General features: G+C 63.3%; 420 protein-coding genes, 3 tRNA genes, 2 other RNA genes, 18 pseudogenes and 2 riboswitches (2 of these 445 only partly in view). Of the genes and pseudogenes, 277 read left to right on the top strand and 166 right to left on the bottom strand.

What is annotated here, in order from left to right:
* Positions 1-621 carry the 3' portion of a gamma-glutamylcyclotransferase gene (locus NLY44_RS12490; protein ID WP_023668199.1) on the top strand. 99 nt of this gene lie to the left of the window's left edge, so 621 of the gene's 720 nt are visible here — the last part of the coding sequence; its start codon lies off the left edge, out of view; its stop codon occupies positions 619-621.
* A 68-nt stretch (positions 622-689) separates the two neighbouring features.
* Here the strand turns inward: NLY44_RS12490 and NLY44_RS12485 are convergent, their stop codons facing one another.
* Positions 690-1133 carry a hypothetical protein gene (locus tag NLY44_RS12485; RefSeq protein WP_156940612.1) on the bottom strand — a complete coding sequence of 148 codons (444 nt, stop codon included), beginning with the start codon at positions 1131-1133 and terminating at the stop codon, positions 690-692.
* 212 nt (positions 1134-1345) lie between these two features.
* Here NLY44_RS12485 and NLY44_RS12480 point away from each other — a divergent pair, with 212 nt between their 5' ends.
* The 7 genes from NLY44_RS12480 to NLY44_RS12455 all read left to right on the top strand — a co-directional run bounded on the left by NLY44_RS12480 (position 1346) and on the right by NLY44_RS12455 (position 6439).
* On the top strand, positions 1346-2713 hold the full coding sequence (locus tag NLY44_RS12480; protein ID WP_023804948.1) for an NAD(P)-dependent oxidoreductase: 1368 nt from the start codon (positions 1346-1348) through the stop codon (positions 2711-2713).
* The gene (locus NLY44_RS33200; protein ID WP_023729384.1) at positions 2706-3029 is read left to right on the top strand and encodes a hypothetical protein; all 324 of its coding nucleotides are present in this window, start codon (positions 2706-2708) and stop codon (positions 3027-3029) included. Before NLY44_RS12480 ends, NLY44_RS33200 begins: the two co-directional genes overlap by 8 nt.
* 109 nt (positions 3030-3138) lie before the next feature.
* On the top strand, positions 3139-3492 hold the full coding sequence (locus tag NLY44_RS12475) for a hypothetical protein (RefSeq protein ID WP_023668203.1): 354 nt from the start codon (positions 3139-3141) through the stop codon (positions 3490-3492).
* A gap of 59 nt (positions 3493-3551) precedes the next feature.
* A complete protein-coding gene (gene preA, locus NLY44_RS12470; RefSeq protein ID WP_023729383.1) occupies positions 3552-4865 on the top strand; it encodes an NAD-dependent dihydropyrimidine dehydrogenase subunit PreA in 1314 nt (437 codons plus the stop codon).
* Positions 4866-4974: 109 nt separating this feature from the next.
* Positions 4975-5493 (top strand): RrF2 family transcriptional regulator, encoded by a 519-nt coding sequence (locus tag NLY44_RS12465; protein ID WP_023668205.1) that lies wholly within the window; start codon positions 4975-4977, stop codon positions 5491-5493.
* Between the two features lie 31 nt (positions 5494-5524).
* A complete protein-coding gene (locus NLY44_RS12460) occupies positions 5525-5983 on the top strand; it encodes a carboxymuconolactone decarboxylase family protein (protein WP_023668206.1) in 459 nt (152 codons plus the stop codon).
* Between the two features lie 78 nt (positions 5984-6061).
* Positions 6062-6439 carry a DoxX family protein gene (locus NLY44_RS12455; protein ID WP_023804949.1) on the top strand — a complete coding sequence of 126 codons (378 nt, stop codon included), beginning with the start codon at positions 6062-6064 and terminating at the stop codon, positions 6437-6439.
* Positions 6440-6441: 2 nt separating this feature from the next.
* Here the strand turns inward: NLY44_RS12455 and NLY44_RS12450 are convergent, their stop codons facing one another.
* Together NLY44_RS12450 and NLY44_RS12445 are read right to left on the bottom strand one after the other, a co-directional pair.
* Positions 6442-7164 (bottom strand): SDR family oxidoreductase, encoded by a 723-nt coding sequence (locus NLY44_RS12450; RefSeq protein ID WP_023804950.1) that lies wholly within the window; start codon positions 7162-7164, stop codon positions 6442-6444.
* Entirely contained in the window at positions 7161-8000 is an 840-nt protein-coding gene (locus NLY44_RS12445) for an SDR family oxidoreductase (RefSeq protein ID WP_031201527.1), read from the bottom strand. The genes NLY44_RS12450 and NLY44_RS12445 overlap by 4 nt, the downstream gene beginning before the upstream one ends.
* Positions 8001-8099: 99 nt before the next feature.
* Between NLY44_RS12445 and NLY44_RS12440 the strand changes: the two genes are divergently transcribed.
* Entirely contained in the window at positions 8100-8972 is an 873-nt protein-coding gene (locus NLY44_RS12440; RefSeq protein ID WP_023697054.1) for a helix-turn-helix transcriptional regulator, read from the top strand.
* 9 nt (positions 8973-8981) lie between these two features.
* Here NLY44_RS12440 and NLY44_RS12435 read toward each other — a convergent pair whose 3' ends face one another.
* Positions 8982-9611, bottom strand: a complete 630-nt coding sequence (locus NLY44_RS12435; protein ID WP_023687993.1) for a TetR family transcriptional regulator C-terminal domain-containing protein — start codon at positions 9609-9611, stop codon at positions 8982-8984.
* A 255-nt stretch (positions 9612-9866) separates the two neighbouring features.
* Here NLY44_RS12435 and aptA point away from each other — a divergent pair, with 255 nt between their 5' ends.
* From aptA to NLY44_RS12410, 5 genes are all read left to right on the top strand, one after another.
* On the top strand, positions 9867-11195 hold the full coding sequence (aptA, locus tag NLY44_RS12430; RefSeq protein ID WP_023687994.1) for an omega-aminotransferase AptA: 1329 nt from the start codon (positions 9867-9869) through the stop codon (positions 11193-11195).
* Between the two features lie 69 nt (positions 11196-11264).
* Complete coding sequence (locus NLY44_RS12425; protein WP_023804952.1) at positions 11265-12515, top strand: Zn-dependent hydrolase; 1251 nt, start codon at positions 11265-11267, stop codon at positions 12513-12515.
* 62 nt (positions 12516-12577) lie between these two features.
* Positions 12578-14029, top strand: a complete 1452-nt coding sequence (gene hydA / locus NLY44_RS12420; RefSeq protein WP_023699634.1) for a dihydropyrimidinase — start codon at positions 12578-12580, stop codon at positions 14027-14029.
* Entirely contained in the window at positions 14026-14403 is a 378-nt protein-coding gene (locus NLY44_RS12415; protein WP_023668216.1) for a hypothetical protein, read from the top strand. The genes hydA and NLY44_RS12415 overlap by 4 nt, the downstream gene beginning before the upstream one ends.
* Positions 14404-14419: 16 nt before the next feature.
* Complete coding sequence (locus NLY44_RS12410) at positions 14420-14803, top strand: hypothetical protein (RefSeq protein ID WP_023729378.1); 384 nt, start codon at positions 14420-14422, stop codon at positions 14801-14803.
* 17 nt (positions 14804-14820) lie between these two features.
* On the opposite strand, the gene NLY44_RS12405 is transcribed toward NLY44_RS12410, so the two are convergent.
* Positions 14821-15225, bottom strand: coding sequence for a cupin domain-containing protein (locus tag NLY44_RS12405; RefSeq protein WP_031193071.1), 405 nt, complete (start codon positions 15223-15225; stop codon positions 14821-14823).
* Positions 15226-15335: 110 nt separating this feature from the next.
* On the opposite strand from NLY44_RS12405, the gene NLY44_RS12400 reads away from it, so the two are divergent.
* The 5 genes from NLY44_RS12400 to NLY44_RS12380 are packed head-to-tail and all read left to right on the top strand — an operon-like array spanning position 15336 to position 19693.
* Positions 15336-16127, top strand: coding sequence for an ABC transporter ATP-binding protein (locus NLY44_RS12400; protein WP_023804953.1), 792 nt, complete (start codon positions 15336-15338; stop codon positions 16125-16127).
* A complete protein-coding gene (locus NLY44_RS12395; protein ID WP_023705579.1) occupies positions 16117-16653 on the top strand; it encodes an endonuclease domain-containing protein in 537 nt (178 codons plus the stop codon). The genes NLY44_RS12400 and NLY44_RS12395 overlap by 11 nt, the downstream gene beginning before the upstream one ends.
* A complete protein-coding gene (locus NLY44_RS12390) occupies positions 16654-17532 on the top strand; it encodes an ABC transporter permease (protein ID WP_023804954.1) in 879 nt (292 codons plus the stop codon).
* On the top strand, positions 17529-18683 hold the full coding sequence (locus NLY44_RS12385; RefSeq protein ID WP_023682179.1) for an ABC transporter permease: 1155 nt from the start codon (positions 17529-17531) through the stop codon (positions 18681-18683). Before NLY44_RS12390 ends, NLY44_RS12385 begins: the two co-directional genes overlap by 4 nt.
* A gap of 38 nt (positions 18684-18721) precedes the next feature.
* Complete coding sequence (locus NLY44_RS12380) at positions 18722-19693, top strand: ABC transporter substrate-binding protein (RefSeq protein WP_023682178.1); 972 nt, start codon at positions 18722-18724, stop codon at positions 19691-19693.
* 48 nt (positions 19694-19741) lie between these two features.
* Here the strand turns inward: NLY44_RS12380 and NLY44_RS12375 are convergent, their stop codons facing one another.
* On the bottom strand, positions 19742-20200 hold the full coding sequence (locus tag NLY44_RS12375) for an Lrp/AsnC family transcriptional regulator (protein WP_023804955.1): 459 nt from the start codon (positions 20198-20200) through the stop codon (positions 19742-19744).
* Between the two features lie 123 nt (positions 20201-20323).
* Here NLY44_RS12375 and NLY44_RS12370 point away from each other — a divergent pair, with 123 nt between their 5' ends.
* Positions 20324-21607, top strand: a complete 1284-nt coding sequence (locus NLY44_RS12370) for a cystathionine gamma-synthase family protein (protein ID WP_023668225.1) — start codon at positions 20324-20326, stop codon at positions 21605-21607.
* Between the two features lie 246 nt (positions 21608-21853).
* Here NLY44_RS12370 and NLY44_RS12365 read toward each other — a convergent pair whose 3' ends face one another.
* The 3 genes from NLY44_RS12365 to NLY44_RS12355 form a co-directional block, all read right to left on the bottom strand.
* The gene (locus NLY44_RS12365; protein ID WP_286457296.1) at positions 21854-23503 is read right to left on the bottom strand and encodes a thiamine pyrophosphate-binding protein; all 1650 of its coding nucleotides are present in this window, start codon (positions 23501-23503) and stop codon (positions 21854-21856) included.
* Complete coding sequence (locus NLY44_RS12360; protein ID WP_023804311.1) at positions 23500-24675, bottom strand: CaiB/BaiF CoA transferase family protein; 1176 nt, start codon at positions 24673-24675, stop codon at positions 23500-23502. The genes NLY44_RS12365 and NLY44_RS12360 overlap by 4 nt, the downstream gene beginning before the upstream one ends.
* An 82-nt stretch (positions 24676-24757) precedes the next feature.
* Positions 24758-25690: an alpha/beta fold hydrolase gene (locus NLY44_RS12355; RefSeq protein ID WP_023729372.1), complete on the bottom strand. Its 933-nt coding sequence runs from the start codon at positions 25688-25690 to the stop codon at positions 24758-24760.
* A gap of 119 nt (positions 25691-25809) precedes the next feature.
* Here NLY44_RS12355 and NLY44_RS12350 point away from each other — a divergent pair, with 119 nt between their 5' ends.
* The 4 genes from NLY44_RS12350 (at position 25810) to NLY44_RS12335 (ending at position 28939) form a co-directional block, all read left to right on the top strand.
* Positions 25810-26703 carry an alpha/beta fold hydrolase gene (locus tag NLY44_RS12350; protein WP_198028925.1) on the top strand — a complete coding sequence of 298 codons (894 nt, stop codon included), beginning with the start codon at positions 25810-25812 and terminating at the stop codon, positions 26701-26703.
* The gene (locus NLY44_RS12345; protein WP_023729370.1) at positions 26700-27149 is read left to right on the top strand and encodes a MarR family winged helix-turn-helix transcriptional regulator; all 450 of its coding nucleotides are present in this window, start codon (positions 26700-26702) and stop codon (positions 27147-27149) included. The genes NLY44_RS12350 and NLY44_RS12345 overlap by 4 nt, the downstream gene beginning before the upstream one ends.
* 98 nt (positions 27150-27247) lie before the next feature.
* Positions 27248-28255, top strand: coding sequence for a ribonuclease T2 family protein (locus NLY44_RS12340; RefSeq protein ID WP_023733088.1), 1008 nt, complete (start codon positions 27248-27250; stop codon positions 28253-28255).
* A gap of 69 nt (positions 28256-28324) precedes the next feature.
* Positions 28325-28939, top strand: coding sequence for a hypothetical protein (locus NLY44_RS12335; protein WP_156937167.1), 615 nt, complete (start codon positions 28325-28327; stop codon positions 28937-28939).
* Between the two features lie 5 nt (positions 28940-28944).
* Here the strand turns inward: NLY44_RS12335 and NLY44_RS12330 are convergent, their stop codons facing one another.
* Positions 28945-30231, bottom strand: a complete 1287-nt coding sequence (locus NLY44_RS12330; protein ID WP_023729367.1) for a GGDEF domain-containing protein — start codon at positions 30229-30231, stop codon at positions 28945-28947.
* Positions 30232-30464: 233 nt separating this feature from the next.
* On the opposite strand from NLY44_RS12330, the gene ettA reads away from it, so the two are divergent.
* The 3 genes from ettA (at position 30465) to NLY44_RS12315 (ending at position 34187) form a co-directional block, all read left to right on the top strand.
* Positions 30465-32114 (top strand): energy-dependent translational throttle protein EttA, encoded by a 1650-nt coding sequence (gene ettA / locus NLY44_RS12325; protein WP_023688009.1) that lies wholly within the window; start codon positions 30465-30467, stop codon positions 32112-32114.
* A gap of 49 nt (positions 32115-32163) precedes the next feature.
* Complete coding sequence (tam, locus tag NLY44_RS12320; protein WP_023804313.1) at positions 32164-32934, top strand: trans-aconitate 2-methyltransferase; 771 nt, start codon at positions 32164-32166, stop codon at positions 32932-32934.
* A 131-nt stretch (positions 32935-33065) separates the two neighbouring features.
* Positions 33066-34187, top strand: a complete 1122-nt coding sequence (locus NLY44_RS12315) for a beta-ketoacyl-ACP synthase III (RefSeq protein ID WP_023714787.1) — start codon at positions 33066-33068, stop codon at positions 34185-34187.
* Here the strand turns inward: NLY44_RS12315 and NLY44_RS12310 are convergent, their stop codons facing one another.
* Positions 34188-34337 (bottom strand): hypothetical protein, encoded by a 150-nt coding sequence (locus tag NLY44_RS12310; protein WP_245260485.1) that lies wholly within the window; start codon positions 34335-34337, stop codon positions 34188-34190.
* 69 nt (positions 34338-34406) lie between these two features.
* Between NLY44_RS12310 and NLY44_RS12305 the strand changes: the two genes are divergently transcribed.
* Positions 34407-35024, top strand: a complete 618-nt coding sequence (locus tag NLY44_RS12305) for an MOSC domain-containing protein (RefSeq protein ID WP_023804314.1) — start codon at positions 34407-34409, stop codon at positions 35022-35024.
* 59 nt (positions 35025-35083) lie between these two features.
* On the opposite strand, the gene NLY44_RS12300 is transcribed toward NLY44_RS12305, so the two are convergent.
* Both NLY44_RS12300 and NLY44_RS12295 read right to left on the bottom strand, forming a co-directional pair.
* The gene (locus NLY44_RS12300) at positions 35084-35926 is read right to left on the bottom strand and encodes an SDR family oxidoreductase (protein WP_023804315.1); all 843 of its coding nucleotides are present in this window, start codon (positions 35924-35926) and stop codon (positions 35084-35086) included.
* Between the two features lie 145 nt (positions 35927-36071).
* Positions 36072-37033 (bottom strand): annotated as a pseudogene (locus NLY44_RS12295) (aminotransferase class IV).
* A 152-nt stretch (positions 37034-37185) separates the two neighbouring features.
* On the opposite strand from NLY44_RS12295, the gene NLY44_RS12290 reads away from it, so the two are divergent.
* A complete protein-coding gene (locus tag NLY44_RS12290) occupies positions 37186-37692 on the top strand; it encodes a hypothetical protein (protein WP_023804316.1) in 507 nt (168 codons plus the stop codon).
* A gap of 6 nt (positions 37693-37698) precedes the next feature.
* Here NLY44_RS12290 and NLY44_RS12285 read toward each other — a convergent pair whose 3' ends face one another.
* Positions 37699-38013 carry a DUF2293 domain-containing protein gene (locus NLY44_RS12285; RefSeq protein ID WP_023668245.1) on the bottom strand — a complete coding sequence of 105 codons (315 nt, stop codon included), beginning with the start codon at positions 38011-38013 and terminating at the stop codon, positions 37699-37701.
* Positions 38010-38516 (bottom strand): tRNA (N6-threonylcarbamoyladenosine(37)-N6)-methyltransferase TrmO, encoded by a 507-nt coding sequence (tsaA, locus tag NLY44_RS12280; protein WP_023804317.1) that lies wholly within the window; start codon positions 38514-38516, stop codon positions 38010-38012. Before tsaA ends, NLY44_RS12285 begins: the two co-directional genes overlap by 4 nt.
* A gap of 167 nt (positions 38517-38683) precedes the next feature.
* Here tsaA and NLY44_RS12275 point away from each other — a divergent pair, with 167 nt between their 5' ends.
* Together NLY44_RS12275 and metF are read left to right on the top strand one after the other, a co-directional pair.
* A complete protein-coding gene (locus NLY44_RS12275) occupies positions 38684-39706 on the top strand; it encodes an ArsR/SmtB family transcription factor (protein WP_023688015.1) in 1023 nt (340 codons plus the stop codon).
* Positions 39706-40623: a methylenetetrahydrofolate reductase [NAD(P)H] gene (gene metF, locus NLY44_RS12270; RefSeq protein ID WP_023682156.1), complete on the top strand. Its 918-nt coding sequence runs from the start codon at positions 39706-39708 to the stop codon at positions 40621-40623. Before NLY44_RS12275 ends, metF begins: the two co-directional genes overlap by 1 nt.
* A 449-nt stretch (positions 40624-41072) precedes the next feature.
* Here metF and NLY44_RS12265 read toward each other — a convergent pair whose 3' ends face one another.
* Positions 41073-41990, bottom strand: a complete 918-nt coding sequence (locus NLY44_RS12265) for a DMT family transporter (RefSeq protein ID WP_023804318.1) — start codon at positions 41988-41990, stop codon at positions 41073-41075.
* Positions 41991-42201: 211 nt separating this feature from the next.
* Between NLY44_RS12265 and NLY44_RS12260 the strand changes: the two genes are divergently transcribed.
* Positions 42202-43422 (top strand): alanine racemase, encoded by a 1221-nt coding sequence (locus tag NLY44_RS12260; protein ID WP_023697033.1) that lies wholly within the window; start codon positions 42202-42204, stop codon positions 43420-43422.
* Here NLY44_RS12260 and NLY44_RS12255 read toward each other — a convergent pair.
* The gene (locus NLY44_RS12255; RefSeq protein WP_023690857.1) at positions 43419-44150 is read right to left on the bottom strand and encodes an SDR family oxidoreductase; all 732 of its coding nucleotides are present in this window, start codon (positions 44148-44150) and stop codon (positions 43419-43421) included. The genes NLY44_RS12260 and NLY44_RS12255 overlap by 4 nt on opposite strands.
* A 131-nt stretch (positions 44151-44281) precedes the next feature.
* On the opposite strand from NLY44_RS12255, the gene NLY44_RS12250 reads away from it, so the two are divergent.
* Positions 44282-45181: a LysR family transcriptional regulator gene (locus tag NLY44_RS12250; protein ID WP_023804319.1), complete on the top strand. Its 900-nt coding sequence runs from the start codon at positions 44282-44284 to the stop codon at positions 45179-45181.
* A gap of 53 nt (positions 45182-45234) precedes the next feature.
* Here NLY44_RS12250 and NLY44_RS12245 read toward each other — a convergent pair whose 3' ends face one another.
* A complete protein-coding gene (locus tag NLY44_RS12245; RefSeq protein WP_023729359.1) occupies positions 45235-46464 on the bottom strand; it encodes a lytic murein transglycosylase in 1230 nt (409 codons plus the stop codon).
* 32 nt (positions 46465-46496) lie between these two features.
* A complete protein-coding gene (locus tag NLY44_RS12240; protein WP_023705561.1) occupies positions 46497-47294 on the bottom strand; it encodes a glycoside hydrolase family 25 protein in 798 nt (265 codons plus the stop codon).
* 283 nt (positions 47295-47577) lie between these two features.
* On the opposite strand from NLY44_RS12240, the gene NLY44_RS12235 reads away from it, so the two are divergent.
* Positions 47578-48957 carry a serine hydrolase domain-containing protein gene (locus NLY44_RS12235; protein ID WP_023804320.1) on the top strand — a complete coding sequence of 460 codons (1380 nt, stop codon included), beginning with the start codon at positions 47578-47580 and terminating at the stop codon, positions 48955-48957.
* A gap of 123 nt (positions 48958-49080) precedes the next feature.
* On the opposite strand, the pseudogene NLY44_RS12230 reads toward NLY44_RS12235, so the two are convergent.
* The 3 pseudogenes from NLY44_RS12230 to NLY44_RS12220 all read right to left on the bottom strand — a co-directional run.
* Positions 49081-49737: pseudogene (locus tag NLY44_RS12230) on the bottom strand (class I SAM-dependent methyltransferase); the annotation flags it as partial.
* Positions 49734-50861, bottom strand: a pseudogene (locus NLY44_RS12225) (BtaA family protein); the annotation flags it as partial. The pseudogenes NLY44_RS12230 and NLY44_RS12225, both read right to left, overlap by 4 nt.
* Before the next feature lie 207 nt (positions 50862-51068).
* Positions 51069-55013: pseudogene (locus NLY44_RS12220) on the bottom strand (hydantoinase B/oxoprolinase family protein); the annotation flags it as partial.
* Positions 55014-55190: 177 nt separating this feature from the next.
* Here NLY44_RS12220 and NLY44_RS12215 point away from each other — a divergent pair.
* The 7 genes from NLY44_RS12215 to NLY44_RS12185 all read left to right on the top strand — a co-directional run bounded on the left by NLY44_RS12215 (position 55191) and on the right by NLY44_RS12185 (position 59172).
* Positions 55191-55388 (top strand): hypothetical protein, encoded by a 198-nt coding sequence (locus NLY44_RS12215; RefSeq protein WP_023668260.1) that lies wholly within the window; start codon positions 55191-55193, stop codon positions 55386-55388.
* A gap of 209 nt (positions 55389-55597) precedes the next feature.
* The gene (locus NLY44_RS12210; RefSeq protein WP_023699613.1) at positions 55598-56317 is read left to right on the top strand and encodes a J domain-containing protein; all 720 of its coding nucleotides are present in this window, start codon (positions 55598-55600) and stop codon (positions 56315-56317) included.
* Positions 56314-57081: an N-acetylmuramoyl-L-alanine amidase gene (locus tag NLY44_RS12205; RefSeq protein WP_023699612.1), complete on the top strand. Its 768-nt coding sequence runs from the start codon at positions 56314-56316 to the stop codon at positions 57079-57081. The genes NLY44_RS12210 and NLY44_RS12205 overlap by 4 nt, the downstream gene beginning before the upstream one ends.
* Before the next feature lie 183 nt (positions 57082-57264).
* Positions 57265-57969 carry a lytic transglycosylase domain-containing protein gene (locus tag NLY44_RS12200; RefSeq protein ID WP_023804324.1) on the top strand — a complete coding sequence of 235 codons (705 nt, stop codon included), beginning with the start codon at positions 57265-57267 and terminating at the stop codon, positions 57967-57969.
* 50 nt (positions 57970-58019) lie between these two features.
* Positions 58020-58417, top strand: an RNA gene (gene rnpB / locus NLY44_RS12195) — RNase P RNA component class A.
* Positions 58418-58597: 180 nt separating this feature from the next.
* On the top strand, positions 58598-58882 hold the full coding sequence (locus NLY44_RS12190) for a type II toxin-antitoxin system ParD family antitoxin (RefSeq protein ID WP_023714773.1): 285 nt from the start codon (positions 58598-58600) through the stop codon (positions 58880-58882).
* Positions 58879-59172 carry a type II toxin-antitoxin system RelE/ParE family toxin gene (locus NLY44_RS12185; RefSeq protein ID WP_023668265.1) on the top strand — a complete coding sequence of 98 codons (294 nt, stop codon included), beginning with the start codon at positions 58879-58881 and terminating at the stop codon, positions 59170-59172. The genes NLY44_RS12190 and NLY44_RS12185 overlap by 4 nt, the downstream gene beginning before the upstream one ends.
* A gap of 9 nt (positions 59173-59181) precedes the next feature.
* Here NLY44_RS12185 and NLY44_RS12180 read toward each other — a convergent pair whose 3' ends face one another.
* Entirely contained in the window at positions 59182-60297 is a 1116-nt protein-coding gene (locus tag NLY44_RS12180; RefSeq protein WP_023804326.1) for a cystathionine gamma-lyase, read from the bottom strand.
* Positions 60298-60699: 402 nt separating this feature from the next.
* Here NLY44_RS12180 and mraZ point away from each other — a divergent pair, with 402 nt between their 5' ends.
* The 21 genes and pseudogenes from mraZ to NLY44_RS12075 all read left to right on the top strand — a co-directional run bounded on the left by mraZ (position 60700) and on the right by NLY44_RS12075 (position 86852).
* Entirely contained in the window at positions 60700-61173 is a 474-nt protein-coding gene (gene mraZ / locus NLY44_RS12175) for a division/cell wall cluster transcriptional repressor MraZ (RefSeq protein ID WP_023804327.1), read from the top strand.
* The gene (rsmH, locus tag NLY44_RS12170; protein WP_023714771.1) at positions 61170-62186 is read left to right on the top strand and encodes a 16S rRNA (cytosine(1402)-N(4))-methyltransferase RsmH; all 1017 of its coding nucleotides are present in this window, start codon (positions 61170-61172) and stop codon (positions 62184-62186) included. The genes mraZ and rsmH overlap by 4 nt, the downstream gene beginning before the upstream one ends.
* A gap of 4 nt (positions 62187-62190) precedes the next feature.
* Positions 62191-62583, top strand: coding sequence for a cell division protein FtsL (gene ftsL / locus NLY44_RS12165; RefSeq protein ID WP_023682142.1), 393 nt, complete (start codon positions 62191-62193; stop codon positions 62581-62583).
* Between the two features lie 14 nt (positions 62584-62597).
* The gene (locus NLY44_RS12160) at positions 62598-64322 is read left to right on the top strand and encodes a peptidoglycan D,D-transpeptidase FtsI family protein (RefSeq protein ID WP_023735969.1); all 1725 of its coding nucleotides are present in this window, start codon (positions 62598-62600) and stop codon (positions 64320-64322) included.
* Between the two features lie 54 nt (positions 64323-64376).
* Positions 64377-65830 (top strand): annotated as a pseudogene (locus tag NLY44_RS12155) (UDP-N-acetylmuramoyl-L-alanyl-D-glutamate--2,6-diaminopimelate ligase).
* A complete protein-coding gene (locus NLY44_RS12150) occupies positions 65827-67260 on the top strand; it encodes a UDP-N-acetylmuramoylalanyl-D-glutamyl-2,6-diaminopimelate--D-alanyl-D-alanine ligase (protein WP_023804329.1) in 1434 nt (477 codons plus the stop codon). Before NLY44_RS12155 ends, NLY44_RS12150 begins: the two are co-directional and overlap by 4 nt.
* Before the next feature lie 18 nt (positions 67261-67278).
* Positions 67279-68361 (top strand): phospho-N-acetylmuramoyl-pentapeptide-transferase, encoded by a 1083-nt coding sequence (gene mraY, locus NLY44_RS12145; RefSeq protein ID WP_023668273.1) that lies wholly within the window; start codon positions 67279-67281, stop codon positions 68359-68361.
* 8 nt (positions 68362-68369) lie between these two features.
* Positions 68370-69770 (top strand): UDP-N-acetylmuramoyl-L-alanine--D-glutamate ligase, encoded by a 1401-nt coding sequence (gene murD, locus NLY44_RS12140; protein ID WP_023735965.1) that lies wholly within the window; start codon positions 68370-68372, stop codon positions 69768-69770.
* The gene (ftsW, locus tag NLY44_RS12135; RefSeq protein ID WP_023668275.1) at positions 69770-70921 is read left to right on the top strand and encodes a putative lipid II flippase FtsW; all 1152 of its coding nucleotides are present in this window, start codon (positions 69770-69772) and stop codon (positions 70919-70921) included. Before murD ends, ftsW begins: the two co-directional genes overlap by 1 nt.
* A gap of 1 nt (position 70922) precedes the next feature.
* Positions 70923-72046, top strand: a pseudogene (murG, locus tag NLY44_RS12130) (undecaprenyldiphospho-muramoylpentapeptide beta-N-acetylglucosaminyltransferase).
* Entirely contained in the window at positions 72046-73452 is a 1407-nt protein-coding gene (gene murC, locus NLY44_RS12125) for a UDP-N-acetylmuramate--L-alanine ligase (RefSeq protein WP_023804331.1), read from the top strand. Before murG ends, murC begins: the two are co-directional and overlap by 1 nt.
* Positions 73449-74414 carry a UDP-N-acetylmuramate dehydrogenase gene (gene murB, locus NLY44_RS12120; protein ID WP_027050618.1) on the top strand — a complete coding sequence of 322 codons (966 nt, stop codon included), beginning with the start codon at positions 73449-73451 and terminating at the stop codon, positions 74412-74414. Before murC ends, murB begins: the two co-directional genes overlap by 4 nt.
* 302 nt (positions 74415-74716) lie before the next feature.
* Positions 74717-75643, top strand: a complete 927-nt coding sequence (locus tag NLY44_RS12115; protein WP_023668279.1) for a D-alanine--D-alanine ligase — start codon at positions 74717-74719, stop codon at positions 75641-75643.
* Positions 75631-76572: a cell division protein FtsQ/DivIB gene (locus NLY44_RS12110; RefSeq protein WP_023688033.1), complete on the top strand. Its 942-nt coding sequence runs from the start codon at positions 75631-75633 to the stop codon at positions 76570-76572. The genes NLY44_RS12115 and NLY44_RS12110 overlap by 13 nt, the downstream gene beginning before the upstream one ends.
* Positions 76569-77876 carry a cell division protein FtsA gene (gene ftsA, locus NLY44_RS12105; protein ID WP_023668281.1) on the top strand — a complete coding sequence of 436 codons (1308 nt, stop codon included), beginning with the start codon at positions 76569-76571 and terminating at the stop codon, positions 77874-77876. Before NLY44_RS12110 ends, ftsA begins: the two co-directional genes overlap by 4 nt.
* Positions 77877-77942: 66 nt before the next feature.
* Positions 77943-79601 (top strand): cell division protein FtsZ, encoded by a 1659-nt coding sequence (ftsZ, locus tag NLY44_RS12100; RefSeq protein WP_023705548.1) that lies wholly within the window; start codon positions 77943-77945, stop codon positions 79599-79601.
* 272 nt (positions 79602-79873) lie between these two features.
* Positions 79874-80821, top strand: coding sequence for a UDP-3-O-acyl-N-acetylglucosamine deacetylase (gene lpxC / locus NLY44_RS12095; RefSeq protein ID WP_023668283.1), 948 nt, complete (start codon positions 79874-79876; stop codon positions 80819-80821).
* A 261-nt stretch (positions 80822-81082) separates the two neighbouring features.
* The gene (locus tag NLY44_RS12090; protein WP_023668284.1) at positions 81083-81952 is read left to right on the top strand and encodes an outer membrane protein assembly factor BamD; all 870 of its coding nucleotides are present in this window, start codon (positions 81083-81085) and stop codon (positions 81950-81952) included.
* 218 nt (positions 81953-82170) lie between these two features.
* Complete coding sequence (recN, locus tag NLY44_RS12085) at positions 82171-83844, top strand: DNA repair protein RecN (RefSeq protein WP_023804332.1); 1674 nt, start codon at positions 82171-82173, stop codon at positions 83842-83844.
* Between the two features lie 111 nt (positions 83845-83955).
* Positions 83956-86160 carry an NAD-dependent DNA ligase LigA gene (gene ligA / locus NLY44_RS12080; RefSeq protein ID WP_023804333.1) on the top strand — a complete coding sequence of 735 codons (2205 nt, stop codon included), beginning with the start codon at positions 83956-83958 and terminating at the stop codon, positions 86158-86160.
* Entirely contained in the window at positions 86157-86852 is a 696-nt protein-coding gene (locus tag NLY44_RS12075) for a DUF2461 domain-containing protein (RefSeq protein ID WP_023682130.1), read from the top strand. The genes ligA and NLY44_RS12075 overlap by 4 nt, the downstream gene beginning before the upstream one ends.
* 22 nt (positions 86853-86874) lie before the next feature.
* Here NLY44_RS12075 and NLY44_RS12070 read toward each other — a convergent pair whose 3' ends face one another.
* Positions 86875-87633 (bottom strand): SDR family NAD(P)-dependent oxidoreductase, encoded by a 759-nt coding sequence (locus NLY44_RS12070; protein ID WP_023688040.1) that lies wholly within the window; start codon positions 87631-87633, stop codon positions 86875-86877.
* Between the two features lie 112 nt (positions 87634-87745).
* Here NLY44_RS12070 and NLY44_RS12065 point away from each other — a divergent pair.
* The 3 genes and pseudogenes from NLY44_RS12065 to NLY44_RS12055 all read left to right on the top strand — a co-directional run bounded on the left by NLY44_RS12065 (position 87746) and on the right by NLY44_RS12055 (position 90187).
* Positions 87746-88473: pseudogene (locus NLY44_RS12065) on the top strand (AzlC family ABC transporter permease).
* Positions 88470-88766 (top strand): AzlD family protein, encoded by a 297-nt coding sequence (locus NLY44_RS12060; RefSeq protein ID WP_023690882.1) that lies wholly within the window; start codon positions 88470-88472, stop codon positions 88764-88766. The pseudogene NLY44_RS12065 and the gene NLY44_RS12060 overlap by 4 nt, the downstream one beginning before the upstream one ends.
* Positions 88767-88997: 231 nt before the next feature.
* A pseudogene (locus NLY44_RS12055) lies at positions 88998-90187 on the top strand (helix-turn-helix domain-containing protein).
* A 66-nt stretch (positions 90188-90253) separates the two neighbouring features.
* Here the strand turns inward: NLY44_RS12055 and NLY44_RS12050 are convergent.
* The 3 genes from NLY44_RS12050 to NLY44_RS12040 all read right to left on the bottom strand — a co-directional run bounded on the left by NLY44_RS12050 (position 90254) and on the right by NLY44_RS12040 (position 93734).
* Entirely contained in the window at positions 90254-92098 is a 1845-nt protein-coding gene (locus tag NLY44_RS12050; RefSeq protein ID WP_023805547.1) for an aminopeptidase P family protein, read from the bottom strand.
* A gap of 105 nt (positions 92099-92203) precedes the next feature.
* Positions 92204-93076: a 50S ribosomal protein L11 methyltransferase gene (locus NLY44_RS12045; RefSeq protein ID WP_023805546.1), complete on the bottom strand. Its 873-nt coding sequence runs from the start codon at positions 93074-93076 to the stop codon at positions 92204-92206.
* An 82-nt stretch (positions 93077-93158) separates the two neighbouring features.
* Complete coding sequence (locus NLY44_RS12040) at positions 93159-93734, bottom strand: SCO family protein (RefSeq protein ID WP_023712445.1); 576 nt, start codon at positions 93732-93734, stop codon at positions 93159-93161.
* A 182-nt stretch (positions 93735-93916) separates the two neighbouring features.
* Between NLY44_RS12040 and NLY44_RS12035 the strand changes: the two genes are divergently transcribed.
* From NLY44_RS12035 to NLY44_RS12025, 3 genes are all read left to right on the top strand, one after another.
* Complete coding sequence (locus NLY44_RS12035) at positions 93917-94435, top strand: CreA family protein (RefSeq protein WP_023753104.1); 519 nt, start codon at positions 93917-93919, stop codon at positions 94433-94435.
* A 105-nt stretch (positions 94436-94540) separates the two neighbouring features.
* Positions 94541-95182 (top strand): DapH/DapD/GlmU-related protein, encoded by a 642-nt coding sequence (locus NLY44_RS12030; protein WP_023805545.1) that lies wholly within the window; start codon positions 94541-94543, stop codon positions 95180-95182.
* 381 nt (positions 95183-95563) lie between these two features.
* On the top strand, positions 95564-95995 hold the full coding sequence (locus NLY44_RS12025; RefSeq protein ID WP_027050613.1) for a low affinity iron permease family protein: 432 nt from the start codon (positions 95564-95566) through the stop codon (positions 95993-95995).
* A gap of 26 nt (positions 95996-96021) precedes the next feature.
* Here NLY44_RS12025 and NLY44_RS12020 read toward each other — a convergent pair whose 3' ends face one another.
* On the bottom strand, positions 96022-96888 hold the full coding sequence (locus NLY44_RS12020; RefSeq protein WP_023805544.1) for an SDR family NAD(P)-dependent oxidoreductase: 867 nt from the start codon (positions 96886-96888) through the stop codon (positions 96022-96024).
* A 131-nt stretch (positions 96889-97019) separates the two neighbouring features.
* On the opposite strand from NLY44_RS12020, the gene NLY44_RS12015 reads away from it, so the two are divergent.
* A complete protein-coding gene (locus NLY44_RS12015) occupies positions 97020-97301 on the top strand; it encodes a hypothetical protein (protein WP_023668298.1) in 282 nt (93 codons plus the stop codon).
* A 12-nt stretch (positions 97302-97313) separates the two neighbouring features.
* Here the strand turns inward: NLY44_RS12015 and NLY44_RS12010 are convergent, their stop codons facing one another.
* Positions 97314-97889 (bottom strand): TMEM175 family protein, encoded by a 576-nt coding sequence (locus NLY44_RS12010; protein WP_023682120.1) that lies wholly within the window; start codon positions 97887-97889, stop codon positions 97314-97316.
* A gap of 153 nt (positions 97890-98042) precedes the next feature.
* Between NLY44_RS12010 and NLY44_RS12005 the strand changes: the two genes are divergently transcribed.
* The gene (locus NLY44_RS12005) at positions 98043-99251 is read left to right on the top strand and encodes an MFS transporter (RefSeq protein ID WP_023805543.1); all 1209 of its coding nucleotides are present in this window, start codon (positions 98043-98045) and stop codon (positions 99249-99251) included.
* Positions 99252-99254: 3 nt separating this feature from the next.
* Here the strand turns inward: NLY44_RS12005 and NLY44_RS12000 are convergent, their stop codons facing one another.
* Positions 99255-100727 (bottom strand): MATE family efflux transporter, encoded by a 1473-nt coding sequence (locus NLY44_RS12000; RefSeq protein WP_023805542.1) that lies wholly within the window; start codon positions 100725-100727, stop codon positions 99255-99257.
* Between the two features lie 198 nt (positions 100728-100925).
* Between NLY44_RS12000 and NLY44_RS11995 the strand changes: the two genes are divergently transcribed.
* Positions 100926-101714, top strand: a complete 789-nt coding sequence (locus tag NLY44_RS11995; RefSeq protein WP_023668302.1) for a L,D-transpeptidase — start codon at positions 100926-100928, stop codon at positions 101712-101714.
* Positions 101715-101792: 78 nt separating this feature from the next.
* Here the strand turns inward: NLY44_RS11995 and NLY44_RS11990 are convergent, their stop codons facing one another.
* Positions 101793-103268 (bottom strand): esterase-like activity of phytase family protein, encoded by a 1476-nt coding sequence (locus NLY44_RS11990; protein WP_023805541.1) that lies wholly within the window; start codon positions 103266-103268, stop codon positions 101793-101795.
* Positions 103269-103429: 161 nt separating this feature from the next.
* Positions 103430-104455 carry a LacI family DNA-binding transcriptional regulator gene (locus tag NLY44_RS11985; RefSeq protein WP_023697001.1) on the bottom strand — a complete coding sequence of 342 codons (1026 nt, stop codon included), beginning with the start codon at positions 104453-104455 and terminating at the stop codon, positions 103430-103432.
* Positions 104456-104649: 194 nt separating this feature from the next.
* Here NLY44_RS11985 and NLY44_RS11980 point away from each other — a divergent pair, with 194 nt between their 5' ends.
* The 5 genes from NLY44_RS11980 (at position 104650) to NLY44_RS11960 (ending at position 109730) form a co-directional block, all read left to right on the top strand.
* Complete coding sequence (locus NLY44_RS11980) at positions 104650-105681, top strand: Gfo/Idh/MocA family protein (protein WP_023805540.1); 1032 nt, start codon at positions 104650-104652, stop codon at positions 105679-105681.
* The gene (locus NLY44_RS11975) at positions 105678-106586 is read left to right on the top strand and encodes a sugar phosphate isomerase/epimerase family protein (protein WP_031201886.1); all 909 of its coding nucleotides are present in this window, start codon (positions 105678-105680) and stop codon (positions 106584-106586) included. The genes NLY44_RS11980 and NLY44_RS11975 overlap by 4 nt, the downstream gene beginning before the upstream one ends.
* Before the next feature lie 116 nt (positions 106587-106702).
* Entirely contained in the window at positions 106703-107716 is a 1014-nt protein-coding gene (locus NLY44_RS11970) for a substrate-binding domain-containing protein (protein WP_023682113.1), read from the top strand.
* Between the two features lie 179 nt (positions 107717-107895).
* Entirely contained in the window at positions 107896-108693 is a 798-nt protein-coding gene (locus tag NLY44_RS11965) for an ATP-binding cassette domain-containing protein (RefSeq protein WP_023805538.1), read from the top strand.
* The gene (locus tag NLY44_RS11960) at positions 108690-109730 is read left to right on the top strand and encodes an ABC transporter permease (protein ID WP_023805537.1); all 1041 of its coding nucleotides are present in this window, start codon (positions 108690-108692) and stop codon (positions 109728-109730) included. The genes NLY44_RS11965 and NLY44_RS11960 overlap by 4 nt, the downstream gene beginning before the upstream one ends.
* 318 nt (positions 109731-110048) lie before the next feature.
* On the opposite strand, the pseudogene NLY44_RS11955 reads toward NLY44_RS11960, so the two are convergent.
* A pseudogene (locus NLY44_RS11955) lies at positions 110049-112833 on the bottom strand (ATP-dependent helicase).
* 80 nt (positions 112834-112913) lie between these two features.
* Positions 112914-113750 carry a DUF2059 domain-containing protein gene (locus NLY44_RS11950; protein ID WP_023805536.1) on the bottom strand — a complete coding sequence of 279 codons (837 nt, stop codon included), beginning with the start codon at positions 113748-113750 and terminating at the stop codon, positions 112914-112916.
* A 243-nt stretch (positions 113751-113993) separates the two neighbouring features.
* On the opposite strand from NLY44_RS11950, the gene NLY44_RS11945 reads away from it, so the two are divergent.
* Both NLY44_RS11945 and NLY44_RS11940 read left to right on the top strand, forming a co-directional pair.
* Positions 113994-116333, top strand: a complete 2340-nt coding sequence (locus NLY44_RS11945; RefSeq protein ID WP_198028981.1) for a glucose/quinate/shikimate family membrane-bound PQQ-dependent dehydrogenase — start codon at positions 113994-113996, stop codon at positions 116331-116333.
* A gap of 655 nt (positions 116334-116988) precedes the next feature.
* The gene (locus NLY44_RS11940; protein WP_023805533.1) at positions 116989-117894 is read left to right on the top strand and encodes a dienelactone hydrolase family protein; all 906 of its coding nucleotides are present in this window, start codon (positions 116989-116991) and stop codon (positions 117892-117894) included.
* 3 nt (positions 117895-117897) lie between these two features.
* Here the strand turns inward: NLY44_RS11940 and NLY44_RS11935 are convergent, their stop codons facing one another.
* From NLY44_RS11935 to NLY44_RS11920, 4 genes are all read right to left on the bottom strand, one after another.
* Positions 117898-118347, bottom strand: coding sequence for a response regulator (locus NLY44_RS11935; RefSeq protein ID WP_023668313.1), 450 nt, complete (start codon positions 118345-118347; stop codon positions 117898-117900).
* Complete coding sequence (locus tag NLY44_RS11930) at positions 118344-119492, bottom strand: histidine kinase dimerization/phosphoacceptor domain -containing protein (RefSeq protein WP_023667428.1); 1149 nt, start codon at positions 119490-119492, stop codon at positions 118344-118346. Before NLY44_RS11930 ends, NLY44_RS11935 begins: the two co-directional genes overlap by 4 nt.
* 258 nt (positions 119493-119750) lie before the next feature.
* On the bottom strand, positions 119751-119948 hold the full coding sequence (locus tag NLY44_RS11925) for a hypothetical protein (RefSeq protein WP_013531006.1): 198 nt from the start codon (positions 119946-119948) through the stop codon (positions 119751-119753).
* A gap of 146 nt (positions 119949-120094) precedes the next feature.
* Positions 120095-120547: a thioesterase family protein gene (locus NLY44_RS11920; protein ID WP_023827840.1), complete on the bottom strand. Its 453-nt coding sequence runs from the start codon at positions 120545-120547 to the stop codon at positions 120095-120097.
* 134 nt (positions 120548-120681) lie between these two features.
* Between NLY44_RS11920 and NLY44_RS11915 the strand changes: the two genes are divergently transcribed.
* The 3 genes from NLY44_RS11915 (at position 120682) to NLY44_RS11905 (ending at position 126698) form a co-directional block, all read left to right on the top strand.
* Positions 120682-122091 carry an FAD-binding oxidoreductase gene (locus NLY44_RS11915; RefSeq protein ID WP_023805531.1) on the top strand — a complete coding sequence of 470 codons (1410 nt, stop codon included), beginning with the start codon at positions 120682-120684 and terminating at the stop codon, positions 122089-122091.
* 20 nt (positions 122092-122111) lie between these two features.
* Entirely contained in the window at positions 122112-122591 is a 480-nt protein-coding gene (locus NLY44_RS11910; RefSeq protein WP_023746901.1) for a hypothetical protein, read from the top strand.
* Positions 122592-122744: 153 nt separating this feature from the next.
* Positions 122745-126698, top strand: coding sequence for an AsmA family protein (locus NLY44_RS11905; protein WP_023805530.1), 3954 nt, complete (start codon positions 122745-122747; stop codon positions 126696-126698).
* 7 nt (positions 126699-126705) lie between these two features.
* On the opposite strand, the gene NLY44_RS11900 is transcribed toward NLY44_RS11905, so the two are convergent.
* The 4 genes from NLY44_RS11900 to NLY44_RS11885 form a co-directional block, all read right to left on the bottom strand.
* The gene (locus NLY44_RS11900; RefSeq protein WP_023712463.1) at positions 126706-126927 is read right to left on the bottom strand and encodes a ribbon-helix-helix domain-containing protein; all 222 of its coding nucleotides are present in this window, start codon (positions 126925-126927) and stop codon (positions 126706-126708) included.
* A gap of 13 nt (positions 126928-126940) precedes the next feature.
* Complete coding sequence (locus tag NLY44_RS11895; RefSeq protein ID WP_023667420.1) at positions 126941-127135, bottom strand: DUF4169 family protein; 195 nt, start codon at positions 127133-127135, stop codon at positions 126941-126943.
* 18 nt (positions 127136-127153) lie between these two features.
* Positions 127154-127699 (bottom strand): SspB family protein, encoded by a 546-nt coding sequence (locus tag NLY44_RS11890; RefSeq protein ID WP_023667419.1) that lies wholly within the window; start codon positions 127697-127699, stop codon positions 127154-127156.
* A gap of 130 nt (positions 127700-127829) precedes the next feature.
* A complete protein-coding gene (locus tag NLY44_RS11885) occupies positions 127830-128513 on the bottom strand; it encodes a TetR/AcrR family transcriptional regulator (protein WP_023668320.1) in 684 nt (227 codons plus the stop codon).
* Between the two features lie 188 nt (positions 128514-128701).
* Between NLY44_RS11885 and NLY44_RS11880 the strand changes: the two genes are divergently transcribed.
* Entirely contained in the window at positions 128702-129907 is a 1206-nt protein-coding gene (locus tag NLY44_RS11880) for a multidrug effflux MFS transporter (RefSeq protein ID WP_023682099.1), read from the top strand.
* 212 nt (positions 129908-130119) lie between these two features.
* Here NLY44_RS11880 and ssrA read toward each other — a convergent pair.
* Positions 130120-130478: a transfer-messenger RNA gene (gene ssrA, locus NLY44_RS11875) on the bottom strand.
* Positions 130479-130646: 168 nt separating this feature from the next.
* Here ssrA and NLY44_RS11870 point away from each other — a divergent pair.
* Positions 130647-130958 (top strand): DUF2853 family protein, encoded by a 312-nt coding sequence (locus NLY44_RS11870; protein WP_023668323.1) that lies wholly within the window; start codon positions 130647-130649, stop codon positions 130956-130958.
* A 337-nt stretch (positions 130959-131295) separates the two neighbouring features.
* Positions 131296-132090 carry a thymidylate synthase gene (locus tag NLY44_RS11865; protein ID WP_023682098.1) on the top strand — a complete coding sequence of 265 codons (795 nt, stop codon included), beginning with the start codon at positions 131296-131298 and terminating at the stop codon, positions 132088-132090.
* A gap of 15 nt (positions 132091-132105) precedes the next feature.
* Here the strand turns inward: NLY44_RS11865 and NLY44_RS11860 are convergent, their stop codons facing one another.
* Entirely contained in the window at positions 132106-132315 is a 210-nt protein-coding gene (locus NLY44_RS11860) for a hypothetical protein (protein ID WP_245263047.1), read from the bottom strand.
* A gap of 159 nt (positions 132316-132474) precedes the next feature.
* Between NLY44_RS11860 and modA the strand changes: the two genes are divergently transcribed.
* From modA to NLY44_RS11840, 4 genes are all read left to right on the top strand, one after another.
* The gene (modA, locus tag NLY44_RS11855) at positions 132475-133269 is read left to right on the top strand and encodes a molybdate ABC transporter substrate-binding protein (RefSeq protein WP_156941013.1); all 795 of its coding nucleotides are present in this window, start codon (positions 132475-132477) and stop codon (positions 133267-133269) included.
* Between the two features lie 15 nt (positions 133270-133284).
* The gene (gene modB, locus NLY44_RS11850) at positions 133285-133989 is read left to right on the top strand and encodes a molybdate ABC transporter permease subunit (protein ID WP_023682096.1); all 705 of its coding nucleotides are present in this window, start codon (positions 133285-133287) and stop codon (positions 133987-133989) included.
* Positions 133986-135098 (top strand): molybdenum ABC transporter ATP-binding protein, encoded by a 1113-nt coding sequence (modC, locus tag NLY44_RS11845; protein WP_023682095.1) that lies wholly within the window; start codon positions 133986-133988, stop codon positions 135096-135098. The genes modB and modC overlap by 4 nt, the downstream gene beginning before the upstream one ends.
* A 69-nt stretch (positions 135099-135167) precedes the next feature.
* Complete coding sequence (locus NLY44_RS11840) at positions 135168-135509, top strand: winged helix-turn-helix domain-containing protein (protein WP_023682094.1); 342 nt, start codon at positions 135168-135170, stop codon at positions 135507-135509.
* Positions 135510-135711: 202 nt separating this feature from the next.
* Here the strand turns inward: NLY44_RS11840 and cobF are convergent, their stop codons facing one another.
* A complete protein-coding gene (gene cobF / locus NLY44_RS11835; protein WP_023682093.1) occupies positions 135712-136485 on the bottom strand; it encodes a precorrin-6A synthase (deacetylating) in 774 nt (257 codons plus the stop codon).
* 147 nt (positions 136486-136632) lie between these two features.
* On the opposite strand from cobF, the gene NLY44_RS11830 reads away from it, so the two are divergent.
* The 6 genes from NLY44_RS11830 (at position 136633) to NLY44_RS11805 (ending at position 142366) form a co-directional block, all read left to right on the top strand.
* Entirely contained in the window at positions 136633-137649 is a 1017-nt protein-coding gene (locus NLY44_RS11830) for a DUF4424 domain-containing protein (RefSeq protein ID WP_023682092.1), read from the top strand.
* A complete protein-coding gene (locus tag NLY44_RS11825) occupies positions 137649-138167 on the top strand; it encodes a dihydrofolate reductase (protein WP_023744629.1) in 519 nt (172 codons plus the stop codon). The genes NLY44_RS11830 and NLY44_RS11825 overlap by 1 nt, the downstream gene beginning before the upstream one ends.
* A gap of 145 nt (positions 138168-138312) precedes the next feature.
* Complete coding sequence (gene hflK, locus NLY44_RS11820; protein ID WP_023682090.1) at positions 138313-139422, top strand: FtsH protease activity modulator HflK; 1110 nt, start codon at positions 138313-138315, stop codon at positions 139420-139422.
* Entirely contained in the window at positions 139422-140420 is a 999-nt protein-coding gene (gene hflC, locus NLY44_RS11815; protein ID WP_286457240.1) for a protease modulator HflC, read from the top strand. Before hflK ends, hflC begins: the two co-directional genes overlap by 1 nt.
* Before the next feature lie 4 nt (positions 140421-140424).
* Positions 140425-140610, top strand: a complete 186-nt coding sequence (locus NLY44_RS11810; protein ID WP_023805528.1) for a DUF2065 domain-containing protein — start codon at positions 140425-140427, stop codon at positions 140608-140610.
* Positions 140611-140848: 238 nt separating this feature from the next.
* The gene (locus NLY44_RS11805) at positions 140849-142366 is read left to right on the top strand and encodes a DegQ family serine endoprotease (protein WP_023682088.1); all 1518 of its coding nucleotides are present in this window, start codon (positions 140849-140851) and stop codon (positions 142364-142366) included.
* Positions 142367-142409: 43 nt separating this feature from the next.
* Here the strand turns inward: NLY44_RS11805 and NLY44_RS11800 are convergent, their stop codons facing one another.
* Positions 142410-142982: a GNAT family N-acetyltransferase gene (locus NLY44_RS11800; protein WP_023805527.1), complete on the bottom strand. Its 573-nt coding sequence runs from the start codon at positions 142980-142982 to the stop codon at positions 142410-142412.
* The gene (gene serB / locus NLY44_RS11795; protein ID WP_023805526.1) at positions 142979-143866 is read right to left on the bottom strand and encodes a phosphoserine phosphatase SerB; all 888 of its coding nucleotides are present in this window, start codon (positions 143864-143866) and stop codon (positions 142979-142981) included. Before serB ends, NLY44_RS11800 begins: the two co-directional genes overlap by 4 nt.
* Here serB and miaA point away from each other — a divergent pair.
* Both miaA and NLY44_RS11785 read left to right on the top strand, forming a co-directional pair.
* A complete protein-coding gene (miaA, locus tag NLY44_RS11790) occupies positions 143856-144839 on the top strand; it encodes a tRNA (adenosine(37)-N6)-dimethylallyltransferase MiaA (RefSeq protein ID WP_023805525.1) in 984 nt (327 codons plus the stop codon). The genes serB and miaA overlap by 11 nt on opposite strands.
* Positions 144840-144969: 130 nt before the next feature.
* On the top strand, positions 144970-145761 hold the full coding sequence (locus NLY44_RS11785; protein WP_023690907.1) for a GGDEF domain-containing protein: 792 nt from the start codon (positions 144970-144972) through the stop codon (positions 145759-145761).
* A 225-nt stretch (positions 145762-145986) separates the two neighbouring features.
* Here NLY44_RS11785 and NLY44_RS11780 read toward each other — a convergent pair whose 3' ends face one another.
* Positions 145987-147819 (bottom strand): ATP-binding protein, encoded by a 1833-nt coding sequence (locus tag NLY44_RS11780; RefSeq protein ID WP_023668338.1) that lies wholly within the window; start codon positions 147817-147819, stop codon positions 145987-145989.
* Between the two features lie 152 nt (positions 147820-147971).
* On the opposite strand from NLY44_RS11780, the gene NLY44_RS11775 reads away from it, so the two are divergent.
* From NLY44_RS11775 to NLY44_RS11765, 3 genes are read left to right on the top strand one after another with little or no spacing between them, the layout of a single operon-like run.
* Positions 147972-148538: a helix-turn-helix domain-containing protein gene (locus NLY44_RS11775; RefSeq protein WP_023668339.1), complete on the top strand. Its 567-nt coding sequence runs from the start codon at positions 147972-147974 to the stop codon at positions 148536-148538.
* Positions 148539-148542: 4 nt separating this feature from the next.
* The gene (locus NLY44_RS11770) at positions 148543-148851 is read left to right on the top strand and encodes a hypothetical protein (protein WP_023668340.1); all 309 of its coding nucleotides are present in this window, start codon (positions 148543-148545) and stop codon (positions 148849-148851) included.
* Positions 148852-148866: 15 nt separating this feature from the next.
* Positions 148867-149388 carry a GNAT family N-acetyltransferase gene (locus NLY44_RS11765; protein ID WP_023668341.1) on the top strand — a complete coding sequence of 174 codons (522 nt, stop codon included), beginning with the start codon at positions 148867-148869 and terminating at the stop codon, positions 149386-149388.
* Here the strand turns inward: NLY44_RS11765 and NLY44_RS11760 are convergent.
* Together NLY44_RS11760 and NLY44_RS11755 are read right to left on the bottom strand one after the other, a co-directional pair.
* The gene (locus NLY44_RS11760) at positions 149385-151187 is read right to left on the bottom strand and encodes an NAD(P)/FAD-dependent oxidoreductase (protein ID WP_023805524.1); all 1803 of its coding nucleotides are present in this window, start codon (positions 151185-151187) and stop codon (positions 149385-149387) included. The two genes, NLY44_RS11765 and NLY44_RS11760, sit on opposite strands and share 4 nt — an antisense overlap.
* 138 nt (positions 151188-151325) lie before the next feature.
* Entirely contained in the window at positions 151326-152216 is an 891-nt protein-coding gene (locus NLY44_RS11755) for a LysR family transcriptional regulator (RefSeq protein ID WP_023805523.1), read from the bottom strand.
* Between the two features lie 119 nt (positions 152217-152335).
* Between NLY44_RS11755 and tmpA the strand changes: the two genes are divergently transcribed.
* The 3 genes from tmpA (at position 152336) to NLY44_RS11740 (ending at position 154890) form a co-directional block, all read left to right on the top strand.
* The gene (tmpA, locus tag NLY44_RS11750; RefSeq protein ID WP_023805522.1) at positions 152336-153487 is read left to right on the top strand and encodes a 2-trimethylaminoethylphosphonate dioxygenase; all 1152 of its coding nucleotides are present in this window, start codon (positions 152336-152338) and stop codon (positions 153485-153487) included.
* Complete coding sequence (gene tmpB, locus NLY44_RS11745) at positions 153484-154068, top strand: (R)-1-hydroxy-2-trimethylaminoethylphosphonate oxygenase (RefSeq protein WP_023805521.1); 585 nt, start codon at positions 153484-153486, stop codon at positions 154066-154068. The genes tmpA and tmpB overlap by 4 nt, the downstream gene beginning before the upstream one ends.
* A gap of 393 nt (positions 154069-154461) precedes the next feature.
* Positions 154462-154890 (top strand): hypothetical protein, encoded by a 429-nt coding sequence (locus NLY44_RS11740; protein ID WP_023750905.1) that lies wholly within the window; start codon positions 154462-154464, stop codon positions 154888-154890.
* Positions 154891-154939: 49 nt separating this feature from the next.
* On the opposite strand, the gene NLY44_RS11735 is transcribed toward NLY44_RS11740, so the two are convergent.
* The 3 genes from NLY44_RS11735 to NLY44_RS11725 form a co-directional block, all read right to left on the bottom strand.
* Entirely contained in the window at positions 154940-155587 is a 648-nt protein-coding gene (locus NLY44_RS11735) for a response regulator (protein WP_023805520.1), read from the bottom strand.
* Complete coding sequence (locus NLY44_RS11730; protein ID WP_023690914.1) at positions 155584-156975, bottom strand: sensor histidine kinase; 1392 nt, start codon at positions 156973-156975, stop codon at positions 155584-155586. Before NLY44_RS11730 ends, NLY44_RS11735 begins: the two co-directional genes overlap by 4 nt.
* A gap of 162 nt (positions 156976-157137) precedes the next feature.
* Positions 157138-157440 (bottom strand): DUF1236 domain-containing protein, encoded by a 303-nt coding sequence (locus tag NLY44_RS11725; protein ID WP_023731684.1) that lies wholly within the window; start codon positions 157438-157440, stop codon positions 157138-157140.
* A 579-nt stretch (positions 157441-158019) separates the two neighbouring features.
* Here NLY44_RS11725 and NLY44_RS11720 point away from each other — a divergent pair.
* From NLY44_RS11720 to ilvN, 3 genes are all read left to right on the top strand, one after another.
* Positions 158020-158982, top strand: a complete 963-nt coding sequence (locus tag NLY44_RS11720; protein WP_023805519.1) for a DUF1236 domain-containing protein — start codon at positions 158020-158022, stop codon at positions 158980-158982.
* Between the two features lie 331 nt (positions 158983-159313).
* Complete coding sequence (locus tag NLY44_RS11715) at positions 159314-161110, top strand: acetolactate synthase 3 large subunit (RefSeq protein ID WP_023668351.1); 1797 nt, start codon at positions 159314-159316, stop codon at positions 161108-161110.
* A gap of 81 nt (positions 161111-161191) precedes the next feature.
* Positions 161192-161764 (top strand): acetolactate synthase small subunit, encoded by a 573-nt coding sequence (ilvN, locus tag NLY44_RS11710; RefSeq protein ID WP_023668352.1) that lies wholly within the window; start codon positions 161192-161194, stop codon positions 161762-161764.
* An 11-nt stretch (positions 161765-161775) separates the two neighbouring features.
* Here the strand turns inward: ilvN and NLY44_RS11705 are convergent, their stop codons facing one another.
* Positions 161776-162156: a metalloregulator ArsR/SmtB family transcription factor gene (locus NLY44_RS11705; RefSeq protein WP_023702997.1), complete on the bottom strand. Its 381-nt coding sequence runs from the start codon at positions 162154-162156 to the stop codon at positions 161776-161778.
* Positions 162157-162312: 156 nt separating this feature from the next.
* Between NLY44_RS11705 and NLY44_RS11700 the strand changes: the two genes are divergently transcribed.
* From NLY44_RS11700 to NLY44_RS11670, 7 genes are all read left to right on the top strand, one after another.
* Positions 162313-163269 carry an acyl-CoA desaturase gene (locus NLY44_RS11700; protein WP_023714739.1) on the top strand — a complete coding sequence of 319 codons (957 nt, stop codon included), beginning with the start codon at positions 162313-162315 and terminating at the stop codon, positions 163267-163269.
* Positions 163270-163392: 123 nt separating this feature from the next.
* Positions 163393-163989, top strand: a complete 597-nt coding sequence (locus NLY44_RS11695; protein WP_023688075.1) for a LysE family translocator — start codon at positions 163393-163395, stop codon at positions 163987-163989.
* A 225-nt stretch (positions 163990-164214) separates the two neighbouring features.
* Positions 164215-165504, top strand: coding sequence for an efflux RND transporter periplasmic adaptor subunit (locus NLY44_RS11690; RefSeq protein ID WP_023805518.1), 1290 nt, complete (start codon positions 164215-164217; stop codon positions 165502-165504).
* The gene (locus NLY44_RS11685) at positions 165501-168662 is read left to right on the top strand and encodes an efflux RND transporter permease subunit (protein WP_023805517.1); all 3162 of its coding nucleotides are present in this window, start codon (positions 165501-165503) and stop codon (positions 168660-168662) included. The genes NLY44_RS11690 and NLY44_RS11685 overlap by 4 nt, the downstream gene beginning before the upstream one ends.
* 65 nt (positions 168663-168727) lie before the next feature.
* Positions 168728-169351, top strand: coding sequence for a nitrile hydratase subunit alpha (gene nthA / locus NLY44_RS11680; RefSeq protein ID WP_023805516.1), 624 nt, complete (start codon positions 168728-168730; stop codon positions 169349-169351).
* Positions 169348-170007, top strand: a complete 660-nt coding sequence (gene nthB, locus NLY44_RS11675; protein ID WP_023805515.1) for a nitrile hydratase subunit beta — start codon at positions 169348-169350, stop codon at positions 170005-170007. The genes nthA and nthB overlap by 4 nt, the downstream gene beginning before the upstream one ends.
* Positions 169994-170368 carry a nitrile hydratase accessory protein gene (locus tag NLY44_RS11670; protein ID WP_023805514.1) on the top strand — a complete coding sequence of 125 codons (375 nt, stop codon included), beginning with the start codon at positions 169994-169996 and terminating at the stop codon, positions 170366-170368. The genes nthB and NLY44_RS11670 overlap by 14 nt, the downstream gene beginning before the upstream one ends.
* A gap of 41 nt (positions 170369-170409) precedes the next feature.
* On the opposite strand, the gene NLY44_RS11665 is transcribed toward NLY44_RS11670, so the two are convergent.
* Positions 170410-170712, bottom strand: a complete 303-nt coding sequence (locus tag NLY44_RS11665; protein ID WP_023714736.1) for a hypothetical protein — start codon at positions 170710-170712, stop codon at positions 170410-170412.
* Positions 170713-170954: 242 nt separating this feature from the next.
* Between NLY44_RS11665 and NLY44_RS11660 the strand changes: the two genes are divergently transcribed.
* Entirely contained in the window at positions 170955-172082 is a 1128-nt protein-coding gene (locus NLY44_RS11660; protein ID WP_023668361.1) for an ATP-dependent DNA helicase, read from the top strand.
* Between the two features lie 20 nt (positions 172083-172102).
* Here the strand turns inward: NLY44_RS11660 and NLY44_RS11655 are convergent, their stop codons facing one another.
* Positions 172103-172522: a SpoIIAA family protein gene (locus NLY44_RS11655; protein WP_023682069.1), complete on the bottom strand. Its 420-nt coding sequence runs from the start codon at positions 172520-172522 to the stop codon at positions 172103-172105.
* Between the two features lie 112 nt (positions 172523-172634).
* On the opposite strand from NLY44_RS11655, the gene NLY44_RS11650 reads away from it, so the two are divergent.
* The 5 genes and pseudogenes from NLY44_RS11650 to NLY44_RS11635 all read left to right on the top strand — a co-directional run bounded on the left by NLY44_RS11650 (position 172635) and on the right by NLY44_RS11635 (position 178502).
* Complete coding sequence (locus tag NLY44_RS11650) at positions 172635-173375, top strand: pyridoxine 5'-phosphate synthase (protein WP_023805513.1); 741 nt, start codon at positions 172635-172637, stop codon at positions 173373-173375.
* Positions 173376-173452: 77 nt separating this feature from the next.
* Positions 173453-175366, top strand: a complete 1914-nt coding sequence (locus NLY44_RS11645) for a potassium transporter Kup (RefSeq protein WP_023805512.1) — start codon at positions 173453-173455, stop codon at positions 175364-175366.
* Between the two features lie 141 nt (positions 175367-175507).
* A pseudogene (locus tag NLY44_RS11640) lies at positions 175508-176829 on the top strand (KUP/HAK/KT family potassium transporter); the annotation flags it as partial.
* A gap of 36 nt (positions 176830-176865) precedes the next feature.
* Positions 176866-177426, top strand: coding sequence for a KUP/HAK/KT family potassium transporter (locus NLY44_RS33195; protein WP_502882057.1), 561 nt, complete (start codon positions 176866-176868; stop codon positions 177424-177426).
* A gap of 35 nt (positions 177427-177461) precedes the next feature.
* Positions 177462-178502, top strand: coding sequence for an SDR family oxidoreductase (locus tag NLY44_RS11635; RefSeq protein WP_023712682.1), 1041 nt, complete (start codon positions 177462-177464; stop codon positions 178500-178502).
* A gap of 50 nt (positions 178503-178552) precedes the next feature.
* Here the strand turns inward: NLY44_RS11635 and NLY44_RS11630 are convergent, their stop codons facing one another.
* Positions 178553-179443, bottom strand: a complete 891-nt coding sequence (locus NLY44_RS11630; RefSeq protein WP_023805510.1) for an SDR family oxidoreductase — start codon at positions 179441-179443, stop codon at positions 178553-178555.
* Between the two features lie 138 nt (positions 179444-179581).
* Between NLY44_RS11630 and NLY44_RS11625 the strand changes: the two genes are divergently transcribed.
* Positions 179582-179989: a winged helix-turn-helix transcriptional regulator gene (locus tag NLY44_RS11625; RefSeq protein ID WP_023690335.1), complete on the top strand. Its 408-nt coding sequence runs from the start codon at positions 179582-179584 to the stop codon at positions 179987-179989.
* A 75-nt stretch (positions 179990-180064) separates the two neighbouring features.
* A pseudogene (locus NLY44_RS11620) lies at positions 180065-181300 on the top strand (FAD-dependent oxidoreductase); the annotation flags it as partial.
* Here NLY44_RS11620 and NLY44_RS11615 read toward each other — a convergent pair.
* Positions 181263-182003, bottom strand: coding sequence for a glutathione S-transferase family protein (locus tag NLY44_RS11615; protein WP_031201872.1), 741 nt, complete (start codon positions 182001-182003; stop codon positions 181263-181265). The pseudogene NLY44_RS11620 and the gene NLY44_RS11615 sit on opposite strands and share 38 nt — an antisense overlap.
* 1 nt (position 182004) lies before the next feature.
* Entirely contained in the window at positions 182005-182310 is a 306-nt protein-coding gene (locus NLY44_RS11610) for a Rieske (2Fe-2S) protein (protein ID WP_023668375.1), read from the bottom strand.
* A 122-nt stretch (positions 182311-182432) separates the two neighbouring features.
* Here NLY44_RS11610 and NLY44_RS11605 point away from each other — a divergent pair, with 122 nt between their 5' ends.
* The 3 genes from NLY44_RS11605 (at position 182433) to ilvC (ending at position 184743) form a co-directional block, all read left to right on the top strand.
* Complete coding sequence (locus tag NLY44_RS11605; RefSeq protein ID WP_023805507.1) at positions 182433-182891, top strand: MarR family winged helix-turn-helix transcriptional regulator; 459 nt, start codon at positions 182433-182435, stop codon at positions 182889-182891.
* Positions 182892-183034: 143 nt separating this feature from the next.
* Positions 183035-183700, top strand: coding sequence for a TetR/AcrR family transcriptional regulator (locus NLY44_RS11600; protein WP_031201867.1), 666 nt, complete (start codon positions 183035-183037; stop codon positions 183698-183700).
* Between the two features lie 23 nt (positions 183701-183723).
* Positions 183724-184743 carry a ketol-acid reductoisomerase gene (gene ilvC / locus NLY44_RS11595; RefSeq protein ID WP_013531065.1) on the top strand — a complete coding sequence of 340 codons (1020 nt, stop codon included), beginning with the start codon at positions 183724-183726 and terminating at the stop codon, positions 184741-184743.
* An 81-nt stretch (positions 184744-184824) separates the two neighbouring features.
* Here ilvC and NLY44_RS11590 read toward each other — a convergent pair whose 3' ends face one another.
* Together NLY44_RS11590 and NLY44_RS11585 are read right to left on the bottom strand one after the other, a co-directional pair.
* Positions 184825-185109 (bottom strand): PilZ domain-containing protein, encoded by a 285-nt coding sequence (locus NLY44_RS11590; protein WP_023685169.1) that lies wholly within the window; start codon positions 185107-185109, stop codon positions 184825-184827.
* A gap of 169 nt (positions 185110-185278) precedes the next feature.
* Positions 185279-185857 (bottom strand): BA14K family protein, encoded by a 579-nt coding sequence (locus NLY44_RS11585; protein WP_023805505.1) that lies wholly within the window; start codon positions 185855-185857, stop codon positions 185279-185281.
* A gap of 157 nt (positions 185858-186014) precedes the next feature.
* Here NLY44_RS11585 and NLY44_RS11580 point away from each other — a divergent pair, with 157 nt between their 5' ends.
* Together NLY44_RS11580 and NLY44_RS11575 are read left to right on the top strand one after the other, a co-directional pair.
* Complete coding sequence (locus NLY44_RS11580; RefSeq protein ID WP_023805504.1) at positions 186015-187127, top strand: endonuclease/exonuclease/phosphatase family protein; 1113 nt, start codon at positions 186015-186017, stop codon at positions 187125-187127.
* 5 nt (positions 187128-187132) lie between these two features.
* The gene (locus tag NLY44_RS11575; RefSeq protein ID WP_023668380.1) at positions 187133-187852 is read left to right on the top strand and encodes an NUDIX hydrolase; all 720 of its coding nucleotides are present in this window, start codon (positions 187133-187135) and stop codon (positions 187850-187852) included.
* Here the strand turns inward: NLY44_RS11575 and NLY44_RS11570 are convergent.
* The 4 genes from NLY44_RS11570 to NLY44_RS11555 all read right to left on the bottom strand — a co-directional run bounded on the left by NLY44_RS11570 (position 187849) and on the right by NLY44_RS11555 (position 191431).
* Entirely contained in the window at positions 187849-188091 is a 243-nt protein-coding gene (locus tag NLY44_RS11570; RefSeq protein ID WP_023690325.1) for a hypothetical protein, read from the bottom strand. The two genes, NLY44_RS11575 and NLY44_RS11570, sit on opposite strands and share 4 nt — an antisense overlap.
* A 130-nt stretch (positions 188092-188221) precedes the next feature.
* On the bottom strand, positions 188222-189439 hold the full coding sequence (locus NLY44_RS11565; protein WP_023685173.1) for an ABC transporter permease: 1218 nt from the start codon (positions 189437-189439) through the stop codon (positions 188222-188224).
* Positions 189436-190140 carry an ABC transporter ATP-binding protein gene (locus NLY44_RS11560; RefSeq protein WP_023685174.1) on the bottom strand — a complete coding sequence of 235 codons (705 nt, stop codon included), beginning with the start codon at positions 190138-190140 and terminating at the stop codon, positions 189436-189438. Before NLY44_RS11560 ends, NLY44_RS11565 begins: the two co-directional genes overlap by 4 nt.
* A 4-nt stretch (positions 190141-190144) precedes the next feature.
* A complete protein-coding gene (locus NLY44_RS11555) occupies positions 190145-191431 on the bottom strand; it encodes an efflux RND transporter periplasmic adaptor subunit (protein ID WP_023805503.1) in 1287 nt (428 codons plus the stop codon).
* A gap of 113 nt (positions 191432-191544) precedes the next feature.
* Here NLY44_RS11555 and NLY44_RS11550 point away from each other — a divergent pair, with 113 nt between their 5' ends.
* From NLY44_RS11550 to NLY44_RS11540, 3 genes are all read left to right on the top strand, one after another.
* Positions 191545-192453 carry a PhzF family phenazine biosynthesis protein gene (locus tag NLY44_RS11550; RefSeq protein WP_023805502.1) on the top strand — a complete coding sequence of 303 codons (909 nt, stop codon included), beginning with the start codon at positions 191545-191547 and terminating at the stop codon, positions 192451-192453.
* 345 nt (positions 192454-192798) lie between these two features.
* Positions 192799-192874: transfer RNA gene (locus NLY44_RS11545), tRNA-Lys, on the top strand.
* Between the two features lie 389 nt (positions 192875-193263).
* On the top strand, positions 193264-193956 hold the full coding sequence (locus NLY44_RS11540; protein ID WP_031201864.1) for an outer membrane protein: 693 nt from the start codon (positions 193264-193266) through the stop codon (positions 193954-193956).
* 176 nt (positions 193957-194132) lie between these two features.
* Here the strand turns inward: NLY44_RS11540 and cobT are convergent, their stop codons facing one another.
* The 7 genes and pseudogenes from cobT to cbiE all read right to left on the bottom strand — a co-directional run bounded on the left by cobT (position 194133) and on the right by cbiE (position 200414).
* Positions 194133-195143, bottom strand: coding sequence for a nicotinate-nucleotide--dimethylbenzimidazole phosphoribosyltransferase (gene cobT, locus NLY44_RS11535; protein WP_023805500.1), 1011 nt, complete (start codon positions 195141-195143; stop codon positions 194133-194135).
* A 24-nt stretch (positions 195144-195167) separates the two neighbouring features.
* A complete protein-coding gene (gene cobS, locus NLY44_RS11530) occupies positions 195168-195935 on the bottom strand; it encodes an adenosylcobinamide-GDP ribazoletransferase (protein WP_031201862.1) in 768 nt (255 codons plus the stop codon).
* Positions 195932-197245, bottom strand: coding sequence for a cobyrinic acid a,c-diamide synthase CobB (locus tag NLY44_RS11525; protein WP_023670839.1), 1314 nt, complete (start codon positions 197243-197245; stop codon positions 195932-195934). The genes cobS and NLY44_RS11525 overlap by 4 nt, the downstream gene beginning before the upstream one ends.
* A complete protein-coding gene (gene cobA / locus NLY44_RS11520) occupies positions 197242-198048 on the bottom strand; it encodes a uroporphyrinogen-III C-methyltransferase (RefSeq protein WP_023746870.1) in 807 nt (268 codons plus the stop codon). The genes NLY44_RS11525 and cobA overlap by 4 nt, the downstream gene beginning before the upstream one ends.
* Positions 198045-198809, bottom strand: a complete 765-nt coding sequence (gene cobM / locus NLY44_RS11515) for a precorrin-4 C(11)-methyltransferase (protein ID WP_023805498.1) — start codon at positions 198807-198809, stop codon at positions 198045-198047. The genes cobA and cobM overlap by 4 nt, the downstream gene beginning before the upstream one ends.
* Positions 198806-199192: a cobalamin biosynthesis protein gene (locus NLY44_RS11510; RefSeq protein WP_023690940.1), complete on the bottom strand. Its 387-nt coding sequence runs from the start codon at positions 199190-199192 to the stop codon at positions 198806-198808. Before NLY44_RS11510 ends, cobM begins: the two co-directional genes overlap by 4 nt.
* A pseudogene (gene cbiE, locus NLY44_RS11505) lies at positions 199189-200414 on the bottom strand (precorrin-6y C5,15-methyltransferase (decarboxylating) subunit CbiE). Before cbiE ends, NLY44_RS11510 begins: the two are co-directional and overlap by 4 nt.
* A gap of 154 nt (positions 200415-200568) precedes the next feature.
* Between cbiE and NLY44_RS11500 the strand changes: the two are divergent.
* Positions 200569-201327, top strand: a complete 759-nt coding sequence (locus NLY44_RS11500; protein WP_032905140.1) for a cobalt-precorrin-6A reductase — start codon at positions 200569-200571, stop codon at positions 201325-201327.
* Here NLY44_RS11500 and NLY44_RS11495 read toward each other — a convergent pair.
* The 9 genes from NLY44_RS11495 to NLY44_RS11455 form a co-directional block, all read right to left on the bottom strand.
* Complete coding sequence (locus NLY44_RS11495) at positions 201291-202055, bottom strand: precorrin-3B C(17)-methyltransferase (protein WP_023805497.1); 765 nt, start codon at positions 202053-202055, stop codon at positions 201291-201293. The two genes, NLY44_RS11500 and NLY44_RS11495, sit on opposite strands and share 37 nt — an antisense overlap.
* Positions 202052-202825, bottom strand: a complete 774-nt coding sequence (locus NLY44_RS11490; protein ID WP_031201857.1) for a precorrin-2 C(20)-methyltransferase — start codon at positions 202823-202825, stop codon at positions 202052-202054. The genes NLY44_RS11495 and NLY44_RS11490 overlap by 4 nt, the downstream gene beginning before the upstream one ends.
* Entirely contained in the window at positions 202822-203454 is a 633-nt protein-coding gene (locus tag NLY44_RS11485; RefSeq protein ID WP_023746866.1) for a precorrin-8X methylmutase, read from the bottom strand. Before NLY44_RS11485 ends, NLY44_RS11490 begins: the two co-directional genes overlap by 4 nt.
* Positions 203455-203456: 2 nt before the next feature.
* The gene (gene cobG, locus NLY44_RS11480) at positions 203457-204935 is read right to left on the bottom strand and encodes a precorrin-3B synthase (protein ID WP_286457216.1); all 1479 of its coding nucleotides are present in this window, start codon (positions 204933-204935) and stop codon (positions 203457-203459) included.
* Positions 204932-208612 carry a cobaltochelatase subunit CobN gene (cobN, locus tag NLY44_RS11475; RefSeq protein WP_286457214.1) on the bottom strand — a complete coding sequence of 1227 codons (3681 nt, stop codon included), beginning with the start codon at positions 208610-208612 and terminating at the stop codon, positions 204932-204934. The genes cobG and cobN overlap by 4 nt, the downstream gene beginning before the upstream one ends.
* Positions 208613-208630: 18 nt before the next feature.
* Positions 208631-209683 carry a cobalamin biosynthesis protein CobW gene (cobW, locus tag NLY44_RS11470; protein ID WP_023698338.1) on the bottom strand — a complete coding sequence of 351 codons (1053 nt, stop codon included), beginning with the start codon at positions 209681-209683 and terminating at the stop codon, positions 208631-208633.
* A 2-nt stretch (positions 209684-209685) separates the two neighbouring features.
* A complete protein-coding gene (locus NLY44_RS11465) occupies positions 209686-210111 on the bottom strand; it encodes a DUF1636 family protein (protein WP_023690949.1) in 426 nt (141 codons plus the stop codon).
* A 38-nt stretch (positions 210112-210149) separates the two neighbouring features.
* Positions 210150-210356: riboswitch (cobalamin riboswitch) on the bottom strand.
* Positions 210357-210413: 57 nt separating this feature from the next.
* Positions 210414-211106, bottom strand: coding sequence for a DUF6348 family protein (locus NLY44_RS11460; RefSeq protein WP_023690307.1), 693 nt, complete (start codon positions 211104-211106; stop codon positions 210414-210416).
* A 29-nt stretch (positions 211107-211135) separates the two neighbouring features.
* A complete protein-coding gene (locus NLY44_RS11455) occupies positions 211136-212359 on the bottom strand; it encodes a winged helix-turn-helix domain-containing protein (RefSeq protein ID WP_286438805.1) in 1224 nt (407 codons plus the stop codon).
* 327 nt (positions 212360-212686) lie between these two features.
* On the opposite strand from NLY44_RS11455, the gene NLY44_RS11450 reads away from it, so the two are divergent.
* From NLY44_RS11450 to NLY44_RS11315, 28 genes are all read left to right on the top strand, one after another.
* Complete coding sequence (locus tag NLY44_RS11450) at positions 212687-213052, top strand: NADH-quinone oxidoreductase subunit A (RefSeq protein ID WP_023670825.1); 366 nt, start codon at positions 212687-212689, stop codon at positions 213050-213052.
* Positions 213043-213624 (top strand): NuoB/complex I 20 kDa subunit family protein, encoded by a 582-nt coding sequence (locus NLY44_RS11445; RefSeq protein ID WP_023670824.1) that lies wholly within the window; start codon positions 213043-213045, stop codon positions 213622-213624. Before NLY44_RS11450 ends, NLY44_RS11445 begins: the two co-directional genes overlap by 10 nt.
* A gap of 4 nt (positions 213625-213628) precedes the next feature.
* Positions 213629-214231 (top strand): NADH-quinone oxidoreductase subunit C, encoded by a 603-nt coding sequence (locus tag NLY44_RS11440; protein ID WP_023685194.1) that lies wholly within the window; start codon positions 213629-213631, stop codon positions 214229-214231.
* A gap of 33 nt (positions 214232-214264) precedes the next feature.
* On the top strand, positions 214265-214642 hold the full coding sequence (locus tag NLY44_RS11435) for a four helix bundle protein (RefSeq protein WP_031193090.1): 378 nt from the start codon (positions 214265-214267) through the stop codon (positions 214640-214642).
* 66 nt (positions 214643-214708) lie between these two features.
* A complete protein-coding gene (locus NLY44_RS11430; protein ID WP_023685196.1) occupies positions 214709-215899 on the top strand; it encodes an NADH-quinone oxidoreductase subunit D in 1191 nt (396 codons plus the stop codon).
* Positions 215899-216411: a DUF7674 family protein gene (locus tag NLY44_RS11425; RefSeq protein ID WP_023700376.1), complete on the top strand. Its 513-nt coding sequence runs from the start codon at positions 215899-215901 to the stop codon at positions 216409-216411. Before NLY44_RS11430 ends, NLY44_RS11425 begins: the two co-directional genes overlap by 1 nt.
* A complete protein-coding gene (locus NLY44_RS11420) occupies positions 216412-217743 on the top strand; it encodes an NADH-quinone oxidoreductase subunit E (protein WP_023670821.1) in 1332 nt (443 codons plus the stop codon). It abuts the gene before it with no gap.
* The gene (locus NLY44_RS11415; RefSeq protein WP_156941010.1) at positions 217740-217946 is read left to right on the top strand and encodes a hypothetical protein; all 207 of its coding nucleotides are present in this window, start codon (positions 217740-217742) and stop codon (positions 217944-217946) included. The genes NLY44_RS11420 and NLY44_RS11415 overlap by 4 nt, the downstream gene beginning before the upstream one ends.
* A gap of 3 nt (positions 217947-217949) precedes the next feature.
* Positions 217950-219254: an NADH-quinone oxidoreductase subunit NuoF gene (nuoF, locus tag NLY44_RS11410; protein WP_023670819.1), complete on the top strand. Its 1305-nt coding sequence runs from the start codon at positions 217950-217952 to the stop codon at positions 219252-219254.
* Positions 219255-219326: 72 nt separating this feature from the next.
* Positions 219327-220019 (top strand): helix-hairpin-helix domain-containing protein, encoded by a 693-nt coding sequence (locus tag NLY44_RS11405; RefSeq protein ID WP_023690305.1) that lies wholly within the window; start codon positions 219327-219329, stop codon positions 220017-220019.
* A gap of 11 nt (positions 220020-220030) precedes the next feature.
* Entirely contained in the window at positions 220031-220312 is a 282-nt protein-coding gene (locus NLY44_RS11400) for a pentapeptide repeat-containing protein (protein WP_023690954.1), read from the top strand.
* Positions 220312-222393 carry an NADH-quinone oxidoreductase subunit NuoG gene (gene nuoG, locus NLY44_RS11395; protein WP_023805495.1) on the top strand — a complete coding sequence of 694 codons (2082 nt, stop codon included), beginning with the start codon at positions 220312-220314 and terminating at the stop codon, positions 222391-222393. The genes NLY44_RS11400 and nuoG overlap by 1 nt, the downstream gene beginning before the upstream one ends.
* 2 nt (positions 222394-222395) lie before the next feature.
* The gene (gene nuoH / locus NLY44_RS11390; RefSeq protein ID WP_023670815.1) at positions 222396-223439 is read left to right on the top strand and encodes an NADH-quinone oxidoreductase subunit NuoH; all 1044 of its coding nucleotides are present in this window, start codon (positions 222396-222398) and stop codon (positions 223437-223439) included.
* Positions 223439-223696, top strand: coding sequence for a hypothetical protein (locus NLY44_RS11385; RefSeq protein ID WP_023805494.1), 258 nt, complete (start codon positions 223439-223441; stop codon positions 223694-223696). Before nuoH ends, NLY44_RS11385 begins: the two co-directional genes overlap by 1 nt.
* Positions 223693-224184: an NADH-quinone oxidoreductase subunit NuoI gene (gene nuoI, locus NLY44_RS11380; protein WP_023805493.1), complete on the top strand. Its 492-nt coding sequence runs from the start codon at positions 223693-223695 to the stop codon at positions 224182-224184. The genes NLY44_RS11385 and nuoI overlap by 4 nt, the downstream gene beginning before the upstream one ends.
* 123 nt (positions 224185-224307) lie before the next feature.
* A complete protein-coding gene (locus NLY44_RS11375; protein WP_023690957.1) occupies positions 224308-224928 on the top strand; it encodes an NADH-quinone oxidoreductase subunit J in 621 nt (206 codons plus the stop codon).
* A 1-nt stretch (position 224929) separates the two neighbouring features.
* Positions 224930-225238 (top strand): NADH-quinone oxidoreductase subunit NuoK, encoded by a 309-nt coding sequence (gene nuoK / locus NLY44_RS11370; RefSeq protein WP_023670810.1) that lies wholly within the window; start codon positions 224930-224932, stop codon positions 225236-225238.
* 10 nt (positions 225239-225248) lie between these two features.
* Positions 225249-227222, top strand: a complete 1974-nt coding sequence (gene nuoL, locus NLY44_RS11365) for an NADH-quinone oxidoreductase subunit L (protein WP_023805492.1) — start codon at positions 225249-225251, stop codon at positions 227220-227222.
* The gene (locus tag NLY44_RS11360; RefSeq protein WP_023690959.1) at positions 227222-228727 is read left to right on the top strand and encodes an NADH-quinone oxidoreductase subunit M; all 1506 of its coding nucleotides are present in this window, start codon (positions 227222-227224) and stop codon (positions 228725-228727) included. The genes nuoL and NLY44_RS11360 overlap by 1 nt, the downstream gene beginning before the upstream one ends.
* Before the next feature lie 18 nt (positions 228728-228745).
* Positions 228746-230182 (top strand): NADH-quinone oxidoreductase subunit NuoN, encoded by a 1437-nt coding sequence (gene nuoN / locus NLY44_RS11355; RefSeq protein ID WP_023690960.1) that lies wholly within the window; start codon positions 228746-228748, stop codon positions 230180-230182.
* Between the two features lie 4 nt (positions 230183-230186).
* Positions 230187-231008: a biotin--[acetyl-CoA-carboxylase] ligase gene (locus NLY44_RS11350; protein WP_023670806.1), complete on the top strand. Its 822-nt coding sequence runs from the start codon at positions 230187-230189 to the stop codon at positions 231006-231008.
* Positions 231009-231040: 32 nt separating this feature from the next.
* Complete coding sequence (locus tag NLY44_RS11345) at positions 231041-232714, top strand: ribonuclease J (protein WP_023670805.1); 1674 nt, start codon at positions 231041-231043, stop codon at positions 232712-232714.
* A gap of 117 nt (positions 232715-232831) precedes the next feature.
* Positions 232832-233236, top strand: coding sequence for a methylmalonyl-CoA epimerase (gene mce, locus NLY44_RS11340; RefSeq protein ID WP_023805491.1), 405 nt, complete (start codon positions 232832-232834; stop codon positions 233234-233236).
* Complete coding sequence (locus NLY44_RS11335; protein ID WP_023670803.1) at positions 233233-233517, top strand: DUF1467 family protein; 285 nt, start codon at positions 233233-233235, stop codon at positions 233515-233517. Before mce ends, NLY44_RS11335 begins: the two co-directional genes overlap by 4 nt.
* Positions 233518-234248: 731 nt before the next feature.
* Complete coding sequence (proS, locus tag NLY44_RS11330; protein WP_023805490.1) at positions 234249-235577, top strand: proline--tRNA ligase; 1329 nt, start codon at positions 234249-234251, stop codon at positions 235575-235577.
* Positions 235578-235681: 104 nt separating this feature from the next.
* The gene (locus NLY44_RS11325) at positions 235682-236920 is read left to right on the top strand and encodes a lipoprotein-releasing ABC transporter permease subunit (protein ID WP_027050260.1); all 1239 of its coding nucleotides are present in this window, start codon (positions 235682-235684) and stop codon (positions 236918-236920) included.
* Positions 236917-237600: an ABC transporter ATP-binding protein gene (locus NLY44_RS11320; protein WP_023685211.1), complete on the top strand. Its 684-nt coding sequence runs from the start codon at positions 236917-236919 to the stop codon at positions 237598-237600. Before NLY44_RS11325 ends, NLY44_RS11320 begins: the two co-directional genes overlap by 4 nt.
* Positions 237601-237996: 396 nt before the next feature.
* Complete coding sequence (locus tag NLY44_RS11315; protein ID WP_023805489.1) at positions 237997-239247, top strand: peptidase M50; 1251 nt, start codon at positions 237997-237999, stop codon at positions 239245-239247.
* A gap of 22 nt (positions 239248-239269) precedes the next feature.
* On the opposite strand, the gene lipB is transcribed toward NLY44_RS11315, so the two are convergent.
* Positions 239270-240013 carry a lipoyl(octanoyl) transferase LipB gene (gene lipB, locus NLY44_RS11310; protein WP_023805488.1) on the bottom strand — a complete coding sequence of 248 codons (744 nt, stop codon included), beginning with the start codon at positions 240011-240013 and terminating at the stop codon, positions 239270-239272.
* A gap of 338 nt (positions 240014-240351) precedes the next feature.
* Between lipB and NLY44_RS11305 the strand changes: the two genes are divergently transcribed.
* Positions 240352-240436, top strand: a tRNA-Leu gene (locus NLY44_RS11305).
* 200 nt (positions 240437-240636) lie between these two features.
* Here the strand turns inward: NLY44_RS11305 and NLY44_RS32955 are convergent.
* Positions 240637-240870 carry a GcrA family cell cycle regulator gene (locus NLY44_RS32955; protein ID WP_081726058.1) on the bottom strand — a complete coding sequence of 78 codons (234 nt, stop codon included), beginning with the start codon at positions 240868-240870 and terminating at the stop codon, positions 240637-240639.
* 235 nt (positions 240871-241105) lie between these two features.
* Positions 241106-242185: a sensor histidine kinase gene (locus NLY44_RS11300; protein ID WP_023685214.1), complete on the bottom strand. Its 1080-nt coding sequence runs from the start codon at positions 242183-242185 to the stop codon at positions 241106-241108.
* A 399-nt stretch (positions 242186-242584) separates the two neighbouring features.
* On the opposite strand from NLY44_RS11300, the gene NLY44_RS11295 reads away from it, so the two are divergent.
* The gene (locus tag NLY44_RS11295; protein ID WP_023685215.1) at positions 242585-243517 is read left to right on the top strand and encodes a TauD/TfdA dioxygenase family protein; all 933 of its coding nucleotides are present in this window, start codon (positions 242585-242587) and stop codon (positions 243515-243517) included.
* Positions 243518-243544: 27 nt separating this feature from the next.
* Here the strand turns inward: NLY44_RS11295 and sucD are convergent, their stop codons facing one another.
* The 5 genes from sucD to NLY44_RS11270 all read right to left on the bottom strand — a co-directional run bounded on the left by sucD (position 243545) and on the right by NLY44_RS11270 (position 248763).
* On the bottom strand, positions 243545-244444 hold the full coding sequence (gene sucD / locus NLY44_RS11290; RefSeq protein ID WP_023805487.1) for a succinate--CoA ligase subunit alpha: 900 nt from the start codon (positions 244442-244444) through the stop codon (positions 243545-243547).
* Positions 244445-244572: 128 nt separating this feature from the next.
* Positions 244573-245757 carry a malate--CoA ligase subunit beta gene (locus NLY44_RS11285; protein WP_023805486.1) on the bottom strand — a complete coding sequence of 395 codons (1185 nt, stop codon included), beginning with the start codon at positions 245755-245757 and terminating at the stop codon, positions 244573-244575.
* 18 nt (positions 245758-245775) lie between these two features.
* Positions 245776-246750 (bottom strand): HpcH/HpaI aldolase/citrate lyase family protein, encoded by a 975-nt coding sequence (locus tag NLY44_RS11280; RefSeq protein WP_023690973.1) that lies wholly within the window; start codon positions 246748-246750, stop codon positions 245776-245778.
* Between the two features lie 10 nt (positions 246751-246760).
* A complete protein-coding gene (locus NLY44_RS11275; RefSeq protein WP_023805485.1) occupies positions 246761-247951 on the bottom strand; it encodes an aminotransferase class V-fold PLP-dependent enzyme in 1191 nt (396 codons plus the stop codon).
* 146 nt (positions 247952-248097) lie between these two features.
* Positions 248098-248763, bottom strand: a complete 666-nt coding sequence (locus NLY44_RS11270; RefSeq protein WP_023690292.1) for a response regulator transcription factor — start codon at positions 248761-248763, stop codon at positions 248098-248100.
* A gap of 267 nt (positions 248764-249030) precedes the next feature.
* Here NLY44_RS11270 and mgtE point away from each other — a divergent pair, with 267 nt between their 5' ends.
* Complete coding sequence (gene mgtE, locus NLY44_RS11265) at positions 249031-250449, top strand: magnesium transporter (RefSeq protein ID WP_023805484.1); 1419 nt, start codon at positions 249031-249033, stop codon at positions 250447-250449.
* 155 nt (positions 250450-250604) lie between these two features.
* Positions 250605-250991 carry a MerR family transcriptional regulator gene (locus tag NLY44_RS11260; RefSeq protein WP_006203215.1) on the top strand — a complete coding sequence of 129 codons (387 nt, stop codon included), beginning with the start codon at positions 250605-250607 and terminating at the stop codon, positions 250989-250991.
* A gap of 284 nt (positions 250992-251275) precedes the next feature.
* On the opposite strand, the gene NLY44_RS11255 is transcribed toward NLY44_RS11260, so the two are convergent.
* Positions 251276-251767, bottom strand: coding sequence for a methyltransferase family protein (locus tag NLY44_RS11255; RefSeq protein ID WP_023805483.1), 492 nt, complete (start codon positions 251765-251767; stop codon positions 251276-251278).
* Positions 251764-252774 carry a heparan-alpha-glucosaminide N-acetyltransferase gene (locus tag NLY44_RS11250; protein ID WP_023690977.1) on the bottom strand — a complete coding sequence of 337 codons (1011 nt, stop codon included), beginning with the start codon at positions 252772-252774 and terminating at the stop codon, positions 251764-251766. The genes NLY44_RS11255 and NLY44_RS11250 overlap by 4 nt, the downstream gene beginning before the upstream one ends.
* Before the next feature lie 233 nt (positions 252775-253007).
* On the opposite strand from NLY44_RS11250, the gene NLY44_RS11245 reads away from it, so the two are divergent.
* Positions 253008-254207, top strand: coding sequence for an MFS transporter (locus tag NLY44_RS11245; RefSeq protein ID WP_023670787.1), 1200 nt, complete (start codon positions 253008-253010; stop codon positions 254205-254207).
* Between the two features lie 7 nt (positions 254208-254214).
* Here NLY44_RS11245 and NLY44_RS11240 read toward each other — a convergent pair whose 3' ends face one another.
* Entirely contained in the window at positions 254215-255390 is a 1176-nt protein-coding gene (locus NLY44_RS11240; RefSeq protein ID WP_023670786.1) for an aromatic ring-hydroxylating oxygenase subunit alpha, read from the bottom strand.
* Between the two features lie 134 nt (positions 255391-255524).
* Between NLY44_RS11240 and NLY44_RS11235 the strand changes: the two genes are divergently transcribed.
* From NLY44_RS11235 to cobO, 5 genes are all read left to right on the top strand, one after another.
* Positions 255525-256217 carry a gamma-glutamylcyclotransferase gene (locus NLY44_RS11235; protein ID WP_031199063.1) on the top strand — a complete coding sequence of 231 codons (693 nt, stop codon included), beginning with the start codon at positions 255525-255527 and terminating at the stop codon, positions 256215-256217.
* A gap of 67 nt (positions 256218-256284) precedes the next feature.
* A riboswitch (cobalamin riboswitch) is annotated at positions 256285-256479 on the top strand.
* A 36-nt stretch (positions 256480-256515) separates the two neighbouring features.
* Complete coding sequence (locus tag NLY44_RS11230; RefSeq protein WP_023670784.1) at positions 256516-256695, top strand: CbtB domain-containing protein; 180 nt, start codon at positions 256516-256518, stop codon at positions 256693-256695.
* A gap of 15 nt (positions 256696-256710) precedes the next feature.
* Positions 256711-257514, top strand: a complete 804-nt coding sequence (locus NLY44_RS11225; protein ID WP_023670783.1) for a CbtA family protein — start codon at positions 256711-256713, stop codon at positions 257512-257514.
* Complete coding sequence (cobU, locus tag NLY44_RS11220; RefSeq protein WP_023710812.1) at positions 257507-258019, top strand: bifunctional adenosylcobinamide kinase/adenosylcobinamide-phosphate guanylyltransferase; 513 nt, start codon at positions 257507-257509, stop codon at positions 258017-258019. Before NLY44_RS11225 ends, cobU begins: the two co-directional genes overlap by 8 nt.
* 1 nt (position 258020) lies before the next feature.
* Positions 258021-258635 carry a cob(I)yrinic acid a,c-diamide adenosyltransferase gene (gene cobO, locus NLY44_RS11215; RefSeq protein ID WP_023805482.1) on the top strand — a complete coding sequence of 205 codons (615 nt, stop codon included), beginning with the start codon at positions 258021-258023 and terminating at the stop codon, positions 258633-258635.
* A gap of 146 nt (positions 258636-258781) precedes the next feature.
* Here cobO and cbiB read toward each other — a convergent pair whose 3' ends face one another.
* Positions 258782-259759, bottom strand: a complete 978-nt coding sequence (gene cbiB / locus NLY44_RS11210) for an adenosylcobinamide-phosphate synthase CbiB (RefSeq protein ID WP_023805481.1) — start codon at positions 259757-259759, stop codon at positions 258782-258784.
* Here cbiB and cobD point away from each other — a divergent pair.
* Both cobD and NLY44_RS11200 read left to right on the top strand, forming a co-directional pair.
* Positions 259758-260812: pseudogene (cobD, locus tag NLY44_RS11205) on the top strand (threonine-phosphate decarboxylase CobD). The gene cbiB and the pseudogene cobD overlap by 2 nt on opposite strands.
* A complete protein-coding gene (locus NLY44_RS11200; RefSeq protein ID WP_023690280.1) occupies positions 260809-261318 on the top strand; it encodes a tyrosine phosphatase family protein in 510 nt (169 codons plus the stop codon). Before cobD ends, NLY44_RS11200 begins: the two are co-directional and overlap by 4 nt.
* Before the next feature lie 9 nt (positions 261319-261327).
* Here the strand turns inward: NLY44_RS11200 and NLY44_RS11195 are convergent, their stop codons facing one another.
* Both NLY44_RS11195 and NLY44_RS11190 read right to left on the bottom strand, forming a co-directional pair.
* Positions 261328-262131 carry a creatininase family protein gene (locus tag NLY44_RS11195; protein ID WP_023805479.1) on the bottom strand — a complete coding sequence of 268 codons (804 nt, stop codon included), beginning with the start codon at positions 262129-262131 and terminating at the stop codon, positions 261328-261330.
* Between the two features lie 53 nt (positions 262132-262184).
* Positions 262185-262568, bottom strand: a complete 384-nt coding sequence (locus tag NLY44_RS11190; protein WP_023670775.1) for a RidA family protein — start codon at positions 262566-262568, stop codon at positions 262185-262187.
* Between the two features lie 255 nt (positions 262569-262823).
* On the opposite strand from NLY44_RS11190, the gene NLY44_RS11185 reads away from it, so the two are divergent.
* The 7 genes from NLY44_RS11185 (at position 262824) to NLY44_RS11155 (ending at position 269845) form a co-directional block, all read left to right on the top strand.
* Positions 262824-263828: an ABC transporter substrate-binding protein gene (locus tag NLY44_RS11185; RefSeq protein ID WP_023733789.1), complete on the top strand. Its 1005-nt coding sequence runs from the start codon at positions 262824-262826 to the stop codon at positions 263826-263828.
* 2 nt (positions 263829-263830) lie between these two features.
* Positions 263831-264655, top strand: a complete 825-nt coding sequence (locus tag NLY44_RS11180) for an ABC transporter ATP-binding protein (RefSeq protein WP_023670773.1) — start codon at positions 263831-263833, stop codon at positions 264653-264655.
* The gene (locus NLY44_RS11175) at positions 264642-265493 is read left to right on the top strand and encodes an ABC transporter permease (protein ID WP_023670772.1); all 852 of its coding nucleotides are present in this window, start codon (positions 264642-264644) and stop codon (positions 265491-265493) included. The genes NLY44_RS11180 and NLY44_RS11175 overlap by 14 nt, the downstream gene beginning before the upstream one ends.
* Before the next feature lie 198 nt (positions 265494-265691).
* Positions 265692-266993: a cytosine deaminase gene (locus tag NLY44_RS11170; RefSeq protein ID WP_023700356.1), complete on the top strand. Its 1302-nt coding sequence runs from the start codon at positions 265692-265694 to the stop codon at positions 266991-266993.
* On the top strand, positions 266993-268396 hold the full coding sequence (locus NLY44_RS11165; protein WP_031201851.1) for an FAD-binding oxidoreductase: 1404 nt from the start codon (positions 266993-266995) through the stop codon (positions 268394-268396). The genes NLY44_RS11170 and NLY44_RS11165 overlap by 1 nt, the downstream gene beginning before the upstream one ends.
* Before the next feature lie 286 nt (positions 268397-268682).
* Positions 268683-269264, top strand: coding sequence for an NAD(P)H-dependent oxidoreductase (locus NLY44_RS11160; protein ID WP_023700354.1), 582 nt, complete (start codon positions 268683-268685; stop codon positions 269262-269264).
* Positions 269264-269845: an NAD(P)H-dependent oxidoreductase gene (locus tag NLY44_RS11155; protein WP_023700353.1), complete on the top strand. Its 582-nt coding sequence runs from the start codon at positions 269264-269266 to the stop codon at positions 269843-269845. Before NLY44_RS11160 ends, NLY44_RS11155 begins: the two co-directional genes overlap by 1 nt.
* 166 nt (positions 269846-270011) lie before the next feature.
* Here NLY44_RS11155 and NLY44_RS11150 read toward each other — a convergent pair whose 3' ends face one another.
* From NLY44_RS11150 to NLY44_RS11130, 5 genes and pseudogenes are all read right to left on the bottom strand, one after another.
* Positions 270012-272459 carry a GcvT family protein gene (locus tag NLY44_RS11150; RefSeq protein ID WP_023700352.1) on the bottom strand — a complete coding sequence of 816 codons (2448 nt, stop codon included), beginning with the start codon at positions 272457-272459 and terminating at the stop codon, positions 270012-270014.
* On the bottom strand, positions 272456-273637 hold the full coding sequence (locus tag NLY44_RS11145; protein WP_023700351.1) for a pyridoxal phosphate-dependent aminotransferase: 1182 nt from the start codon (positions 273635-273637) through the stop codon (positions 272456-272458). Before NLY44_RS11145 ends, NLY44_RS11150 begins: the two co-directional genes overlap by 4 nt.
* Positions 273637-274536 (bottom strand): homocysteine S-methyltransferase family protein, encoded by a 900-nt coding sequence (locus NLY44_RS11140; protein WP_023700350.1) that lies wholly within the window; start codon positions 274534-274536, stop codon positions 273637-273639. The genes NLY44_RS11145 and NLY44_RS11140 overlap by 1 nt, the downstream gene beginning before the upstream one ends.
* Positions 274533-276985 (bottom strand): annotated as a pseudogene (locus tag NLY44_RS11135) (GcvT family protein). The gene NLY44_RS11140 and the pseudogene NLY44_RS11135 overlap by 4 nt, the downstream one beginning before the upstream one ends.
* Before the next feature lie 94 nt (positions 276986-277079).
* The gene (locus NLY44_RS11130) at positions 277080-277643 is read right to left on the bottom strand and encodes a helix-turn-helix domain-containing protein (RefSeq protein ID WP_081732301.1); all 564 of its coding nucleotides are present in this window, start codon (positions 277641-277643) and stop codon (positions 277080-277082) included.
* A gap of 261 nt (positions 277644-277904) precedes the next feature.
* Here NLY44_RS11130 and NLY44_RS11125 point away from each other — a divergent pair, with 261 nt between their 5' ends.
* On the top strand, positions 277905-278609 hold the full coding sequence (locus tag NLY44_RS11125; protein ID WP_023670762.1) for a nitroreductase: 705 nt from the start codon (positions 277905-277907) through the stop codon (positions 278607-278609).
* Positions 278610-278627: 18 nt separating this feature from the next.
* On the opposite strand, the gene NLY44_RS11120 is transcribed toward NLY44_RS11125, so the two are convergent.
* The 5 genes from NLY44_RS11120 to NLY44_RS11100 form a co-directional block, all read right to left on the bottom strand.
* Positions 278628-280070, bottom strand: coding sequence for an MFS transporter (locus NLY44_RS11120; RefSeq protein ID WP_023805478.1), 1443 nt, complete (start codon positions 280068-280070; stop codon positions 278628-278630).
* A gap of 176 nt (positions 280071-280246) precedes the next feature.
* Positions 280247-280864: a sarcosine oxidase subunit gamma gene (locus NLY44_RS11115; RefSeq protein WP_023805476.1), complete on the bottom strand. Its 618-nt coding sequence runs from the start codon at positions 280862-280864 to the stop codon at positions 280247-280249.
* Positions 280857-283868: a sarcosine oxidase subunit alpha gene (locus NLY44_RS11110; RefSeq protein ID WP_023805475.1), complete on the bottom strand. Its 3012-nt coding sequence runs from the start codon at positions 283866-283868 to the stop codon at positions 280857-280859. Before NLY44_RS11110 ends, NLY44_RS11115 begins: the two co-directional genes overlap by 8 nt.
* Complete coding sequence (locus tag NLY44_RS11105) at positions 283865-284161, bottom strand: sarcosine oxidase subunit delta (RefSeq protein WP_023670367.1); 297 nt, start codon at positions 284159-284161, stop codon at positions 283865-283867. Before NLY44_RS11105 ends, NLY44_RS11110 begins: the two co-directional genes overlap by 4 nt.
* An 11-nt stretch (positions 284162-284172) precedes the next feature.
* Positions 284173-285432 carry a sarcosine oxidase subunit beta family protein gene (locus NLY44_RS11100; RefSeq protein ID WP_023805474.1) on the bottom strand — a complete coding sequence of 420 codons (1260 nt, stop codon included), beginning with the start codon at positions 285430-285432 and terminating at the stop codon, positions 284173-284175.
* Between the two features lie 319 nt (positions 285433-285751).
* Here NLY44_RS11100 and NLY44_RS11095 point away from each other — a divergent pair, with 319 nt between their 5' ends.
* From NLY44_RS11095 to NLY44_RS11030, 14 genes are all read left to right on the top strand, one after another.
* Positions 285752-288241, top strand: a complete 2490-nt coding sequence (locus NLY44_RS11095) for a mechanosensitive ion channel family protein (protein WP_023805473.1) — start codon at positions 285752-285754, stop codon at positions 288239-288241.
* Between the two features lie 144 nt (positions 288242-288385).
* Positions 288386-288649 carry a hypothetical protein gene (locus tag NLY44_RS11090; protein ID WP_023670370.1) on the top strand — a complete coding sequence of 88 codons (264 nt, stop codon included), beginning with the start codon at positions 288386-288388 and terminating at the stop codon, positions 288647-288649.
* Positions 288650-288855: 206 nt separating this feature from the next.
* Positions 288856-290289, top strand: coding sequence for a UbiA family prenyltransferase (locus NLY44_RS11085; protein WP_023691000.1), 1434 nt, complete (start codon positions 288856-288858; stop codon positions 290287-290289).
* Between the two features lie 3 nt (positions 290290-290292).
* Positions 290293-291645 (top strand): FAD-binding oxidoreductase, encoded by a 1353-nt coding sequence (locus NLY44_RS11080; RefSeq protein WP_023805472.1) that lies wholly within the window; start codon positions 290293-290295, stop codon positions 291643-291645.
* Positions 291646-291769: 124 nt separating this feature from the next.
* Complete coding sequence (locus tag NLY44_RS11075; protein WP_023700340.1) at positions 291770-292213, top strand: EamA family transporter; 444 nt, start codon at positions 291770-291772, stop codon at positions 292211-292213.
* The gene (locus tag NLY44_RS11070; RefSeq protein WP_023700339.1) at positions 292210-293217 is read left to right on the top strand and encodes an NAD-dependent epimerase/dehydratase family protein; all 1008 of its coding nucleotides are present in this window, start codon (positions 292210-292212) and stop codon (positions 293215-293217) included. The genes NLY44_RS11075 and NLY44_RS11070 overlap by 4 nt, the downstream gene beginning before the upstream one ends.
* A 67-nt stretch (positions 293218-293284) precedes the next feature.
* Complete coding sequence (locus NLY44_RS11065; RefSeq protein ID WP_245259874.1) at positions 293285-294715, top strand: aspartate aminotransferase family protein; 1431 nt, start codon at positions 293285-293287, stop codon at positions 294713-294715.
* 33 nt (positions 294716-294748) lie between these two features.
* Positions 294749-295975, top strand: a complete 1227-nt coding sequence (locus NLY44_RS11060; RefSeq protein ID WP_023805471.1) for a DUF2029 domain-containing protein — start codon at positions 294749-294751, stop codon at positions 295973-295975.
* Positions 295972-296727 carry an FkbM family methyltransferase gene (locus NLY44_RS11055; RefSeq protein WP_023750171.1) on the top strand — a complete coding sequence of 252 codons (756 nt, stop codon included), beginning with the start codon at positions 295972-295974 and terminating at the stop codon, positions 296725-296727. The genes NLY44_RS11060 and NLY44_RS11055 overlap by 4 nt, the downstream gene beginning before the upstream one ends.
* A 154-nt stretch (positions 296728-296881) precedes the next feature.
* The gene (locus NLY44_RS11050) at positions 296882-299443 is read left to right on the top strand and encodes a GcvT family protein (protein ID WP_023805470.1); all 2562 of its coding nucleotides are present in this window, start codon (positions 296882-296884) and stop codon (positions 299441-299443) included.
* 90 nt (positions 299444-299533) lie between these two features.
* Entirely contained in the window at positions 299534-300379 is an 846-nt protein-coding gene (locus NLY44_RS11045) for a DUF1194 domain-containing protein (protein ID WP_023691008.1), read from the top strand.
* 99 nt (positions 300380-300478) lie between these two features.
* Positions 300479-301429, top strand: a complete 951-nt coding sequence (locus NLY44_RS11040) for an ABC transporter substrate-binding protein (protein WP_023688106.1) — start codon at positions 300479-300481, stop codon at positions 301427-301429.
* A 91-nt stretch (positions 301430-301520) separates the two neighbouring features.
* Positions 301521-302294, top strand: a complete 774-nt coding sequence (locus tag NLY44_RS11035; protein WP_023688107.1) for an ABC transporter permease — start codon at positions 301521-301523, stop codon at positions 302292-302294.
* On the top strand, positions 302291-303088 hold the full coding sequence (locus NLY44_RS11030) for an ABC transporter ATP-binding protein (protein ID WP_023696446.1): 798 nt from the start codon (positions 302291-302293) through the stop codon (positions 303086-303088). The genes NLY44_RS11035 and NLY44_RS11030 overlap by 4 nt, the downstream gene beginning before the upstream one ends.
* Before the next feature lie 13 nt (positions 303089-303101).
* On the opposite strand, the gene NLY44_RS11025 is transcribed toward NLY44_RS11030, so the two are convergent.
* From NLY44_RS11025 to NLY44_RS11015, 3 genes are all read right to left on the bottom strand, one after another.
* On the bottom strand, positions 303102-304040 hold the full coding sequence (locus NLY44_RS11025; RefSeq protein WP_348524244.1) for a GlxA family transcriptional regulator: 939 nt from the start codon (positions 304038-304040) through the stop codon (positions 303102-303104).
* 349 nt (positions 304041-304389) lie between these two features.
* A complete protein-coding gene (locus tag NLY44_RS11020) occupies positions 304390-304524 on the bottom strand; it encodes a hypothetical protein (protein ID WP_023681787.1) in 135 nt (44 codons plus the stop codon).
* 363 nt (positions 304525-304887) lie between these two features.
* Positions 304888-305073 carry a hypothetical protein gene (locus tag NLY44_RS11015; RefSeq protein WP_023681786.1) on the bottom strand — a complete coding sequence of 62 codons (186 nt, stop codon included), beginning with the start codon at positions 305071-305073 and terminating at the stop codon, positions 304888-304890.
* 202 nt (positions 305074-305275) lie between these two features.
* On the opposite strand from NLY44_RS11015, the gene NLY44_RS11010 reads away from it, so the two are divergent.
* Positions 305276-306175 carry a LysR substrate-binding domain-containing protein gene (locus NLY44_RS11010; protein WP_023805469.1) on the top strand — a complete coding sequence of 300 codons (900 nt, stop codon included), beginning with the start codon at positions 305276-305278 and terminating at the stop codon, positions 306173-306175.
* Positions 306176-306299: 124 nt separating this feature from the next.
* Here the strand turns inward: NLY44_RS11010 and NLY44_RS11005 are convergent, their stop codons facing one another.
* The 11 genes from NLY44_RS11005 to NLY44_RS10955 all read right to left on the bottom strand — a co-directional run bounded on the left by NLY44_RS11005 (position 306300) and on the right by NLY44_RS10955 (position 315783).
* The gene (locus NLY44_RS11005; RefSeq protein WP_023688109.1) at positions 306300-307265 is read right to left on the bottom strand and encodes an alpha/beta hydrolase; all 966 of its coding nucleotides are present in this window, start codon (positions 307263-307265) and stop codon (positions 306300-306302) included.
* 251 nt (positions 307266-307516) lie between these two features.
* A complete protein-coding gene (locus NLY44_RS11000) occupies positions 307517-307684 on the bottom strand; it encodes a hypothetical protein (protein ID WP_196813564.1) in 168 nt (55 codons plus the stop codon).
* 186 nt (positions 307685-307870) lie between these two features.
* Positions 307871-309940: an ASKHA domain-containing protein gene (locus tag NLY44_RS10995; RefSeq protein WP_023805468.1), complete on the bottom strand. Its 2070-nt coding sequence runs from the start codon at positions 309938-309940 to the stop codon at positions 307871-307873.
* 7 nt (positions 309941-309947) lie between these two features.
* Positions 309948-310298, bottom strand: a complete 351-nt coding sequence (locus NLY44_RS10990) for a hypothetical protein (protein WP_156929758.1) — start codon at positions 310296-310298, stop codon at positions 309948-309950.
* A gap of 22 nt (positions 310299-310320) precedes the next feature.
* Positions 310321-311295, bottom strand: a complete 975-nt coding sequence (locus tag NLY44_RS10985) for a methyltetrahydrofolate cobalamin methyltransferase (RefSeq protein WP_023670394.1) — start codon at positions 311293-311295, stop codon at positions 310321-310323.
* An 80-nt stretch (positions 311296-311375) separates the two neighbouring features.
* Positions 311376-312467, bottom strand: a complete 1092-nt coding sequence (locus tag NLY44_RS10980; RefSeq protein ID WP_286457155.1) for a methylenetetrahydrofolate reductase — start codon at positions 312465-312467, stop codon at positions 311376-311378.
* Positions 312464-313087, bottom strand: coding sequence for a methylenetetrahydrofolate reductase C-terminal domain-containing protein (locus NLY44_RS10975; protein ID WP_023688112.1), 624 nt, complete (start codon positions 313085-313087; stop codon positions 312464-312466). The genes NLY44_RS10980 and NLY44_RS10975 overlap by 4 nt, the downstream gene beginning before the upstream one ends.
* On the bottom strand, positions 313080-313382 hold the full coding sequence (locus NLY44_RS10970) for a virulence factor (RefSeq protein WP_023670397.1): 303 nt from the start codon (positions 313380-313382) through the stop codon (positions 313080-313082). Before NLY44_RS10970 ends, NLY44_RS10975 begins: the two co-directional genes overlap by 8 nt.
* A 188-nt stretch (positions 313383-313570) precedes the next feature.
* Positions 313571-314353: a formyl transferase gene (locus NLY44_RS10965; RefSeq protein WP_023746829.1), complete on the bottom strand. Its 783-nt coding sequence runs from the start codon at positions 314351-314353 to the stop codon at positions 313571-313573.
* 110 nt (positions 314354-314463) lie between these two features.
* Positions 314464-315039 (bottom strand): DUF4893 domain-containing protein, encoded by a 576-nt coding sequence (locus tag NLY44_RS10960; protein ID WP_023681777.1) that lies wholly within the window; start codon positions 315037-315039, stop codon positions 314464-314466.
* A 114-nt stretch (positions 315040-315153) separates the two neighbouring features.
* A complete protein-coding gene (locus NLY44_RS10955) occupies positions 315154-315783 on the bottom strand; it encodes a DUF1638 domain-containing protein (protein WP_023805466.1) in 630 nt (209 codons plus the stop codon).
* 65 nt (positions 315784-315848) lie between these two features.
* Here NLY44_RS10955 and NLY44_RS10950 point away from each other — a divergent pair, with 65 nt between their 5' ends.
* A complete protein-coding gene (locus NLY44_RS10950; RefSeq protein WP_023670401.1) occupies positions 315849-315989 on the top strand; it encodes an entericidin A/B family lipoprotein in 141 nt (46 codons plus the stop codon).
* A gap of 89 nt (positions 315990-316078) precedes the next feature.
* On the opposite strand, the gene NLY44_RS10945 is transcribed toward NLY44_RS10950, so the two are convergent.
* Entirely contained in the window at positions 316079-316777 is a 699-nt protein-coding gene (locus NLY44_RS10945) for a cobalamin B12-binding domain-containing protein (RefSeq protein WP_023670402.1), read from the bottom strand.
* 261 nt (positions 316778-317038) lie between these two features.
* On the opposite strand from NLY44_RS10945, the gene NLY44_RS10940 reads away from it, so the two are divergent.
* The 7 genes from NLY44_RS10940 (at position 317039) to NLY44_RS10910 (ending at position 324902) form a co-directional block, all read left to right on the top strand.
* Entirely contained in the window at positions 317039-318613 is a 1575-nt protein-coding gene (locus NLY44_RS10940) for a trimethylamine methyltransferase family protein (RefSeq protein WP_023670403.1), read from the top strand.
* 89 nt (positions 318614-318702) lie between these two features.
* The gene (locus tag NLY44_RS10935; protein ID WP_023805465.1) at positions 318703-319389 is read left to right on the top strand and encodes a hypothetical protein; all 687 of its coding nucleotides are present in this window, start codon (positions 318703-318705) and stop codon (positions 319387-319389) included.
* A gap of 104 nt (positions 319390-319493) precedes the next feature.
* A complete protein-coding gene (locus NLY44_RS10930) occupies positions 319494-320231 on the top strand; it encodes a dienelactone hydrolase family protein (RefSeq protein WP_023691017.1) in 738 nt (245 codons plus the stop codon).
* Positions 320232-320326: 95 nt separating this feature from the next.
* Positions 320327-321505, top strand: coding sequence for a BaiN/RdsA family NAD(P)/FAD-dependent oxidoreductase (locus NLY44_RS10925; protein ID WP_023805464.1), 1179 nt, complete (start codon positions 320327-320329; stop codon positions 321503-321505).
* A gap of 215 nt (positions 321506-321720) precedes the next feature.
* A complete protein-coding gene (locus tag NLY44_RS10920) occupies positions 321721-322281 on the top strand; it encodes an RNA polymerase sigma factor (RefSeq protein WP_023696454.1) in 561 nt (186 codons plus the stop codon).
* A 2-nt stretch (positions 322282-322283) separates the two neighbouring features.
* A complete protein-coding gene (locus NLY44_RS10915) occupies positions 322284-324395 on the top strand; it encodes a vWA domain-containing protein (protein WP_023805463.1) in 2112 nt (703 codons plus the stop codon).
* Between the two features lie 240 nt (positions 324396-324635).
* Positions 324636-324902: a hypothetical protein gene (locus NLY44_RS10910; protein WP_023753429.1), complete on the top strand. Its 267-nt coding sequence runs from the start codon at positions 324636-324638 to the stop codon at positions 324900-324902.
* An 8-nt stretch (positions 324903-324910) separates the two neighbouring features.
* On the opposite strand, the gene bmt is transcribed toward NLY44_RS10910, so the two are convergent.
* Positions 324911-325933, bottom strand: a complete 1023-nt coding sequence (gene bmt / locus NLY44_RS10905; protein WP_023805462.1) for a betaine--homocysteine S-methyltransferase — start codon at positions 325931-325933, stop codon at positions 324911-324913.
* Between the two features lie 114 nt (positions 325934-326047).
* Positions 326048-326905, bottom strand: coding sequence for a helix-turn-helix domain-containing protein (locus NLY44_RS10900; RefSeq protein WP_023681768.1), 858 nt, complete (start codon positions 326903-326905; stop codon positions 326048-326050).
* Between the two features lie 224 nt (positions 326906-327129).
* On the opposite strand from NLY44_RS10900, the gene NLY44_RS10895 reads away from it, so the two are divergent.
* Together NLY44_RS10895 and NLY44_RS10890 are read left to right on the top strand one after the other, a co-directional pair.
* On the top strand, positions 327130-328140 hold the full coding sequence (locus tag NLY44_RS10895; RefSeq protein WP_031201844.1) for a fatty acid desaturase: 1011 nt from the start codon (positions 327130-327132) through the stop codon (positions 328138-328140).
* A gap of 91 nt (positions 328141-328231) precedes the next feature.
* Positions 328232-329059: a phosphate/phosphite/phosphonate ABC transporter substrate-binding protein gene (locus NLY44_RS10890; protein ID WP_023805461.1), complete on the top strand. Its 828-nt coding sequence runs from the start codon at positions 328232-328234 to the stop codon at positions 329057-329059.
* On the opposite strand, the gene NLY44_RS10885 is transcribed toward NLY44_RS10890, so the two are convergent.
* From NLY44_RS10885 to NLY44_RS10870, 4 genes are all read right to left on the bottom strand, one after another.
* Positions 329024-330331, bottom strand: a complete 1308-nt coding sequence (locus NLY44_RS10885; RefSeq protein WP_050588905.1) for a M24 family metallopeptidase — start codon at positions 330329-330331, stop codon at positions 329024-329026. The genes NLY44_RS10890 and NLY44_RS10885 overlap by 36 nt on opposite strands.
* A 55-nt stretch (positions 330332-330386) precedes the next feature.
* Entirely contained in the window at positions 330387-331955 is a 1569-nt protein-coding gene (locus NLY44_RS10880; RefSeq protein WP_023805459.1) for an ArnT family glycosyltransferase, read from the bottom strand.
* A 44-nt stretch (positions 331956-331999) separates the two neighbouring features.
* The gene (locus NLY44_RS10875) at positions 332000-334570 is read right to left on the bottom strand and encodes a GcvT family protein (protein WP_023805458.1); all 2571 of its coding nucleotides are present in this window, start codon (positions 334568-334570) and stop codon (positions 332000-332002) included.
* A gap of 73 nt (positions 334571-334643) precedes the next feature.
* Complete coding sequence (locus tag NLY44_RS10870; RefSeq protein WP_023700316.1) at positions 334644-336221, bottom strand: trimethylamine methyltransferase family protein; 1578 nt, start codon at positions 336219-336221, stop codon at positions 334644-334646.
* Positions 336222-336492: 271 nt separating this feature from the next.
* On the opposite strand from NLY44_RS10870, the gene NLY44_RS10865 reads away from it, so the two are divergent.
* The 5 genes from NLY44_RS10865 (at position 336493) to NLY44_RS10845 (ending at position 342708) form a co-directional block, all read left to right on the top strand.
* Positions 336493-337686, top strand: coding sequence for an MFS transporter (locus tag NLY44_RS10865; protein WP_023688132.1), 1194 nt, complete (start codon positions 336493-336495; stop codon positions 337684-337686).
* A 110-nt stretch (positions 337687-337796) separates the two neighbouring features.
* Positions 337797-338954 (top strand): MFS transporter, encoded by a 1158-nt coding sequence (locus NLY44_RS10860; protein ID WP_023730703.1) that lies wholly within the window; start codon positions 337797-337799, stop codon positions 338952-338954.
* 97 nt (positions 338955-339051) lie between these two features.
* Complete coding sequence (locus NLY44_RS10855) at positions 339052-341121, top strand: prolyl oligopeptidase family serine peptidase (protein WP_023805457.1); 2070 nt, start codon at positions 339052-339054, stop codon at positions 341119-341121.
* Between the two features lie 32 nt (positions 341122-341153).
* Positions 341154-341276, top strand: coding sequence for a hypothetical protein (locus tag NLY44_RS10850; protein WP_023670422.1), 123 nt, complete (start codon positions 341154-341156; stop codon positions 341274-341276).
* Between the two features lie 52 nt (positions 341277-341328).
* On the top strand, positions 341329-342708 hold the full coding sequence (locus NLY44_RS10845) for an aspartate aminotransferase family protein (RefSeq protein ID WP_023805456.1): 1380 nt from the start codon (positions 341329-341331) through the stop codon (positions 342706-342708).
* 425 nt (positions 342709-343133) lie between these two features.
* On the opposite strand, the gene mmsB is transcribed toward NLY44_RS10845, so the two are convergent.
* The 3 genes from mmsB to NLY44_RS10830 form a co-directional block, all read right to left on the bottom strand.
* On the bottom strand, positions 343134-344018 hold the full coding sequence (gene mmsB, locus NLY44_RS10840; RefSeq protein WP_023805455.1) for a 3-hydroxyisobutyrate dehydrogenase: 885 nt from the start codon (positions 344016-344018) through the stop codon (positions 343134-343136).
* 126 nt (positions 344019-344144) lie between these two features.
* Complete coding sequence (locus tag NLY44_RS10835; RefSeq protein WP_023691031.1) at positions 344145-344513, bottom strand: four helix bundle protein; 369 nt, start codon at positions 344511-344513, stop codon at positions 344145-344147.
* A 42-nt stretch (positions 344514-344555) separates the two neighbouring features.
* A complete protein-coding gene (locus NLY44_RS10830) occupies positions 344556-345725 on the bottom strand; it encodes an isobutyryl-CoA dehydrogenase (protein ID WP_023744727.1) in 1170 nt (389 codons plus the stop codon).
* 148 nt (positions 345726-345873) lie between these two features.
* On the opposite strand from NLY44_RS10830, the gene NLY44_RS10825 reads away from it, so the two are divergent.
* Both NLY44_RS10825 and NLY44_RS10820 read left to right on the top strand, forming a co-directional pair.
* The gene (locus NLY44_RS10825; RefSeq protein ID WP_023670427.1) at positions 345874-346482 is read left to right on the top strand and encodes a dimethylsulfonioproprionate lyase family protein; all 609 of its coding nucleotides are present in this window, start codon (positions 345874-345876) and stop codon (positions 346480-346482) included.
* A 2-nt stretch (positions 346483-346484) separates the two neighbouring features.
* Positions 346485-347960, top strand: coding sequence for a cobyric acid synthase (locus NLY44_RS10820; protein WP_286457148.1), 1476 nt, complete (start codon positions 346485-346487; stop codon positions 347958-347960).
* 148 nt (positions 347961-348108) lie between these two features.
* Here NLY44_RS10820 and NLY44_RS10815 read toward each other — a convergent pair whose 3' ends face one another.
* Positions 348109-348279 carry a hypothetical protein gene (locus NLY44_RS10815; RefSeq protein ID WP_023670429.1) on the bottom strand — a complete coding sequence of 57 codons (171 nt, stop codon included), beginning with the start codon at positions 348277-348279 and terminating at the stop codon, positions 348109-348111.
* A gap of 52 nt (positions 348280-348331) precedes the next feature.
* Complete coding sequence (locus tag NLY44_RS10810; RefSeq protein ID WP_023805453.1) at positions 348332-349117, bottom strand: TSUP family transporter; 786 nt, start codon at positions 349115-349117, stop codon at positions 348332-348334.
* 196 nt (positions 349118-349313) lie between these two features.
* Between NLY44_RS10810 and NLY44_RS10805 the strand changes: the two genes are divergently transcribed.
* A complete protein-coding gene (locus NLY44_RS10805; RefSeq protein WP_023688142.1) occupies positions 349314-349745 on the top strand; it encodes a TerB family tellurite resistance protein in 432 nt (143 codons plus the stop codon).
* A gap of 115 nt (positions 349746-349860) precedes the next feature.
* Here the strand turns inward: NLY44_RS10805 and NLY44_RS10800 are convergent, their stop codons facing one another.
* The 5 genes from NLY44_RS10800 to NLY44_RS10780 all read right to left on the bottom strand — a co-directional run bounded on the left by NLY44_RS10800 (position 349861) and on the right by NLY44_RS10780 (position 356495).
* The gene (locus tag NLY44_RS10800; RefSeq protein ID WP_023805452.1) at positions 349861-351483 is read right to left on the bottom strand and encodes an ABC transporter ATP-binding protein; all 1623 of its coding nucleotides are present in this window, start codon (positions 351481-351483) and stop codon (positions 349861-349863) included.
* Positions 351480-352349, bottom strand: coding sequence for an ABC transporter permease (locus tag NLY44_RS10795; protein WP_023706066.1), 870 nt, complete (start codon positions 352347-352349; stop codon positions 351480-351482). The genes NLY44_RS10800 and NLY44_RS10795 overlap by 4 nt, the downstream gene beginning before the upstream one ends.
* Positions 352346-353293: an ABC transporter permease gene (locus NLY44_RS10790; RefSeq protein WP_023805451.1), complete on the bottom strand. Its 948-nt coding sequence runs from the start codon at positions 353291-353293 to the stop codon at positions 352346-352348. Before NLY44_RS10790 ends, NLY44_RS10795 begins: the two co-directional genes overlap by 4 nt.
* 324 nt (positions 353294-353617) lie before the next feature.
* Positions 353618-355093: an ABC transporter substrate-binding protein gene (locus NLY44_RS10785; RefSeq protein ID WP_023751596.1), complete on the bottom strand. Its 1476-nt coding sequence runs from the start codon at positions 355091-355093 to the stop codon at positions 353618-353620.
* 121 nt (positions 355094-355214) lie between these two features.
* Positions 355215-356495 (bottom strand): acetylornithine deacetylase/succinyl-diaminopimelate desuccinylase family protein, encoded by a 1281-nt coding sequence (locus NLY44_RS10780; protein ID WP_023805450.1) that lies wholly within the window; start codon positions 356493-356495, stop codon positions 355215-355217.
* 222 nt (positions 356496-356717) lie between these two features.
* Here NLY44_RS10780 and NLY44_RS10775 point away from each other — a divergent pair, with 222 nt between their 5' ends.
* Positions 356718-357149 carry a L,D-transpeptidase gene (locus tag NLY44_RS10775; RefSeq protein ID WP_023681747.1) on the top strand — a complete coding sequence of 144 codons (432 nt, stop codon included), beginning with the start codon at positions 356718-356720 and terminating at the stop codon, positions 357147-357149.
* Between the two features lie 13 nt (positions 357150-357162).
* Here NLY44_RS10775 and NLY44_RS10770 read toward each other — a convergent pair whose 3' ends face one another.
* The 7 genes from NLY44_RS10770 to NLY44_RS10740 form a co-directional block, all read right to left on the bottom strand.
* Entirely contained in the window at positions 357163-358170 is a 1008-nt protein-coding gene (locus tag NLY44_RS10770) for a lipid A biosynthesis lauroyl acyltransferase (protein ID WP_031201841.1), read from the bottom strand.
* A gap of 4 nt (positions 358171-358174) precedes the next feature.
* On the bottom strand, positions 358175-359203 hold the full coding sequence (locus NLY44_RS10765; RefSeq protein ID WP_023805449.1) for a zinc-binding dehydrogenase: 1029 nt from the start codon (positions 359201-359203) through the stop codon (positions 358175-358177).
* Positions 359204-359239: 36 nt separating this feature from the next.
* Positions 359240-360511, bottom strand: a complete 1272-nt coding sequence (locus NLY44_RS10760; protein ID WP_023805448.1) for a beta-ketoacyl-ACP synthase — start codon at positions 360509-360511, stop codon at positions 359240-359242.
* A gap of 42 nt (positions 360512-360553) precedes the next feature.
* A complete protein-coding gene (locus tag NLY44_RS10755) occupies positions 360554-361744 on the bottom strand; it encodes a beta-ketoacyl-ACP synthase (protein WP_023805447.1) in 1191 nt (396 codons plus the stop codon).
* Positions 361745-361799: 55 nt separating this feature from the next.
* Entirely contained in the window at positions 361800-362081 is a 282-nt protein-coding gene (locus tag NLY44_RS10750) for an acyl carrier protein (protein ID WP_010909964.1), read from the bottom strand.
* Between the two features lie 209 nt (positions 362082-362290).
* Positions 362291-362839, bottom strand: coding sequence for a histidine phosphatase family protein (locus tag NLY44_RS10745; RefSeq protein ID WP_023670442.1), 549 nt, complete (start codon positions 362837-362839; stop codon positions 362291-362293).
* Positions 362840-362937: 98 nt separating this feature from the next.
* Entirely contained in the window at positions 362938-365934 is a 2997-nt protein-coding gene (locus tag NLY44_RS10740; protein ID WP_023805446.1) for a caspase family protein, read from the bottom strand.
* A gap of 198 nt (positions 365935-366132) precedes the next feature.
* Here NLY44_RS10740 and NLY44_RS10735 point away from each other — a divergent pair, with 198 nt between their 5' ends.
* From NLY44_RS10735 to NLY44_RS10725, 3 genes are all read left to right on the top strand, one after another.
* On the top strand, positions 366133-367083 hold the full coding sequence (locus NLY44_RS10735) for an AEC family transporter (protein WP_023681741.1): 951 nt from the start codon (positions 366133-366135) through the stop codon (positions 367081-367083).
* A 251-nt stretch (positions 367084-367334) separates the two neighbouring features.
* Positions 367335-368792 carry an NAD-dependent succinate-semialdehyde dehydrogenase gene (locus tag NLY44_RS10730; RefSeq protein WP_023707861.1) on the top strand — a complete coding sequence of 486 codons (1458 nt, stop codon included), beginning with the start codon at positions 367335-367337 and terminating at the stop codon, positions 368790-368792.
* A gap of 193 nt (positions 368793-368985) precedes the next feature.
* Positions 368986-370011, top strand: a complete 1026-nt coding sequence (locus NLY44_RS10725; RefSeq protein WP_023805445.1) for an aldose epimerase family protein — start codon at positions 368986-368988, stop codon at positions 370009-370011.
* Positions 370012-370015: 4 nt separating this feature from the next.
* Here the strand turns inward: NLY44_RS10725 and NLY44_RS10720 are convergent, their stop codons facing one another.
* Positions 370016-370936: a sugar kinase gene (locus NLY44_RS10720; protein ID WP_023805444.1), complete on the bottom strand. Its 921-nt coding sequence runs from the start codon at positions 370934-370936 to the stop codon at positions 370016-370018.
* Between NLY44_RS10720 and NLY44_RS10715 the strand changes: the two genes are divergently transcribed.
* On the top strand, positions 370860-371534 hold the full coding sequence (locus tag NLY44_RS10715; RefSeq protein WP_245260578.1) for a FixH family protein: 675 nt from the start codon (positions 370860-370862) through the stop codon (positions 371532-371534). The two genes, NLY44_RS10720 and NLY44_RS10715, sit on opposite strands and share 77 nt — an antisense overlap.
* A 4-nt stretch (positions 371535-371538) precedes the next feature.
* Complete coding sequence (locus tag NLY44_RS10710; RefSeq protein ID WP_023696486.1) at positions 371539-372738, top strand: cytochrome-c peroxidase; 1200 nt, start codon at positions 371539-371541, stop codon at positions 372736-372738.
* 1 nt (position 372739) lies between these two features.
* On the opposite strand, the gene NLY44_RS10705 is transcribed toward NLY44_RS10710, so the two are convergent.
* Positions 372740-373192: an Lrp/AsnC family transcriptional regulator gene (locus tag NLY44_RS10705; RefSeq protein ID WP_023688158.1), complete on the bottom strand. Its 453-nt coding sequence runs from the start codon at positions 373190-373192 to the stop codon at positions 372740-372742.
* Between the two features lie 163 nt (positions 373193-373355).
* On the opposite strand from NLY44_RS10705, the gene putA reads away from it, so the two are divergent.
* Complete coding sequence (gene putA, locus NLY44_RS10700) at positions 373356-376964, top strand: bifunctional proline dehydrogenase/L-glutamate gamma-semialdehyde dehydrogenase PutA (RefSeq protein ID WP_023805443.1); 3609 nt, start codon at positions 373356-373358, stop codon at positions 376962-376964.
* Between the two features lie 87 nt (positions 376965-377051).
* Entirely contained in the window at positions 377052-378116 is a 1065-nt protein-coding gene (locus NLY44_RS10695) for a glycosyltransferase (protein WP_023805442.1), read from the top strand.
* 45 nt (positions 378117-378161) lie between these two features.
* On the opposite strand, the gene hmuQ is transcribed toward NLY44_RS10695, so the two are convergent.
* From hmuQ to NLY44_RS10675, 4 genes are all read right to left on the bottom strand, one after another.
* On the bottom strand, positions 378162-378476 hold the full coding sequence (gene hmuQ, locus NLY44_RS10690) for a heme-degrading protein HmuQ (RefSeq protein ID WP_023741549.1): 315 nt from the start codon (positions 378474-378476) through the stop codon (positions 378162-378164).
* 55 nt (positions 378477-378531) lie between these two features.
* On the bottom strand, positions 378532-379491 hold the full coding sequence (locus tag NLY44_RS10685; protein WP_023805441.1) for an energy transducer TonB family protein: 960 nt from the start codon (positions 379489-379491) through the stop codon (positions 378532-378534).
* Positions 379492-379618: 127 nt separating this feature from the next.
* Positions 379619-380053, bottom strand: coding sequence for a hypothetical protein (locus tag NLY44_RS10680; RefSeq protein WP_023805440.1), 435 nt, complete (start codon positions 380051-380053; stop codon positions 379619-379621).
* Between the two features lie 5 nt (positions 380054-380058).
* Complete coding sequence (locus NLY44_RS10675; RefSeq protein WP_084012998.1) at positions 380059-382206, bottom strand: TonB-dependent hemoglobin/transferrin/lactoferrin family receptor; 2148 nt, start codon at positions 382204-382206, stop codon at positions 380059-380061.
* A 258-nt stretch (positions 382207-382464) separates the two neighbouring features.
* Between NLY44_RS10675 and hemP the strand changes: the two genes are divergently transcribed.
* From hemP to NLY44_RS10650, 5 genes are read left to right on the top strand one after another with little or no spacing between them, the layout of a single operon-like run.
* On the top strand, positions 382465-382671 hold the full coding sequence (hemP, locus tag NLY44_RS10670; RefSeq protein WP_023673860.1) for a hemin uptake protein HemP: 207 nt from the start codon (positions 382465-382467) through the stop codon (positions 382669-382671).
* A gap of 49 nt (positions 382672-382720) precedes the next feature.
* Positions 382721-383779 (top strand): hemin-degrading factor, encoded by a 1059-nt coding sequence (locus NLY44_RS10665; RefSeq protein ID WP_023805438.1) that lies wholly within the window; start codon positions 382721-382723, stop codon positions 383777-383779.
* 10 nt (positions 383780-383789) lie between these two features.
* Positions 383790-384671 carry a heme/hemin ABC transporter substrate-binding protein gene (locus tag NLY44_RS10660; RefSeq protein WP_031194752.1) on the top strand — a complete coding sequence of 294 codons (882 nt, stop codon included), beginning with the start codon at positions 383790-383792 and terminating at the stop codon, positions 384669-384671.
* Between the two features lie 4 nt (positions 384672-384675).
* Positions 384676-385770, top strand: a complete 1095-nt coding sequence (locus tag NLY44_RS10655) for a FecCD family ABC transporter permease (protein ID WP_286457139.1) — start codon at positions 384676-384678, stop codon at positions 385768-385770.
* Between the two features lie 6 nt (positions 385771-385776).
* On the top strand, positions 385777-386565 hold the full coding sequence (locus NLY44_RS10650; protein ID WP_023805437.1) for a heme ABC transporter ATP-binding protein: 789 nt from the start codon (positions 385777-385779) through the stop codon (positions 386563-386565).
* A gap of 108 nt (positions 386566-386673) precedes the next feature.
* On the opposite strand, the gene rirA is transcribed toward NLY44_RS10650, so the two are convergent.
* Positions 386674-387135 carry an iron-responsive transcriptional regulator RirA gene (gene rirA / locus NLY44_RS10645; protein WP_023672640.1) on the bottom strand — a complete coding sequence of 154 codons (462 nt, stop codon included), beginning with the start codon at positions 387133-387135 and terminating at the stop codon, positions 386674-386676.
* A 295-nt stretch (positions 387136-387430) separates the two neighbouring features.
* On the opposite strand from rirA, the gene NLY44_RS10640 reads away from it, so the two are divergent.
* The 3 genes from NLY44_RS10640 to NLY44_RS10630 all read left to right on the top strand — a co-directional run bounded on the left by NLY44_RS10640 (position 387431) and on the right by NLY44_RS10630 (position 389914).
* Positions 387431-388726, top strand: a complete 1296-nt coding sequence (locus tag NLY44_RS10640; protein WP_023805436.1) for a DUF445 domain-containing protein — start codon at positions 387431-387433, stop codon at positions 388724-388726.
* A 107-nt stretch (positions 388727-388833) separates the two neighbouring features.
* A complete protein-coding gene (locus NLY44_RS10635) occupies positions 388834-389256 on the top strand; it encodes a phasin family protein (protein WP_023805435.1) in 423 nt (140 codons plus the stop codon).
* Positions 389257-389416: 160 nt separating this feature from the next.
* Complete coding sequence (locus NLY44_RS10630; protein ID WP_023681725.1) at positions 389417-389914, top strand: MaoC family dehydratase; 498 nt, start codon at positions 389417-389419, stop codon at positions 389912-389914.
* A gap of 15 nt (positions 389915-389929) precedes the next feature.
* Here NLY44_RS10630 and NLY44_RS10625 read toward each other — a convergent pair whose 3' ends face one another.
* The gene (locus NLY44_RS10625) at positions 389930-391402 is read right to left on the bottom strand and encodes an MFS transporter (protein WP_023805434.1); all 1473 of its coding nucleotides are present in this window, start codon (positions 391400-391402) and stop codon (positions 389930-389932) included.
* A gap of 131 nt (positions 391403-391533) precedes the next feature.
* Between NLY44_RS10625 and NLY44_RS10620 the strand changes: the two genes are divergently transcribed.
* Positions 391534-392427 (top strand): LysR family transcriptional regulator, encoded by an 894-nt coding sequence (locus NLY44_RS10620; RefSeq protein ID WP_023805433.1) that lies wholly within the window; start codon positions 391534-391536, stop codon positions 392425-392427.
* Positions 392428-392431: 4 nt separating this feature from the next.
* On the opposite strand, the gene NLY44_RS10615 is transcribed toward NLY44_RS10620, so the two are convergent.
* Complete coding sequence (locus NLY44_RS10615) at positions 392432-393850, bottom strand: aminotransferase-like domain-containing protein (protein ID WP_023805432.1); 1419 nt, start codon at positions 393848-393850, stop codon at positions 392432-392434.
* 106 nt (positions 393851-393956) lie between these two features.
* On the opposite strand from NLY44_RS10615, the gene NLY44_RS10610 reads away from it, so the two are divergent.
* On the top strand, positions 393957-394820 hold the full coding sequence (locus NLY44_RS10610; protein WP_023805431.1) for a DMT family transporter: 864 nt from the start codon (positions 393957-393959) through the stop codon (positions 394818-394820).
* 28 nt (positions 394821-394848) lie between these two features.
* On the opposite strand, the gene NLY44_RS10605 is transcribed toward NLY44_RS10610, so the two are convergent.
* The 3 genes from NLY44_RS10605 to NLY44_RS10595 are packed head-to-tail and all read right to left on the bottom strand — an operon-like array spanning position 394849 to position 397303.
* The gene (locus NLY44_RS10605) at positions 394849-395889 is read right to left on the bottom strand and encodes a zinc-dependent alcohol dehydrogenase family protein (RefSeq protein ID WP_023805430.1); all 1041 of its coding nucleotides are present in this window, start codon (positions 395887-395889) and stop codon (positions 394849-394851) included.
* 36 nt (positions 395890-395925) lie between these two features.
* Complete coding sequence (gene maiA / locus NLY44_RS10600) at positions 395926-396576, bottom strand: maleylacetoacetate isomerase (RefSeq protein WP_023746798.1); 651 nt, start codon at positions 396574-396576, stop codon at positions 395926-395928.
* Positions 396577-396580: 4 nt separating this feature from the next.
* Entirely contained in the window at positions 396581-397303 is a 723-nt protein-coding gene (locus tag NLY44_RS10595) for a fumarylacetoacetate hydrolase family protein (protein WP_023805429.1), read from the bottom strand.
* A gap of 206 nt (positions 397304-397509) precedes the next feature.
* On the opposite strand from NLY44_RS10595, the gene NLY44_RS10590 reads away from it, so the two are divergent.
* Positions 397510-398193 (top strand): response regulator, encoded by a 684-nt coding sequence (locus NLY44_RS10590; protein WP_023805428.1) that lies wholly within the window; start codon positions 397510-397512, stop codon positions 398191-398193.
* 121 nt (positions 398194-398314) lie between these two features.
* Here NLY44_RS10590 and NLY44_RS10585 read toward each other — a convergent pair whose 3' ends face one another.
* Together NLY44_RS10585 and NLY44_RS10580 are read right to left on the bottom strand one after the other, a co-directional pair.
* The gene (locus NLY44_RS10585) at positions 398315-399658 is read right to left on the bottom strand and encodes a hybrid sensor histidine kinase/response regulator (protein ID WP_023805427.1); all 1344 of its coding nucleotides are present in this window, start codon (positions 399656-399658) and stop codon (positions 398315-398317) included.
* A gap of 3 nt (positions 399659-399661) precedes the next feature.
* On the bottom strand, positions 399662-400798 hold the full coding sequence (locus tag NLY44_RS10580) for an FIST signal transduction protein (RefSeq protein ID WP_031194757.1): 1137 nt from the start codon (positions 400796-400798) through the stop codon (positions 399662-399664).
* A gap of 296 nt (positions 400799-401094) precedes the next feature.
* Between NLY44_RS10580 and NLY44_RS10575 the strand changes: the two genes are divergently transcribed.
* The 4 genes from NLY44_RS10575 to NLY44_RS10560 all read left to right on the top strand — a co-directional run bounded on the left by NLY44_RS10575 (position 401095) and on the right by NLY44_RS10560 (position 406183).
* Entirely contained in the window at positions 401095-401595 is a 501-nt protein-coding gene (locus NLY44_RS10575; RefSeq protein ID WP_023672624.1) for a (2Fe-2S)-binding protein, read from the top strand.
* 122 nt (positions 401596-401717) lie between these two features.
* Positions 401718-404063 (top strand): xanthine dehydrogenase family protein molybdopterin-binding subunit, encoded by a 2346-nt coding sequence (locus tag NLY44_RS10570; protein ID WP_023805424.1) that lies wholly within the window; start codon positions 401718-401720, stop codon positions 404061-404063.
* Positions 404064-404161: 98 nt separating this feature from the next.
* Positions 404162-404959, top strand: a complete 798-nt coding sequence (locus NLY44_RS10565) for an FAD binding domain-containing protein (RefSeq protein ID WP_023691067.1) — start codon at positions 404162-404164, stop codon at positions 404957-404959.
* Positions 404960-405160: 201 nt separating this feature from the next.
* Entirely contained in the window at positions 405161-406183 is a 1023-nt protein-coding gene (locus tag NLY44_RS10560) for an acyltransferase family protein (RefSeq protein ID WP_023688179.1), read from the top strand.
* 66 nt (positions 406184-406249) lie between these two features.
* Here the strand turns inward: NLY44_RS10560 and NLY44_RS10555 are convergent, their stop codons facing one another.
* From NLY44_RS10555 to NLY44_RS10535, 5 genes are all read right to left on the bottom strand, one after another.
* The gene (locus NLY44_RS10555; RefSeq protein ID WP_023688180.1) at positions 406250-406756 is read right to left on the bottom strand and encodes a GNAT family N-acetyltransferase; all 507 of its coding nucleotides are present in this window, start codon (positions 406754-406756) and stop codon (positions 406250-406252) included.
* The gene (locus NLY44_RS10550) at positions 406756-407526 is read right to left on the bottom strand and encodes a copper homeostasis protein CutC (protein WP_031201829.1); all 771 of its coding nucleotides are present in this window, start codon (positions 407524-407526) and stop codon (positions 406756-406758) included. Before NLY44_RS10550 ends, NLY44_RS10555 begins: the two co-directional genes overlap by 1 nt.
* A 99-nt stretch (positions 407527-407625) precedes the next feature.
* Positions 407626-408057 carry a cupin domain-containing protein gene (locus tag NLY44_RS10545; RefSeq protein WP_023805422.1) on the bottom strand — a complete coding sequence of 144 codons (432 nt, stop codon included), beginning with the start codon at positions 408055-408057 and terminating at the stop codon, positions 407626-407628.
* Positions 408058-408134: 77 nt separating this feature from the next.
* Positions 408135-408521 carry a hypothetical protein gene (locus NLY44_RS10540; protein ID WP_023697647.1) on the bottom strand — a complete coding sequence of 129 codons (387 nt, stop codon included), beginning with the start codon at positions 408519-408521 and terminating at the stop codon, positions 408135-408137.
* 64 nt (positions 408522-408585) lie between these two features.
* The gene (locus NLY44_RS10535; RefSeq protein ID WP_023805421.1) at positions 408586-409182 is read right to left on the bottom strand and encodes an alpha-ketoglutarate-dependent dioxygenase AlkB; all 597 of its coding nucleotides are present in this window, start codon (positions 409180-409182) and stop codon (positions 408586-408588) included.
* Between the two features lie 148 nt (positions 409183-409330).
* Between NLY44_RS10535 and NLY44_RS10530 the strand changes: the two genes are divergently transcribed.
* The 8 genes and pseudogenes from NLY44_RS10530 to apnL all read left to right on the top strand — a co-directional run bounded on the left by NLY44_RS10530 (position 409331) and on the right by apnL (position 418796).
* Complete coding sequence (locus NLY44_RS10530) at positions 409331-409558, top strand: KTSC domain-containing protein (protein ID WP_023805420.1); 228 nt, start codon at positions 409331-409333, stop codon at positions 409556-409558.
* 933 nt (positions 409559-410491) lie between these two features.
* Complete coding sequence (locus NLY44_RS10525; protein WP_023688186.1) at positions 410492-411319, top strand: phosphogluconate dehydrogenase C-terminal domain-containing protein; 828 nt, start codon at positions 410492-410494, stop codon at positions 411317-411319.
* A 322-nt stretch (positions 411320-411641) separates the two neighbouring features.
* Positions 411642-412583 (top strand): D-ribose ABC transporter substrate-binding protein, encoded by a 942-nt coding sequence (locus tag NLY44_RS10520; protein WP_023730740.1) that lies wholly within the window; start codon positions 411642-411644, stop codon positions 412581-412583.
* 90 nt (positions 412584-412673) lie between these two features.
* Positions 412674-413317, top strand: a pseudogene (locus NLY44_RS10515) (DUF2291 family protein).
* Positions 413314-414868: pseudogene (locus NLY44_RS10510) on the top strand (sugar ABC transporter ATP-binding protein). Before NLY44_RS10515 ends, NLY44_RS10510 begins: the two co-directional pseudogenes overlap by 4 nt.
* Complete coding sequence (locus NLY44_RS10505; protein WP_023681701.1) at positions 414861-415925, top strand: ABC transporter permease; 1065 nt, start codon at positions 414861-414863, stop codon at positions 415923-415925. The pseudogene NLY44_RS10510 and the gene NLY44_RS10505 overlap by 8 nt, the downstream one beginning before the upstream one ends.
* Before the next feature lie 2 nt (positions 415926-415927).
* On the top strand, positions 415928-416962 hold the full coding sequence (locus NLY44_RS10500) for a Gfo/Idh/MocA family protein (protein WP_023697641.1): 1035 nt from the start codon (positions 415928-415930) through the stop codon (positions 416960-416962).
* Positions 416959-418796 (top strand): annotated as a pseudogene (apnL, locus tag NLY44_RS10495) (D-apionate lactonase). The gene NLY44_RS10500 and the pseudogene apnL overlap by 4 nt, the downstream one beginning before the upstream one ends.
* Positions 418797-418798: 2 nt before the next feature.
* On the opposite strand, the gene NLY44_RS10490 reads toward apnL, so the two are convergent.
* Positions 418799-419512 (bottom strand): transcriptional regulator NanR, encoded by a 714-nt coding sequence (locus NLY44_RS10490; protein WP_023672607.1) that lies wholly within the window; start codon positions 419510-419512, stop codon positions 418799-418801.
* A 185-nt stretch (positions 419513-419697) separates the two neighbouring features.
* On the opposite strand from NLY44_RS10490, the gene oiaX reads away from it, so the two are divergent.
* From oiaX to derI, 15 genes and pseudogenes are all read left to right on the top strand, one after another.
* Positions 419698-420948, top strand: a complete 1251-nt coding sequence (oiaX, locus tag NLY44_RS10485; RefSeq protein ID WP_023805416.1) for a 3-oxo-isoapionate-4-phosphate decarboxylase OiaX — start codon at positions 419698-419700, stop codon at positions 420946-420948.
* A gap of 4 nt (positions 420949-420952) precedes the next feature.
* Positions 420953-422286: pseudogene (locus NLY44_RS10480) on the top strand (four-carbon acid sugar kinase family protein).
* A 232-nt stretch (positions 422287-422518) separates the two neighbouring features.
* Positions 422519-424042, top strand: a complete 1524-nt coding sequence (locus tag NLY44_RS10475) for an FGGY-family carbohydrate kinase (protein WP_023805414.1) — start codon at positions 422519-422521, stop codon at positions 424040-424042.
* Positions 424039-424815, top strand: a complete 777-nt coding sequence (locus NLY44_RS10470; RefSeq protein WP_031201827.1) for a DeoR/GlpR family DNA-binding transcription regulator — start codon at positions 424039-424041, stop codon at positions 424813-424815. The genes NLY44_RS10475 and NLY44_RS10470 overlap by 4 nt, the downstream gene beginning before the upstream one ends.
* Positions 424812-426524, top strand: a complete 1713-nt coding sequence (locus NLY44_RS10465) for a glycerol-3-phosphate dehydrogenase/oxidase (protein WP_460221745.1) — start codon at positions 424812-424814, stop codon at positions 426522-426524. The genes NLY44_RS10470 and NLY44_RS10465 overlap by 4 nt, the downstream gene beginning before the upstream one ends.
* A gap of 325 nt (positions 426525-426849) precedes the next feature.
* A complete protein-coding gene (locus NLY44_RS10460; protein WP_023672601.1) occupies positions 426850-427863 on the top strand; it encodes a sugar-binding transcriptional regulator in 1014 nt (337 codons plus the stop codon).
* Between the two features lie 33 nt (positions 427864-427896).
* Positions 427897-428544, top strand: coding sequence for a DUF2291 family protein (locus NLY44_RS10455; protein ID WP_023681693.1), 648 nt, complete (start codon positions 427897-427899; stop codon positions 428542-428544).
* Positions 428541-430079, top strand: coding sequence for a sugar ABC transporter ATP-binding protein (locus NLY44_RS10450; RefSeq protein ID WP_023805413.1), 1539 nt, complete (start codon positions 428541-428543; stop codon positions 430077-430079). The genes NLY44_RS10455 and NLY44_RS10450 overlap by 4 nt, the downstream gene beginning before the upstream one ends.
* A gap of 26 nt (positions 430080-430105) precedes the next feature.
* On the top strand, positions 430106-431239 hold the full coding sequence (locus tag NLY44_RS10445) for an ABC transporter permease (protein ID WP_023681691.1): 1134 nt from the start codon (positions 430106-430108) through the stop codon (positions 431237-431239).
* Positions 431240-431278: 39 nt separating this feature from the next.
* The gene (locus tag NLY44_RS10440; RefSeq protein ID WP_081725422.1) at positions 431279-432220 is read left to right on the top strand and encodes a D-ribose ABC transporter substrate-binding protein; all 942 of its coding nucleotides are present in this window, start codon (positions 431279-431281) and stop codon (positions 432218-432220) included.
* Between the two features lie 111 nt (positions 432221-432331).
* Positions 432332-433891, top strand: coding sequence for an FGGY-family carbohydrate kinase (locus NLY44_RS10435; RefSeq protein ID WP_023753377.1), 1560 nt, complete (start codon positions 432332-432334; stop codon positions 433889-433891).
* A complete protein-coding gene (locus NLY44_RS10430; protein ID WP_023714403.1) occupies positions 433888-435405 on the top strand; it encodes a glycerol-3-phosphate dehydrogenase in 1518 nt (505 codons plus the stop codon). The genes NLY44_RS10435 and NLY44_RS10430 overlap by 4 nt, the downstream gene beginning before the upstream one ends.
* Positions 435405-436343 carry a sugar phosphate isomerase/epimerase family protein gene (locus tag NLY44_RS10425; protein ID WP_023753375.1) on the top strand — a complete coding sequence of 313 codons (939 nt, stop codon included), beginning with the start codon at positions 435405-435407 and terminating at the stop codon, positions 436341-436343. Before NLY44_RS10430 ends, NLY44_RS10425 begins: the two co-directional genes overlap by 1 nt.
* 75 nt (positions 436344-436418) lie before the next feature.
* Positions 436419-437186, top strand: a complete 768-nt coding sequence (locus tag NLY44_RS10420) for a triose-phosphate isomerase (protein ID WP_023701685.1) — start codon at positions 436419-436421, stop codon at positions 437184-437186.
* 26 nt (positions 437187-437212) lie between these two features.
* Positions 437213-437650 (top strand): D-erythrulose-4-phosphate isomerase, encoded by a 438-nt coding sequence (gene derI / locus NLY44_RS10415; RefSeq protein WP_023672592.1) that lies wholly within the window; start codon positions 437213-437215, stop codon positions 437648-437650.
* A 15-nt stretch (positions 437651-437665) separates the two neighbouring features.
* Here the strand turns inward: derI and dhaL are convergent, their stop codons facing one another.
* The 3 genes from dhaL to NLY44_RS10400 all read right to left on the bottom strand — a co-directional run bounded on the left by dhaL (position 437666) and on the right by NLY44_RS10400 (position 439621).
* Positions 437666-438307, bottom strand: coding sequence for a dihydroxyacetone kinase subunit DhaL (gene dhaL / locus NLY44_RS10410; RefSeq protein WP_023706016.1), 642 nt, complete (start codon positions 438305-438307; stop codon positions 437666-437668).
* A 24-nt stretch (positions 438308-438331) separates the two neighbouring features.
* Positions 438332-439339 (bottom strand): dihydroxyacetone kinase subunit DhaK, encoded by a 1008-nt coding sequence (locus NLY44_RS10405; protein WP_023753374.1) that lies wholly within the window; start codon positions 439337-439339, stop codon positions 438332-438334.
* 207 nt (positions 439340-439546) lie between these two features.
* A tRNA-Asn gene (locus NLY44_RS10400) sits at positions 439547-439621 on the bottom strand.
* Between the two features lie 231 nt (positions 439622-439852).
* Between NLY44_RS10400 and NLY44_RS10395 the strand changes: the two genes are divergently transcribed.
* The 21 genes from NLY44_RS10395 to NLY44_RS10295 form a co-directional block, all read left to right on the top strand.
* Complete coding sequence (locus NLY44_RS10395; RefSeq protein ID WP_027050334.1) at positions 439853-440113, top strand: PGPGW domain-containing protein; 261 nt, start codon at positions 439853-439855, stop codon at positions 440111-440113.
* A 506-nt stretch (positions 440114-440619) separates the two neighbouring features.
* On the top strand, positions 440620-440820 hold the full coding sequence (locus tag NLY44_RS10390; protein ID WP_156941008.1) for a hypothetical protein: 201 nt from the start codon (positions 440620-440622) through the stop codon (positions 440818-440820).
* The gene (locus NLY44_RS10385; protein ID WP_023805410.1) at positions 440808-441041 is read left to right on the top strand and encodes a hypothetical protein; all 234 of its coding nucleotides are present in this window, start codon (positions 440808-440810) and stop codon (positions 441039-441041) included. The genes NLY44_RS10390 and NLY44_RS10385 overlap by 13 nt, the downstream gene beginning before the upstream one ends.
* 44 nt (positions 441042-441085) lie before the next feature.
* Positions 441086-443623 (top strand): DNA-directed RNA polymerase, encoded by a 2538-nt coding sequence (locus NLY44_RS10380; RefSeq protein WP_023805409.1) that lies wholly within the window; start codon positions 441086-441088, stop codon positions 443621-443623.
* Between the two features lie 28 nt (positions 443624-443651).
* Positions 443652-443888 (top strand): hypothetical protein, encoded by a 237-nt coding sequence (locus NLY44_RS10375; protein ID WP_023805408.1) that lies wholly within the window; start codon positions 443652-443654, stop codon positions 443886-443888.
* A complete protein-coding gene (locus NLY44_RS10370; RefSeq protein ID WP_023805407.1) occupies positions 443888-444103 on the top strand; it encodes a hypothetical protein in 216 nt (71 codons plus the stop codon). The genes NLY44_RS10375 and NLY44_RS10370 overlap by 1 nt, the downstream gene beginning before the upstream one ends.
* On the top strand, positions 444103-444405 hold the full coding sequence (locus NLY44_RS10365) for a hypothetical protein (RefSeq protein ID WP_023805406.1): 303 nt from the start codon (positions 444103-444105) through the stop codon (positions 444403-444405). The genes NLY44_RS10370 and NLY44_RS10365 overlap by 1 nt, the downstream gene beginning before the upstream one ends.
* Complete coding sequence (locus NLY44_RS10360; protein WP_023805405.1) at positions 444398-444679, top strand: hypothetical protein; 282 nt, start codon at positions 444398-444400, stop codon at positions 444677-444679. The genes NLY44_RS10365 and NLY44_RS10360 overlap by 8 nt, the downstream gene beginning before the upstream one ends.
* Positions 444672-445286, top strand: coding sequence for a hypothetical protein (locus tag NLY44_RS10355; RefSeq protein ID WP_023805404.1), 615 nt, complete (start codon positions 444672-444674; stop codon positions 445284-445286). Before NLY44_RS10360 ends, NLY44_RS10355 begins: the two co-directional genes overlap by 8 nt.
* A gap of 46 nt (positions 445287-445332) precedes the next feature.
* A complete protein-coding gene (locus tag NLY44_RS10350; RefSeq protein WP_286457118.1) occupies positions 445333-445668 on the top strand; it encodes a PDDEXK family nuclease in 336 nt (111 codons plus the stop codon).
* A complete protein-coding gene (locus NLY44_RS10345) occupies positions 445665-446129 on the top strand; it encodes a hypothetical protein (protein ID WP_023805402.1) in 465 nt (154 codons plus the stop codon). The genes NLY44_RS10350 and NLY44_RS10345 overlap by 4 nt, the downstream gene beginning before the upstream one ends.
* Positions 446130-446166: 37 nt before the next feature.
* Positions 446167-446433, top strand: coding sequence for a hypothetical protein (locus tag NLY44_RS10340; protein ID WP_023805401.1), 267 nt, complete (start codon positions 446167-446169; stop codon positions 446431-446433).
* Between the two features lie 211 nt (positions 446434-446644).
* Positions 446645-448318, top strand: a complete 1674-nt coding sequence (locus tag NLY44_RS10335) for a DnaB-like helicase C-terminal domain-containing protein (RefSeq protein ID WP_023805399.1) — start codon at positions 446645-446647, stop codon at positions 448316-448318.
* Positions 448318-448656, top strand: coding sequence for a helix-turn-helix domain-containing protein (locus NLY44_RS10330; RefSeq protein ID WP_023805398.1), 339 nt, complete (start codon positions 448318-448320; stop codon positions 448654-448656). The genes NLY44_RS10335 and NLY44_RS10330 overlap by 1 nt, the downstream gene beginning before the upstream one ends.
* 87 nt (positions 448657-448743) lie before the next feature.
* The gene (locus NLY44_RS10325; RefSeq protein WP_156941007.1) at positions 448744-448887 is read left to right on the top strand and encodes a hypothetical protein; all 144 of its coding nucleotides are present in this window, start codon (positions 448744-448746) and stop codon (positions 448885-448887) included.
* Positions 448884-449384 (top strand): hypothetical protein, encoded by a 501-nt coding sequence (locus tag NLY44_RS10320; RefSeq protein WP_023805396.1) that lies wholly within the window; start codon positions 448884-448886, stop codon positions 449382-449384. The genes NLY44_RS10325 and NLY44_RS10320 overlap by 4 nt, the downstream gene beginning before the upstream one ends.
* An 11-nt stretch (positions 449385-449395) precedes the next feature.
* Entirely contained in the window at positions 449396-451297 is a 1902-nt protein-coding gene (locus tag NLY44_RS10315) for a DNA polymerase (protein WP_032905118.1), read from the top strand.
* Positions 451297-451470: a hypothetical protein gene (locus NLY44_RS10310; protein WP_023805395.1), complete on the top strand. Its 174-nt coding sequence runs from the start codon at positions 451297-451299 to the stop codon at positions 451468-451470. Before NLY44_RS10315 ends, NLY44_RS10310 begins: the two co-directional genes overlap by 1 nt.
* Entirely contained in the window at positions 451454-452272 is an 819-nt protein-coding gene (locus NLY44_RS10305) for an exonuclease (RefSeq protein WP_023805394.1), read from the top strand. Before NLY44_RS10310 ends, NLY44_RS10305 begins: the two co-directional genes overlap by 17 nt.
* A complete protein-coding gene (locus NLY44_RS10300) occupies positions 452245-452628 on the top strand; it encodes a DUF3310 domain-containing protein (protein WP_245263790.1) in 384 nt (127 codons plus the stop codon). Before NLY44_RS10305 ends, NLY44_RS10300 begins: the two co-directional genes overlap by 28 nt.
* A 260-nt stretch (positions 452629-452888) precedes the next feature.
* Positions 452889-453000 carry the 5' portion of a hypothetical protein gene (locus NLY44_RS10295; protein ID WP_156941006.1) on the top strand. Its footprint extends 92 nt past the window's final position, so 112 of the gene's 204 nt are visible here — the first part of the coding sequence; the start codon lies at positions 452889-452891; the stop codon falls past the right edge of the window.

Here is a 453000-nt window from a genome sequence, read left to right as displayed (position 1 = left end):
GATTTTCGCACGCTTGCCTTACGGCTCTCCGACGAAGCCGATGCGGGGCCGTTATGGGTGTTCGCCTATGGCTCGCTGATCTGGAAGCCGGCTTTCGAGCCCGTCGAACGCCAGCGCGCCACTGCGTTTGGCTGGCATCGCTCCTTCTGCCTCGACATGGTGCGCTGGCGCGGCAGCGTCGCGCAGCCGGGGCTGATGATGGCGCTCGAACGCGGCGGCCGATGCGACGGCGTCATCTACCGCCTGCCCGACGGCGACAAGCCGCAGCAGATCGAAAGATTGTTGCGGCGCGAGATCGACGACCATGAGAGTGTCAGCTCGGTCCGGTGGGTTCCCGTGCGCACGGAGCAGGGCCGGATACGGGCGCTCGGCTTCTGGGTCGGGGTGACGGGCAGGGGAACCTCGCTTGGGCAGCCGCTAGATCGGGTGGCGCGGGTGTTGGCGCGGGCCTGCGGCCATGTCGGCTCGGGTGCGGAATATCTCTACAACACCGTCAGCCACCTCGAGGAATTCGGCATCCGCGACCGCAATCTGTGGCGGCTGCAGCAACTGGTTGCCGACGAGATCAGGTCGATTCATGGCGGCCCCTCAGATGCCAGCCTACAGCTGGCACCTTCGTAGCGAACAGCCACCAATCTTGGCCTGTGCCGGAGCGTATGCGGTTTCAAGGCGTTTCGCTCCTCGGGTGATCAGATCCAAGAAGGAGTGGCTTCACGAGCAATGACCTCAACCGTGCATTCGAGACTGAGCAGCAGAAAATGCGTACAGTCTACTGTCGGGCCAAGTGTCGATCGCAACCAATGCGAGTTCTCCACTCGCAGGATCGGCCACCTGTAGGAGGCTTGCCTGCCAGATCCAATCAATGGGATCGAGGTGTCCGCACGGATTTTGGTCAGTCCCAGCATGTCATCATGGGCAGCCAGGGCTACTACCCCTTGAAAATCGATCTTGAGAGTTCGTTCCGATGTCCCGAAGTCGCCTTCGACGGTCAGCTCAAAGTTATTGTCGGATTTTAGACGCCACACCTGACAGGCAGCCAGAGGTAAATCTCCCACGGGCTCCCACCGGTGAGCCGTCTCCCTATCATCGGTCATCGTCTTCTCCGTTGAATGAAAGCCGCGCATCGTGCTCAAGCGCCCTATCATTTCGCGCTGGCCTGGAACAGCTTGCCGCGACTTGGAGCTTGTCGCGCTCCCCTCTTTGAGGACGCAACCGTCACTCATAACATGAGCAACTAAATCATATTATCAGCTAGTCTTTTCAGCGGCTTGGGTCGAAAATTGACCAATTGATAAAAAATAAAACGTGCTAGCCTTTCCCAAAACGAAAACATGGGGAACTGACGATGCCAGAAGGCCAGTTCAAGGACGGCATTGCCGGCGGCCGGCTTGCCGCCGACCAGTACGCCGAGAATTTTTCCGACCTGCATCCGCCGGTCGATCACCACGAGGCGCTGGTCGAATCAGACCGCTGCTATTTCTGTTACGATGCGCCGTGCATGAATGCGTGCCCGACCTCGATCGACATTCCCCTGTTCATCCGCCAGATATCGACCGGCAACCCGATCGGTTCGGCCAAGACGATTTTCGACCAGAACATATTGGGTGGCATGTGCGCCCGCGTCTGCCCGACCGAGACGCTGTGCGAAGAGGTCTGCGTGCGCGAGGTGGCGGAAGGCAAGCCGGTGCAGATCGGCCGCCTGCAGCGCTACGCCACCGATGTCGCCATGGCCGAGCACAAGCAGTTTTATTCGCGCGCTGAATCGACCGGCAAGTCGGTCGCCGTGGTCGGCGCCGGTCCGGCCGGCCTAGCCGCGGCGCACCGGCTCGCCCGCCATGGCCACGAGGTGACCATACTGGAAGCCCGCCCGAAGGCCGGCGGCCTCAACGAATACGGCATCGCCGCCTACAAGAGCATCGACAATTTCGCCCAGGCCGAGGTCGACTATGTCACGGGGATCGGCGGCATCGATATCCAGAACGGCAGGGCGCTCGGCCGCGACTACCAGCTGTCGGATCTGATCCGGAATTACGATGCGGTGTTTCTTGGCATGGGACTTGGCGGCGTCAACGCGCTGCGCGCAGATGGCGAGGAGGCCGATGGCGTCGTGAATGCGGTCGAGTTCATCGCCGAGCTACGCCAGGCCAGCGATCTCGCGAGCCTGCCGGTCGGCCGGCGCGTCGTCGTCATCGGCGGCGGCATGACGGCGATCGACGCCGCGGTGCAGTCGAAGCTGCTCGGCGCCGAGGAGGTGACGATCTGCTACCGGCGCGGCCAGGAACACATGAACGCTTCCGAGTTCGAGCAGGATCTGGCAGCCGCCAACGGCGTCACCATCCGCCACTGGCTGCAGCCGAAGCGGGTCATCGCCGAGGCTGGCAAAGTGTCGGGCATCGAGCTCGAATACACCGCCATGAACGGGGACAGGCTTGCCGGCACGGGCGAGACGCTGACGCTTACCGCCGACCAGGTGTTCAAGGCGATCGGCCAGAGCTTTGTGCCGGCGGCACTTAACGGCAGCGGTGCTGCGATCGAACTCGAAGCCGGCCGCATCAAGGTCGACGCGGAAGGCCGCACCTCGCTCGCCAATGTCTGGGCCGGCGGCGACTGCATTTTCGGCGGCGACGATTTGACGGTCTCGGCCGTCGCGCAAGGCCGCGACGCGGCGGAGAGCATCAACCGGGCACTGGCTGGAGGAAGCTGGAATGCCTAACGTCGTCAAGTTCGTTGGAGCTTTAAGCACGAGCCTGTTGCTGTTTTCTGCCAACGCCTCGGCGGCTCATCGTGTGACCAGATATTTTGATCAACCGGACGTTCGCGCAGGGGAGGCGTTCTCTCCTATGCTTGGGTGCGGGAACGAGGAGCTCATCTCTGGAGGTTACGCGCTTGATATCCCGCCGGCCAACCCTACTGCGTTGGTTGTATCGGCAAGTTATCCGTTTAGCGACCATGTGTGGCAGGTCGTCGTCCGAAACGTTTCGAGTGAGCCTGTAGCAGTTCAGATGACTCTTGTTGTGATCTGTAGCTAGCGGAGAGAGTTATGACCGACATCCGCAACAATTTCGTCGGCATCAAATCGCCCAATCCGTTCTGGTTGGCCTCGGTAAAGCCGACCCGCTTGATCAACCGGGCACTGCGATGATCGCGCCGATCCTCGCTGCCGTCATCGGCACCGCGGCAATGCCGGCGGCTTCACCGGACTATTGGCTCTATACGCAATGGTGTGACGCGAAGGGTGAAGAGCGGATGTCCGTCGAGGCATCCGGTGTCGGCTTCAGCGAGCACACGATCTGCCAATGGACATCCGGGCCGCCAAGCGGCGATCATGTTGAGACAAGGATTTCATGCGCCAGCGTCTATCTCAACGGGGACGAGACCGTGCGCATGGATGAAAAAATGGTCGGGCTGGAAGCGCGCAAGGGCGATCCGGACCAGATCACGGTAACGGTCGAAGGTGAACCGCCATCGGTTTTTCTTCGATGCGAGGAATGATCCGATAGGCAACGCTTTAAGGTGGCGGTAAGCCCGCCACGGCCAGAGGAGAAAGACCCATGGCAGACATTCGCAACAATTTCGTCGGCATCAAATCGCCCAATCCGTTCTGGCTGGCTTCGGCGCCGCCGACCGACAAGGCCTACAATGTCATCCGCGCCTTCAAGGCGGGCTGGGGCGGCGTCGTGTGGAAGACGCTGGGCGAAGAAGGTCCGCCGGTGGTCAACGTCAACGGCCCGCGTTATGGCGCGATTTGGGGGGCCGACCGGCGCCTGCTCGGCCTCAACAATATCGAGCTGATCACCGACCGCGATTTGCAGGTCAATCTGCGCGAGATCAAACAGGTCAAGAAGGACTGGCCCGACCGCGCCATCGTCGTCTCACTGATGGTGCCATGCGTCGAGGAAAGCTGGAAGGCGATCCTGCCGGTGGTCGAGGAGACCGAAGCCGACGGCATCGAGCTCAATTTCGGCTGCCCGCACGGCATGTCGGAACGCGGCATGGGCGCGGCTGTCGGCCAGGTGCCTGAATACATCGAAATGGTAGTGCGCTGGTGCAAGGCCAACACCCGCATGCCTGTCATCACCAAGCTGACGCCGAACATCACCGATGTGCGCAAGCCGGCGCGCGCCGCACTCTCCGGCGGAACCGACGCGGTGTCGCTGATCAACACCATCAACTCGATCACCGGCGTCGACCTCGACAGTTTCGCGCCGCAGCCGACCATCGACGGCAAGGGCTCGCATGGCGGCTATTGCGGCCCGGCGGTGAAGCCGATCGCCATGAACATGGTGGCCGAGATCGCCCGCGATCCGGAAACGCGCGGCCTGCCGATCTCCGGCATTGGCGGCATCACCACCTGGCGCGATGCGGCTGAATTCATGGCGCTCGGCGCCGGCAATGTGCAGGTGTGCACGGCGGCGATGACTTACGGCTTCAAGATCGTGCAGGAGATGATCGCCGGTCTCGAAAACTGGATGGACGAGAAAGGCCACGCCTCGCTCAACGACATTGTCGGCCGCGCCACGCCCAACGTCACCGACTGGCAGTATCTCAACCTCAATTACATCGCCAAGGCGCATATCGACCAGGACGCCTGCATCAAATGCGGCCGCTGCCACATCGCCTGCGAGGACACTTCGCACCAGGCAATCACCAACATGGTCGACGGCGTCAGGCATTTCGAGGTGATCGAGGCCGAATGCGTCGGCTGCAATCTGTGCGTCAATGTCTGCCCGGTCGAGAACTGCATCACCATGGAGCCGCTGGCCGCCGGCGTCATGGACCAGCGCACCGGCAAGCCGGTGTCGCCGATCTATGCCAACTGGACGACGCACCCGAACAACCCGATGGCCAAGGTGGCCGCAGAGTAAGGAACGGGTCGAAGAAAAAAGCGGCGCTTTCGAGCGCCGTTTTTCATTTTACTATTGCAGATAAAATCTATCTAGGATAAAAGATATCCATGAATAGGAGCGCAACATCGTGAAACTGGGCGAGGGTGTAGAAGCGGCCATCCATTGCGCGGCCACACTGGCCAGCGTGGAGGGCAACAGCACGATACCGGGTGCTGCTTTGGCAGAGTCCTTCGGCCTGTCGCCGAGCTATCTGCTGAAACATCTGAACCAGCTGACTGCTGCGCGCATCCTGGAATCGGTGCCGGGACCGGCGGGCGGCTACCGGCTGGCGCGTCCGGCCGAGCGCATCACGCTGCTCGATATCGTGCTTGCGGTCGAGGGTCGCGAGCCGGCCTTCCGCTGCGGCGAGATCCGCCAGCGCGGCCCGGTCAAGATCGATGCTTCGGCCTATGTGAAGCCGTGCGGCATCAATGCCGCGATGCTGAAAGCCGAGCGTGCCTATCGTGCCGCTCTCGCGGAAACCCGGTTGTCCGACATCGTGGCTGACTACAAGGCCGAAGGCGATCCGCGATCGTTTGCCGCCAGCTGTGCCTTTGTGGCGCGCCATCAGCGGCCGCAGAAACCCGCTTCGACCAAACAGATTTAATCCCCCGCAAACAGATGTGAAAGGAAAGACGATGAAACAGAGACTGCAATTCTTCGCCAAGGCGCCTGAGATCATGAAAGCCGTGTCGGCGCTCAACAAGGCGGTCGACGAATGCGGGCTTGAAGTGAGCCTGCTGCATTTGATCAAGCTCCGCGCCTCGCAGATCAATGGCTGCTCCTACTGCGTCGAGATGCATAGCCGCGAGGCGAGGCGCGATGGCGAAACCGAGACACGGCTCTATCTGGTTTCGGCCTGGAAGGAATCGCCGCTGTTTTCCGAGCGCGAACGCGCGGCGCTTGCTTGGACCGAGGCAACGACCCTGATCGCCAACAATGGCGTTTCGGACGAACTCTATGCCCGCACGCTAGAGCACTTCTCGGAAGAGGAACTGGTCAAGCTGTCGGTCGCGATCGGCATGATCAACACCTGGAACCGGCTCTGCATCCCGTTCCACGCCATTCACCCGATGCCGGCTGCCAAAGCAGCCTGACCGTCCGGTTTAGTCATGGAGCGCCGTCGGAGAGGGCGGCGCTCCACCTGTTTCATGCTTAAGTACGGGGAAGATTTCATGCCTGTCGATTTGCCTTCGACCTTTTTGTTTCTCGGCCGCCTGTTGCTCGGCGGCGCCTTCGTTTTCGCCGGCCTGCGCAATGTTCAGAACGAGGCGTTCCTGACCGGGCTGATGGCCGCGCGCGGCGTGCCGCAGGCGAGATTGGCGTTGTGGGCCGGCATCGTCCTGCAAACCGTTGCCGGGGCGCTGGTGATGGCCGGCCTGTGGACCGCGATCGCCAGTGCTGTGCTGGTGCTGTTTCTCATTGTCGCGACGCCGATGTTCCACAATTTCTGGGACCATCAGGGCCCGGACCGGGCCTCGCGCATCAACGGCTTCGTCGGCAACGTCGCCCTCGCCGGAGGCTTTCTCACGCTGATCGCACAGTCGCTGTAAGGTCACGCCGCGAAGCGCAAACCGCCATCGCAGGTCAGCACCTGGCCGGTCATGAAGCCGTTGGAGACGAGAAAGGCGATTGCGCCGGCGACGTCTTCGGCGCGGCCGATCCTGCCCACCGGGGTTTTGCCGGCATATTCGCTGAACACCGCCTGCCGCTGGTCTTCGGCCAGAAAATCCCACCATGGCGTGTCGATGACGCCGGGCGCCACGACGTTGACGCGCAGAGGCTTCAGTTCGACCGCCAGGATCGGCACCACCGTCAACAGCATGCCGTTGACGGCGGCGATGCCGGCCACGCCGGGCACCGACAATTGTGCCGACACCGCCGAGATGAAAGTGACCGATCCCGATCTGTTGAGCGTCGGCAAGGCTGCCTGCAAACAGGACAGCTGCGGCCGGACTTTCTCGTCGACGCCGCCGGCGATGTCTGAGAGGTCGAGGGTTTCGAACGGCCCAAGTCCCTTGCCGCCGCTGGCAGCCAGCACGAGGTGATCGAACGGTCCGAGTTCCCCAAAGAACTGGCGGACTTCGTCCGGCTTCGAAGCATCGAAGGCAGCTTTCTCGGCGGCGCCGCCGAGGCTCTTCCAAGCGCTGGTGAGCTTGTCCTGGTTTCGTCCGGTGATGGTCACCTTCATGCCCGGGCCAAGCAGTTTTCGCGCCGTCGCCAGGCCGATGCCGGATGAGCCGCCGATGACGACCGTGTGTTCGATCTTGCCGGTCATGAATGCTGTTCCTTCGATTTTGGGGAAGCCTGGCCGACGAAGTCGAGGCTCAGGGTTCGCAATTGCTGTCTGGCCTTGGCGTCATAGGCTTGTGCTTCGGCGCGGGATTCCTTTTGGCCATCGAAATAGAGGCCACTGCGGCCCTCCAGGGCGGGCCATGTCGCGAGGTTGAGAATGGCGTCGGCGCCGGTCTCGACCGAGCTCCATGGCGTCACGCCGGCTTGGCGGACCATGGTGGTGTTCATGTAGCTCGCTGGATGCAGAGCGTTGACGGTGACGCCGCTGCCTTTCAACTCTCGGGCCAGGTCGATGGTGAACAGGATCTGCGCCAGCTTGCTCTGGGAATAGGCGCGCACGCCGTCATAGGAACGTGTCAGCATGATATCGCCGAAATCGATCGCCTGCTGGCCGGCCGAAGCGACGTTGATGATGCGCGCCGGCGAACTCGCCTTGAGCAGCGGCAGCAGTTCCGAGGTCAGCAGGAAACCGGCGAGATAGTTGACCGCAAAGCGCAGTTCGAAGCCGTCGGCGCTGAGCTGTCGCTTGGCGCCGGCCGTGCCGATGCCGGCATTGTTGATGAGGATGTCGAGCCGGTCGGTTTTTGCGCGTACGGCCTCGGCAAGGCGGCGGACCTCGGCTAGCGAGGCGAGGTCGGCGGCGAGGAACTCGGCTTTGCCGCCGGCGGATTCGATTTCTGCGACGGTTGCCTTGCCGCGAGCCGCGTCACGGCCATGCACCAGCACGCGCGCGCCGCCGGCGCCTAGCCTTTGCGCGACGACACGGCCGACGCCGTCGGTCGAACCGGTGATGAGGATTGTCTTGTCTTTCAGATCCATATTCAGAGCCTCCATCTCTCTGGATGGAAGATGGGGCGCCTGACCCAGCCCAAACAGTTCAAACTTTATCCTGGTATCAATACTGCTATAATAGCTCTCATGGATGCCCCCACGCACTCCGCTGAAGACAGCCGCCGGCGCGAGCTTGGCGCCTTCCTGCGCTCGCGCCGCGAAAGATTGACGCCGTCCGCCACCGGCATCGCGACCGGCCTGCGGAGACGCACGCCAGGCTTGCGTCGCGAGGAAGTGGCGATGATCGCCGGCGTCGGCACCACCTGGTACACATGGCTAGAGCAGGGGCGCGAGGTCAGACCCTCGGTGGAGGTGCTAGCGGCGCTCAGCGAAGCGCTGCGCCTCGACGCCGTTGAAAGGCGGCATCTGTTCATCCTGGCAGGCCGCCAGCAACCGGAGAACCGCGTGGCTGCGCCGGAAAAGGTCGATGGCCCGCTAATGCATATGCTGGAGAGCCTGGTGCTGCAGCCGGCCTATGTCGTCGGGCGGCGCTGGGATGTGCTGGCCTGGAATCCGGCGGCGGTAGCGGTGTTCGGTGATTATGGCCTGCTAGAGGGCGACGCCCGCAACATCGTCCACATGGTGTTCACCAATCCGCATCACCGGCGCCTGCTGGTTGACTGGGAGCAATTGGCGCGCACCGTGCTGGCCTCGTTCCGGGCGGAAAGCGCCCGCTATGTGGGCGATGCGGATTTCGAGCGGCTGATCGTGCTTATGACGCGCTCAAGTCCGGAGTTTCGCGACTGGTGGCCGCAACGCGACGTGGCACGCCGATTGTCGGGGGTGAAACATGTCCGACATCCGAGCGCCGGCGCCATGACGTTCGAGCATATGAGCCTGTCGATCGACGACGGCTCGGACATGAAGCTGATCGTCTACACGCCGCTGGCCGAACAGAATTCGATCGAGAAGCTGCAGAATTTGCTTGAGGCGATGCCGGCGGAGCGCCGCAGCGCCTGACGCCCAAGGTCAGCCCTTCGGCTTCAGCCCATCAATGAACAACTGCTCCAGAAACCGCGCCGCATCCTCGAAGCGGCCGTCGCCGCCGCGATCGGGCCCAAGCACCGCGCGGACCTGGACATCGAAATCGGCATAGTGCTGCGTCGTCGCCCAGATCGAAAAGATCAGGTGCCAGGGATCGGTGCGGGCGATTTTTCCTGCGCGCATCCAGCCCTTGATGACGTTGGCCTTCTCGTCGACCAGCGTTTTCAGCTCACCCGCCAGCAGCGGCATGATGCGCGGCGCGCCTTGCAGGATCTCGTTGGCGAACAGCCGGCTCTCCCTGGGAAAATCACGCGCCATTTCGAGCTTGCGCCGGATGTAGCTCCTGAGCTCGGTCAGGGGGTCGCCGATGTCGTCGAGTTCACGTAGCGGCGCCAGCCAGGTCGCCAGCAGCCGCTCCATCAGCGTTTCGTGGATGTCTTCCTTGCGGCGGAAATAATAGAGCAGGTTCGGCTTCGACATCCCCGCGGCCTCGGCGATCTGGTCGATGGTCGAGCCGCGAAAGCCGTTGGTGGAGAAGACTTCGAGCGCTGCTTCCAGGATCAGTTCGCGCTTTTCCTGCTGGATGCGGGTGCGGCGAGGGGCTGAGCCTTCCATGGCGCCGCTCACCCCTGCAAGCCTTGGCCGAGCGGGTCATCTGGACCAATTCTCTGGACCAGTTTTTCTCTTACCCGTGGAGCGCACTTCGCAGGCCGCATTTCCGCTAGTAATCCCTTGACCGCCGACAGGGCGGTGCTAACGTTTGTCCAATCGGTCAAAAATTTGCGTAGCATGAAAACGCAGCAAAGACCAAGCTTTGGAAAGACCAAGCGTTAGCCGCACCGAAACAGGTTACAAGGGGAAGTCTTGGTCATGTCCAACCGGCTGAAAGTCACGCCGAACGATCTCAGCGCATTCTGGATGCCGTTCACGGCAAACCGGCAGTTCAAACAGGCGCCGCGCATGTTCGTGTCCGCCAAGGACATGCACTACACCACCAGCGACGGCCGCAAGGTGCTCGACGGCACCGCGGGCCTCTGGTGCGTCAATGCCGGCCATTGCCGTCCCAAGATCACCGAGGCGATCCAGCATCAGGCCGCCGAACTCGACTATGCGCCGGCCTTCCAGATGGGTCACCCGATCGTGTTCGAACTGGCCAACCGCCTGGTCGACCTCGCGCCCAAGGGCATGGACCATGTCTTCTTCACCAATTCCGGTTCGGAATCGGTGGAAACCGCGCTGAAGATGGCGATCGCCTATCACCGTGTGAAGGGCGAGGGCGCGCGCACCCGCCTGATCGGCCGCGAACGCGGCTATCACGGCGTCAATTTCGGCGGCATTTCGGTCGGCGGCATCGTCACCAACCGCAAGATGTTCGGCACGCTGCTCGGCGGCGTCGACCACATGCCGCACACGCATCTGCCGGAAAAGAACGCCTTCTCCAAGGGCGTGCCGGAATATGGCGCCGAACTCGCCAACGAGCTGGAGCGCATCGTTGCCCTGCATGACGCCTCGACCATCGCCGCCGTCATCGTCGAACCGGTCGCCGGCTCCACCGGCGTCATCCTGCCGCCGAAGGGCTATCTGCAGAAGCTGCGCGAGATCTGCACCAAGCACGGCATTTTGCTGATCTTCGACGAGGTCATCACCGGTTTCGGCCGTCTCGGCGCGCCGTTCGCAGCGGATTATTTCGGCGTCACGCCCGACATCATGACCACCGCCAAGGGCGTCTCCAACGGCGTCATCCCGATGGGCGCGGTGTTCGTGAAGAAGGAAATCCACGACGCCTTCATGACCGGCCCCGAGCACATGATCGAGTTCTTCCACGGCTACACCTATTCGGGCAATCCGATTGCGTGCGCCGCGGCACTCGGCACGCTCGACACCTACAAGGAAGAGGGCCTGCTCACCCGCGGCGAGGAACTGGCGCCGTACTGGGAAGATGCGCTGCATTCGCTGAAGGGCGAGCCGCATGTCATCGACATCAGGAACATCGGCCTGATCGGCGCGATCGAACTGGCGCCGATCGCAGGCAGCCCGACCAAGCGGGCCTTCTCGGCCTTCGTAAAGGCGTTCGAGCGCGGCGCGCTGATCCGCACCACCGGCGACATCATCGCGCTGTCGCCGCCACTGATCATCACCAAGGGCCAGATCAACGAATTGATCGACCATGTCAGAGAAGTGCTGAGGGCGATCGACTAATCTATCCAGCCAGTCGGGCGGCGGCGGGAACCGCCGCCCGGTTGGTTATATGAAATGAGAGGACTTTGAATGGCCGCCCCAGGCGAGAATCTGCGAATCAATTCAGACCGTTTGTGGGATTCCATCATGGAGATGGCGAAGATCGGCCCCGGTATTGCGGGCGGCAACAATCGCCAGACCGTGACCGACGAGGACGGCGAGGGACGGCATCTGTTCAAGCGCTGGTGCGAGGCGGCCGGGCTCGAAATGGGCCTGGACGAGATGGGCACCATGTTTGCCCGGCGGGAAGGTGCTGATCCCAGCCTGCCGCCGGTTTATGTCGGCAGCCATCTCGACACGCAGCCGACCGGCGGCAAGTATGACGGCGTGCTCGGCGTGCTCGGCGGGCTGGAGATCATCCGCTCACTTAACGATCTCGGCATCCAGACCAGGCATCCGATCGTCGTCACCAACTGGACCAATGAGGAAGGCTCGCGCTTTGCCCCGGCGATGATGGCGTCCGGCGTGTTCGCCGGTGTGCTCGAGCAGGCGGACGTGTATCAGCACACCGATAAACAGGGGAAAAAGTTCGGCGAGGAGCTGGAGCGCATTGGCTGGAAGGGAACCGAGAAGGTCGGCGACCGCAAGATCCACGCCTTCTTCGAACTGCATATCGAGCAGGGGCCGATCCTCGAGGACGAAGGCATCGACATTGGCGTCGTCACCCACGGCCAGGGCCTGAAATGGCTGCAGGTAACGCTGACCGGCAAGGAGGCGCATACCGGCTCGACGCCGATGCCCAAGCGCCGTAATGCCGGTCTAGGCATGGCGCGCGTGGTCGAGCTGGTGCATGAGATCGCCATGGACTACCAGCCCGACGCCGTCGGCGCGGTCGGCCACATGGAGGTGTTTCCGAACTCGCGCAACATCATTGCGGGACGCACCGTCTTCACCATCGACATCCGTTCGCCCGAGAAGGAAGTGCTGGACGCGATGGATGGGCGCATACGCGAAGGCATCGACACGATCTGTGAGGCGCTCGACATCCAGTACAAGGTCGAGCAGGTCGGCGCTTTCGATCCGGTCACCTTCGATGCCGGCTGCGTCAAGGCGATCCGCGACGCCGCCGAGCGGCTCGGCTATTCCCACCGCAACCTCGTATCCGGCGCCGGCCACGACGCCTGCTGGATCAACCGCGTCGCGCCGACCGCCATGGTGATGTGCCCCTGCGTTGACGGGTTGTCACACAACGAGGCCGAGGAAATCACCAAGGAATGGGCCGGCGCCGGCGCCGACGTGCTGTTCCATGCGGTGGTAGAGACAGCGGGGATCGTGGCGTGAACTAAGATCTGTATTCAAAACGACGCTCACAAGAAGCGCGAAGAGAACAAGGGAACACGACAATGACCAAAGTCATCCGAAACGGCACCATCGTCACCGCCGACCGCACCTGGAAGGCCGATGTGCTGATGCAGCACGGCAAGATCGTCGCCATTGGCTCGAACCTGCATGGCGACCATGAGTTCGACGCCAGCGGCTGTTACGTCATGCCGGGCGGCATCGATCCGCACACCCATCTCGAAATGCCGTTCATGGGCACCTATTCGGCCGACGATTTCGAGTCCGGGACGCGCGCGGCCCTTTCCGGTGGCACCACGATGGTGGTCGATTTCTGCCTGCCGGCGCCGCAGCAATCGCTGCTGGAAGCGTTGCAGATGTGGGACAACAAGACCTCGAAGGCTGCCTGCGACTATTCCTTCCACATGGCGATCACCTGGTGGGGCAAGCAGGTGTTCGACGAGATGGCCACCGTCGTCGACAGAGGCATTACCTCGTTCAAGCATTTCATGGCCTACAAGGGCGCGCTGATGGTGGACGACGACGAGATGTACGCGTCGTTCCAGCGCTGCGCCGATCTCGGCGCGCTGCCGCTCGTTCATGCCGAGAATGGCGACGTGGTTGCGGCGCTGTCGCAAAAGCTGCTCGCTGCCGGCAATAATGGTCCCGAGGGACACGCCTATTCGCGGCCGCCGGAAGTGGAAGGCGAGGCGACCAACCGCGCCATCATGATCGCCGACATGGCCGGCGTGCCGCTCTATGTCGTGCATGTGTCCTGCGAGCAGAGCCACGAAGCCATCCGCCGCGCCCGCCAGAAGGGCATTCGGGTTTTCGGCGAGCCGCTGATCCAGCATCTGACGCTGGATGAAAGCGAGTATTTCGACAAGGATTGGGACCATGCGGCGCGCCGCGTAATGAGTCCGCCCTTCCGCAACAAGCTGCACCAGGATTCGCTGTGGGCCGGCCTGCAGGCGGGATCGCTGCAGGTGGTGGCGACCGACCACTGCGCCTTCACCACCAAGCAGAAGCGCAACGGCGTCGGCGATTTCACCAAGATCCCGAACGGCACTGGCGGGCTTGAAGACCGCTTGCCCGTGCTGTGGACGACGGGCGTCAACACCGGGCGGCTGACGATGAACGAGTTCGTCGCGGTGACTTCGACCAACATCGCCAAGATCCTCAACATGTATCCTAGGAAGGGCGCCATCGTCGAAGGCGCGGACGCCGACATCGTGGTGTGGGACCCCAGCGCCAAGAAGACCATCACCTCGAAGAAGCAGCAATCGGTGATCGACTACAACGTCTTCGAAGGTTTTGAGGTGACCGGCCTGCCGCGCTTCGTCTTTTCGCGCGGCGAATTGTCGGTCGAGGAAGCGGAGGTCAAGGCCAAGCCCGGCCATGGCGAATTCGTCGCCCGCGAGCCGAACGCGGCGGTCAACCGGGCTCTGTCGACCTGGAAGGACATTACCGCGCCGCGCAAGGTGGAACGCACCGGCATTCCGGCGACAGGCGTTTGACGTTGCGGAGCCCGGGGGCGCTCATTTCACTGGTCGTGGCGATGGTGGTCGCTGGTCCGGCAACAGGGGCCGAGAGGCTGGCCGGCTCCTGGGGCAACGATGCCGGCTGTGTCTTTGCAAAGGCCGGTTTTCAGGGCCGGGACGATTATATCGTGCTGACCGCCGAAGGCATCGAGACCTATGGCAGCGGCTGCCGGTTCGCGCAGCAATTGACGTGGGCGCCGGGCACGCAATCGCTTGATGCGACCTGTTCCGCCGAAGGCGAGGCGGGGACGACGGCTGAAACCGTTGTGGTCACCAACAAGGGCGAGGGTGGGTTCTTCGTGACCATTCCCGGTCTTGAAGAAATGGGGCCGTTGCAACCGTGTTCGTGACGTTGGAGCTGGGGGAATGAGCGCGCGCGGTTTGGGGCCGTCTGTTGCGATGATAGTCGTTCTGGCTGCGGGTCAGGCCCTTGCGGCAGGCATCGACCTGACGAAACCCTATGGGGACAAATATGGCTGCATCAACCGCAACGGCCAGGAAGTCGCCGCCGATCGGATGCTGCTTTTGACCGACGAGGCATTGGTCACCGCCGCCAGCGCCTGCACCTTCACGGACAAGCAGGCGCAGGCTGATGGGTCGCTGGTGGTGACGGCAACATGCGAGGCGGAAGGCGAAGAAGGACAGGAGCCGACCAAATTCACCATCAAGCGCAGCGCCAAGAACGCCAAGAAGCTGACGGTCGCCGACGACGACGGCAATGTCATGGGCGAAGTGGCGCGGTGCAAATGACGGCAGTCCCGTCAGCGTCAGGCCACCAGCGCATCCAGTTCCGGCAACAGGACGACGCTTTCCTGTTCATTGGGATCGGTGCGGGCGATGACGGCCGAGGACGGGGCGTTGCTCAGATTGGCCGGCAGATGCGGTACGCCGGCCGGGATGTAGAAGAGGTCGCCGGCCTTGACGACGATGTGGTTCTCGAGCCTGTCGCCATACCATGTGTGGACCTCGCCCGAGAGCACATAGATCGCCGTCTCATGGCTTTCATGCAGATGCGCCTTGGCGCGGGCGCCAGGCGGCAGGGTGAGCAGATGCATGCAGATGCCGGACGAGCCGACCGTCTCGGCTGCAATGCCGGCAAAATAGGTCAATCCCTGCTTGCCTTCATAAGTGCTTTCAGGACGGATAAGGTGACAAGTGGGTTTGGGCGACATCGGCAAGGCTCCGGGCGTCGATTGGGTGGGATTGGACGAGTGGAAAGCAACATCAACGCGAATGCAACGGCATTTCATCCTGGGCGGCTGCGAGAGGCAGGCAGCAAGCGATGACGGGACAATCGCCAGCCGTCGTCTCGGCAAGCAGACTTGGCCTTACCTTTCAGACCAATGACGGTCCGGTAGAGGCGCTCTCCAATGTCGACCTGACCATCGGCAAGGGCGAGTTCGTCTCCTTCATCGGCCCATCGGGCTGCGGCAAGACCACCTTGCTGCGCGTCATCGCCGATCTGGAAAAACCGACGTCGGGCACGATCTCGGTCAACGGCATGACGCCGGAACAGGCGCGCGAGAAACGCGCTTATGGCTACGTCTTCCAGGCGGCAGCCCTTTTCCCGTGGCGCACGATCGAGCGTAACGTGGCGCTGCCGCTGGAGATCATCGGCCTTTCGAGAGCGGAGCAGGCCGAGCGCATCAAGCGAACGATGGAGCTCGTCAACCTCTCCGGCTTCGAGAACAAATACCCCTGGCAGCTTTCCGGCGGCATGCAGCAGCGCGCTTCGATCGCCCGCGCGCTCGCCTTCGACGCCGACCTGTTGCTGATGGACGAGCCCTTCGGCGCGCTGGACGAGATCGTGCGCGACCATCTCAATGAACAGCTTCTGGAATTGTGGGCGCGCACCAACAAGACGATCTGCTTCGTCACCCATTCCATCCCCGAGGCGGTGTATCTGTCGACGCGCATCGTCGTCATGTCGCCGCGCCCAGGTCGGGTTACCGACATCATCGACTCGACGCTGCCAAAGGAGCGGCCACTGGATATCCGCGAGACGCCGGAATTTTTGGCGATCGCGGCCAGGGTACGCGATGGCTTGAGGGCAGGGCACAGCTATGATGATTGAGGGGGCGAACGACCGGCTGGCTCCTCTCCCCAACGGGGAGAGGGTGGCCGGAGCGAAGCGGAGGTCGGGTGAGGGGGCGGCGCCGACGGATCCGACCAAGAGAAATGTCGGGGCAACCGCTCGCGCCCGAAAGCTGCGGTTTGACGAGACCGAAGCTGAATACCGGCTTTGGGGGGAATTGAGAGGACGTCATCTCAACGGCTACAAATTTGTGCGGCAAGTGCCGCTCGGACCTTTCATCGCGGACTTCGTCTGCCGCGAGCAGGGGCTGATTGTCGAGCTTGATGGCAGCCAACACGCGGATTCACTGACCGATCCCGCCAGGACAGCCTGGCTGAACGGACAAGGTTATTCGGTTCTGCGCTTCTGGAATCACGAAGTTTTGGCTGAGCGCCGAGCGGTCCTGGATACGATCTTGGCTTGTCTCGACGGAAAGATTTCTACCCCCTCACCCGACCTCCGCTTCGCTCCGGCCACCCTCTCCCCGTTGGGGAGAGGAGGGCGCCCCGCTGGCGAGGCGCGCTAGATGGACACCTTCCGCGAAAAACTCATCCCCGTGACCTCCATCCTCCTGGGCGTGGTGGTGCTCTGGTATGTCTTCGCCGTCGTCCTCAACGCGCCGTTCCAGCGCGACCTCGACCGGCGCGCCGGGGAAACCCACGGCACCGTCGAATTCATCGGCAAGACGCTGTCGCAGCCCAAGCCGACGCTGCCGGCGCCGCATCAGGTGGCGGTGAACTTCTTCGAGAACACCTTCCTGCGGCCCATCACATCGAGCCGAAGCCTCGTCTACAATGCCTGGGTGACCCTGTCGTCGACGTTGCTCGGCTTTGCCTTCGGCACGGCGCTCGGCATCGTCATCGCGGTCGGCATCGTGCATGTGGCGACGCTCGACCGCAGCCTGATGCCGTGGATCATCGCCTCCCAGACGATTCCCATTCTGGCGGTGGCGCCGATGATCATCGTCGTGCTGGGGGCGATCGGCATCAGCGGTCTGATCCCAAAGGCGATGATCTCGACCTACCTGTCGTTCTTCCCGGTGACGGTGGGCATGGTGAAGGGCCTGCGCTCGCCCGAACTCATGCATCTCGACCTGATGCACACCTACAATGCCAGTGTCTCGCAGACCTTCTGGAAGCTGCGGGTGCCGGCCTCGGTGCCATTCCTGTTCACCTCGATGAAGGTGGCGGTGGCGGCGAGCCTGGTCGGCGCCATTGTCGGCGAACTGCCGACCGGTGCTGTCGCCGGCATCGGCGCCAAGCTTTTGGCAGGCGCCTATTACAGCCAGTCCATCGACATCTGGTCCGCCCTTGTGGCGGGCTCGGTGGTGGCGGCCCTTCTGGTCATGGTGGTCGGCATAGCCGGGCGCCTCGTTGACCGCGCGATGGGCGGGAGGCCGGCATGAACTGGCTGAAGCCCTCCTGGCAAGCCGTGCTGGCCATTGCGCTGTGCCTCGTCGCCGTCGCGCTCGGTGCGATGTCGAAGCCGGAAGCGGCCGCCCTTGCAGACCCGACGGCAAGCTTCGACTACCCCTATTTCGGGATAAAGACCCCGATGATCGGCCTGGCCGTGCTGGCAGGGCTGATCTCGATGATCAGAATTTCGCCGCTGGCCGAGGCTGCGGTGCTGTTCATCGGCGCTCATCTCGTCGCCTGGATGCTGATCTCGGGCATTACAGGTTTCGAAGGCACGGCATTGGCGCCGTATTTCCTGCTGCTCGCCGCTGCCTGGCTGCTGGCCTGGCGCTGTGTGGCGGTGCTGTCGGGGCTTCGCCCGATGGCAAAAGGGGCGCGGATGGCGCTGCGCCTCATCATCCCGGCGATCTTCGGCGCCTGGATCCTGATCATATGGGAAGCGGTGACGCGTGGCGCCGGCATTCCCTTCATCCTTTTGCCGCCGCCGAGCGCCATCGGTGTGCGCATCGCCAGTTCCCTGCCGGTGCTCGGCGCCGATATCAGGCAGACCATCTTCAAGGCGGTGATCTTCGGTTATGTCATCGGCAGCGGCGCCGGCTTCCTGGTGGCGATTGCGGCCGACCGCGTGCCGTTCCTGCGCCGCGGTCTGCTGCCGATCGGCAATATGGTCTCGGCGCTGCCGATCATCGGTGTGGCGCCGATCATGGTGATGTGGTTCGGCTTCGACTGGCCGTCCAAGGCCGCGGTCGTCATCATCATGACCTTCTTCCCAATGCTGGTGAACACGGTTGCCGGTCTTGCCGCCTCCGGCCATATGGAGCGCGATTTGATGCGCACCTATGCGTCGGGCTACTGGCCAACACTCTTGAAGCTCCGGCTGCCGGCGGCAGCGCCCTTCATCTTCAACGCGCTGAAGATCAACTCGACGCTGGCGCTGATCGGCGCCATCGTCGCCGAGTTCTTCGGCACGCCGGTCGTCGGCATGGGCTTTCGCATCTCGACCGAGGTCGGGCGGATGAACATCGACATGGTCTGGGCCGAAATCGCAGTTGCAGCACTGGCGGGTTCGGTCTTTTATGGCGTGGTCGCTCTCGTCGAGAGAGCCGTCACGTTTTGGCATCCCTCTGTCCGTGGTGGATAGGGCGGTGGGTTCGGGTGTTAACTTCAGAGGGTAAAAACATGAAAAGACTGATCATACCGATGCTGGCCGGCGCGATGTCGCTGGCCGCGTTCCAGGCAATGGCCGCCGACAAGGTGACGTTGCAGCTGAAATGGGTCACGCAGGCGCAGTTTGCCGGCTACTATGTCGCCAAGGCCAAGGGTTTTTATGAAGCCGAAGGCCTCGACGTCGACATCAAGCCGGGCGGTCCCGATATCGCACCCGAGCAGGTGATCGCCGGCGGTGGCGCCGACGTCATCGTCGACTGGATGGGCGGGGCACTCGCCGCGCGCGAAAAGGGCGTGCCGCTGGTCAACATCGCCCAGCCGTTCAAGAAGGCCGGCATGGAGCTGGTCTGTCCGAAGGACGGCCCGATCAAGACCGAAGCCGATTTCAAGGGTCACACGCTCGGCGTCTGGTTCTTCGGCAACGAATATCCATTCTACGCCTGGATGAACAAGCTCGGCCTGAAGACCGAAGGCGGCCCGGACGGCGTCACGGTTCTGAAGCAGAGCTTCGACGTGCAGCCGTTGATCCAGAAGCAGGCGGATTGCATTTCGGTCATGACCTACAACGAGTACTGGCAGCTGATCGATGCCGGCTACAAGCCGGACCAGCTGACCGTGTTCAACTACTCGGCGATGGGCAACGACCTGCTGGAGGACGGGCTCTACGCCTCGGAAGACAAGCTCAAGGATCCGGCTTTCGAAGACAAGATGGTGCGTTTCGTGCGCGCCTCGATGAAGGGCTGGAAATATGCCATCGACAACAATGACGAGGCCGCGGGCATTGTCATGGACGGCGGTGGCCAGGACGAAAACCACCAGAAGCGGATGATGAGCGAAGTCGCCAAGCTGATCGACAATGCCGACGGCAAGCTCGACCCGGCGACCTACGAGCGCACCGCCAAGGCGCTGCTCGACCAGAAGATCATCACCAAGGCGCCGACCGGCGCCTACACCACGGCCATCACCGACAAGGCGATCAAATAAGCCTGGCCAGGCAATTTCGACCTCGAGAGCGGCGCCTTTGACCAAATGTCAGAGGCGCCGTTCCTTTATGGTGTTCATGACGAAGCTGGTCTCAATCGAGGCGACGCATTTCAGCCGCGCGATCTTTTCCTTGATGAAGCGCTCGTACTGTTCGAGGCTGCCGGTCACCACCTTCAGCACATAGTCGCGCGCCCCGGTGACGAGGTGGCATTCCAGCACCTCTTCCCACCCGCGGATGGCGTCCTCGAACATGACGATCTCGTCCTCGTTCTGGCGGCTGAGCCGGACGGTGGCGATGGCGACCATGTTCCACCCGAAGGCTGAGGGATCAACCAGCGTGGTATAGCCCCTGATGATGCCGGCCTCCTCCAGCCGGCGTACCCTCCTCAAACATGGCGACGGCGACAGGCCGATGCGCTCCGCCAGCTCATTGTTGGTGATGCGGGCGTCGGCCTGCAGCTGGCGCAGGATCTTGCGGTCGAAATCGTCGGCTATCTTCTGTTGCACTTTTGCTCTCGCTCGGCAATTTGTTGCCGGAATGCAGCCATGCGAGGCCGAAAATAGCAAGGACTGGTGGACCGGGATCGCATAAATTGCTGGACGAGACTCCTCCAGAACGCAGGAAAAGCCATGACCGCGCCGCGCCCGTCGAAAACCCACATCGGCAACCACAAGCTCCATCCGGAAACGTTGATGTTGAGCTATGGCTTCGATCCGCAACTGTCGGAAGGCGCCGTCAAGCCGCCGGTGTTCCTGACCTCGACCTTCGTGTTCAAATCGGCGGAGGAGGGACGCGACTTCTTCGACTACACATCCGGCCGCAAGGAGCCGCCGAGCGGCACGGCGTCCGGCCTGGTCTATTCGCGCTTCAATCATCCCAACTCGGAGATCGTCGAGGACCGGCTGGCGGTCTATGAGGGAACGGACGCCTGCATCCTGTTCTCGTCGGGCATGTCGGCGATCGCCACGACGCTGCTCGCCTATGCCCGGCCGGGCGATGTCATCCTGCATTCGCAGCCGCTTTACGGCGGCACCGAGACGCTTTTGACGCGCACGCTGTCCGGCTTCGGCATCGGCGCTGTCGGCTTCGCCGACGGCGTCGACGACAAGGCGGTGCGGGCCGCTGCTGATGCAGCGGTGGCGAAGGGGCGTGTCTCGGTCATTCTCATCGAAACGCCGTCGAATCCGACCAACAGCCTGGTCGACATCGCACTGATCCGGAAGTTTGCCGACGAGATCGGCGCAAGCCAAGGATCAACGCCGATCATCGTCTGCGACAACACGCTGCTCGGCCCGGTGTTCCAGCGACCGATCGAACATGGCGCGGATGTCTCCGTCTATTCGCTGACCAAATATGTCGGCGGCCATTCCGACCTGATCGCCGGTGCGGCGATGGGCAGCAAGGCGGTGACTAAGCCGATCAAGGCGCTGCGCGGCGCCATCGGCACGCAACTCGACCCGCATTCCTGCTGGATGCTCGGCCGCTCGCTGGAGACGCTGTCCATCCGCATGGAGCGCGCCAACGACAATGCGCGGCTCGTGGCTGAATTCCTGCGCGATCACGCCAAGGTGGAAAAGGTGCATTACCTGCCGTTCCTGGGCGAGGACACGGCAGCGGGACGGGCCTACAAAGCGCAATGCAGCGGCGCCGGCTCGACATTTTCTTTCGATATCAAGGGCGGAGAGAAGGCGGCCTTCGCCTTTCTCAACGGGCTGCAAATATTCAAGCTGGCGGTGAGCCTTGGCGGCACGGAGTCACTCGCCAGCCACCCGGCGGCGATGACGCACTCCGGCATTCCCTTCGACGTGCGCCAGCGCATCGGCGTGCTGGAGACCACGGTCAGGCTGTCGATCGGCGTCGAGCATCCGGACGATCTTATCGCCGACCTGACGCAGGCGCTGGCAGCGGTCTGATAGCTCGCTTGTAGATATCAGGAAAGGGGCGATCGCCTTGGCAGCGTCGGCGGGACAGCACCCCCCTCTGTCCTGCCGGACATCTCCCCCTCAAGGGGGGAGATCAGCAGCTCTGACCATAGCGCCCTGTCTGCAACGCTGGAGATTGGCGAAGGGCGACGTGACATCCAATCTCCCCCCTTGAGGGGGAGATGTCCGGCAGGACAGAGGGGGGTGTGACGGAACTCGGCTTTCGCTGCCAACTTCTCAGCTCTTGTCGCGGATCTGCGTCATCGTCCGCGTCGGCGTGATCGCCTCGGGGTCGAGCCTGATTTCGACGATCGCCGGCTTGCCGCTCGCGCGGGCACGCTCGAAGGCAGGGGCAAAATCTGCCGTGTTCTCGACCGTCTCGCCGTGGCCGCCATAGGCGCGGGCAAGAGCGGCAAAGTCAGGGTTCTTCAGATCGGTGGCGACGACGCGGCCGGGATAGTCGCGCTCCTGGTGCATGCGGATGGTGCCGTAGATGCCGTTGTTGACGACGATTACGACGATCGGCAGGTCGTATTGCACGGCGGTAGCGAATTCCTGTCCGTTCATCAGGAAGCAGCCGTCGCCGGCAAAGGCGATCACGGTGCGGTCGGGATGGAGCGCCTTGGCGGCGACCGCGGCCGGCGTGCCATAACCCATCGAGCCCGAGGTCGGCGCGCCCTGCGTGGCGAATCGGCGGAAGCGGTGGAAGCGGTGCACCCAGGTGGCGTAATTGCCGGCGCCGTTGGTGAAAATGGCGTCGTCGGGCAGAACCTTTTCCAGATAGTTCATGATCGGCCCCATCTGGACCGGGCCGGGGCCGGTCTCAGGCGGCGTCGACCAGTCGAGGTAGGCAGCGTGTGCTTTCGCTGTCTCATCCGCCCAGGCTGGCGTGCCGGCCGGCTTGCGCTTGGCAAAAGCTTCGACGAAGGCCGAAGGCGAAGCGTTGATCGCCAGTGTCGGCCGGTAGACGCGGCCGAGTTCGCCGGCATCGGCGTGGACATGCACCAGCGCCTGGTCGGGATAGGGGCTCTTCAGCAGCGTATAGTCGGAGGATGGCATCTCGCCCATGCGTCCGCCGATCAGCAGCACCAGGTCGGCCTGCTTGATGGCGGTGGCCAGCTTCGGGTTGATGCCGATGCCGACATCGCCGGCATAGTTCGGGTGCAGATGGTCGAACAGCATCTGGCGGCGGAAGGAGCAGCCGACCGGCAGCGACCAGGCCTCGGCAATGGCGCGCATGCGCGCCACCGCTTCCTCGTCCCAGCGTGTGCCGCCGAGGATGACGAAAGGGCGTTTGGCCTTGCCGAGCAGTTTCTCCAGCGCGTCGAGCTCGGCTCCGCCGGGGCGGGTTTCGACCGGCGTATGCGGCAAGGCCGCAGGCGCGTCGACCAGGCTGGTCAGCATGTCCTCCGGAAGCGAGATGACCACGGGGCCGGGGCGGCCCGATGTCGCGACGGCGAAGGCGCGGGTGACGAGTTCGGGGATGCGCGCGGCATCGTCGATCTCCACCACCCATTTGGCGATGTCGCCGAAGAAGCGCTTGTAGTCGACCTCCTGGAAAGCCTCGCGCTCCTTGGCGTGGCTGGCGACCTGGCCGATGAACAGGATGACGGGTATCGAATCCTGCATGGCAATGTGAATGCCGGCCGATGCATTGGTGGCGCCGGGGCCGCGGGTGACGAAGCAGATCCCGGGCTTGCCGGTCAGCCGCCCCTGGCAGTCGGCCATCATGGCGGCGCCGCCTTCCTGTCGGCAGACAATGGTGCGGATGGGCGAGTCATGCAATGCGTCGAGCACCGCGAGATAGGATTCGCCGGGCACGCAGAAGATGCGGTCGGTGCCGTTCGCCTCGAGTGCGTCGACAATCAGTTGTCCACCGGTCTTCATCGTCCAGACTTCTCCAGTTCGGCAAGGATTTCTTCGGTATGTTCGCCAAGGCGTGGCGAAGGGCGTTCATAGACCAGCGGTGTGCCGGACATCACCATGGGCGCGCGTACCGAGGGCAGACGATTGCCATGGCCATCGTCGAGGTCGAGGCGCATGCCGCGTGCGATCGTCTGCGGGTCGGCAAACATCTGGCCGATATTGTTGATCGGGCTCGCCGGCACGCTTGCCGCTTCGAGCTTGGCCAGCAGCGGGTCGCGATCCCAATTCTTCAGCGTCTCGATCAAGTGCTCGCGCAACTTCACCCGGTTGGCGACGCGGGCCGGATTGGTGGCGAAATCGGGATTCGCTGAGAGATGGTCGAGACCGACTGCGGCGCAGAATTTGGCGAACTGGCCGTCATTGCCGACCGCCAGGATGATGTGGCCGTCCCTGACCGGGACAACCTCATAGGGCGCAATGTTCATATGCGCATTGCCCATCTGCACCGGCGCCTTGCCGGAGACGAGATAGTTGAGGTTCTGGTTGCCGAGTGCGGAAATCTGCGTGTCGAACAGCGCCATGTCGATATGCTGGCCTTCGCCGGTCTTTTCGGCATGGCGAAGCGCTGCCTGGATGGCGATCACAGAGTAAAGGCCGGTGAAGATGTCGGAAATAGCGACGCCGGCCTTTTGCGGCTCGCGCCCGACCTCGCCGGTGATCGACATCATGCCGGCCATGGCCTGGATGATGAAATCATAGCCGGCGCGGGGTGCGTAAGGCCCATCCTGGCCGAAGCCGGTGATCGAGCAGTAGACGAGCTTTGGATTGATCGCCTTCAGGCTCTCGTAATCGAGCCCGTATTTCTTGAGGCCGCCGAGCTTGAAGTTCTCGATCAGAATGTCGGCCGTGGCAACCAGCCGGCGCACCGTCTCGGCCCCTTCGGGCGTCGAGAAATCGACGGCGATGGAGCGCTTGCCGCGATTGCAGGAGTGGTAGTAGGCGGCCGACAGGTTCTCGCCATCATGGCTCATGACGAAGGGAGGACCCCATTTGCGGGTATCGTCGCCGCCATCGGGGCTCTCGACCTTGATGACATCGGCGCCGAGATCGGCCAGCAATTGTCCTGCCCACGGGCCGGCCAGGATGCGGGCGAGTTCGACGACGCGGACGCCTTTCAGCGGAGGTTCAGCCATAAATCACCAAAAACGGGTCGGAACCGCAGCCTCTATCAACCCGGGATGCCGCTGTCACGGGCCTTGCGGTGGGCCAGCGATGTCAGCGTTTGAGCACGCTATCGGCCCAGGCAGCGAAATCGTCCATGACGACATCGCGGTTCACCTCGTTCAGGCTTTCGTGGCGGGTGTCGGCGTAAACCTTTGAAACCAGATTCGAAAAGCCCATCGCGCGCATGCGTTTGGCGAGATGATCGATGCCCTTGCCATAGTCGGAGGCCGGATCCTTCTCTCCGCCGACGATGCTGACGGGCAGGTCGCGCCTGATGCCGGCAAAGCCGGAATCCTTGCCGCCTTTCTGCGTCATCTCCACGACATCGCGCCACATCGAGATCGAGGCATCCCAGCCGCACAGCGGGTCGGCGATGTACTTGGCCACTTCAGCCTCGTCGCGCGACAGCCAGTCGAACGGCGTCTTGTGGTTGGGCACCGCCTTGCCCCAGGTCTGGAAGGTCAGCCTTGGCAAGACGCGTGAGGGAACATCGGAGCCGAGCCTGAAGCGCTCATAAGCGAGGATGGCGAGTGCAAGCCGACCAAGCAGGCCTTGTGAGAAATTGCCGTTCCAGATCGCCGCGGCGTGGACGCGCGGCGAGTGCGCCAGCAGGTAGTTGAGCGCCACCGACGCACCCATCGAATGGCCGAACAGGATGACCGGCAGGCCGGGCTGCTCCTTCGCAATCAAATCGTGGACTGCGTCGACATCGGAGATCACCTTGGCCGGGCCGCTTGTGCCGGCGAACCTGCCGAGCGGGGCATCGGGCGCCTTGGTCGCGCCATGGCCGCGATGGTCGTGGACGTAGACGTGAAAACCGCGGGTGCTGAGGTAATCCGCGAAGCGGGCATAGCGCGCGGCGTGTTCGGCCAAGCCATGGTTAATCTGGACGACGGCCCGTGGAGAGCCGCTCGCGTGCTTCACATAGAGGTTGAGCGTGGCCCCGGTCGGTGAGGCCAGCGTCGTCTGCTCGTCAAATGCCATCTCTCGCTCCGTCGGCGACTGTTGGGCGACGGCGTGACCGGCGTCAAGGGGAGGGCTATTGACAGTATGCTGTCAATTTGATTATATGACAGCATACTGTCAAAATGGGGAGCATGAGCATGAAAACCTTTTCGACCGTTTCGCGCCGCGCGTTTCTGCTGGCGAGCCTGTCATCCGCAATGCTCCTGCCCGGCATTGCATCCAGCAAAACCAGGGAGATGACCATGAAGACCTCAACCATTGCCGGCCCGCAGGGCCAGCTTGCCGGCTACGACATCAAATCCGGCGGCGGCCTGCCGATCCTGTTCGCGCATGGCGATTGCAGCCGCGCCACACAGTGGAACCGGGTGATGCAGCTCACCGCAGGTGGCCGTGAGGAGGCGGTCGCCTTCGATTTTCGCGGCCATGGCGCATCGGCGCCCGCAGCCGATGCGAATTATGGCTATGACGGACGCGCGGACGATATCGGCGCCGTGGCCGATGCGTTCGGGCTGCAACGGTTTGTCCTGGTCGCGCATAGCGGCGGCAGTGGCGCAGCCCTTGCCTATGCCGCCAGCCATGCCGACCGGGTCGCCGGCATCCTGCTGGTCGATCCGGCGACCGATCCGCGTGCGTTGCCAAAGGAGATCCGCGACGGTTTCGTTCGCGATCTGGCGGGGCCGCAAGGCCTCGATGTCCTCAAAGCCTACTACACCTCGATTGCCGGCTCCGATGAAGCGGTTCGTCAAACGGTGCTGGCCGATGCGGCGGTGGTCGATCCGGCGGCTCGGGCAGGCGTCGGCAAGGCGCTGGCGGAATGGAATCCCGAACCGACGCTCCATGCCTATCACGGGCCGATCTTCGTGCTGGCCACGGAGGCCAATGACAATGCGGCGGCCCTGTTTCGGCTGCGCATCGGAATTGGCCACAGAACCGTCGCCGGTTCCGGCCATTGGGTGATGCTTGACAAGCCGGAGGCGGTGGCTGAAGCCGTCAACACTTTTGTTTCCACCATCGAGGCCGGCCAGAAATGACAAGCAGGACCGAAGCCGGAGATGTGCTCACCGACCTGGTGCTTGCCGTGTTCCGGCTGAATGGCGGGTTTCTCGACGCGGCCGACCGGCTGGCCGAGCCTGCCGGGTTGACGGCGGCGCGCTGGCAGGTTCTGGGCGCGGTGCTGAAGGAGCCGAAATCGGTGGCCGACATTGCCCGCGACATGGGGCTTGCCCGCCAGAGCGTGCAGCGCCTTGCCGACATTCTGGCCGCCGAAGGGCTTGCCGCCTATGCGGACAACCCGGCGCACCGCCGCGCGAAGCTCCTGGCGATGACCGATGCCGGCCGGGCCGCGATCCGGGATATCGGCACGCGCCAGCATGTCTGGGCCAACCGCATCAGCGAGGGCATCGAGGCTCGCGCGCTCGAGACAGCGCTTGATCTGCTGCGTATGTTGACGAAGCGGGTCGAGGAGGGCGGGGTCTGATCGACCGAGCGATTGTTTTTTGCGGCGGACGAAAGAAATCGTAATTCTGACATGTCACACGTTTCTAGCTTGCGCTATGAAACGCTAGGAGTGCTGGAATGCGGATATCGGCGATATGGGGTGCGGTGTTGGTGGCGCTGGCCGGTGTCGGCCTAGCGCGTGCCGATGTGAAGATGAGCGGCTCCTTCGTGGCCGATGCCGCCTGTCCAGCGACGCAGGCGATCAAGAGCGGCAAGAACCCCGGCAATATCGCGACAACGGCTGGACAGAGCTACGACCTCCTGGCCGGCAACAAGGATGCGCCGACGCATTACCTCATCCGCGTGCCGGGCGCCGATCCTGAGCGTCGCTGGGTCAAGATCAGCTGCGGTCATGTCGCCGGCGGCAGCGCAGCCGCCCAGCCGGCCGCGCCCGCCGATCAGGGCAAGCCTGCGGCTTCGGGAAAGCCCGAATATGTCTTTGCGCTGAGTTGGCAGCCGGCCTTCTGCGAAACCAAGGCAAGCAAGCCCGAATGCCAGGCGCAGACGGCGGGCGGTTTCGACGCGTCGCATTTCACTTTGCATGGTCTGTGGCCGCAACCGAACGGCAATTTCTATTGCCAGGTGCCGGCGAGCGACAAGGCCAATGATAATCCGGCCCATTGGGCCGACCTGCCGCCGGTCAACCTCGATGCCAATACGCGCGCCGAACTCGACCAGGTGATGCCTGGCACCGCCTCCAAGCTCGAACGGCATGAATGGATCAAGCACGGCACCTGCTACGGCAAGAGCCAGCAGGAGTATTTTGCCGAGGCGCTGAACCTGATGCGGGCGGTGAATGCCTCGCCTGTGCGCGAGCTCTTCACCAGGAACGTCGGCAAGCAACTGACTTCGGACCAGATCCGCAGCACCTTCGACAGCGCCTTCGGCGCCGGGGCGGGCGCGCGGGTGCGTGTCTCCTGCCTGGTCGATCCGTCGAGCGGCAGGCGGCTGATCGGCGAGCTGACGCTGGGCCTGACCGGCCCGATCGGCCCCGACAGTTCGCTGGGCACTCTCATGCTCGCCTCGGCGCCGACGACCAAGGCGGGCTGTCCGAAGGGTTCGGTCGATGCGGCCGGGTTCCAGTAGATATCCGTCTGTCGCTTGGCACTGACGCGGTGATATGGTCTGGATGTGTTTCATTCGGCGGGGGTGGCGATGAGTGGCATGACATCAGGCGCGCTGGCGCGGCTGGCTTTCTGGGCCAGGGGGATGACCGCCATAAAAGACGGCCGCATGGAATGGCCGGGCTTTTCCTATACCGATGCCGAGTGGGCGCGCATGCGCGTGCTTGCCGCGCCGATCGGGGCAAGCCGCTACCAGCTGTTCACTTGGGTCAACGCCGCGATCTTCATCGCCATTGCCGCGCTCGGCATCGTCTGTGTCTTCCTGCCGCTGGCGACACTTTTGTTTCCGGTGCCGGCCGACACCAGCGCGCTCAAATTCTCGGCTCTGCTGGCGGCGTGTGCCTTTCTCATAATCGGGCTCGGCTTGCCGATCTCCATGCGCCTGTCGAGCGCGTTGGCCATCTCCCGGGAGATGCGCGCCGGTCTTGTCGGCGAAGCCGGTGACGAAGCGCTGGCAGCAAAAGTGTCTTGGCAGATCAACCGCATCATGCTGGTCATGTGCGGCCTGCTGGTGCCCGGCATTCTGTTGTTCATCGCTTATGACATCGACGCCAGTCCGATCATCACCACGCTGAAATGGCTGGCCATCGCGCTGATAGCCGTTTCAGTTGCGGTCGGCGCGTTGCAGCAGCGCAAGCGGAGCTGACAACCTTATCCGCTGACGCCACGTGTGGACAATGTCCAGGCACTGAGGTCTTCGGCATCGTCATGCGCTTCGCCGACGACGCGGTCACGCCCGGTGGATTTGGCCCTGTAGAGACGCTCGTCGGCAAGGGCGAAGAGATCGGCAAGCGAGCCTACGGTCTCATCGACAGTGGCGATGCCGGCGCTGACGCTGATGTCGAACCGGTTTACGCACGCTTTGACGGCCTGGCGGAGGTTTTCTCCGAGCAACCTGGCGACCGCATGCGGCTGCGAGCAAAGGATGGCGAACTCCTCGCCGCCGATCCTGAAAACCTGATCGTGTGCGCCGGCCGCCTGGGTCAGCACCTGGGCGATCGATCTCAGCACCCTGTCGCCCTCGGCATGGCCGAAGCGATCGTTGATCGACTTGAAATGGTCGACGTCGACGATCAGCAGGCTGAGCGGTTGGGCCGTGCGCAGGCTGACAGCGACCAGACGTTCGCCGTCGCTGTCAAAGCGTCCCCTGTGCAACAGGCCGGTGAGGCCGTCGCGGCCGACATGTTCGACCAGGGCTTCGTAGCGCTCGCGATAGGTCAAGGTGTCGAAGACGTCGGACAACCCACGTGGTGCCACGACCTGACGCGTTTCGAACCATCTGAGGTAGGCGACAAGCATGGCGCTGTAGGCAAAAGCGGCACCCATCTTGGCGAACCAGCCGCCGAAGAAGACCGCAATCGGCGCGCCGGCGACGAAATGCAGGGCGCTGAAAAATCCGGCCTGGTCGAAGGTGAGCACGCAGGCGACGCAAATCAGGATGCGGGAGAACGGCGCCCTGCGTAGATAACGCCCGAGCTTTTCGTAAAGCAGGATGATCAGGATGGCGTCGATGAAGAGCAGCGTCGTGCCCCACACCATCAGCCAGCCCAACTGGTCGATGAAACCGATATCGGGAAGCTTGCCGTCGGAAAAGGCTGAAATATCGTGCAGGCGCAGGATCAGGACCAGCCCGATCATCAAGGCGTTGCCGAGCAAAAGGCCATAGATCGGCTGGCGCACCGTGGCCGCATCTTCCTTCATGTAGAGGAGAAGCAGCATCACCAGCTTGCCGGAAAACAGCACCGCCGAGCCTGGCGAGACCATGCCGAAGGGCAGGGCGACATAGAAGACGCTGGCGAGATAGGTTTCGAGGAAATGCATGGCGCCCAGCGCGCAGACGAAGACGCCGAGGCCGATGCGATCCCTGAAGCGGAACAGCGTGACCATGACGCTGAAGTAGACGACCGCTTCGGCAAGGAGCAGGAAACTGTTCAGCACTACCTTCGGTCCGATCTTTACTTTCGATCGCGACAGGCCAGCGATCGATCCTGTTTTGACGCTGAAGGGTTAACCGGGGATTTCAACGCTCCCTACAACCGGCGGAAAACTTAACGTGCGGTGTACACCCGCTTGAAATGGCAAAAGCGATTGCCGTTCGGCCCGGCATCGCCTACATAGCGGCCAACCTCCATTCAATCCGACATTTCGGTCAATCATCAAGGAAAGCGCGCGTGGCACGCCAGTTCATCTATCACATGGCCGGCCTCAACAAGGCCTATGGCACCAAGAAGGTGCTTGAGAATGTCCATCTCTCCTTCTATCCCGACGCCAAGATCGGCATCCTCGGCCCCAACGGCTCGGGTAAGTCGACGATCCTCAAGATCATGGCCGGGCTCGACAAGGAGTGGAACGGCGAAGCCTGGCTCGCCGAAGGCGCCACCGTCGGCTATCTCGCGCAGGAGCCGGCGCTCGATGCCAACAAGACGGTGTTCGAGAACATCATGGAAGGTGTCGCCGCCAAGACCGCCATCATCGAGCGCTACAACGAATTGATGATGAACTACTCCGACGAGACGGCCGACGAGTCCGCCAAGCTCCAGGACGAGATGGACCGGCTCAATTTGTGGGATCTCGAACAGCAGGTCGAGATGGCGATGGAAGCGCTGGGCTGCCCGCCCAAGGATTCCGAGGTCACCAAGCTTTCGGGCGGTGAGCGCCGCCGCGTCGCGCTCTGCCAGCTGCTGCTGCGTCAGCCCGACCTCTTGCTGCTCGATGAACCGACCAACCATCTCGACGCCGAGACTACGGCGTGGCTGGAAAAACACCTGCGCGCCTATCCCGGCGCGGTGATGATCATCACCCACGATCGCTACTTCCTCGACAATGTCACCGGATGGATCCTCGAGCTCGATCGCGGCCGCGGCATCCCCTATGAGGGCAACTACACCAAATACCTCGAAGCCAAAGCCAAGCGCCTCAAGCAGGAAGGCCGCGAGGACGACGCCCGCCAGCGTGCCATCGGTCGCGAACGCGAGTGGATCCAGTCCAGCCCGAAAGCTCGCCAGACCAAGTCCAAGGCGCGTATCCAGGCGTTCCAGGACCTGCTGGATGCAGCCGACAAGCGGCGTCCGAGCGATACGCAGATCGTCATTCCGCATGGCGAACGGCTCGGCAATGTGGTGATCGAGGCGGAAGGCCTGTCGAAGGGCTTTGGCGACACGCTGTTGATCGAGGGTCTGGAATTCAAGCTGCCGCCAGGCGGCATCGTCGGCGTCATCGGCCCGAACGGCGCCGGCAAGACGACGCTGTTCCGCATGATCACCGGCCAGGAAACGCCGGATGCCGGCTCTGTCCGCATCGGCGAAACGGTGAAGCTCGGCTATGTCGATCAGAGCCGCGATGCGCTCGATCCGTCAAAGACGGTGTGGGAGGAGATTTCCGGCGGCGCAGAAGTGGTCAAGCTCGGCAAGTTCGAGGCCAACACGCGCGCCTATTGTGCGTCGTTCAACTTCCGTGGCGGCGACCAGCAGCAGAAGGTCGGCAACCTCTCCGGCGGCCAGCGCAACCGCGTGCATCTGGCAAAAATGCTGAAGACCGGCGGCAATGTGCTGCTGCTCGACGAACCGACCAACGACCTCGACACGGAAACGCTGGCGGCGCTCGAAGACGCGCTGGAAAATTTCGGTGGCTGCGCCGTCATCATCTCGCACGATCGTATGTTCCTCGACCGCCTGGCCACCCACATCCTCGCCTTCGAGGGCGACAGCCATGTCGAATGGTTCGAGGGCAATTTCGAGGATTACGAGCAGGACAAGATCCGCCGGCTCGGCCCCGAGGCCGTCAACCCGCACAGGATGACGTACAAGAGGTTGACGCGGTAAGGGAGCAACCGGGGCGGCGAATTTCTCAACTGATACGAGGAAAGCTTGAATGACCGACTGGTCCGCCGCCCAATATCTGAAATTCGAGGATGAGCGGACGCGGCCCGCGCGCGATCTTGTCGCGCAGGTACCGGTGGATTTCCCGCGCCGGGTGGTCGACATCGGCTGCGGCCCGGGTAATTCGACCGAGCTGCTGGTCGAGCGCTGGCCGGATGCTGATATCAGCGGCTTCGACACCTCTCCCGACATGATCGAGAAGGCGAAGGCGCGCCTGCCCAGCGTCAATTTCGACCTCGCCGATGCCTCGACATGGCGGCCGGCCGAGCCGGTCAACGTCATCTTCGCCAATGCGGTGTTCCAATGGCTGCCCACCCACCCGGTAGTGTTCCAGCGGCTGATGGGCTTTCTCGCGCCGGGCGGTGCGCTCGCCGTCCAGATGCCCGACAATCTGCTTGAGCCGTCGCATCGGCTGATGCGCGAGACGGCCGCCGAAATGCCGTTCGCCGCCAAGATGGCAGGTGCTGCGCGCGGACCGCTGCCGGCGGTGTCGTTCTATTATGATCTCTTGTCGCCGCTCTCCGACCGGGTGGATATCTGGCATACGGCCTACAATCATCCGCTGACCGACGCCGAGGCGATCGTCGAATGGGTGAAGTCGACGGGGCTGAAGCCTTTCCTCGATCCGCTGGACGCCGACGAGCGCAAGATCTTCCTCGACAGCTACACGGCCAAAATTGCCAAGGCCTATCCGAAGACCGCAAACGGCAAGGTGCTGCTGCGCTTCCCGCGCATTTTCATCGTCGCCAAGCGGGCCGGCTAGCACTCCCGATGACATCCGGCCACAGCCTATGGTTTAAGCCGGCGTAAACCGGTGGGGTGAGAAAAGTGTTGTGTCGCGCCCCCTGGTCGTTCACATGAGAACGACAACGCCTGCGCATGGACGGACTGGATATGCATCGCGTCATCATCAGCGGCATCGGCGTTGAAATCCCTGAAGCCAAGATCACCAATGAAGAACTGGTCGCCAGTTTCAACGCTTGGGTCGACACGGAGAATGCGCGCCGGCAAGGCCCGGATGAGACGCTGCTGCAAAAATCCGACAGCGCCTTCATCGTCCATGCCTCAGGCGTCCAGACCCGGCATGTCATCGAGCGCGAAGGCATTCTCGATCCGACCCGCATGGCGCCGCGCATTCCGGCGCGGCCCGATGATGCGCTGTCGCTGCAGGCCGAGTTTGGAGTGGCCGCGGCCCGGAAGGCGCTCGACCATGCCGGCCTGAAGCCGTCCGACATCGACCTGGTGATCTGCTCGGCCTCGCACCAGCAACGGCCCTATCCGGCGATCGCCATCGAAATGCAGGAGGCGCTGGGCACCAAGGGCGCCGGCTTCGACATGGGGCTTGGTTGTTCATCGGCCGCGGCCGCCTTGCACATTGCGGCCAATCTGGTCCGGGCGGGCGCGCACAAGCGCGTGCTGGTGGTCACGCCGGAGATCATCACCGGCCATCTCAATTTCCGCGACCGGCAGACGCATTTCATCTTCGGCGATGCATCGGTGGCGATGGTGGTCGAGGGGCTGGGCGAGGGCGAGAGGCGGCCGGGGCGTTTCGAGGTGCTGGACACGCGCACCTGGACGCAGATGTCGAACAATATCCGCACCAATCTGGGCTATCACACCCGCACCGCCCAGGACGATCCTTACATGATCAACCTCGAAGGCAATCTGATCAAACAGGTCGGCAACAAGGTGTTCAAGGAAGTCACCGTCGCCGGCCACAAATTCATTGTCGAATTCCTCGCCGAGCACGGGCTGACGCCGCAAGCCATCAGGCGATTCTGGCTGCATCAGGCCAATGCGCGAATGAACGCCATGATCCTGAAACTGGCCTTCGGCCACGAGGTCGACCATGACCGCGCGCCGATGGTGCTGGAGCGGCTCGGCAACACCGCCGGCGCTGGCGCCATCATCGCGCTGTCGGAAAACCACGCCGACATGAAGCCCGGCGATTTCGGCGTGCTGTGCGCCTTCGGCGCCGGCTATTCGATCGGTGGCGCGCTTTTGCGGATGCTGTAATCAGGCCGGCATGAACGGCACCAGCATCGGTACGCTGCGGGCATAGTCATCATAGGCGTTGCCGAGTTCTCCGCGCAGAAAGCGTTCCTCCAGCCTTGCCTTCATGACGATGCCGATTGACGCCATCAGCCGGTTTGATCGAATCATCATCGCTTTCGACTGGACCCGAGCCCACGGCTACGGCTATTTGCGACGTCATCCTGCAGAAGGAACGAAGCCATGCTGGACCTCTTCCCGGAGTCTGAGAAGCCGGTCGACATCATCCCCGCCAGGAAGCTGTCCGCCAAAGTGGCCGCTTTGTACGTCGCACCGTCGAATCACTTCCAGACGCGCCCGGTGGAAGCATTGCAGCTCGGTTTCGAAGGCATCGACGGCGACTTCCACGCCGGCGCCACCCGTCGTTCCGGCGGTCGCGAACCCTGGTATCCGCGCGGCACCGAAATCCGCAACGAGCGGCAGATATCAATCGTAGCCGCCGATGAACTCGCCGTCGTTGCCGAGCGGATGGGGCTGGCCGAGATCAAGCCGGAATGGATCGGCGCCAATCTGCTGATCGAAGGCGTGCCGCATCTCTCGATGCTGCCGTCAGGCACGCTGCTGTTCTTTAGAAGTGGCGTGACGATCAAGGTCGATGCGCAGAACGGGCCTTGCCGGCTTGCTGGACGTTCGATCGCCGAAAACGCCGGGATGGCCGATCGGGAGGCCGGCGCGCTGGCCTTCCCGAAGGCGGCGAAACGGCTGCGCGGCCTCGTTGCCTGGGTCGAGAAACCGGGTCGTATGACAACAGGGGAAGAGATCTCGGTGCGCGTGCCCGAGCAGTGGATTTATCGATCCTAGTACCGGGCTAGGGCGCGGGCTGCGCCGCCGGGGCGACGCAGCCGGATTTCAAGACGCGCTCAGGCCGCCTTGCGGTTCTTCTTAGCGCCCTGCGCCTCGACGGAAACGTGGTCCCACTTTTCCCACAGCGCGATGCGGTTGGCGTATTCCTGCTTGATCATCGGCAGGCCGCCATCGCCGAAGAAGACGCGCAGCGGCGGCTCGGCCGCGTCGACGATTTCAAGCATCGCCGGTCCGGTGGCCTCGGGGTCGCCGGCGACCGAGTTGGCGCGGCGTTCCGCCATCTTCGCGCGGGCCGGCGCGTAAGCCTCGATCGCTTTGGAGACCTTGGCCGAGGCGCCGGACCAATCGGTGGAGAAGCCGCCCGGTTCGACAAGCGTCACATGGATGCCGAATTCGGCGACCTCGATGCTGAGCGACTGGCTGAAGGCTTCGAGCGCCCATTTCGAGGCATGGTAAAGGCCGAGCGACGCAAAGGCGTTGACGCCGCCGATCGACGAGATCTGGATGACATGGCCGGAGCCCTGCGCCCGCATGATCGGCAAAGCCGCCTGGGTGACCCAGAGCGCGCCGAACACATTGGTTTCGATCTGGTCGCGGGCTTCCTGTTCGCTGACTTCCTCGATGGCGCCGAAATGGCCATAGCCGGCATTGTTGATGACGACGTCGAGCCGGCCAAAGCGCTTGTGCGCCTCGGCGATGGCCGCATCGACAGCCTTCTTGTCGGTGACGTCGAGCTTGATCGCGGCGACATTATCGCCGTATTTCGCGACGAGATCGGCGAGCGTGCCGGCATCGCGCGCGGTTGCGGCGACACGGTCGCCGCGAGCGAGTGCGGCCTCGGCCCAGACTCGGCCAAAGCCTTTCGACGATCCGGTGATGAACCAAACCTTGCTTGTCATGACGTGGAATCCTTGCCCATGCGGGCCGTGAACTGGGAAGCGGAGGCTTCTCCGCTTCCGCGATATACGGTGCGTCGAGCGATTTTCCAGAGGCGAGGGGGAATCTTTTTGGTCACGACATCGTGTGGAGCAGGACCTTCGCCGGTCAGGGATAGCGCACCGGGCTCGACCAGGTCGGGTCGTCATGCTTTTGCCAGTAGAGCGCCATCAAGCGCTTTGTGATCCCGCCTATCTTGCCGTCGGCGACAGCAGCGCCGTCGATCACTGTCACCGGCATGATGCCGCCGGCGGTGGAAGTGATGAAGACTTCGTCGGCAGCCTTCAGCGCGGCAACGCTGACGTCGATGGCCGTGGTGGGAAGCGCTGCCTCGGCGCAGAGGTCGAAGACGGTGCGCCTGGTGATGCCGGGCAGCACGCCGGCGGCTGGCGTCGACAGCCTGCCGTCCTTGACGCAGAACACGTTGAAGCCGGGGCCTTCGGCGACATTGCCGTTGAAGTCGAGAATCAATGCGGTTTCGGCCCCACGGTCATAAGCGTCGTAGAGGCCGCGCACGAGGTCGAGCCAGTGGTAGTTCTTGATCGCCGGATCGATCGAGACCGGCGGAATGCGCACCTTGTCGCTAATGGCGACATGCAGGCCGCGCCGCAACTGCTCGGCATTGGCGACCGAGCCGAAGGGAACTGCGAAGGCAATGAAGCGGTTGACCGCCTGGCGCGGATCGCGGCTGAAGGTCCGCGAGGCGCCGCGTGTGCACAGCATTTCGACATAGGCGGCGCGATGGCCCGACAGCGCCACGCAATTGTGCAGAATCTCGGCCACGCCATCGCGGTCGGACGGGATCGTCATGCGCAGTTTTTGCAAGCCGGCGAAGAAGCGGTCGAGATGCAGGTCGAGTCGGAAGAAGCTCCCGTCCCAGACATGCACGGTGTCGTAGGTGGCGTCGGATGCAGAAAGCCCCAATCCAGCACCGAGATTTTGGCCTGCGACATCGGCAGATACTGACCATCGAGAAAGGCGACGCCGTCGGGATAGGAATGCGGATCGATATGGCGATCCGACAAAGCCGGCAATGGCACAATGCTACCGGCTGCTGCGCTTCGGTTCATGGCGATTGGTCCCTTCGGCTTGATGCGGCAGAGTCAAGCTAGTGGTCCCCTGCAGGCGGCATAGGGCCACCCAACCATCGCTGTTTGTCCTAGGTAGCACATTCGATATGCCCTATGGTCCGGCTTGAAAATATCCGGCCGGGAGGGGCAAAATGGGCAAATCTTTTCGGACCGTCAGCTTTGCAATTTTCCTCGTCTTCGTCACTGGCGATGCCTTCGCGCAATGCGCTCGCGAGGGCGAGGCGCTGTGCCAGAACGGCCAGACCTATCGTTGCGAGAAGACGGGCAGCGAACTGACGCCGATCTTTCAGAATGTGCCTTGCGTGGTCAACGCGACGGGGCTCAACGGGATCTGGACCGGCAGCGGCCATCAAAGTCCGGCCGGGGCTGCCGGCGCCGATTGGGCGATCGCCATGACCATCGGCGATGGCGCCGCGTCGATCGACTATCCGTCGCTCGGCTGCGGCGGACCATTGACCCAGATTTCTCGCGACGACAGTTCGGCGGAATACCGGGAAAGCATCAGCTACGGCCAGGACAAGTGCATCGACGGTGGCGGCATCACCGTCCGGTTCTTCAAAGGGAACCTGTCCTGGACCTGGGTTGGGCAGGCGGACGGCCAGCCCTACAATGCGGTTGCCGTATTGAAGCGACAGTAGCTGAAATTATTCCTCTTCGTCCTCTGCATCGAGCAGGCGCGTGGCGCGCCAACGGGTCAGCACCATGTTTGTTTGCTCGATGACGAAGAACCGCGCCGAGTCGCGGTCATAGCCCTCGGCCAGCAGCTTTTCATAGTCGGTATGGCCGTGCCTGATATGCGCAATCGTCGCCAGCCAGACCGCGATGCCCGGCGGCAGTGTCTTCATGTGCACGGCGCCGGCCTCGGTGCGGATTTTCTCCATATCGGCATAGGGCGCCAGGGGCAGCAGTGCGGTCAGCGCCTTGGCGATGGCGCGGCGGCGGCCAGTGGGCGCGCTCATTTTTCGTCACGCCCGGCAATGGTCGCCTCGGGAAAGGCGTCGGTCGAGGCGAAATAGGGCTTGATGTCGATCACCGGGGTGCCGTCGAGCACATCGATGGCGTCGATGGCGATGCGGCCGTGGTCGATGTCGACGGCGATCAGGCCGGCGATATGCAGCCCGACTGGGTTCGGCCGGGCAGGGGAGCGCAGCGAGAAAACGCCTTTCGGCTCAGCCGCATGGCGGGGTCTCTGGACAATCAGTGCCCGCGGCGCGTGATGCAGCCAGGACAGGATGACGATGTGGCTGGCCCGCTCCAGCGCAAGCAGGCCGTCGCGATAGGCAGGGTCGATGAGAACCGTGGCCGCCTGTCCGGCCTCGCGGGCGGCGCGCATGTTCTTTGGGCAGGTTTGCCTGGATTTCCATGGCGAGGCGATGCGGCCGATGAACACGATATGGCCATCCGCCGGCATGTCAGCCGGGTCGGCCTGCAGGAGCTTTTCGCCGTCGCGCTTCTCGAACATGGCTTTCGCCCTAGCACAAGTTTCCAGCCGATCGTCAGGGAAAAGCGGTTCTCTCAGGCGGGGATCATGTGTGCGGCATTTTCTTGTCAGGAAGCGACATAGGCCTTGCCATGTCGTCAAAGCTGACATAAACATATGTTTATATCTTTTTCAACGAGAACGCGCCGATGCATGTTTCGCTCGATACGATGGTTGATACGTTGAAGGCTGCGGCCGAATCGAGCCGGCTCCGCATCCTGGCGCTGCTGTCGCGCGGCGATCTCACCGTGTCCGACCTCACCGAGATCCTCAGCCAGTCGCAACCGCGGGTGTCGCGGCATTTGAAGCTGCTGCTGGAGGCCGGGTTGATCGGCCGCTACCAGGAGGGCTCGTGGGCCTTCTTCCGGCTGTCGGATACGGATTCCGCGCGCGACTTCGTCATGGGGCTGGTCTCCGGCATTCGCGGCGCCGATCCGCAGGTCGAGCGCGATCTCGAGCGGTTGGCATCGGTCAAGCGCAAGCGGCAGGACCGTGCCGCCGAGTATTTCTCCGAGAACGCCGCCAGCTGGGATCACATCCGCTCGCTGCATGTGCCGGACCGCGCCGTGGAAGCCGCACTCCTCAAGCTGGTCGGCAAGCGGCCATTCCAGTCGATGCTCGACCTCGGCACCGGTACCGGGCGGCTGCTGGAGATATTTTCGCCGCTCTACCGGCGCGGCGTCGGCATCGACATGTCGCGGGAAATGCTGACGGTGGCGCGGGCCAATCTCGACAAGGCAGGCATCGCCAATGCGCAGGTCCGCCAAGGCGACATTTTCGCGCCGCCGGTCGAGCGCGACGCCTTCGACCTCGTCACCATCCATCAGGTGCTGCACTATCTCGACGATCCGGCACGCGCCATTCGCGAGGCGGCGCGGCTGCTGCGTCCGGCGGGCCGGCTGGTGATCGTCGACTTCGCGCCGCATGCGCTGGAATTCCTGCGCGACCAGCATGCGCATGTCAGGCTGGGCTTTTCCGACCGCCAGATCTCCGAATGGTTTGCCGAGGCCGGGCTCGATCTCGAGGATGCCCAGGAATTCGAGCCGCGCGGCGGCAACGAAGCCAGGCTGACCGTCAAGCTGTGGCTCGGCCGCGACCGCCGCATGCTGATGGCCGAGCCTTCAAATGACACCCAACCCACCAAAGCGTACCCTATGGGGGAAATCGCCTGATGAACCAGTTCCGCTTTTCCCGCCGTCCCGACATCGGCGACAAGGTGCGCGTCTCCTTCGAGTTCTTCCCGCCGAAGACCGACGAGATGGAAGCCAGGCTCTGGGACACCGTCACCAGGCTGGAGCCGCTGAAGCCGAGATTCGTCTCGGTGACCTATGGCGCCGGCGGCTCGACGCGTGAACGCACGGCGCGCACGATCAAGCGCATCCTGAACGAGACGACGCTGACGCCGGCGGCTCACATGACCTGCGTCGACGCCGCCCGCCATGAGGTCGACGCCGTCGTCCGCGAATTCGCCGATATGGGCGTGAAGCGCTTCGTCGCCTTGCGTGGCGATCCGGCGGCCGGCGTCGGCACCGCCTACCGGCCGCATCCCGATGGCTATGCCAATGGCGCCGAACTTGTCGGAGCGCTGAAGGACGCCGGCGATTTCGACATCTCGGTCTCGGCCTATCCCGAAAAGCATCCGGAAAGTCCGGACTTTGCCACCGACTTCGACATGCTGAAGCGCAAGGCCGACAATGGCGCGACGCGGGCGATCACCCAGTTCTTCTTCGACAACGATCTCTACGAGCGTTACGTCGAGAAGGCGCGCCGCGCCGGCATCTACATCCCGATCGTGCCCGGCATCCTGCCGGTGCACAATTTCACCCAGGTCGCCAATTTCTCCGCACGCTGCGGCGCGCTGGTGCCGGCATGGCTGGCCGAGCGGTTCGAAGGGCTGCACAACGATCCGCAGACGCATGCGCTCGTGGCGTCTGCCGTGGCGGCCGAGCAGGTGCTCGATCTCGTCGAGCGCGGCGTCAGCGACTTCCATTTCTACACCATGAACCGGGCCGACCTGGTGTTTGCCATCTGCCATATGATCGGCATCCGCTCCCACGAAACAGAGGCAGCTGGATCCGCCGCCGCCTGAGCTTCATCGTGGTATGAAATCTGAAATGCAAAAGGCCGGGCGAAACACCCGGCCTTTCGAATTTGTGGGCTATTGCTGCTGTTCTTCCGCTCCGGCGGTTACGGAAGAACACCTATGATAAGGGCGCCAATGAAGGCAAATGCAGCACAGATCATCAATGCGTTGATTGGCCTCGTAAGTCCCATGTCATAGTCTCCTCTTCAAGAGCTATGGGTGGAGTCTAGGGGCATTTGTGCCACAGGCAAGCGGAAAATATGCTGCAATGCGACGCGATTGTGGAATTTGCGACCTGCCACCTGTCGTTAGGCATTGAAACTCTTCGGCAAAAGCCGCTGGCAGCCTGTGAATAAATTGTGACGCGGCCGTGGCGAAAGCGAGGCATGGCAGCGCTACCAGACCTAAAGCGCGTCGTTGTTCCAAAACCGCTGCGCACTTTTGGTCGACAGGCGTTAGCGCCGACTAAACAACCGCCCGTCGATCGTCACCAGGCCAAGCGCGATCAGTGCCATGCCGCAGAACTCGAACAGAGCGAGCCGCTCGCCGAGGAACAGGAGACCGAGCACGATGGCGCTGGCCGGGACGATGAGCGTGACCAGCGAGGCGTTGGTGACGCCGGCCGAGGCGACGAGGTTGAAATAGAGGATGTAGGCGAAGGCGGTGGAGAGCAGCGCCAGCGCCAGCACCGCCGTCCAGACCGGCGGCGAGGCCGAGAACAGGCCGGCCGGGCCATAGGTGAGCAGCACCACCGGGATCATGATGATGGTCGACGCCGTCAATTGTCCGGTGGCGATGACCGGCGAGGGCACGCCCTTGAAGCGGCGGGCAATCATCAGCGCGACGGCGTAAGACAGCGAGGCGCCGATCAGCGCGAATTTCGCCCAGACCGGGCCGCCGAGCCCGGCCAGCAGGCCGGGGCCGATCATGACAGCGGTGCCGGCGATGCCGAGCCCGATGCCGGCAAGCTTGTTCCAGGAGAGCTTTTCGTCCGCTGTCAGCGCGTTGGCGAGGATCAGCGTCCAGAACGGCGTCGTCGCATTGAGCACCGAGGCGACGCCGGCGCCAAGCGCGGTCTGGCCGGCAAAGATCAGCGAGAACGGGACGACATTGTTGGCGAGCGCCAAAAGGAAAAACAGGCCGGCATGCGGGAAGGCGAGGCGGAAGGACGGACCGCGAATGCCGAGATAGAGCTGCAGTGCAATGGCCGCGATGGCAACGCGAAACAGCACCAGCACCAGCGGGTGCATTTCGGCAACGGCGATGCGGGCAAAGAAGAACGAGCCGCCCCAGATGGCGCCGAGCAGCAGAAGCTGTCCCCAGTCCCTCAGCGTCATCGGTCCGCGCTGCACGGCTGTCGTGGCTATTGCCATCGTGAACGTCCTTCCCCGCGGCATCAATGCCAGCCACTCAGGCAGAAGGCATATCGGGTCCGGCGACAAGAGCCACCCGAAACCTGATTGCTGGCAACAGTGCTGCCAGGAGGGTGCGCCGCTGGGTCAGTGCCCGCCAGACACAGAATTGTTTTCTTTGGCCGCTAGCTTGGATTAATTGTGCGCAGCCGAGAAGTCAGGGGATTCGTCCATGCAGCGATTCGAGAATGCCCGCGAGGCGGCGCTGGCGCTTCGGCCGGACGATCCGGTCTACTGCTTTCGCCCGCAGGTGCTGAAGGCGGATGCCAAACAGTTCATGGGCATGTTTCCCGGCAAGACCGCCTACGCAGTCAAGACCAATGGCGAGCAGATCGTGCTGAAGGCGCTGGTCGAAGCCGGCGTCACCGCTTTCGATGTGGCCTCGCCCGGCGAGTTCGCCGCAGTGCGCGCCGTCTCACCCGACGCCGAGATGCTCTACATGCATCCGGTCAAGGCGCAGTCGGACATCAAGCTTGCGCTGGAAAAATACGCCATCCGCGTCATTTCGCTCGACCATGAGGACGAGATCACCAAGCTGACGCGGGTGGTGCGGGCGCTTGACATCGATCCGGGCTCCATCAGCGTGTTCGTGCGCATCCAGACCAAGGGTTCGGCGGCCTATGAACTGTCGAAGAAATTCGGCGCCGGGCCGGCCTATGCGGTGGAACTCGCCGAGCGGCTCAACCGCACCGGCTACAAGGTCGGCCTATGCTTCCATGTCGGCAGCCAGATCGAGGATCCCGACACCTATGAGCGGGCGCTGGCCTCCGCCGATTGGGTGCGCAACCGGCTGACCTTCGACATTGCGGGCCTCGATGTCGGCGGCGGCTTTCCCGCCGAGTACGGCCATGACCCCAATCGCAAGCAGCTCGAGATGCCGTCGCTCGGCCAGATCATGTCGCGGCTGTCGGGCGACCTGAGGGAATACCAGTTCGACCAGATCCCGTTGGTGGCCGAGCCCGGCCGGGTGATCGTGGCGCGCTGCCTGTCGCTGATCGTGCGGGTGCTGCTGCGCAAGGGCAAGCGGCTCTACATCAATGACGGCATCTGGGCGTCGCTGTCGGATTCTTGGACCGGCAAGATCACACTGCCGGCCCGCTTCATCCCCGATCCGGCGATCCGTTCGCGCAATGGCGAGGAGAAGAACATCGTGCCGTTCAAGGTCTGCGGCGCGACCTGCGATTCCGTCGACATCCTGTCGCGGCCGTTCTGGCTGCCGGAAACCGTCGACACCGGCGACTGGATCGAGATCGGCCATATCGGCGCCTATTCGCTGTCGCTGAGAACCCGCTTCAACGGTTTTTATCCCGACACATTTGTCGAGGTGACGACACCCTTCGATGAAGGCGATGCGCCGCAGGGATTCGCCAGCCTGGAGACGATGGCGGACTAAGCGACCCCGCCACCGGCCTGGATATTCTCGCCGGTCAGCCAGCGGGCCTCGTCGCTGGCCAGGAAGACCGCGACATCGGCAACGTCGCGGGGCGCGCCGATCCTGCCAAATGGAGACATGCCGGCCGCCACGGCGCGATCGCGCTCGGGAAGCAGGTCCGTGTCGGTGAAGCCAGGCGACAGCGCATTCACGGTGATGCCGCGCGGTCCGAGTTCACGCGAGAGCACACGAACGAATTGTTCGACGGCGCCCTTGCTGCCGAGATAGAGCGCCGTTTGCGTGAAGAACATCTTGGTGCCGCCGGTGGAGACCGCGATGATGCGGCCGCCGTTTCGCACACGGCGCGCTGCTTCCTGAAGCACGAAGAACGTGCCCTTGGCATTGGTGCCGAAGACATGGTCGAAATCGGCTTCGGTTGCCTCGGTCAGAGGCTTGATGACGGCGACGCCGACATTGGCAACCACGATGTCGATCGCGCCGAACTCACTCTCAGCCTCGTCAAACAGGCGATGAATATCCGAGACGCTTGATATGTCGGCCTGGACGGCGATCGCCTTTCCTCCCTTGCCGGCGATGGCGGCCACGACCTCGTCAGCGGCTTCGTGGTTGCCGACATAGTTGACGACGACGGCAGCGCCCTTGGAGGCGAGGCCTTCGGCGATGGCTCGCCCAATGCCGCGCGAACTGCCGGTGACGAGTGCGGTTTTGCCTTGCAAGGACTTGGGCATGATACGTTTCCTTCAATCATTCAGGCCCGTGCCGGTTTCATCCGACGGGTCCGCTAGTCGAGAAATAGGGCCATGCAACTGATCAGATGATGGCCTATTATCTGACTAGCTTGTTAATCTAGGGATACACAATGCGCGGTTCTGAATTCGCCGAGCTCAAGGCATTCGCCGCAATCGTGGAAGAGCGTAGTTTCGTCCGCGCCGCCGCCCGGCTGCGTGTTTCCCCGCCGGCGCTCAGCCAGTCGATCCGGCAACTGGAGGCTCGCATCGGCGTCAGGTTGCTGAATCGCACGACGCGTAGTGTTTCACCCACTGGTGTCGGCGAGACGCTGTTTGCGCGCCTTGCCGTTGCGTTCGAAGAGCTAGAGGGCGCCGTAGCGGACATTCATGCCGCGCGTGATCGGCCGGCGGGTTCGCTACGAATAAACGTGCCGCGTGTTGCCGCGGTGCGGTTCATCGGCCCGATCCTTGGCGACTTCCAACGCGCCTATCCTGATATCGCGCTGACCGTCATCGTCGACGATACGCTGACCGATATCGTCGAGGGCCGGTTCGACGCCGGGATCCGTCTCGGCGAGCGGCTGCAGAAGGACATGGTGGCGGTCAAGCTCAGCGACGATTTGCAGATGGCGGCGGTGGCCGCCCCGGCCTACCTTGAGGGCCGCGCAACTCCCCGTCATCCCCAGGATCTGCACCAGCACCAATGCATCAACTTCCAATGGCCGGGCGGCGGCAACCTCTACCGGTGGGAGTTTTCTCGCGGCAAGCGGGTTTTGGAAATTGCTGTTCAGGGCAGCCTGACTGTCAACGACACCGAGCTGATGCTGAAGGCGGCGCTGGGTGGAGCAGGCGTCGCCTACATGATCGACTATCAGGTCCAGTCGTGGATCGATGCGGGCAGGCTGATGAGATTTCTAGAGCCCTGGTCGCCCAGCTTTCCAGGCTTCTTCCTGTATCACCCGAGTTCGAGGCACGTCCCCCCGGCTTTGCGGGCATTTATCGACTTCGTCCGGGCAAGGAGTAGGGAATAGGGAATTCGGCTTGGGGAGCTTCTACTCCCAACCCCAACGCCTACTCACTCTCTTCACAACTTCCCCAAAAGCTCCGGCGTTGGCCAGCCGTCGACCGGCATGCCGAGCCGCATCTGTTCCTTGCGGATGGCTTCGCGGGTGTTGGTGCCCAGAATGCCGTCGACGGTGCCGACGTCATAGCCCCTGGCTTCGAGCTTGGTCTGCAATTCCTTCATCTGGTCGCCATTGAGCCCGGTTTCGGGATTGCGCGGGTCGAACTGCTTTGCCCCGGCCAGCCGGCTGGCGAAGTTGGCGGCGGTCAGCGCGTAGGTGAAGGACTGGTTCCATTCCAGATAGACGTCGAAATTGTCGTAGGCCAGGAAGGCCGGACCTTTGCGGCCCATCGGCAGCGCCAGGCCGGCCTTCAGGCCATTGTCGATCAGCGGCGTGCCATCGGGATTGGTGACGCCCCAGGCGGCCCATTGCGACAGCGGCAACTTGTTGGTGCGGCCGGTCTGCTCCCAGGGCATGTCCTCGGGCACGCGCACTTCCTCGATCCAGGGCTGGTCGCGTTTCCAGCCGCGCGACAGCACCTTGTTGGCCGTGGTCATGATCACGTCGGGTACGCTGCGCCTGAGGTCGACGATGCCGTCGCCGTCGCCGTCGACTCCGCGCGCGAGATAATCGGAAGGCAGGATCTGCGTCTGGCCGATCTCGCCGGCCCAGGCGCCGGTGACGTCGGCCGGAACGACGCCGCGATCGATCAGCGTCAACAGCGGCACCAGTTGCGGCCGAAACAGCTGCGGGCGGCGGCAGTCATGCGACAGCGTCACCAAGGCGCTCAGCGTGTGGAAATCGCCCTGTACGGCGCCGAAATCGGTCTCCAGCCCCCAGAAGGCGGTGATGATCGGCGCCTGGACACCGAACTGCTGGTCGGCGCGCGCAAAGATTTCGGCGTATTTCTTCAGATTGGCCGCGCCCTGCTTCAGCCGGTAGGCCGAGATCATGCGGTTGGAGAACTGGATGAAGGTCTGTGCGAAGACGCCCTGGGCGCGATCGCGCGCCAGCACCTTGTCGTCGATGGTGGCGGCTTCCAGTGCGTCAAGGCCGACAGCGCCGACACCGGCCGCCTTGGCTTCCGCCGCCACGCCTTGCTTCCAGGTTTCGAAGTCGCCGCCGCATTCCTGCGCCCCCGCCGGCATCGCCGTAGCGCCGAGCAGCAGGGCCGCGAGCAGCCCGGAGCGCAGGCGGCTCTTCGACTGTTTCCGGCGTAAATATCCCAGTGGCTGCAGGTAGGTGCGCATGGGACGTCGAAAAGCAGGCGGCTGAGCCGGTGTCAACGGGTGTTCTGCCGCAGCCACTTTTTCCAGGCTGCCTCAGTGCCGTTGAAGACGTTGATATCGGACTTGCCGGTCATGCCGGGAACGATACCGGTTCCGGTGTATTGCCAGAAGGTGAAAGGGTGGCTGCCGTACTTCTGGCGGGGGTGGCCGGCCACCGAGCGCAGCCAGTAGGGATAGCCGCGGAACGTCGAAAGGTCGTTATCGTCGAAGAAGTCGACCGAGGTGTAGATGATCGGCTTCTTGCCATAGTGCCGCTCGATCATCTCGAGAAAGGTGGTCATTTCGGCCCGCACCGTCGCCGAATCCGGGCGCAGCCGGCAGGTCGGCGATTGCGGGTTCCACTCCATGTCGAGCACCGGCGGCATGGCCGAGCGGTCGACGGGCACGTTCTGGATGAACCAGCGCGCCTGGGTGGCGGCAGGCGTGCAGAAGTAGAAAAAATGGTAGGCCGCGCGCGGAATGCCATTGGCCTTGGTGCGCGACCAATGCTCGTTGAAATACTCGTCGAAACGGTCGCCGCCCTCGGTCGCCTTGATGAAGGCGAAGGAGATGCCGCTGGCCTTGGCCGTCGGCCAGTCGACCGAGGTCTGGTATTTGGAGACGTCGGTTCCGTGAACGGCATAGTTCCAAGGCGCGCCGCTATCCCATTCATGCGGCTTGGAGTCTTCGAAACGCGGTGCGCGCACGGCAACCGTCGGGCTGCTGGATGGCGATATCGAGGGCACGAGATCGCCGGCGGTCGAGCAGGCGGCCAGCAGCGTCAACGTGATGAGGGCCGCGAAACGGCGCATCGCATTTCCCGAGCCGGAATCAGCCGGTCGCTGTTGGGTTGTCGTTGCAGGTGCCCCTCAGGCGATCGCCCCACAGCATCGCCTGATACGCTATTTTCGTGCATGTCGTCGTCCCAAAACCGCTGCGCACTTTTGGGCGACATGCATCAGTGATCGCCGATCATGGTTGATAACAGGTTGACGGCGCTCGACAAGAACACCGATTTTGCGGAAGCAATGGCGGCAAATCGATGACATAAATCGGGCCGCAAGCCACGGGCAGCGGAAAAGCAGGGACGGAAAGATGCGGATCGCCGTGAAGATCATCAAATGGCTGCTCGGCCTGGTCGTGTTGGCCATAGCCGCCCTGTTTGCCTGGCTCTACGTCGCGCCGCCCGAACTGATCCGCGTCGGTTCCGGCTATTCCGCCAAGATTGTCTGCTCGAATGTTTTTATCGCCGGCCGTGATCCCAATGAGGTGCTTGCCATCGACGTGCAGGCGCCCGGCCATCCGCTTCTCAGGCTGATGAAGGTGTCGGTCGACAAGAACAGGGGGACCGTCTCGGCCGGGCTGCTTGGCTTCCTCGGCAAGAGCGTTGCCGTTGCGCGCGCCGGCCTGGGTTGCGCCTCGGTTCCCGATGGCGACGTCGGCGAGGCACGGCGCACGTCAATCCCTGCCGAGGCGTCGGCGGCCACCAAGGGCGATCTGTGGCCCAGGGGAGATCGAGTCGACGCCTCGCAAAATCCCGAAATCAACAAGATCCTCGACGGTGCGGCGATGACCGGCATCGGCATGCGCGCCGTGGTGGTGGTCAAAAATGGCCGCATTGTTGCCGAGCGTTATGGCGAGGGCTTTTCGGCGAAAACGCCGCTGCTCGGCTGGTCGATGACCAAGACGGTCAACGCCGCGCTCGTCGGCACGCTGGTCAAGGACGGCAAGATGGCGGTGACCAATCAGGGTCTGTTCGGCTCATGGAAGGCGGACGGCCGCGCCGCCATCAGCCTTGCCGACATGATGGCGATGTCGAGCGGGCTCGAGTTCAACGAGGATTATGGCGACGTCGCCGATGTGACGCGCATGCTCTACCTCGAACCGGATATGGCGGGCTTCGCCGAGGCCAAGCCGCTGACCGGCGACGTCGGCAAGGTCTTTTCCTATTCGAGCGGCACGGCGGTGATGCTGTCGCGGCTGTGGCAGGATGCTATCGGCGACAAGGACAAGGCGCTGATGTGGCCAAGGACAGCGCTGTTCGGGCCGCTCGGCATGCAAAGCGCGGTGCTCGAAACCGACGAGGAGGGTACCTTTGTCGGCTCATCCTACCTCTATGCCACGGGGCATGACTGGGCGCGGTTCGGCCAATTCCTGCTGCAGGGCGGCGTCTGGAACGGCAACCAGATCCTGCCGGCCGGTTTCGTCGACTGGATGCGCGAACCGGCACCGGCCTCGAAAGTCTACGGCAAGGGGCAACTTTGGATCGAAGCCCCGGGGGACGAAGGAAATCCCGGCGCCGGCGTCGCCGCCGGCCTGCCCAACGATACCTACTGGATGGAGGGCCATGACGGCCAGACGGTCGCCATCATCCCGTCGGAGCAACTGGTGGTGGTGCGGCTGGGGTTGACGCCGGCCAAGCTCGGCTACCGGCCGCAGGTGATGGTCGGCGCGCTGATGAAGGCACTGCGCTAGCTCCCTTTACCCTCCCCTTGATGGGGAGGGCGGGGGCGTAGCGCCGGGCGGGGTGCCTGGCACTTCACCCCTACCCGCGCCTTCAGCGCGACCTCCCCCATCGAGGGGGAGGTAAGAGTGCGCGATCTTGACGACCGCCAGCCAGGCATAGCCGCGATAAAGCGCGCGGAAACAGAAGCTTGCGCCGGTTCGCCGAGATTCCGATTCCAAGACTTCGCGCAATGATTCACGTGGGGTGACATGGAATTTCTTGAGCCAGCCGCGCAGCAATGTCCGGAACCAGTTGGGCAAGCCTTCCTGCTGGCCGAAATCGACGACATGCAGCGAGCCGCCGGGCGCGAGTGCCGCAAGGGCTGCCGAAACCGTCTTTTCCCAACCGGGGATCATCGACAGCGAATAGGACACGAAGATGCGGTCGAAGCGCTCGACGCCGAACAGCGTCTTGGCGTCGAAATCGGTGGCGTCGCCGCGCGCCAGCACGGCGCGGCCGGACAGGCCGTCGCGGCCGATCGCCTTGCTCGCCGTCTCCAGCATCTCGGCCGAGATGTCGAGGCCGTAGAGGCGGGCGTCGGGATAGTGGCGGGCTACAAGCGCGATGTTGCGGCCGGTGCCGCAGCCGAGTTCGAGCACTCTGCCATTCGCCGGCACATCCAGCCCGACTATCATCTGGTCGCGGCCAAGCAGATAGTATTTGCGGGTCAGGTCGTAGATATGGCGTTGCCAGCGATAGACGCCGTCCATCAGTTCGGCATGGTCGGCCGGCAGCCCGCTCGCGCTCATGCCGCGCGCTTCACATAGAGGTGGAAGCCGCCATAGATGGCCGAGCGGTCGCGGGCCGAACAGTCGCGCGAGGCCTCGTCCTCGTAGGTCCACTGGTCGAGCAGCGAGATCGAGACGCGGCCCGGCAGCAGGCTGGGCTCGGCGGCGGTACGGAAGATGACTCGGGCGCCGACCGAGGCGGTGCGGGTGATCTCCGACCAAAGGGCATTGAGCTGGTCGTCCGTCATCCAGTCCTGCGCGTCGAGCAGGACGAAACGGTCGACGGTGCTTGCGTCCTTGCCGGCCAGAAATTCGATCAGATTGGCGTGGTGGATGCCGACGCGATCGACATTGTTGCGGATCGCCTTGTAGTTGGCCTCTTCTAGATAGGCGGGCAGGGCGGCCTCACCCGGATTGGGATAGCGACGGGCGAAGGCTTGCCAAGCGAAGTAGTTGTTCTTCAGCGGAAAATCGCAAGCGAGCTTTTCCAGCCGGGCCTTCAGCACGCTGGCCATCGAACCATCGCCCGAGGTGATCAGCGAATCGTACTGCGCCGGCGGAATGCCGAGGCCGAACAGCGAAGCCTTGCGCGAGGTAGCCCAGCGCAACAGCTTCTTGTCGAAGACCGGCGCCAGCTCTTCGTGAAAGAAGCGGCGCTGGTCGGCGAGGCTCTTCGACGCCATGATACCGGCGGGATCGACGCCGAAGAATTTGGCGATGCGGTGGCCCATGGCGATGAACAGGCCGAGCAGGCCGGTCTGGTAGAAATTGCGGTCGAAGACGGTGATGCGCCGGCGGCCGCGCCAGCTGCGACGCTCCCAATAGTGGCGGCTGACCGGGTCGAGATGCGGCGCGATGAAGCGGTCATAGGCTTGCGAATTGTGGCTGGTGCCGGCGGCGCCGAAGAAACGGAACAGATCGCCCTGCGAGGGCAGATGCCGCACCGCCTCCAGCTTCATCCGGTTCAAGGCGATGTGGGCGGCGTTGAGGTCGACCGCATCGACGCGTTCAGGCGAGCGGGTGAGGTAGGCGAGGATGTTGCAGCCGCCCGACGCTATGGTGACGACGCGGTGACCCTGGCCAAGCTGCATGGCGTCCATGTCGACTTCAGGGTCTTCCCAGATCTGCGGATAGACGAGACCGGAAAACAAGAGGGCGAACAGCCGCTCCGAGATGCCGGCCTGCGACAGCGGGCGGTTCTGGTAGACGGCCTTTCCAACTTCCTTGCCGCGGCGAAAAACGAGATCCGAGGAGACGTCCGTCATGGCAAAGTGATTCCCCATTTGCTTTGCCGCAAGCGGGTAACTCAGGGGCATGACAGGCGGGTGACAGCCTGTTGACGCGAGTTCAGGCCTTGCCAAATCCCCCGGTGTCGGCGTCGTCAGGATGACGGCGTCGCCGGCGTCGAGCACGGTCTGGTCGCAGGCCTTCAGCGTCTCGACGCTGCCGTCCTGGCGGCGGACCTTGGTCGAGCCGACCTCGCCGTCACCGCCGCCGTCGAGGCCTTGCGGCGGGCGGTTGCGGTGCGAGGACAGGATGGCGCATTCCATCTTTTCGAGGAAACGGATGGTGCGCCTGGTGCCGTCACCGGCATCCCATTTGCCTTTGCCGCCGGAGCCTTCGCGAATGTGAAAATCCTCGAGCAGCACGGGAAAGCGCAATTCCAGCACCTCCGGGTCGGTCAGGCGCGAATTGGTCATGTGGGTGTGGACGCCGGATGTGCCGGCAAAGCCGCGGCCGGAGTTCATCTGTCCGGCCGGCGAACCGGAGCAGATCGTCTCGTAATACTGGTACTGCTTGTTGCCGAAGGTCAGGTTGTTCATCGTGCCTTGCGCATTGGCCATGGCGCCCATGGCGCCGAACAGGGCGTTGGTGACATGCTGCGAGGTCTCGACATTGCCGGCGACGACGGCGGCGGGGTAGGCGGGCTTCAGCATCGAGCCGTCGGGGATGATGATGTTGATCGGCCGCAGGCAGCCGGCATTCATCGGGATCATGTCCTCGACCATGACACGGAAGGCATAGAGCACGGATGCGCGGGCGACGGGCTCGGGCGCATTGAAATTGTTCTTCTCGACCTTCGACGTTCCGGTGAAGTCCACGGTCGCCTCGCGCTTTTGCCGATCGACGGTAATCTTCACCTTGATCACCTGGCCAGTGTCGGTCGGGTATTCGTACTCGGAACTATCTGGCAGCCGCTCCAGCACGCGGCGCACGCTTTCGGCGGCGTTGTCCTGGACATGGCCCATATAGGCTTCGACGACGTCAAGGCCGAAATGGGCGACCATCTTGCGCAATTCCGCCACGCCCTTTTCATTCGCGGCGATCTGCGCCTTGAGGTCGGCGATGTTCTGGTGTGGGTTGCGGGCAGGATAGGGGTGGTCGGTGAGCAGCGTTTGCAACTCCGCCTCGCGGAATTTTCCACGATCGACAACGCGGAAATTGTCGAACAGCACACCTTCCTCGTCAACCGTGGTGGCAAGCGGCGTCATCGAGCCGGGAGCCGTGCCGCCAATGTCGGCATGGTGGCCGCGCGAGGCTACGTAGAAGATTACTTCCTCCCCCCTTGAGGGGGAGGTGGCGGCGGAGCCGCGTGAGGGGGTGGTTGCGGCAGTGCTCGACGCTCTTGTGGTGCCTTCTGAGAGGACCCCACCCGGCCGCTGCGCGGCCACCCTCCCCTCAAGGGGGAGGGAAAACACCGGCGTCACCACGGTGATATCAGGCAAATGCGTGCCGCCATTATAGGGGGCGTTCAGCGCAAAGACGTCGCCGGGATGGATGTCGCCGGAGTTCAGCCGGATGATGGTTTCGACCGAGCGGTCCATGGAGCCGAGATGCACCGGCATGTGCGGCGCGTTGGCGACCAGCGCGCCATGACGGTCGAAGACGGCGCAGGAAAAGTCCAGCCTTTCCTTGATGTTGACGGAATAGGCGGTATTCTGCAGCGTGACGCCCATCTGCTCGGCGATCGACATGAAGAGGTTGTTGAAGACCTCCAGCATCACCGGATCGGCTTCGGTACCGAGGGCAGCCGTGCGCACTTTCCGTTCCGTGCGGCGGATGACGACGTGATTGAGGTTGGTGATTTCGGCCCGCCAGCCCGGCTCGACGACGATGGTCTGGTTCGGCTCGATGATCAAAGCGGGGCCTGGGACCAGATTGGATGGGCGCAGGTTTTCGCGGCGATGGATGCCGGCCTCATGCCAGCGGCCCTCGGTGTAGATGCGCCGCGTTCCGGACGCACCGGCTTCAACCATTGCCGGTCCGGCGGGCGCAACGGCTTCGGCCGTGGTCTCGACGATCTCGGCGCCTTCCACGCCAACGGTCTCGACGATCATCGGCTTGTCGTCATAGACGAACCCGAACTGCGCCTTATGGGCCACTTCGAAATCGCGCCTGGCCTGGAAGATCGAGTCCTGTTCGAAATTCACCGGCAGCGTGGTGTCGGTGCCGTCATAGCGGATGTGCAGCACCGGCTTTGCCGCAATCTTGTCCTCGGCGATGCCTTGCGCTGCCAATTCGGCGATGACGGCTTTTTTCAACGTGCCGATGAGGCTGCCGATCTGGGTCCTGGATTCTTCGGCAAGCGGCTTCAGGAGCGCCTGCTGGCGCGACGCGAAAACCGACGACAGGCCGATACCATAGGCTGAGAGCAGACCGGAAAAGGGGTGGATCAGTACCGCCTCCATGCCGAGCGCGTCGGCAACCAGGCAGGCATGCTGGCCGCCGGCGCCGCCAAAACAGTTCAAGAGATATTCAGTGACGTCATAGCCGCGCTGCACGGAGATCTTCTTGATGGCATTGGCCATGTTTTCCACCGCGATGGTGACGAAGCCTTCGGCGACGGCTTCCGGCGTGCGGCCATCGCCGATTTCGACGGCCAGCGCAGCGAATTTTTTGCGCACGGCGGCCACATCGAGCGGCTGGTCCTGGCCTGGGCCGAAAATTGCCGGGAAGAAATCGGGCTGCAGCTTGCCCAGCATGACATTGGCGTCGGTGACGGCCAGCGGGCCGCCGCGCCGGTAGGCGGCGGGGCCAGGATTGGCGCCGGCGGAATCCGGGCCGGCGCGGAAACGGCCGGCTTCGTAGTGCAGGATCGAGCCGCCGCCGGCAGCGACGGTATGGATGCGCATCATCGGCGCACGGATGCGCACGCCGGCGACCTCGGTGTCGAAGGCGCGCTCATACTCGCCGTCATAATGGGCGACGTCGGTCGAGGTGCCGCCCATGTCGAAACCGATGACTTTCTCGAATCCGGCGAGTTTCGCCGTCTCGACCATGCCGACGACACCGCCGGCCGGGCCGGACAGCAGCGCGTCCTTGCCCTGAAACATGTCGGCGGCGGTAAGCCCGCCCGACGACATCATGAACATCAGGCGAGGAGATTGGCCAATCTCCCCCCTCGTGGGGGAGATGCCCGGCAGGGCAGAGGGGGGCGTGACGGAATGAGGCGCTGGCGGGACAGCGCCCCCCCCTGTCGGCTTTGCGGACTGCCCTTCGCTATGGCTCCGGGCGTTCGTCGCTGAAAAAGCCAAATCGTTGGCTTTTTCTCGGCCTTTGGCCGACCGCTCCTCACCCCCCACAAGTGGGGAGATTGGCGTCGCGCCCAGTTCTCCCGCCACCCTTTGCACATAGCGCGACAGGATCGGCGACAGATAGGCATCGACCACGGTGGTGTCGCCGCGGCCGACCAGTTTGATCAGCGGCGAGACTTCATGGCTGACCGAGACTTGGCTGAACCCGATCTTGCGGCAGACTTTCGCCACCGCCTTCTCGTGGTCGGGATATTTCCAGGCATGCATGAAGACGATGGCCACCGCATCGATGCCGTCGGCCTTCGCCTGTTCGATGGCGGGCCGGCAGGCGGCGATGTCGAGCAAGCGCTCGACCTCGCCATTGGCGCGCACACGCTCGTCGATCTCGATGACTCGCTCGTAGAGCTGTTCGGGAAGGATGATCTCCTTGGCGAAGATGTCCGGCCGCGCCTGATAGGCGATCTTCAGCGCGTCGCGAAAGCCCTTGGTGATGAGCAAAAGCACACGGTCGCCCTTGCGCTCCAGCAGCGCATTCGTGGCAACGGTGGTACCCATCTTGACGTCACCGACCAGGCCCGGAGGAATAGCGGTGCCGGATTTCAGCCCCAGAAGCTCGCGGATGCCGGCTATGGCCGCGTCGGGATAGGCTTCGGGATTTTCCGACAGGAATTTCCTGGGATGCAAACCGCCTTGCGGATCACGTCCGATCACGTCGGTAAAGGTGCCGCCGCGGTCGATCCAAAAATCCCATTTCTTGTCCACGCAGAACTCCGGCATTGCATTTGGGTCCAGACTGTTAGTTCGGCATCGCCCGGCCCGCAATCGGTAGTGCGCGGATGTTACATCAGGAAACGCAACGTTACGAAACTCATGGCCGTTTGATGCATTTTGCCTTCGACCGTTCACCGCAACGTGAGCGTGTGTTGAAGGAGAGATGTCATGAAAAAGCTCATTCTTGCTTCCGTTTCCGCCCTGGCCCTGTTCGGCGTTGCCGCCTGCAGCGACAGCGGTACGGATAACACCACCACCCAGAGCACCAATCCGCCAGCCGCCGAGCCCATGAAGCCGGCGACGCCGGATGCACCGAAGCCTGCAGAACCGGCTCCGGCAACACCTGCTCCTGCCCCCGCGCAGTAGCAGCAGTCTCGGTCACTTTGACGTGACGAGAGAGGAGGCCGGCTTCGCGCCGGCCTTCCTGCGTTTAGGTCGATTCGGGGCTCAAGGGCCTTGAACCGGCTCTTTCCTACGGTTTGGGATCTGGCGCGTCGGTTGCTTGCGTAAATTCGATCCACTCTGCGGCGCTGTCTTGGCTTGATAGCGATGGCCGGCGGCCCTAATAAGCGCTCATGTCGATTTGGGATCGCCTCGGCGACTTCATCACCCGCGTTTCATCTTCAGCCACGTCCGGCGTAGCCGATGTGGTCGAGGCCGTGCGCACGGTTTTCTCCGGTGACGCCGATCTGCGCCGGCGCGTCGCCTTCTCTGTGGCGATGATTGCGCTGTCAGCCAAGATGGCCAAGGCCGATGGCATCGTCACCCAGGACGAGGTTCGCGCGTTCCAGGAAATATTCGAGGTGCCGCGAGAACAGACCCGCAATGTGGCGCGGCTTTACGATCTGGCCAAGCGCGACGTCGCCGGGTTCGAGACCTATGCCGAGAGTATGGCGCAGATGTGCGGCTCGGGCCATTCGAACTGCGTCATGCTGGAAGACATACTCGACGGTCTGTTCCATATCGCCAAGGCGGATGGGCTGGTGCATGAGCGCGAAGGGATTTTCCTGCACCGTATTGCCGAGATTTTCCGCATCGACGAGGTGCACTACGAGGCCATCCTGGCCAGGCACGTCAATCTCGGCGCCGGCGATCCCTATATCGTGCTCGGCATTGAGCGCGGGAAACCGTTCGAGGAGGTCAGGAAGCGATACCGCAAGCTGGTCTCCGACAATCATCCGGACCGGCTGATAGCGCGCGGCCTGCCGCAGGAATTCATCAAGATTGCAACGACCAGGGTCGCGGCGATCAACGCGGCCTATGAAATGATCGAGCGGGGCCTCAGGCACGCATGAGCGGCTTCCCGCCCGACGAGCCAAGCGCGGAGGTCAGGGTATCGCCGAATTTCGGCCCGCGGCGCGAAACCCTCAGGCCCGACATGATCGTGCTGCACTATACCGGCATGGCGACTGGTGCTGCCGCGGAAGCCTGGTTGTGCGACCCCGCAAGCGAAGTCTCGTCGCACTACCTCGTCCACGAGGATGGCCGCATCATTCAGATGGTGCGCGAAAGCGACCGCGCCTGGCATGCCGGTGCAAGTTCCTGGTTCGGGCGTACCGACATCAACTCCTGTTCGGTCGGCATCGAAATCGTCAATCCCGGCCATTCGCTCGGCTATTCGGTCTTTCCCAAGCGGCAGGTGGAAGCGGTGATCGGGCTTTGCCTTGGTATCATCGAACGCCATTGCATTTCGGCGCAAAGGGTGCTTGCCCATTCCGACATAGCGCCGGGGCGCAAGATCGACCCGGGCGAGAAATTCCCCTGGAAGGCGCTGTTTGCGGCCGGGGTCGGCCATCTCGTGCCTGCGGCGCCGGTCCGGCGCGGCGCGGTGCTGAAAGCCGGCGATACCGGCGCCGAGGTCGAGGCACTGCAGTCGATGCTGGCGCTCTATGGCTATGGCGTCGAGATATCAGGTGTCTTCGACCGCCAGACCGAAATCGTCGTCGAAGCTTTTCAGCGGCATTTCCGACCACGCCTGGTGGATGGCGTCGCCGACGGCTCTACATCTAGCACGCTGCAAAGCCTGCTGACTTCCCTTAGGTCAGTTGCGTCTAAATAATCTTTTCCGGATATTCAAGTTACAGCCTGTCACTGAAAGTGAATTGCCTCGCCTTGTTCGACACAAATTCCGCCCTCAAAGGCAGTTCGTGCAAGTTATCGGACCTCCAGCCCCCGGATGCTCCGATATTGATTAGGCCTTGCTGCGTGAAGATCTTCGCGCGGCCAAACAGAACAGGACCACATGCAGAAATTGACCGTTGTAACGGCAGCTATTGCTGCCGGCGTAATGACTTTTGCCTTCAGCACGGCCGATGCCGCACCACTGAGCCAGAGGGCAGACCAGGGCTTCATCGCCGCACCCGCCAAGGCCACCATGACGAAGGCAAACCCGAAAGCAAAAAGGGCAACCACCGCGAAAGTGCGCAAAGCAGCCGTGGTGAAGGCCAGAAAAGCCACGGCCAAGAGGCATGTTAAGCGCAACAGGAAGAGCGTCGACCTGACGACGACCGCATCGATCCGCCCAAGCACCGCTGCGGAGTCGACTGCGGCAGGCGCGCTTGGCGGCCAGTATTCGGCAATCATTGCCCGCTATGCTGCGGCCGAAGGCGTGCCGGTGTCGCTGGCCCAGGCGGTCATTAAGATCGAGAGCAACTACCGGCCGAACATCGTCGGCAGCGCGGGTGAAATCGGCCTGATGCAGATCAAGCCGGCAACGGCGCGGATGATGGGGTATAGCGGCTCGGCCAAGGGTCTGTTCGATCCCGACACCAACATCAAATACGGCATGAAGTACCTTGCCATGGCGCGCAATCTCGGCGGCGGCACCACCTGCGGCACGATCCTGAAATACAATGCCGGCCATGCCGCGACGCGGATGAACCCGGTGTCGGCGGCCTATTGCGGCAAGGTCAAGGTGCAGTTGGCGGCATTGGGATCGCCGGCATAAGTCTGCTTTTTCATTTGCGTTTTGGAACGTGAACCCCTTTATACGCTCTGCCAGCTGGCCGGGCGGCCGCACCCGCAAAGCCGAAAGGCTGCGGGTGAGGAAAGTCCGGGCTCCATGGAGACACGGTGCCGGTTAATGGCCGGCGGGGGCGACCCCAGGGAAAGTGCCACAGAAAGCAAACCGCCACGATTTATCGGGGCAAGGGTGAAAGGGTGGGGTAAGAGCCCACCGCGCGACTGGCAACAGGAGCGGCACGGTAAACCCCACCGGGAGCAAGACCGAATAGGGACGGTGCGAGGGGAAACCTTCGAGGGCTGTTTCCGGCTCACCGTCCGGGTAGGTTGCGTGAGGCGCATGGCAACATGCGCCCAAGATGAATGGCCGCCACGTTCTCGCCCCGAAAGGGGCGAGGGCCATACAAAACCCGGCTTACAGGCCAGCTGGCAATTTCTCCCCCATATCGCGATTAATCCTTTGGATCAGCAGTCTGCGCCTTCGGGCGCAGCTGGCGATTCAGGTGCTTGAGCGATTGAATCAAGTACTCATGCTGGGGTCGAGACAAACGCATCCTTGAAGCTGGTACGATTTAATCGTACCATGATTGTCATGGTTTGATCAGGAGCGCATCATGGGTCACGTCGACAAACGCAGCATCACGCTTTCGCCGGAACTGGCGGCGGCGGTCGACGATGTCGTGGCCGCCGGCGAATATGCCTCGGCCAGCGAAGTCATCCGTGATGCGCTGCGGCAATGGAAAGACCGCCGCGATCTTCTCGGCTACACGGTCGAAGAATTGCGCAGGCTGATTCAGGAGGGGATCGACAGCGGACCGGCGGTGGACGGCCAGCCCTTCATGGACCGGCTGCGAGCCAAATATCACAGGATGTCGGAAGCTGCAGGCTCGGAAGAGTGAAATATCGGCTGCTTCCTCAGGCGATATCAGATGTCGAAGGCATCGGTGACTACATTGCGGAACATAGCCCAAAGGGAGCCATGCGCCTTGTGGACGCTTTGGAGAGGCGCTGGACACTGCTCACCTTGCACCCGTTCTCAGGTGCGCCGCGCGATGATATCGCGCCCGGCATTCGTCATCTGATCGTCGGCGAATATGTCACTCTGTATCGCATGGGCGAAGACGCGATCGAGATCGTCCGCGTTTTGCACGGCAGGCGCGATATTGGCGCCGACGACTTGGTGACCTAATCCACCAGTTCAGACGCCGATCTTGTCCAGCGATGCCTCGATCGCCTGCCAGAGTTCTTCCACCGGCTCGCAGCCCACCGACAGGCGCACGAAGCCGGGCGGAACCGAATCTCCTCGCTTGGCCCGCCGCTCGGCGGAGGTGTGGACACCCCCGAACGACGTTGCCGCCTGCATCAGCGTGCAGTTGTTGATGAAATCCTCGGCCTTGTCTTCGGAAGCGAGTTCGAAGGACATGAGGAAGCCGAAGCGCTCCATCTGCGCCCGGGCGAGGTTGTGCGACGGGTCGCCCTCCAGCCCGGGGTAGCGCAAGCCGCTAACGGCGCGATGGTTTTTCAGGCGCTTCGCGATCACCTCGGCAGAAGAACACATGCGGTCGAAGCGTACCTCCAGCGTCTCCAGGCCGCGATGCACCAGCCAAGCCTCGAACGGGCCGGGAATGCCGCCCGCGGTCTCGCGCCAGCCGGTGACGGCCGCGATGATATCTGGATTGCGGCTGGCGACATGGCCGAACAGCACGTCGGAATGCCCATTGGCCGCCTTGGTGTCGGCAGCAACGACAATGTCGGCGCCGAGATCGAGCGGACGCTGGCCGAACGGCGTCATCGTGGTGTTGTCGACGACGACGATCGCGCCCGCTTGGTGCGCCGCCTCGGCGACGGCTGTGATGTCGCAAATGTCCAATCGCGGATTTGACGGGGTTTCAATGTAGACAAGGCGGTAGCCGTCGAAGCCGCCGTCGAGGAATGTAGATGTCGGCCGCAGATCATAAATGACGCCGAACGGCTTGAGGAAACGCTCGGCCAGCGCCCTTGTGGCGTGATAGCCGTCGGAGGGCAAAAGCACGCGGTCGCCGGATTTCAACAGGCCGAAAAACACCGCCGAGATCGCCGCCATCCCCGAGGGGAAGCCGACGCATGGCGCGTCTTCGAGATGCGCCAGCATGTGCTCGACCGCATCCCAGGTGGCGTTGCTGTAACGGCCGTACTGACTGTAGCCGGCGCCGTCGCCCGGGTTGTGGAAAATAGCGGCCATGGTCAGCGGCAATGGGATGGGGTCGCCTTTGGCAAGTCCGTCGCGACGCAGATGGGCAAGGGAGGCCGCGCGGGACCTGGCTGTTTCGGACATGGATTTCTGACCTTGTTGCTCAGCGAAAAGACTGACGACGCTATTCGCGGCAGTGATGCGCGGCAAGCCGCTTCCGCTTGGGCCAGCCCGCTCTAAACGGTTCGTTAGGCTTAATGGGAGATAAAGACGGGAGTGTTGTCAGAGCTGCTCTCACCGGTTGTGGCGCGCGCGTTTGTGAAGCCTGTTCCCGTTGACGCCCATAGTGCCCCATGATATCCCATTTCGATACCAAAGCCTTCGTTCCGCGTCAGGGTAAAGCGTACGCCAATCGGGCAGCCGCGGCGGCTGTGCGTTTGCGGGGTTTTGCCGCTGGGATCGAAGCGGATTTTCGGCAGGGGACGCGCTTCGGCGCGGACGAAAACATGGAGAGGGGTGCGGCGGCGGAAGCGGCTGCAGCGTGTAATGGACCGGTTTCTGTCAAGCGCGGTGAACAGGATCGATGCGAAGGGGCGGGTCTCCGTTCCGGCGCATTTCCGCACTGTCGTGCAGAAACGCGGCTATTCGGAGCTCTACGCGCTGCGCGGACTGGACGTGCCTGCGATGGACGTCGGCGGCCTCGATCTGCTCGACCGCTACGAACAGCGCATCGCGCTGGAAGACCCTTTTTTGCAGACGGCGGACGACATGTCGTTCTTCTGCCATGGCGACGGGACGTTCCTGAAGCTCGATCAGGATGGCCGCATCACGATGAGCGAATTCATCCGCGAGCATACGGGCATCACGAGCGAAGTGGCCTTTGTCGGCCGCGGCAATTTCTTTCAAGTTTGGGAACCCGGGCGGCTTGCCGCCTATGGGGCGCAGGCGCGCGCTCGGCTTTTGCAGCTTCGGCAGGGGACGAAGGCTCACGAGGCCAAGGCTGGGGAGCGGCCGGAATGATGGCGGATCACGGCGATGATCTCAGCGCCGTTGGCGGACCGGTCCGCCACATTCCGGTCCTCCTCGCCGAAGTGCTGGAGGCGCTCTCACCCAAAGCCGGCGATGTGATCGTCGACGGCACGTTTGGCGCCGGCGGCTACACCAAGGCGATCCTGGCGAGCGGCGCCTCGGTGGTGGCGATCGATCGCGATCCCGATGCGATTGCCGCCGGGCGCGGCCTGGAACAGCAATCCGGCGGCAGGCTAAGGCTAGTGCAGGCGCCATTTTCGACGCTGGACGAGCAGGTCGAAAGCGCCGACGGCGTTGTCCTCGACATCGGCATTTCCTCCATGCAGGTCGACCAGCCCGAGCGCGGCTTTTCGTTCCGCACCGACGGGCCGCTCGACATGCGCATGGCGCAGGCGGGCTTGAGTGCTGCCGACGTCGTCAATTCGTTCAAGATAGGCGACCTTGCCCGCATCTTCGGCTTCCTCGGCGAAGAGCGGAATGCCGGCCGCATTGCCCGCATGATCGAGTCACGCCGCGAAAAACGTCCGTTCGAGCGCACGCTCGATCTCGCCGACGCCATCGAAACGCATATCGGCCGCGCGCCGAAGGACAAGATTCATCCGGCCACCCGCGTCTTCCAGGCGCTGCGCATTTTCGTCAATGACGAGCTGGGCGAATTGGCCAAAGCCCTAATGGCATCCGAGCGGGTATTGAAGCCCGGCGGGCGGCTTGCGGTGGTGACGTTCCATTCGCTGGAAGACCGCATCGTCAAGCGCTTCATCGCCGACCGCGCCGACGTCGCCACCGGCTCACGTCATTTGCCCGAGGCGCACGCGCGCACTGCGACCTTCCGCAAGGCTGGTGGCGGCGTGACGGCAGGCGATGCCGAGGTCGCTGCCAATCCGCGGGCGCGCTCGGCCAGGCTGCGTACCGCCATCCGCACCGAGGCGCCGGCGCGCGCCGGTGATCTCACCATTTTCGGCCTTCCAAAGCTTCCCGGCATCCAGGCGCCGCGAGAGAGGTGAATACGTGTTTCGAACCAGCGACATAGTCCTGATCGCCGTCATGGTCTCGGCCGCGGCCCTGACCTACAAGGCCAAGCGCGAGGCCGAGGAACAGCTGGCTTCGGTGCAGAAGATCGAGGCGCAGATCCGCTATGAGGAGGACACGATCGACCTGCTCAAGGCCGACTGGAGCCTGCTGACCCAGCCGTCGCGCCTGCAGAAGCTGGCTGAAATCTACAAATCGCAGCTCGCACTCGAGCCGGTCAATGCGCGGCAGATCGTCGGGCTCGACGACCTGCCGGCAAAACCGCTCAACATCGAGGACCTGTCGTCGCAACGGCTTGGCGGCATGGCCGACAATTCCGGCAAAGGACCAGCCGACAAGGATCCCGTGGTCACCGGAGCCATCGTCCAATGATCGCTGGATTTCCAATGCGCGCCAAACTTCCGTCGGTCGGCAAATTGCTGAAGCGCCGCGCACGGACCGGCGAGGACGGCTCCATCGTGGTCGAAGGCGCGCGCAAGGCGACCGGCGGCAAGGCCAAGACCCGCATCGTGATGACGATGGCGGTGTTCTTCGGCATCTATTCGACCATCGCCGGGCGGCTGGTCTATCTCGGTTTCCAGTCCCCCGACATGTCGAATGGGCCGCAAAGCCGGGTGACGGCGTCGCGTCCCGACATCATCGACCGCAACGGCGAGGTGCTGGCGACCGACATCAAGACGGCATCGCTGTTTGCCGAGCCGCGCCGCATCGTCGATGCCGACGAGGCGATCGAAAAGCTGTCGACCATTCTGCCAGATATCGACCCCGAGCAGACCTATCACAAGCTGAAAAGCGGCGCCGGCTTCGTCTGGCTGCAGCGGCAGCTGACGCCCAAGCAGCAGGCCGACATCATGCAGCTCGGCATTCCCGGAATCGGCTTTCGCACCGAAAAGCGCCGCTTCTATCCTGCCGGCGTGACCTCGTCCTACATTGTCGGCCTCACCAACATCGACAATCAGGGCATCTCCGGCATGGAGAAGTACATTGACGAGCAGGGCCTGAGCGACCTGCAGGCCTCAGGCTTGGCGATCGCCAAGGATCTGAAGCCGGTTCAGCTGTCGATCGACCTGCGCGTCCAGCATGTGGTGCGCGACGAGATTGCCGCCGGCCTCGAGCGCTATCGCGCCATGGGCGCCGGCGCCGTCGTGCTCAACATCAAGACCGGCGAGGTGGTGGCGATGGCCTCGGTGCCGGATTTCGATCCGAACAATCCCTTCAATGCGCAGGACAAGGATCGGCTGAACCGCATGTCGGCCGGCCTCTACGAGATGGGATCGACATTCAAGAGCTTCACCTCGGCCATGGCACTCGATTCCGGCAAAGCGAATATGAACAGCCGTTTCGACGCCTCGCACCCAATCCGGGTCGGCCATCAGGCCATCCACGATTTCCACGGCAAGAACCGCGTGCTGTCATTGCCGGAGGTGTTCCTTTACTCCTCCAATATCGGATCGGCCCGTGAGGCCGAAATGGTCGGCATCGAGGGGCACCGCGAATTCCTGCATCGCCTTGGCCTTCTGGACAGGATGCAGACCGAACTGCCTGAAGTCGCCCGCCCGACCGAACCGAAGGTCTGGAAGCAGGTCAACTCCTTCACCATCGCCTTCGGCCATGGCGTGTCGACGACGCCGCTGCAGGCGGCCGTCGGCTGCGCGGCGCTGATGCAGGGCTACCTGATCCCGCCGACTTTCCTGGTCCGCAGCGAGCAGGATGCCATGGCGGTGGCCAAGAGAGTGGTCAGCGAAAAGACTGTGGAGGGCATGCGCTACCTCTATACGCTCAATGCCGAGAAGGGCTCGGCCAGAAACGCCAGGGCCCCCGGCTACCGCGTTGGCGGCAAGACCGGAACCGCCGAGAAGGTGATCAATGGCCGCTACTCGAAGGAACTGAATTTCAACACCTTCGTCGCTGCCTTCCCGATGGACGATCCGCAATATCTGGTGTTTACGATCGCTGACGCTCCGCACCCGGAAAAGCCCGGGATGACCGACGTCGCCGCCAACAATGCGGGTGTCATGGCCGGAAACATCATCAGGCGGGCAGCCGCCATGCTTGGCGTGAAGCCAGATTTCAGCCATGAAAATGGCGCAACGCTGGTTTCCTATCAGTGATTCTTAGGGCGCGCCGGCAACTGCGCGCCATTTTGTTGAGATAAACGGGGTTCGATGCACCTGAGAGATTTAGCCGGTATCCTGCCTGTCGAGGGAACATCTTCCCGCGATGTGGAGGTAACCGGGATTTCGTCGGATTCCCGCACGGTCAAGACCGGCGTGGTCTTTTTCGCGCTCGCCGGCAGCAAGGCGGATGGTTCGGCCTATGCCGCCGATGCGGCAAAGCGCGGCGCAGCGGCGGTTGTCGTGGGCAAGGCCAGCGCCGTTTCCGGCCTGTCCGTCCCGGTGCTCAGCGTCGACGACCCACGCCTGGCGCTGGCGCTGAGCGCGGCACGTTTCTTCGGCAGCCAGCCGGAGACCATGGTCGCGGTTACCGGCACCGCAGGCAAGACCTCGGTCGCCGCCTTCACCAGGCAGATCTGGGAGCAGGCCGGCTTTGCCGCCGCGTCCATTGGCACCACCGGCGTGGTGGCGCCGGGCCGCAACGATTACGGTTCGTTGACCACACCCGATCCAGTGGCTTTGCACCAGTTGCTCAAGGAATTGGCGGAGGCCGGCGTCACACACGCCTCGATGGAGGCTTCCAGCCATGGTCTCGACCAGCGCCGTCTCGATGGCGTCAAGCTCGCCGCGGGCGGTTTCACCAATCTCGGCCGCGACCATATGGACTATCATCCGACGGTCGAGGACTACCATCGCGCCAAATTGCGCCTGTTCGACACGCTGCTGCCGAAAGGCGCGCCGGCGGTCATCTTTGCCGACGATCCGTGGTCGGCGCCGACCATCCAGGCTGCGCAGGCCGCGGGGCTCAATGTGCTGACTGTCGGCCGCCATGGCGATTTCCTGCGCCTGAAGCGGGTCGAGCACGAGCGCCACCGCCAGCGCGCCGAGGTCGAAGCTGACGGCGTGCTCTACGAGATCGACCTGCCGCTCGCCGGCGACTTCCAGATCGCCAATGCCCTGGTTTCGGCCGGGCTGGCCATTTCCACCGGAACGCCGGTCGCCAAAGCTTTGATGGCGTTGGAGAAACTTCAGGGGCACCGGGACGGCTCGACCTTGTCGGCGCCACCGCCAATGGCGCGCCCGTCTATGTCGACTATGCCCACAAGCCGGATGCGCTGGAAAATGTGCTGGCCGCCGTGCGCCCGTTCACCACCGGTCGCGTCATCGTCGTGTTCGGCTGCGGCGGCGACCGCGACCGGGGCAAGCGGCCGATCATGGGCGAAATCGCCACGCGGCTGGCCGACGTCGTCATCGTCACCGACGACAATCCGCGCTCGGAAGTGCCGGAAACGATCCGTGCCGCGATCCTGGCAGCCGCGCCCCGCGCGATTGAAATCGGCGACCGCCGCAAGGCGATCCACGAAGCGGTCGCCATGCTCAAAGCGGGCGATACGCTGATCGTTGCCGGCAAGGGCCATGAAGAGGGCCAGACCATCGGCGCCGAGACGTTTCCCTTCTCCGACCACGAGGAAGTCCGCTCGGCGCTGCGGGAGCGGGCCGCATGAGCGTGCTCTGGACTTCCGAGGCGCTGGTCGACGCCATGGGCGGTCGGCCGCTCGGGCCGATGCCGGAGGGAATTTCGGGGATCTCGATCGACAGCCGCAGCCTGCAGCCGGGCGACGCCTTCTTCGCCATCAAGGGCGAGGCGATGGACGGCCATGACTTCGCGACCGCGGCGATCAAGGCCGGCGCCGGCGTTCTGGTCGTCGCCGAGGGCAAATTGCCGTCGCTTGGGCGGCTGACGGCGCCGATGATCGTCGTGCAGGATGTGCTGGCAGCACTGGAGAAACTCGGTGTTGCCGCCCGCGCCCGTTCCAGCGCAAAAATCATCGCGGTGACCGGATCGGCCGGCAAGACCACCACCAAGGAGGCGCTGCGTCATGTGCTGTCGGCCGTCGGCACGGTGCATGCTTCGGCGCAGTCCTTCAACAATCATTGGGGCGTGCCGCTGACGCTGGCGCGCATGCCCGGCGATTGCGACTATGCGGTGTTCGAGATCGGCATGAACCATCCCGGCGAGATCCGGCCGTTGGTCAAGATGGTCCGGCCGCATGTCGCCATCGTCACGATGATTGCCGCCGCGCATCTCGGCTTCTTTAGAAATCTCGACGAGATCGCCAAGGCCAAGGCCGAGATTTTCGAAGGTATCGAGCCCGGCGGTGCGGCCTTGCTCAACCGCGACGATGCGCGCTGGAAGCTGCTCGACAAGATGGCGCGGACCGCCGGCGTCGAACATGTCTTTGGCTTCGGCGAGAATGCGCGGTCGACCTACAAGCTGACCAAATGCGAGCTGCATGCCGATCATTCCGACATCACCGCCAGGATCGGCGGGCAGGATGTAGTTGCCCGGATCGGCGCGCCCGGCCGCCACATGGTGCAGAATGTGCTCGCCGTTCTTGGCGCGGCGTATCTCGTTGAAGCTGACATCGCAAAGGTGGCAGAAGCGCTGGCCGATCTGTCGGCCGAGCGTGGCCGTGGGAAGCGCCATGTGCTTCGCCATCCCAAGGGACCGATCACGCTGATCGATGAGAGCTACAACGCCAATCCGGCCTCGATGGCTGCTGCCATGGCACTGCTCAACGCGACGCCTGTCACGGGCGAGGGCCGGCGCATCGCCGTGCTCGGCGACATGCTCGAACTGGGCGACCATTCGGCCAAGCTGCATGCAGCCCTGGCCGAACTGATCGTCGGGACCGGCACGCACACGGTCTTTCTCGGCGGCCCGGAAATGCGGGCGCTGGCAGACATCCTGCCCGACGAGATCAAAACGGAATACCGCGCCGGCGCCGAGGAATTGAAGCCGCTGCTGCTGTCGACGCTAGAGGCAGGCGACGTGGTGATGATCAAATCGTCGAAAGGCATCGGCTTTTCAAAGCTGGTCGAGGCCTTGCTCGGCAAATATCCGGCGGAAGCCGCAGGCACGAAACAGAACTAGTCCGGGGAACGGAATCGTATGTTTACATTGCTCGTCGATTTTGCGGACAAGGTCTCGGTCTTCAATGTCTTCCGCTACATAACTTTCCGCACCGGCGGTGCGCTGATCACCTCGGCGCTGATCGTCTTCATCTTCGGGCCGACCATCATCAATTCGCTTAGGCTGCGGCAAGGCAAGGGCCAGCCGATCCGCGCCGATGGCCCGCAGACGCATTTCAAGAAGGCCGGCACGCCGACGATGGGCGGGCTGATGATCCTGTGCGGCATCGTCGGCTCGTCGCTTCTATGGGCGAACCTCTCCTCGATCTATGTCTGGGTGGTGCTCTTGGTGACGCTGGGCTTCGGTTCGATCGGCTTTTACGACGACTATCTCAAGGTAACCAAGCAGTCGCATCTCGGCTTTTCCGGCAAGGCGCGGCTGGCGCTGGAATTCGTCATCGCCGGCATTGCCGCCTGGGCGATCATGCATAATGGCCAGGCGCCGTTCTCATCGTCGCTGACTTTCCCCTTCGCCAAGGAATTCATCATCAATCTCGGCTGGTTCTTCGTGCCGTTCTCCTGCTTCGTCATTGTCGGCGCCGGCAATGCGGTGAATTTGACCGATGGCCTCGACGGGCTGGCGATCGTGCCGATCATGATTGCGGCGGCATCCTTCGGCGTCATCGCCTATCTCTCCGGCAACGCGGTGTTCGCCGAATACCTGCAGATCCATTTCGTGCCCGGCACCGGCGAGCTGGCCGTCGTGCTCGGCGCCGTCATCGGCGCCGGCCTCGGCTTCCTCTGGTTCAACGCGCCACCGGCGGCGATCTTCATGGGCGACACCGGTTCGCTGGCCATGGGCGGCCTGATCGGTACGGTCGCGGTTGCCACCAAGCACGAGATCGTGCTGGTCATCGTCGGCGGATTGTTTGTCGTGGAAATCCTGTCGGTCATCATCCAGGTCGGCTACTTCAAGATGACCGGCAAGCGCGTGTTCCTGATGGCGCCGATCCATCATCATTTCGAAAAGCTCGGCTGGACCGAAAGCCAGGTGGTGATCCGCTTCTGGATCATCGCCGTCATCCTGGCGCTGGTCGGCCTGTCGACCCTCAAGCTGAGATAGGAACCCGCTTGATCCCCGCCGCATCCTTTTCGGGCAAACGCGTTTCGCTCTTCGGGCTCGGTGGCTCGGGGATCGCCACGGCGCGCGCGCTGATCGAGGGCGGCGCCGACGTGCTTGCCTGGGACGACAATCCCGATAGCGTCGCCAAGGCTGCTGACCAAGGCATTGCGACCGCCGATCTGCGCGGCGCCGACTGGTCGAAATTCTCGGCCTTCGTGCTCTCGCCCGGCGTGCCGCTGACGCATCCCAAGCCGCACTGGACGGTGGAGTTGGCGCGTGGCTCCGGCGTCGAGGTGATCGGCGATATCGAATTGTTCTGCCGCGAGCGGATTGCGCGCGCGCCTGATGCGCCGTTCATCGCTATCACCGGCACCAACGGCAAGTCGACGACCACGGCGTTGACCGCGCATATCCTCAAATCGGCAGGGCGCGACACGCAGATGGGCGGCAATATCGGCCGGGCCATCATGACGCTCGATCCACCGCAGGCTGACCGGGACTATGTCGTCGAGTGTTCGTCCTACCAGATCGATCTCGCGCCCTCGATCAACCCGACGGCCGGCATCCTGCTCAACCTGACGCCCGACCATCTCGACCGCCACGGCACCATGCAGCATTACGCTTCGATCAAGGAGCGGCTGGTTGCCGGCAGCGAGACGGCGATCGTCGGCGTTGACGATTCCTGGTGCGCGCAGATCGCTGACCGGCTGGAGAGGGCGGGCCGGGAGGTGATCCGCATCTCCAAGCGGCTGCCGCTGACCGACGGTTATTTCGCAGACGGTTCCGATCTGATGGAAGCCGTCCATGGCCGCTACAGCCGCGTCGCCTTCCTCGAAGGCATCGGTTCGTTGCGCGGCCAGCACAATGCGCAGAACGCGCTTGCCGCTGTTGCCGCCTGCCTCAGGGTCGGCTTGAGCCTGGGCGAGATCCAGGCGGGACTGGAGAGCTTTCCAGGCCTCGCGCATCGCATGGAGCAGGTCGGACGCAAGGACCACGTGCTGTTTGTCAACGATTCCAAGGCGACCAATGCCGATGCGGCGGCACCCGCGCTGTCGAGCTTCCCGCGCATCTACTGGATCGCCGGCGGACTGCCCAAGGAAGGCGGCATCGAGCCGCTGCGCGGTTTCTTCCCACGCATCGCCAAGGCCTATCTGATCGGCGAGGCGGCGCCCGCGTTCTCGGCGACGCTCGGCGAAGCCGTGCCCTATGAAATCTCGGGCACGCTGGCCGCCGCGGTCGACCATGCCGCGAAAGACGCGGCCAAGGATGACAGCGGCGAGGCGGTGGTGCTGCTGTCGCCGGCCTGCGCCAGTTTCGACCAGTTCAAGAATTTCGAAGTTCGCGGCGAAGCCTTCAGGCAAGCTGCGAATGCTATCGAGGGCGTGAAACCCATCGGAGGGGCACGATAATGCAAAGCCGTCTCGACAAAAGCCCGGTTGCAACCTGGTGGTGGACGATCGATCGCTGGTTCCTGGCGGCGTTCCTGTCGCTGATGGGGCTTGGCATCGTCTTGTCCTTTGCGGCAAGCCCGGCGGTGGCCGAACGCATCGGCCTCGACAGTTTCCACTTTGCCACCAGGCAGATCATCTTCACCGTGCCGGCGCTCGGCGTGATGCTGGCAGTGTCCTTCCTGGAATCGCGGCAGATCCGGCGCATGGCGCTGATCATCCTGGGCATCATGCTGGTGCTGATGGTGGCCGTGCTCTATATCGGCGTCGAGGTGAAAGGCGCGCGGCGCTGGGTGTCGTTTGTCGGCATGTCGATCCAGCCGTCGGAATTCCTGAAACCCGCTTTCGTCATCGTCTGCGCCTGGCTGTTCGCCGAACACAAGCGCCAGCCCGACATTCCGGGCAATTTGTTTGCCATGCTGCTACTGATCCTGGTCATCTCGCTTCTGGTGGCGCAGCCCGATCTCGGCCAGACCATGCTGGTGACCGGCACTTGGGGCGTCATGTTCTTCATGGCCGGCCTGCCCTGGCTATGGATCATCGCGCTTGGCGCCACCGGCGCCGGCGGCCTGTTTGCCGCTTATACGGTGTTCCCGCACGTCGCCGCCCGCATCGACAAATTCCTGACCGGCGAAGGCGACACGTTCCAGGTCGACATGGGCCGCGAGGCGCTGATCAACGGCCACTGGTTCGGCGTCGGGCCGGGCGAGGGCACGGTCAAGCGGGTCATTCCCGACGCGCATGCCGACTTCGTGTTTTCGGTCGCCGGCGAAGAGTTCGGGCTGATCATGTGCTTCTTCATCATGTCGATCTTCGCCTTCATCGTGCTGCGCGGCTTGAGCACGGCATTGAAGGAACATGATGATTTCACCCGCTACGCCGTCGGCGGTCTCGTCACCGTGTTCGGCCTGCAGTCGGTCATCAACATGTGCGTCAACCTGCAACTGATGCCGGCCAAGGGCATGACGCTGCCTTTCATCTCCTATGGCGGCTCCTCGCAGATCGCCATTGCCATCTCGATGGGCATGGTGCTGGCGCTGACCCGCAAGCGACCGGAAAAGCGCAAGCAGATGGGCTTTGCCCTGTCGCAGCGCGCCCTGCCGGCGGAGTGATATGGCGCGGGGTGTGATCCTTCTCGCGGCTGGCGGAACCGGTGGACATCTGTTTCCGGCCGAGGCGCTGGCGCATGAGCTGATCGAGCGCGGCTGGGGCGTGCATCTGGCGACGGACGACCGCGCCGAGCGCTTTGCCGGCCATTTCCCGGCCGCCGCCATCCATCCGATCCAGTCGGCGACGATGGGCTCGAAAAACCCTGTCGCGCTGCTTGGCGCGTTCTGGAAGATCTGGCGCGGCGTGCGCCAGGCCTCCGCCGTCATGGCCAGGATCAAGCCTGATGCGGTCGTCGGCTTTGGCGGTTATCCGACCTTGCCACCGCTCTATGCCGCGACGCGGCGCAAGCTGCCGACGCTGATCCATGAGCAGAACGCAGTGATGGGCCGCGCCAACCGGGCGCTGTCCGGGCGCGTCGATGCCATTGCCGGCGGCTTCCTGCCGCAAGATGAAAGTGCCACAGGCGCCAAGACGGTGACGACAGGCAATCCGGTCAGGCCGCCAATCCTGGAGGCGGCCAAGACGCCTTACACCGCATCCAAAGGGCGGATCCGTTCAGGCTCCTGGTGTTCGGCGGCAGCCAGGGCGCGCAGTTCTTTTCCGACGCCATGCCGACGGCGATCGCACTTCTGCCGGAGGCGCAGCGCAAGCGGCTGGTGATCACCCAGCAGGCCCGCGCCGACGACGTGGCGCGGGTGAAGGCTGGCTATGCGGCACTCGGCGTCCATGTCGAGGTCTCGCCCTTCTTCACCGACATGGCACAGCGCATGGGCGCGGCGCATCTGGTGATCTCGCGTTCCGGCGCCTCGACGGTCTCGGAGATCGCCGTCATCGGCCGGCCGGCGCTGCTGGTGCCTTATCCCTATGCGCTGGATCACGATCAGGCGGCGAACGCAGCCGCCCTTGCCGCGGCGGGCGGCGGCGAGGTGCATCCGCAATCGTCGCTGTCGCCGGAGCGCATCGCGGCTCTCATTGGCGGGCTGATGGACAATCCCGAGCGGCTGACGGCCATGGCTGCCGGAGCGAAGTCGGCTGGCCGGCCGAATGCGGCACGGTTGCTCGCTGATCTCACAGAGGCTATTGCGTCCAGAAAAACCGTTTCGGATTACAGGAAAGGGACGCATTGATGAAGATGCCGCAGACCATCGGCCTTGTGCATTTCATCGGCATTGGCGGCATCGGCATGAGCGGCATCGCCGAGGTTCTGCACAATCTCGGCTACAAGGTGCAGGGCTCCGACCAGTCCGATAGCGCCAATGTGCAGAGGCTGCGCGACAAGGGCATCGAATGCTTTGTCGGCCACAAGGCCGAGAATATCGGCGCCGCCGAAGTGGTGGTCGTCTCCACCGCGATCAAGAAATCCAATCCCGAGCTGAAGGCCGCGCGGGAGAAGTTGCTCCCAATTGTCCGCCGCGCCGAAATGCTGGCCGAACTGATGCGCTTCCGCCAGGCGGTTGCGATCGGTGGCACGCATGGCAAGACAACAACCACGTCGATGGTGGCGACGCTGCTCGATGCCGGCGGGCTCGACCCGACGGTGATCAATGGCGGCATCATCAATGCCTATGGCACCAATGCCCGTATGGGCGATGGCGAGTGGATGGTGGTCGAAGCCGACGAAAGCGACGGCACCTTCCTCAAGCTGCCGGCCGAGATCGCCGTCGTCACAAACATCGATCCCGAGCATCTGGACCATTATGGCAGTTTCGACAAGGTGCGCGAGGCGTTCCGGCAATTCGTCGAGAACGTGCCGTTCTACGGTTTTGGCGTGATGTGCACCGACCATCCGGAAGTACAGGCGCTGGTCAGCCGTATCGAGGACCGCCGCGTCATCACCTATGGCGAGAACGCGCAGGCCGATGTGCGTTTCACCAACCACCGCATGGCCGGTGCCGTCTCGGCATTCGACGTGGTGATCCGCGACCGCAAGACCGGCGGCCAGACGACGATATCTGATCTGCGGCTGCCGATGCCCGGCCGCCACAACGTCTCCAACGCCACCGCCGCAATCGCGGTCGCGCATGAACTCGGCCTGTCGGCCGAAGCGATCAAGAAAGGGCTGTCGTCCTTTGCCGGCGTCAAGCGGCGCTTCACCCACACCGGCTCGTGGAACGGCGTCGACATCTTCGACGATTACGGCCACCACCCGGTCGAGATCACGGCGGTGTTGAAAGCGGCGCGCAGCGCCACCAAGGGCCGCGTCATCGCCATTGCGCAGCCGCACCGCTTCACCCGGCTGCACGATCTGTTCGACGAGTTTTCGGTCTGTTTCAACGATGCCGACACGGTGATGGTGGCGCCGGTCTATGCGGCGGGCGAGGAGCCGATCGACGGCGTGACCTCGGAGGCGCTGGTGTCGCGCATCCGCTCCGGCGGCCATCGCGATGCGCGCTACGTCGAAACCCCTGCCGCGATTTCGCCCGTCATTCGCGCGTTGGCGAAGCCGGGCGACTTCGTCATCTTCCTCGGCGCCGGCAACATCACCCAATGGGCCTATGCGCTGCCTGGGGAACTCGGCGGTACCGTCTCATGATGCGCGGCCAGGACCTGCTCGACAAACTTGGCGACCGGCTTGCCGGCCTGCGCGGCCGCATCACGCCCAATGCCGAGATGGACAAGATCACCTGGTTCCGCGCCGGCGGTCTGGCGGACGCCCTGTTCCAGCCGGCCGACGAGGAGGATCTGGCTGCCTTCCTGCGCGCCGTGCCGGAGGACATCCCGCTCACCATCGTCGGTGTCGGCTCCAACCTTCTGGTGCGCGACGGCGGTATTCCGGGTTTCGTCATCCGGCTTTCGGCCAAGGGCTTTGGCGAGGCCGAGGTGGTTTCGCCGACCGTCATCAAGGCCGGTGCTGCGACGCCCGACAAGCGCGTCGCGGCCGTCGCTTATGAGGCCGGTATTGGCGGCTTTCATTTCTATCACGGTATTCCCGGCGCCATCGGCGGGGCGCTGAGGATGAATGCCGGCGCCAATGGCGTCGAGACGCGGGAACGTGTCGTCGAGGTTCGGGCGCTCGACCGCAAGGGCAATCTCCACACCCTCAGCAATGAAGACATGGGCTATGCCTATCGTCACTCGGCCGCACCTGCCGGGCTGATCTTCACCTCCGCGGTTTTCGAAGGTGTTCTGGAAGACCAGGAGGCGATCAAGGCGGCTATGGACGCCGTCCAGACGCATCGCGAGACGGTGCAGCCGATCCGCGAGAAGACCGGCGGCTCGACCTTCAAGAATCCGGAAGGCACCTCGGCCTGGAAGGAAATCGACAAGGCCGGCTGCCGCGGGCTGATGATCGGCGGCGCGCAGATGTCGCCGATGCACTGCAACTTCATGATCAACACCGGAACAGCGACCGGATACGACCTCGAATATCTCGGCGAGACGGTGCGCGCCCGCGTGCTTGAAAATTCAGGCATCCGCCTGCAGTGGGAAATCAAGCGGCTCGGTAATTTCCGCCCCGGCCATGCCGTGCAGGAATTCCTCGGACAGCTTCTTTAGCGCAAGCTGAAGTTCATGTGATGCTTGAACTTCAAACGGTCTGAAACAACAGCGCCACCGTTGCTCCAAAGACTCACAACACGCTTTTTCCGGCCGTTTTCGCGGAAAGTGAATCTGTCGGAATCATAAGCACTTGCCAGCGAATCAACTCTCTGATTCTCTGCCTTAAAGCGTTTCCTGATTTGAGTCGTTCGACGCGTCGACCGCGTTTTCCGTCTGGGGGGCAACCTGCCGGGAGACTCGGACTCAATCTGGTCGCTGAATGCGTGGTTGCGGGCCCGCCGTGAGAGGGATGACGGGATATGAAGAACAAGCATGTGGCTGTCCTCCTGGGCGGATTCTCGTCCGAGCGGCCCGTGTCTCTGTCTTCGGGAAAGGCGTGTGCGGATGCGCTTGAGAATGAAGGCTACCAGGTTACCCGCGTCGATGTTGCGCGCGATGTCGGCGCCGTGCTCACCGAACTCAAGCCCGATGTCGTCTTCAACGCACTGCACGGCCCGTTCGGTGAAGACGGCACCATCCAGGGCATCCTCGAATATCTGGCCATTCCCTACACCCATTCGGGCGTGCTCGCCTCGGCGCTCGCCATGAACAAGGAACAAGCCAAGAAGGTCGCCAAGGCTGCCGGCATCGCGGTGGCGGAATCGAAGGTTGCCAGCCGCTTTGCCATCCAGAACAAGCATCCGATGAAGCCGCCCTACGTGGTCAAGCCGGTCAATGAAGGCTCAAGCTTCGGCGTCGTCATCGTGCATGAAGGGCAGTCGCATCCGCCGCAGGTCATCGGCTCGTCCGAATGGAAATATGGCGAGACCGTCATGGTCGAGCGCTACATCCATGGGCGCGAGCTGACCTGCGCCGTCATGGGCGACGTGGCGCTCGGCGTCTGCGAGATCATTCCGACCGGCCATTCCTTCTACGACTATGATTCAAAATACGTCGCCGGCGGATCAAAACACGAAATCCCTGCTAAAATTTCATCAAATATTTACCAAAAAATACAGACACTGGCGCTCAAGGCACATCTGGCTATCGGCTGCCGGGGCGTTTCCCGATCGGACTTCCGCTATGACGACCGTCACTCCGAAAACGGCGAGATTGTCTGGCTCGAGATCAACACTCAGCCGGGCATGACGCCGACGTCTTTGGTGCCTGAAATCGCCGCCCAGGCCGGGCACTCGTTTGGCGAATTGTTGAGTTGGATGGTGGAGGACGCTTCGTGTCTGCGTTGAAATGGGGACAGGACAAGGGCAGGGGCGGCGCCGGGCCGGCGCTGTTCGGCATGCCGTTGTCGTTCGACCATTTCGTGCTGCCGCGCGTGCTGCGCCGGCCGGTGCGCGTGCTGGCGCGCCTGGGCGGCGGCGACTTCGTCGCGCCGCGCTTTTCCGCGGCCATCCTGTCGGCTTCGCTCATTGCATCAAGCAGCCTCTATGGCGCCATTCTCGGCGGTCATGCCGACGACATCGTCCAGAGCATCACCGCCCGGACCGGCTTTGCCGTCGACCAGATCAAGGTGGTCGGCAACCGCCAGACTTCGGAGATCGACATACTGGACCGGCTCGAGCTCGACGGCTGGACGTCACTGATCGGCTTCGATGCCGAGGCCGCGCGTGAACGTATTGATACCTTGCCCTGGGTCGAAGTGGCGGCGGTGCGCAAGGTCTATCCACATACGCTGGAAGTGCGTGTCGAGGAGCGCGAGCCCTTCGCGCTCTGGCAGCAGGGCGCGGAGCTTTCGGTCATCGAACGCTCCGGCGCGGTGATCGCGCCGTTCTCCGGCGGCAAGCAGGCGCTGCTGCCGCTGATCATCGGCACCGGCGCGCCGGCCAAGGCCCCCGACTTCGTGGCCAAGATCAACAAATTTCCCGAGCTCGCGGCTCGGGTCAAAGGCTATATCCGCATCGGCGAACGGCGCTGGGACCTTAAGCTGGAAAACGGCATCACGATCAAGCTGCCCGAGGATGGCGAGGATCAGGCGATCGCCGATCTGGTTCGGATGGACCACGACAACGGGCTTCTGACGCGGGACATCGCCGCCGTCGACATGCGCATCTCCGATCGCCTGGTGGTGCAGCTGACGCCGGAAGCGGCGACGCAGCGCCAGGCCGCGCTCAATGAAAAGCCGCAAAATCTGAAGCGCAAGTCGGGGACGAAGATATGAGCTGGCTTGGCGGCAAGAGCGATGCCTCTTCGCGGCGTTCCGGCACGCTCACCGTGCTGGATGTCGGCTCAAGCAAGGTTTGCTGCGTGGTGGCGAAACTGAAGCCGCGCGAGGACGGCAAGCTGTTGCGCGGCCGCTCGCACCGCATCCAGGTGATCGGCATCGGCCACCAGAAATCGCAAGGCGTGAAGTCGGGCGTGGTCGTCGATCTCGACCGCGCGGAGCACGCCATTCGCCTGTCCGTCGACGCAGCCGAACGCATGGCGGGACTGACCGTGGATTCGCTGATCGTCAACATGACGGCCGGCCGGCTGAAGAGCGAAACATATTCGGCCACCATCAATCTCGGTGGCCATCAGGCCGACGAAGCCGACATCAAGCGCGTGCTTGCCGCCGGCGCCAAGCAGGCGCTCAAGGCCGAACGCGACGTGATCCATTCGCTGCCCGTCGGCTTTTCGCTGGACGCCGAGCGCGGCGTGCGCGATCCGCGCGGCATGGTCGGCGACCAACTCGGCGTCGATATGCATGTGCTGACGGGCGATGCCGCGCCGCTGCGCAATCTGGAGCTCTGCATCAACCGCTCGCATCTTTCGGTCGAGCGCATGGTGGCGACGCCCTATGCCAGCGGGCTTGCGGCCCTGGTCGACGACGAACTGGAAATGGGTGCGGCCTGCATCGACATGGGCGGCGGCACGACGACCATCTCGGTGTTTTCGGAAGGCAAATTCGTCCACGCCGATGCCATTGCCATCGGCGGCAATCATGTGACGCTCGATATGGCCAAGGGCCTGTCGACCTCGCTCGACGCCGCGGAGCGGCTGAAGGTGATGCATGGTTCGGCGCTGCCTGGCAGTGCCGACGATCGCGACCTGGTCTCGATCCAGCCGATCGGCGAAGACGGCGAGATGCCGCTGCAGATCCCGCGCTCGGTGATGACGCGCGTCATCCGCGCCCGCATCGACGAGACGCTGGAACTGTTGCGCGACCGGCTGAACAAGTCGGGCTACGGCAATGCCGTGGGAAAACGCGTCGTGCTGACCGGCGGCGCCAGCCAGCTTGCGGGTCTCCCCGAGGCGGCGCGCCGCATTCTGGGACGCAATGTGCGCATCGGACGCCCGCTCGGCGTGGCGGGCCTGCCGGAAGCTGCCAAGGGGCCGGCTTTCTCGACGGCGGTCGGGCTGCTGATCTATCCGCAGATGGCGAGCTTCGAGAGCCATCCGGCGAAAGGAATTTCCGGTCTCAGGATGACCGGGACGGGCGGAAAACTGCATCGCATGAGTCAGTGGTTGAGAGACAGTTTCTAATTGACGGGGACAGCCCCATAGGCGGCCGCGGCGGCGAAGCGGCGGGAAAGGCAAAGGACGGAGACAATGACGATCAATCTGCAAAAGCCGGACATCACCGAGCTCAAGCCGCGGATCACCGTATTCGGTGTCGGCGGCGGCGGCGGCAATGCCGTCAACAACATGATCACCGCGGGCTTGCGCGGTGTCGAGTTCGTCGTGGCCAACACCGATGCACAGGCGCTGACCATGTCGAAGGCCGAGCGGCTGATCCAGCTCGGCGCGCATGTCACCGAGGGGCTCGGCGCCGGCTCGCAGCCTGAAGTGGGCCGTGCGGCGGCGGAAGAGTGCATCGATGAGATCATCGATCATCTCTCCAACACCCATATGTGCTTCGTCACCGCCGGTATGGGTGGCGGCACCGGAACCGGTGCGGCTCCCGTGGTTGCCCGCGCGGCGCGCGAACGGGGTATCCTCACCGTCGGCGTCGTCACCAAGCCGTTCCATTTCGAAGGCCAGCGCCGCATGAAGACGGCGGATCTCGGCATCGAGGAGCTGCAGAAATGTGTCGATACCCTGATCGTCATCCCCAACCAGAACCTGTTCCGGCTGGCCAATGACAAGACCACCTTTGCCGACGCCTTCGCCATGGCCGACCAGGTGCTCTACTCCGGTGTTGCCTGCATCACCGACCTGATGGTCAAGGAAGGTCTGATCAATCTCGACTTCGCCGACGTGCGTTCGGTGATGCGCGAAATGGGCAAGGCGATGATGGGCACCGGCGAAGCTTCGGGCGAGGGCCGCGCGATGGCCGCCGCCGAGGCGGCGATCGCCAATCCGTTGCTCGACGAGACCTCGATGAGGGGCGCCAAGGGCCTGCTGATCTCGATCACCGGCGGCCGCGACCTAACCCTGTTCGAAGTCGACGAGGCCGCGACCCGCATCCGCGAGGAAGTCGATCAGGACGCCAACATCATCCTCGGCGCCACCTTCGACGAGGAACTCGAAGGCGTCATCCGCGTCTCGGTGGTCGCCACCGGCATCGACAAATCGGCAGCTGAAATTGCCGCGGCGCCGATCTCGATCCGGGCCGTGCCCCCGCAGCAGAAGCCGGTCAGCCGCCCAGCGGCTCCGGGGGCGGAAGGCCGTCCGGCACCGGTCCAGCAGCAGACCTATGAGCAGCGCGCGGCCGATCCGGTGGCCGAGGCGATCCAGCTTGCCGAGGCCAATGCGGCGGCAATGGCTCGTCCGGCGCCGATGGCCCAGGCGGAAGATTTCCGCCCGCAGAGCAAGATCTTCCAGGCCCCGCCTGCCCAGCCGCAGCCTGTCGTGCAGCAGGTGATGCAACCGGCGCCGATGCGGGAAATGCCGCAGCCGGTGGCTGCCGCACCGCAGCGCATGCCGCGGGTGGAGGATTTTCCGCCTGTGGTGCGGGCCGAGGTGGAAGCCAAGGGCCGTCCGGCCGACCATGAAAACAGCGGGCCGATGGGGCTGCTCAAGCGGCTGACCAACGGGCTGACGCGCCGCGAAGAAGAGCCGGCCCGGTTGCAGCCGGCACAGCCGCGCGAACCGAAACTGCGCCAGGCGGCGCCGGAAATGCGCCGCCTTGCCAGCCAGGATCCGCAGCTTTACGCGCCGCGCCGCGGCCAGCTCGACGATCAGGGCCGGTTGACGCCGCAGACCAGGTCGACCCAGGAAGACGACCAGCTGGAGATACCGGCTTTCCTGCGCCGCCAGGCCAACTGAGCCGTTAACGGTATGTAACACTTGTTAACAGGCAGACGAGAGATTGTCTGCCTGTTAACGTTTAAAGGGGTTTAATAACAAGGCGTTACGATGTGACGCTCAAGGTCTGTCGCGGTTACACAGAGTAAGAAACCGTGATTTGGAGTCTCCCTGACAGACCATTATCTTTGCCGCAGCACTTTCGGTGTGCTGGGATTCGGGGAAGTGGCCCTGCCTGCCGATAAAAAAAGAGCCGCGCCTTTTGGGTTAAAGCGGACTTAGGCGTTTGGGCTATGGGGTTTGTCTTGCAAGACTATCAGACGACACTGAAATCGCGTGCAACGCTGACCGGTACCGGCGTTCACAGCGGCAAACCGGTCACCGTCAATTTCCTCCCTGCGGACGCCGACACCGGCGTGCTCTTCCACCTTTCGAACGGAAGCGAGAGCCGCGAGTTCCGCGCGCTGGTTGCTGAAGTCGGCGCGACCGATCTCTGCACCATGCTCGGCGATCCGGCAGGCGAGCATATCGCCACCGTCGAACATCTGATGGCGACGCTTTTCGGGCTCGGCATCGACAACATCGTCATCGAGATCGACGGTCATGAGGTTCCGATCCTCGATGGCAGTGCGGTGGCGTTCGTGGAAGCCATCGACCAGGCCGGCATCGAGACGCTGGCGGTCAAGCGCCGCTACATCAGGGTGGTCAAGCCCGTCCGCATCGAGAATGGCGCGTCCTGGGCCGAGTTCAGGCCCTATAGCGGCACGCGCTTCGAGGTCGAGATCGATTTCGAAAGCCCGGCGATCGGCCGCCAGCTATTCGCCTCCGACATCAACCCCGACATCTTTCGCCAGGATATCGCGCGCGCCCGCACCTTCGGCTTCATGAAGGATGTCGAGCGGCTGTGGGCGGCCGGCTATGCGCTGGGCTCCTCGCTGGAGAACTCGCTGGTGATCGGCGACGACAACCGGGTGATCAACATGGGCGGCCTGCGCTACCCCAATGAGTTCGCTCGCCACAAGACGATGGACGCGATGGGCGATCTGGCGCTGGCCGGCGCCCGTTTCATCGGTTGTTTCCGCTCCTATCGCGGCGGTCACCGGATGAATGCGGCTGCTTTGCGGCGGCTTCTGTCCGACCGTTCGGCCTTCGAGGTCGTCGAGACCACGCGCCGCGAGCGCGGCCGCACCGCCGAGATGAGCGCCGTCACCGGCCCTGTCTTTGCACCTTGGGTGATCTGATTCTTAACGTATTTCTGGCTTTCTGAACGCTGGCCGGTGTTGCACGGATGCATCACCGGCCGTGAAAGTGCATAGCTTTCCGGGCAACACCAAGCCGCCACAAAAATGTGCGATTGGCTAGACATAGCGTTGCTGGGCAAGGCAGTTATGGTTTATGGCTGCTGCCGTCTGTTAGGCGCATGTCGCTCAAAGGTGGGATCAGTTTTGAGGGAACGCCATGCGAAAGGCATTGAACTAACGCCGAAAGGGCGCAATCCAATCATGTTCTTCAAGCGAGTTGGTCAATCGAAAGCGCCGTATCGGGCTGTTTTCCTGGCGCTTTCGGTGGTTGTGCCATCGCTGTTCCTCTCGGCCTGCATGTCGTCCGAGAAAGACGTCGACCTGTCGACCTATGTCGACCAGACCGAACCGGCCGACGTCCTTTACAATCAAGGCCTTGCCAATCTCAATGCCGGCCGCCTGGATGAGGCGAGCAAGAAGTTCGACGCCGTCGACCGCCAGCACCCCTATTCGGAATTCGCCCGCAAGTCGATGGTGATGGGCGCCTTCGCCGACTACCGCGCCGGCCGTTATGACGAAGCGATCGGCTCGGCAAAGCGCTATCTGACGCTTTATCCGTCGACCGACGACGCGGCTTACGCCCAGTATATTATCGGGCTGAGCTACTACAAGCAGATCAAGGACGTCACCCAGGATCAGAAGGAAGCACGCCAGACCGTGCAGACGATGCAGGATCTGGTGACGCGCTGGCCGACGTCGGAATATGTCGACGACGCCAAGGAAAAGATCCGTTTCGCCAACGACCAGCTGGCCGGCAAAGAGATGCAGATCGGCCGCTATTATCTCGAGCGGCGCGAATACATTGCTGCCGTCAAGCGCTTCCGCAACGTGGTCGAGAACTATTCCAACACCCGCCATGTCGAAGAGGCGCTGGCGCGTCTGGCCGAAAGCTACTACGCGATGGGCTTGACCTCGGAAGCGCAAACCGCCGCTGCGGTGCTCGGCACCAATTATCCCGACAGCCAATGGTACAAGGATACCTACAAGCTGTTGCAGAGCAACGGGCTTGAGCCGCGCGAGAATGCCGGATCGTGGATATCCAAGGCCGGCAAGCTGATCACCGGCGCCTGACGCCCGAGCATCGACTGAGGCGGAACGCGCTTTTCGGATTGATCCGACGCTCAAACAAAAAGATAGTGCGGCGCTGCGACTCCATCGGTCGCATGCCGCTTCACAGCGGTTCAGTGGTTTGATTGAGGCGCTGAACCGTCCTAACTTTTTGTTCTACGCAATTCCGGACGGAAAACCGCTACGCACTTTTCCTGGAATTGCTTGAGGTCCGGGTTCTGATGCTTTCCAGACTGTCGATCCGCGATATCGTCCTGATCGAGAAGCTGGATATCGACTTCCAGCCCGGCCTTTCCGTGCTGACCGGTGAAACCGGCGCCGGCAAATCCATCCTTCTCGACGCGCTGTCGCTGGCGCTTGGCGCCCGCGGCGACGCCTCGCTGGTGCGGCACGGTGCTGCCCAGGGCCAGGTCATTGCCGTCTTCGATGTGCCGCGCAACCACCCGGTGCGCGCGCTGCTGGCCGAGAACGCCATCGAGGATGACGGCGACATCATCCTGCGCCGGCTGCAGACGTCGGATGGCCGTACTCGTGTCTTCGTCAACGACCAGCCGTCCAGCGTCACGCTGATGCGCGACATCGGCCACGCGCTGGTCGAGATCCACGGCCAGCATGACGAGCGCGCCCTGGTCGATCCAGGCGCGCATCGCGAATTGCTGGACAGTTTTGGCGGCCATCTCGGTGCCGCCCGCGCGACCGGCGAGGCGTGGCGCTACTGGCGCGGCGCCGAGCAGGAGTTTGCCAGGCACCGCGCCAAGGTCGAGGCAGCGGCGCGCGAGGCCGATTATCTCAGGGCCTCGGTGGCGGAACTGGCAAAGCTCGATCCGCAGCCCGGCGAAGAGACGCAACTGGCCGAATTGCGCGCCACGATGATGCGGGCCGAAAAGATCGCCTCGGAAATACACGATGCGCAGGATGTGCTGTCAGGCCCGTCCTCGCCACTGCCGCAACTGGCCAGTTTGCTCAGGCGCCTGCAGCGCAAGGCCAGCGAAGCGCCGGGCCTGCTCGAGGATGTGGTGAAGTCGCTGGATGAGGCGATGCTGTCGCTGGATGCCGCGCAATCGGGCGTCGAGGCGGCATTGCGCGCCACCGAATACGACCCGCAGCGGCTGGAGAAGGCGGAAGAGCGGCTGTTTTCGCTGCGTGCGGCCTCACGTAAGCACAGTGTGGCCGTTGACGATTTGGCGCAACTGCGCGACACCATGTCCGCCGATCTCGCCGATCTTGATGCCGGCGAGGGGCGCCTGCATGTCCTGGAAAAGCAGGCCTCAGCGGCGCGAGAAGCCTACGATATTTCCGCAGCCCAGCTCTCCGCCCTTCGCCATGCGGCCGCGGTCGGCCTGACCAAGGCTGTGATGGCCGAATTGCCGGCGCTGAAGCTGGAACGGGCTGAGTTCATCGTCGAACTGGCCAGCGATGGCGAGAACCGCATGGAAGAAGGCATCGACCAGGTCGAGTTCTGGGTGCGCACCAATCCCGGCACCAGGCCTGGGCCGATGATGAAGGTCGCCTCCGGCGGCGAGCTGTCGCGCTTCCTGCTGGCGCTCAAGGTGGCGCTGGCCGACCGTGGCTCGGCGCCGACATTGGTCTTCGACGAGATCGACACCGGCGTCGGCGGCGCCGTGGCCGATGCGATCGGCCAAAGGCTGGCCAGGCTGTCGAAGCGCGTGCAGGTGCTGTCGGTCACGCATGCTCCGCAAGTGGCGGCACGTGCTGCGACGCATTTCCTGATCTCCAAATCCGGCGGCTCGGACAAGGTCGCCACCGGCATCGCCGAAATGGACCGGGCGGCGCGCCAGGAAGAGATCGCGCGCATGTTGGCCGGCGCTACCATCACCGACGAGGCGCGCGCAGCCGCGGAACGGCTGCTGCGCGAGAATATTGCTGCAGCGTAGTCGTCGCAAGGCTTTCGGACTGAGTCAGGATATGGCTCCATCCCGCTGTTCAGGAATGCTTTTTCCGAAATCCTGATTTATGGTGCCTCGCCACTGTCCAGGGACCGCTGCATGTCTGAAAAACCAGTCGAATCGTTGAGCGAAAGCGAAGCCGCGGATGAGCTCCAGCGGCTGGCCGAGGAGATCGCCGGTCATGACCGGCGCTATCATGCCGAGGACGCGCCGACGATTACGGACGCAGAATATGACGCGCTGCGGCGGCGCAATCTTGCCATCGAGGAGCGCTTTCCCGGTCTGGTGCGCGAGGATTCGCCCTCGCTGCGGGTCGGCGCCGCGCCGGCGGAAGGCTTTGCCAAGGTGCGCCATGCGGTGCCGATGCTCAGCCTCGCCAAGGCCTACACAGACGAGGACGTCACCGATTTCATCGAGCGTGGCCGGCGCTTCTTCGACCGCGACAAGGACCTCGACATCGCGTTTACGGCCGAGCCGAAGATCGACGGCCTGTCGGCGTCGCTGCGCTATGAACGCGGTGTGTTCGTGCAGGGTGCTACGCGCGGCGACGGCACTGTAGGCGAGGACATCACCGCCAATCTCAGGACCATCGCCGACATCCCCGCCAAGCTGAAAGGATCGGGCTGGCCCGAGACCATCGAGATCCGCGGCGAGGTCTACATGACCTATGCGGAATTCGAGGCACTGAAGGCCCGCTCGGCGGCGGTGGGCGGCCAGGACTATGTCAATCCGCGCAATACGGCAGCGGGCTCCTTGCGACAGAAGGATGCGTCCGTCACCGCCAGCCGCAATCTTAAATTTTTTGCCTATGCCTGGGGCTATACGACAGCGGATCCGGCGCCGACCCAATATGATTCGGTGCAGAAATTCGCCGAATGGGGGTTCAAGGTCAGCCCATTGATGGTGCGGGCGAAGTCTGTCGAGGAGCTGATCGCGCACTACCACAAGATCGAGGAGCTGCGTTCGTCGCTCGGCTACGACATCGACGGTGTCGTCTACAAGGTCGACCAGCTGGAATTGCAGCGTCGCTGGGGCTTTGTCACCGGCGAGCCGCGCTGGGCGGTTGCGCATAAATTCCCGGCCGAACAGGCGATGACGACGGTGCAGAAGATCGACATCCAGGTCGGCCGTACCGGTACGCTGGCGCCGGTGGCGCGGCTGGCGCCGGTCACGGTTGGCGGCGTGGTGGTCGAAAACGTCACGCTGCACAATGAGGACTACATCAAGGGCTTTGACAGCAACGGCTTGCCGATTCGCGACGGCATCGATGTCCGCATCGGTGACACGGTTGTCATACAACGGGCGGGCGATGTCATTCCGCAGATCGTCAGCGTCGTCGTCGACAAGCGGCCGGCTGATGCGGTGCCTTACGAATTCCCGCACATTTGTCCGGTCTGCGGCTCGCCGGCGACGCGCGAAATCAACGAGAAGACCGGCAAGGAGGATTCGCGCCGGCGCTGCACCGGCGAGCTGATCTGCGCCGCGCAGGCCGTGGAGCGGCTGCGTCATTTCGTGTCGCGCGGCGCGCTCGACATCGAGGGGCTGGGCGCCGAGAATATCGACCTGTTCTTCAATTCGGGACTGGTCAAGACCGCCGCCGATATCTTCACCCTCAGGGATCGCCGCCCGGCCGTCACCAGGGCGCTGGCCGAGCGGCGCGAGGAGCAGGCTAGGCAGCGCGAGGCGGCATCGGGCAAGGCGCGCAAGAATGTGCGCGGTGTCGAGAACCGCAATTATGAAGGCCTCGACAAGCTGTTCGCGGCCATCGATTCGCGCCGCGAGCCGGAGCTCGACCGCTTCATCTTCGCACTCGGCATCCGCCATATCGGCGAAACGACGGCGGCCGTGCTTGCCCGGACGTTTTCGACCATCGAGGAGCTGATCCGCGTCGGCAAGGAAACGGCGGCGGCTGAGGATCCGCACAGCGTCTTCCCCTCCATCAACGGCATTGGCGACACGGTGATCGACGCGTTGCGCGATTTCTTCGGCAATGAACGCAATGACGACGTGCTCGACAGACTGCTCGAACAGGTCAAGCCGAAGCCGTATGTCGTCACCGTGTCGACCGACAGCGAGGTTGCCGGCAAGACCATCGTCTTCACCGGCACGCTGGAAAAGATGACACGCTCCGAAGCCAAGGCGATGGCCGAACGGCTGGGCGCCAAGGTGGCGGGTTCGGTGTCGGCGAAGACCGATCTGCTGGTGGCCGGGCCGGGCGCTGGCTCCAAACTGAAGCAGGCCAGCGAACTCGGCGTCGAAGTCATCGACGAGGACACATGGCTGCAACGGGTCGGCAAGGCATGACCGCCGGTTCGTTCAAAGGGTTCGGGCAAAAGGCCATACCGTTCCTCAAGGCGCTCGACTTCCACCAGAGCCGCGAATGGTTCCAGGAAAACCGCGCGCTTTACGACAGCGAGTTGCATGAGCCGTTCTGCGATCTGGTCGAGACGCTGACCGAGCGCTTCGCGGCGGCGGGTCTGGGCTTGCGCGGAGACCGCAAGAAGTCACTGTTTCGCATCAACCGCGACGTGCGCTTCGCCAAGGACAAGCGGCCCTACAACCAGCATTTGTCGGCCATGCTGTCGCCGGATGGCACCAAGATGGAGCAGGGCGTGTTCTTCGTCTATGTCGGGATCGACCGCTGCTTTGCCGATGTCGCCTGGTGGAATCCGGAGCCGTCCCTGCTGCTGGCGATGCGCAAGGCGATCGTCGCCCGGCCGGCCGAGTTCCGAAAACTGCTCTCAACGCTGAAGAAAAACGGCTTCGAACTTGAAACCGAGGGCCGCATGAAGCGCACGCCGCGCGGCTTCGAGCAGGTCAACGAACCCGATCTTGTCGACGCCATCCGCAACCGGCACTTCTATGTCCAGCACATGATCGATCCGGCTGGAATTCACGCGCCGACGCTGGTCGACGAGCTTGTCGATTTCGCCTTGCGCGCCAAGCCGCTGCTTGACTGGGGCAGGGCGATCCAGGGCACGGCACCGCGGAGCTAAATCAGCCCGGCGCACTGCACGGCTACATCCGCATCAAAAGACCGCCGTCGACTGCCAGTTCGATGCCGGTGATGTAGCTTGCCGCATCGGAAAGCAGGAATAGCGCGGCATTGGCCATGTCCTGCGGCGTGCCGATGCGGCCGAGCGGCGCATAATTGGCAACGGCCGCGCGTTTCTCTTCGGTGTCCCAGCGCGCCTGCAGCGGCGTCAACGCCATTCCCGGGCAGATCGAATTGGAGCGGATGCCATCGCCCGCCAACTGCATGGCGAGCGACTTCGACAGCGCACAGACGCCGGCCTTCGATGCCTGGTAGGCATCCTGCGGGGTCGGATCGCCGCGATACCACTGGATGGTGGAGAAGTGCACCATGGCGCCGCCGCGTCCGCCGGCCCGCATATGCGGAACCACCGCCCGCGCGGTGTGGACGAAGGATTTCAGATTGATGTTGAAGACCTGATCCCAGACATCAAGGTCCATCTCGAGGGCCGACTTGTCGCGGCCGAACCAGAGCACGCCTGCGACATTGGCGAGATAATCGATGCCGCCGCGCTTGCGGCCCGCGGCGTTGATGGTCTGCTCGACAAAGGCGGCGTCGGTGAGGTCGCCCTGGGCAAAGGTGAGCCGGTCGTCATAGGCGGCAAGCGACGCCGGACGCGGCTTGACGTCGATGGCGGTGACCGAGGCGCCGGCCTCGAGCAGCGCCAGCGAGATCGCCTCGCCCATACCGCCACCGGCGCCGGTGACGACCGCGTGCCTGCCGGTGAAATCATAAGCGATCATCCGAACCCCTCATTTTTTACAACATCAGTTTCGCTGATTTGTTGGCTCAAGCGAATTCGTCTGACTTTTCAAACGCCGGCTCCTACATAGCAGCGCGAGATGGGAATGTGACATGTCGGCAGAGACCTTAAGCGAAAATTCCGTGGCCAGCGAATTCTGGGACGGCGTGCGGCTGTCGATGCCGGTGGTTGTCGCCGCGGCGCCATTTGGGCTGCTGTTCGGCGCCATCGCCGTCGACAACGGCTTTTCCGTTCTCGAAGCTTTTTAATGAGCGCGCTGATCTTCGGCGGCGCCAGCCAGATGGTAGGCATCGAATTGTTCGGCCAGCATGTCGCGCCATGGCTGGTCGTGCTGTCGATCTTCGCGGTGAATTTCCGCCACGTGCTTTACTCCGCCAGCATCGGCCGGCGAATCGCGCACTGGCCGGTTATCAGCCAAGCGCTGGGCTATTTCGTGCTCACCGATCCGCAGTTCGCGGTGGCCGAGCGCAGGGCCGAAGCCGGCGAGACCGTTGGCTTTGCCTGGTATATGGGCCTTGGCCTGCCGGTCTATGTGTTCTGGGGGATCGAAAGCGCGCTGGGCGCGGTGTTCGGCAAGCTGATCCCCGACACGCATGCGCTGGGCATCGATTTCCTGCTGCCGATCTATTTCCTCGGGCTGGTCATGGGCTTTCGCAACCGGCCACTGTGGCTGCCGGTGGTGATCGCCAGCGCCGCGGCGTCGATCATTGCCTACAAAACTGTGGGATCGCCATGGCACGTCTCCATCGGCGCCGTTGCAGGCGTGCTTCTGGCCGTCATCCTGCCGCCGCACCATAGCGGTGTGGAGGCAAAACGATGAGCGCGACTTTGTGGATCATCATTGCCGGCGCGATCGCCACCTATCTCACCCGCGTCGGCGGCCATCTGGTGATCTCGCGCTTCGACCACATCCATCCACGCGTCGAGGCTGGCTTGAACGCCGTGCCGGCCGCGGTGTTGACGACGCTGGTGGCGCCCGCCGCACTCAGCGCCGGACCGGCGGAATGGGCGGCGCTGGTCGTCGCCGCTGTGGTCTCGCTGCGCGGCGGCCTGATGGCGATGTTTCTGGCCGGGGCGGTGGTGCTGATCCTAGCGCGGCAGTTTGTGGCATAGGGCGCCTGCCGGCAGAACAGTTTCGAACTGTCGGCGCCGCCCCTCATTGCCCTGCCGGGCGTTCGTCACTCGAAAAGCCAAGCAATTGGCTTTTCGTCCGCTTCGCGGACCGCTCCCCACCTCCCCGTATAGTGACGGGGAGAAAGAAGCTCATGTCCGAACCGGATAGATAGGTAACAGAATGGACCGATAGCATGGGTGACAGTTTTCTTGTCCGCCGGAGGACCGGCGATGGTTTGGCGAGAGACTGGCATCATGGACGAGCGGCTACGGTTTGTTGTGGAGTGTCTTTCTGGGGATGAGACGATGGTTGCGCTTTGTGCGGCCTACGGGATCTCACGCAAGAACGGCTACAAATGGCTAGGACGCTATCGGACGTTTGGGCCTGAGGGTTTGCACGACCTGCCGCGAGCCCCGCTCAATCATGGCCGGGCGACAGCTCAGGATCTGGTTGAGCGGATTGTGGCGGCCAAGGAGCTGCATCCGCTTTGGGGTCCAAAGAAGATCGTGGCACGGCTCAGGCGCACGGCTCCCGAGTTCATGTGGCCTTCAGCCTCGACGGTCGGCGCGATCCTTGCGCGGCATGGGCTTGTCCGCGCCCGCAAGCGACCCCGCCTGCGGGCCTGCGGCAATGGACCCTGGCCACAGCCGCAAGAACCGAACGCGGTGTGGACTGGCGATCACAAGGGCTGGTTCCGGACCCGCGACGGCTGGCGTTGCGAACCCTTGACGGTGATGGATGCGTCGAGCCGCTATCTTCTGGCGCTCGAAGCGACGGGGTCGACGGCCGATAGCGAAGCCTGGCCGGTGTTCGAACGGCTGTTTGAAGAGCATGGCCTGCCGGATCGCTTCAGAAGCGACAATGGCCCGCCCTTCGCATCGGCCGGCGTCACCGGGCTGACGCCGCTTGTCGTGCGCTTCATCAAGCTCGGCATCACCCTGGAGCGGATCGCACCCGGCAGGCCACAGCAGAACGGACGTCACGAGCGCTTTCACCTGACCATGCTGCCGATGGCCGAGGCACCGGAAGCCGACCGAACGGCACAGGGCCAGGCCTTCGAGACCTTCCGCCAAAGCTACAATGAGGAACGTTCCCATGAGGCGCTGGGCATGGATACGCCCGCCCAGCACTACCGGTCCTCACAGCGCGCCATGCCCAGGACACCACCCGAGCCCGTCTATCCGGCCGAGGCCTCGGTCCGCCGCGTGCGCCACAATGGCGAGATCCGATGGAATGGCGGCTTCATATATGTCTCGCAAGCGCTGGCGGGCGAACCGGTCGCTGCGTTGGAGACCGAAGACGGACAATGGACACTCTCATTCCATGCCCACCCGCTCGGCATCATCGACACACGGACATGAAGCTTGTCCGCCGCAGCGCCGCGCCAACCAATCCGCTTGGCGCTGCGGCGGACGCATAGGGGGAGAGAAGTGTCACCTATATATCCGGTTCAAAGTGTTACCCATCTATCGGCTGGACACTCATTTCAGATCTTGGCGTCGTGCGGCAGCGGCGCTGTTGCCTTCTCCAGCCAGGCCAGCGTCTCGCCGTCGAGCATCGGGCCGATCTCGGCCAGCACCCAGGCATGGTAAGTATCCAGCCAGTGCAACTCCTCGCGCGTCAACAGGTCGGTGCGGATCAGCCTGATATCGATCGGCGCCAGCGTCAGCGTCTCGAAACCGTGCATGGCGATGTCGCCGCCCTCCACCTGTTCAGCCGGTGTCACCAGGATCAGGTTCTCGATGCGGATGCCGTAGGAGCCTTCCTTGTAATAGCCGGGCTCGTTGGACAGCATCATGCCGGCCAGCAGCTTTTCGGTGCCGGTGCGGGCGATGCGCTGCGGCCCTTCGTGCACCGCCAGATAGGAGCCGACGCCATGGCCGGTGCCGTGGGCAAAGTCGCAGCCATGCTTCCACAGCGCCATGCGCGCCACCGCGTCGATTTCCGAGCCGCGCGTGCCGGCGGGAAAGCGCAGAGTGGAAATGCCGATCATACCTTTCAGCACCAGTGTGAAGCGCTCGCGCATCTCCTCGGTCGGCTGGCCGATCGGCACCGTGCGGGTGATGTCGGTGGTGCCGTCCTGATACTGGGCGCCGGAATCGAGCAGGAACAGCTCGCCCTTTGCCAGCTCGCGGTTGGTGGCGCGCGACACGCGGTAGTGCATGATGGCGCCGTTCGGACCGCTGCCGGAAATGGTGTCGAAGGAGACGTCGCGCAGCGGCATCTGCGTTTCCTCGCCGGTCTGCCGGCGCGTTTCCTCCAACTTGGTGACAACGGTTATTTCGTCGAGCGTGCCCGGCTTCTGCCGTTCCAGCCAGCACAGCAGTTTCGCCACCGCCGCGCCGTCCCGGCGATGCGCGGCGCGGCTGCCGGCGATTTCCGCCTGGTTCTTGGTGGCGCGCGGAATGCGGGCGGGATCGGCTGCTGAAACAAATGTGCCGCCATTGTCCTCGACCAGCATTCTCAGCTTCTCCGCCGCCAGCACCGGGTCGAGCGCGATCTTGGCGCCGCCCTTGGCAAGGGTAACGACCGCCGCCTCGAATTCGCCGGGCTCGTGCAGATCGGCGAGTTGGGTGAGATAGGCGGCGACCGTGCGCGAAAACTTGCGCTGGTCCATGAACAGCTGGTGCTTGCCGTCGGCGGCAAGGATCGCGAAGCCGAGCGCCAGCGGCGTGTGCGGCACGTCACCGCCACGGATGTTGAAGGCCCAGGCGATCGAGGAGGGGTCGGTGAGCACGGCGTGCGACGCGCCCTCCTTGCCGATTACCGCCGCCAGCCGCGCCAGCTTGTCCTTGGCGAGTTCCCCGGCAAAGCCGATCGGGTGGATTTCGACCGGCGCCACGGGCGGCGCCGGCTGATCCTTCCAGATGATGTCGATCGGGTTCCTGTCGAGCGGCACCGGCGTCGCGCCGGATTGCTCGGCCGAGGTTTTCAGCGCCTTGACCTCAGCGATCGTGTGCAGCCAGGGGTCGAAGCCAAGCCTGGCGCCCTTGCCGAGATTGTCCTTGATCCAGGAGGCCGGCGGGTTGTCGACGAGACTCTCGATTGCAAAAATGTCGAGATCGACTTCGTGGCGCACTTGCAAGGTATAGCGGCCATCGACGAACATGAAGGCGCGGTCACGCTGCACAAGTGCTACGCCGGCCGAGCCGCTGAAGCCGGTCAACCATTTCAGCCGCGCCGAGCGATCGGCGACATACTCGCCCTGGTGCTCGTCCGCGCGCGGCACCAGGAAACCGTCGATGCCATTATCCGCCAGCAATCGCCGCAGCAACGTCACGCGCGGCTTGCCGACGCTCGGGTCGCCTGCGGAATCGAAGGTCTGGAACATGGTATGCCTCCTGTATCGGGCGCGACCGTAGCGCATGACCCGGAAAACCGGAATCGATTTTCGCCAATCGCAACAGGCTCGGATTGGTCCAAAGCGCGTTGCGTCTCAGTGCTTCAGGTGGATCGTCACCCAGCCTTCGCGATGCAAGGTCCTGACATGGCGGAAATTCTGGCCGACATAGGCCGAGATCACCGCATTGCACTGGCGCTCGAGGATGCCGGACAGCATGATCGAGCCGCCGAGACTGATATGCCTGGCCATCTCAGGCGCAAGCCGCATCAGCGGTCGCGCCAATATGTTGGCGACGATGAGATCGAAAGGCGCGCGCTTGCCGAAGATCGGGTGGTGGAAGCCGGGCGCCGTCACCGTTTCAACCAGCGCCTTGACGTGGTTGAGGCGGGCGTTGGCGGCGGCGACCCTGACGGCGATCGGATCGATGTCGGTCGCCAGCACCGGAATATGCGCCAGTTTGGCGACGGCGATCGCCAGCACCGCGCTGCCGGTGCCGAGGTCGAGGGCATTCCTGGGACGTTCGCGGCGCACGACCCGCTCCAGCATTTCGAGGCAGCCGGCCGTGGTACCGTGATGGCCGGTGCCGAAGGCAAGGCCGGCCTCGATCTCGATGGCCAGTTCGCCGCTGTGGCGCTTCCTGCGGTCATGCGCGCCATGGACGAAGAAACGTCCGGCGCGCACCGGCTTCAGTCCCTCCAGCGAGCGCGCCACCCAGTCGATGTCGGGCAGAACCTCGCGCTCGATCGGCTTCGACAGGGACAGTCCGGCAAGGCTGTCCCTTAGCCGCGCCTCAACCGCGTCGACATTGCCGTCGGTGTAGAGCGAAACCTCGTAGATGTCGCGGTCTTCATCGACTTCGAGCACGGCGATCGGCAGGCCTTCATCCTCGAAAGCCGGTTCGAGCGCGGCAAAGATGCGGTCGGCCTCGATCTTCCCAGCGATGAAGTGGAGCCTGGTCTGACCCATCAGCTGGTCTCTTGTTTGAGCATGATCTCTGGACAACACTTTTCTGTCCGAGAAAACCGGATTCCACATTTCGGGATCATGCCTAGCCTGCCGCCAGCCGCTTCAGCTTGGCGATCGCGGTATCGGCGCTTTCGCCATAGGCTATGGTGCCCGAAAACTCGCCCTTGGCGTTGAGCAGCAGCGCGGAGGCGGTGTGGTCCATCGTGTAATCGCCGTCGCCGGTGTCGACCTTCTTCCAGTAGATGTTGAAGGACTTCGCCATGGCGTGCACCTTGTCGGGATCGCCCGATATGCCGACGATGCGGTCGGAGAAATTGCTGACGTAAGTGTTCATCACCGGCGGCGTGTCGCGCTCTGGATCGACGGTAACGAAGTAGGCGTTGAGGTTCTTGCCGTCGTTGCCCAGCGTCTTCAGCCAGCCGGCCATTTCGAACAAAGTGGTCGGGCAGACTTCCGGGCAATGGGTGAAGCCGAAGAAGACGATGCTGGGTTTTCCCCTGAAGGCGGCTTCGGTGATTGGCGCGCCTTTCTGGTCGACCAGCGTGAATGGCGCGCCATACGGTTCGCCACCATAGTGGCCGCGATAGAAGTCAAAGGTGAGCCAGCCGATGCCCGCCGCCATCAGAACGAGAATGCCGACCAGAATTGAACGCATCATAAGGAAGTGTCCGTCGCAGAAATCACCGAGCGCCGGATCGGCGCCTCTCTGCCGGCAGTCTTAGCCGGTCGCAGGGAGCAAGGCAAAGATGCCGCGTTGCCGCAACCGGGCTGGACGCTACCTTGCAAACAGCTGGCCCTTATCCCACCTGAGACCGGCAAACCGAACCTGAGGAGGCTCCCTTGCAAAGACGGACTGGGCAGAGACGGATTGGGCAGAAACTGATCGGCGGCGCGCTGGCCGCATGCATTGCCCTTGGCGCCGGTGCCGCCGCGGCAGAGGAGGTCGGCAAGGTCGGCGTCGATTGGGTCGGCAACGACATCATCGTCGAGGCGATCAAGGACCCCAAGATCGACGGCGTGACCTGCCATGTCTCCTATTTCGACCGCAGCGTCATCGACCGCTTGCACAAGGGCAACTGGTTCGAGGATCCGTCTGATTCCTCGATCTCCTGCCGCCAGACCGGGCCGATCACCATCGGCGACATCGACATGAGCGAGGGCGGCGAAGAGGTGTTCAAGCAAGGCATCAGCCTGATCTGGAAGAAGCAGGTGGTGAACCGCATCTACGACAAGAAGAACGAGACGCTGATCTATCTCTCGCATTCGCGCCAAGTGCAGGACGGCTCGGCGAAAATGTCGGTGACGACCGTGCCGCTGTTCGGCCAGAACGTGGTGTGGACCGGCGGCAAGCCGAAATAGCGGATCCTGTGTCAGCGCAATTGCTCTGACGGACGGTTGGCCCCCTTGCGGGCCAATCGCGACGCGACAATTGCTTCCGCAATTGCGCTGACGTAAATCCGCCGCATGGACCGTACCGAAAACCTCGTCCTGAAAGATCCGGAGCCGCGCATCCATCCGTCCGCGGAGCTGAAAGCGTGCAAGCTTGGCCGCTATGCCTCGATTGGCGAACGGGTGGTGCTGCGCGAGGTCAATGTCGGCGATTTCTCCTATTTCGAGCGCCACGCCGAGGCGATCTACACGACGATCGGAAAATTCTGCTCCATCGCCGCCAACAGCCGCATCAATGCGCTGGAGCATCCGATCGAGCGGATCACGCAGCACAAGCTCAGCTACCGGCCGAACGAGTATTTCCGCTGGCTGGGCGTCGACGCGGCGTTCCGCGCGCGGCGGCAGGCCAAGGCGGTCGGCATCGGCAACGATGTCTGGATCGGCCATGGCGCCGTCATCATGCCCGGCATCAGCATCGGGAATGGCGCGATCGTCGGCGCCAATTCGGTGGTGACGCGGAATGTACCGGCCTACACAATCGTCGCCGGCGTACCGGCGAAGCCGTTGCGCATGCGCTTTCCCTCCGAGATCGCGGCGCGGATCGAAAGCCTCGCCTGGTGGGACTGGCCGCCGGAGAAACTCGCCAAAGCGGTTCCCGACATGCAGGCCTTGCCGATTGAGGATTTCCTCGATCGCTGGGAGCAAGAGCATTCCTGAGAGCTCGCCGCGCGTGCGCGTTTTCATCGACTGGCTGGCCGAAATCCTGGCGCCAAATTCTGAACGGCACGTGTCGGGAAGAGTTCCGCTGGTCTGCGGCAACGCAACGAACCCCTTCCGCCATGCGGGGGTGGCCCAGCGGAAGGGGCTTGGAGACAAATCCGCGTGAAGCGGAAGGAACAGGTTTTTTGCCTGCATGGTGACTAATGGCAACAAACCGATAAGGCGGCTTTTCACGGCGCTGCGCCTTTGGCGTGCATACAATTGCATCAGCGATGCCCTCTGCGACAGGGAACCGGAAGCGGCTGCCGGTTGTTTATTGTTGGAGCGATGAATGCGGCCTTGGTCAGCTCGTCGCGCTTTGAACGGTCGAGGATGTGAATGATCGAAAAGCTGTTTACCAGAATCGCCAACACCGTTTCGCACTTGGCGGGCCTGCCGCCGACTTTCATCGCCTGCTGCGCCATAGTTATCGTCTGGGCGGTAAGCGGGCCATTCTTCGGCTTTTCCGATACGTGGCAGCTCGTCATCAACACGGGAACGACGATCATCACCTTCCTGATGGTGTTCCTGATCCAGAACACCCAGAACCGCGACGGCGCCGCGGTTCAGGCCAAGCTCGACGAACTGATCCGCGTCAGCGAGGGCCACAATCATTTCATCGGCATCGAGCACCTGACCGAATCCGAGGTCGAGGAGATCAGAGACAAATGCGAGCGGGCGGCAAAACGCCATGACCACGAACTCGCCGAACTCGCGGCCAAGAAGGCGGTCGCGCAAAAGCGCACCGCGAAAAAACGCGCGGCCGCCTGACTCTCGGCTTTGCCTGAGTTCGACGATCAGTTTCCCATAAAGGCCGCGAAAGCGTCCTTATGGTCGGGGTGCCAGCGCGAGAGAGCAGGCCGGTTCTCGATGATGTCGCCGATCGCCCAGGCCATGCGCTTTTCATCGGTCGGCCGCATCACCTCATTGTCGGGGCACAGGATGTAGAAGTCCCCACGCGCCAGCGAAGCCAGCATGAAGTCGACCACCTGCTCGCCGGTCCAGGCGCCAGCCGGTTTTTCGACCGCTCCTTCGGTGAGGCCGGTGAAGGTGAAGCCGGGAATGAGAAGATGCGCCGCGACCTTCGCGCCCGGCTCGTTGCGCAATGCGTGCGCCAGCCCTTCGGTGAACGTCTTCAATGCCGATTTGGAGACGTTGTAGGCGAGATTGCCGGGTGGCGTGGTGATGCCTTGCTTGGAGCCGGTGTTGATGATCAGGCCCGGCTCTCCGGAGGCCAGCATGGCCGGCGCAAAGGCCTCGACGCCATGTATGACGCCCCAGAAATTGATGTCGATCAGCCGCTTCCAGGCGTCGCCGTTCTCCCACGGTTTTCCCGGATTGTTGCCGACGCCGGCATTGTTCATCAGCAGCGATACGGCGCCGAAAGCGGCATGCGTCTTTTCCGCCAGCCGGCCAAGTTCGTCGGCCTTCGAGACGTCTGTGGCGACGGCAAGCACGGCATTCTCGCCGGTGATCACGGCGACTGCCTGGCGGGCCGCATCGAGGCGCGCGCCGCCAATGTCGGCCAGCACCAGTCTCATGCCCATAGCCGCCAGCCTTTTGGCAGCGGCAAGCCCGATGCCGCTGGCGCCCCCGGTGATGACGGCGACGTTGCCTCGGCTGAGGGCGGGCAAAGCGGATTGGATTTCGGCGTCGGAGTTCATGATCTTTTTCCTAGGGTTCGGGTGGCGCCGAACTTAGCGCGGGACGCGCATCGTGCAAGGCCGTCCCGCGTGTTCGGGTTGACCGCATCAACGGCGGCTGTGCATGCTGCGGCCGAACAGGAGACTGCCGATTGACCGACTGGGTTGCGATCCTGAAGGAGCAGACCGCCACCGGCGACCAGATGGGCCGCGAGGTGCCACAGATGCTTGCCAATCCGGACATAAGCGAAGCGCAGGTGAAGACCTTGTTTTCGGCACTCGAAAAACAGGCCGAGTTCGTTGAGAAATTGCGCATGGCGCTGGAAAAATTCGGCCATGATTTTTCGATCATCAAGGCGGCCGAGCGGCTGGAGGAGCGCTATGCCGACCTTGCGGCGTCGGTTGCCGAAAAGCTGAAGGCGATGCGCAAGTAGAGGCGTCCTACGCTACTTTTCCAGCACCCGCGAAAAACGCGTGTCCGGCACGAACCAGACGGCGGCCACCAGCACGAAGATCGCAACGCCGATCCATTGGTTGACGAAGGCAAGCGGGACGGCGGCGGCGTAGAGGGCCACCGAGATCTTGCCCTTGCGGTCATTGCCCAGCGCCTTGGCGAAGGCGGTGTCGTTGCCGTGCAAATGGTGCAGCTTGGTGGCGAGAAAGGTGTAGGCGACCGCGCACAGCACCAGGTCGATGCCATAGACGGCGACGGGGACCGGCGCGAAATGGTTCTCGCCCATGAAGGCCGTCGTTGCCGGCATCAGCGACAACCAGAACAGAAGGTTGAGGTTGGCCCACAGCACGCGGCCGTCGACCCTTTGGACGGTGTGGAACATGTTGTGCAGATTGTTCCAGTAGATACCGACATTGATGAACGACAAGACATAGCTGAAAAAGATCGGCCACAGCGGCAGAAGCGCTGAAAAATCCTCGCCATGCGGCACTTTCAGCTCCAGCACCATGATGGTGATGATGATGGCGACGACGCCATCGGTGAATGCCTCGACTCTGCCTTTTCCCATGGATTCTCCCTCTGGATGGAAAGACGTTAAGCGAGGATTTCGGGCAAGACCATCCTGACAAGGTTGTCAGGATGAAGTTCGGCACGTGGAACGGCCATCCTTACATGGACGTTGGGGCGCAATTGGGCGGTGGGCGATTGGCCGGAGGTTGCCATGACCAGCTATGCCGAGACCACGACGCGCGACAGCGGACTCGATGGCCGGCCCGCGATGGCGGCGGTTGCCGCCATGATCGCCGCGCTGTTCGCCGGCAGCACGGTGCTGACGCCGCTTTACGTCATCTACAAGCAAGCCTTCGGTTTCTCGCAGATCACGCTGACGCTGGTCTACGCCGTCTATGTCGTCGGCAATCTCGGCGCATTGCTGATGTTCGGGCGCTTGTCCGACGGCATTGGCCGCCGTCCTGCGGCGCTGGCGTCGATGGCCATAGCGGTGGTCAGCGCGGTGGTGTTCCTGCTGGCCGAGAATGTCGCCTGGCTCGATGTCGCCCGCATATTGAGCGGCCTTGGCATCGGCATCGGCGCGGGAACGGGCACAGCCTGGCTTGCCGAATTGATCGAGGGTAAGGACAAATCGCGCGCGGCAATCATCGCCACCAGCACCAACTTCGTTGGCCTTGGCCTCGGCGCGCTGGCATCGGGCCTGCTCGCCGAATATGCGCCCTGGCCGTTGAGACTAACGTTTGCGGTCTATCTTGCCTTGCTGGTGGTGGTGACGCTGCTGATCTGGCGTACCCGCGAAACCGTGTCCCGGCCGGGCAGGCTGACCGACGTTTCGTTGCGGCCACGGCTATCGGTGCCGAGCGATATCCGCGCTGCCTTCGTGGCGCCGGCGGTCACCGGTTTCGGCGCCATGGCGCTGGTCGGCTTCTATGCAGCCCTGGCGCCGAGCATCCTGGCGCAGCAACTGCATGTGGCCAACCATGCCGAGGCCGGCGCGCTGTTCTTTGAACTGTCGATCGTTGCGGCCGCGACCATTCTGGCCACGGCCCGACTGTCCAGCCGCGCCGGCATGCTGGCCGCGCTGGCGCTGATGATCCCGGCCGTAGGGCTGATGGTTGCTGCTCAGTTTTTCGCGTCGATGTCCCTGATGGTTGCCGCCACCGCTGTGTGCGGCGTGGCGGCGGCGCTCGGCTATCGCGGCGGCCTGCAGGTGGTGAACCAGATCGCACCTGCCGAGCGTCGCGCCGAATTGGTGTCGGCGTTCTTCATCTGCTGCTTCTGCGGCAATGCGCTGCCGGTGATCGGCATTGGGCTGCTGTCGAGTTGGGCCACTCCGACGACGGCAAGCCTGGCCTTCGCCGGCATGATCACGCTGTTCTCTGTCGTAGCGCTGGGGTTCGGCGTCAAATACGCGCGCTGAGCCTCACCCGTTTGGCGTCTCGGGCGCCATGTTTGCCCGTCCGCGCGGGATGCCGAGGCCGGTGTCGGGCGGCTCGCCGGCGGCCGGCCGGTCCTCGATCATGTGCATGGTGCGCCAGCGGCCGAAGCGATAATAGGCGGCGGCCAGCACCAGCGAGGTGATCGATCCCGCCGGAAAACTCCACCACAGCGCTTCCTCGCCGATGTAGCTCCTGAAGAAGTAGGCAAAGCCGGTACGCACGACCAGCACGGAAATCACCAGAATGATCAGCGGCGGCATCACGGCACCGGTGGCGCGCACAGTGGCGAACAGCACGATGGTGACGCCGAACAGGATGAACGACCAGGACGCCACCTTGTTGATGTGGGCTGCAATGTCGATTGCGGTGCTGTCGCCGCTAAGGAACAGGCCGAGCACCGGCCTGTCGAAGAAGAACAACAGCGCCACCAGGGCGCCGGTGAGCACCAGGTTGAAGCCGACGCCGGACGCCGCGATGCGACCGATGCGGTCCCAGCGCCCGGCGCCGACATTCTGGGCCGCCATCGACGAGACTGCGGCGCCGATCGCCAGCGCAGGCATCTGGATATAGGTCCACAGCTGCGCCGCGATGCCGTAGGCGGCGGCGACCTGCGAGCCGTAGGAGTTGACGATGCCCATGACGGTCAGCGCCGCCGCCGAAATGACGATCATCTGCAGGCCCATCGGCACGCCCTTGAAGACGACGATCCTGAGCAGCGCCGGATCCGGCCGCAGCAGAGCGAGGTTGGCGCCGGCGAGCCGCAGCGGATGCTTTCTGGCATAAAGCACGACGAGGATGGCGATCACGCTCACTGTCTGGCCGATCAGCGTCGAGGTGGCGGAGCCGGCGATGCCGAGCTCGGGGAAGGGGCCGATGCCGCGAATGAGCAGCGGATTGAGGATGATGTCGAGCACGACGGCGAGCGCCATGAAGAAGAATGGCGTGCGCGAATCACCCGCACCGCGCAGCACCGTCATGACGAAGGACAGAAGATTCATCATCGGCACGGCGACGAAGATGATACGCAGATAGGAGCGCGCCAGCGGCAGCGCATCGGGCGGGGTGCCCAGTGTGTTGAGGATGGCGTCGACCCAGATCCAGCCGCAGACGGCGAAGATAGCCGAGAAGAGGAAGAAGAAGCTGGCGCTGGTGCCGACGATGCGCCGCGCCTCGGGCAGGTCGCGGGCGCCGACCGATTGCGCCACCAGGATGGTCGCGGCCATGCCGATGCCGAACACGGTGCCGAGAATCAGGAACAGCACCAGATTGGCGTTGGAGGTGGCGGTCAGCGCCGATTCACCGAGGAAGCGGCCGACCCAGACGGCGTTGATCGAACCGTTGAGCGATTGCAGCACGTTGGAGCCGAGCACCGGCAGAGCGAACAAAAGCAGCGTGCGCGGAATCGGGCCGCTGGTCAGGTCGCCGGTGCGCCGGCGCGGTGGTATTTTTTCGTCCATGGGCTGTTCGGCGAAGGTTCATCTCAAAGTCCGCCCGGCAATGATCGCCGATTTGACGGACAAGGTCGATGCGGCATTGGAACATGCCACCTGGCGGCTTCACGCTAATCAGTTCTCAAAAGATCCGGGATGGGATATGGGTCGTCGCCGCGTGGGGTCGCATATCCTGTTGGATATGATGAATAGGCTGGGGGGATCATGTCCGACAATCCGCTTTTTTCCGAGCGCCTGAACCGGCGCGCGTTTCTTGGAATATCCGCTTTGGGTGCCGCTTCCATGGCGCTTTCAGCCTGCACCACGACCGACGTCGTGGTGCCGCCAACGCCCGCCCCGGCGCCCGAACCGGCTCTGGGCGATGCCGCCACCATGTATTCGGCGCGCGTCGATGAGGGCTTTTCATTGCCGGCAATCCCCGTGGCCAAGCTCGATCCGAAGTTCGTGCGCCAGATCGTGGACGATCCGACCGGCGAAAAACCCGGCACGATCGTCGTCGATACATCCGAGCATTTTCTCTATCTGGTGCGCGACGGCGGCAAGGCAATGCGCTATGGCGTCAGCCTCGGCAAGGCCGGGTTTGGCTGGACCGGCAGCGCCGTGATCCAGGCGCGCAAGAAATGGCCGGTGTGGACGCCGCCGCCCGAAATGATCCAGCGCCGGCCGGAACTGGCGAAATACAAGGACGGCATGCCGCCGGGACCGCAGAGCCCGCTCGGCGCGCGCGCGCTCTATCTGTTCCGCGACGGCAAGGACACGATGTACCGGCTGCACGGCACGCCGGAATGGGATTCCATCGGCAAGAATGCGTCGTCGGGCTGCGTGCGCTTCATGAACCAGGACATCATCGACCTCTACAGCCGGGTCAACGGCGTAGCCCAGGTCTATGTGCGCCCGAACCTGTCGGCCGCGGGCAAGATCATGGCTGTGTCGAGCCGGACCGCCGAGCCGATCGATGCCGGCGTGCCAAGGGATGCGGAGATTTTGAAATAGGTGCCTTCACGGCATCGCTGATCGCCGACAAACGGTTAGAGGCGGACGCGCCGAGCGCGTCCGCCTCTCCGTATACGGCTACTTCTTGGCGAGGCCCGGAAGCGTGACCTGATAGACCAGGAACATGGTATCGACATCGGCGCCGTCTTCGGCCTTGTAGGGCGCGCCGACCTGAAAACCGTCCTCGGTGAGAAAGTCGTTATCGTTGCCGACGAACAGGAAATAGTCGTCGGGCAGCGCCGGATCGAGCACGCTGACCACCGACATTGCTTCCCACTTCTCCGACAGATTGTTCTTGTCGTTGGGCTTGCCGTCATGCAGGCCGAAACGGCCGAGTTCCTTGTTGTCGTTGATGTCGATGAACGGCGTCAGCTTGGCCGGCGTCACCGAGGGGTCGAGCACGCCCTTGGGCGCCAGCGGCTTGTCGGCGGCATCGAAGGCGCCGCCGGCAATGTCGGTGGCGCCAGAGACGTCGACGACGAAAATCTGGCGCAGCAGCGAAGTATCGCCCTTCACCCCCTGGCCGTTTCCGCTGTCGCGCGCCAGCATCAGGAAGGTCTTGTCGGACAGCGCCATGATCTCGCTCTGCGCGGCGACCTTGGTCTTGTCCTTGGTGACCTTGAACACCGGCAGCGGCACGACATATTCATGCACCAGCTTGAGATGGGCCGGGTCGGAGGCGTTGTAGACCAGGGCGCGGGTGTTCTGGCGCGTCGCGGGCGAATCGCCGCCATCCTGGCGGGGCGCCGACTGCAGCACAGCGATCAGCGACTTGCCGTCCGGCGTCAGCGCCATGCCTTCGAGGCCCTGGTTGTTCTGGCGGCCGGTTTCGGGATCCTTCGGATCGGGTTCGGCTGCACCGGGGCCTGGATTGTCGGAGGCGAAGTTCGGCCCGCCCTTGCGCATCGGCACCAAAGCGGCCGGCGGCTGCGTTGCCGACAACAGATGGCCGTCGGCCGAGAAGCGGTAGATGTTGGGGCCGTATTCGTCAGAGATGAACATGGTGCCGTCGGGCAGCCGCGCGATCGCCTCGTTGTCGAGCGCCAGCTTGCCGTTGGCCTCGGGCAGGATCGGCAGGTCGCCGCTCGCCGCGCGCACGCCGTTGAGCGGATCGAGGCCGGTGGCGTCTGCGCCCTTGTCGTCGGTGAGCAGCAGCGAATCGGCTAGCGTCGCCTTGACGCCTGTCTGTTCCTGGCCGGAGGTGGGCGTGGCGCCTAGTGCTACCGGCGTGAACTCGATGCGAATAGTGTTGAGGCGCGGCCGGTAATCGGTGGTGCCGACGACATTGTAGCCACGGTCCGGCAGCAACCAGAGCGAGCCCTTGTAGCCGTCCGCGCCACGGGTCCAGCTTGCGGCGTCGATGGACATGCCGGAGCCGGAGCCGAAGGTCTCGCCGAACTTGTCCTTCTGATCGGCCGGGATGCGGCCGACGCCGACCAGGCCCTTGTTGACGAAGCCACCAACGGTGGCTGTGCTGTCGGCAAGGGCAGGGGTCAGGGCGGTAAACAGCGCCAGCGCGGCGCCGAGCGACACGGTTCGGTGCGAGATTTTCATGGAGATCCTCTTTGTGACAAGCCTTGAGCGGCGCAAAGGGGCCACCGCATCGCATCGACGATGTCGCCCTCTCGCAAAGCGGTCTAGGACGCGAACATGATACCTGCGTGACAGAGCGGGCCTCTTCCTTCTCCCTTGTGGGAGAAGGGAGAGACGCACTATCAATCGCTGTCGCGCGCGATCAGCTCCAGCGGCCAGACTTCGCGGATGATGCGCGGACCTTCCGGGCCGGCAAAGGCGGGAAGCGAGGCCAGCAACATTTCGGCCAGCCGCCGGCCCATCGGCTCCAGCGACGGACGGAAGGCGGTCAGCGCCGGCGAGAAATAACGGCAGAGCGGCGTGTCGACGATGACGATCACCGCGATGTCGTGGCCGGGCCTGATGCCCATCTCGGCCAGTGCCTTGCAGCCGCCGAGCGCCATTGCGTCATTGTTGAAGATGATGGCTGTGGGCCGGTCCTTGGAGAGCATCACGCGCGGCGTCACCTGGTAGCCTCCGGCCTCGTTGATGAAGCCGTCGGCGATCAGGCCGGGGTCGACTTCGATGCCATGCCGCCCCAGCGCCTTGCGGTAGCCGTCGAGGAACAGGTAGCCGAAGTTGAGATCCAGCGAAGGGCGGATGGCGGCAATGCGGCGGTGGCCGCGCGCGACCAGCCGGTCGACGGCTTCATCACCCGCCCTCTCGAAATCGATATCGAGCGAAGGATAGGTGTCGTCGCCGGATTGACTTCGGCCAAGCGTGGCGAAGGGAAAGCCAGCCTTGCTGAGATAGTCGATCCGATCGTCTTCCCGCCGTGTATTGGCCAACACGACCGCGTCGGCTCGGCGCGTCTCAACCACGCGGCGCAGCCTCTCCTGCTGATATTGGCCGGGCTCGCCCATGACGACCATCAGATCCAGGTCATCCTCGGCCAGTCGGCCCTGCAGACCGATCAGGAACGGGATGAAGAAGGGTTCGCCATATTGCTGGTCGCCCGGATGCGGCTGCAGCATGAAGGCGATCGAATGGGTGGTGCCTTGCCGCAGACTGCGGCCGGACTGGTTGGGCGAATAGTTCAATTGCTTGGCGGCGGCGAGCACGCGCTGGCGGGTGTCGGCGTTGACGTCGGCGCGGCCGTTCAGCGCCCGCGACACGGTGCCGATCGAAATGTTCAGGTGACGCGCAAGGTCATGGATGCTGGACGCCAAGGACAGTTCTCCCCCTGTCTTGGCTAGCACCGGCTGCCGCCCAGGCCAAGGCTTCGGGATGATTTTCGCTGGCAGCCGATTGACATTCTACGCCATCGGGTGTGTTCTCGTAAACGTTTACGGAAAAACGTTTACGGTGATGCCGCAAATGCCGTGACATTCGGTCTGGAGGGACCGGACGGGAGGAATGCCGGATGATGAATGCCGTCCTCGTCGGCTGTGGTGCGATGAGCAAGGCCTGGCTCGATGCCGCGAGGCAGATCGACGGGCTCGCCATTGTCGGCCTTGTCGATCTCGACGCCGAACGGGCGCGGGCGAGGGCACGCGAATACGGGCTCGATAGCGTCGTCATCGGCACCAGCCTCGATCAGGTTCTCGACCAGACCAAACCGCAAGCGGTGTTCGATGTCGTGGTTCCCGCCGCCCGCCGCGACGTCGCCTTTTCCGCCTTTGCCCATCATTGCCATCTGCTCACCGAAAAGCCGCTCGCCGATACTCCGGAAAATGCCCGCGCCATTGTCGACGCGGCGCGCCAGGCAGGGCGCGTTCATGCCGTGGTGCAGAACCGCCGCTACGTCGCCAATGTCCGGCGCATAAGGCGCTTTCTCGACTCCGGCGCCATCGGCAAGCCAACCAGCATCCATGCCGACTTCTTCGTCGCGCCGCATTTCGGCGGCTTTCGCGAGGAGATGGCGCATGTGCTCTTGCTCGACATGGCGATCCACACATTCGATGCCGCCCGCTACATGGTCGCAGGCGATCCCGCCGGTGTTTTTTGCCAGGAATGGGAGCCGGCCAATTCCTGGTACCGGCAGGGTTCCTCGGCCAGCGCTATCTTCGATCTCGGTGGCGGCAAGCGGTTCACCTATGCAGGCTCTTGGTGCGCGGCGGGCTTCCGCACCAGTTGGGAGAGCACATGGCGCATCGTCGCCGAGCACGGCAGCCTGGTCTGGGACGGCGAGGACGGGCTGAAGGCCGAAGTTGTGTTGTCGGTCCGCGACGGCCTTTTCGACCTGACCCAGCCCATCATCGTGCCGCCGCTCGATCCCGCCGACCGCATCGGCGGTCATCTCGGCGTCATCAAGGATTTCATCCACGCCATCGAGACCGGTAGCGAGCCGGAAACCCGTGGCAGCGACAACATCAAAAGCCTGGCCATGGTTTTCGGCGCCATCGAAAGCGCCGAGACCGGACGGCGCGTCGCAATCACACAGGAAGCATCATGATGCCAAACCCGCTTCTCGACATCCGGATCGGCACCATGGTGCGGGCCAATCTCGAAGACCCCGCCGCCTACATCAAAGAGATTCTGCCGCTCGGTTTCGAGAGCATCCAGCCCTTCTTCTGGCAGACGCTGGGCGGCAAGGATTTGCGGCGGCTCGCCGGTGAGATTGGCGAGGCGATCGGCGATGCCGATGTCGCCGTGTCGTCGATCGGCGTGTTCGGCAATCCGCTGGAGGATGGCGAGGTCGATCGCGGCGTGCTCGCGGCCTGGGAAACCGTCATCGACAACGCGCATCTGTTCGGCGCCTCGACGGTCAGCGGCTTCACCGGCCGCCTTCGCGGCAAGAAGCTGACCGACAGCCTGCCGCGCTTCCGTGAGGTCTGGGGACCACTGGCCAAGCGCGCCGCCGACAAGGGCGTGCGCATTGCCTTCGAAAATTGCGCCATGGATGGCAACTGGGCGGCCGGCGACTGGAACATCGCCCACAATCCCGATGCCTGGGAGTTGATGTTCAACGAATTGCCCGACGACAATCTCGGCCTCGAATGGGAGCCCTGCCACCAGCTTGTCTACCTCATCGACCCGATGCCGCAGATCCGCAAATGGGCGCCGCGCATTTTCCATGTCCACGGCAAGGACGCGACGGTGCGCTGGGATGTGATCCGCGAGCACGGCGTGTTCGGCAAACTGCCCTTCGTGCAGATGCGCACGCCCGGGTTTGGCGACAGCGACTGGACGCGGGTGATCAGCGAATTGCGGCTGGCCGGTTACAAGGGCGCCATCGACATCGAGGGCTGGCACGACCCGGTCTATCGCGGCGACCTCGAAATCACAGGCCAGGTGCGCGGGCTGGAATACCTCAAGCAATGCCGGGGAGGAGCGACCTACCTGCCGAACCCGGCGTGACCGAGGGCCGGTGGGAGGAGCCGGCCTGACAGATTGCCAAGCACTGCCGACAAGCACTGCCGACAGGCGAACGACGAAACCCCTCGGCTCACCGAGGACAAAAGGGAGGAACGTGCATGAGCATCGCAATGAGAACGACACTTCTGCGCTCGACCGTCGTGGCCGCCGCCACGGCGCTGTGCGCTGCCATCTCCACTCTGCCGGCGCAGGCGCTCGACGCCCAGTGGTGCAAGGATGTCCACATCCGCTTTTTCGTCGGCGGCGCCGAGGGCGACGCTTTCGGCACCATCGTCTACAATGGCGCCAAGCAGGCGGCGTCCGATCTCGGACCCAAGGTCGACTACATCTTCTCGCAGTGGGACGTCGAGAAGATGGTTCAGCAATTGCGCGAGGCCGTCGCCGTGAAGCCCAACGGCATTGCCATGATGGGCCATCCCGGCGACGCCGCGATCATGCCGCTGGCCGAACAGGCGCACAAGGACGGCATCAAGATGATGTACCAGAACGTGCCGGTGCCGACGGTGGTGGCTGCGTTCGGCGGCGGCTATGTCGGCGCCCAGCAGGAGCAGCAGGGCCGCGCGCTCGGCGTCGAAGCGTTCAAGCTCGGCAATCTCAAGTCCGGCGACAAGGCGATCATGATCGGCCCGTTCGAGAACGAGGCCCGCGGCGCGCGCGAGCGCGGCACGGTGGCAGCACTCAAGGAAGCCGGCGTCGAGGTCATCCAGCTGTCGTCGCCGCCGAGCGGCGAATGGGCGTCCGACCCCAATCTGGCGATACCGGTGATCACCGCGGCCCTGCTCAACAATCCCGACGTCAAGGCGGTCGGCTATCCCGGCGGCCAGATGCTGGGCAACGTCGCCACCTACATGCAGGCGGCGGGGCGCAAGCCGGGCGACATCTTCAATTTCGGCTTCGACACCAGCCCGCAGATCGTCGAGGCGTTCAAGGGCGGCTGGGTGCAACTGACGGCCGATCAGCAGCCGTTTCTGCAAGGCTATCTGCCGATCCTCAGCCTTTGCCAGCAGGTGGTGCTGGGCCTGGCGCCGATGAATGTCGACACTGGCGCCGGCTTCGTCACGCCGCAGAATTACGAGATCGTCGCCGAGCTCGCCAAGCAGGCGCTGCGCTGACCTCCCAAGCTGCCGGCTGGGCCCAAGCCCGGCCGGCAGGACCGCTGGCGAGAATGCCGGCAAGCGAGAGCATTTGACCGTTTCAAGGAAAGGGCGAACCGCTCTATCTCTTTGTTCTTACGCAATTCCGGACGAAAACCGCGTACACTTTTCCTGGAATTGCCCAACCGAGGATCGCCATGGCCGAACGCATCATCGAACTGCGCGACATCAGCAAATCCTATGGCCAGGTCTATGCGCTGGGCGGGGTCAATCTCTCGGTCGACCGCGGCGAGGTGGTTGGCCTGATCGGCGACAATGGCGCCGGCAAATCGACGCTGATCAAGATCCTGTCCGGCGTCGTCAAGCCGACCAGCGGCGAGATCCTGGTGCGCGGCAAGCCGGTGACCGGCTGGAGTGCGGCACGCTCGCGCGACGCCGGCATCGAGACGGTCTTCCAGGATCGGGCGCTGGCCGTGCAGCAGACCATTGTGCGCAACATCTTCATGGGCCGCGAACTCACCAGCTTCATGGGCTTTCTGAAGGTCAATAAAGAGATAGAGGAGGCGAGCCGGCTGATGCGCGAGATCGGCTTCACCTCGAAGGTGTTCACGCCGCACTCGATCGTCGGCCAGCTCTCGGGCGGCGAGCGCCAGGGCGTGGCGATCGCGCGCGCCATCTACAAGCAGGCCGAGCTGATCATCCTCGACGAGCCGACGACGGCGCTGTCGCTGACCGAGACCGCCAAGGTCTTCCATTTCGTGCGCCAGGTGCGGGCGAGCGGCCGTTCGATCCTGTTCATCGGCCACAACATCCACCATGTCTTCGACATCGCCGACCGCTTCGTGGTGATTGACCGCGGCAAGGTGGCGCTGACCGCCGATCGCACCGAGGTCAAGTCGGCCGAAGAGCTGATCAATTTCATGGAAGACGTTGCGCATCCCGGAGGATTGCCGGGGCTGCACGAGGCCGGCGACGCGGAGAGGGCAGCACGATGAGCAAGACCATGGAACCCGATCTGCAGAGCCCGCTCGGCGGCAAGGCAGCCCGGCCTGAGTGGAAGCACCCGTCCGACCATTGGCTGCGCGGTTTCGTCATCGACAACCGCGCAGCGCTCGGCACGCTCGCCGTGTTCATCATCATGATGGCGGCGTTCCTGATCGCCAACCCGACCGTGTTCACCACCTGGTATCTCTACAGATCCGTGCTGACCACGCTGCCGGTTGCCCTGTTCGTGGTGGTGCCGCTGGTCTTCGTCGTCACCTGCGGCGAGATCGACCTGTCGTTTCCCGCAACCATGGGCTTTGCCTCCTGGGTGTTCGCGCTGGTGGTGCAGGCCGGCTACGATCCGTTTCTCGGCATCGCAGCGGCGATTCTCACCGGCACGCTGCTCGGCTTTCTCGTCGGATCCCTGGTCGTTTATGGCTGGCTGTCGTCGCTGATCGCCACGCTCGGCATGAATTTCCTGCTGCGGGGACTGATCCAGATCATCAACGAGGGCAGATCGACGGCATTGACCGGTCTCAGCGACAGCTGGGCGTACACCATCTTCTCCGGTCAGGTGTGGGGTTTTCCGGTACAGGTCTTCTGGGCACTCGCCTTCGTCATTTTGTCGGCAATGCTCTACAACCGGCACCGCTTCGGCGCGCAGGTGAGGGTGGTCGGCGACAACCCCGACAGCGCCCAGCAAATGGGCATCGACGTCAAGCGTGTGCGGGTGAAAGTGTTCATCTTCACCGGCATCGGGGCCGCGATCGCCGGCACGTTTTCGGTGATGATCAACTTCACCTGGTGGCCGACCGCGGGCGACGGCTATCTCTTGCCGGTGCTGGCTTCGGTGTTCGTCGGCGGCACGCCGACCTGGGGCGGCATCGGTACGGTTGCCGGTGGAGCGATCGGCGCGGTCACCGTGTCGTTCATCCAGACCGGCGTCGTGGCGGCGGGCCTGAGCGGCTTCTACGTCCAGTTCTTCAACGGGCTGATCATCATCCTGTCGCTGCTGGGGCACAAGTGGAACCAGGCGCGGTACAGGTGAGGGGCGGGCTAAATTGACGGGGACGCTCATGTTGCGGACCGCATGCCCCGACGACTGGGCAGACGCCCGTCGCTTCGTCATTCTAGGGCGGAGCAGGAGCGAAGCTCCGTCGCGTAGACCCTGGAATCCATTCCGCGACCTTGGAGTGCAGCTGCGCAGGATTCCGCACCGTGGCAACGCGTTGAAGACGCGGGATGGATCCTCGGGTCTACGCTGCGTCGCTACGCTCCTTGCTCCGCCCGTGGATGACGAGGCGGGGAGGGCTCCGCCAGACTACAACAATGTGGTCGCTTGTAGGACAACAGGACAAGCGGGCGCTCACACCGCCGCCACAAACCCGTCCAGCACGCGTTTCTGGCCGGCTTTGTCGAAGTCGATGGTCAGCTTGTTGCCTTCGATGTTGGAGATGTTGCCGTTGCCGAATTTCTGGTGGAAGACGCGGTCGCCGACGCTGAAGGGCGACGGCGTGTCGGCGACGGATTTGGCGACCAGTTCGCCGTCGATGGTGCGGCCTTTGACCGAGGTACGGCCGGCGCCGTAGCCGGAGTCGGTCTCGCCATAGCCGATGCGCTCGACCTGGTGGCCGGAGCGCGAGCCCCAGTTGCGGTCGGTCGCCTCGGTGCGGTTGGCCTGCGCGCGCTGCCAGCCCGGCGTCGCATAGGTGTTGGAAAAGGCGCCGGATTTTTCCGCACCGACATTGTCGAAGCGCGAGGCGCCGTAAGGGTTCTGCCGTCCTGCGCCCTGGCCGCCACGGCCCGACGCAAAAGAACCGCCGCCATAGGAATTGCCGTAGCCGCCATAGGAGTTGCCGCTTTCGGCGACCTCGACATGGGCTTCCGGCAGTTCGTCCAGAAAGCGCGACGGGATGGTCGATTGCCACAGGCCGTGGATGCGGCGGTTGGAGACGAACCACAGATGCAGGTTCTTCTTGGCCCGGGTCAGGCCGACATAGGCGAGACGGCGCTCTTCCTCCAGGCCGGAGCGGCCGCCTTCGTCCAGCGCGCGCTGGTGCGGAAACAGGCCTTCCTCCCAGCCGGGGAGGAACACGGTCTCGAATTCGAGGCCCTTGGCCGAATGCAGCGTCATGATGTTGACGGCGTCAAGCTCGGCGTTCTGCTCGGCGTCCATGACCAGCGCGACATGCTCGAGGAAGGAGCGCAGCGATTCATACTCCTCCATCGAGCGGATCAGCTCTTTCAGGTTTTCCAGCCGGCCCGGCGCCTCGACCGAACGGTCGTTCTTCCACATGTCGGTGTAGCCGCTCTCCTCCAGAATGGTCTCGGCGAGCTCGGTGTGTGGCGTGGTTTCCAGCGCCTTCTGCCAGCGCTCGAAATTGGCCGCCACTTCGCGCAAGGCCGCGCGCGGCTTGGGCTTCAGCTCATCGCTTTCCGCGAGCTTGGCCGCGGCCTCCAGCATCGGGATGCGCAAGCTCCGCGCCGTGTCGTGGATCTGCCGGATGGTGGCTTCACCCAGGCCGCGCTTGGGACATTGACAATGCGCTCGAAGGCGAGGTCGTCGGCGCCTTGGGCGACGACGCGGAAAAAGGCCAGTGCATCGCGGATTTCCATGCGCTCGTAGAAGCGCGGGCCGCCGATGACGCGGTAGTTGAGGCCGAGCGTGACGAAGCGGTCTTCGAATTCGCGCATCTGGAAGGAGGCGCGGACCAGGATCGCCATGTCGTTCAGCTTGTGCTTGGCACGCTGGTAGGTCTCGATGGTTTCGCCGACGGCGCGCGCTTCCTCTTCGGAATCCCACGCGGCGTGGACATGCACCTTCTCGTCGTCCTCGGCGACCTTCTCGGTGAACAGCGTCTTGCCGAAGCGACCCTCATTGTGGGCGATGAGGTGCGAGGCGGTGCCGAGGATGTGCGCGGTCGAGCGATAGTTGCGCTCCAGCCGGATGATGGTGGCGCCGGGAAAATCCTTGTCGAAGCGCAGGATGTTGTCGACCTCGGCGCCACGCCAGCCATAGATCGATTGATCGTCGTCGCCGACGCAGCAGATGTTGACTTTGTTTTCGCTCACGGGCCGTTCCGCGCCTGCCGGCACAGGCCCTCCGCCCCCTCTTTTTTGCGCGCCTTCGGCGTCGCGGGAGTCGCCTCGCAACGGCTCGGACGCCTGGTCGGGCTTGCGGCCTTCGGCCGAGCGCGCTTTACCCTCCCCTGGATGGGGAGGGTCGCCGCGAAGCGGCGGGGAGGGGTGACTGGCGCCGGCGCTGCCACCCCACCCGCGCCGCTACGCGGCGCGACCTCCCCCATCGAGGGGGAGGTAGGTCTTTGCGCCAGGAGCCGCAGCCACATGTATTGCGCGGTGTTGGTGTCCTGGTACTCGTCGACGAGGATGTATTTGAAGCGCTTGTGGTAGTCCTTCAGCACGTCCGGATTGGCGCGGAAGATGCGGATAGGGTGGCAGAGCAGATCGCCGAAGTCGCAGGCGTTCAGGGTTTTCAGCCGCTCCTGATAGGCCTTGTAGAGTTCCCGGCCCTTGCCGTTGGCGAAGCTGCGGGCGTCGCCCTCGGCAATGTCGGCGGGGCCTTGGCCCTTGTTCTTCCAGCCGTCGACCATCTGCGCGAACTGCTTGGCCGGCCAGCGCTTGTCGTCGAGGCCTTCGGCCTGGATCAGCTGCTTGATCAGCCGTACGACGTCGTCGGTGTCGAGGATGGTGAAATCGGATTTGAGCCCGGCCAGCTCGGCGTGGCGGCGCAAGAGCTTGACGCCGATGGAGTGGAAGGTGCCGAGCCACGGCATGCCCTCGACGGCTTCGCCGACGAGATGGCCGATGCGCTGCTTCATCTCGCGCGCGGCCTTGTTGGTGAAGGTCACTGCCAGGATCTGCGAGGGGAAAGCCCTGCCGGTGGCCAGGATATGGGCGATGCGGGTGGTCAGCACGCGGGTCTTGCCGGTGCCGGCGCCGGCCAGCACCAGGACCGGGCCTTCGGTGGTTTCCACCGCCAGCCGCTGCTCGGGGTTGAGGCCGTTGAGATAATCGGGTGCGCTGTTGGGTCCGCTGCGGGCCGCCATGGCGCGCGCGGCTATGCCCGACGGGGCCGCGGGCCGCGCATTGGGTTCGTCGAAAAAGGGCATGTCTTCCGCAAAGCCGGACATCTCCCCCGAATGTAGTGATTCGGGAGCGAAAGACCAGAAGTGTCTACGTTTTGTTCTGCTAAAGTGCCCGATACCGCGGCTCAGGCCTTTCGGTAACCGAGCGCGACGAACAATCGATGTCCGAACGAGCGCGCTTCCTCTGTCATAACCATGCCAAAGGCCGTCAGCATCTGGTCGTAATAGCGGCTGCCCGCGGGTGACGCCAGGAATGTCGAGTACAGTCTGAGATCGCCGAGCGGGAGATCCCGGTACGTATAAGCGCTACCCTGCATGGCATTCTGTTCGATGTTCTGGCGAATTTTCACGGATTGCTGACGTACCAGCGCCATGATCTGTTCGTCCGACAGAGGCTTTCCGGCTGCGCCCAGCATCCCCGTAACCATCGCGTAGCTCATGTTCAGCGCTATCGCCTCGCCGGTGTCGACAGCGCTGATATCGTCGATGATCTTGCGGTACAATTCGAGCCGGGCTGGATCCTTGGTCGGAAGCTCGGCGAGGATTTGCTTGCCCTCTGTCTTCTTGCTTTGCCTGCCTTCCGGGCCAGACGACTGGATTTCCAAAGCGGTGACGTGCTTGCCCAACGGGGAAGCGTAAAACGCTGCGAGGTCGGACAGATCGGTGGCCGACAGCCTGTCCGCCATCCGCGATTCGATGGCAGTCTCCATTTTGACTGCGTCGAAGGCGCCTTCCAGCGCGACCGACAAGGCGTCCTGGAAATTTGCCGGTAACGGTTCGGGTATGGATTTCGTGGCTGCGGCGATGCCGGGACCGATGCCCATCAGCATCTCGTGAAAGCCGTTTGCCTTATTGATCTCGCTAAGCGTCTGTGCCGGCGCGGCCACTGTGCCGGCCGTGAGCGCGACGAAGCTACAGAGGACAAGGACTACGCGCGTCAGAGGCGAGGTGAATGACGTCACTCTGGTTGCTCCTGATGATTGGTCGAAAGCAGACTGCTGGAAAACCCGGATGCCGGCAAGGCGGGATTGCCACCTTGGCGTGTGGCCTCGAAAAACGCCCTGTTACGCAAGAGAGCCTGCGGCAATGGCCTTTTGGTTTCGCCATGGATCGCTCCCCGGCGGCTTGACAGGCACGGCGGGCGGGAGAAGGTTGTACCGCCGGGGGCAGGATTGGCATACCTTTGCCCATGGCCGCGTCGCGGAATGCGCATCAGTCGAAGGAGTATCGTCTTGGCTGTCGTCATCACCTCCCTCATCCTGTTCCTCATCGGCCTCGCACTTGGCGGCGGCGGCGTCTGGCTCGCGATGCTGGGCGGCAGCTGGTACTATGTCATCACCGGTCTCGCCTTCCTGATCGCCGCATGGCTGCTCTTCCGGCGCAAATCGACGGCGCTCTGGCTCTACGCGGCGATCGTGCTCGGCACGCTGGCCTGGGCGGTGTGGGAAATCGGCTTCGACTGGTGGGAACTCGGACCGCGCGGCGGCATCATCGTGCTTCTGGCGCTGTGGCTGCTGACGCCTTGGGCAAGGCGGGGCCTGATCGGCCCCGACGCGCGCGCGCCGCTCATTCTGGCCGTGCTCGCATCGCTCGCCGTCGCCGGTTATTCGATGACGGCCGATCCCAAGGACATCGCCGGCGACCTCAGCGCCGACAAGGTGACGCCGACTGCCGATCTCGGCGGCAATGTGCCTCCGGGCGAATGGCATTTCTACGGCCGTACGCAATTTGGCCAGCGCTATTCGCCGCTCGACCAGATCACGCCCGACAATGTCGCCAAATTGCAGCCGGCCTGGATCTACCAGACCGGCGACGTGAAAGGGCCGGACGATGTCGGCGAAACCACCTACCAGGTGACGCCGCTGAAGGTGGGCGATGCGCTCTATATCTGCACGCCGCACAATTTCGCCATCGCCATCGATGCCGCCACCGGCAAGGAGAAATGGCGTTTCGATCCCAAGATCAAGCTCGACAAGGACCGCCAGCACCAGACCTGCCGCGGCGTGTCCTATTATGCCGATGCCAAGATCGCCGCCGGCCAGCCTTGCGCGACGCGCGTCTATCTGCCGACCTCGGATGCGCGGCTGATCGCGCTCGACGCCGCCAACGGCCAGGTCTGCCCGTCCTTCGCCGAAGCCGGCACGCTCAATTTGTTGACCAACATGCCGTATCCGAAGTCGGGCTATTATTACTCGACCTCGGCGCCGCTGATTGCGGGCGGCAAGATCATCATCGGCGGCGCGGTCAACGACAATTATTCGACGCAAGAGCCGTCCGGCGTCATCCGGGCCTTCGACGTCGACACCGGCGCCCTGGTGTGGAACTGGGATTCCGGCAATCCGGACCAGACAACGCCGCTGGCGGCAGGCCAGACCTACACCCACAACTCGCCCAACATGTGGTCGACGGCAAGCGCCGACGAGAAGCTCGGCCTGCTCTATGTGCCGCTCGGCAACCAGACGCCGGACCAGCTCGGGATGGGCCGCAGCGCCAATGTCGAGAAGTTTTCCTCCTCGATCACCGCGCTCGATCTGGCCACCGGACAAGTGCGCTGGGTGCGGCAGACCGTGCATCACGACCTCTGGGACATGGATGTGCCGGCACAGCCGACCCTGGTCGACATCACCACCGCTGCCGGCGTCGTTCCGGGCCTGGTTGGACCGACCAAGCAGGGCGACCTCTACGTGCTCGACCGGCGCAGCGGCGAGCCGATCATCCCGATCAAGGAAGTGCCGGCGCCGGGCGGCGCTGTCGAGGGCGATCACACGTCGCCGACGCAGCCGGTCTCGGATCTCTCCTTCAATCCGAGGCCGCTGACCGGCGCCGACATGTGGGGCATCACCATGTTCGACCAGCTGGCCTGCCGGATCGAATTCCAGGGCCTGCGCTACGAGGGCCGCTACACCCCGCCATCGGTGCAGGGGTCGCTGGTCTATCCCGGTAATTTCGGCACATTCAACTGGGGCGGCGTCGCCGTCGATCCGGTGCGGCAGGTGATGTTCGGCATGCCGACCTATCTGGCGTTCAAATCGCAGCTCATTCCGCGCGACCAGGTGCCGCCGCCGGATGAGGGGCGCGGCAGCGAGCAGGGGCTGAACCGCAATGAGGGCGCACCCTATGCGGTGGTGATGGGGCCGTTCCTGTCGCCGCTCGGCGTGCCCTGCCAGGCGCCGCCATGGGGCTATGTGGCGGGAGCGGACCTCAGAACCGGCAAGATCGCCTACAAGCACCGCAACGGCACCGTCTATGACATGACGCCGTTGCCCTTGCCGCTGAAGGTCGGTGTTCCCGGCATTGGCGGGCCGATGATCACCGCCGGCGGTGTCGTCTTCCTGGGCGCGGCGGTCGACGACTATCTGCGCGCCTATGACCTGACATCGGGCAAGCAGCTCTGGCAGGCCAGGCTGCCGGCCGGTGGGCAGTCGACGCCGATGACCTACACCGTCGCCGACGGCCGCCAGTTCGTGGTCATCGTCGCCGGCGGCCACGGCTCGGTCGGCACCAAGCCCGGCGACTATGTGATGGCCTATACGCTGCCGAAGTAGCAGCGATGTGACTTAGGTAAGTGATCGGCCCGGCAGATATTCTGGCAATGTCGCGCCGCCCCTCATCTGCCTGCCGGCATCTATACGGGGAGAAGTGCCCGGCAGGGCGATGAGGGGCAGCAGCAGCCTTGGTCAGCTTGCGTAAGAGATGGCCTTTGAGACTGGGCACGGAGCCCAGTACTTCATTGGTTAGCTGCGGCCCTGTTTCGGCCTGCTAGATCAGCGTGGTGACGGCCGACGCCGGTCGACGCGGACCTTCACCATCCGAGCGGCGGCTGCGGCAGCAGCGGAGCGCATTGCCAGCAAGGCAGCAACAGCAAGCACGAGCGCGCTTGCAAGGATCGGAGTAGACAAGGTCATGGCGTTGTTCCTTCTCGTCGGGCTCGCCGCTACGGGCGAGACCATCATCAGCTTCCTTCCATATTGTGGCGGCACCATCGACATTCTCTGAAATGACCAAAATGTGATGGGCGCGTTCCGCGGGGCCGCCGCATCGTTCGATGGCGCAAGCGTCACCCATCCGAGACTGGACCGTGCGAGCTTGCACCCTATCTTGATCCGCGAGTCATCCCGGAGTGACCGCGAGGTCATCCCGGAGTGACCATGAGGTCATCCCGGAGTGACCGTGAGATCATCTCCTAACGAGGAGCACGCCATGACGAAACCCACCGCCGAAGCCGTCAAACCTGCCAAACCTGCCATCACCCAGGCGATGATCGATGCCTATGACGAATACACGCATCTGACGCTCGACCGCCGCCGCTTCATGGAACAGCTGACCAGGCTTGCCGGATCGGGCGCGGCGGCGGCCGCGATCGCGCCGCTGCTTGCGGCGAATTCGGCGCAGGCGGCAATCGTCGCCGACAACGATCCGCGCGTGAAGGCTGAAGATATCACCTATTCCGGCAGCAGCGGTGAGATGAAGGGCTATCTGGTCAGGTCGGCGGACCAGTCCGGCAAGCTCGGCACCGTCATCGTGGTGCATGAGAACAGGGGGCTCAACCCGCATATCAAGGATGTTGCGCGGCGCGTTGCGCTGGAAGGGTTCGTGGCGCTGGCGCCGGATTTCCTGTCGCCGCTCGGCGGCACGCCCGCTGACGAAGACAAGGCGCGCGACATGTTCACCAAGCTCGACGCCAGCCAGGTCACCGCCGATGGCCTGGCGACCATCGCCTATCTCAAGGGCGAGAAGGACGGCAACGGCAAGGTCGGTGCTGTCGGCTTCTGCTGGGGCGGCGGCACGGTCAACAATCTGGCGGTCAACGCGCCCGATCTCGCCGTCGGCGTCGCCTATTACGGCATGCAGCCGAAGGCCGAGGATGTGGCGAAGATCAAGGCGGCGCTGTTGCTGCACTATGCCGGGCTCGACGAGCGCATCGACGCCGGCATCGATGCCTACAAGAAAGCGCTCGACGCCGCCCATGTCGAATACACGCTCTATGTCTATGACGGCGTCAACCATGCCTTCAACAACGACACCTCGGCCGCGCGCTACGACAAGAAGGCAGCCGATCTCGCCTGGGGACGGACGATCGCTTTCCTCAAGGAGAAGCTGGCGTAGGCTTCAGGCCGCCGACGACGCCCATACGCTTTCATAGGCCGGCGACAGCGTAAAACCGGCCGGCAGCACCGAGACCGGGGGCGGGCGCCGCACGCCCTCCTGCAGATAGCGCAACGCCGACACCAGTCCGTTCATCGTGTAGGGCTTGGCGATGACGCCGATCGCGCCGGCGAAATGGTCGGGGATGCGTTTTGGATTGGCGGTCATGAACACCACCATGGAACGGTTACCCTCGCGGATATGCTCGGCAACCTCGACCCCGGTTGGTCCGTCGGCGAGGTGGATATCGACAAAGGCAATATCGGCATCGGCGGTATCAATCATACCTCTTGCTTCGGCCAAGGATGTCGCCCAACCCACAACGCTGTGGCCGGCTTCCTCGACGAGGCTTTCCAGTTCCATCGCCAGCAACGCCTCGTCCTCGACGATCAGGACCTTGAGCGGTTCGTTCATGACAGCTTCCCTTTCTGCTGCGGTTCGTTCGGCATCGAGATGACGACCTTTGTGCCCGGGCCGGCGTCGCGCCATTCGATGTCGGCATGCAACTGCCGGGCAAGCGACTTGATCAGCCGCATGCCGAAGGAAGCATCGCCACTGGCCTCGGCCATGCCGACGCCGTCATCGGAAACCTCGATGTTGAAGTGGCCGTCGGGCTGGCTCATCTTGATGCCGATGCGCCCCGCGGTGGTGCCGTCCGGCTTTGCCTTGAAGGCGTGCTTCAGCGCGTTGGTGACAAGCTCATTGACCATCAAGGCAACAGGCGTGGCTTTTTCGGCCGGAATGACGATGGGTTCGAGGTCCAGCGTCGGCTTGATCTCGGCGCGTCCGGATGCGGTCAGCAGGTCGGTGACCAGATCCCTGGCGAAATCCGAGACATCGAAGCGGCTGACATCCTTTGACTGGTAGAGACGGCGATGCACCGTGCTCAGCGCCTCGATGCGCTCCAGCATGGTGGTCAGCGATCGCTTTGTCGCTTCATCCTTGATTGCCCGGCTTTGCATGATGATCAGCGAGGAGATCATCTGCAGGTTGTTTTTCACCCGATGGTCGACCTCGTGCAGCAGCGTGGTCTGCGCCTCAAGGGCGGCCTCAAGCTCGCGTGTGCGTTCCTTGACAGCCTTTTCAAAACGGTTCTTGTCGGCGGTGATGCGATCCTCGGAGCGCTTGCGATCGGAGACGTCGAGCTGTGAGGCAAAGAAGAACAGGAGTTCGCCTTTGTCGTTGGAAACCGGGCTGATGTAGAGCGCATTCCAGAACGTCGAGCCGTCCTTGCGGTAGTTCAACAGATCGATGGCGATATCGGTTCCCGCTGCTATCGCGTCGCGCACGCTAGCCACAGCTGCCTTGTCTGTCTCTGGCCCCTGCAGGAAGCGGCAGTTCTTGCCCATGACCTCGTCGCGCTCGTAGCCGGTCAGGCGCAGGAACGCGTCATTGGCAAAGACGATCGGATTGTCCGCCTGACGGGGATCGGTGATGACCATCGACATGCGGGTGGCGCGGATGGCGGCCGCGAACGGATCGCCCTTGCCGTGCTCGGCATGCAGATTGTCCGTCATGTGCCATGCGTCGGCCGGTTCCCTGGTCCTTTTCCAGTCCATGCTTTCACTCCAAGCCGTTTTTCAGGGGTCACAACGGCTTAGACGTGGAATTGGTTCAATCTTGATCTTCTTGTCGCGGGCAGCCATTTGCGGAACCGAATCGCCGGTTCCACAACGGATTGAAATAAATGGGTTTGAAGGTTGTCGGATGTAGCCGATTCGCTGAAAGCAGGGGTGGCGCCGACCTATAGAAATGATCAGGTCGCAATTGTCCGTGGCGGCGCTCGCCAGTGTCGGCTTCTCAGAGCAGGGGAAACGTCAGGCGTGGCCACGCTTCATGCGCGCCTGCTTCAGGATGGCGCGCCAGCGGATCATGTCGAAGGGGATTGGCTCGTTGTTGTTGGCGATGTGGAAGATCTCGTTGTTGACGTTCTTCAACGAGCGCCAGAAATCATAGTCGGTGATGCGCGGATCGGCAGCCAGCCTGTCCACCTCGACCTTGATGTCGGTTTTCATGCACGTTCCTCGAACCGCCTGTTGCCCGCCGCCCGCATCGCAACTCGCATGGCACCGTTCTCAAACGGTCCGCTGAGTCGTTCAATGGCTCAAATGGCTTGTTCACGTTAAAACCTTGGTAAGGTTAACGCGGGCGCAGCAGCGCTTCAAGCGGTCCTGCGGCGAATACCGATCGAACGGCCGGCGCGTTCGGGCATCGGCAGTGCAGAGTGGGCGGCGCGCATCGCTTCCACCTTGGCCTGCACGTCGGCGGGGAAGGGCGCGACTTTCGGCCCGGACATGTCGACATGCAGCGACAGGGTTTCGGAAGTGGCGGCGAGCCAGCCATCGACATGGCGGATTTCCTGGTAGGCCCGCAGCCGCTTGTCGTCGTGATCGATCAGCTGGAAGGATACGACGACCTTGTGTTCGAGGTGCAGTTCCTGGACATAGCAAACATGGACTTCGGCCGTGTAGATGGTCAGGCGCCGCTCTTTGACATAGTCCAGCCCCATGCCCATCGCCTCGAACGCCTCATCCGAGCAGCGGTCGAACAACACGTTGTAATAGGCCATGTTGAGATGGCCGTTGTAGTCGATCCAGTCCTTCTCGATGTCCATCTGTTTGGAAACGAAGGGGCGGGAACAGGCATGGAAAGTTCCTTGTTCTGGTGCTGGACAGAGCGCGGCAGTCGAGACTACGCATCCATAATCGCATAACAAGCGTGGACGCTGGTTCATTCGCGGAGGAATTCATGGCTCTGAGCGACCTCAATCCGGTCGAACGCAACGAGGAAGGCATCGCCGCCGTGCTCGGCATTCTCAAGCAGCAGCTCGGCGAACGCTTCCAGACAGGCGCGGCGATCCGCTCGCAGCATGCGCATACCACCACCTATATTCCGACACAGGCGCCTGACGGTGTCGCGTTCCCGGAGACGACAGAAGAGGTGCAGGAGATCGTACGTGCCTGCGCCGCGCACCGCGTGCCGGTCATCGCCTTCGGCGTCGGTTCCTCGCTGGAGGGCCACACCAACGCGCCGGGTGGCGGCATCTCGGTCGACACCTCGCGCATGAACCGCATCCTGTCGGTCAACCCCGAGGATCTCGACTGCACGGTCGAGCCTGGCGTAACGCGCGAGGATTTGAATCGGCACCTGCGCGATACCGGCCTGTTCTTCCCCATCGATCCCGGCGCCAATGCTTCGCTCGGCGGCATGGCGGCAACGCGGGCCTCCGGCACCAATGCGGTGCGCTACGGCACGATGCGTGAAAACGTGCTGTCGCTGACGGCCGTCATGGCCGATGGCGAGACGGTGACGACCGGCAAGCGGGCGAAAAAGAGTTCGGCCGGCTACGATCTGACGCGGCTTCTGGTCGGCTCGGAAGGCACGCTCGGCATCATCACCTCGCTGACCTTGAAGCTGCAAGGCATTCCGCAGGCGATCTCCGGCGGCGTCTGCCCGTTTCCAAACCTCGAGGCGGCCTGCAACGCGGTCATCGCGACCATCCAGATGGGCATTCCGGTGGCGCGCATCGAACTGGTCAATGGACTGCAGATGCGGGCGATGAAGAATTACTCGAGGCTCGATTATCCCGAGAGCCCGTGCCTGTTCGTCGAGTTCCACGGCAGCGATGCCGGCGTCGCCGAACAGGCCGAGACCTTCGGTGCCATTGCTGAAGACAATGGCGGCGGGCCATTCCTGTGGACGAGCGTCGCCGAGGAGCGCACGAAACTCTGGAAAGCCAGGCACGATGCTTATTGGGCGTCGCTGACGCTGCGGCCGGGCACCAAGGGCCTGTCGACCGATGTCTGCGTGCCGATCTCGCGGCTGGCCGAATGCGTTGCCGAAACCGAGGCCGACATTGCCGAGATGGGCCTGGTTGCGCCGATCGTCGGCCATGCCGGCGACGGCAATTTCCATGTGCTGGTGCTGATGGACGTCAACGACCCCAAAGAGATCGCGCTGGCGGAGAAATTCGTGGCGCGGCTGAACATGCGGGCGATCGCCATGGACGGCACCTGCACCGGCGAACACGGCATCGGCCAGGGCAAGATCGGCTTCCTGCGCCATGAGCTCGGCCATGGTGTCGACATCATGCGCTCCATAAAAAAAGCGCTCGACCCGCAAGACATCATGAACCCGGGCAAGATATTACCTGCATAGCCGAAATGTGAGGAGCGGCAATGGATACCCTGATTATAAGGGCATCGCTTGGCAAGACACTGTTACTGCTGTCGGCCAGCCTCTTCTTTGTCCTGGCCTGCGCTTTCCTGATTTATGTCTCCGAGGACGGCGACACCGCCGGCCTTTGGTGGTGCGTGGCCTTTTTCGGGCTGGTCGCGTTGGTGTTTGCCTGGCAGCTTGTGCGGCCGCAGATTCTGGTGCTGAACGGACAAGGTTTCAGTCTCGGCGGAGGCCTTGTTCGATCGCCCAAGCTGGTCCCCTGGAAGGATATCGAAAGCTTCTTCGTCGTCCATCGCCGGCGCAGAATCGGCAATATGATCGGGTACAATTTCGCACCGGGGGTCAAGAAAAGCTCCGTCATGGGCAGCGTGACCAAAAGCCTCGGCGCCGAAGCCGCATTACCGCAGGGCTGGACATTGTCGCCCGAGGAGATGGTAGTGCTGCTGAACGAATATCGCCGACGGGCGGTGGCGGGTTAGTCTGTTGCATGTCGGCCGGCACGCAGTCACAGGCGTCCGAAATCTCTGCTCGTCCAGATACAGAGATCAAGCAACTCTGGATGAATTGCCTCTTTATCGACACGCTGATGCGGGTAGAGTGCGGCTGACTTTCAATCAACCCGTTCGGAGCTGATGCTCGCACGCCTGTTCGTGATCTTCGGTGGCTTGTTTGTGCTGGTGCTGGTTGCGGCGCTGGTGGTGCCGTATTTTGTCGACTGGACCGGGTACCGCGCCCAATTCGAGCGCGAGGCGAGCGCCATTCTCGGCCGCAAGGTGACGGTGCAAGGCGACGCCACGGCGCGGCTGTTGCCGTTCCCCTCGGTGACCTTCTCAAACGTCACGGTCGCCGGCGGCCCCGGCGGCCAGCCGGCAATGACCGTCGAGACCTTTTCGATGGACGCGGAACTGGCGCCGTTCCTGCGCGGCGAAGTGCTGATTTTCGACATGCGGCTGGTGCATCCGAAGGCGACGATCGACATCGCCGATAACGGCACGGTCGACTGGGCGATACGGCCGTCCTCGCCCTTCGATCTCAACCAGATCTCGATCGAGAAGCTGACGGTGACGGAGGGAGAAATTGCGCTCCGCCATGCCGCAGGCGGGCGCAGCCATCTGATTTCCGAGATCAATTCGACCATCTCTGCCAAGTCGCTGGCCGGGCCGTGGCGCATGGACGGAACGTTGCTGCTCGACGGACTGCGTTCGACTGTTGCGGCTTCGACCGGCAAGGCCGAAGGCAGCGGCCAGATGCGGCTGAGGCTCAAGGTCGATCCCGATGCCTATCCACTGGTCATCGAAACCGACGGCAATGCCGGCATCGTCAATGGGGCTGCCGTCTATTCCGGCCAGTTCAAGATTTCCGGCAACGACAAGAATTCGGCTACGCTGCGCGGCAGCGATGGTGAGGTTGTCGAGATCAATACGGGCAAGGTCAGCGCCGGCAAGCCCGATCCGGGCTTCCGGCTGAACGGCAAGTTCTCGCTTGATCACCAGAAGCTCGGCGTCGACGAATTCCGCTTCGAGACCGGGCCGCTCGACAATCCCTACACAGCCGACGGCAAGGCTTCGGTCGATCTCGGCCTGAAGCCGAACTTCGCAATCGAGGCCAATGGCGCGCAGGTGCAACTGGACGAGGCGGTGGGTGCTGAAAAGGGCGCCGGCCTGACGCTGGACCAGCGCATTGCCGGGATCGAGCAGGCGCTGCTCGAACTGCCGAAGCCGAGCATCCCCGGCACTGTCGAGGTCAAGCTGCCGGCGGTGGTGGCTGGCGACACCACGGTGCGCGACGTGCATCTCTCGGCCGAGCCGGTCGAGGGCGGCTGGTCGGTGAAATCGCTGGCCGCGACCTTGCCCGGGCGCACGACGCTGGAAGCCAGCGGCATGCTCAGCGTAACGGATCATTTCGGTTTCAGCGGCTCCATGCTGCTGGCGGTGGCGCAGCCTTCCGGCTTTGCTGCCTGGTTGTCCAAAGATGTCGACGAGGCGATCCGCCGGCTGCCGGCCGCCGGCTTCAAGGCCAAGGTCGAGCTGTCGGAGAAGCGGCAGGCGTTCAGCGACCTCGAACTGATCCTCGGCAAGTCGAAGTTCACCGGCCGCATCGATTCCAGCCAGCCCGACGACGCCAAGTCCTCGGTGCTGATGCGGCTCGAGGGCGGCGAACTCGATGTCGACGGGCTGACGGCCTTCGCCTCGATCTTCGTCAGCGACAAGGGCGCCAACCGCTTTTCCGACCGTGACCTCGATTTTCAGATCAAGGCAGGGCCGGTCAATGCTGGCGGGCTCACCGCCGACACGGTCGATACCGCGCTCCGGCTCCGCGACGGGCTGCTCGAAATCGACCGGCTGTCGATTGGCGGCCTTGCCGGCGCCTCGATCAGCGCCACCGGCCGGATCAAGGATTTTCCCGCAAGCCCGACCGGCAAGCTCGATGCCTCGGTGGTCGCCGTCGATCTGAAGCCGCTGATCGACATTGCCGCGCAACACTATCCCGACAATCTGATGCTGAAGGGACTGGCTGGCCGCACGGCCGCCTATCCTGAACTGTTCCAGGACGCGCGCGTCGATCTGGTGGCGAGCGCCGCCGACAATGGCGACGGCACCACCGGGCTGGCGGTGAGCGGACAAGGCAAGGCCGGCGGTTCGGCCTTTTCGGCGTCGCTGTCGGGCAAGGGGGCCGTAGGCCAGTTGCTTGACGCGCCGGTGACGCTGACCTTCAACGCCAAAAATCCCGACGCCACGGCGCTGCTGGCGCTCTACGGCCTGCCGGCGCTGCCGCTCGGCATGCTCGGCCAGGCAAGCACCGATATTTCGGCGAAAGGCACGCTCGGCGGCGGCCTGGCGACGAGCTTCAATTTCGCCGCCGACGACTTCAAGGCAACGTTCGACGGCACCGTTGCTCAGACACCGCAAGGCACCACCGCCAAGGGCAAGATCGGCCTCGACGCCTCCGACATCGAGCCTTGGCTGATGACGACTGGCGCCGGCCTGCCGGGCATGGGAACGGGCACCTCGACCTCGCTCAGCGCGGATGCCGATTTCGGCAGTGGCCTGCTGGTGTTGAGCGGTCTCAGCGGATCCATCAACGAGTCGGAGATTTCGGGCGACGTCAACATCGATGCGAAGCAGGGGCTGCCGCATTTTGCCGGTGCGCTGGCGCTCGACGAACTGGACCTCGACCCGATTGCGGTTGCGCTGTTCGGTGACCAGTCGTTCCTCAGCAGCAACGCGAACTGGCCGACGGCGCCATTCAGCCAGAAATCCAGCCTGCCGTTCAGCGCCGATCTCGATCTGACGACGGCGACGCTTGCCGCCGGACCGCTGGCGACAGCCTATGATGCGTCGCTGTCATTGAAACTGGACCAGGAAGGCATCCGCGTTTCGGACCTGAAGGCAAAACTGCTCGGCGGCGCGCTCACCGGATTGTTCGAGTTGAAGAACACAGACGGCACGGGGCTGTTCTCCGGCCAGATGAGGCTTGCCGGCGCCGACCTGGCGACTGTGCTGCCGGCTGCCGGATTGAGTGGCAACGGCGATTTCTCGACAGGGCTGTCGACCAGCGGCAAATCGGTCGACGCGATGATTGCCGCACTCTCCGGCTCGGGCACGGCGGCGCTGAAAGGCCTCACCATTGCCGGCGTCAATCCCGATGCCTTCGGCGCGTTGATTGCCAAGGCCGATGCGATCGGGCGCGACATCGACACAGCAAAGACCGCGGGCTTTGCACCTGAGATCGCTGGCGACGGCAGCTTTGCTGCCGGCGATGCCGACATCGCCTTCACGGTCGCCGGCGGCACGTTGCGGGCACCACCGATCAAATTCGAAAACCAGGCGGCGACGCTGTCTGCCGACATCACGGCCGACCTCAACACCGGCACCGTCGCCACCAAGGGCGCGGTCACCTACAAGCCTGGCGACGAGGCGCTGGTCGGCTCCGATCCGACGGTCAATTTCAGCGTCGATGGGCCGTTCGGGGCGCTGAAAAAGCAGTTCGACAGCGAGCCGCTGGCGCAATTTTTGACCCAGCGCGCGCTGGAAAAGGAGCAGCAGCGGGTCGAGGCGATGCAGGCCGCACTGCTCGAGAAGCAGCGGCTGCGGCGCGAGGTGCGCTATTACGCCGCCCTGCAGACCGAGCGCGACAACGCCGCCGAGGAATTGCGCAAGCAGGAGGAAGCGGCACGGCTCAAAGCCGAGGCCGACGCCAAGGCGAAAGTGCAGGCAGATGCGAAGGCACAGGCCGAAGCGGATGCCAAGGCCAAGGCGGATGCCAAAGCAAAGGCCGATGCCGATGCGAAAGCGCAGGCAGAGGCTGACGCCAAGGCCAAGGCGGATGCGGACGCGAAAGCGCAGGCCGAAGAGCAGGCTGCCGAAGACGCCGCCAAGGCCGAGGACGAACGGAAGAAGGCCGAACAGGCTCGGATCGCTTCGCAGGAAAAAGCCAGGCTGGAGGCCGAGCGCAAGGCTCAGGAGCAGGCGCCGAAGGTCGACCGCTCACTTCCCGGCGTCAGTGACGGTTCGGCCCCGGCGCCGCCGAAGCCCAGGACAAATCCGTTCTCGGTCGACAATTTGCTGAAGTCGCTGGGCAATTAAGAACCATTCAGACGGCGTCGCGCTTGGCCCAGTCCAGCACGTGGAGCCTGAGCGCCGAGGACAGATTGGCATCGCGCGGTCTTGTCTCGTCGATCTCCGCGACCAGGGCAGCAAGGGTCAGCTTGCGCGCGGCGGCGATGGCGACGAGATCGTCATAAAAGGGTTTTTCGAGGGAATAGCTGGTGCGATGGCCGCGGATGGTCACGGAGCGTTTTTCGACCGGGCTCACCGCAGGCGGTCCATCAATCGCCCTGGTCTTCCGGGCGTTCGCGGCGGTGGCCGGCGACGAATTTTTCGGCCTTGTCCGATGTCAGACGGTCACGAGTTCTTTCGGCTTTGGAACGGCCGTGCAGAGCGCGGTTCTCGCCGGCGAGCTTTTCCTTTTCGGTGCGCGCCTTCTGCTTGCGGACCTGGCGAAGGTTGACGATTTCGCCCATGTCGCGCCGACCGTCCCGCTACTTCTTGCGGAAGGCGTCGAGCGACACGACGTCGGCGCCCTTGCCGGCGGCGGCATCGGCCACGGCGGGCTTTTTCTCCGCCTCAGTGGCAGCTGCCTTCTTCTCGGCCTTCGGCTTTTTCTCGGAGACGATAGCCAAAGGCTCGGCAGCCGGCTGGGCGGCTGCATCGTCTTCCGCCGGGACGTCGGTCTTGACGTCGAATTCGAGTTCGAAATTGACCGATGGGTCGTAGAAGCCGCGTACGGCCGAGAACGGGATTTCCAGCTTCTCCGGCACGTCGGAGAAGGACAGCCCGACCTCGAAGCCGGTATCGGTCACCTTGAGGTCCCAATACTGGAACTGGATGACGATGGTCATCTGTTCGGGATAGCGCTCGCGCAGCCTGGAGGACACCCGCACGCCCGGCGCGCCGGTCAGGAATGTGATGAAGAAATGATGATTGCCGGGAAGGCCGGTGCGCGCGACTTCGGCCAGGACCTTGCGCATGACGCCGCGCAATGCCTCCTGGGCCAGGATGTCGTAGCGGATGTGGTCGTCGGCCATGTGCTGGTCGGGTTCCGTTGAATCGTCCGCATAGCTGTAATCAAGCTTGAGCGCGGCGTAAACCGGATATAGATCGCTGATGCGCCGAAGCGAACCCCGTAACGGACGATTTGATCGCCGGCTTTGACGTTCAGGCGCTGGCCAGCTGTTTTTCCACCGCTGCCGCTGATCTGCGCTTGCCGAAGGCGCGCAGGAAGGTGCGCACGCCGTGGGTCGCCGATTGCAGCACTTCGTCTTCGGACGGCATGCCGCCGAGCATGAAGGTGGTCTGCAGTTCGGCGTTGGCCAGCGCCAGGAACTGGCGCGCGGCGACATCGGGATCGTCGACCGCGAGATGGCCGGCATGGGCGAGGCGGGCAAAACGGGCGGCAAGTGCGGGCCAGGTCCGGCCCGGCCCCTGGTCGCGCCATTCGGCGAAGAGCTCGGGATAGCGCTCGCCTTCGGTCTGGATCAGCTTGCGCAGGAAGCGTCCGTCGCGGTTGCAGATGCAGTTCTGATTCATGCGCACGGCAAAGCCAATCAGGTCGGCTTCCAGATCCTTCGGCTGGTCTGGGAAAGAGGCGAAGGTGGCGAAGATGCCGGCATTGCAGCGCTCCGTCAGATCGCGCACCACAGCCATGAAGAGCTTTTCCTTGTCGCGGTGGTGATTATAGATGGTCTGGCGCGACACGCCGGCCTCCACCGCGATCAGGTCGATATTCGCGCCGGCAAAGCCTTCCCGGCAAAAGACCGAAGCCGCCGCATCGATAATCGACATACGCTTGGCCTCGTGGCCGCGTGGGGGGAAAATGTCAGGAGAAACGGCAAGCTTCATAGAAATCTATATAGAGGTGATTGACGAATTAGACAAGGCTGTCTAAATTTGTGGACACAATAAATGGGGAATTCGCTCCGTAGAGACGAATAATCTCGCTCTGAGCCGTCGGATTTCAACGGGATGGAACGTCCTAGGGTTAGTCGTCGCGTTGGCGGCGCCAACCAGACTTGAAAGAAGCCTTTATCATGAGTCCCAAATTCCTCCGCATCGCGGTCGTGCTCGGCCTGTTGTCCGCTATCGGCCCCTTCGCCATCGACATGTATCTGCCGGCGTTGCCTTCGATCGGCGAAGATCTGCATGCCGGCACCGCCGCCGTTCAGATGAGCCTTTTGATCTTCTTCCTGTCGATGGGCTTCGGCCAGATCGTCGTCGGACCGATCTCCGACATGGTCGGCCGCAAGCTGCCGCTTTACGGCGGCCTTGCGCTGTTCATGGTCGGCGGTATCGGTTCGGCCATGAGCCCGACCATCGAATGGCTGATCGCCTTCCGCTTCCTGCAGGGACTGGGCGCCAGCGCCGGCATGGCGGTGCCGCGCGCCATCGTGCGCGACCTGCACACCGGCACCGAAGCCGCCAAGCTGATGTCGCTGCTGATGCTGGTGTTTTCGGTGTCGCCGATCCTGGCGCCGCTGACCGGCAGCCAGATCATCGAGAATTTCGGCTGGCGCGCCGTGTTCTGGACGGTGACGGGCGCGGCCCTGCTGGCCACCATTCTGCTGGCGACCTCGCTGAAGGAGACGCGGCCGGCGGAAGAACGCGTCGGTTCCTCCTTCGGAACCGCACTCGCCGGCTATCGCTTCCTCATGGGTGACCGCAATTTCCTCGGCCTGGTGGCGATCGCCGGCTTCGGCATCGCCAGCTTCTTCGTCTACCTCTCGAGTTCGTCCTTCATCCTGATCGACCATTACGGGCTGTCGCCTTCCGTCTACAGCGTGTTCTTCTCGATCAATGCGGTGGCCTTCATCGGCATGTCGCAACTGACGGGGATGCTGTCGGAGCGCTTCGGGCTGAAGCGCGTCGTCTGGGTGGCGGTAACCGGCTATGCCACGACGATGGTTGTGCTGTTCGCAGTCATGGCGACCGGGGTCGACCGGCTCGATGTTATGGCGGCACTGCTGTTCGTCGGCTACGGCTTCCTTGGCCTGGTCATCCCGACGACGTCGGTGCTGGCCATGGAAGAGCATGGCGAGATCGCCGGCACGGCCTCGGCGCTGATGGGCACGCTGCACTTCGCCATCGGTGCGCTGGCGATGGGCGTCGCCGGCATCTTCTTCGACGGCACCCCGCTGCCCATGGTGGCCGGCATCACGCTCTGCGCGGTGATCTCGTTCACGCTGGCCAAACTGACGCTTGGCCGCTCGCGCGAAGCCGTTGAAGCGCCGGCCGAGTAAGCTGACCGCAATCGACCGGAAAGGCCGGGTCATCCCGGCCTTTTTCACGTCTGGGGTAATCCGGCCCCGGCCAGAACCACGGCCTTCGACCGACGCCAGCGGCAAATTGCACCAGCTCATGGCTCAATTTGGTGTAGGCTTCGCGTCCCATCGTCATGCGAAATCCGGCCAGCGGCGGCCGGCATTGCGCCTACGATATCGAGGAGGGGAGAAGTGGAGGTTTCTGTTGCCAGGTACCTCCGAACCCCGCCTAGAAGTGCGAACCTCTAGGGCTTGATTTGAAGCTATCGCACCGCTTACGCGGCGAGACGTGCTTCCGCATAGTTGTCATTTGCAACTACAGGTTTAGCCCGATGACGGTGGTACCATGCCGGGCAAAAGTACGATCTTTACACCTTCGTCGATCCTATTTCGCCCCCAGCAACAGCCGCTCTGATCACAGAGCGGTTCTTGGTGGAGGCGCCGGGTACCGCCCCCGGGTCCGAACGGCTTATTACATCGCCCATTTATCGCCATAGTCGGTCAAGCCGACAAAACGAATATAGGGGGGCGGCGCACAAAATGAAAGGCCGCAATGACACTTCTTGGCCGCACCAAACTGCGGCGCCGAGGGTTGACTCGCGCGCGGTCTCAACCGAAGCTTTGCGACGGTGAGGAGTACCGACCGAGCGCACAAGTTGCGGCAGCGCGCCACAGCCCTCATCGATCGGATCCCGTGGCGCCGACATGGGGAAATTTGATGGCCGATTATCTCGCAGACGTGAAGAAATACGACGCCGCCGCAAATGCCGATGTGGTTGCCAAGATTGTGAAACATCTGGGCATTGCGTTGCGCAACCGCGATTCCTCGCTGGTATCCTGCACCGACCCCAAGGAATTGGAGCGCGTCAAGACCAACTGGGTTGCCAAGAAACTCGGCGTGACCGACGGGGCGAAAGCCGACTCAGCGATCGAGAAGACCTGCAAGGCGTTGGCCGCCGACAGCTCCAAGAGCCGCGTGACTTTCTACTATCTGGTCGCCAAGGATCTGGGCAAGCTCGGCTCTTTGTAGAGATTATTGCCGATAGGCAGAGCGCGCTTGATTTGCTCCTCACCTGGAGGTCAGCACCGCCCCTCATTGCCCCTGCCGGGCATTTCTCCCCGTATAGTGACGGGGAGAAAGGGCTGACCGCAGCCTTGGCTCTCTCTCTCGAACGCTTGTGATTGGCGAAACCGCTGATGACAGCGCCCCTCTCCCCGTCCTATACGGGGAGAGGTTGGCGGCAGGCAGGTGAGGGGCAGCGCCACCTCTTGAGAGATGGGGCAAGCCGCGTTCTGGTCCCTTTTGCTGTGTTCGGCCGGCGGCCAGTCGGCTATGATGCTGACGATCCCGAATCGAGGCGAAGCCGATGCGCCAGTATCTCGACCTTTTGCAGCATGTGCTGGACAATGGCGCCGATCGTGGCGACCGCACGGGCACCGGCACGCGTGGGGTGTTCGGCTACCAGATGCGCTTCGACCTGTCGCGCGGCTTTCCCGTCACCACCACCAAGAAGCTGCATCTGAAGTCGATCATCCATGAACTCCTGTGGTTCCTGGCCGGCGACACCAACATCAAATACCTTAGAGATCATGGCGTTTCGATCTGGGACGAATGGGCCGACGAGAATGGCGATCTCGGCCCGGTCTATGGCAAGCAGTGGCGCTCCTGGCCGGATGGCCATGGCGGGTCGATCGACCAGATTGCCAATGTTCTGAAGGAGATACGCCGGAATCCGAATTCACGCCGGCTGATCGTTTCGGCGTGGAACCCGGCCGAAGTGGAGGCGATGGCGCTGCCACCGTGCCACTGCCTGTTCCAGTTCTACGTCTCGGAAGGCAAGCTGTCCTGCCAGCTCTACCAGCGCTCGGCCGACATTTTTCTCGGGGTACCCTTCAACATCGCTTCCTACGCGCTGCTGACCTTGATGGTGGCGCAGGTGACCGGGCTAAAGCCCGGCGAGTTCGTCCATACGCTGGGCGATGCGCATCTCTATTCCAACCATTTCGAGCAGGCGCGCGAGCAATTGCGTCGCACGCCCAAGGCGCTGCCGACGCTGTGGATCAATCCGGAAGTGAAGGACCTGTTCGCCTTCCGCTTCGAGGATTTCCGGCTGGAAAACTATTTTGCCGACGCGTCGATCAAGGCGCCAATCGCGGTCTGATCCGCCCACCTTCAATCAATTCCGACCCTCAATCGATGTCGACCATGACGTCGGTTGCCTGATCATGGCATAGGCTGCTTGCCTTTTTCGAGCTTGAGATCGGCAACGGCCTCGTTGGTGATCGAAGCGTGACGACGGAGCCGGCGACATCACCGCGGACAGGCGAGGTGCTTTGACGATCTCGACGATCATTCCCTTGAGGATGTTGCGGGCGCTGATCTTCATCGAAGTTCTTTTCCGGGTTCGGTGCACGTCCAAACCAGAACAATCGATGCCGACCATACGCTTTCGCAGGGAGGCGGCCTTCCCTTGTTATATTCATCCAGATATATCGGTCGGCAGGAGTCGAGCCAGCAGATTTCAAGCCCAGGGAGAGTTTTCATGTTGGGGCACAAAGGTTTTGGATTGAGGGCGATCGCGATTGGCGGCTTTGCCGCAGCGGTGATGGCCGCGATGCCGGCCGCGCATGCAAAAGACAAGGTGATCGTGTTCGCGGCAGCCAGCCTCAAGGACGGGCTCGACGCCGTCACCAAGGCCTGCGAAGCCGATGTCGGTGAATTGGCGACCGTCTCCTACGCCGCGAGCTCGGCGCTGGCCAAGCAGATCGAACTCGGGGCGCCCGCCGATGTGTTCATCTCGGCTGATCTTGACTGGATGAAATATCTCTCCGACAAGAAATTGACCAAGCCGGACACCGAGGTGAAATTGCTCGGCAACCAGATCGTGCTGGTGGCGCCGAAGGATTCGACTGTCGAAACCAGGATCGAGAAAGGCTTCGATCTCGCCAAGCTGATCGGCGACGGCAAGCTCGCCATGGGCGATTTCAAGGCGGTGCCGGCCGGCAAATACGGCAAGGCGGCACTTGAATCGCTCGGCGTCTGGTCGTCGGTCGAAGGCAAGGTGGCGCAGGCCGAGAATGTGCGCGCCGCGCTGAAGCTGGTTTCAACGGGCGAGGCCGCGCTCGGCATCGTCTATGCCACCGACGCGCATGCCGACATGGGAGTCAAGGTGGTCGGCACCTTCCCGGAGGATTCGCACCCGCCGATCATCTATCCGGTTGCCCAGACCACCGATTCGAAGGACAAGGATACCCCGGCTTTCCTGAAGTGCCTGCAGTCCGCCAAGGCGGTGGAGCTGTTTAGGGATCAGGGTTTCACCGTGCTCACGCCGAGCAATTAAGGTAGCGGCTGACGCATGAACTGGCTGCTGGACCTCACTCCCGACGAATGGAATGCGGTCCGGCTGTCGATCAAGGTGGCGACGGTGGCGATGCTGTTCAGCCTGCCGCCGGGCATCTTGATGGCGCTTTTGCTGGCCCGCGGAAAATTCTGGGGCAAGACGCTGCTCAACGGTGTGGTTCACCTGCCGTTGATCCTGCCGCCGGTGGTGACAGGTTATCTCTTGCTGCTTACCTTCGGCCGGCGCGGGCCGGCGGGAGCGTTCCTGGCCGAGCATTTCGGCATCGTCTTCTCGTTTCGCTGGACCGGCGCCGCACTGGCCTGCGGTATCATGGGCTTTCCCCTGATGGTGCGGGCGATCCGGCTGTCGATCGAGGCGGTCGACCGCAAAATGGAGGCAGCGGCGGGAACGCTCGGCGCCAACCCGCTCTGGGTCTTCGCCACCATCACGCTGCCGCTGATCCTGCCCGGGCTGATCGCCGGCTCGATCCTGTCCTTCGCCAAGGCGATGGGCGAGTTCGGCGCCACAATCACCTTCGTCTCCAACATTCCCAACGAGACGCAGACGCTGCCTTCGGCGATCTACACCTTCACGCAGGTGCCTGGCGGCGATGACGGGGCACTCAGGCTGACGCTGATCTCCATCGTCATCTCGATGGCCGCATTGGTCGCCTCGGAAGTGCTGGCGCGGCGCGTCGGCCGGCGGATGGACATCGAATGAGCGTGCTGGTGGACATCAGCCATCGGCTCGGCGGTTTCGCCGTCGACGCGCGTTTCGAAAGCGCCGGGCGGCTGACGGCGCTGTTCGGGCCCTCGGGCTCCGGCAAGACGACGCTGATCAACGTGATCGCCGGCCTGATCCGGCCGACCAAGGGCCGTATCGCGGTCGACGGCTGTGTGCTGGTCGACACCGATGCCGGCATTTTCGTGCCGAAGCACAAGCGCCGGATCGGCATGGTGTTCCAGGACGCGCGGCTGTTTCCGCATATGAGCGTGGCCGGCAATCTGCGCTATGGCCGCTGGTTCACGCCACCGGCGGAGCGCTATGCGGATATCGACGCGGTCGTCGAACTGCTCGGCATCGGTCCTCTGCTCGACCGGCGACCGGCAAAGCTCTCGGGCGGCGAGAAGCAGCGCGTGGCGATCGGCCGGGCGCTGCTTGCCAGCCCGAAACTGCTGTTGATGGACGAGCCGCTGGCCTCGCTCGACGATGCGCGCAAAGCCGAGATCCTGCCCTATATCGAGCGGCTGCGCGACGAGACCAAGCTGCCCATCGTATATGTCAGCCACTCCGTCGCCGAGGTGGCGCGGCTGGCCAGCGACGTGGTGGTGATGGCGCAAGGCAAGGTCGCTGCCTCAGGCCCGACCGGCGAGATCATGCAACGGCTCGAATTGCTGCCGGCGGAGGAACGCGGCGAGGGCGGCGCGGTTCTCGACACCAAGGTGCTGCGCCATGATGAGATCTTCGGGATGACCGTGCTCGGCTCGGCGGCGGGCGAAATCCGGGTGCCGCAATTGGCGGTCTCGGTCGGCGCGCCTGTGCGCATCCGAATCCGCGCCCGCGACGTGATGATAGCCACCGAACAGCCGAAAGGTCTCAGTGCGCTCAACATCCTGCCGGGCGCCATCGTCGCAATCGGCTCGGGCGAGGGGCCGACGGTCGAAATCGGCATCGACTGCAATGGCGCAACCGTGCTTGCGCGCATTACCGAACAATCCAGGCAGGTACTGAACCTTCAACTCGGCGGCAAGGTGTTCGCGGTGATCAAGACGGTCAGTTTCGACCGTGCCAACACCGGCGCCGGCCTGCCGGCCGAAGCGGATGGCTGATAGCCGCTATATCGTTTTGGAATAGCGCTATGGGTCGAGAGGGGCTAGTGTGACTGTGGAGGACAAGAGATGCCGTCGCTGAGCCTGCGGATAAATCTCGATCCGGACGGGCGCATAGGTCCGGGCAAGATCGAATTGCTGGAGCAGATCGACACTTTCGGCTCGATCTCGGCTGCGGCACGCGGCATGGAGATGTCCTACAAGCACGCCTGGGATCTGGTGGAAGATATGAACCGTGTGTTCGGCAAGCCACTGGTCGCGGCGCAGACCGGCGGCAAAAAGGGCGGCGGCGCACAGCTGACCTCAGTTGGCCTTGCAGTTGTCAGCCGTTTTCGCGCTATCGAGCGCGCTGCGGCGGCAGCGGCGGCCACGCATATGGACGCCTTGCAGGCGGAGATTGATGCTGGGTGAGGGTTGAAGCTTGCGATCCGTCACACCCCCCTCTGTCCTGCCGGACATCTCCCCCGCAAGGGGGGAGATCAGCTAGCCCGTAGACGGGCGCTAATCTGTTAGGCGATTGGCGAAATCCTCCGTGACGGCCAATCTCCCCACTAGAGGGGGAGATGTCCGGCAGGACAGAGGGGGGCGCGAAGGAACTCGACCTTTGAGCGCGCTATTCCTCGGGCTCTCCTGCTTTACGCAGCAGATAGGTGTCCATGATCCAGCCCTTTCTTTTCCGGGCTTCTTCTCTCGTCCTCTCAATCTCCTCGCCGACATCACCCAGGCGACCGGAAACGATGATCTCGTCCGGTGTGCCGAGATAGGCGCCCCAATGGATGATCAGATCCTTGTCTGCCAGCGTGTTGAAGGCGCATTTGCCGTCGAGCATGACCACGGCGCTGCCGGCATTGTGCGGCATGCCTTGTTCGGCGAGGCGGCGGCCGGTGGTGATCAGCACGGGGTCGCCGATGCGGTTCAGCGCCATCTTGTGGCCGGCGGCTAGCGCCTGGACGGCGGTGATGCCGGGAATGACCTCCAGTTCGAATGCGACATTGCCCCTCAGTCGTACGCGCGCGAGGATGCGCAGCGCGCTGTCATAGAGCGAGGGGTCGCCCCAGATCAGGAAGGCGCCGCAGCCGTCCTCGGCAAGGTCGTCGCGGACCAGGCTCTCATAAATCTGGGCGATGGCCTCGTGCCAGTCATCGACGGTCGAGCGATAGGAAGGCGCCGGCTCGGCGCGCACCGGCACGTCGAACTCGACGCGGCGCGATTTCGGATTGCTGACGAAACGGTCGCAGATATGGCGGCGCAATTCGGCAAGGTCGTTCTTCTTCGCCCCCTTGTCGGGGATAAACAGGACGTCCGCCCGGTTTAGGCCTGATATGGCCTGCACGGTCATATGGTCGGGATTGCCGGCGCCGATGCCGATGACGAGAAGCTTGCGCATGACGCGAACTCCTGCCCGATCGAAACCTGTTAGTCCAGACCGCCGATTGGCGTGTCCAGACACTGTGGCGTCCTGCTGGGAGACGGAAGGCTTTGAAACGCCACATTGAAACGGCTAGGGTCGCGGCATTCTTGGCGAGGGGCTTCGATGTTGCAATATGTTCTGTCCGTAGCGCTGGCGCTTTTAGCTGTGCCCGCGCTGGCCAATGATACGACCGCCGAACTCGGCACAGGTGGCCTGATCCTGTCGCGTAGCGACGCGGTGTCGATGCAAAGCGAGGACCTCTATATCTCGCCGGAAAAGATCACGGTCGACTACGTCTTCCACAACAACACCGACAAGGATGTAAATGCCATCGTCGCTTTTCCGCTGCCGGACATCGAAGGCAATCCGGAGGAAATGCCGGCCATCCCGGAAAACCAGAGCGACAATTTCCTTGGCTTCGAGGTGACGATCGACGGAGCGCCGGCAAAGCCGCAGCTCGAGCAGAAAGTGTTTGCTGTCGGCATCGATATCGGCGCCGATCTGAAGGCGCAGAACGTGCCGTTCAATCCGTTCGGCGATGCGGCCAAGGCGGCCCTGGCGAAGCTGCCGAAAACGGTCGCCGAGGATTGGGAAAACCGCGGCATCATCATCGAGGATACGGGCAGCGACGGTACCGAGGCGAACAAGGTCTATACGCCGTGGTGGCAGTTGCGCTCGACCTATTGGTGGCGCGCGATATTTCCGGCCAACAAGGATGTCCACGTCTCGCACCGCTACAAACCGAGCGTCGGCGGCACGTCATCGGTGAGTTTCTTCTATGACGGCAAGTTCACCGAGGGCAGCCAGTACACGAACTACAAGACCCGCTACTGCATGGACGACAGCTTCGAGAATGCGGTGCGGCAGGCCGCCAAGGCCGACGGTTATCCGCATTTTTACGAGAACCGCATTGCCTATATCCTGACCACCGGCGGCAACTGGGCCAATGGCAGCATCGGCAAGTTCAAGCTGACCGTCGACAAGGGCAACCCGAAAGCGCTGATCTCGTTTTGCGGCGGCAATGTCAAGAAGGTTGGGCCGACGACCTTCGAGACGAAGGCGCAGGATTTCTATCCCGAGCACAACATCGACATATTGCTTTTGGAGCCGTCGGATGACGGCGCCGGGGAAGCCAACTGATGGACGTCGCAATCTATGTCGCCATTGCTCAGAACGGCGTCATCGGGCGCGACGGCGGCTTGCCGTGGCGGCTGTCCACCGATCTCAAGCGCTTCAAGGCCGATACGATGGGCAAGCCCGTCATCATGGGCCGCAAGACTTATGAAGGCATCGGCCGGCCGCTGCCGGGCCGATTGAACATCGTGGTGACCCGCGACAAGGCCTGGCGCGCCGAGGGCATCGAGGTGGCGCACTCGCTGGAAGCCGCGATCCAGCTGGCCACGGTGCGCGGGCGTTGCATGGCCGGCGTCGACGAAATCTGCGTCATCGGTGGCGGCGAGATCTATGCGCAGGCGCTACCGCTGGCAGACCGGCTGCACGTCACCCATGTGCTGGCGACGGTCGATGGCGACGCGCATTTTCCCGACATAGATCCGGATTTGTGGCGCCTTGTCAGCGCTCAGGACGTTCCGGCCGGTGAAAAGGACAGCCATGCGACGCGCTATTCGGTTTACGAGCGACGCCGCGGCGTGCATTGAGACGATAAAAGGGTCGCGAACGTCCAAAACGGACATGCTCGGCAGCGGATCGCGTTGAAAGCGCATCGCTGCGTCCCTATAGAAGAACAACTGGATTTTGCGCCGCAACGTCGGCGCTGAGGGAATCCCAAGCGAAAGGACATTCATGCCCTGGAACGACAAGAGCGGCGGCGGCGGCCCATGGGGCGGCGGCGGCAACAATCAGGGACCCTGGGGGCAGGGACCGAAGGGGCCTAGCGGCCCGCCGGGGTCACCTCCCGATCTCGAAGACATCATCCGCCGCGGCCAGGACCGGCTGCGGCGCGCGCTGCCCGGTGGCGGCGGCGCCAGCCCGGCCGTCTTTGCGCTGATCGCAGCGGCTCTGATCGTGCTGTGGGCGTTCAAGGCGGTCTACACCGTGCAGCCGGACGAGGTTGCGGTCGAGCTGCGCTTCGGCAAGCCGAAGGCGGAGCTGTCGCAGCCAGGTCTGCATTTCCATTGGTGGCCCGTCGAAACCGTCGAGACGGCCAACATCGCCGAACAACTCGTCGATATCGGTGGTGGCGGCGCGACGAGCGGCAACTCGTCGGGGCTGATGCTTACCGGCGACCAGAACATCGTCAACGTCCAGTTTTCGGTGGCCTACCAGGTCTCCGATCCCCGGGCCTATCTGTTCGACGTCTCCGACCCAGAAGGCATGCTGCAGCAGGTCGCAGAGAGCGCCATGCGCGAAGCGGTCGGCCGGCGACCGGCCCAGGACATCTTCCGCGACGACCGTCAGGGCATCGCCGCGTCGGTGCGTGAAATCATCCAGACGACGCTGGACGGCTACAAGGCCGGCCTGAATGTCAACGCGGTTTCGATCGAGGACGCGGCGCCGCCGCGTGAAGTGGCCGACGCGTTCGACGAAGTGCAGCGCGCCGAGCAGGACGAAGACAAGTTCGTCGAGCAGGCCAACCAGTATTCCAACCAGAAGCTTGGCCAGGCGCGTGGCGCCGCGGCGCAGATCCGCGAGGACGCGGCAGCCTACAAGAACCGTGTCGTCCAGGAAGCCGAAGGTGAGGCGCAGCGCTTCATCTCGGTCTATGACGAATACGCCAAGGCGCCCGATGTTACGCGCCGGCGGCTTTATCTGGAAACGATGGAGAAGGTGCTGAAGGATTCCAACAAGGTGATCGTCGAACAGGGCAATGGGCAAGGGGTCGTTCCCTATCTGCCGCTGCCGGCACTGCAACCGAAGGCGCCGCCGCCTGCGACCACGGGAGGAGCCCAGTGATGGCCAATCGTCTTCCCATCATCGCGGTCATCGCGGCCGTGCTTCTGTTCCTGCTCTACTCCTCGGTCTTCGTGGTCAACGCGCGCCAGCAGGCGCTCGTGCTGCGGTTCGGCGAGATCGTCGACGTCAAGAATGAACCCGGCATCTATTTCAAGGCGCCTTTCGCCTTCTTCGACGCCGACAGCGTGCAGTTGATCGAAAACAGGGTGCTGCGCTTCGATCTCGACAACATCCGCGTCCAGGTTTCGGGCGGCAAGTTCTACGAGGTCGACGCTTTCATCGCGTACCGCATCTCGGATCCGCGCGTGTTCCGCTCAGCCGTGTCCGGTCAGATCACACTGGCCGAAGCACGACTGAGGACGCGTCTCGATGCGGCGCTGCGCCGTGTCTACGGTCTGCGCGACTTCGAGGCGGCGCTTTCGGAAGAGCGGGCCGTGATGATGCGCGAAGTGCGCGATCAGCTTCGGCCCGACGCCACCTCGCTCGGCCTGCAGATCGAGGATGTGCGCATCCGCCGAACCGATCTGACGGCCGAGGTTTCGCAGCAGACCTTCGACCGCATGAAGGCCGAACGTTTGGCCGAGGCCGAACGGCTGAGGGCACGCGGCAAAGAGGCCGCGCAGCGCATCACCGCCCGCGCCGACCGCGAAGTGGTGGAAATCGTCGCCGAGGCGCGCAAGGAATCGGAAATCCTGCGTGGTGAAGGTGAAGCCCAGCGCAGTGCGACCTTTGCCGACGCCTACAAACGCGATCCGGCGTTCTTCGACTTCTACCGGTCGATGAATGCCTATGGCACGGCGCTGGACAACTCCGGGACGACGATGGTGCTGTCGCCGAACTCGGAGTTCTTCCGCTTCTTCCGCAATCCGGACGGGACGGACGCGAAGCCGGCGGCGCCTGCGGCTCCGGCGACGGCACCTGCCGCGCCGGCGACGGCGCCTGCGGCTCCGGCGACGGCACCTGCCGCGCCGGCTGCACAACCTGCACCCGCCCAGTAGGGCGGTGCAGGATTTCCTTGCGGCCATAGGCCTGGTCCTCGTTGTCGAGGGTCTGGTCTATGGCGGCTTTCCCGGCCTTGCCAGACGTCTTGCCGGCGAAGTGCTGTCGACGCCGGAAATTGCGCTGCGCATCGTCGGGCTGGTGGCGATCGCCATCGGCGTCGGCATCGTCTGGTTGGTGCGTGGCTGAGGACCGCTGATCTGCAATTCCAGGAAAGTGTGAGCGGTTTTCCGTCCGGAATTGCGTAAAAGCAAAGGGATTGAACGGTTCGCCGTTTCCGCGAAACGGCGAACCGCTCTAAGGTGTAACGGAGGATTTATCCTCCTGATGTGGCCATAGCCGCAAACGTGCCGTATTTCTTGCCAACATGACGCGACGCGGCGTTTTGCCGAAGCGCTTTTTCTTTTCAGATTCCGGGAGGCTTTCGATGACATCCAACACCCTTCTGCGCGCGGCGCGGCGGACGTTCATCGCAGGTGCTGCGGCACTTATGGTCGGCGCGCTTGCCGTTCCCGCTTTCGTGACGCCGACGGTGGCCGCGGACGGACCGGCTTCGGTTGCCGACCTCGCCGAAGGCCTGCTCGGTGCGGTGGTCAACATCTCGACCTCGCAGACCGTGAAGGGCACGGAAGGTCCGGGCGCGGTGCCGATGCCGCAGCTGCCCGAGGGTTCGCCGTTCCAGGATTTCTTCGACGACTTCTTCAAGAACCGTGGCGGCGACAAGGATGGCGGCGCGCAAAAAGTGCAGTCGCTGGGCTCCGGCTTCGTAGTCGACGCCGAGCAAGGCATTGTCGTCACCAACAACCACGTCATCGCCGATGCAGACGATATCGAGGTGAATTTCTCCGACGGCGTGACGCTCAAGGCGACGCTGGTCGGCACCGACACCAAGACCGACGTGGCGGTGCTCAAGGTCGACCCGAAGGGCCACAAGCTGACGGCGGTGAAGTTCGGCGATTCCAACAAGATGCGCGTCGGCGACTGGGTGATGGCGATCGGCAATCCGTTCGGCCTTGGCGGCACGGTGACGGTCGGCATCGTCTCGGCCCGCAACCGCGACATCAATTCCGGCCCCTACGACGACTTCATCCAGACCGACGCCGCCATCAACCGCGGCAATTCCGGCGGGCCGCTGTTCAACAGCCTGGGCGAGGTCATCGGTATCAACACGGCGATCATCTCGCCGTCGGGCGGCTCGATCGGCATCGGTTTCTCCATCCCCTCGCAGCTTGCCTCGGGCGTCGTCGACCAGCTGCGCCAGTTCGGCGAGACCCGTCGCGGCTGGCTCGGCGTGCGCATCCAGCCGGTGACCGACGACATCGCCGAGAGCCTCGGCATGGCGACCGCCAAGGGCGCGCTGGTGGCCGGCGTCATCAAGGGCGGACCGGTCGACAACGGCACAATTCTTGCCGGCGACGTCATCATCAAGTTCGATGGCAAGGACATCCATGAAATGCGCGACCTGCCGCGCGTCGTGGCGGAAAGCCCGGTCGGCAAGGCGGTCGACGTGATCATCGTGCGCAAGGGCGTCGAGCAGACGGTGAAGGTGACGCTCGGCCGGCTTGAGGACGGCGAGAAGGTCGCTGCCGGTGAGGACGGCACTACCGATGAGGACAAGGGCGGCGACAAGGCGCCCGCGGTCTCCACGGCCTCGGTGCTCGGCATGACCGTCGGCGAGCTCAATGACGACACACGGAAAAAATTCGGCATCGCGGCCGACGTCTCCGGCGTCGTCATCACCGACGTCACCAAGGATTCGGCCGCCGCCGAGCGCGGCATCCAGGCCGGCGAGGTGATCACCGAAATCGCCCAGGAATCGGTCGCGACCCCGAAGGACGTGATGGACCGGATCGGCGCGCTGAAGGAGCAGGGCCGCAAGAATGCGCTCTTGATGCTGGCGTCCAAGACAGGCGAGTTGCGCTTCGTGACGATCCGGATGGATTGAGTCCGGAAAGCCCCATAACCGATTGTCTTCAGGGAAAGGGCGGCTAGCGAGCCGCCCTTTTTCGTGCCTGCCAGTCCGTGCGTGACAGTTTGTAGAGGACATGCCGCTTGAGGTGCGGGTGGCTGTCAGGGATGGATGGGTGGTCGAAATCGCGAGCCGGGTCAGGGCTCATGCCAAGACGGTCCATGACGGCCGTCGAGCGGCGGTTGGCTGCGACGGCGAAGGAGACGATCTCGTCGCGGTCAAGCGTTTCGAAGCCAAAGGCGAGCCAGGCTTCGGAGGCCTCCGTGACATAGCCCTTGCGCCAGAATTCCGGCGCCAACCGCCAGCCGATCTCGATCGTATCGGAAGGCAGGGACGGCACGTGATCGGTCTTTAAGAGACCGACGAAGCCGATGCATTCCCCAGTCGCGGCGATCTCGGCGGCGGCAAAACCAAAGCCGTCCTCGGCGATCCAGCCCCGAAACTCGTCCATCTTGGCATCCGTCTCGGCGCGGTCGCGGCGGAACCGAAAGAATTCCATCACCCGCTCGTCCGAATTGATGCGGTGGAAGAGTTCGCGGTCGCGGTCTTCCCAGTTGCGCAGGATGAGGCGCTCGGTGCGCATCGGTTTCATTGGGCGAACTCTTCCTGGCGGTAGCCCTGGAGATAAAGCAGCGCGGTGAGATCGCCATGGTCGATGCGGACCTTGGCTTCGGCAGCAACGGCCGGCTTGGCGTGGAGCGCGACACCGGTGCCGGCCAGGCGGATCATGTCGAGGTCGTTGGCGCCGTCGCCGACCGCAATCGCATCGAATGGCGTCAGGCCGAGGCGGGCCGAGATATCGTTCAGCGCATCGGCCTTGGCGGCACGGCCGAGGATCGGCTCGGCGACAAGGCCGGCAAAGCGCCCGTTCTCCTCGATCAGGCGGTTGGCACGGTTTTCCTGGAAGCCGAGCATGGCGGCGACACGGCTGGTGAAGACGTCGAAGCCGCCCGAGACAAGCGCCGTCCACGCGCCATTGGCGCGCATCGTCCGCACCAGGGCGCGGCCGCCCGACGCCAGCGTCAGGCGGTTCGCGATGATGCGGCCGACGACGGCGGCATCGAGGCCTTTCAGCAGCGCCACGCGTTCACGCAGCGCCGGCTCGAAAGCGATCTCGCCGTTCATCGAGCGTGCCGTGATGGCGGCAACGCGGTCCTTGACGCCGATCTCGTCGGCGAGTTCGTCGATGCATTCCTGGTCGATCATGGTTGAATCCATATCGGCAAGCAGGATTGTCTTGCGGCGGCTTTCGGCCTGCTGAACGATCACGTCGACCGGCTCGGAGCCAAGTGCTGTGCGCAAGGCGGCACTTGCCTCGGCGGCTTCTGCCCCCTCGGGCAGCACCAGGTCGCAGGCGACGCCATCGCCCAGCCAGCGAACAGCGCTTGCGCCGACCGACCGTGAGGCCATATTCGCAAGCGAGGCCGACATCGCGCGGCGGACGGGGTGAGACACAAGCGTGGCAATGAGCGGCATCGAGACTTCCAAGCAGCTAGGCGAGGGCGGGCAGGCGGGCGAGGGCCGCGTGAAGAACGCGATCCTGATAGCCGGGCCGACCGCCAGCGGCAAGTCGGCGCTGGCGCTCGATCTCGCCGAGCGCAAGGGCGGCGTCATCGTCAACACCGATTCCATGCAGGGCTATTCGGTGCTCGATGTGCTGACGGCGCGGCCGAGCGCTGCCGACCTCGCCCGCGCGCCGCACTTTCTCTATGGCCACGTGCATCCCTCGACCGCCTATTCCACCGGCGCCTGGCTGCGCGACGTGATGAAGCTGATCGATAACGGCACGCTCGCCCGACAGCCCGATGACGCCGGCTTCGAACGTCCGGTGATTTTCGTCGGCGGCACCGGGCTCTATTTTCGCGCACTTGCCGAGGGCATTTCGGAAATGCCCGACATTCCGCAGCAGGTACGCGACCGCTGGCGCTACGAGTTAAAGGAGCAAGGCGCAGCCAAGCTGCACCGCATCCTGATGCATGAGGATTCGGCGGTCGCCATGCAGCTGAAGCCGACCGACGGCCAGCGCATCGTGCGGGCGCTGGAGGTGCTCGACGCATCCGGCCGCTCCATCCTAGAATGGCAGGCAGCGCGCGGCCGGCCGCTGATCGACCGCGACAGCGCTCAGTTCTTCGTTATCGAGCCGGACCGCGCCGCCCTTGTCGAGCGGATCGAAACAAGGTTCGACCGCATGCTCGATCTCGGCGCGCTCGATGAGGTCGAACGGCTTGCGGCGCTTGGCCTCGATCCCGACCTGCCGGCGATGAAGGCGATCGGCGTTCGCGAACTTTCGGCTGCCATGGCGGGTGACATCAGCTTTCCTCAGGCCATCGAGCGCTGCAAGGCAGCGACGCGGCAATATGCCAAACGGCAAACGACGTGGTTTCGCCATCAGCTGGGACCGGAATGGCTGAGATTGCGGCCCGGCGACGGCCTGCAAGCCGTGATTTGATTTTCGTGCTGCTAATACAATTAAAGAAACAGAAGTAGGAATGAACATTCCCGCTCCGGTTGTCTGGATTAACCGTCCGTAAGGCGCCGGCATGCCATAGATCCGGGGGTACTTTTCCAACGGGGAGCAGATGCGTTTCCACAAGGCGGAATCCGCATTTTTCGTCTTTATTTTCGTGATCCTGGCCGCAGGCCTGGTGACGCTTTATGCCTATGGTCAATTGCAGTCCATCGCGGTCGGTCACGATACGACTTCCCGGGTCGAGAGGATCGCTTATCTCAACACGCTGCTGTTTGTCACCGGGGTGCTGCTGGCGACAGCGCTGTTCTTCGGCGTGTTCTTCATCTACCCGCTGATCCGTAGGCAGGCCACGGAAGAGGGCAAGCTGCGCGCCATGACGGTTTCGCTCAGCGCCCGCTCGGAAACGCTGCAGCATGCGGCATTGACCGACGGCCTTACCGGCATGCAGAACCGGCGCTATTTCGACGATGCGCTGAAGGAATATCTCGAGGAATTCCGCCGCATCGAAAAGCCCGTCGGGCTGATGATCCTCGACCTCGATCATTTCAAGCAGGTCAACGACACGCATGGCCACGATGTCGGCGACGAGGTGCTGAGGGCAGTCGCCAATTGCCTCAAAGGCATGACGCGCTATCACGACGTGGTGGCGCGGCTCGGCGGCGAAGAGTTCGCCGTTGTCACCCCCAACATGGACGCGGAGTTGTTGGGGAAGTTCGCCGAACGCATCCGCAAGGCGATTGCCAACATGTCGGTGCTGTCGGGCAATGTCCGCCTCAAGATCACCACCAGCGTCGGTCTTGCCGTCTGGGATCGGAAGGAAACGGCCGAGGAATTCTACCGCCGCGCCGACCGCCAGCTCTACGAGGCGAAGAGGCAAGGCCGCAACCGCGTCTGCGCCTAAAATCCCGAAGAAGAATTCATGAGGCCGGTTGCCTGACGTGGCTTTCTCGACTTCCGGTGCTCACGGACTAAATGTCCGCTCCGCTCCGGCTTCTCGAAAGCCACGCCATTCAATCCGGCCTGATGAATTCCCTTTCGGGATTTTGCCCAAGCGGGCCAACGAAGCGGAGCCCTGGCGCTCCGGCGGCTTCTCAATTGGCCGGCAAAAAAGTCGCTACGCTGAAGGTCAATCGTTCTGCGGGCGCATGCCGAAGGTTGTGGGCTTGAGGCCGTAGCGCAGGTCGAAATCGTCGTCGGGCTGGACGCGCTGGGCGGTGGCCGGCTTGCGGTAATCGGGATCGCCGGCCTGGCGGCCGGAGTCCACGACCTCGGCGAAGGCCATCTGCTGCTGCGGTTTCGGGACGTTGCGCAGCCGCTCGACGATGGCGGCGAGATCGACGTCGTTGCCGTCCTGCGAGAACTCGTCCTGCTCTCGCTTGGCGGTGCCGGGGATCAGGTTCTCCGCCAGTTTCTCGAACTTCAGCCGCATGGTCGTCGCCACGCCTTCACCGAAGGCGATGGCTTCGCGCTGGCCCATGGAGGACAGGAAGGCCAGCGTCGAGGCGGAGGAATCGGCGATCGCCGAGCGGATGATCGCCTGGTCCTGCTCATTGGCCAGCCGCATGGCGAAGAAGGTCGAGCATTGCGACAGGATGGTCGGATCGAGTTCACCCGGGCGCTGGGTGACCACGCCGAGATAGCAGCCATATTTGCGGCCTTCCTTGGCGATGCGCGACAGTGCATGCCTTGTCGGGGCGAAGCCAAGGCGTGGATCGGCCGGCATATAGCGGTGTGCTTCCTCGCACAGCAGCAACAGCTTCAGCCGGCCCTCGCTCCACAGCGCAAGGTCGAAGGCGAGCCGAGCCAGCACCGAACAGACGGAGTTGACCACTTCGGACGGCATGCCGGCCATCTCGAAGCAGGTCACCGGGCGGCCATGATGCGGCACACGGAAAATATTGCCGATCGTTTCGTGGATCGTGTCCTCGATCAGTCGCGAATTGAACATGAAGCGATAGCGCGGGTCGGACGCGGCGGACTCGATGCGCGTCTTCAGCGATTTCAGCGTCGGGCGGTCGTTCTTGCTTTCCAGGAGGCCCATGCGCTCGTCGATCTGCTTGATGAGATCGACCATGCGGTAGGGCACCGGCGTGTCGGCGGTCAGCGCATCGCTGCCGCGGCGCACGTAAGAGCCTGAATTGGGATTGCGATAGAGGTTCTTGGCGGCGGGGATCAGGTCGCGCAGGACATCGACTTCTTCCGGCACGACCTCTCGGCCGCGAAACAGCACTTCGGCGAATTCTTCAAGCCTGAACATCCAGAACGGCAGGTCAAGCGTCTTGGAATCGACCCGGACGCAGAACTCAGGCAGGGATGCCGCGAATTCATTGTGCGGATCGAGAATGAGGATTCGCAGATCGGGCCGGGCGGCGATCGATTTGCGCAGCAGCAGCGAGATGGCGGTGGATTTGCCGACGCCGGTTGTGCCGACAACGGCAAAATGGCGCGCCAGCGTGTCGTCGATGGCGATGTTGGCGTCGATCGACTCATCCTGCGACAGCGTGCCGATGGTGATGGAATGACGCCCGGCGAGATCGTAGACCGCCTGCAGGTCACGGGTACGGATGCGGTGCGCTATGGCGCCGATATGAGGATAGGTGGTGATGCCGCGGTCGAACACCGGTTTGGCGCCGGGCTCCGCGCCGTCGCGCACTTCGCCGATTAGTTCGACGCTGACCTCGATGGGATTTTGTCCCTCATTGCTCCAGGCGCGATCCGACTTGCCGATTTCGTAGACCAGACCAACGGTGCGCGATGTCCCGAGATTGATGGAGATCATCTTGCCGACGGTCCACAGGCCGGTGACCGCTCCTTCGATGTCGTCGGCATAGGCGCTGATGGTGGCGCGCGCACCGTCGCACTGCACGACGTTGCCGAGAATGCGCTTGTCGCTCTGCTCTGCGCGGCGGCGCTCCTGCGAGGTCGGTTCGCCGACGGAGGCTTCGCGCTCGACAAACATACGATCCGATCCCCATTCTCGTGGAGCCTCGATCCTACACAGACGGGGTTAAGGTGGCGTGATGCGGGATGGTGTAGCAGGGGTTAACCGGTCAGCGAAAATTCAACCAGCCGGCCTCTTTTCCGAATCTAAATATTCGATATATTGGACGAATGACTGATATAGCGAATGACATGTCGGCTACGATAGGCAGACGAATCCACGCCGAAAGAGCCTTGCGGGACTGGTCGTTGGCCGACCTGGCGAATCGCTCCGGCGTCTCCAAAGCCATGCTCAGCACTATCGAGCGCGGCATGACCAGCCCGACGGCCGCGCTGCTGGTGCGCATCGCCGCTGCTTTCGGCATGACGCTGTCGACGCTGATTGCACGCGCCGAGCAGCAAGGTGGCGGCCTGCTGCGCGAGAGTGAGCAGCCGGTTTGGCGCGACCCCGGTACGGGCTATGTCCGCCGGCATCTGTCGCCGGTTTCCGACACGCCGCTCGAATTGATCCGGGTGCAACTGCCGGCTGGCGCCAGTGTGAGTTTCCCGGCGGCGTCCTATGCCTTCATCAAGCAGCAGATGTGGCTGATCTCCGGGCGACTTGAGTTCACCGAGGGTGATATGGTGCATAGTCTCGAGCCCGGCGACTGCCTGGCGCTCGGCGCGCCGTCGGACTGCACGTTCCATGCCGTCGGACCGCAGCCGGCCGACTATCTGGTTGCGCTGGTCAGGGGCTGAAATCGTGGCAAGACGTCCCAAGCGCTCCGACAATGGCGGACCGCCGCTCGATGATTACAAGGGTCCGCCATGGGGCAGGGGCGATCCCTACATCTTCCTGGCCTGGCAGGCAGCGCATGCCAAGGCGTGGAAGGCGCCAAGCCGTGACGTGATGCTGATGCGCATGGAAAAGGCCGAGCGGCTTGGCCTGACCTATGAGGAATACACGCTCGAAATCCTCGAACGCGGGCTGCATCTGCAGCCGAAAGACACCGATCGCATCGCCGCGATCAAGGCGAGACGAAAGCGGCGCCGCGTCGCGCGTCTGGATTAGCAAGGGAAAGTGCAGGTGAGTCCCATCGAAATCAGGTCGCTGACTGCGGAAACACGCGACATGCTGGCCGACCTCCTGATCGAGACGGTCGCGGCCGGCGGCTCCGTCAGCTTCATGCATCCCTTATCCAGGCAAGCGGCGGAAACCTTCTGGAGCAACTCGTTGATGGCAGCAGAGAGAGGTGAAAGAGCGGTGCTGGGTGCTTGGTATGGCGACGCGTTGATCGGCACCGTCACCTTGCTGCTCGACTTTCCGGTCAATCAGCCGCACCGGGCCGAGATCGCCAAGCTCATGACCCGCGTCGAACACCGCGGCAAGGGCATAGCGAGCCGGCTGATGCGGGCGGCCGAAACGCTCGCCGTCGAGAAAGGCCGCACGCTTCTGGTGCTGGACACCGCAACCGAGGAGGGCGCTTCCGGCCTTTACGAAAAACTCGGCTTCACGCTCACTGGCGAAATACCGGACTTTGCCCTGAAACCGCATGGCGGGCTGACCGGCACGCTCATCTACTGGAAGCGCATCGGCGGCGCTGCCTAAGCCTTGTGGTGAACCTCTTGCAGCGCGTAGACCGGCGTCGCGATGCCTTCCATGCGCGCCTTCAGCTGCAGCGCCAGGAACTGGGAGTAATGGCGCGACTGGTGCAAATTGCCGCCATGGAACCACAGCGCCTCCTGCTGCGTCGGCTTCCACATGTTGCGCAGCTCGCCTTCCCAGGGGCCTGGGTCCTTCGTGGTGTTGGAGCCGAGGCCCCAGCATTTGCCGACCTTGTCTGCGACCTCCCGTGAGATCAAATCGGCCGCCCAGCCATTCATCGAACCGTAGCCGGTGGCGTAGACGATGAGATCGGCCGGCAGTTCCGATCCATCGCTGAGCAGGACCGAATGCTCCTTGATCTCCTTCACGTCGACACCGCTTTTCAGCTTGATCGACCCGTCGATGATCAGGTCGGAGGCGCCGACATCGATGTAATAGCCCGAGCCGCGCCGCAGATATTTCATGAACAGGCCGGAGCCGTCATCGCCCCAGTCAAGCATGAAGCCGGCCTTTTCCAGGCCCTTGTAGAATTTGTCGTCCCGCTTCTTCATCTCGGCATAGGCCGGGATCTGGAATTCGTGCAGGATCTTGTAGGGCAGGGAGGCGAAGACGAGGTCGGCCTTGGCGGTGGTCATGCCGCTCGCGACCGCCTTTTCCGAATAGAGCGAGCCCAGGCCGATCTCCATCAGCGTGTCCGACTTGACGATATGCGTGGTCGAGCGCTGCACCATGGTGACGTCGGCGCCGGCCTCCCAAAGGGCTGCTGCAATGTCGTGGGCGGAGTTGTTCGAGCCGATGACGACAGCTTGTCTGCCGACATAGGCATCGGGTCCCGGATGCTTCGAGGAGTGATGCTGGTCGCCCTTGAATGTGTCCATGCCCTTGAAGTTCGGCATGTTGGCCTTGCCGGATTGCCCCGTGGCCAGCACCAGTTGTTTCGGCTTCAGCGTGATGTCCTTGCCGTCGCGGCGCACCACCACCGTCCATTCCTTCTTGCTGTCGTCATAGACAGCGCTCATGGCCTCGGTCGACGACCAGTAGTTCAGCTCCATTACCTTGGCGTACATTTCCAGCCAGTCGCCGATCTTGTCCTTGGGCGCGAAGACCGGCCAGTTCCTGGGAAAGTCGATATAGGGCAGATGGTCGTACCAGACCGGATCGTGCAGGCAGAGCGATTTGTAGCGCTTGCGCCAGCTGTCGCCGGCCCGTTCGTTCTTCTCGACGATGATGGTCGGCACGCCGAGCTGCCGCAGCCGCGCGCCGAGCGCGATGCCGCCCTGGCCGCCGCCAATGATGAGCGTATAGGGCTGCGTCTTGAAGCCGAGTTCGGCGGCCTCCTTCTCGCGCTCCTCCTTCCAGGTCGGGCGGTTCTTGCCATGGCCGTGCTTGGCGCCGAGCGGGCGGTCGAAGCCGGCCGGCTCCTCATGGCCCTTGAGCTCGACCATGGTGGTGAGCAGCGTCCAGATCTTGCCGTCCTTCAGCCGGATGTGGCCGAAGCCGCGCGCCACGGACGTCTCGAAACTGATCCAGCCGTCGAGCACGCCGTCGCTTTCCGTGGCATCCTCGCCCCTGGCGATCGCCCAGTTCGACGGTTTGGTCCTGGCCAACTGGCTGACCAGCATGTCGCGCACCTGATCGCGGCCTTCCATCGTCTTGATGTTCCAGGTGAAGGTAACAAGATCGCGCCAAAAACAATCCTCCTGAAAGCAGGCGACCGCCTTGTCGATGTCGCCGGCGGCGAGTGCCGCGCCGAAGCGATCGAGCAGGTCGGAAAGCTTCTTGTTGGGGGCCTTGTCGAGCATTGCATTTCCTCCGCGATTTTTCCTGGCCGCCTGTAGCGAGCGGAACCCTGCCGAAGCTTGACGTCCGGCCTGGCGCAGTATCGCGACAAATTATGCGCCGCGTCACGTCGTCCAATAGTTTGCCGCGTATTCAGGGGCTTATCGGGAAATCGGGACGCCGAAGACCGTTGCGAACCAGCGGCGGACCGCTTCTTCGGCCGGGCTCAGATGCGCGCCCGAAGGTGCGGTCAGATAGTGGCCGGCACCGCTCGACAGCGTAAAGCCGGACAGGGTGACGAGAGATCCTTCGCGCAGTGCCGCGTCGGCCAACGGTCGCGATCCCAGCACCATGCCGGCGCCGTGCTTCGCCGCCTCCAGTGCGGTAACGAAACTGTCGAATTTGTGCGTGGGCCCGAGCGCCGGCTTCATCCGGGCGACGGCGAACCACTCGCCCCACATTTCCCGCGCGCCGACCACTGTAAGTCTCGGCAATCCTGTCCAATCCTTGGCCTTGGCGATATTTGGCGACGCCATCGGCGTCAAGGTTTCGCGGGTGAGGCGGTCGGCCTGCCGTCCGGCAAAGGAGCCGGAGCCAATGCCGAATCGGATGTCGAGACCCACAAAGCGCTCGCCGTAATCGGCCGGTGTGTGGATGGTCTCGATCTGCAGCTGGACGAAGGGCAGGTCCTTGGCCATTTGCGGCAGCTTTGGCGCGATCATCAGCACGGCAAACGAGATCGGCGAGCGTATCGTCACGCTCTGGACGGTCTTGGGTTCGAACAGCTCGCGCGTGCTGTTGGCGATCACGGCAAAGGCCGATTGCAGATGCGGCAGGTAGGCGGCACCCTCCGGCGTCAATTCGACGCCGCGCGCCAGGCGGATGAACAGCGGCTGCTTCAACCGCTCTTCGAGAGAACGGATGTGCTGGCTGACCGCAGCCTGGGTCAGGCCAAGCTCGGCCGCGGCGGCGGTGAAATTCGACAGCCGCGCGGCGGCCTCGAAACTCCGCAGCCAGTCAAGCGGGGGCAAGGGCAGGGTTGTTTCAGTCATAAACCGTTTAGGGCCTTTGGCTGCAAAATGATAATTTGAGTTATGCCTTCGACATCATCACGATGCAATCGGACCCTGCGGAGTTGGCTGCGGGGCGCAGCGGACAGGAACGGATCCCCATGCTTAGCCAAGCGCTGATCGGCGACGAAGGAAGAACGATCGACCTCGGTTGGAAGGACGGCGCGCGCACTCGCTTTCACGCCGTGTGGTTGCGCGACAATGCGCTTGACGACAAGACGCGCAGCGCCGGCAACGGCCAGCGGCTGATCACCATTCTCGACATTCCCGCGCAGACATGGATCGGCGCAGCCGCGATCAAGGGCGATGCGCTTGAAGTCAGTTTCGAACCGGAGGGAAAGACGGTGCGCTTTCCTGCGGCATGGCTGAGCGCCAATGCCTATGACCGCGATGCCGCCCGACAGCCCGGCTGGACAGGCGAGGGCACCGTGCGATGGACCAGGGCCTCTATGCAGAATTCGGTGCCGCGCGCCGGCTATCTCGCTGCCAGCCGCGACCGCGCCGTCTTGCGGCAATGGCTGTCGGCGGTGAAGACCTACGGCTTCGCGGTGATGGACGATTTGCCGCCCGAATCCGGGGCGCTGTGCAAAGTGTCCGATCTGTTCGGCTATATCAGGGAGACCAATTACGGCCGATGGTTCGAGGTGCGCGCCGAGGTCAATCCAACCAATCTGGCCTACACCAATCTTGGCCTGCAGGCGCATACCGACAATCCCTATCGCGATCCGGTGCCGACCTTGCAGATCCTGTCCTGCATCGAAAACACCGTGGAGGGCGGCGAATCCAGCGTCGTCGATGGTTTTGCCGTGGCGGCCGCGCTGCAGGCCGAAAACCCCGAAGGCTTCCGGCTGTTGAGTTCATACCCGGCGCGTTTCGAATATGCGGGGTCGTCGGGCGTGCGATTGCAGGCCAAACGGCCGATGATCGAGCTCGGGCCGGATGGCGAACTCATCGCCATCCGTTTCAACAACCGCTCGCTGGCGCCGACCGTCGATGTGCCGTTCGCGGAGATGGAGGCCTACTACGCCGCCTATCGCCGGTTTGCCGAACTGATCGAGGATCCTTCCTTCGAAGTCACCTTCAGGCTCGAGGCAGGCCAGGCCTTCATCGTCGATAACACCCGCGTCATGCATGCCCGCAAGCAATTCTCCGGCGCCGGCAAGCGCTGGCTGCAGGGCTGCTACGCCGACAAGGATGGCCTTTTGTCGACGCTGTCGGCGATCGAACACAGCTTCAAGGAGGCTGCGGAATGAGCGGCCAGGATTTGAACGCGGGCAACATCGTCGAATTCATCGCCGATATTTTCGAACGCCGAGGGGCGGAATCCTATCTCGGCGAACCCGTCACCATGTCGGAGCACATGTTGCAGGGCGCCTGGTTCGCCGAAAAGGACGGCGCGCCCGATGTGCTGGTGGCGGCAGCACTGCTGCACGATATCGGCCACTACACCAGCGAGTTCGGCACCTATTCGCCCGACGATGTCGAGGACAAGCATCATGACGAAGCCGGCGGCGAGGTGCTGGCGCCGTTCTTTCCACCCGTGATCGTCGAATGCGTCAGGCTGCACGTCGCGGCCAAGCGCTACCTCTGCGCTACCGACCCGACCTATTTCGGCAGGCTGTCGCAGGCCTCGGTCCACACGCTGTCGCTGCAAGGCGGGCCGATGAATGCCGAAGAGGTGGCCGAGTTCCGCAAGAACCCGTTCCACGAGGAAGCGGTTCGGGTCCGCATCTGGGACGAGGCCGGCAAGATCGCCAACATGAAGACCCGGGCATTTCGCGACTACATGCCGCTGCTGCAACGGGTTGTCCGCGACTTCGCCAATCGCGTCTGACCATAGTCCGGGGGAGGAACGGCATGTGCTACCGCTTCGACGGCGAGCATGCGCAAACTGTATGCCGGAGATCTGCCGCAAGAGTCTGCGTGCCGCAGGCGCTCGCGCCTCGCTGCCGATCCCTACCGGTGACGAGCCTTGTCACCGCGGATTTTATTGCGACATCCGTCGGCGCGGCCCAAGATCAGTAGGTCAGACTTCGGTGTATATTTGACTCAGACGAAGGTCTGAGAATCGAGCTGCAAGCACGAAAGGAGAGTTTCCTCAGCGTTTGTGAGCCGCAATTTTGGGCTGTTCATTCTTGAATACCGTGACACATCATGATGTGATGCTGGCATGAATGGAGCAAGGCAGCCCCTGTTTTCATCCGTGCGTCGCCGGGCGTACTTTAGCTTGCGCGTATTCGCGGCGGTTGCGGTGGCGATGCCGGTGCTTGGTCTGCGGTTGAGCCATGTCGACGGCTACAAGATCGAATTCGCCGCTGCCAGCGCCAAGAGCGGAAACAATGGCAATGGTAACGGTGGTGGCAACGGTAGTGGTAACGGTAATGGCTCAGGCGGCAACGCCGGGAATGGCAACGCCAACGGAAAGGGAAAAAATGGTGCCGGCGACAACGCCCCCGGTAGCCAAGCTCCCAGTAGCCAAGTCAATGCCGCTGGCGACACGGTGACGGTACAGGGCGCCAAAATCCAGGTCGTGCATCGCGATGGATTCAGCGAAAGCATCGAGGCCGGCCGCTTCACTATGAAGGATCCGCTTGGAAGGACAATTGTCGAACGCGCCGTAAGGGCCTCCGACATTGCTCGTCTGAAAGGGCTGTGACTGTTGGTTCGCCAACCAGCATCCGACCTTCAGACAAGCCCCGATCTCCCTATACAAGACCCGTTTTGGGCGCGTGCATAAGAATGGCTGCTTCGGTGCGGTTTCGCACCCTTAGCTTTTGAAATATCCGAGTCATGTGGTGTTTTACCGTTTTCTCCTGCAGGTTGAGACGTTTGGCGACTTCTTTATTGCTCAGTCCTTCGCCTACCAAAGAGATTATCCCAAGCTCGCGTCCCGAGAGATTGGCAACGAGATCGGTTGTGCGCTTTTCCGGCCGGATCAGTTCATTCAAAAGCTGCGCTGACAGGGTCGGCGAAACATATTTTTTTCCTGCGGCTATATAAGTCAGCACCTCGGCCAGCGATGCCGCCCCAATCCCTTTCAGCACATATCCGCGTACGCCCAGCCTGAGCGCCGTTGCCAAATCGGCGTTCGCCTCCGAGACGGTGAGCATGACGATCTTGCAGTCAGGCTGAGTTGCAAGAATATTTTCCGCTGCCGCCAGACCCCCTCCCGGCAAACTGATGTCTAGCAGCAATATGTCGGGATTTGCCAAGGCCGCAAGCTGTTCGGCATCCGTCGCGGTTTCGCCCGCACCAACGACTTCGAAGCCGCCGATTTCGGCGAGGCTGCGAGCCACACCCTCGCGAAACAGCGGATGATCATCAACAATGGCAATCCTTATGGGAGCGGTCATTTCTGGTCCTCGATGTTGAGCGTTATGGTCAGCCGGGTCCCCCTGGGGCTCGAAAAGGTCTCGAAGTGACCTCCGATACTTTCGATACGTTCCCTCATACCGGCGAGTCCAAGTCCTTCACACGATCCCGACTGGAATCCAGGGCCGTGATCAAGCACTTGAATGAGGAGCTTGCCCTGCGTCACTCTCGCCTTGACAGCCTGCCCCTTGCCCAGACCGTGTCGCCAGGCATTGTTTAGCCCCTCCTGCGCGAAGCGAAAGATGCTTATTTTCTCGGACGTCCCCAGGTCGGGCAGGCGAGATGGCAGTGAAAGCGATACGGAAGAGGCTGTACGGCGTTCATGTTCGGCAACCGCAAGCCGCAATATCTCCGCGACTGTCGAAGCTTCGATCTGTGGCAGCACGAGGCCGGTGCAGATGGCGCGGATCTCCCGCATCGCCTCATCCAACGTATGATGGATATCGGCGATCTCGGTCTTGCGGTGGCTTGGGGATGCGGCGGGATCGAGCAGCAGAGGGCTGTCCATGCGCAGCGCAGCCAGTGCGACGAGCTGAGCTGGACCGTCATGCAAATCAGACCCGATGCGACGCAAGTAACGTTCGTTGATTGCCGTTGCGCGGCGCGACGCCTGCTGGACGCGCTCCCGCAAAGCGGAATTCTGCTCCAAAAGCAACTGAAGCTCCGCCACTTGTGTCTCAAGCGCTGAACGCTGCGTTTCGATAGTGCTGCTGCCGCGAAGCACGATTCCCGAGAGCATCGCCAAGGCGACCGCGGTCGCGCCAGCCACGAGCAGCCAGCTCGACCATAGTGCCGAGTTTAAAGTGCCCTGAAGATCGTCGGCTATCTCGTAGAACTCGGAAACGGCCACAACATCGCCCGACCACGGCTCTCGAACCGGATTGTAGATCTCGAGCAGCGAGGCGGTGGGGCTCTTCCGTTCCTTCCTTTCATTTTCGTCCAGATCATTGAATTGCGCCACCACGTTTCCGCCGAACGCATGCAGCAAGTTCGCATTTGGCTCGAAGGTCTGGCCAATAAGAGCCGCGTCTTTGGCGTACAGCACCTTGCCATCACGCCGCCAAAGCACGAACGACGCCAGTTTTTTTCCGAGAGCACCCTGGTCCAGGGTTTCATCGAGTGCCCGTTTAACGGTGTCGCTGAGCTGCTGGCTTTTGCGCATATCCGGCAGGATTGGCGCGATGACACTGTCGACGTAAAGCGCGGTCGTGCTTGCAGAGTTGCGGATCACTCCATCTCGTATTTGCGAGGTGACCCATAGGCCGACGACCAGCATCAGCGACAGCAGCCCAATGCTTCCGACTATGATGAACTGCCAAGCCAACGATAGCCTGTTCCAGTTTTGATAGAGACTATCAATGTAGCGCACGTCTCAACCGACCCCGCGACTTTGGCCGTGCCAAAATGCCTAAGCCATCCTACATCTAGAACGGTCGATGGTGCGAGCAAGCGCTAGGTTGAATGCCGGGGAAACCGCAATTTCAAGGCATGATCCCACCGCCACCCGCGGGGAACGGCGGTGGGATCAGCGTTACTGTATGATCTTGACGATCTTCCGCGTGCCGGGGTCGACCAGCACGGTTCGCCCGTCGACCACAACGTAGCGATACTTGACGCTCGGCACTTCATGCAGTTCCACCGTGTCGGGAATGGCGGTCCCCACGTTCAATTCGACACCTGGAATCTTCACCGACGCAAGGGGCTGCTTTTTCACGTATTCGCGCACAACCGTTTCCTGCTCCGGCGCGATGATGACGTCTTGAGCGGCAACTACGCCCGCGCTCGCGAGCAGCAAGAATCCGGCAATTGCGGTCGACTGGTACATGGTCGTCATGATTCTCTCCTTCATCAACGCTCATGCATCTTGCGCGAGCTCGATTCCGATACGGTGGTTGTTGGTGAGGTTGATGCACACCGCAAGCCGAACGGGCTTTTCGCGGCTGCGTTCCCGCGTGGGGCTTCGGTCCGGGCGTCATCGGGCCAATGGACTATAGGGAGAGGGACCAAAGTCTGGTGCCAGGCTGTAGAGGTCCTAGAGCCTCCTCAGGGCGGAACACAGGGTTCTCGGCATCGTTGAGATCAGCACTTGTGGGAGGCGTTAATGGACAACAGCGTCCATCAGGCACGATGGTTGCTCTTGCCTGTTTTCGGGGTAGCCATCCTGGTCATGACGACGGGAGTACTTCTAAGCTTGTGAGGCTGGTGTCATCGCTATGGGATCACAAGCTCAGAAAAAAGCAAAAATCTTGCGTTGCATTAATTTTTTGATGCAATTTGTAGCTGATTGTTGGCAAAACTACTGCCTACATTTATTGGTCTTCTTAGAAGCCCGATTTTATTCGCAAAATGCGGAACAAAGTATTTTTGACAGAGTTGGCTAGGCTGAGGGACCGACTCTTTAAGGAGAAAGCAGATGAAACATGTGTTGATCACGAGCATGATTGCGCTTGGCGTCGGGTGCGGCGCCGCGATCGCCCAGACCCAGGCTGTGCAGCCGAGCGGCGGCGACAACTGCGCCGCTGGCGCGGCCGATTGCCAGAAGGGCGGCAAGGCCGGCGAACAGGCGCAAGGCAAGATGAAGTCACAGACCGATCAGAATGCACAGGGCCAGGCTGGCGCCACGACCGATCAGCAGGCTCAGAGCAAAGCCAAGCTCAAGACGGATGAACAGGCACAGGGCAAGGCCGGGACCAGTACCGAGCAGAATGCTCAGGGTCAGGCCGGCGCCACGACCGATCAGCAGGCTCAGGGCAAGGCCAAGCTCAAGACGGATGAACAGGCCCAGGGCAAGGCCGGGACCAGCACCGAGCAGAATGCTCAGGGCCAGACCGGCACCAGCACCGAGAAGCAGGCTCAGGGCAAGGCCAAGCTCAAGACGGATGAACAGGCCCAAGGCAAGGCCGGGACCAGCACCGAGCAGAACGCTCAGGGCCAGACCGGCACCAGCACCGAGAAGCAGGCTCAGGGCAAAGCCGGGACCAGCACCGAGCAGAACGCTCAGGGCCAGACCGGCACCAGCACGGACCAGCAGGCCCAGGGCAAGGCCGGGACCACCACCGAGCAGAACGCTCAGGGCAACACAAACGTCCAGACCGACCAGGGCAATACGGCCTCGATCAACAACGTGACAGTCGAGCAGAAGACGCAGGTCACGCAGATCATCCACGAGACCAGGGTTGAGCCGGTGAAGAACGTCGACTTCGACATTTCGGTCGGCATCGAGGTGCCGCGGCACAAAGTGCGCCTGCACCGTCTGCCGGCGCGCATTGTCAAGATCGTCCCGGCTTACGAATCCTATGAGTACTTCGTGCTGGCCGACGGGCGCATCGTCATCGTCGACCCGGATACGTACAAGATCGTGCTGATCCTGACGTGACACGGCAGTGGCTCTTGTTCCCGGCGCGGTGCGATTGAGGGGTATCGTATGCGCCGCGGTGGCCCGCCGACCAGAGGCGGCGGGCCACTTGCTTTGTCTTTCGCATCGCGCGTTTTTCCCGTTGACACCTTGCCTTTCACCCTCGTAGTGTCCGCCACGATGAAAAAGGCACTCATTCTCGTAGGAAAGCGCGTGGGCAAGGCGGTGTAACCGCCGGGCGAAAACCTCCCATGCGCAACACACAGGCTCCCATCGGGGGCCTTTTTTATTGCCCGAAACACGACTAAACGACCAGCAATCGCCTCATGGCTAGAAGTACGGGACCAGACCGATGAGCAACGGACAGAACGAACGGCGCGAAATGCCAAACAGGGAAATGACTGGCGCCGAAATGGTGGTGCAGGCGCTGAAGGACAATGGCGTCAAGCATGTCTTCGGCTATCCCGGCGGCGCGGTGCTTCCGATCTATGACGAAATCTTCCAGCAGGACGAGGTCGAGCACATCCTCGTCCGCCACGAGCAAGGCGCAGGGCATGCGGCCGAAGGCTATGCCCGCTCGACCGGCAAGGCCGGCGTCATGCTGGTGACCTCCGGCCCGGGCGCCACCAATGCGGTGACGCCGCTGCAGGATGCGCTGATGGATTCGATCCCGCTGGTCTGCCTGACCGGGCAGGTGCCGACTTCGCTGATCGGCTCCGACGCGTTCCAGGAGTGCGACACGGTCGGCATCACGCGCCCCTGCACCAAGCACAACTGGCTGGTGAAGGACGTCAACGAATTGGCCGCCACCATCCATGAGGCCTTCCATGTCGCGACGACCGGCCGCCCCGGCCCGGTGGTGGTCGACATTCCGAAGGATGTGCAGTTCGCCAAAGGCATCTATGTGCCGCCGCAGGCGGCGCCGCGCACCAGCTACCAGCCGAAGGTCCAGGGCGACCTGGAAAAGATCAAGGCCGCCGTCGAACTGATGGCCAGCGCCAAGAAGCCGATCATCTATTCGGGCGGCGGCGTCATCAACTCCGGTCCGGAGGCCAGCCATCTTCTGCGCGAACTGGTCGACCTCACCGGCTTCCCGATCACCTCGACGCTGATGGGCCTCGGCGCGTATCCGGCATCGGGCAAGAACTGGATGGGCATGCTGGGCATGCACGGCACTTATGAAGCCAATATGGCGATGCATGATTGCGACGTGATGATCTGCATCGGCGCGCGCTTCGACGACCGCATCACCGGACGGCTGACCGCCTTCTCGCCCAACTCGAAGAAGATCCACATCGACATCGATCCATCGTCGATCAACAAGAACGTGCACACGGAAGTGCCCATCATCGGCGATGTCGGCCGGGTGCTGGAGGACATGGTGCGGTTGTGGCGGGCGAGCGCCAAGGCCGACAAGAAGGCGCTCCATCCCTGGTGGGAGCAGATCGCCAAATGGCGCGCGCGTGACTCGCTCGCGTTCAAGATGAACCACGATGTGATCATGCCGCAATATGCCATCCAGCGGCTCTACGAACTGACCAAGGACATGGACACCTACATCACCACCGAGGTCGGCCAGCACCAGATGTGGGCGGCGCAGCACTATCATTTCGAGAAGCCGAACCGCTGGATGACGTCGGGCGGGTTGGGCACGATGGGCTACGGTCTGCCGGCTGCGCTCGGCGTGCAGATCGCGCACCCGGATGCGCTGGTCATCGACATCGCAGGCGATGCCTCGGTGCAGATGACGATGCAGGAGATGAGCGCGGCGGTGCAGCACAATGCGCCGATCAAGATCTTCATCCTCAACAACCAGTATATGGGCATGGTGCGCCAGTGGCAGCAGCTGCTGCACGGCAACCGTCTGTCGCATTCCTACACCGAAGCGATGCCCGACTTCGTCAAGCTGGCCGACGCATATGGCGGCCATGGCATTCGCTGCGAGAAGCCGGACGAGCTGGACGATGCGATCAAGGAGATGATCGCGGTGAAGAAGCCGGTGCTGTTCGATTGCCGGGTGGCGACGCTCGCCAACTGCTTCCCGATGATCCCGTCGGGCAAGGCGCATAATGAAATGCTCCTGCCCGACGAGGCGACCGACGAAGCCGTGGCCAACGCCATCGACGCCAAGGGCAGGGAACTGGTCTAGGTCCAAGCCGGGGCAGGGCTGTCGCGAGAAGCCGTGCGCAAACAGAGAATTAGCTCAAAGTCTGAAATCGAGATTCATGTCATGAACGCACAGCTTCAACCGACCGGCTCCGCCTATTTCATCGCCAAGGAAACGGAAAAGCCGGAGAACCACACGCTCTCCGTGCTGGTCGACAATGAGCCCGGTGTGCTTGCCCGGGTCATCGGCCTCTTTTCCGGCCGCGGTTATAACATCGAGAGCCTCACCGTCTCCGAGACCGAACACGAGAAGCACCTGTCGCGCATCACCATCGTGACGCGCGGCACGCCGCATGTGCTGGAGCAGATCAAGCACCAGCTCGAACGCATCGTACCGGTGCATCGCGTCGTCGATCTCACCGTGCGCTCGCACGAGTTCGGCCAGGAGCGGCCGCTGGAACGCGAGTTGGCGCTGGTCAAGGTCGCCGGCACCGGCGAAGCCCGCGTCGAGGCGCTGCGTCTGGCGGACGCTTTTCGCGCTTCGGTCATCGACGCCAACACCGAGCACTTCATCTTCGAGATTACCGGCAAGGGTTCGAAGCTCGACCAGTTCATCGCCATCATGAAGCCGCTCGGCCTGGTCGAGATCTGCCGCACCGGCGTGGCGGCGATGAACCGCGGCCCGCAAGGGATGTAGTCTCAGTCCAACTATTTTACCGGCTTGGGATCGACCTTGCCGCTCGCCAGATTCTTACTCTCCCTTTTGATCGGGCGCGATACCGGACAGACGTCCTGGACGAAGCCGTTCAGCGTGTTAACCAGATTGTTCTGGACCAGCGAGTAGCGGATGAATTGTCCCTGCCGCTCCCTGGCGATGAGGCCGGCCGTCTCCAGGATGCTCAGATGCTGCGAGATCGACGGCTTCGACATGTCGAAGCGCGCCGCGATCTCGCCCGCGGTCAGCGAGGAGTGGGCGAGATAGGCGAGGATCTTGCGCCTCGGCTGCGATGACAGCGCCTCGAACACGCGCTGTATGGCGCTGCTTGCCCCGATAGCCGTGTCGCCATCCGCTGCATTGTCTTCGATCACCGCCTGCCTCTGTCGTTTCGCTTCCGGTATTTAGTCTATTGCCTAAATACCTAAATCGGAATAGTAGATAGTTAGCTTATTGCCTAAATAAGCGCCGGCGCGCCGGAAGGCAAGGCTCTTTGGTCCGGAAATGTTTCCTGCAGAGGAGGGGTACCGATGAAGACCATATCCACAGGCAGAATGATCTCGCAGCCCTTGAGCGATGCCGAAGATGGCGAGGTCGTCTGGATGCCGGCCAAGTCGATCTGGGTCGGTGCGATGACGCTGATTGCGTTGGTGTTCGGGCCGCTGACCTTCAGCTGGAGCGCTTTCGCCCTGTTCGTAGCGACGACGGCGGTGACGATCTGCGCCGGACACTCGGTCGGCATGCATCGCCTGCTCATCCATCGCTCGTTCAAGGTTCACATCTGGCTCAAACACGCGCTGGTCTATCTCGGCACGCTCGTCGGCATGGCCGGTCCGTTCGGCATGATCTATGCGCATGACATACGAGACTGGGCGCAGCGCCAGACGGCTTGTCACGACCTGCACGCCCACCGCCGGCCTTTCTTCACCGACGCTTTCTGGCAAATGCATTGCGCCGTAGCGTTGCGCAATCCGCCTGACTTCGTCATCGAGCCGTCGATCAGAAACGACCGCTTCTACAAATTCGTCGAGCGGACCTGGATGCTGCAGCAACTGCCGTGGGCGATCCTTTTCTTGCTCCTCGGCGGGTGGAGCTGGGTGGTCTGGGGCATTGCGGTGCGTATCTCCGTGTCGCTGACCGGGCATTGGCTGGTCGGGCATTTCGCACATCGCAGCGGGCAGCAGGGCTGGCGCGTCGATGGCGTTGCCGTGCAGGGCTACAACCTGCCGCGTTTCGGCCTGGTGACCTTTGGCGAGAGTTTCCACGGCAATCACCATGCGTTTCCCGAATCCGCAAAGCTCGGCCTGGAACGCGGGCAGATCGATCTCGGCTGGCTCTTCATCCGCATCCTGGCTGCCCTCGGCCTCGCGCATGGCGTGAAGCTTCCCGGGAACACGCCGAGGCGCAAAGGCCTGCGGCGTGTGGCTGGCCGTCAGGAGGCCGCCGCCGCTCCCAGCCTGTTGTCGGCGCGGGCCCACGGCAGGTAGACTGTGCCGGCCTGGCTGGCTCGGGATAGGCGGATCACGGCGGAGCGCTTTGGACCAATGGAATGAGGTTGCGTCCAGCGCTCTGTCGATTTAAGTCAGCATTGCTGACCTTTGTGAGCCGTCATGACCCTCGACGCTTTCCTTGCCCTTTTGGTCTACGCCTTCGTGACCTCGATCACGCCGGGGCCGAACAACCTCATGCTCTTGGCGTCGGGCGTGAATTTCGGCCTGGTCAGAACCATCCCGCATATGCTGGGCATCAGCATGGGTTTCCTGGTGCTGTTGCTTGCTGTCGGCTTTGGCCTGGGCGCGGTGCTTACGGCGTTTCCGGCCTTGCACACCGGATTGAAGATCGCCGGCGCTGCCTATCTGCTCTATCTCGCCTGGAAGATCGCCATGTCGCGCTCGCTGTCCAGCAAGGGTGAGACGGAGGCACGGCCGATGCGGTTCATCGAGGCAGCCGCATTCCAGTGGGTCAATGCGAAAGCCTGGGTGATGGCGATCACCGCCATGGCCGTCTACTCCAATCCGGACCACCCGTTCCTGTCGGTGGCGCTGATCGCGATCGCCTTCACCGTCGTCAACCTGCCGAGCGTCTCGATGTGGGCCGGTTTCGGCACAGCGCTGCGCGGGTTCCTGTCGGATCCGGTGCGGCTGAAATGGTTCAACATCGCCATGGGCGTGCTCTTGGCGGCGACGCTCTGGCCGATGCTGAAATAGACGCATCCCGCCTGAGATCTCAACCGCATCCTGGCTGGTTTTCCGACTGCTGAGCCGGCTGCATAGTCATTGTGCAGTGCACATTAAATCTTCGTAATGCCGTGTTTTGGCCCTTTTCCGACAAATGTGCGTCCTATCTACTTCGGCGAGATCGCGGCAAGGCGCCGTGATTGCGTAGAATGAGACCACCGGGTTCGGCGTGTCGGATCATAGGGCTTTTAGTCGATGCGCGGTAAAGTCGTTCTGGCGGTGGTGGTGGCAGCGGCCTGTGTCGCCGCGGCGTGGGTCTATTTTTCGCCGGCGGCGATGAGCAGTCTGCAGCAGATGCTGCCGGGCGCCAGGCAGACGGCAGCGGCGGACAAGCCGGCTGGATCGGACAAGGCTTCGGCCGACAAGGCAGGGGGCAAATCCGGCGCCGGCGGCAATGCCGCCCGTTCGGCCTCGATCGTCTCGGCCACCGCGACAACGGCCGATTTTCCGATCCGCCGTTACGCCATCGGCTTCGTGTCGTCGCCGGCCGTGGTCAACATCAACGCCCGCGTGTCCAGCCAGATCGTATCGATCGACGTCAGGGACGGCCAGATGGTGAAGGCCGGCGACCTGCTGTTCTCGCTCGACGACAGGGCGCTCAAGGCGCAGCTTGCCAAGGATCAGGCGACGCTCGCCAAGGACCAGGCGCTGCTAACCAGTTCGGGCTCCGACCTTCAGCGCGCCAAGGATCTCGTCGCCAAGCAGGCCGGCACGCAGCAGACTTACGATCAGGCGGTGGCGGCGCAAAAGGCTGCCGCGGCGACGGTCGATGCCGACAAGGCGACGATCGACGCCGACAATGTCCAGCTCGGCTTTGCCAGCATCAAGGCGCCGATTGCCGGCCGGCTGGGCGCGGTCAACGTTTCGGTCGGTGACCTCGTCACCTTGAGCAACGGCAACTCGAGCACGGCCACGCCGCTGGTGACGATCACCGAGATGGATCCGCTGCAAGTCAACTTCAACCTGCCGGAGAGCAACCTGGCGCTGCTGCACAAGGCGCTGGCCAACCCGCAGCAAGGCGCGGTGACGCTGACCAAGGATGGCGATCCGACGCCGATCGGCAACGGCACGCTCGACTTCGTCGATTCCAGCGTCGACACCGCGTCCGGCACCATCGCGACACGGGCGAGCATTCCCAACGCCGATCTTTCACTGTGGCCCGGCCAATATGTGAATGTCGTGCTCGACGCTGGCATCATGCCGCAGATGACATCCATCCCGACCGTTGCCGTGCAGCCCAGCCAAAAGGGACCGTTCGTCTATGTCGTCAAGCCCGACAACACGGTCGAGATGCGACCGGTGCAGGTGGCGCTGACCGAAGGCGAAAACAGCGCCATCAGCGAGGGCGTCAAATCAGGCGAGAAGGTGGTGGTCGAGGGCCAGACCAGGCTGAAGGACGGCGCCGCCATTCACGAAGGCAAGGCGGCCGGCGGTGATCAAGCTGCTCCCAAGGTCGCCGAGGCCGGCAAGGCGGCTGCCCAATGATTTCCGAATTCTGCATACGCAGGCCTGTCGCCACGCTGCTGATGTCGTTCGCCCTCGTGCTGGGCGGGCTGTTCGCCTACAAGTTCCTGCCGGTGGCGGCGCTGCCGAGCGCCGAATTCCCGGTCGTCAACGTCTCGGCCACCCTGGCCGGCGCTTCGCCCGAAACCATGGCCACTTCGGTGGCGACGCCGCTGATCAAGCAGTTCGCCACCATTGCCGGCATCGATTCGATCTCGACCAGCAATTCGCTGGGACGCACCTCGATCGCCATCCAGTTCGTGCTCAACAGGGATATCGACGCTGCCGCCGCCGATGTGCAGGCAGCGATCGCGCGCACGCAGCGCCAGCTGCCGCCCGAGATGACGGCGCCGCCGAGCTATCGCAAGGTCAATCCGGCCGACGCGCCGATCCTTTTGATGTCGCTGGTCAGCGACACGGTTCCGCTCACCGACCTCGACGCCTTCGCCGAAAACGTCATCTCGCCCTCGCTGTCGACCATCGACGGCGTGGCGCAGGTGTCGATCTTCGGCCAGCAGAAATATGCGGTGCGCGTGCAGATCGATCCGACCGCACTTGCCGCGCGCGGCATTTCGATCGATCAGCTGCAGACGGCGATCGCCTCGGCCAACTCAAACACGCCGCTTGGCGTGTTGCAGAACGACAAGCAGCAGCTGACCATCACGGCCAATACGCAGCTCACCGATGCCGCCGGGTTCTCCAACCTCATCATCGCCACCAAGAACGGCCATCCGGTGCGGCTGGGCGAGGTGACGCGCGTCATCGACTCGGTCGAGACCACGACGACTGCAAGCTGGTATGACGGCACGCGCGCCATCATCCTGGCGGTGCAGCGCCAGCCCGACGCCAACACCGTCGACGTCGTCGACAAGGTCAAGGCGATGCTGCCGTCGTTCAGGGATCAGATGCCGGCCGCAGCCGACATAAAGCTGCTCAACGACCGCTCGACCTCGATCCGCCAGGCCGTCGACGACGTCCAGTTCACGCTGCTTCTGACCATCGCTTTGGTGGTGATGGTGATCTTCGTCTTCCTGCGCCGGGTGACTGCAACCATCATTCCGGCCGTGGCGGTGCCGATCTCGCTGATCGCGACGCTCGGCGCCATGTTCCTGTTCGGCTTTTCCATCGACAACATCTCGCTGATGGGCCTGACGCTCGCCGTAGGCCTCGTCGTCGACGACGCCATCGTCATGCTGGAAAACATCTTTCGCCATATGGAGGAAGACGGTCTCTCGGCCTTCGACGCCTCGCTGAAAGGTGCGCGCGAAATCGGCTTCACCATCATCTCGATCTCGATCTCGCTGGTGGCGGTGTTCATCCCCGTGCTTTTGATGGGCGGCGTCATCGGCCGCATCTTCAACGAATTCGCCGTCGTGGTGACGGTCGCCATCCTGGCTTCGATGTTCGTGTCGCTGACACTGACGCCAATGCTGTGTTCGCGCCTGCTGTCGGTGACCAAGGCCGATCGCGACAAGCATGCCCCCGGACACAAGCAGGATATCGTCACCCGCGGCTACGACCGGCTTCTGACATTCTGCCTGCGCCACACTTTTCTGGTGTTCCTCGTCTTCGCCGGCACGGCGGCAGCGTCAGTGTGGCTGATCGAAGTCTCGCCGAAAGGCTTTTTCCCGCAAGAGGATATCGGCCAGGTCTCGGTGACGACGATCGCCAGGCAGGACATCTCCTACGACGCCATGGTCAAGCTGCAGAACCAGGCGGCAAGTGTCTTCTCGCGTTCGCCCTATGTCTCGCATGTCGCCTGGTCGGCCGGCGGCGGCAACAATGCGCTGAACCAGGGACAGCTCTATGTGCAGCTGAAGGACAAGAGCCAGCGGCCCGACATCGACAAGGTGCTCGGTGATCTCAGGCGGCAACTGGCCACTGTGCCGGGGATCGATGCCTATATGCAGCCGGTGCAGAACCTGCGGCTTGGCGCGCGTTCTTCCGCCAGCGCCTACCAGCTCGTCGTTCAGGGCCTCGATACCGGCTTGACCGACACATGGGCGCAAAAGCTCAACGATGCGATGGCGGCCGACCATGCGAATTTCACCGACGTCACCAGCGATCTGCAGAACAATTCATTGCAGGCGACGCTGGTGGTCGATCGCGACAAGGCGGCGTCGCTCGGCATCGACACCGACACGCTGCGCTCCAGTCTCTATGGCGGCTTCGGCACGGAGCAGGTCTCGACGATCTTTGGCTCGGCCGACAGCTACGAAGTCATCATGGAGCTCGATCCCAACATCGAATGGTCGCCCGAGCGCATGCTGGCCATCCAGGTCAGGACGGCAAGCGGCAGCCTGGTGCCGCTCGGCGCCTTTGCCCGCGTCGACCGCACCGCCGGCGCGCTGACGGTCAACCAGCTCGGCCAGCTGCCCGCGGTGACCATCTCCTACAACCTGCCGCAAGGCGTGGCGCTGGGCGACAGCACGGCCCGCATCGCCGCGCTGAAGGAGCAGATCGGCATGCCGCCGGCGATTTCGACCAGCTTTGCCGGCACCGCCAAGACCTTCCAGGATTCGCTGGCCAATCAGGGCCTGCTGATCGGCGGCGCCATTCTGACCATCTATATTGTACTCGGCATCCTCTATGAGAGCTTTATCCATCCGCTGACCATCCTGACCGGCCTGCCTTCGGCGGTGCTGGGCGCCGTGGTCGCGCTGCGCTTTGCCGGCATGGACCTGTCGGTGATCGCGGTGATCGGCATCCTGATGTTGATCGGCATCGTCAAGAAGAACGGCATCATGATGGTCGACGTCGCGCTGGAGCTGCGACGAGAAGGCATGTCGGCCAAGGAATCCATACACAAGGCGTGCCTGATGCGTTTCAGGCCGATCATGATGACGACGTTGGCGGCGCTGATGGGCACGTTCCCGATCGCGCTCGGCACCGGCGCCAGTGCTGAGCTGCGCCAGCCGCTCGGTGTCGCGGTCGTCGGCGGGCTGCTCGCTTCCCAGGCGCTGACGCTGTTCGTCACCCCTGTCATCTATGTCTATTTCGAGAATTTCTCTGGCTGGCTGGTGAGCTTCTTCTCTTCGAAAAAGAACAGGCCGGAGCTGCATGCGGTCGAGAGCGGCGAGCAGGCCTCGCTGTTCGGTCCCGAGGATCGGCTCGAGCCGCAAAAGGCCGCCGCCGAATAGGCGATAGCCCGTGGCCCAAGCTGTCATGCTTGCGGCCGCGTGCCGCCGATCCTAATCTGAGGGTCATGTCCCATGATCATGACCACGACAATGAGCTCGACCCGTTTGCGGCGCGCGTGCGCGCGCTGGAGACCATCCTCACCGAAAAAGGCCTGATCGATCCGGCCGCAATCGACGTCATCGTCGACACCTACGAGACCAAGATCGGGCCGCGCAACGGCGCCAGGGTGGTGGCGAAAGCCTGGAGCGATCCGGCCTATGCCGAGTGGCTGAAGCGCGATGCGACGGGAGCGATCGCTTCGCTGAGCTATAGCGGCCGCCAGGGCGAGCACATGCAGGCGGTGTTCAACAGCGACGAGACGCACAACCTCGTCGTCTGCACGCTGTGCTCCTGCTATCCGTGGCCGGTGCTCGGGCTGCCGCCGGTCTGGTACAAGGCGCCGCCCTATCGCTCGCGGGCGGTTATCGATCCCCGCGGCGTGCTGGAGGAGTTCGGGCTGACCTTGCCGGCGGAGAAAAACATCCGCGTCTGGGATTCCACCGCCGAACTGCGCTATCTCGTGGTGCCGATGCGGCCTGACGGTACCGAAGGCTGGAGCGAGGACCAGCTCGCCGAACTGGTCAGCCGCGATGCGATGATCGGCACGGCGGCGGCCAAAGAACCCGGGACAAAGAAGGTACCGGCATGAACGGGCCGCAGGATCTCGGTGGGCAGATGGGTTTCGGGCCGGTCGCGCCCGAAAGGGACGAGCCTTACTTCCATGCCGACTGGGAGAGGCGGGCGCTCGGCGTGACGCTGACTGCCGGCGCCATGGGCGCGTGGAACATCGACGAGAGCCGGCACGCCAGGGAATCGCTGCATCCGGCCGTCTATTATTCCTCAAGCTACTACCAGATATGGATCAAAGCGCTCGAGGTGCTGCTGAAGCGCCATGGCTTCGTCAGCGAGCGCGATCTGACGGAAGGTCGGGCGGTCGATCCGGCGGCGACGCCCACAAGGGTGTTGAAGGCCGAAAACGTTCCGGCGGTGCTGGCCAAGGGCAGTCCCTGCGACCGGCCGGTCGAGACGGCGCCGCGCTTCATGGCCGGCGACCCGGTGCGGACAAGGAATTTCAATCCCACCGCCCACACGAGGCTGCCGCGTTATGCGCGCGGCAAGCACGGAGTTGTCGAGGCCGTGCGTGACGGTTTTGTGTTCCCCGACAGCAACGCGCATGGCAACGGTGAAAACCCGCAATGGGTCTATACCGTGGTCTTCGATGGCTCGGAAATCTGGGGCGAGGGCGCCGACCCGACGCTGACCGTCTCGATCGATGCCTGGGAGAGCTATCTTGAGCCGGCCTGAAGGTGCATTGCCGGCGGGTCTGGACGAACCGGTATTCGCCGAACCCTGGCAGGCCGAAGCCTTCGCCATGACGGTGGCGCTGCATGACAAGGGCCTGTTTTCGTGGAGCGAATGGGCCGATGCGCTGTCGGCGCAAGTGAAGAAGCCGGGCGCCGCAAGCGACGGCCACGACTACTACGAGCATTGGCTGGCTGCGCTGGAGATGCTGCTGGAGGCCAAGGGCGTCGCGGGAAAAAGTGACGTCGACACGCTCGCCGCCGCCTGGGAACGCGCCGCGCATGCAACCTCGCACGGCAAGCCGATTTTGTTGGAGAACGATCCCGGGCCGACCAGAGGTAGCGGCGGCGGCGCGAACATATAGTCCGCCTGTGGTTGGTGTTTGAAATCTGGCGGCCGATACAACTAATTTTCGACGACCATGCCTTCGTCGTCCCCATAGACAAACGCCTCAACGACGGCGAAGCGGCCACGGTTTTTGGAAATGGCGACGAAGTCGTTGTCAGCCAAGTGGAGGATCACTTGCTCGTCGCTGATGGTAACACGTTCTATGGTTCTGGCATTTTCGTCACTCAGACAGGCCGTGACCTCGGTATATATCGCGAACCCTGCGTCATCCGACAAGGAGACAACGATGCCATAACCAGGTTCGCCGATTTCGATCTTCTTTATCGACTTTCCGATCAGCCTGTCTGCGAACGACCTCATCAATATCCTCGCTTATAGGTGTCTGCGCCGATCTGCATCTGGATCATGTCCGTGATAGTGGCATTGCCCGATCTAGGTTCAAATGCCTGAATTCAAATCGTTCGTTATCCGCTTGCATGTTCACTTTACGTTCGCATTTGCGCCTGCTAGTTTGTCCCGTTGAAGGTGAGGCAATCCCATCGTTTTAAGCGGTGGTTGGCACCAAGCTTGTCTTTCTCTCGCGAATCCGGTCTGTCGAATCGATGGAATTCTCTCCCCAACAGGATGAGGCGTTGAAGGCGGTGGCGCGCTGGCTGAAAGAGGGCCGGCCGCAGGTCTTCCGGCTGTTCGGCTATGCCGGCACCGGCAAGACCACGCTGGCGCGCTATTTTGCCGAGCATGTCGACGGGCAGGTGCAGTTCGCCGCCTTCACCGGCAAGGCGGCGCAGGTGCTGCGTTCCAAGGGCGCGGTCAATGCCCGCACCATCCATTCGTTGATCTACCGGCCGAAGGGCGAGGAATCGGTGTCGGACGAGGTGACCGGCAAGACCTCGATGTCGCCGACCTTCTCGCTCAATCGGCAAAGTCCTATTTCACGGGCGAAGCTGGTGGTCATCGACGAATGCTCGATGGTCGACGAGCAGCTTGGCCGCGACCTTCTGAGTTTTGGCACGCCGATCCTGGTGCTTGGCGATCCGGCGCAGCTGCCGCCGATCTCGGGCGGCGGCTTTTTCACCGAGCATGAGCCGGATGTGCTCTTGACCGAAATCCACCGCCAGGCGCGCGACAATCCGATCATCCAGCTGGCGCTCGACGTGCGCGAGGGCCGCGAGTTCATGCGTGGCGACTACGGCACCGCGCAGGTCATCGGCAAGGAGGACGTCACCCAGGAGCTGGTGCTGAAGGCGGACCAGGTGTTGGTCGGCACCAACCGCACACGCCGCCGCTACAATCAGCGCCTGCGCGAGCTGAAGGGTTTCAATGCCGATTATCCGCAGGCCGGAGACAAGCTGGTCTGCCTGCGCAACGACCCCGCCAAGGGCCTGCTCAACGGTTCGCTGTGGAAGGTAATGACCTCGTCGCGCGAAACGGTGAAGCCGGGCATCAACCTTCTGGTCTCGCCCGAGGAGGACGATCCCGACCGCGGCGTCGCCAAGATCAAGCTGCTCAAGTCGGCTTTCGAGGATCCGGACGCCGATATCCCCTGGCAGCAGAAGAAGCGCTTTGACGATTTCGACTATGGCTACGCGCTGACCGTGCACAAGGCGCAGGGTTCGCAGTGGAACGATGTCGTGCTGTTCGACGAGAGCTGGGCGTTCAAGGAAACCCGCCAGCGCTGGCTTTATACCGCCATCACGCGGGCGGCAGAGCGCCTGACGATCGTTAGATAGCTGGCGTTAGATAGCTGGCGTCAGGTAGCAGCCGGCGCAGCAGGGCTGAGTGGCGTCGCACCCAGCCATTGCCAGGCATCCGCTTCATCCTCGGCCGCGAAGTGCCTGAACTCGATGGGTGGCGAAGCCGGAAGGAAGTTCCGCGCATCCGCTATCCAGTCGGGCTCACCGATCGTCGCGCACCGGGCGATATGCTCTAGCGCATGAACCGTACCTTGTTTCAGCGTCTCGTCGTCCATATCGATCCAGTCGACGCCCTCATGGTCGACCAGCCGCACCAAGACGTCGATCCTCGGGTGCAGCGCGTAGGCAGCCTCCAGCAATCCGAACAGATTTTCGCCGTCGGCGGCAGAGACATGGCCGACGACGTCGATGGCGAAAAGGTCCTCACGGTCGGTTTCGAGGCGGCGGATTGCGGGCACGGACTGGAGAAAATTCATTGGCTGGGTTCCCCCTTGCGAGCAGATGTCATCACTGGAACACCCGAAAGCCCCTGTCTGTTCCCATCAAAGGCAGTATAGATGCGCTGCACAAACAGCCGGACCTCACGCCATGCCCGCGAAACTCTCGGTCAATCTCAACGCCATCGCCATGCTGCGCAACCGCCGCAACCTGCCATGGCCCAGCGTCACCGGGCTCGGCCGCCTGGCGTTGGCGGCCGGCGCGCACGGGCTGACGGTTCATCCGCGGCCCGACGAGCGCCACACCAGGCATTCCGACCTGCCGGAGATCCGGGCGCTGATCGACGACGAGTTTCCCAAGGCGGAATTCAACATCGAGGGCTACCCGACCGAGGATTTTCTGGCGCTTGTGGAAAGACACCAGCCGGAGCAGGTGACGCTGGTGCCCGACGATCCGGCGCAGGCGACATCGGACCATGGCTGGAACTTTGCCGCCGAGGCGGCGTTCCTTATCCCGATCGTCAAGCGTCTGAAAAAAGGGGGCTTCCGCGTGTCGCTGTTTTCCGATCCGGATCCCACCGGCGTCAATGCCGCGCGCGACACCGGCGCCGACCGCATCGAGCTCTATACCGGGCCCTACGGCAGCTATCATTCCGATTCCGCCAAGGCGCGGAAGGAGCTGCAAAGATTGGGAAAAACCGCGGATGCCGCACTCGCCGCCGGGCTCCAGGTCAATGCCGGGCACGATCTGGTGGTGAACAACCTTCCGGCATTGGCAAAGCGCATTCCGGCATTGGCCGAAGTGTCTATCGGACACGGGTTGACAGCCGATGCGTTGGAGTATGGCATGGCCGGCACGGTGGGGCGGTTTCTGAAGGCTTGCGGTTGGTAGCGGTGGTAGGCTCGTGTCGAAGGTGATATCGCATGACAGCAAGCAAGGCGCACCGCGCGGTGATCGGGGAGTAGTCGATGGCTCTTTCCAGCATCGGTAGCGAGGCTGAACCCGTCGAACAACCGAACCACTCCCAAACTGAACAGCACAGCACCAAAGTTCTGATGCTGGGCGCGCTTGGCGTCGTCTATGGCGATATCGGCACCAGCCCGATCTATGCCTTCCGCGAGGCGCTTCACGCTTCGCCTGGTACCGACGCGCGTATAGATGTCCTGGGCGTGCTGTCGCTGATCGTCTGGGCGCTGACGATTATCGTCACCATAAAATACGTCGCTTTCGTGCTTCGCGCCGACAACAAGGGCGAGGGCGGCACGCTGTCCCTGATGGCGCTGGCGCGCAGCGCCTATCCAAAAGGCGCCAAGCTTATCCTCGGCATCGGACTTTGCGGGGCGTCGCTTTTTTTCGGAGACGCTATCATAACTCCGGCCATTTCCGTGCTGTCGGCAGTTGAGGGCCTGGAAGTGGTGACACCGACGCTGGAGGCCTATGTCGTTCCGATCACCTTGGTCATCCTGGCATTTCTGTTCTCCGTGCAGCGCTTCGGCACGGGGAAGGTGGCGGCAGTATTCGGGCCGGTGACGGCGCTATGGTTCCTGGCCATCGGCGTTTCCGGGCTCTACCACCTGATGGATGATCCTTCGGTGCTGTTGGCGATCAACCCGTATTATGCGATCGCCTACTTAGCCGGCACGCCGACCGCCGCTTTCGTGACCGTTGGTGCAGTGTTCCTGGCGGTAACGGGGGCCGAGGCGCTTTATGTCGACCTTGGACATTTCGGGCGCAAGCCGATCGTGCTCGCGTGGTTTTCCGTGGTGTTTCCTTGCCTGCTGCTCAACTACTTCGGCCAGGGCGCCTTTGTATTGGCGAATGGCGGCAGGCCGACCAATCCATTCTTCGAGATGTTGCCGGATTGGGCGCTGATGCCAATGGTCGGCTTGGCAACGGCCGCCACCGTGATCGCCAGTCAGGCGGTGATCTCGGGTGCTTTTTCGCTGGCACGTCAGGCAGTGCAACTCAACCTGCTGCCCCGCATCGAGGTGCAGCACACGTCCGAAATGCAGAGCGGCCAGATTTATATGCCGCGCGTCAACCTGCTCATCGCGATGGGAGTGATGCTGCTGGTTGTCGGCTTCGGCAGCTCGAGTTCGCTGGCTTCCGCTTACGGAATTTCGGTGACCGGCGAGATGCTGATGACAACCATTCTGCTGTTCGTTGTCATGCGCAATTTGTGGAAATGGCAGCTTGGGCTCGCCCTGGCATTGGCGCTGCTGTTCGGCACCATCGACATGGGTTTCTTCCTGGCGAATGTCGTCAAGATCGTGGAAGGCGGATGGGTGTCAATATCCGTTGCCTGCCTCATGGGGCTGATCATGACCACCTGGATACGCGGCAGCCGCTATCTCTTCGACAAGACCCGGCGCAACGAAATCCCGCTCGATTTCCTCGCCGGCAATCTGTTGAAGAAGAAGCCGCAGCTGGTGTCCGGCACCGCCGTGTTCCTGACCAGCGATCCGCAAAGCGCGCCGACAGCGCTGATGCACAGCCTGAAGCACTACAAGGTGTTGCACGAGCAGAACGTCATTCTGTCGGTGGTCACCGCACCGCAGCCGCTGGTGCCCGACAGCGAGCGGGTCAAGATGGAGACAGTCAACGAGTTGTTCATGCGGGTGACGCTGACCTTCGGCTATATGGAGCAGCCCAACATTCCGCGCGCGCTGGCGATCTGCCGCAAGCAGGGCTGGAAGTTCGACATCATGACGACGTCGTTCTTCCTGTCGCGGCGCTCGCTCAAGGCATCGCCCAATTCCGGCATGCCGGTGTGGCAGGACAAGCTGTTCATCGGGCTCGCCCGCTCGGCGGCCGATGCGACGGAGTATTTCCAGATCCCGACCGGACGTGTGGTCGAGATCGGCACGCAGGTGGCGATCTGAGGTTTCCGGCAGCCTTTGACGCCACGCACCGGTCATTGCGGGGCAAGCCCTGCGCTGGGAACATGGTAGCCCTACCGTCACGGCACTTGATATTGCATCGCAGCAAGCGTAGAGCACCGCGCGCTTATCGGAGTGTCGTCCATGGCCCTTACCAATGCTGGTATTGAGGCAGAACCCGTCGAACAATCGAGCCATCCCGAAATCGAACAGCACAGCACCAAAGTTCTGATGCTGGGCGCGCTCGGCGTGGTCTATGGCGACATCGGCACCAGCCCGATCTACGCCTTCCGGGAAGCGCTTGTTGCGTCCTCCGGCGGCGAAATCGCCGAGCGCGGCGATATTCTGGGCGTGCTGTCGCTGATCATCTGGTCGTTGACGATTATCGTCACCATCAAATACATCATGTTTGTGCTCAGAGCCGACAACCGAGGCGAGGGCGGCGTGCTGTCGCTGATGGCGCTGGCGCGCGGCAGTTTCCCGACCCGCTCGGCGATCATCCTGGCCATCGGTATTGTCGGCGCGTCATTGTTCTTCGGTGACGCCGTCATCACGCCGGCAATCTCGGTGCTTTCGGCGGTTGAAGGCATGAATGTCGTTACCCCGACCTTCCAGCCCTACGTCGTGCCGCTGACGCTGGTCATCCTGGCGATCCTGTTTCGGTGCAGCGCTTCGGGACCGGCGGTGTGGCGCTGATCTTCGGGCCGATCACGGCGGTCTGGTTCCTGGCTATCGGTCTTTCGGGCTTGAACCACATCATCGCCGATCCCGAAATCCTGTGGGCGGTCAGCCCGCACTACATCGTCGCCTTCCTGATCAATTCGCCCGATGTCGCCTTCGTCACCATCGGCGCCATCTTCCTCGCCGTCACCGGCGCCGAAGCGCTTTATGCCGATCTCGGCCATTTCGGCCGCAAGCCCATCGTGCTCGCCTGGCTGGCCATCGTGTTTCCCTGCCTACTGCTAAACTATGCCGGGCAGGGCGCTTTCGTGCTGGCGAAGAACGGTCACGTCGGCCATCCATTCTTCGAGATGAACGAAGGCTGGACGCTGATCCCGATGGTGGTATTGGCAACCGCGGCGACGGTCATCGCCAGCCAGGCGGTCATATCGGGCGCCTTCTCGCTGACCAGGCAGGCGGTGCAGCTCAATATGCTGCCGCGCCTCGAAATCCTGCACACGTCGGAACGGCAGTCGGGCCAGATCTACATGCCGCGCGTCAATGTTTTGCTGGCGTTGGCGGTGATGTTGCTGGTCGTCGGTTTCGGCGAATCGAGCAAGCTCGCCTCCGCCTATGGCATCTCGGTGACCGGCAACATGTTGGTGACGACGGTGCTGCTGTTCGTCGTCATGACCCGCATCTGGAAATGGCGGCTGTGGGTGGCGGTCGCCATGACGGCGCTGTTCGGCTTCATCGACATCGGCTTCTTCGCCTCCAACATCGTGAAGGTGTTCGAGGGCGGCTGGGCGTCGCTTGCGGTGGCCTTCACCATCGTTCTGGCGATGTGGACCTGGGTGCGCGGCAGCCGCTATCTGTTCGACAAGACCCGGCGCAACGAAATCCCGCTCGATTTCCTCGCCGGCAATCTGCTGAAGAAGAAGCCGCAGCTGGTGTCCGGCACCGCCGTGTTCCTGACCAGCGATCCGCAAAGCGCGCCGACAGCGCTGATGCACAGCCTGAAGCACTACAAGGTGCTGCACGAGCAGAACGTCATTCTGTCGGTGGTCACCGCACCGCAGCCGCTGGTGCCCGACAGCGAGCGGGTCAAGATGGAGACAGTCAACGAGTTGTTCATGCGGGTGACGCTGACCTTCGGCTATATGGAGCAGCCCAACATTCCGCGCGCGCTGGCGATCTGCCGCAAGCAGGGCTGGAAGTTCGACATCATGACGACGTCGTTCTTCCTGTCGCGGCGCTCGCTCAAGGCATCGCCCAATTCCGGCATGCCGGTGTGGCAGGACAAGCTGTTCATCGGGCTCGCCCGCTCGGCGGCCGATGCGACGGAGTATTTCCAGATCCCGACCGGACGTGTGGTCGAGATCGGCACGCAGGTGGCGATCTGAGGGTCTCGAACGGATAAATCGTCGAGGAGGCTAATATGAGCGGCGAATTGGTGCTGGTCACCGGCGGGTCCGGCTTCCTCGGCGCTCACTGCATCCTCGAACTGTTGAAGGCCGGCTACCGCGTCCGCACCTCCGTGCGATCGGCCAGGCGCGAAGCCGATGTGCTCGCCATGCTCAAGGCAGGTGGCACGGAGCCCGGTGACGCCCTTTCATTCGCCCATGCCGATCTGATGGCCGACGCAGGCTGGCCGGCGGCGGTGGCCGGCTGCGATTACGTGCTGCATGTCGCATCGCCTTTTCCGCCCGGCGTGCCCACGCATGAGGATGACCTGATCCTTCCGGCGCGCGAGGGCGCGTTGCGCGTGCTGCGGGCGGCGCGGGATGCCGGGGTCAGGCGCGTCGTGCTCACCTCATCCTTCGCGGCCGTCGGCTATGGCAAGATGCGCGCGGATGGGCAGCCTTTCAACGAGGAAAACTGGACCGATCCGGCAGGCAAGGTCAGCGCCTATGTGAAGTCCAAGACGCTCGCCGAGCGCGCGGCCTGGGATTTCATCGCCGAGCAGGGCGGCGCGCTGGAGCTTGCGGTCGTCAATCCCGTTGGCATCTTTGGACCGGTGCTCGGCGCGGACCATTCGACCTCGACCGAATTTGTCCAGCGCATGCTGAACGGCGCCGTGCCTGGGCTGCCGCGCCTGTCCTTCGGCGTCGTCGACGCGCGCGACGTGGCGGATCTGCATGTTCGCGCCATGACCCACCCCGCCGCCAAGGGCGAACGGTTCCTCGCTGTCGCCGGCGATTTCATGACGGTGCGCGAGATCGCGCAGACCCTGAAGACGCGGCTCGGGCCGGCGGCGTCGCGCGTCTCGACGCGGGAGTTTCCCGATTGGCTGGTGCGCATCATCGGGCTGTTTAATCCGGAAGCGGCACAACTCGCAACGGAACTGGGCAAGATCAAGAACGCCACCAACGCCAAGGCGGTGCGCGTGCTCGGCTGGGCGCCACGCTCGCGCGAAGATGCTTTGATTGCCACGGGCGAAAGCCTGATCCGGCTGGGACTGGTCAAGCGACGTAAGTAATTGTGCGGGAGGCCGAACCTTAAGGGCTCGGCGTCCCGCAACGGCAGCTTTCAGCCGGCCAGTGCAGCCTTGTTCGTCTCCAGAAACTGCTTCAGCGGCACCGACTTTCGGCCGGAGAGTTTTTCGACCGCGTCTGTCACCATGCCGAGGTCACCTGCGCGTGCGGCGGCGTCGAATGAAACCAGCACCTTGGCGAAGGGTTCAGGCAGGCCGGCCGACTTCATTCCCTCGGTCAGGGCTTCGTCGGAAAGCTGGATGACCTGGATCGGCTTGCTGGTGACCTCGGTGACCAACGCCGCCACTTGGGCAGCCGTATACGCACTGGGGCCGGTGAGCGTGTAAGTCGCGCTTTCGCTGCTGTCCGAGGCGAGCCCCGCTGCGATCGCCGCCGCGAAATCGTCACGCGTGCCGTAGGAAATGGCGCCGTCGCCGGCGGAGGTGTACCACTGACCCGATGCCAGAACCTGCGGCAACGCCATGAACAGGTTCTCGTTATACCAGCCATTGCGGAATATCGTGTAGGGGATCCCGCTCGCCTTGATCGCCTGTTCGGTGTCGTAGTGGTCGGGCGCGAAAACAACCGGCGAACCAGGCTCGGGGTTGGGCATCGAGGTGTACAGCAGGTGGCCGACGCCAGCCTGTTTGGCCGCCGTCACCGCCGCAAGCTGCTGCTCGCGCCGCTTCCCCTGTACCTCAAGTTCGTTGGTCGAGATGACGAGTGCCCGGTCGGCTCCCGCGAAGGCCTCGGCAAGCGATTGCGGGTCGTTGAAGTCAGCGGCTCTGACGACGACGCCGCGCGCCGCCAGATCGGCAAGGTTGGCGGGTGTACGGGTGGTGGCGATGATGCGGTTTGCGGAGATCTTTAATGTGTCCAGCAGGTGGTTGATGACGCCGCGGCCAAGCTGGCCGGAAGCGCCGGTGACGAGAAGGGTTGCGGTCATGGGGGATCCTGAAATTGCGCCGGGTGGCGGGTGCTTTTGACAGTCTCAAAAAGAGACCAGCACTAAAATAAGAATTGACCGGCCACCGTAAAGAAGGCAGTTTTTAGGGAGGTAGGCACCGCCAGGGAACCAGCAGCGATGGACGGCAAGGTCGTCAATCTGAGAACCAAGCTCAATATATTCAAAGCCACCAGCGATGGCGCAAACATTGCCGATTGCCCGGTTCGCGACGTGATGCAGGGCGTGAACGGCAAATGGAGTTCGCTGCTGATGGCGGCGCTCGCAGAGCAGCCCTATCGTTTCGGCGAGTTGCGGCGCCTGGTGCCCGACATCTCGCAGCGCATGCTCACCCAGACGCTCCACGATCTGCAGCGCGACGGCTTTGTTCATCGCGAAGTGTTCCCGACCAAGCCGCCAAGCGTCGAATACAGCCTGACCGATCTCGGCCGTTCGATGTTCGGCGCCTTGCATCAATTGATCCTGTGGGCCGAACTCAACCATGGTGCGGTGCGCAAGGCGCGCGCTGCCTTCGACGCCGGTGGCTGATATTTTGGTCCATGCAGCAAAGGCTTGATTTGACAATGGCGCTGAAGGATTGTCCGGCCAGTAGTTGGGCGGGCAATGGAAAAATCTCTCGACATCGCGATTGCGGGCGCCGGCCCGGCGGGGCTCGCCACCGCGCTCTATCTCAAGCGCGCGGGCCACAACGTCACCATCTTCGAACGTTTCGAGGAACCCAAGCCCGTCGGTTCCGGACTGATCCTGCAGCCGACCGGGCTGAGCGTGCTCGCCGATCTCGGCCTGCTCGACGACATTCTGGCGCTGGGGAGCCGCATCGAGCGTCTGCATGGCGCCGATGCCTCGAGCGGCCGCACCGTGCTCGCCGTGCGCTACGATGCGCAGCCTGGCGGCCGTTTCGGGCTGGCGGTGCACCGGGCGGCGTTGTTCAACATGTTGTTTCGCGCCGCGCAGCGCCAAGGCATCGCCATCGAAACCGGTGTCGAGATCGAGACGCTGGACGTCGGTGAGCGGGCGATCCTGATCTTCGACAAGAGCCGAACGGTGGGGGGCCGCAGGGCAGGGCCGTTCGACCTCGTGGTCGACGCCAGCGGCTCGCGTTCGAAGCTGCGCCGGTGCCTCAACGATCCGGCCCAGCCGCGGCAGCTCACTTACGGCGCGTTCTGGGCCTCGCTCGGCTGGCGCCAAGGCTTCGACGAAAATGCGCTGCTGCAGCGCTACGACAAGGCCAGCGTGATGATCGGCGTCCTGCCGATCGGCCGACCGGAACCGGGCGGGGAAAAGATGGCGGCGTTCTTCTGGAGCCTGAAGCCGGCGGATGCCGAAAACGTGCGCGCGGCAGGGCTCGACGCCTGGAAGGCGAGACTGGTCTCGCTGTGGCCACAGTGCGAGGCGTTCACCAGCCAGATCGACAGCTTCGACCAGCTGTCGCTGGCGCGCTACGGCCATCACACGATGAAGCTGCCGACCGGCCGCCGGCTGGCGGTGATCGGCGACGCCGCGCATTCGACCAGCCCGCAGCTCGGGCAAGGCGCCAACATGGCGCTGCTCGACGCGGCAGCGCTCAGCCATGCCTTGGCACAGACGGGCAACGTCGAGGCAGCGCTGGAAAGCTACGCCCGGGCGCGGCGATGGCACGTCCGGATCTTCCAACTGCTGTCGCTGGCGTTGACGCCGTTCTACCAGTCGGACGGCACGATGCTGCCCTTCTTCCGCGACAGGCTGGTGGCAACCATCGCCAAAATCCCGCCAGTGCCAAGCGTGCTTGCCTCGATGGTGGCCGGCACGCTGATCGATCCGTTCAGGCGGATCGGGCTAGAGGAGGTGCACTGGCCAGATCATCCGGCGGGATCAGGCTCGAGAGAAGCGAATTTCTCGCACGCAGGAATAGACGCAGCCGCTGCGGATAGTCCGGCGCCACGGCACCCTTGATCGAGGCGCGTTCGCTCAACGCCTTGCGCCAGGCCTGGACCAATGGCTTGCCGTCCAGAATGCCGAAATTGCCGATCCGGTCGAAGGCGTCGAGATAGCGGAAGACCGGGCCGTAGACGGCATCGACGAGGCAAAAGCACTCGCCATTGAACCACGGTCCGGCCTGGTCGGCCAGTTCGTCCTCCAGACGATCGAACATGGCCGAAAGTGCCGTGGACTCTGCCAGGAAGGCGGCCTCCGTCGAAGCCGTGTAGAACCGGCCGATGGTGTTCAATGTCGCCGAGCCGAACTCGATCCAGGCGCGATGCCGGGCACGGGCGTAGGCGTCGGCCGGATGCAGAGGATTGGCTTGCGTCTCCTCGAGGAATTCGAGAATGACGGCGGATTCGAAGATCACCGTCTCCTCGCCATTTGCGTGGACGATCAGCAGCGGCACCTTGCCCAGCGGCGAAATCGGCTTGAACCAGTCCGGCTTGTCGGCGAGGTCGATGGTGACGCGTTCGAACGGCACGCCCTTCTCAGTCAGCGAGATCGCGGCGCGCTGGACATAGGGGCACAGATGATGGCTGACGAGAATGAGCTTGCCAGGCATTTCATTCTTCTGAGGCATGTCACTCTCCCCAGACATAGTTCAACGCGCCGTCCTCGACCCGCGTCGACAGGAACATCAGTCGCGACGCTTTTGGCGCCGGACCTTCAAGCCGATCGCCGCTTTCCATATCGAAGGCGGCACCGTGCCATTGGCAGACCAGCTTGCCGTCCTTGCAGTCGAGCGGCCCGCCGAAATGCAGGCAGACATTGGCGGCGGCACGGACACGCTCGCCGCTGCGCCAGACATGGACCTCGCGGCCGAAGAACGGTGCAATCAAGCTGCCCGTCTGCGGGACGTCGGCGACTTTGCAGATTTCGTGTTTCATGGATTTTTCCCGGATTGATGCAGCTGCATGCATATAGATGCATGTGCATCGATCGTCAAGCTTGATGCTAGTGCATCGATCGTCAAGCTTGATGCAACTGCATCTATTGCCTAGGATGGGTCATGACCAAAACAACCACGCCTTCGCCCGAAGCCGTCAAGGCCTGGGCCCGCCTGATGCGGGTTTCGCGCCAGCTCATCGAAAAGGCGGAAGAGGCTTTGAAGACCAGCGGCTTGCCGCCGCTCGACTGGTATGACGTGCTGCACGAGCTAGCCGAGGCGGGCGAGGGCGGGCTGCGGCCGTTCCAGCTGACCGAGCGCACACTGTTTGCGCAGTACAACATCTCGCGGCTCCTGGCGCGGCTCGAGGCCGACGGACTGGTCGAGAAGCTCAGGGTTGCCGATGACGGCCGCGGCCAGACCATCCGCATCTCGGCCAAGGGCCGTGAGACGCGGCGGCGGATGTGGGCGGTCTACGGACGCTCGATTGCGGAATTGGTCGGTGACAAACTCTCGACGGAGGAGCTGAAGATACTGGCAAGCCTGCTTGGAGAGTTGCGCCATCCGCCTGCCGATGATTGATCCGTCAGAACCTCGCCGTTTGCTCGGCGGCTCTCAAGTCAACGATTTTTCTACCTGGCCCCTTGCGTCGAGCACAGGATTGCGCAATATGCCGAACCGTAACGTACGGTACGCATTTTTCGGCGGTTCGGCTACCTCATCGGATGGGCAGGAAATTGTTGCAGGCGAACGCCGACATCGACACCAGCGCGACGCTGACGGAGCGGCAGAAGGCTGTTCTGGACGCTGCCTTGCGCCTGCTGGTCGAGGAGGGCGACAGCCTGACTATGACCGCGGTGGCGCGCCGCGCCAGCTGCTCGAAGGAAACGCTCTACAAATGGTTCGGCGACCGCGACGGACTGCTGACGGCGACCGTGCAGTGGCAGGCATCGAAAGTGCGCGTGGTGCCGGTCGACGGTGAGCGGCTCGATCTTGCCTCGATGACGGCAAGCCTGGAAGGCTTCGCCTCGGACTGGCTAAAGGTGATTTCGAGCGATACCTCGATCGCCCTGAACCGCGTCGCGGTCGGCCATGCCGGATCCGGAAAGGACGATCTCGGCGCCATCGTGCTGGAGAATGGCCGTTTCGCGCTGGCCAGACGGCTGAAGCCGGTGCTGCTTGCCGGCAAGCAGGCCGGGCTGCTCGACTTTACGGACGCCGAAATGGCGTTCCGGACCTTTTTCGGGCTGGTCGCCCGCGACGTGCAGATCCGTCTCCTGCTCGGCGACAGGCTGGAATTGACTGAAGCGGCGATCGGCGGCGATGCCGTCCGGGCAACGCAGCAGTTTCTCGCTCTTTACGGAGCAAAAACCGGGCCGCAAGGCCTCTAATCTCTACGGGAAGGAAGCAAAAGATGCGTGTCTATTACGATCGCGACGCCGATCTCAATCTGATCAAGGGCAAGAAGGTCGCCATTATCGGCTATGGCAGCCAGGGCCGGGCGCACGCGCTCAACCTCAAGGATTCCGGCGCCAAGGAAATCGCCATCGGCCTCAAGGCGGGATCGGCGACCGCCAAGAAGGTCGAGGCTGACGGGCTCAAGGTGATGAGCGTGGCCGACGCTGCCAAATGGGCCGATTTGATGATGATGGCGACGCCTGACGAGCTGCAGGCCGACATCTACAAAAACGAAATCGCGCCAAACATTCGTGACGGCGCCGCGATTGCCTTCGCGCACGGCCTCAACGTGCATTTCGGCCTCATCGAGCCGAAGTCGACCGTCGATGTCGTCATGATCGCGCCGAAAGGCCCCGGCCACACGGTGCGCGGCGAATACCAGAAGGGCGGCGGCGTGCCGTGCCTGGTCGCCGTCAACCAGGATGCTTCCGGCAATGCGCTCGATCTCGCTCTGTCCTACGCCTGCGGCGTCGGGGGCGGCCGTTCGGGCATCATCGAGACCAATTTCCGCGAGGAATGCGAGACCGATCTGTTCGGCGAGCAGGTCGTGCTCTGCGGCGGCCTGGTCGAACTGATCCGCGCCGGTTTCGAGACGCTGGTGGAAGCCGGCTATGCGCCCGAAATGGCCTATTTCGAGTGCCTGCACGAGGTCAAGCTGATCGTCGACCTGATCTATGAAGGCGGCATCGCCAACATGAACTACTCGATCTCGAACACAGCCGAATGGGGCGAATATGTCTCTGGCCCGCGCATCATCACCGCCGAGACCAAGGCCGAGATGAAGCGCGTGCTGAAGGATATCCAGACCGGCAAGTTCACCTCGGAGTGGATGCAGGAATACCGCGCCGGCATGTCGCGCTTCAAGGGCATCCGCCGCAACAATGACAGCCACCAGATCGAGGAAGTCGGCGCCAAGCTGCGCGCCATGATGCCCTGGATTTCCAAGAACAAACTGGTCGACAAGGCCAAGAACTAACCCGCAATCTTCAGGATTGGGAGCAAGGAGCCGGCGGAGCGATCCGCCGGCTCTTTCATGCCGGTTTATCGATCAGGACGCTCAGCCATAGTGCCAATGCGGCTTCGGCTCGGTGCCGGTGAACTCGACGCCGATGCGGTCGTCGCGGCGCCAGCGCACGATGGCCTTGTAGCCGATGCCGTCGACCGGCACATAGAGCAGGAACTCGTCCGGCACGCGCGCGTCTATCGACACTTTCAGTTCGGCGCCGCCGGCATGCATGTTGCGGACCGTGCACTTGACCTCGGAATTGGTGAGGCCGGTCAGAATCGTCGCGCCTTTCAGCACGCGCTGCCGGTGTTTGTTTCGCAACTCGTTGTCGGCCATGACGGCACGTCCTTCGCGACCGGATCGGCGCGATCGTCAGATGGGGCACGATATCACGGATAGGCTGAGCCGATAAACATATGGTTAGCGGTGACCGAGACCAGCCGTCTTTCCCAAATGAAAACGGCGCCGCGATGGGGCGGCGCCGTCGTGTATTGTCGTTTATAGTTCAGCTGTAGGGCGACCAGCATTGCTGGCGCGGGCCACCATAGGGCTGGAACGTGTTGTCCCAGGCCCGGTAGGACCGATAGCGGTCGTAGCACCACTGTACATGGGCGCTGGACAGACGCTGCGTGCGGTAATAGCGGCGGGGCGCCGGCTGCACGTAGTAGCCGTCATTGTAATAGCCGTTGTTGTAGTAGCCGTTGTTGTAGATACTGCCGAGGCCCAGACCCAGGCCGAGGCCGAGAACTGCTGCGGCGCCGGTGTCAAAATCACGGCCGCGATGGTGGCGGTGATGGCGCCAGCGCCAGTTGTCGCCGCCGTTCCAGTTGCCGTTGTTCCAGTTGCCTGACCGGGCAAAGCGACGGCCGTCGTGGCGGCGCCACTGCCAATCGTTGAAGGAGCGGCGGTCATTGCCGCCCGCCCAGCTGTCGCGAACCGGTGTGATGTCAGACAATGCGGTGCTTGCCGGCACCGACAAGTCCGGCTGCAGGATCGGGCCCGCGGCGGATGGCGCCGTGAGACCCGAGAAAAGACCGAGCGCTAACAGCCCGGATTTGACTGTGGACGAAAAGAGCGAGCTCATTGCACTCTCCAAGTGATACAGGCCCCACGCCCGGATACCCCAGGGAAGTGGCCTATTGATGGACCTTGGCGTCTGAACGGAGGATGAACAGAAAGGTTCCATCAGCCATGACGAGCAGCCCTTGTTTTCATTGGCGCTTGCAGGCAAAGGTCAGTCCATGTCGCTGCGCCTCGCCACTTTCAATGTCGAAAACCTGATGAACAGGTTCGATTACTCGGGCTTCCGCAACCAGCTCAACGAAGACCGCACGCTGGCGCTTTTCGACATCCAGAGCGAAGCCGAATACCGGATGCTGGAGCAGGCGCGCGCCATCGCGCAATCCGACGATACGCGCCAGTTGACCGCGCTCGCCATCGCCGCCACCCGCGCCGACATCATCTGCATGCAGGAGGTTGACAACATCGAGGCGCTGAAGGCGTTCGAGTATGGCTATCTCTTCAAGATGGTGGGCGAGGGTTACCGGCAGAAATACACCACCGCCGGCAATGATTCGCGCGGCATCGACGTTGCCCTGATGATGCGCAACGAGACAGCGCAAGGTCAGCCGATCGAATTCGTGCGCATGACCAGCCATGCCTATGTCACGTTCGAGCAGTTCGGATTGCACACGCCTGAACTCGAGGCGCTCGGCAACCTGGCCAATGAACGCATCTTCCGGCGCGATTGCCTGGAGGTCGACATCAAGGTCGGCGGCGTGCCGCTGACGCTTTACCTCGTCCATTTCAAATCGATGGGCTCGCCGCGCAATGGGCTCGACGGCCGCGAGGCGACGATGCCGGTGCGCATCGCCGAGGCGCAAGCCGTGCGCCGCATCATCGAGGAGCGCTTCGGCAAAGAGCACGCAGCCGATAAAAACTGGGCGATCTGCGGCGACATGAACGACTACCGCCAGCGGGTGAAGATCGAGGGCGACGCTATCGACGGCTACCGCTTCCAGGTGATCGACGAGAGCCAGTCCTGTATCGATGTGCTCACCGCCGGCGGCTTTTGCGAGAATGTCGTCGAACGCCGGCCGGAGATGGACCGCTGGAGTTTCTACCACACGCGCGGGCCGAAGGAGCGGCATCTGTGCCAGCTCGACTACATCCTGCTGTCGAAAGGGCTGGCGGCGAAGAATGCGACGGCGGTTCCCGACATCATCCGCAACGGCCAGCCCTGGCGCACCATCTTTCCGGCCGGACAGGCGGTGGAGCGCTTTCCGCGCGCCGGCTGGGACCGGCCGAAGGCGTCGGACCATTGTCCCGTCGCAATTACCCTGGACATGGCTTGAGCACGGTGAGCTTCGACCTGCCGCGCAACGTCATCCTGCCCGTCGACGAAATCGACGTCCGGCTCGACCCCGGCCCGCATCCGTTCGAGCGCGACAACGCGCAGGCGATCACTGACAACTGGCGGCGCGAGGTCACGGCCAATCCGGCGTTGTTCGACGGCACGGTGGTGCTGCTCTCGGCGCTCGCCTGGCGCGACAACCGGATCGTCGGGCGTTGTCACGCGGTGAAGTACTCGACCTTCCTGCTGTGGCGAAAGAACCGGCAGGGGACGGGCGCCGAGCATGCCTATGGCCACGCCATGCTGGTCGCCGGCGACAACGCCCTGGTGGCGATCCGCATGGGCGCGCACACGGTCCCGGCCGGCAGTGTCTACTTCGCTGCCGGCTCGTTCGAGCCGATCGATTTTCGCGATGGCCGCGTCGATGTCGATTTCAACATGATCCGTGAAGTGCGCGAGGAGACCGGGCTTGACCTGACAGGCGCTGCGCGCGGCAAGCGCTACCATGCGCTGTCGACTTCGACCGGCACGGTCCTCTTCCGCCGCTACCACGTCGATGCGCCGGCCGACGAGATTGCGCGGCGCATCGGCGCCTTCGTCGCGACCGAGACCGAGCCGGAGATCGAGGGGCCGGTGATCATCCGCCACGCCGCCGACCTGCCGGAAGGGCTGGCACCGCATATGAAGCCGCTGGTCGAGTGGCATTTTGGCGGTGGCGGGGGCTAACGGCGCGGATTGTTCTGCGCCGCCTTGCGGTCGTTGCGGGCGGCGACGAGGAACAGGATGACGCCGATGCCCAGCAATCCACCCATGACCATGCCCATCGTCTGGCCGACGACTGCCTGAAAATCGGCGGTGACACGATCGGGATTGGCCATGCCGTAGCGGGCGAGATACCACCAAAGTCCCGCAAGGGCGCCTTCGATGATCACCATCGTCAGAATCAGCCGCGCCTTCTTGCTCATTGCCACTCCTTGACCAGATGCCTTTGCTCTAAAATTAGCATCGCAGACCGGACGACAACAAGTATTGCCGATGTCGACAAGCACCCATCCTTGTGGATAGCGGTTGGTTGCGGTGGAGCTGATCTGGCGCTTATTCGTGGCGCAGCGCGTCGATCGGGTCGAGCCTGGCGCCGCGCAGCGCCGGGAAGAAGCCGAACACCATGCCGATCAGCGCCGAAAAACCGACGGCGAGCAGGATGACCGCCGGGCTCGGCGCAAACGGTATGGCCAGCGTTGCCGAGGCGAGGCCGGCCAGCGCCAGGCCGATCAGGATGCCGATAATGCCGCCGAGCAGCGACAGCACCGTCGCCTCGACCAGGAACTGGATGAGGATGTGCTTTTCATGCGCGCCGATGGCGAGCCTGATGCCGATCTCGCGGGTGCGCTCAGTGACCGAGACCAGCATGATGTTCATGATCCCGATGCCGCCGACCAGCAGGCTGACGCCCGCGACGGCGCCCAGCATGCCGGTCATGGTGGTGGTGGCGCTGGCCATGGCGTCGGCGATCTGGGTCATGTCGCGGATCGAGAAATCGTCTTCGCGGTCCGGCGTGATGCGGCGGGTGTCGCGCAAAATGTCCTCGACTCGCGGCTGCAATTCGGTGGTCGGGGTGCGGTCGTCGGCGGCGACGTAGATGTTGTCGATGTCGCGGTTGCCGGCGATGCGGCGCTGATAGGCGGCAAGCGGCATCAAGACGACATTGTCCTGGTCCTGGCCGAAGCCGGTATAGCCCTTGGGTTCGAGCAGGCCGATGATCTTGCACGAGGTGCGGTTGACGCGGATGATCTCGCCCTCGGGTTCGCCGGCGCCGAAGAATTGCTGGCGCACCGTTTCGCCGATCAGGCAGACGCCGGTGCCGGAGCGTGTTTCCGAATCCGAGAACGGGCGGCCCGACACCAGCTTCCAGTCGCGGGCGTCGAGATAGGCGCTGTCGGTGCCGGTGACGCCCGAGGTCAGGCTCTCGGTGCCGAAGATGACGCGGACTTGTTTCTGCGACGCCGGCGCAATGGCGCGCGCTCCGGTCAGGTGGGCTACGAGGGCGGCTACATCCTTGTCGGCCAGAGGCCGTACCGCCTGGTCGAGCCCGCCTGGTCCGCCGGTGCCTGCCGGGCGGCCGGAACGGACGACGAGCAGGTTCGAGCCGAGCTTGGCGATGTCCGACTTGACCTTGGCCGTGGTGCCCGAACCGATGGTCAGCATGGCGATGACGGCGGCGACACCGATGACGATGCCGAGCAGCGTCAGGAACGAGCGCAGCACATTGCGGCGGATGGAGCGCAGAGAGAGGCGGACGGTTTCCCAGATCATGACGCCAACTCCGACTTGGCCGTGTCGGACGCGACGTGGCCGTCGAGGAAGCGGATGGTGCGCTCGGCATAATCGGCGACATCGGCCTCGTGGGTGACCATGGCGATGGTCAAGCCGAGCTCCCGGTTCAGCCGCGTCAACAACTCCATGATCTCATGCGTGCGGGCGGTGTCGAGATTGCCGGTCGGCTCGTCGGCGACGAGCAGCGTCGGCCTGGTGACGATGGCGCGCGCGATCGCCACGCGCTGTTGCTGACCACCGGAGAGTTCGGCCGGCGTGTGATGTTCGCGCCCGACCAGGCCGACCTCCGCCAGCGCCTGCATGGCAAGATCGCGGCGCTCGCGGGCCGGCGCGCCGCGATAGATCAGCGGCAGCTCGACATTTTCCGCCGCCGTGGTGCGCGGCAACAGATTGTAACCCTGGAAGACGAAGCCGATATAGAGATTGCGCAGAAGCGCCCGGCGGTTGCGGTCGAGCCGCCCGGCGTCGATGCCCATGAAGGAGTAGGTTCCGGCCGTCGGCGTGTCGAGGCAACCGATGATGTTCATCGCGGTCGATTTGCCCGAACCGGACGGGCCCATGATGGCGACGAATTCGCCACGCTGGATGGCGAGGTCGACGCCGGCCAGCGCATGGACCTTGGCTTCGCCCTGGCCATAGCTCTTCCAGACCGTGTCGAAACCGATGAGGCCCGCGGCCATGGCGTCAGCTCCGCAGCTGCGAGGTCGTGATAACCTCTGCACCTTCATCCAGCCCGGAGGTGATCTCGGTCAGTTCGCCGTCGGTGGAGCCGATCTTCACGTTGACCGGGTGCGGCCGGCCGTTCTCCAGCACATAGAGCGTGCGTGAGCCGTCGGTGGGCGCCTTCACCGGCTGGCGGCGGTTGCCGCCACGACCCATGCGGCCGGTGAACAGATCGCTGAGGCTCCACGCGCGGGCAGCAGGTGCCGATGGCCGATAGCGAAACGCTGTTGAAGGCACGGTGAGCACGCCCTTGGCCTGCCTGGTGACGACCGAAACCGTGGCGGTCATGCCGGGCCGCAGCAAAAGCTCGTTATTGTCGACTTCCAACCGTGCATTGTAGGTGACGACGCCGTCGGTGGTGACCGAGGCGTAGGAGATGTCGCGGATCTCGGCGTCGAACGGCCGCTCGGGAAAGGCATCGACGGTGAAGCGTGCATGCTGGCCTGGTTTGACCGCGCCGATATCGGCCTCGTCGACCGCCGCCACCAATTCCATGTTCCTCAAATCGGCGGCGATGATGAACAGAACCGGCGCCTGCAGCGAGGAGGCGACCGTCTGGCCGGGGTCGACGGAACGCGTCAAGACGATGCCGTCAATCGGCGCATAGATGGTGCTCTTGGCAAGGTCGGTCTGCTGCGCCTTGAGATCGGCCTGGGCGATGGCGAGATTGGCCTGCGCACTATCGAGCGCCGCCTTGGAGCGGTCGCGCGTGGCAGTCGCCGCCTCGAGCGACTGATCGGTCGCCATGCCACGCCTGGTCAGTTCGGCCGCGCGGGTGAGGGCGCTTTCGTTCTCCTTCAGGGTTACCGTGGCGTCCTCGACATTGGCGGCAGCGGCCTTGGCCGAGGCTTCGGCGCGTTCGATCTGGACCTCGAGTTTCACCGTGTCGAGCGTCGCCAGCACGTCGCCCTTCTTGACCTGCTGGTTCTCTTCGGCCGAGACCGAGCGGATGATACCGGACAGCTCGCTTGAAATGTCGACCTGGGTGAGGGGCTGCAGCGTGCCGGTCGCCGAAACCGCGACGGTGAGGTCGGCAATGGTAGCCGGCGTGGTGGTGTAGTCGATCTTGGCCGGGGAGCCGGCAAACCACTGGTAGCCTGCCAACCCGGCGGCAAGTGCGATCAGCGCCAGCAGCGCGTAAAGCCAGCCCCGGCGGCGCGTCTTGCGCACGCCGCTCTGATCAAGCCCGAGCGCCGCCTCGATGGCGGAATCCGATTCCGTCTTTGGCAGATTGACAAGCTGGTCCACGCCGGACCCCTATGAAAGCGTAATGTCCCTAGTTGTGCACAGATCAGGCTTGGTGGTTCGAATATCAAATTAAATTTCGGCCATGTTCGGATTGAGGCGGAAGGTTTTTCAAGATGCAGACCCGCAATTACTTGCTCTACGATGTGTTTACGACGGAGCGGCTGGCCGGCAATCCGCTGGCTGTCGTGCTCGACAGCCAAGGGCTGGATACAGCCGCCATGCAGGCCATTGCGCGCGAGTTCAACCTGTCCGAATCGGTCTTCGTGCTGCCGCCGGACAATCCAAAACATCGCAACCGCATCCGCATTTTCACGCCCGACTATGAGATGCCGTTCGCCGGACATCCGACAGTTGGCGCCGCGATCGCGCTGGCCGAACTGACAGGCGAGGGCGAAGCCGGCATCTTCGTGCTGGAGGAGAATATCGGCCCGGTGCGCTGCGCCGTCAGCCGGCACGATGGCGCCACCTTTGCCGAGTTCGACCTGGCGAAGCTGCCGGAGCCGCTGAAGCTCGATGCCGACCCGGAGGCGATCGGCGCCGCCCTCGGGCTGGCGCCGCACGAGATCGGCTTCGAGAATCACCTGGTGTCGTTCTGGTCGGCAGGCGTGCCTTACGTCACCATCCCGGTCGCCAATCTGGAGGCTGCGGCCCGGGTCAAGCTCGACAACCAGGCCTGGTCGGAACTGGCGCCGCGCAAGAGCGAATGGGCCTTCGCCAGCCCGTACGTCTATTGCCGCCAGACGGTGAACCATGACAGCGCCTTCCATGTCCGCATGATCGTGCCGGGTACTCCCTCCTATGAGGACCCGGCGACCGGGTCGGCGGCGGCGGCCTTTGCCGGCGCCATCATGCAGTTCGATGGCCCGACCGACGGCATTTCGCAGCTGTGGATCGAGCAGGGGCTGGAGATGGGCCGGCCATCGCGTATCCGGCTCGAACTCACTGTCGAGGGCGGAAAACTGGCCTCGGCGCGCATCGGCGGCCATGCGGTAAAAGTGGCGGAAGGCAAGCTGTTCGTTTGAGTGGCCCGTGGCTGAGATCGTCGCTGTCGGCGATCCTTCACGCCCCCCTCTGTCCTGCCGGACATCTCCCCCACGAGGGGGAGATCGGATGTCGCATTGGCTTTCGCCAATCTCCAACGCCGAAAGACAGGCGAAACGGCAAGGCTGCCAATCTCCCCCCAAGTGGGGGAGATGCCCGGCAGGGCAGAGGGGGGCGCTGTCCCGCCGCCGACTCTGGTTTTTGCTTCGCTGCAACACTCGAAACCGAAGCCCGGAGCGATTTGTCGGGAAATGATTCCGGCAGGGCTGGACAGGACCGGTATCGGCGGCTATATGCCCGCCAACGCCGGTTTTTACCGGTCGAGTGGGTGCGTAGCTCAGTTGGTAGAGCAGCTGACTCTTAATCAGCGGGTCCACAGTTCAATCCTGTGCGCACCCACCAAATTTTTCAAAAACTTGGTGGAAGACCTTTGAAAGCGAGAGGCGTTGACGCGTCTGCGGGCAGGCCGAAGCAACCTGGCCGTCATGGCGATTCGTCAAAGGCTGTTACCCGCTAGCTGGTAGTGGTCGCTCGACGATATCGCACCGTGGTGTCGACCAGCGCGCCGGCCGCCCGGAACATGTCGAGTACGCGTATTTTTTGCGCCAGAAATCATAAAAAAGCCGGCACAGGTTCTGCACAAAGCTCGGATTTCTTTACTCTATAGTCGATATCGCTTTCTGTGGTGATCAAACAAATCTCGATTGTGGCAGAAACGCTACATCGTTTTCCAAGGGACCAGCTACACATAAGCTATTCGGCCCTGTCTCCACCCCCCAAGGAATCGCCCGATGCGCGCGCTCAAATTTGCCCTTCTTGCTTCCCTTGCATTGGCCAGCCCTGCATTGTCGGCGGACCTTTCCCCCCAGCCAACCGAACCTGTGGTTTATACTTGGACCGGTGTTTATGTAGGTGCGGCGGGCGGGTACGCTTGGGGAAATTCAACTTACGACGGCGCGGGGTCTCCGGCCGGGCCTCCCTTCATCAGCACCTCCGTCGATCCCAAAGGGGGCTTTGGCGGTGCCTATGTTGGCTATAACTACCAGTTCAATGGCAACTATGTCATCGGCGTTGAAGCGGATGCCAATTTCGCCGACGTAAAGGGCGACAATACGTTTCCTGCGGGGCCTCCCGTTGTCTTCGCAAGCGGTGAGTTAAAATGGTTCGGGTCGGCACGCTTGCGTGCAGGCTATGCGTTCGATCGTTTTCTGCCATTTGTAACTGGCGGTCTCGCTATCGGTCATTACTCCGGCGCAAACAATTTTCCAGGTGGGTCGATTGAGAACAGCGATAACATGGTTGGTTGGACGGTAGGCGCCGGACTTGACTATGCCGTCACCGACAATTTGATTGCGCGGTTCGAATACCGCTATTCCGACTATGGCCGCAAATCGCAGCCTGCGCCGTTCGACTTCCCGACACAGCAAGCCAGACTTGATCTGACCACCAACGATGTTCGCGTTGGACTTGCCTACAAGTTCTGATTTCTGACTGTGCCTTCTTTCAAAGCCTCGCTTCGGCGAGGCTTTTTTGTTGCGCGACTGGCCGGGCGCGTCATGGACGTTCTTTCCACCCTAGGAGGCGCGACATGGCCCGCGCGGGTGGCCTTCCACTTGATATGGCCACCCAGTCCGCGCGTCCCTGCAAACCTTGCGAAAGCCTACTTCTCCGACACGCCGGCCTCGGCAAAACTCGCCATCCTCGCATGACATTCCAGCGCCGAGCGGACGATGTTGACGGCGAGGCAGGCGCCGGAGCCTTCGCCGAGCCGCATGCCGAGGTCGAGCAGCGGCGGCAGGCCGAGCGCTTCGAGCAGGCGGCGGTGGCCGGATTCGGCCGAGACATGGGCGGCGATGGTGTGGGCGAGGCCTGAGGGGTGCAGTCGCGCCAGGGGCGCTGCCGCTGCCGTGCAGACGAAGCCGTCGAGCAGCACCGGGACGTTCTTGCGGCGGGCGGCGAGCGTGGCGCCGAAGATGGCGGCGAGTTCGCGGCCGCCAAGGGCGGCGGCGATCTTCAGCGGGTCGGACAGCGCGTCGGCATGGCGCTTGAGGCCGGATTCAATGGCGGTGACCTTGCGCTTCAGCCCGGCATCGTCGACGCCGGTGCCGCGCCCGGTCCATTTTTCAGCGCCGCCGCCGAACAGGGCGGTCGAGATGGCGGCCGCCGGCGTGGTGTTGCCGATGCCCATCTCGCCGAAACAGACGAGGTCGAGGTCGTTCGTCACCGCGTCATAGCCAGCCGAGACGGCGGCGAGGAAGTTTTTTTCGTCCATTGCCGGCACGTCAGTGAAGTCGCCTGTCGGATGATCGAGATCGAGCGGGATGACGTCGAGTTCCGCGCCGGCGATGCGGGCCAGCTGGTTGATGGCGGCGCCGCCGCCGGCAAAATTCGCCACCATCTGCACGGTCACTTCCGACGGGAAGGCCGACACGCCCTGCGCGGTGACGCCGTGATTGCCGGCGAACACGAAGACTTTGACGCGATCGAGTTTCGGCATGTCGCGGCCCTGCCAGCGTGCCAGCCAGGCGCCGAGGGTTTCCAGCCGGCCCAGGCTGCCTTGCGGCTTCGTCAGCGTGTCTTGGCGGCGGGCGACGGCGTTGGCGGCGGTATCGCTGCCGGCAGGCAGATCGAGACAGGCGGCGCGCAGTTCGTCGAATGATTTGAATGGCATGGGGAAGGAATCTCCGGGGAAGAATCAGGACAGGGAAATGGAAGCGACGAGCAGGACAGTGATCTCGCCCAGCTGCTGCAGGGCGCCGATCGTGTCACCGGTGTGGCCGCCGATCTGGTTGAGGGAGAGCGCGCGCAAGGCGCTGAACACGAGAGCGAGCAGGATCAGTGCGGCACAGGCGCCGCCGAGCCCCAGCGTCAGAAGGGGGATGGCGCCGAGCACGGCGCCGAGAACAGCTGTCTGGGCCGAGACGGTCCCGGCGCCGGCAGACAGGCCGTCACTGCGCGCCGCCGGCGCCAGATGCATGAACGCGCCGAGCAGGCCGCGCGATGCGGCGTGTGCGGCGATCAGCGCGAAGAGCACGCTTGTCGGATTGGCCAGTTGCGACAGCGCGCTCCAGCGGATGAGCATCGACAGGCCAAGAGCTGCTGCGCCATAGGCGCCGATGCGGCTGTCGCGCATGATCTCCAGTTTTTTATCGCGCGTCTTGCCGCCGCCAAAACCGTCGGCGACATCCGACAGCCCGTCCTCATGCAGGCAGCCCGTGGCGAGCAGGGTTGCTGCAAGCGCAAGGGCTGCTGCCGGGCCGGGGGCAAGGCCGAGCTGTACGCCCGCTGCGTAGACGACAGCACCAACCACAGCGATGGCGAGGCCGGCGACAGGCGCCGCCCAGATCGCATCGGCCAGGCTGCGGCCACGAAAGTCGAAGACCGGCAGCGGCAGCCGGGTGAAGAAGACGAGGCAAAGCGCGACGTCCTCGAGCGCTTGCCGGGGCGAGGGCACGGCGGTCATGCACTCCTCGCAATGGCATGAAAGAAGGTGCCGCTGACATGGCCGCGCCGGTAGCCGGAGGCGCCGAGCGGATTGCCCTGGCCATCGGCTAGGTCGGCCAGCGGCTCGTCATTGCCGGTCGCAATCATCTGCGCATAGTGGAATTCATGGCCACGGATCAGCGCGCCTTGCGGCCCCAGCGGACAGGCGACGCGCAGGCGTGCCTCGCGGTAGCCGAGGTTCATCTTGCGCTTGGCAAAGCTGGTGGAATGGCCGAGCAGGCCAAGCATGGCGTGCGTCTCGCCGGCCGCGTCCTCCAGCGCTTCGCCCAGCACCATGAAGCCGCCGCACTCGCCATGGATCGGCTTGGTCTCGGCAAACCTGGCCATGCCAGCTCGGAAATTGGTCGCCGCCGCGAGGCTGCCGGAGTGGAGCTCGGGATAGCCGCCGGGCAGCCAGCAGACATCGCAATTCTGCACCGGTGCTTCGTCGGCTAGCGGCGAGAACGGCACGATCTCGGCGCCGGCCTGACGCCAGTGGGCGGCGACGTGCGGATAGAGGAAGGTGAAGGCGGCGTCTTCGGCGAGCGCGATTCGTTGGCCGGGCGGCTGCAAGGCATGTTCGAAACTGCCTGATGCCGGCGAAAACGGCGCGGCCAGCGCCATGATGGCGTCAAGGTCGAGGGATTTCTCGACCATGTCGGCGAGGCGGTCGAGATGCGTCATCAGGTCGGCATATTCGCCGGCCTGGACGAGGCCGAGATGGCGCTCCGGCAAATTGAGCGTGGGATCGCGCAGGATGGCGCCGACGACCGGCAGGCCGAGCGTTTCGATCGCCTCGCTGCACAGCTTGCGGTGGCGCTCGCTGCCGAGACGGTTGAGCACGATTCCGGCCATGCGCACATCCGGGTCGTAGGTGGCAAAACCCTTGGCGACGGCGGCCGCCGTCGTCGACTGTCCCGAGACGTCGAGCACCAAAAGCACCGGCAGGTGGTAGAGCCGCGCCAGATCGGCGGCCGAGCCGGTGCGGCCTTGTCCGGCCGGGATGCCGTCGAACAGGCCCATGGCGCTTTCGAGGAAGATAAAATCGGCGTCCTCGGTGGCATTGCCGGCCAACGCGTTGAGCAGGTCAGGCGACATCGCCCAGCTGTCCAGGTTGACGCCGGACAGGCCAGTGGCGGCGGTATGAAAACCCGGATCGATATAGTCGGGGCCGGACTTGGCGCCGCGCACCTTGATGCCGCGCCGGGCGAGCGCGCGCAAAATGCCGATGGTGACGCTGGTCTTGCCGGAGCCGGAACGCGGCGCGCCGATGATGATGGCGCGGGTCATGCGTTACCCGCCAGTGCTGCGCGCATGGCGACGATGCCGCCGACGACAATGAGGGCCGGCGAGGCCAATTCCGCCGCGGCGGCCGCTTCGGAAATGGTGGCGAGTGTCGCGACGACGGTCCGCTCCTGCGGTGTCGTCGCCGAAACGATGACAGCCGCCGGCGTCGACGGCGCCAGCCCGCCTTCGAGCAGCGACGCGGCGATAACAGGCAGATTGGCCATGCCCATATAGATGACCACCGGCTGGCCGGTGCGGGCGATCGCGCCCCAGTCGAGATCGTCATCTGTGCCGGCGGCATGACCTGTCGCCAGGATGATCGCCTTGTTGATGCCGCGCATGGTTGCGGGAATGCCGGTGGCGGCCAGCGCGCTCAGCCCCGATGTCAGGCCGGGCAGGACGCGGAACGGGATTTTTTCGCGCGCCAGCGCCAGCGCCTCTTCGCCGCCACGGCCGAAAATATAGGGATCGCCACCCTTCAGCCTGATGACGCGGCGGCCATCGCGCGCCAGCCGCACCAGCAAAGCGGTGATGTCGTCCTGCTTCATCGACGGCTTGCCGCCGCGCTTTCCCGCAAAGAACAGCTGGGCATTGTCCGCAACGGCGACAACGTCAGAGGAGACCAGCGCGTCATAGACCACAGCGTCGGCCTCGGCCAATGCCGCCAGCACTTCCAGCGTCAGGCAGCCGGGATCGCCGGGGCCGGCGCCGGCCAGCCAGACATGGCCCGGCTCAAGCCGGCGCGGCTTGAAGTTCAGCCGGGCAAGGGCCTGTTCGAGCGTGGTGTTTTCGCTTTTACCGCTCACAATCCGTCCCGTCCCCGGAAACGCCGCTGATAGTGGGCGTCGTACAATGAACTCTCGCCAAAACCTTCCGCTGCCAGCGAGCGGCCGACGAAGATGATCGCCGTGCGCTCCATCGGGTCGGCGGCGAGCAGTGCCTCGATGGTCGCTAGCGTGCCGGTCAGCACGCGCTCGTCCGGCCATGAAGCGCGAAAGACGATCGCCACCGGGCAATCGCCGCCATAATGCGGCGACAATTCGGCGACGATGCGATCGATGGCGTGGATGGCGAGATGAATGGCCAGTGTGGCGCCGGTGCGGCCGAAGCCGGCCAGCGTTTCGCCCGGCGGCATTTTCGAGGCGCGGCCGGAGACGCGGGTCAGCACCAGGCTTTGCGCCACCTCGGGAATGGTCAGTTCGCGGCGAAGGGCTGCGGCTGCGGCGGCGAAAGAGGGAACGCCCGGCGTCAGCGTGTAAGGAATGCCGTGTTTTTCCAGCCGGCGGATCTGCTCGGCCACGGCGCTCCACACCGAGAGGTCGCCGGAATGCAGGCGGGCGACATCGTGGCCGGCCTGGTGGGCTGTCACATATTCGACCTCGATTTCGTCGAGTGACATCGGCGCCGTATCGATCAGTTTGGTCCCCGGTGCGCAGTGTTGCAGCAATTCCGGCGCGACGATCGAGCCGGCATGCAGACAGACCGGGCAGCTTGCCAGCAGCTTGGCGCCGCGCAGTGTGATGAGGTCGGCGGCGCCGGGACCGGCGCCGATGAAATGCACGGTCATGGCGCGTCTCCGCTGATGGCGATGGCGCAGGTGACCGGGCCGAGCACGGTGCGTGGACCAAGCAGCTTTGCACCGGGGCCGGCAACGGCAAGGGCGGAGGCTTCTGAGACGGAGGGTGTGCCGGCGAGATCCTGCGAGAGATCGGATTTGCTGAGTGCCTCCGACGAGACGGCCTGAAGTGCTGCGTCATCAACGATGATGACGGGAAGGTTGAGCGTGCGGCCAGCGGCAGAGATCGCTTCTTCGTCTTTCTTGAGCGCGGCGGTCGCCAAGGCCGACAGCGCCGTTATCGCCAGCCCGTGCGCTTCGAGGGCGGTTTCGATCGCCGCGAGCACGTCTTCGACGCTCACGCCCTTCCGGCTGCCGATGCCCGCCACCATCATGGCTTCACCCAGCTCCACTGGGTGACCGGCATGGCCGGGCGCCAGGCCTGCATCGAACCGACAGGAGAAGCGCGGGAAATGGTGATGCGGGTAAGGTCGCCGCCGCGCTTGATGTGCTCCGCGAGAAGCAGCGCCTCCATCTCCAGCGTCACCGCATTGGCAACGAGACGGCCACGGGATGGCAGCGCCTTGATGGCGGCGTTCAGTACGCCGGCGTCGCTGCCACCTCCGCCGATGAAGATCGCATCCGGCGTGTCCAGCCCGGCCAGTGCCTTGGGCGCCGACCCTTCCACCACGACAAGACCGGGCACGCCGCAATGCGCGGCGTTGCGGACGATGCGGGCGGCGCGGTCGCTGTTGGCCTCGATGGCGATGGCGCGCATCGAGGGGTGAGCGAGCATCCATTCGATGCCGATGGCGCCGGAACCGGCGCCGATGTCCACAGCAATTCGCCACGCCTCGGCGCCAGCGCCGCAAGCGTCATGGCGCGGATGTCGTGCTTGGTGATCTGGCCGTCATGCTCGAACAGATGGTCGGCGCGGCCAACGCTCAGCGGCAGGATGCGGGCCTCTTGTGTCGATTCAAGCTCAAGCGCCAGCACGTTGAGCGGATTGATGTCTCTGACGTCGAAAGCGTCGGCACGTGCCGAGCGAAGCTTCTCGTTCGGTCCGCCCAGCGCTTCCAAAACCGTCAGCCGCGAAGCGCCGAAGTCGAGCTCTACGAGCAGGCGCGCTATTGTCGCTGGTGCGTCGCCGTCCGATGTCAGCGCCAGGATGCGCGCCCTGGGATGCAGCAGCGGCCGGATCAGGTCGAGCGGCCTTCCATGCAGCGAGATCGTCTCGATGTCCTGCAACGCCCATCCGAGCCGGGCGGCAGCCAGCGAAATCGCCGATGGCGCGGGGATGACATGCATCTCTTCAGGCTTGACCTTGCGGGCAAGGGTGGCGCCGACCCCGTGGAAGAATGGATCACCGGAGGCGAGCACGCAGACGCGCCGGCCGGCCAGCGCCAGCACGTCTGCCATGCCGGCATCGAATGGCACCGGCCATGGGCGCTGCTCACCCTTGATGAGCGAAGCCACCAGCGCCAAATGCCGCTTGCCGCCGAAGACGGTCTCGGCGTCAGCGATCTGCCGCTTGGCCTCGTCGCCGAGACTCGCTAAACCGTCCTCGCCGATGCCGACGATTGCAAGCCATTTTGGCGTGGGCTGTTTTTTTGACATGTCGCGCCGCCCCTCATCCGCCTGCCGGCACCTTCTCCCCGTGTAGTGACGGGGAGAAGGGAGACGCTCCGGCGCTGACGCCTCCCTCTCCCCGTTCTTCAGGGGGAGAGGGTAGGGGTGAGGGGCAGCGCAGACGCTGTTCAACATGGTGCTCATGAAGAAGATTCTGATCCTTGGCGGCACGACAGAAGCGCGCCAATTGGCCGGAAAACTGGTGGAAGATTTCCTCGTCACCCTGTCGCTGGCCGGCCGTACCGAAAGCCCGGTCGCGCAAGGCGTGCCGGTGCGCAGCGGCGGCTTTGGCGGCGCCGACGGGCTGGCGGCCTATCTGAAGGAGACGCGAACCGATCTGCTGATCGACGCGACGCATCCCTATGCCGCGCGAATTTCCGCCAATGCGGCGCAAGCCGCGCGCACTTCGGTTGTGCCGATCCTTGCTTTGCGCCGCCCTGGCTGGGAGCCAATAGATGGCGACCGCTGGACGCAGGTCGATACGACAGGCGATGCGGTGCACGCGCTTGGATCGCCGCCGCGCCGTGCCTTCCTGGCGCTCGGCCGGCAGGAGGTCGCGGCTTTCGAGGCGGCGCCGCAGCATCATTACCTTGTCCGCAGCGTCGATCCGGTCGAGCCGAAACTGGCGGTGCCTGATGCGACCTACCTGCTGGCGCGTGGGCCGTTTCGCGAGGCGGATGAACGCGCGCTGCTCGAGGAGCACCGCATCGATGTCGTCGTATCCAAGAACAGCGGCGGCGAGGCCACCTACGGCAAGATCGCGGCGGCGCGGGCGCTCGGTATCGAGGTGGTGATGGTGCGCAGGCCCATCCTGCCGGAGGTGCCGTCGGCCGAAACTGTCGAAGCATTGGCCGCGATGATCGATCATGGTCTCGACCCCGTCGCGGAACGCGGTGTGTAGACCAGCGCCGGTTTGTCACCGCGCTTGATGATCCTTGTCTCCGGCGAGCCGATGATGATGCAGGTCGCCATGTCGGCCCTTTCCGCCTCGACATCGGCCAACAGAAAAACCTCGATGCGCTCGTCCGGGCGGCCGGCGGCGCGGCCGAAGATGACCGGCGTGGTGCCGGGCAGGATGGCGCGCAGGCATTCGAAGGCACGGCCAAGCTGCCAAGGGCGCGCCTTGCTGATCGGATTGTAGAGCGCGATGACGAAGCCGGCGCCGGCGGCAGCGAGCAGGCGCAGTTCGATCAGCTCCCACGGTTTGAGATTGTCGGATAGCGAGATGGCGCAGAAATCATGGCCGAGCGGCGCGCCGATGCGGGCGGCAACCGCCAGCATGGCGGTGACGCCCGGCACGACAGTGACATCGACGGTGCGCCATTCGGCCGGACCGGCCTCGATCGCCTCGCAGACGGCGGCCGCCATGGCGAACACGCCGGGATCGCCGCCGGAGACGACGGCGACGTCATGGCCGTCCGCCGCCTTTACCAGCGCGTCCTTGGAGCGGGCGAGTTCCTCGCGATTGTCCGAGGCGACGCGGGTCTGGTCCGGGCGCAGCTCCAGCCGGTCGAGATAAGGCTTGTAGCCATAGAAGAACTTTGCCTCGGCGACGGCGCGGCTGGCTTGCGGCGTCACCTGATCGGCATTGCCGGGCCCAAGGCCGATGACGGTGAGGCGGCCGCTCATGGCTTGGCTCCCATAACGCCAGGCCGGCCGGACCAGCCGGCGACCAGCACGATGGCGAAATAGGGCGCCTTGTCGTCCGGCTTGTCGGCAAGCTTCATCGTGATGCTGCCGGCCATGGTGCCGCGCTCGACATAGACGGCGCGGGCGAGCTTGCCGGTGGCGTCCAGTGCCCGCCTGATCTTGGACAGATTGCGGCCGACCTTCATGATGACGGCGGCATCGGTGTCGGCGAGACGGCGTGTCAGCTCGAACTCGCTCATCGTGCCGGGCAAAACCGTCAGCACATCGTCGCCCTGGACGATAGGCACGCCGGTCTGCGACCAGCAGCCGGACATGCCGGTGACGCCGGGGATGACCTCGGTCGGGAAGCGATGGGCGAGGCGGACATGCAGGTGCATGTAGGAGCCGTAGAACAGCGGGTCGCCTTCGGAGAGCACGGCGACCATGCGGCCGGCTTCGAGGTGGTCGGCGACCTTCTCGGCCGACTCCTCGTAGAAATCGGTGATCTGCGAACGGTAGTCGTCGTGATCCTTGTCGATCTCGGTGGTGACGGGGTAGAGCAGCGGCAGTTCCAGCATATCCGGCCGGAAGCGCGCCTCGACGATGGCGCGCGCATTGCTGTTGTTGCCGCGCTTGGCGAAGTAGGCGACGACATCGGCCTCGGCCAGAACGCGCGCGGCCTTCAGCGTCAGCAGCTCGGGGTCGCCAGGCCCCGTGCCGACGCCGACAAGACGGCCTTTTGCCAGATCTTCTTTGACGGCTGCGTTCACAGGCCGGGCCTCGCCAGCGAATTGAGGGCGGCTGCAGTCATGGCGCTGCCGCCAAGCCTGCCGCGCACGATGGCGTAGGGCACGCCGTAGGAGTTTTCAGCCAGCGCATCCTTGGATTCGGCGGCACCGACGAAGCCGACCGGCATGCCGATGATGGCGGCCGGTTTCGGCGCGCCATCGCGCAGCTTTTCCAGGAGATAGAAGAGCGCTGTCGGCGCATTGCCGATGGCCACGACCGAACCGGCCATGCGTTCGCCCCAGAGGTCGATCGCGGCGGCCGAGCGGGTGTTGCCGATCTGCTTGGCGATGTCGTGCGTGCGCGGGTCGCGCAAGGTGCAGATCACCTCATTGCCGGCCGGCAGCCTGGCGCGGGTGACGCCATGCGAGACCATTTCGGCATCGCAGAAGATCGGTGCGCCGGCCGCCAAAGCGCTGCGGGCGGCGGCGACGAAATCGCTGGAGAAGACAAAATGACTTGATGCTTCGACCTGGCCGCAGGCATGGATCATGCGGATGGCGACGTCGGCTTCCGCCTCGGAGAACCGGGACAGGTCGGCCTCGGCGCGGATGATGGCGAAGGAACGTTCATAGATCGCGTTGCCGTCATGGATGTAGTCGTAGGCGGCCATGCTCATTTCCGTTGTTCAATTTGTCGGTAAGCCTTGGCGATTGCCGCCGGTCCGAGCCTTGTCAGGCAGGCGGCGGCGGTTTCACCTGGATATCGAGCGCTGCGGACCATCGCTGCGACGCGACCGATGCCGCGCGCGGCGTCATAGCCCGGCCTGTAGCCCGCAGGAAGGGCCTTTGCCGTCGCGTTCACGACAAGTCCGGCTCCGTTTTCGCCGCCGACGATTGTTAGCGCGGCAGAGCCGGGGTGAGCGCAGCCCTTGGCGCAGCCGGAAATGTGCAGTGTGAAGTCGAGGATATCAGCGTTTTCGGCGGCGATTGTCTCGGCGATGTCGCGCGTGGCGATGCGGCCGGAGGCACACGCAGGGGTGCCGGGGCAGGCGGCGATGCGGGTGCGCGGGTCGGCGGCGGTGGTGACGAAGCCGAGGGCGGCGGCGGTGGTTTGGAGGAGGGGGTTCGCGGCTGGTGGTTGGCCGAGGAACAGCAAGGCGCGGCCGGGGGCGAGGCGGATTTCGGCGGTGCCGAGGTTCGACGCTCGGCTGGCAAGGTCGATAAGGTTTTGCGCTGGCATGCTGCCGAAGGGCAGGCCGATGCCGAGGGCGTGGCCGGTGTTCAAGTCGAAGAGGCCAATCGGCGAGCGAGAGCGCTCTACGGCGCCCCCCTCTGTCCTGCCGGACATCTCCCCCACTTGGGGGGAGACTGTGCTGTCGCCGCCGGTTTCGCCAGTTTTCAACGTCGAAGGCGAAGAGCTGACAGCGAAGCTGCTGATCTCCCCCCTTGTGGGGGAGATGTCCGGCAGGACAGAGGGGGGCGCGAAGGAATGCCAACCTGCGAGAGACGCTAGCTGCCTCTCCGACAAATCCCTCGCATGTGCCTCCCGGCCTTTCTCCGCGGTCATCCTGAGGGCAGCAACCGCAATATCGCGCGCTGCATCCTCATCGGCCGTCGCAAGCGGCCTCGCGCTTTGACCGTCGCCGGCAACAGACAAAGCCCACATAACGTTGCCGCCCACCCGCACCGCCTTCAGCCTGACATCAGCCGTCACCCCATCCATCGTCAACTGCCCGCCGCCATCGACAACCACCGAAACCTTCGGCCCGAGCCTTGGCGTCAGCCCAGCTTCCTCGACCGCAGCCCTGATCCGCTCAGCCAAAGCTCGCGGATCGGCAATCTCCCGCGGATCGATGCCGGCCAGCGGCCCGGTCTCGACCGGCACGCCGGTACGCACGGCGATGCCCAGCGCATCCACCTCCGCCGCCAGCAGCCCAGCACTTTCCGCTGTCAGGCCGCGTATCTGCAGGCTGCCTCGTGCGGCCACTTCCATGATGCCGTTGCCGTGCCGCAGGGCGGATTCGGCGAGTCGGATCAAAAGCTTGGGCGAAAGACCTCCAGCTACAGGATTAAGCCGCACCAGCAGGCCATCGCCGGTCTGCATCGGCGCCGAGAGAGCCGGACAGGCGCCGCGGCGCGAGAAGGCGTTCATGCCGCGACTCCGAGCGCCTCGGCCTCGGCGATCAACGCCGCGAGATCGTCGTCGATCGCGTTGCGCAAGGGATGCCACAGCCCGCGCCGGCGCGCCGACAGGAAGCGTTCGGCGATGACTTTGGCTGCGGCCGGGTTTTCGCGCAGGATGAAAGCGCGAACATTGGCGTCGCCGACATAGGCGTCATGCACAGCCTCGATCACCGCGCCTGAAATGGCGTGGGTGGTTTCGGCGAAACCGATGAGACGGTCGACGGTCTCGGCGAATTCCGAGGCGCCGCGTGGGCCGTGCCGCATCTGGCCGGCGATGAAACGCACATTGACGGCTCGCGCCCGCACAACCCGCGACACAGCCTCGCCGACCGAGCGCGGCTGCGGCTTTTGCGGGTCGGTGGTGTCGAGCACGATGACGTCGGCATTTCGGCCCAATGCCGCAAGGGCGGCCGAAAAGCCGCCGATGAAGGCGACGTCGGCGGAGCCCTCGAGAATGTCGCGGCCGGGATCGTCGCCGGTGTGGACCAGCAGATCGGCCTCGGCGATGCGGGTCTCGAAAGCGCCGGGGGAGGCGATGCCTTCGCCCTCGGCGCCGCCATAGGCATGCGATGTCGCATCGAGATAGGCGCGGCCGATTTCTTCGCGCGCGGCCCAGTCGCCACTCGACAACAGGTCCTCGACGCCGGCGCCATAGGTGCCGGGCGAGGTGCCGAAGATGCGCGGGCCGATCTTGCCATCGGCACGGGTTCTGGCGGCGAGCGGGTTTTCCGAATCGTCCTCGTCGCGCGCGGCAACGGCGTTGGCAGCGGCGTCGATCAGCGCGATCTGGGTCGGGAACATGTCGCGGAACAGGCCCGAAATGCGCCAGGTGACATCGACGCGCGGGCGACCGAGCGTGGCCGGCGGCAGCACTTCGATGCCGGTGATGCGGCCGGTGGCACTGTCCCATTGCGGCCGGCAGCCCATCAGCGCCAGGCCTTGCGCGATCTCCTCGCCGCCAGTGCGCAGCGAGGCCGAGCCCCAGAGGTCGATGACCAGCGAGCGCGGCCAGTCGCCATGCGATTGCATGTAGCCGCGCACGACTTCTTCCGCTGCCGATCGGCCCAGATCATAGGCGGTCGGCGTCGGCATGGTGCGCGGATCGGAGGTGAAGAGATTGCGGCCGGTGGGCAGCACGTCGGAGCGGCCACGCGCAGGCGCCCCGGCCGGGCCGGCCTTGACGTGGCGGCCGTCGAGCGCCGCCAGCAGCGCGGCCTTCTCGGCTTCGGCGCTTTGCCGGCGCATGGCGTCGGGTTCGTCGTCTGGCGCGCGGCCGTAAATATGCAGGCCGTCCTTGATGGCGAAATCCTTGAGGTCGCAGAGCCAGGCGTCGATGCGGCGCAGCGCCTCGTCGGGCGCATCGGTTCCGGCGACGCCGGCTTCGGAGGCGAAGCCGGTCTTTTGCGCCGTGTCGACGATCAGCTTGGCCAGACGATCGCGGCGGCGGCGGTCGAGGCCGTCGGCCTGGGCATATTCGTCGACGAGGCGTTCGAGCTTGTGCTGCCCTTCGTCTAGGCCAGCAGCTGCCAGTGGTGGCGGCAGATGGCCAAGCGTGACGGCTGCTATGCGCCGCTTGGCTTGCGCCGCCTCGCCGGGATTGGAGACGATGAAGGGATAGATGACGGGCAGCGAGCCGGTGGCGATCTCGGGGAAGCAGTTTTGTGAGAGCGCAACCGCCTTGCCGGGCAGCCATTCCAGCGTGCCATGGGCGCCGACATGGATGAGAGCATGGATGCGGAGCGATTTGCGCAGCCACAGGCCGAAGGCCAGCAGATCGTGGCGCGGCGGCAGCGTCGGGTCGTGGTAATCGGCGCGCCGGTCGGCCGAGCGGCCACGGTCGGGGGCGAGAGCGACAGTGATGTTGCCGAAGGTGGCGGCGCGGAAGGGGAAGCCGCTCTTACCCTCCCCCTTGTGGGGAGGGTGGCCCGCAGGGCCGGGTGGGGGTGGTGCACCGCTACCCCCACCCCGTTTCGCGCCATCCGCTTCGCGAATGTCGCGAACCGACCCTCCCCACAAGGGGGAGCGTGAAGGAGCACCCCATGCCGCCTCGACTGCAGCCAGTGCCTCAGCCGGCAAATCCTTTGAGAAGTCCAGATACTCATCCAGCCCCAGCCCACCATCGCTCCGCTCCAACGCGTCCAGCAGCGCACGCGGCGTTTCTGGAATCCCGTCAACGCGATAGCCCTGCTCCTTCAGGTCATGCAGCATGGCCAGCACGCTGGACGGCACATCCAGGCCCACTGCATAGCCAGTGCGGCCGGGCGCGCTCGGATAGTCCGGAATGAGGATCGCCAACTTACGCGTCGCGCGGGGCGTCTGCTGCAACCGTGTGAACGCCGCTAGCCTGTCCGCCACTTGCGCCACGCGATCCGGTTCCGGGCGGTTGGCGAAGGCGCGGTGGCCGAGCGCCGGGTCGGTCTCGCTCTCGCCCTTGAAGGAAATCGCGCCGGCGAGGATGCGGCCGTCGAGTTCGGGCAGCACGACATGCATGGCGAGGTCGGCGGGCGCCAGGCCGCGCTGGTTGTTGTCCCAGACGTCGCGGCGGGTGGTGGCGACGATGACCTGGAAGACAGGCACGCCGGCGCGGTCGAAGAGCGTTTCGACGCCGGGTTCGGCGCCGGAAGCGAAGGCGGTTGCGGTGATGATGGCGGTGGGCTTGAGCGTGGCCAGCGCGGTTCCGACGAAGGCCAGGGAGGTCGGGTCTTTGAGGCTGGAGACGAAGATCGGGACCGGTCTCATGCCGCGCTGGCGGAGTGCATCAAAGAGGGCATCGATTGGCGCGACATCGGCGGCCAGCAGCATCGAGCGGTAGAAGAGGATGGGGAAGATGGGAGAGTTGATGTTGTCTGCGCCGAGTTCCCGCCCACCCCCCTCTGTCCTGCCGGACATCTCCCCCGCAAGGGGGGAGATTGTGCTCTCATCGACGCTTTCGCCAATCGGGGATGTTGCAGAGGAATCTATTATCGGCTGGGCAGAAAAAGTGCCGAGGTCCGCGCCGGCTGATCTCCCCCCTTGCGGGGGAGATGTCCGGCAGGACAGAGGGGGGTGTGAAGGAACGCCGACATCGGCAAAATCCAACTTGCCTACGACGCCGCGGCCAGGCTCGTAGTAACCAGCTTTCGGCACGCTGACCGGCTCAGCCGCCGCCGCATCCTGCCCAGCCAACCCCGCCAGCCGCTGCATCAGTGCTGCCATATTCTCCGGTCCGCCCTCGCGGAAATAACCAAGCAGGACGTCCAGATCCTCGCGCGGCAGCGTCGAGGCTTCGATCAGCCTGAGATCCTCGTCGTGGCTCTCGCCCGGCAGCAGCGCCAGCTTGATGCCGTTCGCACGGGCAGTCGCGGCAAGCTGGTCGCAGCCATAGCGCCACCAGTCGTAGCCGCCGAGGATGCGCACCAAAATCACCTTGGCGTGGCGGGCGACGCTGTCGATCCAGAGGTCCACGGACATGGGATGGCGCAGGTCGCGCAGCGCCGCCAGCCGCATCGACGGCAGGCGGGCGGCATCGGCCTTCCACGCCGCCGCGAGGCCGGCGAGGTCGCTGTCGGTGAAGGACAGCGCCACGATATCCGCCGGCGTCTGCCCGAGATCGACGGGCTCGGCGAGATCGTCGAGCGAGGCGGATGTGGTGGTGAGTATATGCATTTCGGCTCGTGGTTTGGATCAGCCGGCGAGTATACGCTCGATCGCCGGGCGGTTCAGTCCTTTCAGGCCAATGACGACAAGACGCGAGCGGCGGTCGTCCTCAGCCGCCCAGGCGCGGTCATAGTAATGATTGACGCGCGGGCCGACGGCCTGCAGCAAAAGCCGCATCGGCTTGCCGCCGACATCGACGAAGCCTTTTACACGCAACACGTTTTCCTGTTCGGCGGCGGTGGCGACGCGCTTGGCCAGGTCGTCGGGATTGGCGATCGAGGGGATGTCGACGATGAAGGTGTCGAAATCGTCATGCTCATGATCGAAAGCGCCGTCGTGATGCGACTTGCGGTTCTCGATGTCGTCTTCGACGGCGAGACCGAGGCCAAGCAGCACCGACGGGTCGACCTTGCCATGCGCAGTCGGCACGATTTTTACCGCGCGGGCGGAATGTTCATTGATGATGGCGTTGGCGCGGGCCGAACCGGGGGCGTCCATCAGATCGCTCTTCGACAGGATGATCAAATCGGCGCAGGCGATCTGGTCCTCGAACACTTCTTCGACAGGATCGTCATGGTCGAGCGTCTCGTCCTGAGCGCGCTGTGCCTGCAAAGCGTCCATGTCGTTGGCGACGCGGCCTTCGGCCAGCGCCGGGCCGTCTACCACGGCGATGACACCGTCGACGGTTACCCGGCTCTTCACGCTCGGCCACTGGAACGCCTGGACCAGCGGCTTGGGCAGAGCCAGGCCCGAGGTCTCGATCAGGATGTGGTCAACCTTCGGTGTCAGCGCGAGGATCTTGTCGAGGGCGGGCACGAAATCGTCGGCGACTGTACAGCAGATGCAGCCATTGGCCAGTTCGACGATGTTTTCCTCGGGGCAGGTGTCGATGCCGCAGCCTTTCAGGATTTCCCCGTCGATGCCGATGTCGCCGAACTCGTTGACGATGATGGCGATGCGCTTGCCGCCGGCATTTTCCAGGAGATGGCGGACCAGCGTCGTCTTGCCGGCGCCGAGGAAGCCTGTAACGACAGTGCAGGGAACACGGGAGAGGTTGGCGGCCGGGTTTGAAGCGTTCATCGTCAGTCCTTCAGCATGTCGAGGGGTGGGATGCGGGCAACGAGGCCGCGCTTGAGGCTATCGGGCCGGCCGCGCCACGGGATGAGGCCGTCGGCCGAAGTCGCGAAGAGCTTTGCGCCGGTAACGAGGTCGGCGCCGCTGGTTGCGGTCAGATCGCCGAAGACATAGCTCCAGCAGCCATCGCGCAGGATCGCGGCGCTGAGGCGGCGCTTGCAATTGCCGAGACATTCGGCGGTGCGGACCCGGATATCGCCGGCAGCGGCGCGGCGTGTGTCCTCAGCCAGCAATTCGCCGGCGCGCGGATGGGCGTCGGAACCGGTCTCATCGCGGCAGGAGGCGCAGACGATGACGGTCACGCCGGTCAGGGCGTCGTTGTCGCCGGACGCAATGTCCGTTGTGCCAGCCGAAAAACTGCTGTTCTGGTCCAAAAACCGTGCTCCTTGCCCGGAAACCCGCCAGGCGATCGGATACTTTGTCTCAGACGGCAGGTCTCCTGGCTCGCGAGTCATTGCCTTGGTTAGCCGCCTTCCCGGTGTTACCCAGTGGCTTTCGGCCTTGGCTCTTCGCTTACAGTTGCGGGGACAGCCGCGGATTTGGGATTTTTTCGTCCCGCACCGCATTCCCTCTTGGCCCTTGCCGTTGCGGGCAGGGGACCGTCTGGAGCGGATTTAGGCTTTTGCAGGCAGCGGTGTCAACGCACGGCTACGACATGGCGATGTCGGCAGGGCTGTCATGTCCCGGCTTCCGGCAGTGCCAGGATGACCTGTCGGATAGCTTGATAGCCATCGCTATAGTCCCAGTCATGACCGACAGCCAGATTCTGTCCCTCATGCCAAACCGCGTTGTCCAGAAGGACTTCGGCACTAATCAGCGTGCCCTTCAAGCCTGCCAGAAAGGTCCGGACAAAATGGCTTCCGGGGGGTACCGAAGCTGTGAACAGCTTTTCCAGCTTGGCATAGAATGCTGGATAGCCTGGTGTCAGCGAGCATAGCTCGGTTGTGGCCTGGGAAATGACCGGGCCGCTATAGATTTTCCAGCGGGCATCTTTTCGCCAGATCTTCCAACTGGCGCTGCTTCGCTGCCAAAGCTCTATTTCGGCCTGCATGTTCTCGCAGACGTGATCGGCCAGTCCCTCAATGGCCACATGGAAAACACCACGGAGAAACTTTTCAAACGCCTGGTTCAGTTCCTGTTCGCGCGTGTCGCCGAAGCCAGCAAAGGATTCAATGACCGGCTGAACATCAAGCAGCGGAGAAAAAATGTAGATTTCCAGGACCAGCCGGTCAGAACTCGTCTCGAACACCTCAGCCTCAAACCGAAGCTGCTTCGATTGGAGCATGACGTCCCTATCTCTGCGGACTGCATCTATTCCATGCGCAATGAGGGCGCCATGGATCATGTCGAGCACTTTGTCCGATGCCATTGCACAACCTACGAGGCTTATTGAGGCGTCTATGACAGACGCTGCAAGGGTTGGCCATCTCTCTCGCTAGCCAATGCCGGCCCCAGATTGCCGGCCGGCGTCACTTCGATGCGCTCAAGGCCAAGCCAGCCCTGCATCTCCTTTAGTTCCTCGAAAAGCTGTGCGGTGGTCTCAGGCGGTGCGCCTGCTTCGGCATAGGCGGCGTGGACGCGTAAGACACTCGCAGGCCGGTCGGCCTTGAGGTCGACGCGGGCGACGATCTTGTCGCCGAGCAAGAAAGGCAGCACGTAATAGCCATATTGCCGCTTGTCGGCCGGGGTGTAGATCTCGATGCGGTAGCGGAAATCGAAGAGACGCTCGGTGCGCGCGCGCTCGAAGACCACCGGATCGAAGGGGGCCAGCAAGGCGCGGGCCTCGATCTTTCGCGGCAGGCGGGCGTCCCTATAGAGGTAAGCCGGCTTGTCCCAACCTTCGACGTTTACCGGCAGCAACTCGCCCATCTCGACCAGTTCCTCCAACCGGCCCTTCATGTCGGCCGGCGACAAGCGGAAATAATCGCGCAGGTCACCCGACGTCGCGATGCCGTGGGCGCGGGCAGAAATGCGCAGCAATTCGCGGTGCGCGTCCTCGGCGGCCGGCACCGGCAGATCGAGGATCGCCTGCGGCAGCACGCGCTCGGGCAGGTCATAGAAGCGTTCGAAGCCACGGCGGTGCGCCGTGGTGATGCGTCCGGCCCAGAAGAGCCATTCGAAGGCGTGCTTGGCGTGGCTCCAGCCCCACCAGCCGCCCGAACCTTTCTGGCCTTCCAGTGCCGAAGCGGCAATCGGGCCGCGCTCGGCGACCGCGCGGTAGATCTCTTCGATATAGGCGGCGTGCTCGCGGCCCCATTTGGCGAGGCCGAGATACATTTCGTCGCCTTGCTCGGCCCGCTGCATGCGCCAGCGCATCAGCGGGTAGGTCTCGACCGGCAGGAACGAGGCCTCATGCGCCCAGTATTCGAACACCGTGCGTTTGCGGGTGATGGCCGCATTGTCGAGCAAAGCCAGCGGGTAGGGGCCAAGCCGCGAATAGAGCGGCATATAGTGGGCGCGCACCACCGCGCTGACGGAATCGATCTGCAGCAAGCCGGTGCGCGACAGCACGCGGGCGAGGTGGCGGCGATCGGGCGTGCCGACCGGGCGGGGATCGAGAAATCCTTGCGCGGCGAGCGCGATGCGCCTGGCCGCGGGGAGTGAGATTTTGTCCTTCGTCAAAGTGTCTTGCCTCGAACCATTTTCCCGACTTTAGCCGGCGATTCCGGTCATGCTAGCAGGCAAATGGCGGGAGATGTGTCAGGAGACAAAAGTGGAGTGAAAGATGAAGGAAATCAAACAGGAGGAGATCGGACCAGTTTTTCCCGGCCTGCCGTCCAGCACTGTCTTTTGAACAAGGTTTGACTTGCTTCGCTGAAAGCCGTGCGCTAACCCTCGCCGCGTTGCAGCAAAGGCACCTAAAACGGTTCAGCGGTTAAACTGTCGCGCTTCCGCATTAGGGTTGGTTGCTGTAATCAAAGTGGATTGGCCGCCAACGGAAAGCCGAGCATGAACGTACTCCTCAGTTCATACCTGCCCATCGTCCTCTTCATCGCCGTGGCCGCAGTTGTAGGCCTGGCGCTTATCATCGCGCCGTTCCTGGTGGCTTATCGCAATCCCGATCCGGAGAAGCTTTCCGCCTACGAGTGCGGGTTCAACTCGTTCGACGATGCCCGGATGAAATTCGACATCCGCTTCTACCTGGTGTCGATCCTGTTCATCATCTTCGATCTGGAAGTGGCCTTCCTGTTTCCGTGGGCGGTGTCGTTCTCGAAGATCGGCATGCTCGGTTTCTGGTCGATGATGGTGTTTTTGGCGGTGCTGACCATCGGCTTTGCCTATGAGTGGAAAAAAGGAGCGCTGGAATGGGATTGAACGACAGTTCCGGAACGCTCGTCGCGCCGAAGCCCAAAGGCCTGATCGACCCCAATACCGGACGTCCGGTCGGTTCCGACGATCCGTTCTTCCTCGAGATCAACAATGAACTGGCCGACAAGGGTTTTCTGGTCACCTCGACCGAGGCGCTGATCACCTGGGCACGCAGCGGCTCGCTGATGTTCATGACCTTCGGTCTCGCCTGCTGTGCCGTCGAGATGATCCACACCTCGATGCCGCGCTATGATTCGGAGCGGTTTGGCGTGGCTCCTCGCGCGTCGCCGCGCCAGTCGGACATAATGATCGTGGCGGGAACGCTGACCAACAAGATGGCCCCCGCTTTGCGCAAGGTCTACGACCAGATGCCGGAGCCGCGCTACGTCATCTCGATGGGCTCCTGCGCCAATGGCGGCGGCTATTATCACTATTCCTATTCGGTGGTGCGCGGCTGCGACCGCATCGTGCCGGTCGACATCTATGTGCCCGGCTGCCCGCCGAGCGCCGAAGCGCTGCTCTACGGCATTCTTCTCCTGCAGAAGAAGATCCGCCGCACCGGCACGATCGAACGGTAGACCCATGGCCGCATCCCTGAGCGAACTGTCGACCTATCTCGGCGAAAAGCTGCCGGGCCGCGTCACCGATGCGGTGCTTGCCTATGGCGAACTGACGATCTCGGTTGCTACAGACAATCTGATCGAGGTGACAAGCTTCCTGCGTGACAATTCGGGCTGCCAGTTCATTTCGATCATCGATATCTGCGGCGCCGACTACCCGTCGCGCGTCAAGCGTTTCGATGTCGTCTATCATTTGCTTTCGCCGAAGCAGAATTTGCGCATCCGCATCAAGGTGCAGGCCGACGAAGAGACGCTGGTGCCGTCGCTCACCGCTGTCTATCCCGGCGCCGACTGGTATGAGCGCGAGGCCTACGATCTCTATGGCGTGCTGTTCTCCGGCCATCCGGACCTGCGCCGCATCCTCACGGACTACGGTTTCGAGGGCCATCCCCTGCGCAAGGACTTCCCGCTGACCGGTTTCGTCGAGGTGCGCTACGACGACGAAGCCAAGCGCGTGATCTACGAGCCGGTGGAATTGAAGCAGGAATTCAGGAACTTCGATTTTCTCTCGCCATGGGAAGGGACGGACTACGTCCTGCCGGGCGATGAGAAGGCGAAACAGTGAGTAGGAAGTAGTGAGTAGTCAGTAGCAAAAGATTTGGAGCAACGGATCGAATCTTATCGCGACTTGAAGGTGTGGCAATCGGCGATGACGCTTGCTGAGGATTGCTACCGTTTCACCAAAGAGTTTCCGAGGGATGAGATTTACGGCATGACCTCTCAGATGCGCCGATCGGCGGTTTCGGTCGCAGCGAACGTCGCGGAGGGATACGGTCGGGAGAACAGAGGGTCGTTCGTTCAATTTTTGCGCATGGCGCAAGGCTCGTTGAAGGAACTGGAGACACACATACTGCTGGCATGTCGGGTTGGCCTGCTGCGAAAAGACAATGAGATTGAGCTGCTGCTGCGATGCGAAGAGATTGGAAAAATGATGAGATCTCTTATCCGAACGGTGCAGGCCAAGCAGGCGGAATGAAGCAGGCATTGAGATTGATGATCACTACTCACTACTCACTACTGACTCTTCGCCAGAGGCGCCAGAATGGCTGAAACCTCCGTCCGCAACTTTAACATCAACTTCGGACCGCAGCACCCTGCGGCGCACGGTGTTTTGCGTCTTGTGCTGGAGCTTGACGGCGAGGTGGTCGACCGCGTCGATCCGCATATCGGCTTGCTGCATCGCGGCACCGAAAAGCTGATCGAGCACAAAACCTATCTGCAGGCAGTGCCCTATCTCGACCGGCTCGACTATTGCGCACCGATGAACCAGGAGCATGCCTTCGCGCTCGCCACCGAGCGGTTGCTCGGCATCGAAGTGCCGAAGCGCGGCCAGTTGATCCGCGTGCTCTATTCCGAGCTCAGCCGCATCATGTCGCACATCCTCAATGTGACGACGCAGGCGCTGGATATCGGCGCGCTGACGCCGCCGCTGTGGGGTTTCGTCGAACGCGAAAAGCTGATGGTGTTTTATGAGCGCGCTTCCGGTTCGCGCATGCATGCGGCCTATTTCCGTCCCGGCGGCGTGCACCAGGATCTGCCGGCGAAGCTGGTCGAGGACATCGGCAAGTGGATCGACCCGTTCCTGAAGTCGCTTGACGACCTCGACAGGCTGCTTACCGGCAACCGCATCTTCAAGCAACGCAATGTCGATATCGGTATCGTGTCGCTTGCCGACGCCTGGGCCTGGGGCTTTTCCGGCGTCATGGTGCGCGGCTCGGGTGCGGCCTGGGATTTGCGCAAGTCGCAGCCTTATGAATGCTATTCCGAGATGGATTTCGACATCCCGATCGGCAAGAACGGCGACTGCTACGACCGTTATCTCGTGCGCATGGAAGAGATGCGCCAGTCGGCGAAAATCATGCGCCAGTGCGTCGACCTTCTGCTCGGCAAGGAGAGCACCGGGCCGGTGTCGAACCTCGACGGCAAGGTGGTGCCGCCGAAGCGCCAGGCGATGAAGCGCTCGATGGAAGCGCTGATCCATCATTTCAAGCTCTACACCGAGGGCTATCGCGTGCCGGCCGGCGAGGTCTATGCTGCCGTCGAGGCGCCGAAGGGCGAGTTCGGTGTCTATCTCGTCTCCGACGGCACCAACAAGCCCTATCGCTGCAAGCTGCGCGCGCCCGGCTTCGCGCATCTGCAAGCCATGGATTTCCTCTGCCGCGGCCACATGCTGGCCGACGTCACTGCCGTCCTGGGTTCCCTCGATATCGTCTTCGGGGAGGTTGATCGGTGATGGCGGCAGCCAATCCTACAGTGCGCTCTCAGGTCGGTGTTCGAGGGAATGCCGACGCTGCCCTACCGCGGTGGCGCGAATTGGCAAAAGCCATGCTGCCGGTCGAGTTCGCAGAGGCTTCTTACAACTCGACTCAGCACTGTTCGATCTATGACTTCTTTTTTACCCTGCTACCCAAGACGCGCCTTGCCCACCGCGACAATGACGTCGACAAGCTGGGTAGAATGCACGGGTTCGCCCAATGGGCTGCCGTTCACCCGAACAAACAGATTTGGAATGCGGCTGGTGTCGCTTTTTACGAGCACTTGTTCGACGATGACATCGACGCTGATGCGGTCATGGCATGGATCTCGCCTCAAGTAAGGCAAACTGTTCTGGGGCTGTGGCAATACATGTTGCCCGCAGAGCGATTTGCGAGTGTTGCTCGATCTGCCGAACGCATTCCGTTTTCTCATCAGAAAGAATGTGAAACCGCAATAGCTCTCGTAGCAGAGCAGGGGCCCGATCGCTAAATGTCAGTCCGCCGTCTCGCAGAAGCAAGCGTCCAGCCAGCCTCCTTCGCCTTCAACCGGGCGAATGCGGCGGTTGCGAAGCAATGGATCAAGAAATATCCGAAGGGCCGCGAGCAGTCGGCGATCATTCCCTTGCTGATGATTGCGCAGGAGCAGGAAGGCTGGGTCACCAAGGCGGCGATCGAGACGATTTCGGACATGCTCGGCATGCCGCGCATTCGCGGCCTCGAAGTCGCGACCTTCTACACGCAGTACCAGCTCAATCCGGTCGGCACGCGCGCACATATCCAGGTCTGCGGCACCACGCCCTGCATGCTGCGCGGCTCGGAAGCGCTGATGGATGTGTGCCGCTCGAAAATCCATCACGACCAATTCCACACCAACGACAAGGGCACACTGTCGTGGGAGGAAGTCGAATGCCTCGGCGCCTGCGTCAACGCGCCGATGGTGATGGTCTTCAAGGATACGTTCGAGGATCTCACCCCCGAGCGGCTGGCCGAAATCATCGATCTTTACGATGCGGGCAAGGGCGCCTCGGTTCCCACGGGACCGCAAAACGGCAGAACCGGCTCGGAGCCGGCGCCTGGCCTGACGACGCTGAAGAGCGAAAAGGCGATCCTCAAAGCAACGCGCGACAAGGAAGCCAGGGCGGCGAGCAAGGCTGCCCACGCGGCGCCCGACGCAATCATTGCGGCGCCTGTTCCGGCTCCTGCCGCTCCTGCAGCGGCCGCCCCGGTCGCGCCATCCAACGCCGGCAAACCGAAAACCGATGCGCCGGAAACCAGCTCGGCGTTGAAGTCGCCCTCCAGGGCCAAGGTTGCACCGGCGGCGGAAAAAGCGGCGAGCGTCCCGGCGCCCCTGCATTCGGCCGCCAACGCCAACACCGCGGCGCCTGAAGTCGAGAAGGTCGCCAAGCAGCGTAATGGCCCGAAGACCACCTCCACGCCGGCAGCTGCCTTCATCGCTCCGGAATTCAAGGCGCCAGCGGCCAACGCCCCGGTGGCCCCGACCGTCAAGGCGCCGACAGCCAGACCCGCAAAGCCGTCGCTCGAGGACAAGAACCGTCCGGCCGGAATCGACAGGCCGGCTGCGGTCGACGATCTCAAGCTGATCTCGGGCATTGGCCCGAAGATCGAGGGCATCCTTCATTCGCTTGGCATCTTCACCTTCACACAGGTCGCATCCTGGAATAAGGCCGAGCGCGACTGGGTGGATGGATATCTCGCTTTCCAGGGCCGCATCGAGCGCGACGACTGGGGCAAGCAGGCCAAGGCGCTCGCCAAGGGCGGCGTCGCCGAATACATCCGCGTCTTCGGCAAGGAGCCACGTTGATGGCTGAAGCGCAAAGCACCGGATCTTTGCTGTCGCTGCGCAGCATTGTCATCGGCGTTGTCTGCATCGCTGCTGCCAACATCCTTCTGGAGGGGCTTCGGCGCCTCGTCGAATTGCCGTTTTCGGATACCCTGGAATCGATGGCCGCGACCGGCATAGGCGTGCTGGTGTGGGTCTCGATCGTCTTGCGGGGAAAGAGGTAAGTCATGCTGGCTGACAAAGACCGCATCTTCAACAACATCTACGGGCTCTTCGACAAGTCACTGGCCGGCGCGATGGCGCGCGGCGCCTGGGACAACACGCCCGGCATCATCGCCAAGGGGCGAGAGTGGATCGTCAATGAGATGAAGGCGTCCGGCCTGCGCGGCCGTGGCGGCGCCGGCTTCCCGACCGGGCTGAAATGGTCGTTCATGCCCAAGCAGAGCGATGGAAGGCCGAGTTATCTCGTTGTCAACGCCGACGAGTCCGAGCCCGGCACGTGCAAGGACCGCGATATCCTGCGCAACGATCCGCACACCCTGGTCGAGGGCTCGTTCATCGCCGGCTTCGCCATGGGCGCGGTCGCCGCCTACATCTATGTGCGCGGCGAGTTCATCCGTGAGCGCGAGGCGCTGCAGCGCGCCATCGACGAGGCCTACGAGGCCAGGCTGATCGGCAAGAACAACACGTCCGGATACGATTTCGACATCTACATGCATCACGGCGCCGGCGCCTATATATGTGGCGAGGAAACAGCACTTCTCGAAAGCCTCGAAGGCAAGAAGGGCCAGCCCCGGCTGAAGCCGCCATTCCCAGCCAATGTCGGCTTGTACGGTTGTCCGACTACCGTGAACAATGTCGAGTCAATCGCGGTCGCGCCGACCATTTTGCGCCGTGGCGCCGCCTGGTTCTCGTCCTTTGGCCGGCCCAACAATGTCGGCACCAAGCTGTTTTGCATCTCGGGTCACGTCAACAATCCGTGCACCGTCGAAGAGGCGATGTCGATCCCGTTCCGCGAGCTGATCGAAACCCATTGCGGCGGCATTCGCGGCGGCTGGGACAATCTCCTGGCGGTCATTCCGGGCGGCGCTTCGGTGCCGCTGGTGCCGGCCGAGCAGATCATCGATGCGCCGATGGATTTCGATGCTTTGCGCGACCTGAAATCCGGCCTTGGCACGGCGGCTGTCATCGTCATGGACAAATCGACCGATATCGTGAAGGCGATCGCCAGGCTTTCCTATTTCTACAAGCATGAGAGCTGCGGCCAGTGCACGCCATGCCGCGAAGGCACCGGCTGGATGTGGCGGGTGATGGAGCGGCTGGTGCGCGGCGAGGCGCAGAAGCGCGAGATCGACATGCTGCTCGACGTCACCAAACAGGTGGAGGGTCATACGATCTGCGCGCTGGGCGATGCCGCGGCATGGCCGATCCAGGGCCTGATGCGGCATTTCCGCGGCGAGGTGGAGCGGCGCATCGACGAGTTTTCGCGCAACGCGCACCGGGCCGAACCGGTGATGGTGGCTGCTGAGTAGATTGAAATCGGGCGCAAGCCCCGGACGGAAATATAGGGGCGGGGCTGACGAAGAAACGACCAGGAGATGTCTATGGCGCCCTATTCGAACCCTTTGATGCCCAATTTGGACCAGCTTGAGAAGATGAACCAGGATTTGACAAGGATGATGCCGAAGGAGATGGCCAGCGCCGTCAACCTTCTCGCGCATCCTGTCGCGGGTGCCGCCGCCATGTCGGCGCTGGGCTTCGGCCTTGCCAACCATGCCTTTGGCGTGTGGCTAGGCGCCTTGTCGGGTGCTGCCGAGGCATCGCAGCGGATTTTCCAGCCGATCATCGACGATTTCGAGCAGCGCACCCAAGAGTTCTCCGAGACCGCGCCGGCCACCAAGGCGCGCGCGGCGACCAGAACCCTGATCGCCGAGGCGCAGAGTTTTGCCCAGGATGTGACCGATATTGCCGCTCGCACCGTCGATGCCGAGCCGGAGAAGACCGATGCCGTCGCCGAAGGCGCGACGATCGGATTGATGCCGGAGGATTTCAGACAGCCCAAGGCCGTGGCTCGTCCGGCCAAGCCGTCGGATCTCAAGGCGATCACCGGCGTTGGACCGAAGCTGGAAAAAGTGCTGAACGGCCTCGGCATCTGGACCTTTGCCCAGATCGCGGCGTGGACGCCGGAAGAGATCGCCTGGGTCGAGGACTACCTGTCGCTCACCGGCCGAATCGGCCGCGACGAGTGGACCCGCCAGGCCGCGGCGCTGACGCTGGCCGCCAAGGCGAAGAAGTAGGGGTGGCAGGCATGGAGATCCACGACAGGAGCGATGTTCTCGATGTGCGCAATGCCATCGTCAGCAACTCCAGATTTGACGATGTGAACTTGTCGAACACGCAGTTTCACAACGTCGACCTGTCGGCGGCCGTTGTGGACGACGCGAACCTCTCGGACGCGTTTTTCAGCAATGTGAATATGAGCAATTTGAAGATAGAAAACGCTGAAGTCGCCGGCATGATGATCAATGGCATCAGGCTGAGCGATCTGTTTCAGGCATATGAGACGGCGCAGACCGCCGGGGGCAATTGATGGCAAAGCTCAAGGTCGACGGGAAAGAGATCACTGTACCCGACCACTACACGCTGCTGCAGGCGGCCGAGGACGCCGGCGCGGAAGTGCCGCGCTTCTGCTTCCATGAGCGGCTGTCGATCGCCGGCAATTGCCGCATGTGCCTGATCGAGGTGAAGGGCGGGCCGCCCAAACCGCAGGCCTCCTGCGCCATGAATGTGCGCGACCTGCGTCCGGGTCCGAATGGCGAGGCGCCTGAAATCTTCACCAACACGCCGATGGTCAAGAAGGCCCGCGAAGGCGTGATGGAATTCCTTTTGATCAACCATCCGCTGGATTGCCCGATCTGCGACCAGGGCGGCGAATGCGACCTGCAGGACCAGGCGATGGCCTTCGGCGTCGATTCCTCGCGCTATCACGAGAACAAGCGCGCGGTCGAAGACAAGTATATCGGCCCATTGGTCAAGACGGTTATGAACCGCTGCATCCACTGCACGCGCTGCGTTCGCTTCACCACGGAAGTTGCGGGCATTTCCGAGCTTGGCCTGATCGGCCGCGGCGAGGATGCCGAGATCACCACCTATCTCGAAAGCGCCATGACCTCGGAGCTGCAGGGCAATGTCATCGACCTCTGCCCGGTCGGCGCGCTGACCTCCAAGCCTTTCGCCTTCCAGGCACGGCCGTGGGAGCTGACCAAGACAGAATCCATCGACGTCATGGACGCCGTCGGCTCGGCAATCCGCGTCGACAGCCGTGGCCGCGAGGTGATGCGCATCCTGCCGCGCGTCAATGAAGCGGTGAACGAGGAGTGGATTTCCGACAAGACCCGCTTCATATGGGACGGATTGCGCACGCAGCGCCTCGACCGCCCCTATGTCCGCAAGGACGGAAAGTTGGCGCCGGCCAGCTGGGCCGAAGCGTTCGTTGCGATCAGGGATGCGGTGTCGAATGCTGCGCCCGAGAAAATCGGCGCGATTGCGGGCGATCTTGCCGCCGTCGAGGAAATCTACGCGCTGAAGCAGCTTATGGCTGCGTTGGGCTCGAAGAACACCGATTGCCGCCAGGACGGCGCCGCACTCGATCCCGCGCTCGGCCGCGCCAGCTACATCTTCAACCCCACCATCGAGGGCATCGAGCAGGCCGACGCGGTGCTGATCATCGGCGCCAATCCGCGCTTCGAGGCCTCGGTGCTCAATGCCCGCATCCGCAAGCGCTGGCGGATCGGCAATCTGCCGGTCGGCGTCATCGGCGAGGTCGGCGACACGCGTTACGACTACGAACAGCTCGGCGCCGGCCCGGAGTCGCTGAAAGACCTGGCCGACGGCAATGGGAAGTTCTTCCAGGTGCTGAAGAAGGCGACGCATCCGCTGATCATCGTCGGCCAGGGCGCGCTGTCGCGTGCCGACGGCGCGGCGGTGCTCGGCCAGGCGGCGAAACTCGCCACCGCCGTCAACGCTGCCCGCGCCGACTGGAACGGCTTTGCCGTGCTGCACACTGCGGCCGCGCGCGTCGGCGGTCTCGATGTCGGCTTCGTGCCTGGCAAGGGCGGCAAGAACGTTGCCGGCATGCTGGGGGAGAGCGAGGTTCTGTTCCTGCTCGGCGCCGACGAGGTCGACATGTCCAAGACCGGCGGCGCCTTCGTCGTCTATGTCGGCACGCATGGCGACGCCGGTGCGCACCGCGCCAATGTCATCCTGCCGGGAGCCGCCTACACCGAAAAGTCCGGCACCTATGTCAACACCGAGGGACGCGTGCAGCAGACCAACCGCGCGGGCTTCGCGCCGGGCGACGCGCGCGAAGACTGGGCGATCCTGAGGGCATTGTCCGATGTGCTGGGCAAGAAACTACCCTTCGATTCGCTGCAGCAGTTGCGCGCCAAACTCTATGGCGAATACCCGCATCTCGCCCGCATCGATCATGTCGAAGCCGGCAATGCCGATGACGTCGCCAAGGTGGCGAAGCTCGGCGGGCGGCTGAACAAGGGCACTTTCACCTCGCCGGTCACGGATTTCTATCTGACCAACCCGATTGCGCGGGCCTCCGCCGTCATGGCGGAATGCTCGGCGCTGGCGAAAAACGGCTTCAGGCAGGCGGCAGAGTAGACATGGACACCTTCTTCTCCTTCTACGTGCTGCCGACGCTGATCATCCTTTTAAAGTCGGTCGTGCTGATCGTCGTTTTGCTGATCGGGGTCGCCTATCTGCTTTACGCCGACCGCAAGATCTGGGCGGCGGTGCAATTGCGCCGCGGCCCGAACGTCGTCGGCCCGTGGGGCACGCTGCAGGCTTTCGCCGATCTGCTGAAATTCGTCTTCAAGGAACCGGTCATTCCGTCCGGCGCCAACAAGGGCGTGTTCCTGCTGGCGCCGCTGGTGTCGGCCGTGCTGGCAATCTCAGCCTGGGCGGTCATTCCCGTCAATGCGGGCTGGGGGATCGCCAACGTCAATGTCGGCATCCTCTACGTCTTCGCCATCTCCTCGCTCGAGGTCTATGGCGTGATCATGGGCGGCTGGGCGTCCAACTCGAAATACCCGTTCCTCGGCGCGCTGCGCTCGGCGGCGCAGATGGTCTCCTACGAAGTCTCGATCGGCTTCGTCATCGTCACCGTGCTGCTCTGCGTCGGCTCGCTCAACCTGTCGGACATCGTGCTGTCGCAGCAGGACGGTCTGGGCACCAAGCTTGGCCTGCCCAACAGCTTCCTCGACTGGCACTGGCTGGCGCTGTTCCCGATGTTCGTCATTTTCTTCATCTCGGCGCTGGCCGAGACCAACCGCCCGCCCTTCGACCTGGTGGAAGCCGAGTCGGAACTCGTCGCCGGCCACATGGTCGAATACTCCTCGACGCCGTTCCTGTTGTTCTTCCTCGGCGAATATGTCGCCGTGGTGATGATGTGCGCGCTGGCCACCATCCTGTTCCTCGGCGGCTGGCTGCCGCCCTTCGACTTCGCCCCCTTCACCTGGGTGCCCGGCGTGATCTGGTTCGTGCTCAAGATCTGCCTGATGTTCTTCATGTTCTCCATGGTGAAGGCCTTCGTGCCGCGCTACCGCTACGACCAGCTGATGCGCCTCGGCTGGAAAGTATTTTTGCCGATCTCGCTGTTCATGGTCGTTGCCACCGCGGCCTTCCTCAAGATCACGGGGATGGCGTGATGGGCGATTTCACCCTTGGTTTTGTGGGAGCAGTTGCCGGCGTAGTCGTGGCGTTGTTCGGCAATCTGGTCGTGCTTCCTTACGTCTTGCGGCAACAGGAACAAAGGTTGGCAGCAAACTATCGAGCCCCGGTGTTTAGCTGGGACAAGCAGAAATTGGCTGCTCTGACGACACTTGCTTACCGTTTCCTGATGCGTGTTTTGTTTGGGTTTGTCGGCGCCATCGCTGCAATACAGATTTTTGGGGGTGCCGAATGAGTGCGCTTGCTCAAGCCGCAAAATCGCTGCTGCTGCAGGATTTCGTCAGCGCCTTCTTCCTGTCGATGCGCCAGTTCTTCGCGCCGAAGGAAACGATCAACTATCCGCACGAGAAAGGGCCGACCAGCCCGCGCTTCCGTGGCGAGCACGCGCTGCGCCGCTATCCCAATGGCGAGGAACGCTGCATCGCCTGCAAATTGTGCGAAGCGATCTGTCCGGCGCAGGCGATCACCATCGAGGCCGGCCCGCGCCGCAATGACGGCACGCGCCGCACCGTGCGCTACGACATCGACATGGTGAAGTGCATCTATTGCGGCTTCTGCCAGGAAGCCTGCCCGGTCGACGCCATCGTCGAGGGGCCGAATTTCGAGTTCGCGACGGAGACGCGCGAAGAGCTTTACTACGACAAGGACAGGCTGCTGGCGAATGGCGACCGCTGGGAGCGCGAACTGGCGCGCAACATCTCGCTGGACTCGCCCTACCGCTGACATTTGACGCATGGACGGGGCGAGGGGCCTCGTCTAAGGACAACGCAACTTGCCGGCCGGAGGCGGTCGCAGAAATCAAACAGGACGGATGTCCTGTTTGGACAGGAACCCGGGGGATCCCCAATGCTGAGTGGACTAGAGGCGGCCTTTTTCTACCTCTTCGCCTTTGTCGCGGTGGCGTCGGCCTTCATGGTCATTTCGTCGCGCAACCCCGTGCATTCCGTGCTGTTCCTGATCCTGACCTTCTTTAACGCCGCCGGCCTGTTCATGCTGACCGGCGCCGAGTTCCTGGCGATGATCCTGCTCGTCGTCTATGTCGGCGCGGTCATGGTGCTGTTCCTGTTCGTCGTCATGATGCTCGATGTCGACTTCGCCGAGATGAAGGAAGGCGCCCTGCAATATGCGCCGATCGGCGCGCTGGTCGGGCTGATCCTGGCGGCCGAGCTGATCGTGGTGCTCGGCGGCTACACCTTCGCGCCGCAACTGGCCTCGACGGTCTCCAAACCCATCCCGGATCTTGCCGCGCGGACAAACACCGCAGCACTCGGCGACATCCTCTATACGGACTACCTCTACTACTTCCAGATTTCGGGCCTCATCCTGCTGGTCGCCATGATCGGCGCCATCGTCCTGACGCTGCGCCACAAGGAAGGGGTCAAGCGGCAGTCGATCGCCGCCCAGGTCGGCCGCACGCCGGCGACAGGCATGGAAATCCGCAAGGTCAAGTCGGGCGAGGGGCTCTGAGATGGTCGTCGGCATCGCACATTACCTGACCGTATCGGCGATCCTGTTCACGCTCGGCGTGTTCGGCATCTTCCTGAACCGCAGGAACATCATCGTCATCCTGATGTCGATCGAGCTGATCCTTTTGGCGGTCAACATCAATTTCGTCGCCTTCTCGGCGGCATTGGGCGATCTCGTCGGCCAGGTGTTTGCCCTGTTCGTGCTGACGGTCGCGGCCGCCGAAGCGGCCATCGGTCTTGCCATTCTCGTCGTCTTCTTCCGCAACCGCGGCTCGATCGCGGTCGAAGACGTGAACCAGATGAAGGGTTGACGGGGCTAACATGTATCAAGCGATCGTCTTCCTTCCGCTGCTCGGCTTCCTGATTGTCGGCCTGTTCGGCAATGCGCTCGGCGCCAAGGCATCGGAATATATCACCTCGGGCTTCCTGGTGATCTCGGCCGTGCTGTCCTGGGTCGCCTTCTTCTCCGTCGGCTTCGGCGAAGGCGAGGTGTTCACCGTGCCGGTACTGCGCTGGATCCAATCCGGCGGCTTGGACGCGTCCTGGGCGCTCAGGATCGATACGCTGACGGTGGTCATGCTGGTGGTGGTCAACACGGTGTCGGCGCTGGTCCACATCTATTCGATCGGCTACATGCACCACGATCCGAACCGGCCGCGCTTCTTCGCCTATCTGTCGCTGTTCACCTTCGCCATGCTGATGCTGGTGACGGCGGACAACCTGGTGCAGATGTTCTTCGGCTGGGAAGGGGTGGGTCTCGCGTCCTATTTGCTGATCGGCTTCTGGTACAAGAAGCCGTCGGCCAATGCCGCTGCCATCAAGGCCTTCGTCGTCAACCGCGTCGGCGATTTCGGCTTCGCGCTCGGCATTTTCGGCGTCTTCGTTTTGTTCGGCTCGGTCAATCTCGGCACCATCTTCGCCAATGCCGCGACGTTCATTCCGGCTGAAGGCGCGCCGCAAGGGGCCGCCGTGCTGACCTTCCTCGGCTATGCGCTGGACAAGCAGGCGGCCATGACCATCGTCTGCCTGCTGCTGTTCATGGGCGCCATGGGCAAGTCGGCGCAGGTGCCGCTGCACACCTGGCTGCCGGACGCGATGGAAGGCCCGACGCCGGTTTCCGCGCTGATCCATGCCGCCACCATGGTGACGGCCGGCGTGTTCATGCTGGCGCGGCTGTCGCCGCTCTTCGAACTGTCGCATTCGGCGCTCACGGTGGTGACCTTCATCGGCGCCTTCACCGCCTTCTTCGCGGCGACCGTCGGCCTGGTCCAGAACGACATCAAGCGCGTCATCGCCTATTCGACCTGCTCGCAGCTCGGCTACATGTTCGTGGCGCTCGGCGTCGGCGCCTATGGCGCGGCGATCTTCCATTTGTTCACGCATGCCTTCTTCAAGGCGCTGCTGTTCCTGGGCTCCGGCTCGGTCATCCATGCCGTCTCCGACGAGCAGGACATGCGCAAGATGGGTGGCCTGCGGAAGCTCATTCCGAAGACCTACTGGATGATGGTGATCGGCACGCTGGCGCTGACCGGCGTCGGCATTCCGGTGACCGTCATCGGCACCGCCGGCTTCTTCTCCAAGGATGCCATCATCGAGGCTGCCTTTGCCGGCCACAATTCGGTCGCCGGCCTCGCTTTTGTCCTGCTGGTCATCGCCGCCTGCTTCACGTCCTTCTACTCCTGGCGGCTGATCTTCATGACCTTCCACGGCGAGCCGCGGGCGAGCCACGACGTCATGCACCATGTCCATGAATCGCCGCCGGTGATGCTGGTGCCGCTGTTCATCCTGGCCGCGGGCGCGCTGTTTGCCGGCGTTATCTTCCATGGTGCCTTCATCGGCGAAGGCTATACCGAATTCTGGAAGGCCTCGCTGTTCACGCTGCCGGACAACCACATCCTGCACGATATCCACGAATTGCCGCTGTGGGTCGAGCTGGCACCGTTCGTCGCCATGATCATCGGCTTTGCCGTCGCCTGGAAGTTCTACATCCGCTCGCCGGAACTGCCCCGGAGCGTCGCCGCCAACCATCGGCTGCTCTATGCCTTCCTGCTCAACAAATGGTACTTCGACGAGCTCTACGACGTCCTGTTCGTGCGGCCGGCAAAGGCGCTGGGCAGGTTCTTGTGGAAGACCGGCGACGGCACCATCATCGACGGGCTCGGCCCTGACGGCATTTCGGCGCGTGTCGTCGATGTCACCGACCGCGTCGTCAAGCTGCAGACCGGCTATCTCTATCACTATGCCTTCGCCATGCTGATCGGCGTGGCCGCACTCGTCACCTGGATGATGCTCTGATGACCGCCTGGCCAATCCTCTCGCTGGTCACCTTCCTGCCGCTCGTAGGTGTGCTGATGATCCTGTTCATCAGGGATGACAGCCCGAATGCGCGTCGCAACATCCGCGCCATCGCGTTCACGACGACAGCGGCCACCTTCATCATCTCGCTGTTCATCTGGACCGGCTTCGACAATTCGCAAGCCGGCTTCCAGTTCGTCGAGAAGTTTGCCTGGCTGGATTCCGGCATCTCCTACCATATGGGCGTCGACGGCATTTCGATGCTGTTCGTCATCCTGACGACGTTCCTGATGCCGCTCTGCATCCTGGCGTCGTGGGAAGCGATCGACAAGCGGGTCAAGGCCTACATGATCGCCTTCCTGCTCTTGGAAACGCTGATGATCGGCGTGTTCTGCGCGCTCGACATCGTGCTGTTCTACGTCTTCTTCGAGGCCGGCCTGATCCCGATGTTCATCATCATCGGCGTCTGGGGCGGCAAGCGCCGCGTCTATGCCTCGTTCAAGTTCTTCCTCTACACGCTGGCCGGCTCGGTGCTGATGCTGCTCGCCATCATGGCGATGTTCTTCCAGGCGGGCACCACCGACATCCCGACGCTGCTGACCCACAACTTCCCGGCCCACATGCAGACATGGCTATTTCTGGCCTTCTTCGCCTCCTTCGCGGTGAAGATGCCGATGTGGCCGGTGCACACCTGGCTGCCCGACGCCCACGTCGAAGCGCCGACGGCGGGCTCGGTGATCCTGGCCGGCATCCTGTTGAAAATGGGCGGGTACGGCTTCCTGCGCTTTTCCCTGCCGATGTTCCCGCTGGCCTCGGAAATGTTCGCGCCGCTGGTGTTTACGCTGTCGGTCGTCGCCATCATCTACACCTCGCTGGTGGCGCTGATGCAGGAGGACATGAAGAAGCTGATCGCCTATTCCTCCGTCGCCCATATGGGCTTCGTCACCATGGGCATCTTCGCCATGAACCAGGAAGGCGTGCAGGGCGCGATCTTCCAGATGCTGAGCCACGGCCTCGTCTCGGGCGCGCTGTTCCTGTGCGTCGGCGTCATTTACGACCGCATGCACACGCGCGAGATCGACGCTTATGGCGGCTTGGTCAACAACATGCCGAAATACGCAACCGTGTTCCTGATCTTCACCATGGCCAATGTCGGCTTGCCCGGCACGTCAGGCTTCGTCGGCGAGTTCCTGACCATGCTCGGCGTGTTCCGGGTCAACACCTGGGTGGCTTTCTTCGCCGCCACCGGCGTCATCCTGTCGGCCGCCTACGCACTCTGGCTCTACCGCCGGGTGATCTTCGGCGCGCTGACCAAGGAAAGCCTGAAGGGCCTGCTCGATCTGTCGACGCGCGAGAAGGCGATCATCTACCCGCTGGTCGTGCTGGTCATCTTCTTCGGCGTCTATCCCGCTCCCGTCTTCGATGCCACGGCCCAGTCGGTCAAGGCGCTCGTCACCAATGTCACCGCATCCATCGGCGCCGCGCAGACCGCGGCGGCGAACTGACCAGAGGTTTTGCGAACCATGACGCCGGACCTTTATTCCAGCCTTTCGCTCTCGACGCCGGAGCTGATCCTCGCCATCGGCGCGCTGGCGCTGTTGATGGTCGGCGCCTATTCGCGCGCCAACAAGGCCATTCTGGTGACCGGCCTTGCCGTCGCCGTGCTGGTGATCGCAGGCCTATGGCTGATCTTTCCCACGGGGCAGGGCGCAGCCTACGGCAACGCCTTCATCCAGGATCCGTTCTCCCGCTTCATGAAGGTGCTGTCGCTGATCGGTTCGGCGGTGACGCTGGTGATGTCGATGCGCTTCGCCAGGCAGGAGCATTTCGACAAGTTCGAATACCCGGTGCTGATCCTGCTCTGCACGCTCGGCATGATGCTGATGATCTCGGCCAACGGCATGATCGGGCTCTATCTCGGCCTCGAGCTGCAGTCGCTGGCGATTTACGTGCTGGCGGCGATCAATCGCGACAATCTGCGTTCGACCGAGGCCGGTTTGAAGTATTTTGTGCTTGGCGCGCTGTCGTCGGGCATGCTGCTTTACGGCATCAGCCTCATTTACGGCTACACCGGCAATGTCGGCTTCCAGGAAATCGCCTCGGCGCTCGGCAGGGGCGAGCGCCAGTTGGGTCTCGTCGTCGGCCTGGTCTTCGTTTTGGCCGGCCTTGCCTTCAAGATTTCGGCGGTGCCGTTCCACATGTGGACGCCTGATGTCTACGAGGGCGCGCCGACGCCGGTCACCGCCTTCCTGGCGGCTGCCCCCAAAATGGCGGCAATGGCGCTGATCGTGCGCGTCACCATGGGCGCCTTCAAGCCGATCGCTTCCGACTGGCAGCAGATCATCGTCTTCATCTCGATCGCCTCGATGGCGCTCGGCTCCTTTGCCGCAATCGGCCAGACCAACATCAAGCGGCTGATGGCCTACTCCTCGATCGGCCATATGGGCTACGCACTGGTCGGCCTTGCCGCCAACAGCCAGGCCGGCGTGCGCGGCGTCGCCATCTACATGCTGATCTATCTCGTCATGACGCTCGGCACCTTCGCCTTCATCCTCGCCATGCGGCGCAAGGAAGGCAATGTCGAGCAGATCAGCGATCTCGCCGGTCTGTCGTCGACCAATCCGATCATGGCGACGATCCTGACCATCTTGATGTTCTCGCTGGCCGGCATCCCGCCGCTCGCCGGCTTCTGGGGGAAATGGTACGTGTTCCTCGCCGCCATCAACGCCAACCTCTATGCGCTGGCGATCATCGGCGTGCTGGCCTCCGTCGTGGGCGCTTTCTACTATCTGCGTATCATCAAGATCATGTGGTTCGACGAACCGGCCGGTGGCTTCGTGCCGATGGCGGTTGAGCTGCGCCTCGTGCTTGGTGTCTCCGGCGCTTTCGTGCTGTTCTATGTGCTGATCGGCGGTCCGATCGCGACCTACGCCGAAGCCGCCGCCAAGACATTTTTCTGACCGGATGGCATTTCGGCTGGCTCCAACCTCTGAGACGGAAGGGTTCCGGCTCGAGGCGCATGACAGCGTGGGTTCCACCAACACGCTGGCGCTGGACCATGCAAGGGCAGGCGATCCCGGCAAATTGTGGGTCGTTTCCAAGAAGCAGGAAAGCGGCCGTGGCCGCCGCGGCAGGGCCTGGGTATCGCCCGAGGGCAATCTGGCGGCGACATTGCTGGTCATCACCGGCGGTGAGTTGCGTCTGGCGGCGACGCTGGGCTTCGTCGCCGGCCTGTCGCTGGCCGATGCGCTTGACGCCGTGGTGCCGAAGGGCAGGATCGCCATCGGCCTCGACGGCGCCAGCCAAGGGCAGAACCGCTTCGAGCTGAAATGGCCGAACGATGTGCTTGCCTCCGGCGCCAAATTGGCCGGCATCCTGCTGGAATCGGCCATTCTCGATGGCGGCCGTTTCGCGGTGGCGGTGGGCATCGGCGTCAATGTGGTGGCGCATCCGCCGGATTTGCCGTATCCGGCGACATCGCTTCAGGCGCTGGGCGCGACATGCGACGCCGAAACGCTGTTTTTGGCGCTGTCCGATGCCTGGACCGACAATGCCCGGCTGTGGGATGACGGACGCGGGCTCGACGCCATCCGGCGTCGCTGGCTGGCGCGCGCGGCGGGGCTTGGCGGCGAGGTTGCTGTCAGGATTGACGGGAATGTGGTGCGCGGTACCTTCGAGACCATTGACGCGGACTGCCGTTTCGTGATCCGCGATGATGAGGGGTCGGTCGTGACGGTAGCCGCCGGCGACGTGCATTTCGGCGCCGTCGCGTCGGCAAAGATTTAGGGCTGGCCGCAAGGGCCGGGAAGGGAAAATTGATGGCGAAAGCGCAAAACGCCGAACTCGTCTTCGTGCCGCTCGGCGGCGTCGGCGAGATCGGCATGAACTTCGCCCTTTACGGCTATGGGCCGCCTAGCGCGCGCGAGTGGATCGTCGTCGATGTCGGCGTGACCTTTCCCGACGCGGCGCATCCGGGCGTCGACCTGATCCTGCCCGATACGCGCTTCATCGAGGAGAACCTCGCCGGCCTGCGCGGCATCATCATCACCCACGCGCACGAAGACCATTACGGGGCGCTGCTCGACATCTGGCCGAAGCTGAAGGCGCCGGTGTGGATGACACCGTTCAGCGCCGGCCTGCTGGACGCCAAGCGCCAGGGCGAGCAGGGCGCGCCGAAGAAAATTCCGGTGACGATCTACCGGGCAGGCGAAACATTCACCGTCGGCCCGTTCTCGATCGAGGCCATTCCGGTGGCGCACTCGATCCCCGAGCCGATGTCATTGGCGATTACGTCCCCGGCCGGCACCGTCATCCATACCGGCGACTGGAAGATCGATCCGGAACCGACGATCGGTCCGAAAACCGACGAGGCGCGGTTTCGCGCCTATGGCGACAAGGGTGTGCTGGCGCTGGTCTGCGATTCGACCAATGCGCTGCGCGAAGGCGAATCGCCGTCGGAAGTGGCGGTGGGCGAAGGCCTCAGGGGCGTCATCCAGAGCGCCGTCGGCCGTGTCGCCGTCACCACCTTCTCCTCCAATGTCGGACGCATCGTTTCGATCGCCAAGGCGGCGCGCGATGCCGGCCGCCAGTGCCTGGTGCTCGGCCGCTCGCTGAGGCGGGTCATCGATGTCGCCGGCGAGCTCGGCTACATGGACGGGCTGCCGGAGTTCATCGCCGAAGAGGATTTCGGCTTCATCCCGCGCGAGAACCTGGTCATCATCTGCACCGGCAGCCAGGGCGAGGCGCTGGCAGCGCTGGCAAAACTGTCGCGCGACGAGATGAAATCGGTGTCGCTGACGGCCGGCGACACGGTGGTGTTTTCCTCACGCACCATTCCCGGCAACGAGAAGGCGATCCTCGAGATCAAGAACCGCCTCATCGACCTCGGCATCAAGATCATCGAGGATGGCGACGCGCTTGTGCATGTCTCCGGCCATCCCCGCCGCAGCGAATTGCGCAGGATGTATGAGTGGGTGCGGCCGCAGATCGGCGTTCCCGTGCATGGCGAAGCCGCGCATCTGGTGGCGCAGGGGTCGCTGATGTCGACCTCCGGCATCGGCCAGGTGGCGCAGGTGCGCGACGGCGACATGCTGCGGCTGGCGCCGGGTCCGGCCACGATCATCGACCAGGTGCCGTTCGGCCGCATCTACAAGGACGGCAGGCTGATCGGCACCGACCAGGCGATGGGCATACGCGACCGGCGCAAGCTATCCTTCGCCGGCCATGTCGCGGTCAATGTCGTGCTCGACGACAAATATGAGCTCGCCGGCGATCCCGATCTGGTCGCCATCGGCGTCGCCGAGGCCGATGCCCGTGGCGAAAACATGGAAGATCTGATGCTCGACGCGGCCGTCGGCGCGGTCGACTCGATCCCTCGCCAGCGCCGCAAGGACCTCGATCTGGTGCAGGAAGCGGTGCGCCGCGCCGTGCGCGGCGCCGCCAACGAGGCCTGGGGCAAGAAGCCGCTGGTGACGGTGTTTGTGACGAGGTAGTGGATGGTGAATAGTGAATAGTGAATAGTGAATAGTGAATAGTGAATAGTGAAGGGTCGACGTGCTGCGCTGATCGAGATTGGTATTCACCATTCACCCACTAGCCACGGAGCATCGATGCTCGGACGCCTGAACCATGTAGCGCTTGCCGTGCCGGACCTGGCCGCGGCGATTGCGGCCTATCGCGATACGCTTGGCGCGAAGGTCACCGCGCCGCAAGCGCTGCCCGAGCATGGCGTTACCGTGGTGTTCGTCGATGTCGGCAACACCAAGATCGAACTCCTGGAGCCGCTGGGCGAACGGTCGCCGATCGCGGCCTTTCTGGACAAGAACCCCTCGGGTGGCATGCATCATGTCTGCTACGAGGTCGACGACATCCTTGTCGCGCGCGATCACCTCAAAGCGAGCGGCGCCCGCGTGCTGGGCGACGGCAATCCCAAAACCGGCGCCCACGGCAAGCCGGTGCTGTTCCTGCATCCCAAGGATTTCTTCGGCACGCTGGTCGAACTGGAGCAGGCATGAGCTGGATTTCGTTTGCCGCGCTGTTCTTCATCACCTGGTGGCTGATGCTGTTCATCGTGCTGCCGTTCAGCGTCAAGACGCAGGATGACGACCAGGACGTGACGCTGGGCACGGTTGCGAGTGCGCCGCGCGGGCCGCATATGCTGCGCGCCGTGATCCGCACCACCATCGTCACGGCTGTCGTCATGGGGGTTTTCTATAGCCTGACGCACGGGCTGGGCTACAGCCTCGACGAAGTCCCGCACATCATCCCCGAAGCCAGCCAGGCACCTGCAAACTAACCACTTTCCCGCCGGCAGATCGGGTGGGGTGTTCGTGCCTGTTTTCGGAGCGCCAAACTCAGGTTTTGTCTCGCCAGCCTGCGATGCACAATCGGCGGCCAGGCATGGCCGACCCGCATTAGAATCACGACTGGGCATCAGGCTGACGCAAGCTCACGTGATTTGGGAACAGGTTGATCTAACCAGATGATCGGGCAAAAAAAATGCAAGGCACAAGGCCTTGCAATTTAAACGCGTTCCGATCTGTTTTCCGGTTTCCGGCGGCAGCGGGTAACCGCGCCTAGATCGCATCCTCCCAAGACTTTGACCGCGTAGGAGAGCAGATTTTTCTCCACCCTCTCGGTTATCGGGGCACACTAGCCTAACCCTGATGAAATTGTCACGCAGAATTTTGCCCGCAATCGGGCAATCTGTGCTGCAGTGCACAATAGTGCGGCAGGCTTTGCTTGCGAAACGAACAACACCGGGGCTGCCGCCTTAATCTGGTCAGGTGTGCCGCGTCGCCCGGACGCGCAAAGCGTGTGTGAGCACTTCGGAGTCCGGGTCATCATTTTGCATCAAAAGCATTATCGTTTTCGGTGCGAAGGTCTTTGGAAGAAGAATCGATTTTTGCGATTTCGGACCGATGCGGCCGGTCGGGTTTCCATTCCGTCACGAAATAGCTATGAAGCCGGGGCAAGCAAGCCAGCCGCGCCGATTCCGGCGCAGCCTCCTCTCTCACGGACCTGTCCATGCGTTTGTCGCAGTTTTTCCTGCCCATCCTGAAAGAAAATCCGCGCGAGGCCGAGATCGTCTCGCACCGGCTGATGCTGCGTGCCGGCATGATCCGCCAGCAGGGGCAGGGCAGCTTTTCCTGGCTGCCGCTAGGCAAGCTGGTGCTCGACAAGGTCTGCCGCATCATCCGCGAGGAGCAGAACCGCGCCGGCGCTCTGGAAATCCTGATGCCGACCATCCAGTCGGCCGATCTGTGGCGCGAAAGCGGCCGCTATGACGATTACGGCAAGGAGATGTTGCGCATCAAGGACCGGCAGGACCGCGACATGCTCTACGGTCCGACCAATGAGGAAGTGGTCACCGAGATCGTGCGCGCCTACGTCAAGTCCTACAAGGACTTGCCGCTCAACCTCTACCACATCCAGTGGAAGTTCCGCGACGAGGTGCGGCCGCGCTTCGGCGTCATGCGCTCGCGCGAATTCCTGATGAAGGATGCCTATTCCTTCGACCTCGATTTCGAGGGCGCGAAGGCCGCCTATAACCGCATGTTCGTATCCTATCTCCGGACGTTCACGCGCATGGGGCTGCAGGCCATTCCGATGCGGGCCGACACAGGGCCGATCGGCGGCGATCTCAGCCATGAATTCATCATCCTGGCCGACACCGGCGAGAGCCAGGTCTATTGCGACCGCGAATATCTGTCGCTCCAGGTGCCCGGCGAGAAAACCGACTTCGGCAATGACGGCGAGATCGCCGACATCGTCAAGACGTGGACGACGCCTTACGCCGCCACCGACGAGATGCATGACGAGGCGGCCTGGGACAAGCTTGGCGAGGCCGACCGGGTCTCGGCACGCGGCATCGAGGTCGGCCACATCTTCCATTTCGGCGACAAATATTCCAAGCCCATGGGCGCCAAGGTGACCGGGCCCGACGGCAAGGATCATTTCGTTTCCGGCGGCTCCTACGGTATCGGTCCGTCGCGGCTGGTGGCGGCGATCATCGAGGCCAGCCATGACGAGAGCGGCATCATCTGGCCGGAAGCGGTGACGCCGTTCGACATCGGCCTGATCAACATGAAGGCCGGCGACGCCGAGTGCGACCGCGTCTGCGGCGAGATCTACGCCGCCTTCACCAGCGCCGGCAAGGATGTGCTTTACGACGACACCGACCAGCGGCCGGGCGGCAAGTTCGCCACTGCCGACCTGATCGGCCTGCCCTGGCAGGTGATCGTCGGGCCGCGCGGCGTGGCCGCCGGCGAGATCGAGATCAAGAACCGCCGGACCGGCGAGCGCGAGACGCTGCCGGTCGCGGAGGCCAGGAAACGCTTCGGTGCAACCGCATGAGCGAAGCCGCGGCAGCGAAGTCTTCGGTAGCTCAGTCTCCGGTTGGCAAGTCTCCGGTCGCCAAGTCTCCGGTCACCAAGTCTCCGGTCGCCGGCCCGTTCTCCATGTTCGAACGCATGGTCGCCTGGCGTTATTTGCGGTCGCGCCGCAAGGAGACGGTGATCTCGGTCATCGCCTCGATCTCCTTCCTCGGCATCATGCTGGGCGTCGCCACGCTGATCGTCGTCATGGCTGTCATGAACGGGTTTCGAGCCGAACTTCTGACCCGCATCCTCGGCGTCAACGGCCATCTGATCGTGCAGCCGCTGGATTCGCCGCTTGAGGATTATGCGCAGGTCGCAGCCCGCATCAACGGCGTGGCCGGCGTCAAATACGCGATACCGCTGATCGACGGCCAGGTCCTGGCGCAAGGCAATGTCGGCGGCGGCATGGGCGCGCTGGTGCGCGGTATCAGGGCCGAAGACCTCGGCAAGATCGCCATCGTCGCCCAAAACGTCAAGCAAGGCACGCTTGACGGCTTCGACTCCGGCGATGGCGTCGCCATCGGCAAGCGCATGGCGGAGAATCTCGGCCTTGTGCTCGGCGACACCATCACGCTGATCTCGCCGGACGGCGATGTGACGCCGATGGGCACGACGCCGCGGCTGAAGGGCTACAAGGTGGCGGCGATCTTCGAGGTCGGCATGTCGGAGTATGACAGCTCCATCGTCTACATGCCGTTTTCCGAAGCGCAGCTCTATTTCAACATGGACGGCAGGGCGCAGACGATCGAGATCTATGTCGACAATCCCGATAATGTCGACGCGCTGAAACCGCTGGTCGATGCGGCGGCGCAACGGCCGATCGACATGGTCGACTGGCGCCAGCGCAACGAGACGTTCTTTTCAGCACTGCAGGTCGAACGCAACGTCATGTTCATGATCCTGACGCTGATCGTGCTGGTGGCGGCGCTCAACATCATCTCCGGCCTGATCATGCTGGTGAAGGACAAGGGCCACGATATCGCCATCCTGCGCACAATGGGCGCCTCGCGCGGCGCCATCCTGCGCATCTTCCTGATGACGGGCGCTGCGATCGGCGTAACCGGCACGCTCGCCGGCGTGCTGCTCGGGGTGCTCATCTGCACCAACATCGAATCGATCCGCCAGTTCTTCTCCTGGATGACCGGCAAGGTGCTGTTCAATCCGGAACTCTATTTCCTCAGCCAACTGCCGGCAAAGATGGACCCACGCGAGACCACCTACGTCATCCTGATGGCGCTCGGCCTGTCCTTCCTTGCAACCGTGTTTCCGGCATGGCGCGCCGCACGGCTCGATCCGGTCGAGGCCTTGAGATACGAATGAAGTCCGAGATCATTATCGAGCTGAAGAGCGTCGAGCGGCACTATGTCCAGGGGCCGCGCAAGCTCACCATTTTGAACGGCGCCGACTTTTCGCTGAAGCGCGGCGAGATGGTGGCGCTGGTGGCGCCGTCGGGCACCGGCAAGTCGACGCTGCTGCACACGGCGGGCCTGCTCGAGCGCCCCGACGCCGGTGACGTCATTCTGGCCGGCCGCGCCTGCGGACGGCTCTCCGACGACGAACGCACGGCAATCCGCCGCAACGATGTCGGCTTCGTCTATCAGTTCCATCATCTGCTGCCGGAGTTTTCGGCACTGGAAAACATCATGATGCCGCAGCTGATCAAAGGGCTTTCGCGCAAGGAGGCGTCGGAGCGCGCAGCACAGCTGCTCGACTATATGCAGATTGGCAAGCGCGCGTCGCACCGGCCGTCGGAGCTGTCCGGCGGCGAACAGCAGCGCGTCGCCATTGCTCGCGCGGTCGCCAATGCGCCCTTGCTGCTTTTGGCCGACGAGCCGACCGGCAATCTCGACCCGGTCACCGCGTCCTATGTCTTCGAGGCGCTTGGCGCGCTGGTCAAGCAGTCCGGCCTTGCCGCGCTGATCGCCACCCACAATCACGAGCTCGCCTCGCGCATGGACCGCCGGGTGACGCTGGCGGACGGCAAGGTCGTTCCGTTGTAGGCCCCAACTGGTGCGTGTCGGCCGATCGCAAAGGCATGCGATGCGCCCTCCGTCAGCACTGCCGTCACCCCGTCAACCTTTCCTTAACCCTGCCCAAACCGGCTGTCAGGATTTGTCGGCATGCCGCTTTCCGCTCATTGACTTTCGAACAAAGTTAGAACAAAATACGAACATAGCAACAACAGGAGAGAGTTATGAGCGATCTTGTTCAGGACGTCGTTTCGTTGGTGTGCATGAGTGCGTTTCTGGTTTCCATGGCCGTCTGGATCGGCGCCATGTGATGCAACTGCTGTTCGCCGCAGTGTTTTAGGCGGGCAGGAGGGCGTTGTGCCGTTAAGCCTTTCTTGCCGCCGTGCCGCTAGGGTGCCCTGCCAAATACAGGGAGCAAAACCTTAGGTGTCGCCGATCGTGACGGCCCTTCTCGTGGCCGGTAATCTCGGATTGATTTTCCTTTTGATGACCGCGCCGCTCGGTTTGCGCACGGTGAGGCTCAGCCGCGTGGTCGCAATGGACCGGCAGCGCCTCTGGCAGGCGCTGTGGCCGCTCGGCAGCGATGCCGGCTGGTCCGGCGAGATACTCTCGGCCCAGCCGCTGGACGGGCAGGGCACGGCCCGCATCCTCCTGTCGTGGGAAGGCCGGGACGGCCAGCCGATCGAGCGCAGGTCGCGCTTCGAGGACGTCGTCGAAGGCAGTCGTTTTTCGATGCGGGTCATCGAGGATACCGCGCTCGACGCGTCGTTCTGGAAGGATTTTTATGAGACCACTGAACTCACCTCGGAAGGTGTCGGCACGCGGGTGACGCTCAGTCAGACCGATCGCTATCGCGGCGTCGCCTTCCTGGTGTTCCGCTACTTCGCCATGCGCCGCGAGCTCGGCAAGCTGGAGATCTGGGCGAGGACCGGACAGTATCGCAACGGCGGCTGGTTCGAGCATCCGCTGAGCCAGGTCGGTTTCGCCGTTCTGTCGGCTTTCATCCTTTGGCCGTTCTTCGGGCTCAATCTTGGCGGCCTGGCGCTGGCCGCGATCCTGACCTCGGTGGTCGCCCTGCATGAGCTCGGCCACATGGCGGCCTTCCGGCTGACCGGTCATCGCAAGGCGCGGATGATTTTTATTCCGCTGCTCGGCGGCATCGCCATTGGTGGCCGGCCTTATGACAGCCGCTTCGAGGTCGCCTTCGTGCCGCTGATGGGCGCCGGCTTTTCCGCGTTCCTGGTTCCGCTGCTGATCGTCGCCAGCGGGCTCGCGTCCGGCGAGGGACATCGGCTCGCCGCGGCCCTTATGGCGACGCTCGCCGGCTTTGCCGCGTTGTTCAACATCGCCAATTTGGTGCCGGTGTGGAAATTCGACGGCGGCCAGGTGCTGCGCCAGATTTGTCCTGGCCCGATCGCGCTTGCGCTGGCGTCTTTCTCTTTGCTGTCGGCCTTGCTGGCGGTGGGTTGGCTCGCTGGTTTTTCCCAAGGATTTCTGCTTGTGGCAGGCGCCGTCTTTGCCATCCTCAGCCTGCTGACCATGGGCAGCGGGGTAAAACCGCGCCACGAATTGACGCCGATCCGCACCTTCGACCGCTTCGCCATGGCCGGCGCGTTGCTGGCGGTGTTCGCCATCCATGGCTACGGGCTGTTGTGGGCGTCGGCGAAACTTCTCTGAGCGTTTTGATCGAGTCGCGGTCTCAGCCAGTCTTACGCACTGGCTCAGCTGGCGTATTCGCGGCTGCGCCGAAAACCCCCTCGAAGGAAGACTTCAGCGCCAGGTCGAAATCGGCCATGGTCACGGGCAAGCCGAGGTCGACGAGGCTGGTGACGCCGTGATCCGGCACGCCGCATGGCACGATGCCGCTGAAATGGCTGAGATCCGGCTCGACATTGACGGCAATGCCATGAAAGCTCACCCAGCGCCGCAGCCGGATGCCGATGGCCGCGATCTTGTCTTCAGCCGGCGAGCCGTCGGGCAGGGACGGGCGCTCGGGCCGCACCACCCAGACTCCGACGCGGTCCTCGCGGCGTTCGCCGCGCACATTGAAGGCGGCAAGCGTGCCGATGATCCACTGCTCGAGCGCGGCGACGAAGGCGCGCACATCCTCGCGCCGGCGCTTCAGGTCAAGCATGACATAGGCAACCCGCTGCCCCGGTCCGTGATAGGTGTATTCGCCGCCGCGCCCCGCGGCAAAGACCGGGAAACGGTCGGGGTCGATCAGGTCCTCGATGCGGGCGCTGGTCCCGGCGGTGTAAAGCGGCGGATGCTCGACCAGCCAGACCATCTCGGCGGCTGCACCCGCGCGGATCGCCTCGGCGCGCGCTTCCATCAGGGCCAGCGCATCGGTGTAGCCGGTCAGGCCGGGCTCGATGCGCCATTCGACCGGCGCCGAACCCGGCAAGGGCAGGAACGACGTGGCGATCTGGCTGCGTTCGGTCATGGCTTTTTCGTTTTTCGCGTGATGCACGCCGGCTTGGCGAAACCGCCTTGCGCTCTGGGGCCAAATGCATTTGCCCTTCATATGGCGGTATCCGGCTGAAACGTCCAGTTCGCCACGCATTTCGGCCTTCGCGCACGACCCCGAAGATAGGAACGATCTTCGGAAAGGATCATGCGCCAAATCAAAGTGCTGCAGCGTCCTTTGCGCGTCCCACAGGACGCGCGGCGCTGTAGAGGCCGATATGCCAATTCGCGGCGATTATTGCGCGCCGCGCCCTTGTTTCGCAGGAAACGATTTGCTACACGCCGCGAGCCGGTTCGTTCCGGCTCCTACCACGGGCGGTCGTGGCGGAATTGGTAGACGCGCAGCGTTGAGGTCGCTGTGGGGCAACCCGTGGAAGTTCGAGTCTTCTCGACCGCACCATAATTTTTCGGCCATTGAAATCATTGCGGCTTCTCAGGCCGTCGACGCCAAATCATCGCCTTTGGCGCTTGAACCGGCCGCAGCAGAGTTGCAACAAGAGGTCGCAGAGCCGCACGCGAACGCCGCTTGGCTCGCACCGGCCAGCCTCCTGCACCTGAGTCCCCGGCTTTGCCGGTGGCGGGGCAGGGGATGTGGTTGACCTAAGCGGCGCGTCGTTGCGGGAAATGGAGACCCGGACGGGCTCGACGAGGGTCAACGGCCGTCACGACGGTGTGGTGGTGATCGCAGTAGACGCGATCCGGCGACGTCGGCCCGGCACAAAACCGGTAACCACCGGGTACCGACCGGTCTTCGCTCACCGGGAAGCGGCACTGGTGCAGGCCTAGCTGAATGAGGGGGACGTCTCTCGACGCTGGTCTGATATTTTCACGCATGATGGTTTTCAGTTTCCTGGTTCATAGCCATTGCCGGCTGACGGCCGCGATGCGACCGGTCGGAGCGAGCTTCTCTCGTTTTGGAGGGCTGTGGACCACATATGGTGCTGATAGCACCGTCAAAGAAGCCCGGCGCCCCGCTTCTGCAGCCAAATCGTTTGCGACTTAAGGCCACACCCGCGAGCGCCCGAAGCACCTGTCCGGCCGGGATTTGCCGGCGCGCCGTTGCATAGCCTCAGTCCGTCGCCGCCGATCGCTTGAAGACGATGGTGACCCTGGTTCCCTCGCCGGCACTCGACTTGACGTCGAATTGCGCCTTGGCATTTTCGGTCAGCGACCGCGCGATCAAGGAGCCGAGCTTGCCGGGCCTGGGCCAGGTCTCACCCGTCGGCAGACCGATCCCATCATCGGCGACAGTCACCCGGCAACCATCGCCGCTGACGACGCTGTGCAGCGTGATCGTGCCGCCATCGCGCCCGACGAATGCATGTTTGAGAGCGTTGGTCAGCAACTCATTGACGACCAGGCCTGTCGGCATGGCAACGTTGATGGATACCGGATAGGTATCCACCTTAAGGTCGAGGCGGATACCTTCGACTGCGTGCGACGCCATGACGGCGGACGCGATCTGGCTAAGGTACACGCCAAGATCCACCTCATCCTTCTGCTGGTCAGCCGACAATGTCTGGTAGAGGATTGCCAATGCGTCTACCCGGCCGGCAAGCCTTTCGAAACGCTTCTGGTCCGGTTCGGTGGCGTTGCGGGTTTCCATCCGGATCAAAGCGGTGATCATCTGCAGATTGTTTTTCACCCGATGCTGCAGTTCGCGCAACAGGGTGTCCTTCTCCCGGATGAGCTCCTCCGCGGGTCGCGCGTCCTCGGTCTCACCGTGTGCCGTGACGTCGACAAGCGCCACCAGCCGGAAGCAGAGCTTGCCGTTGTCGTCCTCGATAACGTTGGAATAAACGTCGACGATTGCCGGCTTGTCCTCGCCGCGCTCGAGGCGAAACGTGCCGACGAAATCGGTGTCTTCAACGACAGCCTCGGCGAGCGGCCTGTCCTTCTGCCGATGAAGCCCCCTGCCGGAAAGGGCCGCCCAGTTTTCCCGCGCAAGCTTCGGCGCCTTGAGGTCCGAGAGCTTCTCGAATTCGGGATTGGCGTAGACGACACGTTCCTTCGCGATCAATTCCGAGACGGCGATCGCGATCGGCATCTGGTCGAGAAATTTCTTGAACTGGTCGCTTTCCAGCGCGGTGGCGAGGTCAGGCGTATCGAGCAATTGCTCGACAGCGTCAGCCTTATCGGAGTCTGTCATCTCGGCGCCTGCGTGATGCGTGGAAGCCATCAATATCAGGCATGCAATTCACCCGCCATCTCCAATATCGAAGGGGATACGACAGCGTCACTACTGGTGCGGGCCGCGTCGCGCAGCGCTCCACCGCCTGCCGCTCACGAACGAATTGGACAGAAGGCATTTTTCTCAGGGCCGCCGAACTTTGAAAAGAAATGTCTATGGAATTTGTAGAATTACGCTTTGAATGGGATCTCGGTACTGCTCGCAAGCCTTGGCGGCCTTCGCCTCCTGAGTTGAGATCAGTGCTCTCGTTGCCAAGCAAGTCGGCTCCCGATGAGGGAGTTGCTCCGCCGATCGCTATGCGGCCGGCAGACGGCGGAGCATTGCCACCAGCCCGCGGCTTTAGAGGAAGAGGTTCCCATGACCAGACTTACCCCCGTAGAGCAGATCATCCCGGATGCCGATATTGTCCCGCTTACCGGACGCGTCGGCGCAGAGATCAGGAACATTCGGCTCTCCGGCGACCTGCCGCAGCAGACGGTCGCGGCGATCAACCAGATCCTGTTGCGGCACAAGGTGGTGTTCTTCCGCGACCAGGCGCATCTCGACGATGCCGAGCAGGAGCGCTTTGCCCAGCGTCTCGGCGACCTCGTCCCGCATCCGACCCAAGGTCCCGTCAAGGGAACGGCGTCCATTCTCGAACTCGATTCCAGCCGTGGCGGCGGTCGCGCCGACCAATGGCATACCGATGTCACCTTCGTCGACGCCTATCCGAAATTCTCCGTTCTTCGCGGCGTCGTCATACCGCCGGCCGGCGGCGACACCATCTGGTCGAACACCGCGGCCGCCTATCAGGACCTGCCCGAGCCGTTGAAGCTGCTGGCCGACAATCTCTGGGCGGTGCACAGCAACGCCTACGATTACGCCGCGGTGCGGCCGCGTGCGAGCGCCGCGGAAAAGAAGCACTTCGAGGAAATCTTCACCTCGACGATCTACGAGACCGAGCATCCCGTTGTCCGCGTCCATCCCGAAACAGGCGAGCGCTCGCTGCTGCTCGGCAATTTCGTGCAACGGCTGATCGGTCTTTCCAAAAGCGATTCGGCGAAGCTCTACGAGGTGTTCCAGTCCTATGTCACGGCGCCGGAGAACACCGTGCGCTGGCGCTGGAAGGCCGGCGATGTGGCGATCTGGGATAACCGCGCGACGCAGCACTACGCCGTCAACGATTACGGCGACCAGCACCGGGTGGTGCGTCGCGCCACGGTCGACGGCGACATTCCGGTCAGCGTCGACGGCCGCCGCAGCGCCACCCGCACCAAGGTCGCGAAGCCGGCAGCCGACAAGGCGGCATGAGGCGCGGTCGAACGCGAAGGCCGCTGTTCAGGCGGCCTTCTTCATCCTCGCCAGCGTCTCTGCAACCACCTCACCAAACGACGACGGCGTCGGCACGATGATCACCCCGGCGTCCTTGAGGATCTCCACCTTTTCCTGCGCCGACTCGCCGAAGGCCGAGATGATGGCGCCGGCGTGGCCCATGCGGCGGCCTTTGGGGGCGGAGAGGCCGGCGATGTAGGCGATCAGGGGCTTGCGCATATTATCGCGCGCCCAGATCGCGGCTTCGGCTTCCTGCGGTCCGCCGATCTCGCCGATCATCACCACCGCGTCGGTGTCGTCATCCTGTTCGAACAGTTTCAGCATGTCCTTGAAGGACGAGCCGTTGATCGGGTCGCCGCCAATGCCGACGCTGGTCGAGACGCCGATGCCGAGCGACTTCATCTGCGACGCCGCCTCGTAGCCCAGGGTTCCGGAGCGGCCGACAATGCCGACGCGGCCAGGCAGATAGATGCTGCCGCGCATGATGCCCATCAGCGCCTGTCCGGGCGTGATGACGCCGGCGCAGTTCGGGCCGATCAGCCGCATGCGGTCCTCGTAGCGGTAGCGCAGCATGTAGCGCTTGACCTGCATCATGTCCTGCGACGGGATGCCGTCGGTGATGCAGACGCAGAGTTTTATGCCGGCGTCGGCCGCTTCCATGATGGAATCGGCGGCAAAGGGCGGCGGCACGAAGACGATGCTGGCCTCGGCGCGGGTCTCGCGCACCGCGCCCTTGACCGTGTTGAAGACAGGCAGGCCGAGATGCTTCTGGCCGCCTTTGCCGGGGGTGACGCCGCCGACCAGCTTGGTGCCATAGCGTTTCATGTCGTCGGCATGGAAGCTGCCGATCTTGCCGGTGAACCCCTGGACAATGACGCGGGTGCTGCGGTTGAGCAGGATTGCCATTTTCTCGACCTCCCTAGAGCATGATGCCGAAAAGTGTGAAGCGGTTTTCGGACGACATCATGCTCCATCTGTTTGATTTTAGAGACGGATTCAGATTTCAGGTCGATTCGACCTGAAATCATCCGGCTCTAGGCTGCTTTTTTCTTGGTGGCCGAGCGCCATGCGGCGACGGCTTTTTCGGCGGCTTCTGCAAGCGTGCCGGCAACGATCACCGCCTCGCCGGAATCAGCCAGGATGCGGCGGCCTTCCTCGGCCCTGGTGCCGGAGAGACGGACCACCAGCGGCACGTTGACGCCGACCTCGCGGATCGCCTTGATGACGCCTTCGGCGACCCAGTCGCAGCGGTTGATGCCGGCGAAGATGTTGACCAGGATGGTCTCGACATTCTTGTCGCCGAGCACGGCGCGGAAGGATTTCGCCACCCGCTCGGGCGAGGCGCCGCCACCGATGTCGAGGAAGTTGGCCGGTTCGCCGCCGGCGATCTTGATCATGTCCATGGTCGCCATGGCGAGCCCTGCGCCATTGATGATGCAGCCGATGTTGCCGTCGAGGCCGACATAGGAGAGGCCACGGTCGCTGGCGAAGGTTTCGCGCGGATCTTCCTGGCTCTTGTCGCGCAGCTCGGAGATTTCCGGCCGTCGGAACAGCGCGTTCTCGTCGAACGACATCTTGGCGTCGAGCGCGATCAGATTGCCGTCGCGGGTCACCACCAGCGGATTGATCTCCAGCATCGAGGCGTCGTAGTCGCGGAACACCCGGTAGCAGCTGAAGATGGTCTCGGTCGCCTTGCCGATCAGATTGTGGTCGAGGCCGAGCCCGAAGGCGATTTCGCGCGCCTGGAAACGCTGCATGCCGACGCCGGGATCGACCGATGTGCGCAGGATGGAGTTCGGCGCCTTTTCGACGATGTCCTCGATCTCCATGCCGCCGGCAGCCGAAGCCACGATCATGACGCGCTCTTCCTTGCGGTCGAGGACGAAGCCGACATAGAGCTCCTGCGCTATGTCGACGGCTTCCTCGAGATAGAGGCGCGAAATCAGCTTGCCGCGCGGGCCGGTCTGCTGTGTCACCAGCTTGCGGCCGAGCATGGCTTCGGCGGCGTCGGAGATTTCCTCGTCATTGGCGCATAGCTTGATGCCGCCGGCCTTGCCGCGGGCGCCGGAATGCACCTGCGCCTTCAGCACCCATTTGCTGCCGCCGATCTCGCGCGCCCTGTAGGTTGCCTGCTCGGGGCTGTAGGCCAGCCCGCCGCGCGGCACATGCACGCCGTGGCGTGCCAGCAGTTCCTTGGCCTGATATTCGTGGATGTCCATTTTGTCCTCCCTGAACGGTCAATGCGTGGCGACGCGCGGCTCACTAGAGAATTGACCGGCGCGTTCGATTGCCTCGTTGACCACCAGAACATTGCGCGCCATGCGTTCCGACGCGGCGTCGATCATCTTGCCGTCGAGGGCGGCCGCGCCCTTGCCCTGCGCCTCCGCCTCCTTCAGCACTTCGAGGATGCGCCGGGCGCGGGTGACCTCTTTTTCCGGTGGAGAGAAGACGTCGTTGGCAAGCGCGATCTGCGAGGGGTGGATCGCCCACTTGCCTTCGATGCCCAGCGCCGCCGCGCGCCTGGCGCCAGCGATGTAGCCCTCCGGATCGGAGAAGTCGCCGAACGGCCCGTCAATGGCGCGCAAGCCATAGGCGCGGCAGGCGACGGTCATGCGCGACAGAGCGAAATGCCACTGATCGCCGGGATAGTCGGGGTTGAGGCCGCCAATGTTGACCGTGCGCGCCTTGCAGCTTGCCGCATAGTCGGCGACGCCGAAATGCATTGCTTCCAGCCGGCCGGGTGTCGCGGCAATCGCCTCGACATTGGCCATGCCGAGCGCGGTCTCGATCAGCGCTTCGAGGCCGACGCGGGTCCTGAAACCCTTTGCCATCTCGATCTGGTTGACCATGGCCTCGACCATGTAGAGGTCGGCCGGCACGCCGACCTTCGGCACTAAAATGGTGTCCAGCCGGTCACCGGCCTGCTCCATGACGTCAACCACGTCGCGGTACATGTAGTGCGTGTCGAGGCCGTTGATGCGCACCGAGACGGTCTTGCCCTTGGCGCGCCAGTCGATGTCGTTGAGCGCCTGGATGATGTTCTTGCGGGCGCGTTCCTTGTCGGGTGGGGCAACGGCGTCCTCGATGTCGAGGAAGATGAAGTCGGCGGCGCTGTTCGCCGCCTTGTCGATCATTTCCGGGCTGGAGCCGGGAACCGCCAGCTCGCTGCGCTGCAGGCGGAGTTTCTTCAGGTGGTTGATGGTGTGGCTCATTGTCGGCTCCTCAGGCGGCTTCGGCGACCGGCACGGCGGCCGAGGCGCGGAAGTGCTGGATGGCGGCGCCGACGCCCGAGCCCGGCGCCAGCCGTACGCCGCAGTCGAGCAGCGCCATTTCGGCGGCCGAGAGCGAGGCCAGCACCATCACCTCGTTCAGCCAGCCGAGATGGCCGATGCGGAAGACCTTGCCGATCACCTTGTTGAGGCCGCCGCCGAGCGAGGTCTGGTATTTCTGGTAGGCGCGCTTGACCACATCGCCGCTGTCGACGCCGTCCGGCACCAGGATGGCGCTGACGGTGTCGGAGTGCCATTTCGGCGCCTTGGCGCAGAGCTTCAGGCCCCAGGCGTCGACCGCCTTGCGCACGCCTTCGGCGAGGCGATGGTGACGGGCGAAGATGTTTTCCAGCCCTTCCTCGGCGATCAGGTCGAGCGAGGCGCGCAGGCCGCGCAGCAGCTGAGTAGCCGGCGTATAAGGGAAATAGCCGGCGTCGTTGGCGCGGATCATATCTTCGAAGGAGAAGAAACAGCGGCGGTGGGTGGTGCTCCGCGAGGCCACCAGCGCCTTCTTGCTGACGGAGAGGAAACCGAGGCCGGCGGGCAGCATGAAACCCTTCTGCGAGCCGCTGACCGCGCAATCGACGCCCCATTCCTTCTGGCGAAAGTCGATCGAGCCGATCGACGAGACGCCGTCGACGAAGAGCAAAGCAGGGTGGTTGGCGTCATCGAGCGCGGCGCGGCAGCCGGCGACGTCGCTGGTCACGCCGGTCGCGGTCTCGTTCTGCGTGCAGAAGACTGCCTTGATGCGGTGCGCCTTGTCGGCCCTGAGCCGCTCGGCATAGAGCTCGAGCGGCACGCCGGTTCCCCATTCGCAGTCGATGACATCGACCTCGAAGCCGAGCCGTTCGGCCATGTCGACCCACAGATGCGAGAACTGGCCGAAGCGCGACATCAGCACGCGGTCACCGGGGCTGAGCACATTGGTCATCGCCGCTTCCCAGGCGCCGGTGCCGGAGGAGGGGTAGATGAAGACGCGGCCGGTCTCGTTCTTGAACACGCGCTTGATGTCCTCGAACAGCGGAAGAGTGAGATCGGGGAAGGAGGCGGCGCGCATGTCCTCCATCGGCAGGTTCATCGCCTGCCGGACCTGTTCGGGGATGTTGGTCGGTCCGGGAATGAAAAGATGGGTGAAACCGGCCATGTCGCGAACTCCTCCTGATCCAGCAAAGCGGTGATGGGGAGTTTCGTTACGACGGCTAAAGGCGACAACACCTCAAGGGGTAACATCTTGCCGCGCGCGGGTGGGGCTTGCCTACCCGGGTGACCTACCCGTGGCCAGTCGCTCGCCTACCCCAACGGCTGCTTCTGGGTACGCCTCTCCCGCGCGTAGAGCGCGACGGCCATCGCCCGGTTGCGGACGTCGAGCTTGTCGTAGAGGTTCTTGAGGTGGTATTTCACCGTGTTCTCCGAAATCCCGGTGCGCGTCGCGATCTGCAGATTGGTCCAGCCGTCGGACAGCACCGCCAGCAGCTCGCGCTCGCGCACGGTGAGCAGCGACAAGGGTGTGTCGTTGACCTTATTGATGTCGATGTAGGGGATGCAGATGCGGCCATGCGCGACGGCCAGGATGGTCTCGAAGATGATCGCCGGATCGTCGAACTGGAAGCAGTAGCCCTGGGCGCCGAGCCGCACGCACTGCTTCAGGATGCCGATGTCGTGGTCGTTGGAAAACACCGCGATGCGCACGCCGAGCTTGCGGCTGTGAACCTCGGCCAGCACATCGGCGCCGTCCATGTCGGAGAGCTTCCAGCCGATAACGGCGACGTCGAATTCCGCTTCGGCTGCCAATTCCAGAAAATGCCTGCCGCTTTGCACGCAGGCCCTGAGATCGAAGCGCCCGTCGCAGTCCAGCATGTCGCGCAGCGCCGATATGACGAGCGGATTGCGTTCGGCCACGACCACGCGCACGCGCCGTTCCTCGATTGCCTTCTGCGTCTGCGACCTGATCTTCAAGGGCTTCCGGCTGTTCTGGTTGTCGCCTGGGCGGGTCCGGCCTTTGCCTGGACCTGCATCATGACAATTCTGCCCCAACCGTGCTGGGGTGCTCTTTCCCCAGCGACATGTGCTGTCGCGCCGCCTGAATCCTGGGCGGCGTCATATCCTGATGAAATCGCTCTCTCCCCATATGCAGGGCGGGGCGCATTTCGTTTGATATTCCCGTGCGTTGCGCGCTAGACCTGACAGGCACCTTTTCCGAAATTCCCATGGCGGGAGCCGCTGGTGGAACGCCAGGACGACCACACGACCGGCGCCAAAGCCGCTGACGATGCCCACGCCGACATCTATGGCGAGGACGGCGCCGTCCTGTCATCATTCCTGGCCCAGATCGGGGCGGCGATCGCCGATCGCGATACGCTGACGCTGAAGCGCGAAGTCGACGACCTGCACCAGTCGGAACTTGGTGATCTGCTCGAGGCCCTGCACCCCGAACAGCGTCGCGCCCTTGTCGAACTGCTCGGCGCCGACTTCGACTTCTCGTCGCTGACCGAGGTCGACGAGGCGATCCGCCGCGATATCGTCGACAATATGCCCAATGAGCAAATTGCCCAGGGCATGCAGGACCTCGATTCCGATGACGCGGTCTACATTCTCGAAGACCTCGAAAAGGAAGACCAGGACGAGATCCTGTCGCAGTTGCCGTTCACCGAGCGGATCAGGCTGCGCCGCTCGCTCGACTACCCGGAAGAGACGGCCGGTCGCCGCATGCAGACCGAGTTTGTCGCCGTGCCGCCGTTCTGGACCATAGGTCAGACCATCGACTACATGCGCGAAGACAAGAACCTGCCCGAGCGCTTCAGCCAGATCTTCGTCATCGATCCAAGCTTCAAGTTGCTCGGCGCCATCGACCTCGACCAGATCCTGCGCACCAAGCGCACGACCAAGGTCGGAGACGTGATGCACGAGACGAGGCACGCCATTCCGGCCACCATGGACCAGGAAGAGGCGGCGCGGGACTTCGAGCAATACGATCTTCTGTCCGCCGCCGTCGTCGACGAGAACGAGCGGCTGGTCGGCGTGCTGACCATCGACGACGTCGTCGACGTCATCCAGCAGGAGGCCGAGGAAGATCTGCTGCGCATGGGCGGCGTCGGCGACGAAGAGTTGTCCGACAGCATTCTTTCGACCTGGCGCTCGCGCGTTCCCTGGCTGCTGGTCAACCTGTTGACGGCGTTCCTGGCGGCATCGGTGATCGGCTTGTTCGACCGCACCATCGAGCATATTGTAGCACTGGCCGTGCTGATGCCGATCGTGGCCGGCATGGGCGGCAATGCCGGTTCGCAGACCATGACCGTCACCGTGCGCGCGCTGGCGACCAGGGATCTCGACATCTACAATGCCGGCCGCATCATCCGCCGCGAAATGGGCGTGGGTTCCATCAACGGCATCATCTTCGCCGTGCTGATCGGCATTGTCGCGGCCGTCTGGTTCCGCGATGCCAATCTGGGCGGCATCATAGCGGCGGCCATGATCATCAACATGTTCGTGGCAGCCCTTGCCGGTATCCTGATCCCGCTATTGCTCGACCGGTTCAAGATCGACCCGGCGGTGGCGTCGGCGGTTTTCGTCACCACGGTCACCGACGTCGTTGGCTTCTTTGCCTTCCTCGGGCTGGCCACCTGGTGGTTCGCTATCCCTTGAGAAAGAGGCGAGCGGGCTCAATTGACTTTTACGTAAATGTGGTGCGAGGCTTGCGCGGGGTTCCATCCGAGTCCGGCCTGGAACGGGGTTGATCGGACTGCGTTGGAAATACCGGGCGACCGGGCGTTTCCGATGTTCCGACATTTGGAGCAAAGATGCGGGAATATTATTCGATCACCGAACTGACCCGCGAATTCGACGTGTCGACGCGGACGCTGCGCTTCTATGAGGACGAGGGGCTGGTGCAACCGGTGCGGCGGGGCCGCACAAGGCTGTTTCGTCCGTCGGACCGGCATCTGATCCGTCAGATCATGCGCGGGAAACGGCTCGGCTTCTCGATCAACGAGATCCGCGAAATCATCCAGATGTACAAGGAACCGCCCGGCGAGGTCGGTCAACTCAAGCTGATGATCAAGCGCATCGAGGAGAAGCGCGAGGATTTGCGCCAGAAGCGCCGCGATCTCGAGGAGACGCTGGCGGAGCTCGACCAGGCGGAGGAGTCTTGCGTCGAGCGGCTGGTGGAGCTGGGGGTTAATACCTGAGCGGACTCATCGCGCGTTGAGCGGCGATCGCTACAGAACTTCGTCATTCTAGGGCGGAGCAGGAGCGAAGCTCCGTCGCGGAGACCCTAGAATCCATTCCGTGACATTGGCCGTGGAGTGCAGCGGTGCAGAATTCTGGACCGTGGCAACTGCTGTACGTCGCGGCATGGATCCTCGGGTCTGTGCTGCGTCGCTACGCTCCTTGCTCCGCCCGTGGATGACGAAGAGATGGGCGTTCGGCTAGTCGCCAAGGCATGCGAACCCTGCCAGCGATCACACCCGCCTCAAATCCACCGGCGCACCCGCTTCGTATAGTCGCGGTACTTCTTGCCGAATTTGGCGAACAGCACCTTCTCCTCGCTCTCGATGGCGACCTTCTGCGTTGCAAAAGCCGCGATCAGGGCCAGCGGCAGGAACCATATGATCCCCGAGACGAAGGCGACGCCGATCAAAAGCAGCGTGTTGGCCAGATACATCGGGTTGCGAGTCACGCCGAACGGGCCGGACGTCACCAGATGATCCGGCACGCCATTGGGGTTCATCGTCGTTTTGGCCCGGATCATGGTGCGGATAGCGGTGAACCAGAGGGCTGCGACGGCAAACAGCACCACAAAGCCGGCGGCAAACAAAAGGTCGCCCAAGAGGTCGCCGATCCAGGGCAGGGGATAGAACAGGCCGAGCGCGATGCTGATGGCGATGGCGGCGATGTAGATCAGCGGCGGCCATGGGATCAGCCGTGGTCTCGGTAGATCGGGTTTTGCCAGCTTGTCGGTCATTGTTGCCCTCCCTGCGTCATCGGACTCTCCTCCGTCCTTGCGGTGCAGATGCCGGCGAGTTCACCGAGATGCGCTTTGAACTCCGGGGTCTGGTCGCCATTGTAGAGCCGGTCGAATGCCGCTTCGCTTTGCAGCGTGTCCAGCATGCACACACAATAGCTGGTGCAGAACTCCGTGTCGCGCTGCTGTTCGCAAGATACCTGGCATTCCTTGAGGAAGATCACTTCCCTTGTTTCGACGGGCGCCGGCGCAATCTGCGAGAACAGCCAGACGCAGCCGAACAGCAGCGGCTGGTGGATCAGGTAGAAAGCCAGGCTGTGGCGGCCGATGAAGGTGAGCGGCCTGGTCCAGCTTCCTGATCCCAGCGTGGCCAGCCGCGCCAGCAGGCCAGTGGTGGACGCAAACTTTGCCGCGGCGATGCCGAGAAGCACGGCGCCGAACCAGGGAAACAGCGGCACGTAATCATTGGAGCGCGGGTTGATCGCCGACAGGCCGACCCACCACAGCGCCGGATGATCGAAGGCTTCGGATCGGAGATAGAGGGGGACTGCGATCACCACCGCCGCCACGACCAGCGTCAGCCAGGAAGGCAGCCGCAGAAACAAAAGGCCGAGCAAGCTGGCCAGCGCGATCTGATGCAGGATGCCGAAGAAGATGAAGCTGTCCGGCGTGATGAAGTACGTGACCGCCGATATAGCGGCGGCCGCGACGGCGACCATGGCAAAACGTTTCCAGAAGCCGGTCCAGCGGATCTGCCTGCCATGAGCGAGAAACAGGCTGACGCCGACCAGGAACAGGAAGGTCGAGGCGATGCAGCGCGCATAGATCTTCCACCAGCCGACGGCGGTGAGGCCGGGATCGGTGTAGTGGAAATTTTCGAGATCCCAGGTGAAGTGGTAGCTCGCCATGGCGATCAGCGCGATGCCGCGTACGACATCGATGGCGACGATGCGCTTCGGTTGATCTCGCTTCAGTTGATCTCCAGGGGGTGCGGTATGGATGCTCATGGTCTCGCGATCTGATTCAGCCCCAAAGACGACTATCACGGTTGCACCGGACAAAAGAAGGCCGCCCTCTACGCTCCGGGTCGCGCCGTGCGGCTGCATCGGGCGGCGCTTTAGGCCAGAGCCGGAAAGCCTTTGGCCGAATTCGCTTTTTGCCGGGAAGGGGTCGGTTTCCTGTTACCGGCGGAGGAAGCGCCAGCGCAGATTTGACGCCGCGAGTCTGATTTGGGGATCAAATGTCCACCCATGTGCGCCATCCGATCTGGCTTCCGGCCCTGCGTCCGGCGGATGCCCGCACCTTTGCCTCGCTCTATGCGGTCGAATCCTTCGCCCGCGCCACGGTATCGAGCGTCATCCCGATCCAGGCTTATGAGATTCTGCACAACGAGCAGATCGTCTCGATCCTCTACACCATCGTGGCGCTGCTCGGCCTGTCGATGACCTTGTTCATGCCGATGTTGATCCGCAGGTTTGCCCGGCGCTGGGTCTATACCGCCGGCGCCTGCCTGCTGGCGATAGGCTCTCTGTTCTTCGTCACCCACACGCTTGCCGGGCAACTGACAGGCATGCTGTGCCGCGTCATGGGGGCGAGCGCCCTGTCGATCACGCTCAACCTCTACATCATGGACCACATCCGCAAGACCGATTTCATGCAGGCCGAATCGCTGCGCATGGCGTGGTCGATGCTGGCCTGGACCGGCGGGCCGACACTCGGCATCTTCCTCTACACACGCTACGGCATCTATGCCGCGCATGGCGCGGTCGCGGTGTTTGCGTTGGCCTTGCTGGCGCTGTTCTGGACCTACAGGCTGGGCGACAACCGGTCGATCCGGCCGGGCAAGACACGGCCGGCCAATCCGCTGGCCAATATCGGCCGCTTCGTAGCACAACCCAGGCTCAGGCTGGCCTGGCTGATCGCCTTCGGCCGCTCCTGCTTCTGGACGACGTTCTTCGTCTACGGGCCGCTGTTCATGGTGATTACCGGCGAGGGCAAGCTTGCCGGCGGCCTGCTGGTTTCGGCCGGCAATGCGCTGTTGTTCATGGCGATCTTCTGGGGCAAAGCGGGAAAACGCTTCGGCGGCCGGCGCACCATGACCTTCGCCTATTTCGCGATGTCGGCGACGCTGCTTGCGGCGGGCGCGGTCGGCACTACCGCGCCGCTGCTTACGGGCTTTTTCCTGCTCTGCGGCGCCTTCTTCACCATCGCGCTCGATGCACTGGGCTCGACCGCCTTCATGCGCTCGGTGCGGTCCTATGAGCGGGCGCAGATGGCCGCGGTCTACCGCACCTATCTCGACTTTTCCGAGCTGACGCCGCCGCTGGTCTATTCGGTGGTGCTGGCGTTTTTCGGCCTCGGCTCGGTGTTCGTGACGCTGGGCATTCTGGCCGCTGTTTGCGGCTTTATCACCTGGCGCTATCTGCCGAAGTCGCTTTAGTCGCCGATCAGGCGGTTGCCTCAAGCGCTGCATGCCGCTCGCGCACCCAGTTGTGGAAGCGGTGCAGATCGTACTCCTCCGGCATCAGCACGCCGGCCGCGTGACGCATGGAGCGCAGGCCTTTCTGGTTGATCTCGCAGATCGCGGCATCCTCCTCCAGCACCTGGGTGCCGAAGGCGACGACATTGTCGATGTCCGTCTCAGCCAGCGCCTCGGGCGCGAACAGCCATTCGGCGGTGAGTTCGGTCTGTTCGGGACCGAGCGGCATCAGTCGCACCGTCCTGACATAATCGACATGGCCGACGATGAACATCGAGGGCAGGCTGGTGGCATAGGTCTGTCCGGCCGCACGCTCGGCTGGCGTCAGGCCCGGGAAGACCGGGCCATGGGCATGTCCGTCGCGCGACCAGGTCTCGGCGCCGGCGCGCAGGCCACCCGAAAACTCCGGTGCGTCATTGTCGGCATGGCGGACCCAGTCGGGGTCGTCGTGCCGGCTCATCAGGCCGCGGCCGTATATCGGCACCAGCCGAGACAGGTCCTTGTGGACGCCTGGGCAATGCAGGCACTCGTTGAAGTTCTCCCAGAAAATTTTCCAGTTGCAGTTCATCACCTTGCGCAGGACATGGCCTGATACCAGCGTTTCCAGCGGCCAGTTGGCGAGGTCGCCGGATGCGGGATCGAAGGAGGTCTCGGCGGAGCCGGCCGTCGCCTGCTGAAGGTTCACAAAGACAAAGCCGCGCCACACCGACAGCGCCACCCGGTAGAGCGGATGATCTGCCTTGTCGAAACCATCTGGCAGCGATTTCGAGGGAACGCGCACGAGATCGCCGCGCAGCGAGTAGGACCAGGCATGGTAGGGGCAAGTGATGAGCCGCGCTTTCAGCCGGCCCTCGCTTTCCTGGCAAAGCTGCGAGCCGCGATGCCGGCAGGTGTTGTGGAAGGCGCGCAACTCGCCGGTGTCGTCGCGCAGCACGACGATTTCCTGCGTGCCGACGCGGAATGTCCTGAATGCCAAAGGCTGGGCAAGATCGGCCTCGCGGCAGACGAGCAGCCAGCTTTTGTACCAGATGGCCTCGAGATCGCGCTGGTAAGCCTCGCTATCCCAATAGGCCGATGACGGTAGCGTCGGTTCGGCCCGGCTCAGGCCGTTATAGGGGTCGCGCTCGCTCGGGTTGGGATGCATGGCTGGCTTCCTATGAAGCGTCAGCCGACACCCCGGCAAATCGTTTGTCAATCAGAGTGCCGCATTGCCGGTTGCAGGCGCGGCGCATAATCATGTCGTGGACATGGGACATTCGGAATTGGGGGGATTCGGACGTGGCCGCACGACAGATGTCGCTTACGCCGGAGCTGGTCGCGCGCTGCTGGCGCGAGATCAGGGACCCCGGGCCTGATCCGGACGCGATGCATCTCGATGAAGCCGACTATGACGCGCTTCTGGATGAATTGCAGGTCGAACTCCCGGATAGCGAACCGCTATGGCTGTTCGGCTATGGATCGCTGATCTGGAAACCGGAAATAGATTATGTCGAGGACCGCGTTGCGCTGGCGCGCGGCTGGCATCGGTCCTTTTGCATGAACATGACGCGCTGGCGCGGCACCAAGGTCAGCCCCGGCCTGATGATGGCGCTGGACCGTGGCGGACAATGCAAGGGCGTCGCCTTTCGGCTGACCGACAATAACCGGCGCGAGCAGTTGGGCCGGCTTTTCCGGCGCGAAGTCACGCTGAAGCCGACAAGCTACCGGCCGCGCATGCTGAAGCTTGCAAGCGAGGCCGGACCGCTCAGGGCATTGGCCTTCGTGATCAACCGCAACGGCCTGACCTATTCCGGCCCGCTCGACGAAGGCAAGATCGTCGAAAGGCTGGCCACGTCCTGCGGGCACTGGGGATCGGGCGCCGACTATCTCTACAACACGGTGAAAAACCTTGAAGAGCGCGGCATTCACGATCGCCATCTGTGGCGGCTGCAGCGGCTGGTTGCCGAGCGGATCACCGCGTTGAACCCGTAACGCCGCATGGCGCATTCGCGCTGTTGGCCGGCGGAATTTGGTTTGCCGGATGCGGCCGTTTCAGCCTATAGTCATGCATGTCGTCGGTTCCGTTAGGGACCAAGAGGGAATGCGGTGAGGGCTGACTTGTTGCCCAATGCCGTGGCTGCCCCCGCAACTGTGTGCGGTAGTCCTCTCCAAGCCACTGAGGATTTTTCCTCGGGAAGGTGGGGAAGGGCGCTGATCCGCGAGCCAGGAGACCTGCCGGCGACAGGGAACTGACTTCGATGCCCTCGGGTGGAGGGCGAAAGGACAAGATATGAATACCGCTTCCGTCTCCCTCGGCGCATCCGTCTCCTCGCAGTCGCGCTTCATGCAGCTCGTGCTTAGCGCGTTTCTGGGCATTTTCGTCGTCGGCGTTGTCGGTTTCTCGCATATCGATGCGGTCCACAATGCGGCGCACGACTATCGCCATTCGATGGCGTTTCCCTGCCACTGACGAGGATCTGACATCATGAACCTGTTTCGCAACGTCGTGTTCATCGCGGCGATCGCAGGGCTCGTGGCGGGTGTCGCTCTCGCCTGCATGCAGGCCTACGCCACCGTGCCGCTGATCCTCAAGGCGGAGGTCTACGAAAAGGCTGGTGGCGGCCATGAGCATCAGCATGCCGCGGCGCCCGCCGCCAACGCTGCGGACACCGATGCCATGAGCACCGCCGCGCCGGCGGAAAATGCGGTGAGCAGCGCAGCACCGGCTGAAGCAGCCGCGCCGGCGGAGGACGAAGGCTGGGCGCCGGCCGACGGCTTCGAGCGTTTCGCCTTCAGTGTCGTCGCCAATATCGTCACCGGCATCGGCTTCGCGCTGGTCCTGGTGGCGGTTTCCGAGTTCGCCGGCGGCATCGGCAGCTGGCGCCAGGGCGTGTTCTGGGGCTTGGCCGGCTTTGCCGTGTTCACGCTGGCGCCGGGCCTCGGCCTGCCGCCGGAACTGCCGGCAATGCCGGCGGCCGATCTCATGCAGCGCCAGATCTGGTGGTGGGCAACGGTGATGACAACGGCGATCGGTCTTGCCCTTATCACCTTCCGCACGTCGGCGCCCCTGACCGTGCTCGCCGTCGTCCTGATCGTCGCCCCGCATATTGTCGGCGCGCCGCAGCCTGACAGTTTCGTAACGCCGATCCCGGAGGGCCTGCATCATCAGTTCGTGGTGGCGGTGACGCTGACCAATCTGGTGTTCTGGCTGGTGCTCGGCGCAGTTGTCGGTGTAGTGCGCGCGCGCTTCGCCGGCACCGCGACCAGCCTGCGCGACAGCTTTGCCTGATCGCAGTTTGACCTTCATCATCGGCGGTGCGCGCTCCGGCAAGAGCGCGCATGCCGAAACTTTGGCGACGGCGTTGCTGCCGCCATGGGCTTATATCGCCACCGCGCTAGCCTATGACGGCGAAATGCGCGAGCGCATCGCGCAGCACCGCTCGCGCCGTGGCGAGGGGTGGGCGACCATCGACGCCCCGCTTGATCTTGCCGGTGCGCTCGAGGCATTGCCGGACAACCAGCCGGTGCTTGTCGACTGCCTGACGCTGTGGCTGACCAATCATATGCTGGCCGATCATGATCTGGAGGGGGAGTGCCGGCGGCTGGCCGATGTGCTTTCGCGGCCGCGCGGACCGTGGTTCGTGGTCTCCAACGAAGTCGGACAAGGCATCGTGCCCGACAATGCGCTGGCACGCCGGTTCCGCGATGCCGCCGGCCGGCTCAACCAGCAGATCGCGGTCGTAGCTGATATGGTGCTTCTGATGGTGGCGGGGCTGCCGCTCAAGGTGAAATGAGATGACCGATATCGACACAAAAGACGAAGAGCGCCATCGCGCCAAGATGGCCAAGCGCAAGGCGGTGCAGGACGCCGAGGTCGCGGAAAAGACGGTCGAGAAGGGGCTGCTGATCGTCAACACCGGACCCGGCAAGGGCAAGACCACGGCTGCCTTCGGGCTGGCGCTGCGCATGCTCGGCTATGGCAAGCGCGTCGGAATCGTCCAGTTCATCAAGGGCAAATGGCACACCGGCGAGAAGGATGCCTTCGCGGCGTTTGGCGACCGCGTCGTCTGGCACACGATGGGCGAGGGTTTCACCTGGGAGACGCAGGATCTGAAGCGCGACATTAAGGCGGCCGAAGCCGCCTGGGCCAAGGCGCTGGAACTGATCGCCGACCCCTCTGTCAGCCTTGTCGTCCTCGATGAGCTCAACATTGCGCTGCGCTACGACTATCTCGATCTCGACAGAGTGGTGGCGGCGCTGAAAGCGCGGCGCGAAGGTCTGCATGTCGTCGTCACCGGCCGCAACGCCAAGCCGGCGCTGGTCGAGGCGGCGGATCTGGTGACGGAGATGGGCGTGACCAAGCATCATTTTTCGGCCGGCGTGAAAGCGCAGCAGGGGATCGAGTTTTGAGGGTTTCGTACCCTCCCCTTGTGGGGAGGGTCGATCCGCGAAGCGGAGCGGGGTGAGGGTTCTCGTAGGGCGCAGTCCCCCACCCCGGCGCTTCGCGCCGACCCTCCCCACAAGGGGGAGGGTAAAGGAAGGGCGACGGTAAGCTCTCAGAACGTCACCGCGATAAGCACCGCCGACAGCAACCCGAACAGCCCAATCAGCAGATAGTCCGCCACCTGGTACAATTTCAGCGCCTGCCTGATGTCCTGGCTTTCCGCCGCGCGCCTACCGCCTTCGCCCATATAGGCGTCCTCGATGATGACGCCGCCATAGCTGCGCGGGCCGGCGAGCGCCAGGCCGAGTGCGCCGGCCATTGCCGCTTCCGGCCAGCCGGCATTGGGCGAGCGGTGCTTTTTGGCGTCGCGCCGCACTGCTTGCCAGGCGTTGCGGGGATCGGCGCCGTCAACGAGAAAGGCGGCGGCAACGATCAGCAACGCGGTCAGCCGGGACGCCGGCAGGTTGATCCAGTCGTCGAAGAGTGCTGCCGCGCGGCCGAAGGCCTCGTGGTGCGGGGTGCGGTGGCCGATCATCGAATCGGCGGTGTTGGCGGCCTTGTAGGCCACGCCGCCGGCCAGACCGCAGACACCTGTCCAGAAGGCGGGCGCAACGATGCCGTCGGAGAAATTCTCGGCCAGGCTTTCGATGGCGGCGCGGCTGACGCCGGCATGGTCGAGCTTCTCTGGATCGCGACCGACGATGCGCGCAACCGCAATGCGGCCGAGCGCCAGCCCGCCGGTATCCAGCGAATCGGCCACCGCCTCGACATGTTCGGTAAGGCTCTTTTGCGACAGCAGCGACGAGGCCAGGATTGCCGTGATGATCATGCCGGCAGGAAAGAGCTGCCAGAGCAGGATTTGCACGATGAAGGCGATTGCCGCCGGCACCAGCACGATCACCAGCAGCGCCTGCACGCCGCGGCGGCGACGCAGCGCGTCGGAATCAGTGTCGCGGTTGAGCCTGTGGTCGAGAAAGGCTATCAGCCTGCCGAACCAGGTGACGGGATGGCCGACGGCACGGAACAGCCAGTCCGGGTAACCCAGGATGCGTTCGATGGCCAGCGACAGGAAAGCGATCAGGATCGACATGAAGCTTTCTGATGGAGCGATTACTGTGGTGGATCACGGTGGATCCCTTGGCCGGGCGAAGGCGCTCTTCCCTCACGCGCCACAACCTTTCGTCGATCTCTCGACAGGTATCAATCCGCACTCCTACCCGCTTTTCGAGCTGCCCGCCACCGCCCTGTCACGATTGCCGGAGGCCGCGCGCCTGCGTGAGCTGGCCAGGGTCGCGGCCGGCGCCTATGGCGCGCCTTCGGCCGAGAATGTGGCGGTCGCCCCGGGCACGCAGATCCTGCTGCCGCGCGTCGCCTCGCTGGTCAGCCCCGGCAAGGCGCTGGTGCTCGGGCCGACCTATGCCGAGCATGCCAGGGCCGCCGCGATTGCCGGCCATGCGGTGGCGGAGGTCGACGATTTCGAGGCGCTTGCGGGAGCCGAAATTGCCATCGTCGTCAATCCCAACAATCCCGACGGGCGCGTCGTGTCGCGGGAGAGGCTGCTTCGGCTTGCCGAGACATTGCGCGCCATAGGCGGTCTGCTGGTCGTCGACGAAGCCTTCATGGATGTCGGCCCGCACGCGGAAAGCCTGGCCGGCGATGTCGGGCGGGGCGGCATCGTCGTGCTGCGCTCGTTTGGCAAGTTCTTCGGTCTCGCCGGCCTGCGGCTCGGCTTCGCACTTTCCGATGCGGTGACGGTCGAAAGGCTTGAAACGCAATTCGGCCCTTGGGCGGTCGCCGGCCCAGCGCTCGAATACGGCATCCGCGCGCTTGCCGACAGCGGCTGGCAGGCCGACATGCGGCGGCGGCTGGCGCAGGATGCGGCGCGGCTCGATGCGCTGCTTTCGCGCTTTGGCGTTGCTGTCGCCGGCGGCACGACGCTGTTTCGCTATCTCCGGCTTGCCGATGCACCGGGGCTGTTTTCGACGCTCGGTGAGCGCGGCATATTGCTCAGGCATTTTTCCGAGCGTCCCAGGTGCTCCGCGCGGGGCTGCCTGGAAGTCAGGAGGAATGGCAGCGGCTCGAATCGGCGCTTGCCGACTGGCACGCACGGCGCGACGATGGGTCGAAGGAGATCGCGCCATGATCCATATCTGTTCGCTGGCAAAGCTTGAGGAGACGGTGGCCAAAAGCGGCGCCGAGCGCGTGCTGTCGCTGCTCGCTGCCGGCACCGAGGTGACGCGGCCGGCCTCAATCGCGAGGGAAAACCACCTGCATCTGGTCATGCACGACATCGCGGTGGCGCAGGACGGCATGACCATGCCCGGCGAAGGCCATGTGCGCAATCTGCTCGATTTCGCCCGGAAATGGGACCGCGCCAAACCCATGGTCGTCCATTGCTATGCCGGCATCAGCCGCTCGACCGCCTCGGCCTATATCATTGCGGCGGCGCTCGCCCCGAAGCGCGACGAAGTCGAACTTGCGCAGACATTGCGGAAGCTTTCGCCCTCGGCGACACCCAATCCACGGTTGATCGCCGTCGCGGATGCTCTGCTCTCACGACAAGGCCGCATGATCGAAGCGATCGAAGCGATCGGGCGGGGCGCCGATGCTTTTGAGGGTACGCCTTTCGTGTTGAAGATCGACGGCTAAGGCGGCCCGCTATGCCAGCCAGTCGGCAAGCTTCGCCTTGCGCACATCCTTCAACAGGGTGATGAAGCCGTCGGCCTGATGCTCCGCCGTCAGTCGGCCTTTCTCGGCCGTGGCAATGCTGGCATCGCCGACCACGCCGTTGGGGTTGAGATCCCCAGCGATCCAGGCGAAAGCGTGCGTTCCGGTGTGGCGCAGCAGCGCAAATTCGGTTTCGGCGCGGGCGACCTTGGAGGCGAAATTGTCGGCCTTGGCCATGTCGACTAACTCCGGGCGAAAATGCAGCATCAACGAGGTCTCGACGTCGCCGCCATGGATGCCATGGCGGTCCTCAAGCTCGGTGTACATGCCGGCGGGGCGGCCGAAGCGCTGCCAGCTGGTCTTCACCGCCAGCATCCTCTCACGCACGCGCAGCTCGCGCGTGACGATGCCCATGATCTCTTCATTGCCGCCATGCGAGTTGACGACGATCAGTTTCCTTACGCCTGCGCGGGCAACGGACAGGCCAAGCTCGGTCCAGGTATCGACCAGGGTGGCCGCCGGCAGGGTGAGCGTGCCCGGCGCCTGCAGATGCTCGTTCGACTTGCCGACCGTTTGGACCGGCAGGATGCGGATGTCGAGATCGCCGGGCAGGCGGGCGATGACCGTCTCCAGCATGCCGTTCATGATCGAGGTGTCGGTTGATACAGGCAGATGCGGGCCGTGCTGCTCGATCGCCGCCACCGGCAGCACGGCAATCGTCGCCTCCGGATCGATCGCGGCGTATTCGGTGGTCCGGTAGTCGCCCCACCACACGCGTCTGTTTGCAACGGTCATGTCATGCCTCTTGACTGTGAGGGAGACCTAGCGCGCCAAACGTCGCCTGTCGATCACCCAGCCGCAATCGCCTCGACCTCGACCTTGAACTCCGGCCGCGCAAAGCCTGACACGATCATCAGCGTCGAGGCGGGCGCGGGGCTGGCAAACAAGCGGTCGCGGACGTCCATATAGGGCCGCAGAAAGGCGCGGTCGGTGACGTAGGCGTTTATGCGCACGATGTCGCCTAGCCCCAGCCCGGCTTCAGCCAGAATCGCCGCTATGTTTTGAAAGCAGAGCTCGGCCTGCGCGCCGGCATCCTCGGGGATCTGGTCGTCCGCCGTGATGGCGACCTGACCGGAGCACAGAACCAGCCGCTTGCCTGGCGGCACCTCGACGCCGTGGCTGTAGCGGGCGAAAGGCGGCTTGATCGACTTCGGCGCGAGGTATCTGAACATGGCAATCTCCTGTCTGCGAGAGCAGCCTAAGACGTGACCGATAGTACGTTCAAGATGTGGTGCATGGCACAAGGGCGATTGTGGACAGGCGTCCAAAAAATAGGCACGATGCCTCCCGCACAGCATGACCCGTCCGGTGTTGGCAGTGACTGCCGCGCAAGCAGGCGGCCCGGGCGGTGGCATGTGTCTTGCTTCTTGGATCAATGGTGTCGAGCCCGGCGCGTGACGCTCCGGAGCCAACAAAGGGTGGTGTCGATGTACGGAAAACAGAAGATTTCAGCGCTTGCGGTCGCGCTGCTTGGAGCCGGCACGTTCGGCGCGGCAGCAAACGAGAAGGTCACCTTCGGCACCAACTGGCTGGCCGAGCCCGAGCATGGCGGCTACTACCAGGCCGTCGCCGACGGCACCTACGCTGCATGTGGCCTCGACGTGACGATTTCGCAGGGAGGTCCGCAGGTCAGCGGGCGGCCGCTGCTGCTGGCCGGCAAGCTCGATTTCTACATGGGCGGCAATCTGCTGTCGGCTTTCGACGCCGTCCAGCAGGGCATCCCGATGCGCGTCGTCGCCGCCGATTTCCAGAAGGACCCTCAAGTCATCATGTCCCACCCGGGGCAGGGGCTGGACAAGTGGGAGGATTTGAAGAACGCCGACCAGTACATTCTCGGCGACGAGGGCGTCCAGACCTTCTTCCAGTGGATGGTCATCGAACTCGGTTTCGATGCCGCCAAGCGCGTGCCCTACACCTACAACACCGCTCCATTCCTGGCCAACAAGAAGTCGATCCAGCAGGGTTACGTCACCTCGGAACCTTTTGCGGTCAAGAAGGAAGGCGGCTTCGTGCCCAACCAGTTCCTGCTCGCCGACTATGGCTGGGACACCTATTCGACGACGATCGAGGTGATGCAGGACACGATCGACAAGCGGCCGGAGGTGGTCCAGTGCTTCGTCGATGGCTCGGCCAAGGGCTGGTACAACTACCTCTACGGCGACAACAAGGCCGCCAACGAGATGATCAAGAAAGACAATCCCGACATGAGCGACGAGCAGATTGCCTTCTCGATCGAGCAGATGAAGAAGTTCGGCCTGGCCGATTCCGGCGACACCGAAAAGCTCGGCATCGGCGCCATGAACGAAGACCGGATCAAGAGCTTTTATGACAAGATGGTCAAGGCCAAGGTCACGCCCGAGGGCATCGATATCGAGAAGGCCTATACGCTGGCCTTCATCAACAAAGGTGTCGGAATCGAGCTGAAGAAGTAATCGTGAAGCTGGAAAAGATGGCGCAGGCGCCCATGACGGCATCGGGTGAAGGCCCGATGCTGCTGACGCTGCGCCATGTCGGCAAGGTGTTTTCCAATGGCGTGACTGCATTGAGCGACGTCGATCTCGCCATCCGCGAGGGCGATTTTGTCAGCCTGCTCGGTCCGTCCGGCTGCGGCAAGTCGACGGCGTTGAGGCTGATCGCGGGCCTGTCGACGCCGACATCCGGTCAACTCGACTGGGGCGGTTCGATCGACCGCGCCAATATCGGCTTCGTCTTCCAGGAACCGACGCTGCTGCCTTGGGCCGATGTCTTCGACAATGTCTGGCTGCCGCTCAGGCTGAAAGGCGTGTCGCGTGCCAAGGCGGCGCCGGTGGTGATGGAGATGCTGGAGCGGGTGCACCTGACCGGTTTCGAAAACGCCGTGCCGCGCGAACTTTCCGGCGGCATGAAGATGCGCGTCTCGATCGCACGCGCGATGGTGACGAAGCCGCGCATTCTGTTGATGGACGAGCCGTTCGCCGCCCTCGACGAGATCACCCGCTTCAAGCTCAACAACGACCTTCTGGAGCTGTGGCAGGAAGAGCGCTTCACCGTCGTCTTCGTCACCCACAGCGTCTTCGAAAGCGTGTTCCTGTCCAACCGCGTCGTCGTCATGGCGGCGCGGCCGGGCCGCGTCCATGCCGAGTTGGCAATCGATGCCGCCTATCCACGCGACGAGGTGTTTCGCACCTCGCCCGACTATGCCGCGCTCTGCCGCCAGGCCTCGGACATCCTGGTCAACGCCATCAACACATCAGCCGGACCGCACCATGACGGCCATTGACCAGAATGCCGCAACGCTCGACGCGGAAGAGGCGGGCCGCGTACGCCAGGAGCGGCTGGAGCGGATCGGCCGGTGGGTCTTGCCGCTGGCGATCATGATCCTGGCGATCTGGCTGTGGGACCGCATTTGCGTGTGGAACGCGATCCCGCAATATATTCTGCCGCGCCCCGGCGTGGTGCTGTGGACGCTCTATAGCGATGCCGGGCTCCTGTTCTCCGCGCTGCTGGTCACGTTGCGCATAACCTTTCTCAGCCTGCTGCTCGCGGTCGTCGGCGGCGTCGGACTGGCGGTGCTGTTTGCGCAATCGAAATGGGTGGAGATGTCGTTCTTTCCCTTCGCCATCGTGCTGCAGGTAACGCCGATCGTGGCGGTCTTCCCGCTCATCAACATCTATGTGGACAACCAGACGGTGAAGCTTTTGCTTTGCGCCTGGATCGTTGCGTTCTTCCCGATCCTGTCCAACACCACGCTCGGCCTCAATTCGGTCGACCGCAATCTGCGCGACATGTTCAAGCTCAACGGCGCGACGCGCTGGCAGCAATTGCGCTATCTCAGACTGCCGGCGGCCATGCCGTATTTTCTAGGAGGCTTGAAGATAGCCGGCGGCCTGTCGCTGATCGGCGCCGTGGTGGCCGAGTTCGTCGCCGGCGCGCAGGGGCAGTCGTCGGGGCTGGCGTCGCGCATCATCGAGGCCGGCTACCGCCTCAACGCGCCAAGGCTGTTCGCGGCGCTGATCCTGATCTCGCTCACCGGCATATTGATCTTCCTGGTGCTGTCGCTGGTGTCGCATCTCATCCTGCGCCGCTGGCACGAGAGCGCGCTGAAGCAGGAGCGGTAGGGGGTTGGGTGACGTGATTGAGATGCTGGCGCGAAACACCCCCCTCTGGCCTGCCGGCCATCTCCCCCTCAAGGGGGGAGATTGGACGTCATCCGGGATTTCGCCAATTATCGACGTTGGAAGACGGGTGCTGTCGGAAAAGCTGCCAATCTCCCCCCTTGAGGGGGAGATGCCCGGCAGGGCAGAGGGGGGCGGTCCTTGATACCGACCTCTGGCTCGTACCATCTCACCAACGTCCGCCTTCACCGGTCGCTGACATCAGGTCTTGCCCCCACTTACGACACCGACGGTTTCGCGCTGGCCGACATCGCCGTCGCCGACGGTAAGCTCTCCAGCATCGCCGCGCACAAGAAATCAAAAGCGCCAGCCACCGCCATCGACCTTGCCGGCCGCATCATCCTGCCGTGCTTCGTCGACTGCCACACCCATATCGACAAGGGCCAGATCTGGCCGCGCAAACCCAATCCCGACGGCAGTTTCATGGGCGCGCTCAATGCCACCGGCGCCGACCGTGCAGCGCGCTGGAGCGCCGAGGACGTGGCGCGGCGCATGGATTTCTCTTTGCGCTCGGCCTACGCGCACGGCACCAAGGCCTTGCGCACTCATCTCGACAGCGTGCCGCCACAGGAGGAAATCTCCTGGCCGGTGTTCGAGGCGATGCGGGAGAAATGGCGCGGCCGCATCGAATTGCAGGCAGCCTGCCTGCTCGGCATCGAAGGCGTGCGCGACAGAAAGTGGTTCGAGAGGCTGGCCAAGCGTGTGGCTGCGGCCAAGGGCGTGCTCGGCGTCGTCACCTATATGGTGCCGGATCTCGAAGAGCTTCTCGACAAGGTGTTCGCCGAGGCGAACAGGCACGGGCTCGATCTCGATTTCCACGCCGACGAGACCGACGACATCGCGGCGATATCGCTGAAGAAGATTGCCGAGGCCGCACTCTGGAACGGTTTTGAGGGCAACATCCTGGTGGGACATTGCTGCTCGCTGGCGCGCCAGCCGGACCTCGACGTGCTCGACACGCTGGACAAGGTCGCCAAGGCCAAGCTTGCCGTGGTGTCGCTGCCGATGTGCAATCTCTATCTGCAGGACCGGCGCGCCGACCAGACCACGCCACGCTGGCGCGGCGTGACCTTGCTGCATGAGATGAAGGCGAGGGGCATCCCGGTCGCGGTCGCCTCCGACAACACCCGCGATCCGTTCTATGCCTATGGCGATCTCGACATGCTGGAGGTCTACCGCATGGCGACGCGCATCCTGCATTTCGACCATCCGGTCGGCGACTGGCCGCAGACGGTGGCGGCGACGCCGGCCAAGGTGATGCGGCTCGACGGTGTCGGGACACTGACAGCCGGTGGCAGCGCCGATTTCATCGTCTTCAAAGGGCGGAGCTGGACGGAATTGCTGTCGCGGCCCGAATCGGATCGCATCGTCGTGCGCAACGGCCGAGCGATCGACAGGCAATTGCCCGACTATGCCGAGCTCGACGAACTGATGGTGGAATGATGGATGTTTCGGCGCTCAAACGCGATCTCGACGGGATAAAGCTCGACGACAATCCGGCCATCGTCCAGCAGAAGAGCCGCGACTTCTACTGGTACAGCCCGGTGCTGAAGCAGCAGCTCGACCACGTCACCGGCGACCTGATCGTGACGCCCAGGAACGAGGCCGAACTGATCCGCGTGCTTGCCGCTTGCCACCGTCATGGCGTTCCGGTGACGCCGCGCGGCAGCGGCACCGGCAATTACGGCCAGGCGATGCCGCTGTCGGGCGGCGTGGTTTTGAACCTCGCCGAGATGAACGAGATCAAGGCCATAGCGCCGGGCCGCGTCGTCACCGGGCCGGGCGCGATCCTCGCCGACATCGACAGAGCGACGCGCGCGCATTCCGGGCAGGAACTGCGGCTGTCGCCGTCGACCTACAACACCGCCTCGATCGGCGGCTTCATCGCCGGCGGCTCGGGCGGCGTTGGCTCGATCAATTTCGGCGGTCTGCGTGATTTCGGCAATGTGCTGCGCCTGCGCGTCGTCACTATGGAGGCGGAGCCGAAGGCGCTCGAACTCGCCGGCGAGGACCTGCACAAGGTCACCCACGCCTATGGCACCAACGGCATCATCACCGAGGTCGAGATGCCGCTGACTGCAGCCTATGAATGGATCGACGTGATCGTCGGCTTCGACGCTTTCATGCCGGCAGCCCGCTACGGCAACGCGCTGGCACGCCAGGACGGCATCCTGACCAAGCTGATCACGCCGGTCGCCGCGCCCGTGCCGCAGCTCTATTTCAAGCGCCACCAGAAGTACTTCCGGGGTGGGCAAAGCATCTGCGTCGTCATGGTTGCCCGGCATGGGGTAGACGCGTTCCTCGCCTTCACCCGCCGCGCCGGCGGCGAAGTCATCTTCAATGCGGCGACGGCCACGGACGAAGAGAAAAAGGGCCTGCCGCCGGGCTTCGAACTGGCGTGGAACCACACCACGCTCAGGGCACTGCGGGTCGATCCCGCGATCACCTATCTGCAATCGCTCTATCCGTTTCCCAACCAGCTGGCGCTGGTGGAGAAGATGGACGCGATGTTTCCGAACGAGGTCTTTTCGCATCTCGAATTCGTGCGCCTCGACGGCAACATCACCTGCTTCGGCCTGCCGCTGGTGAAATTCACCACCGAGGCGCGGCTCAACGAAATCATCCGGCTGCATGAGGAGAACGGCTGCCCGATCTTCAACCCGCACCGCTACACACTGGAAGAGGGCGGCATGAAGCAGACGGATGAAATCCAGCTCGCCTTCAAGCGCGAGACCGATCCGCAAGGCCTGCTCAATCCCGGCAAGATGATCGCCTGGGAAAATCCGGATTACGACTATCGCTCGGGCCGGACTTTTTTGTTCAAGGGGTTGCAGAAAGCAGAATGAGCAGAGGTTTGAGCTTGAGCACCCCCCTCTGTCCTGCCGGCACAGGCCCTACGCTGCCGCTTCGGGCGTTCGTCGTTTGGAAAGCCAAGCAATTGGCTTCCCATCGGCTTCGCCGACCACTTCTCACCCCCCGCAAGGGGGGAGATTGGCAGCCTGAACGCCGCGGCCAATCTGACACGCTGACAATTAGTGAAAGCGATGCGGCAGTCCGATCTCCCCCCTTGAGGGGGAGATGCCCGGCAGGGCAGAGGGGGGTGCCTCGCGCCCACCTCGCAAGTATTTCCCCATGAAAGTCCTCGTCCTCTACGCACACCCGGTGGAGACCAGCTTCAATGCAGGTCTGCACCGCACGATCGTCGAGCGGCTGACGGCCGCCGGCCATGAGGTCGACGATTGCGATCTCTATGCCGAGGATTTCGACCCCAGGCTGACGCGCGGGGAGAGGCTGGATTATCATAACCAACGCAGCCCTGCGGACCCGGCCGCGCCCTATGTCGAGCGGCTGCTCAAGGCCGAGGCGCTGGTGCTGTCATATCCCGTCTGGAACTACGGCTTCCCGGCCATACTGAAAGGCTTTTTCGACCGCGTGTTTCTGCCCGGCGTGTCGTTCAAGCTGGTCGACGGCAAGGCGCAGCCTTCGCTCCACAACATCCGCAAGCTGACCGCCGTCACCACCTATGGCGGCAGCCGCTTCCGCGCCATGCTGATGGGCGATCCGCCACGCAGATTGGTCAAGCGGATGCTGCGCGCGACGATCAGGCCCGGCGCCTCGGTGTCCTACCTCGCTCATTATTCGATGAACCTGTCGACCGACGAGACGCGGGCAGCCTTCATGGCCAAGGTCGCGGCCGGGATGGATGAATTCTGATGCGCGTGCTGGTGGTCTATTGCCATCCGGTGCCCGAAAGCTTTTGCGCAGCCATCAGAGATGCCGCAGTCGATGTGCTGAAGGCACGCGGCTGGGAGGTGCGGCTGCTCGACCTCTATGCGGAGAAATTCGATCCGGTGATGGGCTGCGAAGAGCGACGCGCCTACAATGAGCGGGCGCCGGAGGATCCGGCCCTAAAACCGCATTTCGAGCATCTCGCCTGGGCTGAGGCGATCCTGTTCATCTATCCGACCTGGTGGTACGGGCTGCCGGCCATGCTGAAGGGCTGGCTCGACCGGGTCTGGGCGACCGATGTCGCCTTCAAGCTGGGCAAGGGGCGCATCACGTCGCTGATGACACATGTCACCAGGGTCGGCGTCATCACCACCTGCGGCGCGCCGACCTGGTGGAGCGTCGTCGTCGGCCAGCCCGGCCGCAAGACCTTGCTGCGCGGTATGCGCGCGCTGTGCGCCCGCCGCTGCCGGACGTTTTTCCTGGCGCACTACCTGATGGACGCCTCGACGCCAAGGACGAGGGCGGCGTTTCTGGTGAAGGTGCGGACGAAGCTGGAGCGGTTTTGAGCTTCTTCACCCTCCCTTGTGGGGAGGGTCGCGCAGCAAATGCCGCAAGGCGGCTTTTGCGAAGCGGGGTGGGGGTCTCGTAGGGCGCACCCCCACCCCGTCTCGCAATCGCCGCTTCGCTCCGACTGCGAGTCGACCCTCCCACAAGGGGGAGGGTAAAAAGGTGCTACATCCTCGTCCGTTCCGCCTTGGGATCGTACATCGGCTTCAGCGATGCTTCCGCCGCAAAACGCTCGCCGGCGATCTCGATCTCGTAGGACGAGGCCAGCACATCCGCCTCGCTCTCGCCCTGGCAGGGCACATAGCCCAGTCCGATCGCGCCGCCGAGATGGTGGCCGTAATTCCCCGATGTGATCGGGCCGACGATCTTGCCGTCGCGCAGGATCGCCTCGTTGTGGAAGAGCAGGGGTTCAGGGTCTTTCAAACGGAACTGCACCAGCCGGCGCGACAGGCCGGCTTCTTTTCTCTTCAGCACCGCATCGCGGCCGATGAACTCGCCCTTGGCGGTTTTGACCGCAAAGCCGAGGCCGGCCTCCAGCACATTGTCCTCGTCGGTGATGTCGTGGCCGAAATGCCGAAACGCCTTTTCGAGGCGACAGGAATCCAGCGTGTGCAGGCCGCAAAGTTTCAGGCCGATATCGCCGCCGGCCTCGTCGATCGCCTCGAAGACATGAGCCGCCTGGTCGGTAGAGACATAAAGCTCCCAGCCGAGTTCGCCGACATAGGTGACGCGGTGGGCGCGGGCGAGGCCCATGCCGATCTCGATCTCCTGGAAGGTGCCGAACGGATTGTTCTCGTTGGAGAAATCGTTAGGGCTGACTTTCTGGATCAGCTTTCGCGCATCCGGACCCATCAGGCAGAGCACGCTTTCTGCCGCCGTCACATCGGTGATGACAACGAATTCCTCGCCGACATGCCGGCGCAGCCAGGCGAGGTCGCGTTGCAACGTCGCGCCCGGTACGACGAGGAAATAGGCCGTGTCCGACAGCCGCGACACGGTAAGATCGCTCTCGATGCCGCCGCGCTGGTTGAGCATCTGAGTGTAGACGATCTTGCCCGGCGCCACGTCCATGTCGTTGGCGCAGAGCCTTTGCAGGAACGCGCAGGCATCGCGGCCCTCGACACGGATCTTGCCGAACGAGGTCATGTCGAACAGGCCGACCTTGTTGCGGACCGCCAGGTGTTCCTCGCGCTGGTTGTCGAACCAGTTCTGCCGCTTCCAGGAATAGCGGTATTCGCGCTCTTGCCCTTCGCGGGCGAACCAGTTGGCGCGCTCCCAGCCGGCGACTTCGCCGAAGACCGCGCCGCGCGCCCTCAGGTGTTCATGCAGGGGCGATCGCCTGACATTCCTGGACGTTGCCATCTGCCGGTAGGGGAAATGGTCGGCATAGAGCAGGCCGAGCGTCTCGGAGACCCGCTCCTTGAGATAGCGGCGGTTCTTCTGGAATGGCTGGGCGCGGCGGATGTCGACTTCCCAGAGGTCGAAGGGCGCTTCGCCGTCATTGATCCACTGCGCCAGCACCATGCCGGCGCCGCCGGACGACACGATGCCGATCGAGTTGTAGCCGGTCGCCATCCAGTAGCCCGACAGCTCCGGCGCTTCGCCGAGATAGTAGCGGTCGTCGGGGGTAAAGCTTTCGGGGCCGTTGAAGAAGGTGTGAATGCCGGCGGTTGCCAGCATCGGCATGCGGTTGACGCCCATCTCGAGGATCGGCTCGAAATGCTCCATGTCCTCCGGCAACTGGTCGAAGCAGAAATCCTCGCTTATGCCGTCCATGCCCCAGGGCTTGGCCACCGGCTCGAAGGCGCCGAGCATCATCTTGCCGGCGTCTTCCTTGTAGTAGGCGCACTCATCCGGCACGCGCAGCACCGGCAGCCGGCCAAGGCCGGGGATCGGCTCGGTGACGAGATAAAAATGCTCGCAGGCATGCAGCGGGATGGTGACGCCGTTCTGGGCGCCGAGTTCGCGCGCCCACATGCCGGCGCAGTTGACGACGATGTCGGCCTCGATCGTGCCCTGGTCGTCGCCTTGCGCCCACGACACGCCGGTGACGCGACCGGCCTTGGTGTGGACCTTGGTGACCTTCACATTCTCGACGACTGTGGCGCCGCGCTGGCGGGCGCCCTTGGCCAGCGCCATGGCGATGTTGGCCGGATCGCACTGGCCGTCGAGCGGCAGATGCACGGCGCCGACCACATCGGACACGTTGAGATGCGGGTACATCTCCTTGACTTCACCAGGCGAAATCTCGCGCACATCGACATCGAAGGCGCGGGCGAGCGAGGCCTGCCGGTAAATCTCGTGCTTGCGCTCCTCGGTCAGCGCCACGGTGATCGAGCCGACCTGGCGCATGCCGGTGCCGACTTCCGTTTCGGCTTCCAGCTTGACGTAGAGGTCGGCCGAATATTTGGCCAGCCGCGTCATGTTCTGCGAGCCGCGCAGCTGGCCGATCAGGCCGGCGGCGTGCCAGGTCGTACCCGAGGTCAGCTGCTTGCGTTCGAGCAGCACGATGTCGGTCCAGCCGAGCTTGGCCAGGTGGTAGGCGACCGAACAGCCGGAGACACCGCCGCCGATAATAACCGCGCGGGCCTTGGTGGGAATGCTTCTGGTCATGCGGCCTCGCGGCGATAGCCGGATGCGAAGCGGCGCAGGCGTTTTGCGGCTTCCTGAAGCACCGGTTCCGGTTGGCAGAGGCTGATGCGGATGTGGCCGGCAGCGGCCTTGCCGAAGCTGGAACCCGGCATGACGCCGACACTCTCCTGGTCGAGAAAGGCCCAGGCGAATTTCTCGTCGTCGGGCTCGACGGCGGAGATGTCGAGCATGACATACATGCCGCCCTCCGAGCCGTGCACGCTGACATTGTTCATGCCGCGCACGGCGTCGAGCAGGACGGTGCGGCGTGCCGCATAGCGTTCGGCGATCTCTTTCACGCCATAGCGGTTCTCCAGCGCCTCGGCGCAGGCGATCGAGATGAAGGCCGGCAGGCCGTAGGTCGTCACCAGATTGAGATTGGTCAACAGCGTGATCATCTGCGCTGGGCCGGTCAGCCAGCCCATGCGCCAGCCGGTCATGCCATGGCTCTTGGACATCGAATTGATGACCAGCGTGCGCTCTGCCATGCCGGGCAGGCCGCGCGGCGAGATGTGCTCGCCGCCGCCGAGCGTCCAGTAGACCTCGTCCGACAGCAGCCAGAGATCGTGCTCGCGGCAGATCTCGGCCAGCTCTTCCAGACGCTCGCGCGAATAGACGGCGCCGGTCGGGTTGTTCGGCGTGTTGATCAAAATGGCGCGCGTGTTGGGCTTGAGCGCCGCGCGGATCATCTCGGCGTGCGGCTGGAAACCGTCTTCGGCCGGCGTCTCGACGACGGTGAAGCTGGCGCCGGCGGCGCTGAAGGTGTTGGGATAAGTCGCGTAGTAGGGCGCCACCACGATAGCGTGGTCGCCTTGGTCGAGAACGGCCTGCACGGCCGCGTAAAGGGCAGCCTGGCCGCCCGGCGTGGCGATAACTTGGTCAGGTGCCGTCTCGACCCCGGTGCAAGCGGTCGAGGCCGCCGCCATCGCCCTGCGCAGGCGCGGAACGCCGGAAAGCGGGGTGTAGTGATGGTTGCTGCCGCGAACCGCCGTCACGCAGGCTTCGATCGTCTGGCTCGGCGTATCGAAATCATGGTCGCCGACCGACAGCATGATGATGTCCTGGCCGGCCTCCTTGCGGGCCCAGGCCTCGGTGTGGACCTCCCAGCCATCCTTGCCCGAAGGCACGATGCCGGAAATGCGCGATGACGGTCTGGGCATCAGGATACTCCCGAGATTTCGTAGCCGGCCTGTTCCAGCTGGTCGCGCAACGCGGCGATGTGGGCAGGGCCGACTTCGCAGCAGCCGCCGACGATGGTGGCGCCAGCGGCGACCCAGCCGAGCGCCTGGTCGGCATAGGCATCCGGATCAAGGTCGTGGCGTGCGTGCAGCACTTCGACCGTTCCGCCATGCTTGAGCGCTTCGACAGAGGTGAAGCCATTGGCATAGGCGCCGACCGGGCCGCCGAGAGCAATCAATTCGGGCAGTGCCGCGGCGATCGCTTCTGGCCGGCAGCAATTCACCAGGCGCGCTGCAACCGTCAGGCCGTCGAGGGCGTCCGCCGCTGCCGCTATTGTTTCGCCGCTGCGCAGCCGCGGCGCGCCGTGATCGGCGAGCGTCCAAGACACCCAGACAGGTTTGCCGCTTTCCGACGCAGCGGTAACGGCCGCACGGCCTTCCTCGGCTGAGGCCATGGTCTCGCACAGGAACAGGTCGACGCCGTCGGTCTGCTCGGCGACGATGCGGCGATAGATGTCCAGCGTCTCCTGGAACGATACGGTCAGCGCCGGCGCATAGCTGCCGAACAGCGGTGACAGGCAGCCGGCGATCGCTGCATCGCCTGCCTCGTCGCGTGCCTGTCTTGCCAATTCGATGCCGCGCTTCTGCAAGGGCTTGAAGAGGTCTTCTGCTCCTTCCCGCGCGAGCCGCTCCGGCGTTGCCGAATAGGTGTTGATGGTGATGACGCGAGCGCCGGCCCGGATGAATTCGGCATGCAGGTCACGCACCAGATCCGGCTCGTCGATCAGCACCCTGGCCGACCAGAGCGGCGTCGGCTCGGAGCTGCTGCGGCGGACCAGTTCCTGGCCCATGCCGCCATCGGTGAGAATGACTTTCTTCATGCTCTCAATCTTTCGTTTTTCGGATCCCACAGCGGCTCGTCTTTCTGCACGACCGCCTTGAAACGATCGCCAAAAATTTCAATCTCGATCGCGGTATTGGGTTCAGCCAGGTCGGCGCGCAGCATGCCGAGCGCGATCGATTTGTCGATGCGATGCCCCCAGCCGCCGGACGTCGTCTCGCCGACGATCTTGCCGTCATGCCAGAGCGTCGACACCGACGGCGCGTCGCAATCGCCGGGGTTTTCGACCACCAGCGTGACGAAGCGCTTCTTTACGCCTTGCTGCTTTTCGTTCTGCAGGGCTGCCTTGCCGCGGAAGTCGGGCTTGTCCCATTTTACGAAGCGCTCGAGCCCGCCCTGCAGGACCGTATAGTCGGTCGACAGGTCGCCCTTCCAGGTCCGGTAGCCCTTTTCGAGGCGCAGCGAATCCAGCGCATACATGCCGAACGGTTTCAGACCGTGTTTTTGTCCCGCCGCCCAGATGGCGTCGAAGATGGCGGCGGTGTCTCCCACCTTGGTGTGGATTTCCCAGCCGAGTTCGCCGGCGAAGGATACCCGCACCAGCTTCGCCCAGCGGCCGGCGATGGTGGTTTCCTGATGCGTCAGCCAGGGCAGCGAGAGATCCGCGCCACAGACCTCGGCCAGGATCTTGCGCGAATTGGGACCGGCGAGAATTTGCGTCGAATAGTCTTCGGTCCTGTCGGTGAGGGTGAAAGCTGCGTCCTTCGGCAGGCGCGACTTCAGCCATTCGAAATCGTGCCACTGCGCTACCGCCGCGGTGATCAGCGTCATCTGCTCTTCGCCATGGCGCACCACCGACATCTCGGTGACGATGCGGCCCTTGTCGTCGGCGAAATAGGCGAGGCCGATTCGGCCGGGCTTGGGCACCAGACCGGTGACCTGCAGCGCCAGCCATTCGGCTGCGCCAGGACCTTCGAGGTTGAAGCGCGAGAAGCCGGGCAGGTCCAGAATGCCGGCGGCGTCGCGCACCGCCAGGCATTCTTCGCGCACGCGGTGCTGCCACGGCCCGTCGCGGCGGAAGGTGAGTGTTGCTTCTTCCGACGTGTCGTCACCGGGTTGCGCATACCAGGTGGCACGCTCCCAGCCATTATAGGCGTCGAACTGGGCGCCGAGCGCCTTGATGCGATCGTGGATCGGCGACAGCTTGCGGTCGCGCCCGGCCGGCCAAGCATGGCGCGGAAACTGGATGGCGTATTCGTTGCCGTAGATCTCCATACCCTTGGCGACGCTATAGTCGGGGGCGGCCGCAAATGAGGTGAAGCGGCGCGGGTCGCAGGACCACATGTCCCATTCGGTCTGGCCTTGCGTCACCCATTCGGCCAGCACCTTGCCGGCACCGCCGCCCTGGGCGATGCCGAACGTGAAGACACAGGCCTCGAAAGCGTTCGGAACGCCGGGCATTGGACCGATCAGCGGATTGCCGTCCGGCGCGTAAGGGATCGGCCCGTTGATCACCTTGGACAGGCCGCCAGTGCCGAGGATCGGCACGCGGGCGACGGCATCGGCAAGGTAGTGCTCGAGACGGTCGAGATCGTCGGGGAAGAGCTGGAAGGAAAAATCCTCCGGCATCGGGTCGTGGTGGGTTGCCCAATGCGCGCGGCAATTGCGCTCATAGGGGCCGAGATTCATGCCGTTCTTTTCCTGGCGCAGATAGTAGGAGGTGTCGACGTCGCGCAGCAGCGGCAGCTTCTTGCCCTGCTCCTTCGACCACGCCACCAGTTCGGGTATCTCCTCGAACAAGATGTACTGATGGCTCATCACCATCATCGGGACGTCGCGGCCGAACATTTTGCCGACTTCGGCGGCACGGTAGCCGGCGGCATTGACGACGATCTCGCAACGGATCTCGCCTTGCGGCGTCTCGACAACCCATTCGTCGTTGTCGCGACGCACACCTGACACCGGACAGAAGCGGACGATCTTGGCGCCCATGTCGCGCGCACCCTTGGCCAGTGCCTGCGTCAGCTGCGCGGGGTCGATGTCGCCGTCGTTTGGATCGTAGAGCGCACCTTTGAGGTCATGCGTCTCGATGAAGGGATAGCGGCGCTTGATCTCCTCGGGGCCGACAATGTCGATGTCCATGCCCTGGTAGCGGCCCATGCCCTTGGCGCGCTGGAACTCCTGCATGCGCTCCTTGGTGTGGGCGAGCCGCAGCGAGCCGGTAACGTGGTAGTTCATGGATAGTCGACGGCATCAGCCAAGTCGCGATAGAGCTCGGTCGAATAGCGCTGCATGTTCATCAGCGACCAGGACGACGAGAAGGTCGGCACATTGCCGGCGGCATGCCAGGTCGAGCCCGATGTCAGCTCGTTCTTTTCAAGCAGCACGCAATCGGTCCAGCCCGCCTTGCAAAGGTGGTAGAGCGAGGAGGTGCCGACGACACCGCCTCCGATGATCACCACGCGTGCCGTGGTTGGCAAACCGGCCATATTCTTCTCCCAAACCTGAAGCGCGCTGCGCTTCTATCTTTTTGCTTGATGCATGTCGTTTCCCAAACCGCTGCACACTTTGGGCGACATGCATTCAATAAACAGGCGGCGAAACCACCCAGATGACCACGGCCGGCTCGCTGCCGGGATTGCGCCAGCGGTACGGCTTGCGCTCGAAGCGGAAAGAATCGCCTTCGCCGAGCCGGTGCCAGACGCCGGCTATCTCGATCTCGAAAATGCCAGAGGCGATGTAGCCGGCTTCCTCGGTCGGCCGCAGCTGCTCGCTCTTCATCTCGGCGCCCGGCGCGAAGATCGAACGCACCATCTCGAAACTACCGCCGAGATCGGGCGACAGAAGCTCCTCCACTAGGCCGGATTCGCTTGTGCCAAGCGTGCGCCGGCTGCCGGCGCGCACGATGACGCCGCGCTCCTTCTCGATAGGCACGTCGTGGCTGAAGAACAGGCTGAGCGGCACGCCGAATAAATCGGCGAAGGCCCTGAGGTCGCCGAGCGAAGGAATCGACAGGCCGCGCTCGACCTGGCTGACCCAGCCGACAGAGCGGCCAAGCTTCAGCGCGATCTCAGCCAGCGTCAGCCCACGCGCCTTGCGCAGCGCACGGATGTCGCTCGCCAGCAGGCGCTCGTCAGGTCCCTGCAATGTTTTGGGGATAGCTGGGGGCAAAACGCTCACTTGATGAAAAACTGGAAATGAATTTCATGAGAGCTCATGTCCGTGAAAAAATCAAGCGAATTTTCATGGACACACAAGATTTGCTTGCGCGATTTTGGCGGTTCATGCAAAGGCTCTGGCACGAGCGGCGGGTGTGGGAATGCGGGTCGGCGACCAAGGATTGAAATCTGCGCAAGGTCTTCTCCGATAGCCGGTTCGGCTTTCGAAGTGTGCGCAAAGGGACGGCCCATGCTGGAAAAAAACGGCCTGGCAGCGCATAACGCGGCTGTTGTCGACGAGGCGATCATCTCGCGCCGTTCAGTGCGCGCCTTCCTGCCCGACATGGTCGATGACGAGACGATCCGAGCCATTCTTGGCGTCGCCGCGCGCGCGCCTTCGGGCACCAATATGCAGCCCTGGCGGGTCTATGTTGTCAAGGGCGAGGTCAAGCAGCAGATCACCGATGCCATCCTGAATTCCGGTATCCGGGCCGAAAAGGCCGATTGGGACGAGTATCGCTATTACCCCACCCAGTTCTTCGAGCCGTATCTCACCCGCCGCCGCGCCAACGGTTTCGGGCTCTATGGGGCACTCGGCATCGGCCGCCGCGAGGTCGACAAGATGCGCGCCCAGCACGACCGCAACTTCGTCTTCTTCGACGCGCCGGTCGGCATGATCTTCACCATAGACCGGCGGCTGAACCAGGGCTCGTGGATCGACTACGGAATGTTCCTGCAGAACATCATGGTGGCCGCGCGAGGCAGGGGCCTGCACACCTGCCCGCAGGCCGCCTTCGCGCCCTATCACCGGCAGATCCGGCCGGTGCTCAACATCCCCGATGAGGAGATCGTCGTCTGCGGCATGGCGCTCGGCCTCGAGGATACGTCGAAACCCGAAAACGACTTCCGCACCGACCGCGTGCCGCTGGAAGAGTGGGTGACATTCAGCGGCTAGGACTCGGCTACCGGGGCCTCATTCCACGTTCATCTGCGCGCCGTGGCCGCTGACATGGGCGCCGTCCTGCGGTGTCAGTCTGAGATAGGCGATCAGCGCGCACAACGTGATGACGCCCTCGACCACGAACAGGATGCGGAAATCGTTGGTCACCGCCGGCCTGCCGCCAGCCAGGAATGACAACAGCGCCGCCGCCAGGCCGACGCTGATCGCCACCCCCAACTGCCACAGTATGTAGTAGAGCGCGCTGAAGCGGGCGAGCTGGTCGGGCGCGATGTCGGAATAGGCGAGGTTGCCGGTCGAAGCCCACTGCGCCGAGCGCAGAACGCCGAAGGCAAAGATATAGACGAGCACGATCCAGACCGGCGTTGTCGCCTCAATCGAGGCGAAGCCCGCTACCATGGCAGCAACGATCGGCGTGTTGACGACCAGCACGCGGCGAAAGCCGAAACGGTTGAGCAGGCGCGGCATGAACACACGCATGATCAGCGAGCCGATTGCGGCGACGAAAGTCAGCGATCCCGCCTGCACCGCGCTCATGCCGAAGCCGAGCTGGAACATCAGCGGCAAAAGGAAAACGACCGAGCTCAGGCCGATCGTGTCCAGCCCACCACCGGTGAGGAAGGAGATGCGAAAGGTGCGGATGCGCAGGAGTTTCAGGTCAAGCAAGGGGTTGCGGGCGCGCAGGCAGTAGAAGGAAGCAAGCGTCAGGATGACGATCGCCAGCGTCAGCTCGGCCGCGATCATGCTGCCGGCGGCGTCTTTGGCCGCAAGCGAATCCATGCCGAAGACCAGCAGGACCATGCCGCTGCCGACCAGCAGGAAGCCCGGGAAATCGAACGGCGTGCGCACCGGTTTGGTAACAGTCGGAAACAGCGAGGCGGCAAGAACGGCCGCCGCCAGCGCGAACGGCACGTTGATGAAGAAGATCCAGCGCCAGGAGATATAAGTCGTCAGCGCGCCGCCGACCAGCGGGCCGACCAGCGGTCCGGACTGGCCGGCCAGCGAAATATACATGTTGATCTTCAGCGTGCGGCTGCGCGGGAAGGTCGACAGGATGACGACCTGGCCGAGCGTCCCCATCAAGGCGCCGCCGAAGCCTTGCAGCGCGCGGGCGCCGACCAGCGTCCAGATGTCGTTGGACAATCCGCACAGCGCCGATGACGCGGCGAACACCAGCAAGGCGAAGCAATAAACGTTGCGCAAGCCGAAGCGGTCGGCCGCCCAGCCGCCGAGCGGCATCGAGATGATCAGGCTGGCGACATAGACGGTGATCAACAGGCCGAGCTGGCTCGGCGGCCGGCCGAGGCTGTCGCTGATACCGGGCAGGGCGGTGACCACGACATTCTGGTCGAGGCTGGTCATGAACACGCCGCAGGCGACCGTCAGCGGCAGCAGGAGCAAGGCTCTGGCCGACACATCGGCGCGATCCGTGGCGCCGGCGGATAGTTCTGCGGTCATGGGGATGTTCGAACCAAACGACGATGCCGACTCTGAGACGGGATTCTTTCAAACCCCTTGGACCGGTTGGGCGGCCACGTTTCCCACCATGGGCTTCTACTGCAGGATTTTCTAGCTGCAGAACCGGCTGCCCTTGATGCCAGAAGCAGAGTGAAACGGCTACACGGCAGCGCTATCTACTGAACCTCGTAGCCGACCTCCTCGCTGGCATGGCAGAGCGCCTTCCAGAACGAGCGGGCGAAGGAGCGGAAGACATAGATGTCGAACTGGTCGGCGCCGGTGCGCTGGATCTGCGCAAAGACGTCGTGATGGGTGGTCGAACGGCCGGAGCCTATGGGGAAGGCGGGCAGCGCAAAGTCGATGGCGAAGAATTTCGCCAGCACCCATTCGGCCTTAGGGCCGGCGATGCGGATTGCGGTGCGGCCATGCGACAGGTCGGTGATCGTGCCGATTGCCGGGGTTACGTCCCCGGCAAAACGCGCCGCCAGGCCCTCGGCATCGTCGACGACCGTGAATTTTCCAGGCGCGAAACCGAACGCGGCCTTGCCGTCCTTGGCAACGCCGCCGCCGGCGCCATCGGGCAAATCTAGGCCGGTGACCTTGCGGATCGCTTCGATCAGCTGCTTTTCCGCGCCCGGCCATGCGGCCAGCTGCAGAATCGAGCCTGGCCTGATTTCGGTCAGAATGACATCGACGCCATGCTCGAAGTTGCCGTGCGAACCCGGATGGAACACCGGCTCGAGCGGCGAGAGCCGCTCGGGTGGCTGGCGTTCACGTGATTGGCGCTCAGCCATGCATGCGGCTCCCGTCCGGGTCGTAGAAATGGTTGGAGACGATTTCGACCGGCCCGAACCGCTTGCGCAGCGGATCGGAGACGAATGCCCGGGTGCCATGGCGCGCCTTGCCGCCCTCGACCAAAGCCAGCGCGATGTGCTTGCCCAGCGCCGGCGAGTAGCAGCAGGCGGTGATATGGCCGATGGAGTCGTGCGGATTGGCTTCGTCCAGTTCCTCGACGAGGTGGGCTCCGCCATTGAACGGCCGATTGTCGAGCGAGACCAGACCGACCAGCTGCAGCCGCTCGGGCGCGATCAGGCCTTCGCGGTCCATCATCGCCGAGCCGATGAACGGCTTCTTCTTCGACAGCATCCAGTCGAGATGCAGGTCGCGCGCCGTGGTGCGGCCGTCGATCTCCGCGCCGGTGACATGGCCCTTTTCGATGCGCATCGTGCCCAACGCCTCCAGCCCGTAGGTGACCAGGCCGAACGGCTTGCCGGCTTCGATAAGGGCTTCCCAGACATGGGTGCCGTAGCCGGCGCCGCAATAGACCTCGAAGGCCATTTCTCCGGAGAAGGACAGCCGGCAAATCATCACCGGCACGCCTGATATCTCGCCGCGCACGATGCCCATGAAGGGCAGGGCTGTGTTGTCGACCCCAGTGCCGGTGACACAGGCGGCGAGGATGGCCCGCGCCTTCGGCCCGCCGATGGCCGCGCCCGCCCATTCGTCGGTTGCCGAGGTGACATGCACTTTGAGTTCCGGCCAGATGACGTCGAGGAAATATTCCAGATGCTGCATCACCTTGCCGGCGTTGGCCGTGGTGGTCGTCATCAGGAAATCCTGTTCGCCAAGCCGCCATGTGGTGCCGTCGTCGAAGGCCAGCCCATCCTCGCGCAGCATCAGGCCGTAGCGGGCCTTGCCGACGGGGAGGGTAGAAAACATGTTGGTGTAGACGCGGTCGAGGAATTCACCGGCATCCGGTCCCTGCACGGCGATCTTGCCCAGCGTCGAGACGTCGACAATGCCGGCACTTTCGCGCGTCGCCCTGGCTTCACGGACATAGGCCTGCTCGACCGTCTCGCCGGCAAGGCCGTAGATCATTGGTCGATACCAGAGGCCAGCGGAATACATCGTCGCGCCATTGGCGAGGTGCCAGTCATGCATCGGCGTCAGCCGCTCGGGTTTCAGATCGCCGAAGCGCTCGGCCGCGAGCGAGCCGATGGAGACCGCCGAATAGGGCGGGCGGAAGCGGGTCGTGCCGACTTCGGGGATCGGTTTGCCCAGCGCCTCGGCCATGATGGCGAGACCCGGCACGTTGGAATTCTTGCCCTGGTCCGTCGCCATGCCGAGCGTGGTGTAGCGCTTCAGGTGCTCGACCGAGACGAAGCCTTCGCGATGCGCCAGCCGCACGTCCTCGGCGGTGACATCATGCTGGAAGTCGACGAAGCTTTTGCCTTTCGCCTTGATCTCGAACACCGGGGCCGGATCTGGGTTTCCCGGGGCTGCTTCGACATCCGGCAAGGCTGCCGGCGCAGCCGCTCCGCCCGCTGCGGACAGGCCGGCTGCGCGGCCCTCAGTGATCGCTTCGATGGTCGAGAAGCTGCCGTTGAAAGCACCCGCACCAATCCATTGCTGATTTGGCCAGCGCTGTTGCGTTTGCTTTGGCGGCAGGAAGGCCTGGCGGGCAGGATTCCACTCGGCTATCGCGCCAGCCTGGCTGGCGAGGTGGATAGTCGGCGACCAGCCGCCCGACATCAGCAGGCTATCGGCGTGGATGCTGCGGGCGTCACCGCTGAGCGCGCCCGAGGTCATGTCGAAGCGCTGCACCTTGAGGCCGGAGAGCGCCTTGCCGCCTTCGGTGGCGACCACGGCATGGCCGGAGAGGATTTCGGCTTCGGCCTCGGTGGCGAGGCTGCGCATTTCGGCCGAAAGCTCGGGGCGCACATCGACGATGGCGACAATAGCCGCCCCGGCCTTCCTCAGCGCCAGCGCCGAGCGATAGGCGCTGTCATTGTTGGTGAACAGCGCGATCCTGTCGCCGGGCAGCACGCCATAATCGTTAGCATAGCGCTCGGCGGCATGCGCCAGCATGACGCCCGGCCGGTCATTGCCGGGGAACACAAGCGGCCGCTCGAAAGAGCCGGTGGCCAGCACCACCGTCTTGGCGCGGATCGCCCAGTAGCGATGGCGCGGCTCGCCCTTGCCGGGCGTTTCCTTGTGGTCGGTGACGCGCTCGAGCGCGGCTAGCGTGTTGCCGTCGTAATAGCCCCACACCGTGGTGCGCGGCAGCAGGCGGACCGTGTCATGGCCTTCGAGCTGGCTGACGGCGCGCGCCGCCCAGTCGGCGGCCGGCGCGCCGTCGATGGCCTCGCCGGACCAGTTGGCCGAGCCGCCGAAACGCGGCTCGAGTTCGGCCAGGATGACGCGCGCGCCCTGGTCGGCAGCGGCCTTGGCGGCTGACAGGCCGGCCGGGCCGGAGCCGACCACCAGCACGTCGCAAAACGCGTTCATGCGCTCGTAGCGCGAGGTGTCGGCGGCAATACCGGCGCGGCCCAGGCCGGCGGCGCGGCGGATGAAATGCTCGCAGAACATCCAGAAGCGGGTGCCTTTCAGGGGGCCGAAGACAGGGCCCATGAAGGTCTTGTAGTAGAAGCCGGCGGCCAGGATCTTGCCGCCGAGCTGGTTGACGGCGTTGATGTCCCAGGCGAGCGAGGGAAAGCGGTTCTGGCTGACGGCCACCAGCCCGTCATAGATCTCGACCATGGTTGCGGCGATGTTGGGCTCGCGCACTTCGCCGCGCAGCACCGTCACCAGCGCGTTCGGTTCCTCGACGCCGGCCGAGAGCAGGCCGCGCGGGCGGTGGTATTTGAACGAGCGGCCGAAAAGCGTGACGCCGTTGGCAAGCAGCGCCGAGGCCAGCGTGTCGCCGCCATGGCCGGTGTAAGGCGTGCCGTCGAAGGTGAAGCGGATGGTGCGCATGCGGTCGACGCGGCCGCCGGTCTCGGTGCGGCGCGGGCTCACGACTTGCCTCCGGCCTTGTGCCGGGCGGCGGCATTGTGGTCGCCGCGGGCGAAACCGGTGCTGGAAATCTCATGCGTGACCGTGTTGCGCACCATCCTCAGATGGGTGCGGCAGCCGCCCGAATGCTGCCAGATCTCATTGTGGTCGCCGGCCGGGTTCAGCCGATCGTAGACATAGGCGTTCCAGGCGTCGAGGTCCTGCGAGTTGGGCTGCGGGCGCTCGCGGTTGCCGTCGCCCTGATAGGTGAACTCGATGACGTCGCGCGGGCCGCAATAGGGACAAGTGATAAGCATTTGTTTGAACCCTAATGCAGCCGGGGCGTTGCGCCCTGGCCCTTGTCGTCGATCACCAGGCCGCGATAAAAACGGTCGAGCGTGAACGGCGCGTTGAACGCGTGCGGTTCGTCCTTGGCGATGGTGTATGCGAAGCACCAGCCCGAGGCCGGCGTGGCCTTGAAGCCCCCATAGCACCAGCCGCAGTTGAGATACATGCCGGGCAGCGGGCCGGTGGTGATGATCGGCGAACCGTCCATCGACATGTCGCAGACGCCGCCCCAGGAGCGCAGCATGCGTACACGCGCAAGGCCGGGAAACAGCGCCAGCATCTCGCTCATCACCTCATCGACGATGGGCAGGTTGCCGCGCTGAGCGTAGCTGTTGTAGCCGTCGATGTCACCGCCGTAGACGAGGCCGCCCTTGTCGGACTGCGACATGTAGAAATGACCCATGCCGAAGGTCAGCACCGTGTCGACGAAAGGTTTCAGCGATTCGGTGACGAAGGCCTGCAGCACATGGCTCTCGATCGGCATCCTGTCGATGCCGGCAAGCTGCATCACCCGTCCGGTGCTGCCGGCAACGGCCACGGCGACTTTCTTGCCGCGGATCTCTCCGCGCGTCGTCTGCACGCCGGTGATGCGGTCGCCGTCGCGCAGGAAGCCGGTGACCTCGCAATTCTCGACGATGTCGACGCCGCGGCGGTCGGCGCCGCGGGCATAGCCCCAGGCCACCGCATCGTGACGGGCGGTGCCGGCGCGCGGCTGCATCAGGCCGCCGACGATCGGAAAGCGCGCTGAGGCCGACATGTCCAGCGCCGGGATCAGGCGCGCGATCTCGGCGGTGCTCATCAGCTCGGCATCGACGCCGAGATGGCGCATGGCGTTGCCGCGCCTGGCCAAGTCGTCGAACTGGGCCGGCGTGTGAGCCAGGTTCAGGCAGCCGCGCTGCGAGAACATGACGTTGTAGTTGAGGTCGTGCGACAGGTTCTCCCACATCTTCATCGAATGTTCGTAGAAGCGGGTGTTGGACGGCAAAAGGTAGTTGGAGCGCACCGCCGTGGTGTTACGGCCGACATTGCCGGAACCCAGCCAGCCCTTTTCCAGCACCGCGACATTGGTGATGCCGTGCTCCTTGGCCAGATAGTACGCCGTCGACAGGCCGTGGCCGCCGCCACCGATGATGATGACGTCATAGGAAGCCTTGGGGTCGGGCTTGCGCCAGGCCGGTTTCCAGTCCTTGTTTCCCTTGAGCGCGTTCGTGAGAAGCGAAAGGGCTGAATATTCCGCCATTCTTCATGTCATCCCTAGAGCATGATGCCGAAAAGTGTGAAGCGGTTTTCGGACGACATCATGCTCTATATCTTTGATTTTTAGAGCCGGATGATTTCAGGTCCAACAGACCTGAAGCCATCCGGCTCGGGTGCGATGCGGCAGACTATAGAGCAGGCGGCGTGCGCAAAGCCAAGATTGCGCCATGGCTTTTCGACTGGCCGACTCCCGCAAGGCGCCCAACTGTCATGACTTCGCCACTACTTGCCCCACGGGATGAGCGTCTCTATCAAGGACCGCTTTAGAGGCGGCCTTTGCCGCCCTTTGAGTCGCCACCATTATGTTTTTTCGCTTCTTTCGCCTGATCCTGGTCCTAGCGCTCGTTGCCTTGGCGCCGCATTCGTTCGGCGCCATGGCGCAGGGGCTGGGCCAGGCGCCTGCCGGGCTGGTCGCCGACCAGCAGAAAATCCTGCAGGGTTTGGCGACGAAGACCGACGCTCTGGAGAAGAAAGTCCAGGAGGACGGCGTCGACGACACCACCCTTGTCGAGATCCGCCTGCAGCTGGAAGAGCTGTCGCGCGCTGCGCTGAACAGCGCGCTGGCGTTCCGGTCCCGGCTGGGGGAGATCAATTCGAGGCTTGAGCAGCTTGGTGCGCCCCCGGCTGCCGGACAGCCGCCTGAACCGGATATCGTTACCGGCGAGCGCCAGGCGCTGGCGTCGGAAAAGGCGGAGATCAACGCCGTCATCGCCGGGGCGCAGAACCTGTCGATTCGCATCAATTCGCTGATCGAGAAGATCGGTAATATGCGCAGCGAGCTGTTTCGCAGCGGCCTAACCAAGCGCTATGTGCTGTCCGATGCACTGAGCCCGCAGGTGTTTTCCGACGCAAGGGACGAATACGCCAATTTTTACAGGGCGGTGTCGTCGTGGCTGAGCTTTGCCTTCAAGTTCAAGTTCCAGGCGATGCTCGCGGCGACCCTCATGGCGCTTGCGTTGGCCGTGGTGCTTCTGGTCGGTGGGCGCCGCCTGTTTGGGCGCATCTTCGAGCCCGACGCGTCGGTTGAAGATCCGACGTATCTCAGTCGCCTGTCGGTGGCGTTCTGGTCGACCTTGCTGCCGACGCTGGCGGTCAGCGCCTTCCTCGCCTCGACGGTGTTCCTGTACAACTACTACAATGTGCTGCGCGGCGACATAGGCGTGTTCCTCAACGCTCTGGCAGCCGTCATCGCCATAGTGTTCTGTGTCAACCGCCTGACCAATGCGGCTCTGTCGCCCAGCATGCCGAACTGGCGTCTGATCCAGGTCGAGACCGGCCCGGCGCGTTGGCTGGTGCGGCTGACGACGGCCATGGCAGTCGTCATCGGCATCAACAATTTCCTGTCGATCGTCAACGACAAGATGGGCTCGCCTCTGTCGCTGACGGTGGCCAGGAGTTTTGTCGCCACCGTGATCGTCGGGGTCATCCTGATCCTGATGGCGCTGCTGAAGCCTTACAAGGACGTCGCTGGGCGCTGGCGCCGCTGGCCGGCCTGGCTGCGCTACACCTGTGTCGCGCTCGGCCTGTTCACGATTGCGGCGGCGCTGTTCGGCTATATCGGTCTTGCCATCTTCGTCTCGTTGCAGGTCGTGGTCACTGGTACCATCCTGCTCACCGCCTATATCGGCTTCCTGTCGGCGCGCGAGATCGGCGAGGAGGGTGGTTTCGCCGGCACGTCCATCGGGCGCTGGCTGAAGACCAATTCCAGCTATGAGGACACCGCGCTCGACCAACTCGGCCTCGTCGTCAGCGTCGCCATCAACCTGATGATCGTGCTGGTGTTCCTGCCGCTGATCCTGTTGATGTGGGGCTTCCAGCCCGGCGATATCCAGGCCTGGGGCTATAAATTGGCGACAGGCGTCACCGTCGGTTCGGTGACGATTTCGGTCACCGGCATCCTCACCGGCATCGTCGTCTTCATCATCGGCTATTTCCTGACCCGCTGGTTCCAGGGCTGGCTCGACGGCTCGGTTATGGCTCGCGGCAAGGTCGATACCGGCGTGCGCAACTCGATCCGGCTGGCGGTCGGCTATGCCGGCGTCGCGCTCGCCGGCCTGGTCGGCATCTCGGCGGCGGGCATCGATCTTTCCAATTTGGCGCTCGTTGCCGGCGCACTCTCGCTGGGTATCGGCTTTGGCCTGCAGAATGTCGTGTCCAACTTCGTGTCGGGCCTGATCCTTCTCGCCGAGCGGCCGTTCAAGGTCGGCGACTGGATCGTCGCCGGCGACACATCAGGCACGGTCAAGAAGATCAGCGTGCGCGCCACCGAAATCGAGACCTTCCAGCGGCAATCGGTGATCCTGCCCAATTCGAACCTCATCAACAACGCCGTCGGCAACTGGACGCACCGCAACAAGCTCGGACGTGTGGAGATCAAGGTCGGGGTCGCCTATGGCAGCGACGTCAAGCGGGTACACGCGGTCCTGCTTGAGATTGCGCGCGGCCATGCGCTGGTGCTGAAGAACCCGGAACCCTTCGTGCTGTTCACCAATTTCGGGCCGGCAGCACTCGAGTTCGAGATCCGCGTGTTCCTGGCCGATGTGCTGAACGGCGCCATCGTTCAGAACGATATCCGCTTTGCCGTTCTCGATGCTTTTGACGCCGAGCACATAGAAATCCCCTCGACGCCGCGCGCCGAGGTCAAGGTCAAGCAGACCGACGCATGGCCGATCGACGACGACAAGATCGAAGTCGAGTTCGCCGAGAAGGAGCAGGCGGAGGCCAGAGCCGCCACCGAGGCGAAGCGGCTGGCCAAAACTGGTCGCAAGGCCCGCAAACCCGATCCCAGCTAGGCCCCAAGCTCCTCCCAAACCGATTGCGGCATGAATGCGGCATTCAGTTGCGGTTCAGCTTGCATCTCATATAAGCTCACATGCAAAGGCGAGAATGCCTTGCGAAATGCAACAGAGGCGGTGTGGAAACACCGATATTGCAAAATGTGGAAGTCGCTCGTCGTCGCCATCGCTCTTACCGCAGCGAGTGGCTCGGCCTTTGCCGCCAGCGCGGTCAACAAGGATGCTGAGACCCGTACGCTGATCGTGACGGAAGGCGGCGGCAAGACGGAGTTGGCGCTGGCCGCTGGCGAAACCGTGGAATTCTGCCCGAACGGCTGTTTTGTCACCTTGCCCAATGGTGACCTCGAGGCCCTGACCGGCTCGGAAACGGTCGAAATCTCGGGTGGCGTTGCCCGCATCAAGTAAAGTCGGCAGGCAGATGTAGTAGAGGCCGGGCAATGCCCGGCCTTTTATTGTTCGCGGTAGCGATTGCTTAACAATGACGCGGGAAATATCGTGGCGCCTACCGGCTGCAACCGTGCGTTTTAACGTTCAATACGCCGTTCCGCCGCTATACCGGTGCGAAGACGCCGAAACACGGCGCAACCGGTTATGAATAGGGCAGAACGGACATGGATGCGCGGTCGGACAAGAACGCAATCCCGCTTGCGGTCGACCTCGACGGCACGCTGATTGCGACCGATCTTCTTTGGGAAGGCCTGTTCATCCTGCTCAAGAAGAATCCGCTCTATGTTTTCCTGGTTCCGTTCTGGCTGGCCGCCGGCCCGGCGCGGCTGAAACAAGCGATCGCAGACCGCATCGACATCGATCCGGCCTCGCTGCCCTATCGCGAAGCGCTGCTGCAGCGGCTGCGCGCCGACCATAGCGACGGACGCAAGATCGTGCTGGCGACCGGTACGCCACGCAAGTTCGCCGAGGCGATCGCCGCGCATCTGGGCGTCTTCGACTATGTGCTGGCGACCGACGGTCCCCACAACATGACCTCGGGCCGCAAGCGCGACGCGCTCATCGCCGCCTATGGCGACGGCGGTTTCGACTATGCCGGCAACAGCCGGCACGACCTCAAGGTTTTCGGAGCCGCACGCAACGCCATCGTCGTGGCGCCCGACCGCCATGCGAGGCGCTGGCAGGCCGCGCATAGCGCCGAAAGGATGCCGGCGCCGAAAAGGACATTGAAGACATTCGTCAAGATGCTGCGGGTGCATCAGTGGCTGAAGAATTCGCTGATAGCGGTGCCGATGGTGCTGTCGCATGAATACTTCAACATCAACATGATCTGGCAATGCCTGCTGGCGTTCGTCTCCTTCAGCGCCGTGGCTTCCGCCATCTACATCCTCAACGATTTCTTCGACCTTGCGCTTGACCGCAAGCACCCGACCAAACGCAACCGGCCTTTCGCCAGCGGCGCGCTGTCGATACCGTTCGGTCTCGGCGCGATGGCCGCTCTGCTGACGATCGGCATCGCCGCCGGGCTTCTGTTGCCGATCGAGTTCCTGGGCGTGCTCGCCGGCTATCTGGTGGTGACCACAGCCTATTCGCTGTCGTTCAAGCGCATGCTCCTGGCCGACGTACTGACGCTGGCGGGGCTCTACACAGTGCGTGTGCTGGCAGGTGCTGCGGCGACCGGGGTCGAAGTCTCGTTCTGGCTGCTCGCCTTCTCGATTTTCTTCTTCCTGTCGCTGGCGCTGGTGAAGCGCTATGTCGAACTGCGCACCACAGCCATTCCGGTGGGCGAGCGCATTGCCGGTCGCGGCTACCGCATCGAAGATCAGGAGATCGTCGCCCAGGCGGGCATGGCGTCGGCCTTCTCCTCGGCGCTGGTGCTGGCGCTCTACATGGACAGCGTCTCCGTGCGCGAACTCTATCCGCATCCCAGGCTGGTCTGGCCGCTGGCGCCGATCGTGCTGTATTTGACCATGCGGGTCTGGATCCTGGCGCGCCGCAACGAGATGAATGATGATCCGGTCATCTTCATCATTCGCGACTGGCGAAGCCAGATCGTCGTGGTGATCGGCGCCGCCCTTCTGGTCGCGGGAGGCTGGTAGGGCATGGCCGGCGAACGGTACCGGAGTTTTGGCCTCGCCACGCCGGCCGCAAAGCGAGCCATCGCGGCCGACGATGCCATCGCGCTGATGCGAAGCGGCAAGGCGACAAAGAACGCTCTGCTCGCCTATGGCAATGGCCGCTCCTACGGTGATTCCTGCCAGAACGGGCCAGGTGCGGTCGTGGACATGCGGCCGCTGAACCGCATCGGCGCCTTCAATGCCGAGACCGGCCTGCTCGAGGCGGAGGCCGGCGTGTTCCTCTCCGATATCATTGCGCACACTGCACCTTACGGTTTCTTTCCGACTGTCGTCCCAGGCACCCAGTTCGTCACCCTTGGCGGCGCGATCGCCAATGACGTCCATGGCAAGAACCATCACCGGCGCGGCACCTTTGGCTGCCATGTCGTGTCGTTCACGCTGCTGCGCTCGGACGGGCGGACCTACACCTGCTCGGCAACCGACAATGCAAGGCTGTTTGCGGCGACGATCGGCGGCATGGGGCTGACCGGCCTGATCCTGTCGGCCTCGATCCGGCTGATGCGGGTGCATTCGCTCGATATCGCCGAGAAGGTAACGCGGTTTGCCGATCTCGGCGAATTCTTCGAACTGGCCGAGGCCGCCGACCAGGCCAATGAATATGCCGTCGCCTGGATCGACCAGCTTGCCGGCGGCCATGGCCGCGGGCGCGGCCTGTTGTTGACAGGCAATCATGCCGAGTATGGCTCGCATGCGGCGTCTCGCGCCGGCTCCCGTTTTTCAGTGCCGTTCCAGCCGCCGTTCAATGTGCTCAACCGGCCGTTCCTCACCGCCTTCAACGCCGCCTATCGGTGGAAGAAGGGGCGCTCGCCGGGGCCGAGCCAAACCGGCTACCAGGGCTTTTTCTTTCCGCTTGATGGTGTCGGCGACTGGAATCGGCTGTATGGCCCGAAAGGTCTCTACCAGCACCAGAGCTTGGTGCCGGAAAATGTCGCGCGCCAGACCGTGCCGGCGCTGCTCGAGGCGGCGCGACGGGCCGGGCAGGGCTCTTTCCTCACCGTGTTGAAGCGCTTCGGCTCGATCCGCTCGCCGGGGCTGCTGTCTTTTCCGCGGCCAGGCTTCACGTTGACGCTGGATTTCCCCAATCGCGGCGACAGGACGCTGGCCCTGCTCAGCGAACTCGACGGCATCACGGTCGCGGCCGGCGGCGCGGTCAACCCGTACAAGGATGCGCGCATGGGCGCTGATACTTTCGCGGCCTCCTTCCCGAATTGGCAGCGGCTTGAAGCGCTGCGCGACCCGGCGTTCGTGTCCAGTTTCTGGCTGCGGACGGCGAAAAAGCTCAACGTCCGGCCAGGGCGTGTCGAGGCAGCTGAATAGGTACAATCCGAATAAGTCATGGTGAATAGATCGTAATTTCCGTGGTTTACTCAAAGCATTGTCGTGACTTCATGAAATGTTTGCAGGTTCGTAATACGACCGTTGCGAGTGGCGGGTGCAAAATATGAAATACATCGTCTTCATTCTGTTCACGGTCATGACCAATGCCGCCGCGCAGCTGATGCTGAAGCAAGGCATGATGTCACTCGGGCCGATTTCGTTCGAAGGCACCAATCCGCTGTTGAGGCTGTTGCAGGTCGTTTTCAGCCCATGGGTGTTTCTCGGCCTGTGCACCTTCGTCATCTCGATGGCTTCGCATCTCTATGTGCTGTCCAAGGTCGAGCTCAGCTTTGCGTATCCGTTCCTCAGCCTTGCCTATGTCGCGGTTGCGATCTTCGCCTATTTCATCTTCCGCGAGGACCTCAATGCCTGGCGCATTGCCGGCATCGCCTTCATCTGCGTCGGCACCGTGCTGATCGCGCAAAGCGGTCGAGACTTGGGCGGGCGCGGGCATGACGACCAAACCGCTTCCATCATCCCCAACAAGACCAGCGAGATCGTTCGATGAGACATGTTATTTTCGGCGGCGACGGCTTCGTCGGCCGTCATCTTGCCCCGAAGCTTGTGGCCGATGGTGAAGAGGTTGTCGTTGCCGACATCGTCAAGAGCGACCTGGCGCACTATCGCAACGTTCGCTTCGTCACCTGCGATGTCACGGATACGGCCTCGGTGGCCAACATCGGATTGAAGGCCGACGACATGGTCTACAACCTGTCGGCCAAAATGCTGTCGCCGATCCAGGTGCGGGCCAAGCGTCACGACTTCTTCTTTCCGGTGAATCTCCACGGCACCGAACACATCATGCAGGCGATGGACAAGGCCGGCGCGTCCAAGCTCGTCCACTACACCACGGACATGATCTACGGCCACACGGTCACCCAGCCGATGACCGAGGAGCACCCGGTCGCGCCGCTCGGCGAATATGGCTGGTCGAAGCAGAAGACCGAGGAGCTCGCCGCGCAATGGCGCAAGCGCGGCATGTCGATCTCGCTTTTTCGACCGCGGCTGATCATCGGTCCCGGCCGGCTCGGGATCCTGGAAAAGCTGTTCAAACTGATCGACTGGAATTTTCCTGTGCCGATGATCGGCTCGGGCAAGAACCCCTATCAGTTCATCTCGGTGTTCGATTGCGCGGAAGCTGCCCGCGCGGCCTGGAAGGCAGGCGTGCCCAACCAGGCCTATAATCTGGGCTCCCTCAATCCGCCGCCGGTGAAGAAATTGCTGGGCGACCTGATCAAGCATGCCGGCTCGAAATCGCTGCTGATCCCGACGCCGGGCTGGGCGGTCAAGCGCACCCTCGACCTGCTCGATCTCATGAACATGCCGATCATGGATCCCGAACAATATCTGATCGCCGATGAGGAGTGCGTGCTCGACGTATCCAAGGCCGAGCGCCAGCTCGGCTGGGTGCCGCAATATCGCGACGAGGACATGCTGATCGCCGCCTACAGCGAATACCGCGCCAAGAAAGACGGGCTTGCCGTCACCGCAAATCATGTCCCCGCCGAATAGGTGGGACGACCAGGAGAACTCCGAAATGACCGTCATGGCCAAGCCTGAGCAGACGAACGCGCGCACCATGGTCGGCGCGCCGGCGTTGTCGCCTACCGCCATCGCCAAGCCCGACCTGATCAGCGTCGAGCAGGCGAAGGCGATGGATGTTGCGCGCATGACCGACTTGTTCAAGGCGCATCTCAATCCGGGCCAGCTGCATTTCATGAAGCTGCTCGGCTTCCACAAGATCAAGATCGAGCGTGCCGAAGGCATGTTCTACATCGACCAGAACGGCCGCAAGATTCTCGACTTCTTCGGCGGCTTCGGTTCGCTGGCCTTCGGCCACAACCATCCGCGCATCCTGGAGGCCCGGCGCAAATTCCAGGAGGAGAAGCGCCAGGAAATCGCCATCGCCTTCATGTCGCAATATGCATCGGCCCTTGCGCACAACATCGCCAAATGCTCGCCCGGCGATCTCGACATGGTGTTTCTGGGCTCGTCGGGTTCGGAAGCGATGGAAGCGGCGGTGAAGCTCGCCGAGCGCGCCGCCGGGCCTAAGAGGCCAAAAATCGTCTATGCCGAGAATTCCTTCCACGGCAAGACCAAGGGCGTGCTCGGCATTACCGATGGCCAGCTCTACCGCGCGGACTTCAAGATGGCTGAGAACACCGTTCGCATTCCGTTCGCCGATATCGAAGCGGTCGAGCGGCTGTTCCGCTCCGACCCGGAGGTCGGCGTCATCGTGCTTGAGACAATCCAGGGCGGCGGCGGCATCATCCAGGCGCCGGCCAAATACTGGCAGAAATTGCGCGTGCTCTGCGACCAGTATGGCGTGCTGTGGGTGGCGGACGAAGTGCAGTGCGGCTATGGCCGTTCGGGACGCTTCTATGCCTTCGAGCATTATGGCGTCGTGCCCGATGTGACGGCGCTGGCGAAATCGCTCGGCGCCGGCAAGGCGGCGGTCGGCGCGATGATCGCCCGGCGCGAGGTCTATATGAAGGCCTATGGCACGCCGAAGACGGCGATGATCCATGCCATGGCCACCTTTGGCGGCATGGGCGAGGCCTGCGTCACCGCGATCGAGGGCATCAACGTGCTCTATGATGAGGGGCTGATCGACAACGCCGCCACTACCGGCGACTATCTGCTTCAGCGCCTGCAGGCGCTGAAGGAGAAGTACCCGAAGATCATCAAGGATGTGCGCGGCAAAGGCTTTATGGTCGGGCTCGAGTTCCACGACTTCTCGCAGACCTTACCGATGGTGCTGCGTCCGATCGTCAGCGTCCTCGACGACAAGCTGAAGGGCTCGCTGTCGGGCTTCGTCGGCGCGCTGTTGCTGCGCGACTATGACGTGCTCGTCGCCTTCACCGAATACAACCGCAACGTCATCCGTCTCGAGCCGCCGCTGATCTGCCAGCGCGAGCATGTCGACCATTTCGTCGATGCCTTCGATAGCCTGCTGTCGCGCGGCATCGTGGGGATCGTGAAGGATTTCGTCAAAAGCCAAGTCCGTTAAAGAAGTCCGTTGAGCGAAGTCCCGAGTCCGACAATGCTGAGCAAGTCTCCCGCCCCGCAAAACACACTCGACCGGCTGACCGCGGCCGCTCTGGCGTGGGGCGAGGGGACTTATGCGCGATGGGCCGCGCCAATCGGCGCGATCGCGTTTTCGCTCTATATCCTGCTGACAGCGTTTACCGCCTGGACGATGCCCGATGCCAATTGGGACATGCTGCCTTATCTCGCAATCGCCGAGGAGGGCGCTTACCCAGATGCGCAGGCGCTGCATGACTATGCCTACAGGACGGTCCAGGCCGGCGTTTCGGCCGCCGACTACAAGGCGCTGACAGACGATGGCGGCGGCTTCCGCAGCCATATGGCGCAAAATGCCGCCGACTTCCACTCGCTGCTTGGCATGTACCGGATCAAGTTCCTCTATGCCGAGATGCTGTCGACGATGAGTTCGGTGATGTCGCCGGTCGAGGCGATGCGGGTGCTGCAGGTGGTCTCGGTCCTGCTGTTCGGGATGATCACGCTGCTGTGGCTGCGAACCGAAGGTGCGCTGGCGCTGGCGCCGGCGGCCGGCGCGGTACTGATCATGGCCGATTTCGGCGACGCGGCGCGCGCCTCGACTCCGGATCTGATGTGCTCGGCCCTGTTCCTCGGCGGGCTGTTTGCTTATGTGCGCGGCCGCGAGGCAGCGACCTCTTTCCTGCTTTTCATGGCCTTCATGGCGCGGCCGGACAACATCGTGTTCCTGGCCATTTTCGCCGTGCTGCTGCTGGTCTTCCGGCAGCGGGCGTGGGGCGCGCTGGCCGGCTTTGCCGCGTCCTTCGTCGCCTATTTCGCGATTTCGCACTGGGCCCAACATCCCGGCTGGTGGCCGCATCTGTGGTTCTCCAGCATCGAGCAGCACTACAATATGGATGGCTTCGAGCCGCCGTTCTCGGTTGGCGCCTATCTCAAGGCGTTTGCCGCATCCTTCATTCGCGCCATCAGCATCAACAGCTGGGTCGGGGTCTCGGTTCTGGCGCTGGCCGCGTGGTTTGCGCTCGGCCGCGCCGGCTTCCGGCTCGATCGTCGCGCCGGCATCCTGCTTGCAGCACTGGTGCTTGGCGTGCTGGCGAAATTCACCGTCTTTCCGATCCACGACACCCGCATCTACTTCCCGAACCTTCTGCCGCCCTACCTTTTGCTTGTCGGCCCGATCATGGCGCTGTGGGCGTCGGCAAGCCTGAATGGAAGGCGGCCCATCGCCATACCTGGAGGTAAGCCATGAGTTCCATTTCCGGGCTGGCGCGCATCGCCCTTTCGCTCGGCCTGCCCGCCGGCCTGCTCGATCGCGGGCCGGCGTTGCGTGGCACGAAATTCCTGGCCAAGGCGGCGCTGAAGGCGCGGTTTGGCGGTGGGCAAGCCTTCCAGATGGTCAATGTCGGCGCTTGCGACGGCGCGCTGTTCGACGACGTCACGCCGTGGCTGCACCGCATTCCGCGGGCGCGGGCCGTGCTGGTCGAGCCGATCCCGTACAATCAGAAGCGGTTGCGCGCCAACTATCCCGACACGGAACGCTTCGTCATCGAACCGGTCGCGGTGACGAAGACCAAGGGCACGATCACCGTCCACACTTTCGATGCCGCGGCACTCGAGGCCGGCACGCTGCCGATCGAGTTCATCGGCTGCTCGTCGGTCACCGACACCAATCTGATGTCGGGCAAGAATGCCTGGGGCGAGGACGACGCCAATTTCAACAAGTTCGCGCCGCACGTGAGGGATATCGAGGTGACGTCGGAAACGCTGCAGACGCTGCTCGACCGCAACGGCATCACGCATATCGACGCCTTCCTGGTCGATTGCGAGGGCGCCGACTGGATCGTCTTCGAACAGCTCGACCTCAAGCGCTACCGCCCCGGCATGATCAAGGTCGAGGTCGGCGCGCTGCCGGCGGCTGAAATCGGCGAGGTCGTGGTCAAGCTCAAGACATCAGGCTATCAGGTCGGCTTCCAGGCCGAGGACATCTGGGCCTTCGCCTGAGATAGATCGCCACTGGCGGCACGCCGGCGCGCCGGGTCGCGTCGCATCCGCGACGTGTCGCAAACAGGCGGTAGCTCCATCCACGTCCTCTGCATATTGTGCGCCATTCGAACGGGCGCGGACACGCCCGCTTTATCCCCTTGGAGTCGCGGCAATGGCAGAGTTTCCGAAACAGGCGAAGGTCGTCATCGTCGGCCTGGGTGGCATTGTCGGCGCGTCGATCGCCCATCATCTGATCGAACGCGGCTGGACCGACATTGTCGGCATCGACAAATCGGGCATCCCGACCGACATCGGCTCGACGGCGCATGCCTCGGACTTCTGCTACACCACCAGCCACGACTTCTTGTCCTGCTGGACGACGCTCTACTCGATCGATTTCTACGAAAAGATGGGCCATTATGCCCGCATCGGCGGCCTCGAAGTGGCGCGCGTCGGCGACGACAGCCGCATGGACGAGATCAAGCGCAAGATCGCCTCGGCCAAATCCTTCGGCACCCGCGCCCGGCTGATCGAACCGGCCGAGATCAAGGAAAAATTCCCGCTGATCGAAGAGTCCATGGTGCAGGGCGGCCTGTGGGATCCGGACGCCGGCCTGGTCATCCCGCGCTCGCAGACCGTCGCCGGCAAGCTGGTCGACCAGGCGGAAGCTACGGGGAAACTCAAATCCTTCGCCAACACGCCCGCCAAATCTCTCATCGTCGAGGAAGGCCGCATCAAGGGCGTCGTTACCGACCGCGGCACGATCATGGCCGATTATGTCATCGTCTGCGCCGGCATCTGGGGCCGGCTGATCGCCGAGATGGTCGGCGAGGACCTGCCGGTCATGCCGATCGACCATCCGCTGACCTTCTTCGGTCCCTACAATGAGTTTGCCGGCACGGGCAAGGAGATCGGCTGGCCGCTGCTGCGCGACCAGGGTAATTCGGCCTATATGCGCGACACCGGCGACCCCAGGACCGCCGAGGGTGGGCAGATCGAATGGGGTTATTACGAAGAGACCAATCCGCGCCTCTGCCATCCGCGCGATTTGCTGGAAAAGGATCAGGCGCGGCTGTCACCGTCGCAGCGGGATCTCGACATGGAGCAGATCCTGGCGCCGCTTGAGCGCGCCATGGAACTGACGCCGATTCTGGGCGAACTCGGCTACAATGAAAGCCATTCCTTCAACGGCCTGTTGCAGGTGACCGCCGATGGCGGCCCGTCCATGGGCGAGAGCCAGAAGGTGAGGGGCCTCTGGTACGCCGTCGCCATCTGGGTCAAGGACGGCCCCGGCATGGGCAAGCTGATCGCCGACTGGATGACGGACGGCCGCACGGAAATCGACCATCACGCCATCGACTATGCGCGCTTCTATCCGCACCAGACGAAAGAGCAGTTCATCTGGGATCGCTGCACCGAGACGGCGATGAAGGTCTACAATCCGGCGGTGCATCCGCGCGAGCCGTTCTCCAAAGGTCGCAACATCCGCCGCTCGCCGTTCTGGGAGCGCGAGAAGGAACTCGGCGGCTACTTCATGGAGTTGGGCGGCTGGGAGCGCGCGCATGGCTATGCCGCCAACGAGCATCTGCTGGAGAAGTATGGCAACCGGGTTCCCATACGTGAGAACGAGTGGGACAATCGCCATTTCTGGCGGGTGTCCAATGCCGAGCACCTGGCGATGAGCGAGGATTGCGGCATCGTCAACCTCTCGCATTTCTCGATGTACGAGATCGAAGGGCCGGATCATGTCGCGCTGCTGGAGTGGCTGTGTGCGGCCAAGATCGGTGGCGACAACAACATCGGCAAGGGTATCTACACCCACTTCCTCGACGAGGAAGGCATGGTGCGCGCCGACTTCACCGTCATCCGCATGGCCGACCGCTGTCGGCTGATCGACGGCGCCGACGCCGGTCCGCGCGACTTCCGCTACATGCAGCGCACCGCGCAGGACAAAGGCTTTGACGTCACCATCACCGACGTGACGGAAAAATACGTCACCATCGGCATCTGGGGACCGAACGCGCGGGCGACGCTGCAGAAAGTGGTCGAAAATCCGGATGGTCTCTCGCTCGAGAACTTCCCGTTCGCGGCGATCAAGCCGGTCAGGATCGGCGGCAAGGACGTCACCGCCTTCCGCATCTCTTATGTCGGCGAGCAGGGCTGGGAACTGCACATGCGCTACGAGGACGGCCTGGCCGTTTGGGACGCGCTGCGCTCGACCGGCGTCATGCCGTTCGGCGTCGAGACCTATGCCAACACGCGGCGCATGGAAAAGAGCCTGCGCCTGCAGAACGCCGACCTTCTGACCGAGTACAATCTGCTCGAGGCCGACCTTGCCCGACCGAAGGTCAAGGAGAACGATTTCTGCGGCAAGGCCAAACATGTCGAATACCGCGCCCGCGAGCACCAGCCGGCGATCCTGTGCACGCTGGTGATGACCGAGAACGTCGATGCGAAAGGCGTTGCCCGCTATCCCGTCGGCACCATGCCGGTGATGGATCCGAAGACCGGCGAGACGCTGGTCGACGAACTCGGCCGCCGGTCTTTCACCACGTCGATGGCCTATGGCCCGACCATCGGCAAGAACATCGGCCTCGCCTATCTGCCCTGGGCCCATGCCCAGGAAGGCCGCAAGTTCGCCATCGAATATTTCGGCGAGACCTACCCGGTCGAGGTGGCTGCCGTCGGCTACAAGCCGCTCTACGATCCAGAGAATCTGAAGCCGAGGAGTTGAGCTTCATCGGTTCCAACCAACATATCGAAAAGCCGGCACCTCGCCGGGCTTTTCGCTTTGTCAGCAGCCGGTTTTCGCTTACCTTCGGGTATGTCTGCTTTTTCTTGCGCACGACATTTCCTTTCAGGCAGCGCCGCGCTGGCGCTGGGGCTCTGGCTGGTGCCGCCGGTTCAAGCCGCCGAGCCGGTCGACGTCGAGCTGGTGCTGGCCGTCGACGTGTCGCTGTCGATGTCGCCGGGCGAACTTGAAATCCAGCGTCACGGCTATGCTGCTGCGCTGACGCACGACAATGTTCTGCAGGCCATCGCCGATGGCGCCTACGGCAAGGTCGCCGTCACCTATGTCGAATGGGCGGGAGCGACCACGCAGCAGGTCGTCGTGCCGTGGACGGTGATCGCCAGCCGGGCCGATGCCGAGCGGGTGGCCGCGCAGCTTTCCGCCCATCCGCCGGCCAGCGCCCGGCGCACCTCGATTTCCGGCGCGCTGGAATTCGGCAGCGATCTGTTCGCCGAAAGCGGTTTTCAGGGGACAAAGCGCGTCATCGATATTTCCGGCGACGGGCCCAACAACCAGGGCGCGCCCGTCGACATCACCCGCGACGCGGTGGTCAAGCAAGGCATCATCATCAACGGCCTGCCGCTGATGACGCGCGGCGGGTTCGGCGGCGCCTATGACGTCAACAATCTCGACCGCTACTACAGCGACTGCGTCATCGGCGGTCCCGGATCCTTCATGATCCCGGTCAATGACTGGACGCAGTTTCCCGAAGCCATCCGCCGCAAGCTGGTGCTGGAGCTGGCCGGCGCCGCTTCGCCGCAACGGGCGCGCGAGGAGGCCGGGCATCCGCCGGTGGTGCTGGCGCAGGACCGGCCGACCGACTGCCAGGTCGGCGAAAAGATGTGGCGCGACCGCAGCTGGATGTTCGATGCCCGTTAGCGTTCGCATCATCACGCTGCCGTGAAGGGCCGGTTTCATTGACAAGCCCATGGGCGTCTGTGACACAATTCGGCATCCGAAAAAACAAGGGGAACCGACATGAACAAGACCATCGTCGCTGCCGCGGTATTGGCGCTTGCGGCTGCAATATCCGTGCCGGCCGAGGCTGCCACATCGGTCACCATCGGCATCAGCGGATGGACCGGCTTTGCGCCGCTGACGCTCGCCAAGCAGGCCGGCATCTTCGAGAAGCATGGCCTCGACGTGACCCTGAAGAAGGTGCCGCAGGCCAGCCGGCCGCTCGCCATCGCCAGCGGCGATCTGCAATGCGCCGCCACCACGGTCGAGACCTGGCTGGTGTGGAACGCCAGCGGCGTCACCACCAAGCAGATCTTCCAGCTCGACAAATCCTATGGCGCCGACGGCATTGTCGTGCGCAACGACATCAAGACCGTCGCCGACCTCAAGGGCAAGAATGTCGCGTCCTCGGCGCCGGGCACGTCGCCCTATTTCATGCTGGCCTGGGTGCTGAACAAGAACGGCCTGTCGACCAAGGATGTGACCGTCGTCAACCTGGAACCGGATGCGGCGGCGCAAGCCTTCCTCGCCGGCCAGAACGATGCGGCGGTCACCTATGAGCCGTTCATCTCGGCGGTGCGCGACAAGTCCGATCAGGGCCACATATTGGCGACCACGCTCGACTACCCGATGGTGCTCGACACGGTCGGCTGCACGCCTGAATTCCTCACCGCCAATCCCGACGCCGCCAAGGCGCTGGCCGACAGCTATTTCGAAGCGCTCGACCTGATCAAGAGCGATCCGCAGAGATCCTACGAGATCATGGGCGCCGACGTGAAGCAGTCTGCAAAAGAATTCGAGGATTCGGCGAAATACCTGAAATGGGCCGACAAGGCGGAGAACAAGCAGTTCTTCACCAAGGAATTCCAGGACTTTTCCAAGACCGCCGGCGAGCTTCTGCTGCAGATGGGGTTGATCAAGGAAGCGCCAGACGTTGCCACGCTGGCCGACACCAGCGCGGTGGCGAACTGACAGGCCTCGCCTTTGACCATTGTGCGGCGGCGCCTAGGGCCGCCGCTCTCTCCTGGACAAGTGATGATTTGACGATGCGGACGATCTGAAGATGCGCCCCTTGCATCCGGTGTCGCCGGGCATTCGAACCGTGCTTGGCATTTCCTTCTTCGTGCTGTTCGTCGCCTTCTGGGCGTGGATCACGCTTGGCGGCCACGTCAACCGCATCTTCCTCGCCGACCCGCTGTCGATGCTGCGGGATGGTTGGCGGCTGCTGGTCGAGGACCGCTTCTGGCTCGACATATTGATCACCATCTGGCGGGTCTTCGGCGGGTTCCTGCTGGCGTCGATCGTCGCCGTGCCGATCGGCATCGCCATGGGCGCCTGGAAACCAATAGAGGCGTTTCTGGAGCCGTTCGTCTCCTTCGCCCGCTACCTCCCGGCTTCGGCCTTCATTCCGCTGCTCATCCTGTGGGCCGGCATTGGCGAGCTGGAAAAGCTGCTGGTCATCTTCGTCGGCTCGGTGTTCCAGATCATCCTGATCGTCGCGGTCAAGGTGGGCTCGACGCGGCGCGACCTGGTCGAGGCGGCCTATACGCTGGGCTCGACCAACAGCGGTATCGTCAAACGGGTCATCATGCCGGCCAATGCGCCCGAGATTGCCGAGACGCTGCGGCTGGTGCTCGGCTGGGCTTGGACCTATGTCATCGTCGCCGAGCTGATCGGTTCGTCCTCAGGCATCGGCTACATGATCATCAACAGCCAGTCGCGGCTGGCGACAGGGCAGATCATCTTCGGCATCATCGTCATCGGGCTGATCGGACTGTTGTCCGACTTCGCCTTCAAGGCGTTCAATCGCTGGCTCTTTCCCTGGAGCCTGGCATGAGCAAGTTGCTTATCGAAGGCGTCTCGCGAACCTTCGCCGGCGTGCGCGGCGGGCAGCCGGTCAAGGCGCTGATGCCGGTCGACCTTGCGGTCGCGGCCAACGACTTCATCACCATTCTGGGGCCGTCCGGCTGCGGGAAGTCGACGCTGCTCAGGATCGTTGCCGGCCTGGAAGCGCCGAGCGAAGGCCGTGTGCTGCTCGACGGCAAGGCGGTGACGCGGCCGGGACCGGATCGCGGCATGGTGTTCCAGTCCTACACGCTGTTTCCGTGGCTAACGGTGGCGCAGAATATCGCCTTCGGCCTGCGCGAACGTGGCATGGCCGAAAAGGAGCGAGACGGGATCGTCGCTTCCTATGTCGACCTCGTCGGGCTCAAGGGCTTCGAGAACCATTGGCCAAAGCAGCTGTCCGGCGGCATGCAGCAGCGCACGGCGATCGCCCGGGCGCTGGCCAACGACCCCGAAATCCTGTTGCTGGACGAGCCGTTCGGTGCGCTCGACAACCAGACGCGCGGACTGATGCAGGAACTGCTGCTCGGCATCTGGGAGCGGCGCAAGAAGACAGTGCTGTTCGTCACCCACGACATCGAGGAGGCGATCTTCATGGCTTCGCGGGTGATCGTGATGAGCGCGCGGCCAGGCCGCATCAAGTCGGATGTCGCCATCGACCTGCCGCATCCGCGTCACTATACGCTGAAGACCAGCCGGGAGTTCTCGGCGCTCAAGGCGCGGCTGACCGAGGATATCCGCGTCGAGGCGATGCGCACAGTACAGGCGCAGCCCGCCGAAGCCTGAGTGCGTTTTCGGATCAGGCCGCCAGCAATTGCTTGCGGTCGACGCGCTCCTGCTGCGGCGAGCGGGCATAGAGTTCGCGGTAGCATTTGGAGAAATGCGACGCCGAGACGAAGCCGCAGGCGACCGCTACCTCGACCACCGGCATCGAGGACTGGATCAGCAGGTGCCGGGCGCGGTCGAGGCGGATTTCCAAGTAGTAGCGGGCAGGGGATCTGCCCATCTCGGTGCGGAACAGGCGCTCGATCTGGCGGCGCGACAGGTCGACATGGTCGGCGATCTCGATCAGCGACAGCGGTTCGGAGAGATTGCCTTCCATCAGTTCGATGATGGTCAGCACCTTGGAATTCTGCACGCCGAGGCGGGCGCGCAGCGGCAGGCGCTGGCGGTCGGTGGGGCTGCGCACGCGGTCGGTCAGCACCTGCTCGCACACGCGGTTGACCAGATTGTCGTCGAAATCGTCGCCGATCAGCTTGAGCATCATGTCGAGGGCGGCGGTGCCGCCGGCGCAGGTGTAGATGTTCTGGTCGATCTCGAAGAGGTCGGCAAAGACGTTGGCCTTGGGAAAGGCCTCGGAAAAGCCCGGCAGGTTTTCCCAATGGATGGCGCAGCGCTTGTTGGAGAGCAGGCCGGCGGCGGCAAGGATATGCGCGCCGGTGCACAGGCCGCCGACGGCGACGCCTCTGTTGTATTCCTCGCGCAGCCAGGCGAAGGCCGACCTATTCTGGTAGCGCTCGACATTCATGCCGCTGCAGACGATGGCCATGTTCGGCCGATCCGGCCCGGCCATTTTCTTGCGCTCTTCCTCGAGCGAGGTGTTGACGGCGCATTCGACGCCGTTGGAGGCGCGCACCGGCTTGCCGTCGATGCTGGCGAGGCGCCAGCGATAGGCCTCATAGCCGAGCATGCGGTTGGCCGAGCGCAGCGGGTCGAGCGCCGTCGCAAAGGCGATCATGGTGAAGTCCGGGACAAGGAAGAATACAAACGATCGCTTGATCGGATGCTTTACGGCGTTCAAGGGAACCTCACGCGGCCATGGCGCGAACAGGATGTCGCGAACAGCACAGCGACATCAGGAAAAACCATTCCTGTCAATCGGCTAGGGGGCTAAGCGGAAACTATATTTGCGACATGGGTCGCAAATGAGCAATCGTCCGGGATGACAGGCACGGGCTGCCGACGGATTGGGCATGGTGGCGGCGGCATAGGTGCCAAAAATGAGAAACGCCGCTTCGGTCAAGCCGAAGCGGCGCTGTTATCGACTATCGGCAGCGGCAGGGAAGCGCTGAGCGCTAGCCGTTATCTCAGGCAACGAAACCGAGGCGCACCGCATTCATGGCACCGGTCTGGCCGGGCATGGTATTGGCAAGGCGCTGGCGCTCGAGAGCGGTCGTCAGGTTCATTTCGCGGCGGGCAAAGAGGCGGGCAAAAAGCTTCATCATCATCTCCTATCGGTTGCTCAGACGGGTCGCCTTCGCTTGATGGAGTGGGGCAGCTCGTTTGCTGACGGTGATATAGGCCTGCGTGAGCAGAAACTAAATCGCAAATGCGAAGCGCTTGAATGGAAATGCGACATCGTTTGCGACATTATTGGGCATGGTGCCCAAAATTTACGATTACTTACAGTGTGTTATCGGCGACATTGAGGCGCCATGCAAGTGACGCATATGCGCCATGCAGCGGCGACACGGCTCTGAAAATCATTTGAGTGCAAATAAGTTGGAGAAAGCCTGCAGGGCCAATAGAGAAGGCCTGCCGGGCTGGTCTGCGCGGCAGGCCTTCAGCACAAGGTACACAATGGTTTACTTTGCTCCAGCCCAGGATCCGACGCCGTGGCGTGCACCGGTCTTGGTGTCGGCAGCTTCAGGCCAGCCGATATCCTTCTGCAGTTCGATCGGCAGCGAGCGGATCGCACGTTCGGTCTGGAAGCGGGCGCGGGCCGCGCTCAATTCGGTCGCAAGCCGACCGATGGATGACAGGATAGACATTTCATTCTCCTTTGGTTGTGGCACGTCCCGCATGAACGCGTTCCGTCGCCTGGATATTCCGCATCGAGTGCAATTCCGTGTCAGGAGCGTTGGAGCCATGGCACGTCCTGCCTTCGATGGAGTTGACTATCCTCCCAATCTGATGTTCAATCAAACGAAATGGAATGATGCTTCACATCAGAAAAATTGAAGGTCGATCCCGATGAACGCCCCACTCAATCATCCGCTGCCGCTGCTCGATCTCGACGTTTTGCGCACCTTCGTGGCCATTGCAGAGACCGGCAGTTTCACCACGGCGGCCAATGCGGTGTTCCGCACGCCGTCGGCGGTCTCCATGCAGATCAAGAAGCTCGAGGACATTCTCGGGCGCTCTGTTTTCGCGCGGGATGCGCGCTCGGTGACGCTGACCACGGATGGCGAGATGCTGCTCGGTTATGCCCGCCGGCTGTTGTCGATCAACCGCGAGGTGGTGTCGAAGTTCATCATCCCCGAGATCGTCGGCGTGGTGCGGCTCGGCTCGCCGGACGACTATGGCGAGCGCGTGTTGCCGCATGTGCTGAAGCGTTTCGCGCAGTCGCATCCGTCGATTGCCGTCGACGTCACCATCGACCAGAGCAGCAATCTGCGCCGCCGCATGGACGACCGGGCGCTCGACATCACGCTGCTGACCAATTCCTTCAAGACCAGCGCACTCGGCGCCGAGGTGCTGCTCACCGAGCCGATCGTCTGGGCCGGCGCCAAGGGCGGCAGCGCGCATCTGCGCGAGCCTTTGCCGGTGTCGCTGTGGGAAGAGGGCTGCGCCTGGCGGGCCGGCGCGCTCGATGCGCTGAGCCGTGAAGGCCGCAATTACCGCATCGCCTATATGAGCGCCCACACGGCAGGCCAGCGCGCCGCCATCATGTCGGATCTCGCGGTTGCACCGTTGCCGAAGTCGTTCCTGGGCAACGACATGGTCGAGCTTTGCCCGAAGGACGGCATGCCCGATATCGGCACCTACAATCTGGCGATGGTGGTGTCGCCGGACGCCAGCGCGCCGGTCAAGGCCGTCGCCGACCATATCCGTGCGACGTTCGAGCTTTTCCGCGAAACCGGCAAGTTCTAGAGCGGTTCACCGTTTCACGGAAACGGCGAGCCGCTCTAACTCCTTGTTTTGACTCAATTCCCAAGGGAAAGCGCTACACGCTTTCCCGGGAAAACCGTTTTACACTTTTCCTGGAATTGCTCTGCTATTCCGCTGCTTGGGCGGGGCGCGCCGCGAGAGCGGGTCGCGCCGTGCGCCGCGCAGTTGCGCGCCGCTTGGTGGGCTCACCTTCAAGGAAGGCGACGATGCTGTCCCTGGCGCGACGCGCCTCCGGCATCTCGATCAGCGGCCAGACGTGGAACATGCCTTCCTCATAGACGACGTCGATATCGACGCCGGCAGCGCGTGCCTTTTTGGCGAAGATCAGATTGTCGGGGCTGAGCAGGTCGTGCGAGCCGGTCAGAAGCAGGGTCTGCGGCAGCACCGAGAGGTCGCCATAGAGCGGACTGATATGCCAGTCCCTGCGATCGATGCCGGCACTGTACATGCGGATCGCTTCCAGCCCGCCGGAAATGCCGAGCCACGGATCGTTGCGTTCCGCCTCGAACACTTCGGGGTTGGACAGCGACATGTCGAGGCCGGGTGAAATCAGCACGTGGCGCGACGGCAAGGGCAGGCCTTCCTCAGCCGCCATCATGGTCAGCACGACGGCCATGTTGCCGCCCGCGGAATCGCCCATGAAGACGATGTCTTCAGCGTCGGTCTCATCCAGCATCTGCCGGTAGACGTCGCCGACCATGCCGAACATGGCGTGGAAATCATGCTCCGGCGCGATGGGATAGATCGGCACGGTGATGCCGAAACCCAAGCGCTCGGCCACCTCGGCGATCAACCCCCAATGATAGGATGTGATCTGGAAGACATAGGCGCCGCCATGCATGTAGAGGATGCGCCTGCGTTCGCCGGCCTTCGGCGCGATTTCATAGACAGGGAAGCCATCGACGCTGCGCTCGGTGATATCGAGCTGCTCCCGCAGCAATGCCGGGGGATGATGATCCTCGGTCTTGCGGGCATAGGCGATCCAGCGCTGCAGGTTTTCCGGGCTGGCAAATGCCTTCTTGCGGCTGTGCCGGAGGATGAAGGAAACGAGGTGGCTTTTGAAACTGGGCATTCGCGTACACAAGCTCGGCCGCAGCCGACTAAGAGAATTCCCCCACTGTCTCGAAGATCGTACCTCCAGCCGAAATGTCAAGATTCTGGCCCAAGCCAACACGGTTGTTTGATCAGCCAGGTCCGCTGTTTTGCGCAGCGCGGCTCAGCGCCGGGGCAGCAGCGCGGCGCGCAGCTTGATGTCGGTCGCAGCCGGGACCATGCGGCGGCCCCGGCGCTTGGTCAGCAATTTGCACTTGTCGGCGAAGGTCATCAGCGGCCCGAGCCCAGGATCAGACGCGACAGGTTGGTCTGGGCGTCGATGCGCGGCGACACGGGCCAGCCGATGTCCTTCTGGATTTCGGGTGGCAGGTTGTTCATGGCGCGCACGGCCTGTGCATTCTTCATGGCCGCACGAAAACGGCCCAGGGTCTCGAACATCTCTATTCTCCTTTGGAGCGTTGTGGCGGCGGAATAGTCCGGTCCGCCATTCGATGTCCGTTAAATGCTTCACGTCTGTATCGGACGGATTGCGCCAAAACAGCGTTTCGGTTTCCAGATCGGTGCGATCTGGAAACATTTGCATACAAATGAAATTGGGCGAATTGGCGGCCTTCGTAAGGCGGCTTATTCCCGGCTGCGCCTGGCGGCATGGCCTTCGCGCGAACGCCGGCGCGGGGCGGCGTCGCCGGCGACGCCATCCTCGCTGACGGTCTTGCGTGGCGGCAATTTCACCGCCGCCGACAGTTTCGGGAACGGATCGACCTTGTTGGGAAGCGCCATCGCGTAGACGAAATGCTCCTGGAATTTCGGCTCCAGAGCGGTCTCGATCTTCTCGATGTGGCTGACCGTGTCCTCGATCTCGCGGCGATAGCCACGATTGAGCAGCGCCATCCGCGCACCGGCGCCGGCGGCGTTGCCGACGGCCGAGACCTTGTCGAGGTCGCAGTCCGGGATCAGGCCGAGCACCATGGCGTATTTCGGATCGATGAACGAGCCGAACGCGCCGGCGAAATGGATGCGGTCGACGTGTTCGGTGTTCTGCTTTTCCATCAGAAGCTTGGTGCCGGCATAGAGCGCCGCCTTTGCAAGCTGGATGGCGCGCACGTCGGTCTGGGTGATGGTGATCTTGGGTTCGCCTTCCTTCAAGACATAAGAGAAGGTGCGGCCGTTGACCGTGACGCGCGGCGACCGCTCGGCCAGCGACCCGTCGATCACTCCATCCTCGGAGATGATGCCGGCGAGGTACATTTCGGCCACGATCTCGATGATGCCGGAGCCGCAAATGCCGGTGACGCCGGTCGCCTGCACGCTGTCGAGGAAGCTGGGATCGTCGGACCAGAGTTCAGAGCCGATGACGCGGTATTTCGGCTCCAGCGTATCGGGGTCGATGCGCACGCGTTCGATGGCGCCGGGGGCAGCGCGCTGGCCGCCGGAGATTTCCGCGCCCTCGAAGGCGGGACCGGTGGGCGAGGAGGCTGCGACCACCCGCTTGCGGTTGCCAAGCACGATCTCGGCATTGGTGCCGACGTCGACGATCAGCATCATCTCGTCCTGGCGGTGCGGGCCTTCCGACAGCGTCACGGCTGCGGCGTCGGCGCCGACATGGCCGGCAATGCAAGGCAGCATATAGAGGCGGGCGCCCTGGTTGAGCTTCAGGCCGATATCGGAGGCTTTGATGCGCACCGCGCCCGAGACGGCGAGTGCGAAGGGCGCGCCGCCGAGTTCGGTCGGATCGATGCCGAGGAACAGATGGTGCATGATCGGATTGCCGACAAAGACGGAATCCAGGATGTCGTTGCGCTGGACATTGCCTTCCGCGCAGACCTTGTCGACAAGGCCCGAGATCGCCTCGCGCACGGCGACCGTCATGCCTTCGCGGCCGTCCGGGTTCATCATCACATAGGAGACGCGGCTCATCAGATCCTCGCCGAAGCGGATCTGCGGGTTGGAGGTGCCCGACGAAGCGGCGACGCGGCCCGACAGCAACGACACCAGATGCATGGCGATGGTGGTCGAGCCGATGTCGCAGGCCAGTCCATAGGCCTCGTTCTTGAGGCCGGGCCAGAGTGCTATGACGCGGGCGATGTCGCTTTCGGCATCCTTGTGGATGGCCGCGGTCGCGGTCCAGTTACCCTTGCGCAGTATGCCTTGCATCTGCGGCATCAGGTAGAAGTCGAATTCGAGGTTTTTAAAGCCCCAATCCTTCATCAAGGCGATCTTGAGGCGGTCGAGATCGCCCAGCGGCTTGTGCATGTCGGGCTCTTCGATCTCGACATAGCACATGCGGATCGCCGCATCGCGGGCGATGACGCGCGTGTCGGCATCCTTGCGGATGGTCTGGGCGTTGATGACCGTGTCCTGCGGCACGTCGATGACGAGGTCGCCGAGAATCTGCGCCGAGCAGGACAGGCGGCGCCGCTCGGGCAGGCCGCGGACGCGCTCATAGCGCTCTTCCTTGGCGCCCTTGGGCGAGATGTGGTCGTTGGACGAGACGATCTTGTGCTTGGCGAAATTGCCTTCCTGCACCTCGATCTGGCAGCGCCCACAGGTGGCGCGGCCGCCGCAGACGCTTTCGACATAGACACCGAGCTGGCGCGCGGCGTCGAGCACCGGCGTGCCGACAGGAAACCGCCCGCGCTTGCCTGACGGCATGAACAGCACGAGCGGATCAGTAATGTTTGCAGGCGAGTTCATATTTTCATTACTCGACTAAGCCGGCACTGGGAAAAGATTTCACATATGCGAGGCTTGCCAGATAGGAAGCGATGAGCGGCAGCGGATACCATCGCAGCCAAAACATGGAGAAATTGTCCAGTCTTTGCCGGTCCAATGTCCTTGCGGGAATTGCCCCGAGCAGAAGTGGAAATGCGATCAGGACAAACATTAGAAAGGCAGTGGCGTAGATACACAGAACAAAATACCGGAGGTATTCATGACTCAGATAGCCGAAGGCATAGGACCCGGCCAAAAGCATAAATACGCTGCAAAAAGCCACTCGCAGAATTACCTGCCAGTTCGGCATTTCAGGCCTTGTGCGGTCTTGATCTGTCAAGAAAACCGTGTCCTGTCTCGCTCTATCCCCTGGCCATGCGGGCTTCACGGCCGCCGCGACGGCGACCGCCATTGCCGCCGCCTTCGCCCGGAGCGTTAACCGCGGTGGGCGCTGCGACCGCCTGACCGCCTTCGGCCGGCTTGTAGTCCTTGTAGGTCCTGATCCAGTTGGTGCAGTTCTCGTCGGTGCCGTTGAGCACATTGGCGCCGCGCACGGCTTCCATTTCCTGCGGGCGCACCGGGTTCATGATCGCCGAGGTCATGCCGGCGCCGATCACCATCGGGATGAAGGCGGCGTTGATGCCGTGGCGGTGCGGCAGGCCGAACGAGATGTTGGACAGGCCGCAAGTGGTGTTGACCTTGAGCTCTTCACGCAGGCGGCGCAACAGCGCGAAGACCTGGCGGCCGGCATCGCCCAGCGCGCCGATCGGCATCACCAGTGGGTCGACGACGACGTCATGCGCGGGAATGCCGAAATCGGCGCAGCGCTGCACGATCTTTTTGGCGACGGCAAAGCGCACATCCGGATCCATCGAAATGCCGGTCTCGTCGTTGGAGATGGCGACGACTGGAACGTTGTACTTCTTGACCAGCGGCAGGATGGCTTCGAGCTTTTCCTCTTCGCCGGTCACGGAGTTGACCAGCGGCCGGCCCTTGGCGACCTTGAGCGCTGCCTCGATGGCGGCGGTCACCGACGAGTCGATCGACAGCGGCAGGTCGACCAGGCCCTGGACGATCTCCAGCGTCTGCACCAGCAGGCCGGGTTCGGTTTCGTTCGGATTAACGGAGGTGACGCCGGCATTGACGTCGAGCATTGTGGCGCCGCAGGCGGCCTGTTCCAGCGCATCCTTGATGACGGTCTCGAAATTGCCGGCGATCATCTCGGCGGCCAGCTTCTTGCGGCCGGTCGGGTTGATGCGCTCGCCGATGACGCAGAAAGGCTGGTCGAAGCCGATGATGATCTCTCGTGTCGCCGAGGCGACGATGGTCCGGGTCATGAAGTTTCTCCGCCTGATATAAAGATTTCTTTATATCGTTGTCTGGTTTCATTCAAGCGAATGGCTGGCCGTCCGCGCTGTCAGTGCGCGGTCTTCACCATATCCACCTGCGTTTCGGTAATGTCGTCGTGCAGTATGCTCTCGAGCCGGTCGGCGACCATCTGATCGTCGTGGCGGATCTCACGTTTCCATGGCTGGCGGCCTTTCAGCACACCCGATTCATCGACGATCTCGGCGACATATTCCTCCTGGCGGTAGGCCATCACATGGATGCCGGAGACACCAGGAATTTCCTTCACCTCGTTGATGACGTCGGTGCAGAGCTGCTTGCCTTCCTTCTTCTGGTCCTGCGCGCCTTCCAGCCGCTTGATGATGGTATCGGGAATATGAATGCCCGGCACGTTGGAGCGGATCCATTTGGCCGTCTTGGCCGAAGCCAGCGGGCCGACGCCGCACAGGATGAAAACTTTTTCCGTATGCCCCAAGTCCCGCGCCCTCTGCATGAAGGTTCTGAACATCGGCACGTCGAAGCAATACTGCGTCTGCACGAACTGCGCGCCGGCGGCGATCTTCTTGCCGAGATGGATCGGGCGGAAATCGAAGGGTGGCGCGAAGGGGTTGACGGCGGCGCCGAGGAAAATTTGCGGCGGCGTCGTCAACTTGCGGCCGGACAGGAACTTGCCGTTGTCGCGCATGATGCGGCAGGTTTCCAGCAACGACATGGAATCGAGGTCGAAGACAGGCTTGGCGCCGGGCTGGTCGCCGGCCTGGACGCCGTCGCCGGTGAGGCACAGCATGTTGGCGACGCCCATCGCCGCACCGCCCAGCACGTCGCCCTGGATGGCGATGCGGTTCCTGTCGCGGCAGGCAATCTGCATGATCGGGGCATAGCCCATGCGGGTCAAAAGCGCGCAGATGCCGACCGAGGACATGTGGCAGTTGGCGCCGGAGGCATCGACGGCATTGATGGCGTCGACCCAGCCGTCGAAGATTTTCGCGCGGTTATAGACGTCTTCGGGATCGGCGCTGTCGGGCGGGTTGAGCTCGGTGGTAACCGCGAATTCGCCGCGCCGCAGCACACGCTCCAGTCGGCCACGTGAGGAGTGGCCGGGCAGGGGATCGAGCGGCAGATGGATGCCGGCCGGGTTTTCATCGCGCTGGCGGCCGATCACGCGGCCGCTCCAGTGTTGGCTTTGGCCGCTGCTTCACGGGCCGCTGCCGACTGCGCCGTCACCCGCAGCCAGGCCGAGGTTTCGCGCAGCGACTGGTCGACCGGCTTCTGCACGGTCAGGATCCTGTCGCCATGCTCCATGTTCCGCGAGCCTTCCCAGGCCTTGACCCAGACGCAAGGCATATCGGGCTCGACCTCGCAATTGCCGTTGGCGCGCACACCGCCGCAAGGGCCGTTGCGCAGCTGCTTGGGGCAGTTCATCGGGCACGACATGCCGGTCGAGGACAGGATGCACTGGCCGCACATGCGGCAGTCGAACATGAAGCCCTTGACGCGCCTTTCGACAAACTTGATCGGCGCCTCGACGCGCCCATAGCCGAGGCCTTTCCAAAGCGGATGAAGAAGCAGGAACATGTCGGCGAACCTGGAGTAGAACCATTCGAGCAATCGCGAGTGCCGAATGGACCACAGCCTGATGGCAAACGACCGCTGCACGCGCCGCTGCGGCGACACGTCGGCCGGCTTGTAGTCGGATTTCGGCGCTGCTTTCTTGACCTGAGTGGCCTGGGTAACCGGCTGGGTAACCCTTGGCCCCTCTTTGGCAGGAGTGGTTTCAGACATTTTCTTTCCCGCCCGCCTTGACCAGAGCGACCAGCCGCTCGCGGTCGTATTTCGCGTCGATGTCGCTGAATGCCTTCTCGACCTCGGCTTCGAGGTCGTCGCCGACCGGGATCGGATCGGCCTTGCGCCATTCGGCGAGGTAATCGTCGGTGCCGCCGGCGCCGGTGCGCATGGCGCACATATCGATCGCCTCGGTGAAGCGCAGCGGCAGTTCGCGCTTGGCGTTCTGCCGGCCCTTCTTGACGATGACCTGGGCGGGGATGTCGCGCCAATAGACGACGATCAGATCGGCCATGAATTCTCTCACTCCCTGTAGAGCGCCGTGCGTCCATGAGGGAAACGACGTTCCACCACTTTATCCAGCTGGTGTGAGCATTGCCGGATGCGCAGTGGGGCTGCTTGTTATGGGACGACGCGCGCGCATTCAAAAGCGACGCTATTGAGAGTCGCAAAAAGAAAGGCGAGATTCCGAGGGAAGGCTGGCTACCAAACCCGCTTGGTCAGGCCGGTCCAGAGATAGAACCAGATCGTCGGATGGTACCATTGTTTCGACGGCAGGCCGGGGTCGATCGTGGCCAACTTTCCGTCCAAGGCGTCGCGGACCGCCTCGACGCAGATGTCGCGCGAGAACGCCGCCTGGCGCAACGCATAGCTCGAAATGATGTCGCCGGGCTCCGGCTTGCCGCGCGCCTGTTTCAACACGCCGCCGGTGTCGACGCCGGCGTCGACCAGATGCACGGTGGTGCCGAAATTCTGGAGATCGCCGGAGGCCAGCGCCCAGTAGCCGCCATTCATGCCGCGGTATTTGGGCGCGATGCCGGCGTGGTAGTTGAGCACCGGGCAGGGCATTTGCGCCAGCGTCTGCCGGGACAAAATCCGGCAGCCGGCGAGCAGCACCACGCCCGGGCGGATGTCGGCGACCGCCTGCAGGCAATCGGGCCCGTCGGCGGAGGAGACGTGGATGATCTTTTGTCCCGGCCTCGGCTCTGTCTGCAGTTTTTGCGCTGCGATCAGCCGCTCCGCGTGCCCGGCGAAGAAGCGTTTGCCGAGCCTGGTCAGCACCATCGTGCCAAGCTGGCCGATGGCCGAAAACAAGCCCTGGCGGCGCGCCCGGCCGAGCAGCAATTGTTTTTTGGATTCAGGGCTTTCGAGGATGACGCTGACAGGACCGAACTGGTCGGCGATGGCGTTGACGATGGCCCAGATGTGCGGCCCGCCTTCGGTGACGATGACGATCGCAGCACTTTTTTCAACCGCTGATGCCATGGCGCGCTTTCTTGCCGGCGCGCAACCATTTGCCGTGCGCCGCCCGGCTCAATTCTGTGCCGGGCGAGGTTAAATCTTGATGACCGCCGGGCCAGCGAGAGACCAACGGATCAGCGCTTGAACTCGATGATGTCAAGTTTCGATTCGTAGTAGGGCGCCGGGAATTCGATGCGCCATTCATTGGCGCTGGTGCGGAAGGCATAGCCGACCTGGTCGCTTTCCGGGCCGCTGCCATAGGGTTTTGGCTTGTTATCATTGACATAGCCGGAGCCGAGATAGATCGCGCGTTTTTCGCTATCGTCGAAGAAACGGCCCTTGGTGCGTTGCGAGCCGCTGACCTTTTCCAGCTGCCAGCCGGAGCCATCGTCCGTGACCTTGCACTTGAACCAGCCATAGATGACCAGCGGGCCGGTCAGGCCCACCTTGATGGTTCGGCATTGCCAGTTGCCGCTCAGGTCCTTGTCGGAAAAGGCCACTATCGGCTTTGCCAGCAGCGCGTCGAGTTGGCTGACCTCAGCCGGGTCTCCCGCTTTTGCCTCGGCCAGCGCCGCCTTGCGGGTCTCGCCATATTTGTGGAGCCGCACCTTGTCGGCAGGCGTGATGATCTTCTGCACCTCGCCGTCGGCGCGAGCGGGCAAGACGAGGCAGAGGAGGCCAAGGGCGGAGAGCAGGACGCGAGGGGTCATCGGGACGTTCCGTGTTCGGATGGCTGAATCAGCCTGTTTGCTTGTTGCTCACAACTTAACCATCCGCGGCGGCCTGTCATCTGTTCTCGACAGCGTCCCGGCTCAAGAACCGCTTCAGGCGTGGGCGGCGGCCTGCGCCAGCCCGGCCGTCAGGTCGCCATAGCCCGTCGAGCGGCGCTCATAGGCGAGGCCAAGCATCTTCGCGGCCTTCTCGGCGACTTTGTCGAGTTCCGGATCGTCGGTCTGGGCGATGTAGATCAGCTTCTGGTAGTTGCCGAAATATTCCTTGATCAGCTCCGGGTGCTTGTCGAGGCCGAGCGGCTTCATGAAGAAGGCGTCGAACTGGCGGCACAGGAAATCGGTCATGTAGAACGACATCATGTCGTCGTCGGCGACCTTCGCATAGGCGTCCATGCCCTGGTAGAAGGCAAAGCAGTGCGGCCCGGCCATGCGCTCGACGCCGTGCTTCTCCAGGACCCGGTCGAGCATGCCGCCGGTACCGCAATCGGCATAGCCGACGAAGATGTTGCTATAGCCTTCCGCCTTGGCCTTTTCGATCGCCTTGTCCATCGCCGGTGCGATGCGGTCGGGGTAGAAATGGAACTCCGCCGGCAGGCAGGTCAGGTCGAGATGGTCGAGCTTGAGCTGCTCCTTGACGGCCAAAACTTCGCGCGCAATCATTCCACAGGCGATGACCAGCAGCCTGTCGTCTTGGTTCGGTTTCGTTTTTTGCATTCTGGCCATGGAACCCGGTCGAAGCGGCCTTCGTTGCTGTGGGGCGAATCTATCGAGAGAGGGATAAACCGTCCATGAAACTGTTACGCGTTGCGCCGATTGCAATCCTTGCCTGCGTCCTGGCGCTTACGGCCTGTGCCAACACCGTCCGTGGTGTCGGCCGGGATATCAAATCGACTGCCAAAGCCGTCGACGACACCGTCACCAAACCCTGACGCAGCCATCCGTTCCAATAGCTGGGAACAAAAAAGCCGCGCTGCAAGGCGCGGCTTTCGATTGTGGGCCAGACGCCTTACGGAAGAGATCAGGCTGAAGCGCGCATATTATGCTTGCGCTTCATGAAGTCCTTCGCGGTCTCGACCGCCACAGCCGCGTCGCGGCAATAGGCATCGGCGCCGACGGCCTTGCCGAATTCCTCGTTGAGCGGCGCGCCGCCGACCAGGACGACATAGTCGTCGCGGATGCCCTTTTCCTTCATCGTGTCGATGACGACCTTCATGTAGGGCATGGTCGTGGTCAAAAGCGCCGACATGCCGATAATGTCGGGCTGGTGCTGCTCGATGGCGTCGAGGTATTTTTCCACCGCATTGTTGATGCCGAGATCGATGACGTCGAAGCCGGCGCCTTCCATCATCATGCCGACGAGGTTCTTGCCGATGTCGTGGATGTCGCCCTTGACGGTGCCGATCACCATCTTGCCCTGCTTCGGCGCGCCGGTGGCGGCCAGCAGCGGGCGCAGGATGAACATGCCGGCCTTCATGGCGTTGGCCGACAGCAGCACCTCGGGAACGAACAGGATGCCGTCGCGAAAGTCCTCGCCGACGATGCGCATGCCTTCGACCAGAGCTTCGGTCAGCACCTTGTAGGGCACCCAGCCGCGCTCGAGCAGGATGTTGGTGCCTTCCTCGATCTCTTCCTTCAGCCCGTCATAGAGATCGTCGTGCATCTGCTGCACCAACTCGTCGTCGGAAAGCTCGGAGAGGATGATCTCGTCGTCGGCCATTTTTCTCGGGCTCCTTGCCGCACGGGATGCGACCACGGCGGCTTAAAATAATCGCGTCAATACCTAACCCGGCGGGGGCAGGTATCCATAGCTGATTTGCGACTTCCCGCAAAAGGAAAGCGACCGCAAATCTATTGGAATTCTTGTCGATTTTGCGACAGGCGTTGGCGCTGGCGGGCCGTTTCGAATAGGGTGCATGGCTACGATCCGGGCGAGAAGCCGCCATACGCGGCCGCAAACGGTTTTTAGGGAAAAACGATCATGAGTGAAAACGCGTCAGTCGACCAGGAAGCGTCCAATGCGCGACGTGGACGTGCTGCCAGCGGCGGCGCGGCTGCAAGGCGGGCGGCGCGCTCGGGCGGCGGACCGGGCACCCAGCTCACCTATATCAAGCGCAAGATCAACATCTATGAGGTCCTCAACGAGGAAGGCCTGGCGATTATCGAAAACAACACCGATACGGTGCTGGAAGAGATCGGCATCATCTTTCGCGACGACGCCGAGGCGCTGCAGCTTTGGAAAGAGGCGGGCGCCGACGTCAAGGGCGAGCGCGTGCATTTTCCCAAGGGCCTCTGCCGCTCGCTGCTGAAGACCGCGCCGCCCATCTACACCCAGCATGCGCGCAACGCCGAACGTTCGGTGCAGATCGGCGGCAACGCCACGGTCTTCGCGCCGGTCTATGGTCCGCCCTTCGTGCGCGATCTCGACGGTGTCAGGCGCTACGCGACGATCGAGGATTTCCGGAATTTCGTGAAGCTCGCCTATATGGCGCCGTCGATTCACCATTCGGGCGGCACGGTTTGCGAGCCGGTCGACGTGCCGGTCAACAAACGCCATCTCGACATGATCTACAGCCACATCAAATATTCGGACAAACCGTTCATGGGTTCGGTGACGGCGCCAGAGCGGGCCGAAGACACCGTCGCCATGGCCAAGATCGTGTTCGGCGACGATTTCGTCGAAAACAACACCGTGCTGACCAGCCTGATCAACGCCAATTCGCCGATGGTGTTCGACGAAACCATGCTGGGCGCGCTGAAGGTTTATTCGCGTCACAACCAGGCTTGCATCGTCACGCCGTTCATCCTTGCCGGCGCGATGAGCCCGGTCACGGTGGCCGGCACGCTGACGCAGGTTCTGGCAGAGGTGCTGGCCGGCGCCTCTTTCACGCAGTTGATCCGTCCCGGCGCGCCGGTGCTGTTCGGCACCTTCGCCTCGTCGATCTCCATGCAGTCTGGTGCGCCGACCTTCGGCACACCGGAGCCGTCGCTGGTTTCCTACGGCGCCGCACAGCTTGCCCGCCGGCTCGGTCTGCCGTTCCGCACCGGCGGCTCGCTCTGCGCCTCCAAGGTTCCGGATGCGCAGGCCGCCTACGAGAGCGCCAACACGCTCAACTCGACCATTCTTGCCGGCACCAATTTCGTCCTGCATTCGGCCGGCTGGCTCGAAGGCGGACTGGCGTCCTGCTACGAAAAATTCATGATGGACATCGATCAGCTCGGCATGACGCAAAAGTTTTCCGAAGGCGTCGACCTCTCGGAAAACGGCCAGGCGATGGACGCCATCCGCCAGGTCGGCCCGGGCAGCCACTATCTCGGCTGCGACCACACCCAGGCCAATTTCCAGACCGCCTTCTACCGCTCCAGCATCGCCGACAACAATTCCTACGAGCAGTGGCTGGCCGAGGGCGAGAAGACAGCGCCGCAGCGCGCCAACGAACTCGCCCGCCGCTGGCTGGAGACCTACGAGGCGCCTTATCTCGATCCGGGCATCGACGACGGCCTGAAGGACTACATAGCGACGAAGAAGGCGTCGATGGCTGACGCCTTCACCTGAAAGGAGCCCGAGTCAGGCGGGGCTAAAGTCGCCAACATCATCCACAAGGAAGTCTGGCGGAGCGCTTTCTCCGACCCGGACAAGAAGGGATGATTGCGCGGCGCCCGGCTGACGAGATAGCGGCCGCGCTTTCCGCCGACGGCCTCATCCTGCGCGGCGGCTTCAATTTCGCAACAAGCGAAACGCCGCCGCATGGCCCTTCAGTTGCCCCCGCCAAATCCGTGCTGTTGGTGGGGCAGGCGGGAGCGGCACCCTGGCCGCATTTCCTGCGCTGGCGCGACCGGCAACCGCAAACCATTGCTAATCCGCTCGACACATGGTCGCGCGCAGTGATCGGTGCGGTGGCGGAGAAATTCGGCGCGCGCGCCGTTTCGCCTTCGGACAGACCTTATCTGCCGTTCCAGCAATGGGCGATGCGAGCGGAGGGGCTGAGACCGTCGCCGCTGGGCATCCTGATGCATCCGCAGTACGGGCTCTGGCATGCCTATCGCGGCGCGTTGCTGTTCGAGGATGAGATCGCGCTTCCTGAACGTCGCGAAGCGATTCACCTTTGCGACGCCTGTGTCGCAAAACCTTGCCTGAAATCCTGTCCGGTTGACGCCTATTCCGCGGATGGTTTCGCTCATCAGGCTTGCCTGGCGCATGTGCGGGGATCGAAGGGCGAACCATGCCGCGGCGGCGGCTGCCTCGACCGCAACGCCTGTCCGTATGGCACGGCCCATCGCTATCCGCCTGAGGTTCAGGCCTTTCACATGACGGCGTTTGCCGGCCTGTAGCCGGGTCGAAAGCCCGCACAAAGTGTTGAACGGGATTGTCAGGGAACGGCTTGCCCTGACGGTGCCTGCTTATATGTATCGCACGACATTTAACGGAGCGGGCCATGGCGAAGCAGGACATTGAGATCAAGACCGGGGACGGCGTGGCGAAAGCCGGGCTGTTCCGCTCGGCGACCGCTTCCTCGTCCAGGGCCGGCATCATTCTCTATATGGACGCTTTCGGTCCGCGACCGGCGCTCGACGCAATGGCGGAACGGCTGGCAGGCGAGGGCTATGCCGTGCTGGTGCCGGATCTTTTCTATCGCAAAGCACCCTACGGGCCGTTCGAGCCCAAGACCGCTTTCGTCGTCGAGGAGACCAAGGTCGCGCTGACGGCGTTGGTCCACGGCACGACACAGGACATGACCATCCGCGACAGCAGGGCGTTCCTCGACACGCTTACCGCTGAAGGTGTCACCGGACCGGTCGGTGTCGTCGGTTACTGCATGGGCGGGGCGCGGGCCTTGAATGCGGCTGCAACCTATCCCGATCGCATCGTGGCGGCGGCGAGCTTCCATGGCGGCAATCTGGCCAGCGATGCCGCCGACAGCCCGCACCGCAAGGCCGCAATGATCAAGGCGCGCGTCTATGTCGGGACATCGGGCGTCGACCGCAGCTTTCCGCCGGAGCAGTCGGCGCGGCTGGTCGAGGCGCTGCGCGTGGCGGAGGTCGACCACGCCATCGAAAACTATGCCGGCATGGCGCATGGCTGGTGCGTGTCGGACCACAGCGTCTTCAACGCGGCCGGCGCCGAACGTCATTGGAAGCGACTGACGACGCTGTTCGCCGAGACGCTGATCTAACGAGGCGTTGCCTGAAGTCGCAACGAACGGGTAGAGACTGCACGATTGGCGCGGCCTGTTAAAACAGCGCCGGTCGAGCGGGAACGAACAGCCTGATGCAATCCTATGATGTCGTGGTGATCGGCGCCGGTGCGGCCGGAATGATGTGCGCCATCGAGGCGGGCAAGCGCGGCCGCTCGGTCCTGGTGCTCGATCACGCGGCAAAGCCCGGCGAGAAGATCCGCATCTCCGGCGGTGGCCGCTGCAATTTCACCAACATCCATGCGAGCCCGAAGAATTTCATCTCGGGCAATCCGCATTTCTGCATCTCGGCGCTCAGCCGCTACACGCAGCGCGATTTCATCGAGTTCGTCGAACGCCACGGCATCGCCTATCACGAGAAGACGCTGGGACAGCTGTTTTGCGACGGCTCGGCGCGGCTGATCATCGACATGCTGGTTTCCGACATGCAGGATTGGGGTGTGGAACTGGCGTTGTCGACCGAGGTGAGGAACGTCAGCAAGACCGCGGACGGGTTTGTGCTGACGCTCTCCGCTGGCAGCGTCGCTTGCAGCTCGTTAGTCGTGGCTTGCGGGGGCAAGTCGATCCCCAAAATGGGCGCGTCCGGTTTCGGCTACGAGCTTGCGGCGCAATTCGGCCTTGCGGTGGTGGAAACACGGCCGGCGCTGGTGCCGCTTACCTTCGACGCAAGAACGCTGGAGCGGCTGGCGCCTTTGGCCGGCAATGCCGTCGATGCCGAAGTCGCCTGCGGCAAGACGCGGTTTTCAGAAGCGATGCTGTTTACGCATCGCGGCTTGAGCGGGCCTTCCATCCTGCAAATATCGTCCTATTGGCGCGAGGGCGACGAGATCCGCATCGCCATGCTGCCGGGGAGGGATGTGGCGGAACTGCTTCGCGCCGCCCGGCGCGTCAACGGCAGGCAAGCGGTGCAGACGGTGCTTGCAAACCATTTGCCGAAGCGCCTTGCGCAAGCAGTCGCCGAGCGCAGTGGGATCGATGGCAATCTCGCTGATTTGACAGACCTGCAAATGAAAACCGTCGAAGCCGCCGTCAACGACTGGCGCATCAAGCCGGCCGGCTCCGAGGGTTACCGCACGGCGGAAGTGACGCTTGGCGGTGTCGATACCAACGGGCTCGATCAGAAGACGATGCAGGCGAAATCCGTGCCGGGGCTGTTTTTCATCGGCGAAGTCGTCGATGTCACGGGCTGGCTGGGCGGCTATAATTTTCAGTGGGCTTGGTCGTCCGGCTGGGCCTCGGGCCAGGTGTGCTGATATTCAGGTGAGGCCGGCCTGCAAACGACGGCTTTCAGTGCTTCCGGTGCTCGCGTACCAAAAGTACGCTCCACTCCGGTTCTCGAAATCCATCGTTTTCGGCTCGGCCTCACCTGAATCTCAGCGCACCTGTTGCGCGTGCATCCGTCGCCTCGGAAAAAAATCTTTCCATAACCCCAAGGATTGGCCATTAGCCTTCGTCCAACAGGCAAATGATGGCGATGATGCTGGATGAAAGCGAAGCCTCCGACGCCGAATTGATCGGGCGGGCGAAGGGCGGAGACAGGGGTGCCTTCGGCAAATTGCTGGAGCGGCACTACGACTTCGTCTATCGCGCCGCCTATCGCTGGTGCGGAAAGAAGGCCGATGCCGAAGACATCGCCCAGGAGGTCTGTGTCCGTCTCGGCAAGGCGATCCGCGACTATCGCGGCGGCGGCGCGTTCACGACATGGCTCTATTCCGTGACGCTGAACGCGGCGCGCGACATGATGCGCAAGACCACGCGCGAAAACGTCAAGACCGAGGCTTTCGGCGCCTACAGCATGATTTCGGGAGAGGCCTCGGCCGAGCCCGAAGATCCGACTGAGGCGCTCTGGGCAGCGGTGCGGCAATTGCCGGACAAGCAGCGCGATGCAGTACTTCTGGTCTATGGCGAAGGTTTGAGCCACGCGGCCGCCGCCGAGGCGATGGCAATCTCGGAGACGACGGTTTCCTGGCACATCCATGAAGCGAAGAAACGGCTGAAGACGTTGATGCGTTCAGCCGGGGAAGTGTGACCATGGTCGACGACAACGAACTCAACAGGCTGCGCGACGCAGCAGTACCGGCGCCGGGCGAAAGCGCGAAGGCACGCGCCTTCGAAGCCGCCATGAGCGCCTATGATCAGGAAAATATTTCTGCCGTCACCCAAGGATCGGTCGGCGGGCTTCGTCTCACAGAGCGAGCACAAAAGCTCTGGAGCGAGATCATGCAAAAGAAACTCATCGCCACGCCAGCCATTGCCGGGCTCGTCGCCCTGCCGATCGCCGGATACGCCACCTTTCATATGCTGAGGGAACAGCCGTCGCCGTTCGGCAGCGACGAGAAGATCACTGAGACGCTGGCCGACAAGCCGGCAACCAATGGGCCGGCGATCAACGCGCCGGTAAAAGACAAGCAGGCGCCTGAAGGCGACAAGAAGGCCGACGCCGACGCGCGAAGCCGCGACACTACTACGACGCTTACGCCGCCCGCGCCGCCGAAGCCCGAATCGACCGTTGCTGTCGCCCCTGCGCAGCAGGATGCGCTGGGGCGCGGCGTGTTGGCCGAGCCTGCGCCAGTTGAGAGCCGCGAGTTTTCGCTTGACGGCACCGCTGCCCCGGCCGGCGGCGCGCGGGTCGACCGCATGGCCGGCGCGACCGAATCCAAGTACCTGGCGCAGACCTCTACCATGCCGGCCGACCAGATTGCGCCGCAGGAGCCAAACCGCGACCGCGTCGAGGATTTCAAGACCAATCCGGTGCATGCAGCGCTTCAGGATCCGGTCTCGACCTTCTCGATCGACGTCGACACCGCTTCCTATTCCTTCGTCCGCGGCTCGCTGAAGCAGGGCTACCTGCCGCAGGCCGACACGGTGCGCGTCGAGGAGATGGTCAATTACTTCCCCTATGACTGGAAGGGGCCGGACTCGGCTTCGACGCCGTTCAATTCGACCGTCAGCGTCATGCCGACGCCGTGGAACGGGCACACCAAGCTGATGCACGTCGCCATCAAGGGCTTCGACATCAAGCCGGTCGAGCAGCCCAAGGCCAATCTGGTGTTCCTGATCGACGTCTCGGGTTCGATGGACGAGCCTGACAAGCTGCCACTGCTCAAGTCGGCTTTCCGGCTGCTGGTCAGCAAGCTCAAGGCGGACGACACCATCTCGATCGTCACCTATGCCGGTGACGCCGGCACCGTGCTGATGCCGACCAAGGTTACCGAGAAGGACAAGATCCTCAACGCCATCGACAATCTGTCGCCCGGCGGCTCGACGGCCGGCGAGGCGGGCATCAAGGAAGCCTACAGGCTTGCCCAGCAGTCCTTCGTCAAGGACGGCATCAACCGTGTGATGCTGGCCACGGACGGCGACTTCAATGTCGGCCAGACCGATGACGACGATCTGAAGCGGCTGATCGAGCAGGAGCGCAGGACCGGCGTGTTCCTGTCGGTATTCGGCTTCGGCCGCGGCAATCTGAACGACCAGATGATGCAGACCATCGCCCAGAACGGCAACGGCACCGCCGCCTATGTCGACACGCTGGCCGAGGCCGAGAAGGTTCTGGTCGAGGATGCCTCATCGACGCTGTTCACCATCGCCAAGGACGTCAAGATCCAGGTCGAGTTCAATCCGGACAAGGTCTCGGAGTACCGGCTGATCGGCTATGAAACCCGCGCCTTGAACCGCGAGGACTTCAACAATGACCGCGTCGATGCCGGCGATATCGGCTCAGGTCATTCGGTGACGGCCATCTACGAGATCACGCCGAAGGGCAGTGGCGGCGAGCAGATGGATCCGCTGCGCTACGGCCAGGCAACGGTCAACAATGGCGGCGTCGCCAATGCCGACGAATATGCATTCGTCAAGATCCGCTACAAGCTGCCGAACGAAGACGTCTCGAAGCTGATCACCACGCCGGTGACGTCGGCCAACGAGGTCCAGTCTTTCGACCAGGCCAGCACCGACCAGCGTTTCTCCATCGCTGTCGCCGCCTTCGGCCAGAAGCTGCGCGACGAGGATGCGACCGCGAAGTTCGGCTACGACAAGATCATGGAGATTGCCACCGCCGCCCGAGGAGCCGACCCGTTTGGGTACAGGTCCGAGTTCCTTTCGCTTGTGCGCCTTGCCTCGGCGCTCGGCGGTAACCGGTAGTGGCAATACAGCCGGTTCCTTTCAGACGGGGGTCGTTCTGATACGGGGAACCGGCTACGGGCGGGTGAGGCAGGCCGGCGGGGAAAACCCTGCCGGCCTTTTTTCGGATCGATTGATCCGAAGCGCACAGATGATCCGCCTGATCGTTAAATTGCGCAGCTTTTCCGGAACGTCATCGCAATGCCCTGCTATTATTGCATGGGGTCGGGACTGGGCTTGGGGAGCCGGGAATTGCAGATCATGAACATTGGAAACACGACGCCGGCGGTGAGACACACGCAGGCGTCGGGAACGCTGTCGCCAGAATCCAGGCGCATCATGGATGACGTCGACGCAGCCCGGAATACCGCAAAGTCGGCGCTGACCAATGACCGCTTTCGCGTCATGCTGGAGCAGATCGGCAATCCGCAGTCGTCGGGTGACCTGGTGACGATGAATGAAAGCGCCGACAGCACCGCCCTGGATTTCAAGACGGCGCTATCGCGTTACGCTGAAAACAGCGAATAAGTTCGATATCAGGCCCGGGTGCGGCGGCGTTCGCGGCGGGCTTCGCTGGTCTCGGCGGTGTTTTCCGTCGCCACCTTGTTGCGCATCGGACCGATGCGCTCGACGATCGCCGCGACGGTCGGGCGTTCGGATTTGGTGTGCGCGTCGAGCGCCTTGCGCATGGCGGCAAGGTGCTGGAACGACGTGCCGCAGCAGCCACCGATGATCTTCGCGCCGCCATCCACCGCCAGCCGGACATAGTCGGCCATCAGCTCCGGCGTGCCGGAATAATGGATCTCGGTGCCACGAAATTCGGGAATGCCGCAATTGCCCTTGACGATCACCGTCGCTTCCGGCTTCGCCTCGGTCATGTCGAGCAGCGAGGCCAGGATGTCGGAGGCGCCGACGCCGCAATTGGCGCCGACACCGAGCGGTGTCTCTGAAAGTCCGTCGACGACGCCGTGGATATCCCTGGGCAGCAGGCCCATCATGGTGCGGCCGGCAGTGTCGAATGAACCGGTATAGGTGTAGGGCAGGCCGACGCGGATGGCGGCCTCCGCCGCGGCGCGGATTTCGTCCGGCGCAGACATGGTCTCGATCCAGGCGACTTCGGCGCCGCCTTCCTTGAGACCCTCGATCTGCTCGGCAAAAGCCTCGACTGCTTCGTCATAGGTCATGGCGCCGAGCGGCACCAGCAACTCGCCGGTCGGGCCGACCGAGCCGGCGACGATGACTTTCCTGCCGGCCTTGTCGGCGACCGCGCGGGCAATCTCGGCGGCGCGCTTGTTCAGCGCATGCACGCGGTCCTGCGCATGGTGCAGCTTCAGCCGGTGGCGCGTGCCGCCGAACGAGTTGGTGAGAATGATATCGGCGCCGGCGTCGACGAAATTCTGGTGCAGGCTGGTGATGGTGTCGGGCGCTGTCTCGTTCAGCAACTCCGGCGCTTCGCCGGCCTCCAGACCCATGGCGAACAGATTGGTGCCGGTGGCGCCATCGGCGAGCAGCACGCCCTTTTCGGCCAGCAGAGCATCGATGGGATTGTTCGCGGTCATCGGATCGACTTTCAGATATTTGAATGGAATAAGGATATAAAGAAGTCTTTATGTCCAGTCAATGTGTTTGCAACCTGCAATGCCGCGCGGCGCACCTTTCCGGGGCGTTGGGGATCAGGCAGAACCCGATGGAAATGACGCGCCGGCCAGATTGCGCGCGTAGGCGGCGGCCTCATGCGGGTTGATGTCGGCGGCCCGGATCAGATTGTCGAAATGCTGGGTCAGCGCTTGGACCGGCTGGGTGGCGTTCAGCACGACATACATGTCGCCGACATAGATGGCGGCGCGGTAGGGACCGAAGATTGTCAGCGGGATCGAATAGCGCATGCGGCCGTCATAGAGGAACAGGCGGAAGGTGGGGTAGAGATCGTCAAGCAGCGTCGCCATATGGGCAAGCTGCTGCCGGCGGTCAGCCTCGGGAAAGCGGTCCCAGACGCCCAGGCCGCGGGCGAAAATCTCCAGCGTGTGGCGCGGCATGCAGACCTCCATATCGGTCTCAGGGCGCCGGTTGTACTCGATGCGGTACTGCGTCTCGCTGGCCTGCGCCAGACGGCTGCGGTTGGTGATGTTGGCTTCGTAGTCGACCAGCTGGCGTGTGCGCAGGAGATCGGGAATGCCGGCCGGCACATAGCGGATCTTGGTGCCTGCGGCTTCCGCGAACCATTTGGCGAGCAGCGTGCGGTCGAAGCCGTCGGGCGCCTCTTCGATCTCCAGGCTTTCGCGGATTTCGCCGGTGACGCCTTCGTCCTGGGAGAGGCCGAGCAGCCAGTCCAGCGAGATCTTGAATTCGGCGGCGATGTTGAGCAGCGTTTCGGCGCGTGGCAGGCGCGTCGAGGCGCCGGACATCAGTTGCGACAGCGCCGACCGGTCGATGCCGACTGCTGACGCGAAAGCTGACTGGTTGAGATCGGACCGTGTCAGGAGCAGCTTCAGGCGCTCCCGGAAGATTGCCGAAAGGTCCCGTTTGTCCACTGTTCGTTCTCCGCGCTCTCTTAGGAAAAATTTGCGCCCGAGCCGTCGATTCAGCACTTCCAGCGTAAATGAATCCGTAGGGTTGTTTACAATGTATAACATCTGCGGTCAAAAATGCGCAATCGCAACATTTTGTACACTTTGTCTCGTTGAGCGGAATCGCTTCTCCTGACACTATGCTGTCAGGAACCAATTCCGGCGACTGAGGGGCAGTGGTCGATAGCATGACAGGCAAGTGCATCAAGCGACGCGACGCAGCGGCCATCGAGTGGCCGACCGTGGTCCTCGCTTTCTTCTGTTACGGAATGTGGCTCGCTGCCGGGCTCCTGCTCTGGCCCTCTTATCCGACCCCGGCACTTCTTCTCCTCGGCTTCATCCTGGCCTTGCAGTCGTCGATCATGCACGAAGTGCTGCATGGCCATCCGACGCGCAGCGCGCTCATCAACGAAGCCTTCGTCTTCCTGCCGATCGGCCTGGTCTGGCCGTTCCGTCGCTTCAAGACGCTCCATTTGCGCCACCACGCCGACGAGCGCCTGACCGATCCGCTCGACGATCCCGAGAGCTATTACCAGGCGTTGTGGATGCATGACGATCTGCCGCCGACGATGAAATTCCTGCTCAAGATCAACAACACCATGGCCGGCCGTTTCTTTCTCGGCCCCTGGCTGTCCTGCATCGGTTTCTTCGTCGACGACGCCAGGCATGTGATTGCCGGCGACAAGGTGATCGGCAAGGCATGGCTGCTGCATGCGATCGGCCTCGCCATCGTGGTGCCGATCGTGCAGTTCGGCTTCGGCATTCCGGTATGGCTCTACATTCTGGTGCCGGTCTGGCTCGGCCAGTCGCTGATCGCGGTCCGGACTTTCGCCGAACATCAGTGGTCCGAGCACCCTGAAGGACGCACGGTGATCATCGAGCGCTCGCCGCTGTCGTTCCTGTTCCTCAACAACAATCTGCACTTCGTTCACCACAAGACCCCGACCGTTGCCTGGTACAGGCTGCCAAAACTGTTTGCCGACCGCCGCGACGAGTGGCTGCGGATGAACAATGGCTACGCCTATCCGAACTATTTCGCACTGATCAAAGCCTACGCCTTCAAGGCCAAGGAGCCGATCGTGCACCCGGTGCTGCGCCGCCAGCCCGAGCCGGGCAGGGCGTTCAAGCCGCGCATCAGGGCGCGCAGCATCAGCGGGCTTGGCAGCGCGCCGGTTCCGGCCGAGCCGCCGAAGGAATAATCCCCGGACTTCCCGAACCCGTGTCGGCCAATTCTGATTGGACGCCGCGTTTTTGCGATCCTTTCCCGAGCCATGATGATTGAGTGTCGGCATGAGTGATTTGGTTGCGGCATTGCCGATGTATGACTGGCCCGAAGTGCGCGGCGAGGTCGACGCGCAATGGGCAGCGTTGCGCGATGCTTTTCGGCACAAGGGCGTCGATGGGCCGCAGACAATCGTGCGCCGCAATGGCGACCTGCCGCCGGTGCCGGGCGGTATCCACGACGCCGAGGGCAGACTGATCGCGCCCGATCCGGCGATACTGCCGCCGGACGAACTCGACCATCACCAGCTTTGGCTGCATCCGGCGCTGCTGTTCGCGCAGACCTGCTGGGGGCCGATGGAACTCGGCCTGAGCAAGCATGTGCAGGTGGTCGGCCAGCCGAGCTACGACGCTTACGAGGGCGGCGAAGGCGAACTCTATTCGAGCGCGCTGGTGATGCGGACGGGCGAGGGACCGGAGGTTCGCTCGCCCGCGGATGGCAAAGCCTTGCTGCCGCTCGATCTGATGCGTGGCAAGTGTTTTACCTACAACAGCCTCGATTCGATGTCGGGCATCATCGCGCTGACGCGCGACCTGCAGGCCGCCGGCGAGAGCCTGGATATGTTTCCCTCGTGCAGCGAGAGCGGTGGCCATCGCGGCTCGATCGTCGCGGTCGCCGAGGGCAAGGCGGATATAGCTGCCATCGACTGTGAGAGCTGGGCGCTGGCGCAGCGTTTCGAGCCTGCGGCAAACGCCGTGAAGGTCGTCGGCTGGACGGCAAGGCGCAAAGGCCTGCCCTACATCACCGCCAGGACGACGCCGGAAAAGACGCTCAAGGCTCTGCGCGAGGCGCTTGCCGGATCAGCCGAGCAGCCTCGCATCCAACGGGTAGGTTGAAAGCTGCTCGTTACCGGTCTCGGTGATCAGGATCTGTTCCTCGATCTTGACGCCCTCATGGTCGCCGAGACGGCCGATATAGCTTTCCACGCACAGGACCATTCCCGGCTCCAGCACGCCATCGGGCGTGTCCGGCGTCCAGTCGCTTGCATGCGGCAGGGTCGGGTACTCGTCGGCCAGGCCGACGCCGTGATAGAGCACGCCGTAGCGTGTCGGGAAGCAATCTCCCGGCGGCACCACGGAGCGTTCGACCAGGTCGCGAAAGGATATGCCGGGCTGCATCAATTGCGTGTTGTGGGCGATCTGGTCGGCGGCGATGCGGAACAGGTCGCGCTGCTCGTTCGACGGCCTGGCGTCACCGCAAAGCCAGGTGCGGGAGAGATCGGCGCAGAAGCCGTAGGGACCGATCAGGTCGGTGTCGAAGGCGACGAGGTCGCCTTCCTCGATCACACGCGATGAGCATTCCTGGAACCACGGATTGGTGCGCGGCCCCGAGGCAAGCAGCCGGGTTTCGATCCATTCGCCGCCGCGCGCAATGTTGCCGCGGTGGAGTTCGGCCCATAATTCGTTTTCGGAAATGCCCGGCTTCAACGCCGCTTCCATCTCGCCCATCGCCGCCTCGCAGGCGACGATGGCGCGGCGCATGGCGAGGATCTCGTCCGGCGATTTGATCAGCCGCGCATTTTCCATCACCGCTTCGCCATTGCCAATCGAGATGCCGAGGCGGGCGAGTTCCTCGACGCCTTCCGGGTTGATGTGGTCGACCGCAATGCGGCTGTTGCCGCCGCCATGCTCCTTGACCAGATCGGCGATGCCGGCCGCCCAGCGGCGGACTTTGTGCTCGGTCAGCTCACCGCCATAGAGGTACATCCACGACACTGCCGGCCGCACCTCGTCAACGACGCCGGAATGGTCGGACAGATGCTCGCAGGAGAAATAGTCGAACAGCACCACGGGTCCCTCAGTGGCGATGAAGCAGTGGCGGGTCGGATTGTGCGCGACCCACAGCTGCATGTTGGTCGAATCGGTGGCGTAGCGGATGTTGACGGGGTCGTAGAGCAGCGCGCCGGCGTAGTTTCGGCGCTTCAGTTCGGCTCGGATGCGCTCGAGCCGGTATTGGCGCATAGCGGCAAAATCGGGCGCGGCGATGCCTGCCGCTTGCCATTCGGTTTCAGCCAGCGCGCCATAGCCCAGCACATGCTGGTTCAGCGACGCCGCTTTCTGGCGCGAGGCGTCGCGCAAGGCTTCGACGGAGCCCGGCTCGAACGGCATGATCTTGCGGTGACGGCCGAACCCTTGTTTCTCCACCCGACGCCTCCCTGCCGACTTACTGTGGCGCTGCGCCCGCGGCCGCTTTCTTCAGCCGCGTGACCGTCAGCGTGCGGGTGGGCGGCTCGCTGTCGAACAGCATCGGGACGACCAACTGCTGCGGCGAGCCGTCAGCGACATAGCCGGCCTCGCTCAAGGCCCGCAGGATGCCCTCAGGAGGTTCCTTGTCATTGGCCATCACGAGCACCGCCGGCTCGATCAGCAAATGGCCGAAGTCCGGCATCTCGTCGTCGAGCACGACCAGATCGGGATCGACAAGACGCAGATTTCCCACCCAGTGCCAGCTCGATATCGACGTGCGAACCGGACCGTTTGCCGTCAGCTGGCCATAGAGCGACTGGTAGTCGACACGCACGATGCTGCCGCGGCTGTCGCCGCCATTGAGGTGCGTGTACCAAGTCACCGGCAGCACGAGCATGGCAAGCGTTGCGCCGACAAAGACGACGACGTCCTGCACCTTCCTTCCCTTGTCGCCTCTGGCATCCATCCGCAAGGCCAGCGCGACCGGCAGCAACACAAGGATGGGAAGCATCCAGCGATCGCGAAATTGCGTCGTCCCGCTCGCCAGGACGAGCACGATGGTCATCGCCAGGGCAAAAGCGATGGTGCGCCACACCAGTTTCTCGGTCCATGGCGCCGGTTGCAGAGCCGGCGCCGGCTTTTTCCATGCGATGAGCAAAGCCGCGACGAATATGCCGGCCGGCAACACGGCGAAATACAGGATAGCCTTGCCCAGTCCGCGCATTCCGTAGAATGCGGTTTGTATGGCGCTTTCTCCTCTGCCCATGCCGAAGCCGCCGCTGTGCGACAGCAACTGGTCGGTGTAGGTCAGGTTCCAGTAGAGCGTCGGCAGGCAAAGCAGCACCGCCACGACAAGGCTGATCGAAAACCGGCGGTTGAGGATGACGCCGCGCGTTTCGCGCAGCGACAGGGTGGACAGGATCAGCGCGCCGAGAAAGATCGCGTTGTTGTATTTCGACAGGATGGCGGCGGCCATCGCCACGCCAAACAGCACATAGGTGGCCAGGGAACGCCGCTGCACCAGTTCGACGAGCGCAAGAAACAGCACCACTGAAAAACAGAAAGCGGCGATCGAGTGGGTGAGGGCGTGCTGCATCTCCCACACCATCTGCGGAAACAACAGCAGGCCGAACAATGCGGCGGCGCCAGCGCGGCTGGAATAGCCCAGGCGGCGGACAGCGATGAAAACCGACGCCAGCGCCGCTCCGATCAGCAGGTACTTCACGATCTTGAGCGCCAGGATGTTCGTTCCGACCACGGCGGCGACGAGGCGGGCAAGCCAGGTGTAGAGCGGCGGCTGCGAGCCACCATAGCCAGCCCAGAGGTAGTGCATGTACATCAGCTGTTCGGAATCGTCGACGCCGACACCGGTTCCTACGACATGGGACAGCAGCGCCATCACCACGATCTGGACGACGCAATAGACCGCGACGCAGACCAGTGCGGCGTTGAAGGGACCGACCTTGCCTTCGCCGAGCCAGTCCGTCCATTTCTCTAGATACTGCAAGGGGATCGTCTTCTCATCGAGGGAAATGCCTGCGGCCAACTGCCGAAGGCCCCTTACACGATCTCACGCTCCCTGTCGCCTTTTCAGGTCCGCATCTTCTCGCCGCTGGGGTCGAAGGGCGCCTCGACATTGATACGCGCCGGACGCCGGTGGCCGAGGATCTCGATCTCGAACAGTCCGGCACTTTCGTCCTCGGCGAGTGCCGCCGGCACATAGCCCTGCGCCATCGACTTCTGCACATAGTGCGCATAACCGCCCGAGGTGACCCAGCCGACCACGCGCCAGTCGCCGTCGACGATGCCGCGCACGGCGGAAGCGCCTTCGGCAGCCTTCGAGCCACGCACTTCCTTGCCCGCCATGTCGAAGCGTGGCGCGCCATAGCCATGCGGCTTTTCCACCGTGCCATAGTCCTTGCCGACCTTGGCCCAGATCGGCTCGTCGCCCATGACATCGGCGTCGGCCGCATCGACGATAAAGGAAACGCGGCGCAGTTTCGGCCCTTCCGCCTGTTCCTTGGCGGCGGCCTCGCGGCCGATGAAGTCGTTCTTCTCCAGCTTGATGAAACGGTCCATCGCGCCTTCGAACGGGCCGTAGATCGGGCGCAGCTCGCGGTACCAGGTCGGGAAGTTCTTCTCCAGGCGCATGGAGAGCAAAGCGCGCATGCCGAAATCGACGAGGCCGAACTCCTCGCCGGCGTCCTTGATCGCCTTGTAGACCAGACGCTCATAGGCCGGCGCCATCCAGATTTCATAGCCGAGATCGCCGGTATAGGTGATGCGGTTGACCATGCAGGGCGCGCCGCCGACCGCCATTTCGCGGAAATCCATGAAGCGAAATGCCTTGGTCGAGATGTCGACATCGACCAGCTTCTGCAAGAGGTCGCGCGATTTCGGACCGGCGATCGACAGGCCGACGAGCGTCTGATCGAAGCGGTGGATGCGCACCGAACCATCCTTCGGCAGATGCTTCTCGAACCAGCGCATGTGGTACTTCTGCGCGGCGGACGAACCCCAGATCATAAATCTGTCTTCGCCTGCCTTGGCGATGGTGAAGTCGCCGATCAGCTTGCCGAACTCGTTGATCATCGGCGTCAGCACGATGCGGCCGATCTTCGGCATGCGGTTGGTCATCAGCCGGTTGAGGAAATCCTCAGCCGCAGGTCCCGACACTTCGTATTTGGCGAAGTTGGCGATTTCGGTGACGCCGACGCGTTCGCGCGTGGCGCGCACTTCCTCGCCGATAGGACCGAAATCGTTTGAGCGGTGGAAGGAGACGACGTCCTTCGGCTCCTTGCCCTTCGGCGCGAACCACAGCGGGGTCTCCAGGCCCCAGCTATCGCCCATTACGGCGTTGTTGGCGAGCATCGTGTCATAGAGCGGGGTGGTTTGTGCAGGGCGCGCAGCCGGCAGCTCTTCATTGGGGAAGCGGATGGAGAAGCGGCGCGAATAGTTTTCGCGCACCTTTGCGTTGGTGTAGCGCAGGCCGGCCCACTCGCCGAAGCGGGCGACATCCATGCCCCAGACGTCGAAGCCGGGATCGCCATGCACCATCCAGTTGGACAGCGCGAGGCCGACGCCGCCGCCCTGGCTGAAGCCGGCCATGACGGCGCAGGCGCACCAGAAATTGGTCAGGCCCTGCACCGGCCCGACCAGCGGATTTCCGTCGAGCGCGAAGGTGAAGGGGCCGTTGATGATCTGCTTGATGCCGGCTTTCTCGATGCCGGGGAAATGCTTGAAGCCGATCTCCAGCGACGGCGCGATGCGGTCGAGGTCGGGCGGCAGCAGTTCATGGCCGAAATCCCACGGCGTATTGACCGGCGACCAGGGTTTGCAGGCTTTTTCATAGGTGCCGAGCAGGATGCCGTTGCGCTCTTGGCGGGTGTAGATCTCGCCCTTGAAGTCGAGCACGCCGATCATCTCGCGGCCGGTCGATTTGTTGAATTCCTCGACCTCGGGCATCGGCTCGGTGAGCAGGTACATGTGCTCCATGGCCAGCACCGGCAGTTCGACGCCGACCATGCGGCCGATCTCGCGCGCCCACAGGCCGCCGCAGTTGACGACATGCTCGGCGTGGACGGTGCCCTGTTCGGTGACGACGTTCCAGGTGCCGTCAACTTCCTGCGTCAAGTCGACGACGCGGTTGCGCAGCACGATCTCGGCGCCCAGCTTCTTGGCCGCCTTGGAGTAGGCGATCGTCGTGCCGGAGGGATCGAGATGGCCTTCGACCGGATCCCACATGGCGCCGACGAAATTGGTCTCGTCCATCAGCGGGAACATCGCCTTGGCTTCGGAGGGCGTGATCAGCTCGGTGTCCATGCCGAGATAGCGGCCCTTGGCGTGGGCCAGGCGCAGAAAATCCATGCGCTCGGGCGTATCGGCCATCATCACGCCGCCGGTCAGATGCAGCGAGCAGGACTGGCCGGAGATTTCCTCGATCTCCTTGTAGAGCTGCACCGTATAGGCCTGCAGTTTGGCGACGTTGGGATCGCCGTTCAGCGTGTGGAAGCCGCCGGCTGCGTGCCAGGACGAGCCGGAGGTGAGCTCGGACCGCTCGATCAGCATGATGTCGGTCCAGCCGGCCTTGGCCAGATGGTAGAGCACCGAGCAGCCAACGACGCCGCCGCCAATGACAACCGCTTTTACATGAGATTTCATGAGAGATAGGTCCGTTTTTGCGTAAATTGAATCAGGTGTGTCGGTTGGCAGGATGCCGCCAGTTGCTTGCCGATCAAAAATCGGTCGGCGCGCCGCCTTCGGACGTGCGCTTTTCGACGAAGTCGTTGAGCTCTTCGCGGATCGCCGGGTCCATATAGGGTTCCTCGTAGGATGCCAGCCGCTCCTTCCAGACCTTGTTGGCCTTTTCCAGCGCGGTCGGCGATCCGGCTTCGGCCCAGGTTTCGAAATTGCGCCAGTCGGAGAGGATGGGCGAGTAGAAGGCTGTCTTGTAGCGGTCCTGCGTGTGCTGGGTGCCGAAGAAATGGCCGCCGGGGCCGACCGACTGGATGGCGTCGAAGCCGAGCGCTTCGTCGGACAGGTCGAGCGGGGTGAGGAACTCGGCCACCATCTGCAACAGGTCGATGTCCAGGATGGTCTTCTCGTAGGAACAGCGCAGGCCGCCTTCGAGCCAGCCGGCGCCGTGCATCATCAGATTGCCGCCGCCCTGGATGGCGCCCCACAGCGAGAACACGCTTTCATAGGCTGCCTGCGCGTCGACGGTGTTGGCGGCGCAGGTATTGGAGGTGCGGTAGGGGATCTTGTAACGGCGGGCAAGCTGGCCGCCGACAAGCTGCGCCTTCATATATTCAGGTGTGCCGAAGGCCGGCGAGCCTGACTTCATGTCGACATTCGAGGTGAAGCCGCCATAGCCAACCGGCGCGCCCTTTCTCACCATCTGGGCAAAGGCGATGCCGGACAGCGCCTCGGCATTTTGCTGCACCAGCGCACCGGCGATGGTCACCGGCGCCATCGCGCCGGACAGGGTGAAGGGCGTGATGACGACGACCTGACCCTTGCTCGACATCTGGATGATGCCTTCCATCATCGGCACATCCAGTTTCAGCGGCGAGTTGGTGTTGATGATGGTGAAGACGGACGGCTCTTCGAGCATCTGCTCATGGCTGATGCCGCGGGCGATCCTGGCGATCTCGATGCCGTCGACATTGCGCTCCTTGCCGAGCGAATAGATGTGGAACACCTTGTCGGTCAGCGTGGCGAGGTCGCGGATGCATTCGAGGTGGCGCACCGACGGGTGGATGTCGGTCGGCTCGACCGGATAGCCGCCGGTGCAGTTCAGGATGTTGTGCATCTGTGCCAGGCGCAGGAAGTTGCGGTAGTCCTGCTGGTTGCCCGGACGGCGGCCGCGATCGAGGTCGGAGCAGTTCGGTGCCGACGCCATCATCGACAGGATCACATTGTTGCCGCCGAAGCGCACATTGTGCGCCGGGTTGCGGGCATGGAGCGTGAATTCCGACGGGCAGTTGGAGATGAGATCGAGGATCATGTCGCTGTCGAAGCGCACGCGCTCGCTGCCCTCGCGGACATCAGCGCCATTTTCCTTCATGATGCGGCGCGCTTCGTCATGCAGCACGTCGACGCCTATTTCCCTCAAGACGCGCAGCGAGGCGAGGTGGATCGATTCCAGCTCGTCGTCAGAGACCAGCTTGGTCGGCGTTAGCGGATTTCTCAGTTGCCGAAAAGCCGGCTGTTCGAAGGCGGCCGAGCCGCCGGCGCGCTTGCCCGCACGGCCACCGCGACGGGCCCGGTCGGTTGCCAAAGGCGGTTCGGCTGGATGCAGGGCGGCGGTCATGATGGTCCTCGTACGATGCTGGTAGCGGGCGGCATAATGGACCGGCGGCTGTCCGACCATTGCGGAGGCGGCGACCACTAGGACGAGGGAAGCGACATGCCCGAACGGCAGTCCGATAGTTGACAACCTTGCCGGGGATTAGCGGACAGGACGCGCCCACTGCGGCTCTTGGCGCAAGGGGATTTCAGGCGCGGCCCTTCCTTTCCCTAAATCGAACCGCTAGCTCAGTGGTTTGCCGCTGGATGGGCCGGCAATTCATGTGGAAGGCATCATGGCTGCGACCGGTTCGAGCGATGGCGAAGCGGGGACGCAATGGGCGGCGCTTGCCGGCGTAACTGCCGCCCTCGCGATGTTCGGTGCGGCGCAAGGGCTGAGCTCGCCGCTGTTTACGCTGCTGATGCAGAAGCAAGGCATGTCGCCGGCGCTGATCGGCTTGTCGGCAGCGATGATGCCGCTTGGCCTGATCCTTTCGGCCTCGTTCGTGCCGGCAGCCATTCGGCTGGTCGGCGCGCGCAACCTGGCTGTGGGTTGCTCATTGATTGGGGCGCTGTGCTTCCTCGGCATCGGCTACCTGCAGGACTGGGTGGGCTGGTTCGTCATCCGCTTCATCATCGGTATCGTCATCAACCCGCTCTATATACTGGGCGAAGTATGGGCGCTGTCGCTGGCGCCGCCGTCGCGCCGCGGCAGGGTGATGGGGGCATTCAACACCGTGCTGGGCGCTGGCTATGCTGCGGGGCCTTTGGTCCTGACCGCGGTAGGGATATCGGGCTGGGTTCCTTTCCTGGTCGGCATGGCCGGCTTCATCCTGTGCGCCGCGATCCTTCGTGCTGTTTCCTCAAGCCTCGCCGGCTTCGAGGATGACGGCCAATTGCCCGGCGGCTTTTTCGGTTTCGCCAGGCTGGCGCCGGCGCTGTTGTTTGCCGTGCTGGTTTCGGCGGCGGTCCAGCAGGGCACCTACGCATTGATGCCGGTCTTCGGTGCTGCCTATGGCCTGCCCGAAAGGACGCTGGCGGCCCTGGTGATGGCACTGTCGCTGGGAAACATCTTCCTGCAAATCCCGCTCGGCCTGCTTGCCGAGCGTTTCGGCGGGCGGGCGATGATCATCTTCTGTGCGTTGGCGACAACGGCCTGCGCGGTTTTGCTGCCGTTGTTGATCACGACGCCGGCGATCTGGCTCGTCCTTCTCGTCATGGGAGCGGTCGGCTATGGCGTCTACACCATGGCGCTGGTGGAGCTCGGCAGCCGCTTCAAGGGAACCGTGCTGGTCGCCGGTAACGCCGCCTTTGCCTTGATGTGGGGCGCCGGCGGCATTGTCGGCCCGCCCGGCGCCGGTGCGCTGATGCAGGTCATCGGTCCGCTCGGCCTGCCGGTGGTGATCGCCGGACTCGACGCGCTGCTGGTGAGCTTCGCGCTTTACCGATCGTTCAAGCGCCAAACTCCTGACAGGCCCAAAAACTCCTGACAGGCCCAAACTCATGACAGGCCTTGTCTGGAGCAAACGGTTTTTACCGGGGCGGGGCTTACCCGCGTCGGACAGAAAAGCTAGTCCTGAGCCTGGTTTAGGTGCCAATGATGAACCTGGCGGAAGCTGACAACGAGAAGATGCAGTGGGCGGCGATCAGCGGCGTGATCGCGACCGTCTCGGTGTTCGCCATCGCGCAAGGCCTGTCCTATCCGCTGCTGAGCTTCATCCTGCAACGCCAAGGCGTTTCGCCGGCCATCATCGGGCTCTCGGCGGCAATGACGCCGATCGGCTTCATTGTCTCGTCGCCGCTGATCCCGGCACTGGCGCGCCGGTTCGGGGCAGGGCGCACCGCGCTTACCTGCGCGGCGCTTTCGGCTATTGTGCTTGCGCTGATCGGCTGGACCCAGAATGTCTATCTGTGGTTTCCGCTGCGCTTCTTGATCGGGGTGGTGACCAACCCGCTCTATGTCTTGAGCGAAATCTGGGTCATTGCACTGGCGCCGCCATCGCGCCGCGGTCGCGTCATGGGTGTCTATTCAACCATCATCTCGGCCGGCTTCGCTGCCGGGCCGCTCTGCCTGCTCGTTGTCGGCACCGTGGGATGGCCGCCATTCCTGGTGGGGATCGCCGCCTTCATCTTCTGCGGCGCCTGCCTGGCGCTGGTGCTGCCGCAACTGCCGAAGGTCGACGAAGCCGGGCGCAGGGTTTCGGTCATGGGCTTCATGCCACTGGCATGGCTATTGCTGTCGGCGGTGGTCGTTGCCGCCGGTTTCGAACAGGGCGTGCTGGCGCTGCTGCCGGTCTACGGCACGCACTATGGCATCGCGGAAGCGCGCATGTCGGCGCTGCTGTCGGTGATGATCGCAGGCAACATCGCCATGCAGGTGCCGCTCGGCTTGCTGGCGGAACGGCTGACGGCGCGTCTGGTGCGATTCATCTGCGTCGTGGTGACGGTGCTGGGCTGCGCCCTGTTGCCGCTGCTCATCGAGACGCCGCTGATCTGGCCTTGCGTCTTTATCTGGGGCGCGGTCTCCTATGGCATCTACACCATGTCGATCATCGAGCTCGGCGAGCGCTTTACCGGCTCGGCGCTGGTCGCCGGCAATGCCGCCTTCTCCCTGATGTGGGGCATCGGCGGCATCGTGGTGCCGCCGCTGGCGGGTGGCGTCATGGATGTGATCGGCGCCTCCGGTCTGCCGATCACGCTGGGCGCGATTTGTCTGGCACTGGCTGTGGCCACGGTCCTGCGCCGGCGGATGGTTTGAGGCCGCATTCCCCCGATGACCTGACGTACCATCTTGAATAAAACCGCTTGCAACGCGATGTAGGCAGGGCTGCCCGCCACTAGCCTGGAGACCATGCGTGACCCAATCGACGACAAAACGCCAGACGGATGCCACCGCGGAGGACAAGTTCCTCTGGCTGGAGGACCGGACCAGCAAGGAATCGCTCGACTGGGTGCATCGCCAGAACCAGATCACCGTGGCCGAACTACAGGGCGATCCGTCCTACCAGGCGGCCTTCGAGACGGCGCTCGACCTGATGACGGCCGAGGACAACATTGCGGTCGGTGCCGCGCTCAACGGCCAAGTCTATAATTTCTGGCAGGACAAGACCAATGTGCTCGGCCTCTGGCGCCGCACGACGGTTGCTTCCTACAAGACCGAGAAGCCTGTGTGGGAGACGATCATCGACTTCGACGTGCTGTCGGCCAAGGAGGGGGTGAAGTGGGTGTTCAGCGGCGCCAGCCGCCTTTACCCCGATTTCAACCTTTGCCTGGTGGCGATGTCGCCGGATGGCGGCGATGCGAGCGAGATGCGCGAATTCGACATCGAGACCAAATCATTCATCGAGGGCGGCTTCCGCGCTCCCGCCTCGAAATCCGGCTTTTCCTGGCTGGACAGGGACACGGTCATTGTCTCGGCTGCCTTCGATGAAGACGACAAGACCCAGTCCGGTTATCCGCGCGTCGTCAAGCTGTGGAAGCGCGGCACCCGGTTGGAGGAGGCGACGCCGATCTTCGAGGCCGAGAAGCAGGATCTCGCGGCCGGCGCGGGGGTCGAGCATGATGGCGACAGGCAGTATTTGTTTCTGGCCCGCACGATCGCCTTCTTCTCCTCGCACAGTTTTCTGCGCCTGCCGTCGGGCGAAAACCGGCGCATCCCGCTGCCGGACGATGTCACCGACACCGCGCTGTTCAAGGGCCGGTTCGTGTTCGGGGTGCGCAGCCCATGGACGGCGCCGGGCGGCACTGAGTGCTTGCCGGACGCCCTCTATTCCTTCGATTTCGAACACTGGATCGACACCGGCGACCTGGGCCCTGTTGAAACCATGCTCGCGCCAGCGCACCGTGTTTCGGTCGCCGGCATTGCCCGCACTCAGGACCGGCTGTTCATCAATCTGATGGACAATGTGCGCGGCAAGGTCGTTATCGCCGAGCGCAGCGGCGACCGCTGGTCGCTGAAGCCGGTGGCGCTGCCCGAGAACGGCAATGTCGGCATCGCGCATGCCGAGCATTTCGGTTCCAGCGTCTCCTTCTCCTTCACCGATTTCCTGACGCCGAGTTCGATCATCTGGTCGGACGATGACGGGGTGACGCTGGCCACCGTGAAATCGCAGCCGGCGCGGTTCGACGCCGCGCCGCTGGTCTCCGAACAGTTCGAGGCGCGCTCGAAGGACGGCACCATGATCCCGTATTTCGTCGTCAGGCGGCGCGACCAGAAGGGTCCGGTACCGACGCTTCTCTATGGTTATGGCGGCTTCGAAATACCGCTGCTGCCCGGCTATGCCGGCGTGCGCGGCAGGCTGTGGCTGGAGAAGGGCAATGCCTATGTGCAGGCCTGCATCCGCGGTGGCGGTGAGTTTGGGCCGGCCTGGCACCAGGCGGCGCTGAAGGGCAATCGCCAGACTGCCTTCGACGATTTCGCCGCGGTGGCGCAGGACGTCGTCAGGCGCGGCATCGCCACGGCTGCTTCCCTCGGCATCCAGGGCGGCTCGAATGGCGGCCTGCTTACCGGCGTTTCCCTGACGCAGCATCCCGAACTGTTCGGCGCCGTCATCATCGAGGTGCCGCTGCTCGACATGCTGCGCTACACCGAACTGCCGCCAGGCGCCTCGTGGATCGGCGAATATGGCGATCCGGCAAAACCGGAAGAGGCCAAGTGGCTCGCCGCCTATTCGCCGTACCACCATGTCTCGGCCGATGCCGACTATCCCCCGGTGCTGCTCACGACATCGACCGCCGACGACCGCGTCCATCCCGGCCATGCCCGCAAGATGGCCGCGAAGCTGCAGGAAGCAGGTCACGACAAGACCTTGTTCTTCGAGGAGACGGAAGGCGGCCATGGCGGGCGTGGCGATCGCCGGCCGCAAGCGGCACAAACCGCCATGAAATACGTTTTCCTGCAAAGGGTATTGAGCGGCACCGCTTGAATTCCGGGCCTCGGGCGGCATAGACTGCCGCCATGGTCTACATGAGCACATCCGGCGCTTTCGGGGTCGCGGTGACACCGTCGCCGCGCACGCTGCGCGCCGAACTGCTCAGGCTGTGCGCCCGCATCGGCTATTCGCCGCCCGCCGTCCTCTGACGAAGTCGCCCCGGCAGCTTGCCGGTTTGATTCCAGAGGAAAGAGCAAACCCATGACTTACCAGAACTATTCGCTGAAGCAGCTTCAGCAGATTGACGCCGCGCATCATCTGCATCCCTTCACCGACCACAAGGAATTGCGCGAGACCGGCTCGCGCATCATCACCCACGCCAACGGCCCGTTCATCTACGATGCCGACGGCACCGAAATACTCGACGGCATGGCCGGGCTGTGGTGCGTCAATGTCGGCTATGGCCGCGACGAGCTGGCCGACGCCGCTTACGCGCAGATGAAGGAATTGCCCTACTATAATTCCTTCTTCAAATGCTCGACGCCGACGCCCGTGCTGCTGTCGAAGAAGCTGGCCGAGCTGGCGCCCAAGGGCATCGCCCAGGTGTTTTACGGCTCCTCCGGCTCGGAGGCCAACGACACGGCGCTGCGGCTCGTGCGCCACTATTGGGTGCTGGAAGGCAAGCCGGAGAAGAACCGCATCATCTCGCGCAAGTCGGCCTATCACGGCTCGACCGTCGCCGGGACGTCGCTGGGCGGCATGGATTTGATGCACAAGCAGCTCGGCGGGGCGGTTCCCAACATCGTCCATGTCATGATGCCCTATGCTTATGAGTTGGCGCTGCCTGGCGAAAGCGACCATGATTTCGGCCTGCGCGCGGCCAAGGCCGTCGAGGACGCCATCCTCGAAGCCGGTGCCGACAAGGTGGCGGCCTTCATCGGCGAGCCGGTGATGGGCGCGGGCGGGGTGAAAATACCGCCGATGAGCTATTGGCCGGAAGTGCAGCGCATCTGCCGCAAATACGATGTGCTTTTGATGCTGGACGAGGTCATCACCGGCTATGGCCGCACCGGCGAATGGTTTGCGGCGCAGACCTTCGGCGTCGAGGCCGACACCATCACCACGGCCAAGGCACTGACCTCGGGCTATCAGCCGCTGTCGGCGCTGCTGGTCGGCGACCGTATCGCGGCGACGCTGGTCGAAAAGGGCGGCGAATTCTACCACGGCTATACCTATTCGGGTCACCCGGTGGCCTGCGCGGTGGCGCTGAAGAATCTCGAGATCATGGAGCGCGAAGGCCTGGTCGACAGGGTCAGGAACGACACCGGACCTTACTTCGCCCAGGCGCTGCAAGAGCGCATTGCCGGCCACGAACTGGTCGGCGAGGTGCGATCGATCGGGCTGATGGGCGCGATCGAGATCGTCAAGGACAAGGCGACCAAGGAGCGCTTCCTGCCGGCGGGCAGTGCCGCCGTCACCGTCCGCGACCACGCCATCGCGCAAGGCCTGATGCTGCGCGCCACCGGCGACACGATGATCCTGTCGCCGCCGCTGATCTGGACCCGCGCGACGATCGACATGGCTTGCGATCGCATCGCCAAAGCGCTGGATCTGGCGCAAGCGGATTTGCGCAAGAAGTAGATGGAACGAGCGCCGGGCGCCTTGCAAACAGGGCGCCCGGACTGTGCGCCTGCTTATCGTCAGGGTCGACGGGGTCAGCGCACCGATCGTGCTGGTCAATGAAGGCCATGAGGCAATTCCGAACGCTGCAATCGGAATAATAATTCAGACCGAGCAGTATAGTACTGCAAAACGCAAAAACCGCGCTCCATAGGAACGCGGCTTTGCCAGATACGCATGGCATTTCGCCAACAATACACTTGCGAAACTTACGGGCTCCGGTACGCGAGACCTGATCCGGAGCGCCGGGCGGATGCGATATGTCCGCCTCGCCATCCGTTATATAGGCACATCGTTACCGCCGGGTTATCGAGAGCTTAAGCAAATCTAAATTTGCAATTTTTCCGCGCAATAAAAATCGAGAAAAGCGCTGCCAAATTCGAAACTTATAGAGAACTGCCGCGAAGGAAATTTATGATGCCGGAAAAATCCGATCCGCCATTTCCCTGGGCGTTGAACAGCGCATAAAGCTGGGCCGCTTCGGCCCCCATTGGCGTCACCGCGCCGGCGCTTTGGGCCGCCTCCTGCGCCAGTTTCAGGTCCTTCAGCATGAGTGCTGCGGCAAAGCCCGGTTTGTAGTCGCGGTTGGCGGGTGAGGCCGGCACGGGACCCGGCACCGGGCAATAGGTGGTCAGCGACCAGCACTGGCCCGACGAGGTCGAGGCAACGTCGAACAGGGCCTGATGCGAGAGGCCGAGCTTTTCGGCCAGCACGAAGGCCTCTGCGACGCCGATCATCGAAATGCCGAGCATCATGTTATTGCAGATTTTGGCTGCCTGACCGGCGCCGTCGTCGCCGCAATGGACGATGCGGCCTGCCATCGGCTTCAGGACCGGTTCGGCCTTGGCGAAGGCATCCTTGGCGCCGCCGGCCATGAAGGTCAGCGTTCCCGCAGCAGCACCGCCGGTGCCGCCGGAGACGGGGGCGTCGATCGAATGCAGCCCGTGCTTCCTTGCTACGGCATGCGCCTTGCGGGCCGACTCGACATCGATGGTCGAGGAATCAATGAACAGGGCGCCTGGTTTGGCCTTGGGTGCGATGTCCTCGTAGACCGAGAGCACGTGCTTGCCGGCGGGAAGCATGGTGATCACGACATCGGCGTCCTTCACCGCCGCCACGGCATTCGCCGTGACAATGACGCCATGCTCGCGGGCGACGGTGAGGTTTTCCGGCATCAGGTCAAAGCCGTGCACCGCGTGCCCCGCCTTGACGAGATTGGCAGCCATCGGATTGCCCATATTTCCGAGACCAATGAAGGCGATGGTGGTCATAGCGGTGCTCCATGATGAGTAGGCAGTAGGCAGTAGGCAGTAGGCAGTAGGCAGTAGGCAGTAGGCAGTAGGCAGTAGGCAGTAGGCAGTAGGCAGTAGGCAGTAGGCAGTAGGCAGTAGGGCGACCTATTCGGGTGCGAGTTTGATAATAAGTTGGCGAAGCATCTTTCCGATGGCCTCGGCCGCCAGAAGCAGGTGCTCAGCTTGCCCATGCGTGGCAACGCCAATGCGTTGAGCGATTTGGAGGTGTGTCTCGAACTCCTTCAGCGAGCCTTGGGCTATCCTGAGAAATTGCTGATAGGAGCCTCGGTTGTCTCGGCCATAGCCTTCCGCGATGTTTGCAGGGATAGAGGTTGCTGAACGGCGGATTTGGCTGGTCAGCCCATACAATTCCTCTTTGGGCCATGTCTTGGTCAATGAGTAGGTGCTGACAGCCAGATCCATCGCCTGCTGCCATACGATAAGATCCTTGTACGAGTTGATCTTGCCGGTCATCCTTTGCCTACTGCCTACTGCCTACTGCCTACTGCCTACTGCCTACTGCCGTCCAATCAACGCCCGCGCGATGATGACGCGCATGATCTCGTTGGTGCCTTCGAGGATCTGGTGGACGCGCAGGTCGCGCACCAGTTTTTCGATACCGTAATCATGAAGATAGCCATAACCGCCATGCAGCTGCAGCGCCTCGTTGGCGACGTTGAAGCCGATGTCGGTGACGAAGCGCTTGGCCATCGCCGACCATTTGCCGGCGTCCGGCGCCTTGCGGTCTAGCTTCGAGGCGGCAGCATAGAGGAAAATGCGTGCCGCCTGCAGTTCGGTTTCCATGTCGGCCAGCCGGAACTGCAGCGCCTGGAACTGGTTGATCTTCGAGCCGAAGGCTTTGCGTTCGCCCGTATAGGCCAAAGCCTTGTCGAGCGCCGATTGCGCGCCGCCGAGCGAGCATGCCGCAATGTTGAGGCGGCCGCCGTCAAGGCCGGCCATGGCGATGCCGAAACCTGCGCCTTCCCCCGACAGCAGGTTTGCAGCCGGCACCTTGCAGTCCTCGAAGATCACCTGGCGGGTCGACTGCATGTGCCAGCCCATCTTGTGCTCGTTGGCGCCGAAGGACAGGCCGGGCGCATCCTTCGGCACGACGAAGGTGGAAATGCCCTTCGGCCCGTCGGCGCCGGTGCGCGCCATGACGACATAGAGGTCGCTGTCGCCGGCCCCGGAGATGAACTGCTTGGCGCCGTTGAGCACATAGTCGTCGCCGCTCTTCACCGCGCGCGTCTTCAGCGCCGCGGCATCCGAGCCTGAGCCCGGCTCGGTCAGGCAGTAGCTCGCCAGCCATTCCATCGAGGTCAGCTTCGGCAGGAAGCGTTGGCGCTGCTCGTCGTCGCCGAAGCGGTCGATCATCGACGCCGCCATATTGTGGATCGAGATGAAGGAGGAAAACGCCGGATCGGCGTGCGACAGTGCCTCGAAGATCAGCACGGCGTCGAGCCGGCCGAGCGCCGAGCCGCCGACATCGTCCCTGACATAGATGCCGCCAAGGCCAAGCGGGCCGGTCTCGCGGATTACATCGGCGGGAAAGTGTCTTGCCCGGTCCCATTCGAGCGCATTGGGCGCAACGCGATCGGCGGCGAAGGCCTGTGCCATCTCCTGGATGGCGCGCTGCTCCTCATTGAGTTCGAACTGACTGGTGCTCGCATCGACCGCGGCGTCCATGGCGTGCTCCCTGTGTTCCCCAGCTGGGGTTGGCTTGCTGGCCTGTTGTTTTTGGCTTTGCGCGCCGCTCAATCTAGACCAATGATGCCGCCGCGCAACCCGGCTCGCCGCGCAGCCGCTGTGCATGAATGGATCAACGGAGCATTGCGTGCCGACATATTTCGACGAATTGCTCGACCGCTTCCATGCCTATCTCCGGGGCGTGGACAACGCGCTGGTGCGGGACGCCGTGACCCGGATCGGCTGGAATATGACGGCGCGCGTGCTCGAAGCGCATCCGCTGCCTTGCCTTGGTCTGCTCGACCGCATTGTCGAACTGGCGCCGCCGGACCCGCAGCCTCTGGTGCAACTGCTGGCGGAGCGTCGTGACGATCTGTGCTGGGGGCAGACCTACAACGCGAGCGATTTTGGTGAAGCGTTCTTGCAGAAATACGGCTGGCTGGAGGTGTTTGGCACGCGCGGCCATTTCGCCAATGAAGAGGTCGCGGCCGGATTGCTGATCCTGGGGCCCGGCATCACCTATCCCGACCATCATCACATTGCCGAGGAGATCTACATTCCGCTGACCGGCGGCACCGAGTGGCGCATGGGCGAAGGCGGCTTTCACACCCGCCAGGCGGGCGAAATTATCCATCACGCCTCCAATGTCAGCCATGCCATGCGCACCGGCAGCGAAGCGTTGCTGGCGCTCTACATCTGGCGCGGCGGGCCGCTGGCGCAGAAATCGACCGTTTCCGGCGCGCAGGGCAGGGGCTGAGCATGGCCAAGGCGATCATGCTGCAAGGCACGGGTTCGGATGTCGGCAAGACGGTGCTGGTGGCGGGGCTCTGCCGCGCGGCCAGGAATCGCGGGCTGAAAGTCAGGCCGTTCAAGCCGCAGAACATGTCGAACAATGCCGCCGTCGCCGACATTCCGGGCGACGACCGCCCCGGCGGCGGCGAGATTGGCCGTGGGCAATGGCTGCAAGCGCTGGCGTGTGGTGTTCAGCCGACTGTGCATATGAATCCGGTGCTGCTCAAACCCCAGAGCGACATCGGTTCGCAGGTGATCGTGCAGGGCAAGGTGTTCGGCGAGGCGCGAGCGCGCGACTACCAGACAATGAAAGCGGGGCTGATGGACGCCGTGCTGGAGTCCTGGACGAAGGTCGGTGAGGGCGCCGATCTGGTCGTCGTCGAGGGCGCCGGATCGCCGGCCGAAATCAACCTGCGCAGCCGCGACATCGCCAATATGGGCTTTGCCACGCGCGCCGACGTGCCGGTCATCCTGGTCGGCGACATCGACCGCGGTGGCGTCATCGCTTCGGTCGCCGGCACGCATCTGATCCTGCCGGAGGAAGACAGGCGCATGATCGTCGGCTACCTCATCAACAAGTTCCGCGGCGATGTCTCGCTGTTCGACGACGGCATCCGGTCGATCGAAAGCTTCACCGGCTGGCGCTGCTTTGGCGTCGTGCCGTGGCTGAAGGCGGCTGCGCGATTGCCTTCGGAGGATTCGGTCGTGCTCGAACGCCTGGCATCGGGCGAGAAGCGGGCGTTGAAGGTCGCCGTGCCGATGCTTGGCCGCATCGCCAATTTCGACGACCTCGACCCGCTCAAGGCCGAGCCGCAGGTCGAAGTGGTGTTCGTGCCGCCGGGGCAGCGCTTGCCGGAGGATGCCGGCCTGGTGGTCATTCCCGGTTCCAAATCGACGATCGGGGATCTCATGAAGTTCCGCGAGAATGGCTGGGATCGCGATCTCCTCGCGCACCGCAAACGCGGCGGCCATATCGTCGGTATCTGCGGCGGTTTCCAGATGCTCGGCCGCCTGGTGCGCGATCCCGATCGCATCGAGGGCAGTGTCACCGAGGCCGAGGGACTCGGCCTGCTCGACATCGAGACGGTGATGGAACCGGAAAAGACGGTGCGCAATGTCAGCGCCCGCTCAGTGCCGTTCGGCCTGGCGCTCGAGGGCTACGAAATTCATCTCGGCCGCACCACCGGGCCGGACATGGCGCGGCCGTCGGCTGTGATCAACGGCATCGACGACGGTGCGATTTCCGCCGACGGCAAGGTTTTTGGCACCTATCTGCACGGCCTGTTTTCCGCCGACGCTTTCCGGGCGAGATTCCTGGAAAGCCTCGGCGTGAAAGGCGGCGGCGTCGACTATCGGGCGGACGTGGAAAACGCTCTGGACGAGATCGCAGCCGAACTGGAGCGCCATCTCGATTGCGATGCGATTTTTGGGTTAGCGAGGTAGGGCCGTCCACCGTTTCGTCATCCTCGGGGCTGCGCGTCCGCTTTGCTTCGTGGCCATCCTTCCGCGGAAGACCCTAACAGACCATGCATCCAAAGCAAAAGCGCCCGGCTTTTGACCGGGCGCTTCGAATTGCAGAGGTCGCGGGTGCCTAGGCGCCGCGCATCAGGCAGGCGGCGGCAAGCACGATGTATGCGATGAGGACAATCCACACCGCAGCCAGAGGAATGAACGCAAGAACGCCAAGCGCGGCGAGCACGCCGATGATGGCGATGACTAGGGATATGATGAAAACAAGCTGAGTGGGTGCACTAAGATTCATGTGTGGTCCCTCCAACATGATTCGTACAACGGCATCCTATCAGGCGTGCGGCTCATACACCAACTAGCTGGCGCAATGGGTTCGCCGGATCGGCCAGCAGCTTCACCGCCAGCGCGAGGCAGATGATCACCAGCAGCGGCTTGATCAGCCTTGCGCCGATGCGGATGGCAAGGCTGGCGCCGAGCCGGGCGCCGAGGAACTGGGCGATGCCCATCATCAGCCCGATCTTCCAGTAGACGACGCCGGCGATAGCAAAGACGATGAAGCCGCCAATGTTGGAGGCGAAATTGAGCAGCTTGGTGTGTGCCGTGGCCTTGAGCACGCCGAAGCCGGCGAGGCTGACGAAGGCCAGCATGTAGAAGGAGCCGGCTCCCGGCCCGAACAGCCCGTCATAAAAGCCGACCAAAGGGGCGATGATCAGCCCGAACAGGAAGGGCGACAGGCGCTCGGCGCGGTCGACATCGTTCATGTTGGGTTTCACGGCGAAGTAGATCGCGATGGCGATTAAAAGCAGCGGCAGCAGCGCCCGCAGGAGATCACCCGGCACGAATGCCGCCAGCAAGGCGCCGAGGGCACTGCCGGCAAGGGCCAGAAGCGCCGATGGCAGCTGTCGGCGCAGATCGACATGGCCATTCATGGCGTAGTGGATGGTCGCCGAAGCGGTGCCGAAAATGCCCTGCAGCTTGTTGGTTCCAAGTGCTGCGACCGGCGGGAAGCCGGCAAGCAGCAGGGCCGGGATGGTGATCAGCCCGCCGCCGCCGGCTATCGAATCGACAAAGCCGGCTGCAAAGGCGGCGAAGACAAGCATGATGACGGTCTGGGTAGCGAGGTCGAGCATCGGGATTTTCTGAACATTCCGGCGGGAAAGGTGGTGCCGCGCCTTCTCATGGCCATCCGGTTTGCGCAAGGCCGATTCCGCGCTACGTCCATCCAAGCGCGTTGCGCTTGGATTTCCTGTGGTGCATGTCATTATCTCAGTACCGCTGCGCAGTTTTGGGTCATGTGCGCTGGGCGGGCTCGGGAAAGGGACACTGTTGGCGATGGCATTGCTCGACCAGATACGCTCGATCTTCGATGGTGACCCCGGCGTGCGCAAGGTTGCCGACGACCCTGTGCTGTCGGCGGAACTCTTGATGCTGTTTCGCATGATCCTGGCCGACGGCTCGGTTTCGGAGAGCGAGATGGTCGCCTTCCGGCGCATCTGCAAGGACGCCTTCGGCATCCCGGAAACCAGCATCGACGCGGTCATCGAATATCTCAATGATTTCGGCTACGAGACCAACGGTTCGCAAGCCATTGCGCTGTTCCGCGATCTCGATGTCGAACGGCGCAAGTTGCTGGCGCTCCACATGGCGGAGATCGCCAAAGCCGATTCCAAACTGGCCGAGAGCGAAGTGCGGCTGTTGCGCCGCACGCTTGATTTGCTCGACATCAGCCCGGTCGATGTGGTGAAGCCGGAGGAGTGAGGCAGACCAGGGGCAACGGCCGCCCAGCCGGGTCCCCGCTGCTTCGCAGCGTCCCAGCGTTTGTGACCTTTCATCGTGCCACTGGCACGATGAATTCGCTGCGCGAACCGGTCACTTACCCCTGTTCCTGCATACGGTGAGCGATCGCCCGATGCAGTTCGGGCGCAGCCGCCACCAGCGCCCTGGCCGCCTCCGACTGCGGATGATCGAGCACGTCACCGGTCTTGCCGCGCTCGACGATCCTGCCGTCATGCATGACCAGCACCTCATCGGTGATGGCGCGGGCGACGGTCAAATCGTGGGTGATGAAGAGATAGCCGATGCCGAGCTTCTGGTTGAGCTCTGCGAACAGATCGAGGATCTGGGCGCGGATCGACACGTCGAGCGCCGAGACCGGCTCGTCGGCGACGACCAGCTTCGGCCTTGTGATGATGGCGCGGGCGATCGACAGGCGCTGGCGCTGGCCGCCGGAAAACTCATGCGGATATTTGTCCATGTCGCTGACGCCGAGGCCGACCTCGTGCAGCGCATGCGCCACCATCTCGCGCCGCTCGGCCGGTGTCGGCTTCTTTTCCAGTACATGCAGCGGCTCGGCGACCAGTTTCTCGACCTTCTGGCGCGGGTCGAAAGAGCCGTAGGGATCCTGGAACACCACCTGCATGTCGCGCCGCGCGGCTTTGAGCTCCGCCTCGCTTTTGCCGGTGATGGTCTCGCCGCGAAAGCGGATCGTTCCCGATGTCGATTTGTCGAGCGCCAGGATCATGCGGGCAAGCGTTGACTTGCCGCAGCCGGAGCGGCCGACCAGCGCCACCGATTGGCCCGGCGCCAGCGACAAGGACACGTCGTCGACGGCGCGGATTGGAGCCGCTGACTTGAACAGGGAGGTGCGCCGGCCCGGATAGTCCCGTGTCACGCCTTCGACCTCAAGCAGCGGTTTGCCCTGGCCGGTGGCGTGAACCTTGGCGCGCGCGGGCACGTGCATGGAGGCCAGCGCCAGCTGGCGCGTGTAGGGATGCAGCTGTTCCGATAGCGTGCGTGCGGTGTCGCCGGCTTCCATCACCTCGCCATGACGCAGGATGGTGATGCGGTCGGCCATTTCGGTGACGACGGCGAGATCGTGCGAGATCAGAAGCAGGCCCATGCGGTTTTCGCTGACAAGGCCGCGCAAGAGGTCGAGGATCTGCGCCTGCAGCACCACGTCGAGCGCCGTGGTCGGCTCGTCGGCGATGAGCAGCTTGGGTTTCAATGCGCAGGCAATGGCGATGACGACGCGCTGGCGCTGGCCGCCCGACAGTTCGTGCGGATAGCGCGACAGCGGGAATTTGGCCTCGGGCAGGCCGACGCGGTCGAGCATTTTGCGCGCCCGGTCTTCGGCTTCCGCGCGGCTTGCCCTGGTGTGCCAGCGTATGCCTTCAGCGACCTGCTCGCCGATCGTCTTGACCGGGTTAAGCGCCGTCATAGGTTCCTGGAACACCATGCCGATGTCGTCGCCGCGCAGCGCGCACATCTGGTCCTCGGTTGCGGCCAGAATATCGATGCCGTCGAAGGTCACGCGGCCGGTGGCGCGCGCAGCATGCGGCAGAAGCTGCATGATGGTCAGCGCCGTCATCGATTTGCCCGAGCCGGATTCGCCGACCAGCCCCATCACCTCGCCGGGCGCGACGGAGAGGTCGACCCCTTTCAGGATCGGCGTGTCGCCGATGGCCAGCGACAGGTTCTCCATCTGCAGCAGGCTCATCGCTGCCGCCGCGATTTCGGGTCGAGTATGTCGGCGATGCCGTCGCCGAGCAGATTGAGCCCAAGCACCGTGACGACGATGGCCATGCCGGGGAAGATGGCCATCCAAGGCGCCACCACCATGCGCGTCTGAGCGTCGAACAGCATGCGGCCCCAGCTCGGCATTGGCGGCTGGGCGCCGAGGCCGACATAGGAGAGGCCGGCTTCGGCCAAAATGCCAAGCGCGAACTGGATGGTGCCTTGCACCAGAAGCAGCGTGGCGATGTTGGGCAGCACGTGCTCGGTTGTAATCTGCGCTTTGCTCTTGCCGGCGGCGCGGGCGGCGAGGATGAATTCGCGCGGCCAGATCGCCAGCGCGCCGGCGCGGGCGACGCGCGCAAACACCGGGATGTTGAAGATGCCGATGGCGATGATGGCGTTGATTGCGCCCGGTCCGAAGATGGCGGTGATCATGATCGCCGACAGCAGCGCCGGGAAGGCGAAGACGAGGTCGGTCAGCCGCATCAGCGCCTCGTCGACCAACCCGCCGCGCGCCGCGGCGAAGGCGCCGAGCGGCACGCCGACGCCCATGCCGATGCCGACCGCGACCAGCGCCACGGCAATCGAGTTGCGGGCGCCGACCATGATCATCGACAGGATGTCGCGGCCGAAATGATCGGTGCCGAACCAGTGCGCCGCAGAGGGCGCCAGCGTCTTGTCCGAGATCACCAGTTTGGTCACGTCGTAGGGCGTCCAGACGTAGGAGATGACCGCTATTGCAGCCACCAGCACCGTGATGGCGAAGCCGATGAGGAAGGAGCGGTTGCGGAAGGCCTTGGCCAGAATGCTGCCCAACGTCTCCTGCGGGATGTCGATGTGCAGCGTCATTGCCGGCCTCGAAGGCGCGGATCGACGATGGCGTAGGAGACGTCGACGACGAGGTTGACCGCAATGACGGCGACGACCAGCAGCATGACGATGCTTTCCACCACGATCAGGTCGCGCTGAGTGATCGCCTGGAACACCAGCCGTCCGAGGCCGGGGAGATAAAAGACGTTCTCGATGATGATGGTGCCGGCGAGCAGGAAGGCGAATTGCAGGCCCAGAATGGTCAGAACCGGGATCATCGCGTTGCGCAGCGCGTGCCGCCATAGCACGGCGCGGTAAGGCAGGCCCTTGGCGCGGGCGGTGCGGATATAGTCCTCGTTCAGCACCTCGAGCAGCGCGGAGCGGGCAACGCGAGCCAGGATCGCGGCCTGCGGCAGAGCGAGTGCTACGGCCGGCAGCAGCAGCGATTTCAGCGCCGGCCAGGCGCCGGCGCTCCAGCCGGGAAAGCCGCCGGCCGGCACCAGCCGCAGCCAGACGGCAAAGAGGTAGATCAGCATCAGCGCGAACCAGAAGTTCGGGATGGCGACGCCGAGCTGGGCGGCGCCCATGGCGATCGTATCGCCGGCCCGCCCGCGCCGGCTGGCGGAATAGAGCCCGACCGGGATGGCAATGATGGTCGACAGCGCCAGCGCGATCAGCGCCAGCGGCAGGGAAACCGCCATGCGCTCGCGGACAAGGTCGATGACCGGCACCGAATAAGTGTAGGAGCGGCCGAAATCGAGGCTGAGCAGGCCACCGACCCAGTGGAGGTAACGCAGGAGAAGCGGTGCGTTGAGGCCCATCTGGTTGCGCAGGAGTTCGACCTGCTCGGCGCTGGCGTTGAGGCCAAGCATCAGCCGCGCCGGATCGCCGGGCAGGATTTCTAGCACGGCGAAGACGACCATCGAGGCCAGGATCAAGGTTGCGATGGCGATGGCGAGGCGTTTGAGGAGGTAGGCGGTCATGGTGGAGGGGCGCCCGGTGCGGCTGCGCCTTGAAAGTCGAGTTCCCCCCCACCCCCTCTGTCCTGCCGGACCCGGCCCTTCGCTGTCGCTTCGGGCGTTCGTTGTTCGGAAAGCCAAGCAGTTGGCTTTCCGTCCGCTGCGCGGACCACTCCTCACCCCCCGCAAGGGGGGAGATCAGCAGTTTCCGTGTCGTCGACCAGCGTTCAACGTTCGCGATAGGCGAAAGCGGAGATGAGAGCCCAATCTCCCCCCTTGCGGGGGAGATGCCCGGCAGGGCAGAGGGGGGTGTGAAGGAATGCACACTGTTGCCTGTCGGGCGCCGCCTCAATCCGTCCACTTCACCTTGGTCAGATCATTCGCCTGGATCGGCGCATTCTCCCACAGGCCCTGCAGCTTGGCGTCCCAGACGCCGACCTTCGGCAGTTCATAGAGGAAGCCGACCACGGCGTCGTCGGCCAGGATCTTCTGTGCTTCGCCGAGCAGCGTGTTGCGCTTGGCGTCGTCGGAGGTGAGGTTCAGCTCGGCGATGATCTTGTCGAAGGCGGGGTTGTCGTAGTTGAAGTAGTAGTCCTTGCGCGAGTAGATATCGATGTCGTTGGGCTCGGTGTGGGAGACGATGGTCAGGTCGTAATCCTTCTTGGTGAACACCTGGTCCAGCCACTGCGCCCATTCGACCGGAATGATTTCCAGGTCGATGCCGACATCGCGCAGCTGCGAAGCGATGATCTCGCCGCCAAGCCGCGCATAGGAAGGCGGCGGCAGTTTCAGCATCGCCTTGAAGCCGTTCTCCAGGCCGGCCTGCTTCAGCAGTTCCTTGGCCTTGTCGACATTGTGCGGATAGAGGCCGGTGAGGTCGACATAGGCCTTGCTGGCCGGCGACATGTGCGAGCCGATCGGCACGCCGAGGCCGGCCGAGGCGCCGTCGATGATCGCCTTGCGGTCGAGCGCGAAGGCAATTGCCTGCCGCACCTCGAGCTTGTCGAAAGGCGGCTTCTTGTTGTTGATCGCCAGAATGGTCTCGCCCTCGGTCGAGCCGATCACCACCTTGAAGCGCGGATCGTCCTTGACCTGCGCGACGCTGTCGGGATCGAAGAAAGGGAAAGCCTGGATGTCGCCGGAGAGCAGCGCCGGCACGGCGGCGGCGGCGTCGGGAACGATGCGGAACTCGGCCTTGTCGAGGAACACCGGGGCGCCCCAGTAAGTGTCCGATTTCACCAGCGTGATCGACGAGCCCTTGGCCCAGCTCTGGAATTTGAACGGGCCGGTGCCGATGGGCTTTTCCTTGTTGGTGTCGGCGCTCTCGGGCGCCACAATCACCGCGTCGCCCCAGCCCAGATTGTAGAGGAACGACCCCTGCGGGTTCTTCAGCGTCACCTTGACCGTCGTCGGATCGACGACTTCGACCGTATCGATGGAGGCGAACAGGGCTTTTTGCGCGTTGACCGAATTGTCGGCGCGGGCGCGGTCGAGCGAGAACTTCACGTCGCCGGCGTCGAAATCGCTGCCGTCATGGAATTTGACGCCGGTGTGCAGCTTGAAGGTGTAGACCTTGCCATCGTCGGAAATGGCCCAGCTCTCGGCAAGGTCGGGCAGCACTTCGCCATTCGGACCGATGCGGGTCAGGCCCTCGAAGACGTTGGCGTAGAGCACTTCGTCGATCGCCGCGGCAGCACCGGCGGTCGGATCGAGATGTGGCGGCTCGAGCGTAATGCCGATCACCAGATCGGTGCGTGCGGCAAATGCCTGACTGCCGGCCAGTGCCAGCACCGCGGCGGCAAGAATGGTTTTCCACAATTTCATCGTGCAACTCCCAAATGCTCGAACCCTGGTGCGATAGAAGCGTGATTTCGAGGTGGAGTAAATTGCGTTTCGTGCTCCGCAGCGGCGCGGGGAGGAATGTTTTTTCAGCGAAGTCGATGGTTCAGTCCGCGGCCGTGCCCCTAAGCAGCACATTCAGCCCGATCGCCATCACCTTGGCCGACTCCACCATATCAGAGATACCGACCCATTCGTCGGGCCGGTGGGCGAGGTCCAAAATGCCCGGGCCATAGGCGATGCAATCATAGATGTGGCCGATGCGGGCGATGTGCTTCTGGTCGTAAGTGCCTGGTGAAATGACATAATCCGGCTCACGGTCGAAGATCGCCATGATGCCTTGCGCCACCGCCTTGACCACCGGCGCGTCGCGCTCGGTCATCAGCGGCAGCACCTCCATCAGGTCGCGAATCTCGTAGTCGAACTTTTTGCGCTTGCGCTTCAGCCGGTCGAGGATATCGGTCACCTCGCTCTTGACCGTGGCAAGGTCCTCCTCGAGCAGGAAGCGGCGGTCGATGGTCAGCCGGCAGGCGTCGGGCACGTTGGGTGAGGGCAGGCCGGGGCGGAAATCCTCGGTCTGGCCGCCATGGATCGAGTTGATGTTCATGGTCGAGCGCTTTGCGCCTTGGGGCACGACAGGCATGCGCGTCACCTTGCGGTCGAGCGCCGGAAACAGTTCATCCTCGAAGGCCTGCAGCACGGCGCCCATGTGGCGCACCGCATTGTCGCCGAGGAACGGCATCGAGCCATGCGCGATCTCGCCCTTGGTCTCGATCTCCGCCCACCAGACGCCGCGATGGCCAAGACAGATGCGGTCCTTGTTCAGCGGCTCCGGGATGATGACGTGGTCGACCTTGGGTTTCGAGAAATAGCCAAGCTTCGCCAGATGGGCGACGCCGCCGAAGCCGCCGGACTCCTCATCGACCGTGCCCGAAATTTCGATGGCGCCGGGAAAGTCGGGGAATACCTCCATGAAGGCTTCCGCCGCGATGATCGAGGCGGCCATGCCCCCTTTCATGTCGCAGGCGCCGCGGCCGTAGACCTTGCCGTCCTTCACCACCCCGGCAAAGGGATCGACGCTCCAGCCTTCGCCGGCTTCGACCACATCGATGTGCGAGTTGAAATGGACACAGGCTCCAGGCGAGCGGCCGTCGAAGCGGGCGACGACATTGACGCGGGGATAGCGGTCGGTGTCGCCGGGCGTGCCTTCGGCGCGGATGAATTCGGTTTCGAAGCCAAGCCTGCCTAGGCGCGCACCGATATATTCGGCGCAGGGGCGATAGGCTTCGCCAGGCGGGTTGATGGTCGGGAAGCGGATCAGGTCGGCGGTCAGTGCGACCAGGTCATCAACACGGGCGTCTATCGCTTTGAAGAGTCGTTTGTTCATTCCCGGATTTGAGCAGGCAAGGGGGTGGTTTTGCAAGCATCGCGCCACTGGCGCCGAAACTTCGTGTCGCAGCGGCAACTATGGCGGAAAATCGTTCAAATTCGCTGCTTTAGATTGGCGAATTTATCAAGGAGTGTGTGTTAGATCACTCACCTGTCGTTAAAAAGATGAAAAACCGCGTGATGACAGGGCAGGCAAGGGGCATCAAAGGGGTTTGATCTCATGACTAAAATCGTTCTCATGGCAGCTGCTTTTGCGGCGATGCTGTTCGGCACGTCCATCGAAAGCAGGGCTGCCTCGCTGGTGGCCAGCATCGACGTCTCGTCGCAGACCATGACCGTCAGCCAATACGGCCAGGTGCTTTATCGCTGGAGCGTGTCGACCGCCCGCAGCGGCTATTTCACGCCGCGCGGCACCTATCGGCCGCAACGCACGGCGCGGATGTGGTATTCGAAGAAATACCACATGTCGCCAATGCCTTACTCGGTGTTCTTCCATGGCGGCTACGCCATCCACGGCACCGGCGCGGTCAGGCAGCTAGGGCGTCCGGCATCGCATGGCTGCGTGCGGCTGCACACCGCCAATGCCGCGATGTTCTATGCGATGGTGCGCGAAGTCGGCTTCGGCAATACGCGGATCGTTGTGACGAACTGAGGCTTTCGACGACTTAAGATTGACGCTGCCCCTGGCCGGTGGCGTTGGCCTGTCCGCGCCGGCGGCGACGCCGGCCTGAGATTTCCCACCTTTTGTGGAACCACATCCACTGTCCCGGATCTTCGCGCACCCAGCGCTCGACCACGTCGGCGAGCAGTTGGGTGGTGGCCGCGACATCGACGCTGCCGCTTTCATTGCGCGGCAAGGTCAGCTTGTCCTCGATCTCGAGGCGGAAGCGGTTGCCTGGCAGCCGCACACATCGCGCCGGATAGACGTCGCAATCATAGTGACGGGCGAGCATGCCCAGAACCGGATTGCTCTGGCATGGGCGATTAAAGAAGATCGTCTCCAGTCCGCTGGAGAATTTCTGGTCGACCAAAACGCCGATATTGCCGCCTTTCTCCAGAATCGACGCCAACGCGAAGGAGGCGCCGGTCGAAGACGGCAGCAAGGCGCCCATGCTCGAACGCCGCGTCGAATGGATATAATCGGCGAGGTAAGGATTGTTCGGCGGACGAAACAGCGCCGTGATCTTCATGCCGAACGTCGCGGCAGCCACCGGCAGCAATTCAAAATTGCCGAGATGGCCGGTGAACAGGATATGCGGTTTGTCCTCGCCAGCTATCTGATGGAAATGGTCGGCGCCACCGACTTCGACGCGGCCGGGCGTCGCTGCGTTCGGATCATAGTCGAAGAGCGCATCGAGAAAGATGTATTCGGCGGCGAGCCGGGCCATGTTGCCCCACATGTCGGAGGCGATGGCCTCGATCTCGGCATCGCTCTTTTCGGGATAGGCAAGGCGCAGATTGTTGACGGCGACGCGGTGGCGCCCGACACGGGGGCCGATGCGGCGGGCCGCGCGGTCGGCGAAATTGAGCGCCTTGTCGGCGGGCAAGAGGCGCAGCAGCGAGATGATCGTCATCGCCGCGCGCGCCACCAGCCAGTGCTCCATCTGGCGCAGTCTTCGGCCATAGCGGAACATGAAGTCCCGGCGGGCTTTCTTGAACACCTTGCCGGCCATTGTCCTAGGAAACGCGCAGGATGATCTTGCCGAACACGTCGCGGCCTTCCATGCGCTTCAACGCGGCGTCGATGCCGTCGAAGCCGACCTCGGTGTCGATGACAGGTGCTACCTGTCCCGCCGCCATCTTCTGCATGGCGTTGGCCATGTTCTCCATGCGGCAGCCGAAGGACCCGAGCAGCTTCAGCTGCTGCTGGAACAGCTGCATCAGATTGATCTGCGTCGACACGCCGGAGGTCGAGCCGCAGGTGACCAGGCGGCCGCCGCGCTTGAGGCACAGCATCGAGGCGGCAAAGGTGTCGGCGCCGACATGCTCGAAGACGACGTCGACGCCCTTCTTCCTGGTGAGCTTGCGCACGGCGCCTTCGAAACGGTCGTCGCGGTAGTTGATGACATGGTCGGCGCCGAGCGCCTTGGCCTTGTCGATCTTGTCGTTGGAGCCGACCGTGGTGATGATGGTGCAACCCATGCGCCTGGCCAGCTGGATCGCCGCCGAGCCGATGCCGGAGCCGCCGGCATGGATGAGGATGGTTTCGCCGGGCTGCAGCTTGGCATTGTCGAACAGCATGTGCTCGACGGTGCCGAAGGTGACGGGGGCGACAGCCGCGCCGACATCGGTCACGCCGGGAGGAGCAGGGACCAGCAGGCGCGCCGGCAGGTTGATCTTCTCCTGGGCAAAGCCATCGAGATGGAAGCCGTGGACGCCCGAGACATGTTCGCAGAGATTGTCGCGGCCTTCGCGGCAGGCGCGGCAAAGGCCGCAGGTGCGCGCGCCATAGATCGATACCAATTGTCCGGGCAGCAGGCTGGAGACGCCGGGGCCGACAGCTTCGACCTCGCCGGAGGCTTCGGCGCCGACGACCAGCGGCAGCTTACGCTTGGCGAAGGCCATGCCACGCCAGCCCCAGACGTCGATATGGTTCAGCGCCACCGCCTTGATGCGCAGCGTGACTTCGCCCAATGCGGGGGGCGGCGGGGGCGGCAGGTCCACCGTTTCAAGACGGCGGTCCTCGATAAGTTGCAGTGCGCGCATGGGGCCTGTCAGTTCAGTCTGGCTGAAAAAGGTCGCTTAGACCGGTTCCCGCGCCATGACAAGGCAAGTGTTCTGGCCGCCGAAGCCGAACGAGTTCGACAGAACGCTACGAACCTCGGCATTGCGCTTCTTGTTGGGCACCACGTCGAGCACGATTGCCGGGTCGGGATTGTCGTAGTTGATGGTCGGCGGAATGACGCTTTCGCGCATGGTCATCAGCGAAAACGCCGCTTCGACAGCACCCGCCGCCGACAGCGTGTGGCCGATCATCGACTTGTTGGACGAGACCGGCATCGAGCCGATGCGATCGCCGAACACGGTCGACAGCGACAGATGCTCCATCTTGTCGTTTTCCGGCGTCGAGGTGCCGTGAGCGTTGACGTAGTCGATCTCGTCCTTGCTCAGGCCGGCATCCGCAAGGGCGGCGCGGACTGCTGCGATCGCCGGCGAACCGTCGGGCTTGGAACGGGTGCGATGGAAATCGTCGGCCTTTTCACCGCAGCCGCGCAGGATGCCGAGAACGCTGGCGCCCCGGGCAAGGGCTGCCTCAAGCGATTCCAGCACCAGAGCGCCGGAGCCTTCCGCCAGCACAAAGCCGTCGCGGTCCTTGGAGAAGGGTTTTGACGCCTTTTCAGGGATGTCATTGTGGGTCGACAGCGCCGAGAGCAGCGAAAAGCGGATCAGCGCCTCGGCGGTTGCCGAACCGTCGGCGCCGATCGACAGCGCCCGGTCGCATTCGCCGCGGCGGATCGCTTCGACGCCGAGCTGGATGGCGGTGGCGCCCGAAGCGCAGGCCGTCGACAGCGTGATCGGCAGGCCGCGCGTGCCAAAGCGGTCGGCCAGCCGGTCGGCGATCGCGCCGAACTGCGTGCTTGCGAACGTATCCGTTTCCTTCAGCCCGCGCGCCACCCTGAGCAGCCTTTCGGCGCCGGCGCCTTTGGCGTCGGAATTGTAGAGCGCGAAGCGATCCTGCCAGTCGAGTTCGACCGGCGGCGAGGCGAGGAACAGAGGCCCGCCAAAATCAGAGGAATCGAGGCCGGATTCGGCCGCCGCCTCATTCGCGGCGGTTTCGGCCAGCTCGTAGGTCAGCAGGCTGGCGCCTTTCGAGCTTGAGTCGAGGAAATCGACCATACCGGAGATGCGGGTGTTGAGGTGGTCGACGGGAAAGCGGGTGATCGGGTGGATGCCCGATTTGCCGGAGGTCAGTGCCGCCCAATTGTCTGCCTTGCCGACGCCGAGCGAGGTTACCACGCCGATGCCGGTGACGGCGACGATCGGCCTGCCCATGTGATCTCTGAGATTGGCCATCCGGAACCTCTTAACTTTGCAGCATGATCGCGCAGCGCTGCTTCAAGCAGCGTTGACCAGCGCCATGCCCTCGAATTGGTGATAGCCGATCGCCGTTGCGAGCACGGTTTCGGGAATGCCTTCGAACGGCTTCTCGGCCGCGGCGTCGAATACGGGGTAGGCGGCCTTGCGGTCGACGGCCAGGGCGGCGAGGGCGACCGCGAATGGAAACTGCGCTTCCTTCATATGCCCGGTCAGCGTGGCGAAGCCGCGCGCCGATATCGCCGGATTGGCATCCAGCGCTGACTTTTCGGCTGACGTCGCGGTATGCGCCCCGGAGGCGCCCGACAGGGCCAGCAACTTGCCGTTCGGGAGAGCCGCCTGTTTGAGCAATGCCGCGATCTCGGCGTCAAGCTCGCCGCGCGAGCGCCGGGCGCGGCCTGAGACGACCGGTCCGAGCTCGGCATAGATTTTCCGCCCACGGCTTTGCGCGTGTTCGCGCTGCTCCAGCACCAGGAAGGCGCCACCGGAGCCGGAGACCAGGCCGCCGCCCTCGGCGCCCTGTCTCTGCCAGACCGGCTTCCATGGGCCGCGATGCAGATAGCCGGCCAATTCATAGCCGAGCAGCATGTCGGAATGTTCGGTCTGGAAGGCGCCACCTACCAGTATGTGGGTCGACTGTCCGGAGCGGATGCGCGCGGCGGCGGTCTCGACGGCGGCGACGCCGGCACCTTCCTCGCCCATGAAGGTCCTCGACGATCCCGTCACCTTGTGGACGATGGAGATGTTGCCGGCGAGCAGATTGGAGAGCTGGGCCAGGAAAAGCGTCGGCCGCAATTCGGTGGTCAGTTTCTCGTTGAGCAGCACGTCGCGGTCGTTGCGGCTCTCGGACGCTGCGAGGATGGCGGCATCGACCGCCTCGTCCCGCTCGCCGCCGCCGGCGGCCACCACCATGTCCATCGTCGTGCAGAGATCGTCATTGCCCTTGATGCCGGCGTCATCCAGCGCCATGCCGGCGGCATAGGTGCCCAGCCTCTGCCAGGTTTCCATCTGCCGCTGGTCGCCGCGCTTGGCGATCTGCAGGTTCCAGTCGATCTCCGGCAGCGGATGCACGGTGTAGGGCGCAAAGCGCGCGGATTCGAGCACCGGCTGCAGGCCCGCCTGCGCCAGCTTCTGCCAGTGGGTATCCGGACCCTCTCCCAGCGAGGAGACAAGGCCGATACCGGTGATGACGACGTCGCGAGGGCTGCTCATGAGCGGCTTTGTGGGTCAGGCGGCGCAGCCCGTCAAGGCCGCGCGCCAGCCGATATCAGGCGGTCTTGGCGGCGACCAGCGCGTCGATCTTGGCGCACAGGTTCTTCATGACGAAGTAATCGTCGGTCGAAGCCTTGCCGTCATTGACTTCCTGGGTCCACTTTTCCAGCGGCACCTTGATGCCGAATTCCTTGTCGATGGCAAAGACGATATCGAGGAAATCGAGACTGTCGATGCCGAGATCGTCGATCGTGTGGCTCTCGGGAGTGATGGTATCGATGTCGATCTCGCTGGTGTCGGCAATGATCTTGGCGACTTTGTCGAACGTGGTGGACAAGGGCTCTTCCTTCGGTTGCGGGCGGAATCTGTCCGCATCTGGTTTGGGCGCTGTCTAATCGGTTTTTCCCGGCAGGAAAAGGCCTGATGCGCCGGGCGCAGATGGGATGGCCTTCCCATAAAGACAAGAAGGGCCGCCCGACAAGCCGGCGGCCCTCCCAGTTGGCGTTACGTCAGCTCAGTTTTCACGGAGCTTGACCACTGGCTTTCTCAGAACGTGACGCGGCCGAGCACGCGCAAGCCATCGCCCTGCGGCTCGACCACCACCGCTTCGCCCTCGCGCGGCGAGACGCCGGTCAGCGCGACGATGTTTTCGAGATGCGTGACCATGACCAGATTGTCGGAACCGGTGTAGGCGCGGATTTCCTTCATCACCGCGTCGAGCTGCGCGGCCTTCTCGGTCGGATCGCTCCTCAGGAGGTCGAGCGGCGCAAAAAGCTCCGGCTCCGCCTCGAAGGCGATGCGGGCGGTGTCAAGGCAGCGGCAGTAGCGGCTGGACAGCACCCGCTCGATGGGGGCGGCACGGGCGCCGAACAAGGCGCCGATCTTGCTCGCCTGCTGCTTGCCGCGCGCCGATAGGTTGACCTGGGTGGCGCAGTTGTCGATGACGAAATTGGCGGGGTCGGTGGTGCCGGTGACCAGTGCGTGGCGAAGCAGCACGACATGGCCGCCGTCACGCAGCAGCGCCCAGCCGGCGTCGGTCGCGTGGGCGACGGCGGGAACAGCAAGCAGGAACAGCGACAGCACAAATCGAATCATCGAAACCTTTCCGGGAGCCGGATGCCGCTCCGGTCATTCTGATATAGGGATCGGAAAGCCGGCACAAAGACAAGCGAAAGGCGAACCCTCGGTTCGCTTCACATTTTCGCCATTTGCTTCTTCGCCAGCTCGATCTTCTGATCGGTGAGCGGGATAGGGATTGTGTAGCCGGCTTCGGTGAAGCCCTGCTTGGCGTTCTCGAAGAATTCGATCGCCTTGAGATATTCCGGCTTGCCCGCGCCATAGCTGGCGCGGTTCCAGTGGACGTCGCCGATATTGTTCTGCTCGAAGGCCCACTGCAGCGGCTGACTTTCGCGCGTAAACACCTTCAGCGCCGCCGTGAACGCCGCTTCGGCGTCGTTGAGATATTTGTCGGTCCGCTGGAGATTGCCGAGATTGAGCAGGCTCATACCGATGCCATTTTGAGCGTTGGCCCAGTCGACCGGCGCGGCCTCGATGGTGAGTATTTCGAGCGCTGCCCGCCGCGCCGCAATCGAATCCTGCAGCGTCTTGGCATCGCCATTGCTCATGCTCAACCAGTGCAGCGTCGAGCCCAGGCCGGCCTGGGCCATTGCCCATTGCCGCGGGTTGGTCTCGCGCTTGTACTCGCGCAACGCATTGCCGTAGGCGTCGACCGCCTCGCTGTAATGCTCGGGCTTGTCGGTGACGCCGCCGAGAAGCTGCAGCGTGTTGCCGAGATTGTAGTAGCTCATCGCCCAGTCCTGCGGGAACTTCCGCCTGACATAGACCTGCCGTGCCGCCTGGAAGGCTGCCGCCGACTGTGCCAGCTTGGCCGCATCACGCGTGCGCTGGCCCAGCGTCTGATAGATCGAGCCGAGATTGTTCTGGGCTGACGCCCAGTCCATCGGGAAGCGCTTGCGGGTAAACACCGTCAGAGCGTCGTCATAGGCAGCAGCAGCTTCTTCGAGCGTAGCCGTGCCCATATCGAAGCGGGCGATACCGCTCAGCGCATTGCCCAGGTTGAGGCGGCTGGTCGCCCAGGACACCGGGAAAGTTTCGCGGGTTCGCACTTCCAGCGCGGCGCGAAACGCGTCGGCCGCCTCGTTGATCTTCGCCTTGTCGTTGAGCTGGATGCCAAGCGTTACAAGCGTGTTGCCGAGATTGTTCTCGACCATCGCCCATTCCACGGGTGCTTTCTCGCGTGTGTATTCCTCAAGCGCCAGCCGGTAGGCTGCTTCCGCCTGGGTGAGATGCTCGCCGGCAGGCTCACGCTCGGAGAGTGCATAGAGCGCGAGGCCTAGATTGTTCTGCGAACCGGCCCAGTCCAACGGCAGCTTGTCGCGCGGACGCTTCTCAAGGGTGGCGCGCGTCGCCGCCACCGCTTCATTGAGACGCTGCGGGTCGCTCTCGCGTTCGCCGATCTTCAGAAGCACGTTGGCCAGGTTGTTCTGCGCCGCGGCCCAGTTGCGGTCGTCCTTCTCGCGCTCGAACACCACCAGCGAATCGCGGAAAATCACCGCTGCTTCTTCGAGATGCGCAGTCTCGGTTTCGCGCTCTCCAATGGTCTGCAGCACCACCGCCATGTTGTTGCGGGTGATTGCCCAGTCGCGATTCTGTTCGCCGTTGGGGATGAAGTTCAAGATGGTGCGATAGGCCTCGATGGAGTGCTGCAGCGCATCGAGGTCGCCGGTGGCGTAGCCATGAGCGTTCAACGCCTCGGCCTCCTGGTTCTTGTAGTTCCAGCGCAGCTTTTCGTCCCACTTCTCGACCAGCGAATACGCCTTGGCATAGTCGTTGGCGGCGGATTTGTAGTCGAAGACCAGCGCGGCGGCGTCGGCGCGTTTGGCATAGATGGCGGCGTCGGCGATGCGCTTTTGCCGGAGCAGGTCCTCGGCCTCATCCACCGCACCGCTGTTTTCCTCGATCCGGCCGACCGCGTCGTCGAGGAATTTGCGCGCCGTCACCATGGCGCCCTGGCCGATGGCTTTGTCGGCGGATGCGACGAGGCGACTGATCTCAGGATCGTCGGTGCGCAGCGCGGCGCGCTCGGCCATCATCTTCTTCAGACGCTCGGCCTGGCTGTCCAGCACCTTCTGCAGGTCGTTGGGATCCTCAGGGATCTTTTCCGTGCCGAGCGCCTTGAGCACGCCGTAGAGCGCGTCAAGGGGCACGCCGTCCTGCAGAGAAGCCAACTCCACCTGAGCCCGTTTGGGATCGGGCAGGTCGGAAATGGTCAGCAGCAATTGCCGCCGCTCACCGGTGATCAGCCCGTCGTCGCCGGTCGGTTCCGGCGGCGCGACGCCGAAATACAGCAGCCGGCGCAGACTCTCGCTGACCCAAGGTCGCTGCTTTGCCTTGGTGTCGAGATAGACCTCCTCGGTGACCATGCGCATGACCGAGCCGAATTCCGTGCCTTTCATCGCGGTGAGGTGGCGCAGCAGGGCGGCGGCGTAGGGGCTGTTTTCGCCGGCGGCGCCATCAAGTGCGGGTCGGCCCGGCTCAGCGGCGAAGCCGACCACGGTTCCCAGGCTGGCATTATCCAATGAGGCATCGGCGAGGGCTTTTGCGCCGCGCACCGGTTCCAGCCCGCCGGCGCCGACAGGCTCGGCGGAAGCCGTCGGCCCGCGTCGCACGACCGCGTCCGGCGGAAACGGGTTGGTGCGGCAGGCGTCAAGCAGCACGATCGTCACCGGCACGGCCCTTTTCAGCTCGTCCATGACGGCTGAAATCGGCACCAGCGCCTCACCGGCATTTTTCAGCGACGAGACGTCGGCGTCGACCGGCACCAGATAGTTCTCGCCGCCCGCCTCGATGCCGTGGCCGGAATAATAGATGAAGGCGACGTCGGCGCCTTCGGCGTCCTCGACAAACCGATCGAGATCGCGCTTCAGCTTGGCGGCATCGCGATCGGTGACGTTGCGGGCGTCGAAGCCGAGGTCGGTCAGCATCTTGGCCATGTCGCGGGCGTCGTTGGCCGGGTTGGCAAGGGCTGCGATGTGTTCGTATTTCGACTGGCCGATGATCAGCGCCACGCCCCTGAGACTTTTGGTCTCGGCGGCCTGGGCCTCAGATACGCCAAGGCAAAGCAGTATAGCGACGAAACCCGCCAGCCACCCCTGTCTGACCAGCCACACTTGTCTGACCAGCCACCCCTGTCTGAAATGACGCTGTTTCGGCGTCGCAACCATTCGCTGTGTGTCCGCCCTGATGATCCCAAGCCTGTATAGCGCTGCCACCCGACCATGATCAAATTCAGGCGCCGGGCGGATCGAGGATCAGTTTCTGAAGATCATGGCGATTGCACTGGAATCCGGGCTCGCCTATCCCTGAAAATGTCTCCGCTCACCGAAACCGTTCTTTTCGTCTTCAGCCTCGTCGCGCTCGGCTATGTCACCGGGCTCACCGGCTATCTGAAACCGGCCAGCGGGGACGGCATCTCCGAATTCGCCATCAACGTCGCGATGCCGCTGCTGCTGTTTCGGACGATGGTGAATTCGGATTTCCACGGCGTGGCGCCCTGGTCGCTGTGGGGTGCTTATTTCGCGGCGGTTGCAATGACATGGGCCGCCGGCCATCTGGTGACGACACGGATCTTCGGGCGGGACGCGCGCACCGGCATCGTCGGTGGAGTGTCGTCATCCTTCTCGAATGTGGTGTTGCTGGGCATTCCCTTCGTTCTCGGCGTATTCGGGTCCAGCGGATTCGAAGTGCTGTCGCTGCTCGTTTCCGTGCATCTGCCGACCATGATGATGGCTTCGATCATCATGTTCGAGATATTTGGCCGCGGCGGCAGCGAGCCCGTACACCCGCTGCGCATCATCCAGAGCTTTCTGAGAAGACTGTTCACCAATCCGTTGATCATCGGCATCCTGGCCGGGCTGGCATGGCGCCTCACCGGCGCGCCGCTGCCGAACCTTGCCATGCGACTGGCCGATGCGCTGGCTAACACCGCCGGGCCGGTGGCGCTGTTCGCCATGGGGCTCAGCCTGCGCCGTTTCGGCATTTCCGGTAACATCCGACCGGCGCTGGCGCTGTCGACGCTGAAACTGTTCCTGATGCCGGCGCTGGTGCTCGGCCTGGTCTGGCTGTTTGGCCTGCCGCCCTTGACGGCCAAAGTGGCGGTCGTGGTGGCGGCGCTGCCGTCCGGCATCAATTCCTATCTCATCGCCGTGCAGTTCAACACCGGCCAGGCGCTGGCGTCGAACCAGATGACCATCGCCACGGCAAGCGCGGTTGTTACAACCGCCTTTTGGCTGACGGTGGTGGTGCATGTCTTTGGGTAGGCTTGGTCTTCTGTAAGGCTGGTCTTTGGCAAGGCTGGTCTTTGACAAGGCTGCGGCCCAAACTAATTTACATGTGAATTTTCTCTGGCGTTGGGCTGGCCCAAAGCCTATATGCCATCTTGCAATTGCTTGCCGGGCTTGCCCTAGGTAAAGAGCAGTGGCTTCAGCGTGTCGGCTCCGCCGCCATTGTGCACGCTCGTTCAAGAGATCCAGGAAACCGGCCCGTCAGTGCGCCGAACGGAGGCTAGACCATGCTGCAGAAAACCAGCCATTTCATGCGCCAGGCCAATCTCATCAACGGCGAATGGGTGCAGGCCGACAGCGGCCAGACGGTCGACGTCAACAACCCGGCCACCGGTCTCAAGATCGGCACCGTGCCGAAGTCGGGCAAGGCGGAAACCCGCCGCGCCATCGAAGCCGCAAGCGAAGCCTTCAAGACCTGGCGCAAGACGACCGCGCTCGAGCGCTCGAAGCTGTTGCGCAAGCTGCATGACGCGATGATGGACAATCAGGATGTGCTGGCCGAACTGCTCACCATCGAGCAGGGCAAGTCGCTCGCCGAATCCAAGGGCGAGATCGGTTCGGCCGCCGCCTATATCATGTGGTTTGCCGAGGAAGGCCGCCGCACCTATGGCGATGTCGTGCCATCGCCATGGGGCGATCGCCGCATCCTGGTGACCAAGGAGCCGGTCGGCGTCATTGCCGCCATCACGCCGTGGAATTTCCCCTCCTCGATGCTTGCCCGCAAGCTTGGCCCCGCGCTTGCCGCCGGCTGCACCGCCGTGGTCAAGCCGGCCTCGCAGACGCCGTATTCCGGCCTTGCATGGGGCGCGCTCGCCGAGGAAGTCGGCTTCCCCAAGGGCGTCATCAACATCCTGACGGGTGCTGCCGGCGAAATCGGCGACGAGATCTGCGCCAATCCGCTGGTGTCGAAGATCACCTTCACCGGCTCGACCGAGATCGGCAAGCTGCTGATTCAGAAGTCGTCCGTCACCGTCAAGAAGGTCTCGATGGAACTCGGCGGCAATGCGCCGTTCCTGGTCTTCGACGATGCCGACCTCGATCGCGCCGTCGCCGGCGCCATCACCGCCAAATACCGCAATTCAGGCCAGACCTGCGTGTGCACCAACCGCTTCCTGGTGCAGGCCGGCATCTACGACAAGTTTGTCGAGAAGCTGGCCACTGCCAGCAATGCGCTGAAGGTTGGCTCGGGCCTGGAAGAGGGCGTGCAGCAGGGACCGCTGATCGACGTGAAGGCGGTCGAGAAGGTCGAGGAATTCATCGCCGACGCCACGTCGAAGGGCGGCAAGGTCGTTGCCGGCGGCAAGCGCCACGCGCTTGGCGGCTCATTCTTCCAGCCGACCGTCATCGCCGATGCGAAGCCCGACATGCGCTTCATGAAGGAAGAGATTTTTGGCCCGATCGCCCCGGTGTTCAAGTTCGAGACCGAGGAGGAAGCCATTGCGCTCGCCAACGACACCGAGTTCGGCCTGGCCGCCTATTTCTACACCGGCGACCTCGGCCGCGCCTTCCGGGTCATGGAAGGCCTGAAATACGGCATGGTCGGCGTCAATGAAGGCCTGATCACCACGCCGGAAGCGCCGTTCGGCGGCGTCAAGGAATCGGGCCTCGGCAAGGAAGGCGGACATCAGGGCATCGAGGATTATCTCGACACCAAATATGTCTGCATCGGGGGTCTCGGCCTCTAAATCATTCACGGGCAGGGCAGGCCGCGCGCCTGCCCTTGCCAGACGACATTCAGCCGGACTGGAGCGGTTCAGCGTTTCACGGAAACGCCGAACCGCTCCAGTTCTTTGTTTTTTGCAATTCCGGACGGAAAACCGTTTCACACTTTTCCTGGAATTGCTCTAAGTCGACAGATCGATGAATTAGCATTTGGACATAGCGATGAAGGACGGCGAAGTCTTCGGCACGACGCAGGCAGGCGAATCCGTTCGCCGTTTCACCATCCGGGGCGGCGGCATCAGCGCCAACATCATCGGGCTCGGCGCAATCATCCAGGATCTGCGGCTCGCCGGCCACGATGCGCCGCTGGTGCTGGGCTACGATCGCTTCGAGCCTTACGAGACTGACCGGGCCTTCTTCGGCGCGGTCGTCGGCCGCTATGCCAACCGCATCCGCGACGGCCGCTTCACCATTGCCGGCCAGCGCTACCAGACCGAGCGCAATTTCCTCGGCAAGCACACGCTGCATGGCGGCTCGGAGGGCTTCTTCCACCGGCCGTGGACGGTTTCGCTGCACGGCCGGGATTTTGTCACGCTGACCCTGCACGATCCCGAGGGCACGATGGGCTTTCCCGGCGCGCTCGACGTCACCTGCACCTACCGGCTGAAGATTCCCGGCACGCTCTCGATGGAACTGACCGCCACTTGCGAGGAGCCGACGCTGTGCAATCTGGCGCAGCATTCCTATTTCAATCTCGACGATGGCGGCGCCGGTGACATTCTCGACCACCGGCTGATGCTGAATGCCGGCGCCTATACGCCGATCGATGGCGAGATGATCCCGACCGGCGTGGTCAAACCTGTCGACGGCACGCCCTTCGACTTCCGCCAGGCGCGGCCGCTGCGCATGGAAACGGAAGGCGAGCAGCTTCCCTACGACGTCAATTTTTGCCTGGCGTCAGCCCGGGGCCCGCTTCACCAGGTGGCGTGGGCGCAAGGCGCCAATTCCGGCGTCGAGATGGAGGTCTGGACCACAGAGCCTGGCCTGCAGCTTTACACCGGCCAGTATGTCACGCCGACCTCGGGCGGCCTGGACGGACGGCGCTACAAGGCGTTTTCCGGCTTTTGCCTGGAAGCGCAGACCTGGCCCGACGCGCCAAACCGGCCCTATTTCCCACAGGCCACGCTGTGGCCGGGCCAGATCTATCATCAGGTGACGGAATATCGTTTCAGGCTTCCCTAAGGTCTTAGCCCTCGAAAGCGGTTCTTAGAACCTCGAACGGCGCCAGCGCGCCTCGCACCTGGACGACTGTGGCGGCGACGCGATGCGCGCGCTGCACGGCATCCGCCGGGGCATGGCCGGCCAGCCGGGCGGCGAGATAGCCGCCATTGAAGGAATCGCCGGCGCCGGTGGTGTCGACCGGGGTGGCGACATGCTGGGCCGGAACCGGCTGCAGGGCTCCGCCAGTGGCGATCAGCGCGGGTTCCTCGCCATTCTTGACGACGACTTCGCCGACCAGTTTTCCGAACCGCTCGGCGGTCGCTTGCGGTGCCGAGTCGCCGAACAGCATCTGCTCGTCGGGAAAGGTCGGTAGCGCGATGTCGGCGACGGCAAGCGCGTCGAGGATCGCGGCTTGCGCCTCCTCGCGGCTCTGCCACAGGCGCGGCCGGTAGTTGGGGTCGAAGGCGACGAGCGAACCGGCAGCCCGCGCCTTGGACACTTCCGCCAGCAACGTCTTGCGCGCGGCGGCATCCAGAATTGCCAAAGTGATTCCGGAAAAATACACAAGAGCCTGGTTTTCAAGGCTTTTTGCCAAGGCGGCCGGGTCCGAGGCGAGCCGCCTGGCCGCCGCGTCGCTGCGCCAGTAGGTGAAGGCGCGTTCGGCGCCGGTCAAGGTGATGGCGTAGAGGCCGGGCCGCGCGCCTGGGATGACCGGGCTGGCGCCGATGTCGATGCCGTTTTCGGCGAAGAACGAAATCTGGCCCTGCGAGAAGGGATCGTCGCCGAAGGCCGAGACATAGGTCGCCGGCCGCTCGCCGCTCAGCGCATGCAGCGCCCACAGCGTGTTGAACGTGTCGCCGGCAAAGCCCATGCGCCAGTTCGGCCCGGCCTGGCCGGACAGCTCGAGCATGCATTCACCGATCGAAGCGACGCCGTCTGCTGCCATGTATCTGTCTCCGGATCAGTTCGCTGCTGTAGCTTTTTGCGGCCGGCAGCGCCATGCTTGGCGGCGGCGGTTTTTTGCGCCAGAAGCGTTTTCCCACAGAAGCGGCGGGACGCGAATTGCTTCCCGAGACGTTATGCCCAGAAGAGGAACCGGTTTGGCATCGATATGGCGTTATCTTCTTGCGGGCGTTGGTCTGGCCGGCTTGCTGGCTGGCATATTGGCGATCGTCTATCTGACCGCGCCGCAGTCGGCGCCGGGCCCGGATATTTCGCGCTCGAAGAAGACGGCGAACGGCTTGTTTGTCGCCAGCATTCAGCCGGAACGCGGCGTTATCCGGCAAGGCGAACTGCAATCCTGGTTGCTGACCCTGAAGACGGTCAACGGCGATTCCGTGGAAGGTGCGGCGATCTCGGTGTCCGGCGGCATGCCGCAGCACAATCACGGCTTGCCGACCAGTCCGCAGGCGACCGATTATCTTGGCGAGGGGCGCTACAGGATCGAGGGGCTGAAATTCACCATGAGCGGCGTGTGGCAGTTGCGCTTCGCCATTTCGGCGGCGGCCGGTTCCGACACGGTCGTCTTCAACGTGGTGCTGTGAGCGGATGAACGGCCTGTTGCGCCTTCTGGCATTGGCGGCGGTCGTGCTCGTTGCCGGCTGCGGCAAACCGGATTTTTCCGATGCCGAGAAGAAGACCATCGCTTCGCTGGCGCTGAACACCTTGCCGGCGCTCAAACCCGACACCACCAACCGCTTCGCCGACGTGCCGGCCGCCGCCGCCCTGGGCTCCACTCTGTTCTTCGATCAGGGGATGAGCCGTGACGGGAACGTATCCTGCTCGACCTGCCACAAGATCGACCGGCAATTCCAGGATGACCTGCCGCAATCCGTCGGCGTTGGCCGAACCAACAGGCGCTCGATGCCGCTGGCCGGCATTGCCCGCAATCCGTGGTTCTTCTGGGATGGACGGCGCGACAGCCTGTGGGCGCAGGCGCTGACGCCGCTGGAAAACCCGCTTGAGCAGGCGGGGAACCGCGCGGCCTTCGCGCATTACATCCAGAAGCGGTTCGGCGAGCGCTATGAGCGCATCTTCGGGCCACTGCCGGATCTTTCCGCCGTGCCGGCCAACGCCAGCCCGCTCGGCAATGAGGCCGAGCAGGCGGCGTGGAAGGCAATGACCGCGGCGCAAATGGACGACGTCAACCGCGTCTTTTCCAACATCGGCAAGGCGATCGCCGCCTTCGAACGGTCGATCGAACCGGCACAGACGCGCTTTGACCGCTTTGCCATCGATCTTGCGTCAGGCGCCAAGCCGAAAGCCGACGATGCCTTTTCGCAGGAGGAGATGCTCGGGCTGAAACTGTTCATCGGCAAGGCCAATTGCGTCACCTGCCATAACGGCCCGCGCTTCACCGACAACGCTTTCCACAACACCGGCGTGCGGCCGGTCAGGGATTTGCCATTGGATCGCGGCCGTTTCGATGCGGTGGCCCAGGTTCAGGCCGACCCATTCAACTGCTTCGGCGCCTTCCGCGATGGCGACGCCGGCGCCTGCGGAGAACTGCGCTTCATCGTCAAGGCAGCACCCGAACTGATGCGTGCCTACAAGACGCCGTCGCTGCGGGGCGCGGCGACACGGCCGCCCTATATGCATGCCGGACAGTTCTCCACGCTGGAGGAGGTGGTGGCGCACTACGCGAAGGCGGAGGCGGCCGTTGAAGGCACCTCCGAAGTGCACCCGTTGCAACTGTCGGACCGCGAACGCGCGGCGCTGGTGGCGTTTTTGAAGACGCTGTCGGAGTGAGCTAGCGATCCTTCACCGTCTCCATCGCCACGAAGGTCGAGGTCTGGGCGACGTGGGGGAGCGCCGAGATGCGCTCACCGAGAACACGGCGATAGGCGGCGATGTCGGTGGTACGGACTTTCAGGAGATAATCGAAGCTCGACGCCATCATGTGGCACTGCTCGATCTCCGGCACGGCCTGCACCGCGCGATTGAAAGCATCGAGCGCGGCCGAGCGTGTGTCCGACAATTTGACCTGGACGAAGGCGACATGACCTTCGCCCATGCGCTCGCGATCGATGATCGCCTGATAGCCCCTGATATAGCCGTCCTTCTCCAGGCGCTTCACCCGCGCCTGCACCGGCGTCTTCGACAGGCCGACCTTGCCGGCCAGTTCCGACATGGACAGCCGCCCGTCGCGCGCCAGCGCCGACAGGATGTTTCTGTCGATGCGGTCCAATTGGTCTCCTGTCACGGATATCACAGTCCATCTGATAACAATTTAGCCGCATGATAGACCGCTCGGCCTGCCATGTCGATTTCTTTGGACCGGCCGAAAATGCGGCTCTGTGCTAGCTTGCGCCATTCGGTCCGGCGACCGCCGGCCCGCTCCCAGATGCTTGCTCCGCAGGACCGCCATGCCGCTCGACACCATCCGCCAGCAGATCCGCGCCAACTACCTGCCCGACGAAGACGCGGCTGTGAAGCGCCTGGCTGCCGCGACAGAACTTTCGGCCGATGACCGCAAAGCCGTCTCGGCCCGTGCCGCGGATCTGGTGCGCGCGGTGCGCGGCTCGTCCGACCCGCGGCTGATGGAGGTTTTTCTCTCGGCCTACGGCCTCTCCACCAAGGAAGGAGTGGCGCTCATGTGCCTGGCCGAGGCACTGCTGCGCGTGCCTGACACCGAGACCATGGACGACCTGATCGCCGACAAGATCGCACCGCATGACTGGTCGGCGCATTCGGGCGGTTCGAGCTCGATCTTCGTCAACGCCTCGACCTGGGCGCTGATGCTGACCGGCCGTGTGCTCGACGAAGGCGAGGGCGGCATTGAAGGCACGCTGCGCTCGATGGTTCGCCGGCTGGGCGAACCGGTGATCCGCAAGGCGGTCGCCGCCGCCATGCGCGAAATGGGCGAGCAGTTCGTGCTCGGCCGCACCATTGCGGAAGCCGTCAAGCGCGGCAAGTCGATGATCCAGAAAGGTTATCTCTATTCCTTCGACATGCTGGGCGAGGCCGCCCGCACCGAGGCCGATGCGCTGCGCTACCTCAAGGCCTATGCCGACGCGATCTCCTCGCTGGATTCAGGCTCCAACGGTCCCGATATCCGCCAGAACCACGGCATCTCGGTCAAACTGTCGGCGCTGCATCCGCGCTATGAAGAGGCACAGAAGGAAAAGATGCTGCCGGTGATGGCCGAGCGGCTGCTGTCGCTGGCGCTGGCCGCACGCCATTCGCGCATGGGCCTCAACATCGACGCCGAGGAGGCCGACCGGCTCGACCTGTCGCTCGATGTCATCGAGCGCGTGCTGGCTGAGCCGGAGCTTGCCGGCTGGAACGGCTTTGGCGTCGTCGTCCAGGCCTACGGCCCGCGCGCGGCCTTCACAATCGACTGGCTCTATGCGCTGGCGAAAAAGTACGACCGCAACATCATGGTGCGGCTGGTCAAGGGCGCCTATTGGGACACCGAGATCAAGCGGGCGCAGACGCTGGGGCTTTCCGGCTACCCCGTCTTCACCCGCAAGGCCAACACCGATGTTTCCTATATGGCCTGCGCTAGGAAGCTGCTTGGCATGACCGACCGTATCTATCCGCAATTCGCCACGCACAATGCCCATACCGTCGCCGCCATCCTGTCGATGGCTGACAACCGTGACGCTTTCGAATTCCAGCGCCTGCACGGCATGGGCGAAGCGCTGCATGAGACGGTGCGCCGGGCCGAAGGCACGCGCTGCCGCATCTATGCGCCGGTCGGCGCGCACTCCGACCTCTTGGCCTATCTGGTTCGCCGCCTGCTGGAGAATGGCGCCAACTCCTCCTTCGTCCATCAGCTCACCGACGAGGACGTCGAGCCGGAGGATATTGCGCGCGATCCGCTCGAGACGGTCGAGAGCCAGGGCCCCGCCGCCAATCCGGCAATCGCTCGTCCTGCGACGATCTTCGGCGCTGGTCGGCGCAACTCGAAGGGGTTCGACATCACCGATCCGGTGACGCTGGCGGCGATCGACAAGGCCAAGGCGGCCTTTGCCGGGCCCGAGCGCTGGCATGCCAAGCCGATGACGCGCGCCGCCGGCTACGGCAAGCAGCGCCCGGTGGTCAATCCGGCAAAGCCTGCCGAGATCGTCGGCACGGTCGCCGAAGCCGCTGCCAAGCAGGTCGCGACCGCGGTGCGCTTTGCTGTGGAAGCGCAGCCGTCCTGGGCGAAGCGTCCCGTTGCCGAGCGCGCCGCCATCCTCAACCGCGCCGCCGACCTCTATGAGGCCAATGCGGTCGAGTTTTTCGCGCTGGCTACAAGGGAAGCCGGCAAGTCGCTGGCCGACGGCGTGGCTGAAGTGCGCGAAGCCGTCGACTTCCTGCGCTACTACGCTGCCGAAGCGGCCAACAACGAAGCGGGCACCGAGGCGCGCGGCGCGATCGTGTGCATTTCGCCGTGGAATTTCCCGCTCGCCATCTTCACCGGCCAGATCGCGGCAGCGCTCGTCACCGGCAATTCGGTCATCGCCAAGCCAGCCGAACAGACCCCGCTGATCGCCTTCCGCGCCGTCGAGCTGCTGCGCGAGGCCGGCGTTCCGGAAGATGTCATCCAGCTTCTGCCGGGCGACGGTCCGGCGGTCGGCGGACCGCTAACTGCGGATCCGCGCATTGCCGGCGTATGCTTCACCGGCTCGACCGAGGTTGCAAAGCTGATCGAGAAGCAACTGGCCGAGACAGCCGCGCCCGACGCCATGCTGATCGCGGAGACCGGCGGTCTCAATGCCATGATCGTCGATTCCACAGCACTGCCCGAACAGGCGGTGCGCGACATTCTGGCATCCGCCTTCCAGAGTGCGGGTCAGCGCTGTTCGGCGCTGCGCGTGCTCTACGTGCAGAAGGATGTCGAGAAGAAGATGCTGGAGATGCTGAAGGGCGCCATGGAAGCGCTCACCATCGGCGATCCCTGGCAGATTTCGACCGATGTCGGGCCGGTCATCGATGACGAGGCGCAGGAATCGATCCGCGAGTATTGCACCAAGATGGGGCTGCAGGGCCGGTTGATTGCCAAACTCGAAGCACCGAAGGACGGCCGCTTCGTTGCGCCGCATGTGTTCCGGGTCAAAGGCATCGAGGAGATGGAGCGCGAAGTGTTCGGCCCGGTGCTGCATGTCGCCAGCTTCGACGCCGACGGGATCGACGCCGTCATCGCCGCCATCAACCGCAAGGGCTATGGCCTGACCTTCGGCCTGCACACCCGCATAGAAGGCCGCGCCCAGCATTTCGTCGACGGCATCCATGCCGGCAACATCTATGTCAACCGCAACCAGATCGGCGCCGTCGTCGGTTCGCAGCCCTTTGGCGGCGAGGGGCTTTCGGGCACCGGGCCGAAGGCCGGCGGGCCGCATTATCTCCGGCGGTTCCGCAAAGGGCCGGAGGCGGGCACGGAGATTGCCGAGGGCCACAAGGTGACTGCGACCGAACTCGCCGACAATCTGCCCGATCCGACGCTTGGCGGCTGGTCGACGCGGCCGGATCGCATCGCCATCTTGAGAAAGCATTTGCGTGGCAAGGGCGCTGCAGCCATCGGCGCTGCAGCCGCCATCGATTTCGGCCAGGTCGACCTGCCCGGACCGACCGGCGAGGCCAACACGCTGTCGCTGTCGCCGCGCGGCCGGGTGCTGTGCCTCGGTCCGGACGCCGAAACGCTGCTTGCCCAGACGATCCAGGCGCTGGCCGCCGGCAATGCGGTGCTGGCCGTGGCGCCGGGCGCGCCGGCGGCACTGTCGGCGCTGACCGGCAAGGGGTTGCCGCTGGCGGCCATAGACGGTCGGCCAGACCCAGTCGAAGCGCGTTCGCTGCGCGTCGATGTCGTCGCCTTCTCGGGCAGGCCCGAGGCGGCGCGGATCGTGCGCAAGGTCATTGCCGACCGCAGCGGGCCGATCGTGCCGCTGGTCAGCGAGGTGCTCAACCCGGCGGCCTATGCGCATGAACGCGCTGTCTGCGTCGACACCACGGCTGCCGGCGGCAATGCCAGCCTGCTTGCGGCGGCCTAGGGGGCTTTTCGCGGCTCGCTTGCCTGCGTCGGGTTGCAAGGGTATGCGCAAGGGACAGAGAGCAACTCGAGCGGGGCAGCCGAACAGATGGAAGACACGTCCCGACCGTTTGAGCTGCCGCGCGTGGCGGTGGTCATCACTTGCTTCAACTATCGGCCGTACGTCGAACAGGCGATCCGCTCGGTGCTTGCGCAGACCTACCGGAATTGGGAATGCGTCATCGTCGACGATGCCTCGACGGACGGCTCGGCCGACCAAGTCCGCCAGCTCCTAAGGGATATAGACGACCCGCGCCTGCGCCTGATGGCGCGCACGGAGAATGGTGGGCAGATCGCGGGATTCCGCGACGGCTTTGCCGCAACCGCCGCGCCTTTCGTCGCGTTTCTGGATTCCGATGACGTGTGGCTGCCGGATTTTCTCCTCGCGCATCTGTCCGCCCATCTCAACACGACGCATTCGGCCGCTCTCTCGAGTTCCGATGTGTTCCTTGTCGATGGCGACGGCACGTTGCTGGGCGGCACCTTCCTTGCCTTGCGCAAACCGCGCTCCGGAGCGGATCGCAGCGGCGTCGCCATCGCGCCCGGTGGCTGGCTTGCCGGCATGGCGCCTGGGATCGCCTACGCATCGGAGCATCCGGTAACCTATTTCGCACCTGCGGTGACGGGCTGGCTGTGGTCGCAATGCTCGGCGATCATGTACCGGCGTGGCGCGCTGGAACCGGTATTGTCCTTCCCGTTCAAGGCCAAGGTCGGGACGGATTATCTGACGGCGACACTCGCGCACCAGGCCGGCGGCAGCCTCATCCTGTCAGAAGGTCTCGGGCTCTATCGCCTGCATGGCTCCAACCTGTCCACCGGAACTGCCTTTGCTGGCGGCAATGTGCGGCAAACGCCTGCATACAGGAGCTACAGGAGCGTGTTGGCGGCGGATGCCGCAGACTATTTGCTGGCGAATTCTGCCTGGCTCAGCGATCTCAACGGGCGCAATTTCATACCTGCATTCCTGACGCAGCATGTGAGCCAGTTCCCGGAGTTGGCCGGTGATCCGCGGTTGGCGCGCTACCTGACACGCGGACAGCCCTGGCGGCGGCTGCGCCTGCACATTGCCCAGTGGCTTCGGCGACTGGGCGGCCGGAATTCAACCGGAACCTGACGGCATCTGCCCGTCGTCAGATCTCGTCGACGGGTGAAATCTCAATCAGGCCCCTTCGACGACCGAAAAGCCTTCGAACTGCGGATGGCCGAGATAATGCACCTTCGAGGTGCCGGTGTTGCGATGGGCGGCGCGAAAATTCTCGGATTTGGTCCAGGCGGCGAAATCCTCATGGCTTGCCCACACCGTGTGCGAGGCAAACAGCGTGTAACCCTCGGCCTCGTTGACCGGGCCGCGCAGCAAGTGGAATTCCCTGAAGCCTTTCATCTCCGAGAGGCTCGAATCGCGGTTCTTCCAGACATCCTCGAAGGCGGTCTCGGAGCCGTTCTGGACCTTGAAGCGGTTCATGGCGATGTACATTGAGCTTCCTCTTGAATTGGTGGACGATGACATTTGGCGAAGGTCTACGAGCTGTTTAAAACGGACCGATCCGCGCCCTGAACACCCAACTTGATAATCCGGTCTCGGGAGGAATGGGCGGGAACGGGGCTTGCTGGCGCACCAGTTTCAAAGCGAATTGGTCTAGCTCGGCAGACCCTGAACTTTCGACAAGCTGCAAGTCGCTGACGCTGCCGTCAGCCATGACGACGAAATAGACCCTGGCATTGTTGCGAGCCTTGGCTTGAATTTCCTTCGAAACGCGCCGGTTAGCGCGGGCAAGCTTCTTTTGAATTTCACCGCCGTAACGAGATTCCATCGCATTGCCAGCCGCGTCCTGGTTTTTACCCTTGCTGGCAACCGCCGGTGCGTCGCGTTCTTCGCCATCTGCCGCACCGCGGGTATCTCCAGATCCGGCTGGAGGGGTCGGCCGCGGGCTCGGGACTGGTGGTTTGGCAGCAGGCAAATCAACGGCGGGCTCGTCGGCGGGCGGTGCCTCTGAACTTTGCGTTTGAACCCCTGGCGGAGTCGACGTCTCAGCGCTTGGGGCGACAGTTTGATCATTCGGGATGGCGGCCGTCAGTGTATCTGGCGCGGCGGTCGCCTGTTCGGCGGCTTCCGGCGCAGGCTTGGGCGCCGCCGGCTCCTTTACCGGTTGAGGCGCCTCGGTCGGCGGCACGGGTCGAACGGCCTCGGGCTTGGCCGGCTGCGGATCGGTTACCAGGGTAACATCGACCGCGTCGGGAGCCTGGCTGTCCAAGGCGCTGCCGACCACCTCGGCGCCCGATTGGTCGGTGCCTTCGGATTGTATCGCGTTACTGGAATCGAATGTCCCTGCGGGTCCGATGAAGAACGCCGCTGCGGCAGCGGCATGGAGCAGGCAGGACGCGACGATCGCCACAGTCCATTTGCGGTCCGCGGCCGCCGGCTGTACGAGCTCGTCCATTGTTATCGCCGGTTCGTTGCCGGCGTCGGGGAGGGGGGTGATGTCCTGCATGGTTCGCGGCGAGACCTGCCGCGAGCGCGGCGGGATTGTCAAATCAAGATCGGTTGCCGGCCATAACGGCGGAGCTGCGACGGGTCGTGTCGCATTGTCGTGCAGGAAGGCGGGATGCAGACCCACCTCAAACGCCGAATGCGATACCGGACTTGGTCTGCGTCTTCATGCCGCGCATGCAGGCGCCCGGTTCGACGCCGGCGCATTCGGTGGCGCTGTTGATCAGCACGCGGCTGAGTTTGGTGCAGTCGGTGCCGGCGAGGTCGAAGCGGATCACCTTGGTCTTGCCGGCCGGCAGGTCCTTGAAGTCGAGCACGCTCAGGCGGTCGACAATGCCGGCCTCGTTGAACAGCGCGATTTCGAATGCCGCCTTGGAAAGATCGGCGCCGAGCGCATTGTTGACGACGAAGGTCAGGCGGCAACCCTTTTCGGAGGGCTGCGCGGCATTGAGCTCGAGGCTGAGTTGCGGAGCCGGCGCGGACTGAGCCCACGCCGGCATCAAGCCAAGCGACATCGCCAGCGTCGAGGTCAGGAGCCGAAGCGATGCCGTCAAACTTGTCATGGGTGTCAGCCTCCAAAGCGCATGGTTGCGGCCAGCTTCAGCGTGATGCCGGGTTCATAGATGACGGCGGTGGTGCCGCCGTTCAGCGGGTTGGTATATTTGACGTCGAACAAATTGTCGGCGCGGAAGTCCACCTTCAGATTGTCGGTGGCCTGGTAACTGGCGAAGGCGTTGACCAGAGTATAATCCTTGGCCACGGGGTTGCCCTTCGGCTTGCCGTTGTACTGCACCTCGCCGCCGACGGTCAGCTTGTCCTGAAGGAAGCGGAAGCCGAGCTGCCCGGTGACCTGCGAGGACGGGATGGTGGCAAGGTCGGCCCGCTCGCCTTCATCGGAGATGGTGTGGCCGTTGATGATCGAGGCCGACAGCCCGGCATAACCCCAGGCGGCATCGTAGACGCTTTCCAGTTCGAAGCCGTTGATCCTGGCCTGGGCGACGTTCTGGTACTGGAAGCAGATCGGAATGCCGGGGCCGAACGGGCAGCCGCTGGTCGGGTCGAATGGCGACAACGTGACGCCTTCGATGTAATCGTCGACATCGTTGTGGAAGTAGCCGGCCTTGAGCCGGAACGCGTCGCCGGCCTCGATAAGGTCGTTCAGCTTGTAGTTGACGCCGAATTCGGTGGTCTTGCCGGTTTCGGGTTGCAGGTTGGGGTTGGGCAGGAACGGGAAGGTGACGCCTGCCGGATGGTTGCCGCTGATCAGCGTTTCGGTCAGCGACGGCGAGCGGTAGCCTTCGGCGTAGGTGCCATAGAACTGCAGGCCCGCCAGGCTGGCGCTTTCGAAGGGCGTGACACCAACGGTGATGCGCGGCGACAGACGATCACCTGACGTTCCATTGTCGGAATCCTCCAGGCTGTAATTGTCGTAACGCAGCCCGGCAATGACCTCGAGCCAGTCCCAGGTGAGCTTGTCCTGGATGTAGGCGCCCGAAACACTACGCTTGCCCGATGGGGTGTAGAAGCTGTCGCCGCCGGCGGTGCCGCCGGTCTCGACATCGTCACCCACCCAGTCGCCGCCATAGGTCAATTCGTGCGCAACACCGGCTGTTTCGAAGCGCGACGTGTTCCAGATGTCGACGCCGGCCGTGCCAACGTCGAAGGTCGAGGTCGAACCGACGGGCAGCAGCACGGGAAGGCCGGTCGACGGATCGAAGCGGTTCTGCGGGACCAGCGTGGTGAGGTCGAGATTGGTCTTGTTGTAGGAGGCGTTGATGTGGAGGTCGAGCCAGCTCTTGGCGTCGTCAGTGATGTTGTAGCGGGCGGTGAAGGTGTTCGACTTCAGGTCGACGTCGTTGGCCGGCACGCCGCCGCTGGTTTCCGTCCAGCCGTCGCTCGAGCCGACCCAGCCGAGCTTCAATTCGCTGTTCTCGCTCGGGCGGATTGTGGTCTTGAGCAGGCCGCTCAGCACGTCGAAACCGGTACCGGCGACGGTGTCGCCGCTGCCATTCTTGTAGTCGCCGTAGTCGCGGTAGACGATGTTGCCCAGCACATCCAAATCGTCGTTGAATTTGTAGGCGCCGCTGGCGCTGGCGGTCCAGCCCTTGCCGTTGCTTTCATAGCGCCCGGTGACGGAGCCGGCCCAGGTTTCGCCCGATCTGAGGAAATCCACCGCATCCTTGGTGTCGAAGAAGACGACGCCGCCAATGGCGCCGGAGCCGTAGGTGTTGGCGGTCGGTCCGCGAATGACGTCAACGGATTTGATGAGCTCGGGATCGACATAGAAGGTCGACTGCGTGCCGTGGTCTGAGCGCTGGAAATTCTGCCTGGCGCCGTCGACGATGACGGCGACGCGACCGAAATCCTGCAGGCCGCGGATGTTGATGCTGGAGCTGACGCGTCGCGCATCGGCCTGCACGGCGACACCAGGCACACCGAGCAGCATTTCGTTCGGCGTCGTCGCCATGCGGCGGTCGAGCTGTTCCTGGTCGACATGGCTGGCTGAGGCCAGCGATTCGATTGCCGTCTCGCCGGTGCGGCTGATGACGAGGATCTTGTCCAGCAGGGTCGCGCCGGCGGGCGCCGGCTTGGTGTCTTCGGTTTTCCTGGTCTGGTCGGCCTGGTCAGCGGCCGGCTGAGCAGCCTGCTGAGCGCTGGCCGGCGATGTCAGCAGCGCGATCGTCGCTGCCCCCGCAAGCAAGGCCACCTTTGCCATAGACCGATGCACCGGACCGGTGCTCGCCAGACCCAGTCGTCCAGAATTTCCCAAGCCCATGCCCCAACTCCAAATTCCAGGTTCGACGCTGGCTGGCTTGGCGCTCGCTGGCTTTTTTCATTCCGTCCGGCGTCTTAAATATTGACTCATTTAGTCCGGTATTGCACTGACTAATAAACATGATGATTAAAGTCAAGAAATGAATCGGCATTTGCAACGCCTAGCCAGTTGCCCGGCACAGGAAAGGGATCGAAAGAGATGAACACCCACAATCCCAACGACTTCCGTTACCGCGTCCGCCGTTCCGAGGAGACGCCGACCCGCTTCGACCGGGTGCCGCTGGCGGTGCGGACGCTGTCCTCCAACACGCTGTTCCAGGGCGAGCACGAGATTGGCATCGAGCACCATGGCGCGCTCTATCGGCTGAAGATCACCCGCCAGGGCAAGCTCATCCTCAACAAGTGATGAAACAGCCAGGCAGGCCAAAACGCCAGGCAGGACAGGTAAGCAGGACATGGACCAGCGCGTAAAACCCGCACCGCATGAAATCCGGCGAGCGCGGGCAGACAATCCGAAAGCGCGCGAGCGCGATCTTGCCGCCGAGCTCGGTATTTCCGAAGCCGAACTGGTCGCCGCGCATTGCGGCGACGGTGTCGTGCGCGTCGAGCCCAGGGTCAACGATCTGCTGACCGGCCTCGATGCCGTTGGCGAAGTGATGGCACTGACCCGCAACGAAAGCGCGGTGCACGAGAAGATCGGCGTCTACGACAAGGTTGTCACAGGTGCGCACAATGCCATGGTACTGGGCGAAAACATCGACCTGCGTATCTTTCCAAAGGTCTGGGCGCATGGCTTTGCCGTCGAGAAGCGCGACGGTGGCGACATCCGCCGCAGCCTGCAATTCTTCGACGCGGCCGGCGATGCGGTGCACAAGGTGCATCTGCGGCCGGCGTCCAATCTCTATGCCTACCAGAAGCTCGTGGCCGCACTCGAATCGCCGAACCAGGAGGCGACTGTGTCTATCGCAGGCCTGGCCGACGACGACGCGGAGACGTCGGGCGTTGCCGCAGACACCGACGATCTGCGTGACCGCTGGAGCCGGCTGACCGACGTCCACCAGTTCTTTGGCATGTTGAAAGCGCTGAAGCTCACCCGCCACCAGGCCGTGCGCATGGTCGGCCAGGACTATGCCTGGCTGCTCGACAATAACGCCATCGGCGCCATGTTCCACCATGCCGCCGCCGACGGCATGCCGATCATGTGTTTTGTCGGAAACCGAGGCTGCATCCAGATCCATTCCGGTCCCGTCAAGTCGATCAAGCCGATGGGGCCGTGGATCAACGTCATGGACGAGACGTTCCACCTGCATCTGCGCACCGACCACATCCAGGAGGTGTGGGCGGTGCGCAAACCGACCAAGGACGGTCATGTTACCTCGCTCGAAGCCTATGGCGCCGACGGCAAGATGATCATCCAGTTCTTCGGCAAGCGCCATGAAGGCGAGGGCGAGCGCGACGACTGGCGGTTCCTTGCCGAGAACCTGCCGCGCATTCCAAGCCCGACCGCAGCCTGAGGAAACGACGATGATTTCACTGTTCAGGACGCTTGCCGCGGCCATGGGCCTGTCGCTGTTTATTGCCGCCCCAGTGCCGGCCAGCGAGAACGTGGCCGTGTTGGCCGACACGTCGCGGATCGTGGCGATCGGCGGTTCGATCACCGAGATCGTCTACGCGCTTGGCGAGGAAGGTCATCTCGTCGCCCGCGATTCGACCAGCCGCTACCCCGCCGCCGCGGTCGCGCTGCCCGACGTCGGCTATATGCGCCAGCTGTCGCCGGAAGGCGTGTTGTCGGTCAATCCTTCGGGCATTCTGGCGCTGCATGGCAGTGGGCCGAAGGAAGCGGTCGATGTGCTGAAAAAGTCGAGCGTTCCGTTCATCGACGTGCCCGAGCATTACAGCCATGACGGCATCCTGGAAAAGATCCGCATCGTCGGCAAGGCGCTTGGCGTCGACGCCAAGGCCGAGACGCTGGTGGCTGAGACCGACGCCAAGCTGAAGGCGGCCGAGAAGCAGACGGCGTCGATCAAGCAGCGCAAGCGCATCCTGTTCGTGCTGTCGATCCAGGGCGGCAAGATCCTGGCCGCCGGCACCGACACCGCCGGTGACGGCATCATCAAGCTCGCCGGTGCCGTCAATGCGGTCGAAGGTTTTTCCGGCTACAAGCAGATGTCCGACGAGGCGATCGTCACTGCCAGGCCGGACGTGATCCTGGCCATGAAGAATGCCGGCCCGCCGATTGCGGAGGCCGAGCTGTTCGCCATCCCGTCGATCACCTCGACGCCGGCGGGCGAAGGCCGCAAGCTGACCCTGATGGATGGCAGCTATCTCCTCGGCTTCGGGCCGCGCACGGCCGATGCCATCCACGATCTGGCCGCCTCGCTCTATGGCAGCCAGGTCACGGACTGAGCCGATGGTGGATCAGTCGATCGCCGGCGCGGCGGGCAAGGTGGCCGAGGGCGATCGTTCCGGGCGCGCTCGCCTGGTTATTGTGCTCCTGTGTGTGGCGCTTGCCCTTTCGATGTTCCTGTCGCTGAGGTCGGGCGCTTCCGATGCATCGGCCGTTGGTGTCATTCGTGACTGGCTGACCGGCGCCATGCCGGACGACGCCGCGCTTGGTGCCCGCGACCGGTTGATCGTCTACGATATCCGCATGCCGCGCGTACTGCTCGGTGTGCTCATCGGGGCGGCACTGGCCGTATCGGGTGCGGTCATGCAAGGCCTGTTTCGCAACCCGCTCGCCGATCCCGGCCTGATCGGCGTTTCCGCCGGGTCGAGCCTCGGCGCGGTCGCCGTCATCGTGCTCGGCACGACGTGGCTGGCGCCGCTCACTCTGGCGCTCGGCGGGCTGGCCTTGCCGCTCGCCGCTTTCTGCGGCGGCCTTGCGGTCACGCTGGTGCTCTACCGCGTCGCCACGCGGCAGGGGCGCACATCGGTCGCTACCATGCTGCTTGCCGGCATTGCGCTCGCAGCCCTTGCCATGGCGCTGACCGGTATCCTGATTTTCATGGCCGACGACCGGCAGTTGCGCGACCTGACCTTCTGGCAACTGGGCTCGCTGGGCGGCGCGACCTGGCCGAAGATCGCTTCCGTCGGTCCGATCATCATCCTGGCGCTTGCGGCAATGCCGTTCCTGGCCAAAGGCCTCAACGCCCTGGCGCTCGGCGAGGCGACGGCCGGACATCTCGGCATCCCGGTACAGCGGCTGAAATACACCGCGATCGTCGGCGTCTCGGCAGCGGTCGGCGCCTCTGTCGCAGTCAGCGGAGGCATCGGTTTTGTCGGCATCGTCGTGCCGCATCTGCTGCGGCTGCTGATCGGTCCGGACAATCGCTATCTCTTGCCGGCATCGGCGCTGCTCGGCGCCTCGATGCTGCTGCTTGCCGACGCAGTTGCCCGCGTCATCGTGGCGCCGGCCGAATTGCCGATCGGCATCGTCACGGCGATCGCCGGCGCGCCGTTCTTCCTCTGGATCCTGCTGCGCAAGCGCGGCGTAATCGACTTGTGAGGCGGCATGATCGAAGCACGCGATGTCTCGGTGGCGATGGGCGGCAAACGCATCGTCGCTAATGTCGATTTTGTCGCACGGCCGGGCGAGATCGCCGCCATCGTAGGACCGAACGGCTCGGGCAAGACGACTTTCTTGAAGGCGTTGTCGGGCGATCTGGCGTTTACGGGGACAGTGGCCGTCAACGGGCGCGACCTCTCCGAGATGAAGCCGGTGGAGGCCGCGACCGTGCGTGCCGTGCTGCCGCAGGCGACGACCCTGTCCTTTCCCTTCACCGTGCACGAAGTGGTCAGGCTCGGCCTTATCGGCGGCCGTTCCGGCGTTCTGCCGGGCGAAGATGATCGTCTGCCCGAGCGGGCGCTGGCGCGGGTCGACCTCGACGGCTTTGCCGGCCGCTTCTATCAGGAGCTTTCGGGCGGCGAACAACAGCGTGTGCAGCTGGCGCGCGTGCTGTGCCAGGTCTGGGCGCCGGTGCTGGACGGCAAGCCGCGCTATCTCTATCTCGACGAGCCGGTCTCCAGCCTCGATATCAAGCACCAGCTGATCATCATGAACATCGCCCGCGATTTCGCCCGGCGCGGCGGCGGTGTGATCGCCATCCTGCACGACCTCAATCTGACGGCCATGTATGCCGACCGGATTTTCGTGATGCATCGCGGCCGGCTCGCCGCCGACGGTTCACCGCAGGAGGTCCTGAGCGACGATCTGATCGAAAAAGTGTTCGATTGTCGGCTAAGGGTCGGTGTGTTGCCGGCGGCGAACATGCCGTTTGTCTTGCCGCAGTCAGCCGCCTAAAGCGCGTCGCGTTTGAACGGACTCAGGCGACGCGCTTTAGGTCTTTGTCTTTATGCATGTCGTTGTCTCAAAACCGGGGCCACTTTTGAGCGACATGCACTAGAAAACTCAGGCGGCCGGAGCTCGCTGGACCAGCATGTCGATGCCGAGCAAATGACGCACATTCGGGCGCGCCGCCACCATATCGGCGATAGTGTAGCGGGAGAGTACGGCAAAGAAGGCGTTGAGCGCCTCGCGCAGCGCCGAATTCAGCTGGCAGCTGTCGACCAGCGGGCATTCGGCGGCATCGTTCTCGAAGCATTCGGCCATGGCAAAGCTCTCTTCGGTGACCCGTACGACGTCGAACAGGCTGATCTGCTCGGCGGGGCGGCCGATCCTCACGCCGCCATTCCTGCCGCGCACTGTCTCGACCAGGCCATGCTCGACCAGCGGCTGCAGGATCTTGAACAGGAAAAGCTCCGACACCGAATAGGCGGCCGCAATCTCGGGGATGCGGCTCAGGCGATCGTTGTTGGCGGCGCAATACATCAGGATGCGCATGGCGTAGTTGGTCTGGCGCGTCAGCCGCATTTCATTCCTCACCCGAGTGCTGGCGCGCTGGAACTGCACCAGATTTTAGATTGTGCTGGTGCGGCTTTCTCACCCGAAGTTTCGGATTCGCCCACACTGGCCTGATCGGAATATGGCCTATACCTTGGAACAATTCCAGACTGGGATTGCATGATAGATGAACATTCTTGTCAACTTTGCGTGCGAAACCGGCAATTCCCGGACGAAATCGGCCCATCCGATCATGCTACGGGCCCAAACACCCCCTAAATAGCCCATGCCAGATAGCCAAGAGATCGATGAGGAGCGGCGTATCATGTCCCAATCGGCTTCGTCCCTGGCGCCTGGCGGTTTTGATGCCGAGACGGGCGCCAAGCTTTTCGCGTTGCGGCGGACAAAGTTCCTCGCCACGGCTGCGCTGGTGCTTTGCGTCGTGGTTTTTGCCGTGGCCAAATCGTTCGAGGCCAAGTATCCGTGGCTGGGCTTCGTGGCGGCCTTCGCGGAGGCGGCGACCATTGGCGGCCTGGCCGACTGGTACGCGGTGGTGGCGCTGTTCAAGCGGCCGCTGGGCCTGCCGATCCCGCACACCGCCATCATCCCAGCGAACCAGAACCGCATCGCCGATAATCTGGGCCGCTTCATCGAGGTCAATTTTCTGGCGCCGGAGCCGGTGCGCGAAAAGCTGGCCGAGGTTGATTTTGCAGCACTCGTCGCCGACTGGCTGACTGACGCCGAACGCTCTGCCGGCCTGTCGCGCTTCGTCGTACGGCTGGTGCCGCAGACGCTTGCGGCGATCGAGCAATCCGGCCTGCGCGGCTTCGTCACCAGCCGCATGCTGGAGCAGATCGACAAGGTGCCGCTGGCGCCGCTCGCGGCCGAATTGCTGTCGGCACTGACCGACGACCGCCGCCACCAGAAACTCTTCGACGAATTCACCAGGGTGATCGGCCGGTTCCTGAACGATGAAGAGGCGCTGGCGACCATGCGCGAGAAAATCCGCGAGGAATTGCCGTCGCTGTTCAACCTGTTCAGAGCCGACGCCTATCTGCTGAAGAAGATCGTCGCTTCTGCCGGTTCGCTGCTTGACGAGGTGCGGGCCGATCCCGACCATCCGATGCGCGCCGAATTCGACCGTTTCGCGCACAGCTTCATCGAGCGGCTCAGAACCTCGAAGCAATACGCCAAACGGGCCGAGAAGCTGAAGCGCGATTTCCTGGCGCGGCCGGAAGTGAAGTCGCTCGCCGGCGACATGTGGCAGAGCCTCAGCGTGTTCATCGAACAGGACGCCAAGGCGGAGAATTCGATTGTTCGCGCGCATCTCGCCAACATGTTCGTCGAGGTCGGCCGCCATCTCTCAGGCGATCCGCAGATCAGGGCCGACATGAACCAGGGCTTTGTCGTGGCGCTGTCGTCGTTCGTGGAGAGCCAGAAGAGCGGTGTGTCGACGTTCATCGCCGATCAGGTCAAGCGCTGGGACCTTGCCCAGCTGACGAGGCTGATCGAGATGAACATCGGCAGGGACCTGCAATATATCCGCTTCAATGGCATGATTATTGGCGGCCTGGCCGGTCTCGTGCTCTACACGGCGGAGAGGCTGTTTCTCGCTGGCTGATGCTGCATTTGCCGCTGAATTGCTTGGGCGTCCGAATGGACACACGGCGCGCGAGTGCTATTGTCCAGAACAGGGTTCAGCATTTGCGACACTGGGGAGCACGAGCAATGGCCAAACAACCCGACTCGGATTCATTCCTGGACATGTTCAGCCGGTTCGGCCGTGACCTGAAGGTGCCGAATGTCGAGGCGATCCTCGCGCATCATCGCAAGAACCTCGAGGCCCTGGAAAGATCGGCGCGGGCGGGAGCTGCCGGCGCGACCTCATTGTTGTCCAGACAGCGCGAGATGCTGCAGGACACGCTGCGTGAAGTCAGCGACATGGCGCAGCGCTACAAGGCGCCGGGCAATCCCCAGGAACTGATGACAAAACAGGCGGAGTTCGCCAGGAAATCCTTCGAAGCCGCCCTGAAAAATGCCGGCGAAGTGGCCGAGCTGGTCAAGAAATCCGGCACCGAATCGATCGAAATCCTGCGCAGCCGCATCAAGGAAGCGATGGAGGAAATCCGCTCGGGCTATGACAAGAAGTGACTCTCAACGCAACCATGAGAGGAGTGGGCCGGTTGCGGCGCATGAGCATGGACGAGGGACGCTGTTTGGCGGAAAATGGCGGAACGGAATCGCAACGGGCGAATTGACAGGAGCCGTCCGTTCGTGGTCCGAGGCACTGGGAGCCACCGGGAAAGCAGGAATGACGGAACTACGGCCGAAAACGCCGCCGACCTTCGAGCAGTTAAGGGCGATGGCCGGGCAGGAGCTCGGCGTGTCGGAATGGACGACCGTCGACCAGAACCGCATCAACCAGTTTGCCGAATGCACAGGCGACCATCAGTGGATCCACGTCGATCCGGAGCGGGCGAAGCGGCAGAGCCCATTTCGCACCACGATCGCGCATGGCTATCTGACGCTGTCGATCATCGGCGCGCTGGCGCTGGGCATGGGCATCGTACCCGAAAACACGCAAGCCGCCTTCAATTACGGCTTCGACAAGGTGCGGTTCCTGGCGCCCGTCAGGGTCGGCGCACGCATCCGGCTGCGCACGACGCTGTTGTCGGTGGAGGACAAGGGGCCGGGCCAGTATCTGATGAAGGCCGCCAATACGGTCGAGATCGAGGGCGAACAGAGGCCGGCGCTGACCGCCGAAACGCTGGTCATGCTTTATGAGCGGCGCAAGCGGGCGGGAGCGTAAGCTCCCTATCTTCGGTCATGATGGCTGTTGCCGCACCGACAGCCTGCCGCCGGCGCGGGTCGAGAGCAGTGCCAGCAACAGCGCAGCCACCGCCAGGACCGTTGCCGTCTGAAAGGTAACCTGCATGCCGTGCGCGGCTGCCGCTGAGGTCAGCATGTCCTGGCTTTGCCGTTCTCCCGTCGAGGCAGCCGCAAAAATGGCGCCCATAAGCGATGCGCCGGTGATCAGGCCGAGATTGCGCGACAGATTGAGCAGGCCGGACACCACGCCGCGCTCGCCGGCAGCGACACCGCTCATGACGGCGGCATTGTTGGATGTCTGGAACAGGGCGTACCCGAAGCAGGTGACGGCGATCGGCACGATATAGCTGGCAATGCCGAGTTTTGTTGCGGCGAGCGACAACAATGAGGTTCCGACGGCAAGACTGAACAGTCCGACGGCCATCATCCTGTGCGCGCCGAAGCGATCGGTGAGGCGGCCGGCGACGAGCGCCGAGAGCGCGGAGACCAGCGGACCTGTCGACAGGACCACGCCGACCATCGCAGCATCGAGCCCCAGCGCTCGCGACAGATAGAATGGAGCGACCACCAGGGTCGCCATCATCACTGTGGCGACAACGAGGTTCGTGGCGAGGCTGGCGCTGAGCCGGATGTCGTACAACCGGGCAAGCCGGATCAAGGGACTTTTCGCCTTCGTCTGCGCAACGCCGAACAGAACGACGCCGATGCCGGCGGCCACCAGGAGGCCGATGTTGAGGGCGCCGAAATGGCCGCGGCCGAGCGTCATGGCCAATGCATAGGCGGCGAGCGTCAGGGCCAGCAAGACCGTTCCGATCGCGTCGAACCCGCCTTGAACGCTTTGTGCAGCCTTGCCACGGGCGGGCAGGGCCAGCCAGGCGAGGGCAAAGGTCAGGAGGCCGAGCGGGACATTGACGAGGAAGATCGCCCGCCAGCCAAAGCCGGCAATCAGAAAGCCGCCGAGCGAGGGGCCGAGCGTGGTGCCGATTGCCGACATGGCGCCGAGCAGCCCCATGGCGCTGCCGGTCCGTTCCTTGGCTACAGTCTCCGCGACAAAGGCCAGCGTCAGCGCCATCATCAGCGCGGCACCCAGTCCTTGCACGGCGCGCGCCGCGATCAGCAGCCAGAGCGTCGGCGCCAGGCCGCAGAGCACCGAGGCCAGTGTGAACAGCGCGATGCCGCCGAGCAGCAACGGCCGGCGGCCGACCATGTCAGCCAGGCGCCCGGCGCTGACGATCAGGGCGGTGATGGCGAGCAGATAGGCGAGAACCACCCATTGCACGGACTGGAAGGACACACCGAACGCCTGCATGAGGGAAGGCAGCCCAACGCTGGCAATACTGGTTCCAAGCGAGGACAGCAGCGTGGCGAGCGACAGGCTGGCCAATGCCAAGACAGGAGAGTGGGCCAGGCCTGCGGACCGGGTGTTCTGCGGCGCCGATGCGCACTCGTTCTGCTCAGCAATTGCCATGGCGATTTCCTCCTTGTCAGTCCCGCAACCGGACCTGTCGGAGATCTAGTCGTCAGGGTGGAATGGCGGAAGGCGCAGCATTTGCATCTTATTCGTGCACCAAACGCCATGGCATGTGCTACAATCCGCCGATGGCATCGCCCGATCTCAATCTACTGTTCGCGCTCGACGTTTTGCTCGCCGAAGGCAGCGTGGCTCGGGCGGCAACCCAGCTACGGCTCAGCCCGTCGGCGATGAGCCGCACCCTGGCGCGGCTGCGCGAGGCCACCGGTGATCCGCTGCTGGTCCGCGCCGGCCGCGGCCTGGTTCCAACGCCGCGCGCGGAGGCATTGCGGCAGCAGGCCGGCCGTGTCGTCCAGGAAGCGGAAATGCTGCTGCGTCCCGCCAGGCTGCTCGATCTCGCAAAGCTGGGCCAGATCTTCACGCTGCGCAGCAATGAGGGGTTCGTCGAGGAGTTCGGGCCGGGTCTTGTCGCCCGCATACAGGCCGAGGCGCCGGGCGTGCGGCTGCGCTTTGCGCCGAAAGCCGACAAGGACGTCGCCTCATTGCGCGACGCCGACATCGACCTCGAAATCGGCGTTGCCGGCGAGGCCGGACCTGAAGTGCTGATACAGGCGCTGTTTCGCGACCGCTTCGTCGGTGCTGTGCGAGCCGGCCACCCTTTGAGTGAAGGCGCGGTAACGCCTGAACGCTACGCGGCCGGCCGCCACATCAGCGTTTCACGGCGGGGTCGGGAAAGAGGGCCGATCGATCAGACTTTGGCGCAGCTCGGCCTGCAGCGAACCGTGGCGTGCATGGTCTCCGGCTTTTCGGCTGCACTCGCCATGGCGCGTGCTTCGGACCTTATTGCCAGCGTGCCCGAACGGCACACGCAAGGCGCACGCGCCGGCATGGTCAGCTTTCCGCTGCCGGTCGCCACTGTGGAGGTCACCATCTCGATGCTCTGGCATCCACGGCTCGATGCCGATCCGGCGCAACGCTGGCTGCGAGATTGCGTTCGGGAGGTCTGCGCGGCCTCCCGCTGAGCGCTCAGCGCGCCATTGCCGCCTTGAGCACCCTGAAAATCCGCTCGTCCTGGCACTGGGCAACGTTGAAGCGCAGGAAGCGGCTGGCGGTTCCCGACAGACTGAATGCGTTGCCGGGCGCCAGCACGATGTTGTCGGCCAGCGCGCGGCGTGCCATTTCAGCCGCGTCCACGCCATCCGGCAGGCTGCACCACAGGAACAAGCCGGCCGGTTGGTCGATCCAGGGCGTGATGCCGATCGCCTTCAGGCGCACGCCCGTCTCGCCCATGGCGCGGGAAAGCCGCGCGCGCAGCAATTCCATGTGCTTGCGGTAGCTGCCGTCCCTAAGCAGCGTCAGCACCAGTTCGGCCGCCAGCCGGCCGCCGCCGAAGGTGGTGGCAATCTTGAGGTCGGTGAGTTGCTCGATCCAGTCGCGCGGTGCCGCGATGAAGCCGCAGCGAACCGATGCCGATAGCGTCTTGGAGAAGCTGCCGATATGGACGACGCGGTTGAGGCCGTCGAACGCCGCCAGCCGGGGCGCGGGACTGTGCTCGAAATCGGCGAAGATGTCGTCCTCGACGATGGTCAGGTCCGACTGGTCGGCGAGCTTCAGCAGCCGGTGCGCGGTGACCGGCGACAGGATCGCGCCGGTCGGGTTGTGGATGGCGGAATTGGTGATGTAGAGGCGCGGTCTGTGCTCGGCCAGTGCCTGGGCGAACAGCTCGATATCAGGCCCGGATGGCGTGTAGGGCACGCTGACGACCTTGGCGCGGTGGGCGCGCAGCAGCGCGTGGAAATTGAAATAGCAGGGGTCGTCGACCAGCACGGTATCGCCGGGTTCGATCAGGAAGCGGCACAGAAGATCGATGGCCTGCGTGCCCGATTCGGTCAGCATGATCTGTTCGGGCGAGACCTCGATGCCGTGGCCTTCCATGCGCCGCGCGAGCAATTGCCTGAGCGGCGGCAGGCCGAGCGGCGTGCCGTAATCGGTGAGGTCGACATCGTCGGCACGCGCCACCGTGCGCAGCGCCCGGCGCAGGGCCGCTTGCGGCATCCACGAGGCCGGCATCCAGCCGCAGCCTGGTTTCAGCATGTCGTCGCCGGCTTCCAGCGACTGGCGCGAGACCCACAGTGGATCGATGGCGCGGTCGAGCCGCGGGCCTATCTCGGTCAGCGACAGTGGCGCCAGCGATCCGGCGGCATAAAAGCCCGAGCCCGGCCGTGAGCGTATCGCGCCTTCGGCGGCGAGCCGCTCATAGGCTTCGACCACGGTCGACTTGGACACCTGCATGGCCTTGGCAAAGGCGCGGATCGAAGGCAGCCGCGCGCCTGGCGTCAGGCTGCGCGCCGATATCCGCTGGCGGATGGTCGCCATGACAGTTTCCACAAGCGTGGTCGCGACAGGAGGGTGCGCATCGCCGGTTTCCAAAATGAGTTCGGTCATCTGTATTGCTCTGATAGCCATTACAGTTTTGCGGAATTGTACTGCATTGTCTCTGGCTGCACCATAGGCACTTGCCCAATAGAGGGCGAAAGCACTGGAGCCTGGAATGGACAAGACCGCGAGCGGCTGGATGAACGGATTCATCGGCGTATTGATCTTCTCAGGCTCGCTGCCGGCAACGCGCGTGGCCGTGGCCGATTTCGATCCGATATTCCTGACCTCGGCCCGCGCCGCGATTGCCGGACTTCTCGGTCTCGCCATGCTGATGCTGTTTCGGCAGAAACGCCCGGAGCGCGGCGATTTTCTGTCGCTGGTGATCGTCGCCCTTGGCGTGGTTGTCGGCTTTCCCTTTCTCACCGCGCTGGCGCTGAAGCACGTCACCTCTGCCCACTCTATCATCTTCGTCGGCCTGCTGCCGCTGGCCACCGCGATCTTCGGCGTGCTGCGCGGTGGCGAGCGTCCGCGCCCGGCCTTCTGGCTGTTTTCCTGCATCGGCAGCGCGCTGGTCGCCGGTTTTGCCCTGATGCAAGGGGTGACGGCCTCACCTGTCGGCGACGGCCTGATGCTGGCCGCCATCATCGTCTGCGGCCTGGGCTATGCCGAGGGGGCGGCATTGTCGCGCAGGCTGGGCGGCTGGCAGGTGATCTGCTGGGCGCTGGCGATCTCGCTGCCGATCATGCTGGTTCTGACCTTTGCGACGCTGCCGTCGTCCTTCGCCAGCGTCGGCTCCGGCGCCTGGATGGGTCTCGCCTATGTCTCGCTGTTCAGCATGCTGATCGGCTTCGTGTTCTGGTACCGCGGCCTCGCCCAAGGCGGCATCGCTGCCGTCGGGCAGTTGCAGCTACTACAGCCCTTTTTCGGCCTGGCGCTGGCAGCGTCGCTGCTGCACGAGCAGGTCAGCCCGCTGATGATTGTTGTCACGCTCGGCGTGGTGGCCTGCGTGTTCGGGGCGAAGAAATTTGCACGCTAGGAGTTTGGTGGTGGAGGGCGACTCCGCCCTAGAACTTCGTCACCACCCCAATGCCAATCCCCTCGAAACCGCCCATCGCCATCAGCGCCGCCGGCGCCTCATCAAGGCTGATCTTGTTGCCGACCAGCAGTTCGGGCTTGAGCTTGCCGGTGCGGATCATCTCCATCATGGCGGGGTAGCGGTGGGCCTGCATGCCATGGCTGCCGAGGATTTCGAGCTCGAAGGCAATCACCTTGTCCATCGGCACCTGTGGCCGGGCATGCTCGCCCAGCATCAGGCCAACCTGCACATGGCGGCCACGCCGGCGCAGATTGGAAATCGAGTTGAACGACGTCGTGGGGTGGCCGAGCGCGTCCATCGACATGTGTGCGCCGCCATTGGTGATCTGCTTGACCGCCTTGACGACATTCGGCGTGTTCGAGGCATTGATGGTCGCCACGGCGCCGATCTTTTTGGCGAACTCCAGCTTCTCGTCGGTAAGGTCGATGGCAATGACATTGGCGCCCATGGAACTGGCGATCATGATCGCCGACAGGCCGACGCCGCCGCAGCCATGCACCGCCACCCATTCGCCCGGCGTCACCCGGCCCTGGTCGACAATGGCGCGAAACGAGGTGACGAAGCGGCAGCCGAGGCTGGCGGCGGTGGCGAATTCCATCTCCTCGGGCAGCCGCACGAGGTTGGTGTCGGCATGTTCGATGGCGACATATTCGGCAAACGAGCCCCAGGCGGTGAAGCCTGGCTGCGTTTGATGCTCGCAGACCTGGTGGTTGCCGGAGGTGCATTCGAAACAGCGGCCGCAGCCGACGCAGAACGGCACGGTGACGCGTTCGCCGGCCTTCCAGCGGGTCACCCGCTTGCCGACGGCTACGACAATGCCGGCCAGTTCGTGACCGGGAACATGCGGCAGGGTGATGCCGTCATCATGGCCCATCCAGCCATGCCAGTCGCTGCGGCACAGCCCCGTCGCCTCGACCTTGATGACGACGCCATCGGCGGCCGGCTTCGGATCCGGCACGGTCTGGATTCTCGGCGCCTCGCCGAATTTTTCGAAGACGACGGCTTTCATCGGCAACTCTCCGTGCTCTGCTCCGGCATTGTGAGCCTATTCGGCATCTATCTGATTCTCCGGCGCCGCCTTCTGAAAGGCCGGCAGCGCCATGCAGGCGGCGTGGATGCGCGATATCTCGGGGTAGGGTGTCAGGTCGACGCCGAAGCGGGCGTTGCTGGCGATCTGGGCGACCAGGCAGATGTCGGCGAGGCCCGGTGCGTCGCCATGGCAAAATGTGCCGGTCTCATCCGATGAAGCCAGAATCTTTTCAAGCGGCTGGAAGCCTTCGTTCACCCAGTGGCGAAACCAGTGGATGACATCCTGGTCGCCGGCGCCGAACAAAGTGCGCAGCGAGGTCAGCACGCGCAGATTGTTCACCGGGTGGATGTCGCAGGCGATCATCTGCGCCAGCATTCGCACGCGCGCCCGGCCGAGCGCGTCCTTCGGCAGCAGCGGCGGTTCGGGGTGGGTCTCGTCGAGATATTCGATGATCGCCAGCGACTGCGTCAAAAGCGTGCCGTCGCCCAGGATCAGCGCCGGCACCAGCCCCTGCGGATTGACCGCCAGGTAAGCCGGCTCCAGATGGTCGCCATGACGCAGATGATGCGGCACGTAATCGTAGCCCAGCCCCTTCATCTCGAGCGCAATGCGGACGCGGTAGGAAGTGGAGGAGCGGTAGTAGTTGTGGAGGACGAGGTCGCTCATCGGATCACGGCTTGCCGGTGGAATTTTGGCCGATCGAATCTTGGCCGACAGTGATCTCGATGGTGCCGATGCCGTCGACGCCGCCGGTCATCGTCTGTCCCGGCGCCACCGCACCGACACCGGCCGGCGTGCCGGTGAAGATCAGGTCGCCCGGTTGTAGTACAACCGCACCGCTGCAGATCGAAACGATATCGGCGATCGGCCAGATCAGTTCGGCGAGGTCGCCCTCCTGCTTCACCGCGCCGTCGACGGCGAGCCAAATGCGGCCCTTTTGCGGATGGCCGGATTTGGCGGCCGGCACCAGCGGACCGCAGGGCGCCGAGCGGTCGAAGGCCTTCGACCAATCCCAGGGCCGCGCCGCCTTCTTGGCTTCGTCCTGCAGGTCGCGGCGAGTGAGGTCGATGCCGACGCCGTAGCCCCAGACATGGTCGAGCGCCTCAGCGCGCGGAATGCGGAAGCCGGCCTTGCCGATCGCCGCGACGAGTTCGATCTCGTGATGCAGGTTCTTGGTCAAAGGCGGGTAGGGGATCGTGGTGCCGCTATCGACCACCGCATCGGCCGGCTTGGTGAAGAAGAAGGGCGGGTCGCGCTCGTCATTGCCGAGTTCGCGGGCATGCGCGGCGTAGTTGCGGCCGACGCAGAAGATGCGGCGCACCGCAAAACGCTCGGCCGAGCCTTCTATGGCGACCGATGGTGTTGCGGGCAGGGGAAGGACGAAATCTGTCATGCGCGGGTCTCTGCTTCAACTGGGGCACATTTGACCGATTTGAACCGCCGGGCAAGGCAGGAGCCTCCGCAAAAGCATCGGCTGCGCCTTGATTGTCGGATAAAGTCGGCTTCGCCTCCGGGGGTTAAGATGGCGATAGACTATTTGCCAATAAGCTGGCCATACCAGCGGGAGTATCGTGCCCACGGAGAACTGAAACGAACACCATGACCGCAATCAACGATCGCGCCCGGTTTCTGATCATCGACGACCATCCGCTGTTTCGCGAGGCGCTGCACAGCGCCGTGCAGATGGCGTACCCGGAAGTCGACACGGTGGAGGCGCGCTCGATCGCCGAAGCGCTCGATCTTCTGGGTGGGATAAAGCCATTCGATCTGGCGCTGCTCGATCTCAACATGCCCGATGTCCATGGCTTTGAGGGGTTGCTGCAGCTCAGGACCCGCCATCCGCGGCTGCCGGTGGTCGTCGTCTCGGGTTATGAGGAGCCGAAGATCATTTCCGAGGCACTGTCCTATGGCGCTGCCGGCTTCATCCCGAAATCGGCGCGCAAGAGCGATCTCGCCGCCGCCATCCGCTCGGTGATGGAGGGCGCGATCTATGTGCCGGAGACATATGAGGGACAGCCACCCGACGCCGACAGCGCCGACCGCGCCGATATGGTGCAGCGGCTGGCCAAACTGACGCCGCAGCAGCTGCGCGTGCTGCAGATGCTGCGCCAGGGCCTGCTCAACAAACAGATCGCCTACGAGCTGCAGGTCGGCGAGACCACGGTGAAGGCGCATGTCTCGGAGATCTTGCGCAAGCTAAACGTCTACAGCCGCACGCAAGCGGTGATCGAGGTGTCGAAGCTGGACAATGCTGAGTTGTTCAGGGATCAGGCGGGGTTTTGATCTTTACCCTCCCCCTTGTGGGGAGGGTCGATCCGCGAAGCGGAGCGGGGTGGGGAGCTTGGCGCTGCACCCCGCCCCGGCGCTGCGCGCCGACCCTCCCCATCGAGGGAGGGTATGGGGCTCAAGCCAGCAAATGCGCCAGCAGCGCCCTTAGCTGCGCCGGCTTTAGCGGCTTCCGCATCAGCTCTATGCCTGCGGCGCGGGCTGCCTTGGCGACGGCCTCCGATCCGTCGGCGGTGACGATCAGCGCCGGCACGGCGCGGCCGAGATAATCGCGGACTTCGGCGATGGTGGCGGTGCCGAGGTCGCCGTCGTCGAGATGCTGGTCGGCAATGACGATGTCGGGCACCCAGTCGGTGTCGCCAAGCAGGCTGATCGCAGCCTCGGTCGAAGTCGCGGCGCGCACCAGGCACTGCCAGCGCTCGAGCAGGAAGGTCATCGCCTGCAACACGTCGGCGTCATTTTCGACCAGCAGGACCTTGGTGCCGAACAGGCCGTAGCCGCGCGGCCGCTCCATCTCGGCAAGGCTGGCGATGGCGTCGGCGCTGGCGCCGATGCCGACCGGCACGTCGATGTGGAAGATGGTGCCGCGCCCAACCCTCGAGGAGAACGTCACGGGATGACCGAGCGCGGCGGCCATGCGCCGCACGATGGCAAGGCCCAGGCCCAGCCCGCCGCCGGAGATCCCGGTATCGGCTGGAATGGCGGAGCCGCGATGGAACTCCTCGAAAACCGCCTCGCGCTGATCCTCGGGAATGCCGCAGCCGGTGTCGGCGACATCGATGCGGATGGTGTCGCCGCGATGCCTGGTGCCGACCAGCACGCCGCCGAAGCGGGTGTAGCGCAGAGCGTTGGACAGGATATTCTGCAGGATGCGGCGCAAGAGCGTGCGGTCCGAACGCACCACGGCGCTGACCGGGCGGAACTTCAGCGCCAGCCCCTTCATCTCGGCCACGGGCAGGAAATCCGACCGCAGCGAGGAAAACAGCGTCTCCAGATTGACATCGCCGATGTCGGGCTGGACCACGCCGGCATCGAGCTTGGAAATGTCGAGCAGCGTGCGCAACAGGTCTTCCATGGTCTCCAGCGAGCGCTCGACCTGGCGGACCAGCTTCTTGCCCTCGTCGCTGGTCTGCACTTCGGCCAGCGCCGAGACGGAGAGGTGGGCGGCGTTCAGCGGCTGCAGCACGTCATGGCTGGCGGCGGCCAGGAACCTGGTCTTGGACAGGTTTGCCAGCTCGGCGTTTTCCTTGGCGGCGCTGAGGTCGATGTTCGACTGTTCCAGCCGGCGCAAGGTCGAGTGCAGTTCCTCGGTGCGCATACGCACGCGGTTTTCAAGTGAAATCGCGGTCTGGAACAGCGAGAAGGCATTGCCTTGCTGGTCCATCGAGCGCTCGACGCGGCTGACCAGAGCGGCGTTGATCTTCTTCAGCCTGTCGACGTCGTCGATGTCCCTGAGCGGCATGGGCTATTCCGCCGCCTGGCGTTCGCCGAAGGCGATGCCGGTGAAGGTTTGGTTCAGATGCATCGAGCGGTACTGTTCGCCATAGGTGCCGAAGCCGATGACATTGTTGACCCGGTAGAGCTCCGAAATGTCGCGGAACACCTGGCGGTTGCGCGCATCGAGCCGGCGCAGCACGCAATCGAAGCCGAGGATCATGTCGATGCCGCCGAGCCGTTGCTCGACGTCGCGCAGTGCGGCGCGCGTGGATTCCACCATGTCCTTGGGCTGGGCGATGGACAGCACGACGCCGTCGTCTATGGCGCAGAAGAATGACAGCGAGCCGTCGGGATGCATCTTCTGGATCGAGCGGCAGTAAAATTCGCCACCCACTTTCACCACCACCGGGTGCGAAGCGAAGCTCATCGGCGTCAGGTTCTGCGCAACGATGCCGACGGAGGCTGCATACTCCTCAGCCGCATTGGTGGCGTTGAATTCGCGCACGGTGCGGTGGTCCGGATCGGATGCCGTCACCACCAGCTTCTCGTCGGTGGGGATGAAATTGTCGGTCTTGAAGACATGGAACGGAATCTCGGTGGCGATCAGCACAATGATGGCGCTGTCGGACGCTACCTTGCCGTTCGAAATCAGCCTGGTGGTTTCGAATTTCAAATCGTCGCCCGCCGAACCGCCGATCAGCGGGATGTCGTCCAGCCCCCAATGGATGGCCGAGGTCACCGCTTCCTCTGCAAAGGACAGGCCGTCGATGAAGCAGAGCGCGAAGGTGCTTTTGGCATGGCAACTGCCGGTGCGTCCGCGCAGCAACCGCCGCAAGGCCTCGACTTCATCAGTGATCCTGTCCATGCCCGACGAGGAGAGATTGTCGACCATGGTGCTGACCGCCGAAAACGACGCGGAGGGAAAGAGCATGGCGAGCACATGACCTTCCTCCAGGCCTTGCGGGGTGATCTCGCCGGCGGTCGAGCAGGCGGCGTAGGCCAGCGTCGGCGCTTGGGTCTTCAGCGCTTGCGAAAGGACGCTCGCATCAAGCAGGCTCTGGGAAAAGAACAGCAGGGCAAAGCCGGCATCGATGGCTGCGGCCTCGGCGGCGACCGCTCGGGCGAATGCATCGGCGTCGGGCTCGTCGGTGGTGAGCGCCGACAGACCGGATGCATAGCTCGTCCGTGAACTGGCCAGAGGCTTCCTCCCGATATCCTCCGACGCTTCCTGCGCGCGCCCGTTTTATGTCTCTCGGCGCGCTGGCGTCGAGGGCATTGTTGCCCCCTATTCGCTCTTTGGCAATGGGGCGGACAGGCCCATGATTTTCGTTTTGTCCATGACCGAAAGTACAATGAGCGCCGTGTGTTTTTTGCGCTTTGTGCAGTGTACCAATAGGGCATGGCCGAGCGCCAAAGCCGCATCGGCAGCATGACTACCAAGGTCATACCCAGGGAGGATGCATGTCGGACGTTTCGTTTGTCGTGAACGGAAAACGGATCAGCGGCGCTGCCGAGGACCGAACGCTTCTGGTTCATTTCCTGCGCGAAAATCTTGGTCTCACCGGAACGCATGTCGGTTGTGACACCTCTCAATGCGGCGCCTGCGTCGTGCATGTCGACGGCAGGGCAGTGAAGTCCTGTTCGATGCTGGCTGTGCAGGCCTCCGGGTCGACCGTGGTGACGATCGAAGGGCTTGCCAATGGCGGCGACCTGCATCCGATGCAGGCCGCGTTCAAGGAACATCATGGGCTACAATGCGGCTTCTGCACGCCGGGCATGATCATGACCGCGACCGACATGATCGCGCGCCATCCCGAAGGCCTTGACGAGGCGACGGTGCGCGCCGAGCTCGAAGGCAACATCTGCCGCTGCACCGGCTACCACAATATCGTCAAGGCGATCCTTGCCGCATCGCAAACGATGGCGAAGGCGCCGAAGGGCAGGGTGAAACAAGCGGCGTAGAAAGAAGCGAGTAGTGAATAGTGAATAGCGAGTAGTCGGTTTAGCCGAACCGCTCCGAGCACAATTCCCTACTCACTGTTCACTATTCGCTACTCACTATTCGCTATTCCGGAGGAATTCCTATGGGCATTGAAGGCATCGGCGCTCGGGTCGTGCGCAAGGAAGACAAACGGTTCATCACCGGCGCCGGCCGCTATGTCGACGACATGGTGGTTCCCGGCATGAAGCATGCCGCTTTCGTGCGCAGCCCGCACGCGCATGCTCAGATCAAGAAGATCGACGTCAGACGAGCGCAGGCGATGCCCGGCGTCATCGGCGTCTTGACCGGCAAGGAGCTCAAGGCCGACGGCATCGGCAACCTGATCTGCGGCTGGATGATCCATTCCAAGGACGGCTCGCCGATGAAGATGGGCGCGTGGTCGCCGCTGGCCGTCGACAAGGTGCGCTATGTCGGCGACGCGGTCGTCATCGTGGTGGCGGAAACCAAGGGCCAGGCCCGCGACGCGGCCGAAGCGGTCGAGATCACCTACAAGGAATTGAAGGCGGTGGTCGATGCCACCAAGGCGCTGCAAAAAGGTGCGCCGCAGGTCCATGCCGAAGCCGAGGACAATCTTATCTTCGACTGGGAGATCGGCGATGCCAAGGCGACCGATGCGGCGATCCAGGCGGCGGCCCATGTCACCCGCATGAAGATCGTCAACAACCGGCTGGTTCCCAACGCCATGGAGCCGCGCGCGGCCCTTGGCCATTACGACAAGGCCGAGGACCATTTTACCTGCTGGACGACGTCGCAGAACCCGCATGTCGCGCGGCTGGTGATGAGCGCCTTCTACAATGTCGCACCGGAAAACAAACTGCGCGTCATTGCGCCCGATGTCGGCGGCGGCTTCGGCTCGAAGATCTACATCTATCCCGAAGAGATCGTCTGCCTTTGGGCGTCGAAGAAGACCGGCGTCCCGGTCAAATGGGTCGCCGACCGTACCGAAAGCTTTCTCACCGACGCGCATGGCCGCGACCATGTCTCGACGGTCGAAATGGCGTTCGACAAGAACAACAAGATCACCGGCTTCAAGGTAGACACCATCGCCAATCTCGGCGCCTACATGTCGCTGTTCTCGTCTTGCGTGCCGACCTATCTCTACGCGACGCTGCTGTCGGGCCAGTACAACATCCCGACGATCCACGCCAATGTGCGCACCGTCTACACCAACACGGCACCCGTCGACGCCTATCGCGGGGCAGGGCGGCCGGAAGCCACGTATCTGCTCGAACGGACAATGGAGACGGCCGCGCGTGAACTTGGGGTCTCGCCGGCGGAGTTGCGGCGCGCCAATTTCATCACCGAGTTTCCGCATCAGACGCCGGTCATCATGAACTATGACGCCGGCGACTATGGAGCTTCACTCGATGCGGCGACACAGGCGTCCGACTATGCCGGCTTTGCCAAGCGCAAAGCGGCGGCCGGCAGCCAGGGCAGACTGCGCGGCATCGGCATGAGCTGCTATATCGAGGCCTGCGGCATCGCGCCGTCGGCGGCGGTCGGTTCGCTCGGCGCCGGCGTCGGTCTGTGGGAATCCGCCGAAGTGCGGGTCAATGCCGTCGGCACGATCGAGGTGCTGACCGGCTCGCACAGCCACGGCCAGGGCCATGAGACGACCTTCGCGCAACTCGTCAACCAGCGTTTTGGCGTGCCACTGGACTCGGTCTCGATCGTCCATGGAGATACCGACAAGGTGCAGATGGGTATGGGCACCTACGGCTCGCGCTCGGGCGCGGTCGGGATGTCGGCAATCGCCAAGGCGCTCGACAAGGTCGAGGCCAAGGCCAAGAAAATCGCCGCCCATCTGCTCGAGGCCGACGAGGGCGACATCGTCATCGAGAATGGCGAGGTCAAGGTTGCCGGCACCGACAAGAGCCTGCCCTGGTTCCAGGTGGCGCTTGCCGCCTACACCGCTCACAATCTGCCGGCAGGCATGGAGCCGGGACTGAAGGAAACAGCCTTCTACGATCCGGCGAACTTCACTTTCCCGGCGGGCTGCTACATCTGCGAGGTCGAGATCGATCCGGAAACCGGCACGACCGAGATCGTCCAGTTCGTCGCGGCGGACGATTTCGGCAACATCATCAACCCGATGATCGTCGAGGGTCAGGTGCATGGCGGCATCGCCCAGGGCATCGGCCAGGCGCTGCTGGAAGGCGCGCACTATGACGATAGCGGGCAGCTGCTGACGGCGAGCTACATGGACTACACCATGCCGCGCGCGGACGACCTGCCGTCATTCAAGGTGTCGACGTCGAACACGCCGTGTCCGAGCAATCCGCTCGGCATCAAGGGCTGTGGCGAGGCCGGCGCCATCGGCTCGCCGCCAGCGGTCATCAACGCCATCACCGACGCTTTGGGGATTGTGGACATCCCCATGCCGGCCTCGCCGTCGACGGTGTGGGCGGCGATACGGGCGAAGAAATGAGTGAGTAGGGAGTAGTGAGTAGGGAATGGGCATCGCCGGAGATGACAGCGTCCCTATTCCCTACTCACTACTGCCTAACCACTTCAGGGGAGGATCCCATGTACGCAGTCAACTACCACCGCGCCGCCTCGGTCGCCGACGCCGCCAAGCTGGTGAAGAGCGGCGACGCCAGGCTTTTGTCAGGCGGCATGACGCTGATCCCGGCGATGAAGACGCGGCTCGCCGCACCGTCCGACCTGATCGACCTGTCGCGGATCAGGGAGCTGCAAGGCGTCAAGGTGTCGGGCAAGACCGTCACCATCGGCGCCGCCACAACCCATTACGACGTCGCCAATGACGAGAAGCTGCGGAAGGCCTGTCCGGCGCTTGCGCACCTTGCGTCGCTGATTGGCGATCCGGCGGTGCGCCACAAGGGCACGATCGGCGGCTCGGTCGCCAACAACGACCCAGCCGCCGATTATCCGGCGGCGCTCTTGGCGCTGGGCGCCACCATCGTCACCAACAAGCGCGAGATTTCAGCCGCGAAATTCTTCACCGGCCTGTTCGAAACGGCGCTGAAAGAAGGCGAGATCATCACCGCGGTGAGTTTTACCGCGCCGGCCAAGGCTGCTTACGAAAAATTCCGCAACCCGGCCTCGCGCTATGCGATCGTCGGCGTGTTCGTGGCCAAGGGCAAGGACGGGGTCAGCGTTGCCGTTACCGGCGCCGGCGATGACGGTGTGTTCCGCTCGAAGGAGATCGAAGCCGCACTGGCGAAGAATTTTGCGGCATCGGCGCTCGACGGCGTGAAAGTGCCGGCTAAGAATTTGATGACCGACCTCCACGCTTCGGCCGAATACCGCGCCAATTTGATCGCCGTGATGGCCAAGCGCGCGGTGAACGCCGCCAACGCTTGAACAGTGCCAATTCGAGACGGGAAGGGGCCATTGCGGCCCCTTTTCTTTTTTGCGATCACAAACGTTGGCGCCAACACGCGCCAATCTCAAAGCTTCGCACTTGCACAAAGTTATCCCGCACTGCAATATAAACCGGGCGGGAATACGAATCCGTGGCGCAGCGATGCGCGCTGCATCGGTTCTTGAGTGCGAAGGACGGGCATGGCCGACATCTCCGCAGCGTCTGTTGCCCTGCCGCGGGCCACAGCCGACAAAGCAGCTAGAGCAAGACTGGCCTATCTCGATGGCTGGCGCGGGCTTTCGATCGCACTGGTGCTGATCGGCCATTTCTTCCCCGTTCCCGGGATCAATCTCGGCGTGCTCGGCGTCGAGTTCTTCTTCGTGCTCTCAGGCCGGCTGATGGGCGAGATCCTGTTCATCGAACGCTTTCCGCTGAAAAAATTCTTCAAGCGCCGCTTTTCGCGCATCTATCCCGCGCTGCTGGTGTTCGTGATATCAGCCATGATCGGGCTCTCCGGCACCTTCATCGCCTTCAAATGGAAGGCGGCGCTGACGGCGCTGACATTCACCTACAACTATGCCGGAATTCTCATCACCCGCGCCGGCGCGCTCGACCACATCTGGTCGCTATGCGTGGAAGAGCATGCCTACATCATCCTGGCGCTGATCAGCGTGGTGGTGACCGGGCGGGGCAATGTCGTTCGGCTGCTGGTGACGCTGTCGCTGCTGGCGATGGCCAATGGCGCCATTTCCTACTGGGTACTCGGCATGGATTACGAGCACAGCTATTGGCGCACCGATGTGCATATCGCCTCGATCCTGCTGTCGGCATCGATCTGCCTGCTCAAGCACGATGACCGGCTGCCGGCATTCCTGAAGAGCCCCTATGTCAGCCTCGTGTCGGCGGCGGCGGCTATATTGCTGTTCCTCGATCCGGTGCCGACGCCGATCCATTACCTACTGGCGGTGCCGTTGCTGGCGCTTGCCGTCAATACGCTGGACACCAGCAACTGGCATCTTACCGGCCTGCTTTCATCCAGGCCGATGGTGATGATCGGGCTATGGTCGTACTCGCTCTATCTCTGGCAACAGCCCTTCTACAAATTCGTCGCCGAGCAGGGCAGTGCGCCGATCCCGATGCTGGCGGCTGTCTTCGCCTGTGCACTATGCAGCTACTATCTGGTCGAGAAGCCCGCGCGGGCCTGGCTGAACCGGAATTGGTGAGGGCTACGGACTCCTAATCTTATGCTGCCGTGGCGATCTGCTTGCCGATCATCAGCCAGCGATGCGTCAGCCCGCAATCTGCCTGAGGTAGTAGCGCACGGTCTTCTGGCCGCCATGGATCGCCGCTTCGCCGACTTGCGCAAAGCCAAGCGCGGCATGGAAGGCGTCCGAAGCCGGATTGGGAGGTTCGGCATTCACCTCGCAGGTGACGATGCTGTGGCCCGCGCGGGCGACTTCCCCGAACAGATCCTCGTAGAGCCGGCGGGCATGGCCGCGGCCGCGCGCTTGCGCCGCGACGACGACGCGGTCGACATAGACGAAGCGTGGATAGCGCTCGCGGAACCAGAGGAAATTCGGGCTGTCGTAGCGCGCATCCTGGTCGAAGGTCATGACGAAGGCTTCGAGCGCGCCGATGCGCCTGACGTAAAACGCTTCGCCAAGCAGGAAGGACAGCCGTTCGGGCTCGAGCCATGACAGTTCGGCGGCGTGCTCGTTGTTGAGTGCGAGGATGGCCACTTCGTCCTGAGGCGAGACACGGCTGATCGGCGACGGCCCAGTCACGGCTTCGCTCATCATGCTCTGGCCGCCGCAATCGTCGCGGCAACCAGCGCCCCATCGGTGACTGTGGTGCGATACTCGCGGTCGAGATCGGTGCCGCCCATGCCGACTTGCGGGTTGCGGTAGGCCATAGCGCTCGGTACATCCTTGAGCGCGGCGAAATGCATTTCCGTCAGCCCGGTTGATGCCAGCACCCCGGCGATGTTTTCGGGGTCCAGCGCGCCGCAGCCGAGGATGATGATGCGGCCGTCGGCCTGGCGGACGAGATCCGCCAACAGGCCGGCGCCTTCCACCGCGGTGTCCCTCTGGCCGCTGGTCAGCACGCGGCCGACCTTGCAGCGGATCAGCGCTTCCAGCGCCTCGGCCGGGTCGCGCGTCATGTCGAAGGCGCGGTGGCAGGTGACGGCGAGCGGACCGGCGGCATCGACCAGTGCGCCCATGCGGGTTTCATCGATGGTGCCGTCGGCATTGAGGCAACCGACGACGACACCGGCGACGCCGAGGTCACGAAGCGCTGCGACATCGGCGAGCATCGAGCTGTATTCGGCCTCGCTGTAGAGGAAATCGCCGCCGCGCGGCCGCACGATGACATGGAAGGGAATGGTCGCGCTCTCGAGTGCGGCGCGCACCGTGCCGAGGCTGGGCGTGATGCCGCCTTCGACCAGGCTGGCGCAGAGCTCGACCCGGTCGGCGCCGGCGGCCTGCGCAGCCAGCAGTCCATCGATGCCTTCGACGCAGATTTCGATCAGGGGGCGAGCATTTCCGGCCAAGGGGCGATCCTTCATGATTGCATGACGGCCAGCCCTAGCATCGGCTCGGTTGGTGGGGAAGCCGGAACAGCCAGTCGCTGCTTGGGCCAGCCCGGCAACCCGGCCGATCCGCAATTACTGGCGCAGCACCGTGTTCTTGGCGCCTTGTTCGACCTGGTCGATGACCAGCAGCTTGACCGGGCCGTCGCCGATGTTGGTGGCCTGGTGCCACTGGCCGATCATCTCGATGATGAAATCGCCCGTCTTGTAGGTGTTGCTGTTGCCGGTCTCGACATTCGTCACTTTGAGTGTCCCGGCCTCGACATAGGCGTAGCGGGCAAACGGGTGCTTGTGCACCGGCAGAGTGGCACCGACCGCAATGTCATAGGTTGAAACCAGGACCTGGACATTTTTCTGCGGCAGCACGATCGGCTGGCTGGACGCCGTCTGGCTGCGATCGGCAAGCGGTGTGACGACAACCGGCGGGATGGTACTGTCCAGCGCCCGAGCGGGGTTTGCAGATAGCGCTGCCGCGAACAGCAGCATCGATGCCAGGATCTTTCGCATGGTTCCTCCAGGTTTTACCGCCACCGCGCGGCGCGACGCCAAAGTTCTAACTCTCGTCAGTTACTGGAGACACAACGTCATCCGCCGGTGCCGTCGTCCATCATCGTATTCGTGAGCGCTTCATAGATGTTGCTGCATACCTGAGACCGCGGACAGTGTTTTACGATGAATGCCGGCACGACAGTCAGTGCGGCGGCGATCAGGATTTGCAGGAAGAGAGGAGCAGGCTCGAAGCGTTTGCCAAACAAGGCTCGGCAAGCGAAGTAGAGACTTTGAGCCAGGCACGCCCAGACAAGGACATGCAACAGCGTGCTCGTTGCTCTTGCATAGGGCGTTATGTATCCGTCGGGAAAGCCGACCATGCCAAGGTCGACGAGCCACTGCAGAGCCAGCAGGCAGGACAGGCATGCCCACAGAAAGGGCGCTACGCGGGTAACTAAAATTCTGCTGCGGTCAACGCTCATGTGCAATCGAAGCACAACAGCGCTCGGCCTTCCAGAGCGGCTGCTGCGTGGCTTGGAGTATCGCCTATTTAAGAGTGCGCAGCGTGATGGAGTAGCGGTGACCGGCGACCGGCGGAATGCTGTGCTCCCACTCGTGGCGCGCCGGACCGTCCATGAGATAGAGGGACCTCGGTTCGACCTCGATCGTCTCGCGATCCCATTTGGAGCCGTTTTTGCGGCGCAGCCGAAAGCTGCAGGGCGCCAGCAGCGAGACGCCGGCGACGAGATCGAAATGCGGCTTGTCGCGATGCCAACCTATGCCCGCGCCCGGCGGATACTCGTTGATGAGCACTTGGGCGAATTCCGTGGCCTGCCTGCCGGCAAAATCCGCGACCTTGTCGCGAAGCGGCAGCAGGAATTTCGGGATGGGCGGCGCTTCGACGACCTGGCGCCGGTCGTAGTCGTAGCGCCAGCCGAAGCCGGCGACCTGCCGGTTGGCAAGGTGGCCGTGGAAATCGAACGGCTTGAAGGACAGTTCATTGAGGTGACGGACCAGTTCCGCCTCTTCGTCCGTTGTGATCAGGCTAGGCCGGTAAGAAAATCCTTCCGGCAGCGTGTCGGCCGCGCCGAAGAGATCGCCCTGGCTGGCATACGCTGTTGTACTGGATTTCGTCTGTGCCATCTGACGGAGAGATAGGAAGCCTCGCCACCCGGGCAAGATTCGGCGTTGTGGTGCGCCTCCCTGTCGGAACCTCCGCATCGTTGCGGCATTACGCATGTTCGAAGCAGGATTTGGGGCGAAAGATTTGGGGACGAAGCAGGATTTCGACATGCCGTCCACCGCCATCCGCAACACCCATTACGACCCGTCGACGAAAATCCTCTCGGTCTGGTTCGTCCCGAGCGGAGCCCGCTACGACTATGAAGAGGTCGAGCCCGAGACCTATGCGGCGTTCCGGGCCGCCTTCTCGAAAGGGCAATTTTTCAACGAGTTCGTGCGCGACCGCTACCGGTTTCAATTGGTTGAAGAAGGGCGTCCGCGAGCAACCGGGTTCTGAAGGTGCGGTGATCCGTATAAGGTCGCGAACCCCAATTGCTTTTCGAATTGACTTGTTTCAACCTGCTTTGTGGGGACGGACAATGCCGTGGTCGAGATGGCCATGACATTGGGGGAGGCAGCTTTTGAAATGCATATTGATTATACTCGGCGTGGTAGGTGTCCTGTCTTCCGCTGCGTCTGCAAAAGATAATCGACAACACATCGACCCTGCCTATCAAAAAACATCAACTATCTGGCCGGGCTGTCCGACGCCCAGTTGAAATTGGTCGTAACATGGTCAGCCAACGTCATCGCCGTTACGACGCGATGCCCGGCGCTGCAGCTGACTCCAGACGGAAAATCCAAAATAACGGCGATATACATCTTGTACGATGTGCAAGATAAACACCTGATGCCCAATCCCCCCAAATTCAAGAGAGCCATCAGGTTTTATGAAGGCGCTTTCCGCACGGCGGCGCAACGCACGGACAGCTGTCGGGCGGAGAAAGCCAAGGACCCGGGAAGCTACCGGTAAATAATTGTCGGCATGATCGACTAGAAGTGATTTGGCTCGCCGGAACCCCGGCGAAGCGCTCTCTATAGCCCTTCGCCAAATCGCCGCGAGAACTCACGGCCCGAAAACGCGACCGGACCGCGCGGACGCGCTTCGCCTTGCTGGTGGCCCCCCACCGTCACCTCGCGACCGAGCCCCCGCAAAAATGGACCTGGAGGCTTCTAACGCGGGCATCGAACGTCTGGAAAGGCAACGGCGCTCTGGCTTGGTTGAATTCTCGACCGCCACCGCGGAAATCGTGCGGACGGAATCCAAACGGGCGCCCGTATAGCCGCTCATCAAAGCCCTGTTCAACTCCTCAATTCGTGGTAAGGTGATTATACCAGTTAATAACATGACGATCGGCGCGGCCGTCGTTTAATGCGGGAGTAGGGATAGATGACGACGATTGCGCTGTTCGGTGCCGGCGGCAAAATGGGTTACCGCCTGTCGACCAATTTTCGCGGATCGCCCTACACGGTACGCCATGTCGAGGTCAGCGAGGCCGGCCGCGAGCGGCTGAAGACCGGACTGGGCTTCGACGCGGTCAGTGCCGATGCGGCGCTCGACGGGGCGGATATCGTCATCCTGGCCGTTCCCGACACGCATATCGGCAAGGTGGCGGCTGATATCGAGAGCAAGCTCGCGCCTGGCACGATGGTGATAGTGCTCGACGCGGCCGCACCCTTCGCCGGCCATCTGCCCAACCGGCCGGACCTGACCTATTTCGTCACCCATCCCTGTCATCCGCCGATCTTCAACGACGAGACCGACATGGCGGCCAAGAAGGATTATTTTGGTGGCGTCAAGGCCAAGCAGCATATGGTCAGCGCGCTGATGCAGGGGCCGGAAGCGGACTACGCCAAGGGCGAGGCGGTCGCAAAAATCATCTGGGCGCCGGTCATGCGCTCGCACCGTGTCACCGTCGAACAGATGGCGCTGCTGGAGCCCGGTCTATCGGAGACGGTGTGCGCATCACTGCTTGTCGTCATGAAGGAAGCCGTCGACGAGGTCGTCGCGCGAGGCGTCGACCAACAGGCGGCGCTCGACTTCCTGCTCGGCCACATGAACGTGCTCGGCGCCGTGATTTTCGGCGAGACCAAGGGCGTATTCTCGGATGCCTGCAACAAGGCGATCGAATTCGGCAAGCCGGTGCTGATGCGCGACGACTGGAAGCGGGTGTTCGAGCCCGAAGAGATCGCCGCGAGCATTCGGCGCATTACCTGAGACAGGCCGAGTCGGGCGCTTGCCGGAGCGCCTCGATGGCTCGACACACCCGCCATGCCCAGATGCTTTCGCTCAGTGGGCACATGTCACCTCAATTAGTGATTGACTCATCATACCAGTTGGCTTAGCTGTTGATGGCTTGGGCAAGGATTCGCGAGAGGTACGAAGCCTGGGCGAGTGGAGGGACAGCGGGGGAGCAGCGATCGTTTGGGAAGCCGGCAACGGCATTTCAGCCCGAACCGATCAGCGGCCCGCGCTGCGCGACGAATTCGAATGCAGGGGCCTTGATTGATCAAGGCAATTTTTCAAACGGGAGGACATCATGAAACTCACACGCAGAATGACACTTGCGGCGTTCGCCGGCATGCTGGCGCTTGGCACGGCGGCGCCCGCCTATGCGGCCGACCTCATTGCCATCATCACGCCCTCGCATGACAATCCGTTCTTCAAGGCGGAAGCCGTCGGCGCCGAAGCCAAGGCCAAGGAACTCGGCTACGAAGCGCTTGTGCTCGTCCATGACGACGACGCCAACAAGCAATCCGAATTGATCGATACGGCGATCGGTCGCGGCGCCAAGGCGATCATCCTCGACAATGCCGGCGCCGACGCCACCGTCGCTGCCGTGCAGAAGGCCAAGGACGCAGGCGTGCCGTCGTTCCTGATCGATCGCGAGATCAACGCCACCGGCGTCGCCGTGGCTCAGATCGTCTCCAACAACTACCAGGGCGCCCAGCTCGGCGCGCAGGAGTTCGTCAAGCTGATGGGCGAGAAGGGCAATTTCGTCGAGCTGGTCGGCAAGGAATCCGATACCAATGCCGGCATTCGCTCGAAGGGCTATCATGACGTCATCGACGACTATCCGGACCTGAAGATGGTCGCCCAGCAATCGGCCAACTGGAGCCAGACGGAAGCCTATTCCAAGATGGAATCGATCCTGCAGGCCAACCCGGATATCAAGGGCGTCATCTCCGGCAACGACACGATGGCCATGGGCGCGTATGCGGCGCTGGTTGCGGCGAACCGCAAGGACGTCATCGTCGTCGGTTTCGACGGATCCAACGACGTGCGCGATTCGATCACCGCGGGCGGCATCAAGGCAACCGTGCTGCAGCCGGCCTATGCGCAGGCGCAGATGGCGGTCGAGCAGGCCAACGACTTCATCAAGAACAAGAAGTCGCCCGAGAAGGAAAAGCAGCTGATGGACTGCGTGTTGGTCAATGGCGACAATGCTTCCAAGCTGGAAACTTTTGCGCTTACCAACTGAGCCGGCGTGACATGAATAGCGAGGGGCGATCAAGGTCGTCCCTCGCCGCCATTTTCCGTGGGTGCCAATCACCATGCTCAACAGGCCATCATGCTGAACAACAAGCCGATCTGGCCGATGCTTGTCGTTGCAGTCGGCATCAGCCTGACCGCCTGCAAGATTTTGCCGACTCCCTCGGGGATAGCGGCAGCGCTGCCGCCTTCAATCCGGACAAGATGGTCGAGGAGATCTGGGCCGCGAAGGTCGTGCCTTACCTCCAGCAGAAGGCCGGGCCTTTTGCCGAGGTCCACGCTCTGGCAAAAACTGATCCTGCTTCCGCCGGCACCAAATATGGCAATCCGAACAAGCAGGCGAATTCGCCATGGACCTTCGCGGTTCGGGTCGAGGGCAAGATCATCGCAGCCAACACGCAGTCGCGGGCCGCGACCATGGATATCGATGTCGACGGCGACGGCAAGGCCGATGCGCGGGTGCAAATCGGACCGGCGATGCGTGGAACCGCGCTGCGCGACAGTCTCGATTTCATCCAGTTCAACGATTTTACCAATCAGATCGACTTTGCCCAGTTCGGCAAGGCGTTCAACGCCTATGCCGTCAAGGCCGTGCTTGCCAAACTGCCGCGTGACGCCCTGGAAGGCCGGACCGCCAAGGTTCTCGGTGCCTATACGCTCGAAAGCGGCCAGGACCTGCCGCTGGTGACGCCGGCGGAGGCAGAGATCGGGCCGAAGCCATGAGTGCCGCCGCCGCTCACGATGTCATCCTGAAGCTGGAAGACGTCTCGAAGGTCTATTCCGGCACCGTCGCGGTCAAGCGCGCGAATTTCGAGGTACGCAAGGGGCGGTCAATGTGCTGGTCGGCGAAAACGGCGCCGGCAAATCGACGCTGATGAAGATTATCGCCGGCGTCGAACAGCCGACGCTCGGCCGGATCCTCCTGGAAGGGAGGAGGTCTCCTTCTCGTCCTCGGGCGACGCGGTGAACCGCGGCATCGGCATGGTGTTCCAGGAGCTGAACCTGTTTGGCAATATGACCGTCGCCGAGAACATCTTCGCCACGCGCGAGATCACCAACCGGTTCCGCAAGATCGACCGCAAGGAACAGGAGCGCCGTGCGGCGCAATTTCTCGAACGCCTGCAGGCCGGGATCCGACCGGACATGCTGGTCGAGGATCTGCGCATCGGCCAGCAGCAGCTGGTCGAGATCGCCAAGGCGGTTTCGCTCGATGCACGCATCCTGATCATGGACGAGCCGACCTCGGCGCTGAGTGCGGCGGAAGTCGAGATCCTGTTCAAGGTGATCGCCGACCTCAAGGCGCGCGGCGTGGCGATCGTCTACATCTCGCACCGGCTGGAAGAGCTGATCCGCATCGGCGACTACATCACGGTGCTGCGCGATGGACACATCACCGGCCAGGAAGAGATGAAAAACGTCGACACGCGGTGGATCGTGCGGCAGATGATCGGCTCCGACGCCAAGGATTTTGCCAAAGCCGACGGCCATGTTCCCGGCGAAGAGATATTCCGCGCCGAGGACATCTGCCTGCCGCGGGCTACCGGCGGGCTGGCGGTCGATCACGTCTCGCTGTCGCTGCGCGCCGGCGAGATACTCGGCATATACGGCCTGATGGGCGCCGGGCGAAGCGAGCTGTTCGACTGCATCATGGGCCGCCATGGCCAGGCGACCGGCGCGATCTTCATCGCCGGCAAAAAGGTCAAGGAGCGCGACACGACGCGGCGTATCCGGCGCGGGCTGGCGCTGATCCCCGAAGACCGCCAACGCGAAGGGCTAGTCTCGATCCTGTCCGTCGCGAGCAATCTGACACTGGCCAGCCTGTCGCGTTTTGTCCGCCTGTTTCACATTCGCGGCGGCCACGAGAAGCAGGCGGTGACGCAGATGGTGCGGGAACTGGCGATCAAGGTCGCCGACCCGGCGCAGGAGGTCTCATCGCTGTCGGGCGGCAACCAGCAAAAGGTGGTGATCGGCAAGGCGCTGCTCACCGGGCCGAAGGTGCTGCTGATGGATGAGCCCAGCCGTGGCATCGATGTCGGCGCCAAGGCCGACGTCTTCCGCACCATGCGCAAACTATCGCGCGATGGGCTCGGTATTCTGTTCGCCACCTCGGATCTCGATGAGGTGATGGCGCTGTCCGATCGCATCGCGGTGATGAGCAATGGAAAACTGACGGGCATGTTCGATCGCTCCGAGGCGACGGAGGCAGCCCTTGTCGCCGCCTCGGCACTTGGCCACGGACCGACCCCGCACACGGAGAAAAGCGCCCATGACTGACATCCCGGCCAAGGCGGCTGTCTCCTCCGTCTCGAGCGGCTCGCTGCTGCTGACGCTGATGAAGGCGAGGACGTTCATCGCGCTGATCGCCGTCTTGATCTTCTTTTCGATCGCGGCGCCGAATTTCCTGTCGACCGCCAACCTGATCCTGATGTCGAAACATGTGGCGCTGAACGCCTTCCTCGCCATGGGCATGACCTTCGTCATCATCACCGGCGGCATCGACCTGTCGGTCGGCTCGATCGTCGGTCTGTGCGGCATGGTCGCCGGCTACCTCGTGCTGAACGGCATCGACCTGCAATTCGGCTACACCATCTATTTCAACGTCGTCGAGATCGCGCTGATCACGCTGGCGGTCGGCATATTGATCGGCGCTGTCAACGGACTGCTGATCACCAGGCTGAACGTCGCGCCGTTCATCGCCACGCTCGGCGTGCTCTATGTCGCGCGCGGCCTGGCGTTGCTGTCGTCGGACGGCCGCACCTTCCCCAACCTCGTCGGCAAGCCGGAGCTCGGCACCACCGGGTTTGGTTTCCTCGGCGCCGGGCGGCTGCTTGGCCTGCCTGTGGCGATCTGGATCCTGATCGTCGTCGCGCTGGCTGCGGCCTATCTCGCCAAATACACGCCGCTCGGCCGCCACATCTTCGCCGTCGGCGGCAATGAGCGGGCGTCGCGAATTTCGGGCGTTCGTGTCAACATGGTGAAAATGTTCGTCTACATGTTCTCCGGCTTCTGCGCGGCGATCGTCGGCCTGATCATCTCGTCGGAACTGATGGCCTCGCACCCGGCAACGGGCGAAAGTTTCGAGCTCAACGCCATCGCGGCGGCAGTGCTCGGCGGCACCTCGATGTCGGGTGGGCGCGGCACGATCGGCGGCACCATTGTCGGCGCCTTCGTCATCGGCATTCTTTCGGACGGGTTGGTGATGATGGGCGTGAGTTCCTTCTGGCAGATGGTGATCAAGGGCCTTGTCATCATCGTCGCCGTCGTCGTCGACCAAGCGCAGCGCCGGCTGCAGAGCCGGGTGACGCTGATGCAGATGGCAAAGGCAGGCTGAGCATGGCGGAGTTGCGGGGAGGGCTCATCGGCTGCGGCTTCTTTGCCATCAACCAGATGCATGCCTGGCGCGACATTGAAGGCGCCGCGATGGTCGCCATTTGCGACCGCGACCCGGAGCGGCTGCGCATCATCGGCGACCAGTTCGGCATTGCGAAGCGCTACACCGACGCGGCAGAGATGTTTGCAAGCGAAAGCCTCGACTTCGTCGATATCGCCACCACCGTTCCCAGCCATCGTCCGCTGGTCGAGATGGCGGCGCTGCACCGTGTGCCGGTGATTTGCCAAAAGCCGTTCGCGCCGACGCTTGCCGACGCCAAGGCGATGGTGAGGGCCTGCGTGGAAGCCGGCGTACCGCTGATGGTGCATGAGAATTTTCGCTGGCAGTCGGCGATCCAGGCGGTGCGTGCCGTGCTGGACAGCGGCGAGATCGGCACGCCGTTCTTCGGGCGCATCTCCTTCCGCTCCGCCTATGACGTGTTTTCCGGCCAGCCCTATCTCGCCAAGGGAAAGCGCTTCATCATCGAAGACCTCGGTATCCACATCCTCGACATCGCCCGTTTTCTACTCGGCGACGTATCGACGATCACGACGCGAACGGCGCGCATCAACCCCGATATCGCCGGCGAGGACGTCGTAACGATGCTGATGGATCACAAGAGCGGCGCCACCTCAGTCGTCGACTGCAGCTACGCGACGAAGCTTGCCGTGGAGCCGTTTCCCGAAACGCTTATCGAGATCGACGGCAGCGACGGCACAATCCGCCTGGCGCAGGGATATCGGCTCACCGTGACCGGCAGGAGCGGCACGAAGATCACCGACGTTTCGCCGCCCGTACTCGCCTGGGCATCGCGCCCATGGCACAACATCCAGGAGAGTGTCGTCGCCATCCAGCAGCACTGGGTCGACTGCCTGGCAAAGGGAACCGAGCCGGCGACCTCGGGCGCCGACAATCTCAAGACATTCGCGCTGGTCGAGGCGGCCTATCTGGGCGCCGCGAGCCACGAACCTGTCCACCTGGATGGCTTGCTGACATGACAGCCGACGCCTTCCTCCTATACGGCACACGCGTGGTCGAGGCCGAGCCGGTCAGGCTGAGTGCGGGCCTGCTCAGCGCCGACTTCGTCAACGGCAATCTGCGCACCATCCGTTACGGCGGCATCGAAGTGCTGCGCGCCATCGCCTACATCGTGCGCGACCGCGACTGGGGCACTTACGAGCCTGAACTGACCGACCTTGCCGTCGATCAGGACGCCGACAGCTTCTCCGTCAGCTACTCCGCAAGTTGCTTAGCGCCGGGCGGAAGCCGGCTCGACCTTCGCGCTACGATCAAGGGCTCCGCCAACGGTCACCTGGTCTTCGACGTCAGCGCGGTCCCTGAAAGCGATTTCGAGACCAATCGCTGCGGCTTCTGCATCCTGCATCCGATCGCCGGCCTCTCCGGAAGCCCGGTGACGGTCGAGCATACGGACGGCAGCTTGGTGGCGGCGAAGCTGCCGCTGTTGATCGATCCCTGGCAGCCTTTCAAGGATTTGCGCGCGATCACCCATGAAGTCCGGCCGGGCATCACTGCCGAATGCCGGATGGAAGGCGACACTTTCGAGATGGAGGACCAGCGCAACTGGTCGGACGCGTCATACAAGACCTATGTGCGGCCGCTGGCGCTGCCATGGCCCTATGTGCTGCCGGCCGGCCAAACTGTAAGCCAGACGGTCAGCCTTCGCATCACCGGCGAGGGGGAATGCCGGCCGCAGCATCTGCCGCCGAACCGGTCAGCGTCGAACTCGGCGAGACCGGGCAGAGGCTGCCGGATCTCGGCGTGATCATCTACCCGGATGAGGTCGAAGCAGCGCTCGCAAATCTTTCGACATTGACCAAGCTCGGCCCGCAGCAACTTGTCTTCCACTACGATCCGACGCGCGGCCACGGTCTCGAAGCATTGCAGTCTTATGCAAGGCTCACCGCCGCCTATCCGGTGCAGACGACGCTGGAATGCGTCGTTGCCTGCGCGGGCGATCTCGACGCTGAACTTTCAGCCGTCGCGAACCTGGGGCGGCAGGCCGGACTAAAACTCTCGGCCATTGCCGTCTCGCCTTCGGTCGACCGGCAGTCGACGCCGCCGGGCAGCGCGTGGCCGGACTGTCCGCCGCTGGAAGACGTCTATGCCGCTGCCCGTCGCGCCTTTCCGGGTATCAAGCTTGGCGGCGGCATGTTCAGCTATTTCACCGAGCTCAACCGCAAGCGCGTGCCGGCGGGCCTGCTCGATTTCATCACTCACTGCACGTGCCCGATCGTGCACGCCGCCGACGATCTCAGCGTCATGCAGTCGCTGGAGGCGCTGCCCTTCATCACCGCGTCGGCGCGGGCAATCTTCGGGGCAAAGCCTTACCGCATCGGTCCGTCGACGATCGCCATGCGCCAGAACCCCTACGGGGGCGCGACCAAACCCAATCCCGAGGGACAGCGCATCGCCATGGCCGATCGCGACCCTCGCCATGCCGGCCTCTTCGCAGCCGCATGGGCGATCGGCTATGCCGCGCGTGTCGCGTCGGCCGGGCTGGAACTGCTCACGCTCTCCGGCTTCGCCGGACCGTTCGGCGTGCTCGCAGCGTCCGGCGAACCCGTCGCCGAAGGCGCACCCCGGCCGATCTTCGATGCCATCAAGGGTCTTTGCGAAATGGCCGGCCTTGCGTATGTGGCGGCAAGGACGAGCGATCAGACGAAGGTGCTGGCGCTGGCCGGCCGCTCCGCTTCGGGCAAGACCGTGGCGTGGCTGGCGAACCTGACGGCGGACGACGTGACGGTCGACATCTCAGCGTTTGGCCGAGGCCAACTGGTGATGACCCCTTACGCGATCACGCGGATCGGCTGAAATCAGTTGCCGGAGTTCATCACATAAAGCGCGCGCGAGCGCTCGAGGTGCTTGATCATCGCCTTCTCGGCGCCGTCGGCATCCTTCTTCTCAATGCGGCCGATGATCTCTTCATGCTCGGTCAGCGTGAACTGTTCCTTGCCGGTCCAGATCAGCATTTCGGTGTGATATTCCTTCAGCCAACCGAGCATCGCCTCGCTGACGGCGATATAGATCGGGTTGCCTGAAATGGCCGCGATCTGGGTGTGAAACTTCATGTCGGCTGAAATGAAAGCCTCGGAATCGCCACGAAAGCCACGCTGTTCGGCAATTGTGGCCCGCAGCTGCTCAACGTCCTCGGCAGTGGCGTTTTCGGCGGCTTCCCTGACCATACCGCGCTCGAAGAAGATGCGCGCCGTTTTCAGGTGTTCCAACGTGTCCTTCGACGACGACAGGATGATCTTGGCTGCGCCATCGACCTGCTTGATGATCGACTTGGCGGTCAGCTGGAGCACCTTGGCGCGTTCCCCATGCGAGATCGCGACGAGGCCCATATTGCTCAGCGCCTGCATCGCCTCGCGGATCGCGGGACGGCCGACCTCGAAGCGCTCCATCAACTCGCGCTCCGACGGCATGTCGTCGCCCGGCGTCAATTCTCCGCTGGTGATCAGGCGCTTCAGCCGCAAAAACACTTCGTCGGAAAGTTTGCGCCGGACGATCGGCTCCGAACGGTTCATCGTCGCGAATCACTCCCTTGACCTGTCTCTATCTAGCATTGCCACAGCCATTCCCGGAATGGCCGTCGCCCCCATCGGCCATAGCCGCAAGACAGGATATTGCTTGCAAAGCTTATGTACTCATTATACCAGATTTCGACGATCAAGGAACTCTTTTCGAACCTTCCGCCCTCAGACAACGAACCATGATCACGCTCACCTACCGCATCGAAACATCAGGCAGCATCGAGGCGCTGGCAGCCAAGATCGCGAGCGACCAGTCGACCGGAACCTTCGTCGCGCTGCCCGGCGAAACCGAGGAACTGAAGGCCCGGGTGGCCGCGCGCGTTCTGGCCATTCGGCACCTGCCGGACGCACTTCGCCCCTCCATTCCCGAGGCCGGTAACGGGCCGTTCAAGCGCGCGGATGTCGACATCGCCTTTCCATTCGATGCCATCGGCCACGACCTGTCGGCTCTGATGACCATTGCCATCGGCGGCGCCTATTCGATCAAGGGCCTAACCGGCATTCGCGTTGTCGACATGAAGCTGCCGGAGCAATTCCGCGGCGCGCATCCAGGTCCGCAATTCGGCGTCGCCGGCAGCCGCAGGCTGACAGGTGTCACGGATCGGCCGATCATCGGCACCATCGTCAAGCCGGCGCTGGGGCTGCGGCCCCCCGAGACCGCCGCGATGGTGGGCGAGCTGATTGCCGCCGGTGTCGATTTCATCAAGGACGATGAGAAGCTGATGAGCCCGGCCTATTCGCCGCTGGCGGAGCGGGTAAAGGCAATCATGCCGCTGATCCTCGGCCACGAGCAGAGGACCGGTAAGAAGGTGATGTATGCCTTCGGCATCTCGCATGCCGACCCGGACGAGATGATGCGCAATCACGATCTGGTGGCCAAGGCCGGCGGCAATTGCGCGGTGGTCAACATCAACTCGATAGGCTTCGGTGGCATGGCGTTTCTTAGAAGACGCTCCACCCTGGTGCTGCATGCCCATCGCAACGGCTGGGACATTCTTACTCGCCATCCCGGCCTCGGCATGGATTTCAAGGTCTGGCAGCAATTCTGGCGGCTGCTCGGCGTCGACCAGTTCCAGATCAACGGCATCCAATCGAAATACTGGGAGCCGGACGCGTCTTTCGTCGAGTCCTTCAAGGCGGTGACGACGCCGATTTTTGCGCCTGAGGATTGCGCCTTGCCTGTGGCGGGCTCCGGCCAATGGGGCGGGCAAGCGCCCGAGACCTATGAACGGACCGGCCGGACGGTCGATCTGCTCTATCTGTGCGGCGGCGGCATCGTCAGCCATCCGGATGGACCGGGCGCCGGGGTGCGTGCCGTGCAGCAAGCCTGGCAGGCGGCGGTCGACGGCATTCCGCTGGCGGATTTCGCCTTGAGCCATCCGGAGCTGGCGCGGTCGATCGAAAAATTCGGCGACGGCAAAGCGGCCTGAAGCGATGCAAGACCTGCTGCTCAGCTATTATGGCGACGACCTCACCGGTTCGACCGACGTCATGGAAGCGCTTGAACTCGGCGGCGTCCCGACCGTGCTGTTCATGCGCCAGCCGGACGCCGCCATGGTTGAGCAGTTCAGCCATTGCCGCGCCATTGGCCTGGCCGGCACCAGCCGCAGCGAGACGCCGCAATGGATGAACACGCATCTGAGCGATGCCTTCGCTTGGCTGAAGACGCTGAATGCCGCGATCTATCACTACAAGGTCTGCTCCACCTTCGATTCCAGCCCGGCGATCGGCAGCATCGGCCGGGCGATCGAGATCGGCCGCTCGGTCTTCGCGCAGGACAGCGTGCCGCTGCTGGTCGGGGCGCCGCAACTCAAGCGTTACACTGCCTTCGGTCATCTATTCGCGGCCTATCGTGAAAAGTATTTCCGCATCGACCGCCATCCGGTGATGAGCCGCCACCCGACGACGCCGATGGATGAATCCGACCTGCTGATCCATCTGTCGCGGCAGACGGAGCTCACGTCGGGGCTGGTCGATCTCGCGACGTTGCAGTCGGCGTCGCGCTCGGAAGCCTTCGACCGCTTGCTAGCAAAGGGCACCGACATCGTACTTGTCGATGTCGACAGCCTCGAGACGCAGGCGCTTGCCGGCAAGGAGATATGGCGCGCCCGCAAGCCGGGCGGTTCGTTCGTCGTCGGCTCGTCGGGGATCGAATATGCGCTGCTGGCCGAATGGGTGTCGAACGGGACAGTCAGAGCTGAACCAGAATTTTCGCCGCCGGGTGCCGCCGACCGGATCGCGGTCGTCTCGGGCAGTTGTTCGCCGACGACCGAACGACAGATCCGGCACGCTTTGACCGACGGCTTCGATGGCATCGAGGTCGATCCCGTCGAACTGATCTCCGAAGCTTCCGGAGATGCGATCGCACGCGCGACGGCAGCCGGTCGCGCCAGCCTGGAAGGCGGACGCAGCGTCGTTCTCTACACGGCCCTTGGACCCGCGGCCGACAGGGGGGGCGAAATCGACCGCCAGGAAGGCGCCCGCCACAAGCTCGGCGGGGCCTCGGCGAACTGCTTCGCGCGCTGACGATCGAGCAGAAGTTGCAGCGCGTGGTCATAGCCGGAGGCGACACGTCGAGCCACGCTCTCGGCCAGATGGGCGTCGGTGCGCTGACGGTGCGGATGCCGCTGCCGGCGTCGCCGGGCTCGCCGCTTTGCGTCGCTCACTCGCGTATTGAGGCGATCGATGGGCTGGAGGTGGCGCTCAAGGGCGGGCAGGTCGGAACCGACCGCTATTTCAGCGCCATGCGCGACGGCCTTAGCAGCTGACAACGCGTCGCTCCGGCAACCGCGAGATCCATCCGTGGCCGTGGCGCCGAAGCCTTTTTGTCCCGTATGTTGACGTTAAATTCACATGAAGATATGAGTTCTTTGTTGCGGCGAGGTGCTTTTGCCGTTTGTCCCCCTTGCTCAATCGGGGTTGTCGCCATGTGTTTCGCCCTTGCATCAGACTGCAGGATCGCCCTGTAGCAATCGCCAGTTGCTGAAAGAGGCGGTGATCATGCCCAGCCTGCTCGGAATCGATAACGGCCTCACGGTCACCAAGGCGGTCATCTTCGATCCCGACGGCACGCAATTGTCCGTGGCGCGTCGCCGGGTGCCGCAATCGATGCCCCACGCGCGCTGGGTGGAGCGCGACATGTCAGGCCTGTGGCAAGCAACAGCCGACGCCATCAAGGAGGCGATCGCGCTCTCCGGCAGGCCGGCGGAAGACATCAAGGCGGTGGCGGCGACCGCGCATGGCGATGGTCTCTATCTGCTCGATCATGATCGTCAGCCTTTGGGACCAGGCATCCTGTCGCTCGACAGCCGCGCCGGCGACATTGTCGAAAGGTGGTCCGCCGGTACCGTTTTCACCGATGCGCTGGCGACGACAGGCCAGACGCCGCATGTTTCGGCGCCGTCGGCGCTGCTGGCGTGGCTTAAGCAGAACGATCCTGATCGCTATGGCCGCATCGGCCATGTGCTGGCCTGCAAGGACTGGCTGCGCTTTTGCCTGACCGGCACGATCGGGACCGACCGCACGGAGGCCAGCACTTCATTCACGGATTTTCGCACGCAAGCCTATGCGCCTGAAGCGCTGCGCATCTTCGGGTTGGAGGATCTGTTCAACGCGCTGCCGCCGGTGGCGCATTCCGCTGACATCGCCGGTCAAGTCACAGCCGATGCCGCCGAAAGGACCGGCCTTCGCAAGGGAACACCGGTCGCCTGCGGCCTGCACGACGTGGCCGCCTCGGCGCTTGGCATGGGCGGCCATGAAGACGGCGTGCTCGCCATCGTCGCCGGCACCTATTCCATCAATGAAGTCGTCTCTTCGCAACCGCGCGTCGACCGGCGTTGGTTCTGCCGCAACGCCATCGACGCGGGCCGTTGGAACAACATGTCGATCTCGCCGGCCTCGACCGCGAACTACGACTGGTTTCTCGACACGTTTTGCCGCGCGGAGCAGGACAGGACGGATGGCGGCTCCCTCCACGAATTGCTGGCGGGAGAGATCGACGCGGCGTTGAAGAAGCCTTCGACCATCCTGTTTCATCCCTATCTGTTCGGCTCTCCCTATGGCGATTTGGCCAGCGGCAGCTTTGTCGGCCTGCATGGCTGGCACAATCGCGGCGACATGCTGAAGGCGGTTCTGGAAGGCATCGCCTTCAATCACCGCACCCATGTCGAGGCCTTGCGCGACGGCTTTGCCGTCAGCGAGATCCGCCTGACCGGGGGCGGCTCGCGTAATCCTGCTTTCGTCCAGATGTTTGCCGACGTGCTGAACGCCCCGGTCACTGTCACCTCGACGGATGAGACCGCGGCCCTCGGTGCCGCGCTTTGCGCAGGTGCCGCGGTCGGCTTGTTCAAGACGCCGCAAGAGGGCGCCAGGCAGGTCGGCATGACGGAGCGGACGTACCAAACCGTGCCCGCCTCCAGTGCTGTGTTCAATGAGCGGTTTTCGCTCTACTGCCGCATAGCCGAGCAGCTGAAGTGGCATTGGCCTGATATCGAAAGGCTGGCGCGGCCGGGGGTAAACGCATGATCAAGGCCGACGAACGACGCGAAGAGATCGCCGATTATGTGATCAAGCTCGGCCAGGTGCGCATCGATGATCTGGTCGAGCATTTCGGCGTGTCGCGCATGACCATCCACCGGCATATCGACCGGCTGGCGCAGCAGGGCGTGCTGCGCAAGCTGCACGGTGCGGTGACGGTCCAGCCTTCCGGCCTCTACGAGAGCGCTTTCCGCTACCGGGTGACCGTCAATCGAGCCGAGAAGGATGCACTGGCGCGAGCGGCACTGGATTATATCGAGGCCGGCCAGGTGGTGATGCTGGACGATTCATCGACGGCAAACGCGGTCGCGACGCTGCTGCTCGACGTCAAGCCGCTGACCGTCATTTCCAACAGCGTCTCGACGGCGGGCCAATTGATCAATGTGGACGATATGGATTTCATCTGCCTCGGCGGCCAGTATCATCCCACTTACAATGCCTATATCGGCATTGTCTGCGAGAACGCCGTGGCGCAGTTGCGCGCCAATGTGCTGATCTGTTCGGCTTCGGCCGTCACCGGAACCACTGCTTTCATCCAGGATCCGAATGTCGTGCGGGTCAAGCAGGCGATGATGACCGCCTCCGTGAAGCGCATCCTTTTGGTCGACCACGCAAAATTCGACCGGATCGCGCTGCATGTCTTCGACGATCTGACCAGTTTCGACGCCGTGCTGGTGACCGAGGGCCTGGGCGATGCGCAGGCGCAGAGCCTCGAACGGGCGGGGGTGAAGTTGCGCATCGTCAAGACGAAGGCGCCATGAACCCAGCAGATGGAGCCGGGGCGGACAATCCCGCAGGGCGTCTCGCCGCGATGGCCGGGACCGGCGAAGTCGACGTCGTCATTCTTGGCGCCGGCATCAACGGGGCTGGGCTGTTTCGCGATCTGTGCGCGCAAGGTGTCAGCTGCCTGATCGTCGAAAAGGCGGATTTCGGCTCGGGCACCAGTGCCGCGCCGTCGAGGCTCATCCACGGCGGCTTGAAATATCTCGAGACCGGCGAGTTCGGGCTGGTGGCGCAGTCGACGCTCGAACGCAATCTGCTTCTTCAAAACGCGCCGCACTATGTCAGCCCGCTGCCGACCGTCATCCCGATCTTCTCGTGGAGCAAGGGCATGCTCGCGGCGTTGCGAACGCTGTTCGGCTCGACCAGCGCGCCGCGCAGCCGCGGCGCCATACTGATCAAGATCGGCTTGATGATCTACGATTTCTACGGTTCACGAAACCAGGTCATGCCGCGCCACCGCATGGTCGGGCGGCGGCAGGCGCTTGTTGAGATGCCGGCGCTCAATCCGGCGATCGTCGCCACCGGCACCTACTACGACGCCAAGATAAGTCACCCGGAAAGGCTGGTGCTGGAACTGATCCTCGACGGCTTGCAGGCTCACGCGGCGTCTGCCGGTGCCAACTACACGACACTGGCGGCTTCAGCCAATGGCGTGCTCACCTTCCAGCCGGAAAACGGCGCGGCCTTTTCGGTGCGGCCGAAGCTGGTGGTGAACGCCGCCGGTCCGTGGATCGACGACGTCAACGCGCTGCTTGGTGCTCCATCGAAGATGATCGGCGGCACCAAGGGCTCGCATATCCTGTTAAGGCATGACGAACTGGTCAAAAGCCTCGCCGGGCGCATGCTCTATTTCGAGGCCGATGACGGCCGCATCTGCCTGGTCTACGACTATCTCGGCCTGGCGCTGGTCGGCTCGACCGACATCAAGGCCGACAATCCGGACGCGGTCCGCTGCGAACCCGAAGAAGTCGACTATCTGCTCGACAGCGTGCGAACGCTGCTGCCGGGCATGGCGTTCGAGCGCGACCAGATCGTCTACGCCTATAGCGGCATCCGGCCGCTGCCGACGTCTGAAGCAGCGACGCCCGGACTGATCAGCCGCGATCATTCGGCGCCCGTTGCCGAGCCGGACGGCAACAAGCCCTTTGCAGTCATTTCGCTGGTCGGCGGCAAATGGACGACGTTCCGCGGCTTTGCCGAGGAAGTCACTGATACCGTACTCAAGCGCTTGCAGCGCAGCCGCAAGATGTCGACTCAGTCGATGCCGATCGGCGGTGGGCGGGATTTTCCGGCCAATGCCGCCGCGCGCGCGGACTGGCTGGCTGAGGCACAGCAGGCAACGGGCGCCGGGGAAGGGCGCCTTGATCAATTGCTGTCGCGCTACGGGACCAGAGCCGTTGAGATCGCCAGGCACGGGTCGGATGATGAGGGTTGCCTGCCGGACTCCGGCGGCTACGGCAAGGCGGAAATCGACTACATCGCGCGCAACGAGTTCGTCGAACATCTGGCCGATGTCGTTATGCGCCGCAGCACGTTGGCGATAGGCGGCTCGCTGACGAGCCGCGACCTGCAGGAGATTGCCGCGATCGCGGGGCGGGCGTTGGGGTGGAGCACCGAGCGCCTCACGCGGGAGGTCGAAGCCGCTGTTGTCGAGCTCGAAGGCAGGAACCTGATGCGGCTGGACTGATCGCTTGATCGCCGACGCCTAGCTTTTCCTGAGGCAATCCGATCGATTTGCCCTTGTTGCGCCCTGTGCATCAACCTTCCCATTTTGCACCCGGATTGGGATTTGCCGGCGCCTACGGGCTCATGCCGTCACTGGATACGGTAACACAAATTGACGTTAAATTAACACTACCGTATGGTCATATTGTATGCTTACCTTCTAATAGGCTCGCGTTGGCTGCCGAACGTCGGCTGAGGCAACCATCTGCGGAGGGATTGACAGCGGTGCAAAGGTATGAAAATTTTTGCACACAAAGATAATATTATCACCCTGGGGAGGGGATGGCTTGAATTCCGGCGGAAGCGCAAACCGCGACCATGAATCCAGCCTCGCCACGCGCGCGGCCTGGCTGCACTATGCCGGTGGTCTGACCCAGGCCCAGGTGGCCAAGCGGCTTGGCCTGACCAGCCTCAAGGCGCATAGGCTGATCACCAAGGCCAACCAGGAAGGTCTGGTCAGGGTCTTCATCGACGGCGACGTCGCCGAATGCGTCGACCTGGAACAGCGCCTGATCGCCGCCTATGGGCTCCACTATTGCGAGGTGGTTCCCGATCTCGATCAGGACGAACTGCCGCTCAAGGGGCTGGGCATTGCCGGCGCCCAGTTCCTGAAGCGCGAAATCGATCGCGGCGAAGACATGCTGATCGGCGTCGGCCATGGCCGCACGCTTGCCGCCAGCGTCGAATATCTGACGCGCGCAACTGCTGCTCACATCCGTTTCGTCTCGCTGCTTGGCGGCGTGACGCGCAAATTCGCCGCCAACCCGCACGACGTCATGCATCGCCTGGCAGAGCGGACCGGCGCGCAGGCTTTCGTCATGCCGGTGCCTTTTGTCGCCAATACCGCCGAGGACCGCGAAGTGCTGCTTGGCCAGCGCGGCATCAGCGATGTGTTCGCTCTCGCCAGCCGGTCCGACCTGATGTTCGTCGGAATAGGCACGGCCGAGCGGGAGGCGTCGCTGGTCGCCACCGGCATGATCGAGCCTTCCGAAATCGACGAGGTCAAGCGTGACGGCGGCGTTGGTGAATTGCTGGCGCATTTCTTCGACGACAAGGGGCGTCCGGTCGAAACGGCGCTGTCGGAAAGAATACTGGCGCTTCCGCGCGATCAGTTGAAGGGCCGCAGGATCGTTGCCGTCGCCGGCGGCAAGGTGAAGGTGCGCGCCATCAAGGCAGTACTCGAAAGCCGTTATCTCAGCGGCCTGATCACCGACGAATGCACGGCCCGCGCGCTGGTCGAGCTCGACGATGCAGCCGGGACCGCGAAGCGCTGCGTGAACGGAGGAACTTCGAATGCGTGACAACGGACAATCCGCACCGCTGGTGGTTGCATCATGAGCGCGAAGGCCACCGCCCGGCAAGCTTCGCCCGGCCTGCGCCGGGTGCTTGCCGGCGCTGCGGTTGTGGTTCTGCTCGGCGCCATGGCGCTCGATACCAAGGTGATCAAGATCGGCTCTGCCGGCGATGTTCGCAACGCGGTGTTTTCGGCCGCCGACTACGGCAAGTCTGAATTTCCCAAGGTGCAGGCCGATGTCGAAGCGCGTGCCGCCGACGCCGCGACGGTGGCGGCGGCGATCGCCAAGGACAGGGCGACGGCCGAAAAGGAATATGGCGTGCCGGCGGGAGTCGGACCGGTCATCTCGGTCAAGTTCACCGGCGTCGTCGGCGAGGGAAAATCGGGCATCTACAAGGTCGCCGTCGACGGTTTGCCGGACACGTTGACCGTCCGCGTACAGACTGGGCCGGCGATCAACGGAACCGAGCTTCGCGACGCCACCGGCAAGATCACCTTTGGTCAGTTCACCAACCAGATCGAGTATCAGGACGCCGGCTCGGCGCTGAACAACGAGATGAAGAAGGAGGTGCTGGCGAAAGTCGATACCAGTGCCTTGACCGGCAAGACAATAGCGGTGGTCGGCGTCTTCAAGCTGGTCAATCCGAAGAGCTGGCTGGTCACACCGGTGAGGCTGGACGTCAAATGACAATGACTGCCGGCACAGAACCCGCGACTGGCGATGCCGTGCTTTCGGCGCGCAATGTCGTCATGTCGTATGGCGGCGTCCACGCGCTCAAGGGCGTCAACTTCGACATCCATCGCGGCAAGGTCACCACCCTGTTCGGAGAGAATGGCGCCGGCAAATCGACGCTGATGAAGATCCTGTCCGGCGTGGTGACGCCGACATCCGGCGACATCGTGCTCGACGGCAATCTCGTCAGCTTTGCCTCGTCTTCGGACGCGCGCGATCGCGGCATTTCGATCATCCACCAGGAGCTCAGCCTGGCGCCGAATCTGAGCGTTCGCGACAACATCTTCATGGGCCGCGAACTGCGCACCAGAACCGGCCTCGACTTCGCCGAGGAGGCGCGCCAGGCGCGGGCGCTGATAGCCGACCTCGAAGAAGACATCGATCCGATGACCCTGGTCGAGGACCTGCGCCTGGGGCAGCAACAGATCGTCGAGATCGCACGCGCGCTGTCGGTCGATTCCCGCATCCTGATCATGGACGAGCCGACCTCCGCACTCAGTGCGACCGAGGTGGAGGTGCTGTTCAAGGTGATCCGCGACCTGACCAGCCGCGGTGTCTCCATCGTCTACATCTCGCATCACCTCGAAGAGGCGCTGCAGATCACCGACTACGCCGTCGTGCTGCGTGACGGGGCGATCACGGCAACGGCCGAGGCCAAGGACATCGACCTCGAATGGATCGTCCGCAACATGGTGGGCGAGAATTTCGATCTCGGCTCGCCGCCGACCGGCCACGAGTTCGGCGCGGTGGCGCTGTCGATGGAGGATGTCAGCGTCACTGACGCTTCGGGTTCAGGCTACGTCGTCGATCATCTGTCGCTGGATGTCAAAGCGGGCGAGATCGTCTGCATCTATGGGCTGATGGGCGCGGGCCGCACGGAATTGCTGGAGGCCGTCGCCGGCCGTGTGCCCATGGCGGGCGGGCGGGCGCTGCTGGAGGGTGAGGACGTTTCGGGACTGACCATTGCCCAGCGCATCGCCCGAGGTCTGGTTCTGGTCCCCGAGGATCGCCAGCGCGATGGCCTGGTTCAGACCATGACCGTCGGCCGCAACCTGTCGCTTGCCAGCATCGAGGCATTCGCCAAGGGGCTCTTCCTCTCCCGGCAGAGGGAGCGCGCACTGATCGACGATTCGATCCGCAAGGTGACCATCAAGACCGCGGGCGGCAACGCCATGATCGGATCGCTGTCGGGCGGCAACCAGCAGAAGGTCGTCATAGGCAAGATGCTGACGACGAATCCCAAGGTCATCCTTCTCGACGAGCCGAGCCGCGGCATCGACGTCGGCGCGAAGGCCGAAGTCTTTCGCTTGCTCAGCGAGCGTGCCGCGCAAGGCCTGGCGGTCGTCTTCTCGACCTCGGAGGTCAATGAGTGCCTCAGCATCGCCCACCGCATCGTCGTCATGCGGCGCGGCAAGATTTCAGCCGAATTCGGCGCCAACGCCACCAAAGAGCAGATCATGGCCGCCTCCGGCGAAGCCGTGGTCGCCTGACCACAGAATTTCCGGAGCCCCGACCCATGAGCGATGTCAGCCAGGCCAGCAAACAGTCCAGCCCCAATGCGGGCGGAGAGGGCTTCGACGTGGCCAAGCTGCTGCTCGAAGGCCGGGCCTTCTTTGCCCTGATCGTCATCATTGTCGTCTTCTCGATCCTGTCGCCCTACTACCTCTCGGTGGCGAATTTCCTGACCATGGCTTCGCATGTCGCCATCTTCGGGATTCTCGCCATCGGCATGCTGCTCGTCATCCTCAATGGCGGCATCGACCTGTCGGTGGGGTCGACGCTCGGGCTTGCCGGCGTCGTCGCCGGTTTTCTGATGCAAGGCGTGACGCTGACCTGGCTCGGCGTCGTTCTCTATCCGCCGGTCTGGGTGGTCGCGGTGCTGGCCTGCATGCTGGGCGCCGCTGTCGGGCTGATCAACGGCGTGCTGATCGCGCGGTTCAAGGTTCCGGCCTTTGTCGCCACGCTCGGCGTCATGTACATGGCGCGCGGCCTGGCACTGCTGATGACCAGCGGCCTGACCTACAACAATCTCGGCGGCAAGCCGGAGTTGGGCAACACCGGTTTCGACGCGCTTGGCTTCAACCGTCTGTTCGGCGTGCCGACCGGCGTGGTGGTGCTGGCGGTCATCGCGCTGATCGGCAGCATCGTGTTGAACCGCACCGCGTTCGGGCGCTGGCTCTACGCCTCGGGCGGCAATGAGCGCGCCGCCGAACTGTCCGGCGTTCCGGTCAAGACTGTGCAGATTTCGGTCTATGTGCTTTCAGGCATCTGTGCCGCCATTGCCGGCCTGATCCTGTCCTCGCAGTTGACCTCGGCCGGACCGACCGCTGGCACCACTTACGAACTGACGGCCATCGCCGCCGTCGTCATCGGCGGCGCCGCACTCACCGGCGGGCGCGGCAACATTCGCGGCACCCTGCTCGGAGCCTTCGTCATCGGCTTCCTGTCCGACGGTCTGGTGATCATCGGCATCTCATCCTACTGGCAGACAGTGTTCACCGGCGCCGTCATCGTGCTCGCCGTGCTCCTCAATGCCGTTCAGTATCGCCGCCGTAGCAAGCTTCCAGCTTCGACGGGCGGCCAACCGACTTCTCAGAAACGGGGGAAGGCCGAACCGGCCAATCCTGCCCAAGGGAAGACTGCCAGCTGACTGGCAGCAAGACCGCGTAAAATCATTGGAGGAATGTACATGAAAATCGTGCTTAGAAGTTTGCTTGCCGCCGCGATGGTGGTCGGGTTTAGCGCAGCCGCATCGGCCGCGGGCCTGATCTCGATCATCGTCAACGATCCGGCCAACCCCTACTGGCTGACCGAAGGCAACGTTGCCAAGGCCGAAGCCGAAAAGCTTGGCTATACAGCCAACGTCGCCGCCCACAAGGGCGACACCAATACCGAAAGCAATCTGATCGACACCGCCATCACCAACAAGTCGGTGGCGATCATCCTCGACCCGGCCAATGCCGATGGTTCGGTCGGCGCGGTGAAGAAGGCGATTGCCGCCAACATCCCGGTTTTCCTCGTCAATGCCGAGATCAACCAGGAAGGTCTTGCCAAGGGACAGCTCGTCTCCAACAACGCCCAGGGTGCGGCTCTCGGTGCCCAGCAGTGGGTGCAGGCGGTCGGTGAAAAGGGCAAGTATGTCGAACTGCTCGGCGCCCCGTCGGACAACAACGCCGCCACGCGCTCGAACGGCTACGCGACTGTGCTCAGCCAGTATCCGGATCTCGAAAAGGCCGCTTCGCAGGTCGCCAACTGGGATCGTACCCAGGGCCATGACAAGATGCAGAGCATGCTGCAGGCCAATCCCGACATCATCGCCGTGATCAGCGGCAACGATGAAATGGCGCTTGGCGCGGTTGCGGCGCTGAAGGAAGCTGGCAAGCTCGCCGGCATCAAGGTCGGCGGCTTTGACGGTTCCCCGGATGCGGTTGCGGCCATCAAGTCCGGCGAACTGCAGTACACCGTGCTTCAGCCGGTGGCCATCTTCTCGGCCAAGGCTGTGCAGCAGGCCGACTCGTTCATCAAGTCGGGCGCTACTGGCGCCACCAGCGAGAAGCAGCTGTTCGATTGCCTGCTCATCACCAAGGACAATGTGGACAAGTACACCGCACCCTTCGTGCTGTCGGAATAAAAACCTGCTCAGGGGGTGTCCTTTGCGGACACTCCCTGGCTCTTCCATGGCTTCGAGACAACAAAGACTGCTCCTTGTGACTTGCCTTCATAACCATCCGGAACTTGCGGCATGAAAGACCTGCTGATCGGGATCGACGCGGGAACGTCCGTGATCAAATCGGTCGCTTTCGATCTATCGGGGCGGCAGCTCGACATGGCATCGGTGACCAACAGCTTCGTCACGCTGGAAGGCGGCGGCGCCGAACAGGACCTTAATCAGACCTGGCGCGACATGGTGCTGACCGTTCTCGATCTGGCGACGAAAATTCCAGACCTCGCGCGGCGAACCGCGGCCGTCGCGGTCACCGGGCAGGGCGACGGCACCTGGCTGATCGATGGCGACGGCATGCCGGTCGGGCGCGCGTGGCTCTGGCTCGATGCGCGCGCCGGACATCTGGTGGACGAGATGCGCGGCGATCCCCGGGATCGCACGCGGTTCGAGATCACCGGCACCGGGCTCAACGCCTGCCAGCAGGGCGCTCAGCTCAGCTGGCTGAAGAAAAACAGCCCGGAAATCCTGGAGCGCGCCGCCACTGCCTTTCACTGCAAGGACTGGCTCTATTTCAAGATGACCGGCGAGCGCGCCACCGATCCTTCGGAGGGAACATTCACCTTCGGCGATTTCCGCGCGCGCAGCTATTCCGACGAGGTGCTCGACATTCTCGATCTGACGTCGCACCGCCGCCTGCTGCCCCCCATGCTCGAAGGCACGACCGACCATCATCCGCTTTCTGCGTCGGCAGCAGGCGAGACCGGCCTGCTTGCGGGCACGCCGGTGGTGCTGGGCTATGTCGACATGGTCAGCACCGCGCTCGGCGCCGGCCTCTATGATCCAAGCGGCAATGTTGGCTGCACGGTCATCGGCTCGACCGGCATCCACACGCGCCTGGCGCGCACAGCCGACGATGTCATCCTCAACGACAACGCGTCCGGCTACACGATCGCCATGCCGGTTCCCGGCGCCTATGCGCAACTGCAATCCAACATGGCGGCGACGCTCAACATCGACTGGCTGCTCGGCCTGGCGCGCGACGTGCTGACCGCCAGCGGCGCCAAGCCTTCGCGCGACGAATTGCTGAAAGCGCTCGATGTCTGGGTCGAAGGATCGGAACCGGGGTCGCTGGTCTATCAGCCCTACATCTCGCTTGCCGGCGAACGCGGACCGTTCGTCGATCCAGACGCGCGCGCGGGCTTCATCGGGCTTTCCGTCAAGCACGGTTTTGGCGATCTGGCGCGCGCAGTTCTCGAAGGATTGGCCTTCGCGGCCCGCGATTGCTACCAGGCAATGGGCAGCGTGCCCGGCGAAATCCGCCTGTCTGGCGGCGCCGCGCGCAGCCCGTCGCTGCGCCGTATCATCGCTGCGGCGACCCGCGCGCAAGTCAGGACCAGCAGCCGCCAGGAAGCCGGCGCCGCGGGTGCGGCGATGATGGCCGCGGTCGGGCTCGGCGTCTATCGCTCCATGGATGATTGCTGCGCCGAATGGGTGACGCCGCTTCTGGGCGAATGCGACGCCTATGACGAGGCGCTTTCCCAAACCTACGATGCGCTGTTTCCATCCTTCGTCGCGGCGCGCCAGGCGCTGCGGCCGGTGTGGAAGGGCATGGCGCACCGCACAGGAGCAAAGTCTTGAGTGATACGTCAGATATTGTCGATCTCTTCGTGATCGGCGGCGGCGTCAACGGCGCCGGCATAGCGCGTGATGCTGCCGGTCGCGGGCTGTCGGTCATCCTGTGCGAGAAGGACGATCTTGCACAAGGCACCAGCTCGCGCTCCGGCAAGCTGGTGCATGGCGGTCTGCGCTATCTCGAATATTACGAGTTCCGGCTGGTGCGCGAAGCGCTGATCGAACGCGAGGTGCTGCTTGAGGCGGCGCCGCACATCATCTGGCCGATGCGCTTCGTGCTGCCGCACAGCCCCGAAGACAGGCCGGCATGGCTGGTTCGGCTCGGGCTGTTTCTCTACGACCATCTTGGCGGCCGCAAGCGGTTGCCGGGAACGAGGACGCTGAACCTGAGGACCGCGCCGGAAGGGGAGCCGATCAAGGACGAATTCAAGCGCGGCTTCGAATATTCCGACTGCTGGGTCGATGACGCCAGGCTGGTGCTGCTCAATGCGCTCGACGCCAGTCAGCGCGGCGCAAAAGTCTTCACCCGCACCGCCTGTATTGCTGCCCGGCGCGAAGGCGGCATGTGGTCCATCGACATGCAGGATGGCCGCACCGGTGCGGTGACGAAGGTCCGCGCACGCGGGCTGGTCAATGCGGCTGGGCCGTGGGTGAATGACATCGTCAGCCGCGTCGCCGGGCAGAATTCCACCCGCAACGTTCGCCTGGTGAAGGGCAGCCATATCGTCGTGCCGAAATTCTGGGAGGGGCGGCAGGCCTATCTGATCCAGAACAACGACAAGCGGGTGATCTTCGTCAACCCGTATGAGAACGATCTGGCGCTGATCGGCACGACGGACATTCCCTACGAGGGCCGGCCCGAAGAAGTGGCGGCCGAGGCCAGCGAAATCGATTATCTGATCAAGGTGGTCAATCGCTATTTCAAGCGACAGCTGACCGCGAAAGACGTGGTTTACAGTTTCTCGGGCGTGCGTCCGCTCTATGACGACAATGCCGACAACCCGAGCGCGGTGACGCGCGACTACATCTTCGAACTCGACGCCCCGAACGGTGGCGCGCCGCTGCTTTCTGTGTTCGGCGGCAAGATCACCACCTTCCGCAAACTGTCCGAACATGCGCTGGAAAAGATCCAGCCCTTCTTTCCGACCATGAAGAAGGCCTGGACAGCCAAAATTCCCCTGCCGGGAGGCGACCTGCCCAACGCGGATTTCGAGCAGTTCCTGGGCGATCTGCACGCCGAGTTTTCGTGGCTTAGCCCGTCGCTGGTGAAGCACTATGCCCGCAGCTACGGCACGCGCACGCGCGCCTTGCTGAAAGGCGTAAAAGGCGAAGCCGATCTCGGACGTCGTTTCGGCCCGGATTTCTATGAGCTCGAAGCTGTCTTCCTGTTCGAGACCGAATGGGCGATGACCGCCGCCGACGTTCTCGAACGCCGGACCAAACACGGGCTGCATATCAATGCGGCCGAGCGGAAAACATTCCAAGACTGGTGCACAAAGACAATGGCGGCGGTGAACTGATGGCCTTCACGCTTTCGCTGAACACCAACCCGCTGGTCAATCGCTTCGCCGATCCCGACGATCTGATCGACGCCATTGCCTATGGCATCGGCATCCGCGACGTGCAGCTGACGCATGAATTCGTCAATCCGGGCTGGCCGGCGGCAACGATCGCCAAGTTCGTTCGCCTGTTCAACAGCGCCCTGGCGCGGACCGGCGTGCGGATCACTTCGGGTATGACCGGTCCCTATGGCCGGCTCAATCATTTCGGCCATCCGGACGCGGATGTGCGCCGCTATTATGTCGATTGGTTCAAGACCTTCGCCGACATCTCCGCCGAACTCGGCGCGTCGGGCATGGGCACGCAGTTCGCCATATTCACCTACAAGGATTTTGACGATCCGCAGCGGCGCGCGGCGCTTCTCGACATCGCGCTCGAATGCTGGCGCGAAGTGGCCGAGCACGCCAAGGCGGCGGGCCTGACCTACCTTTTCTGGGAACCGATGTCGGTCGGCCGCGAGTTTGGCCACACGATCGAAAGCTGCGTCGAATTGCAAGGCGCCGTCGATGCGGCCAAGCTGCCGATCCCGATGCAGATGATGGTCGACATCGACCATGGCGACGTGACCTCGCCCAATCCTGACGACACTGATCCCTATGCCTGGGCGAAAGCGTTCCCGTTGCAATCGCCGATCATCCACATCAAGCAATCGTCGATGAACAAGGGCGGGCACTGGCCGTTCACCGCCGCCTACAACAAGGATGGCCGCATCATCCCGCAGAAGCTGCTCGACGCCGTGCGGGCGGGTGGCGGAACCGACAATGAAATCTGCCTTGAACTTTCCTTCCGGGAGAGGGAACCGGTCGATCATCAGGTTATTGCAATGATCCGTGAGTCGGTGGATTTCTGGGCGCCTTACATCGACAGCGGCCGCGAAAGTCTCAAGCCTCGCGCTTGAGGCAAACCGCCGGCCCGAAGGCGGCGCAGACCCGGAAACACGCATCATTCGAATTTCGGATCGAAGGAGAGAAGAATGGCCCCATATTGGGTCGGCACGAGCTGGAAGATGAACAAGACGCTGGCGGAGGCGCTGCAGTTCGCCGAGGCATTGGCGGCGTTCGTGCCGGGCTTCGATCCGGCGATACAGCCTTTCGTCATTCCCCCCTTCACCGCGGTGCGGCAGGTCAAGGCGGCGCTCGCCAACACCCGCGTCAAGGTCGGCGCCCAGAACATGCATTGGGCCGATGCCGGTGCCTGGACGGGCGAGATTTCGCCGGTGATGCTGAGGGATTGTGGGCTCGACCTGATCGAACTCGGCCATAGCGAGCGCCGTGAGCATTTTGGCGAGACGGACAAGATCGTGGGACTGAAAACCGCAGCGGCAGTCAAGCACGGCTTCGTACCCTTGATTTGTGTCGGCGAGACGCTGGCCGAGCGCGAGGGCGGCCGCGCCGACGAAATCCTGACCGCGCAGGTTTTGGGCGCGCTGCAGGGTCTCGCAAACAATGAGTTGTCGGCAGAGATACTCTTTGCCTATGAACCGGTGTGGGCGATCGGCGAGAAAGGCATTCCGGCCAGCGCCGATTATGCCGACAAGCAGCAGGCGCTGATCAAGCAGGTCGCAGCAACCCGGTTGCCGACCGCCCCGCTTGTGCTCTACGGCGGCAGCGTCAATCCCGGCAACGCGGCCGAACTGATCGGCCAGCCGCATATCGATGGGCTGTTCATCGGCCGCTCGGCATGGCAAGCGGAAGGCTATATCGACATTCTCAAAAAGGCGTCGGCCGCCATCGCGCGCTGACCACGAAAACGAAGGAGTTAATTGCCATGAAGATCGCACTCGGAGCCGACAGCGCCGGCAAGCCGCTGCTCGATGTCATCGCCAAGCATCTCGCCACCAAGCCAGAACTGCAGGTCGTCGATCTCAGCCAGGCCGGATTCTACGCCGATATTGCCGCTGCGGTCGGCCACGAAATTGTCGACGGCAATTACGACCGCGCCATCCTGTTTTGCGGCACCGGCATCGGCGTCAGCATCTCGGCCAACAAGGTGCCCGGAATCCGTGCCGCGCTAACCCACGACACCTATTCGGCGGAACGCGCTGCGAAATCCAACAATGCCCAGATCATCACCATGGGTGCGCGCGTCATCGGCCCCGAACTGGCCAAATCGATCGCCGACGCCTGGCTGGCCTCGGAGTTCGATCCGAACGGTCCCTCTGCCGCCAACGTGCAGGCTGTCGACAAGCTCGACGCGAAGCGCTGAGGATCCGCTCCCGACCTAGCCGGTCAAGGCGATCCGCATCGCCTCGATGACGGTTACGGCGGACGCCGCGCCTGGATCCATATGGCCAAGCGAGCGTTCGCCGAGGCGGGAGGCCCGGCCCTTGGTGGCGATCATCGCCTTGGTCGCCTCCGCGCCGGCCTTTGCCGCCTCGGCTGCAGCCGCGAGGCTGCCGGCCAGCCCCTTGCCGGCGGCCAGTGCCTCGCCCGCAGCCGTCGCGGCCGGCGCCCACGCATCGATCATCGTCTTTTCGCCAGGCTCGGCCTTGCCGCGATCCTGAATGCCTCTGGCCATCGCTTGGAACATAGCGACCGCGTCGGCGTCGTCGAGCGTCGCCTTGCCCTTGACGGCGGCCGCGCCGCGCATGAATGCCGTGGCATAGAGCGGGCCCGAGGAGGCGCCGACGGCGTTGAGGAACGACTTCGCCGCCGTGTTCAGCAAGATGGTCGGATCGGTGGTGCCGGTATCCAATGCGGCCACCGCATCGCGTGCCGCGGAAAATCCAAGCTCCATCGCAATGCCGTGGTCGGCATCGCCGATCACCCCGTCAAGCGCGCACAACCGATCCCGGTCGGCTGACATAGCGTCGGCGATGGCCGCGAACATCGCGGCAAGGCGGGTGGTGTCGATTGTCGTCATCTGTTGTTCCTTGCCGTCCCCAGTTTACCCGGCGCGAAACATGGCGCAGTCGCAAGGGTGGTCGAGCATCGTTTGCAACTCGTCGTCGAGGTGGTGCAGCGTGATCGAAGCGCCGGCCATTTCGAGCGAGGTGCAGTAATTGCCGACCCAGCTTGCGTGAATGGATACACCGATATCGTCAAGCCGCTGCTTCACGCGCCGGTTCATGATGTAGAGTTCCATCAGCGGTGTCGAACCCAGCGAATTGACCAGCACGGCGACCTTCTCGCCGCGTGCCGGCGGCATCTCGGCGAGAATCCTGTCCAGCATTTCGTCAGTGATCTCGTCGGCCGTTTTGAGTTTTCCGCGTGCGACGCCGGGTTCGCCATGGATGCCCATGCCGATCTCCATCTCGTCGGGTCCGATTTCGAAATTCGGCCGGCGGGTTTGCGGCAACGAACAGGGCGCCAATGCGACGCCCATGGTAAAGGTGTGGTCGTTGGCTTTCCCGGCAATGCGTTCGCATTCATCGAAAGACAACATGCGGTCGCAGGCGGCGCCTGCCGCCTTGAAGATGAAGAAGTTCCCTGCGACACCGCGCCGCTTGTGCCTGTCGCCAACCGGCGCGGAAGCGACGTCGTCGGTGCTCAGCACCGTGCGCACCTCGATGTCGTCCATCGCGGCCATCTCGGCCGCCATGTCGAAATTCATGACGTCGCCGGCATAGTTGCCGTACATGAACAGCACACCGGCGCCGCCGCTCGCCGCCTTGGCGCATTCGAGGATCGGGTCGGGCGGCGGAGAGGCGAAGACATTGCCGATCGCCGCCGCGTCGGCCAGCCCCTTGCCGACGAAGCCGAGAAAACTCGGCTCGTGGCCCGAGCCGCCACCAATGACGAGGCCTACCTTGCCTTGGCGCGGTCCATCGCGGGCGATGATCGAGCGCGGGCTTCCGTCAACGGCTTTGAGATGGCGGGGATGCGCAGCCAGGATGCCTTCCAGCATCTCGTCGACGGCGCGATTGCCGTCATTGATGATCTTCTTGGTTTGCACCAACGTCCTCCCGATTTGGTATTTTCATAGATGATACCGGGCGTTATCAGGCTGCCTTCGGGCGAGGGCAGGGGCGCGATGCCCACCAAACTGCCTCGATCGGCTTCGTAGCTGTTACCAGCCGTTCTGGCAGAAGCTAAGCGGACCGAAGTGCGCGGACAATGGCGCTGTAGTGTACAAGATCGCACCACGGCTTAGAAAAGGCGGTGGCTCCCCGGGCCGGATTCGAACCAGCGACCAACCGGTTAACAGCCGGTTGCTCTACCACTGAGCTACCGGGGAATAGAGGCTCTCATGTGAGTGGCGCAGCCTATAGCAAACCCTTTTCGGCTTTGCAAAGAAGCATTTCGCATTTTTTAGCGCATTTTCACCCAATGGTTTCTGGCAATCGCCGGATGACACCACATATGAGCCGTCTTGGGCGCCGTCGGACCTTGGTCGGCGGAACCTGAAAGGCGATTGCAGCCTTTAGCGCATATGGCTTTATCGAAGGCAACCGGATCGACTTTCGACATGACTGCAGCAGACGAAAACCAGGCACCGGCGCGGAAAATCTCGGTGTTCGGGCGCGAGTTCACCATGCCGCGCTCGCGCGGGCTGAGGATCGCCATCGGTATCGTGCTGGTGTTTTTCGGCCTTCTCGGTTTCCTGCCGATTCTCGGCTTCTGGATGATTCCGCTCGGCCTTTTGGTGCTTTCCTACGAATTTGCCGCGGTGCGCCGCCTGCGGCGCCGGTTCGTCGTCTGGTGGGAACGGCGTCGCCGGCCAAATTGAAAGCGATGGCGCGCGGTCCCGGTTCAGCGGACGCTTCGCTTCCAGCCCCTCGCAGACCTTCCCTCGAATATCTCCTTGAGAACGGCAGCCCTGGTGTCAGCCGCGCGTTTACGGTGGAAGCCAGTTTGCACCCGCTGCATAAAGCCGCGGGTTCGATTTTCGCCGGTCGCGCAGCCATGCTTGAGGAGCGGCCAATATGCCGGTGCGCCAAGCGCTGAAACCGCTCGGGAACCACGTTGCGGCGGCTGATGAGGAAAGCGCGCCGGAATGCCGCGCGGACGCTTGACGACCTTTCGCTGCCACCATATTGAGTTCGCTCGCCGGGAGCGATGAGGCCTCGTGGCGGAGTGGTTACGCAGAGGACTGCAAATCCTCTACCGAGACTTCTCGTTAACGGAGTGAATAATCCCAGGGGCTTAGCGGCTCCTGGGTTTTTGTTTGTGCCAATTATCCTCGTAAACGGAGAGGTTCCGCTTACGGTGTGCCACCAGATAACGGAGAGAATAGTGGCTCGATCCACCTACATCTACATCCTCTACGACCCCGACAGCCTGTATCCCCACGCCTGCTTCACCGTGAAGCATGAGGCCGTCACCTTCTGGAAGCGCCACCTGTCGTCGGACCCGCGTGTGACAATGGAGCGCACCCGCGACGGACAGCCGATCTACAAATCAGACATTGTGGAGGGCTGGCAATGCACGTCCTGATAGGGGGCACCCCTCTCAAGAGCCTCGGGTGGCAGCGTGACCTGGGCCGCGTCCGCGTCCGCTACCGTCCGCTCGACGTCGAGTACCTGCTGGAGTTCCTTCACGCCCTTGAGGCTGAGACCCGCCTGGAAATCGACCGGCTGACCTATACCGCCCCAGGGCAACTCGAGCTATTTCCTGATCTCTCCGCTAGCGGCGAAATCCCGCCAACCGGGAATTAGGGACCCATACAGCACATCATAAGCTCCCCACGAAATGAGGCACGATGAACGACCATCTCTACCTCGAAGAACTGCAGCTGGAGGAGGACGCCCGAGGGCTGACCATCCAGAGGTTCCATAAGGAACACCTTAAGGGGACCTTAGAGGAAACCTTTAGTGAGACCTTTCTCGGTTCTCACATCATCAGGAACTATCTCATGCCGTTCACTAGCGGTATCACGAGGTTCCTTGACGACGCCAACAGTGGCCGAGCCGGTAAGAAGACCACAGCCTACAAGCTGATCGGTGAGATCGATCCTGCGCTCTGCGCCTTCCTGGCGCTCAAGGCCATCTTCAACAAGATCGGCGTCTACCACGAGGGCAAGCCCTGCGGTCTCACGTCCCTGGCGATCTACGCCGGGGGCCTGATCCATGACGAGCTTCGCCTCCGCGAGTTCGACGAGGAACACCACAAGTGGTCGCAGCGCATCCACGACGACTTCAACAAGCGCGAACTGCCCCGCCACAAGCGGGAGGAGTACATGCAGAAGGTCTTCTCCAAGGCAAACCTTGAGTGGGCCATCTGGACGAAGTCCGACATGCTCCTCGTCGGTCTGGCGCTGCTGAATGTCTTCAAGGAAGTGACCGGCGACATTGAGGTCGAGACCACCGGCAGCGGGAAGGCCAAGCGCGACGTCGTCAAGGCGTCCCCAGGGCTCCTCCTGACCGTCGAGAAGAACTCGGGCCTCTGCGAGGCGCTGTTCACGACCTACTACCCCACGGTGATCCCGCCGAAGGACTGGTCGGTCGACACGCTCAACGTCGGTGGCTACCACACGCACCACGTCAGCCCGTACCCGTTGGTCAAGGGCTCGAAGAAGGCCTACCGCGAAATCCTCAAGGAACTCGTGGCGACCAATGTCCTCGACCGCGTCCTGGGGGCCGTCAACGCCCTCCAGCGCACCCGCTGGCAGGTGAACGTCCGCGTCCTCGACGCCATCGAGCATGTCTACAACCGGAACATCCCCTGCGGCGGTCTGCCCAGGGCGAACAATCGTAAGCCCGACCCGGCCCCGAGGAACCTCGAAGGCCTGGAGGCTGATCACCCCGCCGTCAAAGAGTACCGTGCGTATTGCTTTGGCATCCACGAACACAACCGCCGAGTGGTCGGTAAGCGCGTCATGGCGGCAAGGTCGTTCCAGATCGCCAGGAAGATGTCGAAGTACGACACGATCTACTTCCCCCACGATCTCGACAGCCGGGGCCGCGCCTATCCGAAGCCATCCGGCCTGAACCCACAAGGACCCGACTATGTCAAAGGGCTGCTTCAGTTTGCGACCGGGAAGCCTCTCGGACGAGATGGTCTCAAATGGTTGGCAATCCACGGCGCTAACTGTTTCGGGAAAGACAAGCTACTTATGCACGAACGGGCTGACTGGGGAAAAGATAATCTTGACCTCGCCCGACGTGTGGCCGCTGACCCAAGGCACAATCTTGAATGGACAAAAAGCGATAACCCTTGCCAGTTTCTAGCATGGTGCTTCGACTGGGCTGAGGCTCACGCAGGGCCGTTCCCTGAGCAGCATGTCAGCAAGCTCCACGTCGACCTCGACGCCACCTGCTCGGGCCTGCAGCACTTCTCTGCAATGCTCCGGGACAAGGTGGGCGGCTTCCACGTCAACATGACCCCGAACCAGCAACGCCAGGACGTCTATGGCGCTGTCGCCAAGGTGACTGAACGCCTCATGCGTGAGGACTTCAGCAGCAACGAGGGCGTCGAGATCAAGGACAAGGAAGGCAAGGTGGTCTCCTCGATCCCCTTCGCGAACCTATCCCGCGCCTGGGTGAACTTCGGCATCGACCGCAGCATCACCAAGCGCCCGGTCATGGTGAAGCCCTACTCAGGGACCCGAACGTCCTGCGGCCAGTATGTGGTCGAGGCGGTCGACGAGAAGATCGGGGAGGGCGCAGCCATGCCGTTCCCCAAGGAAGACCTCTGGACCTTCAAGATGTACGGAGCCGACAAGGTGTGGAAGGCGATCCCCGAGGTCGTCATCGCAGCTGACGGTGCCATGAAGTGGCTGATGACCATGTCGCGGTTGGTTGGGAAGTCCCAGCCGGTCGAGAAGCGGATCGAGTGGAAGACCCCGCTCGGTTTCCCGGTCCATCAGTACAAGTTCGACACCACGTCTCGGAGGGTGAAGACCTTCTTCGACGGCAAGATCATCAAGCCCCGCCTGAGCGAGGACCTTGACACCCTTGACCCTCGGCAGATGGCCAGCAGCGTACCGCCGTCCTTCGTCCACTCTCTCGACGGTTGCCACCTCCATGCCACCGTAAGCAAGGCTGCAGAGCAAGGCATCACAGACTTCGCCGCTGTCCACGACAGCTTCGGGGTTCACGCATGTGACGTCGAGCGTTTCAGCCTGATCATCAGGGAGGCATTCGTGGAAATGTACGAGACCCACGACGTGCTTTCCGAGTTCTACGAGACGGCTGAGCAGCTGATCTCCGACGAACTCAAGGAGGACATCCCTCCTATACCACCGATGGGCTCCCTTGATCTCAAGGGCATCCTGTCAAATCCATTCTTTTTCTCTTAATCTCTCGGATAACGGAAAGGCTTCGATAATGAAGATCACCCCACGCATGGAAACCATCCGCGCCAACTCGAACTACATCACGGGTTCGGTCCACTACAACCGCCGCGCCTTCGACAAGCACTTCGAGGTGGTCGCCCGGTTGACCGATCGCACCATGGATGACCTTGGCGTCAACATCGGCGGCGAGGTTGTCCTCGACGTCCAGAGCAACCGCCAGGACGCCCTGGCCGCTGTGCGCTTCTTCCGCCACCAGCAGGAGGCCTAATGAACCGCGCCATCCGCTGCCGCGCCTGCGGCGAACGCTTCTACGTCTCGGTCGGTGAAGAAACCGACGCCTGCCAGAACTGCGCAGGGACGCACGACCCGACAGCCCAGCTGATCGCTGACGCCCAGGGCATCGAGAAGGCCACGGCCCGACCGAAGGGCAAGCCGCAGTCGATCAATCCCCGCAACCCAGGTACCCACAAGGACCCCGCTTAATGTTGAACGCCTCCAACTTTTCTCGCAATCTCTCGGTTAACGGAGCCACTCAGTTGGCGGAATTAAAGCCCGAGGGAAACCGGAAAGCACGTCGCCGCGCCATGGCTATCGCCCGGCAGGCACGGACCAGTGGCCCCCTCGACGCCTTCAATGAGCGTCAGGCCAACCGCACTCTCCACCCGACGAAGGGCTGGAGGAAGATCAACGCCAAGCGAACCGTCGCCAGCACCATCGTCTCGATGGCCGCTCAGGGCTTCCTCTGTTCCAACCTCGACATGAAGGAGGCCTTTGCCAATGCCTAAGCTGATCGGACAGGACCTCTGGTTCTCAAACATCGAGATCGACGACTACCTCGCCAACCCCAACAACGCCATCGCCCATGTGGACGACCAAGCCGACGTGCTGGCCACCCTGGGTGAGGAGTTGCGCACCGACCTCGTCGGCGCACAGGGGACCCGCGAGGCTCTCTACGACGACGTTCTGGAGGGTGAATACCCCGAGGAACTCTACAGCGAAACCATGGACCTTTGCGACATTGTCGAGGCCGTGGAAAAAGGACACATCATCTATGGCTGATGCCAAGAAAATCACCTTCCCGAAGGCCCCTCTCGTTTACCCGGCGCTCCAGCGTCCCGACACCAAGTTCGACGCCCTCGGCGCGTACAAGGCTGACATCCGGCTCTCGCTGGAGGAGGCCAAGCCGTTCATCGACCGCATCCAGGCGGTGGTAAAGGCGTGGTCGGGTAAGCCCGCCAAGCCCGGCACGAAGAACGCCTTCTACAAGAAGGAAACCGACGACGAGGGCAACGAGACCGGCTTCGTCATCTTCTCGATCCGCGTGAAGAACCGCGTGGGCAAGAAGGACGGCAAGACCTGGGATCGCCGCCCGCTGCTGATCGACGCCAAGAAGACCCCGGTCGACGTCAACCCCTGGGGTGGCACCATCGCCCGTGTCCAGGCCGAGATGTTCGAGTGGGAGTTCGGCGGCGTCAAGGCTGTCTCGCTGCAGCCGGTGGTCGTCCAGATCATCGAGTTGAAGACTGGCCAGGGCCAGGAGCCTCAGCTGGACGACTTCGACGAGGAAGACGGCTTCGCAAGCCACAACACCGACACGTCGGACTTCAACGACGAGAGCGACGGCTCGGCATCCGGTTCCTCCGACGACGAGGCCGGTGACTACTGATCTCAATCGGTACCGTTCCGGTTTAGAACGAGAAGTGGCTCGCCAGTTGAAGCTGGCGGGTCGCTCTTTCGAGTTTGAGACGGTCAAGATCGACTACCTCAAACCCGCGAAAAAGGCGAAGTACAATCCCGACTTCGTCATCAGGAAGCGCGACGGCTCCCCGATGTACATCGAGAGCAAGGGTCGGTTCCTCACCGCAGATCGACAGAAACATCTCCTGATCCGCGCACAGTTTCCCGACATCGACATTCGGTTCGTCTTTCAGAGAGCGTCTGAAAAGATCGGGAAGGGCTCTGCCACGACCTACGCCAAGTGGGCCGAGGACAAGGGCTACAAGTGGGCCGACAAGGGGAAAATCCCTAAGGAATGGCTCGAAGAATGAGCGAGGAAAAAGAACGCCCGACGCTGCTCAAGCTGATCGACAAGTACGTCCCGACCGTCACCCGCGACGAGTACACGCGGATGGCGTTCCAGTACGAGAAGCAGCTGTACGACCTCCTGTGGCAGCACCATCAGCTGCACATGCAATACGAGGGGCTCCTCAAGCACCTGGACGAACTGCAGACCGAGTACGCCAAGCGCACGATGGTCAAGGTGTCGTATGGGCGCGTTACGAGTGACCACGAGATCAACCCGTTCCAGATGGTTCATCACTTCCGCCTCCGCTGGTCACCTGACCCCCGGCAGGCCGTGATCGCCATGCCTGACCAACCTTACGACCGAGACGAGTTCCCAAGGCTCTTTGAAGCCACCATGCGGGAGTTCGAGCGGGGGTTCGTCCAGAGCGTGACCCAGCAAATCAGGGCTGAATACGGCAAGCTCTACTCGCTTTCCCAACGCTAAAAACTCAACCAAATCCCACGGTTAACGGAGACAATTCATGTTCAATTCAGTCGCTCGCATCACCAAGGCCCTCAGCAAGATGGTCAGCAAGCTCGAAGCCCACGCGGCCAAGATGCACGAGAAGGGCGAACGCCTGCTCGCTGACATCGAGATCACCACCGCCAAGCATGAGCGCCAACTCGCCGCTGCCCTGGAGGCGCACGAGGCCCACCTGACGAAGCTCGCCACCAAGCGCCTCGACGCTTTCGTGGAGCGCGACAAGGCAACTGCCGTCGCCGCCAAGGTCACCGCCCTGGTCGGATGACGTTCAACGAGTTCACGAACGACAGCCTCCCCTCAGACCTCAAGGTCACCGCGAGGGGAGGCCGGATCACCATCCACCTTCGCACCGCGACTGTCGTCCTGACCCCTGACGGGGCTCGGGCGATGGCTGACGCAATCAATGAGGTCACCGATGCTTGTTTCCCGCGAACGCTGGATAGCCCAGCTGCAGCAATCCCAAAACGTGCCACCGAATGAGTGAGGCACTGCAGACACGACAGCCGTGCGACGACTGCGGCTCTAGCGATGCACTCGCCATCTACCACGACCACACCTTCTGCTTCTCCTGCCAGAAGACGACCAAGACAGACGGGATCGACGACGAACGCCCGGTGGCGCCCAAGGGTCCATCGGACCTCCTGAGGGGCTCCTATACCGGGCTCGGCAAACGCCAGCTGACTGAGGAGACCTGCCGGTTCTGGTCCTACATCATGGCCGACAAGAACGGCACCAAGGTCCAGGCCGCTCAGTACCTCCTCGATGACCGCACGGTGGTCGCGCAGAAGCTCCGGTTCCCCGACAAGAGTTTCCCATGGGTCGGCAACCGCAAGGCCTTCAAGGGGCTCTACGGCCAGTGGCTGTGGCGCAACGGTGGCAAGCAGATCGTGATCACCGAGGGTGAACTCGACGCGCTGTCGGTCTCCCAGGCTCAGAACAACAAGTGGCCGGTGGTCTCACTGGTCGACGGTTCAGGCAGCGCCGAGAAGGGCATCAAGGAAGCCCTCGACTGGCTCAGCACCTTCGAGAAGATCATCCTGTTCTTCGACAATGACGAGCCGGGCCGCGAGGCCGTCAACGCCGTCAAGTCCCTCCTGCCACCCGGCAAGTGCTGGATCACCTGGGCACCCGAGGGCTTCAAGGACGCATCCGACCTACTCCAGGCCGGGAAGTCCGCGAAGATCATCGACTGCATTTGGGGTGCCAAGCAGTACCGCCCCGAGGGCATCGTCAGCGGCCAGAGCGTTCTGGACCGCCTCAAGAACCGGCTCACGGTCCTGGCGCTGCCCTATCCCGCCGATTGGGAGCGCATGAACTGGCGCACGGGCGGCGGCATCCGGTTCGGTGAACTCGACGTTTGGACGTCAGGCACCGGCATGGGCAAGACGACGATCATCAAGGCCCTGCAACACCACTACTTCCACACGACCCCCTACAACCAAGCTCTGATCCACCTTGAGGAGCCGCTGGAGGACACCGGGGACGACCTGATCGCCTACCACGTCGGTAAGCGGTTCCAGATCGACAACCCCGAGTTCAAGGACACACCCGAGTACGCGGCGGCAGCGGAACACCTGTTCCTCGCCACGGACGAGAAGGGCAACGCACGGCTCCAGCTGTACGACGCCTTCGGTGCCCTTGAGGACGGAAGCCTCTACTCCGTCATCCGCTATCAGGCCATCGCGTGTGGCGTGAGGATTTTCTGGCTCGACCACCTCTCGATCCTTGTCAGCGACATGGACCAGGACGGCGACGAGCGGAAGAAGATCGACAGCATCATGCACAACCTCAAGCTCCTGACGGTCGAGTTGGACATCTACATCGGTCTGATCTCGCACCTCAGGAAACCCCCAGGGCAGGGCAAGTCGTTCGAGCAGGGCGCAGTGCCCAGCCTGGACGATCTACGCGGCTCGGGCGGCATCAAGCAGCTGTCCAACGGCGTGTTCGCCATCTCCCGAAACCAGCAGGACGAGAACCCCGCCGCTGCAAACACCTCGACCGTCACGGTGCTTAAGTGCCGCAAGACGGGCCGAACAGGCACCGCGGATTTCTTGCGGTTTGAGGATGACACCGGACGCGTCGTGATCGGCGTCGACCCGGCCACACTCGAACTCAACGACTTCGAGGACGAAACCCCGAAAGACTACTGATGGACCCCTTTGAGCAGGCCGAGAGGCTCGCTCTGGAAGCCACCGACGACCCCGCACTGATCCCCCAATACATCGCAGCAACGAAACACGCCCAGGCGCTCGAAGGAGCCCCTGGCTGGAAAGGACGTACCCGCATGACACAGGCCGAGAAAATCCTCGAACACATCCAGAAGAACGGCTCGATCACCCAGCGCGAGGCCTACCTCGACCACGGCATCCAGAGCTTCCACCGCCGTCTCACCGATCTCAAGGACGCGGGCTACCGCCTCCGTGGTGAGCTTCGGCGCAACAAGGTCACCGGCCAGGAATACACCCGCTACTTCCTGGTGGCCGCGTGAGCCCCGTCGCGAAGGCACTCCTGAGCGTCTTCGACGAGGCGCACGAACAAGGTCGTAAGGACCCTGATCAAGGCTTTCGAGATGCAGATGGCGGACAACGTCATCGAACTCATGAATGACCTTGGGGACGCGATACAGCATCGCGACGAAGCCCGAACTGAGCGTGACTTCTACAAGGCGCAGTTCGAGCAGGTTCAGGTGCGCCTCGAAGCCCTGCAGGGCCGCGTATGAGGCGGCTCGACCACACACTGGCGATGATCATGGCGTTTGCCGTAGTCATCCTCACGCTTCTCTTGACCGCCCAAGCGCGGTCGGAGAGCAACTCCCCCGAGATCATCTACACCAAGCAGCACACTGTCGGATACATCGTGAACAGCCCCGGTGGCTACGTCGATGACTTCCTGGCCGTGCGCGAGATACTGCGCAAGCAGAACCTGACCCTCAAGATCGTGGGCGAGTGCGACTCCGCTTGCACCCTGTTCACCGATCTCCCGAAGGCCTGCGTCTACCCGACGACCAAGCTAGGCTTCCACAGGCCCTTCTACCTGGAGGACGGGAAGAAGGTCTTCAACGACGTCTACGACGTTTGGTTCACCAAGCATTACCCCAAGAAAATCCAAAGCTGGCTCGCCTCTCGCGGCGGTCTGCAGGCTGACCTTGTCTACCTCCAGGGCAAGCAGCTGCTCGACTTGATGCCCCTGTGCGCTGGGGTCCAACTCCCCAAATAACAGGATCCATTTTGGCGATTTACACCTTCGACATTGAGGGTGATGGCCTACTCGACACCATCACCAAGCTCCACTGCCTCTGGCTCAAAGACTTCATCACTGGCGAACGCTTCGACTTCGCTGACCAACCGGGCTACCGCCCCATTGCTGACGGCCTCCGAATGCTCATGGAGGCAGACTTAATAGTCGGTCACAACATCATCAAGTTCGACATCGCAGCCATCCAGAAGCTGTACCCCTGGTTCGTCATCGACGAGACCAAGGTCGTCGACACGGTCGTCGCCTCTCGCATGATCTGGACGAACCTCGTGGACGCCGACATGGCGAACATCAGGGCCAACCGGACAACCCTCACGGCATCCCTGGCTGGCTGGCACTCGCTCGAAGCGTGGGGCCACCGGCTGGGTCTGTGGAAGGGCGACTACTCCAAGAACAAGGCGGCAGAGGTAGCTGAGGAGAGGGGCCTCGACCCCAAGAAGGACGAGAAGGAAATCATGCGTCTCGTGTGGGCCGAGTGGTCCCCTGAGATGCACGAGTATTGCGGCCAGGACGTCGAGGTCACCGAGGCCTTCTACCGCAAGGTCCTCTCGAAGAAGCCAAGCCAGCAGGCCATGGAAATCGAGATGGGCGTCTGCTTCATCATCGCTCAGATGGAACGCAACGGCTTCGGCTTCAACGTCGAGAATGCCGAGAAGCTCCTCCACCAGCTGCAGGTCCTCCGCGCCGAACTGGCCGAGAGCCTGCGGTCGATCTTCAAGCCCTGGTACGTCCGCGACGGCAAGCCGTGGACACCCAAGAAGGACAACGCGAAGTTCGGCTACATGGCGGGATGCTCGATCCAAAAGATCAAGCTGAACGTCTTCAACCCGAACAGCAACGACCAGATCGCTGACCGGTTCATCAAGCTCTACGGGTGGAAGCCCATCGAGCTTACCCCGTCAGGGAAGCCCAAGCTCGACGAAACGGTTCTGGAAGACCTCCCGTACCCCGAGGCCAAGGAACTCTACCGCTACAAGATGATCCAGAAACGGATCGGACAGATAGCGGAGGGCGATCAGGCCTGGCTGTCGGCGGTCAAGCCTGACGGCAACGTCTACACCACGACGAACACGGGTGGCACGGTCTCTGGCCGCGCCTCGCACTCGAACTTCAACGTCGGTCAGGTTCCCTCCTGCGACAAGGAGTTCGGACCTGAGTGCCGCGAGTGCTTCGGGCCGACCACGAAGTACCGCAGGTTGGGCTGGAAACAGCTTGGCTGCGACGTGTCCGGTCTGGAACTGCGGATGCTCGGCCACTTCATGTACCGCCACGACGACGGCGAGTACGCGAACGAGGTGGTCAACGGCGACGTCCACACCAAGAACCAGAAGGCCGCTGGGCTCTCGTCACGTTCCATCGCGAAGCGGTGGTTCTACGCGTTCCTATACGGCTCCGGTCTGGCTCTCCTCGGCCTCATCGCAGGTGGCGACGACAAGCTCGGGCGCAAGCTCAAGCGCAACGTCATGAAGGGCCTTCCGGCTCTCAAGGCGCTGATCGAAGGCATCAAGAAGAAGGTCGAGCAGACCAAGTCCCTCAGGGGCCTGGACGGTCGCATCCTGTTCTCCCGCTCACCGCACTCGGCGCTCAACCTGCTGCTCCAATCAGCCGGTGCCGTCATGTGCAAGCTCTGGATCATCGAGTTCGTGAAGCTCCTCAAGGAACACAACCTCTACCAGACGAAGGTCCGCATCATGGCCTGGGTCCACGACGAACTCCAGATGGAGATCGCTCCCGACCTGATCCGTGAGGACGGCACCTCAATCGTCGGGGAACTCTGCGTCAAGGCAATCGAGAAGGCTGGGCAGATGCTCAACCTGCGGGTGCCCCTGACGGGCGAATACAAGATTGGCGACAACTGGAAGGACTGCCACTGATGTCTGAGTTCTACGCTTACGACAAGTTCAACCGCCGACAGCTTCTGACGGCACCGACCGCCGCCAAGGCGATCACCGAGGTTGAAGAAAACTACTACCTGCGTCGGACCACGGTCTGCATCAAGCGGGTCTCTATCAAAACCATCTGGAGTGCTGATGAAGCTGCTGATTGACGGGGACATGGTCGTCCACCGGTCGACCGTGGCCGTCGAGAAGGACACACGCTTTCTCGACCGCTACCACATCTTGTTTTCCGACTTCAACGACGCCTGGGGCGTCCTGCAGGGAACCCTTGAGGACCTGACGGACATCGCAGGCACCGACGACATCGAGTTCCACTTCTCGGACCCCGAGGTCAACTGGCGCAAGGAACTCGTCGAGCCAGACTACAAGTCGAACCGCAAGTCCTCCCGCAAGCCGCTGGCCTATTGGGCAGTGGTCGAGGAGATCGAGCGGCTCTACCCGTTCGTTCGCATCCCCACGCTGGAGGCCGACGACACGCTGGGCATCACGCAGTCACGCGCTGAGCCCGGCTCGACTTGCATCTGGTCGCTCGACAAGGACCTCAAGCAGGTGCCTGGGCTCCACCTCCGCGACGACGAGATCATCACGATCTCCCTGGAGGAAGCTGACGCCTTCCACATGTTCCAGACGCTGGCCGGTGATCCGGTTGACGGCTACTCGGGATGCCCTGGCGTTGGCAAAGAGACCGCGCTTAAGGCGCTTCAGGGCGGCACCAAGCTCTGGCCCGAAGAACACACTCTCAAGCGCGGCCCCCGCAAGGGCGAGATCGAGACCCGGTGGGTCGAGGTCCCCGCTGAGAACCCATGGAAGACCGTGCTGTCCCACTACCGGAGAGCCGGGCTCAAGCCTGCTGAGGCGCTGCGCCAAGCACGTCTCGCCAAAATCCTCCGCGCCGAGGATTACGAGAATGGAGTGATCAAACTTTGGGTACCATCCAACCCGCACTCGTGAACTGTCCGGTCTGTCTGACCGACACCCGCTTCCCCTGTGACAACCCACGAGTGGCCGAGGTCACACGCTGCGCCAAGAAGTCCCTGAGGGAAAAGGCTGACGTCCCACAGCGCCAGTCGTTCAACGAGGCTCCGAAGGCACCCGCCTTGGACACTCAGGTCGGCGGCAGTCACTACAAGGACATGCCGATCCAGCCGATGACCTACTCGATGGTCAATGGTCTCGACGCCTGTCAGCACACGATCATCAAGTATGTCTCGCGGTTCCGTGAGAAGGGCGGCATTGAAGACCTGGAAAAGGCCATTCACTGCACAGAACTTCTGATCGAGTTCGAGCGGGAAAAGCTGCAGAAATAAACTAAGGGGGCCTTCGGGTCCCCTTTTTGCATTAGGGACCCATACAGAGATACGAAAGAAGTTTTCGGATGAACCAAATCTTCCAATACGATCAAGACCCTCAAGTTTCCGAGGAACTCCTAAGATTCCTCCAGACCAAGTTCCCGCTCGCGGGCTTCAAGAACGTCAAAGGGATCGAACAACTCTATCGGTACCAGGGAGCGCAAGACGTCATCGACGTCCTCACTGCTGCCGCTCTACGACAATCCCAAGGATAGCCCATGTGCTTCGCTGACACGCCCGAGGTAGCCCCTCCGGCTGCGCCCCCGGAGATGCTGACCCAGTCGGCTCCCGACAAGAAGACGGCTGCAGAGCCCACCAAATCGAACACCC

The sequence above is a fragment of the Mesorhizobium sp. C089B genome, from assembly GCF_030323125.1.
Taxonomy (GTDB): domain Bacteria; phylum Pseudomonadota; class Alphaproteobacteria; order Rhizobiales; family Rhizobiaceae; genus Mesorhizobium.
This window is presented reverse-complemented; position numbering and strand designations above follow the sequence as displayed.

Bases quoted from the DNA above. Each gene is read 5' to 3' on its own strand.
- NLY44_RS12480 (WP_023804948.1), top strand. From the start codon at position 1,346: ATGCCAGAAGGCCAGTTCAAGGACGGCATTGCCGGCGGCCGGCTTGCC.
- NLY44_RS33200 (WP_023729384.1), top strand. From the start codon at position 2,706: ATGCCTAACGTCGTCAAGTTCGTTGGAGCTTTAAGCACGAGCCTGTTG.
- NLY44_RS12475 (WP_023668203.1), top strand. From the start codon at position 3,139: ATGATCGCGCCGATCCTCGCTGCCGTCATCGGCACCGCGGCAATGCCG.
- preA (WP_023729383.1), top strand. From the start codon at position 3,552: ATGGCAGACATTCGCAACAATTTCGTCGGCATCAAATCGCCCAATCCG.
- NLY44_RS12460 (WP_023668206.1), top strand. From the start codon at position 5,525: ATGAAACAGAGACTGCAATTCTTCGCCAAGGCGCCTGAGATCATGAAA.
- NLY44_RS12455 (WP_023804949.1), top strand. From the start codon at position 6,062: ATGCCTGTCGATTTGCCTTCGACCTTTTTGTTTCTCGGCCGCCTGTTG.
- NLY44_RS12450 (WP_023804950.1), bottom strand. From the start codon at position 7,164: ATGACCGGCAAGATCGAACACACGGTCGTCATCGGCGGCTCATCCGGC.
- NLY44_RS12445 (WP_031201527.1), bottom strand. From the start codon at position 8,000: ATGGATCTGAAAGACAAGACAATCCTCATCACCGGTTCGACCGACGGC.
- NLY44_RS12440 (WP_023697054.1), top strand. From the start codon at position 8,100: ATGGATGCCCCCACGCACTCCGCTGAAGACAGCCGCCGGCGCGAGCTT.
- NLY44_RS12435 (WP_023687993.1), bottom strand. From the start codon at position 9,611: ATGGAAGGCTCAGCCCCTCGCCGCACCCGCATCCAGCAGGAAAAGCGC.
- aptA (WP_023687994.1), top strand. From the start codon at position 9,867: ATGTCCAACCGGCTGAAAGTCACGCCGAACGATCTCAGCGCATTCTGG.
- NLY44_RS12425 (WP_023804952.1), top strand. From the start codon at position 11,265: ATGGCCGCCCCAGGCGAGAATCTGCGAATCAATTCAGACCGTTTGTGG.
- hydA (WP_023699634.1), top strand. From the start codon at position 12,578: ATGACCAAAGTCATCCGAAACGGCACCATCGTCACCGCCGACCGCACC.
- NLY44_RS12410 (WP_023729378.1), top strand. From the start codon at position 14,420: ATGAGCGCGCGCGGTTTGGGGCCGTCTGTTGCGATGATAGTCGTTCTG.
- NLY44_RS12405 (WP_031193071.1), bottom strand. From the start codon at position 15,225: ATGTCGCCCAAACCCACTTGTCACCTTATCCGTCCTGAAAGCACTTAT.
- NLY44_RS12400 (WP_023804953.1), top strand. From the start codon at position 15,336: ATGACGGGACAATCGCCAGCCGTCGTCTCGGCAAGCAGACTTGGCCTT.
- NLY44_RS12395 (WP_023705579.1), top strand. From the start codon at position 16,117: ATGATGATTGAGGGGGCGAACGACCGGCTGGCTCCTCTCCCCAACGGG.
- NLY44_RS12390 (WP_023804954.1), top strand. From the start codon at position 16,654: ATGGACACCTTCCGCGAAAAACTCATCCCCGTGACCTCCATCCTCCTG.
- NLY44_RS12385 (WP_023682179.1), top strand. From the start codon at position 17,529: ATGAACTGGCTGAAGCCCTCCTGGCAAGCCGTGCTGGCCATTGCGCTG.
- NLY44_RS12380 (WP_023682178.1), top strand. From the start codon at position 18,722: ATGAAAAGACTGATCATACCGATGCTGGCCGGCGCGATGTCGCTGGCC.
- NLY44_RS12370 (WP_023668225.1), top strand. From the start codon at position 20,324: ATGACCGCGCCGCGCCCGTCGAAAACCCACATCGGCAACCACAAGCTC.
- NLY44_RS12365 (WP_286457296.1), bottom strand. From the start codon at position 23,503: ATGAAGACCGGTGGACAACTGATTGTCGACGCACTCGAGGCGAACGGC.
- NLY44_RS12360 (WP_023804311.1), bottom strand. From the start codon at position 24,675: ATGGCTGAACCTCCGCTGAAAGGCGTCCGCGTCGTCGAACTCGCCCGC.
- NLY44_RS12355 (WP_023729372.1), bottom strand. From the start codon at position 25,690: ATGGCATTTGACGAGCAGACGACGCTGGCCTCACCGACCGGGGCCACG.
- NLY44_RS12350 (WP_198028925.1), top strand. From the start codon at position 25,810: ATGAAAACCTTTTCGACCGTTTCGCGCCGCGCGTTTCTGCTGGCGAGC.
- NLY44_RS12345 (WP_023729370.1), top strand. From the start codon at position 26,700: ATGACAAGCAGGACCGAAGCCGGAGATGTGCTCACCGACCTGGTGCTT.
- NLY44_RS12340 (WP_023733088.1), top strand. From the start codon at position 27,248: ATGCGGATATCGGCGATATGGGGTGCGGTGTTGGTGGCGCTGGCCGGT.
- NLY44_RS12335 (WP_156937167.1), top strand. From the start codon at position 28,325: ATGAGTGGCATGACATCAGGCGCGCTGGCGCGGCTGGCTTTCTGGGCC.
- tam (WP_023804313.1), top strand. From the start codon at position 32,164: ATGACCGACTGGTCCGCCGCCCAATATCTGAAATTCGAGGATGAGCGG.
- NLY44_RS12315 (WP_023714787.1), top strand. From the start codon at position 33,066: ATGCATCGCGTCATCATCAGCGGCATCGGCGTTGAAATCCCTGAAGCC.
- NLY44_RS12310 (WP_245260485.1), bottom strand. From the start codon at position 34,337: ATGATGATTCGATCAAACCGGCTGATGGCGTCAATCGGCATCGTCATG.
- NLY44_RS12305 (WP_023804314.1), top strand. From the start codon at position 34,407: ATGCTGGACCTCTTCCCGGAGTCTGAGAAGCCGGTCGACATCATCCCC.
- NLY44_RS12300 (WP_023804315.1), bottom strand. From the start codon at position 35,926: ATGACAAGCAAGGTTTGGTTCATCACCGGATCGTCGAAAGGCTTTGGC.
- NLY44_RS12290 (WP_023804316.1), top strand. From the start codon at position 37,186: ATGGGCAAATCTTTTCGGACCGTCAGCTTTGCAATTTTCCTCGTCTTC.
- NLY44_RS12285 (WP_023668245.1), bottom strand. From the start codon at position 38,013: ATGAGCGCGCCCACTGGCCGCCGCCGCGCCATCGCCAAGGCGCTGACC.
- tsaA (WP_023804317.1), bottom strand. From the start codon at position 38,516: ATGTTCGAGAAGCGCGACGGCGAAAAGCTCCTGCAGGCCGACCCGGCT.
- NLY44_RS12275 (WP_023688015.1), top strand. From the start codon at position 38,684: ATGCATGTTTCGCTCGATACGATGGTTGATACGTTGAAGGCTGCGGCC.
- metF (WP_023682156.1), top strand. From the start codon at position 39,706: ATGAACCAGTTCCGCTTTTCCCGCCGTCCCGACATCGGCGACAAGGTG.
- NLY44_RS12265 (WP_023804318.1), bottom strand. From the start codon at position 41,990: ATGGCAATAGCCACGACAGCCGTGCAGCGCGGACCGATGACGCTGAGG.
- NLY44_RS12260 (WP_023697033.1), top strand. From the start codon at position 42,202: ATGCAGCGATTCGAGAATGCCCGCGAGGCGGCGCTGGCGCTTCGGCCG.
- NLY44_RS12255 (WP_023690857.1), bottom strand. From the start codon at position 44,150: ATGCCCAAGTCCTTGCAAGGCAAAACCGCACTCGTCACCGGCAGTTCG.
- NLY44_RS12250 (WP_023804319.1), top strand. From the start codon at position 44,282: ATGCGCGGTTCTGAATTCGCCGAGCTCAAGGCATTCGCCGCAATCGTG.
- NLY44_RS12245 (WP_023729359.1), bottom strand. From the start codon at position 46,464: ATGCGCACCTACCTGCAGCCACTGGGATATTTACGCCGGAAACAGTCG.
- NLY44_RS12240 (WP_023705561.1), bottom strand. From the start codon at position 47,294: ATGCGCCGTTTCGCGGCCCTCATCACGTTGACGCTGCTGGCCGCCTGC.
- NLY44_RS12235 (WP_023804320.1), top strand. From the start codon at position 47,578: ATGCGGATCGCCGTGAAGATCATCAAATGGCTGCTCGGCCTGGTCGTG.
- NLY44_RS12215 (WP_023668260.1), top strand. From the start codon at position 55,191: ATGAAAAAGCTCATTCTTGCTTCCGTTTCCGCCCTGGCCCTGTTCGGC.
- NLY44_RS12210 (WP_023699613.1), top strand. From the start codon at position 55,598: ATGTCGATTTGGGATCGCCTCGGCGACTTCATCACCCGCGTTTCATCT.
- NLY44_RS12205 (WP_023699612.1), top strand. From the start codon at position 56,314: ATGAGCGGCTTCCCGCCCGACGAGCCAAGCGCGGAGGTCAGGGTATCG.
- NLY44_RS12200 (WP_023804324.1), top strand. From the start codon at position 57,265: ATGCAGAAATTGACCGTTGTAACGGCAGCTATTGCTGCCGGCGTAATG.
- NLY44_RS12190 (WP_023714773.1), top strand. From the start codon at position 58,598: ATGGGTCACGTCGACAAACGCAGCATCACGCTTTCGCCGGAACTGGCG.
- NLY44_RS12180 (WP_023804326.1), bottom strand. From the start codon at position 60,297: ATGTCCGAAACAGCCAGGTCCCGCGCGGCCTCCCTTGCCCATCTGCGT.
- mraZ (WP_023804327.1), top strand. From the start codon at position 60,700: ATGGACCGGTTTCTGTCAAGCGCGGTGAACAGGATCGATGCGAAGGGG.
- rsmH (WP_023714771.1), top strand. From the start codon at position 61,170: ATGATGGCGGATCACGGCGATGATCTCAGCGCCGTTGGCGGACCGGTC.
- NLY44_RS12160 (WP_023735969.1), top strand. From the start codon at position 62,598: ATGCGCGCCAAACTTCCGTCGGTCGGCAAATTGCTGAAGCGCCGCGCA.
- NLY44_RS12150 (WP_023804329.1), top strand. From the start codon at position 65,827: ATGAGCGTGCTCTGGACTTCCGAGGCGCTGGTCGACGCCATGGGCGGT.
- mraY (WP_023668273.1), top strand. From the start codon at position 67,279: ATGTTTACATTGCTCGTCGATTTTGCGGACAAGGTCTCGGTCTTCAAT.
- ftsW (WP_023668275.1), top strand. From the start codon at position 69,770: ATGCAAAGCCGTCTCGACAAAAGCCCGGTTGCAACCTGGTGGTGGACG.
- murC (WP_023804331.1), top strand. From the start codon at position 72,046: ATGAAGATGCCGCAGACCATCGGCCTTGTGCATTTCATCGGCATTGGC.
- murB (WP_027050618.1), top strand. From the start codon at position 73,449: ATGATGCGCGGCCAGGACCTGCTCGACAAACTTGGCGACCGGCTTGCC.
- NLY44_RS12115 (WP_023668279.1), top strand. From the start codon at position 74,717: ATGAAGAACAAGCATGTGGCTGTCCTCCTGGGCGGATTCTCGTCCGAG.
- ftsA (WP_023668281.1), top strand. From the start codon at position 76,569: ATGAGCTGGCTTGGCGGCAAGAGCGATGCCTCTTCGCGGCGTTCCGGC.
- ftsZ (WP_023705548.1), top strand. From the start codon at position 77,943: ATGACGATCAATCTGCAAAAGCCGGACATCACCGAGCTCAAGCCGCGG.
- lpxC (WP_023668283.1), top strand. From the start codon at position 79,874: ATGGGGTTTGTCTTGCAAGACTATCAGACGACACTGAAATCGCGTGCA.
- NLY44_RS12090 (WP_023668284.1), top strand. From the start codon at position 81,083: ATGTTCTTCAAGCGAGTTGGTCAATCGAAAGCGCCGTATCGGGCTGTT.
- recN (WP_023804332.1), top strand. From the start codon at position 82,171: ATGCTTTCCAGACTGTCGATCCGCGATATCGTCCTGATCGAGAAGCTG.
- ligA (WP_023804333.1), top strand. From the start codon at position 83,956: ATGTCTGAAAAACCAGTCGAATCGTTGAGCGAAAGCGAAGCCGCGGAT.
- NLY44_RS12075 (WP_023682130.1), top strand. From the start codon at position 86,157: ATGACCGCCGGTTCGTTCAAAGGGTTCGGGCAAAAGGCCATACCGTTC.
- NLY44_RS12070 (WP_023688040.1), bottom strand. From the start codon at position 87,633: ATGATCGCTTATGATTTCACCGGCAGGCACGCGGTCGTCACCGGCGCC.
- NLY44_RS12060 (WP_023690882.1), top strand. From the start codon at position 88,470: ATGAGCGCGACTTTGTGGATCATCATTGCCGGCGCGATCGCCACCTAT.
- NLY44_RS12050 (WP_023805547.1), bottom strand. From the start codon at position 92,098: ATGTTCCAGACCTTCGATTCCGCAGGCGACCCGAGCGTCGGCAAGCCG.
- NLY44_RS12045 (WP_023805546.1), bottom strand. From the start codon at position 93,076: ATGGGTCAGACCAGGCTCCACTTCATCGCTGGGAAGATCGAGGCCGAC.
- NLY44_RS12040 (WP_023712445.1), bottom strand. From the start codon at position 93,734: ATGATGCGTTCAATTCTGGTCGGCATTCTCGTTCTGATGGCGGCGGGC.
- NLY44_RS12030 (WP_023805545.1), top strand. From the start codon at position 94,541: ATGGACCGTACCGAAAACCTCGTCCTGAAAGATCCGGAGCCGCGCATC.
- NLY44_RS12025 (WP_027050613.1), top strand. From the start codon at position 95,564: ATGATCGAAAAGCTGTTTACCAGAATCGCCAACACCGTTTCGCACTTG.
- NLY44_RS12020 (WP_023805544.1), bottom strand. From the start codon at position 96,888: ATGAACTCCGACGCCGAAATCCAATCCGCTTTGCCCGCCCTCAGCCGA.
- NLY44_RS12010 (WP_023682120.1), bottom strand. From the start codon at position 97,889: ATGGGAAAAGGCAGAGTCGAGGCATTCACCGATGGCGTCGTCGCCATC.
- NLY44_RS12005 (WP_023805543.1), top strand. From the start codon at position 98,043: ATGACCAGCTATGCCGAGACCACGACGCGCGACAGCGGACTCGATGGC.
- NLY44_RS12000 (WP_023805542.1), bottom strand. From the start codon at position 100,727: ATGGACGAAAAAATACCACCGCGCCGGCGCACCGGCGACCTGACCAGC.
- NLY44_RS11995 (WP_023668302.1), top strand. From the start codon at position 100,926: ATGTCCGACAATCCGCTTTTTTCCGAGCGCCTGAACCGGCGCGCGTTT.
- NLY44_RS11990 (WP_023805541.1), bottom strand. From the start codon at position 103,268: ATGAAAATCTCGCACCGAACCGTGTCGCTCGGCGCCGCGCTGGCGCTG.
- NLY44_RS11980 (WP_023805540.1), top strand. From the start codon at position 104,650: ATGATGAATGCCGTCCTCGTCGGCTGTGGTGCGATGAGCAAGGCCTGG.
- NLY44_RS11975 (WP_031201886.1), top strand. From the start codon at position 105,678: ATGATGCCAAACCCGCTTCTCGACATCCGGATCGGCACCATGGTGCGG.
- NLY44_RS11970 (WP_023682113.1), top strand. From the start codon at position 106,703: ATGAGCATCGCAATGAGAACGACACTTCTGCGCTCGACCGTCGTGGCC.
- NLY44_RS11965 (WP_023805538.1), top strand. From the start codon at position 107,896: ATGGCCGAACGCATCATCGAACTGCGCGACATCAGCAAATCCTATGGC.
- NLY44_RS11960 (WP_023805537.1), top strand. From the start codon at position 108,690: ATGAGCAAGACCATGGAACCCGATCTGCAGAGCCCGCTCGGCGGCAAG.
- NLY44_RS11945 (WP_198028981.1), top strand. From the start codon at position 113,994: ATGCGCATCAGTCGAAGGAGTATCGTCTTGGCTGTCGTCATCACCTCC.
- NLY44_RS11940 (WP_023805533.1), top strand. From the start codon at position 116,989: ATGACGAAACCCACCGCCGAAGCCGTCAAACCTGCCAAACCTGCCATC.
- NLY44_RS11935 (WP_023668313.1), bottom strand. From the start codon at position 118,347: ATGAACGAACCGCTCAAGGTCCTGATCGTCGAGGACGAGGCGTTGCTG.
- NLY44_RS11930 (WP_023667428.1), bottom strand. From the start codon at position 119,492: ATGGACTGGAAAAGGACCAGGGAACCGGCCGACGCATGGCACATGACG.
- NLY44_RS11925 (WP_013531006.1), bottom strand. From the start codon at position 119,948: ATGAAAACCGACATCAAGGTCGAGGTGGACAGGCTGGCTGCCGATCCG.
- NLY44_RS11920 (WP_023827840.1), bottom strand. From the start codon at position 120,547: ATGGACATCGAGAAGGACTGGATCGACTACAACGGCCATCTCAACATG.
- NLY44_RS11915 (WP_023805531.1), top strand. From the start codon at position 120,682: ATGGCTCTGAGCGACCTCAATCCGGTCGAACGCAACGAGGAAGGCATC.
- NLY44_RS11910 (WP_023746901.1), top strand. From the start codon at position 122,112: ATGGATACCCTGATTATAAGGGCATCGCTTGGCAAGACACTGTTACTG.
- NLY44_RS11905 (WP_023805530.1), top strand. From the start codon at position 122,745: ATGCTCGCACGCCTGTTCGTGATCTTCGGTGGCTTGTTTGTGCTGGTG.
- NLY44_RS11895 (WP_023667420.1), bottom strand. From the start codon at position 127,135: ATGGGCGAAATCGTCAACCTTCGCCAGGTCCGCAAGCAGAAGGCGCGC.
- NLY44_RS11890 (WP_023667419.1), bottom strand. From the start codon at position 127,699: ATGGCCGACGACCACATCCGCTACGACATCCTGGCCCAGGAGGCATTG.
- NLY44_RS11885 (WP_023668320.1), bottom strand. From the start codon at position 128,513: ATGAAGCTTGCCGTTTCTCCTGACATTTTCCCCCCACGCGGCCACGAG.
- NLY44_RS11880 (WP_023682099.1), top strand. From the start codon at position 128,702: ATGAGTCCCAAATTCCTCCGCATCGCGGTCGTGCTCGGCCTGTTGTCC.
- NLY44_RS11870 (WP_023668323.1), top strand. From the start codon at position 130,647: ATGGCCGATTATCTCGCAGACGTGAAGAAATACGACGCCGCCGCAAAT.
- NLY44_RS11865 (WP_023682098.1), top strand. From the start codon at position 131,296: ATGCGCCAGTATCTCGACCTTTTGCAGCATGTGCTGGACAATGGCGCC.
- NLY44_RS11860 (WP_245263047.1), bottom strand. From the start codon at position 132,315: ATGAAGATCAGCGCCCGCAACATCCTCAAGGGAATGATCGTCGAGATC.
- modB (WP_023682096.1), top strand. From the start codon at position 133,285: ATGAACTGGCTGCTGGACCTCACTCCCGACGAATGGAATGCGGTCCGG.
- modC (WP_023682095.1), top strand. From the start codon at position 133,986: ATGAGCGTGCTGGTGGACATCAGCCATCGGCTCGGCGGTTTCGCCGTC.
- NLY44_RS11840 (WP_023682094.1), top strand. From the start codon at position 135,168: ATGCCGTCGCTGAGCCTGCGGATAAATCTCGATCCGGACGGGCGCATA.
- cobF (WP_023682093.1), bottom strand. From the start codon at position 136,485: ATGCGCAAGCTTCTCGTCATCGGCATCGGCGCCGGCAATCCCGACCAT.
- NLY44_RS11830 (WP_023682092.1), top strand. From the start codon at position 136,633: ATGTTGCAATATGTTCTGTCCGTAGCGCTGGCGCTTTTAGCTGTGCCC.
- NLY44_RS11825 (WP_023744629.1), top strand. From the start codon at position 137,649: ATGGACGTCGCAATCTATGTCGCCATTGCTCAGAACGGCGTCATCGGG.
- hflK (WP_023682090.1), top strand. From the start codon at position 138,313: ATGCCCTGGAACGACAAGAGCGGCGGCGGCGGCCCATGGGGCGGCGGC.
- hflC (WP_286457240.1), top strand. From the start codon at position 139,422: ATGGCCAATCGTCTTCCCATCATCGCGGTCATCGCGGCCGTGCTTCTG.
- NLY44_RS11805 (WP_023682088.1), top strand. From the start codon at position 140,849: ATGACATCCAACACCCTTCTGCGCGCGGCGCGGCGGACGTTCATCGCA.
- NLY44_RS11800 (WP_023805527.1), bottom strand. From the start codon at position 142,982: ATGAAACCGATGCGCACCGAGCGCCTCATCCTGCGCAACTGGGAAGAC.
- miaA (WP_023805525.1), top strand. From the start codon at position 143,856: ATGAGCGGCATCGAGACTTCCAAGCAGCTAGGCGAGGGCGGGCAGGCG.
- serB (WP_023805526.1), bottom strand. From the start codon at position 143,866: ATGCCGCTCATTGCCACGCTTGTGTCTCACCCCGTCCGCCGCGCGATG.
- NLY44_RS11785 (WP_023690907.1), top strand. From the start codon at position 144,970: ATGCGTTTCCACAAGGCGGAATCCGCATTTTTCGTCTTTATTTTCGTG.
- NLY44_RS11780 (WP_023668338.1), bottom strand. From the start codon at position 147,819: ATGTTTGTCGAGCGCGAAGCCTCCGTCGGCGAACCGACCTCGCAGGAG.
- NLY44_RS11775 (WP_023668339.1), top strand. From the start codon at position 147,972: ATGACTGATATAGCGAATGACATGTCGGCTACGATAGGCAGACGAATC.
- NLY44_RS11760 (WP_023805524.1), bottom strand. From the start codon at position 151,187: ATGCTCGACAAGGCCCCCAACAAGAAGCTTTCCGACCTGCTCGATCGC.
- NLY44_RS11755 (WP_023805523.1), bottom strand. From the start codon at position 152,216: ATGACTGAAACAACCCTGCCCTTGCCCCCGCTTGACTGGCTGCGGAGT.
- tmpA (WP_023805522.1), top strand. From the start codon at position 152,336: ATGCTTAGCCAAGCGCTGATCGGCGACGAAGGAAGAACGATCGACCTC.
- tmpB (WP_023805521.1), top strand. From the start codon at position 153,484: ATGAGCGGCCAGGATTTGAACGCGGGCAACATCGTCGAATTCATCGCC.
- NLY44_RS11735 (WP_023805520.1), bottom strand. From the start codon at position 155,587: ATGACCGCTCCCATAAGGATTGCCATTGTTGATGATCATCCGCTGTTT.
- NLY44_RS11725 (WP_023731684.1), bottom strand. From the start codon at position 157,440: ATGACGACCATGTACCAGTCGACCGCAATTGCCGGATTCTTGCTGCTC.
- NLY44_RS11720 (WP_023805519.1), top strand. From the start codon at position 158,020: ATGAAACATGTGTTGATCACGAGCATGATTGCGCTTGGCGTCGGGTGC.
- NLY44_RS11715 (WP_023668351.1), top strand. From the start codon at position 159,314: ATGAGCAACGGACAGAACGAACGGCGCGAAATGCCAAACAGGGAAATG.
- ilvN (WP_023668352.1), top strand. From the start codon at position 161,192: ATGAACGCACAGCTTCAACCGACCGGCTCCGCCTATTTCATCGCCAAG.
- NLY44_RS11700 (WP_023714739.1), top strand. From the start codon at position 162,313: ATGAAGACCATATCCACAGGCAGAATGATCTCGCAGCCCTTGAGCGAT.
- NLY44_RS11695 (WP_023688075.1), top strand. From the start codon at position 163,393: ATGACCCTCGACGCTTTCCTTGCCCTTTTGGTCTACGCCTTCGTGACC.
- NLY44_RS11690 (WP_023805518.1), top strand. From the start codon at position 164,215: ATGCGCGGTAAAGTCGTTCTGGCGGTGGTGGTGGCAGCGGCCTGTGTC.
- NLY44_RS11685 (WP_023805517.1), top strand. From the start codon at position 165,501: ATGATTTCCGAATTCTGCATACGCAGGCCTGTCGCCACGCTGCTGATG.
- nthA (WP_023805516.1), top strand. From the start codon at position 168,728: ATGTCCCATGATCATGACCACGACAATGAGCTCGACCCGTTTGCGGCG.
- nthB (WP_023805515.1), top strand. From the start codon at position 169,348: ATGAACGGGCCGCAGGATCTCGGTGGGCAGATGGGTTTCGGGCCGGTC.
- NLY44_RS11665 (WP_023714736.1), bottom strand. From the start codon at position 170,712: ATGAGGTCGTTCGCAGACAGGCTGATCGGAAAGTCGATAAAGAAGATC.
- NLY44_RS11660 (WP_023668361.1), top strand. From the start codon at position 170,955: ATGGAATTCTCTCCCCAACAGGATGAGGCGTTGAAGGCGGTGGCGCGC.
- NLY44_RS11655 (WP_023682069.1), bottom strand. From the start codon at position 172,522: ATGAATTTTCTCCAGTCCGTGCCCGCAATCCGCCGCCTCGAAACCGAC.
- NLY44_RS11650 (WP_023805513.1), top strand. From the start codon at position 172,635: ATGCCCGCGAAACTCTCGGTCAATCTCAACGCCATCGCCATGCTGCGC.
- NLY44_RS11645 (WP_023805512.1), top strand. From the start codon at position 173,453: ATGGCTCTTTCCAGCATCGGTAGCGAGGCTGAACCCGTCGAACAACCG.
- NLY44_RS33195 (WP_502882057.1), top strand. From the start codon at position 176,866: ATGTGGACCTGGGTGCGCGGCAGCCGCTATCTGTTCGACAAGACCCGG.
- NLY44_RS11635 (WP_023712682.1), top strand. From the start codon at position 177,462: ATGAGCGGCGAATTGGTGCTGGTCACCGGCGGGTCCGGCTTCCTCGGC.
- NLY44_RS11630 (WP_023805510.1), bottom strand. From the start codon at position 179,443: ATGACCGCAACCCTTCTCGTCACCGGCGCTTCCGGCCAGCTTGGCCGC.
- NLY44_RS11625 (WP_023690335.1), top strand. From the start codon at position 179,582: ATGGACGGCAAGGTCGTCAATCTGAGAACCAAGCTCAATATATTCAAA.
- NLY44_RS11615 (WP_031201872.1), bottom strand. From the start codon at position 182,003: ATGCCTCAGAAGAATGAAATGCCTGGCAAGCTCATTCTCGTCAGCCAT.
- NLY44_RS11610 (WP_023668375.1), bottom strand. From the start codon at position 182,310: ATGAAACACGAAATCTGCAAAGTCGCCGACGTCCCGCAGACGGGCAGC.
- NLY44_RS11605 (WP_023805507.1), top strand. From the start codon at position 182,433: ATGACCAAAACAACCACGCCTTCGCCCGAAGCCGTCAAGGCCTGGGCC.
- NLY44_RS11600 (WP_031201867.1), top strand. From the start codon at position 183,035: ATGGGCAGGAAATTGTTGCAGGCGAACGCCGACATCGACACCAGCGCG.
- ilvC (WP_013531065.1), top strand. From the start codon at position 183,724: ATGCGTGTCTATTACGATCGCGACGCCGATCTCAATCTGATCAAGGGC.
- NLY44_RS11590 (WP_023685169.1), bottom strand. From the start codon at position 185,109: ATGGCCGACAACGAGTTGCGAAACAAACACCGGCAGCGCGTGCTGAAA.
- NLY44_RS11585 (WP_023805505.1), bottom strand. From the start codon at position 185,857: ATGAGCTCGCTCTTTTCGTCCACAGTCAAATCCGGGCTGTTAGCGCTC.
- NLY44_RS11580 (WP_023805504.1), top strand. From the start codon at position 186,015: ATGTCGCTGCGCCTCGCCACTTTCAATGTCGAAAACCTGATGAACAGG.
- NLY44_RS11570 (WP_023690325.1), bottom strand. From the start codon at position 188,091: ATGAGCAAGAAGGCGCGGCTGATTCTGACGATGGTGATCATCGAAGGC.
- NLY44_RS11565 (WP_023685173.1), bottom strand. From the start codon at position 189,439: ATGATCTGGGAAACCGTCCGCCTCTCTCTGCGCTCCATCCGCCGCAAT.
- NLY44_RS11560 (WP_023685174.1), bottom strand. From the start codon at position 190,140: ATGGCCGCGGGCCTCATCGGTTTCGACACGGTCTGGAAGAGCTATGGC.
- NLY44_RS11550 (WP_023805502.1), top strand. From the start codon at position 191,545: ATGCAGACCCGCAATTACTTGCTCTACGATGTGTTTACGACGGAGCGG.
- NLY44_RS11540 (WP_031201864.1), top strand. From the start codon at position 193,264: ATGCGCGCGCTCAAATTTGCCCTTCTTGCTTCCCTTGCATTGGCCAGC.
- cobT (WP_023805500.1), bottom strand. From the start codon at position 195,143: ATGCCATTCAAATCATTCGACGAACTGCGCGCCGCCTGTCTCGATCTG.
- cobS (WP_031201862.1), bottom strand. From the start codon at position 195,935: ATGACCGCCGTGCCCTCGCCCCGGCAAGCGCTCGAGGACGTCGCGCTT.
- NLY44_RS11525 (WP_023670839.1), bottom strand. From the start codon at position 197,245: ATGACCCGCGCCATCATCATCGGCGCGCCGCGTTCCGGCTCCGGCAAG.
- cobM (WP_023805498.1), bottom strand. From the start codon at position 198,809: ATGACCGTGCATTTCATCGGCGCCGGTCCCGGCGCCGCCGACCTCATC.
- NLY44_RS11510 (WP_023690940.1), bottom strand. From the start codon at position 199,192: ATGATGGTGGCGGGCATCGGCAGCCGGAAGGGCGTGAGCGTCGAAGAC.
- NLY44_RS11500 (WP_032905140.1), top strand. From the start codon at position 200,569: ATGAAGAAGATTCTGATCCTTGGCGGCACGACAGAAGCGCGCCAATTG.
- NLY44_RS11495 (WP_023805497.1), bottom strand. From the start codon at position 202,055: ATGAGCGGCCGCCTCACCGTCATCGGCCTTGGGCCCGGCAATGCCGAT.
- NLY44_RS11485 (WP_023746866.1), bottom strand. From the start codon at position 203,454: ATGGCCGCCTACGACTACATCCATGACGGCAACGCGATCTATGAACGT.
- cobG (WP_286457216.1), bottom strand. From the start codon at position 204,935: ATGAACGCCTTCTCGCGCCGCGGCGCCTGTCCGGCTCTCTCGGCGCCG.
- cobN (WP_286457214.1), bottom strand. From the start codon at position 208,612: ATGCATATACTCACCACCACATCCGCCTCGCTCGACGATCTCGCCGAG.
- cobW (WP_023698338.1), bottom strand. From the start codon at position 209,683: ATGAACGCTTCAAACCCGGCCGCCAACCTCTCCCGTGTTCCCTGCACT.
- NLY44_RS11460 (WP_023690307.1), bottom strand. From the start codon at position 211,106: ATGGCATCGGACAAAGTGCTCGACATGATCCATGGCGCCCTCATTGCG.
- NLY44_RS11450 (WP_023670825.1), top strand. From the start codon at position 212,687: ATGAACGTACTCCTCAGTTCATACCTGCCCATCGTCCTCTTCATCGCC.
- NLY44_RS11445 (WP_023670824.1), top strand. From the start codon at position 213,043: ATGGGATTGAACGACAGTTCCGGAACGCTCGTCGCGCCGAAGCCCAAA.
- NLY44_RS11440 (WP_023685194.1), top strand. From the start codon at position 213,629: ATGGCCGCATCCCTGAGCGAACTGTCGACCTATCTCGGCGAAAAGCTG.
- NLY44_RS11430 (WP_023685196.1), top strand. From the start codon at position 214,709: ATGGCTGAAACCTCCGTCCGCAACTTTAACATCAACTTCGGACCGCAG.
- NLY44_RS11425 (WP_023700376.1), top strand. From the start codon at position 215,899: ATGGCGGCAGCCAATCCTACAGTGCGCTCTCAGGTCGGTGTTCGAGGG.
- NLY44_RS11420 (WP_023670821.1), top strand. From the start codon at position 216,412: ATGTCAGTCCGCCGTCTCGCAGAAGCAAGCGTCCAGCCAGCCTCCTTC.
- nuoF (WP_023670819.1), top strand. From the start codon at position 217,950: ATGCTGGCTGACAAAGACCGCATCTTCAACAACATCTACGGGCTCTTC.
- NLY44_RS11405 (WP_023690305.1), top strand. From the start codon at position 219,327: ATGGCGCCCTATTCGAACCCTTTGATGCCCAATTTGGACCAGCTTGAG.
- NLY44_RS11400 (WP_023690954.1), top strand. From the start codon at position 220,031: ATGGAGATCCACGACAGGAGCGATGTTCTCGATGTGCGCAATGCCATC.
- nuoG (WP_023805495.1), top strand. From the start codon at position 220,312: ATGGCAAAGCTCAAGGTCGACGGGAAAGAGATCACTGTACCCGACCAC.
- nuoH (WP_023670815.1), top strand. From the start codon at position 222,396: ATGGACACCTTCTTCTCCTTCTACGTGCTGCCGACGCTGATCATCCTT.
- NLY44_RS11385 (WP_023805494.1), top strand. From the start codon at position 223,439: ATGGGCGATTTCACCCTTGGTTTTGTGGGAGCAGTTGCCGGCGTAGTC.
- nuoI (WP_023805493.1), top strand. From the start codon at position 223,693: ATGAGTGCGCTTGCTCAAGCCGCAAAATCGCTGCTGCTGCAGGATTTC.
- NLY44_RS11375 (WP_023690957.1), top strand. From the start codon at position 224,308: ATGCTGAGTGGACTAGAGGCGGCCTTTTTCTACCTCTTCGCCTTTGTC.
- nuoK (WP_023670810.1), top strand. From the start codon at position 224,930: ATGGTCGTCGGCATCGCACATTACCTGACCGTATCGGCGATCCTGTTC.
- nuoL (WP_023805492.1), top strand. From the start codon at position 225,249: ATGTATCAAGCGATCGTCTTCCTTCCGCTGCTCGGCTTCCTGATTGTC.
- NLY44_RS11360 (WP_023690959.1), top strand. From the start codon at position 227,222: ATGACCGCCTGGCCAATCCTCTCGCTGGTCACCTTCCTGCCGCTCGTA.
- nuoN (WP_023690960.1), top strand. From the start codon at position 228,746: ATGACGCCGGACCTTTATTCCAGCCTTTCGCTCTCGACGCCGGAGCTG.
- NLY44_RS11350 (WP_023670806.1), top strand. From the start codon at position 230,187: ATGGCATTTCGGCTGGCTCCAACCTCTGAGACGGAAGGGTTCCGGCTC.
- NLY44_RS11345 (WP_023670805.1), top strand. From the start codon at position 231,041: ATGGCGAAAGCGCAAAACGCCGAACTCGTCTTCGTGCCGCTCGGCGGC.
- mce (WP_023805491.1), top strand. From the start codon at position 232,832: ATGCTCGGACGCCTGAACCATGTAGCGCTTGCCGTGCCGGACCTGGCC.
- NLY44_RS11335 (WP_023670803.1), top strand. From the start codon at position 233,233: ATGAGCTGGATTTCGTTTGCCGCGCTGTTCTTCATCACCTGGTGGCTG.
- proS (WP_023805490.1), top strand. From the start codon at position 234,249: ATGCGTTTGTCGCAGTTTTTCCTGCCCATCCTGAAAGAAAATCCGCGC.
- NLY44_RS11325 (WP_027050260.1), top strand. From the start codon at position 235,682: ATGTTCGAACGCATGGTCGCCTGGCGTTATTTGCGGTCGCGCCGCAAG.
- NLY44_RS11320 (WP_023685211.1), top strand. From the start codon at position 236,917: ATGAAGTCCGAGATCATTATCGAGCTGAAGAGCGTCGAGCGGCACTAT.
- lipB (WP_023805488.1), bottom strand. From the start codon at position 240,013: ATGACCGAACGCAGCCAGATCGCCACGTCGTTCCTGCCCTTGCCGGGT.
- NLY44_RS32955 (WP_081726058.1), bottom strand. From the start codon at position 240,870: ATGCGTGAAAATATCAGACCAGCGTCGAGAGACGTCCCCCTCATTCAG.
- NLY44_RS11300 (WP_023685214.1), bottom strand. From the start codon at position 242,185: ATGACAGACTCCGATAAGGCTGACGCTGTCGAGCAATTGCTCGATACG.
- NLY44_RS11295 (WP_023685215.1), top strand. From the start codon at position 242,585: ATGACCAGACTTACCCCCGTAGAGCAGATCATCCCGGATGCCGATATT.
- sucD (WP_023805487.1), bottom strand. From the start codon at position 244,444: ATGGCAATCCTGCTCAACCGCAGCACCCGCGTCATTGTCCAGGGGTTC.
- NLY44_RS11285 (WP_023805486.1), bottom strand. From the start codon at position 245,757: ATGGACATCCACGAATATCAGGCCAAGGAACTGCTGGCACGCCACGGC.
- NLY44_RS11280 (WP_023690973.1), bottom strand. From the start codon at position 246,750: ATGAGCCACACCATCAACCACCTGAAGAAACTCCGCCTGCAGCGCAGC.
- NLY44_RS11275 (WP_023805485.1), bottom strand. From the start codon at position 247,951: ATGGCCGGTTTCACCCATCTTTTCATTCCCGGACCGACCAACATCCCC.
- NLY44_RS11260 (WP_006203215.1), top strand. From the start codon at position 250,605: ATGCGGGAATATTATTCGATCACCGAACTGACCCGCGAATTCGACGTG.
- NLY44_RS11255 (WP_023805483.1), bottom strand. From the start codon at position 251,767: ATGACCGACAAGCTGGCAAAACCCGATCTACCGAGACCACGGCTGATC.
- NLY44_RS11250 (WP_023690977.1), bottom strand. From the start codon at position 252,774: ATGAGCATCCATACCGCACCCCCTGGAGATCAACTGAAGCGAGATCAA.
- NLY44_RS11245 (WP_023670787.1), top strand. From the start codon at position 253,008: ATGTCCACCCATGTGCGCCATCCGATCTGGCTTCCGGCCCTGCGTCCG.
- NLY44_RS11240 (WP_023670786.1), bottom strand. From the start codon at position 255,390: ATGCATCCCAACCCGAGCGAGCGCGACCCCTATAACGGCCTGAGCCGG.
- NLY44_RS11230 (WP_023670784.1), top strand. From the start codon at position 256,516: ATGAATACCGCTTCCGTCTCCCTCGGCGCATCCGTCTCCTCGCAGTCG.
- NLY44_RS11225 (WP_023670783.1), top strand. From the start codon at position 256,711: ATGAACCTGTTTCGCAACGTCGTGTTCATCGCGGCGATCGCAGGGCTC.
- cobO (WP_023805482.1), top strand. From the start codon at position 258,021: ATGACCGATATCGACACAAAAGACGAAGAGCGCCATCGCGCCAAGATG.
- cbiB (WP_023805481.1), bottom strand. From the start codon at position 259,759: ATGTCGATCCTGATCGCTTTCCTGTCGCTGGCCATCGAACGCATCCTG.
- NLY44_RS11200 (WP_023690280.1), top strand. From the start codon at position 260,809: ATGATCCATATCTGTTCGCTGGCAAAGCTTGAGGAGACGGTGGCCAAA.
- NLY44_RS11195 (WP_023805479.1), bottom strand. From the start codon at position 262,131: ATGACCGTTGCAAACAGACGCGTGTGGTGGGGCGACTACCGGACCACC.
- NLY44_RS11190 (WP_023670775.1), bottom strand. From the start codon at position 262,568: ATGTTCAGATACCTCGCGCCGAAGTCGATCAAGCCGCCTTTCGCCCGC.
- NLY44_RS11185 (WP_023733789.1), top strand. From the start codon at position 262,824: ATGTACGGAAAACAGAAGATTTCAGCGCTTGCGGTCGCGCTGCTTGGA.
- NLY44_RS11175 (WP_023670772.1), top strand. From the start codon at position 264,642: ATGACGGCCATTGACCAGAATGCCGCAACGCTCGACGCGGAAGAGGCG.
- NLY44_RS11165 (WP_031201851.1), top strand. From the start codon at position 266,993: ATGGATGTTTCGGCGCTCAAACGCGATCTCGACGGGATAAAGCTCGAC.
- NLY44_RS11160 (WP_023700354.1), top strand. From the start codon at position 268,683: ATGAAAGTCCTCGTCCTCTACGCACACCCGGTGGAGACCAGCTTCAAT.
- NLY44_RS11155 (WP_023700353.1), top strand. From the start codon at position 269,264: ATGCGCGTGCTGGTGGTCTATTGCCATCCGGTGCCCGAAAGCTTTTGC.
- NLY44_RS11150 (WP_023700352.1), bottom strand. From the start codon at position 272,459: ATGACCAGAAGCATTCCCACCAAGGCCCGCGCGGTTATTATCGGCGGC.
- NLY44_RS11145 (WP_023700351.1), bottom strand. From the start codon at position 273,637: ATGCCCAGACCGTCATCGCGCATTTCCGGCATCGTGCCTTCGGGCAAG.
- NLY44_RS11140 (WP_023700350.1), bottom strand. From the start codon at position 274,536: ATGAAGAAAGTCATTCTCACCGATGGCGGCATGGGCCAGGAACTGGTC.
- NLY44_RS11125 (WP_023670762.1), top strand. From the start codon at position 277,905: ATGCTGGAAAAAAACGGCCTGGCAGCGCATAACGCGGCTGTTGTCGAC.
- NLY44_RS11120 (WP_023805478.1), bottom strand. From the start codon at position 280,070: ATGACCGCAGAACTATCCGCCGGCGCCACGGATCGCGCCGATGTGTCG.
- NLY44_RS11115 (WP_023805476.1), bottom strand. From the start codon at position 280,864: ATGGCTGAGCGCCAATCACGTGAACGCCAGCCACCCGAGCGGCTCTCG.
- NLY44_RS11105 (WP_023670367.1), bottom strand. From the start codon at position 284,161: ATGCTTATCACTTGTCCCTATTGCGGCCCGCGCGACGTCATCGAGTTC.
- NLY44_RS11100 (WP_023805474.1), bottom strand. From the start codon at position 285,432: ATGGCGGAATATTCAGCCCTTTCGCTTCTCACGAACGCGCTCAAGGGA.
- NLY44_RS11095 (WP_023805473.1), top strand. From the start codon at position 285,752: ATGTTTTTTCGCTTCTTTCGCCTGATCCTGGTCCTAGCGCTCGTTGCC.
- NLY44_RS11090 (WP_023670370.1), top strand. From the start codon at position 288,386: ATGTGGAAGTCGCTCGTCGTCGCCATCGCTCTTACCGCAGCGAGTGGC.
- NLY44_RS11085 (WP_023691000.1), top strand. From the start codon at position 288,856: ATGGATGCGCGGTCGGACAAGAACGCAATCCCGCTTGCGGTCGACCTC.
- NLY44_RS11080 (WP_023805472.1), top strand. From the start codon at position 290,293: ATGGCCGGCGAACGGTACCGGAGTTTTGGCCTCGCCACGCCGGCCGCA.
- NLY44_RS11075 (WP_023700340.1), top strand. From the start codon at position 291,770: ATGAAATACATCGTCTTCATTCTGTTCACGGTCATGACCAATGCCGCC.
- NLY44_RS11070 (WP_023700339.1), top strand. From the start codon at position 292,210: ATGAGACATGTTATTTTCGGCGGCGACGGCTTCGTCGGCCGTCATCTT.
- NLY44_RS11065 (WP_245259874.1), top strand. From the start codon at position 293,285: ATGGTCGGCGCGCCGGCGTTGTCGCCTACCGCCATCGCCAAGCCCGAC.
- NLY44_RS11060 (WP_023805471.1), top strand. From the start codon at position 294,749: ATGCTGAGCAAGTCTCCCGCCCCGCAAAACACACTCGACCGGCTGACC.
- NLY44_RS11055 (WP_023750171.1), top strand. From the start codon at position 295,972: ATGAGTTCCATTTCCGGGCTGGCGCGCATCGCCCTTTCGCTCGGCCTG.
- NLY44_RS11050 (WP_023805470.1), top strand. From the start codon at position 296,882: ATGGCAGAGTTTCCGAAACAGGCGAAGGTCGTCATCGTCGGCCTGGGT.
- NLY44_RS11045 (WP_023691008.1), top strand. From the start codon at position 299,534: ATGTCTGCTTTTTCTTGCGCACGACATTTCCTTTCAGGCAGCGCCGCG.
- NLY44_RS11040 (WP_023688106.1), top strand. From the start codon at position 300,479: ATGAACAAGACCATCGTCGCTGCCGCGGTATTGGCGCTTGCGGCTGCA.
- NLY44_RS11035 (WP_023688107.1), top strand. From the start codon at position 301,521: ATGCGCCCCTTGCATCCGGTGTCGCCGGGCATTCGAACCGTGCTTGGC.
- NLY44_RS11030 (WP_023696446.1), top strand. From the start codon at position 302,291: ATGAGCAAGTTGCTTATCGAAGGCGTCTCGCGAACCTTCGCCGGCGTG.
- NLY44_RS11025 (WP_348524244.1), bottom strand. From the start codon at position 304,040: ATGATCGCCTTTGCGACGGCGCTCGACCCGCTGCGCTCGGCCAACCGC.
- NLY44_RS11020 (WP_023681787.1), bottom strand. From the start codon at position 304,524: ATGAAGCTTTTTGCCCGCCTCTTTGCCCGCCGCGAAATGAACCTGACG.
- NLY44_RS11015 (WP_023681786.1), bottom strand. From the start codon at position 305,073: ATGTCTATCCTGTCATCCATCGGTCGGCTTGCGACCGAATTGAGCGCG.
- NLY44_RS11010 (WP_023805469.1), top strand. From the start codon at position 305,276: ATGAACGCCCCACTCAATCATCCGCTGCCGCTGCTCGATCTCGACGTT.
- NLY44_RS11005 (WP_023688109.1), bottom strand. From the start codon at position 307,265: ATGCCCAGTTTCAAAAGCCACCTCGTTTCCTTCATCCTCCGGCACAGC.
- NLY44_RS11000 (WP_196813564.1), bottom strand. From the start codon at position 307,684: ATGTTCGAGACCCTGGGCCGTTTTCGTGCGGCCATGAAGAATGCACAG.
- NLY44_RS10995 (WP_023805468.1), bottom strand. From the start codon at position 309,940: ATGAACTCGCCTGCAAACATTACTGATCCGCTCGTGCTGTTCATGCCG.
- NLY44_RS10985 (WP_023670394.1), bottom strand. From the start codon at position 311,295: ATGACCCGGACCATCGTCGCCTCGGCGACACGAGAGATCATCATCGGC.
- NLY44_RS10975 (WP_023688112.1), bottom strand. From the start codon at position 313,087: ATGTCTGAAACCACTCCTGCCAAAGAGGGGCCAAGGGTTACCCAGCCG.
- NLY44_RS10970 (WP_023670397.1), bottom strand. From the start codon at position 313,382: ATGGCCGATCTGATCGTCGTCTATTGGCGCGACATCCCCGCCCAGGTC.
- NLY44_RS10965 (WP_023746829.1), bottom strand. From the start codon at position 314,353: ATGGCATCAGCGGTTGAAAAAAGTGCTGCGATCGTCATCGTCACCGAA.
- NLY44_RS10960 (WP_023681777.1), bottom strand. From the start codon at position 315,039: ATGACCCCTCGCGTCCTGCTCTCCGCCCTTGGCCTCCTCTGCCTCGTC.
- NLY44_RS10955 (WP_023805466.1), bottom strand. From the start codon at position 315,783: ATGGCCAGAATGCAAAAAACGAAACCGAACCAAGACGACAGGCTGCTG.
- NLY44_RS10950 (WP_023670401.1), top strand. From the start codon at position 315,849: ATGAAACTGTTACGCGTTGCGCCGATTGCAATCCTTGCCTGCGTCCTG.
- NLY44_RS10945 (WP_023670402.1), bottom strand. From the start codon at position 316,777: ATGGCCGACGACGAGATCATCCTCTCCGAGCTTTCCGACGACGAGTTG.
- NLY44_RS10940 (WP_023670403.1), top strand. From the start codon at position 317,039: ATGAGTGAAAACGCGTCAGTCGACCAGGAAGCGTCCAATGCGCGACGT.
- NLY44_RS10935 (WP_023805465.1), top strand. From the start codon at position 318,703: ATGATTGCGCGGCGCCCGGCTGACGAGATAGCGGCCGCGCTTTCCGCC.
- NLY44_RS10930 (WP_023691017.1), top strand. From the start codon at position 319,494: ATGGCGAAGCAGGACATTGAGATCAAGACCGGGGACGGCGTGGCGAAA.
- NLY44_RS10925 (WP_023805464.1), top strand. From the start codon at position 320,327: ATGCAATCCTATGATGTCGTGGTGATCGGCGCCGGTGCGGCCGGAATG.
- NLY44_RS10920 (WP_023696454.1), top strand. From the start codon at position 321,721: ATGGCGATGATGCTGGATGAAAGCGAAGCCTCCGACGCCGAATTGATC.
- NLY44_RS10915 (WP_023805463.1), top strand. From the start codon at position 322,284: ATGGTCGACGACAACGAACTCAACAGGCTGCGCGACGCAGCAGTACCG.
- NLY44_RS10910 (WP_023753429.1), top strand. From the start codon at position 324,636: ATGAACATTGGAAACACGACGCCGGCGGTGAGACACACGCAGGCGTCG.
- bmt (WP_023805462.1), bottom strand. From the start codon at position 325,933: ATGACCGCGAACAATCCCATCGATGCTCTGCTGGCCGAAAAGGGCGTG.
- NLY44_RS10895 (WP_031201844.1), top strand. From the start codon at position 327,130: ATGACAGGCAAGTGCATCAAGCGACGCGACGCAGCGGCCATCGAGTGG.
- NLY44_RS10890 (WP_023805461.1), top strand. From the start codon at position 328,232: ATGAGTGATTTGGTTGCGGCATTGCCGATGTATGACTGGCCCGAAGTG.
- NLY44_RS10885 (WP_050588905.1), bottom strand. From the start codon at position 330,331: ATGCCGTTCGAGCCGGGCTCCGTCGAAGCCTTGCGCGACGCCTCGCGC.
- NLY44_RS10875 (WP_023805458.1), bottom strand. From the start codon at position 334,570: ATGAAATCTCATGTAAAAGCGGTTGTCATTGGCGGCGGCGTCGTTGGC.
- NLY44_RS10870 (WP_023700316.1), bottom strand. From the start codon at position 336,221: ATGACCGCCGCCCTGCATCCAGCCGAACCGCCTTTGGCAACCGACCGG.
- NLY44_RS10865 (WP_023688132.1), top strand. From the start codon at position 336,493: ATGGCTGCGACCGGTTCGAGCGATGGCGAAGCGGGGACGCAATGGGCG.
- NLY44_RS10860 (WP_023730703.1), top strand. From the start codon at position 337,797: ATGAACCTGGCGGAAGCTGACAACGAGAAGATGCAGTGGGCGGCGATC.
- NLY44_RS10850 (WP_023670422.1), top strand. From the start codon at position 341,154: ATGGTCTACATGAGCACATCCGGCGCTTTCGGGGTCGCGGTGACACCG.
- NLY44_RS10845 (WP_023805456.1), top strand. From the start codon at position 341,329: ATGACTTACCAGAACTATTCGCTGAAGCAGCTTCAGCAGATTGACGCC.
- mmsB (WP_023805455.1), bottom strand. From the start codon at position 344,018: ATGACCACCATCGCCTTCATTGGTCTCGGAAATATGGGCAATCCGATG.
- NLY44_RS10835 (WP_023691031.1), bottom strand. From the start codon at position 344,513: ATGACCGGCAAGATCAACTCGTACAAGGATCTTATCGTATGGCAGCAG.
- NLY44_RS10830 (WP_023744727.1), bottom strand. From the start codon at position 345,725: ATGGACGCCGCGGTCGATGCGAGCACCAGTCAGTTCGAACTCAATGAG.
- NLY44_RS10820 (WP_286457148.1), top strand. From the start codon at position 346,485: ATGGCCAAGGCGATCATGCTGCAAGGCACGGGTTCGGATGTCGGCAAG.
- NLY44_RS10815 (WP_023670429.1), bottom strand. From the start codon at position 348,279: ATGAATCTTAGTGCACCCACTCAGCTTGTTTTCATCATATCCCTAGTC.
- NLY44_RS10810 (WP_023805453.1), bottom strand. From the start codon at position 349,117: ATGCTCGACCTCGCTACCCAGACCGTCATCATGCTTGTCTTCGCCGCC.
- NLY44_RS10800 (WP_023805452.1), bottom strand. From the start codon at position 351,483: ATGAGCCTGCTGCAGATGGAGAACCTGTCGCTGGCCATCGGCGACACG.
- NLY44_RS10795 (WP_023706066.1), bottom strand. From the start codon at position 352,349: ATGACGCTGCACATCGACATCCCGCAGGAGACGTTGGGCAGCATTCTG.
- NLY44_RS10790 (WP_023805451.1), bottom strand. From the start codon at position 353,293: ATGACCGCCTACCTCCTCAAACGCCTCGCCATCGCCATCGCAACCTTG.
- NLY44_RS10785 (WP_023751596.1), bottom strand. From the start codon at position 355,093: ATGAAATTGTGGAAAACCATTCTTGCCGCCGCGGTGCTGGCACTGGCC.
- NLY44_RS10780 (WP_023805450.1), bottom strand. From the start codon at position 356,495: ATGAACAAACGACTCTTCAAAGCGATAGACGCCCGTGTTGATGACCTG.
- NLY44_RS10775 (WP_023681747.1), top strand. From the start codon at position 356,718: ATGACTAAAATCGTTCTCATGGCAGCTGCTTTTGCGGCGATGCTGTTC.
- NLY44_RS10770 (WP_031201841.1), bottom strand. From the start codon at position 358,170: ATGGCCGGCAAGGTGTTCAAGAAAGCCCGCCGGGACTTCATGTTCCGC.
- NLY44_RS10765 (WP_023805449.1), bottom strand. From the start codon at position 359,203: ATGCGCGCACTGCAACTTATCGAGGACCGCCGTCTTGAAACGGTGGAC.
- NLY44_RS10760 (WP_023805448.1), bottom strand. From the start codon at position 360,511: ATGGCCAATCTCAGAGATCACATGGGCAGGCCGATCGTCGCCGTCACC.
- NLY44_RS10755 (WP_023805447.1), bottom strand. From the start codon at position 361,744: ATGAGCAGCCCTCGCGACGTCGTCATCACCGGTATCGGCCTTGTCTCC.
- NLY44_RS10745 (WP_023670442.1), bottom strand. From the start codon at position 362,839: ATGATTCGATTTGTGCTGTCGCTGTTCCTGCTTGCTGTTCCCGCCGTC.
- NLY44_RS10735 (WP_023681741.1), top strand. From the start codon at position 366,133: ATGTCTCCGCTCACCGAAACCGTTCTTTTCGTCTTCAGCCTCGTCGCG.
- NLY44_RS10730 (WP_023707861.1), top strand. From the start codon at position 367,335: ATGCTGCAGAAAACCAGCCATTTCATGCGCCAGGCCAATCTCATCAAC.
- NLY44_RS10715 (WP_245260578.1), top strand. From the start codon at position 370,860: ATGCGCCAGTTCGGCCCGGCCTGGCCGGACAGCTCGAGCATGCATTCA.
- NLY44_RS10720 (WP_023805444.1), bottom strand. From the start codon at position 370,936: ATGGCAGCAGACGGCGTCGCTTCGATCGGTGAATGCATGCTCGAGCTG.
- NLY44_RS10710 (WP_023696486.1), top strand. From the start codon at position 371,539: ATGAACGGCCTGTTGCGCCTTCTGGCATTGGCGGCGGTCGTGCTCGTT.
- putA (WP_023805443.1), top strand. From the start codon at position 373,356: ATGCCGCTCGACACCATCCGCCAGCAGATCCGCGCCAACTACCTGCCC.
- NLY44_RS10695 (WP_023805442.1), top strand. From the start codon at position 377,052: ATGGAAGACACGTCCCGACCGTTTGAGCTGCCGCGCGTGGCGGTGGTC.
- hmuQ (WP_023741549.1), bottom strand. From the start codon at position 378,476: ATGTACATCGCCATGAACCGCTTCAAGGTCCAGAACGGCTCCGAGACC.
- NLY44_RS10685 (WP_023805441.1), bottom strand. From the start codon at position 379,491: ATGCAGGACATCACCCCCCTCCCCGACGCCGGCAACGAACCGGCGATA.
- NLY44_RS10680 (WP_023805440.1), bottom strand. From the start codon at position 380,053: ATGACAAGTTTGACGGCATCGCTTCGGCTCCTGACCTCGACGCTGGCG.
- NLY44_RS10675 (WP_084012998.1), bottom strand. From the start codon at position 382,206: ATGGCAAAGGTGGCCTTGCTTGCGGGGGCAGCGACGATCGCGCTGCTG.
- hemP (WP_023673860.1), top strand. From the start codon at position 382,465: ATGAACACCCACAATCCCAACGACTTCCGTTACCGCGTCCGCCGTTCC.
- NLY44_RS10665 (WP_023805438.1), top strand. From the start codon at position 382,721: ATGGACCAGCGCGTAAAACCCGCACCGCATGAAATCCGGCGAGCGCGG.
- NLY44_RS10660 (WP_031194752.1), top strand. From the start codon at position 383,790: ATGATTTCACTGTTCAGGACGCTTGCCGCGGCCATGGGCCTGTCGCTG.
- NLY44_RS10655 (WP_286457139.1), top strand. From the start codon at position 384,676: ATGGTGGATCAGTCGATCGCCGGCGCGGCGGGCAAGGTGGCCGAGGGC.
- NLY44_RS10650 (WP_023805437.1), top strand. From the start codon at position 385,777: ATGATCGAAGCACGCGATGTCTCGGTGGCGATGGGCGGCAAACGCATC.
- rirA (WP_023672640.1), bottom strand. From the start codon at position 387,135: ATGCGGCTGACGCGCCAGACCAACTACGCCATGCGCATCCTGATGTAT.
- NLY44_RS10640 (WP_023805436.1), top strand. From the start codon at position 387,431: ATGTCCCAATCGGCTTCGTCCCTGGCGCCTGGCGGTTTTGATGCCGAG.
- NLY44_RS10635 (WP_023805435.1), top strand. From the start codon at position 388,834: ATGGCCAAACAACCCGACTCGGATTCATTCCTGGACATGTTCAGCCGG.
- NLY44_RS10630 (WP_023681725.1), top strand. From the start codon at position 389,417: ATGACGGAACTACGGCCGAAAACGCCGCCGACCTTCGAGCAGTTAAGG.
- NLY44_RS10625 (WP_023805434.1), bottom strand. From the start codon at position 391,402: ATGGCAATTGCTGAGCAGAACGAGTGCGCATCGGCGCCGCAGAACACC.
- NLY44_RS10620 (WP_023805433.1), top strand. From the start codon at position 391,534: ATGGCATCGCCCGATCTCAATCTACTGTTCGCGCTCGACGTTTTGCTC.
- NLY44_RS10615 (WP_023805432.1), bottom strand. From the start codon at position 393,850: ATGACCGAACTCATTTTGGAAACCGGCGATGCGCACCCTCCTGTCGCG.
- NLY44_RS10610 (WP_023805431.1), top strand. From the start codon at position 393,957: ATGGACAAGACCGCGAGCGGCTGGATGAACGGATTCATCGGCGTATTG.
- NLY44_RS10605 (WP_023805430.1), bottom strand. From the start codon at position 395,889: ATGAAAGCCGTCGTCTTCGAAAAATTCGGCGAGGCGCCGAGAATCCAG.
- maiA (WP_023746798.1), bottom strand. From the start codon at position 396,576: ATGAGCGACCTCGTCCTCCACAACTACTACCGCTCCTCCACTTCCTAC.
- NLY44_RS10595 (WP_023805429.1), bottom strand. From the start codon at position 397,303: ATGACAGATTTCGTCCTTCCCCTGCCCGCAACACCATCGGTCGCCATA.
- NLY44_RS10590 (WP_023805428.1), top strand. From the start codon at position 397,510: ATGACCGCAATCAACGATCGCGCCCGGTTTCTGATCATCGACGACCAT.
- NLY44_RS10585 (WP_023805427.1), bottom strand. From the start codon at position 399,658: ATGCCGCTCAGGGACATCGACGACGTCGACAGGCTGAAGAAGATCAAC.
- NLY44_RS10575 (WP_023672624.1), top strand. From the start codon at position 401,095: ATGTCGGACGTTTCGTTTGTCGTGAACGGAAAACGGATCAGCGGCGCT.
- NLY44_RS10570 (WP_023805424.1), top strand. From the start codon at position 401,718: ATGGGCATTGAAGGCATCGGCGCTCGGGTCGTGCGCAAGGAAGACAAA.
- NLY44_RS10565 (WP_023691067.1), top strand. From the start codon at position 404,162: ATGTACGCAGTCAACTACCACCGCGCCGCCTCGGTCGCCGACGCCGCC.
- NLY44_RS10560 (WP_023688179.1), top strand. From the start codon at position 405,161: ATGGCCGACATCTCCGCAGCGTCTGTTGCCCTGCCGCGGGCCACAGCC.
- NLY44_RS10555 (WP_023688180.1), bottom strand. From the start codon at position 406,756: ATGAGCGAAGCCGTGACTGGGCCGTCGCCGATCAGCCGTGTCTCGCCT.
- NLY44_RS10550 (WP_031201829.1), bottom strand. From the start codon at position 407,526: ATGAAGGATCGCCCCTTGGCCGGAAATGCTCGCCCCCTGATCGAAATC.
- NLY44_RS10545 (WP_023805422.1), bottom strand. From the start codon at position 408,057: ATGCGAAAGATCCTGGCATCGATGCTGCTGTTCGCGGCAGCGCTATCT.
- NLY44_RS10540 (WP_023697647.1), bottom strand. From the start codon at position 408,521: ATGAGCGTTGACCGCAGCAGAATTTTAGTTACCCGCGTAGCGCCCTTT.
- NLY44_RS10535 (WP_023805421.1), bottom strand. From the start codon at position 409,182: ATGGCACAGACGAAATCCAGTACAACAGCGTATGCCAGCCAGGGCGAT.
- NLY44_RS10530 (WP_023805420.1), top strand. From the start codon at position 409,331: ATGCCGTCCACCGCCATCCGCAACACCCATTACGACCCGTCGACGAAA.
- NLY44_RS10525 (WP_023688186.1), top strand. From the start codon at position 410,492: ATGACGACGATTGCGCTGTTCGGTGCCGGCGGCAAAATGGGTTACCGC.
- NLY44_RS10520 (WP_023730740.1), top strand. From the start codon at position 411,642: ATGAAACTCACACGCAGAATGACACTTGCGGCGTTCGCCGGCATGCTG.
- NLY44_RS10505 (WP_023681701.1), top strand. From the start codon at position 414,861: ATGACTGACATCCCGGCCAAGGCGGCTGTCTCCTCCGTCTCGAGCGGC.
- NLY44_RS10500 (WP_023697641.1), top strand. From the start codon at position 415,928: ATGGCGGAGTTGCGGGGAGGGCTCATCGGCTGCGGCTTCTTTGCCATC.
- NLY44_RS10490 (WP_023672607.1), bottom strand. From the start codon at position 419,512: ATGAACCGTTCGGAGCCGATCGTCCGGCGCAAACTTTCCGACGAAGTG.
- oiaX (WP_023805416.1), top strand. From the start codon at position 419,698: ATGATCACGCTCACCTACCGCATCGAAACATCAGGCAGCATCGAGGCG.
- NLY44_RS10475 (WP_023805414.1), top strand. From the start codon at position 422,519: ATGCCCAGCCTGCTCGGAATCGATAACGGCCTCACGGTCACCAAGGCG.
- NLY44_RS10470 (WP_031201827.1), top strand. From the start codon at position 424,039: ATGATCAAGGCCGACGAACGACGCGAAGAGATCGCCGATTATGTGATC.
- NLY44_RS10465 (WP_460221745.1), top strand. From the start codon at position 424,812: ATGAACCCAGCAGATGGAGCCGGGGCGGACAATCCCGCAGGGCGTCTC.
- NLY44_RS10455 (WP_023681693.1), top strand. From the start codon at position 427,897: ATGAGCGCGAAGGCCACCGCCCGGCAAGCTTCGCCCGGCCTGCGCCGG.
- NLY44_RS10450 (WP_023805413.1), top strand. From the start codon at position 428,541: ATGACAATGACTGCCGGCACAGAACCCGCGACTGGCGATGCCGTGCTT.
- NLY44_RS10445 (WP_023681691.1), top strand. From the start codon at position 430,106: ATGAGCGATGTCAGCCAGGCCAGCAAACAGTCCAGCCCCAATGCGGGC.
- NLY44_RS10440 (WP_081725422.1), top strand. From the start codon at position 431,279: ATGAAAATCGTGCTTAGAAGTTTGCTTGCCGCCGCGATGGTGGTCGGG.
- NLY44_RS10435 (WP_023753377.1), top strand. From the start codon at position 432,332: ATGAAAGACCTGCTGATCGGGATCGACGCGGGAACGTCCGTGATCAAA.
- NLY44_RS10425 (WP_023753375.1), top strand. From the start codon at position 435,405: ATGGCCTTCACGCTTTCGCTGAACACCAACCCGCTGGTCAATCGCTTC.
- NLY44_RS10420 (WP_023701685.1), top strand. From the start codon at position 436,419: ATGGCCCCATATTGGGTCGGCACGAGCTGGAAGATGAACAAGACGCTG.
- derI (WP_023672592.1), top strand. From the start codon at position 437,213: ATGAAGATCGCACTCGGAGCCGACAGCGCCGGCAAGCCGCTGCTCGAT.
- dhaL (WP_023706016.1), bottom strand. From the start codon at position 438,307: ATGACGACAATCGACACCACCCGCCTTGCCGCGATGTTCGCGGCCATC.
- NLY44_RS10395 (WP_027050334.1), top strand. From the start codon at position 439,853: ATGACTGCAGCAGACGAAAACCAGGCACCGGCGCGGAAAATCTCGGTG.
- NLY44_RS10385 (WP_023805410.1), top strand. From the start codon at position 440,808: ATGCACGTCCTGATAGGGGGCACCCCTCTCAAGAGCCTCGGGTGGCAG.
- NLY44_RS10380 (WP_023805409.1), top strand. From the start codon at position 441,086: ATGAACGACCATCTCTACCTCGAAGAACTGCAGCTGGAGGAGGACGCC.
- NLY44_RS10375 (WP_023805408.1), top strand. From the start codon at position 443,652: ATGAAGATCACCCCACGCATGGAAACCATCCGCGCCAACTCGAACTAC.
- NLY44_RS10370 (WP_023805407.1), top strand. From the start codon at position 443,888: ATGAACCGCGCCATCCGCTGCCGCGCCTGCGGCGAACGCTTCTACGTC.
- NLY44_RS10365 (WP_023805406.1), top strand. From the start codon at position 444,103: ATGTTGAACGCCTCCAACTTTTCTCGCAATCTCTCGGTTAACGGAGCC.
- NLY44_RS10360 (WP_023805405.1), top strand. From the start codon at position 444,398: ATGCCTAAGCTGATCGGACAGGACCTCTGGTTCTCAAACATCGAGATC.
- NLY44_RS10355 (WP_023805404.1), top strand. From the start codon at position 444,672: ATGGCTGATGCCAAGAAAATCACCTTCCCGAAGGCCCCTCTCGTTTAC.
- NLY44_RS10345 (WP_023805402.1), top strand. From the start codon at position 445,665: ATGAGCGAGGAAAAAGAACGCCCGACGCTGCTCAAGCTGATCGACAAG.
- NLY44_RS10340 (WP_023805401.1), top strand. From the start codon at position 446,167: ATGTTCAATTCAGTCGCTCGCATCACCAAGGCCCTCAGCAAGATGGTC.
- NLY44_RS10335 (WP_023805399.1), top strand. From the start codon at position 446,645: ATGAGTGAGGCACTGCAGACACGACAGCCGTGCGACGACTGCGGCTCT.
- NLY44_RS10330 (WP_023805398.1), top strand. From the start codon at position 448,318: ATGGACCCCTTTGAGCAGGCCGAGAGGCTCGCTCTGGAAGCCACCGAC.
- NLY44_RS10325 (WP_156941007.1), top strand. From the start codon at position 448,744: ATGGCGGACAACGTCATCGAACTCATGAATGACCTTGGGGACGCGATA.
- NLY44_RS10320 (WP_023805396.1), top strand. From the start codon at position 448,884: ATGAGGCGGCTCGACCACACACTGGCGATGATCATGGCGTTTGCCGTA.
- NLY44_RS10310 (WP_023805395.1), top strand. From the start codon at position 451,297: ATGTCTGAGTTCTACGCTTACGACAAGTTCAACCGCCGACAGCTTCTG.
- NLY44_RS10305 (WP_023805394.1), top strand. From the start codon at position 451,454: ATGAAGCTGCTGATTGACGGGGACATGGTCGTCCACCGGTCGACCGTG.